Genomic DNA, 447765 nt, shown 5'->3' with positions numbered 1-447765 from the left:
ATCAGATTGTTGGTGGTCACGCCATATTTCAGGCAATGCGCCCCGCCAGAGTTCATTGCAATATTACCTGCGATGGCACAGGCCAGCTGGCTGGACGGATCAGGGGCATAAAAAAAGCCATTCTGTTCCACCGCGCCAGTGACGGAGAGGTTTGTGCGACCCGATTGCACCCGGATCAGGCGGTTGTCGTAATCGGTTTCCAGCACGTCATTCAGCCGCGCCACCCCAAGGATGACACTGTCGGCAGTCGGCATCGCACCACCGGCCAGCGAGGTGCCAGAGCCGCGCGGCACTACCGGCACGCCCATCTCGTGACAAATCTTCAGCACATCTGCGACCTCGTGGGTGGTGCTGGGCAGGACCGCCAGCAAGGGCGGGCATTTGTAGGCGGCCAATCCGTCGCATTCATAGGCGCGGGTCTCAGCCGGGTCCGAAATGACCGCATCCGCAGGCAGGACCGCAGACAAACGTTCAACCAGTTGCGATTTCAGGCCGATAATACGGGCGCTGGGGTCTGGCATGTGCATGGGATGAGTCTCCGATTGCAGTTATTGGTAAAATTATATTACCAATTTTGACGTATGGCAAGCGGCAGGTTCCAAAGGTAGGGTCACGGCATGGATATGACCTCTCGTTTGTCGGCCCTGTCGGCCCTTGATTTGGCCGCTGCAGGCGGGTTGGTGGCGGTCTGGTTGCTGCTGGGATGGATGATTGAACACCCCAGCGCCAAGCGCCCTTCGGTCACGGTGTTGATGGCAGATCGGCGGCGCGCATGGATGCGCGAAATGGTGCAGCGCGAAGTACGGATTTTTGACAGCCAGATCTTGGCGAGCTTGCGACAAGGCACGTCGTTCTTCGCCTCGACCAACATTCTGGCGATTGGTGGTGTGCTGGCACTGATGGGCAATACCGAACCGCTGTCGGGTATCGCCAGCGAGGTCACATCAGAGGCGACACCAACGGTAATCTGGCAGTTGAAACTGGGGCTGGTGGCGCTGTTTCTGACCAATGCTTTTCTGAAGTTCGTCTGGGCCAACCGAGTCTTTGGCTATTGCGCGGTAATTATGGCCTCGGTGCCCAATGATCCCAGCGATCCGAAGGCCATGCCGCAGGGGATGCAGGCGGCAGAGCTGAACATCCGTGCTGCGATCAATTTCAACCGCGGTTTGCGGGCGATGTATTTCGCGCTGGGCGCGTTGGTCTGGCTGGTCGGGGCATGGGCGTTGTTTGCGGCCACGCTGATCGTGGGTTGGGTGGTCTGGTCACGGGAATTTGCATCGCAGCCGCGCACGATCCTGTTAGGGTCCACCGAATGAGATTTCTTGTTCCTCTGATCCTGTGTGCCGGCACAGCGCTGGCAGATCCCGCCGAGGTAACCCAAGTGCGCATGACGCAGTCCGGCGACAGCTGGCGGTTCGATGTGACCCTGCTGCACGCTGACACGGGTTGGGACCACTATGCCGATGGTTGGCGGATCGAGGATGCCGACGGCAATGTGTTGGGCGAGCGCCCGCTGGCGCATCCGCATGTGAATGAACAGCCCTTTACCCGGTCCACCAGCGGTGTGGTCATTCCAGATGGCATCACCGAGGTCTATGTGCGCACGCGGGACAACGTGGACGGCTGGCATCCGGATGTCTTTGCCGTCAAGGTCGAGTGATCCGACATTGATGCAGCGCAAGGTTAGGGCGTGTCCTCTGTGGTAAGGTGACTTACCAAAAGCAGGAGGACACCATGTACAAGAACATTCTGGTTCCCGTTCTTTTTGACCAAGATCATCCACTTTCGACATCCTTTGAAGTGGCCCGAGCCGTTGCCGACAAAGACGCGCGGTTCACTGTGCTGAACGTGTTAGAGGCGATACCGGCCTTTGCGGCAGCAGAGCTGCCCGCAGGGACATTGGAGGCGCAAAAGGAGGCCGCAAAGGGCGCAGTGGAAGAGGCCGCCGCAGGGTTGCCAAATGCGCAAGGGGTGGTGAAGGCAGGCCATGCGGGCCGCGCGATCGTCGATTATGCCACTGCGCAGGCAAGCGACAGCATCATCATCGCGTCGCACAAACCCGGCTTGGAAGACTATTTTTTGGGATCAACGGCAGCACGGGTCGTGCGTCACGCACCTTGCGCGGTGCATGTAATCCGTTAGTCGGCCACGCGGCGCACAAAGACCTCGTAATCTGTTTTGACGCTGCCAGAGCCGTTGTTGAACAGGATTTGCAGAAATATCTTGCTGTTGCCTTTGGAAAATACCTTATGGACAGCCGAGCCGCCATTGTTGCCGCAGTAAAACATGTCGATCTCGACTTCGTTCTGGTCGTAGATGTAGACCCGGCAGCTGCCGGATGACCGGGCCTGGACGGCAAAGTCCGTGTTCCCGGTGCCGGATGTGTCGATCACGTACCAGTCGCTGAAGTCGTCGCGGTTGCGGTCCAAGCTGCCTTTGGCGCCGTAACCGAGTGCGAATTGGTTCGCGGCGGTGATGGCATCGTTGTTTTCAACCTCTTCAGCGTCGGCAGAGGCGGGCAGGACAATGGCGGTGGCCCCGCCGGACGGCGGATCAGCGGGGGCTGCGGCGGCGGGCGGATTTGCGGGCGTACCGGGCGCGGGCGGCGCAATGGCATCAGCGCGGGGGGCAAAAAGCGGGGTGGACAGGAAGGCCGCCCCGATTAGCAGGACAAGGGTGCCAGCAGAGGAGGATTGGAACTTGAGACCGAACAGCTCTATCCGGGCTGCGTTTTCGTCTTCCTTGTTCTTGAAGATCAGGCGCAGGCCCGCCAGTGCAAAGATCAGCCCCACGGCCATCAGCATATAAAGGACCGGCCCGTCGAGTGTCTGAAAGGTCATACTGGAACCCCGGCATTCTGAAATATGCGGGCAGCATAGCGCAGAAAAGTGGATCTGGGGAGTTCTGGAAATCCTGCCCCTTAGCGGCGGCCTTCACGCAGCCAGGCGCCGATCACCAGCAGCGAGGCCAGCAGCAGGAACGCCCATGCGGGCAAAAGCGGTGTGATCGAGATGTCGGCGGTTTGGTAGGCCCCGCGCGGGGTGATCCCCAGCCAGCCGCGCCCCGCAGCGGGGCGGCCGGGGCGGACTGAGCGGAGGTCAATGTCGCCGTCAGAGACGAGCCGGATGCCACCACGGGTGCTGTCCACGAGGTCTTGCAGCGCGGCACCGCTGGCGATGGTCTGTTCCAACTCGCGCGGGGCGGCGGGGCCCAGGGCCATGACCGCCTCTCGCTCGCCCTCGGACAGGCGGTAAAGGCCAATCTCTGGCGCGTTCCAGAGAGTTTCAAAGCGGCCCGGTGAGACCTCTTCCAACTCTAACACGGTTTCGGTGCCGTCTGGGTGGGTGACAGTGACAGAACCGACGTCTTCGGACAGGCTGCGGCGGATGATGCGCAGGGTTTGGCCTGCGGCCTCGGCAGTCAGGGCTTCTTCCTCCAACTCCGGTTCTTTCATCATCCAGTGGGCCAGACGGCGCAGCAATTCAAGCTGCGGGCCGCCGCCTTCGAAGCCGCGATCCCAGAGCCAGCTTTGGTCAGAGGCGAGCAACGCCACGCGCCCCTCGCCGATGCGTTCCAGTGCAAGAAGCGGGCGGTCATCAAGGCCGGACATCAGCACGTTGGCGGTGTCAGGCACCAGCACATCCACAAGGCGGAACCAGCGGCCCCAGCCGGGCAGATCGCTTTCGGGGTCAGGGTTGGGGGCAAACGCCGCCAGACCGGTCGTCACCGGGTGACGTTCGCCAAGGTCGGTGACTTCTGGTACAAAGCCTTCTTCGAACACGCGCGCGCTGGGCTGGCCGGGCAGGATCGCGCCAAGAGGCGAGCGGAAAATCGATTCAGCGCCACCGTATTCCGGGCCGGAGGACACCAGCACAGCACCGCCATCGGCCACATAGTTGACGATATTTTCAAGGTACGGGTTCGGCAGGATCCCGCGGCGGCGGTAGCGGTCAAAGATGATCAGGTCGAAGTCATTGATCTTTTCCAAAAACAGCTCGCGCGTGGGAAAGGCGATCAGCGACAGTTCGTTCACCGGTACGCCATCGTTCTTTTCGGGCGGGCGCAGGATGGTGAAGTGTACGAGGTCAACAGAGCTGTCGGCCTTCAATAAGTTGCGCCATGTGCGTTCGCCAGCGTGGGGTTCGCCCGAGACGAGCAGCACGCGCAGCCGGTCACGCACGCCGTTGATCTGGACCACAGCGGCATTGTTGCGGTCCGTCAATTCGCCATCCACGGCGGGTGTTTCGAATTGGATGACGTTCATGCCGCCATGAGGCAGTTCCAGCGGCAGGTCGATTTTCTCGCCCACCGGGACCTCAAATTGCATCGGCTCCCCGCCGTCGATGGCGATGGTCAGGGGGGCAAATTGTGCGTCAGGGGCAGCCCCTTGGTCGTTGATTTCAAGCGACAGGGTGATCTGTTCGCCAAGGATCGCAAAGGCGGGGGCATTGGTGACGACAAGGCGGCGGTCCCAGTCGTCCGGCTGCCCGGTCAACAGCGTATGCAGCGGAGCGGGCAGGGCGGGCGCGCGTTCAATGTCGTGCAAGCGCCCGTCGGTCAAAAGGATGATACCGGCGATGCGGCCTTGCGGTTCTTCGGCCAGCGCTGCCGAAAGAGCTGTCATCAGTTCGGTGCCTGCATCGCCTTCGCCGTCCCCCAGCGTGACGATGCGCAGTTCGGTGTTGTCGAGGCGTGCGATTTCCGCCTCGACGTTGGCGATCGCTGTGGCGTTCTGGTCCACGCGGTTGCCGACCTTTTGGCTGGCGGTTTCGTCGACCACGAGGATGACGATGTCAGACAGCGCTTCGCGGTCTTCTTGCTGAAGCGACGGGTTGGCCAGTGCGGCCAAAAGCGCAATGCCCGCCAGCGCGCGGAGCCACCAGCCCGACAGGCGCCGATAGACGGCGAGCCCCGCACCAAGTGCTGCGAGCGCGGCCAGCACGTAAAGGCCGATCAGCGGGATCAGCGGATCAAGAACCACGGTGCCGGTCATTGGCCGAGCCTTTCCAGCAGGTCCGGGACGTGGACCTGATCGGATTTATAGTTGCCGGTCAGCACGTGCATGATCAGGTTGACGCCAAAGCGGTACGCAATCTCGCGCTGGCGTTCGCCTGCCATGCCGCGGCCAACGGGGAACATGCGGTCGCCGTATTGGTCCACGGCCCAGGCCTTGGCCCAGTCATTGCCGCCAATCACCACAGGTGTCACCCCGTCGTTGAGGTTGCGAAACGGCATGCCTTCGGCCAGTTCGGCGTCAGGGGGTGCCGCCTCGACCCAGACGTCGCGGGAGGCGTAACGGCCGGGGAAATCCTGCAGCAGGTAGAAGGTGCGGGTCAGAACGTGGTCTTGGGGAATGGGTTCAATGGCGGGGATGTCGAGGCTGCGGGCGATGGCCTGCAGTTTGCGGCCCTCAGGCGAAGACGACCCAAAGCGCGCGGTGTCGGCGTCGCGGGTATCAAACAGGATCATGCCGCCGGTGCGCAGGTAGCGGTTGAGTTTGGCATAAGCCTCGCGCGTGGGCAGCGGTTGATCGGCGGTGATGGGCCAGTAGAGGAACGGGAAAAAGGCGAGTTCATCGGCTTCGATATCAACGCCAATGGGGGCCGCCGGTTCGATGGAAGTGCGTCGGAAGAGCGTGTTGGACAGGCCAAGCAGCCCGGCGGCGGCGGTCTGGTCGACATCGGCGTTGCCGGTGATCACATGGCCGAGCACCACGTCGGAGGTGGCTTGGATTGCGAAATCGTCCTGCGCCTCAGCCGGTTGCGCGGTGAGGGCCAGTGCCAGCAAGAGCGCCACGGCCACATCGGCACGCGGGCCGCGTAACCGGCCACCCACCGCAAGCGAGGCGATGATGTCAATGAGCAAGAGCGCGAGTGCTGCGGTCAGTAGCCAACCTTTCAGTGGGGTTTCTGCCACCACGGCGAGGCCTTCGACGGGAATGCGCGGTGGCCATTGGGCGGTGTCGATGGTGGTTTGCGCGCCAATCACGTTGATCGCAAGGCGTTGATCGTCGGATGCATAGATACCGGGGCGCAGGTCGGGGCCCGGTGTTGCAGAGGCAACGACCTCTCCTGCCGCGCCGGGCAGGGTGGAGCCATCAGAGAGGCGGCCATAGGCATCAAGCACCGATTGCGGCAGCCATGTTGTGCCTTCAAGGTCGTCCGCATCGGGGGACGCGGGACGGGTCGAGACCGCGAGGCGTTCGAGCATCTGCACAAACAGACCAGACAGCGGGAGCGATGACCATTCGGCGTTTGCGGTGACATGGACAAGGACGATCTGGCCTTCGCCGACGATCTTGCGCGTGACCAGCGGTGTGCCATCGGCCAGTTGCGCGATCACGCGAGAGGCTAAGGTCGGGTCAGGTTGCGCCATGACTTGTGCGTTGACGGTGACGTCAGCGGGAACGGGCAGGCCAAAGAACGGCGAGCCGTCGGTGAAGGGGGCCAGCGATTTGGGTTCGCCCCATGACATCGCACCGCCCACGGCGCGTCCACCAGAGCGCAGGCGCACGGGCAGCAGGGGATCTTCGGTTGCGCGGCCCACGTCAGAGGCCGCAAGGCGGGGACCTGCAAAGCGCAAGAGCATCCCGCCACCTTCGATCCATTGCAGGACGTCTTCCGCCTCTGACCCTGCCAGCGTGGCGACGTCGGCCAACACGATGACATCGGGGTTGGCGAGCAGGATGTCCTCCATCGTGCCGTCGATCAGATCGGCGGTGGGGGCGAGGGCCTCGCGCAGGTAATAGAGCGGCGAGAGCAGTTCGAGGCCTTCGGCGTCGCCTGCGCCGGAGATCAGGGCAACTTCGCGCCGTCTGAGCGCGTCATCGACAAGGCTGACAGCGGCAGCTGAGCGGGTGCCGGTTAGTTCAAATCGGGTAACGCGGTTGCGCAGCTCTGGCGGCAGGACGAGGGCGTTTTCGGCAAGCGGTTCGCCTGCCGTGAAGTCGAGGTCAACGGTGGCGAGCGGGCGTTCCACGCCAGAGGGGTCAAGGCCGATGGCCGTGACCGTGGTGGTCAGCGCGTTGCCGATGGGGGTGCGGACGGCGGAGACTTTGACCTCGCCCTCTTCAAAGCGGGCAGGGCGCAGGCCGATGGTCTGGCGCGGGGATTGGAAAACCGTGACGGTGCCTGCGTCTTCGAAGACTGCCAGCAGGTCGGCGCGGCTGTCGCGGGCGATCCCATCCGACAGCCAGAAGGTGTCAAAGCTTGCGGGCAGGATGTCGGTGAATGTGGCAAGTGCCTGCGGGTCGGGTTCCCACGGCTGCGGGGCGAGGTTGGGCAAGCGCTGGGCGACGGCGTCGGCGGATTGGAATGTGATGGCGGCGGGCAGATCGGTGAGGGTGACCACGGCGGCGGTGCGGCCCTGCCGGGTCGCTTCGTCCAGAAGCGCGGTAATGCGCGCGCTGCGGGCCTGCCAGTCGCGGGCATCGGCCCATGTGCCGTCGGCCACGATCAAAAGCGGGCCGGTGCCGGTGCGTTCGGATTGCGGGTTCAGGACGGGGCCTGCGAAGCCAACAATGAGGGCGGCGACGGCGAGAAGGCGGAGGAGCAGGAGCCACCATGGGGTGCGGTCGGATTGGCTGTCGTCGTCGGTCAGGCCCAAAAGCAGGGCCACACCGGGGAAGCGGCGCTTGATCGGTGCGGGGGGCACGGCACGCAGCAGAATCCACAGGATCGGCAGGGTGATGAGGCCCAGAAGGAGCCAAGGGGCGGCAAAGCCGATGGGGCCGATGGACCACATTATGCGTCACCTGCCGTGCGGGACGGTCCTGTTTGCGCTGGTGCGCAAAAGCGCCCCGCCCGCCCTAAGCCAATGCGCATCATGTGCGACGTTCCAATGCCTGATAAAGCCAGAGGAGGGCGGCGGTAGCGGAGGTGTCTGTATGGTGGGTGGTGAATTGCCAGCCGGTCATACGGGCAAGGTCGCTGAGCCGCTCCTTTCGGTTGGCGAGTCGGTCGAGGTAGCGGGTGCGCAGGTCGCCTGCTTTGAGCGTTTCGTGTGTCAGGGCACCGGTCATGGATTCGAAGATTGTGCGACCGTCGAAGGGGAATGCCTCTTCTTGCGGATCTAGGATTTGCAGCAGCGCCCCGCGCACGCCACGGTCGGCGGCTTTGGTCAGTGCCGCCTCGAACGGGGCGAGATCGCCAAGGAAATCCGACACAAAGAGCGCGCGGGAATGGGGCAGCATGCCTTGCGCATCGGGGCTGCCGTAGTCTGTTGAGTCGTCTTCTGAGAGGATCGCGGCGAGTTTTTCCAGCTGTGCGGTGCCACGGCGGGGGGGCAGGCGCAGCCCGGTGAGGCCGACGCGTTCGCCGCCACGGTTCAAAAGGATCGCGGCTGCCAGTGCCAGTGTGCGGGCGCGGGTGGATTTGGTGGGCAGGTTGTCATCGCTTGTGAACCGCATTGCGGCGGCCTGATCGACCCAGAGGATCACCGATTGCGCGATTTGCCATTCCTTGTCCTGGACAAATGTTGCGTCGGAACGGGCCGAGCGGCGCCAGTCGATATGGCGCACCTCATCATGGTCTTGTGCGGGGCGATATTGCCAGAATGTATCGCCAATGCCTGCGCGTCTGCGCCCGTGATCGCCCAGCAGAACCGCGCTTGCCAGATGCTCTGCCTCTGCCAGAAGGGCAGGCAGCGGGCTGGCGAGCGCCTCGGCTGATGCGCGAAGGGCGAGCGGTTGGGTCATGCGGCGTCGGCGACTTTGGTGATCTCGGCGGCGGTGGTGTTGATGAGCGACACCAGGTCTTCGCCACGGGCGCGGGCCGCGAAGGACAGTGCCATGCGGTGTTCCAGCACCGGCACAGCCATCGCACGCACGTCTTCGGCGGAGGGTGCGAGGCGGCCTTCGAGCAGAGCTTGCGCGCGGACGGTGAGCATCAGCGCTTGGGCGGCACGGGGGCCGGGGCCCCAGCTGACCGATTGGTTCACGGCATCGGATGCGTCCGGGCCGGGGCGGCAGGCGCGCACCAGATCGAGGATCATTTCCACGATATTTTCACCCACAGGCATGCGGCGCAGCAGCGCTTGTGCGTCGAGGAGTTCCTCTGCGGTAAAGATTTCCGACGCTTCAGCCTCTGTCGCGCCGGTGGTGGCGATCAGGATGTCGCGTTCTGTGTCGCGGTCGGGGTAGGGGACGTCGATTTGTACAAGGAAGCGATCAAGCTGCGCCTCTGGCAGGGGGTAGGTGCCTTCCTGTTCGATGGGGTTCTGGGTGGCGAGCACGTGGAAGGGTGCGCCCAAGGGGCGGTGTTCGCCGGCGATTGTCACCTCTTTTTCCTGCATGGCTTGCAGAAGTGCCGATTGGGTCCGGGGGGAGGCACGGTTGATCTCATCCGCCATGAGAAGTTGGCAGAACACCGGCCCTTCGATAAAGCGGAAGGCGCGGGAGCCGTCGGCGGCTGTTTCGAGCACTTCGGAGCCCAGGATGTCGGCGGGCATCAGGTCAGGGGTAAACTGGATGCGGTTACCGCGCAGGCCCATGACGGTTGAGAGCGTGTCAACCAGACGGGTCTTACCGAGGCCCGGAAGACCGATCAAGACCGCATGGCCGCCGCAGATCAGGGCGGTCAGCGTCAGGTCAACGACCCGGTCCTGCCCCAGAAAGCGATTGGCGATGGATGTGCGGGCCGCAGCAAGCTTGGTCCCCAAGCTTTCGATGTCTGCAACAAGATCGGCGGTGTCGGACATGACTATGGCCCCTTTCAACTTTATACCGGTATAACAGCAGATATCCCGAATGACCCCAATGGCAAAAACAATGAGCGGACAAAAGATTGTGACCCCATCGGCTGAAAGCCTTGCTGCCAGTGCGATTGAGGTACAAGGCAAGGGTTTACCGCCCGTTGAAAAATGGAACCCGCCGTTTTGCGGCGACATTGATATGCGGATCGCGCGGGATGGTACGTGGTTTTACATGGGCACGCCGATTGGGCGCGCCCCGCTGGTGCGGCTGTTTTCGACAATCATCCGGCGGGATGGGGATGATTATTTCCTTGTGACGCCGGTGGAAAAGGTCGGCATCACGGTTGATGATGCGCCTTTTGTTGCGATTGATTTTGACCCGCGCGGCGATGATCTGGTGTTTGAGACCAACGTGGGTGACAAGGTCACGGCAGGGACGGACAACCCGATCCGGGTGGTGCGTGATCCTGAAACTGGGGAACCCTCGCCCTATGTGTTGGTGCGGCGCAATCTTGAGGCGCTGATTGATCGCAAGTCCTTTTATCGGCTGGTCGATATTGGCGCGGTGACTGATGTGGACGGGGTCGAATGGTTTGGTGTGCATTCGGGCGGCGCGTTCTTCCCGATCATTCCCGCGGCCGAGCTTGATGCCTAGATTCTGTGCAAATCTGACCTTTTTGTTCACCGAAGTGCCCCTGATGGAGCGGTTCGTTTACGCCAAAGAGGCCGGTTTCGAGGCGGTCGAGATATTGGACCCTTATAATGCCCCTGTTCAGGACATGCGGGATCAGCTGGTCTGGCAGGGGTTGAAGATGGCGCTGATCAGCTGCCCGCCGCCCAATTACACCGGCGGCGCGCCCGGCTATGCCGCTGTTCCCGAATCGCGGTTTCGTCAGGATTTCAAGCGGACCCTGCGATATGCGGAGGCACTGGGAGCGGAATTTGTTCAAATCCTAGCGGGCGAGGCTGAGGGGCCAGAGGCGCGCGCTACTTTCGTCGACAACCTGCGTTGGGCGTCAGGTTATGCGCGCAGGCAAAAGCTGACGATTGAGCCGCTGAACCCGGTGGATCATCCCGGTCATTTCCTGAACGACTATTATCAGGCGCGCGATGTTCTGGAAGAGGTTTCGGCACCCAACCTGCATTTGCAGTTCGACACCTATCAGGTGGCGCGCATCCATGGTGATGTGATGTCCGTTTGGGGTGATCTGCGGGATTTTGTGGCGCATGTGCAGATTGCGCAAGCGCTTGACCAATCCGAACCCATAGGCCCCGGCGTTGATTTCCCGGCGTTCTTTGATCGGCTTGATGCGGATGGCTATGACGGCTGGGTGTCGGCTGAATATCACCCTGCCGGAACCACGGTGCAGGGTTTGGGCTGGTTTGCGGCGGCCTACCAACGTTGAAGCCTTTTCTTTCTGTGCGCGAGTACGGCCAGCAACGTGGGGGCCCATACGGCCGGGGCCTGCGACATAAGGCCCGCAAGACGCAATCACGATTCCTTGTGCGGAGTGCTTGCGACCATGAAACCCCTCTGCTACATCGGCGCAAAATTCGACGCCCCGTCATTTCGGTGAAGGGGCATTTTGATTGCCTGAAGGTTTGCGGTTGCCACTGATCGCAAGACTGACGGGCCCAAGACATCGGAAGGGTGGACGTGTCCGAACCAGCTTCGATTTCCACAGGTATTGCAGCACGCTATGCATCTGCCGTCTTTGACCTTGTGCGTGAAGGCAAGGGTCTGAAAGCACTTGAAACCGACATTGAAAGCCTCGAATCCGCGCTGAAAGACAGCGCCGATTTCAAGACCCTGATCGATTCCCCGCTTTACACGCGGGACGAACAGGCAGCGGCAATGGCCGGTATCGCCAAGAAAATGAAACTGTCGCCCACCATGGCTAACACCACGCAACTGCTGGCGCAGAAGCGGCGGTTGTTCGTGCTGCCCGCGCTGGTCAAGACCCTGCGCGAGATGATGGCAGAAGAGCGCGGCGAAGTGACAGCCGAAGTGACCAGCGCCAAGGCGCTGACCAAGGCCCAGTCCGACAAGCTGGCAAAAACCCTTAAGGCACAGGTCGGCAAGGCCGTGACCATCCAAGCGACCGTTGATGAAAGCCTCATTGGCGGTCTTATCGTTAAAGTGGGCTCGAAAATGATCGACACGTCGATCAAATCCAAGCTCAACGCACTCCAGAACACTATGAAAGAGGTCGGATAAATGGCGATCCAAGCGTCTGAAATCTCTGCGATCCTGAAGGACCAGATCAAGAACTTTGGCCAAGAGGCCGAAGTCGCTGAAGTTGGCCGCGTGCTGAGCGTCGGTGACGGGATTGCCCGTATCTATGGCCTCGACAACGTGCAGGCCGGTGAGATGGTGGAATTCCCCGGTGGTATCCGCGGGATGGCCCTGAACCTGGAAAGCGACAACGTTGGTGCCGTGATCTTTGGTTCCGACCGGGACATTAAAGAAGGTGACACCGTCAAGCGCACCAAGGCCATCGTGGACGTGCCCGTGGGTGACGAGTTGCTGGGCCGCGTAGTTGATGGTCTGGGTAACCCGCTGGACGGCAAAGGCCCGATCAAGACCAAGACCCGCGCCATTGCAGATAGCAAGGCGCCAGGCATCATCCCGCGTAAATCCGTGCACGAACCAATGGCCACTGGCCTGAAGTCCGTTGACGCGATGATCCCGATTGGCCGTGGCCAGCGCGAGTTGATCATTGGTGACCGTCAGACCGGTAAAACCGCCGTGGCGCTTGACACGATCCTGAACCAGAAGTCGTACAACGATGCGGCTGAAAACGAGTATGACAAACTGTACTGCGTTTATGTGGCTGTTGGTCAGAAGCGTTCGACTGTGGCCCAGTTGGTGAAGCGTCTCGAAGAATCCGGTGCGATTGAGTATTCGATCGTTGTGGCTGCAACCGCATCCGACCCCGCACCGATGCAGTTCCTTGCACCCTATGCCGCGACCGCAATGGCCGAGCATTTCCGCGACAATGGCCGCCACGCGCTGATCATCTATGATGACTTGTCCAAGCAGGCCGTGTCCTATCGTCAGATGTCGCTGCTGCTGCGTCGCCCGCCGGGCCGTGAAGCCTATCCTGGTGACGTTTTCTACCTCCACTCCCGTCTGTTGGAGCGTTCGGCCAAGCTGAACGAAGACAATGGTGCAGGCTCGCTGACCGCGCTGCCGATCATTGAAACCCAGGGTGGTGACGTGTCGGCGTTTATTCCGACCAACGTGATCTCGATCACCGATGGTCAGATCTTCCTTGAAACCGAGTTGTTCTTCCAGGGTATCCGCCCTGCTGTGAACACCGGTCTGTCGGTGTCGCGCGTTGGGTCGTCTGCTCAGACAAACGCGATGAAGTCGGTTGCCGGTCCGGTGAAGCTGGAACTGGCGCAATACCGCGAAATGGCGGCCTTTGCGCAGTTCGGGTCTGACCTTGATGCCGCGACCCAGCAATTGCTGAACCGTGGTGCGCGTCTGACAGAGCTGATGAAGCAGCCGCAGTATTCGCCGCTGACCAACGCGGAAATCGTCTGCGTTATCTACGCCGGCGTGAACGGCTACCTTGATAAGGTCGACGTCAAGGACGTGGGTCGGTTTGAGGCAGGTCTGCTGAAGCATCTGCGCACCAACGGCAAGGACGTGCTGGACTTCCTCACCAAAGAGGATCCGAAGATCAAAGGCGAGGCCGAGGACAAAGTGAAAGCCGCGATTGACGCTTTCGCCAAAGACTTCGCCTGATCCCTTTGAACAGATATAAGGAGGGTTCCTTGTGCCGAGTTTGAAGGACCTCAAAAACCGGATCGAAACGGTCAAATCGACCCGTAAGATCACCAAGGCCATGCAGATGGTGGCCGCCGCGAAATTGCGGCGGGCGCAGGATGCAGCCGAGGCCGCGCGCCCCTATGCCGAGCGTTTCAACGCCGTCATGGGTGGTTTGGCAGCCTCTGCTGCGGGTTCGCCATCTGCGCCCAAGCTGCTAAGCGGTACCGGTTCTGACCAGACCCACCTTTTGGTGGTGATGACGGCAGAACGGGGGCTGTGCGGTGGCTTTAACGGCAACATCGCCAAGCTGGCACGTGCCAAAGCCAACGAACTGCTGGCCGCAGGCAAGACCGTGAAGATCCTGACCGTGGGCAAAAAAGGCCGCGACGCGATCAAACGGGATCTGGGCGAGCATTTTGTAGGCCACGTTGACCTGACCGAGGTCAAGCGCGTGGGTTACGTAGATGCCCAGGGCATCGCCAAGGACGTGTTGGCCCGGTTTGACGCGGGCGAATTTGATGTCGCCACGCTGTTCTTTTCGCGCTTTGAAAACGTCGTAACCCAGCATCCGACAGCGTTGCAGGTGATCCCGGCGTCGTTCGAAGAGACCGAAGCCGATACAACGCTTTATGACTACGAGCCCAGCGAAGACGCCATTCTGGCCGATTTGCTGCCCCGTGGTGTCGCGACACAGGTGTTTACCGCTTTGTTGGAGAACGCCGCCTCTGAGCAGGGTGCCCGGATGTCCGCCATGGACAACGCCACCCGCAACGCAGGCGAAATGATCGACAAGCTGACGATCGAGTTTAACCGCTCGCGTCAGGCCGTGATCACCAACGAACTGATTGAAATTATCTCGGGCGCTGAGGCGCTCTAAAAGACAACCGGAGAAACGATATGGCAAATGCAAAAGGCAAGATCACGCAGGTGATTGGCGCCGTCGTTGACGTGCAGTTCGGGGACACGCTGCCCGAGATTCTGAACGCCTTGACGACTGACAACAACGGCAAGCTGCTGACCCTTGAGGTCGCGCAGCACCTGGGCGAGAACACCGTGCGTGCCATCGCCATGGACTCCACCGAAGGTCTGGTGCGCGGGCAAGAGGTCACCGACCTTGGTGCGACCATTCAGGTACCCGTGGGCGATGCCACACTGGGCCGCATCATGAACGTGGTGGGTGAGCCTGTTGACGAAAAAGGCCCGATTGGTGCCAAGGAAACACGGTCCATCCACAACGAAGCACCTGCGTTCGAAGCGCAGTCCACCGCATCCGAAGTGCTGGTGACCGGCATCAAGGTGATCGACCTGCTGGCCCCCTACGCCAAGGGTGGTAAGATTGGTCTGTTCGGCGGTGCCGGCGTGGGCAAGACAGTTCTTATTCAGGAACTGATCAACAACATCGCCAAGGTGCACTCTGGCTATTCGGTGTTTGCTGGTGTGGGTGAACGGACCCGCGAAGGCAACGACCTGTACTACGAATTCATCGAATCCGGTGTTATCAACGCTGACGACCTGACCAAGTCCAAAGTGGCGCTGGTTTACGGTCAGATGAACGAGCCTCCGGGTGCGCGTATGCGTGTGGCCCTGTCAGGTCTGACAATGGCCGAGCAGTTCCGCGACCAGTCGGGTACGGACGTGTTGTTCTTTGTCGACAACATCTTCCGCTTCACTCAGGCCGGTTCCGAGGTGTCCGCGCTTTTGGGTCGTATCCCATCCGCTGTGGGCTATCAGCCGACGCTGGCCACCGACATGGGGTCGATGCAGGAACGGATTACATCCACCAAGAACGGCTCGATCACCTCTGTGCAGGCGATCTACGTGCCTGCGGATGACTTGACCGACCCTGCACCTGCGACATCGTTTGCGCACTTGGATGCGACGACCGTTTTGAACCGTGCGATTTCGGAAAAGGGGATTTACCCAGCCGTTGACCCGCTCGATTCAACTTCGCGTCTGCTGGACCCTGCGATCGTGGGTGAAGAGCACTATTCGGTTGCGGCCGACGTGCAGCAGATTCTGCAGCGTTACAAGTCTTTGCAGGACATCATCGCGATTCTGGGCATGGACGAACTGTCAGAAGACGACAAACTGACGGTGGCGCGCGCGCGTAAGATCGAGCGTTTCCTGAGCCAGCCGTTTGACGTGGCGCAGGTGTTTACCGGGTCGCCCGGTGTGCAGGTGCCGCTGGATGACACCATTGCATCGTTCAAGGCCGTGGTCGCAGGTGAATACGATCACCTGCCCGAAGGTGCCTTTTACATGGTGGGCGGCATCGACGAGGTGAAAGCCAAAGCCGAAAAGATGGCTGCGGACGCCGCATAATCGAACTTAAAGGAGCCAAATGATGGCAAACCTACAATTCGATCTGGTCTCGCCTGAGCGGCGGTTGGCATCGCTGGAGGCGACCGAGGTGCAAATCCCAGGTGCCGACGGTGATATGACCGCCATGGCCAACCATGCGCCCACGATCACCACGCTGCGCCCCGGTGTGCTGCGTGTGATCCACGGTGGTGGCACGGATGAATATGTGGTGGTCGGCGGTTTTGCCGAAATCACCGCTGAATCCGTTTCTGTGCTGGCTGAAAGCGCGCTACCGCGGGGTGAGGTCACGCAAGAGGTCTATGACGGCATGATGGCAGAGGCGAAAGCCGCGCATGACAACGCAAAAGAGGTGTTCAAGAACGAGCCGGGCCCCGTTGATGACGCGGCCAAGCTGATCGCGGATATGGTTGCCGTGGGTGGCCACATCGGCCTGACAGCGAACAACTGATCACGTGCAATAGATAGCTGTTAACTATTCGTTAACAGCTGTGACAAAGGCTCCGCACTGCGGGGCCTTTGTTGGTTTTGGGGGATCGCCAAGGGCTTTGGCGCATGGCAGGTTCAGCGCATTGGGATCAAGAGCGACAAGTCATGCGTAAATTTGCCAGTCACACTATTGGCGTCGATCAGGGCGACGCAGTGTTATTTTCCGACTTTGAAGACGAAGGTGAAATGTGGACCGGTCACGGTGCGCGGTTGAAGCGCCTGAAGGTCGCGTTCTCTGAAAGTTTTGATGCGGCCCCAGCGGTCACGGTGGCGCTGAGCATGTGGGATTTTGGTCATGATACCAACGTGCGCGCGGATGTTCAGGCCGAGAAGATCACGCCGAAAGGATTCGAGGTTGTCTTTCGGACCTGGGGCGACACGCGGGTGGCGCGCGTGAGGGTCGCTTGGCAAGCTATCGGCGCAATCAGCGATGAAGAGGCCTGGGACATCTAGCTTCAGACCGCTACGCCCCGGCTCCGCCAGAACCACCGTAATCTTGTCCTTTTAACTTCGCTTTTGTCGCCGCAATGCGGTCATACCCCGCGCTCGGAGAATGCGGCTGATGCCCTAAACGCTTTCGTGCATTTTCCTTGCGGCGTATCGTGTGGATCGCCCATGCGATGAAGACGACCAGAACGATTGGCACAGAAATGTTAACGATTGCGTTCAATGTCATTCTTGCGCCCATTCCAACCGCGATTGCGCAGACGCGGTGCCGTCCCCGCGTCAGTTACATACCAGCTTTCACGTTCAATGCCCAATCACTGTTAGGCCCGGACAACAAACTGAACCTGAAAGTTGGTTTGAGCAGAACGCACCAACGTTGCGACGACTTAGCCCCGATACGTGCCTTCGTAGATCGGCTTTAGCGTTTTATGATTGAACAGAGATGACACGCTGGTGCCGTTCCAGGTGTTCAGGATGGCTTGGGCAAAGACCGGCGCGGTCCCGACGATGCGGATGTTCTTGCAATCCTTGACCGCGTCTGTGGCCGCGATCGTGTCGGTGATCACCAGGTTTTTCATCACCGATTTGCTGATCCGGTCGACCGCAGGGCCAGACAACACGCCGTGGGTGATGTAGGAGTGTACCTCTTTCGCGCCGTTTTCCATCAGCACTTCGGCGGCTTTGCAGAGCGTACCTGCGGTATCGACGATATCGTCCACGATCAGGCAGGTGCGGTCTTTCACGTCGCCAATCACAGTCATTTCGGCCACTTCGCCGGGCTTACCGCGGCGCTTGTCCACGATCGACAAGGGCGCGCCAATCCGCTGCGCCAGATCGCGGGCGCGGGCCACGCCGCCCACATCGGGTGAGACCACCATCACGTCGTCCATCCGGTCCTTGAAATGGTGCATCACGTCCAGCGCAAAGACCGGGGAGGCGTAGAGGTTATCCACGGGAATATCGAAAAAACCCTGGATCTGCGTTGCGTGCAAATCCAGGGTCAGAATGCGCTCGACGCCTGCTTCAACCAGCATATTTGCGACCAATTTGGCGGTGATTGGCGTGCGGGCCTTTGACCTGCGATCCTGCCGCGCGTAGCCGAAATAGGGGATCACCGCTGTGATCCGGGCGGCAGAGGAGCGGCGCAGCGCGTCTGCGATGATCAACAGCTCCATCAGGTTGTCGTTGGCGGGGTTCGAGGTCGGCTGGATAATGAACATATCCTCGCCGCGCACGTTTTCGAAGACTTCGACGAAAATCTCGCCGTCGTTGAACCGCTCAACCCGCGCGTCGCACAGGCCCACATCCATGCCCCGGTGCACTGACATCCGGCTTGCGACAGCCTCTGCTAGGGGTCGGTTTGCATTGCCGGAAATCAGCTTGGGTTCTTGGACGGAGGGCATCAGGGGGTCCTTTGGCAGAAGGGGTCGGCGGATTCGCGCAGTCGTTGACACGCCCTAGCACAGCGTTACGGTCGCGCAAAGAATTCAGACCCTTGGGAGGCCAAATGGCGCACGTCGATTACTACTTTGCAACGATCAGTCCGTTCACATACCTGTCGGGCACCCGCCCGGCTGAGGTCGCGGCCGCACAAGGGGCCACGATCACTTACAAGCCGCTGGATATCATGGGGCTGTTTTCACGGACCGGAGGCACACCGCCCAAGGATCGGCACCCTAACCGACAGGAATACAGGTTGCAGGACATGCGCCGCCGGGCGGCACTGATCGGGATGCCGCTGAACCTGAAACCTGCGTTCTGGCCGACCAACCCGGCCCCGTCGTCCTATGCGATCATTGCGGCGCAAAACGCAGGCGGTGGCGATCTGGCGGCATTGGTTGCGGGGCTGACACGCGCCTGCTGGGCCGAGGAAAAGGACATCAGTCAGGACGAGGTGATTGTCGCCTGTCTGGAAGCCGCCGGGTTCGATGGAGGCCTTGCGACCTCTGGCATGTTGCAGGGGGCGGAAACCTATGCGGCCAATCTGGAAGAAGCGATAAACGCGGGCGCATTTGGCGCGCCGTTCTTTATCTGCGACAGTGGCGAGCGGTTCTGGGGCGAAGACCGGATCGCCGATCTGGAGGCGCATCTAGCCGGAAAAGTCTAAGTGCTGACCCGCGTCGCGGGAGCCGATGTCTGGGTCGCGCAGGAGGGCGAGGGCCCGGTATCGGACCTGATGATCCATTGCTCGTTGGCGCGGCACACGTCCCTGTTGCCGTTGGTGCGGGCGCGCAAGCGGTCGGCACGCCTGTTTGATCTGCCAGGACATGGGCAAAGTGCGGATTGGACGAAAGGCGCAGATTTTCATGCGGCAACAACAGACATTGCGACGAAACTGTTGCCGGATGCGCCTGTGCATCTTGTCGGGCATTCCTTTGGCGGCACCGTGGCCTTGCGCGTTGCGCTGGAAAACCCCGGACGGGTGCGGGCGCTGACGTTGATCGAGCCGGTGCTGTTTGCAGCGGCACGCGGGACCCGGGAACATGCCGCCCACGAAGCCGAATTCGCGCCGTTCACTGCAGCCGTGCAGGCCGGTGAGAGGATGCGGGCGGCTGAAATGTTTCGCGGCATCTGGGGCGAGGGTGACTGGCCTGACCTGCCGGAACGGGTCAAGGCGCATTTGGCAAAGCGCATTCACCTGATCACGTTGGCGGACCCTGCGATTGCAGAGGACAATGCAGGCCTGTTGGATGCCGGTCGCTTAGAGGCGCTGGATATTCCCGTCACCTTGGTACGGGGACGCGAGACACGGCCAGTGGTCGGGGCAATTCATGCCGCACTGGCGGCACGGCTGCCACAGGCCCGCGAGCATGTCATTGCAGGCGCGGGCCATATGGTGCCGCTGACCCACGCAAGTGCCGTTGCTGCCGTGATGCCGGATTAGCCGTGCAGCAGTGCCAGAAAGGCATCAACGCTGTCGTCAGCCATGGACCAATCGGTGACCAGCCGCCCGGTCAGGATGCCGCCCACGTCGCCGGTCGCCACGTCACCGTCTTCGACATAGTAGACGGCACCAGACCCCAGCAGGTGTTGGTGCAGGCGGCGCGGGGCCTCAAAGAAAGTCATGTTGGCTTTGGGTGCATAAAGCACGCGGACCGCGTTGTGGCCCGCAAGACCTGCGCGCAGGCGGTTGCTGCTAGCGTTTGCGCGGGCCGCGAGATCAAGCCACAAGTCATCTGTCAGATAGGCCTGCATCTGCGCAGCCAGATAGCGATGCTTTGAAAATAGATGCGCGCCGCGTTTGCGCCGCAGCTCGAACTCTCTTTCTTTCGCGGGATCAAAGAAAATGCAGGCTTCGGCCCCGATCAGACCGTTTTTGGTGCCGCCGAAGCTGACGGCGTCGATGCCTGCCTTCCACGTCATCTCTGCCGGTGTGCAGCCAAGAGTGACCAGCGCATTGGCGAAACGGGCACCGTCCATGTGGGTTTGCAGGCCGAATTCTCGGGCGACATCGGTCAGGGCGCGGATTTCATCGAGCGTGTAGAGTGTCCCGCGTTCCGTCACTTGGGTCAGAGACACCGGCCCGCGCTGTGGGCCGTGAACGCCGCGATTACCCTCTGCCTCGATCGCGGCGCGCAGGGTAGCGGGGGTCATCTTGGCGTCTTGCGCGCCCACTAAGGTCAGCTTGGCCCCTGTGTAGAATTCCGGCGCGTTGCATTCGTCACAGTTGATATGGCTTTCGGGGGTGCAAAAGATCGTGTCCCACGGGTTGGCCATGGTGCCAAGGATCAGCACGTTGGCGGCAGTGCCGGTGGCGGCAAGGTGAACCATGGCCTGTGGAGCTTCGAAGATTCTGCGCAGGCTGTCGCGGACATCATCGGTGATCGCATCCCCGCCATAGCCCATCGCATAGCCTTGGTTGGCGTTTGTCAGGGCGGTCACCACGGATGGATGGGCTGGACCTGCGTTGTCTGAGGCAAAGAACATCTATGTCGGCTCCTGAAAAATGTAGTCGTCCCAGTCGTCTTCATCGACCTCGTGTTCGGGCACGGTCATGCCTTTGACAGAGACACCGGCGCGGTGCACGCTGTCGGGATCGCCAGAGACAAGCGGGTGCCAGTCGTAAAGCGGCCGGCCCAGTGCGACCAGGCGATAGGCGCAGGTTTTGGGCAACCAATACATATTGTCGTCGATGGTTTTGGGTGTCAGCACGATGCATTCGGGCACAAATTGGTGCCGGATCGGGTATTGGCTGCACAGGCAGGTGGAATCGTCGAGCAAACGGCAGGCGATGCGGGTCAGATCGACCGTGCCGTCTTCGTCTTCAAGCTTGTTGAGGCAGCATTTGCCGCAGCCATCGCAGAGCGCTTCCCATTCGGGCTGGGACAGCTTGTCCATCGGGGTGTTTTCCCAGAACCTGTCGCGCAGGCCGTTGCGGGGGACACCGTCAGACATCAGCGAGGATCTTGCGGGCCAAGGCGCAGTCCTTGTCCATCTGGTCGATCAGGGCCGGAACGGTGGTGAACTTGAGCTCTGGCCGGAGGTACTCGACGAGTGCGACGGAAAGGTGCGTGCCGTAAAGATCGCCTTTGAAATCAAAAAGAAACGTTTCACAGTTGGCTTCGTTTTCGCCAAAGGTCGGGCGGGTTCCGATTGAGGCGGCACCGTCATAACGGCCCGCATGAGGGCCGGTCAGCACGTCCACGGTGACGGCATAAACGCCAAAGTGGGGCAGATGTAGGTCGGTCATGGTCATGTTGGCAGTGGGAAAGCCAAGGTCGCGGCCGCGCTGGTCACCGCGCACCACCTCGCCCTCGATCCGGTGCCAATGGCCAAGCATTTTGGCGGCGTCCCGTGGGCGGCCCTCTGACAGGGCGGTGCGGATCGCGGTGGAGCTGATCGGTGTATCGCCAAGATCAACCATGTCGGCGATGGTGACGCCAAAGCCCATATCAGCGCCGAATTGTTTTAGCGCGGCGACGTCGCCTGCGCGGTCCTTGCCAAAGCAGAAGTCTGCGCCCACCACCACATGGGTCAGGCCCAGGCGGTCAACGATGATCTGTTGCGCAAATTCGACCGGGCTCAGCGCGGAGAGGGCGGCGTTAAACGGAACCTCGTACAGCTTTTCGACGCCAAGCTTGTCCAGACGGTTGGCGCGCGCTTCGGCGTTCATCAGCCGGAAGGGCGTATCGGAGCGGCCAAAAAAGCTGCGCGGGTGCGGCTCGAACGTCATGACACCCAGCGGGGCCTTTGCGCGGCGGGCAGCGTCGCGGGTGATGTCGATCACCGTCTGATGGCCCAGATGCACCCCGTCAAAGTTACCGATGGCCGCAGCAGCGCCGCGGTCGGCGGGGTCAAGATAGAGGGTGTCACGAATGATGCGCATGGCGTTTGCTAGCGCGGTGCTGGGTGGTGTGCAAGCGATGGGCGTAAGCTGCTGCCGGTTCAGTCGAATTTCGCAGACGGGGCCAGTACGTTCGCCTCGCCCGCCAGAACCTTTTTGCCATCGACCAGACACCGGGTTTCCATCGTCACGCGCCGCTTGGCATAATCGATTGCGGTCACCTCAACCTCTGCCGTGACCAGATCACCAGGGCGGACAGGGGCGAGAAACTTCAGCGATTGCCCAAGGTAGACGGTGCCGTGGCCGGGCAGCTGTTCACCGATGACAGCAGAGACCAGACCGGCGGTGAGCATGCCGTGCGCGATGCGGCCGCCAAAGATCGTGTCGCGGGCATAATCGTCATCGAGATGGACAGGGTTCCGATCGGTCGACACCTCGGCAAACAGTTCGATATCCCGGTCGGTGACAACCTTGGTCAGGGACCGCATCATGCCGATTTCGATATCTTCGATCACGATGGTGCCGCGTGGGGCGTTGTCCAACATCATGTCCTCCGTCCGGTAATTAAAGTGCAAATAGCAAGGTAAAGTTGAAACTTAATTACTTTGCGGCCGCAGAAAGTCAAGCAAAAAGGGCCGCGCGATGTGCACGGCCCTTGCATGTGAATTGGTCAGGGAAATTTAGCGCAGAAAGCCGATTGTATAGGTAGTCGCGGTCATTTGCGCCGTCAGAAAGGCGGTCAGGGCGGCGGGATCGGGCTGTTCCATTGTCTGGGTCTCTGCTGCGGCGAGGCCGCCGGAGATAAAGAGCGAATCGAGGTCTTCCTGCTGGGCGCCAAGGATATCGGTGCCAATGCCATCGCCGATGCAGATGATCCGGGGGTCATGTGGTGCGCCATCGAGGGCCGCGAGCCGCCGCCGCGCCAGATCGTAGATCGGGGGATGCGGCTTGCCGAAGTAGAGGCTTTGCCCGCCCATTTCAGTGTAAAGCGCTGCAAGCGCGCCGGCGCACCATTCGCGCACCTCGCCTCGGTCGACGACGATGTCAGGGTTGGCGCACAGAAGCGGCAACCCCATTTCGCGGGCGCGCAGGAAGTCGGCGCGGTTCACATCGGGGTCGGCCATTGGGTCGAATGGGCCGCAGCAAACGATGCCCTGGGCCTGATCCAGCGGGACCTTAGTGATGGAAACGGGGTTGGTGATGATCTTGAGCGGTTTGAAAAAGTCGTCGTCGCGGGGGCTTTCGCCCATGAACCAGATCTTTTCGCCCACGGCCCCCTGAAACATCGCCGCGCGCGCGCTGTCGCCCGAAGTGGCAATGGCGTCCCAGGCATCATCCGGCACACCAAGCCCCTTGATCTGGGTTGCGACACTGTCCCACGGGCGGGGTGAGTTGGTGACCAGCACCACCTTGCCACCCGCCGCGCGATAGGCTTGCATGGCGGCCACCGCATCGGGCATGGCGGCAACGCCATTGTGCATACAGCCCCAGAGGTCGACAAAGGCCGCGTCGTATTGTTCAGAAATCTGAGCAAAGTTCTGGATGATCTGGGTCATGGTCACTCCGTTCTTGCTGCCGGTATGCGGGCGGGCGTGGCAAAAGGGAAGGGTGCGTGGGGGAGATTTCGCAAAGTGGCAGCGTTCAACAGGCGATGGCACAACTGACGAGGATGCGCGATCAGTTGTTCGGCACTTAATGGCGCGCTTTCCCCATTAGATGCCCGCTTTCGAATGCAAAGCAAGAGGACCGTTCTTGGCTGCGCCTTAAGTGTATGAATCCGTCATCGGAGCTGAACTCTTCACTTCAGATAGATCACAAGCGCCTTGCCTTCACGCAAATTGAGACTCAAGGTTTGTTCATGTTCAAGTTTTTTCGAAAGCGCAAACCAAATCCTCTTGATGCCAAAGCGATCCTTGGTGTGTTGGACCGGTCTGCCGAAGCATTCATGTTCCCGATGCTGGACAATGGGTATGTCTATCTCGCAGCCTCTCGAATGTCTCTTTTCCGGTCTGACGAACACTGGGCGATTGTCTTCGAGATTTTCGGCTTTTCGCCGCGCGCAGGTCACCCAGATCTGGCGATTGTTACCATCTCCAGCAAACCTAGCGATAGGGACAAACCGTCAGACTACGCATCCGATGAAGCCTACAATCACTATTTGGAGTACAACCCATACTGGGACATGAGGAACTTCTGGCCGATCTCAAATGATGATTGGATAGACAAGGACAACCCGGAAATCGTATCGGAGCAAGGCGAGATTGTCTTGCGGGGCACGTCTTTGAAAATTCCGCAATCGAGCGCCTACGCTACGACGGGCGTTGTTTTGAAAGAAGAACAGCCCACAGTATTTGAGCTTTGCCGCTACCTCGCATATCATCATCGTGAAGCAATACTGGCAGTCAATACCGAGCGTCGGGTGAGCGTTCTTCCTGAAATGAAACAAATCATGCTCTTAAATGAGTGGCATCACCCAGACCTAATCAACGGGCAATTTCCGAGCCAGACTACAACTTTTCAACAGCTCGCGCGTGTTCTCGAGAGCAATGCACCTGAGCTGTATTCGACGGAAGAGTCCGCAAATAATCACTGGAGAAATTGGCCCGAGGGCGGAACCCTGTAGCCAAGCGACAATTCACGCACCACACGGTATCTGAAAAAAGATCTATTGATGCCACCGCGACGCGCCCCAAAATCCTTTGAAAGGATTTTGCCAAGACCTTTGAAAGGTCTTGCCCCCCCCAAATGCAAACGGCGCACCCGGGTGGATGCGCCGCTGTCGGAAACGTTGGGGTATGTTCAGACTTTGAGGTTCGGAATAATCTGTTTCTTCCGGCTCATCACGCCAGGCAGGACTACGGTGTCACCGCTGACGGACGCACCAAAAGAGGCTTCGGCCACGGTTTTGGTCAGGTCGTTGGGGATCAGCATTGTGGCTTCTTCGTTCAGGATATCGACCACGAACAGCAGCACCTGGTCCACGCCGTCTTCGGCGGCGACGCCGGGCATGCTGTCCATGATCGAGGCTTTGCGGTCGAGTATGATTTTGGGTGCAGTGGTTTCCAGCACCGAGACGCGGAATTTGGTTTCGCCGACGGCGTATTCCTTACTGTCCATCCGCAAAAGCTCTGCGTCAGAGAATGCGCTGACGTCGGATTTTGCCTCGAACATCTCAGAGGCATAAGCGTCCAGATCAAGACCCAGATCAGAGGCGAGCGCCTGCGCCAGCGACTTGTCGGTGTCGGTTGTGGTGGGCGAGCGGAATGCCAACGTGTCGGACAGAATGCACGACAGCATCAGGCCCTTGATGCCTTCGGGCATGTGAGCCGCGTGGTCGCCCATCAGTTGGTGCATGATCGTAGCCGTACAAGCCAGTGGGCGCACGGTGATGTCAATCGGGCCTTTGGTTTCCAGCCCGCCGACCAGCTTGTGGTGGTCGATGATCGCCTGCACATCTGCGCCGTTGATGTTGGCGGGCAGCTCGGCGGGGTTGTTGGTGTCCACGATGATGCAGGGCTGATCATCGGCCACGTCGTCAATCACGGCGGGCAGATCGAAGCCCCAGTGCTGTGCCACAAAGGCCGCTTCTGTGTTTGGCGTGCCCAGCAGTGCGGCTTTGGCGTCGACGCCTTGATGGGTCAGGAACCATTCCCAGATCAGCGGCGATCCGGTGCTGTCGGTGTCGGGGGCCTTGTGGCCGAAAATGAGCGTTGTCATGGGGTCGTGCCTTTCATCAGCGGCGTCAAATCGCGGGCGTTATAGGGTGGCGCTTGTGCACTGTCACCCCCCACTAGCGCCATGGCAGGTTTGACCGGGGCGGGTGGCTTGTGCTAACTGTCAGGCCTCAAGACAGGAGGGCTCTGACAGTGGACATGACGGTTTGAATTGATCCGTTCCTGAAGGCGCAAGATGCGCAATCACTTTCCACATCAGAGGAGTATTCCATCATGGACCAGCATCGCTGACGCCTCAGTAGAGGGCGCGCCATCGCCTGCGTGCGCGCAGGCCCTGATCACGATCAGATGGAGGTTTCAGATGCCCCGTAAGACACCAAAGCCGCGCAAGGCGGCAACCCCACCCGCAACCCGCGACGCAGACCGCCGCACACGGCCAAGCGCCCGTCCGGCAACGGACCGGACGCCCAACCTGCGCCAGCAAAGGGTGACAAAGCGCCCACCGCGTTTCCCCGGTCGATTAGGTGGAAGATAGTCGGAATGCCCCGTCTCGTTTGTGCGAGGCGGGGCTATTGTTCGCCGATAAATCCGCCCTGTAACAGGATGGGGCGGTCCGGGTCGCCTGTCACAACGGTCCCGGTCACCGTCCCGCCGACCGCGCCGACGTCGGCGCCAAAGAACCGGCCATCGTAGGTGCCGGACGACAAGGTATTGCCGTCCCCAAAGGATCCGGCGGCGACCGAGACGCTGCCGGAAAACGTATTGCCGCGGATCGCGGTGCCTTCAAGTTGCAAGGTCACATCTGCAACTTCGATCGGTCGGTCGGCGGGGTCGTCAAAGCGGATTGAACCATTGACCGCACCACCGTCAAAATCGGCTGTGATCCGTGCAGTCCCGTTGGAGAACCCCGACGCCAGCCGCCCGTCGATAACTTGCCGCAACGACAAGGAGGCAGGGCCAGTATAGACGGCTGACCCGGTTTCAGCCGCAACGGTGGTCGGGTTTGTGTCAAAACCAAACGGCACATAGCCTGCGTTAAAGCTGTCTTCGGTTGCGAAGGACAGATAGATCAGCTCGACCGCGTTGGGGTCGGTTTGAGAGATACGCAGCCACAACACGTTGGTGTCATTTTCGGTGGTGGAATAGATGCCGTTTCCTTCGGAATTCAGCACAAATCGTTGGCCATCGATCACCACCATCGGGCGGCCTTGGGCGTTGATGCGCAAACTGACGTCCTGGTTGATCAGCGCGCCCTTTTCGTCCTGCAACACAAATGCGCTGGTTTGCGGGACGTTGAACGTGATCCGGGCCGCCACCTCATCACCTGATTGCGCAAAGCCAGATGCTGCAATGGGTGTGGGCGGTGTGCTGGAACTGCACCCGGCGAGCATTGCGGCGCACATCAGGGCCTTGGCAAGTTCGCGCATGGTTGTCACTGTCCTTCGAGAGCAAAAGTTAACAGACTATCGTCTCAAAAGTCGTGTGGGGCAACCATCGGGATGAGCAAAACCACGGTGAAAGAGGCGGATCTATATCCACCGATCAAGGCCTATCTGACCCGAGCGGGATGGAGCGTGAAGGGAGAGGTTGGTGCGGCGGATGTGGTGGGTTGCCGGGGCGATGCGTTGTTGGTGGTGGAACTGAAGCTGGGGTTTTCGCTGGCGCTGTTCCATCAGGGGATTGAGCGGCTGGGGGTGACCGATCTGGTCTATCTGGCGGTGCCGGCAGGTGGCCAGCCCAAGGCGTTGAAAGCTAACGTTAAGCTGGCGCGGCGTGCAGGCCTTGGGGTGATGACCGTGCGAACGCGGGACGGATTTGTCGAGGTGTTGGCCGAACCGGGGCCCTATGCGGCGCGAAAGTCAAAGAAAAAGGCCACGCGGTTACGCAATGCCTTTGACCGACTAGAGGGTGATCCCAATGCAGGCGGGGCCACGCGCCACGGGTTGGTGACGGGGTATCGGCAGGACGCGCTGAAATGCGCGCGGTTTCTGGCGGTGCATGGCCCCTCAAAAGGGTCGGTCGTCAAAGACTGGACCGAAGTGCCACAAGCCACGCGGATTATGGCAGACGATCACTATGGCTGGTTCAAGCGTATCAAAACGGGCGTCTATGGCCTGACCAAAGCAGGCGAGAAAGGGTTGGCTGACTGGTCGGACGTCTAGCGAGCGCGCAAGCGAGTCAGCGTCCAGCCGTCAGATTGCAGCAGGTTCAGCACGCCCTGTTCCCCCGGCAGGTGGGCCGCGCCCACGGCGACAACGACCCGGTCATGTGCAGCGGTTGCAGTCATAATCCGGGGTATCCATGCCAGATTGCGGTCCAGCAGAATCTTTTGTTCAGCATCTGCAAAAAGCGCGTCAGCGCGGGCGGGATCCATCGCGGGAATATCCTTGGTCGAGAGCCGCGAAGCTTCCCAGATGGTGACGACGTCTTCGGCAAAGTAGCTGTTGAGCATGGAGACAAAGAGAGAGGTTTGAACCTCTGGCGGGACGAGGCCCATTTGTAGCATTTCCAGCTGCTCTTCGGTGCTGCCTTCGCGCATGATGGTGAAGAGCGTGTCCCAATCCTCGACCGCGGCAATGGGGACGTTCGCATCCAGTGCCACGTCGATCAGCATATGATCCAAGCCGCGTGCGCCAGAGGCGAGATCGGGCATAGTGCAGGCTGGAATTGCGAGCGCCTGCGCGAGATACCAGGGCTGCATCTTTGCGGCCATGAATGCCGGGATTTGACGGGCGTTGGCGGCATCGGCCAGTGATTGCCAGGCTTCTTCGGGCAACTGTTCGGGCAGGGTGGGGCCATCAGTGATGAAAATCAGCCCCGGATCGCGTTGCATGGCAGAGGTCATCTGCGTCTCTTCCTCGGGGCCAGCTTCGACGAGCAAAAGATCAGCGGCTTCGACCAGAGGTGCGGTCCGCAAGACAATTGGGCCAAGGCGCGGGTCGAAAATATGCATCGTGCCAATGACATGCAGCGTCTTGTCATCCCGCGTGGCCTGCCAGACAAGGCCGGTTGCAAAAGGTGTGTCGGCGACAACCGCGTCAATCCCGGCACGTTCCGCAGCTGAGAGTGCTTCCACATAGTCGGTGCCTTCGCACAAAGCGGCGACCTGCAGCGGCCAGAGTGCGACCATCATGGCTGCCAGAAAGCGGTACATCACATTCTCCTGTTGGGCCGTCCGGGCAGGGATCAGCCCGGACGGTTTTGCAGGATCATACGTTGCCCGACCCGGATGAGGAACCGGCCAAACCAGTCGCGCCACGTGGCGCGTGGCGGCGGGACAACCTGAAGGCGGAAACCGGGAGCAAATGGCACACCTGTCGGGGACGAAGGCAGCGCAGTTGGCACCACAAGTGGCACCGGTGGCCAGCCTGGCGCGGGCGATAGATCAAGCCGCGCAGGCCGCGTGCGTTTGACGCGCTGCTTTGGCGTATGAAAGTCAGGGTCGACCTTGTGGTCGGTAAACATAAACGGCGGATGCATGGGACAAGGTCCTCGAATGTCGTGCAGATTTGGAAAGGGTGGTGTGCGGCTTGGTCAGCGCGCACAGCAATGCAGGGGCGCTACCAGCAGGTGGTATTTGGCTCCATTGGGTGCATTGCATTCTCCTTAGCGACGATTCGCGGTGTCAGTGGGTTCAAATAACCCGTTGACTGCGTGTGGACCAAGCAGTTTTTCCGGCAAGATTGATTTTGTGCGACATCTTTGCCGCTGGCCTAGTACCTGACGGCACCACCGGGCGTGATGCGGTAGGTCTGCAGGGCCAATCCATGCTGTGCCATAAAGCGGGCAACCGACCCGAAGGTTGCGGTGGCAACCTGTTCGCCGTGATCGGCCGTGGTCAGTGCCTGACTGAGGGTAGGGGCCAGCGCGCGCTGCAACCCGTCGATCTCAATAGGTTGCGCGGTGAAGTGCGCGGCGATATTGGCCTTGATCCGCGCCTTGTTCGACGTGTCATAAAGGGCGGCCATCAGGACATTCAGCGTGTGTTCGGTGCAGTTCTGGAATTGGTCGTTGGCCGGGTTGGCAAGCACGGAATAACGCGGATTGTGGAGTGCGGCATATGTCGGGCTTTGGATGACGGACAAAAGTCGGCGCTGCAATCTGGGGTCGGGGATAATGATGCCTGCGTCAAGACGCTTGGCCCCGGCGAAGAAATCGGCGGGACTGTCCTGCACCAGATCGCTGGTGGTTCGGTCGCCGTTGCGCTGATAGAGGTTGAAGACACGGTAACCCGTGCCGGTGCTGCCATCTGCGGTGCTGATCGTGGAGTAGACCCAAAACCCAAGGTGGGTATAGGTGATGCCATCAGGAAGCGTGTCCGGATCGCGCCCCATGCGCGCGACAATTGCCACCTGCACACCGCGCGCAGCCAGATCCTGCTGCACTTGATCTGAAAAGGCCGCGACATCTGCGGCGGGCAGGACCGATTGGCTGGCGTTACTGCTGCCCGCGTGGGTGGCCATGGGGAAGATCGCGACGCAAGCGGCGCAAACCAGTGACAGGATACGTGACATCTATTGGCCCTTTCAGTTCAGGGTAGGCGGGCCGTCGTGGGCGACAGCGGGCGTGTGCGTTGCAAGGGCTTGGCCGGTCTGAACCGCAGCGCTACCGCTTTCGGCAAGGGCAGCCCCGGACACGACCATTCCCGAACCACTGGCGATCAGCGGCACGGCGGCAACAGAGGAGACACCGGTAACACCCGCCGCAGCACTATGGGCGCTGGCAGCAGCGCTATGGTTCACGGCAGCGCCCGAATGGTGGGTGCTGGGGGCCACACATGCGGTGGCCAGCCCCAATACGGTCAGCGATACGAAAGTGCGATACATAATTGAACCTCATTCATGAACAATGTTCAAAACATTTAGAAGCCACCGCTGCGCAAGTCAACATGAAATTGAACAATGTTCATGTAGGGGCGAATGAGCTGATCCACAGATTCGTGCAAATTGCAGCGCGGCGCGTGTTGACAGCCAAGGCGACGATCCCTAATTACCTCCCGTTATCACTCGACTGGGTTGAGTGCTAACGGGAGTTGAAACTGAACCAAGGGAAGTTCAAAAGATGGCATTCACACCACTTCACGACCGTGTTCTGGTCCGCCGCATCGAAAGCGACGAAAAGACCTCTGGCGGTCTGATCATTCCTGACAGCGCCAAGGAAAAGCCTGCAGAGGGCGAAATCGTGTCTTGTGGCGCCGGTGCCCGCAAGGACAGCGGAGAGCTGATCCCAATGGATGTCAAAGCAGGCGACAAGGTCCTGTTTGGCAAGTGGTCCGGCACCGAAGTCAAGATCGACGGCGAAGACCTGTTGATCATGAAGGAAAGCGACATTCTGGGCATCATGTAAGCCCGGTTCGTCCAATCCCAACGAAATTCAAATTCAAGGAGCTAATCAATGGCTGCTAAAGACGTCAAATTTGACACCGATGCCCGCAACCGCATGCTGAACGGCGTCAACACGCTGGCAAACGCGGTGAAGGTTACCCTCGGCCCCAAGGGTCGTAACGTTGTTCTGGACAAGTCGTTCGGCGCACCGCGTATCACCAAGGACGGTGTGTCTGTCGCCAAAGAGATCGAGCTTGAGGACAAGTTCGAGAACATGGGCGCGCAGATGGTCAAGGAAGTTGCATCGCGCACAAACGACGAAGCTGGTGACGGCACGACCACAGCGACTGTGCTGGCCCAGGCCATCGTGCGCGAAGGCATGAAGTCGGTTGCAGCGGGCATGAACCCGATGGACCTCAAGCGCGGCATCGACCTGGCAACCGCCAAGGTTGTTGAAGCAATCAAATCCGCATCGCGCCCGGTTTCAGACAGCGCAGAAGTCGCGCAAGTCGGCACCATCTCTGCCAATGGCGAAGAGGAAATCGGCCGCCAGATCGCTGACGCGATGCAAAAGGTCGGCAACGAAGGCGTCATCACCGTCGAAGAGAACAAAGGTCTGGAAACAGAGACCGATGTTGTCGAAGGCATGCAGTTCGACCGCGGCTACCTGAGCCCCTACTTCGTGACCAACACTGAAAAGATGACAACAGAGCTGGAAGACGCGATCATCCTGCTGCACGAGAAGAAGCTGTCTTCGCTGCAGCCAATGGTGCCGCTGCTTGAGTCTGTCATTCAGTCCGGCAAGCCCCTGCTGATCATCGCAGAAGACGTCGAAGGCGAAGCGCTGGCGACCCTCGTGGTCAACAAGCTGCGCGGTGGTCTGAAAATCGCGGCCGTCAAGGCGCCGGGCTTTGGTGACCGTCGTAAAGCCATGCTGCAGGACATTGCGATCCTGACCGGTGGTCAGGTGATCTCCGAAGATCTGGGCATGAAGCTTGAGTCCGTGACCATCGACATGCTGGGTTCTGCCAAGCGCGTTGCGATCACCAAGGACGAAACCACCATCGTTGACGGCGCTGGCGACAAGGCTGAGATCGAAGCACGTGTCAGCCAGATCCGTGGTCAGATCGAAGAGACAACAAGCGACTACGACCGTGAGAAGCTGCAAGAACGTGTGGCCAAGCTGGCTGGCGGTGTTGCTGTCATCCGCGTCGGCGGCATGTCCGAAGTGGAAGTCAAAGAGCGCAAAGACCGCGTTGATGACGCCCTGAACGCAACCCGTGCTGCTGTGCAGGAAGGTGTTGTAGTGGGCGGCGGCGTTGCACTGGTCCAAGGTGCCAAGGCGCTTGACGGTCTGAAGGGTGCAAACTCTGACCAGGACGTTGGCATCTCGATCATCCGCAAGGCGATCGAAGCCCCGCTGCGTCAGATCGCAGAAAACTCTGGCGTCGACGGCTCTGTCGTGGCTGGTAAAATTCGCGAAAGCAACGACAAGGCATTTGGTTTCAACGCGCAGACCGAAGAATATGGCGACATGTTCAAGTTCGGCGTGATTGACCCGGCCAAAGTTGTGCGTACTGCCCTGCAGGACGCCGCATCTGTGGCTGGTCTGCTGATCACTACCGAAGCCATGGTTGCTGACAAGCCTGCCAAAGAGGGTGCTGCACCCGCTGGCGGCATGCCCGACATGGGCGGCATGGGCGGCATGATGTAATCAGGTCGCAGGCTAATCACTTAGCCGATCAAAATTGGGGGCGGTTCCAAAGGGAGCCGCCCCTTTTTCGTGCGTTTTGACCAGTTAACCCTGCGAAACCATTCCCTTTTTGCATAGCGGGCTTGCTGGACTGTTCATTGTGCAGGTGCAGCATTGCCCCATATGTTTGTGGCAGATTTAAAGGCGATCCTCCCATCGCCACCACAGAAAGGACGTATGACATGGCATATCTTGCGACGCATACACTCGAAGAAATGAACCGGGGCTGGAGCTTTGCAGGCCTGCGCGCAACCCTGTCGCGCGCTTTGCTGGCGATGCAGGTTGCACGGATGGAATCCGTGTTGAGCCAAATGTCGGCGGTAGAATTGGAACGTATCGGCATCACCTATGCCGACATTCCGGCCTACGCCCGTAAGATGGTTTCTGCCGACTAAGGCGCGTTTACTATCGGTGATAAGTGGGGCGGTCCTGAAAGGGGCCGCCCTGCGCGTTTCTGGCCTCTCGATTCGGGCTTGTGTCACTGCATGGCTGGCCGTACCAATCGCCCGTTGGTTTTTTGGGAGGAAGCCGCATGGCAAAGACCGTCGTCAATTCGTGGAACGAGTGGGACCCGCTGCGCCATGTGATCGTGGGGCGGGCCGATGATTGTCATATCCCGCCCGAAGAACCGGCGCTTGACGCCAAGGTGCCCGAGGACAGCGATATGCGCGGCCAGTGGGGCCGTCGCCCGCAGGAAACCATCGACCGCGCGAATGAACTGTTGGACAACTTTGCCGACCTGCTACGCAAGCGTGGGATCAGGGTGGATCGTCCAGACAGTATCGACCATTCCAAGCCGGTCACCACGCCCGATTTCCACACTGACAGCCAGTTTGGCTGTATGCCGCCGCGCGACGTGCTGTTGACGGTTGGTTCAGAAATCCTTGAGGCAACGATGTCTTATCGCTGCCGCTGGTTTGAATACCTCAACTACCGGCCCCTGATGCAGCGGTATTGGGAAGAAGACCCCAACTTTCGCCACGAAGCAGCCCCCAAGCCACGCCTGACGGATGCCGATTATCATCCCGACTATCTGTCGGACAAAATCGGCGTGCAAAAGCGGCTGGAGTGGGCGGCAGAGAAGTTCTTTGTCACAACCGAGGAAGAGCCGCTTTTTGATGCCGCCGACGTGCTGCGGTTTGGTCGCGATCTGGTGGTGCAGCACGGGTTCACGACCAATTTGCGCGGGATCGATTGGTTGCGGCGGCATTACCCCGACCACCGTGTGCATACGGTGAACTTCCCCGGTGACCCCTATCCGATCCACATCGACGCGACCTTTACCCCACTGCGGCCCGGTTTGATCCTGAACAACCCCCAGCGCCGGTTGCCTGATGATCAGCGCGCAATGTTCAGTGACAACGATTGGGAGATCGTGGACGCAGCACAGCCTGCGCATAACACGCCCCCGCCGCTGTGCTATTCCTCGACCTGGTTGTCGATGAATGTGCTGGTGCTGGACCCCAAGACGGTTTGCGTTGAGGCTTCCGAGGTCTATCAGATGGAACAGATGGACAAGCTGGGAATGGAAGTTGTTCCGGTCGAGCTGCGGGATGCCTATGCCTTTGGCGGGGGGCTGCATTGCTGCACGGCGGACGTCTATCGCGAAGGTGGTTGCGAGGACTATTTCCCGTCGCTTTCTGCCTGATATCGCATCGGAAACGACACCGCCAAAAGTGATGCGTGATTTGTCATCCTGATTGCAGGAGGACGAACCAATGACATTCGCAAAAATCAACGACACCCAATTTGACGCAGCCCTGGACATCATTGCGCCACGGGCCTCAGAACGCGACGTGGCCGAAGACAGTGCGATCGCCGCCGCTTATGCCGCAGGGATCACGCTGCCGTTGGTGGACTGATTGCCGATTGCACAGCTTGCGGTTTTGCCGCAGGCATGACGCATGAAGCTATTTCTTCTTGTGACCCTGACAATGTGCGCTTTTGCGGGCAATTCCGTTTTGAACCGTTTGGGAGTCGGGCAGTTGGGTATGGATCCGATGGGCTTTGCGGTGGTGCGGGTGCTGGCCGGGGCGGTGACGCTTTTTGTGCTTGTCAGCTTGCGCCGCGGGGGATTGCAACTTAGCGGATGGCCACGCTGGGGCGGGGCGGCATCGCTGGCAATCTATATGCTGGGTTTTTCCTGGGCCTATCTGACTTTGGGTGCGGGTTTGGGCGCGTTGATCCTGTTTGCGGTTGTGCAATTGGTCATGTTTGGCTTCGCGCTCTGGCGCGGGCAGGGTGTGCCGGCGATGCGCTGGATCGGGGCGGGGGTTGCCTTTGGCGGGTTGGTCTTGCTGCTGTGGCCCGCGGGGACCGTGCAGGTGCCGATTGCGGGTGCGTTCAGCATGGCAGTGGCAGGGGCGGCATGGGCCGCTTACACGCTCTTGGGTCAAAGCGAGCGGGATGCCTTGTCGGGGACGGCTGCCAACTTTGTCTTGTGTGTACCGCTGGTCTTGCCCGGGTTGATCTGGGCCGGGCCGGGCTGGTCACTGATGGGGGTTGTGACGGCGATAGTGGCCGGTGCTGTGACCTCTGGCTTGGGATATGCGCTGTGGTATCGGGTTTTGCCCGCGCTACCGACAACGCTGGCGGCAATCATTCAGCTTTCGGTGCCGGTGATTGCGGTGCTCGGCGGGATCGTCTTTCTGGCGGAGCCGCTGACCCTGAAAATCACTGCTTCTGGCGGATTGGTACTGGGTGGAATCGCGCTGTCGCTGATCAAAGGTCAGCCAGCCGCACGATAGGTTCAAGCGGATCGTAGAGTGGTGCCGAAGGATCGCCCCATGCAACCGCAGCAAGGCTGTCGGGCTTCACGCGCAGCGCGGACAGTTCAGACCGGGTGACCCAGCGGTGTTGGTTCACCACCCCTTCGGGATCGACGTGGCTGGCGCTGATGTCCCCGTCAGTGACCGTGCAGTGAAAATAGATGTCGACCTGATGAAAGCTGCCGTCGGGGTCGTGAAATTCATTGACCAAAGCGACGGAGCCGACGGTGATGGTCAGCCCGGTTTCTTCCATGACTTCGCGGATCAGGTTGTCTGGCAGGCTATGATGCGGCTCAGCACCACCGCCGGGCGCGCACCACAACTCTCCGCTGCCCCGATATGCGTTGACCAGAAGCAATCGGTTGTGGCGCATGATGAGCGCGCGTGTGGCAAGGCGGATAGGGCGGGTCATGGCGAAGACCATGGGAATGGTTGTGTCGCGACGCAAGGTCAGAATGTCATGACTACTTCTTTTTCACGGATCGGTGTTAACTAAGAGGCATGAAGCGTTTTTTGACCGTACTCATGCTGGGCCTTGCAGGCTGCACACCAGGGGCCAATGCCCTGGAGCAGGCGGATGACTGTGTGGTGATGCTGCACGGGCTAGCCCGGACCGAGATTTCATTCACGCCGATGCAGCTTTTTCTGGAGGCCGAGGGGTACACCGTTGTCAATCAGGGGTATCCGTCAACGGAATCCACGATCCAGCAGTTGGTCGAGGAAAATTTGGCACAGGATGTGGCGGCTTGCGGTGACAAGCGGGTGCACTTTGTGACCCATTCAATGGGTGGTATTCTGGCGCGGGCCTGGTTGACCAATAACCGCCCCGACCGCATGGGCCGTGTGGTGATGTTGGGTCCACCCAACAACGGATCAGAGTTGGTAGATATATTTGGCGATTGGGAGCCGTTCCAATGGGTCAATGGCCCGGCGGGGTTGCAGTTGGGGACTGAGAGTTCCAGCGTGCCCAATCAGCTGGACATGCCGGGGTATGAGGTCGGAATCATTGCGGGCAATCGCAGCCTGAACCCGGTGTATTCATCCTTGATCGAGGGGCCGGATGACGGAAAGGTCTCGGTTGAGAGTACGCGGCTGGAAGGGATGACTGACTTTCTGGAATTGCCAGTCACGCATACCTTTATGATGAATAACCCGCTGGTCATGGCTGAAGTTGCCGCGTTTTTGAAGACTGGGCGATTTGACCGCGATCTGTCGGTGACGGATGTGCTGTTCGGTCTCGAGTAGCCGTCGGGCGCCGCTGTTGTCCGCTGTGCGGCCAAGGCGCCCCGCCCGCCGTCCCGGTCTGCCGCGAAAAGACCGGGCGTGGTGCTGGCAGGTCAGCCAAGCGCCTGCATATTTACATTCAAAAGAAAGACTCAGGCCGATCCTGTGACCCGGTTGACGTGGCCCATCTTGCGGCCCGGCTTCGCTTCGGCCTTGCCATAAAGGTGGATAGCGGCATCGGTCTTGGCGATGTTTGTGATGTCTGCGATGTCGTCGCCGATCAGGTTCTCCATCACCACATTGCTGTGCCGTGTGCCATCGCCCAGCGGCCAGCCTGCGACGGCGCGCATGTGCTGTTCAAACTGGTCCACGGCGCAGCCGTTCTGCGTCCAATGGCCGGAATTATGCACACGCGGCGCAATTTCGTTCACGATGAGCGCCTTTGGGGTCACAAAAAGCTCGACCCCCATGACGCCGACATAGTCGAGTGCGTTGAGGATTTTCGCGGCGATCAACACCGCATCGGTGCGTTGCGCGGCAGTGAGGTTGGCGGGCACCGTCGTGGTGTCGAGGATACCGTGTTTGTGCACATTTTCGCCCGGGTCAAAGCAGGAGATTGCGCCGGTTGCGTCGCGTGCGCCGATGACCGAAACCTCGTGGCTGAAATCGACGAAGCCCTCGAGTATAGCTGGGGCACCGGACATGGCGTCAAGCGCCGCGGTGGCATCTGCGGAGGACATGATCCGCGCCTGGCCCTTGCCGTCATAGCCCATGCGACGGGTCTTGAGGATGCCAGGGGTGCCAATGGTGGCAAGGGCTGCTTCAAGACTGGCCAAGTCATGAACGTCGGCAAAAGGAGCGGTTGCAAGGCCGAGGTCCTGCAGGAAACGTTTTTCGGTCAGGCGGTCCTGAGATGTGGCAAGGGCCGCACGTCCGGGATGAATCGGGCGCAGTGTTTCCAAGAGGTCCAGGGCGCCTGTGGGGATGTTCTCGAACTCATAGGTGATGACGTCGACGGATTGCGCAAAGGCACGCAGGGCGTCGTGATCATCGTAGTTCGCGCGAAAATGATAGTTTGCCACATGGCTCGCGGGGCAGTCGCCGCCGGGCTCGAAGATGCAGGTCTTGAAGCCAAGTCTGCTGGCTGCGACCGAGAGCATGCGGCCCAACTGGCCGCCGCCAAGAATACCGATTGTGGCGCCGGTGGTCAGGGGGGGTGTCATTGCGGTGCCTCGGGGATGGACGCGGACAGATCGCTGCGCCAGTTGTCGAGCCGCGACGCCAGTTCGGCATCCTGAAGGGCGAGGATACCTGCGGCCATCAGGCCCGCGTTGGCCGCACCTGCCGCACCAATGGCCATGGTAGCTACGGGAAAGCCGCGCGGCATTTGCAGGATGGAATAGAGGCTGTCGACACCCGAGAGCGCCTTCGTCTGCACAGGCACACCGATGACTGGCACGCGGGTCTTGGAGGCCATCATGCCGGGTAGATGCGCAGCCCCACCGGCGCCCGCGATAATCACTTGCAACCCACGGTCCACCGCCGTTTTTCCGTAGTCCCACAACCGATCCGGGGTGCGGTGGGCCGAGACTATGCGCGCTTCATAGGCGACATCCAAGGCGTCCAGCAGATCTGCGGCCTCTTTCATGGTGGGCCAGTCGGACTGACTGCCCATGATGATGCCGACGGTGGGTTGGGTCATGATTGCCCCCTGCGTTGCGGAAGCGGCACTATAGCCAGCGTTTGGTCAGGCGCAATTGTCTAAGCCAGCAGAATGTCCCGTTGCGTGAGTATTCCGCAACGCAACATCAGAGCCTTTGGTGTAGCGCGTCACGCGATGATGTCGGGGGTCAGCCGATCCTCAATCCCGGCGATGCGGTCTTTGAGCGCGAGTTTCTGTTTTTTGAGCCGTTTGAGCGTCAGCATATCGCCCGTGCCGCGGTCCTGCAGGGCCGCGATGGCGTCATCAAGGTCGCGGTGTTCACGGCGCAAAACCTCTAGCTTGATGCGCAGGACCTCTGTTTCGTTCATCCGGGGTGAAGAGTTCATCGGTATGTCCGTGGTTCGGGGTTGCGCACAAGATAGGGGGTTTGGGGCGTTCCGCATAGTCTGGGGTTGCACCAAAGGCCCCGAATTCCCATATTTCTATCACGGTTGCCGCAACGGGACCGGATTAGAGATGTCGCTTGGATCAAAGGACGTGTCGCATGACAAAATTGGCTTTGGGGACGCATCCGTTCCTGTTGGGCTTTGAACAGCTGGAACGACTGGTGGAACGCACTGCGAAAACCGGCAACGAAGGCTACCCCCCCTACAACATCGAACAGACGTCCGACCGGTCTTATCGGATCACGCTGGCTGTGGCTGGCTTCGCCGAGGACGATCTAGCGATCACGGTCGAAGATTCGTCGCTGGTGGTGCGCGGCAAGCAGCAAGAGGACACCGAAGGGCGCGTGTTCCTGCATCGCGGCATTGCGGCGCGTCAGTTTCAGCGCAGTTTCGTTTTGGCCGATGGTGTCGATGTGGGTGAGGCGGCGATGGAGAATGGGTTGTTGCATATCGACCTGAATCGCAGCGAACCGGACCGTGTTATTCAAACGATCCAGATCAAGAAAGGGTAAGTCATGCACGCGAAAATTGACCTTGATGGGCTGAGCCAGAAGATTGTCTATCTCAAGCCCGTGGCCACAGCAGACCTGCCCGATGAGGTCCGCGCGCAGGCGGGTGATACGCAGATCGTGTTTGCCGTGCATAACGGCGACGGCGAACAGGTGGCGTTGGTCGCCAATCCGGCGATTGCCAGCCATCTTGCAGCAGAACACCAGATGCAATTGGTGACGCTCCACTAAGGCCTCCGGGGCCTTTCCATCTTGCACGCCCTGTCTGCCCTCGCCTAAACAGGTGAGAACTTAGGGGAAGGGCATTTCATGCGTCGTGTCGTGGTTACCGGGTTGGGCATCGTCTCACCCATCGGGAATAATGCGGAAGAAGTGACTGCCGCGCTCAAGGCTGGCAAATCAGGGATCGAGGCGTCAGCTGATATGGCTGAACACGGGTTCCGTAGCCAGATTGCGGGCACCTTGAAGATCGACATCAGCGAACATGTTGACAAACGCACCCTGCGGTTCATGGGGCCGGGGGCGGCCTATGCCTATATCGCGATGGGGCAGGCAATTGCAGATGCTGGGCTGGGCGACGATCAGGTAAGCCATCCAATGACCGGCGTGATCGCAGGATCAGGCGGGCCGTCCACCTCTGCCATGTTGGCCGCGCATCAGACGGTGCTGAAAAGTGGGGCGACCAAGCGGGTGGGCCCGTTTGCGGTGCCTAAGACGATGTCATCGACGGTGAGCGCCAATCTGGCGACCGCCTATCAGATCAAGGGCATGAATTTCTCGATCACCTCGGCCTGTTCGACGTCGCTGCATTGTATCGGCATGGCTGCCCAGCAGGTGGCGTTGGGGGCGCAGGACATCATGTTTGCCGGTGGCGGCGAAGAGCTGGACTGGACCCTGTCGTGCCTGTTTGACGCGATGGGCGCGATGAGCAGCAAGTATAACGACACGCCGACGCGCGCGAGTCGCGCATTCGATGCGGACCGCGATGGGTTCGTGATTGCCGGTGGTGGTGCGATGGTGGTTTTGGAGAGCCTGGAAAGCGCGCAGGCGCGCGGGGCAAAGATTTACGCTGAAGTGACAGGTTTCGCGGCCACCTCGGACGGAGCCGACATGGTGGCGCCTTCGGGAGAGGGCGGTGAGCGGGCGATGCGCGGTGCGCTGAACACGCTGCCAGAAGGACGCAAGGTCAGCTATATCAATGCGCACGGCACTTCGACCCCCGTCGGCGATGTGGGTGAGATCGAAGCAGTGCGCCGTGTCTTTGGCGAAGGCTCAACGCCGCCGGTCAGTTCCACCAAATCGATGACCGGCCACAGCCAAGGTGCGACGGGCGCACAAGAAGCGGTCTATTGCCTGCTGATGCTAGAGCACGACTTTATCACGCCATCGATCAACGTGGAAACGCTCGACCCAGCACTGAAACCCGCTGAGATCGCGACAGAATTGGTGGAAAACGCCGGTCTGGACACGGTGATGACCAACAGTTTCGGCTTTGGCGGGACCAATGGGTCGATGTTGCTAAGCAAGTTCAGCAGCTAACCACGCCAAAAAAGCGCGATAGTACTGAAACCTGCTGACACAATGCTGTCAGCAGGGCTATGTCAGAAGGGTCATGTCAACAAACCAAGAAGGAGATATGACATGGCTGACCGCGTGATTATGGCTTGGGGCGAGATCCCAGTTTCGGACATGGAAAAGTCGGTGGCGTTCTACAACGACGTCTTTGGCTACCAGATGGAAATCGACAATTCCGGCCCCAACCCGATGGCGGTGCTGGGTGGATTGATGAACAGCGCGGGCGCGCATTTGTACCCCGGCGCACCGGCTGCCGATGGCGGTAACACCATCCATCTTGCGTTGCCCGGTGATCTGGAAAGCGGCATGAAACGCTGTAAGGCCGCCGGTGGTGAGGTTGTGAGCCCGCCCATCGGTATCCCTGCAGGCCGGTTCGTTTATGCCAAGGATATTGATGGCAATTCCATCGGATTGTTCGAGGCGGCCTGATGCGCCGCGCCGACCGCCTGTTCCAGATCCTGCAATTTCTGCGTGGCGGTCGGCTGACCACGGCGGCGCGGCTGGCCGAACAGTTGGAGGTCACGCCGCGCACCATCTATCGCGATATCGCGCATCTGATCGGCTCTGGCGTCCCCATCGAGGGAGAGGCCGGGGTCGGCTACCTGATGCGCGACGGCTACGACCTGCCGCCGCTGATGTTTACACAAGAGGAGATCATCGCACTGGTGGCGGGGGCGCGCATCCTGCAGACGTGGGGCGGCACCAAGATGGCCGTTGCCGCAGAGGAAGCTTTGGTCAAGATCGACACGGTGTTGCCGGAAGAGCTGCGCTTGCGGTCCGGCCAGGTGAACGTCCATGCGGTGGGTATGCCGTGGCAGGGCGGCGAATGGCGTGATTTTCTGGATCAAATCGAGATGGCCTCGGAGAAGCTGCGCCGGTTGAAGATTTCCTATGCTGATGAGGCGGGCAACGAGACAGAGCGCACGGTGCGCCCATTGGGGGTCTGGTTCTGGGGCAAGGTCTGGACGGCGATTTGCTGGTGCGAATTGCGCGACGGGTTCCGGATGTTCCGGCTGGACCGGATCATGGCACTGGAAGACGCCGGGCCGTTTCGGCCTGAAAAGGGTCAGACCATGCGCGATTTCTATGAAACCGAAGCCTATCAGCGCCACTGAAAAGGCCCCGGCACAGGGCCGGGACCTGAGAAATCTGACAGCCAGTTGCTACTGGTCGAGACTGTTTGCAAGGCGCATGAGTTGCACCGCTTCGGTGCGATAACCGAATGGGTCCATGCCACGGGCGCCGTTGGCGAGCGCGATAGCATCCAAATAAGACCACTCGCCCAGATAGGTTTCACCCCGCAGAAGCTGTCCGAAGCCTGCGATAGCGGCGGCAAATTGTGCCTCTGCGCCCGCATCTGACGCGGTGATCGGGGTGGACAGAAGTTGGCTTACTTCTTCGCCCGGTGCTTTGTAACGCAGTTTCAGAAACCCCAATTCTTCACTGGTCTCAGCCACGGCCTCGGGCTGATAGCGCAGCGGATCGGACAGTTGCGCGGGGCTGCCGACAGGGGTGACTTCGTAAATCGCGGTGACGGAATGGCCTGCGCCTAGCTCTCCTGCATCGACCTTGTCATTGTTGAAATCTTCGCGGTTGAGCGCGCGGGTTTCATAGCCGATCAGCCGGTATTCGGCGATTTGGGCAGGGTTCCATTCGACTTGGATTTTCACGTCGCCCGCAATAGTGAATAGCGCGCCGGTCAACTGGTCAACCAGCACCTTTTGCGCCTCTGACAGGGTGTCGATATAGGCGGCGGTGCCGTTGCCGTTCTGGGCAAGCGCCTGCATCGTGGCGTCGTCAAGGTTGCCGCGCCCAAAGCCAAGGACTGACAGATATGTGCCCGTGTCGCGCTTGTCAGCGATGAAATCCGTGAGCGCATCAGGGTCATGGATGCCGACGTTGAAGTCACCGTCGGTGGCCAAGATCACGCGGTTGACCTCGCCCTCTGCGGCCATACCTTCGGCCACCTGATATGCCTGTTCCAGCCCGCCGACGCCATTGGTTGAACCGCCCGCGCCAAGGCTGTTGAGGGCGCGTGTGATCGCGGCCCGATCAGAGGCGGCGGTGGGTGCAAGGATCTGCCCGGCGGAGCCTGCGTAGGTGACAATGGCGACCTCATCCTCTGGCCGGAGCTGGTCGAGCATCAAGAGGAACGACTGGCGCAAGAGCGGCAGTTTGGCGGGGTCATTCATGCTGCCCGAGGTGTCGATGAGGAAGACAAGGTTGAGCGGCGGGCGGGTTTCCACGGCGGGCAACTGGCCTTGCAGTGCGATATGCACAAGCTGGGTGTCGGGGTTCCACGGGGTGGCCATGGTGCTGACGGTTGGGCGGAACGGTGCCTCGCCCGCGTCGGGGGCGGGGTAGTCATAGGGGAAGTAGTTGATCATCTCTTCGACGCGCACCGCGTCCTTAGGCGGAAGCTGCCCGCGCATCAGCGAGGAGCGGACGACAGAATAGGCGGCAGTGTCCACGTCTATGGAGAAGGTGGAGACGGGGGTTTCAGCCGTGATCTTAAGTGGGTTGGGTGTGGCTTCTGGGAAGGCCTCGGTATTTGGCTCTGTCGGCTGGATTGCGTCGACAGGCGGCGCCGGGGCAACAAGTGACAGCGTTTGGCCCTGCGCTCGGGTGCGCGTTTGTGCGAGGGGTGCCTCAGCTGCGACCATCCCACCAACGGCAAGATCCTGCGTCGGGGAGGGGGTTGCTGCGGCAAGGGAGTCGATGACAACAACGGGGGCTTCCATCACTTCGGGGGCAAGACCCGGTGCGGCTTCTGTCGATTGCAGCGTGGCGAAGTCATCGGCCTCTGCCCTGTTGTCCTGCGGCTGAGGCGTTGCAGTGATTGTTGCGGTTTCATTGGGTGATTGAGGGGCGACATCCGCGTCGAAAAAGAAACCGCCGGCATCGCCTTCGCCATCAAGTGAAGCTTGGCCGCCGAAACGAATGGTCTCTTTTGAGGTCGCTGGAGGCGCGCCCTGCCAAAGGTCCTGACCCATTGGGGTCACAAACAGAAAGCCGACGGCGACGAGGGCGGTGGTGGCGGTCAATCCGCCTTTGGTGGTCAATGTGTCCAACATGGTTTTCACTCCTGAAAAGAAATTTCTAGAAGTGGGACGCGGGACAGGGCGCGATCCTTGGAGCGCGTCGAAATTTTCTTGTGCCAGCATCAGATTTTCGGCTCGGCGCTGCGCATCCGGGCGCGGGGTGGCGCTGTTCATGAGGGATTTGATGTCGTCAAGATCGTCGGTCATCCGGCATCCTCCATTTCCTTGATCGCGCGCAGGCGTTTCTTGGCTTCGGATATGCGCCAGCTGATCGTACCTTCGGAGACGCCGAGCACTTCAGCGGCCTGGGCGTGGGTTGCATCGTCAAGCACCAGCGCGAGGGTGTCGCGCAGGTCTTCGGGCAGTTCGTTCATCGCCATCGTGAGCCAATCCACCGCGCGTGAGGTATCGGCATTGGCGGCGGTGCGATTGAGTTCCCAATCGCCCCAGCCGGTTGTGGCCTTGGCATAGGTCGCGCGTCTGCGGCGCCGGTCGTGGGCCGCGTTTACGGCGACCTTGTAGAGCCATGTCGTGACCCGCGCCCTGCGCTGGTAGCTGGCCAGTTTCGCGGGCAGGGCCGCACAGATGTCTTGGGTCAGATCTTCGGCCTCTGCTCGGGCGCCGGTCAAGCGAAAGCAGAATGCAAAGAGCCGGTCATAGTGACGATCCAAAAGCGCGGCAAAGGCGGCACGGTCGCCACCTGCCGCCGCGAGGGCCAGGTCTTCGTCACTGGTTGTCATACGCATCACGGTGGTTTGACGCGGGCGCTGCGTCAATCCTTGGCGGCCATGTGAAAAAAATCAGTTTGCTGCGATGTGGCTGCGAAAAGCCGTTGTCAGTGTGTTGCGATCTGAGGGACCGCGCAGCGACCGGGTAAGCAGGCCAGAGCCGTCAAAGAACAGCAGGGTGGCGTAGCCGGCCCCGTGGCGCGAGGCAAATGCCTGACCCGACGTCGTGGCAAGTGAGGCGACAAGGTAAGTCAGGTCCTCGTCGTCAAAGGATTTGAGGGCTGCGCGGGTTTCCCGTTCGAGCGCAAGGCAGGGTGCACAATTGGGATCATGGACCTGCACGATGGCGGGGATGCCCTGACCCATCCGGCTGAGGTCTTGTTCAAACCGGTCAGCCTGGGCAGAGGATATAGTCCACCAGACGCCGCCAGTCACCAAAAGGCCAAGGGCCGCAATAGCCCGGAGCCGGCCAAGGCTTTCGCGGCGGGTCATCGGACGGGCGACCGATTGGTGTGGTGTCTTGCCCTTGCGGGCCCGTTGGCGTGCTTTGCCGGATTTTTTCTGAGCCATGAAAGTTCCTAACAATTCAGGATGAGCCGCGGGGTCACGATTGATTTATCTGCGATAGTGGGGTGCCGTGCTGTCCGTTCAGGTCGTTCGCATTGCCGATTGAAGCGTGTCGAGATAGGTCGCGCTGACGGGCATCTGGCGCCCGTCTGATAGGGTGACGCGGGTGGTATTGCCGGATTTCGCAAGGGTTTTCATGTGCGGAATCGCCACCCAATGGGATCTATGGGTGCGCAAGCCGTCGAGCTCTGCCACCTCGCGCAGGGCATCGGTGAAGCGCATCAGGATCATGGTCTTGCCCTGGGTCGTTGTGACTTCGACATAGTGATCCTGCATCGACATGGAAACGATGTCGCGCCCCAGCTCGGCAGGCAGTCGCTTGTGCAGTGGTGAAAGCTTGGGCTGCGCGGCACTACGCTCTGGCCGCCAGTCGATGTATTCGACCGTTCCGACAATCGCGCCGATCACGGTGACCTGTGCCCAGATCCGGACAAGTGAGGCCATGTTGATACCTGAGGGGCGGAAAACCTCATTGGCGAATTCCACAATTGCGGCCCCCGGCACCGCGGCCAATGCAGCACCAAGGGACACCTTGAGGATACTGTTCCATCTGCTCAGGCGCGCTGAATTGAGCGCCACGGTCATGAAGACATGCATGAAAAAGCCGATGCCGATCATGATAACGGTCCAGTAGGTGAACCGTTCCGCAAGGGGCATCGTGTTGTAAGAACCAAAGGGTCCCACGACAGAAAAAATCAGGATCATGGTCATGAAGATCGCTGTCTTCACTTCCCAGCGGATTTCTCCAAAAATTTGGCGCATCGCGAGTTATCGAATCCCTGAAATTCACGAACAAATCTGATATTTCGCGAAATCCGCTTTGAAAACAAGGGATGTGGGGCGCTATCGTTTTCAAGTGGTCGTGAGTGGCTGCAGTATTGGTAACGGTGTTTATTTCAGTTTTGCCCCGGCATCGGCATAGCGATGCCGGGGTTATTCTTGTCGGATAAGCGTCAAACGCGCGTCATGCGCAGGCGGCTTAGACCGACATGCAGATATATTTCATTTCCATATAGTCTTCGATCCCGTGGCGGCTGCCTTCACGGCCAAGGCCGGACTGTTTGACACCGCCGAAGGGGGCGACCTCGGTCGAGATGATGCCGGTGTTCACGCCGACGATCCCGTATTCCAGCGCCTCGGCCACTTTGTGCACGCGGCTGATGTCCTTGGCGTAGAAATAGGACGCAAGACCAAAGATCGTGTCATTGGCAAGTGCGATGACGTCGTCTTCGTCTTTGAATTTGAAGAGTGGCGCGAAGGGACCAAAGGTTTCATCGGTGCTGACCAGCATGTCCTTGGTCGCACCGGTCACGATGGTCGGTTCAAAGAACTGCCCGTCAAGCGCATGACCGCCGGTCAGGACCGTGGCCCCTTTGGCGGTGGCGTCGTCCAGGTGTTCCTGCACCTTTTCAAGGGCGGCGGGTTCGATCAGCGGGCCAAGGTCGGTACCGTCAGTCAGGCCGTCGCCGACCTTCAGCGCCTCAACCGCGGTCTTCAGCTTTTCGGCAAAGGCGTCATAAACCCCGGCTTGCACATAGATGCGGTTGGCACAAACACAGGTTTGGCCGTTGTTGCGGAATTTGCAGGCAATGGCACCTATCACGGCTTCGTCCAGATCGGCGTCGTCGAACACGATGAAGGGCGCATTGCCGCCCAACTCCATCGAGCATTTCATGACCTGATCGGCGGCCTGCCGCAGCAGAATGCGGCCCACTTCAGTGGATCCTGTGAACGACAGTTTGCGCACGGTTGGATTTTCGCAGAATTCCTTGCCCACATCGGATGAGGCAGTTGAAGTCACAACAGACATCAGCCCGGCGGGGATGCCCGCCTCTTCCGCCAGTTTCGCCATCGCCAGCGCCGAGAGCGGCGTCAAGGATGCGGGGCGCACCACAAAACCGCAGCCTGCAGCAAGCGCAGGGGCCACTTTGCGGGCGATCATGGCGTTGGGGAAATTCCAAGGCGTGATGGCAGCGGCCACGCCAATGGGTTGCTTGATTACAGTGATCCGCTTGTCAGGCTGATGGCCGGGGATGGTTTCGCCATAGATACGCTTTGCCTCTTCTGCGAACCATTCGACGAAAGACGCGCCATAAGCGACCTCGCCCCGCGCTTCTGCCAATGGTTTGCCTTGTTCGGCGGTCATGATGATTGCCAGATCTTCGGTATTGGCGAGCATCAGGTCGTGCCATTTACGCAGAGCCGCAGCGCGGTCTTTGCCGGTTCGCGCGGCCCAGGCATGGCGCGCCTTGTCGGCAGCTGTGATGGCATCAGCAATTTCTGCGCGCGACAGGTCGGCCACATTGGCGATCACATCGCCACGTGCGGGGTTTGTCACTGGGAATGTCTTGCCAGAGGCGGCATCCACCCACGCGCCGCCGACATAGGCTTTTTCACACAAAAGCTCTGGCCGGCTCAGGTGTGATTTCAAATCCGTTACTGTGTCGCGCATGATGTCCCCCTTGCTGTCAAACGCCTTTTTGACTTGATTGGCAGTTAGGCACAGCCGAAAGGGAATGGAAATGGATATTGATGACGCCTTTGCCAATCTGGCATATGTCCCCGACGGCGCGCTTTTGCCCGCCCGATGGGCGCAGGAAGGGCAGCGCTATCGCGAGCGCGCGCGCTATCTGGCAGATGTGCCTTATGGTGAGGGTGCGCGCGAGGTCTTTGATCTGTTCCTGCCTGAGCGCTTGCCCAAAGGTACCATGGTTTTCATTCATGGCGGGTATTGGCGCAGTTCGGACAAGTCGGACTGGTCTTATCTGGCCGCCGGGGCGGTCGTGGCCGGTTGGGCCGTGGCGATGCCATCTTATGACCTGTGCCCGGAGGTAACGATTGCTCAGATCACGCAGCAGATCGGCAAAGCCATTGGTACGATTGCGGATCGTGTGCCGGGGCCATTGCGGATCACCGGGCATTCGGCGGGCGGGCAACTGGCGGCGCGGATGTTGGCCCCGGATTTGGCGGCAGAGTGGACCGAACGCGTTGAAAAGGTGGTGCCAATCTCGGCGGTGGCGGACCTTGCACCGCTGTTGCAGACGCAAATGAACAATGATCTGCGGCTGGATTCAGACATCGCCCGCGCAGAAAGCCCGATCCATCAGCCACCGCCAATGGTTCCTGTGACTGTCTGGGTTGGCGGGGACGAGCGCCCGGTCTTTGTGGAACAGGCCCGTGCCCTGGCAGATGCATGGGCGTGCGAGTTGGTGAACGACGCAGGGCGGCACCATTTTGATGTGCTTGACGGGCTGCGAGATGCGCACAGTCCCTTGATGCGGGCGATTTTAGGCGATTGAGCGTGGTCTGCTAAGGCGCGAAGGTGCGGGCGTAGCATGCGGGTGCCTCGTGCGGGGCAGACCGCGCAAGATAGACACCGCGCGCAATGGCACGGGCCATGCAGGTGGCTGCGGCATGGCCGAGGTGAACAGGGTCAGCAGCAGGAACATCGCCAGTGCTGACCGCAAAGATCAGATCGCCATCCATCGGGGTATGTGCAGGCACCAGCGCGCGGGCGATGCCATCATGTGCCGCGGTTGCAAGGCGCGTACATTCGGCCTGTGTCAGTCGCGCGGATGTCGCAACGATCCCGATGGTAGTGTTTTGCGCGGAAAGTTTGGTGACAGGTGCATCACGCGGATAAGTCGCAGATGGGCCAAGGTTGCCAAATTCGCCGTCTTCTTCAAAGGGGGCGGCCCAAAAGTGCGGACCATCGCCGACGGTGGCTGATCCGAGCGCGTTCACGGCCACAAGTGCGCCCACAATGGTGCCATCGGGCAAAGCGGTCGAGGCAGAGCCGAGCCCGCCTTTCAACGTGGCCGTTGTTGCCCCAAACCCCGCGCCCGCCGTGCCAAGCGCAAAGCTCTGTTCAGCCGCCTGAAAAGCGTCCGCGCCAAGGCCGTGATAGGGGTTGCTGGTCCAGTTTTTGTCGCCGCCATTGAGCAGATCAAACAGAATTGCACCGGGCACGATCGGCACGCGCATCTCGCCCACCGCAAAGCCGCGACCGACGGTGCGCAGGGCGTCGGTGACACCCGAAGCGGCATCAAGACCAAAGCTGCTGCCGCCCGACAGCACCAGCGCGTCCACCTGTTGCACCAGCTTGTCAGGCGCCAGCAAATCAGTCTCTCGCGTGCCGGGTGCGCCGCCCATGACGTTGACGCCGCAGGTGAACGGGCGGTCCCCTGTCAGGACCGTGCAGCCTGATTTCAAAGCCGCGTCTTGCGCATTTCCGACCAAAAGGCCGGGCACATCGGTGATCAGGTTCCGCATCAGACCGCGACCAATTGCGGGCCGAGGTAGGTCAGCCGGTCGGTGTCGTCCAATTCGTAAGGAAGTCCGCCAAAGGCGTGTTCTGTGATTAAAATCAGAGTGTTGTCCCCGGCCATGCGCAGCACGATGTCGTCAGCCTCTTGTTCGGACAGGAATTCGATTAGTCGTGTTGGAATGTCGCCGTGGATCATCTCGACCTCATCCGTGTCGATGAACGCTCCGGTCAATTCGCGCGTCAGATCGACCGGGAGATCAGCACCGGGCGCGATGAAGCAAAACCTGTGCGCCTCTTCCGGGCCGTCAAAATCGGCGCTGAACAAATGCAGACGCAACTGCCCATCGGGCGTTGGACGTGCACGTTTGGGCGCGGGTGTCCGCAACGGTTCTGAGGGGATCAGGCGCAAGGCGTGGCGGCCAAGCCTGCGCAGGAGTGGGATCCAGTTCAAATTGTGCGACCTCCGTCGATTTCCAGCGCCACCCCGGTAATCAACCCTGCGCTGTCAGAGCAAAGGAATGTGGCGGCGGCACCAATGTCGTCGGGAGTGGAGAACCGGCCCAAAGGGATGCCCGACAGAAATTTTGCCCGCATCTCTGGCGACTCTCCTCCCATGAAATCTGCAAGAAGCGGGGTATCGCCCGCGACAGGGTTCAGCGCATTCACGCGGATGTTGTAGGGGGCAAGTTCAATTGCCATTGCTTTGGTGGTCGTGATCATCCAGCCCTTTGACGCGCTGTACCAGATCAGGTTCGGGCGAGGTGAGACGCTGGCCGCCGAGGCGATATTGAGGATCACGCCCGATTTGCGCGCCTTCATCGCAGGCACCAGATGACGGGCGGTGAGGTAGACGGATTTGGCGTTGACGGCGAACACGCGGTCGAACTCTTCCTCGTTCACATCTTCCATCGCACCAAGGGCATGGGTCGTGCCGGCATTGTTCACCAGAATGTCCAGATCACCCAGTTGATCGGCCACGGCATAGGCAAGCCCCGCGACCGAAGCATTGTCGGCGACATTGGTAGTGACGGCATATCCCCCCACCTCTACCGCGACCGATTTTGCGGCGTCAGCATTCAAATCGGCGATCATCACCTTGGCCCCTTCGGCCGCGAACGCGCGCGCGATCCCAGCGCCAAAGCCTGATCCGCCGCCGGTGACCACCGCCGTCTTACCGTCTAACCGCATACCTGATTGTCCTGTCGTTCCGTCGCGATGATCTGCGCGATCTGATGCTCTGGCAAGGCACCTAGGATCACTGTGCGCCCGATTACGGTGCCGGGTGTGCCATAGATGCCCAGACGTGCGGCGACGCCATACTCTTGTGCCAAGTGGTTCGCGACCGTTGCGCTGTCGATGTCCGCGACCCAGCGCTGATGGTCGAGGCCGGTGCGGTCTGCAATATCCGCCAGTCGTGCCGGGGTGATAGGTCCGGGGGTGCCCAGCAAGATGCTTGCGATATCCTGACCCGCGCTTTGCAGCTTTGCCGCAAGAAAGACCTTTGCGACAGCAACAGAACGGGGCCCCAGCAAGGGCAGTTCGTGGCGGATCAGCGGAATGGGCTGATCGCCGATGGCGGCACGGGTTGCGGCCTCCATTCTGGGGCAGTTCGGGCATTGCACGTCCGAGAAATAAGCAATGGCCAAGCCGTCGTTGCCGCCAAAAAGGGCGGGGCAAAGCGCGCCGGTGAATTGCGGTGCGGGTGCATCAAGACCTGCGAATATGCCTGCGCTGGCAGAAAGGGCACTTGCGCGATCCAACTGCCGAAACGGCTCTGCGCCCGGAATTGCGGTGAATGTCACAGGGTCCTGGCCCAAGCGCGCCAAACGCGGCGCGCCCCAAACCCAGCCTGCGATTGCGGCTAGTCCGACCCCTTGCAAGACGCGGCGGCGTTTCATGATTTATGGCCCTTCATGGGCACAGCATGCATGGGCGGGTTCAAAAGCAAAAGGGTGTGCCGCACGTCCGCACCCGCTGTTTAGCGCGTAAATGGGTGAACCGGCTTCTAATGGAGCAGCTCCGCGCGCGGAAAGGTGCAGGTTTTGCCGTCAGGACAGGAAAATTCCCCCTCGCTTTTCCGTGAGGGGGAGCCTGGGTCGAATTGCACTTTTGTGACAGGGTGCTATGAAACCAAAGAGTCTTTATAGGTATGCATATGCTGTCTGTCCCGAATATTTCGCGCCGCGCCTTTGGTGCGATGTTGCTGTCCACCGTGGCTGCTTGCGGCCCACGTGTGCCTGCATCCAACATCGACGTGCCAGAGGCGATGAATTTTGCACCCGGATACGAGCCTATTTTCGACGCGGGCTACAACCTGCCGGGCATTCCGCCGGAATATACTCAAGGGGATAATCGCCGGATGTCCGGCCTTTATCTGGGCGAGCAAAGCGCCGGCACTTTGGATGTCGATCCTTATGCGAAGTTTTTGTACTTTATCGAAGAAGACGGTCGTGCGATCCGCTATCCGGTTGGTGTCGGGCGCGCCGGGCTTAGCTTTGCGGGCAACGGTGTCATATCGCTGAAGCGGAAATGGCCGGGCTGGACGCCGACGCAGAACATGCTGCGCCGGGAGCCAGAGGTCTATGGGCCGTTTGCGCGCGGCATTCCCGGTGGGTTGCGTAGCCCGTTGGGTGCGCGTGCGCTGTACCTCTACCGCAACGGTCGCGATACGTTCTTTCGCATACACGGCACTAACGATTTGGAATCAATAGGAAATTCCGGTTCCGCTGGCTGTATTCGCCTGTTCAATCAGGACATCATCGACCTGTATGATCGCTGTCCGCGCGGGATCAGGGTGCATGTGCGGTCGCGCGAGGAATCCCTACGCGTCGATCCAGAAAACTATGAGCGCGGTGTTGAACTGCCGCCCCGCCAGATCGACCCGGATGAGATTTATGGTGAAGAGGCGTTGGCCAACGATCGCCCACCTGATTTTGACGCGGTGAATCCAGACGATCTAGTGTTTGAAACAGCCGTTGGCGGCGATACCTAAACCGCCACGCAAGTCCCCTGAATTGGTCAAGAATTCGTCACGTTCACCGGTGAAAACCGCATGACGTGGATTTGTAAAATGGTGTAACATTTCCTAGATTGAATGTAACACCAAGACCAACAGGGGAATTTCATATGGCCGATTTCGACGCGCAGATTCAGGAAAGTCAGACTCAGGTCGCAGAAGCGCAAAGCAAGATTTCTGAACTGACCAGCCGGATCGAGGCAGCGCGGCAGAAGATGGCACAAGGTGCTGATATCTCTGTCGATATTGAGAATGCGAGCCTTGAGGATGTGCATGCGCATACCGAATTGATGAACGCGAATATCGCGGAACTCATTATGGGTCTGGATGATGTGACCGCCGCCTTTTCCAAGGATTTTGATGAGATGCGGTCCAAGACCACGATGGAAAGCATCGTGGGTTGGTTTTCTGCGGGCAAGTCCGATTCCATGCGCGAAGAGCGGATGCGCACAGCATCGGTCGATGACAAGTTGCAGGATCTGATCAGCAAGTCGGACGTGATCACCAAGTTGCTGGAAAGCCAATTGGCGACGCTGAACGAACAGAAAACCTCTGTGGAAACCAACTTGCAAGGCACCCTGACAGAGCGAGAGACGACCGTGGCCGAGTTGGAAACTGTGCGCGCCGATGTGCTGGGCATGGATCCCAAGATCATTGAGCTAGAGAACAAGATTTCCGTGGAACAGGATGCCGCTAAGCGCACCGCCTTGGAAACCGAACTGGCCGCTTTGAACACCCGCTATAATGAGTTGGTGCAGGAAGAGCAGGTCAAACTGGCAAAAAGCCAGACGCTTGAGCGCTATATCGAAAAGGGCAAGACCTGGATCGACAGCCTGCAGAATCAGGCGGCGACGCAGATGGTGCTGATCAACAAACTGCAGACAGACACCAAGCAGCGCGTGGTGCTCTATGATGCCCTGTCAAAGTCGTTGAAGACCGCACAGCAGCAGGACGTGGCGCATAAGATCAACGAGATCGGCGTGCAAACGGATCAGGAAGCGCAGACCGCGATGGCGGCGATTGGCTCTGCCACCAACGCTCGCATGGCCGATATGATGGAAGCCCACGAAGACCACATGGTCTTTGCCCGCGAGGTGCTGGAGCAGAAGGCAAAAGCCGACGAACGCTTTATCCGCCGGTTCCAGAAGATCGTCGAGAAGCACGATAGCAATCAGTATGGGGATCAGTAGGGCTTGAAGACGCTCCTGCGGCCGTTTGGATTTTTTCTGGAGATTGTCTTTGCGTTCCATTTTGGGCGAGGAGATCGATGGTGGGCATGGATCGCGGGGCTCCTGATCCCAATATTTGTGTTGGGCGCCTACATTAATTGGAACGCGGGTGAATGGAATTTGAATTCTTCTCAAATCGTTCGGCTGAACCTGTGGATTGCTGCCTATGTTGCGATTTCCGCTCTTGGAGTCATTTGGCGGCGCCATCGACAAAGGAAAATTGTGGTGGAATCTACTGAATGACTGACGCGCCAACACTTTTCCAATTTAGGCCAGAAAATGCCTGTGTTGCGCGCAGGAACGTTGGCAGAATTGGAAACACTCGCGATCATCTTCCAGCGGGAGGGCAGCCTGTAGACGCTCTCTGTAAAGGCTGGATGTTGCACGAAATGGCCGGGCGAGACTGATGGTGAAATTCGAAAGATACGCAGGGGTTTGGCTTGGGGGTGGCTTGACGATTTTCGCTTTTGTTCTTTGCTCGCTGATCTTCAATGCTCAATTGTCAGATTTAGCCTTTGACGCTTTCCGGGTCCGAGGGGGCCAACCGGAAATGCGCACGAACGGAGATTTTGCGCTTTGGATCCCCGCGACTTGGGCGGAGTATCTTTGGGGGAAGTTCAAGATATTCGCATTGCTTCCGGTTCCGCTCGGCGTGGCCGCAATTCTAATTTGGAACCGACATGAGAGGCTTGGCCAAGAATGACCAAAACTGACCTCTCCCTCGACCACTTCAAGCTGGAGGATACCCGCGTCACGCGGTGGTATTTTGGCAAGGCAATTTGGTGGCGCCAATGACTGAGAGAACACCTGAGGCCAAGTCGGTCTGGGATTGGACATTGGTCCAGCAAGGATTTGCAGTTGTTCTTCTGATTTTCGCACTTGCCGTTTTTCCGGCTGGCGACGCCTTTGGCTTTTTGTCAGTTCTGCTTTGGCTCTTGTTTCTGACAGTTGTGGTGTTCGCCGTTAATTACGCCTACCCATTTATTGTGAAGACGGGGGCAGGGGCGTCCCCATTTCTCTCTTGGCGCGATGCGAGCGAGAATGCCAAGCGGCTTAATACCTTGGGCCGAAGTGGAGAAGGTCTTCCTACAGAACGGAGGGATCATGACCAAAACTGACCTCTCCCTCGACCACTTCAAGCTGGAGGATACCCGCGTCACGCGGCGGTATTTTGGCAAGTTTGAAAAGATCACCAATCACCTGACAAAGGTGGCTGCAACGATGGAGGCCGAAGCGCGGCTGTCCCGCGCGGATATCGAGGCGATGACGCGCTATCTGGCCGGGCTAAACTACACCTTCCGGGCACTGGCGCATAAATACCATTTCAGCGGGCGCTGGGATCACGCGGGGCAGTTGACGTTTGATCGGGTGGACAGCGGTTTTCCGGTGTATCAAGAGCTGCTTGAGATGGCGAATGATGCGCTTCAGGCCGAACGGCATTTGAACACGATGCCCGACAGCGACACGCTGAAAGACCAGATGGTACGCGTGATTGTGGGCGAACAGGCGATCCCGACCAAGCTGCAATATGCGCTAAGCCAGCGGCTCTATTACGAGGAACTGCTGAAAGGGCAAATGTTCTGGGCGCGGAATGATCCGCAGGCGGTGTGGCTGGGCAATGATGGCGAAAGGCGACACTTTCAGATCCATTGGGCGGTCTATGACAGTCAGGTCAACCTGCCGACGATCTACTTGATGGACGTCCATGACACCGGACGCACAGGCCTGCCCAAAGACGAACGGCGTTGGCCCGAGGCGCAGCAGCATTTGATGGCGCAAAGCCTTGCGCATCTGAAGCTGCTGACGATTGCCAAAGGCTTTGACGAGGATTTCGACGATCTGCACCCGGTGCGGCTGCGCCGGTTTCACATCGGGCCGATGTATTCCAGCGCCTTTACCCGACAGACGGGACCGTTGCGCGAAGTGCTGGAACAGGCCCGCGCGCCGGTGGGCGAGGATTGGGCGTTGGTCTGGACCGAGGAAGAGTTGGTGTCAGAGCGGGTCGAACATGTGAAATCCGGCTGGTTCGGGTCTGTGGAACGGCAGATTTTCGCGCTTGATCCCTTTGCCGGGCAGGGTGGGGAAACAGGTGCCACGCGGATGGAACGGTCATTGATCATGCCGGAACGGCCCTATCAGGCGCTGGCAGAGCGCGACCCGCCGGGGTTTCGCGACGTGCGTAAGTTTGTCGTCGGCGATGGCGGGCGGGTGTTGAGTTACAGATGACGAATTTTCGACGAAAATTCGGTGCCTCCGGCGGGGATTATTTTGGCCAAAAGAAGGTGGACCAATGAGTCAGACAAGTGATCAGATGGAACTGCGCGAAGAAGATGTGCAGGCGCACTATGCAGCCGCGCTCGATCTGCTGGATGGGTTCGATCACAGTCCGAGAGTGTCCAAGGCAACGGCAGGCGCCGTTGAGGGCAAATCGGCCGGTGTGCCAACGCGCCGCGCGTTTCGGTCGACCACGCCAGGGCTGTCGACACGGCGCGTGCAGCGTAAGGAAGGCGTGCAGCTGATCAACCGGATTGAGGCGGTCGGCGATGTAGGACTGGTCACCCCGTTGCAGGCGCATGTGCAGCAGGGGCTGCGCCGCGCGATCGCACTGGCGCTTGCGGTGGCCGAGCAATACGCGGAACGGACGGAGCTGAAAGACCTCAAACGGGCCAATCTGGAAGGGGCCTTGGCCGATGCGCGCAAGACAGCCTTTTCAGAGTTACTGACCGCCGAGGCGCTGATTGCGCTTTACACATTTGCCAATGCAACGGCGTTTCTGCTGGCCGATCACGCGACTGAAGAAACCGTTGAGGTTGGCGATGTTGAGGAATTGCTGACCGAGAACGCGCAATTGGCGTTGCATGGCGCGCTGTGGGAGTTGGATCAGGACATCGCAAACCTTGGCGCGGATGAGCCCAAGATGGTGGCAACCGTGTTGGGCTTTGCTGAGGCATTGATGGACAAGGTCGCAGGCCGGGCCAGCACGGCGGCCCGGTTGGAACCGTTCGTGGCCGCCGCCTGGCGGGTCGAGGCGGATGATTTTGTCATCGACGGTTTCACCCCGGCGCGCGCCAAGAAGGGCAGCACGCTGACCATGACCTTCAAAAAGCCCAATGAAGTCGTGGGCAACCATATCGCCAAGTATCAGGCGATGAAGCTGGCCAAGATGGTGATGGCCTATGATTTTGACCGCAAGCTGAACCCCTTTGCCGAACTTGGCGGGTTTATCTTCACCTTCATGGGTGACGGAAAGCCGGGCACGGGCAAGACCACGCTGATCCAGATGATGGCGGGCTTGATCAACGACTATTGTCAGGTCGCGGGTTATCCGTTCCGTTATCAAAACCTGAGCACGGACAATATCGACAGCTATCAGGGCAAATCGGGGCAGAACGCAAAAGCCTTTATCAACAACGTGTTGGACCCCGGTGTGATCGGCTTTGGCACGATTGACGATATCGACCAATTGGCGGGCAAGCGTGGCGATAGGCAGTCCAGCGCGGGTCAGTTGGAAATCACCGCCGTACTGATGGAAAGCTTTGCAGGCGCCAATACGGTTGTGCGCGGCAATTGCACCTTTGGCATGTTCTCGAACTATCCAGAGAACGTCGATGACGCGCTGCGCCAGCGGGCCGGGGCGCGGTTTTTGGTGGATGGGCCGCAGACGCGGGACGACTATATCGACATTCTCTATCTGCTGATGGGAAGAAACCATGACATCCCCGTGGGCAACCATGAGGTCTTTAGCGCGCAAGAGATTAAGAAGGCCGTCGCGGCCAGCTTCGAAAGCCACAGCCGCCCGCATGAGCCGGGGCTCATGAAAGTGTTCGACCGGGTGCATGACCAAATCGGTGATCTGGACACGATTGCCAAGATGGGCACCTATCTGAAGGGCATCCAAGAGGCGGACGAGAGGTTCACAGGCCGCGCGATCAAGAACATCACCGATGCGGTGAAAGTGCGGGCGATGGACTTTGAATTGCCTGATGAATGGATGGAAGATCCAGAGTTGTTCCTGCGCAAGGACTATGACGCCAAGAAAGCGATGATTGCCGATTTGCGGGTGCCGATCACGACCGAAATGGTCATTCAGGAAATCAACCGCTACGCGGACAGTGAATTCCGCTATGCCGACAAGTCTGACGAGGTCGCGATTGACGCGATGGTCCGCGACTTTGGCCGTCAGGAAGAGGCCAAGAAGCGGTATCTGGAGGGCAAAGGTTGAACGCCCTTTCCGATAGCCTGCTGTTCCCGGCAATGGTGTTGGGGTTTTTGGCGTGGTTGGTGCCGAAATTGCTTGCGATAGTGCTGGACGAGGGGGTGAAGCCTTTGATGTTCAACGCCTTCCTTTCAACCATCTTTCTTTTTGCGCTATCGTCGGGGTTTTTCTTTATCCTTTACGTTTTGCGCGGCGCACCTTTGGGAGAGTTGTCAGGGTATAGCGTGACGGACAATATCGTCTTTTTCGGGCGTTTAGGACTAAGCGCGGCGCTGATATGGGCACCGATAATGATCTTGTCGGTTGCAGGTCTGCCAAGGCGATGGACGCGCGAGACATGGTAATCAATTTGCAGAGGGCCGGTGAGCGGATTGCCCACCCGATGGAGGTGATATGCACCGCCTGATTGAAAAAGGACTGATGTTTGGCAACCTTATCCGCGTGGATAGTCCGGTGCTGGTCGAACGGTACAATCGTGCGCTTCAAAGTCTGACGGGCAAGTCTACGACGCTAGAGGCGTTTCACATCGACATTTCGGGCTATTCGCCTGAAGTCGGGGACGAATTGAGTGATGATCTTTATCTGAACCATGCAGGGGTGAATCGGCAGTTCATTTTGCTAACGACAGATCAAAAGACCGCGCCGCTGCTCAATGCGAAGTTCTCAACCTCTCGCGGAATACTGCGGCAGTTCATCTCAGAGAACGAAAGGGCGCTTTTTGCGCTGACCGCACGCGATGCGGTGGCGGGGGAATTGGTGAACACGGTCTACAACGTTGAGGATCCGGTGCGGTTGTTCGATATCAGGCGAGTGCGGATCGAGGCGGATACGACCTATGGCACGGTTGCCACTGCGAAGCGGCTGGGTCAAATGATCGACCAATTCAAGCAAGACAAGGATGCATGGTTTGACGATGTGCTGATCGGCGAGATGATCGGGTTGTCGAAGGAAACCGGCGATGTGACGCGCAACCCTGTCAAACTGCGCGAGATGGCCTTTGATCAGGACAACTTTTGGACCGCGCATTTCGGTGGGCTTTATATCTTTCGCGATGTTGAACACCCGGCTGCGATCGCGGCTGCCGAAAAGGGGCGGTTGGGCAAGCTGCCGATCCCTTATCTGATGGATTTTGATGACCGGGCGGCGATTGCGAAGTTCCTGGAGCTTAATGAACTTGTGGAACCTGTCGCACGGGCGCGCGGCATTGATGCAGGTGCGATCCTGCACCAGAAGATGGATTTTGTGGTGGCCGAAGTGGCTGCAACCATGGGAGAGAACCTGACGGGGGCCACGCGCCGCGATCTGCGTAATCTGGGCCGACGCTACGCCAAGTTGCTGCCGCCAGAATGGCAAGGATTGGCTGCCTTGGCGCGCTGGGCCGAGGAAGACGGGCCCTGGCCGCGCATCACGTCAGATCATCCGGCTTATTTCTATACGCTGCGGGCACGAGACCATGCGGATGCAGATCTGGTAAATATGTTATTGTCGGAACTGGCACCCTTGGACATTCGGCAGCTGTTTATTTGCCACAAGGAGGCGTTTTATCGCGCCTATGCCACATGGCCAGACGAGAAAAAGGCCTATGTGGCGGAATTTTTGGCAAACGAGTATCAGGTGGATAAGGCCGGCACGCGGGCGGCCTTGTTCGGGCACGAGGCACCGATGGTTGAGCCACAGGTGGCAAAGCCGCCGCCGGTGCCGGATATGATTGACAGGGTCGGCCCGTGGGGGGCGATCAAGCGGAGGTCTTCGCCATGGGATTAGTACGGCTGGTTGTGTTCGGCTTCATCGCGCTAAGTGTGATCTATCTAAGCGTTTCGATCTATTCACGCTCTGTCCGGCGCGAAAAGCTGGAGAAGCGATATGATGCAGAACCGGTTGAAGGCATGACCCGCAAGCAATACGTGGAAAAAGGGATCGCGGAGTATAACAGCGGGCTGAGGCCGAAACTGTTGCTGCTGATCTATGTAGTGCCGGCTGTGCTAGTGTCGGCGATTGTCTATATCACGAATGCGAATTGAGGTCTGATATGCGAGCTTTGGGAATTACATTGCGGTTCATTCCGATCCTCTTTCTGGGGTTGTTGCTGCACTATGTGCTGCCGCAGCATGATGTTGTCCGCATCACCTCGACCGAAGTGATCCGCACGGATTTCTCTGGCTGGAACCGGTTGTTCTATGCGCAGGCTGACAGCGGTAATGTAGAGCAGCCGACACGTGATCTGCGGCTGATCAACACCGAAAAGAAGAAGACGTTTTTTCTGGGGTTCATGCCGCGGGACGCGACCGGCGTGATGGTCTATCGCAACGAGGATACCGGTTGGATCTGGCCGCCCTATTTCAAATTCGACAGCTCTGATTTGCAGGCCGAGGCGGCGAGTGCGGCGCGCACCGATGGTTGGGCAGTGATTACGCATTATGGATGGCGGATCAGGTGGGCCTCGATATATCCCAATGCGATCGCTGTGCGGCCTGTTGATGGGCCGGATGTGCAAGTGATCCCGTGGTTCAACATTTTCTTCTTTGGCTTCCTGATTGTCGCGATTGTGATGATCCGGCGGATGTGGTTCCAATTCCGCGAACGCGCGCTGGACCCGGCGCTGGATTCCGCCGGGGACCGGCTGGACGAAGTGCAGGCAGGTGTGGCCGAAAAGCGGTCAGGTGTGCGTAAGTGGCTGAACACGTGGCGGTCCAAACAGAACCGCAAGTGACCGGATTGTGCGCGGCAGAGCCGCGCGCGTGATGTTTTGCACCGCCATCCGGCGGCGCGTCTTGGGGGCTGTCTGCCCCCAAACCCCCGAGGATATTTCTGGCCAGAAGAAGGGGCTTAGGCGCCGTAGGGAATCCAGATATTCTTGATCTCTGTCGCAGCGGCGAGCATGTCTTTGGCCGACGGTTGCGCGGGGTTGATCCAAGTGCGTTTGAGGTTGCCCGCGGCCCCTTTTTCAATAGTGGTTGAGAGGTCGGTTCCAGAGAAGGACCAGACCGCGTCGATATCCATGTGCTTGCCCGCGTGTGGGGCAAGTTCGGCGTGGTCGCCGGTCAGGATGTTGACCACGCCACCGGGAACATCCGAGGTTTCCAGGATCTGGTAGAGATCGGTCGCCGCCAGCGGGAAAGGTTGGCTGGGCATCAGCGTGATACGGTTGCCCATTGCAATGGCAGCGGCCATCGGGCTGATGGTGCCAAGAAGCGGCCAGTCGTCTGCGCAGAAAGCGGCGATCTTGCCGACCGGTTCTTTCATCGCCAGCGCAACACCTCGGATCGGCACCCCGTGTACCTGACCGTCGTATTTGTCGGCCCAGGCGGCGAAGGTGAAGAGGGTGCTGATGCAGTGCTGCACCTCTGGCGCGCCAGATTTGCCGGTTAGGTCCTTGATCCGTTTGGCGAGTTCATCGCCACGGGCCGAAAGGTTTTCCGCGATATAAAAGAGGATTTGTGCGCGCAGGTGGCCGGAGGTTTTGGCCCAACCTTTTGCGGCGTTCATTGCCTCGACCGCGTTGCGCAGGTCCTTTCGGTTGGACAGCGACACCTCGCCCAAAAGCGCGCCTTTGGGGCCAAAGACCGGGCGGGAATAGCCACCATCGGGGCGGGATTGCTTGCCACCGATATAGAGCTTTGCTGTGCGGTCGAGCGCATCAGTTGGTCCGCCTGAGCCGGTGAACGGGGCGATCGAGGCGGGTTTGGTGGGCTTGGTCTTGGGCTTGGTGTAGCCTGCCAGCCCTTCCCAGCCGCCTTCGCGGCCAAAACCACTTTCGCGCACGCCGCCAAAGCCAGCGGCGGCATCCATCATGTTGGTGCCGTTGACCCAGACGATGCCCGCGGCCAGCTGTGGCGCAATGTCCAAGGCGAGGTTGATGTTTTCTGACCAGACAGAGGCCGCCAGCCCGTAACGGGTGTTGTTGGCGATCTCAACCGCCTCGGCGGGTGTGCGGAATGTGCAGGCGGCAAGGACTGGGCCAAAAATTTCTTCCTGCATCAGGTGGGACGCGGGTGCGAGGCCGGTGATCAATGTGGGCGGGTAAAAACAGCCGTCGGGGGCTGTCGTCTGATAGGTCTCGCCCTCGGTATTGTCGGAGACCATCTTGCTGATCTGCGCGTGTTGGACCGGGTCGACGATGGCGCCGATGTCGATGGCCTTGTCGAGCGGATCGCCAATGCGCAGCGCATCCATGCGGGCCTTGAGTTTGGCGTAGAACCTGTCGGCGATGCCTTCTTGCACCAAAAGGCGCGAGCCTGCGCAGCAGACTTGCCCCTGATTGAACCAGATCGCGTCAACAAGGCCTTCGACGGCGCTGTCCACATCGGCGTCTTCAAAGACGATGTAGGGTGATTTGCCACCCAGTTCGAGCGAGAGAGCCTTGCCGGTGCCAGCGGTTTGTTCGCGGATGATGCGGCCGACGGAGGTTGAGCCAGTGAAGGCGATCTTGTCGACCTCAGAAGCTACAATGGCCGCCCCGGTGTCGCCGTCGCCTGTGACGATATTGATCACACCGGGCGGCACGCCTGCGGCTTCGGCGATCTCGCAGAAAATCATCGCGGAGAGCGGCGTGTATTCGGCGGGCTTCAGGACGACGGTGTTGCCCATCGCCAGGGCGGGGGCGATTTTCCAGGCCAGCATCAACAGCGGGAAGTTCCAGGGGATAATCTGGCCGCAGACACCCAGAGGCTGGCGGTCGGGCAGTTCAGCTTCCATCAGCTGGGCCATGCCCGCGTGGTAGTAGAAGTGGCGGATCGCCAACGGCACGTCGATGTCGCGGCTTTCGCGGATCGGTTTGCCGTTATCAAGGCTTTCCATCACGGCCAGCAGGCGGCTGTTTTTTTGCATGCCGCGCGCGATGGCGTAAAGCACGCGGGCGCGGATATGAGCATCTTTGGCCCATTTGGGTTGGGCCTTGCGGGCCGCCGCAACGGCGGTCGCGACCTCTTCAGCGGTGCCTTTAGTGACACCGGCCAGCTTTTCGCCGGTGGCAGGGTTGTTGGTCGCGAAATCATCACGGATCGGACCCCATTTGCCGCCGATGTAGTGCCCTGCGACCGCACCACGATCAGCCAGCCATTGCAGGGCCTCTGCAGCACTTTCGGGGGCCGGGCCATAGTCCATGTTGTCGAAGATTTCTTTGATGTTCATGGCTTATCCAATCGCGTGTCGCCAGCCAGCCGAATAGGCGCCAGTGACGTGGTGTTCGAGTTGCCGTTCGATGTCGCCCAAAAGGGACGATGCGCCAAAGCGGAAGAGGTCGGGTTGCAGCCAGCGGTCTCCCAACTCGTCCTTGATCAAGGCGAGGTAGAGCAGTGCGTCCTTGGCCTTGGAAATGCCGCCCGCGGGTTTGTAGCCGACCTTGAAACCGGTGCGGGTTTCATAGTCGCGGATCGCGCGGATCATCGTCAGGCTGACGGGCAGGGTGGCGTTGACACTTTCTTTGCCGGTCGAGGTCTTGATGAAATCGGCCCCGGCCATCATGCAGATCAGCGAGGCCTTGGCCACGTTGCGCAGCGTGCCAAGCTCACCCGTAGCTAAGATCGCTTTGACGTGGGCATCGCCGCAGGCGGCGCGCATTTCGCGCATCTCGTCATAAAGCGCTTGCCAATTGCCTGTCAGGACGTGGCGACGGCTGATGACGATATCAATTTCCTCAGCCCCGGCAGCCACGCTTTCGCCAATCTCTGCAATGCGGAGATGAAAGGGGGAAAGACCTGCGGGAAAACCGGTCGAGACGGCAGCAACAGGGATGCCGGTGCAGCGCAGGGCGTCAACGGCGGTGGGGACCATGTCGTGGTAGACGCAGACTGCACCGGTGGTCAGACCGGTCATGCCAAGCTGGTCCAAAAGGTCCGCGCGCACAGGCTGGCGCGCTTTGGCACACAGGCGGCGGACACGGTTCACGGTGTCATCGCCTGAGAGGGTGGTCAGGTCCATCAGACTGATGGCCTTGCAAAGCCAGGCTGCCTGAAAGTCTTTCTTGATGCTGCGCCGCCCGCCAAGGGTCGCGGCGCGGCGTTCGATGGCCGAGGTGTTCGCCTGGGCAGAGGCGACCCAATCAAGGTCAAGCGGCATCCCGTCATTGCGCGGCTCGTGCACCTGCGGCAGTTGCGTCGCGGTCAGCGTTTGGGTGGTTGCGGTGGTCAAGGAATCCCTCCCCCTGATGCATCGGTCAAGCGTGGCATGGTCACGGCCTCATGACAAGGTTTGACCGTTTGGTCAAATATTTTCAGGTAGAGAATGGCAGATTACCCGCCCTAAGGCTGAATGACGTCGCGTTGGTACCTTTGCCGATACTTCAACGGGGTCAGACCAAAGCGGGCGCGGAACAGTTTGTGAAAGTGTGACAGGTTGGGGATGCCGCAGCTTTCCGCGATGTCGGCCAGTGGTTCTGTATCCGTCACCAGCGCGCGGGCGGCTTGATCCATCCGCAGGGTATTGATGTAGTCAGACGGGGTCATGCCAAGGTGCCGCCGCATTGTTCGGCTGACATGCGGGTGTGCCTTGCCGGTCAATGCCACCAAACCGGCAGAGCCGTTGCGGAACACAGCCGGGTCGCGCGCCACGCGGCAAGCGTGCGCCAGCCAAACAGGGGCGTCAGGCGGCAGGGTGGTGGTGTCTGCCACCAGTGACGACAGAAGCGGCAGCAGAAACGCTGTGGTGGACATGGCATCAAGGGCGCTGTGTTCCAGCGCGATGGCGGCCTGGTTCAGGCTGGTCAGCGCGCGCATGTCGCGGTGAAACCGGGTCGGTGCATCGGCGCGGAATGCGGCATCGGTCAGGGCGGGAAACTGGGTGATCAATCCGCCGACCACATCCGGATGCAGGCAGATGAGGGCGACCATCGCCGCCTCACCCTTGCCCTGCAGACCGTGCGACTGACCCGGTGACAAGCAGATCATGTCGCCTTCTTGCAAGGTCTCTACGCGGCCCGGCAGATGGTGCCGCACGGTGCCGTTCTGGACCCAGAACACCTCAAAGAAATCATGCTCATGCAAGGGGCGCGGGCGTTGAGAGGTCAGCGTCGCGCGGGTGACATGGGCCATGGCACCGTCTTGCAGAATGTCGCGGTAGGAAAGGGTCAGATGCGTCATGAAATCAAATTAGCATGGGGGTGTAACAGTTACCGCAACCAATTGCGGATGGCGGGGTGACGCAGGCTGTAAATCGCTTTATCTGAGGCGGCAACAGGGGGATTTGCTATGACTTTCGACCGTTCGCTGAAAATTGCGCCATCTATCTTGGCGGCCGACTTTGCCAATTTCGGCGCGGAATGCGCGGCGGTCGAGGCCCAGGGGGCGGATTGGATCCATGTGGACGTCATGGATGGGCATTTTGTACCCGCGATCACCTTTGGCGCGCAGACCTGTGCGGCGATCAGGCCCCATATCAAGACAGTGATGGACGTGCATCTGATGATCTCGCCGGTGGACGCCTATTTGCAAGGCTTTGCCGATGCGGGTGCGGATGTGATCACCGCCCATGTCGAGGCGGGGCCGCATATCCACCGGACTTTGCAGACGATCCGGGGGCTGGGCTGTAAGGCAGGCGTGGCGCTGAACCCGGGCACCCCGGCAAGTGCTGTGGCTGATCTGATGGACGATGTTGATCTGGTCTGTGTGATGACGGTGAACCCCGGTTTTGGCGGGCAGAAGTTCATTGATATGTCCGCCAAAGTGCGGGCCCTGCGCGAGATGATCGGCGACCGACCCGTGCACATCGAAATCGACGGGGGCGTGGACCCGACAACTGCGCCACTGGTGCGGGCCGCAGGTGCGGACGTGCTGGTAGCAGGTTCCGCTGTGTTCCGGGGTGGCTCTGTCGGGAACCCCGCGCCTTATGGCGACAACATCCGCGCGATCCGGGCGGCGGCAGAGTAATCTGCGCAAAAACTGCTGAACACAGGCGCGTGATCTAAGGGCGCGTGGCGCTATTCCCTTGTCAAAACAATGACAAGGGGACCGATATGACCACCAGCCTGACCGCCGCGCGCGCACCAACTGAACGCGTCATAGCCCTTTTTGGGCTTGTGATTGTCGCTGACCTTCTGATCTGGGGCGTGGCGCCGGGACTGGGGTTTGTCGCACTGATCCTGTGCATCGCTCTGGGCGCCCAGCTTTTCTGGGGACGTTTCAATTGGCAAGCATGGCTGGGGTTGGGGATCTGCCTGATCCCAGCGGTCGAGACTTTCCAATTCCTGTCCTTCACCTTTGCCATGCTAGGCCTCGCGGGATTCTGCGCGGTGCAAATTTGCTGCGGGACCGTGCCGCGCGGGGCGGTGATTGCAGCCGCTCTGCGTTTGCCATTTTGGGGCAATGTGCAAACTGGCCGCGACGTGGCATCGGCGCTGCGCGGCGGCGTTGACCTGCGCCATTCCGCAGCGACCGGGCTTGCCGGGTTGCGCGACTGGATTGTGCCGGGCGTCCTGGGGGCCGTGTTCATTCTGCTCTTTGGCCTTGCCAATCCGGTGATCGACGGTTGGCTGCTGGCTATGTGGCCAGAGCGATGGCCAGCGATGCCCGATCCGACGCGCGTCATCTTTTGGGTGCTGATTGCCCTGTTTGTCTGGCCGATGCTGCGATTGCGGGCTGTATCTGCGCGGCTCTTGGCGCCGCTACGTTTGCCACAAACCTTGCCGCGCGGGATTTTGAGTGCGGGGTCCGTGCTGCGATCGCTGGTGACGTTTAACGCGATTTTTGCGGTGCAGACGGTGCTGGATGTCGCCTATCTGAGCGGGGGAATCAGCCTGCCAGACGGCATCGGTTATGCGGAATATGCACATCGCGGGGCCTATCCGTTGTTGGTGACGGCGCTGCTGGCTGGGGGCTTTGCGCTGTTGACGCAGCCGTGGCTTGCAGGCCGGCCGGTGTTGCGCTGGTTGCTGCTGATTTGGGTGGCGCAGAACGTGGTGCTGGTGATTTCCTCGATCTTGCGGTTGGACCTTTATGTGGATGTCTACGGGCTGACGCGGCTGCGCTTTGCAGCCTTTGTCTGGATGGTGCTCGTCGCACTCGGGCTGACGTTGATGATCTGGCAGGTGCTGGCCGAACGCCCGGTTCTGTGGCTGTTCGCACAATCAGCAGCACTTGCGTGGATCGCCTTGTTCGCTGTGTCACTGACCAATGTGGACGGGCGCATCGCGCAGCACAATCTGACCCATTCAAGCGGCAGTTTTGACCCTTGGTATGTCTGCAACCTCAGCGCAGGCGCATTGCCCGCGATCCGCGCATGGGAGGCCGAGAATGGCCGCAGGTTGTGCCATAGCCGGGAACCTTATCTGCGGCAGTCCGACGACTGGCGCGAATGGGGCTATCGCAATGCGCGGCTGCGCCATAAATTGAATGAAATGAAAGGGGTGACCGGATGAGCCGCCATATCTTGATTGCCGATGACGATGCCGCGATCCGCGACGTGCTGCGGATTGCGCTGGAACAGGCAGGCTTTCAGACCTCTGAAGTGGGTGACGGGGCGGCTGCGCTTGACGCGGCCCCGGTGGCGGATCTGGTGCTGCTGGACATCGGCATGCCCGAAATGGATGGGTTGGAGGTCTGCCGCGAACTGCGCAAGACCAGTGCCGTGCCGATCCTGTTTCTGACAGCGCAAGGGGATGAGATCGACCGCATCGTCGGGCTGGAAATGGGGGCGGATGATTACGTGCCCAAACCATTCAGCCCGCGCGAGGTGGTGGCACGGGTCAAGGCGATCCTGAAGCGCGGCGGCGTGGAAGAGGCGCAAGGCGGATTGCAACGCGGCATGGTCCGCGTCGATGTAGATCGGCATCAGTGCCATGTGGGACAGGCTCAGGTGGCCCTGACCGCACGCGAGATGGAGCTTTTGGCGCAGCTCATGAAGCGGCCCGACCATGTGATGTCGCGGCCGCAGCTGGTGGATACGGTCTATGGCACCAACATCCATGTGAGCGACAGGACAATGGACAGCCATCTGCGTAACCTGCGCACCAAGCTGGCCGAGGCTGGCGTGCCGGATGCGATTGAGACGGTTCACGGGGTCGGTGTGCGGATGGGGCCATGTCGCGGGTAGCGCGCAAATGGCGGCCGCCGCTATCGCTGGTGCTGGGTGGAACCCTGGCGGCCGTGTTTGCGTTGCCGCTTTTGGGGATCGGGTACTTTCGGTTGGCGGGAGGGGTTCTTGGTTGGGCCGAAACAAGCTGGTTGATTGGCTGGATCGCCTTTGTGACGACGGCGACATTGGGGTACTTGCTGTGGCGTTTGGTGCTGCGTCCTGTCAGGGCATTGACCACTTATGCCCGGGCCGAAGGGGCGGCAGACGCCCCGCAACACTTTGGCACGCCAGAATTTTCCGAACTTGGTGAAGCGGTGATCAATATGACGACGGCGCTGCGCGGACGCGAGGCAGTGGTTCGATCCTACGCGGATCATGTGACGCATGAGATGAAGTCACCGCTGACGGCGGTGCGCGGTGCGGTGGAACTGCTGGAAGGCGATTTGCCAACAGCCGAGCGCGAAAAGCTGATTGCGCGGATCGGTGACGCGGCGGCGCGGATGGACGAATTGCTCGCGGCACAACGGGCCTTGGCGAAGGCCGCTGATCCCTTGCCAAAAGGTGAGACCCGCGTTGAAGGCGGCTTTTCAGATGTCAGCGGTTTGGCGGTTGAGGTCACTGAGGCCGAAGCTGTGCCAATTGGGCCAGAGGCCTTTCGGTTGGTGATGGATCATCTGTTGGGCAACGCCAAGGCGCATGGCGCGGGCCGCGTAACGATCCGAGGCGGGGATCGTCAGCTGGTGATTGCCGATGATGGGCCGGGCATTTCCGAAGGGAACCGGGGCCGGGTGTTTGACCCGTTCTTCACCACGCGGCGGGATCAAGGCGGCACGGGCATGGGGCTTGCGATTGTGCGGCGCATCCTGCAGGCGCAGGGTGCAGAGATCACGCTAGGTCACGGAAAAGGCGGAGTTTTTGTGATTTCGTGGTAACATTGAGTGGGTCGTAACACCCACTTTATCCTTTGACTGCGCCATCACTTAGCCCCGAGACTAAGTATCGCTGAGCGATCAGGAAAACCACAGTAATCGGCAGGCCGGACAGCACGGCTGCGGCCGCAAAGTCACCCCACAAGTAGCGGAATTCATTGAGGTAAAGACGGCTACCGACGGCGAGAGTCATTTGGCTTTCGGACCGGATCAGAACGCTGGCAATCGGGTAGTCGTTGATGAAGCCGATGAAACTGAGCACAAAGACCACGGACATGATCGGCACGGCCAATGGCAGGAAGATATGCCGGAATGTTTGCCAAGGTGTTGCACCGTCGATCGCAGCCGCCTTGTCGAGGGCAGTGTCGATGCTGTCGAAGTAGCCCTTGATCGTCCAGATGTGCAGTGTCACGCCCGAGAGATAGATCAGGATCAGAGCCACGTGAGAGTTGAGGCCGAGGATCGGATTGACCTCGCCCAGGGCATCAAAGATTGCGTAGATGGCGACCAGGGCGAGGGTTGTGGGGAACATCTGTATCAGGAAAAGGCCGTCGAGCATCGCACCCTTGCCTTTGATCCGTATCCTGCTGAAAGCATAGGCAGAAATCGTGGAGAGGGCGAGAACGCCGAGGCCCGCGATCATGCCGATCTTGATCGAATTCCACATCCATAACAGCACTGGATAGGGCGGCGCGACAACGGTGCCATCAGCACGGGTGTAGTCAAAGCCAAAGGCCAGCACCCAGTGTTCGAGCGTAGGGTTTTGCGGGATGATCGCGCCCACGGAGAAGTTGCCTTCGCGGAACGAAATCGAGAGTACCATGAAGAACGGAAAGAGGATGAGTGCCAGGAAGATCAGCATGAAACCATGGGCGAGGATCTTCTTGATCCGCAGGTCACGGGGGCGTTCGACGATCATGCGTTCACCTTGTTTTCCGGCATGCACATGCCATGCACATTCCATACAGATTGCAGGGGTATGAGAGTCTTAACCGGCATCAACTGAAGGGGCCGGTCGGGCGCCGCTCTTGCCCGCGATACGCGGGCAAAACGCCCCGCCCGCCGTCCCGGTGTACCGGTGGCAGCAAGATGCACCATCGGGGGGCTAGCCCCCCGGACCCCCCAGGATATTTTTGGCCAGAAGAAGATACGGGTCATCCGGCACGCCCCGATCTGCGCTGGGCGGCGCGGCGCATGGCCACAAAATTGGCGTATGAGATGGCGGCGACCACCACGAAGATCAACAGGGTGATGGCCCCTGCAAGGCCAAACTGCTGGCCAGCGTTGTCGAAGGCGAGGCGGTAGGTGAAGCTGGCAAGGATGTCGGTTTCGCCTGCCGGGATCACGGTGCCGGGGATGTCGGGCAACCCGCGGGTCAGCAGGAAGACCAGCACGAGGTTGTTGAAGTTGAACGCAAAGCTCGCGATCAGCAGCGGCAGAAACGGCGGGATGATTTGCGGCAGTGTGATCGTGAAGAAGACCCGCAAGGCTGAGGCACCTTCGAGCGCGGCGGCTTTTTTGTGATCCTCGGGCACGGCCTGAAGGAAGCCCATCGCCAGCAGCATCATATAGGGGTAGCCCAGCCATGTGTTCACGATGACCAGCATGGTGCGGGCAAGTGTGCCGTTGGTGAACCAGTCAGGCTCAATCCCAAAGAGGGCATTCAGGATCAGGTTAATCTCGCCGAAATTCTGGTTGAAGAGCCCCCGGAACACCAGAATCGAGATAAAGGCAGGCACTGCGTAGGGCAGGATCAGCAGGATGCGGTAGAGTGCTTTGAACCGCAGGTGTGGCCATTGCAGGATCACGGCGAGGGTCAGGCCGAGAGCGAAGGTTGTGAAGACCGAGAGGGTGGCAAAGGCGAAGGTCCAGATGAAGATGGAGACCATCGGTTCGCGGATGCCATCGGATTGAAAGACGCGGGTGAAGTTGTCGGTGCCGATGTTGACCCGCCAGCCAGGCGGGACCTGATCGCCATTGGGGTCTTCGAAGAACCCGGTGTCGTGATTGGCTGTGAGGATCGTGCCGTCAGCGCGGGTGAGTTCGTTCGGCCCGGTTTGCACATAGTCGGGCGTGACGGTGGCAAAGCTGCGCAGACCCGCGTTCTGGATCTGGGTGCCATCGGGGGTTGTCAGGGTGACAAGGCCCAAACCCTCGCGCAGTTTGATCGCGTCGCGGCGTTCCAGCAGGGATTCGGGCGGGGTTGCAGGGGCGAGGTCCACGGTCTCTTCAGCCAGAAGTGACACGGGCGCAGACAAGAGTCCGCTGTCCGGCAGCCAGATGCGGAATGCGTCACCATCGGGGGCCACGGCGAAGGGCTGTTCGGTGGATTTGTCGACGGAGCCGCGCGAGGTCAGGACCTCGACGGTGCGGTCATAAGTCAGGAGGTTGAAGGAAGAGTAGTTCGTGAAGCCAATGTAGATCGTGTAGATCACTGGGAAGGCGATGAAGATCAGTACGGCGGCGACACCGGGGAAGATGAAGCGCGCGCCGTAGTAGCGGCTGGCCCCGAAGATGATTGCAAAGCCGGTAGCAAGCGCCAGGATGATCGCGCCAAAGAGCGGTTGGTTCAACTGATAGAGGTAGAATGACCCATAAAGCAGTGCGCAGGTGACAGCAGCGACACCTGCCAGGCGGGGCAAGGCGGAGCCTGTGGGGATGTGTTCGGCGGTTGTCATACGGCACCTGTGGTCGGGTGGCGGGGTGAACCCCGCCCTACGAGATGAGGGCGAGGTTCTGTCGTCTTATTCGCCCAGGATGCGGGTCGCCGCGTCGTTAAGCGCATCAACCGGGCTGGCGGCACCGGTGGTGATGTTGGTCAGCGCAGGGCCCATGGCGGCCCAGAAGGCCCCCATTTCAGGGTTGGACGGCATGGGGATGCCGTTGGCAGCCACGGCCAGCATGTCGGTGACCAGCGGGTTGTTCTGGGCCGTTGCGGCAGAGGCATCGGCCAAAGCGCCAAGGCCGTTGCCAGCGTTCCAGATCGCCAGACCTTCGTCAGTGGCAAGGTAGTTTTCGATCAGTTCCACTGCGAGGTCAGCGTTAGGCGACGCGGCATTGATGCCAAGCGCCTGCACACCAAGGAAGGGCGGCGACACTTCGCCATTCACGGTGGGGATCGGGGCCACGCCAAAATTGATACCCGAGCCTTCGAACCCGGCCCAGGACCATGGGCCGTTGAGGACCATCGCGACCTCGCCATTGTTCATGGCACCGTCCATGACGCCGTAGTCCACGCCTTGTGGCATGACACCATCGTCAAAGAGCGATTTCAGCACTTCGGCCCCGGCAACAGCGCCGTCCGTGGCAACACCGGTTGAGGTGCCATCATAGGTGCCGTCGACCTTTTGGAAGGCATAACCGCCACCGGCCATCAGCATGGGCATGGTGAAATACGTGTTGTTGTAGTCCCAGAGTATCTTTTGACCGTCGACGGCGAGGTCCTTGATCTCTTCAAAAGAGGCAGGCGGCGTTTCGATCAGGTCTTTGTTGTAGATCAGCGTCACCGCCTCAACCGCGAGCGGGTAGCCCCATGTGGCACCGTCAAACTGCACGGCATCCATGGCAGAGGGCAGGATGTCCGCGGACCAGTCATCAGAGGGCTGGACCGGAGCGATCAAGCCGCCAGAGGCCCATTCACCAAAGCGGTCATGCGCCCAAAGGACGATGTCGGGGCCATCCCCGGTGGCGGCCGCCTGCTGGAATTTCTGCGGCAGGTCAGGGTCAACCACTTCGACCACAACCTCGATGCCGAGGTCTGCGGTGAAGGGGGCGACAGCTTGCATCAGCGCGTCTTGATCCCGGTTGGCACCGGTCCAGATGACCAGTTTGCCATCCTCAAAGGCAGCGGCAGGTACGGCAGTGGCCAGCAGCAGGGCTGTGATGGATAATGTGCGTTTCATTGTTTCCTCCCAAAGGGTTAGTTGATGCCGGTTGTGCCCCACATGTAGGCAAAGCCATTGCCGGGCAGGGCGAGCGTGGTGCCGTCAAGTGTGGCGTGATGCGGGCCTGTCAGCTTGGTGTCGCCAACGGTGAGCGTTTGCGGTGTGGCCGACAGGTTGAAGACGCAGGTAAGTGTCTGGTCCGCACTTGTGCGGGTGAAGGCCAGAATGGGGTCGGGCGCATCGATGAAGGTGGTTTTGCCCAGTGTGAGAGCGGCGTTGGCTTTGCGAAATGCGATGACCTCGCGGTAGTGGTGCAGGACGCTGTCGTTTGCGGCCTCTTGCCGGTCCACGGCCTTGGCGGCTTGCGGCGCTTTGACGGGCAGCCATGGTGTGCCTGTGGAAAAGCCCGCGTTTGGCGCGTCTTCTTCCCAGACCATGGGGGTGCGGCAGCCGTCTCGGCCCTTGACTGCGGGCCAGTAGCGCAGGGCAGGCGGGTCTGTCAGTTCGTCGTAGGTGAGTTCGGTTTCGGTTTGGCCGAGTTCTTCGCCCTGGTAAATGCCAATGGTGCCTTCAAAGCTGCACAGCATGGCGATGGATTGCCGCGCGACCGCATCTTCGCTGACGGAACGGTCGGCCCAGCGGGTTGCGTGGCGCGGGACATCATGGTTGGAAAAAGACCATTTCGGGTGACCATCAGGTGCGCCCTTTTGGAAGCCTTCGATGCAGCGACGAAAGTGGTCGGGCGACCAATCGGGGCCAAGCATCGCAAAGCTGTAGGCCATATGCAGGCGGTCAGATCCAGCGGTGTATTCGCCCATGATTTCGATACTGCGATCGCCCATTTCGCCGACTTCGCCGACCATCATGATGTCGTCATACTGGTCCGTTATGCGGCGGAGTTTTTCAAGGAAAGCAAGGTTTTCGGGGCGGGTCTTGTTGTAGATGTTCTGCTGCATACCATAGAGATCTGTCGCCATGACCTGTGGCTTGGCGTCAGCGGGCGGGTTGGAGCGCAATTCCTTGTCATGGTAGTAGTAGTTGACGGTATCCAGACGGAACCCATCAAGGCCACGGTCGAGCCAGAACTTGCAGGTGGCTAGGATCGCCTCGACCACCTCGGGGTTGTGAAAGTTCAAGTCTGGCTGGCTCGCCAAAAAGTTGTGCAAGTAGTATTGGCCGCGACCGGGATCAAATTCCCACGCGGGGCCACCAAAGTGGCTGTGCCAATTGGTAGGCGGGCTGCCATCGGGCAGCGGATCGGCCCAGACGTACCAGTCGGCCTTTGCGTTGCTGCGGTCCTTGCGCGAGGCCTTGAACCATGGATGCTGGTCAGAGGTGTGGCTGAGCACCTGATCGGTGATCACCTTGAGTCCAAGTGCGTGGGCGGTGGCAATCAGCGTATCAAAGTCGGCGAGCGTGCCAAAAAGCGGGTCGATGTCAGTGTAGTCGCTGACGTCATAGCCCATGTCCTTTTGCGGGGACATGAAGATGGGGGAAAGCCAGATGCAATCGACCCCAAGCGAGGCCACATGCGGCAAGCGACGTGTAATGCCTGGCAGGTCCCCGACGCCATTGCCGGTCGAGTCCTGAAAAGAGCGCGGATAGATCTGATAGATCACCGCATCCCGCCACCATTCGCGCATTATGTATCCTCCCTGATTCGAGGGGAACTTACCAAAGGCGTCAAAAAATTCAAAACGTTTTGAATTTTTAGTTTTTGTTGATTTATTGGGGTGAATAGGTCACGTTGCGCCCGAATGCGTCGTTCGGCGCGCCTTGGTTTGAAACGGTTTGAAAGGCCAGCAACGTGGCAACGCTCAAGGACATCAGCGCGGAGCTTGGCCTGTCGGTTGCCACGGTGTCACGGGCGTTGAACGGGTTTCCAGAGGTCAACACAAAGACCCGCGACAAGGTGCAAGAGGCTGCAGATCGGCTGGGGTATCGCCCTAACCGGACCGCGCAGCGGCTGGTGACCGGGCGGTCGGGTATGGTGGGGATGATCGTCAAGATCCGGCCCGATCTGAGTGCGGACCAAACCTTTGTCGAGATCCTGACAGGGCTGACAGCCGCACTGGCGGCGCGTGATACCGATCTTGTTCTGGCGGTTGATCAAGATCCTGATCCGGTGGCGGCATACAAGAAGATGCTGGAACGGGACATGTTGGATGGGTTTATCCTGAACGCGCCCGTGCCGCAGGACCCGCGCGTTGATTTTCTGACGCACGCCGGTGTGCCGTTTGTGATGCATGGGCAATGCCGCAACGATGCGGCCTATCCGTTCTATAGCATCGACAACCAGGGGGTGAGTGTTGAGGCCGTAGATTTGCTAACAGCACTTGGGCACCAACGGATCGCGTTGCTGAACGGCGACCTGACCCACTCTTATGCGGCGGACCGGTTGGCAGGCTTTGCGCTGGCGATGCGCAATGCCGGACTGCGGGTGCCGGAGGCTTTCATGACGTCGGCGCCACCCTCCGAGGATTATGGCTATGCGCAGGCGCTGGCGATGTTGGCGGGACAGCATGGGGCTGCGCCAACGGCGTTTGTCTGCGCTTCGACCCTGATTGCGGCAGGGGCAATGCGCGCCGTTGCCGACCGGGGGCTGCGGGTGCCGGAGGATGTGTCGATTGTGGCCCATGACGATGCATTGCCGCAGACCCGCGCGATCAACTTTTCACCGGCCTTGACGGTCACGCGCGCGCCGTTGCGCGATTCCTGCGTACCGCTGGCGAACCATTTGATTGACCACATTAACGGCGCAGAGGCCCGTACTCTGCAAACCCTGTTCAGGGCAGAGCTGATCCTGCGCGGATCAACCGGCCCCGTCCCAACCGGAGGAGAACAACCATGGCCCTCGACGTGACGCAGCAAACCGCTCTTGAAGCGCGGAACCTGAAGAAATCCTATGGCTCGGTGCAGGTGCTGCATGACATCGACCTGGAGATGCAGGCCGGCGAATTTCTGGTGCTGGTGGGGCCGTCGGGGTGCGGCAAGTCCACGTTGTTGAACTGTATCGCGGGCCTTGAAGAAGTTACCGGCGGCGCATTGATGATTGGCGGGCGCGATGTAACGCAAGAGCCGCCTAAGGACCGCGATATCGCGATGGTGTTCCAGTCCTACGCGCTTTATCCGACGATGACAGTGGGCGAAAACATTGGTTTTGGCATGAAGATCCGCCGCGTTCCCAAACCGAAGATGGACGCCAAGATCAAAGAGGTGGCGACGCTTTTGCAGATTGATCATCTGCTTGATCGCCAGCCCAGCCAATTGTCCGGCGGGCAGCGGCAGAGGGTAGCGATGGGCCGTGCGCTGGTGCGCGATCCCAAGCTGTTCCTGTTTGATGAGCCCTTGTCGAACCTTGACGCCAAGCTGCGGGTCGAGATGCGGGCCGAGATCAAGCGACTGCACAAGACGACGGGTGCTAGCATCGTTTATGTCACACACGACCAGATCGAAGCGATGACGCTGGCCAGCCGAATTGTTGTGCTGAAAGACGGCTATGTGCAGCAGATCGGCACGCCGGAAGAGATTTACGACCGGCCTGCCAACACCTTTGTCGCTGATTTCATGGGTTCGCCGCCAATGAACCTGATGCCCGCAGAGGTGACGGGCGAGGGGGTGGTTGTTGATGGGAACCTCTTGGCGATGGATACCTCTGGTCTGCCGGGGAACGTGACGCTGGGCATTCGGCCAGAGCAGTTTTCGCTGGGTGGGTCTGACTTGAAAGTGACGCCAGAGATGATCGAAAACACAGGCGCGGAAAGCTATGTGCAATTCACCCTGAGCGGTGCGCAAGTGACCGCGCGTCTGCCCGGACGCATGGATGAAGACCACAACGGCGCGATCAGCCTTGGGGTGGATATGGCCAAGCTGAGCCTCTTTGACATCACAACCGGGGCGCTGATCAGCCGCTAGAGCTTGCCGCATTGATCCACCCCGCCCGAGGTCCTAGAACGGACCAAAGAGGGAAAGTTCATGCGCGTTTTAGTGACAGGCGGGGCCGGGTATATCGGGTCGCATACATTGGTCGAGATGTTGGGGCAGGGGCACGAAGCGCTGGTGCTGGACGATTTCTCGAACGCGTCGCCCTTGGTTGTTGACCGGGTGCGCAAGCTGACCAACGGGAATCTGGATTTTGTCACCGGTGACGTGCGCGATGATCAGGCACTGGATCAGGTGATGGACGATTTTCGGCCCGAAGCGGTGATCCACTTTGCGGGTCTCAAGGCCGTGGGCGAAAGCATGGAAAAGCCGCTGGCCTACTATGATGTGAATGTGAACGGCACGATCAGGCTGGCGCGCGCGATGGACAAGGCGGGCTGTCGGCGCGTCATCTTTTCCAGTAGCGCCACGGTCTACGGAGAGCCGCAGTACCTGCCGTATGACGAGGCGCACCCGCTGAACCCAACGAGTGTTTATGGCCGCACCAAGATGATCGCGGAACACATCCTCAGCGATTGGGCCAATGCGGGCGGCAAGACGGCGGTTTTGCTGCGGTATTTCAACCCTGTGGGCGCCCATGCAAGCGCCCGGATTGGCGAGCATCCCGATGGTGTGCCCAACAACCTGATGCCTTTCATTGCGCAGGTTGCCGTTGGCAAGCGGGATCATCTGTCGATCTTTGGGGATGACTACGACACGCCCGATGGCACCGGGCTGCGCGATTATATCCACGTGGTTGATCTGGCGCGGGCGCATGTGGCGGCCCTGGATTATGCCGTTGGGGCGACAGGCGCGCGACCTTTCAACATCGGCACCGGTCAGCCCTATTCAGTGCGCGAAATGGTCAAGGCCTTTGAGGCGGCCAGTGGACGTGCCATTCCCTGCAAGGTCACACCGCGCCGGGACGGGGACATTGCCGCGATGCAGGCGGATCCATCGCGGGCCGCGGCAGAGATGGGTTGGCGCGCAACGCATTCGCTGGATGACATGGCGCGCAGCACGTGGGACTGGCAATCCGGCAATCCAGACGGCTACGTCTAGGTGGGGGATGCATAGAGCCTGAGCCTATGAGGCGTTGGCGATCCAGCTTGTATCAAGATTGGCATAGCGGTCCTTGTAGCCGACCCGCTTGGCCCAGCCTGCACGGTCGGTAATGCGAATATAGGGCCGGGCCACGTCGATCTGGCCGGTGCTGGACAGTTTGCGCATCAGGCGGTTCACATAGATGTCCGTCAGGCCCAGCGTGTCGCCGATATCTTTTTGGGACATATGCAGGGGGAACCGGTCAGAGGGTTGATCGGTCAGCTGCGCAGTACGGCTTTTCATAGACAGGATGAAATGGATCAGCCGATCCTCTGCTGATAGGCGGGTGATGGCATGCAGGCGGTCGCGCAAGGCCACCTCTTCCAGGCTGGACATGGACAGCAAGAGCGCAAGAAGGCGCGGATGGTCGTGACCCATACGGGACAACGTGCGTCGGTCGATCAGGCAGACCGCTCCGTCAGTCTGCATCTGCACGTCGTGCGGGGGCATAGGGAAGCCAAGATCGGCAAGGCCCACGATGTCGCCGGGCATGTAGATCTGCGTGATTGTAGATTGCCCCGCAGCAGAGGTCGCGCGGGACACGGCCCACCCCGATTTAATGATTGCAATGCGAGCATCGGCGCGTGCCGGGTCAAAGACCGCGCTGCGTTTCTTGCGCGAGATTGCGTCACGTTCCAACTGTTCAAAAACATAGCGTTCGTCACAGCTTAGCTCTGCGTGACGCTCCAAACGAAGCAAGAACGCGCTTGACGTAGCCTTCATTCTAGAAATTCCTTCCCACCCCTTAATCGAACTTCGTCCCGCATTGGTTGCAGCGGTTCGGTCCTGAATTTTCGATCTCTCCTCCTGTACTATGTCACGTAATATTTACACGTTCTCGCTTTTCGTCATTAACTTGGTTTAACTTCAAACGCTTTTACGTGGTGATGTGGAGGATGTGCCGCGGACTTGATCCGTGGACAGCCTACGTCGCTTTGACACGGCAAAGTTGTGCCTCGCCATATTACAGGTCGATGTCGGCGACTGACCGCTCAATCCGGTGGGTGAACCGTTCGATCGCAGCGGGCAATTTCTGGTAGGGCGGATAGAATGCGGTAAGCCAGATTTCGGGGGTCCGCCAGTTGGGCAGGACCGGCACCAATGACCCCGCAGCGAGGGCGGGTGCCACCAGAAAGTCAGGCAAAAGGGCAATGCCCTGACCGGCCACTGCCATCTGCGCCAAAAGGTCGCCATTGTTGCAAGCAAAGCGGAATGACTGGCGCACGGGGTGGGTGTCGCCGGTTACAGGGTCGGTCAACTGCCAAGTCTCACCCTCTGCCAGATTGGTGTAGCTAAGACAGGCGTGCGTAGGGAGTTCAGCGGGATGCGTCGGTGTGCCGTGGGCCGCCAGATAGGATGGTGCAGCCACAAGCGTGCGGCGTACCTGTTTGATTTTGCGCCATATTGTGGACCGATCTGTGGGCGCGCCGGAAATACGCAGCGCCATTTCATAGTCCGCTTGCATGATGTCGACAAAGCTGTCGGTCAGGTTGATTGACAGATCAATGCCGGGGTGTTCGTCGCGAAACGCCGCAATGGGGCCTGCCAGAAACTGAGTGCCAAAGGAAAGCGGTGCAGAGATTCGCAGACTGCCTTGCAGATCGGTCTGAAAGGCACGGGCACTATCGTCAATCCGCGCAATCTCGGCGATGACGGGCAGCATACGTTGATAGTAGGATTGCCCGGCCTGGGTCAGCGCCACCTTACGGGTCGTGCGCTTGAAAAGCTGGACCCCCAGTGCTGCCTCAAGCTCTGCCACGGCGCGGGTCACCGAAGAGGCGGAGGTGCCGAGTGTTTGGGCCGCACGGGCAAAGCCATTGGCCTCTGCCACGGCGATGAATGTTCTGATCTGTTCAAGTTGGCCGGACATTATTTCGCTTTCTGCAATAGATAATCGCAAATTGATGGGATTATCGCAATAGTTTGGGCGCGCTATATCTAGGCCAGGAAATACAGGAGGGCGACATGCTCGATCAGATCAAAGGCCTGCACCACATGACGTCAATCGCGTCGGATGCCGCCGAGAATAACGCATTTTTCACGCAGGCGCTGGGCCTGCGCCGGGTCAAGAAGACCGTCAATTTTGACGCGCCTGAGGTTTATCACTTGTACTACGGAGACGAAGTTGGCTCTCCCGGGTCGGTGATGACCTATTTCCCGTTCCAGAACGCCAAGCGCGGTAGCAAGGGCACGGGCGAAGTTGGCGAGACCGTCTTTTCGGTGCCAACCGGATCGCTGGATTTTTGGGCTGATCGGCTGGCGACTTTCGACGCGCAGGGCATGGCCAAGGTTGACCACTTTGGCGAGCAGCGGCTGCGGTTTGAAAACCCAGATGGCGAAGGGTTTTCGCTGGCAGAGGTGCGCGACGATCCGCGCCCCGGCTGGACCGGCAACGGCGTGTCAGAGGATCATGCGATCCACGGGTTTCATGCTGCCACCATGCGGTTGCAGGACACCGGCGCAATGGCCGAATTGCTGGGTTTCATGGGGTACGACAGGGTGGATACCCGCGAAGGTGTGACCCGCTTTGCCGTAGCGGATGGCACAGGGGCCAATACGATCGACCTTCAGGCGCTGCCAGATGCCGGGGCTGCCCAGCAAGGAGCCGGGTCGGTGCATCACATTGCTTTTGCGGTTGAAAACCGTGCCGCCCAGCTTGAGGTGCGCAAGGCGCTGCTGGACACCGGGTATCAGGTGACACCAGTCATCGACCGCGATTATTTCTGGGCGATCTACTTTCGCACGCCCGGCGGGGTGCTGTTTGAGGTTGCGACCAACGAGCCGGGATTTGACCGGGACGAAGACCGCGCGACCCTTGGCGAGGCGCTGCGCCTGCCAACCCAGCACGAACATTTGCGCCCCTTCCTGGAAGAGCATCTGCAGCCTTTGGAGGCCTGAGGTGTACCATTTCGCAGAGACAAAGGGTGATGGCCCGCTGGTGTTTACGTTTCACGGCACCGGCGGGTCCGAGGGCCAGTTCCATGGCTTTGCACGCGAGGTTTTGCCCGGTGCGCATGTGGTGTCGCCCCGGGGGGATGTGTCGGAACATGGCGCGCTGCGCTTCTTTCGCCGCACAGGCGAGGGGGTCTACGACATGGATGATCTTGCCCAGCGGCGCGCCGCCATGGGGGATTTCATGGCGGGATTTGGCGACGGGGCGTTGACGCTTGGCTATTCCAACGGCGCGAATATTCTAGCGACTGTGGTGCTGGAACGGCCCGCGCTGGTGGATCGGGCGGTGCTGATGCATCCGCTGATCCCTTGGTCGCCCACGCCGCAGCCGGGTTTGGCAGGGCGCGCGATCCTGATCACAGCGGGGCGGCGCGACCCGATTTGCCCTGCGGCGCAAACCCAGGCGCTAGCTGACTATCTGGCCGGACAGGGGGCCGATGTGACGCTGCATTGGCATGATGGCGGGCACGAAATCGACCGCACCGAAGTGGCCGCCGTGACCACGTTTTTGCAGGGCTAGTCATTGCGCCCTTGCTGGCCTGTGCCTAGGGTCGGGCCAGCAAACGGGAGACACGACATGCGCAACCTTCTGACCGGACTGGCGATGACACTGGCAAGTGCTGCAAGCGCGCAAGAGGCGGAAGTGGCCAACAACGCCAGCTTTGGCGATTGGGTCGTGAATTGCGAGGCGGTCAGCACCCAGCGCACCAGCTGCCGGGTGGTGCAGACACAGTCACGGGCCGACACCAACACGCTGGTCATCCAGCTGATCGGCTATGCCATGGCCGAAGGTGGTGCTGTGATCGTCGCACAGGTGCCGATGGGGGTTTATTTGCCTGCAGGGCTGTCTTATCGCGCCGAAGCGGCCCCCGACACGGCACAACAGGCGATGATCTGGCAGCGCTGTGCGGGTCAGATTTGCGAAGCGGCACTGCAGCTTGATGCGGATGGATTGGCAGAGCTGAATGACGCAGAGCAGGTTTTGTTTGGATATTTGCCGCAGCCGGGGGCCGAGCCGGTGATCGCGCGGGTCAACACCAGCACGTTGATTGCAGCGCTGGATGCCACCCGGCCCGAGTAGCTACAGCAATTGCAGGTGGTGCTTTTCCAGAAGCCCCACGATCATGTCGCGGGCCTGTTCACGGTGCGCGCGGTGGATGCGGCGCGCCTCTTGCGGTTGGTTGTCGCGGATCGCGTTAAAGACACCCCGGTGATCTTCGTTTGATTGGACAGGCATTGGCCGGATGAACAGGGTCACCGCGCGGGCGCGGCGGACCTGATCGGACATCATGCCAACGATGTTCTGGATGCGGCTGTTGCCGCCCAGACGCACCAATTCACGGTGAAAGGCGTCATCGGCGCGGGCCCATGCCTCTCGGTCGTCTTCGGTCACGGCGTTTTCCATGTCAGTGATCGCCAGCGCCAGACGATTGAGTTCTGCGGCCGCGTAGCCGGCGGCAGCCGCGCGTTCGGCGGCGAGGCTCTCAAGCTCTGTCAGGACATCATAAATGTCAGCCATATCCGCCGCAGACACCGGCAGGATGCGCACGCCCTTTCGGGGGCGCAGTTCCAGCAGACCTTGGCTTTCGAGGATCAGCGCCGCCTCGCGCACCGGGGTGCGGGACATGCCCAGCCGTTCCGCCAGCTCGCTTTCAAGGTGGTCAGAGCCCGGAGAAAGCTGGCCCGAAAAAATCAATTCTCGCAGCTCGCTGATGGCGCGCTGCATGTTCGAGATTGGTTTATGGTCGAGGTCGTTCAAGGGCTCTCCAGGTCGATGCGCTGCCCGGTGGCAGCAGAGGTATAGATCGCCTCTTCGATGGCAATGACGTGCAGATAGTCATGGGCCTCGTTTTCCAATGGCGTTCCATCCAGATGGCCCGAAACGACGTGGTTTTGCAAGGCATGCACGCAGTCACCGCCAAAGCCGTCCCATGTGTCGGGGGGCAAAAGGCAGGTTTCTGCAGCGTCGCCGAAAAGGCGGTGACGCACCGACCCGTCACCCAAAAGCCGGATGGATCCGGTTGTGCCTTCGATCAGCGCCTCGCCCATGGTGCGGCGCAGGTTGTCGGCGTTGTGGTCAAGATGTCGGTTGCCGTCAAACATCGCACGCACACCTGCGGGGTGGGTAAAGATGATGTGGCCCGCATCTTCGCCTGCGATCACAGGGTTCAGCTTGCGCAGATCGGCATAGACAGCCGTGGGGTTGCCCAGAAGAAAACGGAAGGTATCGACCCAATGCACGGCGGTTTCGTGGATCAGGAATTTCTCCATCTCCTGAAAGTAGGGTTGCCGGTCAAGATAAGCGCGCGGGCCTTGTCCGTCGCCGGGGCGCAGTCGGAACGTGACCTGCTGCACGTCGCCCAAGAGCTGGGTATCAAGTGCTGTCTTGATGGTGCGATACCAAGGCTGAAAGCGAAAGTTTTCATGGATGACTATGCGGGCACCGGCGGCTTCGGCCTCTGCCGTGATCGCGCGTGCTTCTGCCAGGTCGTTGCAGAACGGCTTTTGACAGATCATCAGTTTGATACCCGCCGCCAGCGCGGTGCGGATCGTGGCGGCGTGGGCCACGGGGGGCAGGATGATATCCAGCAAATCCGGTTGCGTTTCGGCCAGCATCTGATCGAGGTTGTCATAGGCGGGTAGACCGGTGGCCTGTGCCTTTGCGATATCGCGATTACAAGAGGCGACAAGTTCGACGCGCGGGATACGCGCCCAACTGCCGTAATGAAACTGGCTGAAATAGCCCGCGCCGACACAGGCAACCCGCATGGTCATGCCACGAAAAGCGTATCGGTGACGGCCTGTGCAGCTTCTGCCGTGCCAGCGGTGCCGCCCAGATCACGGGTCAGCACCCGGCCTTCGGCAACCACCTGTTCGACGCTTTCACGCAGGCGGGTGCCGTCGCGGGTCATGGCAGGGATGTCATGCTTGAGGCCCAGCCAATCGAGCATCATCGCAGCTGACAGGATCATGGCGTGGGGGTTCGCCAGCCCTTGGCCAGCTATATCCGGGGCAGAGCCGTGGCAGGGCTGGAACACCGCGTTTTCAAGGCCGATGTCGGCAGAGGGGGCAAGACCCAGCCCGCCCATCAGACCGGCACCCAGATCAGACAGGATGTCACCGAACATGTTTTCCGTCACGAGCACGTCAAAGTCCCAAGGTTTCATCACCATCCACAGGGCGGTGGCGTCCACATAGGCGTGGTCGGCTGTTAGGTCGGGGTGTTTTGCGGCTTCGGCATCAAAGATGTCCCGGAAAAACGCAAAGGAACGGAACACATTGGCCTTGTCCACACAGGTGACCCGACCCGGACCGCGGCCTTGTTTCTTGCGGTCGTTGGCAAGGTTGAACGTGAACTTGAACAGCTTTTCAGAGATGTCGCGGGTGATCAGCAGCGTCTCGCGCGCTTCGTTCTTGGTCACTTCGCCTTTGCCTTGGGTATGGAACAGACCCTCAGTGCTTTCGCGGATCAGGACGAAATCGACCGACTTGTCTGCAGGCATGTCCAGCGGCGTGCGCTGGCCGGGGCGGATGGTAACGGGGCGAACGCCTGCGAACAGCACAAGTTCTTTGCGCAGGTCAATCTGGGGCGAGATTTCGGTGCCGTCATCATAACGCACAGAGGGCAAGCCCATGGCGGAAAGCAGGATTGCGTCAGCGTTGCGGGCGGTGTCCATCGAGGCAGCTGGCAGCGATTCGCCGGTTTTGGCGTAATGTTCGGCCCCGGCGGGCGCGTTCACAAAAGACAGGTCATATGCGTCTGACGCATCCGCCATCTTTTTCAGGATCTCGACTGTTGGCCCCATGATTTCAGGGCCGATCCCGTCCCCGTTAAAGACCGCAATCTCAAAGTTCTTTTTCATCCTGCCCTGCATCCTTTTCATCCTGCATGGCACAATTTGCGTGCCCCGGCATCAATAAGTTGACAGCGCATTAATTAATGCATACGTAAAAAAGTGCAACAATAAACGCATTGAGTCTGGGAGGACCGCAAACAATGAAATTTAATCTGAAAACGCTGGCGGGAATCGCTGCGATGATGACGGGCCTGGCGTCCGGGGCTGCGGCACAGGACTACCCATTCCGCGACATCACCACCGCAGTGGTTTGGGGTGCTGGTGGCGGCACAGACACGATCAATCGCATGATTATGGCCGAGATGGAAAAGCATCTGCCGGTGTCGATCAATGTGATCAACCAGACCGGCGGTGTCGCTGGATCGAATGGTATGGTCTATGTCATGAACCAGCCCGATGATGGCTACACGCTGGTCGGTCTGTCCGAGTCCAACGTGACAGCCGCCGTTCAGGGTGGCTGGGACAAGAAGTTCGACTTTTGGTATCCCTTCATTGTTGGCGGCTCGCCTGACCTGATCTCTGTCCCGGCGGACAGCCCCTACAACACGATTGAAGAGCTGGTTGAAGCTGCAAAAGCCGCACCGGGCACGATCCCTGCGGCAGCGTCTGGTGCAGGTTCGATCCACCACCTGAACCTGCTGGCAATCCAGAATGGGTCGGGCGCTGAGTTCAAGTTTGTCCCTTACAAAGGCTCTGCCCCCGGTCAGGAAGCCGCTATTGCTGGTGAAGTTGCACTGGTCGTGACCTCGCTGGCAGAACAGGCGCCGCTGATTGAAGGTGGTCAGTTGAAGCCGTTGGCAATGCTGGTGCCGGAAACCGCCGACATTGCAGGCATGACCGTGCCAAGCGCGTTCGACAGCTTTGACGGGTTGGACAAGTATCTGCCGCTTAAGCAGGCGATTGGCTTTGCTGTGCACAACTCTGCAAGCGACGACGTCAAGGCCGCATTGACGGACGCCTTTGACGCGGCGATGGCGGGCGACACCGTGGCGGAATGGGCTGCGGCCAACAACTATGACATCGGTGGCCAGTCCGGCGAAGAAGCGCAGGCGCTGTTCAGCACGCTGGAAGCCAACTTTGCCTATACGCTGCAAGAGCTTGGCGCGATCGATGTTGATCCGATGAGCCTGGGTATCGAAAAGCCGTAAGCGCGACGCCATCACGCTTAAATGACGGGGCGCTTTTGCGCCCCGTCGTCACGATATGACCGCCGGGGAGGGCGCGACGTGGAGCAGGACAAGGCCATCCTGAGGGCGAGGGACTTTTGGGGCGCATGTGTCCTGATCGCGGTCTCAGTCTTCTTTCTGTGGCGGACTTTCGATATCCCACTTTGGGGTCAGAACAACGCCGGTGTGGCAGGTATCAACTGGTATGAATCCGCTGCCATCGTGCCATTGGGCATCTTCGCCGCATTGCTGGTTCTTGGATTTGTGCTGTTGGGTATCGCGATCCGCGAAGGCGGAGCGGCCGATGCGTTAAGCGCGGCAGGCATCGGCTGGGACCGGGAAGAGGCGATCCGGTTCAGTACCATCGCCGTGATCCTGGCCTTCTACATTTTCGGCCTCGTGCCGCGCGTCGATTTCGTGCTGGGCAGTGGGCTGTTGATCACCGCGCTGATCTGGGGCTTTCACGGGGGCGTTGTCAGGCGCATGGTGATTGCGGCCGTCTTTGTTGTTGTGCCTGCAGCCTATGCGTTGATCGCCCACTTTCCGCAGGCTGAATGGGGTCAACCGCATGACGACGATTGGATCACGCTGGCCGCATGGGTTGGATTGATCGCGTTGAGCCTCTGGCGCGGGCCGCGCGACAAGATTGCCAAGGCCACCCTGTGGATCGCGGTGATTTCTCCCTTGGTGCTGGTTTGCGCGATGGCCTTTGGATTCCGCCAAAACGTGCCGAACCGGGGCGGCCTGATCTTTAGCCAGATCGAATACCACTATTACGTAACACTACGTCCGCTTTGGAGGGATTGATGGATTTTGTCCTTTCTCAACTTGGCGGGTTTGGTGGTGCTTTCTATGCGCTGGTCAGCGACCCGATCACTTACATTTATCTGATCGTTTCGGTTTTTCTGGGCATCGTCTTTGGTGCCTTGCCGGGGCTGACCGCGACGCTGGCTGTGACGATCCTGACCGGCTTTTTCGGCAACAAGATCCCGCTGGATTATTCGTTGATTGCCTTGCTGGGGGCCTATGTCGGCGCGATCTATGGTGGGTCTTATCCGTCAATCCTGCTGAACATTCCGGGCACGGCGGCAAGCGCCGCGACGGCGATGGACGGGCATCCACTGGCCAAGGCAGGACGGGGCGGTGAGGCATTGGGCCTGACTACAACTGCCAGCTTTATCGGGACGCTGATCGGGACATTTGCCCTACTGATCTTTGTCTGGGTACTGCTGCTGATTTCAAAGAACATCGCAAGCCCGGAGAAGGCCATGCTGGCGCTTTTCGGAATTCTCCTGTCTGGAACGCTGATGTCCGAGGATCTGGTGATCAAAGGGTGGATTGCCGGTCTGATTGGGCTTGCGATGGCCATGGTCGGGCTTGATCCGCTGCTGTCAGAGCCGCGCTATACGTTTGACTGGCCCTATCTTTTGAGCGGTTTTCAGGTTGTGCCGGTACTGATGGGGGCATTTGCGGTGCCCCAGATCATCGACGGGTTGCGCCATGTCAAAGTCGGCCAACTGGTGCAACTTCAGGGCCGCATCGTGCCGAACCTGCGCACGGTCAAAAAGTACATGCCGACAATCAGCCGCTCTGGCGTGATTGGCACAGGTGTTGGCGCACTCCCCGGTGTGGGCGAGGATGTCGCTGGCTGGGTCAGCTATGGCGTCGGCAAATCGGTCAGTAAAGAGGGCCATAAATTTGGCAAAGGCAGTCTGGAAGGGTTGCTGTCTTCGGAAACCGCCAACAATGCTTGCATCGGCGGCGCGCTGATCCCCTTATTGGTGCTGGGCATTCCCGGATCGCCTCCAGCGGCCGCGCTGATGGGGGCATTCAAGATCAACAATATCATTCCGGGTCCGACCATCGACCCCGAGATCATCCTGCGGGTGGTGGCGATCATGGTCATGGCGTCATTCACCATGTTCCTGATGGGGCTTTTCACGGCGCGGATCTTTATCAAGATCCTGCGGATCCCGCAGACCGTGTTTCTGCCAATCGTGATGGTGCTGACGACCATCGGATCGTTCAGTGTGGGCGGCGGGATCAATGACCTTTATCTGATGTTGGGCGTGGGGCTGGTGGCCTATTTCCTGAACATGATGAAATACCCCATTGCACCGTTGGTGATTGGCGTGATTCTAGGTGGGTTGTTCGATGAAACCTTCCGCCGAACGCTGTTCATTGCTGATGGGGACCTTTCCGCCTTTATCAGCCGCCCAGGCGCTGCCATCCTGTTGGCACTGAACGTGGCGTTGATCCTCAGCCAGATTGGCGCCGTGAAACGCGGATTTGCCCGGCTGATCAGGAGGCCAGCATGAGCTTTGCAGTTGTCGTTACATTTCAGATCGCACCCGGAAAGATGGCGACCTTCATGCCATTGATGGAGCAGAATGCAGCGACGTCGCTGGCGTTGGAGCCGGGGTGTCATCAGTTTGATATTGCCACCGACGATGCGCGCCCAGACGAGGTGTTTTTGTACGAAATCTACACCGATGCCGGCGCGTTTGAGGCGCATCTGGCCTCGGCCCATTTCAAGGCGTTTGATACTGCCGTGGCCCCGATGATTGCGGACAAAGTGGTCAAGACTTACGCAAAGGTCATTGCATGATCTGGGAAGTTCACGCCGTCAAATACGCAGACCGCAATGCGCGGGTGCGCGGGGATAGTTTTATCTTTGACGACAACCACGATGCGCCGCATGCGATGGATTATTTCATGTGGGTGTTGCGGTCAGGGGATCGGGTGATCCTTGTTGATACTGGCTATGACGGGCCAGAGGCAGCAGCGCGCGACCGGCCGATCCGCATGGAACCGGGCGAGGCTTTGGCCCCATTGGGCATCAAGCCTGAGGAGGTGGATACGCTGATTGTGACACATCTGCATTACGATCACGCAGGTGGATTGCACCTTTTCCCAAACGCACATTTGCACATGCAAGCGGCCGAAATGGCTTTTGCCACTGGTCCGTGCATGTGCCACGACGTGCTGCGGATGCCGTTCACGGCGGGCCATATTTGCGAGGCGGTCACCCGGCTTTATCAAGGCAAGCTGACGTTCTACGATGGCGACGGGCAGGTGGCGGATGGGGTCACGGTGCATTGCATTGGCGGGCATTCGCGCGGGTTGCAGGCGGTGCGGGTGCGCACCGATGCGGGGTGGCTCGTGCTCGCGTCAGATGCGGCGCATTACTATGAGAATTTTCAACTGCGCAAACCCTTTCCCATCGTGGTGGATTTGCAAAACATGCTGGACGGGTTCGACACGCTGGAACGGCTTGCCAGCGCGCCAGAGCTGATCGTGCCGGGGCATGACCCGCTGGTGCGGCAATTGTTCCCGCAGGGCGTGGCGGATCACATTACAAGGCTAGACCAAGGACAGACATGAAGATCGGCGTTGTTGCGGATGATTTTACGGGCGCATCCGATATTGCCCTGACTTTGGCCGAAGGGGGGATGCGCACAGCGCCGTTCATCGGCGTGCCAGACGGCCCCGCCAACGCGGGCGTCGAAGCCGGGGTTGTCGCGCTCAAATCGCGCACGGCACCGGTGGCAGAGGCTGTAATCGAAAGCGTTGCAGCCTGCCGCTGGCTGATCGCGCAAGGGGCCGGGCAGGTGGTCTTTAAGGTCTGTTCGACCTTTGACAGCACGGATGAGGGCAACATTGGCCCAGTGCTGGATGCGCTCGCGGCGGAACTGGACGAGGATCAGGTGATTGTCTGCCCGGCATTCCCGGAAAACGGGCGCAGTGTCTATCAGGGGCATTTGTTCGTGGCCGATCGTTTGCTGAACGAAAGTGGGATGCAGGATCATCCGTTGACCCCGATGAAAGACGCTGATCTGCGCCGTGTGCTGGCGCCACAAACCGTGCGGGCCGTGGGCCACGTGCCTGCGCGCACGGTTGCACAAGGGCCGCTGGCGTTGCGGGCCGCGATGCCGAAAGTGCAGGCCCATGTGATCGTTGATGCCATCCACGATGAAGACTTGCGGGTCATCGGGGCAGCCGCCCAGGACCGCAAACTGCTATGTGGCGGGTCGGGCATTGCAATTGGTCTGCCAGCAAACTTTGGAGCCGCAGCAGCCACGCCAAAGTGGCAACCGATCACGGGCAAGGGCGTTGTGCTGTCGGGGTCGTGCAGCCGTGCGACGCGCGAGCAGGTCATGGACTATCGCAAAACATATCCATCGCGCGAGATCACTGCAGAAGAGGCTGTCGATGGCACGGTTGATCTGGCGGCCTTGGTGGATTGGATTCTGTCGCAGGACGCGCCGCCGCTGGTCTATTCTTCAGCTGACCCTGAAGAGGTCCGCGCAGCGCAGGACAGGTTCGGACGCGCGGCATCGGCCACAGCGATTGAAGGGCTTTTTTCCAATCTGGCCGCCATGTTGAAGGCGCGGGGTACCGCGCGCATCGTGGTCGCAGGTGGCGAGACCAGCGGTGCGGTGGTCAAAGGGCTTGCCGCACGCGTGTTGGACATTGGTCCAAGGATCGCTGCAGGTGTGCCGATGGTGCGAACGGACGGGATGGCCCTCGCGCTCAAATCGGGCAACTTTGGCGGCCCGTCCTTTTTCAAAGAGGCACTGGCACTGATGGAACGCGAAGTTTGACCGAAGAAACCCGCGCCCGAGAGGACATTTGCCGGATCGCAAAGTCCATGTTTGACCGTGGGCTGACCTGCGGTTCATCAGGCAACATCAGCGTGCGCCTGTCAGACGGCAATGTGCTGGTCACGCCCACAGGCAGCGCGATGGGGTTTCTTGATCCTGCGCATATCAGCTTGTTGAACGCCGAAATGCGCCATTTGTCTGGCGATGCACCCACAAAAGAGGTTCCTCTGCACAGTGCATTCTACGAGACGCGCGCGCAGACCGGGGCGGTTGTGCATCTGCATTCCAGCCATTCCGTTGCCCTGTCGATGATGCCCGACGTGGACCCCGACAATGTGATCCCGCCTTTGACACCATATGCGGTTATGCGGCTGGGCAAAGTGAAGTTGCTGCCGTTTTTCCTGCCCGGTGATCCAGGGATGGGGGATGCGGTACGTGGGCTTGCGGGCAAGCGGTCTGCTGTGCTGTTGGCCAATCACGGGCCAGTTGTTGCGGGCAAGGACCTGTGGGCCGCTGCCTTTGCCACCGAAGAGCTGGAAGAGACGGCCAAGCTGGCGCTGCTGACGCGCGGCATTCCGATTAACGCGCTGACGCCGACACAGGTCGAAATGGTCGTGGACAAGTTCAACGTCGACTGGGACTAGGCCAGACCTGCGCATTCCGGCACGGGTGTCTTGACGTTGCCAGTCTCTTGATGTTGCAGCAGGTTGTCGATTGCCAATCCCCCCATTGCGGCGCGGGTTTCATGGGTGCCGCTGCCCACATGCGGCAATAACAGGGTGTTGGGCAAATCGCGCAGGGCTTGCGGAACGCGGGGTTCATCCTCAAAAACGTCTAGCCCGGCCCAACCCAGTCGCCCCGACTGAAGGGCGGCGATCAAAGCGGTTTCATCGACGACAGACCCGCGCCCCACATTGATCAGCGTGCCTTGCGGACCAAGGGCGTCAATGACCTGCGCATTCACCAGTTTTTCGGTCGCAGCACCGCCCGGAGTAATGCAGATCAGCGCGTCGCATGCAGCCGCCATCGCTGTCAGATCGTCGTAATAGCGGTAGGGGACATCTTTGGCGGACCGGGCGTGGTAAAGGATTGTCGGCGACCAAGGGGCGAGCTTTGTTGCGATGGTCTGTCCGATGCGACCCAGCCCGAGAATGCCGATGGTTTGATTGTCTACAGAGCGGGTCAACGGGGCGTTGCCCTGTTTTTCCCATGTGCCGCTGCGCAGATAGGCATCATCGCGCAGCACTTCGCGGTAGCAGCCAAGCAGCAAAAGGATCGCCGTTGTCGCGACCTCTTGGTTCAGCACGTCTGGCGTATGGGTCACCATGATCCCACGCGCTGCGGCCGCGTCTGCATCAATAGCGTCATAACCAACCCCGTAGCACGAAACCATCTTCAGGTTTGGCAGCGTATCCATCACCGCGGGTTTCAGGCCCAGATGCCCATCGGTCATCACATGGGTGATACGGTCACCATTTGCGGCCAGCCAGTCCGTATCGAGATCCGCCCAGCGGTGCACGGTAAAGGCGGCCTCCATCCGTGACATCATGACGGATGTGACCGGGCAGATCAGGAGCAAGTCAGACATCTTGCCGGACCGTCTGGCGTTGGGCACCAAGACCGGCAATGTGCAATTCCATCACGTCACCGACACGTAAGAACACCGGGTCAGGTTTGATCCCCATGCCAACACCCGGTGGGGTGCCGGTGGTGATGACATCGCCGGGGTGCAAGGTCATCAGGCTACTGAGGTGCGCGATGATCTGGGCCACTGTGAAAATCATGGTGCTGGTATTCCCGGTTTGCATCCGCTGGCCGTTCACATCCAACGTCATGTCCAGATTTTGGGGGTCAGGCACTTCGTCGCGGGTCACCAGCCAGGGGCCGGTTGGCCCGAAGGTGTCGCAAGACTTTCCTTTGGTCCACTGGCCGGTCAGCTGGGTCTGAAAGTGCCGTTCGCTGACGTCGTTGACGATGCAATAGCCTGCGACATGGTCCAGCGCATCCGCCTCTGAGACGTATTTGGCCGCCTTGCCGATGACGACGCCCAACTCGACCTCCCAATCGGTTTTCTGCGACCCGCGCGGCATGACCACGTCATCATAAGCGCCGACGATGGCAGAGTTGGCCTTGAAGAACAGGATCGGGTGTTCGGGGATCGCGGCCCCGGTTTCAGCAGCGTGGTCGGAATAGTTGAGCCCGATGCAAAGGAATTTGCCGATCCCACCAACACATGGGCCCAGCCGCGGCGCGCCAGCGACAGCGGGCAAATCAGTAGGGTCAAGGGCTGCCAAGCGGGCCAAGGTGGCATCGTCCAGTATGGCGCCAGTGATGTCATCAACATGGGCCGAAAGATCGCGTAACGTTTCGCCATCCATCAGGCCGGGTTTTTCGGCACCTGGTTCACCGTAGCGGACAAGTTTCATTTTGTGGTCTTTCTTTGGAGGGCGGTCAGGGACGCGCCGTTACTGTCTTTGAATCTGGGCGGCAGGCCCGGTGTTTGAGGCCGTTATTGGCCTGACCAGCCGCCATCGATCACATGGGCATGTCCAGTGGTAAATGCGCTTTCGTCGCTGGCAAGATAGACCACAAGTGCTGCAATCTCTTCTGGTTTGGCCACACGACCCATGGGCTGGCGTTCGATAAATTGCTCTAGCGCTTTTTCGGCACTGCCCAGCTTTTCGCCAAGGGCCGCAACACGGTCATGCCAACTGGGCGATTCGACAGTGCCGGGGCAGATGCAGTTACAGCGGATGCCTTTGGTGATGTAGTCGACGGCGACCGATTTGGTCAGTCCGACAACAGCCGCCTTGGTGGTGCCGTAGGTAAACCGGTTCGGCACACCGATGACGTTGGAGACTGCAGACGACATGTTGATGATTGACCCTGTGCCACGGTCCAACATCCCCGGCAGCGCCGCACGGATCGTGCGCAGCATCGAGCGCACGTTCAGGTCAAAGGCAAAATCCCATTCGTCGTCAGTCGTGTCCAAGATGGTGCCGTGGTGAACAAACCCCGCACAGTTGAACAGCACATCAGGTTTCGCCCGCGCCATGCCAGCGGCGACGCTGTCATCGTCGCGCACGTCCATCACAAAGGCGTCCATGCCATCCAAGTCACGCAGCCCATCGGCGTTGATATCTGTGGCAAAGACCTGCGCACCTTCCGCCGCCATCGCTAAGGCGCTTGCCCGGCCAATGCCTTGCGCTGCTGCAGTCACCAAGACTCGTTTCCCAACCAACCGGCCTGTTGTCATCGCGCGTCCCCCAATATTTGATCTTGGGCGCACTATTGGATGGCAGGCGGCGGATGTCGATACGGCGCGGACATTTCTGGCGGCGTTTGATCAACAGGCTTTGTGGAACCGCGGGTGGTGCGCAAGGCCGATCTAATTGCGAATGCTTCGCAAGTACATTGACTTTGCGAATGCTTCGCAATAACAGGAGGGTAAGAGGGCGTGCTCAATTAGCGAGCCGATTCGTGCGGAGAGCAAAGCCATGACGATCACAAGAAGACTATTTTTGGCCGTGGTGACAGTTGTGACCATGGCGCTGCCCGCGAGCTGGGCCGCAGCACAGGAACGTCTGACCGTTGTCGCCACGACCGGCATGATTGCAGATGCCGTGACCAATATCGGTGGCGATCTGGTTGACGTGCAGGCACTGATGGGTCCCGGTGTCGATCCGCACGCCTATCGCCAGACCCGCACGGATATTGTGGCCTTGGCCAAAGCTGATCTTGTGCTTTGGAACGGACTTTATCTGGAAGCGCAGATGGAAGATTTCCTGATTGAACTGGGCGAAGGCGGGAACGTGGTCGCGGTGGCAGAGGCGGTGCCGGAGAACCTGCTGCTGGGGTCGGAAGATTATGAGGGTCGGTTCGATCCACATCTGTGGATGAACCCGAACCTGTGGTCGCGCGTCGTCGTCAATGTGCGCGATGCCATGATCGACGTTGATCCAGAAAACGCAGATGCGTTCAGTGCGAATGCGGATACCTACCTCGCGCAGCTGGGCGATCTTGCCCGCTACACAAACGAGGTATTGTCCACGGTCCCGGTTGAAAGCCGCGTTGTTTTGTCGGCCCATGATGCGTTCAACTATTTTGGCAACGCCTATGGCTTTGAGGTGGTCGGCATTCAGGGGATTTCGACGGAGTCAGAAGCTGGACTTCAGCGGATTGGTGAGTTGGTCACGATGCTGGTCGAGAACGATATTCGCGCCGTTTTTGTGGAATCCTCAGTCTCGGACAGGAATATCCAGGCGTTGATCGAAGGGGCTGCGGCAGAGGGTCATGAGGTCGTCATCGGAGGCGAATTATTCTCGGACGCGATGGGCGAACCCGGCACTTACGAGGGCACCTATATCGGCATGATTGACCATAATGCGACGACGATATCGGCCGCGTTGGGTGGCACATCGCCCGACGATGGCATGCAGGGTCTGCTGAACTGATGGAGCCGTCAGTGACTCGCAACCAACCGCCCAAAATAATTGCCGAGGAAGGCCGGGTGACAGACCCGGCCTTGCCTGCGACTGCGATCCCTCTTTCAGTCAGAGGCGTCACAGTGTCCTATGGCGAAAAACCGGCTGTGTTCTCTGTGGATGCCACATTTCCCGCCAAGGCGATGTCTGCAATCATTGGACCCAATGGCGCGGGCAAATCTACGCTTTTGAAGGCCGCACTTGGCGTGATCCCCCGGCTATCCGGGGAGGTGCATGTCTTCGGTCAACCCATCGAAGACGCGCGGGAACGCATTGCTTATGTCCCGCAACGCGCCAGCGTGGACTGGGATTTCCCGACCACCGTGATTGATGTCGTGCAGATGGGCCTTTACCGCAAGGTCGGCCTGTTGGGGCGGTTGTCCGGGCAGATGAAGTCGCGCGCGCTTGATTGTCTGGAGCGGGTCGGCATGGCTGATTTTGCGCGGCGACAGATCGGGCAGCTTTCTGGCGGTCAGCAACAGCGGGTGTTTCTGGCCCGTGCGCTGGCACAGGATGCTGATCTTTACCTGCTGGATGAACCCTTTGCTGGTGTCGATGCCGCGACCGAGCGCGCGATCATCGACGTGCTGAAGTTGCTGAAAGCCGACGGCAAGGCCGTGGTCGCCGTGCACCATGATCTTTCCACGGTGCGCGATTACTTTGATCATGTGTTCCTGATCAACGTGCGGCGCATAGCGGAAGGCCCGGTTTCAACCGCATTCACGACAGAGAACTTGCAGGCGACTTACGGTGGTCGTCTTGCGGCCACACATCTGGACGAGCTGTCCACCGCGGCGGGGGCGCCTGAGTGAACCTGTTCTTTGAAGCCCTGCTTTTGCAAGCGGGATATAACGCCGCGTTGGTTGCCATCGGTGCGGCACTTCTGGGTTTTGCGGCCGGATCGTCGGGGACGTTCCTGTTCCTGCGCAAACGCGCGCTTGTCTCTGATGCGGTTGCCCACGCAACACTGCCCGGTGTTGGTATCGCGTTTATCGTCATGGTCAGCCTGGGTGGCGACGGCCGCAGTCTGATCGGTCTTCTTTTGGGCTCGGCCATCACGGCATGGATTGGGCTTTTGTTGATCGAATGGATTGTCCGGCACACCCGGCTGGCGGAAGATGCGGCCATTGGTGCGGTCCTTGGGGTCTTTTTCGGCGTCGGTATCGTTCTTCTCACGATTATCCAGAGTATGAGCGCCGGACGACAGGCCGGGCTGGAAGGTTTCTTGCTTGGCTCAACCGCTGGCATGCTATTCCAAGACGCTGTTGTCATTGCTATTGGAGGTTCGATTGCGGTGCTGGCGACATGGCTGATGCGCCGCCCGATGACGCTGGTGGCGTTTGACAGCGATTATGCTGCCGCCATGGGCTATGATGTGCGCCGCATCGACCTTTTGATGATGGGTCTAGTGATGGGTGTAACCGTAATCGGTCTTAAGCTCGTTGGGCTGATCCTGATTGTCGCGATGTTGATCATCCCTGCCGTCACAGCGCGCTTTTGGACTGAACGGTCAGGCAATGTGATCTGGATCGCGGGTGTCGTAGGCGGGGCGTCGGGATATCTGGGGGCTGTCATCTCTGCCTCTGCGCCCGCATTACCAACTGGGCCAATCATCGTGCTTGTGGCGGCCGCGGTTTTTGTCTTTTCGCTGCTCTTTGCGCCGGTGCGCGGTGTGCTGGCCGCGGTCATCCGGCATCGGCAGTTTCAGGCCCGCGTCCACCGCCGTCAGGGGTTACTGGCGCTGGCCGCGCAGCATCCGATCCGAGAGGCCTACACGCTGCGCCTGTTGCGCCGCGAGGGGTTGGTGCGTGCCGATGGTGTTCCGACCGAAACGGGGCGCGCGCAGGCCGCCAAGATCGCGCGGGACGAACGACGCTGGGACGTCGCGCGCGAAGTGCATCAGGATGCTGGGCTGACAGGCCGGTATGACGGTCTGACCCCGATCGAAGATGTTTTCACGGCTGATGAAATCGCTGATTTTGACCGCAGGCTTGGCGGGCCTGTTGCCTTGGGAGGCACATGATGGGCGCTGATTTCGTTCAATTCTCGCTGACACCAATCCTGATCGGCGTGTTTTCGGCCATCGCCTGTGCATTGCCCGGCAACTTTCTGATCTTGCGGCGTCAGGCCTTGATCGGAGATGCGATCAGCCATGTTGTGCTGCCGGGCATCGTCGTGGCGTTTCTTGTCACTGGCGTGATCTCTGCCATTCCCATGCTGCTTGGTGCTGCCGGGGCGGCTGTTGTCGCTGTTATCCTGATCGAAGCGGTCAAACGTCTGGGCAAGATTGAACCGGGGGCGGCTATGGGTGTGGTCTTCACCTCGATGTTTGCAGCAGGCGTTCTGATCCTAGAGCAAACCGACACCAGCCAGGTCCATATTGACGTAGAACACGCGTTGATGGGAAATTTGGAATCCCTCATCTGGTTTCGCGCCGAAGGTTGGCGGTCACTGCTTGATCCGGTGGCACTGGCCACCCTACCCGTAGAGCTGCCCCGGATCGCATTCGTCTGCGCTATTGTCATTGTCCTGACGGTGGTTTTCTGGCGCTGGCTTAAGATCGCAACGTTTGACGAAGGCTTTGCAGAAGCTCTTGGCATTCCGGCCTCGGCACTTGGGTTTGGGCTTGTCGTGACGGCGGCCGTCGCAGCCGTAGCCGCTTTTGATGCGGTGGGTTCCATCATCGTGATTGCAATGTTCATCTGCCCGCCTGCGGCGGCGCGTCTGATGACGAATTCGCTGGGGCATCAGGTCTGGTGGTCTGTGGCCTTTGCAACGCTTTCGGCCATCTTGGGATACGTCTTTGCGGGATACGGCCCGCTCTGGTTTGGTGCGACGAACGCCGTCAGTGCTGCGGGCATGATCGCTACGGTCTCGGGGGTCATCCTTGGTCTTGCTTGCCTCTTTGGCCCTCATCGAAGCCGCGTTGGTATGGGCAAGGAGGAAGCAGCCTAGATTGCCATGCCTTAGCGCGGCGCTTCGAAATGCGCGGGTATGGTTCGGCTTCGTACTCGTCGTGTCAGGTGTTCTCGGCCTGCAACGTAGCAAGGATCTTGATCAATATGTTATCCAACATGTCCAACTCGTGCTGTGACAATGCTGAAAAAATGTCTTTTTCTGCTTCCAGCGCACTTGGCAATGTTGCAGCGATGATTTCGGCGCCGTGATCTGTCAAGTTGACCAAGACCCGTCGTTTATCATCCGGATCCTGCCTGACACTGACCAGACCCAAATCTGACAACCGAGTTTGCGCCCGGCTGACACGTGCTGGATCCATCGCCGTGTGAGACACGAGAAACTGTGACGACACCGGCGCATGATAAGACAATGTCGCGAGGATGCGCCATTCTGGAATGTGAAGGCTGAAATCCTTCTCGATGATCTTTGCAATCTTCTGGCTGACCTGATTGGCCACCACGGCCAACTGAAACGGCAGGAATTCATCCAACCGGATTTGCGTGTCATCTTTTGGTTTTGATTGCTGTTGCACCGGTGATTCTTGCCTGTTGTCCATCAACTTGCTTTTGATCGGATCGTTTCATTTGGTCTTTCCGCGAGATGCAAATACCTACCGTATTGCGCCTCGATATCCAAGAGGCGGGCCGCTTGACCAAAGGACGCCTTAGGCCTGCTCACATCGAATTGCACCGCTTTAAGGCCTGCATCCTGCGCACCTGTCACATTGCGTGGCTGATCATCGACAAAGACGATATCATCAGCGGTTGTCTTGAACGCCTGCACCGCGCCTTGATAGGCCAATGGGTCAGGCTTGAGCGGGCCACCAAAGGATGCATCAATCACGTCATCCATCTCTTCAAAAATTGGCAATTCCGCGCGCCAATTGTCGCCAAAAAACAGCGCCAGTTCATTGGACAGGATGCCAACGCGATTGCCGTTCTGTTTTGCAGCGCGCACCAAGGCCAGAGCCTCGGGCCGGGTAATTGCATCTGCGGTCATGCCTTCACGGGCGCGGCGCAAAAGGTCGGAAGGTTGCCAGTCAGGCTCTCCGATCAGTGCGCCCACTTCAGCGGCCCGCTGTTCCCAATAGTTTCGTTCAGTGATCTTGTCTGCGATCATGTCGCGCCAAAGCGGGTCTGTTGACGGATCGATTGGTCCGAGCCACGTGAGCGTTCCAGGCGCGAGGCCCAGCACATTTTCCGTGTGGTCATGGGTTTCAAAGATCGTTTTTGAAATGACCGCGCCAAAATCAAGAAGCAATAGGGTGGGGGAGGGGCTCATGCTGCGTCCTTCTTTTGAATGCGGACGATGCCGTTTGTTCCATCGACGGTGACGATATCCCCGGTTTGAATTGCGTTCGTTGCGACACCGGTGCCAACCACGCAAGGCAGGCCATATTCGCGGCTGACGATAGAGGCATGGGTCAACGTCCCGCCATTATCGCAGACACAGCCACCGATTTTGGTAAACGCGGGCGTCCACGACGGTGCGGTGCCTTCGCACACCAAAATATCGCCGGGGTTCAACAGATGCAGGTCGTCTGCGTTGTGCATGACCTTTGCGGGTCCAGTGACGGACCCTTTGGAGGCGGGGATGCCTGCCAATTCGGCGCCGATTTCGCCCCGCTGGGCGGCGAGAAATTTCTCGTGCAAGCCGACGATTTCGATCAGGATTGGATCGCCCACATTGTCCGGCACAGTGCCCACGACCTTTGGCATTTCCTTACGGCGGCTGTTCCAGTGATCGTAATAATCGCGTCGGTCCTTTACGACGGATTTCAGGGCTTTCCAGTTCGTTGACCCTTCGGCCAGTTCGACCAGTTCCGTGTGAAACAGAAAGCACCCGTCATCGGGGCTGTCCGCACCTGCCTTTTCGGCAATCGCGGTGGCGGCGCGGCGCATCGGGATGGTGGCCTGCATATCGATGACGACGTTATGATCTTCGTTCCACCAGCTGAAGTTGGCCATGCGGCATCCGGCCAGCGCCTGATCGAAGGCGGCTTGCTCGCTTTGGGTCAATTTGCTGCGAGCGGCTTCGACTGCTTCATCGCGCTCTTTCGCCGCCATGGCCAAACCGCCATCGAAATCATGCGCACCGGCTTTCTGCAGGAAGGTTTCAAGCAGGCCGACGACCGGTTGCTGATCCTCGATCCACGGCTTTTCAAGCGGGTCGGCAATGCCTGTGCACCGCCAGCCCCATTCGGTAAGGAAAGCATCATAGTCGGCCAGCCATGCAGCGCCGTTGGGGCCTGCACCGTCCATTGCCGTGCGCATTTGCGCCGGTGTGCCGGTGACATGACCTGCCACGCCCAGCTCTTTCGCGCGTTTGGTGAGGTTCCAAAGCGCGACGTCGGTGTCGATGATCTTGGTCTTCTCGCCTTGCAAGAATTTGGCGATCTCACCCGGCTCCACGCCGAGCTCTGCGCACAGGCCATAGAAACCGGCGTAGTTCGCCAATAGCGGATACATCAGACCAAAATGCGTGACCCACGCGAACTTTTGGAACGACCGCGCGTCATTGGCGAATTGCGCCAAATCAGTCAGGCTGGCGCCTGCTGTGTCAAAATCGCGAAAATGAGAGAACCCGGCTTTCAACTCTGCCTCGCGCTTGGCCCACGTATCGTTGAACCTTTCGAGAATGCCGCCCAGATCATTGCCGATGCGCATGCCGCGAAAGCCCGGTTCCCAAGCACTTTTCAGGGGGCTTTCACCGCCGAACACATGCACGCCGCCGAACCGCACGGCCAGCCCGTTGGACGGGGGCAAAGGCAGGGTCGTTGCGGCCTGTTGTGTGGCGAAGGCGTAGCCGTCTTCAAAGAAGCTCATCCCAAGGGGCGTGGTGCCCTTGGGCCAGTGGAAGTCGAGAAACCAGAACCGTTCGACGTCTTCTTCGCGGAATTTCGACACAGGCTCTGCGATCCAGGGGCTGTTGAAAAATCGCTTTTCCATGCCGGGGTAACCGGGGTCTTTCACGAATTCGTCGATTGAGATGATTGTGGACATGGGTGTCTCCTGTTGGCCTGGTTCAGGCCGCTTCGGTGTCGATGTAAAGGTTTCGGATCGCGTCGGGGTCGTCGCGGAAGCGGGCGACGCCGTCCTCGGCTATGACGCGCCCCCGGCTTAGAACGGCCACGCGGTCGGCGATTTCGAGGGCCATGGCGGTGTATTGTTCGATCAACAGGATACCGACGCCCTGATCTGCCACGCGTTTCAATAGCGGAATCAGGCGGCGCACGATGACAGGCGCCAGACCAAAGGACATCTCATCTGCCAGAACGAATTTCGGTTTGGTCATAAGGGCTTGCGCCAAAGACAACATTTGCTGCTGCCCCCCGGATAAGTGACCCGCAGGCAAGGAGAGTTTTTCCCGCAGTTCCGGGAAGATATTCAACGCATGATCGTAAGCCTCTGACGCGGCTTTGCGCGGTAAGAAGGCGGCAGCCGCATGGAGGTTATCCTCAACCGACAGGGTCGTCAGTACGCGGTGACCTTCGGGGACCGCGGCAACGCCTACGCGGCGAATGTGTTGCGGTTTGCGCCCGATCAAGGAGTCGTCAGAAAGTGCAATCGTGCCCGCAGCCGGGGCGATTTCACCGGCAATTGTGGACACAAGCGTACTTTTCCCCGCGCCGTTTGGCCCCAGCAGAGCAAGGATTTCGCCCGGCGCCACAGAAAGCGACACGTCATCAAGTACCCGTTGCGCGCCGCGCTCAACACAAAGGCCCGCGATGGTCAGATTGGGTTGGCTCATGCGGCGTCCTCCTTTTCGAACTCACCCAGATAGGCGGCGCGGACCTTTGGATTGGCCAAAGTCTCGCGCGTTGGGCCAGCGGCCACGAGCGTCCCGAAATCCAGCACCGCCACGCGGTCGCAAAGGTCGCCAATCAGGTCGAAGTCGTGGTCGATGATCAGGACTTGTGCGTCCATGTCTGGCAGCTTGCGCAACAGTGTCATCAACTGGGCGCGTTCGTCCGCGGCCAGTCCGGCGGCTGGTTCATCCAGCATGATCAGGCGGGGTTTGGCCGCCAGACAGCGGGCAATTTCGACCATGCGCAGGCTAAAGCCATCCAGCGCACTGCCCATCTTGTCAGCCTGCGCGCTCAGCCCCAGAAGGGTAAGCGTCTCTTCCAACCGTACCTGCGCCTCTGCCCGTGGCAGGTGCAGGCTGTCGAGGGTGACAAGCACATTTTCCGCAACGCTCAAATCCGTTGCGACCTGCGGCGTCTGGAAGGACCGCGTGATGCCATGCTTTAGCCGATCTTCTGCGCGGACCGGGCCAAAGTCCTGATCAAACATCCGAATGGCGCCCGCGACAGGTACAACGAACCCCGACAGCACATTCAAGAGCGTGGTTTTGCCTGCGCCATTGGGACCAATGAGTCCTTGGATATTGCCGTCCAACGTCAGGTTCAGATCTACGATGGGTTTTACACCGCCAAATGATACGGTGATGTCAGATAATTCAATCATCTTTGGACCCTTTCAGCTTGGTGCCAACTGCGCTGAACAGGTCTTGCAACTGCCCCGCGATGCCACGCGGCGCGCTGACAATCGCGTGGATCAGCGCAATGCCGAAAATGATCATCGCGACATCCCCGTCGATGCCCCAGCTGTCCAAGAGGGCTGGAAACACACGATAAAGAAATGCGGCGATCAAGGCGGCAGCCAAGGACCACGGCCCGGCCACGATCACCAGACCGTACAACAACAGCGATTGCAGCGCGTCGAAGCTGCGCCCGTCCAGCTGACCGATGGACCCGGCCATAAGTGTGCCGCCAATGCCCGACAGCGCGCCTGCTAGGCCAAAGGCCTTGAACCGGGCAGCGCCGATCTTGACGCCTGCGGATTTTGCTACAGTATCGCCTGCCCGGATCATCGCCCAGGCGCGCCCCGCGCTGGACCGCAGGACTGCATAGGTGGCGGCAAAGGCAAAGGCCACGATGATCGTCGCATAGATGAAATAGGCGCGGTCTGACTGTGCGAGGGCAGGGCGTTGCATCATCTGACGTTCCCGGCTGCCATCCACGCGGCCCCAGAAGCCGGACCCGCCATCAGGGAAGCCGATAGAGCTGACGACGACATGCAAACCTGCCGCAAACATCAGTGTGACCAACGCAAAGATCAGGCCCTTGTGCCGGATCCCCGGCAGGCCAAGCACAGCACCAACGACACCTGAGCCGACGGCAGCCACGATCAGGTTCACCTCGAACGGTAGACCAAAGGCATGGGCGAACCGCAGTGACACCCAGCCACCAACGGCCATAAGCGCAATGCCCGCCAGCGACACATGCCCCAGCCGTTCGTGCAGCACGGCGACACCTTGGGCAGCGGCGGCCACGGCCATCATCGAGGTAAAGACGCGCACCCAATAAGACGGCAGAAACGGAACGATGATTACAAACAGGGCAAGGGCGATGATCACGCCGGGATTGTCGCGCCACAATCGGTGCAAAAAAGTGCCGCGCGTGTGAGACGATTGCGTGGTGGCAGAGGATGTCATGTCAAGCAAACTCATCAGCTGGCCCTTTCTGATCTGAAGGCCGCGGCGGGCAGGATCATCAGGATCGCAATGGCCACAACGAAGGGGGCCAACGAACGGTAGGGGGCAATGGATTGAAATGGTGTCGCGACAGCCTCGAGCATGCCGATGACAAGACCACCCAGCAGCGTCAGCCACAGCGAGCGCAGGCCACCGAGAATGGCGGCTGCAAGCGAAGGGACCACCATGAAGGTCAGCACGCCGGGGTCCAGTCGGACCAAGCTGCCCAGCAGAATACCCGCAACACCGGCCAAGACGCCGGAACCGATCCAAGCAAAAAGGGTGACCCGTTCGACATCAATGCCGATCAGGGCCGAGAGATCGCGGGTGTCCGCCAGCGCACGCATCTGCAGTCCCAGCCGTGTGCGGGTCAGCAGAAGTGTCACACCGACGGCGGCGGCCAGACAGAAGCCCATCGCAACGATGCGGACACCGGTGATGCGGACACCAAGGACTTCGGTGTTCAATTCGCGCAGCGGCAGGCGCAAACGGCGAGGCGTATCGCCCCAGATAAAGTAGGCGAGCCCCAACAGGATCAGGGCCAGCCCGAGTGTCGCGACCGCTTTGACGACGTCGGTTCTTTTGGCGACATGGGCCGAGACAATGACACCATAGGCGGCAGACACCGCCGTTGCGGCTGCGATGCCCACAAGGCAGGCGAGCCAGATGTGCAGACCGAATTCGTGCATCTGCCAGGTCACCATGGCAGACACTGCCGCAACGGCACCGAAGGCGAAGTTCAACTCTCCGGTTGCGCGGTAAAGGACGACAAGCCCCAGACCTGCCAGCGCATAAACTGCGCCAAGGGCAAATCCAGTCACAAGGAATGGTGTCAGTTCGGGCATGTCGTCCTCCGCTTTACGCGATCAGGCTTATTGGCTTAAGTCAGCCAGTTCCGGGTCGTCAGAGCGGAAGCAGTCACGGGACACGTCCCAGCCGTCCGCCGTCATCGTCGCCATGCGGCCATCTGTGTTGGCGTTGTGACGTGCGCCGGGACCAAAGGCCCATGGCGCGCACAGCAGGTCACTTTCGATGGGTTCCATCGTTTTCAGACCATCGAGAACCGCTTCACGGGTGATGTCGCCTTCGATGTTGCGCAGCACGGTGACCATTGTCTTGGCCGCGAGGAAACCGGCCTGGCTGAAGCTGTCACGACGGGCGTCGCCATCGGCAAATTCATCCATCACGGCGATCCATGCCTGGTTGTCTTCACCTGTGCTGTCGAGCGCGTTGAACTCAATATGTGCCCGAATGCTGCCGGCCCAGTAGTCGCCCACAGCGGCAGGGAACGCACTGTCATAGATTGACGTTGGACCTAGCCAGATCGCGTCCTCCAGAAGATCCTGATCTTCGGCGGCGTTGAAAATCGGAATGGCTGCAGGGGCGGGTTCCGCGACGATGATCGCATCGGCACCCGTGGACATCGCCTGCAAGACCAAAGATGTCGGGTCAAGCGTGGCAGGATCGTGCAGGACGTTGAAAACCTCGACACCCTTGTCTGCGCCCCATGCCGCCAGACCATCGCAGAACCAGCCACCCACATTGGGGATATTCGGCGCCATGCACACAAAGCTGCGCGCGCCGTCGTTTTCAAACGCATCGATCGCGGCACCCAGCGTGGACAGGCGTGGCCCCATGTTCATCGGTGCGATGTTTTCCGAAAAGAAGCACTCGCGGGGGACGCCGACACCGGCAATCACGCCGACACCGTTTTCAGCGTAGAAATTCGCGTTGGTGCCACATTCAACAAAGGACGTGGATCCTGCCATCGCCACGACACCCTCGTCCGTCACCAGCTTAGCAGCCGCGTTAGCAGCATTCTCAGGGTTCCAGGCGTCGTCTTCGACGATGTATTCAATTGGCTGTCCATCAATGCCGCCATTTGCATTGACGCAGTCAAAAAGGGCTGCGGCAGCAGTGGATGCTGTCGAAAAGTCGGCGGGGCCGGTTTGACCGACAATGGCACCAATCTTGATTGGTTCACCTGTTGCAGGCTCTCCCGAGCCGCACATCGCATGGGCCTCTGCCTGAGCGGCATTTGGTATGAACTGCAGCGCCGAGACCAGCGCAAGCGGGGCAATGTACAAGGTTTTCATAGATCAAGTTCCTCCTAAACTTTGATGATCTTCACGCTGCTTTCGTCCTTGCGCGACGGTCGGTCGCGATGAGGTCTGCAGCCTTTTCGGCAATCATGATGGCGGGGGCGTTGGTGTTGCCGCTGACAATTGTTGGCATGATGGATGCGTCCACGACCCGCAGGTTCTGAACCCCATGGACCCGCAGGTTTGGGTCCGTCACAGCATCGGGGCCGGTGCCCATCGCACAGGTGCCAACGGGATGATAAACGGTGCGCGCATTGGCACGCACAAAGCTTTCAAGGTCGTCGTCGTCTACTGCCTTCCCTGGCAAAATCTCTGTCAGGCCGTGGGGTTTGAACGGGTCCTGGCGCAGAATTTCACGTGCAATACCAACGCCTTTGGTCAGCAGTCGCAGGTCGTCTTCGTGGCGCAATAGCCCCAGATCAATCAGTGGATCGCCATCAACCCGGGATGGGTCCAGCGTTAGGGACCCCCGGCTTTTCGGGCGCAAGACGCAAGTGTGCAGCGACACACCATGACCCCATTCCAGCATCTTGCCACGGTGACTTTTGCGGCCGGGGATAAAGTGGAACTGCAGATCAGGCTGATCCTGATCCGGTGCAGAGCGGATGAACCCGCCGCCTTCGACCATATTGGAGCTCAACATACCGCGGCGGCCAAAGACATAGCGCAGCCCTTCCCAGGACAAACGCGGCAGGCCGGCCATTGAAATCCCATATGGCGTGCGCGATGTGCTTTCGCAGATGACCATACAGTCGACGTGGTCTTGCAGGTTGGCGCCTACGCCGGGAAGCGCAGTATGAACCGCAATTCCGCAGGCGCGAAGGTGCGGGCCGGGTCCGATTCCGGACCGTAACAGAAGTTCTGGCGATCCGATGGCACCCGCGCTGAGGATAATCTCGATCCGCGCTTCAATGTCTTCGGTCTGGCCGTCGTTCCGTTTCAAACGAACCGCCTGAGCCGTCGCTTCGGACATGACGACCTCACTGACCACAGCATCCGTTTCAATATGCAGGTTCGGGCGCGTTTGGGTGTTTTTGAGAAACGCATGGGCGGTGCTCATGCGGGACCCACCGGACTGCGTGACCTGATAGACACCAACGCCTTCCTGATCCGCGCCGTTGAAGTCACGCGTCTGGCGATACTGCAACTGACCGGCAGCTTCGATAAAGACATCGTTCATTGGACTGGGGTCTGTCAGGCGTTGCACGGACAGCGGTCCATCCGACCCATGAAACGTCGGGTCAACGCCGGGGGCCGAATTGCCTTCCGATCGCATGAAATACGGCAGCACGTCGTCAAAAGACCAGCCAGCGCATCCTTGCGCCGCCCACCCATCATAGTCAGCAGCCTGACCACGGATGTAGATCATCCCATTAATCGAAGACGACCCGCCCAAAACCTTGCCACGTGGAACAGAGACCTGTCGCCCGCCAAGACCCTCTTGCGCGGTCGATGTATAGAGCCAGTTCAGTTTTGGGTGCTTTGATAACCAGATCAGCCCTAGTGGGATCGAAATGGCGGGATGTGTGTCGCGCGGCCCCGCTTCGATCAAGCAAACGCTAACAGATGGGTCTTCGCTTAGTCGCGCGGCTAGCGTTGCCCCAGAGGATCCGGCCCCCACAATCACATAGTCAAAGCAGCGCGTCATCCCTTGACGCCAAACGCATATTTGCCGGCGTATGCGGCAGGGTTCCAGGCGGGGGCAGGTTCGGGCGCAGGCTCTTGGCCCAATGTGGTGATCGGGCGCACCTGAACCAGAACCGGCGGGTCCCCCACCGCGCGGTGCGCCGGGATCACCCATTCGACATCAATCGGCCCCGCGACGTTTTCTTCGACGCTGCGCACCGCCGCAGCGATGGCTTTGATTTCCTCATCATTCAACACGCGACCATGCCGGAACAGATCCGGTGTGGGCACTTCAACAACCAGCCCTTTGGCCGCGTCAAAGACAGATACGATGACCTTTTCGGTGACGGCGACATCCAGCACCCGCAGGTCCGTTTTATCAACGATGGCGCGGTCCGGGGTCACGACACCTTGCACAACGGATTCGCCAAACCCCCAGTTGCCTTCGATGACGATCCGGTCCCGCTTGCCCGTCAGCGGGTCTGCGGAAAAGGCAACGCCAGCGGCACGCGCATTGACCAGTTCCAGAACAACAACAGCCATGCGGCCGTGGCGGCCCAAATCATTGCGGGCGCGGTAGCCGATGGCGCGGGCGTTGTACAAACTGGCCCATACCTTTTTGATATGCGTGATCAGGGCATCATGGCCCGCAACCCCAAGGAATGTTTCAAATTGTCCGGCAAAGCTTGCGTCTTTGGCGTCTTCACCAACTGCGGATGACCGCACGGCCACCTGCAGGCTAAGCGTGCGCGTGTCATAACAAAGCTGATCGTAGGCCTGTGTGAAGGCAGCGCGCATCGCAGCAGGTAGGGTCGCACCGCAGATCGCTGCGGAGATTTGGGCAGCAGCGGCATTGCAGGCGGCATCATCGGCGGCGTCTAGACCATCCAGAACAGTGTTGATTTGATCGCCAAGGGTCGTGCCTTCGATCAACTGGTCGAGCGCAACAGCCTTTACGGTAAAGCCCTTGGGGACGTTGCAGCCCATGCCGATCAACTCACCAAGGCGCAGACCTTTTCCGCCGAGAAATGCTTCGTCGCCATCGGGTTGAAGTGGGTGAATGAGGCCTGTGTCCATCGCTGCGCGTCCTCCCGTCCGCTCAAACGTAATTTAGTTGCATTTGAAATAAAAATATTCCATTTGCAACAAAACAATTTAAAAACAACCTCACGATCCTGTGCGAAGGTGGGCTAACATGCTGGATTTGAACGAAATAAAAATTCTGAGGTCTGTTGAGGTTTCCGATCAGTCAAACCTGATTGATGGGAGGCATCAGACAACAGACGACAGAATCACCGTCACATCACCTATCGACGGTGCGCCAATCACGACGATTCCCGCAACGCAAGTGCGAGACGTTGACGCAGCTGTGATTGCAGCGCGCGCTGCTTACGCCGATGGTCGGTGGCGGAAGATGCCCCTTGCACAACGCAAAGCGGTTTTGCTGCGCTGGGCGGATCTGATTGATGCTGAGGCGCTGCCTTTGGCCGTGCTTGGGGTACGTGACAACGGCACCGAACTCGCAATGGCGTTGAAAGCAGAGCCCGCGTCATGTGCCCAAACCATCCGTTATTACGCGGAAGCAATCGACAAGGTCGGCGGTGAAATCGCGCCCTCAGCTGACGATCGGCTGGGTCTGATCCACCGGCAGCCAATCGGAGTGATCGGCGTCCTGACGCCTTGGAACTTTCCTTTGATGATCGGGGCGTGGAAAATCGGGCCTGCGCTAGCGATGGGGAATTCGGTTGTGCTGAAACCGTCCGAAAGCGCGTCCCTCAGCCTGTTGCGGATCGCGACACTGGCGCTGGAGGCCGGTCTTCCCTCCGGTGTCTTCAACGTGGTCACTGGTCATGGACACGAAGCGGGGGCTGCGCTGGCTGGCCACGATGACGTTGATGCATTGCTCTTCACTGGGTCCGGGGGCACCGGGCGGCAGCTTTTGATGGCGTCTGCGCAGTCGAACCTGAAGCCCGTGTATCTTGAGCTTGGTGGCAAATCCCCAAACGTCATCTTCGATGATACATCTGACATCGAAGCGACCTGCAAAGCTGCCATCGGTGCGATCTTTCGCAATTCGGGGCAAACCTGTGTCGCCGGGTCCAGATTGTTGGTGCAGTCGGGCATCAAGACCGAGGTTCTGGACAGGTTAGTTGCCATGGCCGAAAGCCTGCGCATCGGTGATCCGCTGGATCCTGCCAACGATATTGGGGCGGTTCATTCGCACGACCAACTCAAGCGCAACCTTGATCATGTGGCCGCTGCACAAGCCGCTGGGGTCAGACTGGTGACCGGCGGCCACAGCCTGCACGACGCGGGATCTTATATGGCGCCTACGATTTTCGATGACGTTCGCCCAAGTGACGCGATTTTTCGCGATGAGGTGTTTGGCCCCGTCTTAACAGTCACAACGTTTGACACCGAAGCCGAGGCCATTGCGTTGGCAAATGACTCAGACCTTGGATTGGCTGCGGGGGTCTGGACGTCCAATTTTGATCGTGCCAACCGGATGGTGAGAGATTTGCAGGCCGGGGTTGTCCACGTCAACACCTATGGCGGCACGGATGTGACCGTCCCGATGGGCGGCGTAAAACAATCGGGATACGGGTATGACCGGTCTTTGCGGGCGCTTGATCAGGTGTCCCACATGAAGACGGCGTGGATGGCCGTTGCGCCCCGATGACGGTCTACAGGTCAGCGATCCGCGCGAGGCATTGCTTAAGGGTCGCGCGCTCTTCCGGGGTGAATTGCGCAACAAGGTTCTCATCGAATTTCTGCGCGGCCTGGCGAAGTTCAGCAAACACACTGCGGCCCATGGGCGTCAATTCCAGCAGCTCTTGCCTGCGGTCCTTGGAATCTTCGCTTCGGCGCAGATATCGTTTTAGTTCAAGCGCACGAACTGCGCGGCTAACCTTTGTTTTGTGCAGCCGGGCCCGGTTACAGATATCCCGCGCGAGCTGTGGGCCATATTGACCGAGGTGAAACAGAACCCGCCATTCCGTGCGCAACATCCCGTAAGTGTCCCGGTAGTGCTGTTGAAACGCGAGGCTCGTTGTCTCGGATGCGAGGTTCAGCAGGTATGGCGTGAAGTCCCGCAGATCGTAATCGGAAATATTAGTCATAAATGTAACTTTATGCCTTGTTAGTTACAAAGCCAACTATAAATTGGTTTCAATTGAAAGGACCGGGTAATGCAACAAACGACTGAGATTTCTGGCCTCAAGCGCGCGCCTTCGATTGTGGGCACGCATGAAGGTTACATGCCGGGTTGGGGTAATGACTTTGAAACGGAGGCCCTGCCAGGGGCTTTGCCACAGGGCATGAACAGCCCGCAGAAATGTAACTACGGGCTTTATGGCGAACAGCTTTCCGGCACGGCCTTTACGCAGCCAATGCCAGAGCGCACTTGGTGTTACCGCATCCGGCCGTCGGTTAAACATAGCCATCGCTTTGAGAAGATCGACCTTCCGTATTGGAAAACTGCGCCGCATGTGAAGGACGACGTGATCTCTTTGGGTCAGTATCGCTGGGATCCGGTGCCACAAACCGACGCGCCGCTGACGTGGCTGACGGGCATGCACACCATGACCACGGCGGGCGATGTGAACACGCAAACCGGCATGGCAAGCCACATCTACCTTGTGAACGAAAGCATGGTAGACGCCTATTTCTATTCCGCCGATTCCGAATTGCTGATCGTACCACAAGAAGGCACGCTGCGGTTCGCGACCGAACTGGGCGTTCTGGATGTGGCCCCTCAGGAAATTGCGATTATTCCGCGTGGTCTTGTTTATAGGGTCGAGGTCCTTGATGGCCCGTGTCGTGGTTTCGTCTGCGAAAACTATGGCCAGAAATTCGACCTGCCGGATCGTGGACCCATCGGCGCAAACGCGCTGGCCAACCCGCGCGACTTCAAAACCCCCGTTGCGGCGTTTGAAGATCGCGAGGTGCCATCGACCGTCACAGTCAAATGGTGCGGCCAGTTCCATCAGACCAAGATCGGCCATTCGCCGCTTGATATCGTGGCCTGGCACGGCAACTACGCGCCTTGCAAATACGATCTGAAGACATTTTGCCCGGTAGGCGCGATCCTGTTCGACCACCCTGATCCATCCATCTTCACGGTCCTGACCGCGCCTTCGGGTCAGCCAGGAACGGCGAACATCGACTTTGTTCTGTTCCGTGAGCGTTGGATGGTGGCCGAGGACACATTCCGCCCGCCCTGGTACCATAAGAACGTCATGTCGGAACTGATGGGCAACATCTATGGCGAATATGACGCCAAGCCTCAGGGGTTCGTACCCGGCGGGATGAGTCTGCACAACATGATGCTGCCACATGGCCCCGACCGCGAGGCATTTGAAAAGGCGTCAAACGCCAACCTTGGGCCGCATAAGTTGGAACGCACAATGTCGTTCATGTTCGAAACCCGGTTCCCGCAGCATTTGACCCACTTCGCTGCGACCGAAGCCCCGCTTCAGGACGACTACATCGACTGTTGGGGTGACATCGAAAAGAAATTCGACGGTTCACCGGGCAAGAAGTGACATGTTGATCCTTCACACATATTGGCGGTCCACGACGTCCTATCGGGTGCGCATCGCATTGGCGATGAAGGGGATTGAATATCAATCCCGCCCGGTCGATCTGGTTGCAGGTGCGCAGCGCGCGCCCGACTACGTCGCGCTGAACCCGATCCAGGGCGTGCCGACCCTGGTGTTGGAAGACGGCGCGGTGCTGACACAATCCATGGCGATCCTCGACTATCTGGATCATCTGGAGCCAGAACCGCCCTTGCTGCCAAAGAATGACCCGCTGCTGCGCGCGCGGATCATGGCGGCGGCAATGGTCATTGCGACCGATGTGCACCCGGTCAACAACCTCAAGGTAGTGACCCAGATTAAAGACATTGCCGGACCGGAAGAGGGGCTGCCTTGGATGCAGCATTGGATGGTCCATGGGTTTGCCGCGTTTGCTGCGCTGATTGAACCTGCCACGCCCTTCGCCTTTGGCGATCAACCAACGCTGGCCGACATCTGCCTTGTTGCACAGCTATATAATGCACACCGCTGGAAATTTGATCTGTCGGCTACACCCCGCCTTCTTGATATCGAACAAAGATGCCTCGACTTGCCGGCTTTCGACGCAGCCCGACCCGAAAACCAAATGGATGCAACATGACACTTCAAAAATCTTGGGTGGCCTCGGCCAATTCAGCCGAGACACCTTTTCCCCTCAATAACCTGCCTTACGGTGTCTTTTCTGATGGCGATGGTCCGCGAAGACTGGGGGTGGCCATCGGCGACCGCATTCTTGACGTCGCCCGTGTGGCAAATGATTTGCCCATTTCAAAGTCGCTGCTGGAAGATCCACGCGGTTGGAACGGGGTCATGGAACAAAGCCCCGAGGTTTGGGCGGCGCTGAGGGCGGCGCTGACGCAAATGCTCTCGATTGGTGCGCCAGAGCGGAACGAGGCGCTGGTGCCACAGGCCGACGTGACACTGCACATGCCCTTTAGCGTAACGGAGTTCACCGACTTTTACGCGGGCAAGCACCACGCCACAAACGTGGGCACCATGTTCAGGGGCGCAGAAAATGCGCTGCCCCCAAATTGGCTGCACATCCCCATTGGTTACAACGGGCGTGCGTCCTCTGTCGTGGTTTCCGGCACCGATATCCGCCGCCCTTGGGGGCAACTCAAGGGGCCGAACGATGACGCCCCGCGATGGGCTCCGTCCGCGCGGTTCGATATTGAGCTTGAGATGGGGGCCATTGTCGGGGCTGCATCCAATGGTCCGATCAGTGTGGATCAGGCGGATGCCAATATCTTTGGCTATGTGCTTCTAAACGATTGGTCGGCGCGGGATATCCAGGCGTGGGAATATCAACCTCTTGGACCGTTTCAGGCCAAAGCGACGGCAACGACCATAAGCCCGTGGATCGTCACCAAGGCAGCACTTGAGCCGTTCCGCTGCGCCACCCCGGTGCGAGAGAAAGAGCTTTTGCCACATCTGCGCGACACCGGTCCGATGCTTTATGACATCCCGCTTACCGTAACGCTGAACGGCGAGACGATCATCCGCACCAACTACAAAGAGATGTATTATTCTGCGGCACAACAACTCGCCCACCACACGACATCAGGCTGTCCGATGCGGACGGGGGACCTGTTGGGATCCGGCACGATCTCGGGCCGGGAGCGTGAAAACCGCGGATCGCTGCTGGAACTGAGCTGGGGCGGGAAGGAGCCGTTTGAGACCGCTTCCGGCACGCGCAGCTTCATCGAAGATGGCGACACCCTTGGCCTGCATGGCGCGGCCAAAGGCGACGGTTACACAATAGGGTTTGGTGCCTGCATCGGCACCGTTCTGCCCGCCCACGACGACCCAATTAAAGGATAACCATCATGGCAAAGGCTTTTGCGTCCCAAGGGGACATGTCTGAGAAAAAGATCACCTTTGACGAGATCGGAGAGGGACTTTGGGCCTTTACCGCCGAGGGGGATCCAAATTCAGGCGTCATTATCGGTGACGACAGCGTCATGATCGTAGAAGCGCAGGCCACGCCGCGCTTGGCCAAAAAGGTGATTGAAAAGGTACGGGGGGTCACGGACAAACCCATCACCCATGTGGTGCTTACCCACTACCACGCCGTCCGCGTGCTGGGCGCATCGGCCTTTGGTGCAAGCCAGATCATCATGTCCGATGCGGCGCGCTCTATGGTGATGGAGCGGGGCCAAGAGGATTGGGACAGCGAGTTCCAACGCTTCCCGCGCCTGTTCGAGGGTCATGAGAGCATCCCCGGCCTGACCTATCCGACGACCACGTTCAACGACAGCATGACAGTCTATCTGGGCAATCGCCGCGTAGATATAAAACAGATCGGGCGTGCGCATACCGCCGGAGACGCGGTGATCCATGTTCCGGATCAGAACGTGCTTTTCACCGGCGACATCGTCGAAGACCATTCGGCTTGTTATTGCGGCGACGGCCATTTTGCGGATTGGGGCAATACGCTCGACAAAATCAAAGCCTATGATGCAGATGCCATCGCGCCGGGGCGCGGCGGCGCACTGATTGGCAAAGATGCCTGCGAGCGGGCCATTGAATCCACACGTGATTTTGTCGACAGCACCTATCGGCCTGCCGCAAAGGTCGCGGTGGCGGGCGGCTCTCTTAAGGAGGCGTGGGAAGCGGTGCGGGCCGAATGTGACCCGAAGTTCAAAGATTACGCGATCTATGAACATTGCCTGCCATTCAACGTGTCCCGTGCCTACGACGAGGCGCGCGGGATCGCCCACCCGCGCATCTGGACGGACAAACGCGACATTGAAATGTGGGAAGCCCTGCAAGGGTAACCGCAGCAGACGGAGGATCGGATATGGTCGCCCAACGCTACGAGACCGTCTTCAAGCTTTACCCCTACGCCAAAGTGCCAGATCAGGATGCAGCGCCGCGCCGCCATCCCGTTGTCATTGTCGGCGGTGGTCCCGTTGGCCTTGGAATTGCGCTGGACCTTGGGCAACGCGGCACCCCGGTTCTGGTGCTGGATGACCACGACGGGGTTGGCAACGGGTCCAAGGCCATCTGTTTTGCCAAGCGAACACTCGAAATCGCCCATCGCCTTGGCGTGGGCGCGCAAATGCTGGACAAAGGCGTTGTCTGGAACGTCGGCAAGGTATTTCACAACGACACCCAGTTGTTCGCGTTCGACCTGCTGCCAGAAGATGGCCACCGTAACCCGGCCTTCATCAACCTTCAGCAACCCTATTTCGAAAAATTTTTGTTCGACGGAATAAAAGCCGCGCAGCGGAATGGTGCCCCGATTGAGGTGCGCGGGCGCAATGCCGTCACGTCAGTGCGGTCGCAGAGTGATCATGTCCGCGTAGAGGTGGATACCCCCGACGGACCTTACACCCTTGAAGCGGATTGGTTGATCGCATGTGATGGGGCACGGTCTCCGACACGCAGCATGTTGGGGCTCGATTTCGACGGCCGCGTGTTCGAAGATAATTTCTTGATCGCGGACGTTCGCATGACCGCAGATTTCCCGACAGAGCGCTGGTTTTGGTTTGAACCGCCGTTCAAAGACAGCGGTCAGTCGGCTTTGCTGCACAAACAGCCTGATGATGTCTGGCGCATTGATTTCCAGCTTGGCTGGGATATTGACCGCGATAGGGAACTGGACGAAGACCGAATCCGCGCCCGTGTGGATGCGATGCTGTCGAGCCAAACAGGACAGGTGCCAGACTACGAACTGGTCTGGACGTCGATCTACACCTTCCAGTGTCGCCGCATGAAGGATTTTCGCCATGGTCGCGTTTTCTTTGCCGGTGATAGTGCGCATCAAGTGTCGCCATTTGGTGCACGTGGCGCGAACTCAGGCATGCAAGATGCTGAAAATATTGCGTGGAAACTGGATCTGGTGATCAAGGGGCTGGCCCCGGATACCCTACTCGACAGTTACGGCGAAGAGCGGGGATATGCCGCTGACGAAAACATCCTGAACTCGTCGCGCGCGACAGATTTCATGACACCCAAATCCGACATGTCAAAAACCTTCCGCAACGCCGTATTGGACTTGGCCGGGAAACACAGTTTCGCACGCCCTCTGGTCAATTCCGGCAGGCTGTCTGTGCCGTGTGTCTATGACGATCTGTCCTGCATCGGGCCCGATCTGCTGAATGGCCCGACCGTCACGCGACCGGGTGCGGCCTGCACGGACGCACCCGACAAAGATCGTTTTCTACTGGATAGGCTGACCGGCAAGTTCCAGATCTTGGCAATTGGTGGGGATGCACCGGATGGATTGCTGGTAGATGGGGCGCCCATTGATGTACTTCATTTAGCAGATCCGTCAGACGCATTGCGCGCCCGGTTTTTGGGAGACGCTTTGCAGGCCATTTATCTGATCCGCCCAGATCAGCATATCGTCGCGCGTTGGCCTTCTTTTGACGCGCAGGCGGTCCAAAGGGCGCTGACCCGCACGCTTGGAAAGGAGTAACGCATGTCCCTGATATTGAAACCTAATTTGCCGGACCCTGACGGGTTCTATGACGAGTTGTTGGCGGCCCATGCAAAGTTGTCTGAGGCCGAAAGCACTGCATTCAACGCGCGTTTGATCCTGGTGCTCGCAAACCACATCGGTTCGCGGGAAATGCTGAGAGAGGCCCTTGAAGCAGCAAAATAAGTGAGGGTCTCGCAAAGGCACCGGCCGCGTCACTGAAGCCAAAAGCATGCTTGTTGCTTGGACCAAGCCGGATCACCGTGAGAACGAAATCAAAGAAAAGAAGCAGAGCGAAGGATCATCAGAATAGCCAATTTGTTCAATTTGACAGACCTTGATGTAAGCTGCTGCGAACGTCGGCATTCCGCGCATCATGCTGTTTGACGCCACAATTGATGGGATCTCGCATTGGGCGCGCGCGATCCTGTTCGAGAGGTTCGTGGATTTGGTTAGACGCTCAAAGGTGCCGAACTGTATCCAGTGGCGTTGGGATGCACCGCTGATCACCTGAGGAAAACCAACGAACTCATCACCCAGCCTACATTCCACCAAAATTGCTCGTCCGATCCGCCGGATTGGTGCCAAGTCTCTAGGGGGCGCGACTTGAGCAAAAAATGCCGCGAGAGCGGCCACACTCGGTCCATGCTGCTGCCAGTGTCCTGAGGTGGTCCGACATGGATGTCGCCTCTGATATGCGTCCGTTTAGATTCGACGCCATCGTTGGCGCGCGTTTGCAGAGAAGGTCAGCTTTGCGCCCCGCGTGCTGAAACCAGGACAGCAAGCGCACTTGTCGGGGGCTGTCTTTGGAAACGAAAAAAGCCTGTTCTGTAAACAGAAGACTTCAAAACGCGCGAGAAAACGAAAGTTGCGGCCTCCCCCGGAAAAGTACCGAGTCTCGCCGGATGTCACACATGGATAAAACGCTGGCTGTGCGCACAGTCTCGAGCTATCCAGTCTGCGCCAAATTTCCCTGCTAACAGGGAAATTACAGGGAAAAATTGCCATTTTGAGGGGTTTTCTGTCACTTCGTCTCCAATTTTCTTTAGAGAACAGGCCGCTACATGCGATTTCCCTAAGCGCATAAACAGGGAAAACTTCAAACAACATCAGTGAATTTCCGTAATCGAACAGGGAAGAGGTTGTCCGCATTGGACTAACGGCAGTCTGACTGACCGGCTAAAAGCGCTGAAGCCGTCGTTCGTGAACAACGCAGCGATCGTCAGAATTGAGCCCAAATCTACTGATGCTGCAGCCAGTTCGAATGGGCGTGATGAACACAGAACGGACGTTCCCGGGTGTGATCACTCCTCCTGCCGTCTCTTGAGAAGAGGCAATTATACACACGCATAAGCCACCTATGGATTTACATCTAAGGAGCTTCGTTGGAACGAAGGTCACCAAATTCGAGCCTGCCTTCACCTCTCCACCTGTAAACAATTGTACATGATTCAAAATTCTTTTCAGTTTTTTGCTCATAGGCCTGTCGGTACAAATCATCGCTACAAACAAGGCGAATTTTGGCTTGGAGCGTTTCTCCGTCCCTGTTTCGCCGATAACAAGGAGGAAAGAAATGTTCAAGATTTCAACGGGACTCGGGTGCTTATTTGCTGCGGCAATCACCGCCTCGGCGGCCCAGGCAGACGACTGCGGTGAAGTATCACTGATGCAGGCCGATTGGGGGTCGGCGCAAATTGTGACCGCGGTCTCGAAGTTCCTGATGGAGCAAGGCTATGGTTGCGAAGTGACGACGGTTCCGCTCTCGAGCAACCCCGCGCTGGCATCCGTATCCGAGACTGGAGAGCCTGATATTCTGACTGAAATCTGGACAAACGGCGCGCCGGCTTACCAAGGGCTGGTTGACTCAGGTGCAATCATTCCTGTGACCGAAGTTCTATCAGATGGCGGTGTCGAAGGGTTCTTTGTTCCGAACTACCTTGTGGAGGAGCATCCGGAACTGGCAACAATTGAAGGCATCGCAGCCAATCCCGAACTCGTCGGAAATCGCTTTCACAATTGCCCCGAGGGATGGACTTGTCTGAATGTCAGCACCAACCTGATGAAGGCAGGCGGGTTGATTGATGCAGGCATTGAAAACTTCGTGCATGGATCAGGCGAAACCCTTGCGGCTTCGATCGCTGCCGCCTACGAAAACAAAGAGCCGTGGTTCGGCTTTTATTGGGCACCGACATCGGTACTGGGCAAATACCCGATGACCCTGGTCGATATGGGCCCCCATGACCCTGAAAAGCACGCCTGCAACATCACAGCGGAATGCGACACGCCAGCAATGAGCGCCTTCCCTCGCAGTGAAGTGGTTACAGTTCTTTCCAAGGAATTCATGGCTGAAAACGCAGAAATCTCTGAGCTGATGACAAATCTGTCCTTCACCAACGCACAGATGGGCGAAACGCTGGCATGGGTCGAGGACAACAATGCCTCCTACGATGAAGGTGCTGTGCACTTTCTGACGACCTACAAGGATGTCTGGGGGGCGTGGCTTAACGATGCTGCGCGCGACAAACTTTCCGCATTGCTGCAGTAAACTGCACGGACAGGGGCATCCTCAGCGATGCCCCTAACGCACTGAAGTAGATCGGAAAGTGGGATAAATGGCCTTCTATGACAAGTTATTCAGCGCATTGGGTTTGAGCGAATGGTGTGGCACGTCAGACGATAAAGCGTCTCTTTCGCTGGCGGACCTTGCGGCGCAAGCAGGAGGAGAAGAGGCCTCTGGACCGCTCATGCCAATTCCCTCGTTTGATAATCTGCATGAAAGCTGCAACCGCATATGGCAGTCGCGCGATGTAACCAACGGGATCGAAGAAGGGTTTCTGGCAGCCAAACCGGTCCTGAAAACTGTTCTGGACCCGATCACACAACCACTGAGCTGGATGTTGGATGGCGCACTTTGGCTGTTTGAAGCGATGCCGTGGTTCATCATGGTCCCGCTTCTGGTGGCGATTTCCTGGTACGCCTCGCGTTCGCGCCCTGTGACGATCTTTGTCGCCGTCTCGATTATGCTGCTGGCTGTCGTAGACCACTACGATGTGGCGATGCAGACTCTGTCGATCATCTTTGTATGTACGACGATATCGGTGCTGTTCGGTGTGCCCATTGGCATTGCCATGTCGAAATCCGACCGATTGCAAAAAAGCGTGGTTCCGTTACTCGACCTGCTGCAGACCCTGCCGACCTTCGTGTACCTGATCCCTCTAATCTTCTTGTTCTCGGTCACGGAATCGAAACTTTATGGGATCGCGATCATCCTTTATGCGATTGTCCCGGTGATCCGCCTGACCGATCTGGGCATCCGCCTTGTAGATCAGGACGTGATCGAAGCGGCCAATGCCTTTGGCATGAATGACCGCCAGAAACTGATGCGAGTACAATTGCCGCTGGCGCTGCCGAACATCATGGCCGGGATCAACCAGACCATCATGATGAGCCTTGCCATGGTCGTGATCGCCTCTCTTGTTTCGGCCCCTGGCCTTGGCGTGAACGTGTTGCGCGGTATCCGAAACCTTGAACTGGGTGTGGGCATCGTTGCGGGTATCGGCATTGTTCTGCTGGCAGTGATCCTTGACCGCGTGTCCAAGGCAGCTCTCACACGGGTCGATAAGACCCAAGTCAAACACTAAGGAGCCGGTTCAATGACACAACCAATGGTCCGCCTGTCCGGGCTCTATAAAATCTTTGGCGCCCGCGACAAGGACGTGTTGCACCATGTCCGGGATGGCATGGGCAAAGAAGAATTGCTGGCGCAGCACGGGCACGTGTTGGGCCTCAACAACATCAACGTCGATATGCAGGCGGGGGAAATCACAGTGGTCATGGGCCTGTCAGGCTCGGGTAAATCTACGCTGATCCGCCACCTGAACCGGTTGATCGAACCCACTGCGGGCGAGATCATCGTGCAGGGCGAAGATGTGATGCAACTGTCCGAGGACGGGCTGCGTCATGCCCGTCAAGAAAAGATGTCGATGGTTTTCCAGAAGTTCGCGTTATTGCCGCACAAGACCGTGCTGAAGAATGCAGGCATGCCCTTGTCGGTGCGTGGCGAAGACGAGGCCACCTGCGACCGCGAAGCCGCGAAATGGCTGGACCGCGTCGGTCTGAGCGGGTTTGAGAACCATTATCCAGCGCAGTTGTCTGGTGGGATGCAGCAGCGGGTGGGCATTGCCCGGGCGCTGAGTGCAAACACACCGATCATGCTGATGGACGAGGCGTTCTCGGCCCTTGACCCGCTGATCCGGACCGACATGCAGGACCTGCTGCTCGAGTTGCAAAAAGAGCTGCACAAAACCATCATTTTCATCACTCACGATCTTGATGAGGCGCTGAAGCTGGCCGATCACCTTGTGATCCTGAAGGACGGTTTTGTCGTGCAACAGGGCGAGCCGCAGCACATCCTGCTGAACCCGAGTGATCCCTACATCGAAGACTTCGTGAGCGACATCAACCGCGCACGGGTTCTGCGGGTTCGCTCGGTTATGACCCCACTTGGGGGTGACAAAGTGCCCGCAGATGCCCATGGCGAAGTGGACGTGAACGACACGCTCGAAAGCATGATCGCGCGGTCCGGCGGGGATACGTCACACGCTTATATCGTCAAAGATGGGGAGCAGACGGTCGGCACACTGGATATGACCGAACTGGTTCGCGCTCTTGTCCCTCGCGTCGCATCCAAGGCCGGTGCGCGTCAGTCCTGACGCGCGCTGACGGCAGAGCTGGAATCCAACAGATCAGGCCCGGAAGAACCGCATGGCTGGGTCGGCCTCGATCTGTTCAAACAGCCAGTCCATAAACGTTTCGAGCTTTGGGTTGGGTGCACGTTCTTTTTGCGTCGCCAAATACCAGCGGCCTGGCTCTGGCACCGAAATGTCGAACGGTCTGACCAAGCGCCCCCTTTCAAGATCACGCGTGCAAAACGGTGCCCGTGCGATGGCGATACCGCGGTTTTTCAAAACAGCTTCCCGGACAAGTGGGTAGTTATCAAAGACCGAGCCAGTTTTCATAGTGCCGCGATCTAAGCCCGCTGCCTCCAGCCAACAATCCCAATCATCCGGCTCGTTCCATGTGTTCGGGATACTCAGCAACAGGAAATTTTTTAGCTCTTCCAGCGGCATTCCACCGCTTGCGGTTTTCAAGGCCTCCGGCGCACATACCGGGTAGATATCGGTTTCGAACAACGGGCTATAGTCAAACCGTTTGTCAAATGGTGGTGCATTGAACACGCCCACATCGAACCGGTGCATGTCATAATCACCGTCTTCAAAGGTAGAGACGATGCGCACGCGTGTGTCCGGATTATCCTGAAGAAAGTCTGCCAATCTGGGCTGTAACCACATTGTATTGAAACTTGCGTAGGACTGAACGAGCAACACGTCCGGTTCCTCAGGTGTCTGGATGCGCCGAGTGGCTTTGATGATTCCCTGAATGTGTTCGCGTATTGGCGGGTAATACTGCTCGCCAGCCGGTGTCAGTTCGACCGAACGGCTTGTGCGTTCCAGTAGTTTAACGCCGATTGTTGTTTCCAATGCTTTGACCTGGTGGCTGACTGCCGCATGCGTCACACAAATCTCGTCAGCGGCCTTTCGGAAACTCTTGTGACGCGCCACCGCCTCAAAAGCGCGCAGTGAAACCAGCGTGGGCATGTGAGTGGTCATTGCTGCATCTCCTTGATGAAACAAACTCTGCTTACCATCAAGCAGAGTTATCCGACGACTGGCGCGAATGCAGCAGGGTTTTGATACTCTTTTTCATAGCCTGTCAGGGGGTAAAACACAATTCGCGGTGCGATATGATCGGTTAGAATTTCTTGATGAAAGGAAATTCCTTTCAATTCTTCAACTGGACGAGAAATGCCAGATTAGCAGGTGAAGAAGCTCAAGGATTCCACCTTCATGCCACCATTGTCACCTTCGTCTAATGCATATGGCTATCCGTTGCTGATCAAGCACTTGTTAACCAGATCGAACATTGCGTCCGCCTGCCAAGAGATCGTCAGCGGCACCGAAATGCGGCTGAGCTACGCGGACTTGGGCAAACGCGTGCGCCAACTTGCCAATTCTTTAAAGGTCAGCGGGATACGTGAGTGCATGCGCGTCGGCGTCATGGATTGGGACACACACCGCTATCTTGAATGTTTTTTTGCGGTCCCGATGATGGGCGCGACCCTTTTCACGATCAACGTCCGTCTGTCTCCTGCCCAGGTTCTTTATACGATCAACCACGGCAAACCGGACCTGATCATCGTGCATCAGGACTTCATGCCGCTCATTGATGATATCAAATCGGGCTTTGATCGGGACATCATCGTCGTACCGATTGGAGACGGTGAAGGGTATGAAGAGTGGATAGGTGAGGCCCCAGGCAGCTTTGACTTCCCGGACTTCGATGAAAACCAAACCGCAACCCTGTTTTACACAACCGGGACCACCGGCAATCCCAAGGGGGTGAGCTATTCACATCGGCAGTTGGTCCTTCACACATTGGGCTTGATCGCAGGTTTCGGCGCATGGCCCGGGAATGCCGGATTTCATCGTGGCGACGTCTACATGCCGCTGACACCCTTGTTTCATGTCCACGGCTGGGGATTTCCATATGCCGCAACGATGCTGGGGCTGCGTCAGGTCTATCCCGGTCGATATGACCCTGACACAATCTTGGGATTGATAGCAGCCGAAGGCGTCACCTTTTCCCATTGCGTTCCCACGGTTCTGTCAATGGTGCTCGACCATCCCAACTGCCCGCAAACTGACCTAAGCCAATGGAAGGTCATCATTGGGGGGGCCGCCTTGCCGCGAGGCCTGCAGGACCGGGCGGCGGCGGCAGGCATATCCTTGCATGCGGCCTATGGGATGTCCGAAACCTGTCCGTTTTTGACAGTGGCCGATTTGTCCAGCGACGACCCAGGGGTGCAGGCGCAAACCGGCTTTCCCGGCCCGCTTGTTGACCTTCGTGTTGTGACACCGGATATGCAGGACGTTCCGCATGACGGTGAAACAACCGGCGAAGTTGTTGCTCGGGCTCCCTGGTTGACACAAGGCTATCTGGACAATGCGCAAGCCTCGGACGCGCTTTGGGACGGTGGGTATCTGCATACCGGGGATGTTGGGTATATCCGCGAGAATGGATCGTTGCAGATCACGGATCGCCTCAAGGATGTGATCAAGACCGGCGGCGAATGGATATCCTCACTGGCACTGGAAAACATAGCATCGTCTTGTGATGGCATCGAGGACGTCGCCGCGATCGGGCTGCCACACGCGAAGTGGGGCGAAAGGCCAGTGTTGGTCGCTCAAGTCGCAAAGGATGCCGACCCGGATCTTGTACGCCAGAGCGCTATGAAAGAAATCCAGTCGCGTGTCGACGCAGGTGAGATATCAAAATGGGCAGTTCCGGACGAATTAATCTTTGTCGACCGCCTTCCAAAAACCAGCGTCGGCAAACTCGATAAGAAACTCGTGCGGCAAGATATTTCGACGCGCTCGGACTTAAAATCATGACAGACAAACAACGTCGCATTCAGGCGCTTATTCAATCCATTGTCACCTATCTGCAGGCTCACAGAGCTGCCACGCGCGGCGTTGATCTGACGTTGGACAAGCTGGCAGCCATGGACCTGAAGGGTGAGAGGCTCTTTGATTTACCTCCCCAAGGAACCCGGCACGATGAGGTTCTGAAGAACGCCATCGCCGGGATTGTCGCCCCCGAATTGCAAGAAATCGCACGTTGTCTGATAGCGGCCAAGGATGATCTGATCTGGCGCGAAGACAACGCCCAATTCTATCCCCCTGGTGCCGAATTGGGCGAGGGATACACAAAGTGTAACCTACATACTCTGCTGATTGGGCCAGACGCATGTGGACATCACCATCCCGATTTCAACCTTGGCATTTTCATGCTGGGTCCAAGAACGCTGTATCGCGACCACAACCACGACGCGCCAGAGCTGTACCTGAACCTGTCCGAGAAATCTGGTTGGCGGTTTGGCACCCGTGACTGGCAGGATTATCCGGCTGGATCACTTATCTGGAACGCGGCGGGCGATCCCCACGCCACCCGGGTCTATGACCAGCCATTCATCTCCGTCTTTGTCTGGCTCGAGAACGTGAATTCACCCTGCAACGTAATCCACTTCGACGATTGGGCAGAGATCGAACAAGATCTTACCAAACAGTCCAATTGAGGTTTCCAAACATGATTTCCATTAAACACGCCGAGGGTGTCGCTTTCATTGAGCTGAATGCCCCGCCAGTGAACGCTCTTGGCCTGAAGATGCGGCAGGCGCTTTCCTCGGCCATCCACGAGTTGGACGCCGATGAACAGGTCAAAGCTATCGTTCTATGCTCGGCTCTGCCGCTCTTTTGCGGCGGCGCTGACATCGCTGAGTTTCGTACAGGGGCAGTCTGGGACAAGCCGGACCTGCCAGACCTGTGTGTAACGATTGAAACCAGCAAGAAACCTATTATCGCCGCGATAGCAGGTCCCGCGATGGGAGGTGCGCTGGAGATTGCATTTGCCTGTGATTACCGTGTCGCCACGCCGGATGCCGTGATGGGCCTACCTGAGATCAATCTGGGGCTGCTGCCCGGTGCCGGCGGCACCCAGCGACTACCCCGGATTGCCGGGCTGGAAGCGGCAACGCAGATGATCCTGTCGGGTGATCCTGTTAAGGGTGAATATGCCCTGTCTTGCGGGCTGGTCGACGCACTGTTTGAGAACAACCAGGATTTTCGCGCGCATGTTTTGGGTTTTGCCACCCGTGTCAGCCATGAGGGCGATCCAAAACGCAGTTGTGCGGATATGACCGTCACACACCCTGATCCGAAGGGATATCTGACGGGTTTCCGAGATCAGATAGCGCACAGGTCCAAAAACCATGTCGCCCCTGAACGATGCTTGGTATCCATCGAGGCCGCATGCGAATTGCCGCTGTCCGAGGGGTTGGCACAAGAGAAGGCAGGTTTCGCCGAACTGCTAGACACACCTCAATCGCGCGCCGGGCGGCATCTGTTCTTTGCAGAACGTGAATGCACCAAGGTTCCGGGCGCTACCCGTGCGGACCGACCACGTGACATTGCATCGGTCGCCGTGATCGGCGCGGGAACAATGGGGCGCGGCATTGCTATCGCCTTTCTGCAGGCGGGGTATCCGGTCACGCTTCTTGAAACTACGCAAGGCGCGCTCGAACAGGGGCTGGAAAAGGTCCGAGAGCATTTCCAGCGTGCGGCTCAAAAAGGGCGGCTCAGTGCCGATCGGGCAGAGGCAATCTCCGCCAACGCCACCGGGACGCTCAGCTATGCAGGCCTTGCGAAGGCTGACCTGATCATTGAAGCGGCGTTTGAAAGCATGAATGTCAAACGCCAGATTTTCGAAGCGTTAGACCTACACGCCAAACCTGGCGCAATACTGGCTTCAAACACATCGACGTTGGATCTTGATGAAATAGCCACGGTCACCTCCCGCCCGGAGGATGTGATTGGTCTCCATTTCTTTAGCCCGGCGAACGTCATGCGCTTGCTAGAGGTGGTGCGGGGCGCCAAGACCGCTCCCGATGTCATTGCAACGGCAAGCACGGTCGCAAAGAAGATCCGAAAGCTCCCTGTCACGGTTGGCGTGTGCTACGGCTTTGTTGGAAACCGGATGCTGGAACCATACTTCCGAGAAGGATCCCGTCTGCTTCTAGAGGGGGCGACGCCGAAACAGGTGGATGACGTCCTTGAAGGCTTCGGCATGGCCATGGGTATTCATGCGATGGCAGATCTGGCCGGAGTCGATGTGGGCGCACGCGTGCGTCAGGAACGGCGTAGTGAAATCGCGCATGACCCGACATACCAGGCTGTGCAGGACAGGTTGTTTGAACTAGGCCGACTGGGTCAGAAAACCGGGCGAGGAAGCTATGTCTACGAGGGGCGGACACGGGTCGAAGACCCAGAGATGGTTCAAATCAGTTCCGAGCTGGCGGACCTGCATGGCGTGAAGCGCAGGGACATCGACGATCAGGAAATCCTTGAGCGTTGTCTGTTCCCCCTGATCAACGAGGGCTTCTTGATCCTTGAAGAGGGAATTGCAACGCGCCCGGGTGATTGCGACCTGATCTGGGTCAATGGCTATGGCTTCCCAAACTGGCGCGGCGGCCCAATGCACTATGCTGGCGAGATTGGATTAAGTCAGATTATGGAACGCATGACCCACTATCGGCAGTCGCTAGGTGCCTATGGTGAGATGTGGTTCACGCCTGCGCCTTTGCTGGAACAACTTGCAACCTCGGGCGTGACACTTGACGCACATTTTGATGCCAAAAAGGAAAAATCATGAGAGAAGCCGTTATCGTCTCAACCGCACGAACCCCCATTGGGGTTGCCTTCAAAGGTGCGCTGAACAACATCAAGTCCCCTACCATGATGGGGCACGCCATGCAGCACGCGGTTGAACGTGCAGGCGTGGACCCCGGTTTGATCGAAGATGTTGTCATCGGATCGGTCCTGACTGCGGGAACAGCAGGCATGAATGTCGCTCGTTTGTCGGCGCTGGCTGCGGGCTTTCCCAATACGGTGGCAGGACAGACGATCGACAGGCAATGCTCCTCCGGGTTGATGGCCATTGCGACGGCTGCAAAGCAGGTCATTGTGGATGGTCAGAACGTTGCCGTGGCTGGCGGGCAGGAAAATATCTCCACCCTGCAGAATGCCTATCTGAAATGGGCGGGCGATGAGAAAGATCCAAACGTTATCGACCAATCTGAACATGCCTATATGCCGATGCTGATGACAGCGGAAAATGTGGCCCGGACCTATGGGATCAGCCGCGAGGTGCAGGATGAGTACGCCGCACTTTCCCAAGCCCGGACGGCCCAGGCTCAGGCCACTGGCGCTTTTGATGACGAGATCGTCCCGATCACGGCGATCAAACGCGTCAAGAACCGCGAAACCGGAGAGGAAACCCTGGAAGAGGTGACCTTGTCAAAAGACGAAGGCAACCGGCCGGGCACGACGGCCGAAACTCTTGGCCAGTTGAACCCGGTTGTCGAAGGCGGCGTGATCACTGCCGGAAACGCAAGCCAGCTTTCTGACGGGGCCTCGGCTTGTGTTCTCATGGAAGGCAAAATGGCTGAGCAGCGGGGCCTCACACCGCTGGGTATTTATCGCGGCATGACTGTTGCAGGAAATGCACCGGAAGAGATGGGGTTCGGCCCGATCTTTGCAATTCCAAAGCTGCTGAAGAATGCAGGTCTTCGCATCGAAGACATCGGCCTTTGGGAGCTTAACGAAGCCTTTGCCTGCCAGGTTCTGTATTGCCGTGACCATCTTGGGATCGATCCCGAAATCTACAATGTGAACGGCGGTGCAATATCGATTGGCCACCCCTACGGCATGACAGGTGCGAGACAAGTCGGGCATGCTCTAATTGAGGGGAGGCGTCGTGGCGTGAAATACGTGGTGACCTCCATGTGTGTCGGCGGAGGCATGGGGGCTGCAGCACTGTTCGAAGTCGCCTGACCCTGCTGACATGAGTTCAAAAAAAGTGCAATCTGGCTGAGACACTGGCAACCTGGCATCTGCGAAAATTGTCTACTGCAGATGCCAGGTTTCATGTCGGACGCAATGTGCAAATAGCAGTCATTTGAGAACTCGCAGCGAAGGTTCGTTCAGTCCGCATAGTTGACCTCCACAATCAACGGAGTGAACGACCGTCATCACGACTAAGGATCGACATGGAGCCTTCGCGTCGACTCATCGCCAATCTGCTGGTTGATATCGATTGGCTCGCTCCGCTTCCCAGATCGCAAAATCCAAAACACGAGGTGTCCAGCTTGGGCCCTGTGGCGACAAATGCGTGACGGCCTGTTGCACGGTGTCCCGAACTTGATCTGGAGTGATTTGAGTTGAGGACCCACCAATGGCCCGCGCAACGTAGCGCTGCACCATGCGATCTGGTTTGATCAGTTGATCGTCACCGGCAAGCATCCGAAAATAATCGAAAGATATCCCGCTTCTCTGACCCGGTATTTGCCGGACCGTGCGCTCAGCTGGGGCGAGCCTTTCCATGCTAAGGTCCCCGAAGTCATCGATGCCTTCTGCGAATAGCGCCGATGCAAATCTCCGCACTGCTTCTGCCTTCAAGATTCCCGACCGGCTCGACGTCCGTTGCCTATTCCCGAAGAGATCGTCCGCAAGTTGGTCAGCGGTGGCACCATCTATCAACTTCAGGAAGCCGGAGATTCGATGCTCGCCGTTCAGCCGCTCTGCGCCTGGCGGCAGTGACATCGTCCAATTTTGGCGGTCACAAAATCGCGCAACGGTGTTGCGCGTAGAACTGTAACTGACGCCGATCGAATAAACCGCGTCGATGACGCAGATCGGAAGAGAGGCGTAGTAGAACTCTTTTGGCAACGGCAGCGGCTTCAGTCCGGTCCGAAGTATGTAATCAGCAAGACGCTCTGCAGCGTTGTCAGGAACACTACCTATTGCTTGGTGAGGGCTTTGGTTTGCTTTCATGTTACCTCCAGTGTCGTCGATAAGTGACACCGAAAAGTGCTTCCATTCCAATCAAAGTCAACAACTATTGTCACTGATCGTCTGTAGACGGATCGGCGACACTGCGCCCCATTGTGGCCATGGAAATCCGGAACCGCCTCAGTACAAATATGCGCAAATTGCGCCGGTCTCGCGGTTGGTCCCAGGAAGAACTCGCGCATCACGCCGGGATTCATCGCACCTACATTAGTGATCTGGAACGTGCCGCGCGCAATCCGACGATCGAAGTGATCGACCGACTTGCACGGGCAATGACGGTGTCTTGTGGTGATCTACTTGATTGAGACTGCGTCGAATCGGCCAAGCGCTGATCCGGAAGTTGCGGCGCTGATGTCCTGAATAATTGCTGTAAAATAGCGTCGTGGTGACGAGAGATGTCACTTTTTATATAAGCCATTTATATTTTTGCCCGGATTAGTAAATTTCGTCCTTGCCATATCGAGATCCTGCGCAGTAGCCATGGCCTTGCAAGTCGGGCGTCCAACGCCACCTTGCACCTAGAAGAGCGGCGACGCGTTTGAACGCGAGAACGCAATTCTGAGATCAACAATTGCGAAGTGATCGGTGGGAGGGCCTGCCGATCTTGTGCCGGAGCGATCTGGCCCTTCCACAGAGCCCCGACAGGCTCGGCCTTCAAACTTTATGAAATCTGCTGCACTCGATCTTTTGAAGGGGAGTGTGGCTCGTGACGGTCGCATAATTTTGCACCGCACATAATGTGGAAGGATTTCCTCATGTCAAAATTAAAGAGTGGAACGCGTGTTCCAGACTTGCCGGCGTCTACGAAGCTCAAGATTGCACCTCGCGATCCCAAAAAGCTGCAAAGCTACGACCGGAATGCACGCACGCATTCCGACAAGCAAATCGCGCAGATTGCCGCTTCGATCACAAAGTTTGGTTTTGTGAACCCTGTACTGGTCGATGACAATGGCGTCATCATTGCGGGACACGGACGTGTTTTGGCTGCCCGACAACTTGGTCTCGATGCCGTTCCGACAATTGTGCTTGGACATCTCAATGAGGCTGAACGTCGCGCGTATGTGATCGCGGACAATCGGCTTGCAGAGTTGGCGGGGTGGGATCGCGATATTCTTGCCATTGAGTTTCAAGCGCTCGAAGAGCTTGATCTTGATTTCGATCTTGAAATCACTGGCTTTGAAACGGCGGAACTCGATCTTTTGCTGGATGGCAGTGCCAATGAACATGCCGACGACGATGACGATCTGCCTGAGGCTGTCGCAGGTGTTGCGGTCACACAGCCGGGTGATGTTTGGCTGCTAGGCGATCACAAGTTGATTTGTGGTGATGCACAAAACGCAGAGACGTATAACAAGCTTATGCAGGGTGAACGTGCCCGTACGGTGTTCACTGATCCGCCCTACAACGTCAAGATCTCTGGCCATGTTTGTGGCTCTGGCAAGGTGCAGCATCGTGAATTTGCGATGGCGTCAGGTGAAATGACTGAGACCGCATTTGCGGAGTTCCTGCAAAGGGCTCTTGGCGCGATGGCGGGTGCCAGTGTCGACGGCGCTATTCACTTTGTCTGTATGGACTGGCGCCACATACCAGAGCTGCAGCGCGCGGGCGATGAAGTCTACGCTGAGCTCAAAAATTTGATCGTTTGGAAGAAGAGCAACGGCGGTATGGGCACGTTTTACCGCTCTCAACACGAGTTGATTTTTACCTACAAGGTAGGTGACGCGGCGCATGTCAATAATTTTGGTTTGGGTGAACATGGTCGCTATCGTACAAATGTTTGGGAATACCCGGGCGTGAACAGCTTCGGTTCAAATCAAAAAGACCTCCAGCTTCATCCAACGGTGAAGCCCGTTGCCATGGTGGCTGACGCTATCAAAGACGTCAGCAAGCGCGGTGACATCGTGCTCGATGGTTTTGGCGGCTCTGGCACAACGCTTATGGCTGCCCATCGGGCAGGTCGGATTGCACGCTTAGTCGAGCTTGATGCGCACTATTGTGATGTCATTTGTCGCAGGTTTGCAGCTCTGACGGGTATGACGGCTCGCTTGGCGGAGACAGGCGAATCATATGACGAGGTCGCAGCCGCGCGCGCGGCACAGGCAGATCTCACAGATACGGAGCCGGCAGCACGAACGATCTCGAACCCTATACAAGTGGCTATATGAAACCGCCGATATCAGGTCAATTTAAGAAAGGCCAATCCGGCAACCCAAACGGTCGCCCAAAGCAGCCTCAGACGCCATACAAGGTCTTGCAGAGGGTGCTGAAGCGCAAGGTATCGATCGCCAGCGAAAATCGAAAGGTGCCAATGGGCGAGGCGCTTATGCAGCGCTTGCGGGCAGTTGCCTTAACGGGGGATCGCCGCGCCATCGCGTTGCAGCAACGCTCTTATGACATCGGTCGTCCAGCTAGCAGCGACGTGGATTATTTGGTGGACATTCTCGAGGTCAAAGAGCGGTTCGCAGAGATGCAGAAAGTTGCTGCCGCGAAACAAGAGGGGGAACACAAAGATGGCGGAAAGTGAGAAGGAGGTCGGGTACTGCAAGCCCCCAAATTCTGCGCGGTGGAAAAAGGGACAAAGCGGCAACCCACGCGGTCGTCCAAAATCGAAGCAAGAAAACTTCGAACGGTACTCCGAAATCTTGTCAGAGCCGGTGAACGCAAAAACCAGTAATGGTAGGACGGAGAGGCTTGGTTCACTTGAGGCGGCCTATCTTCAGCAATGCCGCAAGGCCCTTAAGGGTGACAAAGCGGCCTTGTTCAGCATCGTGAATGCTATACTTGTCGTCGTGCCTGATGGCGACAAGGCCGAGAAAGAACACGCTGATGAATACGCAGGGGCGAAACGTCGTTTTTTGGAAATGGCAGGTTTCGATCCAGATACGTATTCGGATAGCTAACTACATAGGGCGTAGCCTAGAGCTCTTGCTTTGGCTGCGCCCGCAGATGAGCCGGCCTATGCGGTGATTAGCAGGTGGGACCAATCTGGAGCCAAATGACGGCCCGAACCGGACTTTGCCGTTGTTACCTAATGCGGCGGCGCATTCACCAAAGCGGCCATTCGTAAGTCACCTGGCAGCCCAGGGTGTCAAAGGCCGCGATAGACCAGCCGCGTGAATGTCGCAAATTGATGGTTGATGCACTCACCAACTCGCTAGCCTCAACGATATGACTTTATTGATCGGCCGAACATGACATCCTTAGCGCCAACATCTCCCAACGCGGGTGCCCACAAGTACGGTGTGCTCTTCGTATTTGCTGCGGGTATGCTGTGGTCAACTGTCGGCCTTGGCATTCGCCTGATCGAAGATGCTGTCGTATGGCAGATACTGCTCTATCGTTCGATCAGCATGTCGCTCTTCTTGTATGTGCTTATCCGTGTGCGGTCTGGCGAAAGCCCCTTTGTTCAGATCCGCCGCAATGGTGCCCCTGCGATCATCGCAGGGCTTTCGTTGGTTGCGGCCTACTCCGGGGGCATCTACGCGATTCAAAACACCTCGGTCGCGAATGCGATGCTTCTGTTTGCGACAGCACCGTTTATGGCTGCAGTTCTCGGATGGATAGTGTTGCAGGAACCTGTCCGTGCTGCAACGTGGATAGCGATCGCCGTTGCAATCGGCGGAATCGGGATCATGGTTGCCGATAAATCCGGAGGCGTCGCTCTGAAAGGCAGCCTCGCCGCGCTTGGATCAGCATTCGGGTTTGCGGTCTTCACCGTGGCGCTGCGATGGGGGCGAACAGGGGAAATGCTGCCAGCAGTGTTCCTGTCGGGCATCTTCGCCATCGTCATCACCTTGGCGATCTGCTTTGGCCTCGATCTCTCGCTAGTTCTGAGCCCCAATGACGGCGGGATCGCCATGGGCATGGGCGTGTTTCAGGTCGGCGCTGGACTGATCCTCTACACGCTGGGGTCGCGCAGCCTTCCTGCGGCGGAGCTCGCTCTGCTGTCATTAGCCGAGGTGCTACTCGGCCCACTCTGGGTCTGGCTGTTTCTAGGGGAAACCGCGACTGCAAATACCCTGATAGGAGGTGCTGTTCTGCTTGCGGCGATCGCGGGCAATGCGCTGTCGGGCAAGCGAAGAAAACCACCGCCCATCACCGCACCTTAGAACAGAAACCGGCCCATTCCTGCCGTTCGCCGAATGGAGCGGCGCTGCGGTGCAGCTTCGTCGATGCGGACGTTGCCAGTTACTGACTAGCCGTCATCGCCCTTGAACACCTCGACCGTATCTCTGTCCATGTTTGTATTTCTCCAAGGTTTTTGGGTCCAACTGGGTGAAATTCTCATCAACCCAGTGGTGCGCAAAACTCTGGGGTGCAGTGGTGCGCCTTCCGTAGACTGTGGGGACGCCATTGAACTTCACGCCGACGACGTTGCCGCAGCCGTCTTGGTCTAGTTTTACGAGTTGTGGATGACCTCCAGTCATGAAGGAGTTAGAAGGTATCCCGTCGATCAGATCGCAGAGTGACCAAAAACAAATCCGTGCTACATTGCCCTGATCGCCCTCGGAAATCCACTTTTGCCGCTTCTTGTTTGGGCGACCACCTAGACCCGAGCTGTAGACAAGCGCCGAAACATCGCTGCCCAACTCTTTCACACCGACTTGGTCCACTTGCCAAGTAGAACTCGCACTTCCAGCATGGTGCAGTCGATACATCTGAAAATCCGCGGAAATTTTTGCATTGCTCCGCACACCATACAGAATTTCGAGTTCGCAAATCGGGGCTAACGGCGGGCGGGCACAAGATAATCTACAAAACTCTTCAGCTCGCATTCTGGTACCTAGCGATGAACTAACTGAACCTCGGTCAATTTCTATCAGTAGCCGGCGCAGGAAAGAGCTCCCCCACATGAGGTCGCCTGAGAGGGTAAAAATTTCAGGCGTGGAAGCACTGTCAAAAACTTTCTTTTCGCGCAACGACACGGCCTGACCGGTCTGAAGCGATATACCTTGACTATCAGCCCCTAAGTAGAAAGTCCTGGGGCCCGTAGCCGATACTGAGAGCCATGCAGCAATGGTTGTCATTCTCGTGCTACCAATTCGAAATCACGGAATGTATAGAAGCTAAACGTCCCAATATAAAATCGGATTCTGGGGGACAAACCAAAGGTCGCGAACCTGTGTGTCGCCGCTGTTTGGGGTGGGATTAGCGTCCCGAACACGGAAAGTGGTCGGAATTTTCACAGCACTCCCGAAAATTAGCGCGTGCTGCTTCGGTAGAGATGGGAGGCGTTTCAGAACTGTTTCCGAGATGAACGGCGTCATCTGCTTGATCTGCGAAAGATCATCGGGGTTCTGGATGCGGTGAATGATGAAATTGTTACACTGCGAAAGCACTGTCTTCGAAAGCTCGCTCGGTCTCTGAGATGCGACCATCAGGAAAGCTCCATATTTCCGCCCCTCTTTCGCAATTCTCTGAAATGTGATCCCGGCGTCAATGGCAAATCGGCTTGGACGCTCCGAAATATAGCGATGCGCCTCTTCCAGGATCAGATGGACGGGCATTTGGTTTCGGGGGTCCGCGCGGCGCATGCGATCAAAGATTAGCCTGGCGACCACCGCTGACGCGAGTTCGACGATTTCGTCGGAAGCGTCATTCAGGTCGATGATACAGATTTGGCGATCTTTGCGGTAACTTGTGCCATTCCTTGCGATACCGAGGAGCCGATCCACGAAAACTGTCGGCTCTCTGTCATGGTCCTGCAAGTCTTCGACAGAGGCGCGCAGGAACTCAAAATCAGGATTGTCAGAGACGGATTTCAACCGTGTGACAAGCTGTGAGCAATACTCTCTTATCTGCTTGTTTCCATTAGCCTCTTCATAGAAGAGTGCAAGGTTCTATGCGGTCTGAAGCCGCTCAAATGAGAATGGATTATTCTCATAGCTTGGGAGAATAGGTTCGTCCCTTTGATGATTTTGCAAGAGCTCCAGAAGTGCATCGTACTTTTTTGATGTTTCTTGCTTAGGGCCATCCTTAAACTGCCCAAAGTCGATAGTCAGACCTGATGATACCGTGGTCTTGTTTATCTCATTAGTCGAATAGGTGCCGAGGACTGCCAAGATGCGATCTACCTTGCTTGGCGAACTGGCGTCGCCATGCAGGATGGAATAGATGATCTTTGCCAGAACGTGGTTCTGGATTTCGATTAACTCATCCTTGTTACCAGGATCGTCCACAACATCATCTCCGGGAGTTTCCTGAAATAGCGTTGTGAGTCCGAGAGCCGTACGCAAAACTGGGAGTTGCGTTTTCTCGCTCGCCCGTAGCAAAAGAGCCCACTCTTCAACGGTCATGAACCAATGAGGAAGGCGGAAACGGTCAACTAGATCGGCACCCAGGAAACCCTCATCTAATCGTTCGGCTTCAACATCTGAATTGGTTGCTTTGAAGTAGCTTGCCTGAATCTGCCAAGGCATATCTTCAAATGCCTGTCGATACTCTCCGTTGACATCGAAGAGCACAAACGAAGCCCCAATAGCCCAAAATTCTTCCGTGCGATCAAACACCGACTGAATTATAGACGCGACGGTGCAGGACTTGCCACTTCCCGTGTTGCCAAGAACGGCGACGTGTCCGCCGAAGAGGGCGTCGAGCTGCGCCTTAACAGGATAGTCCTTGAAAACCGCCGACGTGCCGATCTCGATTGTATGGGGCACTGTTCCCTGTTTTGCTGCGCCATCGGCATCGGTCTTTGTCACCTCGTCGGGCGGTTGTTCCACGTTGAAGATGCGATCTAGGTCTTCATCGCGGGCGTAGAGCGCATCTGCGTAGAGAGGGGGATAAGTTGAAACCCCGAATTTGAACGAGCCCCCTTGAACGGGCATAGAACCAACCGGTACAACATCGAGAAACTTGGCTGCCGTTGCCTTGTCCATTTCGGCTCCGTCTCCGAAAGCGGGAGAAAAATCCTTCTCGCGAAGACCGATAACTTCTAGAACGACATATTCGGATTGTGTCGGCACCATTAAATATGACCCAAGGGTCGCGACGTAGTGGACATCGTCGAAGCCAACGACTGTGAAATTATCGCTGCCCCTATGGAGCTCTACAACCAAGCGATCGGCAGAAACACTGACAATCTTGCCGATGGCACGGCTTACGTCATCCTTCGCCATCTTCACCACCTTGCTGTTTAGAAAGAAGTTTCTTGAGCACCTTTTCGATGGCTTGGTCTTCTTTCTGATCAGCACTCGACGGCATTAAGTCCTGCACAATGGTATCGAAGTAGTGCGCCTTCTTTTGACTTTCTTCGTCAGTGCCCCAGATGAACCAAATCCGAGGATCGCCTAGCGCTGCGAGCTCCTGCGTCACAGGGTTATTCGCGTCGTCGGGGTTGAGGAAGGCAATAAGCCTAAAACCAGGGAGAGTAAGTCCCTGAAAAATTATGTTGTTGATGTGCTCGTCGCCAAAGCTGAACCCCATTACAAACAGGACGCTCTGATCTTGAACAATTTGTCGCTGAAACTCGCGGAACATATCCGAGTATGGCGAGCCAAAGCTCGCCGTCTGTTTCGAAGGCGTCGGATAAATCATGACGCGATCCTGCGCAGGGTCAAGTTTGTCGGCCGACTCACGGATCGGGAAAAGGCCAGCCTCCTCTTCCGTCCAGTTGACGGAACCGTGGAGCTTGCAGAAATGGACATACCCATCAACGGCAGCCCACCTCTTCGATGAAATATCGAGTTGCTCGGCCAAAGCTCGACGATAGGTGGCGGGATTGAAGCGACGCTCGACCGTGCCTGCAAACCCGTTAGAATAGGGAATTCCTGATCGGTCCATCGCCCGCTCATTGAATAGGTCGTAATTGGTGGTGAACACCCAAGGTGGCGCGAGCCCGCGAGAACGCGTCGAAAGCGACTGATAGAAACGGCGGTAAAGTGACACGACGCTATCGTCGCCCTGAGCGAACCGACCTTCCGTGCATTTCTGTAGGATGAATTTTTTAACCCCTGCAATCACCTCCTCAACGGTAGTTAGGGCGTCCTGCAAATCGTCCCTACTGCTTGTTTTGCAAAATTGATGCGCCGTCATCAGGACTTCCATCATACGCTCAAGGTTCCAATGGAAGTCTTGATGGGCAAGGTCGATGCCAAGCTTGTCGAGAAGCGCAGTTTTCTGCGCGCTCGTCACATAACTGCTCGCAGGCGGCAGACCGGGCAATGTCTGGAAAGTGTTTTGAAACTCCTGCGCCAAAGGCCCCATTGTGGGGATGCCGAACTCTTCTTCCACTTGCTTGAAGGAGGAACACCCTGACCCAATGAGAAACGACAGATTTTTGGAGCCAAAGACTTCAGCCAAGTGTCGCCTGATGATTTCAGTCCGATCATCGAATTCAGCCTCGGGCGGGAGTTTGGCGAACTCGTTTTTGCTACCCTTTCTAAAATTGATCAATTCTCTCGCTCCAATTCACCTAGCGACCTTCGCCACCTCAAATTTGTGAGGATTGGGTACATAAATATCTGATAGATCGGTTGTATTGGAGAATGATACCTCACCTTGAGTTCGGAAGGCGAGCCCCACGGGGTTGAAAGTCCGCTTACTCTGTCTGGGCCAAGCCTCATGCCTTGCGCAGCGAAGGTCTCCTTTCCGCCCACTATTGCCAATCTCTTTTCACAAACCACTGGACTTCGCCGCCGCTGCAAGCACGTGTGGAGCCATGGAAGAGAGCGGCTTGTTTGACTTTGCGGCGGTATTTGCGCGACTGACCTGTGTGTTTGAAGACGGGGCAGGCGTTGCGACGGCAGGGCAGACCGCCGGGCTATCGGTCTCGCGCAATAAGGAGCTCGCAGCCGAACTTAATGTCTTGCACCAGCAGGCGAGTGACCTGCTAGTGGGGTTATCTGACGCGCTGAACAGATAGTCACAGTCACAAATTCAACCTCACCCGGCAAGCCCGGGTTTGTCTCAGTACAAGGACCTAGATTTTCTATGGTCCAAGCAGGAGACAATCATGACGCAATCCATCACCAAACGCGCACAGCTGGCCAAATTGATCAGCCGGAAGTCAGGCGCAACAGTCGCAACGCTGCAAGAGCAACTTGACTGGCAGCCACACACAATCCGCGCGGAGATCTCACGGCTGCGCAAAAGGGGGATGTTTGTCCGCTGCAGCACTTCAGCTAAAGGCGCGCTCTATCAAGCCGTATCAGCTGAGCAAACGACATGAGAGGTGACAATCCGCAAGAACTTTCGGACGTGGTCATGTGGGACAAAGCGCGTTGTGCTGCGGAGTGGTTGAAGCTGACAGGAGCGGCTCCAGGTCGGCACCTCTCGGCGACGTTTCTGCGCAAAGCGATCGCTTTCGAGTGGCAGTGTAGCGTGATGGGCGGCCAAAGCGCTGGTGTGAAGCGGCAGTTGCGCCGGCAGATAGCGGGTGGTGCTCGCAACGGTGCAGCTAGCGCGGCCAGACCGATCCTGACACCTGGAACGCAGCTTGTCCGCGAGTGGAATGGTCGGATCTATCGCGTCGATGTCACGTTTGATGGGTTTGAGATGGAAGGTCAGCCCTATCAGTCGCTCAGTGCGATCGCGAAGCGGATTACTGGGGCAGGATGGAGCGGCCCGCGTTTCTTTGGCCTGAACAAAGCCCAATGAACCGCGTTCGTTGCGCCATCTATACCCGCAAGAGCTCTGAAGACGGATTGGAGCAAGACTTTAACTCTCTGGATGCCCAACGCGAGGCCTGCGAAGCTTACATCGCCAGCCAGCGTCATGAGGGATGGGAGCTGTTGCCTGACCACTATGATGACGGTGGGATATCAGGCGGCCATCTTGAACGTCCGGCACTGCAACGTCTGATGAATGAGGTTGATACCAAGCAGGTTGACCAGATCGTTGTCTACAAGATCGACCGCCTGACCAGATCGCTTGCTGACTTTGCCAAGCTCGTGGATCGTCTGGATGAGGCAGGTGCGTCGTTTGTCTCTGTCACACAGAGCTTCAATACGTCCACCAGCATGGGACGGCTGACACTCAACGTCCTGCTCAGCTTTGCCCAGTTTGAACGAGAAGTCACCGCAGAACGCATCCGCGACAAGATTGCGGCTTCTAAACGCAAAGGGCTCTGGATGGGTGGCAACGTGCCACTGGGTTACGACCCAGCAGGCAGAACACTCACGATCAACCCGAAGGAGGCACGAACGGTCAATACGATCTACGATCTCTACGACGACTGCGGCGCCATAAACAAAGTGCGGGAGAAGACGGAGCAGCTCGGCTTGCGATCAAAGCAATGCCAGCTTGCTGATGGCAGACTGCGCGGTGGGCAATTGATTTCGCGCGGGCAGCTGCATCACATCCTGACCAACCCGATCTATGCCGGACGCATCCGGCATAAACGACAGGTCTTTGAGGGGCAGCACCCGGCGATCATTGATCCTGACAGGTGGGACCGCCTTCAACGGCAACTATCGGGCAAGAGCGCAAAGAGACGGCATACCAAACAGCACCGTGATCCATCTCCATTGGCAGGGAAGATCGTGGATGAAACCGGCCAGAAGCTGACGCCCAGCCATACCAAGAAGGGTGACCGACGGTACCGTTACTACATCTCGCAGAAGTTGGTGACGGGTGTGACCCGTGCGGATGACAAGCAGCGGACATGGCGGATCCCTGCGGCTCAATTGGAAGACCCCATTGCCGAGGCGGTGCAGAAACACATTCGCGATCTTTGCATCCGTAGTGCGGGACAAACGATTGTGGCCAGCAATGCCATGGTCATTGATCGCATTTGCGCATTCAAGACAGTCAAGACCGTACAGATCAAACCCGGCGGGCTGACAATCCAGCTCGAACCGAAACAGATTCTAACTCTTCTCGAAACGTCGACAGCTCTAGAATTGAATGAGCTACAACTCTTCCTGCCGTTCACCGCGCGTCGCCGGGGCGCAGAGATGAAGCTTGTCGTTGAAGGCGATAACACGGTTGATGAACGGCTGATGCGCAACATTGCCAATGCCAATCACTGGTATAAACGGATCAAAGAAGGCGCGACGTTTGACGATATCTCATCTGAGACCGGAACATCAAAGCGCCGCATCCAGCAGATGATCGCTCTCGCATTCCTTGCACCGGACGTTGTCCGTCAGATTACGCAAGGCAAACAGCCGATTGGCTTGACCTCGGACTGGCTCCTCCGACACGATCTGCCCGCCGACTGGGATGCGCAGCGCAAGCGCATCGCAAACCTCTAAAACGCCCCCAAAGTGTATCGCGGAAATGGCAAACGCAGACTGATGCGGTTGATTGCCAGATATTACTGGCCGTAGACTGTCTGCCGCAAAAGCACACCCGCGCAAGCCACGGAAACAACGGCACTAATTGCCGGAGACACATGTATCAGCGGTTTAGGTGTAAACGCTGGCTGGGGTGGTAGGATTCGAACCTACGATACACGGTACCAAAAACCGATGCCTTACCGCTTGGCTACACCCCAACAGCGTGGCGCTAGATACGCCAGAGGTTTGGCCGGTTCAAGCCCCTCAGATGCGAAAAATGCTTATTCTGATTGGCCGTCCTGATCGAGGAGGTCATCGCGCTCTGTCTCGGCCCGTTCGGCGTCAATAATCCGTTCCAGCGCCTCGTCGTTTGAGGCGGCGACATCGCTGATTTCCGGGTGTCGGACAGGTGGAGACGCAGGGGCCGAAACGGTGCGTTCGTCCGAGTCCACCGCGCCGAGCATCTGAATGCGATAGGTGGTATCCGGCACTTCGACGCCTGAGACCTCGATCGCGTTTTTGACCTGTCGCAACGCTTCGCCTTTGGCCCGGACAAGCGAGGTTTCGGTCTGGTCGATCCAGCCAGTGACTACAAGAAAAACCGCGCCGTCCCCGATCCGGTCGATCCAGACCAACGGGGCCGGTTCGCCCAAAACAAAAGGCAATTGCGTGATGGTGTTTTCGGCCAGATCGCGCACGACGGTCAGGTCTGCATCAGATGCAACGCCGATTTCAAACTGAAACCGACGTTCGGCGTTGCGGGTAAAATTGACGATCCGGCTTTTGAAGACGGTGCTATTAGGGATGCGGATGTGGTTACCATCGTAACTCAGCAGGATGGTGGCCCGGCTGGTCAGGCGGATGACCTTGCCCTCGTCGCCGTTGATCTCAATCGCGTCATTGGGGCGGAAGGGTTGCCGGATCGAAAGCATGATCGAGGCAATGAAGTTTTCAACCGTGTCCTTGACCGCAAAACCGATCGCAAGGCCTACGATACCTGCAGCACCAAGGATCGGGGTCAGAAGGGCGGTGGCGTTCAGGATGTCGAGCGCCACAATCAGGCCAAAGACCAGAAACGCCAACCGGATTAGCTGGCGATAGATGTCGGCGATGAAATCATTGGGGGCCAGCCGTTTGAACGGCCCTTTTTGGCGCGCGATCAGGAAGCCCAGAAAGACAATCGCGGCGAAAGCGGTAAGGGCGATCAGCAAGAGCGGCAAGAGCGTGACCGTCTGGTCAAAGCGGGCGCGGAACCGTTCGACCGCGGGGTTCAGGCGCGCGGCCACATCGGTGGTTTCAACAACGGTGTTGCGCACTGCCACCACGCCTTCGATCCGGTTGACCAGTGGGTCCAGCGCCTCTGCCTCTGCCAAGGAGGTCGCGGTGCCGCGCAGGGTGACCACGCCTTCGTCGACCACGACCGTCACATCGTCATAGTTGCCTAGCGCGTCGAGGATTTCGCGAATGCGGACGGCCATGTCGGCGTCTTGCTGATCGGAACTGACAGCGGTGATCGTGCCGGTCGCCTCTTGTGCGGAAAGGGGTAGGGCAAGGGCCAGCAACACGGCCAAAAGGGTCAGAATACGCATCAATCGTCCCGGTCAATTTTGACGCAGACTAGGGCGATTGTGCAATTTGGGAAAGCCCTGTCAGACGCGCAGCGGGTCCGCCTTGGCCAGCGCGTCAAAGCCCATCAGGCTGTGCACAAGGGCGCGCATCTGCGGCAGGGGGATCATGTTGGGCCCGTCAGAGGGGGCATTGTCGGGGTCTTCGTGGGTTTCGATGAAGACCGCCGCGATACCAAGTGACACCGCCGCACGGGCCATGACGGGTGCAAATTCGCGCTGGCCGCCGGAACTGCCGCCTTGGCCGCCGGGTTGTTGCACCGAATGGGTGGCGTCCATCACCACCGGATAACCGGAGGTTGCCATTGTTGGCAAACTGCGCATATCGGCCACCAGCGTGTTGTAACCAAAGGATACGCCGCGTTCGGTCAGCAAGATACGCTTATTGCCGGTGCTTTCGACTTTTGGGATCACGTTCAGGAATTCCCAAGGGGCGAGAAACTGACCCTTTTTGACATTGATCACAGCACCGGTTTCGCCTGCGGCCAGCAACAGATCGGTCTGGCGGCACAGGAATGCCGGAATTTGCATGACGTCCACAACCTCGGCCACGGTGGCGCAATGGTCTGGGGCATGAACATCGGTCAGCGTTGGACAACCAATCTGATCTTTCACGGTCTGCATGACCTTCAGGCCTTCATCCATGCCAAGGCCGCGTTTGCCCGAAAGCGATGTGCGGTTTGCCTTGTCATAGCTTCCCTTGAAGACGAACTGTGCGCCCGCATCCGCGCAAACCTGCGCCATTTCAGAGGCAATCATCAGCGCGTGATCGGTGCTTTCAAGCTGGCAGGGACCCGCGATGACCAAAAGCGGGCGGTCGTTGCTGACCGTCAGGTCACCGATATTGACGTCGATCATGATGTGACCTGTTCGCGCAGGATGGAGGACGTGATGGAGAGCATCAGATAGGCACCTGCAAAGATCAGGAAGGCAAGGATCGTGTTTTCAAACGCGCGCGGGTAAGTCGCCTCATCCGGGGCGACAGGTTCAACACCCAGCGACAGATAGCGCACCTGACGGTTCGCCTCAATCTGGGCGGCCTCCATCTGGGTCAGGGCGGCCTGCACCTGCAAGGTCTGAAACTGGTAGTTTTCTTCGGCCAGCCGCAACTCTGTGTTGCGGACGGCCAGCGACGTGCCTTCGCCAGATGCGGTCATCTGATTGCGCAGATCGTCAATCAGCGTTTCGATATTGGCGATCTGGCCGCGGAGCGCGTCAACCTGCGCCTGATTGGGCCGCGCGACGTTCAGCCGTTCGGACAATGTCAGTTGCAACTGCTGGCGCTGCTGTTCCAATGCCGAAATCTGTGCCGTTAAAGCGCCAGTTTCCCCGGTGACGTCGATCACGGAAAACTCTTCCTGAATGCGCAACAGCTCTTCAAGTGCGGCTGTGCGACGGTCTTCGGCGTTTTGATAATTCTCCCGCGCGCCAGCCATTGCGGCATCACGGGGCCGCTGAGTTAGCTGGTCGACCTGTTCTTCGGCGTAGCTGATCAGCGCGTTGGAATAGGTCTGGCTGGTTTCGGGGTCAGCGGCCACGACTTCCATCCGCACGATACCTTCGGTCGGGTCATAGCTGATGTTGACGCGGTCAGAATACACCTTGAACGCCGCCTCATTGGTGGCGTCCGCGTCAAGCCGTTGAATGGGATCGATGTCGGGGTTGCTGAAATGCGCTTTGAACCCGTGTTCTTCGTCCAACCGGACCATGGCAGCACGGCTTTCCAGATAGGATTGCACCGCGATGCTGTCCTGCTGGGTGGCCATTGATGTGCCTTGAAACAGACCGCCCAGCCCGCCGGGTGCTTGCCCGGATTCAGCTTGCTGGATCACGAACTCCGAATTGGTGGCATACATCGGCGTCGCGATCAGCATGTAGTACCAGCCAACAAGGAACGTTGGAAGCAACACAAAGATCGATAGCCGCATCCCCAAAAGCGCCAGCTTGCGACGGCGGCGTTTGGCGATGTCGCGCTGGATCGCAAGGATCTCTGCCGCGCGATTGTCTGCCGGTGCGGCGCGTTCGGTCGAGGGCAGATTGTCAGGTTTTTGCGGCACTGTTTGCGGCAATTGCACACGGGACTTGGACGGCACATTGCCCTTGGCTGCGCCGGGCGCATCAGTGCCGCCCTTTGGGGCCACAAGTTCAAGGATTGTGGATTGCTGGAATGGATCAACACCTGCCGCGCGCAACTGACGCACGGCGTCAAAGTCGGACGTAGCAGCGATGCCGTTCTTTTGCGCCACCCGGCGGGCCATGCGCAGTTGCCGACCTGTCAGACCCTCTTGCCGGATCGCGTCAATCGACTGGGCCTTTTCAGCCGCAGGCGATGGCCCATCCGCCGCTGATGCCTTCGGGGTGGCGGCGTTGCCAGCGCCCGGACCTTCGCCGCGGCGAATGCGGAATTTCTTAGCCTTGGGTTTGGTAGTCATAAAGCTGCTTTGCCTCTTCCAAGGTGTCAAACATTGTCAGGCGCCCATCTTTCAGCACCGCCGCAGACCGTGCGAACCGTTCTAACGTCTCGGCCTGATGGGACACAATGATCACCGTTGTGGTTTCCAGTCTTTCGCGCAGAACTTCGCCTGCCTTGCGGTTGAATTCGACGTCTGTTGTGGCTGGCATGCCTTCGTCAATCAGGTAGATGTCGAAATCAAGCGCCAGCATCAGCGAAAAGGTAAATCGCGCGCGCATACCCTGGCTATAGGTGCCGATGGGCATGTCAAAGTATTCGGCGATCCCGCTCATCCAGCGGCTGAACGCCTCGACATAGTCGGCATCCAGACCATAAAGCTGCGCAATATAGCGCGCGTTTTCGCGGCCCGTGTGGCGATTTACGACACCGCCCATGAAGCCCAGCGGGAAAGAGATGCGGCAGCCCCGGGTGATCGTGCCTTCGTCCGGTTTTTCAAGTCCGGCCATCATGTTGATCAGCGTCGTCTTGCCAGTGCCATTGGGGGCCAGAATGCCCAGCGAATTGCCCAGTTCCACGCGAAACGACACGCGGTCAAGGATCACCTTGCGCTGGGTGCCGGTCCAAAAGGACTTTGAGACGTTGAGGAATTCCAACATCGGGCCTGTTCATCCGCTCTGACTGTCGCCGGGTTGTTATCACGACAATTGGTTAAGGGCGCCTCTAACCGGGTGCCTTTGTGCGCAGTATGCCAAAGGAGTGTGTCCAAAAACAGGCAATTCTTGCGATTTCGGAACCTGTAGCGAAGTTGTGCTGTGGGTTTTGCTTTGGTTATGCGGCGCTTAAAGTGACGGGTATGACGTTGACCAAGGACATCGCTGCCTGCCGATTGTGTGCAGATCGCTTCGCAGCGACGCAAACCGCGCATGCACCGCGCCCGGTCGTCTGGTTCGAAGGTCCGGCCCGGATTTTGATCGCCGGGCAGGCCCCAGGTGCGCGGGTGCACGAGGCGGGTATCCCCTTTCACGACCCCTCGGGCGACCGTTTGCGGGACTGGTTGGGATTGGACAGTGACACCTTCTATGACCGCAGCCGCATTGCAATTTTGCCGATGGCGTTTTGTTTTCCGGGCTATGATGCCAAAGGGTCGGACCTTCCGCCGCCCAGGATTTGCGCCACAACATGGCGCGCCAAGGCGATGGCGCAGATCGCGGACCCATCGATGACCCTGTTGATCGGAGGCTATGCGCAGAACTGGCATTTCGGCGCACGGATGGGTGTGACAGATCGGGTGAAAGGGTGGCGTGATCACGCGCCGCGCGTCTTTCCCTTGCCTCATCCGTCGTGGCGCAATACCGGGTGGATCAAACGCAATCCGTGGTTCTCAGATGAGCTGTTGCCGGTGTTGCGCGCGCGGGTAAAAGAGGTGCTGACATGACATTGACCGATCTTGATCAGGCCCATGCCGCCATGCAATCCGCACCCGATGATGACGCCGCGCGTCTGCGGTTTCATGAACGATTGGCCGATACTGAGTTGTTTCTGTTGCTGGCCGGAGAGCCTGAAGGCGATCAGATCGAGCCGGAACTTTTTGAGATCGAGGGCAATTCCTATGCGCTGGTCTTTGACCGCGAGGAACGCCTGTCCGATTTCACAGGTCGCGTTGTGCCCTATGCCGGTCTGCCGGGCCGCGCGCTGGCAGGGATGTTGGCCGGGCAGGGGATTGGGCTGGCGCTGAATGTGCAAGTGGCACCCTCTGCGATGCTGATCTCTGCCGAAGCGGTGGATTGGCTGGTTGAGACGTTGGAACACGCCCCCGAGGAACAAGAGGCGCGTCTGGTCGCCATCGACGTCCCGCGTGGCCTGCCCGAAGAGGTTGTGACTGGGTTGGATCGGAAACTTGCCATTGCAGCAGGACTGGCAAGTCATGCCTTTCTGGCTGCGGCCACCTATGAGGACGGCGGCAAGGGCCACGTTCTGGCCTTTGTGGATGCCAAGGCGGGCGCAGAACAGGCTCTTGCTAACGCCGCCGGAGAGGCGCTGCGGTTTTCGGGCATCGAAGCGGGGGTGATGGATGTGATGTTCGTCGGCGCTGCCGACGAAATGGCCGCACGGTTGGGACGGGTCGGTTTGCGGTTCGATCTGCCGATGCCTGCCGAACGGCTGGCACCTGTGGCCCCCGGGACCGACCCCGCAAAGCCGCCAAAGCTGCGTTAGTAGCCCGCCGCGCGATCCACCAGATTAAGCAACGGTTCACCCGCTTCGCTGCGCCGGATGTTTTCGGCGATCACATTGGCAGCCGACGCAGGCCGCGTGACAGAGGCGATGTGCGGCGTCACTGTGACTTTGGGGTCATGCCAAAAGGGGTTTTCGGGGGGCAACGGCTCTGTCCGGAACACATCAAGCGTCGCGTGTCCGATCTGGCCGGTGTCCAGCGCTTCAAGCAGGGCATCGTCATCAATCAGTGCGCCGCGCCCAGGGTTCAGGATCACGGCACCTTTGGGCAGAACCGCGAGAGTTTCGGCGTTGATGATATTCTCGGTCGCGTCCGTGAGCGGCAGCAAAAGCACCACGATCTGTGCGGTGCCAAGCGCGCCCAGCAGAACATCAGGGCCGGACAGGCAGCTAACGCCGTCAACTGTCTTGGGTGACCGTGACCACCCGGTGACCGGAAAGCCAAGCTGCGCCAAGGCCTGACCACAAGCCGCACCAAGCGCGCCGAGGCCCAGAATGGTGACGGGACGATCTTTTGACAGGGGCGGGAACGCGGGGTCCCAGTCAGGCTCTGGCGCGGTGATGTGGCGATCCAGTCCCAGATGATGCCGCAGCGTGTGGCCCACAACCCATTCGACCATGCCTTGGGTCAGGCTGTCATCAACCATGCGGGCAAGAGGCTGGGTCAGTGTCTCGTTTGTGACGATGCTTTCCACACCGGCCCAAAGGCCCAGCACCGCCTTGCACCGCGTGAAGGGCGTGAAATCGGACATCGGGCCGGTGGGTGTGAAGATGATATAGTCGGTCTGGTCCGGCGCGTGATCGCGGCTGAGCGTCACGTCAAGACCAGCCGTGTCAAAGGCCGTTTCCAGCGCGTCCTGATACATCACCCAATCATCATCGGGGGCAGAGAAAAGTACGTTGATCATCAGCGTGGTTTATGGACGTGAGCGGATTGCACAAGGCCAAATGCGACCATCAGCACCAACATTGCTGATCCGCCGTAGCTGACCAGTGGCAAGGGCACACCTACTACAGGTGCCAAGCCTGTGACCATCGCCATGTTGACCGAGAAGAACAGGAAAAAGGTCGTCGCAACGCCAAGCGTCAACAGAGCCGAAAACCGGTCGCGATTTGTGATCGCACTGACCACGCAAAACAGGATGATCAGCAGATAAAGCGCCAGTAGGGCGGCGGCCCCGACAAATCCGAATTCCTCGGCCAATGTCGTGAAGATGAAGTCGGTGTGTTTTTCAGGCAGAAAGTTCAACCGGCTTTGCGTGCCTTGCATGAACCCACGCCCCGTCAATCCACCAGAGCCAAGGGCGATCTTGGCCTGCGTGATGTGATAGCCCGCCCCAAGTGGGTCGTTTGCGGGGTCAATAAAGGTGTCGATGCGGCGGAATTGGTAGTCCTTCAGCAATTGCCACGTGGTGCCGCGTGACTGGAACACAGCCACAATCCCAGAGACGCCCGCCGTGATCACGGTGGCGAAATAGGCCCAATGAACACCGGCAAAAAACATCATCGCACCGCCACCCATCAGCAAAAGCAAAGAGGTGCCAAGGTCCGGCTGGCTTAGCACCAGATAGGTCGGGATCAGGATTAGGCAGACCGGCAGAAACACCCAGAAGGGCCGTGATGTGCGGTTCAATGGCAGCCAGTCGTAGTAGGCCGCCAGCAGCATGACTAATGTGATCTTGGCCAATTCCGACGGCTGCAAATCCATCGGTCCCAGATCGATCCAGCGTTGCGACCCGTTGCGTTCAACCCCGACAAATTCCACCGCGATCAACAACAGAAGTGATACCAAATAGGCCAGCACGGCCATATTGCGCCAGAACCAGATCGGCACCATCGCCACAAAGAGCATCAGTGCCATGCCAAGGCCAAAGCGTTTGACCTGCGGTTCCATCCACGGGGTCACAGACCCGCCTGCCACGGAATACAGCATCAGAAAACCAAAGCAGGCGACAGCCGTCAAAAGCAGGATCACGGGCCAGTTCAGATAGGCCAGTTTGCGAAAGCCGGTGGGCACATATTTGGTGTTATACTCAAGATAGCTCATGCCCGGTCGCTACCTTCATTGGCAGCAGCAATCCGGGCGCGGATGCGTTCCTGTTGCTCGGCAATGCGGGCGCGGTCGGCGCTGGGGTAAGCATCCAGCGGGGGCTCTCCATCATAGAGCGCCTGCAACATGATATCGCGCGCAATGGGGGCCGCGGCCTTGGATCCGCCGCCACCATGTTCAACGACAACGGCGATGGCAAAGCGTGGGTTTTCGACCGGCGCAAATGACACATAAAGCGCATGATCCCGGCGTTCCCAAGGCAGGTCCTCGTTGCGGGTCACACCGCGCGCGCGTTCCTCCGCCGTGATGCGTCGCACCTGACTGGTGCCGGTTTTGCCCGCCATGCGCATCCCATCGGCAATGATCCGGGACCGGTAAGCGGTGCCGCGCCGGTGGTTGGACACATCATTCATCGACTGCCGCATCCGGCGCAGGTTGTTTTCATTCAGGCCGAGGCTTTCCCCGCGACCGCTGGGGGCTTCGACGCCATCAACAGATTTGATCAAACGCGGCGTGACACTGCGCCCGGTCGCAAGTCGCGCGGTCATCACCGCCAATTGCAAAGGCGAGCTAAGCACGTAGCCCTGACCGATCGAGGCGTTGACCGTGTCGCCGATGCGCCAATCCTCATTGCGCACGTCGCGCTTCCACGCTTTGTCAGGGGCAAGACCTTGCGCCACGGCAGAGATCGGCAGATCGTGCTTGGTCCCCAACCCCAGCTTGCGCGCCATTTCGGCCATCTTGTCGATCCCAACCCTTTGGGAAATATCGTAATAATAGCAGTCGCAGGACTGCTTGAGGCTTTCGTGGAAGTTAATGTTGCCGTGGCCTGCGCGCTTCCAGCAGTGGAATCGCAGGCCTGCGACATCGGTATGGCCGGGGCAATAGACCGTTTCCTCGGGGCTGATCACCCCATCTTCCAGCGCGGCCAGTGCAGTCACCATCTTGAAGGTCGAGCCGGGCGGATAGGTCCCTTGGGCGGCCTTGGCGGCCAACGGACGATATTTGTTTTCGTTCAGGTCAGTCCAATCCTTGACCGAGATGCCGCGCACAAAAAGGTTTGGGTCAAACGCAGGGGCAGAGGCGATGGCGCGCAAATCACCATCTTCAAGGTCGATCACAACGGCGCCTGCGCTCTCGCCGTCCATGCGCGCCTGCGCGTAGGCCTGCAACCGCGCATCAAGGGTCAGCTGAATGTCCTTGCCGGGAATGCCCTCTTGCCGGTCAAGTTCGCGCATCACGCGGCCCAAGGCGTTCACTTCGATCCGCTTGGTGCCGGCAGAACCGCGCAGGGTGTGTTCCAGCTTATTCTCGACCCCGGTCTTACCAATCTGGAATTTCGGGATCTGCAGCAGCGGGTCCTGATCGTCGATCCGGCTGAGGTCATAGTCGCTGACCGGGCCAACGTAGCCCACGACATGGGCGATATCCGCGCCTAGCGCATAGTGGCGCGACAGCCCGACCTCTGCGGTGATGCCGGGCAGGGCGGGGGCGTTGATATTGATCTTGGCAACGTCTTCCCATTTGAGCCGGTCCGCGATTGTCACGGGCACAAAGGGCGAGCGGCGGTACATTTCCTCCAGCGCGCGATCGAGCGTTTCTTGTGGGATATCAACCAGCTTGGTCAAACGGGCGAGCGTTTCTTCCACGTCGCCCGCGTCTTCACGGACCATCACGACGCGGTAATTCTGTTCGTTGTCGGCAAGCGGCATGCCATTGCGGTCAAAGATCAGCCCGCGTGCTGGTGGGATCAGGCGGATGTTGATGCGGTTTTCCTCGGCCAACAAGCGAAACTGATCCGCTTGTTCGACTTGCATCGACTGCATTCGCCAGCCCAAAACGCCAACGATGCCCAATTGGACAGAGCCCAAAAGCAAGGCCCGGCGCGACATGCGACGGGCGCTTTCGCCGGTATCGCGTTGCTGTTTCTTCATAGCCTGTGCCCCAAGCTGTCCACCGCACCGGGTGCCGTGCGCGTAACGCCAAACAGGAAATGCGCCACCAGCACGACCACGGGATAAACCGCAATGGTCGTCAGCATCAGTATCAGGGTCAAGCCCAGAGGGGCCTGCGGCATCATCACAATCGCGAGCACGATGCGGTTGGCCAGCGTGATCGCCGCGATGCCTACCGCAACGCTGCCCCATTCCAGCAGGATCGGCATATCGCGAATGCGTTTGGTCCGGGCGCGCAGCATCTCTGTCATGATCAACACCAATGCAGCCCATAGCCCCGGGGGGCGCTGGAACAGCAGGTCAGACAACAGATAGATCGCCGCTATCACATAAAACGGCGCATAATCGGGGCGGCGGGCGATCCAGGCCACAGTCACGGCCAGCAACAGATCAGGGGCCACCAATCCTCCGGGTTCCATGTTGAGCGGGACCAGTTGCAAGAACATTAGCACCAGTGCAAGGCCAAGAAACATTGCCCGGCCCAGCCACAATGTGGTTGTCGGGGTTTCAGCCATCTGTGTCCTCTGACGCAATCTCGGCGGTTTCGGCGGCGGTATCTGTGTCGGGCGACAACAGGCTGCCGGGGTCTGTGATGTCTTCGTGCGGGCGCGCGCGCAGCACCCGCAGAAACTCGAGCCGCCCATAGTCCGCCGAAAGCCGCACCCGCAAACGGCGGTCGGACCCCAATGCCACCTGACCCACCAGCAGATCGGCCGGGAAAACCCCGCCATCGCCAGAGGTTTCAACCCGGTCGCCGGGGCGGACCTGATCGGGGTCTTCGAGAAACTCAATCGGCGGGTTTAGCGTGTTGTCGCCTGCCAAAATGGCCTTTTGCCCTGACGGCTGGATTGTCACTGGAATGCGAGAGGACGTATCCGTCAGCAGGATGACCCGGCTGGTGTCCTGTCCCACGCCGCTGATCCGCCCCACAAGGCCAATACCATCCATCGTCGGCCAGCCATCAATGATGCCGTCACGCGCGCCGACATTCAGCAGCACCGATTGCCGAAAAGGCGACCCGCTGTCGGTGATCACGACGCCCGTCACATAGGTCAGTTTTGGATCAAGTCGCACGTTGTTCAGGTCCAACAGGCGGGCGTTTTCCTGTTCCAGCTGCAGGGCGGCCTCTTTCCAGCCCTTCATCTGCTGCAACTCACGGCGTAAGTCGGCGTTTTGGGCGGCCAGCGCCTGATAGCTGCGGAAATCGCTGAAGATATTGGCGATCCCGGTGACCGGCGCCATCGCCCAGTCAAACGATGGCACGACACGGTCAATTACAGCCAGACGAAAGCGTTCCACGCGGGGGCTGTCGATGCGCCAGACCAGAAATGTGCCCAACAGCAAAAACACGCAAAGCCCGACCAGCAATCTGCGGATCGGGCCGACGAAATCTTCGCTGTCGCGGTTCCTGGCCAAGGGTCACACACCCTTTCGATGGGGTTTAACTGTCGTAATCAATAACGTGGCGCAGCTGCTTTTCATACTCCAGCGCCTTGCCGGTTCCGAGTGCCACGCAGTTCAGGCTTTCGTCCGCCACCGAAATCGCAAGGCCGGTCTGTTCGCGCAAAGCCAGATCAAGCTGACCCAACAGCGCGCCACCGCCCGTCAGCATCACGCCGCGGTCAACGATGTCTGCGGCCAGATCGGGCGGGGTCGCTTCGAGGGCCGTCATCACCGCCTCGCAGATCGCCTGCACCGGTTCGGCAAGCGCTTCGGCGACCTGGGCCTGAGAAATTTCGGTTTCCTTCGGCACACCATTCAGCAGATCACGCCCCCGGATGTGCAGGCTGCTGCCGCGTCCGTCATCGGGCATCCGTGCAGTACCGATCGAGGTTTTGATCCGCTCTGCGGTCGATTCACCAATCAGCAGGTTATGCTGGCGACGCAGGTAGTTAATAATCGCCTCATCCATCCGGTCGCCACCCACGCGGACTGAGCGTGCGTAGACGATGTCGCCCAGCGACAGCACAGCCACCTCTGTGGTACCGCCGCCGATATCAACAACCATGTTGCCGGTGGGATCGGTGATTGGCATGCCCGCGCCAATTGCAGCCGCGATCGGCTCTGCGATCAGACCGGCGCGGCGGGCACCGGCAGACAGCACAGACTGCCGGATTGCGCGTTTTTCAACAGGTGTGGCGCCGTGGGGGACACAGACGATGATCTTGGGTTTGGAAAACGTCGATCGTTTTGCCACCTTGCGGATGAAGTGTTTGATCATCTCTTCGGCGGTGTCAAAGTCGGCAATCACACCGTCCCGCATTGGGCGGATCGCCTCGATGCTGCCGGGGGTGCGGCCCAGCATCAGCTTGGCGTCTTCGCCCACGGCCAGCACCTTCTTCTGGCCCTCTTTGACGTGGTAGGCCACGACAGAGGGTTCGGACAGGATAATTCCCTTGCCTTTGACGTAGACAAGCGTGTTCGCCGTCCCTAGGTCGATCGCCATGTCCGACGAAAACAAGCTGCCAAAAATTGCCATGTGCTGGACTTCCCGTACCCATATCCGATTTGCGCGCGACTCCCCCCGGTGTCGCGTCAGGCGGGTTATACGGGGCGGGCGAAGCGGTTGAAACCCCTTGTTTGCAGGGATTCAGCGCAATTCTGCCGCTTATACTTATCGAACATTTAAGGGCGACTTAGCAGGTGTTTGGTCGCCGATTTTGCCGTGATCGAACATCATGACGGCCCGACACTTGCCGGACCGCCACAAATGTCGCGTTACTCGCCCGCGTCCTTGTAGCTGACGCCTTTCACATCCGCGCCGGGTGCGGATTTCGTGCGGCGCACGATCAGACGGTTGAGCGCATTGATATATGCCTTGGCCGAGGCAACGACCGTGTCGGTATCAGCTGACTGACCGGTGGCGATGCGGCCTTCTTCCTCCATCCTGACGCTGACGGTGGCTTGCGCATCGGTGCCTTCGGTCACAGCGTGCACCTGATAAAGCTGCAGCCGCGCACCATGTGGGTAAAGTGCCTTGACCGCGCTAAAGGCGGCATCGACGGGGCCATCGCCGGTGGTTTCGATTGACATATCTTCACCACCAACAGTCAGGGTCATTTCCGCTGTTTGGGGGCCATCGGTGCCGCAGACCACCTTAAGCGACTTCAGCCGCAAGTGATCGTCTTCGGCGTCATTGGTGCGCATCAGGGCGATCAAGTCATCCTCGAACACTTCTTTCTTGCGGTCGGCCAATTCCTTGAACCTCACAAAGACGTCCATCAATTCATTGTCGCCAAGGGTGTACCCCAACTCTTCCAGCTTGGACCGCAATGCGGCGCGGCCTGAATGTTTGCCCATGACCAATGAGGTTTCGGACAAGCCCACGTCGGCAGGGCGCATGATCTCGAACGTCTCGGCGTTCTTGAGCATCCCGTCCTGGTGAATGCCGCTTTCGTGGGCAAAGGCATTCTTGCCGACGATGGCCTTGTTGAATTGCACCGGAAAGCCCGAGACGGTCGCAACGCGGCGCGAGATGTTCATGATCTTGGTGGTGTCGATCTGGGTATCGAACGGCATGATGTCATTCCGTACTTTCAGGGCCATCACGACCTCTTCCAGCGCGGTGTTGCCGGCGCGTTCGCCCAAGCCGTTGATCGTGCACTCGATCTGCCGCGCACCACCTTCGACGGCAGCAAGGCTATTGGCGGTCGCCATGCCAAGGTCGTTGTGGCAGTGGGTGGCAAAAATCACCTCATCCGCGCCCGGAACCCGTTCGATCAGCATCTTGATCAAGTCAGCGGATTCGCGCGGGGCGGTGTAGCCAACCGTGTCGGGGATGTTGATCGTAGTGGCACCGGCCTTGATCGCGATTTCAACGGTGCGGCACAGATAATCCTCTTCCGTACGGGTGGCATCCATCGAGGACCATTGCACGTTGTCGCAGAGGTTGCGGGCGTGGGTGACGCAGTCGTGGATACGCTCTGCCATTTCATCCATTGTCAGGTTCGGAATCGCCCGATGCAGGGGCGACGTGCCGATGAAGGTGTGAATACGCGGGGACTTCGCATGTTTCACCGCTTCCCAACAGCGGTCGATATCCTTGAAGTTCGCCCGGCTCAGCCCGCAAATCGTTGATTGCTTGGCATTTTTCGCGATCTCCGAGACGGCGTTAAAGTCGCCCTCTGACGCGATTGGAAAGCCTGCTTCGATAATGTCGACGCCCATCTCGTCCAAAAGCTCTGCGATTTCGAGCTTTTCGGCATGGGTCATCGTCGCGCCGGGCGACTGTTCGCCATCGCGCAAGGTGGTGTCAAAAATCAATACGTGGTCGGTCATGTCTGCTATCCTGAAAGAAGTGTCCTGGCGCGCTATCCCCTCTGAGCGGTCGCGCCGGATGGCACGCTCAGAGGCGGCTTAGGAGCAGCAGAGCGCGCAGGTCAATCGACCCCGAAATGGTGATATGAGCGCGCTTCAACATGATGCGCACTATACTGCGGCGATTTCGTTTGAAAAGCCTGAATCAAGGTCTAGGTCCCTGACGATGAGCAGGGCATTGGTAATAGGCGCCACTGGCGGGATCGGATCCGCGGTGTGCAAGGCATTGGCTGCAAAGGAGTTTGACGTCACTGGCCTATCGCGGCGCGATGGGTTGGATGTGACCAATTCGGATGCGGTGGACCGGGTCTTGGGCGACCTGGACGGGCCGTTTGACCTGATCTTTGTGGCAATCGGGATGCTGGGCACGCCTGAAAAATCCTTGGCGGCGATCACAGCCGAAGAGATGCAGCGTGTCTTTGCAGTCAACACATTCGGGGTCGCGCTGGTGCTGCGACATGTGCCGAAATTGCTTTCAAAAGCAGGGCGTTGCGCAATTTTGTCGGCGCGGGTTGGGTCGATAGGTGACAATCAAATCGGCGGATGGCACAGCTACCGCGCGAGCAAGGCCGCGCTGAACCAGATCGTCAAAGGGGCCGCGATCGAGATGGGGCGCAGCCACAAGGGCGCTGTGGTGGTGGCGCTGCATCCCGGCACGGTCGAAACCTCCTTTACGGCGCAATACGCAGGGCGTCACAAGACGGTCCCGGTGGATGAGGCAGCGGATAACCTGTTGTCAGTCATTGAAAATTTGGAACCTCGTCAAAGCGGTGGGTTCTTTGACTACGCAGGAAAAGAGGTCATCTGGTGAAGCTGGTTCTGGTGCTGGGTGACCAGTTGAGCATGGATGTGGCCGCGCTCAAGGCGACCGACAAAGCGTCAGATGTGGTGGTCATGGCCGAGGTCGGGGACGAGGCCAGCTATGTGGCGCACCACCCAAAGAAGATCGCATTTATCTTTGCCGCGATGCGCAAGTTTGCAGAGGCCCTAAAGGTTAACGGCTGGCGGGTTTACTACACGAAATTTGACGATTCAGAGCGGTCAGAGAGCATCTGCGGCGAAATCCTCAGATATGCAGAGGCAACCGGGGCAAAAGAAGTATGGGCGACCGAGCCGGGGGAGTGGCGCCTGATTGAAGCGCTGCAATCATGCCCCTTGAAGGTAAAGATTTTGCAGGACGACCGGTTCATCGCCTCCCACGCCGATTTCGAGCGCTGGGCCGAAGGCCGAAAGGCGCTGCGGATGGAGTATTTCTACCGTGAAATGCGACGCAAGACCGGCTTGATGATGGAGGGCGACCAACCAGCGGGCGGGCAGTGGAATTTTGACCATGACAACCGCAAGCCAGCGCCCGATGCGATCAACTATGCAGGGCCGATGCGGTTTACGCCCGATGAAACTGTGCAAGAGGTTCTGGACCTCGTCGCAGACAAATTTTCCCGCAATTTCGGACGGTTGGATGACTTCTGGTTTGCCACGGACAACGGGCAGGCGCGCCAGCATCTGGCGCATTGGGTGAAATATGCCGCCCCGCATTTTGGTGACTATCAAGATGCGATGCTGCGGGACGAGCCGTTTTTGTATCACGGGCTGGTCGGGCTTTACCTGAATGCAGGCCTGTTGGACCCGTTTGAGGTTTGTCAGGCCGTTGAAAAAGCATGGAAAGACGGGGATGTGCCGATCAACGCGGCAGAGGGGTTCATCCGGCAGATCATTGGCTGGCGCGAATATGTGCGGGGCATCTATTTTCTGGAAGGGCCAGGGTACACGGGGCGGAACGTCTTGGAACACAAGCGTAAATTGCCCGCCGTCTATTGGGGTGGCGAAACCCGGATGCGTTGCATGGAAAGTGCCGTGGCGCAGACCCGGGATGAGGCCTATGCCCACCACATCCAGCGGCTGATGGTGACTGGTAATTTTGCTTTGTTATCAGGTGTTTCGCCGCAAGAGGTGCATGAATGGTATTTGGCGGTCTATGCCGATGCCTATGAATGGGTCGAGGCACCCAACACCATCGGGATGAGCCAATTTGCCGATGGCGGGATCATCGCCAGCAAACCCTATGTGTCGAGCGGCAACTACATCAACAAGATGAGCGATTACTGCAAATCTTGCCACTATTCTGTGACCGCCAAAATAGGCGAAAAAGCGTGTCCTTTCAATCTGTTGTACTGGGATTTTCTGATCCGTCATCGCGACCGGTATTCTGACAATCCGCGTATGGGGAACATGTATCGCACATGGGATCGGATGGCCGATGATCGCAAGGATCAAGTGTTAAGAGAGGCGGGTAAGCTGCTTGACCGGATGGATGCGGGAGAGGGGATTTAATACGCCGTTCGGGATGCACTGATGATGCACAACCCATACACATATCATGCAGGTCGACGTCTTAACGGGCGTTAAGTTAAGTAAATGTCCCGCGCTGAAAATCAGAGAATAGGGGCCAGCAGCCCCTCAGGACAGATGGATCAGGTCGACCGCCACGGCGAGTGCTTGTGGGGTGAAAGGTTGGAACAGGGCGGTGATGGGTTCTGACAGCAATGTCGGATCAGGGGTCGCGCCAGAGCTGTTGGGCAAAACGGCGAACGTGCCATCAAGGTCGATCACGATCATTGGGCGCACGGGCGCACCGTGGAAGGCGTTGAGTTTCAATGCAAAGCGGCTGCTGTCGATCCAATGGACGAATTGCGCAAGCGGCAAACGCGGGATGCCACCAATGGCGGCCCACGGCGTTTGGGCCTTTGACCAGATCGCGTAGCCGTGAAAGTGGCCCATGCGGTGCTCATCGACGCCGTAAAGGATCACGGTGTGGTGCCCGTCTGGGGATATGGCGTGAAAGTCCTGCACCCAAGGGCCGCGTTGATGCGGCGGCAGGTCTTGCGGCGAAAGGCCGGCCGGCAGATCTGGGATCATGGCTGATGTGCCGGGGTGAACCCCGGCCTACCCATGAGTTGCGGGGTCATTCGGTCGCGGCGTTGTCGTCGGTGCCCGTGGCAGAGGTCGATAGAATCGCGCCGTCTGCCCATTCGCCTTCTTCAACTTCGCCAGTGGCATAGCGCATGGTGCCGGGGCCTTGGCGGCGGCCACGCACGAATGACCCTTCGTAGACGTCGCCATTGGCATAGGTGGCGACACCAACGCCTGACATTTCGCCCTCGGACCAGGCGCCTGCATAGACAAAGCCATCGGGCAGGGTGATTGTGCCAGTGCCGTGGCGCTGACCGTTCAGAAAGCCACCCTGATAGACGGTTCCATCGGCATAGGTCGCCGTGCCTTCGCCATTGCGCTGTCCATCGGCCCATTGACCCACATAGGTGTAGCCATCGGCATAGGTCATGGTGCCTTGGCCGTGGTTCTTGGCGTTGAGGAATTCGCCTTCGTAGACCAGCCCGTTGGCATAGGTGGCGATGCCGCGTCCGTTGATGACGCCCGCCTCCCACGCGCCGTCATAGGACGACCCATCGGGGTAGGTGATCTTGCCCGTGCCATCGGCCAGATCGGCCTTGAAGCTGCCGACATAGACCGAGCCGTCGGGATAGGTCACTTCGCCCTGACCGTCGATCTGGCCGTTGGCCCAGCTGCCCACGTAACGATAGCCATCGGTGCCGACAAAGGTACCTTGGCCGTGGCGTTTGTCGTCCTTGAAACCGCCATTGTAGGTGTCGCCGTTGGCATAGGTGACCTGACCCGTGCCTTCGCGGCGACCGGCCACAAGATCACCCTGATAAACGTCGCCATTGGGCTGTTCCAGCCGCCCGCTGCCTTCGATCTGACCATCGACCCATGTGCCGGTGTAGATCAGCCCGTCTTTCATGGTCAGGGTGCCGGTGCCGGCGCGTTCGCCCGCCACAAGCTCGCCTTCATAAACCGAGCCATCGGGGTAGGTAATGCGGCCGGTGCCTTCTTTGACGCCATTGATCCAGGGGCCGGCGTATTCGTAGCCGCCAGGGCTGCGCATGGTGCCGGTGCCGTGGTGCATGGCGTTGCGAAACTCGCCCTCGTAAGTGACGCCATTGGCATAGTTAGCGATGCCGCGTCCGGTGATCTGGCCTGCGGCCCAGTCGCCTTCGTAGGTGCCGCCGTCGGCAAAGGTGATCTTGCCGGTGCCATCGGGTTTGCCCGCATCAAAAGACCCTTCGTAGATCGAGCCGTTGGGGAAGGTGGCGGTGCCCATGCCCTTGATCTCTCCGGCGACCCATTCACCGGTGTATTCATAGCCATTGGGCAAGCGGTAGGTGCCTTGGCCGTGCTGTTTGCCGTTCAGGAACGCGCCCTCATAGACGCCGCCGTCGTCGTATTGCTTGGTTTCAATGGTTTGCCCGATGGCGGGTGTCGCCAATCCAAGGGCCAGTGCCAGTGCAAGCCGCATTTTGCGTGTCTCCCGTTCCGCTCGACCCGCAGACTAGGAGATGTGGGGCAGGGTGACAACGGGGCGGAAGGGGCAATTGGCTTTCCCTTGCCGGTCGATCTGCTAGATCATGGCAGGTGTAAGAGGAATGTGACGATGCGTGATCAATTTCGCCTGACGATGGCCCAGTTGAACCCCACGGTGGGCGATCTTGCCGGGAACTGCGCCAAGGCCCGCGCGGCCTGGGCCGAGGGCAAGGCGGCGGGCGCGGATATGGTGGCCCTGCCAGAGATGTTCGTGACCGGATATCAGACGCAGGATCTGGTGCGCCGGCCTGCGTTTCTGGCCGATGTCTGGACGCATTTGCAGGCGCTGGCGCAGGACTGCGCAGATGGACCATTGCTGGCGATCGGCGCGCCTTTTCTGGACGGCGACCGGCTGCACAATTGCTATTTCGTGCTGGAGGGAGGTGCTGTGCGCACCCGGTTTGACAAGCATTTCCTGCCCAATTTCAATGTCTTCGATGAGGTGCGCCTGTTTAACCGCGGCGAGATCAAGAGCCCCTTTGCCCCCACAAACGAAGCCCCGCGCCTTGGTTGCCCGATCTGCGAGGACGCCTGGTACCCGGATGTCTGCGAGGCGATGGTGGAAAGCGGGGCTGAGGTGCTGATGGTGCCCAATGGATCACCCTATTTTCGGGGTAAGTTCCCGATCCGGATGAACGAAATGGTGTCCCGCGTGGTCGAGAACGATGTGCCGCTGGTCTACCTGAACATGGTGGGCGGGCAGGACGACCAGATGTTTGACGGCCGGTCCTTTGTGCTGAACCGGGGCGGTAAGCTGGCGGTGATGTTGCCTTTCATGGAAGAGGCTGTGGTGCATGTTGACTTCCGGCGCGCCGATGACGGCTGGGAAGCCGTCGAGGGCGCGAAGTCCGATCTGCCGGACGAGATTGAGCGTGATTACCATGTGATGGTTGGCAGCCTGCGCGATTACATGGCGAAAACCGGGTTCAAAAAGGTGCTGCTGGGCCTGTCGGGCGGGATTGATTCTGCGATTGTTGCGGCCATTGCCGCCGATGCGTTGGGCCCCGAAAATGTGCGCTGTTTGATGCTGCCGTCTGAATACACTTCGCAAGGATCGCTAGACGATGCGGCGGCCTGCGCAGAGGCGCTGGGCTGTCACTATGACACGGTGCCGATCAAGGCGACGCGGGATGCGGTGACAGATACACTGGCGGGCCTGTTTGAAGGCCGCGATGAAGACCTGACCGAGGAAAACATCCAAAGCCGGATCAGGGGGTTGTTGTTGATGGCGCAGTCCAACAAGTTTGGCGAGATGCTGCTGACCACCGGCAACAAGTCAGAGGTCGCAGTGGGGTATGCCACGATCTATGGCGATATGGCGGGCGGCTATAACCCGATCAAGGACATGTACAAAACGCGGGTTTTTGCGGCCTGCCGCTGGCGCAATGCCAATCACCGGCCCTGGATGAAGGCCCCGGCAGGCGAGGTGATTCCGGTGGCGATCATCGAAAAGCCGCCCAGTGCGGAATTGCGACCTGATCAGAAGGACGAGGACAGCCTACCGCCTTATGACGTGCTGGATGGCATTCTGGAGATGCTGGTGGATGATGAGGCCAGCGTCGCGGATTGCGTCGCCAAAGGATATGACCGCGAGACGGTCAAACGGGTGGAGCATCTGATTTACATCAGCGAATACAAGCGGTTCCAGTCGGCCCCCGGCCCGCGTTTGAGTAAGCGGGCGTTCTGGCTGGATCGGCGCTATCCGATTGTGAACCGCTGGCGCGATGGCAGCTAGCCGGTCGGTCGGACCTGTTTGCGCAAGCGCAAAAGTGCCCCGCCCGCCCGGAGCCTTGTGATAGGGTGGCGGTGAGGAGGATTCTGGGATGGCAGAAAACAAGACCAAGGCAACCCAAGCGTCGGTCGAGGAATTCATAGCGCAGGTCGATCACAAGACGCGCCGGGAGGATGCCATCGTTCTGGATGCACTTTTCCGACGGGTGACCGGCTGGACCCCCAAGATGTGGGGGCCGTCGCTGATTGGCTATGGCAGCTATGATTACACTTATGAAAGTGGTCGGTCAGGGTCGATGCTGGCCACGGGATTCAGCCCGCGCAAGGCCAATATGGTGATGTACATCATGCCCGGATATCAGGAGCTGGGCGATATGCTGGCGCGGGTCGGAAAACACCGGATCGGCAAATCGTGTTTGTATCTGGGGCCGTTGAAGAACAACGATATGGATGTGCTGGAAGAGATCATTCGCGCGGGATTGGATGACCTGGGGAAACGCTGGCCGGTCCACCCCTCCTAGACATTTGAGAGGCTGCGTGACACATGGGGGCAACTTTGGAGAGACCCCATGACCACCACCCGTTTTGCCCCTTCACCCACCGGCTGGCTGCACATTGGCAACCTGCGCGCGGCGTTGTTCAACTATGCGATTGCGCGGCAACAGGGCGGCACCTTCATTCTGCGGATTGATGACACCGATGCGGAACGGTCCAAGGAAGAATATGTCGACGGCATCACCGATGTCCTGGGCTGGCTTGGGTTTGATTGGGATAAGGTTGAACGCCAATCGACCCGGCTTGACCGCTATATGGCCGCCAAAGACAAGCTGGTGGAAATGGGGCGGCTTTATGAGTGTTTTGAGACGCCCGTTGAACTGGATCTGAAGCGCAAAAAGCAGCTGAACATGGGCAAGCCGCCGGTTTATGACCGCGCTGCACTGGACCTGACCGAGGATCAGAAGGCGGCCTATCGCGCGGAGGGGCGCACTGGGCATTGGCGGTTCAAGCTGGATCAAGAGCGGATCAATTGGACCGACGGTATTCTGGGTGAGATTTCGATTGATGCCGCCAGCGTGTCGGACCCGGTGCTGATCCGCGGCGATGGTCAGATTTTGTATACTTTGGCCAGCGTTGTAGATGACGTAGAAATGGGGATCACCGATGTGGTGCGCGGGTCGGACCATGTGACCAATACCGCCACGCAGATCCAGATTATCGAGGCCATCGGTGGCGATGTGCCGCGCTTTGCGCATCACTCTTTGTTGACGGGGCCACAAGGCGAAGGGCTGTCGAAGCGTTTGGGCACGCTGGCATTGAAAGACCTGCGCGATCAGGGGATTGCCCCGCAGGCGATCATGAGCCTGATGGCGCGGCTGGGATCGAGCGATCCGGTTGAGTTACGGTCTGACATCGCCGGCGTGGTCGCCGGGTTTGATTTGTCCAAGTTCGGGTCAGCCCCAACCAAGTTTGACGTAGAAGATTTGCGCCCGATGACGGCGCGCTATCTGGGCACGCTGGATGCCAGTGCGGTGGCCGAGACGCTAGAGGCCGCAGGTGTGCCGGTGGCGTTGCGGGAGGCGTTCTGGGCAGCGGTGCGCGAGAATATCAGCACGTTGGATGACGTCGCGGGCTGGTGGGCGCAGTTCCGCGATGGGGCGACACCATTAGTGGCGGATGAGGACCGGGATTTTGTCGCACAAGCCTTCGATTTGCTGGGTGATCCGCCCTATGCGGCTGACACCTGGGGGACGTGGACCGCAGCCGTGAAAGAGGCGACAGGCCGCAAGGGTAAGGGGCTGTTCATGCCGCTGCGCCAGGCGGTCACGGGTCGTCAGCGCGGGCCGGAAATGGCCGAAGTGATGCCTCTTTTGCAAGTAAAACCAAAGCTTTAACCACGGCCTTCGGCCCAGCGTGGCAAGTTCGGGATGCCGCGGGTAAAGGCCCACGCCATGATCTTTGGCATCCCCTTGTCGTGCAGGGCCGTCAGGCAATTAGCCTGAAATTCGGCCGCTGTGACGCCCTGTTGCACAAAGGTGCCATTGGCATAGCAGATCGAACAATAGGTGGTGGATTTGCTGCCATCCGCCTCTGACCCGCCGCCTTGCGGGTCGTTCTTGAGCGGCATGCCGCAGCTTTCGCATCGCTTGGCCATCTGGCCCTCCTTACTGGTCAGGTCGCGATAAGGGTGCTACAAACCGTTGAGTCGAGTCAACGGTTTTGGAGCGGCATATGCGAATTGGCGAATTGGCGAAGCGGTCCGGGCTCAGCCGGGACACGTTGCGGTTTTACGAGCGGCAAGGGCTGATTGGCTCTGCGCCCGAGCCGGGAAAGACCAACAATTACCGGCAGTACCCCGATGAAACCTTGATCACGCTGGAATGGATTGCAGAGGCGCAAGCGGCGGGGCTGACGCTTGCTGAATTGACGGTTCTGCTGGGGCAGTTGGAGGCGGATGCGGGAGAGGATTTTGACGGTTTTGCTTTCCTTGATGCGCGGATTGCAGAGGTGGAGGCGCGAATCGCACGGTCAAAGCGGTTTTTGGCGACGCTGATGCAGACGCGCGATGCTCTGGCGCGGGCGCCTTATTCAGATTAGGTCTGGGGCAGGCAACGCCCGGAGGCACCATGGCCGAAGACGCCAAATTTCTGACCGGCAGCACGCTGCGCCACGTGACTGTCATGGCGCTCAGCAGCACAGTGGGCCTGATGGCCGTGTTTCTGGTCGACTTCATTGACATGATTTTCATCGCCATGCTGGGCAAGGCAGAGCTCGCAGCAGCGATCGGATATGCAGGCGCGATCCTGTTTTTCACAGGCTCTTTCGGGATTGGTATCGCGATTGCCTGCGGTGCGTTGGTGGCCCGCGCGCTTGGCGCGGGCGAGGCAGAGTTGGCGCGACAACGCGCGACAAACGCGTTGATCATCGGTGCGATTGGCGGGGCCATTTTTGCGGCGATTGTCTGGGCGTTCACGCCGCAATTGGTCGGGTTGCTAGGGGCCACCGGGGACACGCAGACGCTGGCGGTGCAATTCATGCGGGTGATCCTGCCAAGCCTGCCCATCCTGCTTTTGGGAATTGTGGGCGGCGCTGTGCTGCGCGCGCATGGCGATGCGAAGCGGTCGATGTGGGTGATGATTTACGGTGGCATCGTCAACGCGGTGCTGGATCCGATCCTGATCTTTGGCCTTGATCTGGAGCTGACCGGGGCCGCGCTGGCCAGCATTGCCGCGCGCTTCACCATCGCCGGTTCCGCGCTCTGGGCGATCCACAAGCACTATGGCGGCTTTGGTGCGCCGACATTTGGCAGCGTCTGGCACGATATGAAACCGATTATGGCAATCGCAGGCCCGGCGGTGCTCACGCAACTCGCCACACCTGTGGGTCAGGCTTATGTCACCCGCGCGATGTCGACCTATGGTGAAGAGGCCGTGGCGGGCATGGCGATTATCGGGCGTTTGACCCCGGTGGCCTTTGGCGTCATCTTCGCCCTCTCTGGGGCGGTTGGGCCGATCATTGGGCAAAACGCAGGGGCTGGAAAGCAGGACCGGGTGCGAGAGGCTTATCGGGACGCGCTGATCTTTACCGGGGCGGTCGTGCTGTTGGTGTCGGCCATTTTGTTCGGATTGCGTGGGCCGCTGGCTTGGCTGTTCCAGTTGGACGGGGTCGCGCTGCAACTGGTGTTCCTGTTCGCCGGGCCGCTTTCGCTTTTGTGGTTTTTCAATGGGATGGTCTTTGTCAGCAACGCGGCCTGCAATAATCTTGGGCATCCGTTCTATTCGACCTGGGTCAATTGGGGCCGACATACGTTGGGAACTATCCCCTTTGTGATGCTGTTTGCATGGTGGTTTGGTGCGGCGGGCGTGTTGATCGGACAAGCCGTGGGCGGCGTCGTCTTTGGCCTGATCGCAGGTTTCATTGCCAACCGCGTAATCGCGATGGGTGCTGACGATAAACGCGGGCCGTTCGAGAAACAGCTGACGCTATTTCGGCACCTCCATACGCGTCGCTAAGCAAGCATCGACCAGCGCAATTTCTTGCGCAGTCAGCGTTTGACGGCGCGGATAACGCGGTGCGGCGCGGTCATCCAGAATCGGGGCGTCCCAGCCGTGGGTCGACGCAAAGAAGCGCGCCACGCCTTGCGGGCCAAAGGTGTGCAGATACCCCTGCACGACCACATCAAGATAGCTGAGCAGGATCGGCGTGTTGGTCGCCGTTGCCGTGGCGAGGTTGGCATTGACCCGATAGATGACGGTCGGCTGATCCGCGCCAAGGGCTGCGGTGACGTCGACACGGGCATAGGCGGCCTCTCGCGCGTCGAGGTCCGTCCATTGGGCGGGGCTGACGTCTGCAACCAGCCCGTCAATTTCCTGATCGGCGGCCCGCTCGACCGACAAAAACGCGGTATCGCGCAGGGTGGTTGATTGCCAGACCCGTCGCCACCCTTTGAGCGTGGCTTGTCGCGGATTGGCGTAGTCATGGGTCGCGGTGTTGACCAGACTGCCGTAACCGAAGAATGCGGACCCGGTCATTCGCGCGCTCTGAGAACCTGCGCGGGTTTGGCGGACAGTGGCCGCGCGGCAAATCCCAGCCCGGCAAGGAGCGAGACAAGGATACCACCGCCGATGATCGACAAGGCATTTCCCCAGACAACGGTATAGTCATTTTCCATGATGAAAGTTTGTACCGCCCAGCCCCCTAGAATACCAGCCGCCAGCGCCACGACGCCCGCTGCAAGCCCCAGAAGTGCGGCGCGCAAGGCAAAACTGCTGATGATCCGCGACCGCGTGGCCCCGATGGTTTTTAGCACGGCGGCTTCAAATGTGCGGGCGCGTTCGCCCGCGGCGGCGGCCCCGATCAGAACCAGAAAGCCGGTCACAAGCGTCGCCAAAGCGCCATAGCGGGTTGCCGCAGAGATACCTTCGACCAAGGTTGCCACCTGCGCGATGGCGTCGCGGATGCGGATTGCGGTTATGTTGGGATAGGCCGTGGCAAGGTCACGCAGGATCTGCGCTTCTGCCTCTTCCTCGGCGTAGACGGTGCTGATCCAGCTGTGCGGCGCACCGGCAAGTGCGGCCTCGTTCATCGACAACACAAAGCCGATGCCCGCGTCTTCCCATGTGACTTCACGGAACGAGGCGACAGTGCCGGTGATATTGCGGCCAAGGATGTTGACGGTCATTTCATCGCCGATTTGCAGGCCAATCTCGGCGGCCTCTTCGGCTGAAAAACTGATGAGTGGCGGGCCGGTGTAATCCTCGGGCCACCATTCGCCTGCGGTGATCGTCGTGTTGTCGGGCAGGGTGCTGTCGTATGTGACACCCCTGTCGCCCTGCACGACCCAGTGGCCGTCAGCAAATTCGTCCGCGGGGATGCCGTTGATCGCAGTGATGATGCCGCGCAGCATGGGGGCGGCGTCAACGCGGCTGACTGCTGGGTCATTGTCCAGCCGGTCGCGGAAGCCTTCGATCTGGTTGGGCTGGATATCAACAAAAAAGTAACTGGGCGCAACGTCTGGCAGTTCGTCGTTAAAGGCATTGCGCAGGTTGCCGTCGATCTGGCCGACGGCTGCCAGCACCGATAGGCCAAGGCCAAGCGAAAGGACGACGCTTGTCGCCTCGCCGCCGCGCGCACCAATGGCGCCAAGGGCCAACCGCAGGGCCGGACGGCCGCGGGCGGAGTTGCGACTGCGGCGCGCAAGCCAGCGGATGGCAAGGGCCGCAAGGATCAGGATCGCCAGCGCGCCGGTGATCCCGCCTGCGGTCCAAAGCGTGAGCCAGACCGTGCCGGAAAACCATGCGGCCAGCCCCAATAGCGCGGCCACCAGCGCCAGCGTGGCGACCAGATATGGCCAGCGCGGCAGGGCCGCACCACTGGCAAAGGCGTCGCGGAAAAGCGTGGCGGCGCGGATGTCATCGGTGCGCGCCAGTGGCCACAAGGTGAAGATCAGCGCCGCTAACAGACCGTAAATTGCGGCCTCGGCCAAGGGGGCCGGATTGAAGGTAAAGTTGGCAGGCACAGGCAGCGACGCCTCGATCAGCGGGGCCAAAAGGACGGGGATGCCGCCACCAAGAAGCAGGCCGATCGTGATCCCAAGAAGCGTGAGCGCGCCGATTTGCAGGAAGTACGTCAGGAAAATCGTGCGCCGGGTGGCCCCCAGCGTTTTCAGGGTCGCAATCGTACCTGTCTTACCGGCCAGATAGGCGCGTACGGCAGCACTCACGCCGACACCGCCAACGGCCAGACCAGAGAGGCCCACAAGGATCAGAAAAGCGCCGATGCGGTCGATGAACCTTTCTGTCCCGCCAGCCCCGCGTCTGCTGTCGCGCCAGCGCAGGCCTGCATCTGGCAGGGTTTCTTGTGCAAGCGCCTGCATCGCGTCAAGGTCGGCATCGGGTGGCAGATCAAGGCGGTATTGGGTCTCAAACAGGGTGCCTTCGGCGATCAGGCCGGACTCGTCCAGATCAGCGGTGCGCACGATCGTGCGCGGACCAAGGCCAAAACCGCCAGAGGCGTTGTCGGGGTAGCGTTGCAGGATCGCGCGCAACGTAAAATCGGTAGACCCAAGGCGGAAGGTATCACCCGGGGCAAGGCCAAGCCGGTCAGCCAGGACACGTTCCATAACGCCGCCCTTGTCGGCAAAGGCGTCGTGAAGGGGGATGTCAGGGTCAAGTTGAACCTGACCGATCAAGGGGTATTGGCTGTCGACGGCCATCACTTGCGTCAGGCCACGTTCGGCATCCGCGCCGTCACCGACAACGGCCATTGACCGAAAGTCGACCACTTCGGCAATGTTGTCGGAAATGTCCTCAAAGAACGCCCGTTCGAGCGGGCTGGCAAAGCGGTAGGTAAACCGCGCCTCGACATCGCCGCCAAGCAGTTCCGCCCCCTTTTCGGTCAACCCCGCAGAAATGCCCGCGCGGACTGTCCCAACGGCTGCAATCGCGGCGACGCCGAGGGCCAGACAGGCGAGAAACACGCGAAAGCCGCGCAGGCCGCCGCGCAATTCGCGTCGTGCAAAGGTGGCGGCAAGACGCAGACTCATGCCGCTTGCCGAGCGGTGTCGATGCGGCCATCGCGCAGCGGGATCACGCGGTCGCAACGGGCGGCAAGCTCTCGGCTGTGGGTGACCATCACCAGCGTCGCACCATGGCGGTCGCGCAGATCGAACAACAGCTGCATGATGGCTTGGCCGTTGGTTTCATCCAGATTGCCGGTAGGCTCATCCGCCAACAGAATCTTCGGGCGTGGGGCAGAGGCGCGGGCGAGGGCAACGCGCTGCTGCTCACCCCCCGACATTTGACTAGGGTAATGGTCGGCGCGGTCTGCCAGCCCCACGGCGTCCAGTTCTGCCGCCGCGCGATCAAAGGCATCGCGGTGCCCGGCCAATTCAAGCGGGGTTGCCACGTTTTCCAAAGCGGTCATGGTAGGGATCAGGTGGAAAGACTGAAACACCACCCCCATATTATCCCTGCGAAAGCGGGCAAGCTGGTCTTCGTTCATTGTGGTCAGGTCCTGACCTAGGGCGGCAACAGCCCCCGCGGTGGCAGTTTCCAGACCGCCCATCAGCATCAGGAGAGACGATTTGCCCGACCCACTTGGCCCCACCAACCCCAGCGTTTCGCCCTTGGACACATCCAGTGAGATGTCGTGCAGGATGTCGACCCGACCCGCGTTGCCCATCAGGGACAATGAGGCATCGGTCAGCGAGAGGACGGGTTCAGTCATTTACGGGGCCTTTGCGCGAGTTCTGTCCTTGGGATATGGGGCCAAATGCGCATTTCTCAACATCAGTTTGATGACAATTGCCGCAACTTCGGCGCAGGCGGAACCTGTCGTCGTCGCCGCATTGGGCGATAGCCTGACAGCGGGCTATGGACTGGATACCGCAGACGGGTTGGTCCCGCAGTTGCAGCGTTGGCTGGACGCGCAGGGCGCAGAGGTCACGGTGATCAATGCAGGGCTGTCGGGCGACACCACGGCGGGCGGGCTCGCGCGGGTTGACTGGACGCTGACCGACGACGTTGATGGCATGATCGTCGCACTGGGGGCCAACGACTATCTGCGGGGTCTGCCGCCGACCCTCGTGCGGGACAATCTGGATGGCATTCTGGCCGCAGCAAAGGCTAAGGGTGTCGCAACACTGTTGGTCGGGCTGGACGTTGGTGCGAACTATGGCGCTGATTACAAAGCGGAATTTGACGCAATATACCCTGACCTGTCAAAGACTCATGACGTACCCTTGGTGCCATCCTTTTTCGCCGCGCTGATTGAAGAGGCCGGGCAAGAGGGCTTGTTGGGCTATCTGCAAGGCGACGGTCTACACCCTACGGCAGAGGGGGTCGCGGTCATTGTCGCGGCACTGGGCCCGGCCGTGTTGGATTTCGCGGAAGGGATCGAGTGAATGCCGGGGCGGCTGTTCCTGTCGTCTGATCCCGGATTGGGGCTGGATGCGGATGGCCCGCGCTTCAACATGGCACCGGGGGAAGAGTTGCAGGTGCTGACAGAGCAAGGGGCTGCGCGGATGCGCTGGGGGATGATCCCGGTGGGGCGCGTGAACGCGCGGGGCCGTCCGGTGATGGAAACGATCATCAATGCGCGGTCGGAAACCGTGTTTGACAAATCCGCCTTTGACGGGGTGCGCCGCGCGGTTTTGCCGGTGGACGGTTGGTACGAATGGACGGGCGAGAAGCGGCGCAAGACAGCGTGGCGCATTGCGCGCACAGACGGCGCCTTGATCTGGTTTGCAGCGATCTATGACGTCTGGACAGCCCCTGGTGGCACACAGCTGCCGCAAGTGGCGACGGTCACTTGCGCACCGTCGGCGGATGTCCGCGACATTCATCACCGGATGGGTGTGATCCTGGAAAAAGACCAGATTTCAACGTGGTTGGGCGAGGATGAGGCGCCAGCACGAGCCCTGATGGTGCCGTTTCGCGATGGTGGGCTGGTGGTTTCCGAGGCGTCAGATGTGGACTGGACCGCACCTTAGGGTAGGGTGGTGGTGGGACAACGAAAAAAGGAAACAGCCATGTCTGTCGCAAAAGTCACGGAAATCATCAGCGAATCCAGCAAGTCGTTTGACGACGCGGTCGAAAACGGCATCAAGCGCGCATCAAAGACATTGAAGGGGATCAAGGGGGCCTGGGTCGCGGACCAGAAAGTGACCGTCGACGACGGCAAGATCACCAGCTACCGAGTGGTGCTGAAAGTGACCTTTGTCCTTGCGGATTGAATTGAAAAGGGCGCCCGTTGGGGCGCCCTTTTGCGTTAGTCGGCGAGGGTCAGATTGATCGCGCTTTCGCGGCCATCGCGCCCGGCTTCGATGTCGAAGTTGACCTTCTGGTCGTCCTTCAAACCGGTCAGACCGGACCGCTCAACAGCCGAAATATGAACAAATACGTCCTTGCTGCCACCGTCGGGTGCAATAAATCCGTAACCTTTTGTGGTGTTGAACCACTTGACAGTGCCTGAGGCCATGTCGTTTCTCCTGATTTTCCGCTCGCGGGAGTGCAGCGGGACGGCTCGTCATTGCTGGATCGAAGGACTGGGCCGTTCTCAGGTGCAGTGGTCGATAGAAGTAACGTAGCCCGCTAAGTATGATCTCCTGCGGGGTAAAAGCAAGGCGATCGCAAATAATCTGCGTTTTCAGCAGTTTGTCGCCAGACTATGTGTCAAGTTTGCTGCAAAAATGGATGCGAATCTACTGTAAATCCGTGGATTTTGCACGAAGTAAGGTGTGGCGGGCCGCTCAGACGCTCAAGATCGGGGCGGTTCTGCTACGGCCGGGGCCATGACGCCGAATGTTGCATGCAAAAGCGGTGCCGCAGTGCCGGTGATCCAATAAACCAAGGCCGCCTCACCCCAAGTGATGTCACCAAAAAGAGCGCAGCACAAAGCGCTGAACAATCCGATTGTGCCGCCGAAAAGAACCAATCCCATGTTATGCCTACGTGGTTGCGGGAATGCGGTGCATTCTGCACTGCGGTCCCTGACCTGTTGGCGAGGAATTTGGCAGGAAATGGTGAGGAAAAGGTGAAGCGTATAAGGAAAAACTGTGGTAATCAGCGTGCGCTCATCATCCGGGCGATGCTTGCCACAAGGGCGGTCAGGGCTGCGCATGTGGCGATCCAGCCAAAGAACCACGCCTGACCCGCCAGCGCGTTTTCAGCAAAGGACGCAGCAAAGATTGCCTTACCCTGTACAGCAGCGACAAGGGCCAGCGCGGCAAGGACCACGCTGATCAGGATCTGCTGTATCGGCGAAAGGAATTTGCTGATCACAAAGGCCAAAAGACCAATGGGCGCGCCGATCCAGACCACCTTGGAAGCCCAGAACGGATGCGCGCCCGCTGCAAGTGACAAGTCAAACAGCCACAGCATGGCCGCAAATACGGCCCCGGCGATAACCCCTTGGATCATCGCACAAACTTTTTATGTTTCATGCGCTTTGGTTCCATCGCGTCGGCGCCAAGGCGGCTTTTCTTGTCTTCTTCGTAGTCCTCAAAATTGCCTTGGAACCATTCGACATGCGCGTCGCCTTCGAAGGCAAGAATGTGCGTGCAGATCCGGTCGAGGAAAAAGCGGTCGTGGCTGATGACCACGGCACATCCCGCAAAGCTGGACAACGCGTCTTCGAGTGCGCGCAGCGTTTCAACGTCAAGATCGTTTGTCGGTTCGTCAAGCAGCAGAACGTTGCCGCCGGATTTCAATAACTTTGCCATATGGACGCGGTTGCGTTCGCCACCTGACAAAAGCCCGACCTTTTTCTGCTGGTCGCCACCTTTGAAATTAAAGGCAGAGCAATAGGCGCGGCTGTTCATGCTGGCGTCGCCCAGTTCGATAATCTCAGCGCCGCCGGTGATCTCTTCCCAGACGGTCGCATCTGGGTTCAGGGCATCGCGGGACTGGTCGACATAGGCCAGCTTGACCGTGTCACCATAACCAACGGTGCCCTCATCAGGTTCGGTTTGGCCGGTTAACATGCTGAAAAGCGTAGATTTACCTGCGCCGTTAGGCCCAATCACACCGACAATACCGCCCGGCGGCAGGTCAAATGTCAAATCCTCGATCAACAACTTATCGCCCATCGCCTTTTTCAGGTTCGCGACTTCGATCACCTTTGAGCCAAGGCGCGGGCCGTTGGGAATGATGATCTGAGCGCGACCGACTTTGTCGCGTTCGGATTGGCTGGCCAGTTCGTTGTAGGCCTGTATCCGTGCTTTCGATTTCGCCTGCCGGGCCTTGGCACCTTGGCGCATCCACTCCAACTCGCGTTCCAGCGTGCGCTGCTTGGATTTGTCCTCTTTGGCTTCTTTTTCCAGCCGCTTTGCCTTTGCCTCCAACCAGCTGGAATAGTTCCCTTCGTGCGGGATGCCCGACCCGCGGTCGAGTTCCAGGATCCAACCGGTGATCGCGTCCAGGAAATAGCGATCGTGGGTCACGATCAGGATTGTGCCTTTGTAATCAATCAGGTGCTGTTGCAGCCACGCGATGGTTTCGGCGTCCAGATGGTTGGTCGGTTCGTCAAGCAAAAGCATGTCCGGCGCTTCAAGCAACAATTTGCACAAGGCAACCCGCCGCTTTTCACCACCCGAAAGCGTGTCCACCGACGCGTCGTCGGGGGGGCAGCGCAATGCCTCCATGCTGACGTCGATTTGTGCGTCGAGGTCCCAAAGGTTCTGGGCGTCAATCTCATCCTGAAGCTTCGCCATCTCGTCGGCGGTTTCTTCGGAGTAATTCATCGCCAGTTCATTGTAGCGGTCCAAGATGCCCTTCTTTTCGGCCACGCCCAACATGACGTTTTCGCGCACGCTTAGCGCAGGGTCGAGTTCGGGTTCCTGTGGCAGATAGCCGACACGGGCCCCTTCGGCGGCCCATGCCTCACCGGCGAAATCCTTATCCTGGCCGGCCATAATCCGCATCAGTGTGGATTTACCGGTGCCGTTCACGCCCACAACGCCAATCTTGACGCCGGGCAGAAAGTTCAGGCGAATGTTTTCAAAGACTTTCTTGCCACCAGGATAGGTCTTGGAAACGCCATCCATGAAATAGACGAATTGATAGCTGGCCATGTGCGACGCTCACTTTGCAAAAGATGTTAGCGTCTAGATAGCGATGCGTTGGTCCGGGGGCAATTGCCGATGCAGGATGGTGGCCGCGCCATCAGCGGCTTGGTGCGCGCGCAGCCAATCCACGATCTCGGCGGCCGGAATTGGTGGCGCGATCCAGTTGCCTTGTGCAAATTTGGCGCCGGTCCGGCCAAGTGCGTCAAAGCCCTCTTGCGTTTCAATGCCCATGACGATGCCGGACAGAGACATGTCGGCAGCGAGTTCATTGATCATTCGCAGCGCCTTTTGGGCATTCGTGTCACGCGACAAATCATCGGTCAGTTGCCGCGCCGTTTTGAACCCTGACATGTTGAGCGCGCCAATTTGCAAAAGACCCGCAAAGCCAGCGCCGAAGCTGTCGAGGATAGTGGCAAAGTTGTTGTCATGCAGGGATTCAATGACCGACAGTTTGGCGGTATCCCCAGCAAGGGCGTCAAAAACCAGCGTCTGCGGCAGTTCGATGCGCAATTGCTGCTGATCGGCCCCGGTGCGACGCAAGGCGGTGCCAAGATCCGCCATAAAGTCGGTGTGGGCAAAGAAATCCTCTGATGCGTTAAAGCCGGTGATGATGTGCTCAAATCCTTCGGTCGTCAGACGCGCTTGCATTGTCGCCGCGGCGGTCAGGGCAGCAGCGTCAATCTGGGCAAGGTTGCCCATGTCCTTGGCCATCCCCAGGAAATCGTCGGGAAGGTGGGTCACACCGTCCTCATCTGTCCAGCGTGCCAACGCCTCGAGCGAGCAGATGCGGCCAGTAGCGATATCGATTGTGGGCTGAAAATCAAAGGAAATTTGATCATTCAAGATTGCACGCTGCAATTCATCAGACCTACGTGACTTGCGCTGCACGGATTTGTGCAGGGTGGCGTCATAAACGGCAACATGTCCGCGTCCGGCGCGCTTAACCTCATAAAGGGCAAGGTCGGCTTTTTTCAGCAGATCATCAACGGAAGACGCGTCAGGTTCTGACATGGCCGCGCCAATGCTGATCGAAGGCACGATGGTGTTCCCTTCAAACGTCAATGGCGTGCGCACGCTGTCAACCAAGGCGACACCCAGCTTCCGGAGCTCTTCAATTGAGCTGAGTTGCGTGCAGACTGCGACAAATTCGTCGCCGCCCATCCGCGCCAGCAGATCGGTTTTGCGCAAAGTACGCGAGATCTGATCCGTGATGTGACGCAACACGGCGTCACCGGCAGAGTGCCCATAGGTGTCGTTGACGTCTTTGAACTTATCAAGGTCGATCTGCAAAAGCCCGATGCGTGCCCCGTTGTCCTTGGCTTGCGTCAGGGCATCGGTGGTAAATTGCATCATGTGGGGTCGGTTTGCGGCACCGGTCAGATCATCATGGGCGGCCACATGGGCCAGCTTTGCTGATTGCTTGCGCAACGCCTCTTCGCGGTCAACCTCTGCGCTGACATCGCGGCACACCAAAATAACGTATTCGCCGTCGTCGTCGTCTTGATGAAACGACACCCTGATCTGGTTCCAAAACTCCTGCCCATCCTTGCGGACATTGCGATAAAGCGACAGCCGACCCCAGTTGGGATCATCCCGGCGATAGCGAAAATTGCGGATCGTTTCATCGGATGGTTTGTCGCCCGGACGCATGGCGTATTCCATCGGATTGCGCCCCACAACCTCGTGCGCGTTGTAGCCCATGATCTTGCAATAGGCCGGATTGACCCAAAGGATCCGCCCATCAAGCCCCTGTACGACCAAGCCATCATCTGTGTTGGAACAGGCGATCCGAAAAAATGAAGCCTCGCGCCGATCTTTTGCCGCGGTGGATTCCACCTTGGTCAGCGTCGTTTCAAGGGCTGTAACCTTTTGCCGTGACCGCCAAGCAAACACCAGCAGACCCGCGCAGGCGGTCAGCAATGCAGCGATGATCAGGGGTGATGCAGTCATGGCAATTCCTGGCTATCTCAAGTCCCGACATAGCGCCGGGACCCTTACCTGCGGGTTAACTCGTGGTGGTTTCCTCGCACATTCGGCTTTACAGATTGACGGGCAGGTTGTTTGAGACGCGGCATGAGACAGGATTTTCCAGTGGCCCGGCGGGGGCAGGTGATTGGACTGCTTGGCGGGTCATTTGATCCTGCGCATCAGGGCCATGTGCAGATCACGCAGGCCGCTTTGAAGCGGTTTGGGCTAAACCGCGTCTGGTGGCTTGTCACGCCGGGTAATCCGTTGAAAACCAATGGACCTGCGCCACTGCCTGTCCGCCTGCAAGCCGCGCGCGCGGTGATGCAGCACCCGGATGTCGTGGTAACGGATATCGAGGCGCGGATCGGGACGCGTTTTACAGCTGAGACATTGGGCGCTTTGCAACAGATGTATCCCGGTGTGCGCTTTGTCTGGCTGATGGGTGCGGACAATCTGGTGCAGTTTCATCGCTGGCAAAGCTGGCGTCAGATCATGGAAAATGTCCCGGTTGGTGTGCTGGCGCGTCCTGGCGACCGGGTCCCGGCGCGCTTGTCCAAGGCCGCGCGCGTCTATCGCTGCGCCAAGATACCCGCACGCGGATCACGGTTGCTGGCGCGGGCGGACGCGCCGGCCTGGTGCTTTGTCAATTTACCGATGAACGCCCAATCCTCGACCGCGATCCGGCGGCGTGGCGAATGGGTCGCGTCAGCGTGATGGTTGTGTGGTTGAACATCAGGTCACGGCATGGCTAGGGTCCAGGCATGACAACCAAGCTGACACGCCGCGCGATGATTGCTGGGCTAAGCCTTTTTGGCAGCACCGCACTTGCCAATGCGCCGCTGACATCTTTGCGCCCACAGGCACGGCAAAGCAATTTGCCCCGTGTCAGGCCGCGCGCGCGGCTGAGCACAGCAGACATGATCGCAGCCGCAGGATTGGACGGTCAAGTTGGGTTTGTGATCGCTGATGCCGAGACGGGCGAAATTCTGGAAGCCATCGACGGCGCAACCGCCCGGCCACCGGCGAGCGTGACCAAAGCTGTCACCGCGCTTTATGCGATTGAAGCCTTGGGCGGCGATTATCGTTTCAAGACAACGGTCTATGGTACTGCACCAATTATGAACGGCGCGCTGGACGGCGATCTGATCCTTGCGGGTGGCGGCAACCCCAATCTGCTGACTGATGACCTTTATGCGCTATCCGAAACGCTGGAGGCGACCGGGCTGAAAGAGGTCACCGGGAAGTTTCTGGTCTGGGGCGGTGCGCTACCGGGGGTTGAAGAGATTGACGACACCCAGTTGGACCATCTGGGCTACAACCCTGCGGTGTCGGGGCTGAACCTGAACTTCAATCGGGTCCATTTTGAGTGGAAACGCGAAGGGTCAAGCTATGCCGTTGCGATGGACGCTCGAAGCGAGACATTGCGGCCCCCAGTCAGTATCGCGCGGATGCGGCTCGCTGATCGGACGAGCCCGGTTTACGCCTATCAGGACGGCGGTGGTGTTGACCAATGGACCGTCGCGCGTGGCGCGCTTGGTAAGGCCGGGTCGCGTTGGTTGCCGGTGCGTTACCCTGCGCTTTATGCAGGCGATGTCTTTCGCACCTTTATGAAGGATCACGGGCTGGATCTGCCTGTCGCCACGCGGATTCCCACACTTCCAGACGCGCAGGTGCTGGCAGATCATGAAAGCGATTCGCTGACCGGCGTCATGCGCGCGATGTTGCGGTTCTCGACCAACCTGACGGCAGAGGCGGCGGGTATGACGGCGAGTGCTGCGTTGACTGGGCAGCGGCGCGGTTTGCGGACTTCTGCGCTGGGTATGACGCGCTGGGCCACGGCGCGTGCAGGGATTACGCCCGCGTTTGTGGATCATTCCGGCCTTGGTGATCAGTCGCGGATCTCGGCAAGCGACATGGTGACGCTGCTAAACGCGCAGGATGTGCGCGGGCGGCTGTCGCCGATCCTGAAGTCGATCACGATGCGCGACAGCGAAGGGCGGCCGATCAAGGATGCGCCGGGCGACGTGCGCGCCAAGACGGGTACGCTGAACTTTGTATCAACGCTGGCGGGCTATTTAACGACGTCAGGCGGTCGCACGCTAAGTTTTGCGATCTTTGCAGCAGACCTTGATGCCCGCGCGCGCGGCAAGGCCGCAGGCGACGAACAGCCCGCCGGGTCAATCACGTTCAACACCAAGGCCAAGCGATTGCAGCAGGATATCTTGCAGCGCTGGGCGCTGATGGGTGATCTGGGCGGAACCTAAAGGGTCATATGACGCGCGCGCGCGCCTCGCTCGATCGCGGCGGCATGCAGGCGGTCGATATTCAGCTCGTACCGGATTTCTTCCAGCAACCGCGCCTCTGCCTCGCCAATGGCGCCATCAGCTGCGGCCACGTCACACGACAGCGCATAGGCCGTTTCATAGAGCTTTTCAGGCAGGCACTCGCGCACAAGGCCAAACAGCGCCTCCAGCCCGTCTTCCTGTTCAAAAAGGTCAAACACCAATTGGGTCAATCGCGACAGGTGGTCGGTGTCGTAATCGGCAAATACCGGCAGGTTATTGATGGCGTTGTTGATCTTCACCAACTCAGCGGTGCGGATGTCGGCATCAGACGCAGACATGGCGAACATCAGTGCTGCAAGGGCATCCTGTGCTGACATGGGGTGTTCTATGGTCATTGGGTGTCCTTTCGTCGCCAATGCATCCCATTTATTGACGCGCGCGGGCGCTCGCAATAGGGAGTGCGCGAATGTGGCCATCGGGGCCGCAGGTGAAGTGAGATATTCCAATGACCAGTTTGCGCGAAGCAGCGATGAATTCCAAGGCGTGGCCCTTCGAAGAAGCACGCCGCTTGCTCAAACGTGTGGAAGCCTCGGGCAAGGATCATGTGCTGTTCGAAACCGGCTATGGCCCGTCAGGGCTGCCGCACATCGGCACCTTTGGTGAGGTGCTGCGCACCACCATGATCCGGCGCGCGTTCGAGGTGATCTCGGATATTCCGACCAAGCTGATCTGCTTTTCGGACGATCTGGATGGCATGCGCAAAGTGCCGGGCAATGTGCCGCAACAGGACATGCTGGCCGAACATATGCACAAGCCGTTGACCTCTGTGCCCGATCCTTTTGGCGAGTTCGAGAGTTTTGGACACCATAACAACGCGATGCTGCGGCGGTTTCTGGACACCTTCGGGTTTGAATACGAATTTTATTCGGCGCGCGAGTTCTACCGCTCTGGTCAGTTTGACGAGGTGCTCAAGCGTGCCGCAGAGCGTTATGACGATGTGATGAAGGTCATGCTAAAGTCGCTGCGCGAAGAACGTGCCGCGACCTATTCAATCTTTCTGCCGATCCATCCAGAGACCGGTCGGGTGCTTTATGTGCCGATGAAGAACGTTGACCCGGTCAACCACACGGTGACCTTTGACGACGAAGACGGTCGCGAATGGACGCTGCCGGTCACTGGCGGCAATGTGAAGTTGCAGTGGAAGCCCGATTTTGGCGCGCGCTGGGCCGCGCTTGACGTCGATTTTGAGATGTACGGCAAAGAGCACGCCACCAATACTGCGATCTATGACCGGATTTGCGAGATATTGGGCGGCAAGAAGCCTGAGCATTTCAGCTATGAGCTGTTCCTCGATGAGAACGGCCAGAAGATTTCCAAGTCTTCGGGCAACGGGATTTCGATTGATGAGTGGCTGACCTATGCCAGCACCGAAAGCCTGAGCTATTTCATGTACCTCAAGCCCAAGACGGCCAAGCGGATGCACTTTGATGTGATCCCCAAGGCGGTGGATGAATATCATCAGCAGCTGCGCGCCTATGCCGATCAGGACACCGCAGCACGGACAAATAACCCAGTGTTCCACATCCACGGCCACAATGTGCCTGCGTCCGACATGGTGGTGCCGTTCGCGATGCTACTGAACCTCGCGTCGGTGTCCGGGGCAGAGGACAAGGATACGCTCTGGGGCTTCATTCAGCGTTATGCGCCCGACGCGTCGGCGGAAAAGAACCCGCAGATGGATCAGGCCGCCGGTTTTGCGGTTCGCTACTATAATGACTTTGTGAAGCCTACAAAGGTCTATCGCGCGCCCGACGAAAAGGAACGCGCCGCGATGGAAGATCTGGTGGCCAGGCTGAAGGCATGGGACGGCGGATTGGATGCCGAAGCCTTGCAGTCAGAGGTCTTTGCCGTCGGCAAAGCGCATGACTTTGACCCGCTGCGCAGCTGGTTCACGGCTCTTTATGAGGTGCTGCTGGGCGCATCCCAAGGGCCGCGGTTCGGCGGTTTCATCGCACTTTACGGCGTCGACGAGACCATTGCGCTGATCGAGGGGCGGTTGGCCGAAGCGTAAGCAATGCTTGCGCGTGGTCAGAGCGGCTACTGCAACTTGGCACGTTCAATCGCAATGAACTCTGGCAGGTAGTTGGGTGTGCAGCCGCGCGCCACGGGATCGCCCTTATAAAGGCCAGTGCGTTCGCCAAGCTTGATGCAGGCATCGCGAAACGCATCATTATAGATACCAATCTGCCCGGCGGTAAAGTTCATCGCCCATTGGACCTGCGGGTCCTCAGACCCAAGGTCTGATGTTAGTTTTGCCATCAGCGCGGCGGTGTTGTTGGGCGGGATCTTGCCCGTCCAGCGCAGGCGGGCCTGATGGTACCAATACAGGCGGCGCAACACGGGCGAGGGATGGTCCTGCCACGTCTCGATCAGTGCAGCGGTCTTCTTCGCTTTGGTCAATTGATGCGCAAGCAGCCATTCTGACAATTTGTCACGCTCGTCGTTGGAGTGGCGCGCCATGTCATCGGCCAAAGCCTCGATCGCGGGCTGGCCAAGCTGCATCTTGTCCATGATGAGCAGGGCCAAAAGGCGCGGGCCAAAGCCACCGCCCGCCCACAGTTCTGTTGCCAGTGCGTGGTCTTTCTTGATCGCCGTGGCGAGTGACTTGATCGCGCCCATTTTGGGGGCGACCGGGTCGATCTGTGCAAGAATGTTCCTGGCTTTATCCGTTTGTGTCATGCGGCGTGCCCCCATGTGCCCCCATATGCAAGGTAAGAAGCACCATAGCACATAAGGGCAGTCACGTTCCAATCGCGCGAGGGGTGCGCCTTAGCCGAACCAGCCCTTGACCTTGCCCCAAACCGATTTCTCTTCCGAGGTTTCGGCCACTTCGACGGCCTCGCCCTTGACGGGTTCAACACCTTTGACCTCTGGCAAAGGCTCGCTTTCAAAGTGTTCCTCTTCGGGCTTCACCTCTGCCAGTTTCACGGTTTGTGGGGTCATCATGCCGGCGAACATCAGCATCTGTGACAAGGTGTTTGGCCCCGCAATCCCGTCAGCCGGCAGACCCTTGGCGGTCTGGAAGGCCTGTACGGCCTTTTTGGTACCGGGGCCGAATTTGCCGTCTGCCTCGATCCCAAGGTCCATTTGCAAAAGCTTGACCGCCTCACCCCGAGAACCGACACGCAGCAGGATCAATTCAGGCAAGCCGATTACGGTAAAGGTGTCAGGACCCGCGATGCCATCCACGACAAGATCGTTGGCCTTTTGATAGTCCTTCAGCGCCCGTTCGGTGCCGGGCCCAAATGCGCCATCCGCGTCGATCCCCAGTTTTTCCTGCAGCCGTTTGACCGGCGCGCCCTTCATCCCGCGTTTGAGAATTGACATAAGTTGTCCCTTTCCTTGTTGTTGCGCTGACCCCACCACAACGCTGCGTGATGTGAAAGGGGAACTGTGCTAAGCTTGCAGCATGGCCATGGACCGGGACACTGTCATCGCAATCTATGATCGCCTGATCGCGGCGCATCCCGACCTCGTGCGCAAGGGCAAGACCAGCGCCTATACGGCGATGAACGGCAACATGTTCAGCTTTGTCGGCCCGGACTGTGAGATGTGCCTGCGCATGTCCAAAGACGACATCGCTGACTATGGCGCGGACTGGGATGCCTCCCCGGTGATCCGCCACAATGCGGTGATGAATGGTTATGTGGCTGTTTCTGATGCGCTTTTGGCCGACGAAGTCGCCCTTGCCGCGTGGTTTTCCCGGTCAGTGGCCTTTGCAGGAACGTTGAAACCAAAGCCCACAAAGAAGAAGAAATGAAACCTCTGGTCGTTGTCTTGCGTATCTAGAAAGACAGCAGGAGGAAGTCTGATGCGTTTTTTTGCGATGATCCTGGCCTTTTGGGCCTTCGCCGTGCCAGTGCAGGCGCAGGATAACAAGGCGATTGAGGATGTGATCGGCCAGCAATTGCAGGCCTTTACCGACCGTGACGTTGCCGCCGCCTGGGAACATGCCAGCCCGATGATCCAGGGCATGTTCGGCAATTCCGCACGGTTCGGGCAGATGGTTGAACAGGGCTATCCGATGGTCTGGGACAATCGCGACGCCGCCTTCATGGAACTTGAAGGTTCGGGCCAGTTGGTGCTGCAAAAGGTGTTTATTCGTGATGCAGAAGGGGCAGGGTGGGTGCTGTCCTATGCGATGCTGGAAACAGACGCCGGTTGGAAGATCAATGGTGTCAGCGTGGTGCCAGCGCCTGAATTGTCGGCCTGATCAACTTCGGCCACCGTCACGGTGGTCTTAGCGGTTCTTTACGCGCAAGCCTTATCCCTGATCCCGGTGACTGCCCGACATCCGGTGCGGTCTTTTTCAAACATACGCGGATGTGCACCGGGCCCGCGCCCGGCACTGACCTGCGTCCGGGCGAGGGATTTTTCATGAACAAGGCAATTACTGACGGGATCGTGCTGATGCCGCTGCCCTTTGCGGCAGGCTTGAGTGTCTGGTCAAGCGGCAATGGCACACCGGGGTCAGACACCTATGCGGGAAGCGGCACCGGTGTTTTCGTCAGCGCCGATCAGGATTTTGGCGGTTGCCTTGAGGTGCAAAAGACCAACAACACCCAAAAAGTCCGCTACATGGCGGAAACGCCAATCTTGCCGGGCTGTTATTTGCAGATCACCGCGCAGGTCAAGGCGGTGGCAGGCCCGTTGCCTAATGTGCGGATCGCAGGGTGGGCCGGGGCAGCAGGTGGCGGCTCTGCCAGTGTTGCAACGTCTGTGGGTCCTGCCACGCCACTGACCACCTATGGCGAGGTGGTCGAAATTTCGGCAATCGTGGGCACCGGTGACCGCAATGGTGTTGATCTGATCTGGCCCGAGGCCGCTTATGGCCACTTTGGCATTGATCTGACAGGCAATAGCGGCGGGCTTGTCCGGGTCGATGACATTCAGATTGTTGACATCACAAGTGCTTTCCAGCGCGATATGATGGCGATGGTCGATGTGCGGGACTATGGCGCGTTAGGCGATGGCAGCACAGACGATTCCGATGCGTTTGAAGCAGCGGATGCTGCTGCAGATGGGCGCGAAATTCTGGTGCCCGCCGGTGTTTTCAAGTTGACCAAGAACGTCACCATTGAAAACCGGATCCGGTTTGAAGGCACGGTCGACCAGACCCGTGGTAAGCATTTCATCCTGCGCAAAGACTTCAACTATCAGACCTATGTCGATGCTTTTGGCGATGAAGAGGAAGCGTTCAAAAAGGCCTATCAGGCGCTGATCAACTTTGCTGATCATGAATCGCTTGATCTGTGTGGGCGGCGGATTTCGCTGACAGAACCGCTTGATATGCAGGGTTGCGACCCGGATCGCACCAGCTTTGCCACGCGTCGCGTGATCCGCAATGGGCAGTTTCAGTCGGTCACAGGTAATGCGTGGAACACAAACACCATCAACAGTCAGGCACGCTATACCCCCGGCACCAATGAAAAGCGCCTGACCAACGTGGTCAACGTCGCCAACGTCAAGGTTGGGGCGCTGGTCGAAGGCTCTGGCGTGGGCCGAGAAGTCTATGTGACATCCGTCAACGTGGGGGCCGCGACGGTGAACATCAGCCAACCGCTATATGACGCAGCGGGTACGCAAAACTATACCTTCCGGCGCTTTGCCTACCTGCTGGACTTCTCCGGCTACGACAGCCTCAGCCAGTTCATTCTGGACGACATCGAGTTCCAATGTTCGGATGAATGCAGCGGGATCATCATGGCGCCTGACGGGCTGACGTTCCATGTGCGGGATTGCTTCATCAACAACCCAAAGGATCGCGGCATCACTTCGCCGGGGCGCGGGTGTCAGGGTATGCTGATCGACCGCTGCCAGTTGATTTCAAGCGAAGAACCACTGCCGGTGCAAAGCCGCAAGTCCATTGCGCTGAACGCCAATGCCAATGACATCAAGCTGCGTGACAACCGCGTGTCCAAGTTCAAGCATTTCTGTGTGCTGGCCGGGACCGGGAACATCATCACGGGCAACCACTATTTCCACGGGGACAACGAACAAGACGGCATCCGGCGCGGCGGTGTCGTCCTAACCCGGCCAAATTGCGCGACGATCATCAATGGCAACTACATCGACAACAACTTTATCGAGTGGACGAACGAACACGAGGCCGATCCGGGCTTTGCCAATCAGTTCTCGTTTGGCGGGCTGACGGTCACGGGCAATATCTTTATCGCCACGAATGTCGGTGCCGGCTTTGGCTTTATTGTGATCAAGCCCTTTGGATCAGGCCACTTCGTGCATGGGTTCTCTGTTGTCAGCAATGCGTTCCGCGTCTTCAACGGCAACATCACCCGGGTCGACAAGGTGGACACCACATTTTCGGACCTTGATTATGACCGGATGCGGGTTGTCACGTTCGAGGCCAATTCGTTCCACGGGATCAACAACCCGGTCTTTAACCCCGCGCGGTTGGAGCATACGCAAAATACCGCGTCGCGGAATTGGGTGGCGGATACAGAACCAGCACTGCCGTTCAAAGGCCAGGCCCGGTTTGTCGATGCAGCCGTGCCGTCAGGGGCGATTACCACGAGCAGCGGCGGGCAGATCTATGAACAACCATGGGCGGACACCAACTATGGCGGGGACAAGCGGTCCGTTCGTTTTGTGTGGGACACACCGGTAAAGGGCAAGCTGCGCTATGTGGTGCGGATGGATAACCCAACCTGATCTGGCCTAGAACGTCAGCCAGGTTTCCAGCTTCAGGGCCGCGCCACGATCACCGGTGAGGCCCTGAACGGCACCTATGGCCACTTTCATATTGGGTTTCCAGTTCCAGATGACCGTTGGGCTGATCTTGGCATAGACATCATCGGTCCAGCCTTGTCCGGTCTGCAATTGCAATGTGGTGGTCCAGCGGTCATTCCAGTTGCGGCCCCATGTGGCGTCCATTTTTGGCCGCCAAGTTGTGTCTATGGTGCCGATGGTGGCGCTGGTATCAACCGCGAGCCAACCGTTTTCGATGCCACGCCCCCAGGAAAACCCAGCCCGCAACAGCGTCTCGGTCGGTTGCCGATTGGTCGCGCGCACCCCGTAAGCCACGTTGACCGCCCAACGATTTTGCGCCGTCAGATCGCCGATGGGAATATTGGCAAAGGCAAAGGCTGTGCCGATCTGTCCCTTGTCAGCGGTATGCACGTCAATCCCAAGAGTGATCCGGTCGGTCAGACCCCATTCGGCATATAGCGTCGGGTCGTAGTGCACAGGCAGTTGCGCGCCTTCTGACAGCAGAAAATTTCCGCCAGCCGCGATGAATAATTCGCCCTTTTCGCGCGCCCACGCGCCTGCAAGGGCAGGGGATGCCGACACCATCAGCAAACAAGACAGCAGCACAGATTTCATGCGCCACAGGGTCGTTCATCTTGATTAATGTTGTGTTAATTCAACCTTTGCGCCGCCTTATGTGCAGTCGTGCGGCATAGATCGGCAAGGCCAACCCTTCGCGAATATTTGCCTTGATCATCATGCGGTCCGGTTGCGGGCTCGAGGTACGTGCGCGCAGGCCGAAGTGCCGGGCGACCATCGCCGCGCGGCGCGCGTGATAGCGGTCGGTCACAATCACCACCTCTCGCGCGTTTTTGGCCGACAGGATCGGCATGGCATTGCGGATGTTTTCCAGCGTCGTGGTCGATTGATCCTCTGGCGCAATGGCGTCAGCGGGTAGGCCTGCGTCCAGCAGGACTTGCGCCATGACCGCTGCCTCTGTCGGCGGGTGCTGGCCCAGCCCGCCGCAAGGGATAACCAGTGGCGCAACCGCTTCATGCCACAACATGGCCGCATGCTGTGTTCGCCGCAAAAGCGTGGGCGAGGGGCCGGTTTGCCACACCGCAGCGCCAAGGATCAGGATTGCATCCGCCATGGGGTGAAACTTGGCCGTCAGTCTGAAAATCGCAAGGGGCTGTAAATTAGTTTTCAGCCCGGCGTGCCTTTGGTCCGGTTTTTTGACAGCACGCCCGTGCCCAGGATCGCCACACCTTGGCAAGACCCGACAAACCCGCATAGTGCAGCAACAGGAGGGCACGCCGCTTTGGCGGTGTGCAGCACAACTCGTGCGAGAAAGACCAGTTTGGGGGGATCCACCATGACCGATACGCTTTATCCGCCAAGCGCTGCGATGGCCGCAGGCGCACATGCCGACAAGGCCACCTATGACAAGATGTACGCCGATTCCGTCGCGGACCCGGCGGCGTTCTGGGGCACCCACGGCAAGCGTGTTGACTGGATCAAACCCTATTCCAAGGTCAAGAATACCAGCTTTGCCCCCGGCAACGTCAGCATCAAATGGTTCGAGGACGGCACGTTGAACGTCAGCGCCAATTGCATCGACCGGCATCTGGCAACGCGCGGCGATCAAACCGCGATCATCTGGGAACCCGACAACCCAGCCGATGACGCGCAGCACATTACCTATAAGCAGTTGCACGCCAAGGTCTGTACATTCGCGAATGTCCTCAAGTCGATGGGCGTGGGCAAAGGCGACCGGGTAGTCATCTATATGCCGATGATCCCCGAAGCGGCCTATGCCATGCTGGCAAGTGCGCGCATCGGCGCGATCCATTCCATTGTTTTTGCAGGCTTCTCGCCCGATGCGCTGGCCGCCCGTGTCAACGGGTCAGAGGCCAAGGTCGTCATCACCGCAGACGAGGCCCCGCGCGGCGGACGCAATACGCCGCTGAAGGTCAATGCCGACAAAGCGTTCGAGAAGATCACAGGCAATGCCAAGATGCTGGTCGTGCAGCGCACTGGTGGTGGTGTCGCGATGCAGGACGGACGCGATGTCTGGCTGCACGAGGCTGAAGCAACCGTTGATGCTGATTGCCCGCCCGAAGAGATGAACGCCGAAGACCCGCTTTTCATCCTTTATACGTCGGGCTCGACGGGTATGCCCAAGGGCGTGGTGCACAGCACCGGCGGCTACATCGTCTATGCCTCGATGACGCATCAATACACGTTTGACTATCACGATGGCGATGTCTTCTGGTGCACCGCCGATGTGGGCTGGGTCACAGGTCACAGCTACATCGTCTATGGGCCGCTGGCGAATGGCGCCACGACGCTGATGTTCGAAGGCGTGCCGACATATCCTGATGCGGGCCGGTTCTGGGCGGTCTGCGAAAAACACAAAGTGAACCAGTTCTACACGGCCCCCACCGCGATCCGGGCGCTCATGGGCAAAGGGACCGAGTGGGTTGCGCCTTACGATCTGTCAGACCTCAAGGTGCTGGGCACCGTGGGCGAGCCGATCAATCCAGAGGCATGGAATTGGTATAACGAGGTTGTGGGCAAGAGGAACGTGCCGATTGTCGACACCTGGTGGCAAACCGAGACAGGCGGGCACCTGTTAACGCCGCTGCCGGGGGCCACCACAACCAAGCCGGGGTCAGCAACAACCCCATTCTTTGGCATCCAACCCGTCATTCTGGAACCCACCAGCGGGGAAGAGATCACTGACACAGCGGCGGAAGGTGTCTTGTGCATCAAGGACAGTTGGCCTGCCCAGATGCGCACGGTCTGGGGCGATCACGAACGCTTCGAAAAGACCTATTTCGCTGATTACAAGAACTACTACTTCACCGGCGACGGCTGTCGCCGGGATGAAGACGGCTATTACTGGATCACCGGGCGCGTTGACGATGTGATCAATGTCTCGGGCCACCGCATGGGCACCGCAGAAGTCGAAAGCGCGCTGGTGGCGCATCCCGCAGTCAGCGAATCCGCCGTGGTTGGCTATCCGCATGACGTCAAAGGGCAGGGCATCTATGCCTATGTCACGCTGATGGGCGGGCAAGAGCCAACCGATGCGCTGCGCAAGGAATTGGAAACCTGGGTCCGGTCCGAAATTGGGCCAATCGCCAAACCTGATCTGATCCAATGGGCACCCGGTTTGCCCAAAACGCGGTCCGGCAAAATCATGCGCCGCATCCTGCGCAAAATCGCCGAAGATGACTTTGGTTCACTGGGCGATACCTCGACCCTGGCAGAGCCTGAAGTGGTCGATGACCTGATCGCAAACCGAATGAATCGCAGTTAACGCAGGTTAACCAAACGTTTCGATATTCCTGAGGTTTGGACACCTCCTGTGGTAGGCTCTCATCTGTAAAGGTGGGGGCCTTTCGCTTGAAAGGAGGGGGCTGTGCTCAGTCCAATCTCTCCTGTTGGGGCACCGACGTCCGGGTCACGGACCGGGGCCGAAGGGCAGCAGGATCAGAACGCAAATCAGCGGGCAGGGGCCGCGAAAGGGGCCGATGCCGTCGCACAGGCCAGCGCCGCTGGGACGGTTGATCTGGCGCGCACCGCAAAAGTGCCAGCGGCAGAGGCTGCGACGCGCGCCGATCCACCGCCGCCGCCGCGCCCGGCGATGCAAAACCTCAGCCTGCCGGTACGTGCGGATGCGCGCTCTGTCATGATGGCGATTGCATCGGACCGGGATCCGCAAATCTATGGGCCAGAGGCTGATATGGCCGCCAATGCCGCCGCGGCAGAGCGTGCGCGCATTTTGTCACGCGCGCAGGCCATCGTAGAGGCGGTGATGGCGCAAGACACAGAGATTGCAGCCCAAGACCCCTATAGTGCCGCTAAATCTGGGCGCCATATTTAAGGATCACCGGCACCACCAATTCTTCTTCATCGGTCAGGTGCCGGTCCAGCAGCCGGTGTAGCAACCCCAGATGATCGTGCAGATCACCAACGGCGCCCCTGAGCGGGTCGCGATTGTCCAGCTTTTGCAATGCGCCATTCGCAAGATCGACGAAATCGGACAGGTGCCTGTCGATGGCATGGTGATCGGCATCGAGGATCGCAAAGCCCTTAGTGATCCGTGCGTCCTTTTGGGACAGCACCGGAAAGTAATGCGTATCTTCGATAGTGTGATGTTCGTGTAGCCCGTTCACGAAATGCCCGCCATAGCGCGACATGACTGCGCCGAAACGCGGTGCTTCCATCGTTTCGTCGATCAGCGCCTCGGCGGTTTTGGTCATATCGGCCAAAAGCCGCCGAAACATCAAATGCCGGTCCAGCCAGAACCGGATCAGCGCGTCAAAACCGGGGTCTGTGGTCCAGCCGTCGCGTGGGTATGCCGCCAGCAAGACCCGCAGCGGATCGGGCAATCCGGCGCGATTTTCCAGGTTTAAGGCCTCTGACATGTCACGAATCACCTTCTACGCGCCGTTTTCGGTCTGCCCCGGCCGTACGTGCAGGCAGGGCCAATTACGATTGTTTGCGGGAATGGGGCCGCGGTGTCTATATCTTGCGCACGAAGGGGCTTTGGATTGCGTGATCCAATTTGCCGCGGGGTCAGCCCAAGATCACCCTTGCCATTTTGTGAAACCTCTCAAAGGATACCCTATCGGCGCTTTACGCGCATGAGTTGATCACAAAGCCGGGCCGGACAACGGCCCGCCAATTGGGAGAAATCTATGACATTCAAAACAAAAATGATGGCCTCTGCCGCGGCACTGCTTATCGCGACCAGCGGTGCTGCATGGGCTGACGGCCATGCAACCCATCCCGAAACCGGCGATGCGCTCGCTTCTGAACAAGTCTTTACCTATCGCGATCTCGACGAAAGCCCGTCGATTGATCCCGGTGTTGCCGAAGACAGCGCCGGCGGTGATATCCTCCGCGACTTGTTCGAAGGCCTGATGAACCAGGACGCTGACGGTAACCTGATCCCCGGCGTCGCCACCGGTTTTGAGGTCAGCGATGACAACCTCGTCTACACCTTCACGCTGCGTGACAACGCCAAGTGGTCCAACGGTGATCCGGTTGTCGCCGGCGACTTTGAATACGCCTGGAAGCGGGCCGCGTCGCCTGAACTCGCCTCGCCTTACAGCTGGTTTATCGAGTTGATGAGCCTTGAAAACGCATCCGCCGTGATCGCGGGTGAGATGGATCCATCAGAGCTGGGCGTGACAGCCATTGACGACAGCACGCTTGAGGTACGCCTGACCCAGCCGCTGCCTTATTTCGCGCAGATGACCACCCACTTCACCACCTTCCCCGTGCACAAGGCGACCGTCGACGCACATGGGTCCGAATGGACACAAGCGGGCAACATGGTGTCCAACGGTGCCTACAAGCTGACCGAGTTCGTGCCGCAGGAACGCATGGTGCGCGAGCGCAACGAAATGTACTGGGACAACGAAAACACCTATATCGACAAAGTTGTCCGTCTGGTGATCCCGGATGAGAACGTGGCCCTGACCCGTTATCTTGCGGGCGAGCTTGACCGCACCGCAGTCCCCACCGGCCAGTTCCCGCGCCTGAGCGAGGAGTTCCCGGATGAGGCGCTGTCCGTGCCAACGGCATGTTCCTACTACTACACCATCAACCTGACCGACACGGGCAACCCTGCGCTGATGGACGCCGACGTCCGCAAAGCGCTGAGCCTTGCGATTGACCGTGACGTGATCGTCGAGAACGTGCTCGCCGGTGGTCAAAAGCCTGCATATACGTTCACCCACTGGGCGACGGCTGGCTTTGAAACCCCTGACATTCCAATGGCTTCGATGACCCAGGCCGACCGGAACGCCAAGGCGGCAGAGATGATGTCAGCTGCAGGTTATGACGCGGACAACCCGCTTGAGATCGACCTGATCTACAACACCTCCGAAGGCCACAAGTCGGTCGCCATCGCGGTCAGCCAGATGTGGAAGCAAACACTGGGCGTCGAGACAACGCTTGCCAATCAGGAATGGCAGACCTTCCTCGAAACCCGTGGCAATCAGGACTATCAAGTGGCTCGTGCCGGTTGGTGTGCTGACTACAACGAAGCCTCTACCTTCCTTGACCTGATGGACTCGGGCTCTGGCTATAACGACGCCAAGTACGAGAACGCCGAAGTGGACGAACTGCTGGCAGCCGCCAAAACGGCAGATAACCCACAGGCCAACTATGACCGCGTGGAAGAGATCGTCGCGCAGGATACGCCGATCATTCCAATCTACCACTATGCATCCGTGAACATGCTGAACGATGCGCTGGTGGGCTGGCCGGTCAATAACTTCCAACAGAACTGGTACTCGAAAGACTTCTACAAGAAGGCCGAGTAACTTTACCTGACCAAGACCGCGCCCCCTGAGATTTCAGGGGGCGCGATTGCATTTGCCGTCTTTCCTGATGCGGACCCTGACATCATGACCGCCTATATTATTCGCCGCCTCGCTGTGGCCGTCCCGACGTTGTTGATCCTTGTGATCCTGTCGTTCATCCTGATGTACGCAGCCCCCGGCGGCCCGTTCAACTCCGAACGCCCGTTGCCGCCGCAGGTGCTTGCCAATCTCGAAGCCAAGTACGGGCTGGATCAACCGTTCTGGAAACGCATCACGACCTACGTCTGGAGCGTGACAACTCAATTCGACTTTGGCCCATCGTTCAAATTCAAGGATCGGTCAGTCAACGACATCATCGCCCAAGGCTTTCCGGTGACGCTGACCTATGGCTTTTGGTCCTTTATCGTGGCCGTTGTCGTCGGCGTCTCACTCGGCGCTGCCGCTGCGATCCGCCAGAACAGCTGGCTGGATTATCTGGCCGTTGGCGTCTCTGTCGGCGCGCAGGTGCTGCCAAACTTTGTGCTGGGCCCGATCCTCATCATCATCTTCACCTTGTGGCTGGGTGTGCTGCCCGGCGGTGGCTGGAACGGGGGGCAATGGCAATATCTTGTCATGCCGGTCATTGCACTTTCAACATCCTACATGGCCTCCATCGCGCGGATCACACGATCATCAATGCTTGAGGTGTTGAACACCAACTTCATTCGCACCGCGCGGGCCAAGGGCCTGTCATCCAGCCGCGTGATCTGGAAACACGCACTCAAACCCACCATGTTGCCCGTCATTTCCTATCTGGGGCCCGCGTTCGTGGGTATGATCACCGGCTCTGTGGTGGTTGATCTGATATTCTCCACCGGCGGCATCGGGCAGTTCTTTGTGAACTCTGCCTTCAGCCGCGATTATTCGGTGATCATGGGGATCACGATCCTCGTGGGGTCACTGACCATCCTGTTCAACCTTGTGGTCGACATCCTCTACGCGTGGATCGATCCCAAGATCCGGTATTAAGGAGGGCAGCGCATGTTTCCCAACCGAGCAACCGTAGAAAGCCTTGAAGACGCCGCACACATGGCCGAAGTGCAGGGGCGGTCCTTGTGGGGCGATGCCCGCGAGCGTTTCTTTCGCAACCGTGCAGCCGTGGTGTCGCTGATTGTGCTGATCTGCATCGCGGCCTTTGGATTCCTGGGTGAACTTGTCGCCCAGTACGAACGCGATTTTGTCGACTTTTCCCTGATGGGGGCCAATGCGACTCAAGGTGTGCCGTCGTTCGAGACGGGCCACTACTTTGGCACTGATGCCTCTGGCCGTGACCTGTTTGCGCGCGTCGTGCAAGGGACGCGGATATCGCTGATGGTGGGCATCGTCGGCGCGATGGTCGCTGTGATCGTCGGTACGCTTTATGGTGCCACGGCGGGCTATTTCGGGGGCCGGGTCGACGGCATCATGATGCGCACCGTTGATGTGCTTATGTCGATCCCCTTCATGTTCGTGCTGATCCTGATGCTGGTCATCTTTGGCCGCTCGCTGTTCATGCTGTTTCTGGGCATCGGTTTGATTTCATGGCTGGATATGGCCCGCATTGCGCGCGGCCAGACGCTGACGATCAAGAACAAGGAATTTGTCGAGGTCGCCTTTGCCACCGGTGTGCATCCGCTGAAAATCATCCTGCGCCACATCGTGCCGAATTTGCTGGGCATCGTGATCGTCTACGCCACGCTGCTGGTACCTTCGATGATCATCTTCGAGTCCTTCATCAGCTTCCTTGGGCTTGGGGTGCAGGAACCCAACACCTCGCTTGGGGCGCTGATTTCCGAGGGCAACAAGAACATCGGCAACGGCACGCCGTGGCAATTGGCCTTTCCTTTGGGCTTTTTCGTGATCACCATCTTTGCGTTCTTCTTTGTGGGCGATGGCCTGCGGGATGCACTCGATCCTAAGGACCGCTGACATGAGCTTGCTTGAAATCGACAACATGCGCGTGACCTTCAGCACGGCCGACGGTGATGTGAACGCCGTCAACGGCGTGAGCTTCGGCATTGACGCGGGCGAGACGTTGGCGATCGTCGGCGAAAGCGGATCAGGCAAAAGCCAGACCGCCTTTGCGACAATGGGCCTGCTGGCCAAGAATGGGCGGGCGACGGGTGCGGCGCGGTTTGACGGCACGGACCTGCTGCAAATGGGCCAGCGCGCGCTGAACAAGATCCGCAGCAAAGAGATCGCGATGATCTTTCAGGATCCGATGACCTCGCTCAATCCCTATATCCGCATCTCGGAACAGATGGCCGAGGTGCTGATGCTGCACAACGGTCTGTCCAAGACCGACGCGATTGCCGAAAGCGTCAAGATGCTGGACGCGGTGAAGATCCCCGATGCCCGCAACCGAATCCGCAGCTTCCCGCACGAGTTTTCGGGCGGTATGCGTCAGCGGATCATGATTGCCATGTCGCTTCTCTGCCAGCCCCGTCTGCTGATCGCGGACGAACCGACAACTGCGCTGGATGTGACCGTACAGGCGCAGATCATGCAGCTGCTTGGCGAAATTCGCGATGACTTTGGCACCGCAATCATCCTGATTACGCATGATCTGGGGGTTGTGGCCGGGTTCTGTGATCGGACGCTGGTGCTGTATGGTGGCCAGATCATGGAAGACGGGCCAACGCAGGCACTGTTTGACAATCCATCTCATCCCTATACCCGCGGCCTGCTGAAAGCCGTGCCGCGGCTTGACCGTGCGGATGCGGAACTCTTGACCATCGCGGGCGAGCCTCCTGATATGTCGCGGCTGCCGCAGGGCTGCCCCTTCTCGCCCCGCTGTGCGCAGGTTCAGAACACTTGCCCCAGCCTGCGCCCGCAGTTGGAGGCCTTTGGCACCAATCGCCGCCGCGCCTGTCTTTTGTCTGTTGAGGAGGTCGCCTGATGTCCACGATCCTGTCTGTCCGTGATCTGTCCGTCACTTTCGACGTCCGCCGCCCCGGATCATGGCCCTGGACCCCGCCCAACAAACTGCACGCCGTCAGCCAGATGACCTTTGACCTTGAGGCAGGGCAGTGTCTTGGCGTCGTTGGCGAATCCGGGTCCGGCAAATCAACGCTCGCCCGCGCGATTGTCGGCACTGTGCCTTCCTCGGGCGGGGTGATCGACTTTGAAGGCCACGATCTGGCCGCCATGTCGCCCGCGCAACGCCGTGTGCACCGCCGTGATGTGCAGATGATCTTTCAAGACCCGCTGGCGGCTTTGAACCCGCGCATGACCGTGGGTGAGATTATCGCAGAACCGCTTGTGACCCACGAACCCGGCACCAGCCGCGCCGAGCGCAAGAAACGCGTGCAAGAGTTGATGGAAAAGGTCGGCCTGCTGCCCAACCTGATCAACCGCTACCCGCATGAATTTTCCGGCGGCCAATGCCAGCGGATCGGCATCGCCCGCGCGCTGATCATGAAACCCAAGCTGCTGATCTGTGATGAACCGGTTTCGGCACTGGATGTCTCGGTGCAGGCGCAGGTGGTGAACCTGCTGATGGACCTGCAGCGCGACATGGGGCTGTCGATGATCTTCATCGCCCATGACCTGAGCGTGGTGAAACACATCAGCGACCAGATCATCGTGATGTATCTGGGCCGCCAGATGGAAATGGCCGATGCCGAAACGCTGACCACGCGGCCTGAACACCCCTATAGTCAGGCACTGATCTCGTCAGTCCCGATCCCTGATCCCGCACTGGAAAAGGCCCGTGTGCGGCCCATTCTGGAAGGTGAACTGCCGTCCCCCTTGGCCCCACCCTCTGGCTGCGTGTTCCGCACCCGTTGCCCCAAAGCACAGGCGTCCTGTGCTGCGGCCTTGCCGGTGTTCGAAGACGTCGGTGATAGCCATTTCGTCGCCTGCCCATTCCACGCAGCAGAGGACGTGCTGGCCGCAACCGCCTAGCGGCCCCAGACCTGCAGCGGGCCGGTCAAGGTAAACCCGGCCTGTTGGACATCTCGCAGATGATCGCCGTGGGCGTAGCCCACGATCGGCTTGCCGGATTGCGCGGCGATATGTGCAAAACCCGGCAGGACTTCGGGGCCAAAGACGTTCGACAGGCCAATGCAATCCGCTGAATGGTTGAGCACCGCGCCTGCCGAAAACCCCGCGCCCTCCGCGCGTCCCCAAAAGGCGATGTCGGCGCGCTGCAACACGCTGTCTGGAAACTGCCGCTGATCGCTGGGGGACCCGCCCGCTTTCCAGGCATTCTCCCACACGCGCAGCGCGGCGGGCTGCGTGATGTGCTGCCATCCGGTGTGGGCGACAGGGGCAAAGTGATCGGCCCAGAACCACTGTGCGGCGAACATCTTTGACAGTCCCAAACGGGCCAGATCAAGGCATGCAAAGCTGTCTTTGATTGCAAAGCCTGGTGTCGCGTGATGGGCCGCCACCCGCGCCCTCAACTCCTGACCCGCGGCAGGGTCCAATGCCACCATATGTCCGTGATAGGGCGGGGGATCGCCCCGCAGTTCAAGCGCGACTTTATCACGCTGAATCGGTACCCCGTGCGCGGCTGCCATTATCGCATACCAATCCGCGTTGTTGGCCGCCGCCAGAACGGCGCGGGGGTCAGTAGTCGCGCTCAAAAAACACGCCGATGCTGGTCTCGCCATCGGCATCTACCGTGCCCTTGGCGGTGATTTCAGAGGTGATATCGAGGTTCAGATTGATCTCTGTCTCGCCCTCGGAATTGATCGTTACATCGGTATAGACGTTTTCGGTCAGATACTTACCGGCCCGCACCGCCGCATTGCCATCGGCATCGGTGGTGACGTCAAAGTCATCTAGCCCCACGCCCGCGCGAAAATTGTCGATGATTCCGCCACCACCGCGCCCGGCCAACGTGCCGACAGCAGCGGCCAGTTGCACGGCCTGCAACGGGCTGATCTCTGATATGTTGCGCCCAAAGATCAACTGCGACAGCACCTCGTCCTGCGGCAGGTCGGGGGTGGATTGGAAGGTGACATCAGGGGCATTTGCAGGCCCTTCGACGATGATGCGGATCTGGGTGCCTGTGCGGGCCTCTGTTGCGGCCACAAGGCGCAGGTAGGGCAGGAAATCGCCCTGCAAGGTCGCTGACCCCTCGGTCAGATCAAAGCGCTGCTGCAGGATATCCAGCCGCCCGCGCACCAGTTCAAACTGCCCGATAGGCACGACCGCATTGCTGGTGCCGCCGATGTTCAGCGTGCCGCCAAGCTCTGCATCCAGTCCGCGCCCACGGATGAAAATTCGGTTAGGCGCATTGACTGTGATATCCAGCGGGAAACCGGGGCCTGCGGCTGCGGCGCTGTCTTGCGTGTTGCCGCTGGTGCTGGCGCCTGCGCGGTCCAGCGTGGCCCTAACCCGCCCGTCGGCCCCGATGTGGGTCACATCCGGCAGATCACCCAAGGCCCCGATCCCCGACGATGGCACTTGCACGTCGGTTTGGCCGATGTTCAGCGTGCCTGCGATGCGCGCGCCACCTGCCAACGGGCCATTCAGGCCAACGGTGCCATCCACGGTTGTCCGGTACAGATTGGGGTCCTCCAGCACGACGCCCTGCAGATCAATCGCCAGATCACCATTGAAAGGTGACGCCAGCGTGACCGGCCCATTCACCGAAAGGCTGCCGCCGTTGCCGACATTGCCGCGCAGGTCCACCTGCGCACGTTCGCCCGCCAATGTTACGCCGCCGGTCAGGTCTTCCAGCGCCAGCCCAAGAGTGGGGGCCGTGGCACGTGTACCAGCGGTGCTTATCCGGCCCGAAACGGATGACAAGGCAGGTGGGCCGTTGACCGCGATGTCAAACGTCACATCCCCGTCAATGCGGCGCGGCTCGATAAAGCTGTTGGCCAGACCAAGCGGGGCTGTGCCATCAACCGTCAGGTTCAAGGTGCCGCTGTCCGCGACCTGACCGCCGACGGTTGCACCAATGCCGCCGGGGCCAGTGGCATTGACGTCCACGCCCCATCCGCCGCTCAGGCGGCTGGCGCTGCCGCTTGCTGTCGCCGGGCCAGACAGGCTGCCGCCGGTCAGCGGGCCGATGTCATTCAGGCGCGCATCGAAATTTGCGCGGCCGGTACCATCATCGCGCGCATCAACCGTACCGCTGGCGCGTAGCGCCGGTGTTTCGACGGCAAAGTTGCGCACCGCATAGCCGCCATCTGTTCGCTGTACTTCGGCCCGCAGGGATCCAGCCCCACGCAAGAGTTGATCCACCACCGGATTGCCGATAGCGGGGCTGATCGTGTCGATGGCGATTTGCGCGTCAATCCCGCTCAGGTCCGTGACCGCGCGACCCGTCAGGCTTGCAGTGACAGCGCCGGAAAGCGGCAGCCCCGCGATCCCGCGATAGCGTGTCAGTGAACCGATGCGCGCATCCAGCGTGCCCGCAATGTCAAAGGCATCCCCCACCGGTGTGGCCGTCGCATCCACCGTGGCAGAGGTATCGCCCAGCGTCGCCCGCAGGTCCGCCTCTGCAACGCCGCCCGCATCGCGGCTTGCGGTGCCGATAAGGGCACCATCGCCTGCGAGGATCGGGTCAATCGCCGCATCGCCAATCGCCAGATCGCGGCTGCCGATAGTCAGATCGGCGTTAAACGTGCTCAGATCGGACAGCGCCGTACCACTGATATCGGCCGAAATCTGCCCACCAATCGCGCGCCCCGCAAGCTGCGCAAAAGGCGCAAGATCAGCCACATCAGCGTCTACCGTGCCCGCCAGCTGGTAAAGATCACCCTGCGGCGTTGCGGTCGCATCCACACGCACGTCCGTACCGGTACCAATGGCCACAAGGTCAGCGGTGATCTTGCCTGCATCATCGCGGTCAGCTGTCAGGTCCAGATCAAGCGGACCTGTCAGCCCTTGCGCCACGCGGCCCGCATCGTTGATCGTCAGATCCAGCACAGCCGCCGCAGCACCTGTCATGCCGCCATCAGCGTCGGCTTTCAGATCAACCGCCGGTGTCTGAAGGTTCAGATCGGTCAGCCGGTAACGATCCGCCCCGGTGCGGGCCACACTGGCCGAAACTCTGCCAGGCCCGTCCAGCAAAGGGTCAAGCTGCGCAATGCCGGTCTGCAAATCCTGCGTTGTGGCGCTGATGTCCGCATCAAAGCGCAATCCATCGCTGAGCAGCACACCGGTCGCCGTGATCTCTGCGGCACCGCCCAATGGCTGCCCGCTCAACGCGCGATAGCGGGTCAGATCGGTGATGGCCGCGGTCACTGCTGCGTTGATCGTCTGGCCAGTTTCGGCAGGGTTCACGGTGCCGCTGGCGGTCAGCGTGGCGGCGGGGCCGGTGCCTGCGATGTCAAAACGGATGACGCCTTCGGCATCGCGCGCCGCTTCTCCAGTCAGTTCTGCCGGACCGTCCAGACCCTCTTGCACCAATGCGACGTCGTTGACGCGCGCACCAAAGGCTGCCGCACTCTCATCGCTGGTCAAGGTGGCGCTTGCGGTTACCACCGCTTCGTCCGTGGCGATGCGCAGCCCTTCCAGCCGGGTCCCGTTGGTGTCGCGCACAGCCTGCAGGGACAGGCTGCCGTCGCCTGCTAGCAATGGGTCAAGCTGGGCAATGCCAACAGTCAGATCAGTGGTCACCCCGGACATCAGTACATCATACTGCCCGTCCAGCGGGCTGATCATCGGGATGATCGTCAGATCAGCGGACCCTGCCAGTCCGGGCTGGCCCACCAAGGTTGCAAACCGGTCCAGCGCCTCTGCCGACAGGACCACGTTTGCGGTGGTCCGCAGGTTGTCCGCGGGCGTGGCAATGGCGGCATCGGCCATCAGTTCAATTCCCGGCCCGGTCAGCGTCAGGCGGCTGATTTCGGTGGGGATGCCTTCTTTGTAGGCCAGCGACAGATTGCCTGTGATCGCATCGCCAAATGCCTCTGCAGCACCTGCGTCATCCAGTTCTACACCCGTGGCGTCATAGGTCAGATCTGCGGTCACCTCGCCAACGGCAGCGCCAGTGCCTGCGATGATCTTGCCGCCGCCCTCAAGCCCGATCCGGGCGACAAATAGCCCGGGCCGGTCAAACCCGACGATGTCAAAGGCCGCGGTCCAATCGTCGGACACCGCGCGGTCGTAACCGATGTTCAGGTTCACCCGGTCAACAAATGTCTTGGGGCCAGCAAGCGGCAGCAGCACGATGTCACCGTCGTCACTCGAGATGGCCCCTTGCAGCGCCAATTGATTAGGCCAGCCACCGGGCGCAATGGCGGCGCTGCCCGTCAAACGCAGCTTGTCGGCGCGCAAATCCAGCGTCGACAGATCAAAACCGCCCGTGGCACTTTGGGTGCCTTGGGCGACCAAGGCGACATCGGTGCCAAAGAATTCCTGATAATCCGGCGCCAGCAGCGGCGCGATATTGCCGCCAATATCCAGCCCAAAGCGGCTTTGACCGTTGTCTGAGGCTGTCAGGCTAAAGTCGCCCTGCACCCGTGGCTGGCCTTCAGTCGCAAGGGCAAGGGTCGCGGCAAAGTCATTGAGCGGGCCCGCACCTTGCAGTTCCAAATCAAGATCAGGCGCGCCGGGCAGGTCGATCAGCTTGGCCACAATGCCTGCGGGCCCTTCTTCCAGATCAAGGGTCAGGGTCAGATCGCGGGTTTCATTCACAAAAGCCCCGTCGATTACAAACGTGCCGGTCTTGCCGTCCAACCGCTGTGCCGTGACATTGGCGCTGCCTTCGCCACTGGCCAGCCCTGCAGCACCGCTGACCGCAAACGCCAGCGGTTCACCCAGAAAACTCTCACCCAGTTCGATCCGGTCAATGGCCAACTGGTCCAACTGAATGCTGACCGGCAGCTCTGGCAGCGCAAAGGGGGTCGCCTCTGCGGCGGGTGCTTCGACCCCTGATGGAAGCGGCGCACGGGCCACGACGATCCGCTCTGCGCTCAGTTCCTCGACGTCAATCGCGCCGCGCAGCAGTGCGCTTCGGTTCCAGTCCAGTGTCACGTTTTCAAGCGTCAGCCAGACGCCTTCACTGTCCGCGACGGTCAACTGCGTGATCGTGGCCTCAGAGCTTAGCGCGCCCTGAAAACCCTGAATATTTACCACCCGTTCATCGCCGGACAGGTTGTCCTCGATCAGCGTGGTCAGATAACCCTTGTCTTCATCAGAGGCGTCTTGCGCAGCAGCGGACAAGGGCAGGGCAGCGGTCAGGGTGGCAAGGATCAGTTGTCTCAAAACGCTTGTCCGATCCCGATGTAGACCTCAACCGATGAAAATGCATCATCGCCATTGGCCGGTGTGCCGACATCCAGACGGATTGGGCCGATCCCGGTGTTATAGCGCACGCCGACGCCCAGACCTGCGTGCCAGTCGCCATCTTCGCCCGGCACTTGCGTCGCGCCGACATGGCCGATGTCATAGAACCCGACCAATCCGATGCTGTCGGTCACGCCATAGCGGGCCTCTAGCTGCGCGCCGATAAAGGACAAACCACCGGTGGTGGTCGTCTCACCTGCGGCTACAGTCTCTACGCCCAGCGACTTGTAGGTTTGCCCGCGCACCGTGCCGCTGCCGCCCGAATAGAACAGAAAATCGGCGGGGGTCTCTGCGATGTCCGGCCCGATCACCGAACCGACTTGCCCGCGCGCAGCGATGCCGAACCTCTCCGCCTCGCCAAAGGTCTTGTAGTACCGCGCATCCACATAAAGCCGACCGCCATTGGCACCCCCGTCAAGCGAGACAAAGGGCGTCGCATCCACGTCGATGTAATATCCGTTCTGCGCGTTGGTCGAATCGTCGCGTTTGTCGTAAGTAGCGGACAGCGGCAGGGTGAACAGCGTGTATTCCCGCACGCCCAAATCGGTCTCTTCCCGCGCGGTCAGCAGACCCAGGCCGACCGAAGCACTCAGGTCATCAGTCAGTTTGCGGGTGGCGATCACCTCGATCGCGGCCTTGTCCAGCAGGTAATCTGGCTCGTCCTCGCGGCTGAGGCTGGCGTTAAAAGTCAGGTCGGTGTCTGCGCCATAGATCGCTGGGATCGTCAAGCTGGTGGCAATGCGATAGTCGGTCCCGCCTGTGCCGCCGCCGATGCCTGCAACTTCACCTTCAACCCGCAGCCGTTCGGCCCCGCCCCAGAAATTGCGGTGCAGCCAATAGGACGACACCTTCAAACCTTCGACAGAGGATAGCTCGATCCCGAAACCGATCCGCCGGGGCAGGGCCTCGACCACCTGAATGTCAACAGGCAGCGTTTTTCCGGGGCCGATCGCCTCTGCCTCGCGCAGATTGATGCTGTCAAAGGCTCCGGTTTCGCGCAGGCGGCGCGCGGCCTTTTCCACCTCTTGCGGGGAATAGACGGCGCCCTCTGGCAGGCCCGCGATCCGGGTGATCGCCGTGGCGCGTACGTCCGCATTGCCGCTGACGGTCACGGCCCCAAATGTCAGTCGCGGGCCGGGCGCCAGCCTGGCGCTTGCGTCCAATTTCTGCGCCGCATGTCGCGCCACGATCTGCTGATCCGCTACATCGGCCTTGGCATGACCGGCCTCACGCCAGGCGGTAACGCCCGCAAGCGCCGCTTGCCGGATCAGGTCGGCACCTGCGTCCTCACCGGGTGCAAATCCGTCGGGCAATTCAGTCGCTGGCGGCAAAGGGGCCACACGCGCCTGCCCAAAGGTGAACTTTGGACCCTTGTCGATCTCGATCCTGATAGTGTTGATCGCACCAGGGGCTGCAAGCGGTGAAATACCCGCCGCCTCGCGCCCGTTCAGCGTGATCGACACGGTGCCGCTGTAATACCCGGCACTGTAAAGTGCAGTCAGCAAAGCCCGATAATCGGCGCGCGCGGCTGCGACATAATCCTGTGGGGCGGGGTTCGTCTCGGGATCGAGCGCCAGCACCAGCGACGCGCTTTCCAAAAGGCCGGTGATCTGCGGCCCGGTGTCGGGGGCGTTCAAGGTAATATCCTGCGCGGCAACCGGGGCCGCCAACGCCATCACACTGGCAAAACCAAAACGCTTGATTGCAGACTGCACCCGACCACCCCTTGTTTTTCCAAATGATAGCCCGCGCCGGGCGAAAGGAAAATGCCGCAAGCGTTCACATTGCGGGGAAACGCGCAGTTCTTTTCCCGCGCAAGCGTGGTCGCATTCGGGCATTGGCGGATCGGGCGAATCCGCTAATCTGCGGGCATGGGATACCTCATCGACAACCTGCAATACGCCAATTGGTCCGAAAAAATCTTTCGCCAGATGCGCGCGGGCGGCGTCGACGCTGTGCATGTCACCATCGCCTACCACGAAAGTTTTCGCGAAATGGTGCTGGAGCTGGAAAAGTGGAACCGCTGGTTCGAACGCTTCCCGGACCTGATCCTGCGCGGGCTGACCGGCGATGATGTGCGCCGGGCGCACGATACTAACCGCACCGCGATCTTCTTTGGCTTCCAGAACCCCAGCCCGATTGAGGATGACATCGGCCTGATCGAGATTTGCCACCAATTGGGTGCGCGGTTCATGCAGCTGACCTATAACAATCAGTCGCTTCTCGCGACGGGCTGTTATGAAGACGACGACACCGGTCTCACCCGCTTTGGCAAACAGGCGGTGACTGAGATGAACCGCGTGGGCCTTGTGGTCGATATGTCCCACTCGGCGGACCGTTCTACGCTAGAGGCGATCGACCATTCCAGCCGCCCTATCGCGATTACTCACGCCAACCCCGACTGGTGGCACCCGGCGCGCCGCAACAAACCCGATGAGGTGCTGCGCGCCCTGACCGCGCGCGGCGGAATGTTGGGCTTTTCGGTCTATCCGCACCATCTGGCAGGCGGCGGGGCCTGCACGTTGGACAGCTTTTGCCAGATGATCGCAGAGGCCGCATCGCGCTATGGCGCGCAGAACCTCGGGATCGGCACCGATCTTTGTCAGGACCAACCTGACAGCGTGGTCGAATGGATGCGCGTCGGACGGTGGAGCAAGGACATCGATTATGGCGAAGGCTCTGCCGACAACGCAGGCTTTCCCCCGATGCCGGATTGGTTCAACGACAACCGCGACTTTGGTAACATCCGTGATGGGCTGAGTGCGGTCGGCATGTCCCCGGCAGAGGTTGACGGGATCATGGGCGACAACTGGCTGCGGTTCTATGATGCGAACTTTGGGCCCTGCGATGCTGGATGATTTCAAAACCCCGCCGCAAATGCCCCTGCGCCCACCCAGCGAAGTGATGCGCCTGCGCCGCATGGGCGCATCCTTTCCCACGCGCTTGTCGTTTCTGCGCAGCCTGACCCGCAAGCTCGGGGCAGAGCAGGTGCAGGTCACCCGCCCGGTGTGGGAAATGTCGCCGGACGGTTTTGGCCATGCAGTCTACTGCTTGGATTTCGGCGGCTTTACCTATTCCCTTGTGGCAGTCTCTAACGACTTGCCGCCCGACCAACGCACCGACCGGGTGATCGCCACCGCATGGGACACGGCTTACGTCCTCTACGACGGCGTCCCATCAACGGATGAGGTCGCGCGCATTGTCGCCGCCGCACCCAAGCAAGAGGCATCGCGTTATACAGAACGCGATCTGGTGCTCAGCCGAGCCAATAAATCCATTCGCCTTTGGGCGCACGTGGTCGACGCGCTGCGCGCCGGGCGGCAACCCGACCGCCGGCTTGTCGCGCAAACCGGCTACCTGATGCGCACCACCGCCGTTTATGGCAACGGCAAGTTTGGCATCGCCGACCGCGCCCGCATCGCGGATCGTCCGGGACTCTCTGGCCCTTTTGCGGCCGAGATGCTGACCGTCTGGCTGATCCGGGGGTTCACTCATGATCTGGTCGAACATGTGGGCGGTGCGACCCTTGACCGTGACCTGAAACGCCACCTTGGGATCGGCAATTCCACTGGCCTTGGCATGGCGCCATTTCTGGTCTCGCACCCGCTTTTGCTGGACGCTTGGATGCAGGTGCGTGAAACCGCATTGGCCCGGGTCCGCGCGATCCCAGCGCTGTCACCAATTCAAATTGAACGCTTCTATGCGCTGGTCGCGCGTGCAGCCCAGCACCTTGCCGAATGGCAAGTGCCTGACGATATCGCAGCTGGCCGTATTGCGACCCTGCGGCAAGAATTTCTAACCTTTGCAAATCGTTTGACGCCAGAGCTGATGTTGGGCGCGACCCCGATTGACGCAATCATCAAAGCCTCCACCGCCTATTCCGTCGATTGCCAAGAGCTGATCGTGGCCCTTTGCCTGGAACCCTTCGGTGACCTGATCGACGGGCTGACCGACTGCATGGCAACACCATTTCAGCCTCAGATTGAACCTGCCATGTCCTGTGCCGATCTGGCAGCCCTGATCGCCCGCGACTGGGGCTGGGCCTGCGACATCGACTATGCCACACCCGTCAACTGCGCGCGGTTCTGGTACGTGTCAGAGGCCAAGCTGGAACCCCGCCTAGGCGACCGCCACGTAGAGCCGGGCGGTGACCGCGAAAGCCCGCTCGATATCGCCCGACAGGTGCAGGCGCTGTCCCGCGACCTTGGGACAGACGGCAATGTCGCCGCCTTCCTGCGCGCTCATCCACGGCACCGCTGTGCCCTGCGCCGCGTGCAAACGCTGGCCCTGCATCCTTACGCCGAAATCCGCGACAACCTGATCGGTGAGGGCTGCCTGCCCATCGACATGCTGCGCTGCAAGCTGGCGTTCTTTGGGGCCGCCAAGTTCGATCCCAAATCCGACCGCTGGACCCGGATCACACTGGCCCAAGGCGCACCGCTGTGGGATGAATTGGACAATGCTGACGACTGGTGGCTGCCCACCTTTGCTGCATGAAACGCGCGCGGAACGAGATTGAGGGCATAGCGCTGAAAGCTGCGCGCGGGGCTGGTGTGCCGCTGGGACATGCCGAAGATTTTGCACGCGCAATTGGCACCTTGACGATGGCAGCACCGGGCGAAATCTCCAACCTTACCAACGTACTATCTGGGCCTTTTGACGTCGCAAGCTCAGACGATCCCCTCACGCTCGACGGTCCTATACTGATGTGCGCGCCGCTTGCGATTGATGCACTGCGCGCAGGCGAAAGCACAGTGATCTTGCGCCGCACGGAACCTGAGGCGCTGCTTAACGCCTACCTGCGGAACGCAATGCAAGACTATGATCTTTATGTGAAACATAGTGGCGGCGTGCTAACCGCCTTACCCGCTGGCGACCCTGCACCGCTGCCCACTGCGCCGATGAATATCCCCGATCACATCTGGCAGGAATGGGAGGCGTTGGCGGCCAAAACCTATGTGCCTGAAACGGAAGAATCGCGCTTGGCCGGGGCCGGTGCAGGTTTGACCGACAACGACTAGGCGAACGGATCGGCAGGATAGCCGACACCCGCCAGATACAACCCTTCAGGTGGGCAAACCGGTCCGCAAGCCGCGCGTTCCTTCGCGGCCAACGCGCGCCCCACATCATCCGGTGCCCATGCGCCCGCGCCGACACGTTCCAACGTTCCCACAAAACCGCGCACCTGATTGTGCAAAAACGACTGCGCACGGACGTGAAAATGAAAGAGTTGCCCGCCACTTACGGGCAATTCCTCAACCCGCAATTCGTCCAAGGTGCGCAAGGGGCTATCTGCCTGACAGATCGAGGATCGGAAGGTCGTAAAATCATGCCGGCCAAGCAACTGGTCCGCCCCGGCCTGCATCGCGGCCCCATCCAACGGATGACGCACCTGCCACATCAGACCTTTTTCAAGCGTCAAGGGCGCACGCCGCACCGCGAGTTTGAACAGATATCGCCGTTCCACCGCCAAAAACCGGGCATGCCAATCCTCGGCCACATGCGCGCAATCGACAATCGCAACCGGCGCGGGCTTCAGGTGATAATTCAGCGCCTCCGACAGCCGAAACGGGTCCCAATCCTGCGTCAAATCGCAATGTGCTACCTGGCCGGTCGCATGCACCCCTGCATCCGTCCGTCCGGCAGCGGCGATGGAGTGTGGCCCCGGTTCCAGCTTGGCCAATGCGGCCTCAATCGCGCCCTGCACCGATGGCTGGTCCTTCTGCCGCTGCCACCCGGCAAAGGGCGCACCATTGTATTCAACTTTCAGGGCAAAACGCGGCATAGCGCTGCTTTAGGGGGAGGATGCGCCAAAATCAATCCCTACCCAAGCCGCGACCCCGCGCCTATCTTGGGCTGAACGTCGAGCACAAAGGGTACGAATTTGGTCATTGGGGCAATTGCAGACGGAATCGCGCGGTCAGTTGAAACCGTGGCCGATACGGTGACAGCACCCTTTTCCGACCCGGTCATCCGGCTGGGTGTGACCGGGCTAAGCCGTGCGGGAAAGACGGTGTTTATCACGGCCCTTGTCGCCAATCTGATGAACCGGGGCCGGATGCCGGGGCTGCGTGCGGCGGCCTCTGGTGCGATCCAGACCGCCTATCTGCAACCGCAGCCCGATGACACGCTGCCGCGCTTTGCCTACGAATCCCATCTGGCGCAATTGACCGCGCTTCAACCCAGCTGGCCTGACGGCACGCGCCATATCTCTGAACTGCGTTTGTCGCTCAAGGTACAGCCATCGGGGCTTTTGGGCGGGTTGTCCGGCCCGCGCACCGTGCATCTGGATATTGTCGATTACCCCGGCGAATGGCTGTTGGATCTGGCGCTCCTTGATCTGGATTATGCCGCCTGGTCAGAGGCGGCCCTGACCCGCGCCGCAGGGCGGCCCGGTGGTGACGCCTACCTCCAGCAGGTTGCGGGTGTTGATGCCGACGCGCCGCTTGATGAACCAACGGCGCAGGCATTGGCCCAAGGGTTTACCGCACATTTGCAAGCCTCTCGTGCCGAGGGGTTTTCCGATTGCTCGCCAGGTCGCTTCCTGTTGCCCGGCGATCTGGCGGGCTCGCCCGTTTTGACCTTTGCACCGCTGCCACCGGGGGCCTATGCGCGCAAATCGCTGGGGCGAGAGTTCGCGCGCAGGTTCGAAAGTTACAAGCGTAATGTTGTGCGCCCGTTCTTTCGTGACCACTTCGCCCGGATTGACCGGCAAGTTGTGCTGGTCGACGTGCTGGGGGCGATCCACGCAGGCCCGCCAGCGGTGGATGATCTTCGTGCCGCGATGGCCGATATCCTTGGGGCCTTCCGACCCGGTCGCAATGCGTTTCTGACCCGTATCTTTGCTGGCCGCCGGGTGGAAAAGATCCTGTTTGCCGCCACCAAGGCGGATCATCTGCACCACACCCAGCATCCGCAGCTTACGGCGATCACGCAGGCGCTTCTGCGCGAGGCCAAGGACCGTGCCGACTTTGCTGGCGCACGCACCGCAGCAATGTCAATTGCCGCCCTGCGCACCACGGTCGAGGAAACCGTTGACCACCGCGATGGCCCGCTCAATGTGGTCCGGGGGCGATTGTTGGAAAATGACAAACAGGCGGCATTCTACCCCGGTGCCTTGCCCAGCGACCCGCAACACCTGCTGGGGCCTGCGCGCGCAGGCCAGGACAGGTGGCTGGATCAGGATTATCAGGTCATGCGCTTTGCGCCTGCGGCTCTGACCCTCAAACCGGGCGACGGCCCACCGCACATCCGGCTCGACAAGGCGGCGGAGTTCCTTTTGGGGGATAAGCTGTGACAGCGACCCTCCGCCATGCCCGGGTCGAGGATGCGATCCCCTGCGCCCGCATTCTGGGCGCATGGTTCACCGCAACCGAATGGGTGCCGCGCCTGCATTCCCCTCCGGAAGATTTGCAGTTCTTGCGCAAACTGATCGGCGGCGGCCTGGTCACCGTGGCTGATATACGCGGCATCGCCGTTGGCTATTTGGCACGGGATGGGGCTGACCTCATGCACCTCTACGTCGATCATGACCACCGCCGACAGGGCATCGGCACGCAACTCTTGCACGCGGCGCAACGCACAAGCGGCCACCTGCACCTGTGGTGCTTTCAGGCCAACACCGGGGCGCGGCGGTTCTATGAACGCCACGGCTTTACCGCAACAGACGAAACCGATGGCGCCGACAACGAAGAAGGCCTGCCCGACCTGCGCTATGAATGGAGGGCGCCCACATGACCCGAGGCCCGGTTCTGATCGATCTTGACGATGACCCAACAGACGTCACTCCCGCCACAGCGCCTGCCGTCATTGACGATGACGCACCACAAGGCGCCGCAATGCAAACCGTCGCGGCCATTGCCACCCGTCGCCGGTCGGTGCTGGGGCGCTGGTTTTGGTCGCTGCTTCTGGCGCTGGCGGGCTTTGTGGTCAGCCTTGCGACCTGGGACTACGTGAATGCCCTGATTGCGCGCAGCCCGTTGCTCGGGCTTTCGGTGACTGTCATTCTGGGTCTGCTCTGTCTTGTTCTTCTGGCCATAGCGGTGCGCGAACTGGCGGCCATTTCGCGCCTGCGTCGCATTGACCGGGTGCAGGCGGCAGCCGCAACCGCCATCGCCGAAGAAGACCTTGGGCAAGCCCGCAAGGTCACCGACCAGATCGTCGCGCTTTATGCGGGCCGCGATGACACCAAATGGGGCCGCGACCGGCTGGCGGCGGGGCGCAATGACATGCTGGACGCCGATGCGCTTTTGGGGCTGACAGAACGCACTTTGCTCGAACCCCTTGATACCCAAGCCCGGAAAGAGGTCGAGGCCGCAGCCCGACAGGTCGCAACGGTCACCGCTATCGTACCGCTGGCGCTGGCGGATGTCTTCACGGCCCTGACCGCCAATCTGCGCATGATCCGCCGGATCGCTGAAATCTACGGCGGTCGCGCTGGCACGCTTGGCAGTTGGCGGCTGACGCGCACCGTGCTGACCCATCTGGTTGCAACCGGGGCTGTCGCTGTGGGTGATGACCTGATCGGATCGGTCGCAGGCGGCGGGGTGCTGTCGAAGGTTTCGCGCCGCTTTGGCGAAGGCGTGGTCAACGGTGCGCTGACCGCACGGGTCGGTGTCGCCGCGATCGAGGTATGTCGCCCACTGCCCTTTACGGCGCTGAAACGTCCCTCTGTTTCGGGCCTTGTCAGCCGCGCGCTGACCGGCCTGTTCAGCCGGGGCTAACGCAACCGTGGTGCCAGCCCCAGTGGGATCGCGCCCAGTGTCATAAACCCGTTCTGAAAGGTCAGCGGCACAGTCAGGGTCTCAGACCCCTGCGCCAGCAGATCGCCCATGTTGCGATAGGTCTGGGCGATATCCGGTTCAATCGCTCCCACATTCGACAACCCCTCTAACAAGTCTTCCCACGCCACCGCCGTGATCGTGATCTTGCCGGAAACCACGCCGCTTTGATCCACATCCAACGCGCCGCGCGCTGTCACCGACAGATCACCCCAGTTCAACACCAGCTCGGTCAGTTTCAGCGCGGTCAGCACCGGGCCGGGATTGGCTTGCAGCGTGTTGCGGTTCAATTCCTGATCCAGTGTCGCGGTGGCATCCAATCGCAGCCCGTCAATGGTCAGCGGCAGCGCGCCATGCGGAAACATCTGCTGCCACAAGTCATCAGGCAGCGTGATCCGCTCTAATCCCAGATAAGCGTCATAGGCATTGGGCATCGCCGATGCACGGGTCGCCAACAACGCAGGGCCAGTGCGCACGCCCGCCACGTCCGTGGCCAGCGACAGCATCTTGGCTTCGACCGTCGCTTCGTCAAAACTCAGCCCCGCGTTCGCCTTCACACCCGCACTTGCGCGCAAACCGTCACTGCCCAGCATCAGGGTCAGCCCGCCCAGACGAACGGTCTGGGTGGTGGGAAAGGCCGCAATCACGCGGTTGGGTTGATAGCTTAGCGCAAAGGCCTGCAAAAACGGCGCCTGATAAGACAAAAGACCACTTGGTGCGGTCAACGACAGATCAGTCACCGTGGTGTCAAACCGCGAGGGAAAGCCGCGTGTGTCCAGATCGCTGAATGCCACGTCCCAGCCCTGATCGGCCATGTCGGCCAGCGCATCCCGCGCACCGTCCTCGACCGCCCGAGCCCCCACAAACCAATAGCCGCCATAAAGCGTGGACAGCACCATCACGATGATGAACAGACGGCGCATCTTTGGTCCTTTCCCTTTGGCTGTGGCCTGTGTTTATAAGGCCCATCTTGAAAGGACCAGAGACATGGCAATGTGGGTATTCGGCTACGGCTCACTTTTATGGAATCCGGGCTTTACCCCGGCAGAATCCCGCCGGGCAGTCCTGCGCGACTATCACCGCAGCTTTTGCATGTTGTCGATCCACCATCGCGGGTCTGAGGACGAACCGGGCCTTGTGCTGGCGCTGGATGAAACCCCTGATGCCACCTGTACCGGCGTGGCCTTTCGCGTAAAGCCCGAAGAAGAGGAGCCGGTCCTTGCCACGCTGCGCGAGCGAGAGCTGATTTCATCCGCCTACGAAGAACGGACACTCGATGTGACGCTGGATGATGGCAGTACCGTGCCGACGCTGGCCTATGTCATCAACCGCAACCATGTGCAGTACTGCCAGTTTGACCTTGAAACACAGGCACAGATGATTGCGCGCTCTGTGGGCGGGCGCGGGCCAAATACCGAATACCTTTACAACACCGCCGACCACCTGACCCAGATGGGCATCAGCGACGCGGATATGGATTGGCTCGTGACACGGGTCCGGGCGCTGACGGAATAATCATTTCCGTTTGCAGCGACAGCACGTTAAGCTTTGCGCAACAACATCAAAGAGGACCCCGAAGCCTTTGACGGACAACAGGGAACCCGAGGCAAAGCCGCAGTTTTCACAGCCCGTGCGCCAGATCATTTCGATGATCTTCGTGCTCGTGGCGGTGGGGTCTGGTCTTTACATCGCGCGCGAACAGATCATCGCGATCTACCTCGCGAACGCCTATCTGAACGGCGCGATCCTTGCCGTGTTCGTCATTGGTGTCTTGTCCACCTTCGGTCAGGTCTTTCAGCTTATGCGCTCGGTCGAATGGATCGAAGGGTTTGCGGGCCATCGCGTCGGCCACAACCTGACGCAGGCACCGGGGTTGCTGGCCCCCTTGGCAACGCTGCTGCGGTCGCGCGGGGCGATGATGCAAATCTCGTCCACCTCCAGCCGGTCAATTCAGGACTCAGTAGCCCAGCGGATCGACGAAGACCGCGAGATCACACGCTACATTGGGAACACACTGATTTTCCTTGGCCTTCTGGGCACGTTCTACGGCCTTGCCACCACCGTACCCGCGCTTGTCGAAACCATCCGTAGCCTCAACCCCGGCGACGGTGAAAGCGGCGCGGACGTCTTTGGCCGCCTTCAAGCGGGCCTTGAAAGCCAGCTGGGCGGCATGGGCACGGCCTTTTCATCCTCGCTTTTGGGGTTGGCTGGATCTCTTGTTGTGGGCCTTCTGGAACTCTTTGCCAGCCACGGCCAGAACCGGTTTTACCGCGAGCTTGAAGAGTGGCTGTCCACCATCACCCGCCTCGGCTTTGCGACAGGCGAAGACAGTGGCGGGTCAGAGGAAACCGGCATGATGTCTGCCTTTGCCGAACACATGGCGGGTCAGTTGGAAACCATGCAGGCCATGGTCAATCAGGCAGATGTACGACAGGCCGAAATGGACGCGCGCCTGGATGCGCTGACCGATGCGATTGCCAGCATGGGGCAGGGCGCCGCTGACAGTGATACACTGGCCCGCGTCGCCGCCGGGCAGGAACGGCTGATCGAAAAGCTCGAAGAAGGCGGCGTTGACGGTCTGGATGCCGAAAGCCGGATGCGTCTGCGCTCGATCGACGTGCAACTGCTGCGCGTGCTGGAAGAAATGTCAGCAGGCCGACAGGAAACGCTCGCTGATCTGCGCGCCGATCTGGCAGCCCTGACCCGCGCGCTCAAAGGGCGGGGGCGGCCCGGGTCGGGGGGCAGCTAAATGGCACTGACCCGTCGCGGCCAGCGCATGAATCAGGCCATCTGGCCGGGGTTTGTGGACGCGATGACGGGCCTTTTGCTGGTGCTGATGTTCGTGTTGACCATTTTCATGGTCATTCAGTTTGTGCTGCGCGAAACCATCACCGGGCAGGCCAGCCAGTTGGACGAATTGGCCGAAGAAGTCTCGGCGCTCGCATCCGCATTGGGGTTGGAACAGGATCGCAGCGCCGATCTGTCCGCCAATCTGGCCGATGCAACCGACACCGCCAACCAGCAGGCCGCACTGATCGCGACACTGACCCGCGAACGCGACGATACGCAAGCCGCGCTTGTCGCCGCCCAGAACCAGATCACCGGTTTCGAAGCGCAGGTCGCTGGCCTCTTGGCGGACCGAACCGAAGCGCAGGCGCAAATTGCTGATCTGGAAGGGCGCGAAGCCTCTCTCCTGTCCGAACAAGAGGCCTTGAACCTCGCCCTCGCAACGGCCCGCGATGAGATCGACGCCAGCGTTGAGGCCGCACGCCTTGCCGCCGCCAGGCGCGAGGCGCTCGAGGCGATGATCTCCGATCTCGAAAACACGGGCGAGGTCAGCGCCGCTCGCATCGCCGCCTTGGAAGAGGCCGCAACCAACGACGCGGCACAGATCAGCGATCTGGAAGCCGCGCGTCTGGCCGATGCCGCCGCGGCAGAGGCCCTGCGCGAACGGCTGGCAAATGCCGACACCGAATTGACTGCCATGACCCTCGCGCTGGAAGAAAAGCGACGCGAGGCCGAAGAAACCCTGACCCTGCTCGCCGCAACGCAGGCCGCGCGGGACCAATTGGATATGAACCTTGCCGCCGCGCTTTTGGCGCAGCAAAACGCGGAAAATGAGCTGACACAGGCATTGGTCGAAGGCTCTAACCTTGATGCGCGGCTGCTGGCGGCATTGGGGCTGGCCGAAAACACCGCCGCTGAATTGGCAGAGGCGCGCGCCGCCCTTGAAGCTGCCAATGCGCAAACCGATGACTTGACCGTGCGTCTTGCGGCAGCCGTGTCGGCCGGGGCAGCGACCGCAGATGAATTGTCCGCCGCTCAAACTGCGCTGGAAGAGGCGCTGGCTGGCAGTGCCGCGACAGAGGCCGAGATACAGGCGCAACTGGCCGCCGCGATCCTCGCGCAAGAGGCGGCAACGGCCACGGCCACCGATGCGGCCACGTTGAACGCCACGCTCGAAGCGCAACTGGCAGAGGCGCTTTTGGCGCAAGAGGCCTTGCAGGCCGAGGTTGCGTCTTTGTCAGATGGGCGCAGCCAGACCGAACAGGATCGCGCCGATTTGCAGGCCCGCCTCGCCGCCGCATTGGCGCAGGCGCAAGATCTTGAAGGCACCGCAGACGAACGGGCCGCACTGCTGGCCACCGCCAATCGGGCCCTGTCAGAGGAACAGGCGCTGTCCGCCGAAAGCCAGCGGCAGGTCGCCTTACTCAACGCGCAGGTGGCAGAATTGCGCAATCAGGTCGGCACCTTGCAATCGCTTCTGAATATCGCCGAAGAGGCGGACGCTGATGCCAATGTGCAAATCGAACAGCTCGGCGCGCAATTGAACACTGCTTTGGCGCGTGTTGCTGCTGAAGAGCGCCGCAGGCGCGCATTGGAAGAGGCAGAGCGCGCGCGACTTGAAGAAGAACGCGCCCGGCTGGAGGCAGAGGCGCAAAACCTTGAACGGTTCCGGTCCGATTTCTTTGGCGAGTTGCGCAGCATCCTCGAAGGGCAGGACGGCGTGCAGGTCGTCGGCGATCGCTTCGTGTTTTCGTCCGAGGTGCTGTTCCGCCCCGGCGAGGCAGAGCTGTCCTTTCAAGGCCGGGGTGAGATTGCCAAAGTGGCCGACATCCTGAAAACCATCGCCGATGACATCCCCGCTGGCATCGATTGGGTGATCCGCGTTGACGGGCACACCGACAACATCCCACTGTCCGGCACGGGCCAATATCGCGACAATTGGGAACTGAGCCAAGCGCGCGCACTGTCGGTCGTGCGCTACATGCAGGGCGCACTGGGCATCCCGCCGCAGCGGCTCGCGGCAAACGGATTTGGCGAATATCAACCGCTGAACACCGCTGATACGGATGCCGCACGCGCTCAGAACCGCAGGATTGAGCTGAAATTGACCGAGCGTTAGGGCGCGACAATGCGCAACTGAACCTCTTGCTGGTCAAGCAATTCGCCGTCCCGCATGTGCCGGGCCAGCCCGGTGTAGTCGCCTGTGGGCCAGCCATCGGGCGGCGCGCGCAGGCCTGTGGCGCGATAAAGCTGCGCTTGCGTCCGGTTCAGACTTTCTTCATGGCCCAAGACCAGACCGTCCGGGCCCGTGATGTCCAGCGTGATCACATCGCCATCACGCCCGCCAAAGATAAAAGTCCACAACACAAGGGCCGGGGCATCTGTTGGCAACGTATCCGGGCTGGGCAGCCCTGCCTTGACCGCTTCATAGGCGGGCACGTCGGTGTGAAACCCGCTGCTGATCAACCCGCCGGGCGGGGTTGCAAGCGGGGTCTGCCACAGGGTGCGGGATGGGGCTGCGTCGCAGGACATTGCGCCATCGGGCGCAAAGGGGTCTACGGTTTGCCCGTCCCTGCGCACTGACAGATGGAGATGCGGGAATTGTGTTTGCCCGGACAGACCAACGCTGCCAAGCCTTTGACCTGCGGTGACCGTGTCGCCTGTGCTGACGGTCATACTGCCCTGTGCCAGATGGCAATACTGCGTTTCCCAGCCGTTTCCGTGGTCGAGGACAACACCATTTCCACATTCCCGGTCACTGACATCCGGTGCGCCGGGGCTGCCTTGCAGCACATCTGGCATGGTGTCACGCACCCCGCGCACTGTGCCGGGTGCAGCAGCCAGAACGGCCACATCATTGGCAAGCGCTGCGCGGTCGTGCAGCGCAAAATCGGTGCCTTTGTGACCGTCATAGCTGAGGTTGCCGCAGGTGAAATCCCGGGCGTCCGCGCCGGGATCATGGTCGACGAATTGCTGCAAGTAACAATCCTGATCCAGCGTGCAGGCGATCGGCATCTGCAGTGTGATGTCTTGTGCGGTCGCACTTAGCGGCAGGCAAAAGATCAAGGCAGGCAGGTGGCGCATGGTGGCAGCCTATCACTGGCGCAGGCGGCTGAAAACGGCCCGGCGGGACGCCGCTTGTCGCCGTGGCCTGCGCCACGTCAACACCGCCCCGCCCGCCGTCCCGAATGGGCACCCGGATGCAAAAAAGGGCCCCGGATAGGGGCCCTTTACGTTTCGCTTTGTCTGTCGCCTAGTCTGCGGTCAGCAGTGGCGGTTTGTCGCCTTTGCCGATCCGCGCCTGCGCAGGTTCCTCGAATTTCAGGTCCAGCTTGCCGGCTTTGACGCCAACCTTGACCAACCCGCCTTTGACCAGCTTGCCAAACAGCAGCTCTTCGGCCAGCGGTTTTTTGATGTGCTCCTGAATCACGCGACCCAAGGGCCGCGCGCCCATCTTGCTGTCATAGCCCTTGTCGGCCAGCCATTCGGCCGCTTTCGGTGTCAGCTCGATATGCACATTCCGGTCGATCAACTGCGCCTCAAGCTGAAGCACGAATTTCTCGACCACCCGCAGGATCACCTCTTTCGGCAGCGCACCGAAGGAAATCACCGCATCCAGACGGTTGCGGAACTCGGGCGAGAAGGTGCGTTCAATCGCAGCGGTATCTTCGCCTTCGCGCGTCTCACGGCCAAAGCCCATGGCGTTCTTGGACATCTCAGCCGCGCCGGCGTTTGAGGTCATGATGATGATCACGTTGCGGAAATCCGTGGTCCGGCCATTGTGGTCGGTCAGTTTCCCGTGATCCATCACCTGCAGCAGGATGTTGTAGACATCCGGGTGCGCCTTTTCCATCTCGTCCAGCAGCAGAACACAATGTGGGTTCTGATCGACCCCATCGGTCAACATGCCACCCTGATCAAAGCCAACATAGCCCGGAGGTGCACCGATCAACCGGCTGACCGCGTGCTTTTCCATGTACTCCGACATGTCAAAGCGCAACAGTTCAACACCCAGCGTGTCCGCCAATTGTTTGGCGACCTCTGTCTTGCCGACACCGGTTGGGCCCGCAAACAGATAGTTGCCAATCGGCTTTTCGGGCTCGCGCAGGCCAGCCCGCGCCAATTTGATCGCCGAGGATAGCGCCACGATGGCGTCATCCTGACCAAAGACCACCCGCTTGAGCGATTTTTCGAGGTCTTTGAGGACCTCTGCATCGTCCTTGCTGACGTTCTTGGGTGGAATCCGCGCGATCTTTGCGACCACGGCCTCAATCTCTTTGGTGCCGATGGTCTTGCGACGCTTGGATTCTGCGACCAGATGCTGGGCCGCGCCTGCCTCGTCAATAACGTCAATTGCCTTGTCGGGCAGTTTTCGGTCGTTGATATAACGCGCGGACAGTTCCACCGCCGTCTTGACCGCATCAGCGGTGTATTTGATGCTGTGATGCTCTTCGAAATAGGGCTTCAGACCCTGCAAAATCTTGATCGCATCCGGCACCGAAGGTTCAGTCACGTCAATCTTCTGGAACCGCCGCGACAGCGCGCGGTCCTTTTCAAAGTGCTGGCGGAATTCCTTGTAAGTGGTGGACCCCATGCAGCGCAGCTTGCCGCCCTGCAGAGCGGGTTTCAGCAGGTTGGACGCATCCATTGCGCCACCTGACGTGGCACCTGCGCCGATCACCGTGTGGATTTCGTCGATGAACAGCACCGCGTCGTCGTGCTCTTCCATTTCGGACATCACCGCTTTCAGGCGTTCCTCAAAATCGCCGCGATAACGGGTGCCTGCCAGCAGCGCGCCCATATCGAGCGAATAGATCGTGGTGTTGGCCAGCACCTCTGGCGTTTCGCCGTTGACGATCTTATGCGCCAGACCTTCAGCAATGGCGGTTTTGCCCACGCCCGGATCACCCACCAGCAGCGGGTTGTTCTTGCGGCGACGGCACAGCACCTGAATGCAGCGTTCCACCTCGTGGGCGCGGCCGATCAGCGGGTCCACGTCGCCTTTCTGGCTTTTGGCGTTCAGGTCCACGCAGTATTTCGCCAGTGCGCTTTCTTTCGCCTCGCCGTCGTCGACGGTGGTATCTTCCTCGGACGGGGTGCCCGACACCGGGCGCGCCTCGCCAAAGGCGGGGTCCTTGGCGACACCGTGCGCGATGAAATTCACCGCGTCATAGCGGGTCATGTCCTGTTCTTGCAGGAAATAGGCGGCGTTGCTTTCGCGTTCGGCAAAGATCGCGACCAGCACATTGGCGCCCGTCACCTCTGTCCGGCCAGAGGATTGCACATGGATCGCCGCGCGCTGGATCACGCGCTGGAATGCCGCCGTGGGCACAGCTTCTGATCCTTCGACATCGGTCACAAGTGTGGACAGATCATCGGCAATGAATTCTTCAAGGTCCTTGCGCAACTCATCAAGATCGACCGAACAGGCCTGCATCACGCGGGCTGCGTCGGGTTCATCAATCAGCGCCAGCAGCAAATGCTCTAGCGTGGCAAGTTCGTGACGGCGGGCATTGGCCAGTGCCAGCGCACCGTGGATCGACTGCTCGAGGGTCGTTGAGAATGACGGCACTTCAGTGCTCCTTCCATCGGGGGTCAGATTGGCAAGTCACCATTCTGACCGTGGCCTATACCAATAGAGTTTGGCTTATTTTCCAAACCTTCAAGGCTTTTTTTCGGTCATGCGATCACAATACACGTCAGAAGTTGTGAAAGCGTGTAACGGGGGCAACTTTTGTGAAGTTGCCCGATGGATGATCAAAACCGGTCCTTGCGGGCGCGGATTTCGGTGAAAACGGCAGTGGGATCAGCACCTTGCATGCCAACATTGGCAGTCAAGCCGGGATCATCTGCACGCAAATAGGGGTTTGTGGTCAGTTCGTCCGACAGCGTCGATGGCACGGTGAACACCCCATTGCTGCGTGCCGCCTTGATCGCGTCTGCTCTAGAAATAAGCTGTGCGTTGTCGGGTTCAAGGGTCAAGGCAAAGGCGACGTTGCTGGCAGTGTATTCATGGCCCGAACAAATCAGTGTTTTAGGCGGAAGCGCGCGGAGCTTCTGCATGGATGCCCACATTTGCGCAGGCGTCCCTTCGAACAACCGCCCGCAGCCCATCGCCATCAGGCTATCGCCGGTAAAGGCCAGGCCCGCACCGGGCAGATAAAACGCGATATGCCCCACAGTATGGCCGCTGACATCGAACACCTGGACCTCTTCGCCGCAGACCGTGAACGTCTCGCCCTCGACCACAGCCAGATCAAGAGCAGGCAGGCGGTGCGCGTCGGCGCTGGCCCCAACGACGCGCGCGTCACCGCGCAGCGCGGGCAGGCCGTCGACATGGTCCCAATGGTGATGGGTCAATAGCACATCGGTCAGGGTCCAGCCGCGATCGGCCAATGCCGTCTGAACAGGGGCGGCGTCAGGCGCATCGATCAAGGCGGTGTCGCCCGTTTCAGCGTTGTGCACAAGAAAGGCATAATTGTCTTCAAGACAGGGAACAGTCACAAGCTCTAGGGGCATGGCATCCTGCGCGTTGGTGTTTATGTTGACCCCAGACTGACCCAAGGAATGGCGAACCGCAATGCACCTTGATGTGCTCGACCTGCGCAACTTTTACTATCGTTCGGCACTTGGCCGGGCGGCGCAGAAAGTCGTGCGCGATGAGCTGGTGCGCTTTTGGCCAGAGGCCAAGGGCCAGACCGTCGCGGGCTATGGCTTTGCCGTGCCGCTTTTGCGTCCCTACCTTGCGCAAGCGCGCCGCGTGATCGGTTTGATGCCGGGGCCGCAAGGGGTGATGCCCTGGCCCGCGGGGCAGCCCAATATCAGCGTGCTCTGCGAAGAAACGCTTTGGCCCTTGCAGGCAGGGCAGGTGGATAAGCTGGTGCTGCTGCACGGGCTGGAAACGTCCGAAACGCCTCCCGCGCTTCTGGATGAGGTCTGGCGCGTCCTTGGCCCAGGCGGCAAGGCGGTGTTTATCGTGCCCAACCGCGCGGGACTTTGGTCCCGGTCCGACCGGACGCCCTTTGGCTATGGCAGGCCCTATTCGCTGGGCCAGCTCGAGGCGCAATTGCGCACCCATGGGCTGTTGCCCGGTCGCCACGTCTCCGCACTCTATCAGCCGCCCAGCCAGCGCAAGGTCTGGCGTAAATCGGCCAACTTGTTGGAACGGGTCGGGCAGAAAATGCCGGTGTTCTACGCCGGTGGCGTGCTGATGGTCGAGGTCAGCAAACAGGTCCCGCAACCCAAGCGCCCCGGTCTGGGCGAAGCGGTTAAACGCCCTTTGCGTGTGCTCGAAGGTCTGGGTGCGCCGGTGCCCGAAGGGGCTGCCGGACGGGGGTAGCCGCCATGAAAAAAGGGCCGGTCAAAGACCAGCCCTTTTTCCGTTCTCGCCTGCGGTTCAGGCCTTGATCAAACCCATCGATTCCAGCTTCAGGATCACCTGATGCGCGCAGTTGTCCACCTCAACATTTTCGGTATCGAGCGACAGCTCAGGGTTTTCAGGCACGTCATAAGGGTCTGAAATGCCTGTAAACTCCTTGATCTTGCCTTCGCGCGCCAGCTTATAAAGCCCTTTGCGGTCGCGGCGTTCGCATTCTTCGATCGACGTTGCCACGTGGACTTCGATAAAGGCACCAAAGGCCTCAATATCCTCGCGCACAGCCCGGCGCGTGGTGGCATAAGGCGCGATGGGTGCGCAAATCGCGATCCCGCCATTCTTGGTAATCTCAGAGGCGACATAGCCAATCCGGCGGATGTTCAGATCGCGGTGTTCTTTGCTGAACCCAAGCTCGGACGACAGGTTCTTGCGGACAATATCACCATCCAGCAACGTCACCGGACGGCCACCCATTTCCATCAGCTTGACCATCAGCGCGTTGGCAATGGTGGATTTACCAGAGCCCGAAAAGCCGGTGAAGAACACGGTGAACCCTTGGCTGGCGCGCGGGGGACGTGTCTTGCGCAGCTCTTCCACCACAGTCGGAAAGCTGAACCACTCGGGAATTTCCAGACCTTCGGCCAGACGGCGGCGCAATTCGGTGCCGGAAATGTTCAGGATCGTCACGTCATCCTTGTCGGTGATCTCGTCTGCAGGTTCGTACTGGGCGCGGTCTTGCACATAAACCATGTGCTTAAAGTCGACCATTTCGATACCCATTTCCTCTTGATGCTCGCGGAACAGGTCCTGCGCATCATAAGGGCCATAAAAATCCTCGCCCTGGCTGTTGGCGCCGGGGCCAGCGTGGTCGCGGCCCACGATGAAATGGGTGCAGCCGTGGTTCTTGCGGATCAGCCCGTGCCAGACCGCTTCCCGCGGGCCAGCCATGCGCATGGCAAGGTTCAAAAGGGACATTGTGGTGGTCGAGGCGGGGTATTGATCCAGCACAGCCTCATAGCAGCGCACGCGGGTAAAGTGATCAATGTCGCCCGGCTTGGTCAGACCGACAACCGGGTGGATCAGCAGGTTGGCCTGCGCTTCCTTGGCGGCGCGGAACGTCAGTTCCTGATGCGCCCGGTGCAGCGGGTTGCGGGTCTGGAACGCAACCACACGACGCCAACCCAGCTTGCGGAAATAGGCGCGCAATTCGTTCGGCGTGTCGCGACGGGCACGGAAATCATAATGCACAGGCTGTTGAATGCCGGTCACCGGCCCGCCCAGATAAACCTCTCCGGCGGTGTTGTGCAGATAGTTTACGGCGGGGTGGGCGCTGTCGTCGGCACCAAACACCATCTCGGCCTCGCGCGCCTTGTTCGGCACCCACTTGTCGGTCACGGTCATCGTGCCAAGGATCACGCCTTCCTGGTCGCGCAGCGCGATGTCCTGCCCAATTTCAATGCTTTCGGCATAGTCCTTGGACACATCCAGCGTGATCGGCATCGGCCACAACTGCCCGTCGGCCAGGCGCATGTTTTCGACAACGCCGTTGTAGTCGTCTTCGCTCAGGAACCCTTTGAGCGGGTTAAACCCGCCGTTCATCAGAAGTTCCAGATCGCAAATCTGGCGTGGGGTCAGGTCGTGGCTGGTCAGCTCTGCAGCGTCCATCTTCATCTTTTGGGCGCTGTCAAAACTGACATAAAGCTCTGGAATGGGGGCAAGGTTATTTTGCATCAGTTGGGTCCTTTGGTTAGTCGGAACATAGCCACTGGCAGAGCCCTTCAGCTCTGCATGTAGGGCGTCGTATTCTTGAAATTTCCGGGCAAGGAAAAGGTCCGTCAGCCGGGCCTTTTCGGCGGCGCCCTTGGGGGTCAGCCCATATGCCATGCGCTGTCGTTTGTCGGTGCTGTTGCGGTTGCCGATCTTGATATAGCCTGCGGCCACAGCCGCCTTAAGCTGTGCGTTCAGCCGCCCCAAGGACACGCCGACCGCCTGCGCCGTTTGACGCTGGGCGGCGTCCGGCGCATGATCCAGTTGACGCAACAGGCGAAACAACGCCTCTTGTTCATCCGTCATCGGTGTCTGGGGTGTTGGCTGCACGGGCCCGACTCAATCTTTGTTCACGCCTGAACATATTGCACGGCAAATGTGTTCACAAAAGAACAAACTTTTGGCGTTGCCCGAAAAACTGCGTTGAAGGTTAAGAAACGATGCGCTTTTGCGACAATGGGAGGCAGGTGCCTATTTCACCCTGCGTCTCAACTTTTGGCTATGTCCCTGCGGGTTTGTTCTGGCGGGCCTGCTCGTGACGCGGCATTCCGACCAGTACGGATTCAAAGCAACCTCTGCCCCTCACAATCAAAATGGAAGTGCCGGCCCAGCCACGCCGACGGCATCGGGATCGCCGGAAAAAACCACAAGATGCGTCAAATCAGGTCGCGAGCGCGAGGAATATAGCAGCCCCTGCGCGTCACTCGCCCGCGCAGCATCGGAATAGGCCCAGGTGGGGGCGGGGGCACCAGTTGCGCGGATGTCCTGCCAAACCGTCGACAGCTCGGCCCGCCCACGCAGGTCAACGACTTTGGTCAGCCGCACGTCAAGCGGCACGATGATCCTCGGTGGCTCGTTGGACCCGACATAGCGCTTGATCGCCACCCGGCAGCCTTCGGCTGTCAGGGACGTGTAGATCGCCGTCTGCCCATCGTGATGAAATCGACCCTCGGTCGAAGCCACGGGGCGGGTTGCATCATCGGCCCCGGCAAAAATCGTGCGCCAGACCTGACCCGCAAAGGGGATCATTCTGCCGCGACAGCCTCGCCTTCGTCTTCCATCTCAGCAAGAAACTTTTCCGCATCAAGCGCCGCCATACAGCCCATGCCCGCCGATGTGACCGCCTGCCGGTAAACGTGGTCGGTCAGATCGCCAGCGGCAAAAACGCCGGGGATCGCGGTGCGCGTGCTGCCGGGCTCGACAACGACATAGCCGCCCGAATGGGTGTCCAGCTGATCCTTGACCAGCTCACTCGCAGGTGCATGGCCGATGGCCACAAAGACGCCCTTGCAGGGAATATCCGTGATCTCTCCGGTCTTGGTGTGCTTGACCTTGATACCTTCGACACCCTTGGGGTTGTCTTCCCCGTACACTTCTACCAGCTCGTGGAACCAGAGTGGTTCGATCTTGGGGTTCTTCATCAGGCGATGCTGCAGAATCTTTTCAGCCCGCAACTCGTCGCGACGATGGACCAGTGTCACCTTGCTGGCGAAATTCGTCAGGAACAGCGCCTCTTCCACGGCGGTGTTGCCGCCGCCGATCACAACAATTTCCTGCCCGCGGTAAAAGAACCCGTCGCAGGTCGCACAGGCGCTGACACCGAACCCCTTGAACGCCTCTTCGCTTTCCAGCCCCAGCCATTTGGCCCGCGCGCCAGTAGCCAGAATGACCGCATCCGCCGTGACCACCGCGCCGCTGTCGCATGTTGCGGTAAATGGTCGCTTGCTCAGATCCAGATCGGTCACGATATCATGCACAATATTGCACCCCATTGCGCGGGCGTGCGCCTCCATCCGGACCATCAGGTCAGGGCCCTGGACTTCGGTGTCGCCAGGCCAGTTTTCAACCTCTGTCGTGGTGGTCAACTGCCCACCCGGCTCGATCCCTTGGATCAACATCGGCTCCAGCATGGCGCGGCTGGCATAGACCCCTGCGGCATAGCCCGCCGGACCAGACCCTACGATCAGAACCTTGGTGTGCTGTGTCTGGGTCATCTTGGTCAATCCTTCGTGTCTGGCGCGCGCTGGGCCATTTGTTCCTTTGGCGATTCCGCCTTCCCCCGATATAGTCGGGCCAGACCCGGGCGCAAAGGCCCCGCGCGTTATTGTGTTAATGGTTTTTGAAGGATGAGACATGCAACGACTGATCTTGACGGCTGCGGCCGCAACCCTGCTCAGCGCTGTGCCGCTTTTGGCGCAGGACACCTATGAACCGGTCTGTGAACAGAAGGGCGCTAACGGCATGGTCGCGATGCTCTTGTGTCCGGTGGGGCTTGATCACACGGCGCTGTCGCAAGAGGGCAAAGCCTATTGCGGCGAGACTAAGCCCTGCGGCGCCTGGATCTGGGATGACGCCGCCTCTGTTCCATCAGAGGCGCCCGATTCACACGACAAAATCCCCGGTGACAGCGTGCGCGCAGCACTTGGTATCTGGATGAACGAGGCGGACCAGCTTGTGATCCTGCAGGCCGAAGCGACAAACTGACCCTGCCACTTTGACCCACACAAGAAAAATGCCGGCGTCTCCGCCGGCATTTTTGTTTTCAAGCTGTCAAACGACTTACGCCGCTTTCTTACGCCGCTTCATGACGCCGAATGCTGCCAAACCGGCAATCATCAGTGGCATACCAGCAGGCAGTGGAACCTGCGGGGCAACAGTCCGCTGGATCTTGGTGTTGATCGCAGGCGAATACTGCGTGTAGTCGGTGACGGTCAGCACAAAGGAGTCCGTCAACGGGTTGGTGATCAAACCCGCATTGGCAATCACCGGCGCGCCGCCGATGCCATTTGTGTCAAACGCAAGTGCGCTCAGCGGTCCAGTGCTGACGCCCGGGCCGACGGCCTCAAAGCTCAGCGAGTCCCAGCCATTTGCACGCAAACCGGCTGTGCTTGGTGTGCCGGAGTTGTTGTTGCCATCCGTGGTCATGTTGATCAGGCTGGCCTGCGATCCGCTCACATCGCCAAACATTGCATCCAGTGCGTTGAAGGCTGAGTTGTAGTTGGTGCTGCCAGCGTTGGCAAAGTCGGTTGCCTCAGCACGCACCGCCGACACCAGCCCGTCAAGGTCGGCTTGACTGTTGATTGTGGTCAGCGGGATCGACGTATCCGCGGACGAACCAAAAGAGATCACGCCAATGCGATATGTCAACGTTGGATCATTGACCGGGATATTTGCGTCCAGGGCGTCTGCCAGCGCATTCATCGCCGAGGCATAATTCGCTGAACGAACACTGCCTGATTCATCCATCAGGAACCCGAGGTCGATCACGGCAGCCATCGACGCAGTTGCGGACATAACCGCGATACTCGTCGCGGCCAAAAGATTCTTTATCTTCATTTACTCTACTCCAAAAAAACATGGAGAACTGGCGAACACTTCAATCTAAACAACGTCAAAAATGCACGCCGTCTTCCCCAAAAAGACAACGAACCCCAAAAAGGGCTGAGTTAACTTTACGTTAAGAATGTGGCGAAATCCAGTGAAATAAGGCATTTCGGCCATATTTTCGCAGCGATTTGCGACATTTTGTTGCGCGTTCTTGAAACTTTATTGCGCCCTTGTGGGTTCCAGCGTATGAATCGTAAATCCACAGAAGGAATAGCAAATGCCAGGCACCAAGCTGGATGAGATTGACCGGACCATTCTCGCAGAGCTGCAAGCAGACGGGCGGATGACCAACGTCGAACTTGCCAAGCGCGTCGGCATTTCAGCGCCCCCTTGCCTGCGCCGCGTCCGCACGCTGGAAGAACAGGGGTTCATCCGCGGCTATCATGCCGATGTCGACGCCCGCGAACTGGGGTTCGAGGTGCAGGTCTTTGCCATGGTCGGCTTGCAATCCCAGGCCGAGGCGGACCTTTCAGCTTTCGAAGAACGCTGCCATGGCTGGCCGCTCGTGCGTGAATGCCACATGCTGAACGGCGAGGTTGATTTCATCCTCAAATGCGTGGCCCCGGACCTGCGCAGCTTCCAGCGTTTCCTGACCGAAGAACTGACTTCGGCCCCGAATGTGGCAAGCGTCAAGACATCGCTGGTGATCCGTGGCGCCAAGGACGAACCGGGCGTGCCCTTCGACGTTCTCGAAGAGCGCCTCGCGCGCGAGGCATAGACCGCCAATCCAACGCCGCATCATCCGACATCCCGCTGTTGGACCACGCCCCAAGCACGTTCGGAGACGCCCATCGTGACCACATCTCAACGTGCATTGATGCCCGACTATCTGCGTATCTTTGCGCTTTTTGGCATTGTTGTTGTCAACGTCGAAGGCCTGGCCTTCCCCCTTGCAACCGGCTATCCGCCCGCGGCTGACGGAACCTTTCTTGACGCGCTGGCGATGTGGTTGGTGCGCGGTTTGGCCTTGCTCAAAAGCTATGGCCTGTTTTCCTTTATGTTCGGCGTTGGACTTGGCTTTCTGATGCAGTCCGCCCACCGGCGCACGCTGCGATTTGGACGTCTTTACCGCAATCGCATTTTCGGGCTTTTGCTGCTGGGTGTGCTGCATGGGGTGTTCTTCTTTTTCGGTGACATTCTGGTGACCTATGCGGTGTTCGGCGCGGTCCTCTACCTCTTTCGAAACTGGGAGGCGCGGCGCTTGGTCAAGCTCGGCGGTGCGTTGCTTGCTGTTCAGATCATTCTGGCACTGCCGCTGATCTACGCGCTGTCTGGTCTGGCGGATGACGATTGGACGACGGAAGTTGCGGTCCTTACCACCGGTGGCTTTTGGGATGTGGTCGGTTTTCGCAGCCTGACCTTTGCCGTGGTTGTGCCGGTTGTCCTCGTGCTGCAGGGGATCGGCGTTTTGGGCTGGTTCTGTCTGGGGTTGGCAGCAGTCAAATCAGGCCTGATCGACAACGCGGCCCACCCGCTGTGGCGACGCGCACGGGTCTGGTGTGTCGGGCCGGGCGTGGCGCTTAGCCTTTTGGGTGCAAGCATCTGGCACTTTGGTGTCCCCGCCTTAGGAGAGATGTTGATAGCCCTTGCCGCCCCCATCGCCACCATCGGCTATCTTGGTCTGATCGCTGCCATCGCGCGCCCACCGGGCCCGGTCACGGCGCGACTGCTGAACGCCGGCGGCTCCAGCCTCAGCATCTACCTTGGCCAGTCGATCATCCTGTCGACCATCTTTGCCCCTTATGGGCTGGACATGTGGAACGCCGTAGGCCCGGCGGCCGCAATTGCCATCGCCATCCTTGTGACCATCGGGCTGATCCTGTTTTTGTCAATTTGGCGTATCTGGTTCCGGTTTGGACCCTTCGAATGGGTCCTGCGGCGGATCACCTATGCAGGCACAGCCGCACCGCCCATTCCTAAGGCATAGTTCACCCGCGATCAGGGTTTGATCGGTATACAATGTGCTTCTGATACGGGCATCGCACGCACCCTGCGCCGGGCTTAGGCCACGTCAAACAAATCCAGATCACGCAGCTTGACGCGCGGATGCAGCATCGACCCGAAGTCTTGCAAGGTTTCCATGTGCGGGAACAGCGACAGGAACAGCGACAGCATCTCACCCTTCAGGCCAATCGTATGGGCCGCGCCGGGGTGCAGGCTTTCAATTTCGATCCCGTTGACGTTGATCCGGCAATGATGGGCAAAGCCCAACTGGTAGCAGTGGACCGGCGCAATCGGTTTAAGTTCGATGATCTGCGATTGGTCGATAAAGTCGCGCACCGGCACAAAGGCCGCATCCGAACCGGTCAACGTCCGCACACCGGGCGCGCGATGGATCATCCGGGCTGCCGGGCCCAGCACAAGATCGGGGGCAGGGCGGCCAAGGCCCAAGGCATCTGCGGTGATCCGGGTCATCGTGCCCATTTCGGGGCGGGCATTCTGGGCACCGGGCACAATGGTCATCGTGCCGCGCCATAGCAGGGTTTGGGTGCCGTGACTTTCGGTTAAGACCTTGTCACCGGGCAATAAATCCTCGACCGCGCAGGGGCCGAAACTGGTCTGGACAATCGCCCCGCGACCGATCGCGGCAAAGGCATCTTCGAACGGCGGCATGGCCGGGGCCAGACGGGTGACGTCAATGATGTCAGAGGAGGGTGTCAGATGGGCGACCTCATACTTGCGCATAAGAGGCTTGGAGCGCCGAGGGCGCCCATCTAGACGAGCAAACCGGTCTGAGGACACCGGGGACTGATTACGTACCGCGAGGCCTGCGGCATTAGGTGGGGTCGTCTTCATGTGCTTACCTTGCGGTTCGTCACAAATGCCGGCCCCCACCGACAACATCTGAGGAGCGTTGCTGTTGGATAGAATGTGGCGAATCCGGGCGGCGGCTGTCAAAAAGTTTTAATTTTCGGCCATGAACGGCGATCAATCGGGGGGTGCTGCACCGTATTGTCCCCGGTTCGTGGCTGATCGCGCCATATTTCGCAAAATTCGCCGGTGCGGTAACACTCGAATCGCAACCGGTGACGATTCATTAAGTCTGACGCCCTAGTGAATATGTCATGGCACGTCACGCATCACCCTCTTTGTCATTGTGGCTGATCCCGCCTGCAACGGCGCTGATCTTTGGTGTTGTGCTCTGGGCTGACCCCGCCCGCTTTGTGGTGCCTGGGCTGCAAAACCTCTCACCGCATGCGGTGAACTCTGTGTTCGGGGTGATGATGGTGGTGTTGATCCTGTTTCCCGCAATCACGCTGCAGCGGACGCGGGCGATGCAGGCCAAATTGGATGCGCTGTCACATCTTCGGTCGCATCAGGCAGCCCGTGATGATCCGCTGACCGGTCTTGGCAATCACATGGCCCTGCAGGATGCATTGGACAGCCCGCAACCGGTCGGTGCTGGCCTGTCGTTCATCCTGATTGATCTCGATCACTTCAAGGCGGTGAACGCCATGCGGGGCAGGGACGTGGGTGATCAGGTTCTGATCGCGGTTGCCAAACGGTTGCGCTCTGCTGTGCCGGCGGGCGCGCTTCTGACCCGCATTGAAGAAGACCGCTTTGCAATCCTCGCGCCCACAAACAGCCCTGACTTTGATGCCGCATCCATTGCTTCGCAGTGTCTTGCCGCGCTGTCGGATCCGTTTTCCATCGGCCCCTTCACCATCGCGGTATCGGCCAGTTGCGGTGTGGCGCAATGTGCGGCGGGCATGATGGTCGCCGACATTCTGACAGAGGCGGGGCAGGCCCTGAGTGCTGCAAAGGCCGACGGGCGCGCGCAATTTCGGTTCTTTGACGCGGCCCTTGGCCTGACCCTGGAGGAAGAGGCGTCACTGCAAAGCGACCTGATCGCCTCAATTGACAGTGGCGGGCTCTATTGCGTTTACCAACCCTATTTTGATCTGCCCAACCAACGACTTGCGGGGGCCGAAATGCTCGCGCGTTGGCACCATCCCACCTTGGGGCACGTCCCGCCGGACCGCTTCATTCGCCTTGCCGACAAGTTAGGGCTGATTGACAAACTGTCGGATCAGTTACTGCGACAGGCGTGTCGCGTGGCGGTAGACTGGCCCGATGACCTGGTGCTCAGCTTCAATGTGACACCATCACAATTTGCAGACCCGCACCTTGTGCCGCGTATCCTGCGGGTGCTGGATCAGTTTGGCCGCCCCCCCGCGTTGTTCGAGGTTGAAGTGACCGAACGAGCGCTCTTGTCCGATGAACCGCGGGCGCGCGTCTTGATGCAGGAACTGATGGACGCCGGTATCCGCATCGCACTTGACGATTTTGGGGCTGATCGGTCCAGCTTGTCCCTGCTGACGACCTATCCGTTTGACCGGATCAAGATCGACCGTCACCTGATCCGCGACGTCGACGATAGCCCGGTGAACCGCGCGGTGATCAAAGGGCTCGTCGACATCGCCCATACCTTGGGCATGGCGGTGACGGCGGTTGGTGTGGAACACCCGCCAGAACTGTCTTTCCTGCAGGACTTCGCCTCGATCCGGGCGCAAGGCTATCTGCTTAGCCGTCCGTTGTCTGCAACAGCACTACTGGCGCAGATCAACAGTGGCGGCCCGGGGCTGTCCGTGGTCCCGCTGCGCGCTTAGGCCGTAGCGGCCAGAAACACACCTTCGGGCATCGGCGGCAGGGTGATCTTTGCTTTGCGGTCACTGTCTTCCAGCCGCTGTGCGATCATCGCTTGACGACGTGCGCCGCGTTCCCACGGCATCTTGGTTGTGCAGGCTTTCGCCTCGGTGATGGTGGCCTTCATCCAGCGTGTCTTGCTTGCCATGTACTCTTCTCCTCAATCCGATTGCCCCAGCAGGCATTTTGTTGCGAATTCGAGAACAGTTTGTCCGCCAGTTTTGGCGGGAGTTTGGCAAAGACAACGATTTTCGCAAAATTTGCCGCGACCCCAACGGACAAATCGCGGCAAGCCCCCGCCGCTGCGTCAAAGCCCATGATTGCAGGGGATTTATGCCTGTTTTGTTGTATAATCCCGCATCGCCAGCCGGATTGTTTCGGGATTTGTGGCAATCAAAGGGCGTGTCGTCGCCGCAATCGCGCCAAAATCACAGACGGATCGCCGCGATCAGGCGGCCATAGTCGGCCTCTTTGGCGTGAACCGATCTGCGGTAGCTGTAGAACCGGTCCGGGTCTGCATAGGTGCAATGTCGCGTCCACTGCGCCTGTGCGACGCCCGCCTGTCGCAACCGCCAAAGCCCATATCCCGGCAAGTCAAAGTGAAGCCGATCACCCGCGCCACCCGCGAAAAAGCGCGCGGCCTCCTCATCGGTGTCCAGAAACCGCTCCAGAAATTCCGGCCCAACCTCATAATTGCGCTGGCTGATGCTTGGCCCGATCACCGTGTTGATACGGCTGCGGTCCGCGCCCAATTGTTCCATCGCGGCAATGGTGTTTTCCAGCACGCCGTCCAACGCACCTTTCCACCCCGCGTGGGCGGCACCCACAACCTTGGCTTGCGGGTCGGCAAAAAGCACGGGCTGACAATCTGCGGTCAGCACCGACAGGGCGACGCCCGGTGTGGCAGTGACCAAGGCATCGGCCTTTGCCCCGCCCTCTGCGGCACTTTTCACATGAACAACCTCGGCGGAATGCACCTGATGCACGCCGGCCAATTCATCGGCAGGGACGGACAACGCCTTGGCGACACGGGCGCGGTTGATCGTCACGATCTCGTGCTGATCCGCACTTCCATAGCCACAGTTCAACCCCGCAAACACACCCGATGACGCACCGCCCACACGGGTAAAAAAGCCGTGCGTTGTCCCGTGCAGGCTGTCGTCGGTGATGATGTCCAGCGTCATGCATTCAATCCCGGGATCGGGGCCGCGCCGTGTGGCCACAGGCCCATTACCTTGAATAGGTCACCCATTTCGCCGGGGTGGGTCAAGCGGCGATGCGCGGCAATATGCTCATCCAGCGCCGCACCTTGCATCTGTGCGGCCAAGGCCTGCGCCCGCGCGGTGATGCCCAGGCGCTCCAGGAACACCCCTTGGGGGGTCAGGCGGCTATGGTGGCTGCGCGAAACTGCTCCGGCGATCGCCGAAAAATCCACATGGGCCGTCAGATCGGCCTGACCGGGGTCTGCAAGAACATCCGTCAGCTTGTGCTGGCGCATCGCTTGAAATGTGTCGCCTTGGCTGACCCAATCGCCATAGTCGACGATCAGCGCGGCCCCCCCTCGATCGGCGATGCGCGCGTCGATCTCTGCGATCATCGTGGGCAAGCCGGGGCAATGTTCGATCACATCACCCTCTGCAGTGTCGGCCAGCCGTGCCGTCAGAAATGCGCGCGGCGCTGCGGCAGAGCGGCCAAGGTGCAATGCCCCTTCAGCCACACCTACAAGTGTTTCGGCCCACCCGTCACCGGCACGGGTGAACTGACGGATCGGCAGCGCATCAAAGAACTCATTCGCCACCAGCAACAGCGGCGCGTCCGGCAGATCCGCTAACGTGTCTGCAAAGCGTGCTTGCGGCACTGCATCGGCCTGAAGCGCGCGCAGGCGCGGCGATGCCTCGACCAGATGAACCTGAACAGCGTCGTGAAAGCCGGGCACTCCCCGCGTCGCGCGCAGGATGTCGGCCATCAGCGTGCCACGTCCCGGCCCCAGCTCTGCAAGGGTGACGGGTGCTGGTGCGCCCTGATCCAACCAGCTTTGGGCCAGCGCCAGCCCCAGCATTTCTCCGAACATCTGGCTGATCTCGGGGGCGGTGACAAAATCGCCGCCCGCGCCAAAAGGTTCGCGGGTCGTATAATAGCCATGGGTCGGGTCAAACAGGCAGGCGGCCATGAAATCGGCCAGCGTGATCGGGCCATTTGCCGCAATTTGTGCCGCCAGTTTTTGCGCCAAAGCGTTCATCGCTTGCGCAGCGCCACAAAGACCAGCGCCAGTCCCACAAGGATCATCGGGGTCGACAGAATTTGGCCCATCGTCAGACCCCATTCGCCAAAATCAAGCCGCCAGCCCAGGGGGTTGTCGGGGGTCTGGAAGAAATCATCGGGTTGGCGGACGAATTCCACCACAAAGCGCGACACACCGTACCCCAAAAAGAACACGCCCGTTATCAGCCAACCGCGTTTCAATGCCCCAAACCGGAAGGCCAGCACAAGCAGGATCAACCCCAACAGCAACCCTTCCAGCCCCGCCTCATACAGTTGGCTGGGATGGCGCGCGCAAGCACCGGTGATGCCGGGGCAATCCTGTGCTGCAACGCCGGGAAAGATCACCCCCCAAGGTACATCCGTTGGACGGCCCCAAAGCTCTGCATTGATGAAATTTGCGATCCGCACCAGCAGCACGGCGGGCGTGGCGGCCAGTGCGATGATGTCGGACAGCGCGGGCAGGGACACCGCGTGCCTGCGCGAAAACAGCCAGACGGCAAAGACGACACCCAGAAATCCACCATGAAACGACAGCCCGCCGGTCCAGATCATCGGGATTTCCAGCGGGTTTTGCAGGTAGTGGCCGGGCCGATAAAACAAGACATAGCCCAGACGCCCGCCACCGATCACACCCAGCACAATATAGGTCGCCAGATCCTCAAGCTTGGCCGGGGCCATCGGCGGCGTGTCGTTCAGCCACAGGCGCGTGCGGCGCAGGGCGGCGGCAATCAACAGCCAGCCAAGTCCGATCCCCACCACATAGGCCAGCGCATACCAGCGCAACGCCAGCGGGCCGATCTGGACAATCACCGGGTCAATCTGAGGGAAAGGAATGGCGCCAAACATGGGGCCATTCCTCTGATGCGGCGGGGGTGAAGTCAACCGGGGCAGTTGCGCTTTGCGCGTGCCCGCCCCATATGAAGTGAAGATCAAAATCCGGAGGGTGCGATGCAGCCCAATAACAAATTCTTTGATGACCTCAGCCAGTTGATGACCAATGCGATGGGCGTCGCACAGGGCGCCAAGGACGAGGCGAACACAGCCATGAAATCCATGATGGATCGCTGGCTGGCGGACCGCGACTTTGTCACCCGTGAAGAATTCGACGCGGTACGGGCAATGGCCCAGAAGGCCCGCGAAGAGAACGCCGCGCTCGAGGCGCGGATCGCAGCCCTAGAAGGCAAAGCAGGCTAAGCGCCCTTAGAACTCTGACAGATAGGCCACAAGGATATCGAGCGCGGCTTGCAGATCATCCTTGTGGATCATCTCTGTCACCGTGTGGATATAGCGGGTACCCACAACGATCCCCACGGCGCGCGCGCCTGCCGCGGCTTGCTGCGCCGCCGCGCCATCCTGACCGCCTGCGGCCAGCATTGTGCGCTGATAGGGGATGTCATGCTTTTCAGCCAGTGCAGCGATGTCGCGCACCAGATCACGATCCGCGATAAAGCTGCTATCTCGCACATGCAGGCCAAAACCTTTGCCCTGGATCGTCGTCGCATCCTTGTCCGGAATGCCGGGCGTGTCACAGGCCAACGTGGTGTCGATGCCGATGCCGATGTCGGGCTGCACCGCAAAGGATGAGGTGCGCGCACCGCGCAACCCGACCTCTTCCTGGGTGGTAAAGACCACATGCACCTCTGCCCCGCGTCCCTTTTTGCCCAACGCGCGGATCGCCTCGATCCCCAGCCAGCAGGCGATACGGTTATCCAGCGCCTTGCTGACGATCTTGTCGCCGATTTCGATAAAGGGTTCTTCCATCACCACAAAATCGCCGACCTTGATATGGTCATGCGTGGCTTCGCCCAGCCCCAGATCGACAAAGAATTCGCCGACCTGCGGGATCTTCTTGCGGTCCTCGGGTGAGGAGATGTGGATCGGCTTGCCGCCGGGGTTCATCACCCCCAAAAAGTCGCCATCATCGGTACAAACCCGGACGCGGCGGGAAAACAAGTTGCGCGGATCAAAGCCGCCGACCGGTTGCAGGTAAAGGTAGCCCTTTTTGTCGATGTGGCTGACGAGAAAGCCGATCTCGTCCATGTGACACAGCAGCATGACCTTGGGCGCATCAGCCTTGGTCGCGTCACGGCGGCACAGCAATGACCCCATCGCGTCGGTGTCCACATGGTCAAAAAGGTCCGTGATCTCACCCATGATCAGATCGCGCACCCGGTGTTCATTGCCCGGCACGCCGGGCATCTCGCACAGGGCTTTCAAAAGGGTAAGGTTCATGCTGCGTCTCCAGAGATTGGGTGTCTTGCGCCCAGCATGATCCAGTTTGCAGCAGGTGCAAGCAATTGGTGGCACAAGGGTGCAATGCGCAAAGAAACCGCGCCGCGCCAACAGTTATCCCCAAGAAAGTGCTTTACAGATGGGGTGTGGCTGGCCCACCATATGTCGTAGGGCGAGATACAAAAAATACCGCCCATTGAGCAGAGGCATAGCCGTTGGGGCTGCCAATTTCCCAAGGGCAAAGGACCAAGGGGCTGCAGGCATGGCACTATCAGAGCATTATTTGGACGCGGATGAAATTCACCCGATCGATATGGTGGAACATGTCGCAGAGCATTATGCGTGGGAATTTGACCGGATTCACGACGATCAGATCGCCATGGCGGTCGAAGGCCAGTGGCGCACCTATTCCATCACCTTGGCCTGGTCGGCCTATGACGAAACCCTGCGTCTGATCTGCACCTTCGAGATGGAGCCACCTGCCGAACGGATAGGCGCACTTTATGAGGCGCTCAACGCGATCAACGATCAATGCTGGGCCGGGGCGTTCACCTGGTGGGGCGAACAGCAGATGATGGTATATCGTTATGGGCTTGTGCTTGCGGGGGAACAGACCGCCGGGCCAGAGCAGATTGACACGATGATCAATGCCGCAGTGATGAGTTGCGAGCGCTATTACCCAGCAATCCAGCTTGTGACCTGGGCCGAGCGGACCCCGGCAGAGGCCTTGCAGGTCGCGATGACAGAGGCCTATGGCCGCGCCTGATTGAAAACGGTTTTGCGCCGCGCGATGCGCGTCGCGAGGGGGCAGCCCGCTGACGCGGGCTGCCCCTTTTGACGTTTGCGCGGGGTGGACAGGGCAGATGGGGGCCAGCCCCCGTCAGCAAAGCTGACTCCCCCGGGATTATTTTGGCCAGAAGAAGATCGGACCCGCCCGGGACAGGTTGTTGTCAGGCGGGCAAGGGCCTACACAACTGGCAAAGGGGAGATGGCGCATGGATTTGAATGATGTTGCGCAGCGTGGCCTGGTGCTGCTGGGATGCGGCAAGATGGGCTCTGCGATGTTGGCCGGGTGGTTAAAAGGCGGGCTGCCGCCCACGTCGGTCTGGGTGTTGGATCCGTCGCCGTCGGACTGGGTGACGGACCAAGGCGTGCATGTGAATGCCACTTTGCCGGGCGATCCGGCGATCGTTCTGGTGGCCGTCAAACCGCAGATGATGGGGGATGCATTGCCCGCGATGACCGCACTTGGCAATCGCACCACGTTGTTTGTCTCTGTCGCGGCGGGCACGTCAATTGCAGCATTTGAGGCCGCATTGGGTGATCAGACACCGGTGATCCGCGCTATGCCAAACACGCCCGCGGCGATCGGGCGGGGGATCACGGCGCTGATTGGCAATGACCATACCACGCCTGCGCATTTGGCGCTGGCTGACACCTTGTTGGCCGCCGTCGGTCAGACCGTGCATCTGGAGGCCGAGGCGCAGATGGATGCGGTCACGGCTGTGTCGGGGTCTGGCCCGGCCTATGTGTTTCACCTGATCGAAACCCTTGCCGCGGCTGGCGTGGCGCAAGGTCTGTCACCGCAAATGGCGATGCAATTGGCCAAGGCCACCGTAGGCGGGGCAGGGCAATTGGCCGAAGATGCGGAGGAGGATCCGTCGCAATTGCGGGTGAACGTCACCTCGCCCAATGGCACCACGCAGGCGGCGCTTGACGTGTTGATGGACGAAAGCCATGGATTTCCGGCATTGCTGAACCGCGCGGTGACGGCTGCGGCAGATAGATCACGGGAGCTGGGGCGTGACTGAGATTACGTTTGACGATTTTCTAAAGGTCGACCTGCGCGTCGGGCGCGTGACCCGGGCCGAGCCATACCCCGAGGCGCGCAAGCCCGCGATCAAGATGTGGGTCGATTTCGGCGATGAGCTGGGCGAGAAAAAGACCAGCGCGCAGGTCACCGCGCATTACGACCCGTCGGCGCTGGTGGGCAAGCAGATACTGGCCGTGGTGAACTTTCCCCCCCGCCAGATCGGCAAATTCATGTCAGAGGTTCTGGTGCTTGGCATGCCCGATGCGGACGGAGAGGTCGTGCTGGTCGGTCCTGACCAAGACGTGCCAAACGGGGGGCGGTTGCATTGAAACGCCTGCTTTTGACGCGGACATTTCCGCAGGCCACGGTGCAGGCGGCGGCTGCGGATTATGCGGTCACAACCCGTGATGTCGACGCCCCGCTGACGGCGGTTGAGGCGGCGCAGGCGGCGAAGGACTTTGACGCGATCCTGTGTTCGATCGGTGACCAATTCACCGCCGGCGCCTTTGCCCAAAAAGACCTGCGCTGCGGCATGATTGCCAATTTCGGCGTGGGCTATAACCACATTGATGTGGCAGCGGCACGTGGTGCGGGCGTGCAAGTATCGAACACGCCAGATGTCGTGACCGATGCCACGGCTGACATCGCCATGACACTGATCCTGATGACCTGCCGTCGCGCGGGCGAAGGTGAACGGCAGGTGCGGAGTGGCACGTGGGACGGCTGGAAACCGACGCAGATGCTGGGCGCGCATGTGACCGGCAAACGGCTTGGCATTGTTGGCATGGGCCGGATCGGGCAGGCGGTGGCGCGGCGGGCGCACTATGGCTTTGACATGCCAGTGATCTACTTCAACCGCTCTGAAAAGGTCGTCGACGTGCCCGCACGGCAAGTGCCGGACTTGCACAGCTTGATGAGTCAGTCGGACATCATTGTTATCACTGTGCCGGGAGGTAACACCCATCTGATCGACGCGGATGCGCTGGCGCAAATGCAAGACGGCGCGGTGCTGGTCAACGTGGCGCGCGGTGACGTGCTGGACGAGGCGGCGTTGATCGCAGAATTGCAAACCGGGCGCATCCGGGCCGGACTGGACGTCTATGCGCAGGAACCGGTGGTGCCGCAGGCCTTGCAGCAATTGGAAAACGCGGTGCTCTTGCCGCATCTGGGAACTGCGGCGCTGGAAGTGCGCGAGGCGATGGGGCAGATGGCGCTGGATAACCTGGCCGCTTGGGCCGCCGGTCAACCGCTGCTCAACCCGGTCTAGTCGCCAACCGCTTCACGCCAGTGGCGGCGGCACAAGCTGACGTAGCTTTCGTTGCCGCCCACCTGCACCTGATCCCCGTCGCGCAGCACGTTGCCCTTTGCGTCTTGCCGGATCACCATCGTGGCCTTCTTGCCGCAATGGCAGATCGTGCGCACTTCGCGCATTTCATCGGCCAGCGCCAAAAGCGCGGCAGAGCCGGGGAACAGGTTGCCCTGAAAATCGACCCGCAGACCAAAACACATGATCGGCACCGACAGGTCATCCACGGCCCGTGCCAATTGCCAAACCTGCTCGCGCTCCAGAAACTGCGCCTCGTCCAGAAAAACGCACGCGCAGGGGCCCGCATCCAGCCGCGCGGCAATTTTGGCAAACAGGTCTTCGCCCGCGGCAAAGGTGTCCGCCTCTTGCCCGATCCCGATCCGGCTGGCGATACGACCTGAACCGGCTCGGTCATCAAAGCTGGCGGTCAACAGATAGGTCTGCATCCCACGTTCGATATAGTTGTGGCTGGCCTGCAAAAGCACCGTCGATTTACCGGCATTCATGGTCGAGTAGTTGAAATAAAGCTTGGCCATACCCGCCTGATACAAGCGCCGGGCACGCCTTTGCAAGCGTGCCCGGTTGACGTGAGTGGCGGCCAGGCGTTGGTCGATTGGGGCAACCAAGTCCGGCCTGACGTTTGCAGCGGTTTGATCGTGAACCACCCCCGAAACATTGGGGTTACTGGGCAACGCTTCTGCTGCATCGTGTGATTAGAACATGACAATTCCCCGCATCCGTTTTAATGGGAATACCGGAGAGAGTTTCCCCACGGGGTGGTGGGGAAGAATGGGGATAACAACATGGCGACGCCAGACACCTATCTGAAACGTCACACCGAGGCCCTCGTCAAGGACGTGGGCATCGCTGCGGCATGCGAGTTGACCGGTAAATCAAAGGCCACGTTGGGCCGCTATTATTCTGACAAGGTCGAGCATACCGACCGCTTCATGCCCATCGATACGGTGGCCCAGCTTGAAGCGGCAGCAAGCTATCCGCACGTGACGTCTGCATTGGCAGATTTGCGTGGAATTACAATGTCTTTGGGTGACGTCGATGGCGCTGGCGAAGGTGGCGTAAACTCCGAAGTTGTGGCACTTAGCCAGCGATTTGCGGCCCTCATGGCAGAGTATCACGAGAGCATTCAGGACGGTACGATTTCGATCAATGAGGCCAAGCGCCTGCTGAACGAAACCACCGGTCTGCAAAAGGTGCTGTTGCGGATGAAGCTGCATCTGGAAGGCGACGTCATTGGTTGACACCTCGGACCTGCCCAACATCGCAAATGGGCAGCTGCGTGACATTGACGTCACGTCATTCGCCCCGCCCGATGATCCGGGGCATCCGCCGCGCATTTTGCTGCTCTACGGATCGCTGCGCGAAAGCAGTTATTCGCGGATGGCAGCGGAAGAAGCTGCGCGCATTTTGCGCGCATTGGGGTGCGAAACCCGGTTCTTTGATCCGCATGGTTTGCCGCTGCCAGACGACAACGCCGACGAAAAGCACCCCAAGGTGGCAGAGCTGCGTGAATTGGCGCTTTGGGCCGAAGGCATGGTTTGGTCCAGCCCGGAACGGCATGGCGCGATGACATCCGTGATGAAGGCGCAAATCGACTGGATCCCCCTGTCCGCCATTGGCGGCATCCGCCCGACCCAAGGCAAGACACTGGCCCTGATGCAGGTCTGCGGCGGGTCGCAATCGTTCAACACGGTCAACCAGATGCGCATCTTGGGGCGCTGGATGCGGATGCTGACGATCCCCAACCAATCGTCTGTGCCTGCCGCGTGGAACCGGTTCAAGGATGGCCGCATGACCGAAGGCTCACACTACAATCGGATCGTCGATGTGATGGAAGAACTCGTGCGCTTCACCTACATGACCCGCGCCCGTGTCGGTGCGCTCACCGACCGCTACTCTGAACGGGTCGAGGACGCCGCCAAAGTCCACGAGCGCGTCAGCCGGATTTAGATTTAGGCGGCTTTGCAGACGAAACCGCCGTCCACCTTACGCGAAACAGATCACCCCAAAGTGCCACCGCCCGGCGCAAGTCCGGGCACTGCCCGACCTCCCCCAGGAGGGCAGTTTTGCAACCTCTCAAGCAGAATGACGTCGGACATGTGGCGTCGCCCCGCGCCACGGACCCGTTGCGGATGCCCTCCAGGTCGGGCAGTACCCGGACCTGGCCTGATGTCATTTTGGGCTCTTAGCCTCCCTTGCTCAGGCCCGCTCCACAATCACCGACCCCACCGAATACCCAGCACCAAACGAACAGATCAGCCCCACGTCACCGGGGTTCATATCGGCGGAGTGTTTGCTGAACGCGATGATCGACCCGGCGGATGATGTATTGGCATAATCTTGCAAGATATTGGGTTGCTCGCCCGGTTCGGGGTCGCGGCCCAGCACCTTTTTGCCAATGTAGTCGTTCATCGTCTTGTTGGCCTGATGCAGCCACAACCGTTTCAGGTCATCCGCCGCCACGCCCTCATCGGCCATATGACCGGCGATGTGTTTGCTGACCATCGGCAACACCTCTTTGAACACTTTGCGCCCGTTCTGCATGAACTGCATGTCGCGGCGGTCTTCCATCTGGTCATGGGCGCGGCGCAGGTAGCCGTTATTATTACGAATGTTGTTGGAAAACTGCGTGGCACAGCGGGTGGACTTCACCTTGAAGTGCGGACCGGTCAGCCCCTCATCCCGCTGCAACAGCGTGGCCGTGGCCACATCGCCAAAGATGAAATGACAATCCCGGTCGCGCCATTCCAGATGCGCGCTGCAAATCTCTGGGTTCACCACTAGCGCGGTCTTCACACTGCCGGTACGGATCATGTCCGCTGCCGTCTGGATACCAAAGGTGGCCGACGAACAGGCCACGTTCATGTCAAAGGCAAAGCCGCCCGCGCCCAGCAACTGCTGCACTTCCACAGCCACCGCCGGATAGGCGCGCTCCATGTTGGAGGCGGCACAGATCACCAGATCAATGGATGCCGGGTCGACATCACCCAGCGCCTTGCGCGCGGCATCCACGGCAATCTCTGCCATCACGGCGGGGGCATCATCGGGGCGCGGATCAAGTCGCGGGTACATCCGGTCGGGGTCCAGAACACCTGCCTTATCAAGAACATAGCGGCGCTCAATCCCGGATGCGGCGACAATGAAGTCGGATGACGAATGGGTCTTTGCCTCTGCCTCACCTGCAGCAATCGCATCCGCGTGTTCAGCGTTCCACCGGTCGGCATAGGCGTTGAAAGCGACGACCAATTCATCGTTTGTAATGACGTTGTCAGGGGTGAACACCCCGGTTCCGGTGATCGCGACGCCGTGCATGTCTGCCTCCCTCAAGCCTGCGAAAACCCTACGCAGCCGGCCCAGCGAAGTCGAGCCTGACGCTTAGTTCTGCAAGTTGATCCGCCAGTGGGTAATCGCCTCTGGCGTCGGCGGCTCTGGCGGGACGGGGGCCAGCATCGCGCGGCGGTTCACCGGGCTGCCGGTGTGCACCATTTCGTAGATGTCCGACAGGATCGAGGTGTTATCGCCAAAGTAGGTATGCCCAAAGAAATCCGACACCACACCGGTGGCATCAATCACATCTATCCCCGGCAATTGCGGCACACCGTCGGTGGTGTCGCCAATGCGGCGAAAGCCATTTGCTTCTTTTGATGCTTTCAGCGCGGAATCCTCGGCCGAGGCATACAGCGTGAAATGGGTCGATGTCGCCTCCCGAAAACGGGGGGCAATGCGGGTGCGGAACACGACCTCATCAATGTCGGGGGCGGCCAGCACGATGGTGGTGATCTCGTCAACCGCCGGGTCATCTTCGGCCACCATTTCGGCCATCGCTTCGCTGATGATCCGGGTGCCCATCGAATGGGCGATCACGATGATCCGGTCGGGGTCTTGCGCTGCCAGATCACGCAAAACCCGCTTCAGATCGGGGACAGAGCGCTGCGCCATTGTGCTGTCGGACAGATAGTTGATCGCGCGGCCCCGGCTGGGCCAGCTGAACAGGAACGACGGCCCATCCCAGGCCAGATCATAGGTCAATTGCCCGGCGCGCCGTGCGGCCTTGTCCAGCGAGGTGTTGAACCCATGGACATACATCAAAATGGCGTTCTCAGAGCTTTGCAATTCACCCGCCAACATCTGCATCACCTCTTCGGTGGTCCAGGGGGTCAGGTCTTGCAGGATCACGTGCTTTTCGATGTCGGGGTCAAACATCAGTGACGCGAACCAGCCCTGGCTTTCCAGCTCTCCCATCCGGTGTTCGCGCGGGATCGAGATAATGCCTGTGCCGTAGCGCAGCACGTCATAGTCATCGGTGAAGGTGCTGGCCGGGTCGTCAAAGTCGGGATCATCATTCAATGCGCGATTGGTTGCAAAGAAGATCGGCACATCGCGGTGCGTCTCATCCTCTTCAAACGGCGCGGGCATTTCCATCGCTTCTTCGATGATGATCGGCTCTGGCATGACCTCGACCGGCATCTCGACGGCGCGCTCTTCCAACGGCGCTGCGGCCCCGACGTTTTCGGTTTCTCCAACAATAACAACGGGTTCCTCGGGCGGTGCCATTTCGGCAATCGGCGGTTCGGACCCTTCCGATGCAGCCCCGCCATGGCGCTCAAGTGGCTCGACCTCTGGCGCTTGGGTCGTGGGGATCGGGTTTCCAAACAGGATCGCGACAACGGCCACCACGGCCATGAACCCGGCGATCAGAGGAATGCGGATATCGTTCATCGCGTGGGCACCGAATAAAGGACGTAACCCTGCAACCGTGCCACTTCAACACCGCCTGTGTCGATGGCAAATATGCCAAGGTTTTCCATGTCTTCCGGGCAACCAACAAGGTCTGCGGCATCATCTAAAAATGGATTAGTGGCGGCATTCTCGCCAACCCGGCGACATTGGTCGCCATCACCGCGGTAACCGTCGCCAAACAGCGGCAGCGGCTCGGGCGCAAGCATCGGGGCACAGGCGGCAAGCAGCAAGAGGGGGGCAATTCGTTTCATCACAGATCTCCCGAAATAGGGTGCGTTCAGACTAAAATTACCAAGAAAAGAAGGATGCACAAAGTATGCACATCCTGACCACATCCCATGCGTACGCAAGTGTTAATAGATGTTAACCGCCGTGCGGCACTTTCCCCCCAGACGAAGGAGTCCGCCATGCCCGAGACCAAGACCCAGCGCCAGCATCTGAGCTATGCCGAAGAAGTACACAGCCGATTGGAGGCCGAATTTGACACACCGCGCATCCCCGACGGCTGGCACGACATCTGGCGCGAACGGGACCGGCGGGATGAAAAGCGTCAGCGTGTCACCCTGACGCTGGACGCCGACGTGGTTCGGTTCTTTCGCAGCATGGGCAAAGGCTATCAACCCCGCATGAACCGCGTCCTGCGCGCCTTCATGCACGACCGCCTTGCGGGGCTGGTCGCCGGACCAGAGGACCGCGTCGACTTTCGGGACGCAGAGCAGCTGCAAGAGGTGGTAGACGGGCTGGGGGATGAGAAATCCGCGTAGCTGGGGCGTTCATGCGCTCAAGACCGGGCTGCATGCCCGGCCTATGATACAATCAGCACCGTTGTTTTGGGCAAGTCACCAAAATGGTGCGATCCCCCGAACCCGCGGCCTGCAGACTACCCCTGTAACGCCCGCACATCGACATCGCCCATTTCCCGTTCCTTCATCGCCAGTACGGCGGCTTGGGCAGCGGCGGCGGTGGTGAAGTAGGGGATTTTGTCGTTCAGCGTCACGGCCCGCATCGAACGGCTGTCCTCGACAGCGGCCGCACCTTCGGTGGTGTTGAAGACAAGTGCGACGTGGCCGTCTTTCAGGCGGTCAAGGATCGTCAATCCGCCCTCGTAGCCCTTGTTCACCACTTCCACCTCCATGCCCGTCTCTGACAGGAAGGCGGCGGTGCCACGGGTCGCGATCAGGGAAAATCCCATATCGACAAGGGCTTGTGCGGCGTCCCGCATCTCGGGTGTTTTGTCGGCATCGCGGATCGACAGGAAGACAAGGCCTTCGGTCGGCAGGTCGGTGCTGGCGCCCAATTGCGCCTTCAGGAACGCGCGGGCAAAGTTGCGGTCCCAGCCCATGACCTCCCCGGTGGACCGCATTTCAGGCCCCAGGATCGTGTCAACGCCGGGGAAGCGGGCAAAGGGCATCACCGCCTCTTTGACCGAGAACCAAGGCGTTTTGGGGTCGGCCAGCGTGAAGGCATCCCCCAAGGGCAACACCTCCATCGGGTTGTCGGTGGGCGCATAGGGTTCGCGCATCGGGAAGTTGGTCAGCGGCTCGCCAGCCATCAGGCGCGCAGCGATAGAGGCAATGGCACTGTCTGTGGCCTTCGCGACAAAGGGCACTGTGCGACTGGCGCGGGGGTTCACCTCGATCAGGTAGACCTCTTCATCCTTGACGGCAAATTGTACGTTCATCAGGCCGACAACGTTCAGCGCCTTGGCCAATGCTTCGGTCTGGCGGCGGATTTCGGCGATCATGGCGTCAGACAGCGAATGCGGCGGCAGGGAACAGGCGCTGTCGCCGGAATGCACGCCGGCCTCTTCAATGTGCTGCATGATGCCCGCGACATGGGTGTTGGTCCCATCGGAAAGGCAGTCAACGTCCACCTCGACAGCACCGGCAAGGTAGCTGTCGAGCAGCACGGGGCTGTCGCCAGAGACGACCACGGCGTCCGAGATATAGCGTTCCAACTGGTCCTGATCGCGCACGATTTCCATCGCGCGGCCACCCAGAACATAGGACGGGCGGATCACCAGCGGAAAGCCGATATCGGACGCGATTTCAAGTGCTTGCGCATCGGTGGAGGCGATGCCGTTGACCGGCTGCTTCAGGCCCAGACGGTTCACGAGGTCCTGAAAACGTTCCCGGTCTTCTGCCAGATCAATGGCGTCAGGCGAGGTGCCGAGGATCGGGATACCGGCTTCTTCCAGAGCATTGGCAAGCTTCAGCGGGGTCTGGCCGCCGAACTGGACGATGACGCCATGCAAGTCGCCGCTTTCCTGTTCCACACGCAGGATTTCCATGACGTGTTCAAAGGTGAGTGGTTCAAAATACAAGCGGTCCGAGGTGTCATAATCTGTGCTGACCGTCTCGGGGTTGCAGTTGATCATGATCGTCTCATACCCCTGATCGGTCAGGGCGAAACAGGCATGACAGCAGCAGTAATCGAACTCGATCCCTTGGCCGATACGGTTCGGACCACCGCCGAGGATCACAACTTTCTTGCGATCCGTGGGGCGCGCCTCGCATTCGGGTTCGCCCATCACGGGGGTTTCGTAGGTGGAGTACATGTAGGGGGTCTGCGCCTCAAATTCGGCGGCGCAGGTGTCGATCCGCTTGAATTGGGCCTTGACGCCAAGGTTCAGGCGGGCACGGCGGACGTTGTCTTCGTCCCGGCCGGTCAGCGTGGCAAGGCGGGCGTCAGAGAAGCCCAGCATCTTGATGGCGCGCAGGGCGGCCTCATCGGTTGGAAGGCCCTTGGCCTTCAGGCCCTCTTCGGCCTCAATGATCTCGCGGATGCGGGCCAGGAACCAGGGGTCAAACTTGGTGACCGCGTGGATGTCATCGTCCGACAACCCATGGCGCATGGCCTGCGCAATCACGCGGATGCGGTCAGGCGTTTGGGCGGCCAGCGCCTTGGTCACGGCGGCGGTGTCGGGCGCGCCGGGAATGTCGATATCATCAAAGCCGGTCAGGCCGGTCTCCATTGACGCCAGCGCCTTTTGCATGGATTCGTGGAACGTGCGGCCAATCGCCATCGCCTCGCCCACAGATTTCATCGCCGTGGTCAGGTGCGGTTCGGAACCTGCGAACTTTTCAAAGGCAAAGCGCGGGATCTTGGTGACCACATAGTCGATGGTGGGTTCAAAGCTGGCGGGCGTGACGCCGGTAATGTCGTTGTCGAGCTCGTCCAGCGTGTAGCCCACGGCGAGTTTCGCGGCGATCTTGGCAATCGGAAAACCGGTCGCCTTTGAGGCCAGCGCAGACGAACGCGAGACGCGTGGGTTCATCTCGATCACCACCATGCGGCCATCGGCGGGGTTCACGGCCCATTGCACGTTCGACCCGCCGGTTTCCACACCAATCTCGCGCAGCACATTGATGCTGTGCGTGCGCATGATCTGGTATTCCTTGTCCGTCAGCGTGAGCGCCGGGGCAACGGTGATGCTGTCACCGGTGTGCACACCCATCGGATCGACGTTTTCGATGGCGCAGACGATGATCGCGTTGTCGGCGCGGTCGCGCACGACTTCCATCTCGAATTCTTTCCAACCCAGCAGGCTTTCGTCGACCAGGATCTGGGCAACTGGCGATGCCTCCATCCCGGTTTTGCAATAGTGCAGGTATTCGTCGCGGTTGTATGCCACGCCGCCGCCGGTGCCGCCAAGGGTAAAGGCGGGGCGGATGATCGCGGGCAGGCCGATCTCTTCGATGGCTTCCACGGCCAGATCAAGGCCCGCTTTGATGTCAAATTTGCCATCGGCACCTTTGGGCGCTGTGACAATCGTGGCTTTTGGGTTTTCGATGCCAAGGCGGTCCATCGCTTCGCGGAACAGCTTGCGGTCTTCGGCCATTTCGATGGCGTCGCGCTTGGCGCCGATCATCTCAACGTTGAACTTGTCCAGCACGCCCATTTCTTCCAGCGCGAGAGAGGTGTTCAGCCCGGTCTGCCCACCCATCGTTGGCAAAAGCGCATCGGGGCGTTCCTTTTCGATGATCTTGGCCACCACTTCGGGGGTGATGGGTTCGATATAGGTGGCATCGGCCAGGCCGGGGTCCGTCATGATCGTGGCGGGGTTGGAGTTGACCAGCACAACCCGGTAGCCTTCCTCGCGCAGCGCCTTGCAGGCCTGTGCCCCAGAGTAGTCGAATTCGCAGGCCTGCCCGATCACAATAGGGCCCGCGCCGATAATCATGATCGACTTGATATCATCACGTTTTGGCATGGCAGACCCCCGATATGCAAATTGTCCTGCGTTATAGGGATGGGCGGTGTGGGCGCAACCGATTTTTCGTCGAAAAATCGCGACCTCTGGCAGAGATGTTTTTGGCCAGACCGTGACGGGGCGTGGGGATACTTGACTTATGCAGTGCAAAGGGGTGTATCGGGCCGGACATTCTGGACCCGAGGACCTTATCATGCACGCCTATCGCTCTCATACTTGTGTTGACCTGACGGCGGCCAACGTCGGCGATAACGTGCGCCTGTCGGGCTGGGTGCATCGGGTGCGCGATCACGGCGGAATCCTGTTCATCGACCTGCGCGATCACTTTGGCATCACGCAGGTGCTGTGCGACCCCGATTCCGCGGCCTTTGCCGATGTGGAAAAGGTACGCAGCGAGTGGTGCATCCGCATTGATGGCGAGGTGAAGGCCCGCGACCCCGAGCTTGTGAACACCAAGCTGCCCACCGGTGAGGTCGAGGTTTTTGTGCGCGACATCGAGGTACTGGGCGCTGCGAAAGAGCTGCCGCTGATGGTCTTTGGCGAACAGGAATACCCTGAAGAGACACGGCTGAAGTATCGCTATCTCGACCTGCGCCGCGAAGCGATGCAAGAGAACATGAAGCTGCGGTCTGATGTTGTCGCATCCATGCGTCGGCGCATGTGGGACAGCGGATTTCGCGAATATCAGACGCCGATCATCACCGCGTCCAGCCCCGAAGGCGCGCGGGATTTTCTGGTGCCAAGCCGTCTGCACCCCGGCAAGTTCTACGCCCTGCCACAAGCGCCCCAGCAGTTCAAACAGCTGATCATGGTGTCGGGCTTTGACAAGTATTTCCAGATCGCACCCTGTTTCCGCGATGAAGACCCGCGCGCCGACCGCTCGCCTACGGATTTCTACCAACTGGATCTCGAGATGTCGTTTGTCGAACAGCAGGATGTCTTCGACACGATCCAACCGGTGATCACCGGCATTTTTGAAGAGTTCGGCGGTGGTCGCAAAGTGGACCAGACGTGGGAGCAGATTTCCTATCGTGATGCGGCGTTGTGGTATGGCAGCGACAAGCCCGACCTGCGCAACCCGATCAAGATGCAGGTTGTCTCTGAGCACTTCAAAGGCTCTGGCTTTGCGATCTTTGCCAAGCTTCTGGAAAACGAAGGCACGGAAGTGCGTGCGATCCCGGCACCCACCGGCGGATCGCGCAAGTTCTGTGACCGCATGAACGCCTTTGCCCAGAAAGAAGGGCTGCCGGGGATGGGCTATATCTTCTGGCGCGACAAAACGGCGGATGCGGTGGCGCAAGAGCTGGGGATCACCGTGAAAGAAGCGCAGGCCAAGCTTAAATCGGGCGAGGTTGAGGGCGGCATGGAAGCCGCAGGACCGCTGGCCAAGAACATCGGACCAGAGCGGACCGAAGCCATCCGCCAGCAGTTGGGCCTTGGCAAAGGCGACGCCGCGTTCTTCCTTGGCGGCAAGCCCAAGGCGTTTGAAGGTGTGGCTGGCAAGGCGCGGAACGTCATCGGCGAAGAGTTGGGGCTGACCGATCAGAACCGCTTTGCCTTTGCATGGATCGTGGATTTCCCGATTTACGAGCGCGACGAAGAGACCGGCAAGATCGACTTTGAACACAACCCGTTCTCCATGCCGCAAGGTGGGATGGCCGCGTTGGAAGGTGATCCAATGGACGTGCTCGGGTTCCAGTATGATCTGGCCTGCAACGGCTACGAACTGGTGTCAGGGGCGATCCGGAACCACCGGCCCGAAATCATGTTCAAAGCGTTTGAGATTGCAGGCTACGGCAAGGACGAGGTCGAAAAGCGCTTTGGCGGCATGGTCAACGCGTTCCAGTATGGCGCACCGCCCCACGGCGGCTGTGCCGCTGGCATCGACCGGATCGTGATGCTGCTGGCCGATCAGCAGAACATCCGCGAGGTCATCATGTTCCCGATGAACCAGCGTGCCGAAGACCTGATGATGGACGCCCCGTCAGAGCCGCAGAACGAACAATTGCGCGAATTGCGCCTGCGCGTATTGCCTTCCGAAAGCTAAGGCAAAGGCGGCCGCCCCAATGGGCTGGCCGCTTCCAAGTCCTGACATAACGGTGCTAGCCTGCCCCTAGGGAATTTTAGGGGACAATAATGGCAATTCATTTGGTTTTTCTCGCGCTTTTGATGGGCGCGATCATATCGATCTATTTACCGATGATTTCACGCACTGCGCAATTGCTGGGCTCTGGTCCGATGGCGAACGTGCCGTTCTTTGCCATCGCGCTGTTATCGTCGGTGGTGATTGCAATGGCGACGGGCGCTCGTGCGGCGCAGTTTCAGAAGATCAGCACCTTACCGCTGTGGCTATTGACGGCGGGTGTGATGAGCGCGGGCATGATCATCGGATCAAGCTATCTGGTCCCACGGATCGGCATCGGCGCGTTTTTTGTGCTGCTCGTTTCCGGGCAGGTGCTGGCGGCGATGATTTTTGGCTATTTGGGGCTATTTGGTGTGCCCGCTTCTGCGATGACATGGGGCAAGGCGCTGGGCGCGGTCCTTGTCATCGCAGGCGTTTATCTCGTGACGTTTCGGTGACCCCCTGGAAGGCCGCAGGCTGCGGCCTTCACCAAGGTGCGACTTAGGCGCTGTCGCCACTCCCTGCCACGACGGGGGGCAGGATGTCTTTTTCGTACATGTAGACCACGGTGCCCTTGGGGACGCGGTTATAAAGATCAACAATCTGGCGGTTGATCAGGCGTGCGCAACCGTTTGAGACATCTTTGCCAATCGTGTTGGGCAGATGCGTGCCGTGGATGCGCAGGAACGTGTCGCGGTTCCCTTGGAACAGATACAGCGCGCGCGCGCCCAGCGGATTGGTTGGGCCGCCTTCCATGCCGTCTTCCCATTCGCGGTAGGCAGGTGTGCGTTCCATCATGTCGTCGGTGGGCCGCCAGCTGGGCCATTCTTTCTTGGCCTTGATGGTGTAAATCCCCGGCTCGTAGAGCGAATCCCGGCCCACGCCTACGAAATAGCGGATCGCGCGGCCACCGGGCAGCGTCCAGTAAAGCGAATACTCATCCGGCACCACGTGGATTTGGCCTGCGGGCAGGGCATTGTTCATCACGACCACGCGCGGGGCGAGGGTATCGGGCAGCTCGGCCAGGGCCCAATGGCCATCGGCCACAACGGGGCTTGCCGAAAACGCAGCAGCACTGGCCAGAAAATGGCGACGGTTTAACATGGGTCTCTCCTTTGGGTCGGTCGCCCGGCAGCAGGCGGTCGGACATGATATTGCACGGAAATGGGGCGGTGGTCGCCCGGAATCACATCAATTTTGCGTGGATCAGCGGATTTTGGCAGAAGTGTTGAAAATGAGCGTCGGATTCCGCGCCGTCACACGTTAAACCAAAGGAAAGGTGAGTATGACGATGTTTGATCCGACCCTGGCGCTTGTGCGGTTTGGCACGGGCCTAAGCCCTCGATTTGCGCGCCCGGTGGGGGTTGATTCGCTCATTGCAGAGCTTGGGGGCGACGATGCAATGGCTACAGCCTTCCCAATCTCGGGCTTTGCGGACACCCGGCCCAGCCATGCCACCCTTGGCTGGATCAACCGCGCGGCGAAAACGGCCGTGGACACCCCCGATGAAGCGGCGGCCATGCAGGCCCGCAACATGGTGCGCGGCGAGGTGCGCGTGGTGCGACAGGCGCACCATCTGGCCACAGTGGCCCGCGCGGTGGACGACCCCAGCGGGTTGCGCGAACGTCTGGTGGCCTTTTGGGCAGATCACTTCACCGTCATCCGCCGCCCGTTCGAGACAGCGCATCTGGTCACACCCTATGTGGAGGACGCCATCCGCAGCCACGTCACCGGGTCCTTTGCGCAGATGCTGCGTGCAGTGGTCACGCATCCGATGATGCTGATCTATCTGGAACAATTCCGGTCCATTGGCCCGGCCTCGCCGACCGGGCAGCGCCGCAATGTGGGGCTGAACGAAAACCTGGCGCGGGAATTGCTTGAACTGCATCTGCTGGGGGTTGATGGCACCTACAGCCAACGCGACGTGCGCGAACTGGCAGAGCTTTTGACCGGGCTCAGCTATTCGGAACGGCGGGGTTTCTACTTTGATCGCAACCGGGTGGAACCGGGGGGCGAGACGGTGCTGGGGCTGTCGTTTGCCAGTGATGCGACGTTGGACAATGTGCTTGGCGCGATGGATGCGCTGGCGGCGTTGCCGGATACGGCGACGCATCTGGCCCGCAAGATGGCGGTGCATTTTGTGCATGATGATCCAGACCCCGATTTGGTGGCCGCTATGGCCGCAGGCTTTGGGCCGCAGGGTGATCTGATGGGCATGACCGCCGCGATGTTGCGGCATCCAGCGGCCTGGGCCGTAAGCCGGGTCAAGGTCCGCACGCCGCAGCAATTCATCACCGCCAGCCTGCGCGCCCTTGGCGTAACCGGTGAGACGGTGATGGCCGCGGACCGCCGGATCTACCAGCAGGTGCTGGCGCGGCCTTTGCAAGTGATGGGTCAGCCGTGGGAAAACCCAGGCGGCCCCGATGGCTGGCCCGAGGATGCAGCCAGTTGGATCATCCCACAAGCGATGGCCGGGCGGATCACCTGGGCGATGCAGGTGCCCCGGCGGATTGTCGCGGACCTGCCTGACCCCCGTGATTTTGTCCAAACCGCGCTGGGCGATCTGGCAACAGAAGACGTGATCTTTGTCGCCGGTGCGGCTGAAAACAAGGCCGAAGGCGTGGGGGTCATTCTGGCCTCTGCCGCTTTCCAGCGGAGGTGAGCATGGACCGGCGATCGTTCCTTTTGCAAAGCGCGGCACTGGGCTGTTCGGCCGCCGCCAGCCCGCTGTTGACGCCCGTGGCCTTTGCCGAGGCACCCGGCGACAACCGTTTGGTGGTGATCATTCTGCGTGGCGCGATGGATGGCATCGACGCGCTGCGCCCCTTGGGCGATCCGGCCTTTGCTGCCCTGCGTCCGGGCCTGAACGACGGCAAGCACGCAGATCTGGACGGGTTCTGGGGGCTGCATCCGGCGCTGAAACCGCTGCTGCCGCTCTGGCAAGCCGGGCAGGTTGGTGCGGTGCAGGCAACCTCGACCCCGTACCGCAACAAGCGCAGCCATTTTGATGGGCAGGACATTTTAGAGGCGGGCGTGCTGCAAATCGGTGGTGGCGCGACCGGCTGGCTCAACCGCTTGCTGACCACGCTGCCCAATGCGGCGGCAGAGACGGCTTATGCCATCGGACGTGAACAGATGGCGATCCTGTCGGGGCCTGCTGCCGCCTCTCGCTGGTCGCCGGATGCCAATTTGCGATTGTCCGGGCAGGCGCAGCGGCTTTTGGAAATCGTCTATCACGATGACCCGCTGTTCCGGGATGCCGCCGCGCAAGCCATTGAAATTGCAGCCCTTGTGAAAGAGCAAGAGGCGACAGAGGTCGAAGACCCCGATGCGATGGCGATGATGCAGGCGGTGCAATCGGGCGGTGTGCATGTGAACTTGGCCGAGTTTGCCGCCGCGCGGTTGCGTGGTGCGACGCGGATTGCCAGTTTTTCGCTTGGCGGCTGGGATACCCACCAAAATCAGGCCTTCGCGCTGGATCGGGCACTGGCCCGGTTGTCTGACACCATTCTGACCCTGCGCGCCCAGCTTGGCCCGGTCTGGGACAAGACGGCGGTGCTGTGCCTGACAGAGTTTGGCCGCACCGCCTTTGAAAACGGCACACGCGGCACTGATCATGGCACCGGTGGTGCGATGCTTTATGCCGGTGGTGCGTTGCGCGGTGGGGCGGTGCGCGGAACGTGGCCCGGTCTGGAAGAGGCTGCACTTTTTGACCGCCGCGATGTGATGCCGACCAGCGATGTGCGCACCCTTGCCGGTTGGGTCATGCGCGGCATGTTTGGCACCACCGCCAGCGACATCGAAAATGTCGTGTTTCCGGGGCTTGATCTGGGGGATGATCCCGGCCTGTTGCTTTGATCCGTCGCGCAGGGCAGGGTGCCGCCACATGACAAGGGGACCCCGCCATGACCAACCGCCCGCTTGGCCCGATTGTGCCGGACTGGACACCTGCCGCTGACCCCGCGGGGCTGGACCTGACCGGGCATCATGCGAACCTGCGCCCGCTTGATGCGGCAGATGCGATGGGGCTTTGGAAGGTATTTGAAGGGGCTGATTGGGTATGGGATTACCTCTATGAACCCGCGCCGCCCGATTTTGACACCTTCGCGCGGATCATCAGCGGGGTTGCCGCCCGCGGCGAAAGCCCGGCCTATGTGGTGCGGCCTGAAGGTGGCAACGAACCGCTGGGCTATCTGACGTTCTACACCGTTGTCCGGGAAAGCGGGAACATCGAGATTGGCAACGTCAACTTCTCACCTGCGTTGCAAGGCACAGCCTTCGCGACAGAGGCGTTTTCTCTGATGCTGCGCTGGGCCTTCGGCCACGGCTACCGCCGGGTGGAATGGAAATGCAATGCGCTGAACGCGCCATCGCGCCGGGCCGCCCAGCGGCTGGGTTTCAGTTTTGAAGGCGTCTTCCGCCAGCATCTGGTGGTCAAGGGCCGCAACCGGGATACGGCCTGGCTGGCGATGACCGATGGCGACTGGAACCGGATCGGTCCTGCACATGACGCTTGGCTTTCACCGGGCAACTTTGATGCCAGCGGGGCGCAACGGCAGTCACTCGCCGCCCTGACCTGGCCGCATCTGGCCACGCGCGATCCCAGCGTCTAAAGCGGGCCGCCTGCGGCCAAGCGGCTTTCCACCAGATCGGTCAGTTGCGACAGCCCCTGTTGCAGCGGCGCACCCTTTTGGCGCAGCGTTTTCAACCGGTGAACGGCATCATGCAAATCGCTGTCATCAGCACTGCGGGCCACGCCGCCCAGAAACTGCGTCACATAATCAATCGACCCGTCCGTGGCGGGGGTGCGCAGCACCTCTGCCACATGGCTCAGGTCGTCATGAAACGCGATGCGGTCAGGTTCCACCACCTCGTCCGAGATCAGGCGCGGCCCCGGTGGCTGCCGGTCTGCGGGCAGATGGGCTAGAATCGCGGATTGGAACGCCGCAAGGCTGGCGATCGGTTTCGACAGAAAGCCGTCCGCGCCCGCGGCAATCACTTCACCTTCGGCATCCAGATCACCACTGGTGCCAAGCACCACGTCAATGCGGGGCGATCCGCGGGCAAGGTCCGCAATCAACGGCAAGCCAGAGCCATCGGGCAGCCCCACATCAATAATCACCACCGAGGGGCGATAAACATTCAGATGTTTGCGCGCCGATTGCAGGCTATCGGCCCGTCTGATCCGCGCACCCGATCGCAGGCACAACATGCGCACCGCCTCGCACGCAAATCGGCTGTCTTCGACCAATAGAACCGTCAACCCCAGCAATGGCCGCAGGGCCGTTGCCTGTCGCATTGCCTTGAAATCGTCCAAGCCTTCCATCGTCGCCTCCGTCCTCGGGATGGCTTGACCAAAACATGACAAAGTGAATCGTCTCTTAACGCGCGGCAGATTGCCCCGCCGACTTGCCCAGACGAGCCGCAGGCGACATAAGCAGGCCAAACCACGCAGGAGTGTTCACATGATCGGTCGCCTCAACCACGTCGCCATCGCTGTCCCCGACTTGGAAGCTGCCAGCGCGCAATATCGCACCGCCCTTGGTGCCGATGTGGGCGCGCCGCAGGATGAACCCGATCACGGCGTCACCGTGGTCTTCATCACCTTGCCCAACACCAAGATCGAACTGCTTTACCCGCTGGGCGAAAACTCTCCGATTCAGGGGTTTCTCGACAAGAACCCATCGGGCGGCATCCACCACATCTGCTATGAAGTTGACGACATCAATGCCGCCAGCGACCGCCTTGTCGCCGAAGGCGCGCGGGTGCTGGGCGCGCCCAAGATCGGGGCACATGGCAAGCCGGTGATTTTCCTGCATCCCAAGGACTTCAACGGATGCCTGATCGAGTTGGAGCAGGTCTGATGGGCCCGGTATCCGGTCTGGTCCTTTTTGCAGTCGTCTGGGCGATGGTGTTTTTCATCGTCCTGCCACTGCGCATGGTTTCTCAGGGCGACGTGGGCGAAGTCGTGCCCGGCACCCATAAATCCGCCCCCGCCAACCCACAGATCAAACGCAAGGCCAAGATCACCACGCTCTGGGCCTTTGGCATCTGGGCTATTCTGGCAGGTATCATCTGGTCAGGTGCGATTGGCGTGCGTGACATCGACTGGTTCAACCGGATGGCAACACCTGATCTGGGTCAGTCCTGACGCGCCAGCCGGTGGTAGATGTGGGTAAAGGTCGCGGCCCCCACAATCGGGATGAAAAGGTTCAAAAGCGGCACCGTCAGCGGCACCGCCATCAGACACCCGGCCAGCCAAACCTCGCCCTTGTGGGCCTTGCGCATCTCCGCCGCCCCGATCCGGCCTTCGCGGCGCATGGCAGCCACGATGAAATATTCCCGCCCCAGCAGATAGCCATTGAGCGCATAGAACAGGATCAGCGGCGCAAAGGGGATAAAGAACAGCGGGATGTATAGCACTAGCGCCAGAATGTTGGCCCCGACAATCACCCCCAGAAAGTTCACCGAATCGCGCAGTCCGTCGAAGAACGGCACGCGGCCGACGGGGCGTGCATGGGGGTAATGCACCTTTTCCACAGCTGCGGCCACGTCATCCAGAAAGAGCGAGGTGATGGCACTCGCGACCGGGATCATCAGAAAGACCGACAGCACCAGCATCAGCACCAGTGACCCCAGCGACAAAAGATCACCAAGCCATGTCACCTCATAGCCGCCGGGCAGAGTTGTGGTCTCTCCGGTCAAAAGGTTAATCAGCCCCAGAACAATGGCATAGGCCCCAACCAGCAGGGCCACGGTCAACCCAAGCCCCAAAAACAGCACGCGGCGAAAGCGCGGGTCAGGCAACTGCTCAAGCGCTTTCAGAAAGTCCTGAAAGATCATGCGTCCAGCCAGGTTGTGATCGCCGCCAGATCAGGACGCGGGCGTTCGGGTGGGGCGTTTGTCTCTGTTCCCAGATGGATGAACCCGGCGATGCGCTCATGCTCTGCCAGCCCCAGAGTGTCGCGCACGAATGTGCGGTCATGGCTGGCCCAGCCGGACAACCAATTAGCCCCCCATCCGCTGGCAAGGGCCGCATTCAGCAGCGCAAGACAGACCGCACCGGCAGAATAGGTCTGCTCAATCGCGGGGATCTTCTCGGACGGTTTGGGGCTTTCCACCACGGCGACGGCCAGATCGGCATTGGCAAACTGCGCCTCGGCCTTTGTGATCTTGTCGGGGTCGATGCCCAATGCGGCCCCGCGCGCCGGGATCGCCCCTGCCAAGCGCTCCAATGCAGCCTTTTCCAGCACAATGAACCGCCAGGGTTCCAGCTTGCCATGATCGGGCGTGCGCGCGGCGGCGGTCAGCAGCGTCTCAACCGTTGCCCGGTCAGGGACCGGTGTCGTCAACGTCTTGGCCGGGCGTGACCGCCGTGTCAGCAGGAAATCAAGGGCGGCGGGATTAGGTGCTGGCATGGCTGGGTTCCAAAATGAGACAGGCGACAGGTAGTTGCTGACGCGCGATCACACAAGTCACCCCGCCGTCCAGCAGCTGCACCATCCCACCCACCGGCAACATGCCCGCATAATGGCCACCCGCATGCCAAAGACACCCCTCATCCCAGAAAAACCCTGTCCGCATCAGCGCTGTCCCCTGCTTCTTCTGGCCAAAATAATCCCCGCCGGAGGCTCCCTCAATCGCCGCTTGCGGGGCGGATCTGATAGATGCCTTCCGGCAAATCAAGGGCGGCCTGCAGGTCGCGCAACTGGCTCAGCGACAAGGTCAGCGTGCGCACCTCATTCAGGCGCGGATCCCATTGCTCGACCGTGATACAATCCTCAAAGGCGTTGATCACGATATCCTCTTTCAAGGGGGCATCGCCCTCGTCAACTAGGGTGACAACGGTGGCGTCAAAGTCATGCTCGATGGTAAACATGCGCCCAGCCTAACGCGAACGCGAAAAGGCACAAGGGCGCTGTCACCGGCATGGTTCTGCGCCTCTCGGATTTGTCACCGCCTCTGGGGTGGACCACACGGGCAGTCCCATTAGGTTAGGGCGAAATCACCACGGATACCTGATGCGCCTGTTCCCGCTTTGCCTGATCGTTTTGATGTCCGCCTGCGCGGTGGCCAAGCCTATCAATGATAAAGGCCCGATCAACAAATCACCGATCCCCGATGAGGTGTTCCAGTCGACAGACCCGCTTGCCCCGCCGCCGCGGGTGCCCTCGCGCACGGCGGTGCGCAATTTCCTCAGCGTGATCGACACCATCGAAACGGTCACAGAAGATGTTTGCCGTCAACGCGCGCCGCAGCTGAACTGTGACTTCCTGATCGTTTACGATGCCAATCCGCGCGCGCCGATGAATGCGTTTCAAAAGGTCGATGAAACCGGCCGCCCGATCATCATCTTCACGCTGGCACTGATCGCAGAGGCCCGCAACGAAGACGAACTCGCCTTCGTGCTGGCCCATGAGGCTGCCCACCACATCGCAGGCCACCTGGCCCGTCAACAGCAGGCAGCACTCATCGGGGCCACGATCTTCGGCAATCTGGCCCGGCTCAGCAACGACCCAGAGGCGGTTGCAAATGCACAGGAATTTGGCGCGGCACTGGGCGCGCGCACCTACTCCAAGGAATTTGAACTTGAGGCCGACGCGCTGGGCGCGCGCATCGCACAACTGGCGGGCTATGACGCCCTGCGCGGGGCAGAGTTCTTCTTCCGCATTCCCGACCCGGGCAACCGGTTCCTGGGCACACATCCACCAAACGCAGACCGTTTTGCGGTGGTGCAAAAGGCCGCGCGCGGCACCTAGCTGGGGGTGAAGCCGCGATTGCGCAGGCTGCTGAACTCTGGCGTCCGGCGACGGCGCAGGCGGATGATGATGCCAATGGTGGAAATCACGATCCAGAAAATCTGGATCATCGCGGACGCCAGATTGAAAGAGGCCATCAGCCCGATCAGCACAAGGCTGGCGGCGAACCAGTTGATCACGAAATAGCTGACATGCGCAGCCCAATTGCGTTGCACGGTCAGCAGCCCGTAGTTCAGCACATAAAGCGCGAAACCGGCCACGCCGATCGCGTCATAAACCTCGTGTGAAATGCTGCCAAAACCAATGTCCATTGCCCGTCTCCCAATCCGGTCACTGCGTTGGGATCAAGATGCCGTGACGGCGCGGGATGGTCAGGTCAGGCAAACCCGACTTTGCCGGTTTTGCGGGTCAGGGTTTCCCTACCATGGCGCAACTTTTGGGCGCGGTGCCCCGTGTCTGGCCGCCTTCTTAGGGCGCCGCCGTAACACCCAGCGCAATCGCGGCGAACAAACAGGCAGAGGCCGCGACCACAAAACCATGCCAGATGGCCAGTGAATAGCGCAGGCGCTCCCAGCTGAAAAACACAACGCCAATGGTATAAAGCAGCCCGCCTGCCGCGATCAGTGCCGTGGCCGAAACGGGCAGGATCGGCAGCGCCGACCAGATCACCGCAACCCCCATCCATCCCATCGCCAGATAAAGTGCGGGACCAAAGCGGCCGGGCGTTGACCAGAAGAACAGCTTTTTGATCATGCCAAAAACCGCCAGTGCCCAGACCAGCGCCAGCAGGGCATAGGCAAAGCCGGACCCGATCAGCACCACCAGCGGCGTATAGGTGCCTGCGATCTTCAGATAGATCGCCGCATGATCAATGCGCCGCAACGTGGGGCGCAGACTTTCCCAAGGGGTCATGTGATAAAAGGCAGAGGCGCAGAACGTCGCAATCAACGTCGCAGCATAGACCCCAAGCGCCACAACCTCGCCCGGTCCCAAATGCATCACGCTCCACACCGATAGGGCGGCAGCACCGGCGAGCGCACCAATCACACCCACCGTGTGCATGGCGCCATCTGCGATCCGTTCAGAGCGGTCGTAGGCGGGATACATAACAAGTCCCTCTCGCATTCCCAAAGGGTGAGGCGGATGTGTCCTCAAGGCAATCGTTACCCTGCGGAAGGTAAATTGCATGTGACAAGCCGCGGTGCTGCCGCCATCCTCTGCGCAAACAATGAAGGAGTGATGCATGTTGCGTGCGCTAATAGGTCAAATGCAACGGGTCAGGCAGCGGGCCATCTGGTCATGGGCCGGGTTTGCGCATGTCTACCGCACCGAAGGATCGCTGGCGCAATGGTTGGTCGCCAACGCGGTCTTTGGGGTATTGGCCTTTGCACTGCCGCTTTCGGCCGGGGAACGCGGGATGCTGTTGATGGGCGGAATCATGGTGCTGGCGGCTGAATGCCTGAACACCGCGATAGAACGGGTGGTCGATGACATCGGCACTGATCACCGGGAACTCGCCGGACAAGCCAAGGATTGTGGCTCTGCCGCCGTGGCTGTGACGGCCGTGGGTGTCGGGGTCGCTTGGGTCTGTGTGATTGTTGGTCTGATCTGGTGAAACTTATTGCCGCTTGCCCGCGTGGCTTTGCGCAATACCTATCCAATTGACCCAGACAGGAGACTTTCATGCGCCTCGCCATCATCGCCCTTACCCTCGCCCCCGGTCTTGCCCTTGCCGCAGGCTCTGGCAGTTCTTCTGCCCCCAAGGCCACTGAAACCGTGGAACAATGCAGCGAAGGGCTGGTGTTTGATCTGGCCACGCAAAGCTGCATGACACCAGAGGCGAGCACCAATGATGACAGCGCGATGATGGATGACATCCGGTCGCTGTCGCATGAGGGCCGCTATGCCGACGCGCTTGCGGTGCTGGCGCTGATGCCCGACCAGAACGACCCGCTGGTGCTGACGTATTATGGCTTTGCCACGCGCAAGGCGGGCGATCTGGACGCCGGGCTGGCCTTCTACGCGCAGGCCTTGGCGGTTGACCCCGGCAACCTGCTGGCCCGCTCCTATCGCGGTCAGGCCTATGTGCATCAAGGCCGGATGGACCTGGCCCTGGCGGACCTGACCGAGATCCGCATGTTGGGCGGGCGCGGCACCTGGGCCGAGGCATCGCTGGCTTCTGCCATCGCCACGGGCGAGACATATTCCCACTAGGGGCGCTTGTCGGTCCTTGCCGTCCCTCCGCGCGGGCGGCAAGGTCCACACCCATGAAAGTCATCGAAAACGCCCTGTCGGATCGCGGCTCTAAATACGCTGTCTCTGGCGGGGCAGTCGCCTCCGAGGCTGAGGCGAAAGCCTTTGTGAAAACGCTCTGCCGCCGCAAGAAGTTTGCGAAAGCCACGCACAACACCTGGGCCGTGATCCTGCCCGATGGGACGCCGCTGAAGAATGACGACGGCGAAAGTGGGGCCGGCATGGTGATCCTGCGGATGCTCGAACGCGAAGGCCGCCTTGGCGAAATCATCGTCGTCACCCGCTGGTTCGGCGGCACAAAGCTTGGCGGCGACCGCTTCCGCCGCGTGCAAGACGCCGTGCGGATGTGGTTCGACGCCCCCTGACCGCTCCACCTCCCTGTACCCTCTTGCCCCCGCACCATTCAACACCGTAGGGCGGGGTTCACCCCGCCACGCGACGCATCAACCCGTGCCATCCTCGTAAATGACGCACGACATTTGGGTTGCGCCCGGACCTCGGGGAGCGGTGGAGTTTTGCAGGGGCTTTCAATTCAACGAAACGATGGTGCGATTTGAAACCGTGAAAGAAGCGCCCTCCCCATGGCGGAGGTCCGGGCGCTGCCCGGCGGTGCCGGGCATTTTTCGGTAGACGTTTGGCCGATGGAAATGGACCATGGCAAAAAGAGGAAGCGAATTTGCTCTATCATTACACGTCACTCGATACATTTCTGAAGATGGCGGAGTTTGGTAAAATCCGGCTCTCAGATCTTGCTCAAAGCAATGACGCTCTTGAGGGGAGATTCATTCAGGATCATATTAGCAAGGCGATTTGGAGTTCGAATATTCCAAAGGGCCTACACTCCGAATTGGAACTGACGATTGAACATCTGATCCAATTTGAGCGAGCGTTTGGCTTTTGTTTGTCAGAGACGCCAGACCAGCTAAGCCAATGGCGTGGTTATGGCGATGATGGTCATGGGGTGTGCTTGGGTTTCGACCAAGTTGGACTCGAAAGTGCCATCCGCAACACACATCATGAGACAAGGCACGCGACTATCCATAAGGTCGAATACGGCGATGAAAGCGCGGCTGAACTTGGAGCGACTGTGTCAAAGGATATCGAAGCGCTGGAAATCTCGGATGCTGACGCCGAAGAAGTCGCTTTCAAAATTGAGTCATTTCTATTGATCGGCGACCCCAATAAAGCGGAAGCTAAGCGTAAGGCTGGGTTAGCTTACATTGCAATTTTCAATGCAATTTCCAAGTGTTTTAGATTTAAGTCTCATGCGTTTCGGGAAGAGCGCGAGTGGAGGGTGCTCCACTCTGGCAAGTCGCATGATAGCAAGAACGTAAAATATCACTCTCGTGGTGGCAGGATAGTCGCTTACTTGGACGTCGATTTTGGTGGGTCGCTAAGAGAAGTGATATTAGGCCCCAAAACCCACGTCGGTGTTCGAGAAATGGGGAGGGTCTTAGATCGGTTTGGTTTGAACAATAATGAAGCGAGCAAGATCAAAGTCAATCGATCATCTGCCAGCTATCGATGACGCACTTTCTCCGATTTGGCCGACTTCACCCACCGCGAAAACGCTCCGCTAGCGTGTTTCTATGTCGTGATTGCACCCCACAAATCATACTCACCCGCTTCCTCAACTTCGACCTTCACCACATCCCCCACAGTCAACCCCTCGGCCCCCTCGTCAATAAACAGGTTCCCGTCGATCTCTGGCGCATCGGCCCATGTCCGGCAGGTGGCGATGCCGTCCTCGTCAATGTCGTCCACGATCACCTCAACCACGGATCCCACTTTCGCGGCCAACTTCGCCTCTGAAATCGCCTGCGATTTGGCCATGAAACGGTCCCAGCGGTCCTGCTTGACCTCATCTGCCACATGATCCGGCAGATCAGCCGACCGCGCGCCGGCGACATTTTCATACTGAAAACACCCCACCCGATCCAACTGCGCCTCATCCAGCCAATCCAGCAGGTGCTGGAACTCGGCCTCCGTCTCTCCGGGATAGCCCACAATGAACGTGGACCGCAGGGTCAGGTCAGGGCAGGTTGCGCGCCACGCGGCAATCTCATCCAGCGTTTTCGCCGCCGCTGCAGGCCGCGCCATACGGCGCAGCACGTCGGGATGCGCGTGTTGGAACGGGATATCCAAGTAGGGCAGCACACCAGAGCCTTGGTCCGCCATCAGCGGGATCAGATCGCGCACATGGGGGTAGGGGTAGACATAGTGCAGCCGCACCCATGCGCCCAGCGTCCCCAATTCGCGCGCCAGATCGGTGATGTGGCTACGCACCTCGCCATCTTTCCACGGGTTCAGGTCATACTTGCGATCCAGCCCGTAGGCGCTGGTGTCCTGGCTAATCACCAACAGCTCTTTCACGCCCGCATCGACCAGCTTTTCCGCCTCGCGCAGCACCGCATGGGCGGGGCGGCTGGTCAGTTTTCCGCGCATGTCGGGGATGATGCAAAACTTGCACTTGTGATTGCAGCCTTCGGAAATTTTCAAATAAGAGTAATGCCTTGGCGTCAGGCTGATCCCGCGCGCGGGCAGCAGATCAACGAAAGGGTCCGGGCTGGGTGGCACCACATCATGCACCGCATCCAGTACCTGCTCGTACTGGTGCGGCCCTGTGACGGCGAGGATTTGCGGATGGTGCTCGCGGATATAATCCGGCTCTGCCCCCAGACACCCCGTGACAATGACCTTGCCGTTTTCGACCAAAGCCTCGCCAATCGCATCCAGACTTTCCGCCTTGGCACTGTCGAGGAAGCCACAGGTGTTCACAATCACCGCCTCCGCGCCCGCGTAATCGGGGCTGATCGCATAGCCCTCTGCCCGCAGCCGGGTCAGAATGCGCTCACTGTCCACCAACGCCTTGGGGCACCCCAGACTGACCATGCCGATGGTCGGCTGGCCGGGGCGGGGGGCGTCGGTGATTTTGGCGGCAGGTGCCAGATCAGGGCGGAGCGATGGCGGGTTGCTTGTCATGCGGGCGGCTATACCGTGCAGGACGCGTGTTGGGAATGGGGTGCTGTGGTTTCGGACCCTGGCGAATGATGGCCCGGCGCTGCGCTTGTTCCGAGCCGGGGTATGTAGGAATGTCAGCGTTGAGCCCAAAATGACATTCATTCAGCGCGCTGGCAGGCCCGGAACAAGGGCTTTAGCCCGCGGGCCCATCGCCGACCCGCCCCGACGGGTCGGCGATTTGCCATCCGCGCGCACCGCTGATGCGGAAGATGACCCTACAACCATAAAGCGCAGAAGCATCTCCGTTGGATCGCCCACCCGCGTGTCGGCCATGGGCCCGGCTAGGTACCAAGGTCCGCGTTGTCCGCGACTTGACCATTGTTCGCCCCACTTGTGCAAAAACGCCCCCACAATGGGTCGGTAAATGCTTCTTTGTATATAGGCGCATACTCCGACTTGTCTTGTAACATGTCGCCATTCACACTGGATCTGTACAAAAAGGAGGAGCCGTTGAACTCAACGCAGCCTGTTGCGCTTGCAGACTTGCGAAGAAAATACCTGTATGAGCCAATGCGATCTCGCCAGTTCATGATCTTGGAAGCAATGTAGTTCTCTAACAACCTGAAGCATGCACCATTCTGCCCTTGCAAATCTGACCCAAGAAATAAATCGGATAGACAGAGGTTGAATTCAACGTCATTCAAACTCTGGCGGAACTCCACCTCTGTGTTATCGACAAAGACAGATATCGAGCGATTTTCAAGATTTACACCAGATACCGAAACGCGTAGATAGAGCGGCTTATTGTAAGAAGGTGTCCACTGCGAAAGTGCTTGAACGCCGTTGTTGTCGATGATCTCGACGAAGCCACGGCCCTTCTCAATATAAATTGACAGGCGGTTTGCCGTCTCGTTCCCAATATCAATTAAGTAAGCTTTTTCGTGTGCTTGTTCTTCCCTTAGATAAAGGTGAGCCACAAAAGTCGTTCCATCAATTTCTTGACTTGAACCATTTGTCTGAGGAGGCTCTAAGTCGTTTCGTCCAAGAGAATAGGCCTTCACCAACTCAATCAACAAGCTATCAAACGCAATTATCTTCAGGGGTGGGCTTCTGCGGGCAGAGAGCTTCTCCAATACCGGATTTTGACTACTGTCGTTGAGGCCATATACTAAGATGCCATCTACGGTCGATACTCCACCCATGCCGAGTTTGCCAGCGACCGCTGTTCTTGCATCGGCATTGCCAGAGATGAATTCGCAGTACTCGGCGACCTGAGAAATGTAGCTCTCCAAAATTGCCCTAAATTTTACCCGGTTGCCGTTATTCAAGGCCGTAGTTGCATCAGCGTCGACTGGAGTCTTTAGCTCGAAGATTGTTATGCGTTGGTATTCTGGATTTCCGCAGATGAAGTCTGGTTCGAGCTGTCGGTCACCCTCGGCGTCATAGGGTAGTTTGTTGCCAGACTTTCTTTCAAAACTTGCGAAGTGAGTAAAACCCAAAACTGGGAAGACCGCAGGATTATTCTCAAAGAATTGCTGATATGCATCCTCATGTTGAACGTTGTCTTCCAATAAGACGTACAGCTCGTAAATCGAGGTCCATAGGTCATGGTTCATGCTGTTTGTCCAAATTCACGAGCGGTAGGCTGTATAAGATAGATTACCACGATGTTGGCTTGTACAATAGCGACATTGCAAACGCGTACCGCGTAACTGCACAACTAACGAAAGCGCACCTTCGCGCACCCGCAGCGAAAGCACACTTTGTCCCGCTCACCGGCCATTATGTCCGCACGTGTCAAAGCCCGTTCTGCCGCGACCCGCCCATGATCATGCAAAAGGCCGCCCGGGATTGGCGGCCTTTTGAGTTCCGGGTCGCGTGCGATCCTAGCGTCGGCGGTCGCGGCGGCTGCTCATGGGCTGGAACGCCACGCCCACATGCGCTTCGCAATAGGGTTTGCCTTGTTGCACGGGCAGGCCGCAGAACCAGAAGTCATCAGTCGCGGGGTCGCCCACGGGCCATTTGCAGGTCTTTTCGGTCAGCTCCATCAGGCTGATCCGCTTGGCGGACTTTTCGACCTCGTTGACCTTGGCCAAAGCCTCGGGCGAAATCTCGTTCGCGCTGGGCTGTGGTGGCAAGGGCTGACCGGCAGGAATAATCGCGCGGCGGGCGGCAGAGATCGGGATGCCGTTCTCGTCCAACTCCTGCTCGGGCTCTTCGTCCTTCTTGGCCTCTTTCGCGGGGGCCGCTTTCGCCTTGGGCGGTGCCTTGGGGGCTGCGGGCTTTGACGGGGCCTTTTCCTTGGCCGCCGCCGGTTTCGCAGGGGCCGACGCCCCCGAACCCGCACGGTTCGACAGGCCAAGGCGATGCACCTTGCCGATCACCGCATTGCGGGTCACGCCGCCCAATTCCTTGGCGATCTGGCTGGCCGACTGGCCCTCGCCCCACATCTTCTTGAGCGTCTCGACGCGCTCGTCTGTCCAGGACATATAAGTTCCTTACGGTTCATCAGGCGGGATGCAACACATCGGGCCTTGTCAATTCACACGATCCCCTATTCTAAGCATGAGCACAGCGGTTACAAGGCCGCTTGGGCAAAACAACCGGGTTGAGGCAATGGCAGAACAGATTGACATGGGCGTGCGCCGGTTTGGCGCGATCAACTGGGTCGGGCTGCGCACCTTGGGCATGCGCGAAGTGCGCCGTTTCATGAACGTCTGGTCGCAGACGGTGATGGCCCCGCTGATCAACGCGGGCCTGCTTTTGATGATCTTCACCATCGCAATTGGTCCGGGCCGCGGCGATGTGATGGGCGTGAGTTTCATGACCTTTCTGGCGCCGGGCATCCTGACCATGACGGTGATCCAGAACGCCTTTGCCAATACCTCGTCCTCGCTGGCCTCGGCCAAGGTGGGCGGCAATATCGTCGACACCCTGATGCCGCCCCTGTCCGCGACAGAGCTGTTGTGCGGCTACCTCTTTGGCGCATTGGTGCGCGGCTGGCTGGTGGCAAGCGTGATCGCGCTGGGGGCCTGGATGTTTCTGGGGGTGGGGCTGACCCACTGGGGCTGGTTTCTGACCTTTGTCACACTCGGTTCGCTGATGATGGGCGGCTTGGGTATGATCGCGGGCATCTTTGCCAACAAATTCGACCAATTGTCTGCCATCCAGAACTTTCTGGTCACGCCCTTGGCGTTCCTGTCCGGCACCTTCTATTCAATTGAAGCGCTGCCGCCCCTGATGCAGCAATTGTCCCACGCCAATCCGTTTTTCTATGTGATCGACGGGGTCCGGTTCGGGATGATCGGGGTCAGCGACAGTAGCCCCTGGCTGGGCCTCTTGGTGGTGCTGGCCGCGATCGTGGTCGTGCTGGCCATTGTCTGGCGCTGGCTGGCGCAGGGCTTCCGGCTTAAGCCCTAGGGTCATGACCCACTGATTTTGCGTCCGCAGGATTTGACGGGTTTTCACCCTCATTGCGTCACAGAGGCTTGAAATAAAACCACTATTTCTGCGCTTCCGTTCCTTGTGAGGAAGAAAATCTGCCAAACCGGCGATGCCCGATCAGTGGGTACTGACCCTCATGCCCGGATCCTTCAACTTGACCCCGCGGTTGGCCATCACCCGGGCCAGCGTGTTCAAGTCCGGCATATCGCGCGGATGGGTGCTTTCTTCTGTGCCGTCCTTGTAGACGATGGTGACGGCACTGTCCGCGGTCCAATGCACAGCGCGTAGAAACGCGATGTCGTCCAGTGCGATCTGGCGCGGGCGGCTCCAGGCATTCAGTGTCAGGTGCGCGTCATCCACGCGAATGCCGCGCGCAGGCGCCAGCATCAACACCCACCCCAACACCACTCCGGCTAACACGAAAACCATCACAATGATGTTCGGTGCCTCATTCACCAGCCCAAAGGTCAGCAGAAAAATGACAACCGCAGCCGACAGCCAAACAAGTTGGCTGCGCCCCGATTGCCGGTATTCGTAAACATCAAACATGACATTTGACGTATTGGTTAATTCCGGCGTGAATTTGGCGGCACGCGACCGTTTTCAAGACCGCACTGCGGCACACGTAAGGGTTGATTGCTGCGCAGAGCTACGTTTTATTGGCTGCATTGTGACCCGGTTGCCGGGATTGATTGCGTATTTTCTTGCCGCCGGATTTGGCGGCCCATCTCGGCCCAGGCGCCGGAAAGGGTTACTTATGTATTTTCATCTTGGCGTCCTCGGCGACGAAAACAGATGGTTTATGATCCACGGCTATGACCTGCTTGCGCTGCTGGATCAGATCGTCGTCGAAGAATTTGGCCTTGGGGCTACGGCACCCGGTGGCGCAGGCACACTTGTTGATCCATTTGAGATGTCGACCAGCGGCCATTGGCGCACGGTGGGTGCGACCAGTGAAAGCCCGCGAGAACGCTTCTACAGGATCGGCGGGCGGATCATCCGCAAAGACGACAAGAACTACACCTCGGATGGGGGCCTTGTGACCGGGTTCGATGCCACCGGTGCCCCACAGCTTGAATACGGCTTTGGCCCCGAAGGCGGGCCGTCTTACCGGGAATACCGCAACTACATCAGGCAGTTGAATGACGAGGTACAACCGCACACCATGCTGGCGACGCTCTGCCGCGCCATGTTGCGCGATGACCCGCCGCCGCTGCCCCCGGTCGTCAACGATAACCCCGACCGCGCCCGCGCTTGGAACATCCTGCCGGTGCTGACGGCCACGATGTTCATCTCTGAAACCATCCGCAACAACCGATCCTTGCCGATCAACCTGATGCTGCTCGACCTGATCGAAAGCGGTGCCACCTACAATCTGGGGACCGAGGAATACACCCTCGAAAAAGCGGTCTGGAATCCCGAAGAGCCGCTGAACCACTATGGCAACAAGGAACGTCTCGACCGACCGCTGGTTGATAACTACGGCGAGGTCATTGCCACGACCAAAGGCGAGTTGAACAATTGGGGCGGCACCGGTGCCATGACCCAGACCAATGCGGTCAATCAGGCCAAGGTCAAACTGGCGACCACCGCCAAGGGCGCAGGCACGGGGTTGGGCACGCTCAACCCACATCGTCCGATGCTGACCCTCGCCCAGCAGAAAGAGGTGTCGTTGATCCTGAACTGGCTCAAACTCAAGGGCGGCGATTGGGTGCCGCGTGATGCGCAGGTCCACATGCGGTTTCATGCGGGCGAAGGTTTCCTGCCCTACAACGTGGTCATGTCATCCTCTTCCGGTGCGGTCTCCAAGAAGATCAAAAGGCTCAAGGGCGGACCTGGTAATGATCGCAGCCTGCCGCGTATCATCATGCAAATCCGCGCGCTTCTGCGGCAACGGGTCATCACGCTTGATCTTTAGGCGTTGCGCGCCGCCCGTTCGCGGGCGGCCAGCAGGACCGCACCTGTCAGAATGATCACCGCCCCCAGCCAGCTGACCCGGTCAGGCACCACGTCAAAAAGTGCTAGATCGTAAAGTGCTGCAAAGATCAGCGTGACATAACTGAATGGCGTGACAAAGCTGGCGTCGGCCCGCGCCATCGCATTGACAAAACAGGCCTGCGCCCCGGCCATCAACACGCCCAAGGCCACCAATGCGCCCCATTGGGCGCTTGTCGGGGCGCTGTAAACAGCGATCACCACGACAGATGCGATCGCGCAACCGATGGTATTGTTAATCAGCAGGATCTGCAGCGGCGGTTCGCGGTCCGCGAGCTTCTTGATAAAGATCAGTTCCATCCCCAGCAGCCCCGCCGCCGCCAGCGCCAGCAGGGCCGGGGCCTGAAACGTCCCCGCACCGGGACGCAACAGGATCAGCGCACCAGTCAGCGCCATCGCCGCGGCCAGCCAGCGCCACTTGCCAACCCGCTCGCCCAGCAGAGGGATTGCCAGCAACATGCCAAAGACCGGGTTGAGAAAGGATATCGCCGTCGCATCGCTCAGTGGGATAAAGGCGACAGCGGCGAACATGCATGTCACACCCATCCAGCCAAAGACGGACCGGCCCAGATGAATGGGCAGGTTCGGGCGGCTGAAACGCGGGCGCAGCACCGCTGCGGCCCCGGCAATGGCAATCAGCGCAAAGACAAACCGCCCGTGGCTGATCTGCAGCGGATGCAGCGGCGGGCCAAGCCGGTCGGTGCCCAGCAGTTTCGCCATCATCATGGTGCCCGCGATGAACGCGGTAGCCAGCAGCATCAGCGCAATGGCGGCGGTCGGATTGGGGCGGCTTCGGGTCATGTGCCTGCTGTGTCGCAAGGGGCGCAGACATGCAATGCCCCGCGAGCAGACCAAATTTCACTTTCCCTGCCGTGCGCTTTGCGCTACCCCCGCGTCATGATGACACGTGCCACCATGAATGTCCGACGCCGACGCTAAGCCCGTCCGCCGTTCTGTCACGTCCATTACCCACCCTCAAAATCGTTGACCTGCCCGCGCCATCACGGCATCACTCGGGCTTCATCCTGCGAAAGGCCGATCCCATGATCCCTTCTGTCCTGCCCACCTACAACCGCGCGCCACTGACCTTTGTCGCTGGCGATGGCTCTTGGCTGGTCGAGGCGGATGGCCGACGTTTTCTCGACCTTGGTGCTGGCATCGCGGTGAACTGTTTGGGCCATGCCCACCCCGCGTTGACCAAGGCGCTCACCGATCAGGCCGGTCAGGTCTGGCACCTCAGCAACCTCTATAACATCCCCAGCCAGCAGGCGCTGGCCGACAAGCTGGTGGATGCCACCTTTGCCGACACGGTTTTCTTTACCAACTCCGGCACAGAAGCCTGCGAACTGGCCGTCAAAATGGCCCGCAAATACTGGTATGAAAAAGGGCAGGATCAGTCCGAAATCATCACCTTCACCGGCTCCTTCCACGGCCGGTCCTCTGCCGGGATCGCCGCTGCGGGTTCCGAGAAAATGACCAAAGGCTTCGGCCCGCTCCTGCCCGGCTTCACCCATCTGGAGTTTGGCGACCACGACGCGCTGAAGGCCGCGATCACCGACAAAACCGCCGCCGTGCTGATCGAACCCGTGCAGGGCGAAGGCGGCATCCGCCCGGTGCCGGACCAATGCCTCAAGGGCCTGCGCGACCTTTGCGATCAGACCGGCGCGCTCTTGATCCTGGACGAGGTACAATGCGGCGTCGGCCGTACCGGTAAGCTGTTCGCCCACGAATGGTCCGGCATCACGCCCGACATCATGATGGTCGCCAAAGGCATCGGCGGCGGCTTCCCCCTTGGCGCGGTGCTCGCCACCGAAGGGGCTGCCTCTGGCATGACCGCCGGCACCCATGGCTCTACCTATGGCGGCAACCCGCTGGGGTGTGCGGTCGGCAACGCGGTGATGGACATCGTGGCCGATGATGCGTTTCTGGCAGAGGTGAACCGCAAGGCGGGCCTCCTGCGCCAAAAGCTCGAAGGCCTGGTGGCCGACAACCCCGATGTGTTCGAGGCCGTGCGCGGTGCGGGCCTGATGCTGGGGCTGAAATGCAAAGCTGCCAACACCGATGTGGTCGCCTCCGGCTACGCCCAGAACGTCCTGACCGTGCCTGCAGCGGACAACGTGATCCGCCTGCTGCCTGCGCTCAATATCGCCGACACCGACATCGCCGCTGCCATCGACAAACTCGATGCGGCTGCCAAGTCCCTCTCTTCTTCTGGCTAAAAATATCCCACGGGGGTCCGGGGGTGTGAAACCCCCGGCCCGACCCCGCCACAAGGACACCCGATGACCCATTTCCTCGACATTCACACCACAGATCAATCCGACCTGCGGCGCATCATCGACACTGCCCGCATCATGAAAGATGCCCGCGCAGGCCAGCCCAAAGGCACACCCGATCAGGATCAGCCGCTCGCCGGTCACATGGTGGCCCTGATCTTTGAAAAACCCTCGACCCGCACCCGGATCAGCTTTGACGTGGGCGTCCGGCAGATGGGCGGGCAAACCATGGTGCTCTCAGGGGCCGATATGCAGCTCGGCCATGGTGAAACCATCGCCGACACCGCCCGCGTGCTCTCGCGCTATGTTGACCTGATCATGATCCGCACCTTTGAAGAGGCGACGCTGCTGGAAATGGCGGAATACGCCGATGTGCCGGTGATCAACGGGCTGACCAACCGCACCCATCCCTGCCAGATCATGGCCGACATCATGACGTTCGAAGAACACCGGGGACCCATCAAAGGCAAAAAGGTCGTCTGGTCCGGTGACGGCAACAACGTCTTTGCCAGCTTCGCCCATGCCGCCAAACAATTCGACTTTGATCTGGTGTTTACCGGTCCCGAACCGCTTGACCCAGAACCCAGCTTGAACGGCCTCTATACCACCGTGCGCAACCCTGATGAGGCGGTGCAGGGGGCCGATTTGGTCGTCACCGACACTTGGGTGTCCATGCATGATCCGCAATCTGCGCGCGAACGGCGGCACAACCAGCTACGTGGCTATCAGGTCAATGATGCGCTGATGGCACGCGCCAAGGACGACGCGCTGTTCATGCACTGCCTGCCTGCCCATCGCGATGACGAAGCGACGTCATCGGTGATGGACGGCCCGCACTCGGTGATCTTTGACGAGGCCGAAAACCGGTTGCACGCGCAAAAGGCGATCATGCGCCACTGCCTTGGTCTCTGACCCAAAGGCTCCGCGCTTTAGGCCACAAACACCGTCCGCAAGATCAGGAAAATAAGTGCCGACAACAGCGCAGCTGCAGGCACCGTGATGATCCAGGCCGCAACAATGGTCATGAAATGCGACCGGCGTACCAGCTTGCGGCGGCGACGCTCCTCGCGCGCCATCTTCGGTGCATTTGCCTTTGCCGGGCGGTTGCGCGCGCGGCGTTCGTGATGCCACTCGCGGAAAAAGCCGACGCCAAAAACACCGCCCACTGCGATATGCGTGGACGACACCGGCAGGCCCAGCCAGCTTGCCACGATCACCGTGATCGCTGCTGATAGCGCCACGCAATAGGCGCGCATCGGGTTCAGCTTGGTGATCTGGCTGCCGACCATGCGGATCAGCTTTGGCCCGAACAGGATCAACCCGAACGAAATCCCGAATGCACCGATGACCATGACCCACAACGGGATGTTCACCTTACCTGCGAATTCCCCGAATTCCTCCGCATGAACAATCGCCGCCAGCGGCCCCACCGCATTGGCCACGTCATTGGCCCCATGTGCAAACGACAACAGCGCCGCCGACAGAACCAGCGGAAAGCCAAACAAGATCTTCAGCGACTTGTTGCGGTTCTCCAACCCTTGCGCTTGCTTCTTGATCAGCGGCGCGGAAATCGCATAGATCACCGCCCCGGCAATCACCCCGATCAGCAGTGCGGTGGGCAGGTCGATCTTGACGATTTTCTTCAACCCCTTGACCGACAGATAAACGGCAAAGGCCGCGCCCATGATCCCGATCAGCACCGGCACCCAGCGGCGCGCGGCTGCGATCTTGTCGTCCTGATAGATGATGAAGGCCTTGATAAAGGCCAGAAAACTCGCTGCAATCACCCCGCCCAGAACCGGAGAGATCACCCAACTCGCCGCAATCGCACCCATGCTGGGCCAGTTGACCGCGGCAAAACCAGCCGCCGCAATGCCAGCACCCAGCACACCGCCCACAACCGAATGCGTGGTCGACACCGGCGCGCCGACCCAAGTGGCTAGGTTCACCCACAGCGCTGACGAAATCAGCGCCGCCATCATCGCCCAGATGAAAATCTGGCTGTCGGCCACCGTGTCGGGGTCAATGATGCCCTTGGAAATGGTCGAGACCACGTCGCCGCCCGCCAAAAGCGCCCCCGCACTTTCGCACAAGGCCGCAATCACAATGGCACCACCCATGGTCAGCGCATTGGCACCAACCGCTGGCCCCATGTTGTTGGCCACATCGTTGGCACCGATGTTGACGGCCATGTAAGCGCCGAAAATCGCTGCGGCGACCACGATGAAAGAGGTGGGCGTGCCGCCGAAAAAGATTGCCGCACCTAGGCCTGCCAACACCATAAAGGCCAGCGAGATGCCTAGCCCCACCATGGGCCGGGATACGTATTGCGCCGCGTTCTCAACCGTCACAATGCGGCCAAGGTCCTTGTCCAGTGTGCGCCACTGGTTTGGTGGTGGTGTTGATGACATGTTGCCCCCCGGCTTGCTTTGGAACCGGGCTAGCGAAAAGCGGCGCGGCGGGCAACTCTTTCAACAGCGGCGCGCGCCCTATTTGCCCCAGGTCATTGCATCCGCAACCGGGCGGGGGGTGCTGTGCGCCGGGGCAGATCGCGCTGTAGCAGTCTGCGCAGCGCCAAGATGGAAGCCGCGCAGCGGTCGGCCCGTCCGGTCTTTTGGCGGCGGATCGCGTCGCGCTTTGCCGGTGTCGGGCGGTGGCGCGGGTTGTTGTGGGGCTTGATCAAGTCGAGGTTCATCGGCGGCATCATGGCGTGGCTCCTTTTTGTGATGCCACCAGCTTTGCCGATCCCGCGCCGCGCCGCTTGAAGAAGACCCTGTGAAACTCTTGTGATTTTGCTGTGCTTTTCCCAAGGACTTGTGCTCCGGAACATCTTATGTTCGGACACATGGAGTATCGTTTTGCGGATTGCGTTCTGGACGAGGCCGGTCGCTCGCTGACGCGGGCGGGCAGCCGCGCGGCGGTCGAGCCGCAGGTCTTTGACCTGATCCTGCTCCTGGTGCGGAACCCCGCGCGCGTTGTCACGCGCGACGAGATTGTCGATGTCGTCTGGCAGGGGCGGATCGTGTCGGAAAGCGCGATCAGCGCGCGGATCTCGGCCGCCCGCAAGGCGGTCGGCGATGATGGCAAGCAGCAGGCGGTGATCCGCACCGTCGCGCGGCATGGCCTGCAAATGGCGACAGAGGTGACACAAGCAGCCCCGCAGGCCACTGCGACCGCCGATCCGCCCACCCAGCGCATCCGCTACACCCGCAACGCCCGTGGCCATTCGATTGCCTTTGCAGTGACCGGGTCCGGGCCGCCGGTTGTGCGGATGGGCTACAACCACACCCATCTGGAAGAAGAATGGACAGCGCAGGTCGACCGCCCATTCTTTGACCGGATGAGCGCCGAAAACACGCTGATCCGGTTTGATCCCGCGGGCGTCGGCCTGTCAGAACCCGCGCCGGTCGAGATCGATTTTGATGCAATGGCAGAGGATATCCTGACGGTCGCCACCGCAGCGGGGCAAGAGCGTTTCGCGATCCTGAGCCATTCCGGCGGGGCGCTCGCTGCGGTGCGGGCAGCAGCTCTTGCGCCGGATCGGGTGACCCATCTGGTGGTGATGGCGGGCTACGTCGACGGGCGGGTGCGCCGTCAGACCTCGCCGGAACCCGACGCGATCCGGGCGATGTTCGCCGAAGGCTGGGGCAGTCCGGACGCCGCCTTCAGCACGGCCTACATGATGTCCTATTTCCCCGAGGGTCCGCTTGATGCGGTGCAGGATTTTGTACGGATCACCGCGGCCTCATGCCCGCGCGATCAGGCCTTGCGGATTCGCGACGCCAGCAATGCCGATTCCCTGGCGGATTACCTGCCAAAGGTCCAATGCCCGACCCTTGTGATCCATTCGCGTCACGACGGTGTGCATCCCCTTTCAGAGGCGCGGAAACTGGCAGCGGGCATTCCCAACGCAGAGCTGGTGGTGATGGAAACCGCCAACCTGATCCCGCTGCCCGGCCAACCCGAATGGCCCCGGATGATGCAAACCGTGTTGGATTTTCTGAAGACGGGTCAGGCCTGACCTTTTGGCGCGCCTCAAAAGGCGGTCAGAATTGCGCGCAGCCCGTCGTCGTCAACGATGTCGGCGGCCTGATCAACAGGCACCCATTTGCGTTCACGCCGGTCGGCTTCGGGGTAATCGTTGGCGACATCCTTGACCTTGACCGCGTAGACGCTGGTCTCGCAAGGTACTTCCTGCCCACTGTCAAATCGCTTTATGCTCTGGAAAGAGCCGACAGGCGTTTTGCTCACCTTGCCCTTTTTGACGCCCGCTTCTTCCCAGGCTTCCTGCAAGGCGGTTTCCCCGCCATCAAGCCCATCAATCGGCCAGCCCTTGGGCAGAATCCAGCGGCCATGGCTGCTGGTCACCAGCAAAACCTCGCGCCCCTGCGGCGTGTCACGGTGGCACAATGCGGCCAATTGCAATGCGGGTGGACGGCGCAACAACGGTCCAAGTGTGTCCGCCAATACGGACTTCATATTGTTCAACATAAAGAACCTGTCTCAGGTTATTGTTAATTATTACTTAATCTCTACCACATCCTGTGGATAACTTCAAATTCAAGGCTGAGTGATGTTAAGTGCCGCGCGGTTTGGCGCGCAAAGTTGGGTCGGCCTGGGTCGGGTCTTCGGGCCAGGGATGCCGGGGATAGCGCCCGCGCATATCACGCCGCACATCCGCATAAGACGTGGCCCAAAAGCCGGGAATGTCCTGCGTGGTCTGCACCGGTTTCTGCCCCGGCGACAGCAACGTGACCCGCAGCGGTGTGCGGCCCACCATGGGATGCGTGGTCTGGCCGAACATCTCTTGCAGACGCAACGTGATCTCTGGCGCGTCACCGCTGTAGTCAATGGGGGTCTTGCGCCCCAGCGGTGTGGTGAAATGCGCAGGTGCGGATCGGTCCAGCCGCTGCATCTGGTCCCAATCCAGCATCCCGCGCAGGGCGGGCAGCAGGTCAAACCGCTTCCAGTCCTCGGCTGATTTGACCCCGTCCAGATGTGGCAACAGCCAGTCCTCCAGCGTGGCCATCAATGCTTCGTCATCCATGCTGGGCAGATCATCGACCAGCGCCACGCGCGCCCGGAACAGCGCCGCTTTGCCGCTGATCCGCAGCCCCAGCTGACGCACCCCGTCCAGCATCGCGCGGGCCACCGCGTCCGCAGGCGCGTCAGACCAAATCCGGTCGTCCAGCACCAGCGCGCCCAGCCGTTCCTGTTTGCGTGCCAGCACCTTGCCGTCGCGCTTGGACCACAGGCAAACATCCTGCCAGACCGGCGGATAAAGCGCGCGCAGCTCGCTCTCGCTGATCGCCACCGCCTGCCGCACCTTCGCTTCGCGCGCGTCACCGTCCAGATCGGTTGCCACGATCAGCCGTTGCCCCGCCAGCGGATCAGCCTCGTTCAGCACCGCACCCTTGCCGCCCGACAGCAGGTAGCGCGGCGCATCGCCCTTGCGCCTCAGCCCGATCCGGTCGGGGTAGGCAAGGGCCGCCATCATCGGCAGGCTAACATCATCCTTTGGCTGCAACCCCTTGGATAACCTCGGAATCTCTGCCTTGATCTGTTGCAGTGCCGCATGGTTCACCTCACCCGGCCCGTCATACCGCCCCTTGATCGCGCGCATCCGCAACGCCAGATCCACCGGTGCCGCGCGCAAGGGGTCGCGCGCGGACAAAAGTGCGGCCAAAGGGGCGGCACCCGCGCCAGCACTGACCAGCATATGCCCCAACCTGGGGTGCAGCGGCAGCGCCGCCAGCGCCCGGCCATGCGTGGTGATCCGGTCCGCCTCATCCAGCGCGCCCAGCGACCGCAACAATGCGCGCGCCTCGGCCAACGTCCCTTCCGGCGGCGGGGTCAGAAACGCCAGATCACCGCTGCCCCACAGGGCGAGGTCCAGCGCCAGCGGGGCCAGATCGGCGGCTTCAATTTCTGCGGGTGCAAAGCCGGGCAGGGCGCCGTCTTCGCCCTTGGTCCACAGCTTGTAGGCCACGCCGGGGGCGACACGCCCCGCGCGGCCCGCGCGCTGGGTGGCCTCGGCCCGGCTGACCCTTTCGGTCACCAGCCGCGACATGCCTGACCCCGGATCGTAACGCGCACGCCGCGCCCGGCCCGCATCCACCACCACGCGGATGTCCTCGATCGTCAGCGACGTCTCTGCGATTGCCGTCGACAACACCACCTTGCGGCCCGTGGCCACCGGCGCGATTGCCGCCCTCTGCGCCTTGAACGGCAGCGCGCCATAAAGCGGCCTGATCGCGCAATCGCTGGGCAAGCGCCCCTTGAGCGCCGCTTCAACCGTGCGGATCTCACCTTCTCCGGGCAGGAACACCAGCACGCCGCCTTCGGTCTTTGGCACCACCTCCGCCACCAGATCGGCAGTGGCCTGCGCCAGCCGCACTCCCTTTGGCACTGCGCGATCCAGAAACACGGTGTCGACCGGAAAGGCACGGCCCTCCGACGTCACCATCGGCGCATCATCCAACAGTGCCGCCACCGGCCCCGCATCCAGCGTGGCCGACATCACCACCAGCATCAGATCGGGCCGCAACGCCTGCCGCACCTCCCAGGTCAGCGCCAGCCCAAGGTCCGCATTCAGCGACCGTTCGTGAAATTCGTCAAAGATCACCGCACCCACACCGGGCAGCTCTGGATCGGTTTGCAGCATCCGGGTCAAAATGCCCTCGGTCACGACCTCGATCCGGCGGCCCGCTACGCTGTCGCCGCGCATCCGGTAACCGACCGTTGCACCGGGTTTCTCGCCCAATTGCTCGGCCAACCTCTCAGCTGCGGCCCGTGCCGCCAACCGCCGGGGTTCCAGCATGACGATCTTGCCTTGCACGATGTCCAACAGCGCCAGCGGCACCCGGCTGGTCTTGCCTGCCCCCGGTGGGGCCTGCAACACCGCGCGCCCCGCGCTGCGCAACGCCGCTACAAGGTCAGGGATCACCGCGTCAATCGGCAGGGTCATGTCCGGTCCCATGTTTCTTCTGGCCCCAAATATCCCCGCCGGAGGCACCCGCCGTCAAAGCAAAAGGCCCGGCTGCATCAGCAACCGGGCCTTGATCATTCACTGTCAAAAGGATCAGGCGGTTGCCTTGGTGATCTCTTTCTTGACCTTCAGCGCGCCTGCGGACAGTTCCGCGTCCTTGGCTTTCGCCATAAAGGCGTCCAGACCACCGCGGTGATCAACGGTGCGCAATGCCGCATTCGAGATGCGGAATTTGAACGTCCGACCCAGAACATCAGACCGCAGGGACACGTCCTGCAGGTTGGGCAGGAACCGGCGGCGGGTACGGTTTTTGGCGTGGCTGACATTGTTGCCAGACATCGGGCCTTTTCCAGTCAGTTCGCAACGGCGCGACATGAGCTTATCCTTCGGTTACGGCCAGCGTGCCTCGCGTGATCGGGGCGGCGACCTTCATAAGTGACAGACCCCTCCCAGAGGGGCCAGAATTCGGTTTGCGCGGGATAGGCGGATTCCTTGTGCGGGTCAAGGCCCAAGGCGCGGCATTATTCGGTTTCACGCAACGACGCGACAAGACGTGCCGCTGCCGCCTCTGGTGCTGTCTCGCCTGCGACCACATCCGCCTCTGCGCGGGCCAAAGCGGCGCGCAGATCGGGGTCGGTCTGCAAGCGCGCCAACATCAGATGCTGCACTTCGTCTTGAAACCAGCGGCCCCGCTGTGCCGCCCGTGTTTGATCCCAGATGCCCGCCTCGCGCCGCCAGTCTACCAGCGCCTGCATCTCATCCCAGGCCGTTGAAATACCGTCACTTTCCAGCGCCGAGATGGTCAGCGCCTTAGGAAAACCATCGGGGTCCTGCGCGCGTTTGCGCAGCAGCCGCAGCGCGCCCGCGTAGTCGGCGCAGGTGCGGGTGGCCTGTGGTTTCAGCGCGCCATCGGCTTTGTTGACCAAAATCAGATCGGCCATTTCCATGATGCCGCGTTTGACGCCCTGCAATTCGTCGCCGCCCGCCGGGGCCAAAAGCAGCACAAACAGGTCCGACATCTGTGCCACCACGGTTTCCGATTGCCCGACGCCCACGGTTTCAATCAGCACCACGTCAAATCCCGCCGCTTCGCACAGGGCCACCGCCTCGCGCGTGCGCCGCGCCACCCCGCCAAGTGCTGTTTGGCTGGGCGAGGGGCGGATGAACGCCATTGGATCACGCGCCAGCAGGTCCATCCGGGTCTTGTCGCCCAAGATAGACCCGCCCGATCTGGCAGAGGATGGGTCCACAGCCAGCACCGCCACCCGCTTGCCCAGCCCCGTCAGCATCAGGCCAAAGGCTTCGATAAACGTGGATTTGCCGACACCCGGCGTGCCGGACAGCCCAATCCGCAGGGCCTGTTTGTCGCTGCCAAGGCTGTCCAGCAGCTCCAGCGCCTGCGCCCGATGATCGGCGCGCGCGCTTTCGATCAGCGTGATCGCGCGCGCCAGCGCCCGCCTGTCGCCCGCGGCAACCCTTTCGGCCAGGTCGGTGGTATCGTGTCGGTTGGTCATGGCGTTGTTGTGGCCTTGGTCCTTGCGCCTGTCCAGCCCCTAGGGTCTTGACCCTAGACCAGCGTCGCGACCCAATCCGGCACCGCCTCAGTCGCGGCCCCGGCGATCACCCGGTCAAAGCCACCGCCGGTTGGTTCGGGATTGATCTCCAGCGTTTCGGCCCCGGCTTGCAGGGCCAGATCAACAAAACCGGCGGCGGGATAGACCGTGCCGCTGGTGCCGATGGCCACGAATTGATCCGCAGCCGCAATCGCCGCCATAATCTGGTCCATGTGATAGGGGATTTCCCCAAACCAGACGATATCAGGCCGGGTTTGCGGGGCTTTGCAACTGGGGCAGGGGTCACCGGTCTGCATCTCGGCCGGGGCGGCCCACCGCGCGCCGCAGGCTGCACACAGCGCGCCGGTCAGGCTGCCGTGCATATGGATCACCTCGCGTGATCCGGCCCTCTCATGCAGATCATCGACGTTCTGCGTCACCAGCGTCACCTCGTGCCTCTTGGACTTTTGCAACGCGGCCAGTGCTTCATGGGCGGCATTTGGCGCCGCACTGACACAATTGCGACGTCGCGCGTTGTAAAAGTCATGCACCAGCACCGGGTCGCGGGCAAAGCCTTCCGGCGTGGCCACATCCTCCAGATCGTATTGCGTCCACAGTCCGTCGGTGTCACGAAACGTGCCCAGACCGCTCTCGGCAGAGACACCCGCCCCGGTCAGCATCACAATCTTCATTTTTGCCCCCTGCCTGCCCAAGTCCTGCCCCATCGTCGCGTTAACAAATGCGCAAGACAAGGCACGAGGCGCAGGCATGTTCAACCAAGGCAACACGCTGACATCATTCCGTGGCCCCTGGGGCGTGCGGGTCGAGGTTGATCAGTCGATCCTCTTTCTGGGCGGATTTCTGGTCTATATGTCGTTGGACAGCGGCCCGATTGACGGGCTGATCTTTGCGCTGATCATTGGTGTGTCGATCTATCTGCACGAATTGGGTCATGCCTGGGGTTGTCTGGTGCAGGGCGTGCCGGTGCGCCGCGTTGTGCTGCACGGCGGTGGCGGCTTTTGCGAACACGCCCGCAGCCCCGACCGGCGGCAACAAGAGCTGATCGTTGCAATGGGCCCGCTGGTGAACCTTGCACTTTGGGCGCTGGCTGGCGTGGCACTGTTTCTGTCCGACCTGATGTTCCTGAACCGGCTGGCGACAAACAGCGCAGCCACAACCGCCTATTATGAGATCACGTACTGGCTGTGGCTCTTTGGCTGGGTCAATCTGGCGCTGTTCATCTTCAACCTGATCCCGGTCCAGCCGCTGGATGGGGGCAAGCTGCTGCATCTGGCGCTGTTGCGCGTCCTGCCCGGCACGCTGGCGCAACGCACAACCGGGGCGATTGGCCTGATCCTGTCCCTGCTTTGGATCCCCGCGGCAATCTACGTCTACCTCACACAGGGCTGGATCCTGTTCTTCATCCCCTCGCCGCGAGCGCATTACAATATGATGCGCGGCAATCTGGCCTTCTGAAAAGCCCGCGTCTGGGTTAGGCTTTCCCAAACAAGTAAGGAGGCCCCGGGCATGAAAACCCCCATTCACCTTTGGATTATCGGTATTCTGGCACTGATCTGGAACATGGGCGGCGTGTTCGACTACGTCGCCGTCAAGTTCCGCATGGACAGCTATATCAGCCAGATGCCAGAGGGCGGCATGGCCTTTCTGGACAACGCCCCGGCGTGGTATTCAGCGGCCTGGGCGATTGGCGTCTGGTTCTCGTTCATCGGCGCGATCCTGCTGTTGTTGCGCAGCCGACTGGCCGCATCCGCCTTTGCGATGTCGTTTCTGGGGCTGGTCATCGCGTCGATCTATTCCTTCGTGATTGCCGACAGCAGCCCGATGCGTGACGCAGGCACCGGGGCAATGATCTTTACCGTTGCCATCTACATCGTCCTCATCATCCTGTTCATCTACGCCCGTGCCATGACCCGCCGTGGCGTGCTGCGGTGAAAGTGCTCTGCGTCTGTCTGGGCAATATCTGTCGCTCTCCGGCGGCAGAGGGGGTGCTGCGCGCGCTCGCCCCCGATTGGACCATCGACAGCGCAGGCACCGGGGGCTGGCACGTGGGCGATGCCCCTTACGGTCCGATGCAGGACGCCGCACGCCGCCGTGGGCTGGACCTGTCACGCCTGCGCGCCCGGCAGTTTCACCCCGATGACTTCACCCGGTTTGACCTGATCCTTGCGATGGACGCCCGCAACCTGGCCGATATCGAGGCACAACGGCCCGCAGGGGCCGGAACACCGGTGCGCCTGATGGCTGACCGGGATGTGCCCGATCCCTACTATACCGGTGATTTTGACGGCGCGCTGGATCTGATCGAAGCAGCAGCCAGACAGCTGGTCAGCGACATGACCGCTGCGCCGTCCGGGTGAAATCGCGGTAGCGAGCCCAGAACGCATCCGCACTGCGGCTGTCATTGATCTTGATGTCATTGGCCAGTTCTTCATCGGCAAAGAACGTCGCCGCCAGTTCCTGATCGCGCTGGTTGAGATGTCGGTTTGCGGCCTGCTGAATGCAAGCACATAGCCTTGGATTCGCCGCCGACCGGTCTGACGCGGCACAGGCCTTGCCAATCTCTCCGCTCACGCGGGACCCGCATGACCCCAAAACCGCCAAAACCAAAATTGCACCGATGATCCGCATGTATCTGCCCTGTGATGGCCCGCCCGGATCGGTCCGGTGTTGTGGGCTGCTGCCTGACTTGGGCCGATAATGCCCAACCCGTCCGGGCGATGCAATTCACGAAACACTACGGACCGTAAGTCACCGTCACACTTTCGATGTGATAGGCCCGGTCAGCCCCCAAAGCCCACAACAGATCCCCGCCCAGCGATGTGCCGGTGGTGATGGTGATCGCGGCCGTGTCGATCTGTGCGGGCAGGGCGGTCTGCTCTGGCCCCACCGCCAGGGCCGTGGCGCCCACAGGCACCGGCACAACCACCGCACCTTCGCCGGGCACCAGCGCACCGCCGCCGCCCAGAAAGGTGCCATTGGCATCAACAAAGCGGTAATCGACCTGCGCACCCTTGGGGTTTGGCCCTTCCCATGTGGCAGAGAGTGTCAGCAGATCACCGCCCCGAAAGCTCGGCAAGACTTCGACCACCGGTGCGTCATCGGCATGGGCGGCACTGATGAAAAAGCTTGGCGCAATCACCGCCGCCGGCGCGCGCGCCGTGGCCCCGGCCCCTGCGCCATTGACGATATTGGTCACCAGCCCCGGTGCAGCAATGCCCGCCACAATCGCGGCCTTCAATTCGCGCGCGCCAAAGCCCACAGCAATAAAGGCCCCTAGAATCGCAAACAGCGCGATCCCGATGAACACACCGGCCTGCGGCATCCCGCCGCCGGGGTTGGTTGAATAGAAACTCGCCAAACGGGCCAGTGTCGGACAACAGCCGCCAAAGGCCCCAAACATCAATATGGTAGAGGTCTTCATGATCGTCCCTCCGGTTTGAAAATCAGGTTGGTAATGCCGGGATTTTGGGCACCAAGTGCCGTAACGGCAAGTCAGGGTTTCCCGACCGGTTGCGCACAATCATGGTCGATCGCCGCCCCGCTCTTGCCGCATTCCCGGGGCACCCTTCCCACATATTCAGGAGGTCGCGATGCTGCGTTCCATTTTCATTTGCCTTGCACTGACTCTCTCTCAGCCCGCGCACGCCGCCATTTCGCCAGAGGATTTGCGCGATATGGCCTATGCGGGTGATGTCCACGGGGCAGAGACCGCACTGGCAGAGGCGCATGCCCAAAGCCTGTCAGGCGAGATCAGCTATGACGCATTGCGCGACATCGTAACGGCTCTTCTAACAAGCCACCCGGACGTCAATGCTTTCTCAGCCGATTGGATCGCAGCCTATCCTGCGTCCCCCTATGCCAAATCTGTGCGGGCGTTCCAGATGAACAATGCCGCATGGGATATGCGCGGCGACAAATTCGTGCATCAGACCCACCCCGACGCACTTTATGCCTTTGGTCACATCCGCGCGCAGGCACAAGACCTGGCGAAAGAGGCTTATGAGGCCGCGCCCGATTTCGTGCCCGCCTCAGACGCCGTTCTGATGCTGGAACTGGGCCAGCGCAGCTTGTCAGATGACCGACACCGCAAACTGACCCGCGACATTCTTGCCCTTACTCCCAACAGCGGAACCCTTGGCCGGGCGCTCTATATTTCGCGGCGCAACTGGGGCGGCCGCGGCTTCGGTCTGGTGTCGCAATACTGCTACTTGTTTGCCGGTCAGATCGTCGAATTTGACGACTTCACGCCCGAGGTCTGCACCGCCTACATGGTGGGCTGGCTCAACATGTACGATGACAACGCCCGCGCCCATGCAATTGACGTTCTGGAAAACACCGACCACCCCGCACTGGGCCGCATCCGACTTTGGCGAGCGTTTGAGCGGCGTAGCGACGCCGACCGGCGCGAACTACTGGACTGGTTTCAGGAACCGGATAACCATGACTACTACTACGCGCATCTGTTTCAGCGGTCATTTCGCAACGACAGCGAAAGCGCCGCAATCTTCAAGGACATGGATGCCCGCATTCAGGCCTACGCGCAGGCTGCGCTCCCCGACAATCCTTTCAGTCCCAGCCTGATCCACATCCTCGCCCGCGACTACGATCCGATCCGGGGGTCGGGAACCTTTGCCTATGACGGCAAGCTGCAAGCGAACCTTGCCCAACGGCTCAGCGTGTCAAAACCCTACGATTCTGCGGTCTGGCTTGACGTGGCCCTGTTCGTCGGGCGCCCTTTCTATCTGGGCGAAGGCGCGGCCCATGCGCAGGCGGCACACAATGCGATCTACTACGATCCGCATAATCACTTGCCCTACGATAGATACCTGACTGATCTCTCGCTGACCTATCGCGACTTCCGCGAGGCGCAGGATATGGGCTGGGAACTCTCCGCCCCGATGATGACCCCTCATCAGATCGACCGTGTCGTCCTGTGCGAGGCCATGCGCGTGCTGCGCTTCATCGCTGTGCTGGATGAAAACCTTCCCGCCAGCCATGATCCCGCAGAACGCCCTGCCAACAACCCCGAGGTTCACGACATGATCACAGAGGTGGAAAGGCGCGATATCTGCCACAAGCAGCGCTTTGATGCGCTCGAAACGCTCTGGTACACACCAACCTTTGCAATCCCCGACGACGTGGCCCCCGATATGGCCAACCGCTAGGTCCCGCGACACCGCTGCCCCTTGCAAATTCTCCCGTCCCACGCCATTGACGCTCAACCCTGACACACCAGATTGCGCGCCATGACTGACCTCTCTCATATCCGCAACTTTTCCATCGTTGCCCATATCGACCACGGCAAATCGACGCTGGCCGACCGGCTGATCCAGTCGACCAACACCGTGGCCGACCGGGACATGAAAGCGCAGCTGCTGGACAGCATGGATATCGAGCGCGAGCGCGGCATCACCATCAAGGCCAACACCGTGCGCATCGACTATCTCGCGCAGGACGGGCGCAAATATGTCCTCAATCTGATCGACACGCCGGGTCACGTCGATTTCGCCTATGAGGTGTCGCGTTCCATGCGCGCAGTCGAAGGCTCGCTTTTGGTCGTCGACAGCACCCAGGGGGTCGAGGCGCAGACCCTCGCCAATGTCTATCAAGCCATTGATGCCGATCATGAAATCGTGCCCGTCCTGAACAAGATCGACCTGCCTGCCTCTGAATGTGACCGCGTCGCGGAACAAATCGAAGACGTCATCGGCATCGACGCGTCCGAGGCCATTCAGGTCTCTGCCAAAACCGGCGTCGGCATCACCGAGACGCTCGAAGCCATCGTCCAGAAACTGCCCGCCCCCACCGGCGACGCCGATGCGCCATTAAAGGCGATGCTGGTCGATAGCTGGTATGACAGCTACCTTGGCGTTGTCGTCCTTGTCCGTGTGATCGACGGGCGGATGATGCTCAAGGACCGCGTGACCTTCATGTCGAACGGCACCGTCCACCAGATCGACCGCATCGGCGTCTTCCGCCCGCAGATGCAGAACGTCGACGTGCTTGGCCCCGGTGAAATCGGCTTTATCACCGCCTCGATCAAACAGGTGCGCGACACCCGCGTGGGCGACACCATCACGTCCGAGAAGAAGGGCGCTGTCACCCCACTTGACGGCTTCAAACCCAGCCAGCCCGTTGTCTTCTGTGGCCTCTTCCCCGTCGACAGCAGCCAGTTCGAAGACCTGCGCGACGCGATTGAGAAACTCGCGCTGAACGACGCGAGCTTCAGCCACGAGATGGAAACCTCTGCAGCACTTGGCTTTGGCTTCCGCTGCGGCTTCCTTGGCCTGCTCCACCTCGAAGTTATCCGCGACCGGATCGAACGCGAATATGACATCGAACTCATCACCACCGCACCTTCGGTCGTCTACCACGTCTACATGCGCGACGGTGAGATGATCGAGCTGCACAACCCTGCCGACATGCCCGACCTGACCCACGTCGACCATCTGGAGGAGCCGCGGATCAAGGCCACCATCCTTGTGCCCGACGACTACCTTGGCGACGTGCTCAAGCTCTGCCAGGAGCGCCGCGGCGTGCAGCTTGACCTGACCTATGCAGGTTCCCGCGCGATGACGGTCTATGACCTGCCCCTGAACGAGGTTGTCTTTGACTTCTACGACCGCCTGAAATCGGTGACCAAGGGCTATGCCTCCTTTGACTACCAAATGACCGGTTACCAAACTGATAACCTTGTGAAGATGTCGGTGCTGGTGAACGACGAACCCGTCGATGCGCTGTCGATGATGGTCCACCGCGACCGGGCCGAGATGCGCGGCCGCGCGATGGTCGAAAAGCTCAAAGACTTGATCCCCCGCCACATGTTCAAAATCCCGATCCAAGCGGCCATTGGCGGCAAAGTCATCGCCCGCGAGACGTTGTCAGCCCTCCGCAAAGACGTGACCGCCAAGTGTTATGGCGGCGACGCCACCCGCAAACGCAAACTGCTGGACAAGCAGAAGGCGGGGAAAAAGAAGATGCGGCAGTTCGGGAAAGTGGATATTCCTCAGGAAGCTTTCATCAGCGCACTGAAAATGGATAGTTAAATCCGGGGACTACTCCTCATCTAGCAATATTTCGATGTCAATTTCGACTTTGCGGATTAGGCGTTTGAGTTCGTTCGGTCCTAAAGGCCCCTTAATGTAGAGCTTGTACTCAGTGTTCTTTGAAAGGAGCCCACCTGACTTTTCTTCGAAGTCTTTATCGACCGAATGCTTTGGTTCAACTAAGCGCTCTTGGGTTGCGCTTCCTTCTTTCATCGCGCTTAACTCACTTGCAGTGAAGTCTTTGCTAACCGATTCTTCGCTTAATTCAATGTTATAGACGAACTCCTGTGGTTCTGCACGATCCCAGATCCCTGCGAATTGCCCAGATTCGACAAAATCAGTGGCAGCAGACTGCGCACCCTTCTTTTGAACTCCATTCCGTACCAATGCAAACTCAACGTTCTGCATGCTTGGGGTGGTTTCGTATGCCTCGTAGAGTTCACGATAAAGATTTGGGCTCAAAAACGCGTTCTTTACGGCTTCTTGAAATTCAGGGTCGCTTGGGTTCTTCATTAGAAGTGCAATTGCATGATCTGCAATGTGTAAGTCGTCCCCCCTCCCCTCAATGAGCCCGAAATGCCTCAATGCGCCAATTTTAGACGTGGCCGCTCCGTTTAACCCGGAGTAGCCCAAGTGCGCGGCGAGAACCTCGCGAGACATCTTGTTGCGAGACTCGGCCTCGAATACAGGATGTAGAGAGCGGATTGCTTCCTCAAGTCCGATTGACGGATATTTTGGTCCGCGAGTTTTGCTTGCTGGCATAATTTGACCTCCAAGGTGATTATTTCGTTATAATCACACTTCCTTACGGCGTCTACTGTTGACGTACGCGGGTTCGTTGATAAAAGGGAGGGTGAGGTCAGAGGCGCCCTGGAACGGCGTCCTCTGACCGACGGTAACCCATAGCCGTCTGAACGGCGAGGTCTCCGACGCTTACGCAGGTTGTCGGTATCATGCGGCCTCTTTGTTCATCAAGGGCAAATGAACATGGAGGCTGCCATGGTCTTTGTGCGAGAGTACACGCGGAACCGCTATGGTCGCGAAGAAACCGTGCGCTGCCATTACCGTTCTTACCCGAATCGCTAATGGCAAGCACCTCATCTCGTGGTGTGCAATTTGCTACTGACTGGATGAGAAATTGGAAACTGCTTGGCGGCCATTAGGCCGCCAGCGCCCGAACCGCCCCCACGGGGCGGGCGCTTCGCTTCCTGCCCCTCGGTTCGAGCGCGGCATGACGAAACCGTAGCGCTTTGATCCTCAAACAAAACAATTCGCCTTCCACAATCTTACCCCCAAAACCCTCCACAAGAACATTCCGCTAACCCCCCAAAATCCTCTTGCCCGACTCACCCCAAAACCCCAACCTCAACCCATCGCAGACGACTTCTCGAAGTAACGGAGCGGGACGCAAAGACCCTCTGGGGTGACAGCGCAGCAGGACGGGCAACCGGATCAGCAAAGCGGGCCACACCGGGGAGAGAAGCCAGATCAGACTTCTTCTTGTTAAGCGGGAAGGTCAGGGCACTCTCAACAGGGGCGATGCGGGTCATGGGGGGATCTTCGGAAAACCACAGGATCGTGTCCAAGGACGGTGGGCAACCACGGGACGCGGGCGCAGCAGATGGGGGGAACTCCGGATGCAATGATCGGGGACCCTTCGGGGAAACCATCAGGAAGGTGTCAGGGTGGGCTTCGGCCCGTGCATAGACCGCGTCTAAGCACCTGGCGCCTTTTCTGATTCTCGCACACCCTCACGCGAAAAAAACGGGGCTGATCCGCGTTAAGCGCATCAGCCCCGTCGTCAGGATATTTACCGCGTCTATAAGCACCTGTGCCACCGTCCTAGCGCCCAAGGGTGAATCAATCAACAAGATATTGGCGGGTTTTGTCGGATCACCACCTTGCGTTGCCGGTCAACACCACATGGGGTGGTTTGGTCTGCGCAGCCACATGCAGTGAAAAACTTAAAGGTCGGTGAAACTTTGCCCGAAAGATGAACGTGTCTTAAGCATTCAAACCCGGAGACAGATCATGACCAGCCGCCACATTCTTTGCACCCTTGTCCGCACAAAGCTGGACGACGACAAGAATTAAGCGACGGAAACGCGGGGCTGCCGCGTTGAACCTTCATCAAGCAAATGGGGGTTCCGATGCGATTTTTGCCACATATCTTTCTGCTCGTGATCGGGGCGTTTTCGCTGGCGACGTTTCTGTCTTCACCCGTGATTTGACGCAAGGTTCACCATGCGCGGTTAACGCAGGTTAAGACCTGCGTGTGCATGGTGTGTGCATGCAATGTGCATGGGTTCTGCCTAGGTCAGAAAAGCGTTAACCGCAGCCTCAAACGCGCGCGGTTTTTCGGCATGCAGCCAGTGCCCCGCGCCGGGGATTTTCGCGAATTTTGCGTTTGGGAACAGGGTCTTGATCCGGTCGCGGTGTTCGCGCTTGACGTAGTCGCTGTTGGCGCCGGACAAGAACAGGGTGGGGCCGGTGAACTGGCCTGTCACCTCTGGGAAGCCGATGATCTTGTCCATCTCGGCGGCCAGCACATCCAGGTTCAGGCGCCATTTTTTCTCTTTCAGATCAAGGCTTTGCAGCAGGAACGTGTCGATGCCCGGCTCCAGCCCGGTCAGGTGGGCGGCAGCCTCCGCCCGGTTGGAAATTGTGGTTAACGGCACTCGGCGCATCGCCTCAATCGGGCCGATCTGGCTGTGGGTATAGGTCACCGGCGCGATATCCGCGACGATCAAGCGGTTGATTTTGCTGGGGTATTTCAGGGCGGTAACCATCGCCGCCTTGCCGCCCATCGAATGGCCGATCACATCCATCGGTTGGTCGATGACCCCGGCCAGATCATCCGCCATGTCAGCATAACTTTGCGTTTCATACCAAGGGCTTAGCCCGTGATTGCGCATGTCCACAGCGACCACGCGGCGGTCGTCGGACAGCCGTTTTGACAGCACGCCCCAGTTGCGGGCCGAACCGAATAGCCCATGTGCAATCAAAAGGTCAGGCTTTTCAGTGGCTTGCCCATTTTCGACCGTGTTCAACATGCACCATCCTCCTGCAATGAAATCCATACCCCTTGAGCCCCCGAATGACCACCGCTAGGCAATCATCATGTCGGGGGACAAAGTCACAGAATACGTCGAAACAATCAGCACGCTGATGGCAGAGCGGTTGCGGATCAAAGGCGCATCGCTTGCGGTGCAAATCCGCAAGTCAGGCCGCCGGTTGCCGCGTCGGATCAAGCGGGATGCAACGCAGGTCGCCAAGGCTAACAGTCTGATCCAAAACCCGAAACTGGCACGGATGGTGGATGACAAAGCGATCGCGCGGGCGGCCGAGAATGTCATCGCCCATCTGAGCGAAATTGATCCCAACGAGGTGCTCAAGGACAAGGTGCTTTGGGCTTTGGGCAAGGTGTCGGCAGTGCTGATCGCGCTGTTTATCGCGGCCGTCTGGTATGCCCGCAGCCGTGGCTTGGTCTGACCGCTTGGGCCGCGCTGCAAAACGAAGGGTTCCATCGCAGTTTACGACATGGGACTGCAGCGCATGATCGCTCAAATCACCTTTCGCGCCACCTTTGCGCCTGGCGGCACAGACAATGGCGCACCGGGGTTCGCCCGCACTATCATACGGATGACTACGGGGCCCTTTCTGATCTGAGATGTCGCAATATTAAGGCCGTGTGCCGCGTCCCCAAGTTGGGCTAAGCCATTGGAATCGGTGGTGAAACGGGCGGGGGGATCCCGCCCGCACTTGATCAGAGGTTGGGGTAGATCGGGAAGCTGTCGCACATGGCTTCAACCTCGGTACGGACTTTCGCCTCGACCGCGGCATTGCCTTCTTCACCATTGGCGGCCAGCCCATCAACAACTTCGACGATCCAGTCCGCGATCTGGCGGAACTCTGCCTCGCCAAAGCCGCGTGTGGTGCCTGCAGGGCTGCCCAGACGGATGCCGGATGTGACCATCGGCTTTTCGGGGTCAAACGGGATGCCGTTTTTGTTGCAGGTGATGTGGGCGCGGCCCAGGGCGACCTCTGTCGCGTTGCCTTTGACGCCTTTGGGGCGAAGATCGACAAGCATCACATGGCTGTCGGTGCCGCCTGTAACGATGTCCAAGCCGCCTTTCATCAACTGATCCGCCAACGCCTGCGCGTTCTTCACCACTTGTTCCTGATAGGTCTTGAATTCGGGGCGTAGCGCTTCGCCAAAAGCGACGGCTTTGCCTGCGATCACATGCATCAAGGGGCCACCCTGAATGCCGGGGAAAATGGCGGAGTTCACCTTTTTCGCGATCGCTTCGTCATTGGTGACAATCATCCCACCGCGCGGGCCGCGCAGGGTCTTGTGTGTTGTCGTTGTCGCCACATGGGCGTGAGGGAAGGGCGAAGGGTAGAGGCCAGCGGCGACCAGGCCAGCGAAATGGGCCATGTCGACCATCAGATAGGCACCGACGCTGTCGGCAATCTCGCGCATGCGGGCAAAATCAATGATCCGTGGGATCGCGGAGCCGCCCGCAATGATCATTTTGGGCTGATGTTCTGTCGCCAGTTCCTGCACCTGATCATAGTCCAGCAGGCTGTCCTGTTGGCGCACACCGTATTGCACAGCCTTGAACCACTTGCCCGACTGGTTGGGTTTGGCGCCGTGGGTCAGGTGGCCGCCCGCATCCAGCGACATCCCCAGAATGGTATCGCCGGGCTGCAACAGTGCCTGAAAGACGCCTTGGTTCGCCTGAGAGCCAGAATTTGGCTGCACATTGGCAAAGTCGCAACCAAACAGCTGCTTTGCGCGTTCAATCGCAAGGTTTTCAGCCACGTCGACGTGCTGACACCCGCCATAGTAGCGGCGACCCGGATATCCTTCGGCGTATTTGTTCGTCATCACGCCGCCTTGGGCTTCCATGACGGCGGCGCTGACGATGTTTTCCGACGCGATCAGCTCAATCTCTTTGCGTTGGCGGGTCAGCTCGTCCTGCATCGCGGCGTAAAGATCGGGGTCACGGGTGGCGAGGGCCTCTGTAAAGAAACCTTGGTCGCGGAAGGTGGCATTCATGGCAAAGCCCTTTCGGAACGGGTGGATTTGCGCCCTCATACGGCAAGCGGGACTATGTCTAAAGGGTCAAAACGACCAACAAGATCATGAGGGCGGCATCATGCGTTGCCGATGGTTGCCTTGCGTTTCGGATGGGAACGGTCAACAAAAGGCTGTTGTAGAGGATTGCGCACATGCCGAGCCCGAAAATTGCCTTTGTCGCCAGTGACGTACCGATCGCGCAAGAGGCGCGGACGGTGTTGTCGCAGCGCTATGGCGATACGCCCGTTGATCAGGCAGAGGTGATCGTCGCCTTGGGTGGTGATGGCTTTATGTTGCAAACCTTGCACGCCACGCAGGATGTGGCAGCGCCGGTTTACGGGATGAACCGTGGCACGGTTGGATTTCTGATGAACGAATATCAGGAAGACGATTTGCCGGCGCGTTTGGCAGAGGCCGAAGAAGAGATCATCAATCCGCTGCGCATGACCGCCCTTGATTCCTCTGGCGCGACCCACGACGGGCTGGCGATCAACGAGGTGTCGCTTTTGCGCGCCGGGCCGCAGGCTGCAAAGCTGCGCATCACGGTGGATGGTCGCGAAAGGATGGCAGAGCTGGTCTGCGACGGCGCATTGGTGGCGACGCCTGCGGGGTCCACGGCCTATAACTATTCCGCCCACGGGCCGATCTTGCCCATTGGGTCGGATGTGCTGGCGCTGACCGCGATGTCGGCCTTCAGGCCGCGACGCTGGCGTGGCGCGTTGCTGCCCAAAAAGGCGGTTGTGCGGTTTGACGTGCTGGATGCCAAGAAACGCCCTGTCATGGCCGAGGCAGACAGCAAATCAGTGCGAAATGTGGTCAGTGTCGAAATCGCATCTGACCCCGATATCCGACATCGCATTTTGTTTGACCCCGGCCACGGGCTGGAAGAACGGTTGATCCGCGAACAGTTCGTCTGACCGCCAGATTGGACTAGCCTGCGGCGTAGCCCAGTGGCAGCAAGGCTGTTTTTATCTCATCCAGAATGGCAGGGTCGTCGATGGTGGCAGGCATCTTGAAATCGGCGCTGTCCGCAATCTTGACCATGGTGCCGCGCAAGATTTTGCCGGATCGGGTCTTGGGCAACCGGTCTACCACCGCAATCAATTTGAAAGCGGCAACCGGGCCGATTGTGTCGCGCATCATCTTGATGCATTCGACCATGATGTCCGCGTCAGATTTTGCCGTACCTTTGTTGGTGCACACAAAGCCCAGTGGCAATTGCCCTTTGAGCTCATCCGTGACGCCGATCACCGCGCATTCAGCGACGTCAGGGTGGTTGGCAAGCACTTCTTCCATTGCGCCGGTGGACAGGCGGTGGCCAGCAACGTTGATCACGTCATCGGTGCGCGCCATGATGTAGAGATAGCCGTCTTCGTCGATCATACCTGCGTCCCCCGTTTCGTAGTATCCGGGGAAGGTGTTCAGATAGCTTTTTTTGAACCGCTCTTCGGCATTCCAAAGTGTCGGCAACGTGCCGGGCGGCAGGGGGAGTTTGATGGCGATGGCGCCCAATTCTCCGGGCTGAACCTGATGGCCTGCTTCGTCGAGGATTTGCACGTCATAGCCGGGCATCGCCACAGTGGGAGAGCCGATTTTGACCGGCAGTGCCTCGATCCCTGCAGGGTTGCCTGCGATGGTGTAGCCGGTTTCGGTTTGCCACCAGTGGTCAAAGACTGGGACGCCCATGATGTCCTGCGCCCATTTGATGGTGTCGGGGTCGGCGCGTTCGCCCGCAAGATAAAGCGCGCGCAGGCCAGAGATGTCGTACTTCTTGATCTCTGCACCGGCCGGGTCTTCGCGTTTGATCGCGCGGAATGCGGTGGGGGCCGTAAAGAAGCTGCGCACGTTGTGTTCGGCAATCACCCGCCAGAATGTGCCCGCGTCAGGGGTGCCGATGGGCTTGCCTTCGAACACGACGGTGGTGTTGCCGTGGATCAACGGCGCGTAGCAGATGTAAGAGTGACCCACGACCCAGCCCACGTCAGAGGCGGCCCAGAACACATCGCCGGGGTCGCATTGGTAAATGTTCTTCATGGTCCAATTGAGCGCGACCAGATGGCCTGCTGTCGGGCGCACGACACCCTTGGGCGCGCCGGTGGTGCCGGATGTATAGAGAATATAGGCCGGGTGGTCGCCCGGCACGGGCACACAATCGGCGGGTGTGACACCGTCCTGGAATGCGTGCCAGTCCACGTCGCGGCCGGGGTTCAGGTCTGCAAGCCCTTGTTCGCGTTGAAAAATAACGCAGAAGTCGGGCTTGTGCGTCGCCAGCTCTATCGCGCCATCAAGCAGCGGTTTATATGCGACCACGCGGCCCGGTTCGATCCCGCAAGAGCCTGCGATGATCGCTTTGGGGGTAGCATCGTCAATCCGCACGGCCAGTTCGTTGGCCGCAAATCCGCCGAAAACAACCGAATGAATCGCCCCCAGACGGGCACAGGCCAACATCGCTTCGAGCGCTTCGGGGACCATCGGCATGTAGATGATGACGCGGTCGCCTTTGGCGACACCCTTTGCAGCCAGCGCGCCGGCGAGTGATGCGACCCGTGTTTGCAGGTCCGCATAAGTAATCGTACGTTTGGTGTCGGTTACGGGGCTGTCATAAATGATCGCCGCCTGATCGCCGCGTCCATTTTCGACATGACGGTCGACCGCGTTGTAGCAGGTGTTGACCTGCGCGTCGGTGAACCAGCGATAAAGTGGGGCGTTGCTGTCATCCAGCGCCCGTGAAGGGGGGGTGACCCAGTCGATGGCCTGAGCTTGTTCCATCCAGTAGGTTTCTGGATCGTCTTTCCAGCTTTGATAGACCTCTGCGTATCCCATCGTATCCTCCCCCAAGACGTGATGTGTCAGGGATAGGCAGTTGTGCGGGCCGGCTCAAGGCGCTTGCGGGTCGCGGCGCACACCGGTGTAAATTTCTTTGCAGGTCGATCTAGCTATAATGCGAGACAGGCGTGCCAGCGATGGCCGACATGTTCAGCAACCCGCGGGCGGTGATCGACGGGGTGACAATATGTGCCCGGTTGCCCATGCCCATCAGGATGGGGCCAACCTCGAGCGCGCCACCTTTCATCTTCATGATGTTGCGCACGCCAGATGCCGCGTCGGTATTGGCAAAAACCAGACAGTTGGCCGCACCCTCCATATGTGCAGCTGGGAAAACACGCGCGCGCAAGTCGGGATCCAGCGCGCTGTCGATATGCATCTCGCCTTCATAGGCGAAGTCACGTGGTGCGCTGTCCAGAATTTCCATGGCAGCGCGCATCCGGCGGCCCGTGTCACAATCCAAATTTCCGAACTGGCTGTGCGAACACAGGGCGATATTGGGTGACAGACCGAAGCGGCGCACATGGCGCGCGGCGCCGATGACAGTCTCGGCGATTTGTTCTGGCGTGGGTTCCGCGTGCACTTGCGTGTCCGCGACAAACAATGGTCCATCCTCAAGGATCATCATCGACAAGGCCGCCACAGGATGCAGCCCGCCCTGCCCAAGGATCTGGCAGACGTAGTTGAGGTGCCACAGGTATTGCCCGAAGGTGCCGCAGATCAGACTGTCTGCCTCTCCGCGATGGACCATGACCGCGCCAATTGCAGTGGTGTTGGTGCGCATGATGGCCTTGGCAAGGTCAGGCGTCACACCCTGACGCGCCATCAAGTCGTGGTAACTATTCCAATAGTCCCGGTAACGCGGATCGTTTTCGGGGTTCACGATCTTGAAGTCGATGCCGGGCCGAATAGTCAGACCTGCGCGTTCGCAACGGGCGGCAATCACTTCGGGGCGGCCAATCAGGATGGGGTGATCGGTCGTTTCCTCCATAATGGCCTGGCTCGCGCGTAGCACGCGCTCGTCCTCACCCTCTGCAAAGACGATGTTGCGTTCGGCGGTGCGCGCTGCCTCGAACACCGGGCGCATCAGGAAGGCAGACCGGAACACAGAACTGTCGAGTTTGGCTTTGTAAGCCTCCATATCGTCGATGGGACGGGTGGCGATGCCCGTTTTGCAGGCGGCCCCGGCAACCGCGCTGGCAACGACGCCCATCAAGCGCGGATCAAAGGGTTTGGGGATCAGATAATCGGCCCCAAAGGTCAGCTGTTCGCCTTGATAGGCGGCCGCCGCCTCGGCACTGGTTGTGGCGCGGGCGAGGGCGGCGATACCTTCGACGCAAGCGACCTTCATCTCGTCATTGATGTCGGTGGCGCCCACATCAAGCGCGCCGCGAAAGATGAAAGGAAAACACAGGACGTTGTTGACCTGATTGGGGAAATCGCTGCGGCCGGTGGCGATGATAGCATTCGGGTTCACGGCACGGGCGTCTGCTGGATCAATCTCGGGGTTCGGGTTGGCAAGCGCAAAGATGATTGGCGTCTCTGCCATCTTGGCGACCATGTCGGGCTTAAGGACGCCGGGGCCGGAAAGGCCAAGGAACAGGTCCGCGCCACCAATGACATCATCCAGCGTCGCGGGCGTGGTGCCTTGGGCATAAGCGGCCTTTTGCGGGGTCATATCCGCCTCTCGCCCTTCGTAGACCAGCCCTTCGATATCGCAGAGCCAGACGTTTTCGCGCTTCACCCCAAGGGTCAGCAGCATGTTCAGGCAGGCGATGCCCGCAGCCCCGCCGCCGGTGCTGACGATCTTGATGTCTTCAAAGGACTTCCCAGCCACGCGCAGGGCGTTGGTGGCAGCAGCGCCAACCACAATCGCCGTGCCATGCTGGTCGTCGTGGAACACAGGGATATTCATCCGCGCGCGGCAGGCTTCTTCCACGATAAAGCAATCGGGGGCTTTGATGTCTTCAAGGTTGATGGCCCCGAACGTCGGTTCCAATGCGCAAACGATATCGGCGAGCTTGTGTGGGTCAGGTTCGTCCAGTTCGATGTCGAAACAGTCGATATTGGCGAATTTCTTGAACAGGACGGCCTTGCCTTCCATCACAGGTTTGGAGGCGAGCCCGCCGATATTGCCAAGGCCCAGTACTGCTGTGCCATTGGTGACGACGGCCACGAGGTTCCCGCGCGAGGTATAGTCGCGCGCGCTGTTGGGATCAGCTTTGATTTCCAGACAGGCCTCGGCCACGCCGGGTGAGTAGGCGCGGGCCAGATCACGCCCGTTTGCCAAGGGTTTGGTTGCGCGAATTTCCAGTTTTCCGGGCTTTGGAAAGCGGTGATAGTCCAGCGCCGCCTTGCGAAGTGCATCGTTGTCAGATTTCGTCATGGGCGCAGTCCACCGAATTGTTTAATATTAAACCACTTGCCTCGGTGGCGGTGGTCCTAGGGTCAGCTATAACCCCTGAGCGGGCCGACTTGCAAATCCTCAAACCGCGCCGCACGATGTCGCCATGACGCAATCTGATGAAATTCGTGCCCGTGTTGTGTTGCCCACAACGGACCTGATGGGTGACATCGGGTTCTTTGGGCGCGAATTGGGCCTGCGGATGGATATGATCTATCCCGCTGATGATCCCATGACAGCGGTATTCAGCGGCCATGGCCTGCGTGTGCAGTTGGAGCGGGGGGCAGGTCCGGCAGGGAAATTGGTGCTGGCGACGGATGGGCGTTCGCCAGAAGTGCTGACTGCACCCGGCGGCACTGAGGTGACGATCACGGCGCTGAACCCGCCCTTGGACTTGCCTGAAACGCAACATGCCTTTGTTGTGCGACGTCTGACGGATCAGGCTCCGTGGGTTATTGGCCGGGCGGGGATGCAATATCGCGACCTGATCCCTGACCGCCTTGGCGGGTCGATCATTGCCAGCCATATCCGCATTCCTGACGGTGGGCCCGTGCCGGACATGGTGCATTTCCATCGGGTCGGTTTTCAGCTGATATTTTGCATCGCGGGATGGGTCGACGTTGTTTATGAAGACCAGGGCGATCCGATCCGACTGCATGCGGGGGATTGCTTTATCCAGCCGCCCGAAATCCGCCACCGGGTGCTTGAGGCCTCTGACGGTATCGAAGTGATCGAAATTGGCGTCCCGGCAGAGCATATCACCGAAATTGATCACGACATGACCTTGCCAACCCCGCACCATCGGCCCGATCGGGAATGGGCCGGGCAGCGTTTTGTGCATAATCGCGCGCAGGATGCGATCTGGAAGCCGCATGTCTTTGCCGGGTTCGCAGCGCGGGATACCACGATTTCTGACAATACTGGCGATGTTGCCGGGGTGCAGGTTCTGCGCAAGGGCGCAGATGCGCCCACTTGGGTTGCGCATGACGCTGATATCTATTTCTGCTTTGTGATGCAGGGCACCATGACGCTGGAAGGTGAAGGTAAGGACCCCTTTGCGCTGCAAACAGGCGATGCCTTTGTCGTCCCGCCGGGAATGGCGGTGCGCTATGCGTCGCAGTCCGACGACATCACCCTGCTTGAGGTGACCTTGCCCGGCAAATTTGCAGCAAGTTCGCCGCGCGTGCGCAGCTGAAAATCAAGCTTGTCGCGCAGGATATTGATCTGCGCATGGGCCTGTCGCTGCGTCAGGTTGGGATCAAAGGATTTGCCGGCTGCCTGACACAATGCAGACAGCATGCCGGCCACATCTTCTGACATCGGGGTGTTATCGGGTGCGGTATCAAAATAGGGTCGGGCTATTGTGTTTTGGCTGCTCATAAGAACCTCTGAGTTATAAAGGACAACGCACCAGAACGGGTTTGGTTCCACTGCTTGCCCTTGCATCCGCAACATTCTGGCCGCACTCTGTTTGTTCAGAAAAGCGGAGCTGCCAAATGTCCCTGATCGACGATGCGCGTGCGGTGCGCGACAATGCCCATGCGCCCTATTCCAAGTTCAAGGTGGGTGCGGCGATCCGGACCGCCTCTGGTGCCGTATATCGTGGGTGCAACGTGGAAAATGTGGCCTATCCAGAAGGCACCTGCGCCGAGGCGGGGGCGATCGCGGCCATGGTCGCGGCAGGTGAGACCAAGATCGCAGAGGTTGCGGTGATCGCCGACAGCCCGCAACCCGTGAGCCCGTGTGGCGGGTGTCGCCAGAAACTGGCGGAATTTGCGGAAGGTAGTGTTGTGGTTACCCTTGCCACCACTGATGGCGTCACCCTTGCCACCACCGTTGGCGCATTGCTGCCTGGTGCCTTTGACCAAGACTATCTGTCGCGGACAAGCTAATGGATGCGCGCGCGATTATTGCAAAAGTGCGCCGCAAGGAAACGCCATTGCCAGACGAATTGGATTGGTTTGCCAAGGGTTTGGCCAGTGGCGCCGTCAGCGATGCGCAGGCGGGGGCCTTTGCCATGGCGGTCTGCTTGAACGGGCTAGATGCGGCGGGGCGCACCGCGCTGACCACTGCAATGCGCGACAGTGGGGACGTTTTGGAATGGTCCGGCGACCGTCCGGTCATCGACAAACACTCTACTGGCGGTGTGGGGGATTGTGTCTCGCTGATCCTCGCGCCGATGTTGGCGGCTTGTGATGTGGCGGTGCCGATGATCTCTGGCCGGGGGCTGGGCCATACGGGCGGAACGCTTGACAAGCTTGAGGCGATCCCGGGTTTGTCGACCCTGGTGACAGAGGCCAAGCTGCGCCGGATTGTGGGTGATGTGGGCTGCGCGATTGTCAGTGCCACCGGCAATATCGCCCCGGCGGACAAACGGCTTTATGCAGTGCGGGATGTGACTGCAACGGTCGAAAGCATCGCATTGATCACCGCCTCTATCCTGTCCAAGAAACTGGCGGCGGGTCTTGATGGCCTGATCATGGATGTGAAGGTCGGCAGCGGGGCCTTTATGAAAACAACGCAAGAGGCCCGGGAATTGGCCCGCGCACTGGTGGACGCCGCGAATGGGGCTGGTTGCAAGACCACCGCATTGATCACCGACATGGACCAGCCCCTTGCGCCGTCGCTTGGCAATGCAGTGGAAGTGGCAACCTGCATGGAGGTTCTGTCTGGTCAATCCGAAGCGGCCCCGCGTTTGGCAGAGCTATCAATTGCGCTTGGCACGGATCTGCTGGCGCAAACAGGTATGACCACCGAAGTGGCGCGTCGAAAATTGGAAAAGACATTGTCATCGGGGGCGGCGATGGAACGCTTCGCGGCAATGGTCACCACACTTGGCGGGCCGCCGGATATGGCCGAGGATTGGCAAACGCACCTGCCCAAAGCCCCGGTCGTGGGCGAGGTGCCCGCGCGGCAGGCAGGGCACGTGGCCACCATTGATGGCGAGGCGCTGGGCCTGGCCGTGGTCCGGCTGGGCGGCGGGCGCCGGGTTGAAACCGATCAGGTCAATCCCGCAGTGGGCCTGACAGAGGTTGCGACACTGGGCCAACAGGTTGAACGGGGCCAGCCCTTGGCCGTCATTCATGCCGCTGATGAAGACAGCGCAGAGGCGGCCGCGCATGCGGTTCTGGCTGCGATCACAATTGGTGCCGCACCCGACCCCCATAATCTGATCCGCGAAAGGATAACCTGATGGCCCGTGTTTTTCTTGTGGTGATGGACAGTGTCGGCATTGGTGGTGCACCGGATGCAGATCGCTTCTTTAACGGCCTGAAACCCGACACCGGGGCCAATACCGCGGCCCATATTGCACAGATTTGTGCCGATGGTCATGCGGACAGCGGGCGCAGCGGCCCACTTGCGGTGCCAACACTTGACGCGTTGGGCCTAGGCAAAGCGGTGACGCTTGCATCCAATGACAGCGCGCCGGGGCTTTACGCCCGACCAAGTGGCGCGTGGGGTGCCGCGACAGAGGTTTCGATGGGCAAAGACACGCCATCGGGCCATTGGGAATTGGCAGGTGTGCCGGTGCCGTGGGATTGGCACACCTTTCCGAACGAAGACCCAGCCTTCCCTGACGATCTGACGACCAAGATTTGTCAGGCGGCTGGCACAGGCGGGCTGCTGGGTAACCGCCATGCCTCGGGCACGGCAATCATCGATGCAGAGGGCGCGCGACACATGCAAACCGGCTGGCCGATTGTCTACACATCGGCCGATTCCGTGGTGCAAATCGCAGCCCACGAGGAAACCTTTGGGCTGGACCGTCTGCTCGCGCTCTGCGCCGAGATTGCGCCGACAATTCATGCCATGAAGGTGGGGCGGGTGATTGCGCGACCCTTTGTCGGAACGCCAGAGGCCGGATTTACACGCACATCGAACCGCAAGGATTTTGCAATCGCGCCGCCGTCGCCCACGATCTGTGACGATGTGCAGGGAGCGGGCCGCATGGTCTATGCCATCGGCAAGATTGGCGACATCTTTTCCATGCGCGGCATTGATGAGGTTCGCAAAGGTCGGGATATCGATTTGATGGGGCATCTGCACGATTTGGTGGCAGAGGCTGCGCCGGGGTCCCTGACTTTCGCCAATTTTGTAGAATTCGACAGCGAATACGGTCACCGCCGCGACGTGGCCGGTTATGCACGACATCTTGAATGGATCGATGTGGAGCTGGCAAAACTTTTGCCGAAACTCGCCCCCGACGATCTGTTGATCATCACGGCTGATCATGGCAATGACCCCAGTTGGGGCGGCACCGACCATACCCGCGAACGGGTGCCTGTGCTTGTGCATGGCATCGGAGCCAAGGCCTTGGGGCATATTGGTTTTGTTGATGTCGGTGCCTCTGTCGCGGCGCACTTGGGAGTGGCGCATTCTGGAAAAGGACGCAGTTTTCTATGACATTCAAAACGCTTCCCAAGGTTGAATTGCACCTGCATTTGGAAGGGGCCGCGCCGCCCGCGTTCATTCGGGATTTGGCGCGCGAGAAAAACATTGACGTGTCGGGCATCTTTGATGGGCAAGGTGGCTATGTTTTTGAGAACTTCGAACATTTCCTGAAGGTCTATGAGGCCGCCTGCGAGCCGCTCACATCGCCCGAGGATTTCTATCGCCTGACGTCCGCAGTTCTGGAAGAGACCGCAAGCCACGGGGTAGTCTACGCCGAAACCTTCATCTCGCCCGATTTCTGTGGTGGCGGCGATGTGGCAGCCTGGCGTGACTATCTGGACGCGATGGCGCAGGCCGCGCAAGATTGCGAGGCAAGCCACGGCATCACGCTCAAAGGTATCGTGACCTGCATTCGTCACGAAGGCCCGGAGCAGGCCAAGCGCGCGGCAAAGTGCGCGGTCGAGACGATGGGCGATTTTCTGACCGGCTTTGGCATGGCGGGGGCAGAGATGATGCACCGTCCGGCAGACTTTGCCTACAGCTTTGACATGGCCCGCGAGGCGGGGTTGCCGTTGACCTGCCATGCCGGCGAATGGGGCGGGCCGGATATGGTGGCCGAAACGCTGGACGCGCTGAAGGTGGCGCGGATCGGTCACGGGATCAATGCGGTGCGCGATGCCGATTTGGTCAAGCGGTTGGCAGATGAAGGTATCGTCCTAGAGGTCTGCCCCGGCTCAAACGTTGTGCTGAAAGCCGTCGAAAACTGGGCGGCCCACCCGATTGCCAAACTGCGCGACGCGGGTGTGCCGGTGACCGTCTCGACCGATGATCCGCCATTTTTTCACACGACGATAACGGCGGAATACGACAACCTGCACCAGACTTTTGGTTGGGTTGAGGGTGATTTTCTGGACCTCAACAAGGTGGCGATGAATGCGGCCTTTTGTGATACCGCAACCCGTGACCGCATTTTGAAACGATTGGACGACGCATGACCGAACATCTGACCCATGTGACCCACCCGCTGGTGCAGCACAAGCTGACGCTGATGCGCAAGACGGATACCTCAACGGCTGTTTTCCGGCAGCTTCTGCGCGAGATCAGCCAGCTTTTGGCCTACGAGGTTACGCGCGAATTGCCGATGACCACGCGGACCATAGATACCCCGCTGGAACCGATGGATGCCCCCGTGCTGGACGGCAAAAAGTTGGCGCTGGTGTCGATTTTGCGCGCAGGTAACGGGCTGCTGGACGGTATTCTAGAACTGATCCCGTCGGCACGGGTCGGGTTTGTCGGGCTTTACCGGGATGAAGAAACGCTCAAGCCGGTGCAATATTACTTCAAGGTGCCGACGGAGTTGGAAGACCGGCTGGTGATCGCTGTTGACCCGATGCTTGCCACCGGCAACAGCTCTGTTGCGGCGATTGATCTGCTGAAGAAGGCGGGCGCTACGAACATCCGATTCCTGTGTTTGCTGGCCGCACCCGAAGGCATCGCACGGATGAAAGAGGCCCATCCTGACGTGCCGATTGTGACGGCCGCAGTGGATAGTCACTTGAATGACAATGGATATATTGTTCCGGGGCTAGGGGATGCGGGTGACCGCATGTTTGGCACCAAATAAGGGAACAATCGCTTTACAAAATAGGGATTGTCGGGCATCCTGCCACAACATTTTGTGGGGGATAGAATGTCGTCAATTGGACATATGCGGGTGGCCGTGCTGGCTTTGATGGTGTCAACCGGCGGTGCAGCTGCGCAGGGTGACCTCCCTGCAGAGTTTCCGCCAGCGGATTTCGCGGGCAATCAATTCGTCGATAGCAATGGATGTGCCTTTATCCGGGCGGGTATCGGTGGGGCCACAAATTGGGTGCCCCGCGTTTCGCGATCACGTCAGCCGCTTTGCAATTTTCAGCCGACGTTCCCCGCAGGTGTTGCTGGCCCAGCGACGGGCAGCGGGCGTGTTGCACCGCTGGATGCGCCAATCATCGAGATCACACCGCCTGCCGCCTCTGTCGCTGCCGCGCCTGCACCATCGCCCGCGCCGGTGCGGACCCGCGCCGCAACCGCACCAATTCAGACCATCGCTTCTATTCCGGCGACACCCGTTGTCGCACCTTCACCACAGATCATCACACCGCCACCTGCGGCAGAGCCGCCGCGCGTGACGCTGGCAGAAGCCTGCCAGGGCCGTTTCGGCATTCAGCCCGGTTTCGTCAGCGCCCGCACCGGTGATCCGATTGATTGTGGCCCGGCCCCGGCGGCTGTGCCGGTCAGCGCACCTGCGCCTGTCGTCCCTGCCGCGCCAGAGCCGCTGCGCATGACGCTGGCTGAAGTTTGCGCCGAAGTGGCCGCCACAGGCACACGCTTTGTGCGGCCCGATGGCTCACCCATCGTTTGTGACACGCCCGCGCCGGCCCCGGTCGTGATTGCGACGGCCACTGTTCCGACAACGGCGCCGGCCCCAATCGCTGCCAGCACCGGCCTTTGCCCGGGGAAGCCGCATTTGAATGGCGACCCGGCTTTGCCCATGCGCTGCGGTCCGCAAGTCGAGAAGCCATATACCGAAGTATCACCCGGCGGCGGCACGGCGACTGTCAGCACTTCGGGCTTCTTTGGTCTGGGTGCGCCTACTGTCCCCGCCTCCAACCCCATCGCCAGCCGACAGGCCGCGCCACAGGTGCCAGCCGGGTATGAACAGGTCTGGACCGATGGCCGGATCAACCCACAGCGCGGTCAGGTGGCGCAATCAGCCCCGCGGATCTCGACCCGGTCCGCAGCACCCGCTCAGGTGCGCGCGCCAGCGGCAGCCGCGACCATGACCCACCGCTATGTGCAGGTTGGCACCTTTGGTGACCCGGCCAACGCCACACGAATGATCCAGCGTTTGGGTGGCATGGGTTTCCCTGTCGCCTCGGCCAAATCCGGCAGCCTCAAGGTGATTGCAGCGGGTCCGTTCAACACACCGGCAGAGCTTGCTCGTGCGTTGAACGCGGTGCGTGGCATGGGCTTTGCTGACGCCTATACCCGGAACTAAGGTTTCTCCCCAGAAAGGCCCTGCAGACGAGCGCAGGGTCTTTTTGGGTGCGCGACCCTAGTCGCAGATGCCTTGCAGGCTGACCCAATCGCCGTCTGACAGAACTTCTTTGAAATCAGTGCCCTGAACAGGGTCATTCACGATCAGTTCCATCACGGGCTGGCCTTTTTCCTGTCGGTAGGTGCCAAAGGGGGTACTTGGGATGCGCGCGGTCTCAAACGCGCCAAGCAGGGTTGTTTCGGACAATGACGGGGCCTGATCGCCAATCAGATCGACGGCATAACGATCAAGCACGTCTGTTGGCAAATCACCCGTTGCCAGCAGGCGAACGGTGTTGGTGAAACCGGCGCGCTCCAGAATTGGCAAAAGTGGGTCCTGAGCTTTGCGCGCCTCTTCGGCGGCCAAGACAAATCCTGCGGCAATCGCGGGATCATCCAGCCGTTCGATCAGGGACCGGTCGAGCGCCGTGATCCCGCCCGGCAAGGGCAGGGCGATTTCCTGTCCCAGCGGCATGACAACCACACGCCGCGCGCGGGTTGTGCCCAGCACACGGGTTTCAAATCGCGCCAGCGCATCGGTGCCGACCGCGCCCCGGCAGACCGGTCCGGTAAGACCTTGCAAGTTGTTCAACAACACGACGCCAATTTCGACCCGCTTGGACATTGGCACAACGCCTAAGGCTTGCTGGCGCATCGCATCGGGGAGCCAGAACACGCCAAGCGCAACAAGCCCGCCCAACAGTGCCACAGTCCCCAAACCCCGCAGCTTGCCTTTGCGGGGCCGGGCGCGGGCCACCGTTTTGCGCACTTTCTCGATGGCGTCGACCATCAACGTGTCTTCGACCTCAAGCGCTTCGTCGGTGTCGGTATCAGGGGCAAACACTGCAGGCCGTTTGCCCGGATTTTGCCGTGTGACGGCGGCCAGCGACCAATGGGTCAGCGGGCGACCTGCACCATCGGAGATCACCAGCGTGGCGTTGCCAAAGGACACAACGACATCACGGCGCTGCGCTGTGGCGTCCGCACGCCACAACCCACCGCTTTCAAGGCGCTCGTATTCCTTGAGTGCTGTCATCCGCTCGATTTGCCCTTTTTTGCTACCATAGCGTGGGGCAGGGCCGGGCGACAACTGCTACAAATGGTCAGAGCGCCTTGGCGAGGCCCCGCAGCTCAAATTTCTGAATCTTGCCCGTCGAGGTTTTGGGCAACTCCTGAAACACGACCCGTTTGGGGCATTTGAACCCAGCCAGTCGCGTGCGGGTAAAGGCGATCACTTCAGCCTCTTCAGCAGTCTGGCCATCTTTGAGTTCAATAAAGGCGCAGGGCACTTCGCCCCATTTGTCATCCGGTTTGGCGACCACCGCACAAAGCGAGACAGCAGGGTGGTGCATCAACGCGCCTTCGACCTCAACGGAAGAGATGTTTTCGCCGCCCGAGATAATGATGTCCTTGGCCCGGTCGCTGATTTGGATGTAGCCATCCGGGTGCTGGATGGCGAGGTCTTCGGAATGGAAATAGCCACCAGCAAAGGCTTTGGCTGTAGCCTCCGGATTCTTCAGGTAGCCTTTCATCACAGCATTGCCGCGCATGACAATTTCGCCTTGCGTGCCGCCATCCGTCGTCACTTGATCCATCTGGTCATCAACGACAGTCACGTTTTCCATCATCGGAAAGGCCACGCCTTGCCGCGCCTTGATCGCAGCCTGATCTTCGCCCGGAAGATCATCCCACTCTGCGTTCCAAACGCATTCGGTGACGTGGCCATAAGTCTCGGTCAGCCCATAGACTTGCGTGACGTTGAACCCCAGCTTGCCAACCGCAGCCAGCAAGGCGGCCGCCGGGGGCGCGCCTGCTGTAAAGACCTCGACTGTGTGATCAAAGGGTCGACGATCCGCATCGTCAGCGTTGACGATCAGGTTCAGCACGATGGGCGCGCCACCGAAATGGGTGACACCGTGATCCGCGATCGCATCATAGATCGCGCGCGCCGTGACATCGCGACAGCAAACAGCCGTCCCGCCGAGTGCGGGCAGCATCCAGGTGTGGTTCCAACCGTTGCAGTGGAACAGCGGCACGATCTGCAGCAGTTTTGGGAAAAGGGTCATCCGCCAGGAAATCGGCGTACCCATCGTCATCAGGTAAGCACCACGATGGTGATAGACCACGCCTTTGGGCCGTCCTGTGGTGCCGGACGTGTAGTTCAGCGCAAGGCTTTCCCATTCGTCTTCGGGCATGATCCAAGGGAAATCGGCATCACCGGTGCCGACGAAATCCTCATAGGTTTGGTAGTTGCCGGTGGCTGCGATACCTGCCACCGGGTCGGGCACTTCAATGATCGTGGGCGGCGTCCCTTCCATCAGTGTCAGGGCCTCTGTCACGACGGGCAGAAACTGCGTGTCAACCAAGACCACCTTGGCTTCGCCGTGATCGAAGATGTAACCGATCGTGTCAGCATCAAGCCGCGTGTTGATCGTGTTGACGATCGCACCACAGGCGGGGACGGCAAAGGATGCCTCTGACTGCGCTGGAACATTCGGCAGGATTGTCGCCACCACGTCACCCGGTGCAACACCGGCCTTGGCCAAAGCGCTCGCCAGTTGGCTGACGCGTGCGTGGTATTCAGCGTAGTTCAGCGCTGTGTCGCCATAAACCAGCGCTGTGCGGGTTGGATAGACACGTACGGCCCTTGCCAGATGGCTTAATGGGGTCAAAGGCACATGGTTGGCGGCACATTTGTCCAGCCCTGTTTCATCGCGCATCCAGCCCATCGTAATCCTCCCAAACCGTGATGTCGTTTTCAGGGTTGAGTATTGCTGTGCTTATGTGACTTTGCCAATGGCGAAAGCACCAACTCAGGCAACTTGATGACAACCAATTTCGTTCAACCCGGTCGCGCTGCACTGATGATTGTCGCGGGCATGATGACGCTTGGGCTGACGGATAATTTCGTACCATTTGTGACCACTGACAGTTCGCTCTCGCAGTTCCATCTGGTCCGGGGCGGATTGGTCCTGTTTGCGCTTGGGATAGCGGCGCAATTCGGTGTCGGCACCTTGCGGCCAAAGCGGCCCGGTGCCGTGCTGGGGCGAAGCATGTTTACCGCAGGTGCCATGGTGATCTACTTTGGTTGCCTCGCCCTATTGCCAATCGGGGTTGTGGTGGCGGGGCTGTTTACCGCGCCGCTTTTTGTGGTGCTGATCACCGTTCTGTTCCAAGGCAAGCGCGTTGGCCCGGTGCGGTGGCTGGCGGTTGTGGCGGGCTTTGCCGGTGCGGTCATGGTGATCCGGCCTGATCCGGCGGCGCTGAACCTTGTGGCTTTTCTGCCGGTGTTTGCGGGGTTGCTATATGCCATAGGGGCGGTCGCGACCCGCGCTTGGTGCGAAGGCGAGGCGACATCAACCCTGACCGCGTGGTTCTTTGGCATGCTGACGCTGTTTGGTGCCTTGGGTGTCATCGCCTTGCCTGCCGGCGGCGGTGGCGGGGCAGAGGGGTTCCCGTTACGCGGCTGGATGCCCCTGACCCCCACGCTAATCGCCTGGTACATCGCGCAGGCCATCGGCGCATTGGTTGGGATCGTGCTGATCTTTCGCGGCTATCAGTTGGGCGAGGCAAGCTTTGTCGCCGTTTTTGAGTATTCGCTGCTGATCTTCGCCAGCGTCTGGGCCTACATCCTGTGGGGTCAGACCGTGCCGCCTTTGGGATTGTTCGGGATGGTACTGATTGCGGCAGCGGGGATCATCATTGCAATCCGAAGCCGGGGTGAGGGCGCATGATCATCTCGCGCGGACGCCGCTATGTCTTTGTGCATATTCCCAAGACCGGCGGCACCGCGATGGCGTTGGCACTGGAAGCGCGCGCCATGAAAGACGATGTCCTGATCGGCGACACCCCCAAAGCCGTGCGCAGACGCGGGCGATTGAAAGGCGTTCAAACAGCTGGCCGGTTGTGGAAACACAGCACTCTCGCCGATGCCGAAGGGCTGATAACCCGCGACGAGATGACCGATTTCATGGTCGTCACTATGGTCCGTAATCCTTGGGATCGGATCGTCAGCTATTTTCACTGGCTACAAGCGCAGCGCTTTGAGCACCCTGCGGTGAAACTGGCGCAAGCGCTTGATTTCAGTGAATTTCTCAACCACGCACATACGCAATCCGGGCTGCGCGCCAACCCTTACGCGCATTATGTGACCGATGGCGCTGGTCGGATTTGTGATACGCATTTTGCACGGCTGGAACACTGGCAAGATGATCTGGAACCATTCGCACAACATCTTGGGTTTCGCATCGATCTTCCGCGCGCAAATGTGTCTGATCGCAGGCGCGATTGGCGCGGGTACTATTCAGATGCCGATGCGGGTCTGGTCGCAGAACTTTGTCAGGCTGACATCGCGCGAAGCGGCTATGTGTTTGATACAGGAGAATAGAAAAGGCGCGGTCATTGCTGACCGCGCCCGCTTTGTTGGACTGGTAATGGATCAGGCGGCCTTTGCCGCCTTGCCAAACCGGCCATAGAAAGACTGATTGTTCTCGGCCATCTCGCGCAAGAGCGCTGGCGTTGTGAACCGCGCACCATAAGCAGCAGTCAGTTGGTCGCACCGCTCTGCCGCATAGGGCGACCCAATGATATCAAGCCAGCTGAACGGGCCGCCGGACCAAGGTGCAAAGCCCCAGCCAAGGATCGCGCCCACATCGCCTTCGCGGATGTCTTCCAGCACGTCTTCTTCCAAGGCGCGAACCGCTTCCAACACCTGTGCGAATAGCAGGCGATGCTGCACTTCGGTCAGTTCGGGCTGTGTGTCCGCCACCGGGTATTTCGCAGACAGACCGTCCCAAAGGCCCTGCCGCTTGCCCTTATCGTCATAGGCATAAAAGCCGGAGTTGGACTTCCGGCCCAGACGGCCTTCGTCGAACATCCAGAACAGGACCTCGTCCTGCGCGTCGTCATAGGCGTCGCCCATCGCGGCCTTGGTCGCCTTTGCGATCTTCACGCCAAGGTCGATTGAAGTCTCATCCGTCAGTTGCAGCGGGCCAAGTGGCATGCCGACAAGTTTGGCTGCGTTTTCGATCAACGCAGGCTCCACCCCTTCTTTCACCATCCGAATGCCTTCGTTGATGTAGGGAATAATGCAACGGTTGGCATAGAAGAACCGCGCGTCATTGACGACGATCGGTGTTTTGCGGATCTGGCGCACAAAGTCGAGCGCTTTGGCAACCGCCACATCGCCGGTTTTCTGGCCTTTGATGATCTCAACCAGCAACATCTTGTCGACGGGGCTGAAAAAGTGGATGCCGATGAATTTTTCCGCGTCGTTTGCGGCCTTGGCCAGTTCCGTGATCGGCAGGGTAGAGGTGTTGGTGGCAAAGATCGCATCAGGACATGCGGCCTGCACCTTTGCTGTCACCTCTGCCTTGACGGCCACATCTTCAAACACCGCTTCCACGATCAGGTCACAGCCAGCTAGGGCCGCATAATCGGTGGTCGCGTTGATCAGGCCCAGCACCGCCTCTTTCTTTTCCGGTGTCGCCTTTTTGCGCGCGATCCCTTTGTCCATGTAGTCGGCGGTGTAGGATTTGCCCTTGTCTGCCGCCTCTTGCTTGGCGTCGATCAGCACGACCTGAATTCCGGCCAAGGCCGAGACAAGCGCGATGCCCGCGCCCATCATGCCCGCACCAATCACACCAACCTTTTGCACCTTTTGGTCGTCAACAGCAGGGCGGTTGGCGCCTTTTTCCAGTGCTTCTTTGTTGATGAACAGGCTGCGGATCATCGCGCTGGATGAGGGGTTCATCAGCACATTGGTGAACCAGCGCGCCTCGATTTGCAGCGCTGTGTCAAAGGGAACCAGCGCACCTTCATAGACCGCCGACAGCAACGCCTTGGCCGCCGGGTAGACACCCATCGTCTTGCCGTTGACCATCGCGCTTGCACCCACAAAGTTCATGAAACCGGCAGGGTGATAGGGCGCACCGCCAGGCATCTTGTAGCCCTTCTGATCCCAGGGTTTGACGATGTCCGCATCGGTGGCGTTCAACACCCAATCTTTCGCCTTGGCCAGCAGTTCGTCAGCAGGCACGACTTCATCCACCACACCGGCGGCTTTGGCTTTCTGCGGATTGTTCAACTTGCCCTCAAGCAGCAGCGGAGAGGCGGCAATCGCGCCGAGTTTGCGCACAAGGCGGGTTGTGCCGCCTGCGCCGGGGAAGATGCCAACCATGATTTCCGGAAGGCCGATCTTGGCCTTGGGGTTGTCAGCTGCAAAGATGCGGTGACAGGCCAGCGGAACCTCAAGGCCGATGCCCAACGCCGTGCCGGGCAGGGCCGCTGCAATCGGCTTACCGCCTTTGAGCGTCTTGGGGTCCATGCCTGCGCGTTCGATTTTGCGCAGGGCGCGGTGGCCATTCATTGTGAATTCAAACAGACCTTCTGCGGGGTTTTCCTTGTACTCTTCGCGGATCGTGCCCAGCACGTTCAGGTCCATCCCCCCGGCAAAGCTGTCCTTGCCAGAGGTGATAACGATGCCTTTGACAGCATCGTCGCCCAGCGCCTCGTCGATCAATTCGTTCAACAACTTCATGCTGTCGCGCGTCATCACGTTCATTGACTTGGACTTCACGTCCCAGGTGATCACCGCGACGCCATCGGCGTCTTTTTCAAGGATAAAGTCAGTCATCAGAGGTCCTTTCGAGGATAGGAGCAAGGTCAGGCAGCCGCGGTCGTTCCGCGACACGGACCCAAAGCTTAAAATTTTCAGCGTTGTTCAGGATGGCATTGGCGCAATGCGTCTCGCGCCAGTGTCCATCAGCACCACGGACCAGCCGGATGCGATTTGGGTAGGGCGGCACGACGCGTTCTGAACCGCGCATCTGATGAGAGATATGCGTGCCGATGATCTCGTTTTCACTTTCGAACCGCGCCACTTTCACGGTGCGCACAAATTCGGAGATGCCTTCGGTCTGATAATTGCGCGCGAAACGTTCGAAATTGCGCTGCATCCCTTCGACCGTGGTGGTTTCAATCAGCGCGGTCTCGGTTGTCATGCGATGTGGCAGGTCCACACGTGCGCGCATCTTGTCAAAGTCCTGCTGCATCAGCGCCTCTGCCGTTGCATCCAGATGGGTCTGATAAATTGCCATTGCCTCAGGATCGCTTGTCTCGACCGCATGCATGGCTTGGGCCTGGCCGTCGTGATCGTCCAGATCATAGTCAGACGACGTGATGACCCACCGCCCATTGATCCGCTCCAGCACGGAAAAGACCGGGTAGGGCGGCACGACATCCTCACCATCTTTCAAGACATAGCTGACATGGGTCGCTTCAACCCGGTCAGGCCCCTGAAACAACGCTGCGACACATTCACGGTAAAGCCGCGTGACACCTTTCGATTCAAAGTGATCGCAAAGGCTGTGAAATGTCTGTTCCAGATCATCGCGATTGCGCACGATGATCCGGCTGTTCGCCGTGGTCATCTGCTGAGGAAGATTAAAACAATCCGCGAAAGCCTCAAAATCCCGCGCCATCAGGGCTTGTGCCGTGATGTGCAGCAGATGTTCCGAGACTTCCTTGGCCGTTTCAAACTTTTGGTCCTTCATTGCGGATCACACACGTTCAATGATCGTGGCGGCACCCATGCCGGATGCAATGCAAAGTGTTGCAAGGCCGGTACCCTTGCCGGTCCGCTCCAGCTCGTCCAGCAGGGTGCCAATGATGATCGCACCGGTGGCCCCCAGCGGGTGGCCCATGGCAATGGACCCGCCGTTCACATTGACCACGCTGTCATCCACGTCAAAGGCCTGCATGAAGCGCAACACGACAGAGGCAAAGGCCTCGTTCACCTCAAACAGGTCGATGTCGCTGATCGACATGCCTGAATCGGCCATGATCTTCTCGGTCACAGGAACCGGACCGGTCAGCATGATGGTTGGATCGGTTCCGATTTTGGCCGTCGCCTTGATCCGCGCGCGTGGCTTGAGGCCCATTGCATCGCCCCATTCCTTGGACGCGACCAATACACCGGCCGCCCCATCCACGATGCCAGAAGAATTGCCTGCGTGGTGGATATGGTTGATCCGCTCTAGGTGCGGGTACTTCATCAGCGCGACCTTATCAAAGCCGGGCATCACCTCGCCCATCGCCTGAAAGGCGGGATTTAGACCGCCAAGCGATTGCATGTCGGTGCCGGGGCGCATGTATTCGTCGTGGGCCAGAATGGGTAGACCGTTTATGTCGCGCACGGTCACGATGGATTTGTCGAACCGCCTGTCATCCCAGGCTGCCTTGGCGCGCTGCTGGCTTTTTACTGCCAGTTGGTCTGCATCGTCGCGGCTAAAGCCGTATTCGGTGGCGATGATGTCGGCAGAGATACCCTGCGGGACAAAATATGTCTCCATCGCGATAGAGGGATCCACCGCAATTGCCGCACCATCACTGCCCATCGCCACGCGGCCCATCATTTCCACACCACCAGCGATATAAGCACCACCAGCACCGCCCTTGACCTGATTGGCGGCCAAATTCACAGCTTCCATCCCAGAGGCGCAGAAGCGGTTGATCGCCAAGCCGGGGATGCTCTCATCTAGATCAGAGGCAAGCACCGCCGTCCGGGCCAGACATCCGCCCTGCTCGCCCACCTGGGTTACGTTGCCCCAGATCACGTCTTCAACTGCATGGCCTTCCAGACCGTTTCGATCTTTCAGTGCATTCAGCACACCGGCTGACAGGCGCGCAGAAGTTACCTCATGCAGGCTGCCGTCTTTGCGGCCTTTGCCGCGTGGCGTGCGCACGGTGTCATAGATATAGGCGTCGGTCATTCTCGTCTCCTGTTAAGCGGTGCCGGGCAGCGCCCGGGGCATCAGATCGTATGGATGTTTCCAACCGGGCACGGCGGCGACGTTGTCGAGCCAGCGGTTGATATGTGGGTACGCGGTGCGTTCAAAGCCAAAGGGTTCAGGGTAATAAAGGTATGAACAGCAGGACAGGTCGGCATTGGTGATGCTGTCGCCCACGATCCAGTCGCGGCCTTCAAGGTGATCATTCAGCACGCCGTATGCGGCCTTGAGCCGCCCTTGGCTAAAGGCAATCACCTCAGCGGGGCGCTTGTCCTCTGGCAAAAAGTTCATCAGGAAACGCAGCATCCCCGCCTGCGAGCTGAGCTTGTGATTGTCCCATAGCACCCAGCGCAGCACTTCGTACTTGGCGGATTTCGGGCCGCCGAACAGGCCGGTCTTGTCTGTGATGTATTGCTGAATGGCGCCTGACTGGCTGAGCCGGACATCACCGTCTTCCAGAACCGGGGCTTCACCCATACCGTTCACGGCGCGCCATTCCGGCGTGCGCGCGGCGCCATTGAAGAAATCAACAAAGACCGGTTCCCAGTCAACGCCTGCCAGTTCCAACGCAAGGGCAGCCTTGTAGCTGTTCCCACTTTCGCCAAAGCAATGCAGCTTCATGGTTGTGTCCCCCCAATGGCAGTGATGTTGAGCGTGGTTTCCAAGATAACCTCGCCCCGTGAAAAGTTGAAAATCGCCGAGATCGGACACCAGCGGTCGCCACAGGGGCGGTCCCATTCAGCGAAATTTGTGATGTTTGGCGTGAATGCCATGGCCGGGCGTTCAACCCGGACAAGCGCGTATTCATAAGGGAACCACTGTTCCATGTAGACCGCCATGCTTTCCTGCCGATCAGCGGCAGGCGGCGCAGCCATGCGCCACTCCAATCGGCAGGTCATTCCCGTGTCGCGGGCAGAGATTTCCAGAACAGGGTGACCTTGAGCATCGACTGTGTCGATATTTCCGGTGGCCGAAAGCGCAAGACGATCGCGATCACCGGTCACTGCGGTTCCCATGAAGAATGCGTTGCTTTCATAGGCCGCAAAACCCGGAGGCATCGCATCCTCCAACGCAGCACCCTGTTCCAGCGTCAGGCAGGTGTTGCGGAACATGCGGCTGACCAGCACAAGGCCAAGTTCAGTCAATTCCGGCGATGCAGGTGTGCCAAACCGATCTACGGTCAGATCATCATAGCCCTGAACGGGCGCAAAGATGCCGACGGCCCGCGGTGTTTCACTGATCACCTGGCCCTGCACCGCAAGGGGCAGGCAAAGCAACAGTGCCGTCAGGCCAAATCGGTTCATGTCTTGCGCGCCTCCAATTCTGCGACGAACAACTTCAGCCGGTGGCCAAAGGTGTCATCATTGATCACGCTGTCGAAGTTTTCGAACAAAAACGACAGCGCCTCCCCCTCGTCCAACCCTGCATCTTTGCTGAACCTGCGGAGCCTGCGATAGCCGCCCTCTGTCATTGCAACTGGGAAACGGCGGGTTAGGCGCAGGCGCTTTGGCATCGGGGCAGGGTCCTTTGATGGTGGGTGGGCGAGTGTGCCCACCGCCACCTTAGAAATTCGCAGCCTTCAGCGCCATCACGGTTTCGGCACCTGTGTTGATGCGGGCCAGATGCATCGCCGTGGCGGGCAATTGCCGTTGCATGTAGTAACGCCCCGTTGCCAGCTTGGTTTCATAAAATTCGATGTCGGTCGCGCCGTTTTCCAGCGCTTCCATTGCGGCCTTCGCCATGCGGGCCCACATCAGGCCAAGGCAGACATGGCCCATCATGTGCATGAAGTCATAGGAGCCTGACAACGCGTTATTGGGATTCTTCATGCCGTTCTGCATAAAGTACATTCCCGCCGCTTGCAGGTCTTTGGACGCAGCTTTCAGGGGGTCCAGGAATTCCGTTTTCAGCGCCTCATTGGCTTCGTTTTCCTTGATGAACGTCTTCACCATTTCAAAGAACGCCATGACATGCTTGCCGCCGTCCTGCGCAAGCTTGCGGCCTACCAGATCAAGTGCTTGCACGCCGTTGGCACCCTCGTAGATCATGGCGATCCGGGCGTCGCGGGCGAACTGGGACATGCCCCACTCCTCGATATAGCCGTGGCCGCCATAAACCTGCTGGGCTGCAACCGCGTATTCAAAGCCCTTGTCGGTCTGGAACCCCTTGATGACCGGGGTCAACAAGGAAATCAGGCCCTCGGCATCGTCATCGTCGTTTTTGTGTGCCCGGTCGATCAGGGATGCACCCCAGAACGTGAAGGCGCGCGCACCTTCCACAAAGGATTTCTGGTCCATCAGGTTGCGGCGAATGTCAGGATGCACAATCAGAGGATCGGCAGGACCATCGGGGTTTTTTGCCCCCGTCACATCGCGCCCTTGCAGACGGTCGTTGGCATAGATCACCGCGTTCTGATGGGCGGCTTCCGCCTGGGCATAGCCCTGCAGGCCAACGCCCAGCCGCGCCTCGTTCATCATGACGAACATCGCGCGCATGCCTTTGTGCTCTTCGCCGATCAGATAGCCGGTCGCCTCGTCATAGTTCATCACGCATGTCGAATTGCCGTGGATACCCATCTTTTCTTCGATCTTGCCCACGGACACGCCGTTGCGCGCGCCAAGATTACCGGCGTCATCGTGCAGGATTTTCGGCACGATAAAAAGCGACACACCTTTGATGCCTTCCGGCCCGCCGGGTATCTTTGCCAGTACCAGATGGATCACATTGTCAGCCATGTCGTGGTCGCCAGCCGAGATAAAGATCTTCTGACCGCTGACCTTGAAGGTACCGTCGTCCTGTGGTTCTGCCTTGGTCCGCATCAGCCCCAGATCAGTGCCGCAATGCGGTTCTGTCAGGTTCATGGTGCCGGTCCACTCGCAATTGGCCAGCTTGGGGGCATAAAGCGCTTTTTGCGCATCCGACCCGTGGGCCAGAATGGCAGACAGCGCACCGTGGGTCAGGCCCTGATACATGTTGAATGCCATGTTGGCGCTGACCATCGGTTCCTGTGCAGCGGTATGCATGATGTAGGGAAGGCCCTGACCGCCAAATTCTTCAGGGATGTCCATGCCGGTCCAGCCGCCTTCGCGGATCTGGTCAAAGGCGTCTTTGAACCCTGTGGGCGTGCGCACCACACCGTTTTCCAACGTGCAGCCTTCGGTGTCGCCGATCGCGTTCAAGGGTGACAGGATTTCCGAAGACACTTTGCCGGCCTCTTCCAGCACAGCACCGGTAAAATCGGCGTCCAGATCGGCATAGCCGGGAATGTCCTGTTCGCTTACTTTCAGCAGTTCATGCAGGACGAACTGAAAGTCTTTGGTCGGTGCGGTGTAGCTTGGCATCGTGGGGGTCTCCGGTCAGTCAGGTCTGGGGCCGCAGGATTTATGCTGCGGCTGTGTTGTTTTTGGCGATTTCGGCCAGTTTTGCTTCGCCCCAAGCCATCTGGCTTTTGAGTTCGGCAATGGCTTCATCAAGCTCTGCCTTCTGGGCTTCCATGTCGGCAAGGTGTGTCTTGGCAAGTTCGTAGGATTTGCTGAGCTGTGTCAGTTGCCCGTCGTCCATGTGATACAGGTCCAGAAGTTGGCGAATTTCTTCAAGTGAAAAGCCAAACCGCTTGCCGCGCAAAATCAATTTCAATCGCGCGCGGTCACGTTTTGTGAACAGGCGCTTTTGTCCTTCGCGGATCGGGAACAGCAATTCCTTGGCTTCGTAAAAGCGCAATGTGCGTGGCGTGACCTCGAAAGCCTCGCACATCTCGCGAATATTCATTGTATCGGTCGTCATCATTTTCATCCATTCATGCCGGTGTCATGCCCGGCAGATGCGTGGTCCGAAGCAACCTTACAAGGAATGTTGACGTTGACGTAAACGGAACGTGGCGTCATTTCGGTCTTGACGAAAGGTCAGGCAAAGTGACGCTAGGTCACGCGCAACAAAATAAGAGGGAAAAACCCGCGTTTTTCCCCGTCCAATGCGCTTTGGGTGGTGATTCCGATACAGGACTGCGTGGCTACGAACTGCCCCGGCAGGCACTCGGCGACTTGCCAAAGTGCCCCCGAAAGGCGGCGTGGAATGCTGAAAGAGATTGATAACCGACCGCCAAGGCGATCTGCGTGACCGACTGGTCCGTCATCGTCAGCTCTTCGTGGGCGCGGATCATCCGCATCTGACGCAGCACCTGTCCCCAAGGTTGGCCCAGCTCTTCGGCGAAACGGCGGGCCAGCGATCGTTCCGACAAGCCTGCGACGGCGGCCGCATCCGCAAATGTGAGGTCGTCCGCCAAATTCTCTTCGGTCCACGCGATGGCACGGGTCAGATGCGCAGAGCGGCCCAATGGCACCATGCCCGGGAAAGGAGTGGCGGAGAGTGACCAGCAAACCGTTTGCAACGTGTCAAACAACTGGTCGGCCATTGCAGGTCGGTTCAGGGTGTCTTCGCCCCAATCGCCGCAGGCCAGCACCAATTCTCTGGCAAGGGGCGTCATTTCGAACACTGCCAAAGGTTGCGGCGGGGTAGGAACCTTGGCCGGATCAAAGAGCGCGGAACAGGCCGAAAGCGTGTGGCGCATGCTGATCCAGATCGGCGTATCCGCAGCGATCAAGGCCGCGCGGGCAGGCGGCAATGACCAACTAAGCCCATTGTGTTCCAGCCGCATCGTGCCCGCACGCGCGTATAACAGATAATGCCGACCGATCTGAAACGCCGTGCGTGGGGTCGGTGGAAAGTCCTGATTCAGCGTAAAGGCAAAGGGCGGCATAGACCCAGCCTGACGTCAGCGCGCAGTTTCGACAAGTGTCGCCTCAAAGCGGCGGCTGACCGGCGGACCCTTCATCATGGGGCGCAGAACTGAACCGATCTTGGCGAAATGATCGGAACCAAGGTAGGCGGCAAGCGCATCCGGTCCGTCCCATTCATGCATCAGGCCGACGTGTGTGGCGTCGCCATGATTGGCAAAAACGCGGAAGGCAAGACAGCCCGGCACCGCGCCGGTGGCGGTTGCACCGTCTGCTGACAGTACCTCTAGCGCGCGGGGCTGATCGGCGGGGGCAACGTGAAAATCAACGATGGCAATCATCAAGGCAGGGCTCTTTCTGGTTTTTCAAGGATATAGCCAAAGCTCGTCCGGCTAGGCGGTCCGGCATCAAAACTGTGCAGATGACGCAGGCGAAGACCGGCGGCCTCGGCCCAAGACATCACATCGGGGGCGGCGTACCAGCGGTGCCGCCAGCGCAGCCAGATGAACCATTGGCACCAATGTGGCCTGCTGACGATCAGCGCGAGCGTCCCACCAGGACGAATGAGCGCCGCAAGAGTTTGCATGGCGGTACTGGGGTCTGCGCAATGCTCGATCACATGGCTCGCAAGTATCAGATCAAACCCACTGGGGTCTGTGAAATCTTCAAGCAGCGCGGTCACTGGTCTTGCAAAGGGTAGTCTCTGTGTCGCCGCATCCAGCATCGTAGCAGAAGGATCAACCAAGGTGACATCACGTGGGCAGGTCGCCTGCGTCAGATAGGCTGCCGTCAACCCTCCTGTGCCCGCACCCATGTCGCACAGCCGCGTAACCGGGCGGCGGGGCAGGTGGGACAGAAATCCCCGGTAGGCCGCCAGATAGCCCAATTTGCGCATCTTGGCATCCCACTTGGGCGCTGCATTGTCATAGGCATGTGTCAGATCTGTGTGTGTCATGGCAGCTCCTTTCAGGTGAAAGGTGTCAGGTCATGCCACGGAGCGCATCCGTTTGGGGGTCAGATCATTGCTTGAAACGGCCAACCTGTCCTAGCCAAGCGATTTCGCCGTCTCATCCCGCAGCCGCTTGAGCTCTGCCATTGTCTCATCAAGCTGTTTGCGCTGCTCTTCGAGCTCTGCCATCTGACGGTCTGCCAACTCGATCCAGCGCTGCATCTGCGCGTTGGTGCCTTCGTTTTCATAGACCAGCAGCCATTGGCGGATATCTTCAAGCGCAAACCCAAACCGCCGTCCGCGCAAGATCAGGGTCATACGCGCCAATTCCTTTGGGCCATAGAACCGCGATCTGCCCTGCTTTTCGGGCTGCAGCAGTTCGATGTATTCATAGTACCGCAAGGTGCGCGGCGTGACATCGAACTTGGCGCACATTTCTTTGAACGTCAGTCGGATTTCGGACATTGGTACACTCCAATACTGGAAACTTAGCCCGACACAGTATTCAGGGCAACGCGGTCAGTTCAAAAATCCGTATGCAAGAAAACAAAGGCGATTTGTCACCTTCCGAAAGAGTTGCGCCACGATCAAACGGTTCACACGGTGCGGGCCAAGGTGGCGGGGCATTGTGACGATTTGGACCTGGGGCTTACGTCTTCGAATTTTGCGTAATTGCAAAAATTCAACTTGCCCCCATGCTGGCAAGGGACAATTTTGCGACCAAAGGAATCCGCCGTGACAGACACATCACCACCTGATCGCAACGCCATCGTGCGCCAATTCATCGGCGCTTTGCCACATTCCCGTGCGCTGGGGATGGAACTGTCATTGGTCCGCGATGGCGAGGCAACGATCAGCATGGCCTATGATCCCCGTTTTGTTGGCGACCCGGAAACCGGGGTCATTCATGGTGGGGCCGTGTCCGCGCTGATGGATACCTGTGGTGGGGCTGCGGTGATGTCGCACCCTGCTGCACCGGCCAGCACAGCCACGCTTGATCTGCGGATCGACTACATGCGGCCCGCCACACCGGGACAGCGGATCACGGCCAAGGCGGTCTGTTACCACGTCACCCGCTCTGTCGCATTTGTACGCGCAACGGCGATGGACGAAGACACCGCGCGCCCGGTAGCAACCGCAACAGGCGCCTTCACGGTTGAAGGGGGTACTGCATGATCCGCAAACCTGAACCCGTGCAACTGGTCAAATCGCGGCGCGATGCGGCACTTGATCAGATCGTCGGTGGCGTGCCCTACATCCAGTTTTTGGGCATTAAGTTCGACCGGCGCGGGGATGAGCTGACAGGCGTGCTGCCCTTTGCCGACACGCATATTGGCAATGCCATGATCCCCGCGATCCACGGCGGCGTGACAGCAGCCTTCCTAGAAGTCACCGCGATTATCGAGCTGAGCTGGGTCGCCATGTGGGATGACATGGAACAGGGTGCGACGGATCTTGCGGACCGCAGCCTGCCCAAGACTATTGATTTCACAGTTGACTACCTCCGCGCTGGGCTGCCGCGGGATGCTTACGCCCGCGCACGGGTGAACCGTTTCGGGCGACGTTATGCCAGTGTCCATGTAGAGGCGTGGCAGGACAACCGAAGCCGACTTTTTGCGCAGGCCACAGGGCATTTTTTGATGCCGCCACGTGATGGCTGACAGAGGTGTCACCCATCGCCGTGTCTTGCATCTGGCGATCCCGATTGTGCTTTCGAACGCAACAGTGCCGATCCTTGGGGTCGTGGACACGGGCGTCGTCGGGCAAATGGGCGATCCGGCAGCGATTGGTGCCGTGGGGATCGGTGCCATCATCCTGACTGCGTTTTACTGGATCTTTGGCTTTCTGCGGATGGGCACCGCCGGTTTGACGGCACAGGCAGCGGGGGCAGAAGACGGGGCCGAAGTCGCCGCCCTCTTGTCGCGGTCTTTGTTGATTGGCTTTGCCGCAGGGCTGGTCATGATCCTGGGGCAGGTGCCGTTGTTCTGGCTGGCCTTTCAGGTTTCCCCCGCCAGTGGTGAGGTCGAAACGCTGGCGCGCGACTACATGGCAATCCGGGTCTGGTCGGCGCCTGCGACCATCGGGCTTTACGGCATTATCGGCTGGCTTATCGCGCAGGAACGCACGCGCGGCGTCTTTGCCATTCAGGTGCTGATGAACGGCACCAATATCGTGCTTGATCTGTGGTTTGTCCTTGGGCTTGGCTGGGGTGTTGCAGGCGTCGGTTGGGCCACTTTTCTGGCGGAATGGAGCGGCCTTTTGCTGGGCCTCTGGCTGTGCCGTGACGCCTTTGCAAGCCCTGCTTGGCGCGACATGCCACGGGTGTTTGATGCGGCGCGATTGCGCAACATGGCCGTGGTCAATTCCGATATTCTGGTCCGTTCTGTTCTGCTGCAGGCGATCTTTGTCAGCTTTCTGTTCTTTGGTGCCGACTTTGGTGACGTCAGTCTGGCCGCCAATCAGATCTTGCTGCAGTTCCTGCACGTCACGGCCTATGCGTTGGACGGGTTCGCGGCCGCTGCGGAATCCCTGGTCGGACAAGCCTTGGGCGCGCGCAACGCGGCCCGGTTGCGACGCGGGGCGCTGCTGACCAGCCTTTGGGGCGCTGGCATTTGCGCGACGCTAGCCCTTTGCTTTGCACTCGCAGGCGGTACGATCATCGACATCATGACGATCTCACCCGAGGTTCAGCAGGCCGCGCGCAGCTATCTACCCTATATGGTTGCGGCCCCGATTGTCGGTGTTGCAGCCTGGATGTTTGACGGCATTTTCATCGGTGCCACGCGCACCGCGGACATGCGCAACATGATGATCCTGTCCGCCATTGCATATTTTGCCGCTGTCATTCCGCTGATGGCGGTCTATGGCAATCACGGGCTCTGGCTGGGGCTATTGTTCAGTTTTGTGGTGCGCGGCGTGACCTTGGGGTGGAAGTACCCGGGGCTCGAAAGGTCTGCAGCATGAATTGGGCGTGGAACCCTGATGAAGGCAAGATCGTCACCTTGGGTGACGGGCCCGCGGCGACACTGGTGCGCCCGGCGATGGACCGCGATCAGAACTACAAACCCGCCTTTATTGTCCTGCAAGAGGCTGACTTTGCAGTTGCATTCAGCCTGTCGCGGGTCAGGTCCATGCCGGTCGACCCAAACGGCACGGGATATTCTGTCTTGCCGGACGGCCGCTTGGTCGTGGCACCCGGCAGTATCACGGCGGCCCATATCCTGTTCCCATTCCGCAACGCGCCACCCGTGAAGAGGTTTGAAACACTCGCGCAGCAACGCCGCCATCTGTTGGCGCTCTCGCAGGTCATCGCCATCCTCCCGCAAGAGGCGATCCTTCCACCGAACGTCCCGCCACGCGGGAAGGGGATTGTGGTGCGCATGCCGGTGTTTGAGAACGACTTTTGGTCGCCCTATTCGCAATTCTTGCTGGACGACCCCGACGCCTAGGTCCAGTCGCCGCGTCCGGTGCCAACCGCATCCGCAACCGTGGCGTATCCATCGCGGTCCAGCAAGTCATCCAACCCGCGTGCAATCTTTCCGGCCAGTGATATCCCGCCGTAAACCAGCGCTGTATAAAGCTGCACCGCCGAGGCTCCGGCGCGGATTTTGGCGTAGGCCTGTTCTGCCGATCCAACACCGCCAACACCGATGATCGGCAAATCCGTCATGCCTGATAAGGCTGCCAGCACGCGGGTCGATTTCTCAAACAAGGGCTGGCCTGACAATCCGCCCGCTTCACCCTTGTGGGGGTCTTGCAGACCGTCGCGGTCCAGCGTCGTATTGCTGGCAATCAGTCCTGATATTCCCGATGCATTCGCCACCTCGGCCACGTCTGCCAATTCGTCAGGCGACAAATCTGGTGCGATCTTCAAAAAGACCGGCACACCGGTTGTATTGGCGTCGATCACGCCCGCCAGCAATGCCGCCAAGGCCGCCTTGCCCTGCAAATCGCGGAGCTTTTCGGTGTTGGGCGATGACACATTAACTGTCGCGAAATCCACATGCGGTCCGCAATGTGCGATCACCTTTGCAAAATCGCCGGCACGGTCGGCGCTTGTCTTGTTGGCCCCAAGGTTCAGCCCGACAAGGCCGCGATGCCCTTTCAGCCGTTCGCCGATGACATCCATGCCGTCATTGTTGAATCCAAAACGGTTGATCGCAGCCTGATCCTGCGTCAACCGAAACAACCTTGGCTTTGGGTTGCCGGGCTGGGGCAACGGGGTCGCGGCACCCACCTCAATGAACCCAAACGCGGTTTGCGACAAAGCAGCCAATGCGGTCGCGTTCTTGTCGAACCCGGCGGCCAACCCGACAGGGTTCGGCAAGTCCAACCCTGCGAGCGACACACGCAGTCGGTCAGAGGTCACAGGCCCGCCCTTTGGCCCCAAACCCGCGTTCAGCGCGGTCAATGCCAGCCCATGCGCGCGTTCTGGGTCAATCGACCGCAGGGCGCGCAGGCCGATCTTTTCAATCACGCTCATAGTGCCGGGAACTGATGCTTGCCTGCCACCAGCGGCAGCGGCTTCATCCAGATCACATCATCCATCCGCATTTTGCGATATAGATGCGGAAACAGCGCGCCGCCACGCGACGGTTCCCATTTCAGATCATCCCCAAGTGCATCAGCGTCCAATGCCGCCAGCACCAATCCATCAACGCCGTCAAAGTGCTTTGCTGCCGTCTCTTCGGCCTGGGCGGCGGTGGAAAAGTGGATATAGCCATCGGCCAGATCAATCGGCGCGCCAAGCGTTTCACCTGCGTCCGACAGGGCCTGCCATTCGGGCCCGCGAAATATCTTGTAAATCAGCATGGCCGCTGTCTGCCGTGTGCCTTTGGATTAATCAAGCCCGCCCGTCACAGAACTGACGTAGGGGCGCATTATGCCGATGCGGCATCTGGGTGTTTGACTCTGTCTGGGGCCACGGCCAAGCTATCGTTATTCCAATTTGGGGGAACCAAAAAACATGACATTCCGTATCCTATCAACAACCGCAGCTCTGGCCGTCATGGCGGGCACCGCGCACGCGGACTTTTCGCTGAACATTCTGCACATCAACGATCTGCACAGCCGGATTGAACCGATCAATCGGTTCGATTCGACCTGTAACGCCGAAGATAACGCCGCTGGCGAATGCTTTGGCGGCGTAGCGCGTGTCAAAACCATGATCGACCAGATGCGTGCTGAACTGGCCGATGAGAACGTCATCGTGCTGGATGCAGGCGACCAGTATCAGGGCAGCCTGATGTACACGACCTACAAGGGCGACGTGGAAATCGAGATGATGAACGCCATCGGCTTTGATGCCATGGCCGTGGGCAACCACGAGTTTGACGACGGTGACGAAGGTCTGGCCAAGCTGCCCGACGGTGTGGATTTCCCGATCATTTCTGGCAACATCGACGTCAGCCAGTCCAACATTCTGGCCGGGAAAGTCGACAACCACACTGTACTGGAAGTGGGCGGCAAGAAAATCGGTATCGTTTCGGCCTTGGCCGCTGATACGGTCGAAACCTCTTCCCCTTCGGACGCGGTGATTTTCACTGACGAGATCGAAAGCCTGCAGGCGGACGTTGATGCGCTGACCGCCGAAGGTGTCGACATCATCATCGCCCTGACCCACGTTGGCGTCACCAAGGACATGGAAATTGCCGAAGCCGTCACTGGCATCGACGCAGTGATTGGCGGACACAGCCACACGCTGTTTTCCAACACCGAAGAAGGTGCGATGGCCTATCCAACAATGGTCGGTGACACGCCGGTCGTGTCGGCCTATGCCTATTCCAAGTACGTGGGTCATCTAAAGCTCGACTTTGATGATGAAGGCAACGTGACCTCTGCAAGCGGTGATACGATCCTATTGGACGCTTCCGTGGCCGAGGACGAGGCAATCGTGGCGCGTGTGGCCGAACTGGCTGGTCCGATCGAAGAGATGAAGACCCGCGTTGTTGCCGATGCGGCTGAAATGATCGAAGGCTCACGCGACGTGTGCCGTGCGATGGAATGCCCGATGGGTAACCTTGTGGCTGATGCCATGCTGGCACGGGTTGCCGATCAGGGTGTCATGATCGCGATCCAGAACGGTGGCGGTCTGCGTGCCTCTATCGATGCGGGCGAAGTCACAATGGGCGAGGTCCTGACCGTTCTGCCGTTCCAGAACACCCTGTCCACGTTTGAAGTGACCGGCGAAGCGATTGTCGCGGCGCTTGAAAACGGCGTTGGCCAGATTGAAGAGGGCGCAGGCCGCTTCCCGCAGGTCGCCGGCATGACCTTTACCGTTGATGCAGCGGCAGAGCCGGGTTCCCGCGTGTCCGACGTCATGGTCGGCGGTGCGCCCATCGACCTCGCAAAGGTCTACGGTGTTGTGTCCAACAACTATGTCCGCAACGGCGGCGACGGCTACAGCATGTTCGAAGACGCGATGAACGCCTATGACTTCGGCCCCGATCTGGCCGATGTTACGGCAGAATTTATCGCCGAAAATGCGCCCTACACGCCATATACCGATGGTCGCATCATGATGAAGTAAGCCGATCGACGGCTTTAAACTAGGCGCTCGGGTCACAAGACCGGGGCGCCTTTTTTGTGCGCGCTGTGTGGACGCGTTGACCTGAGATGAGGACAGCCAGTGGTCACGGAGCAAGCCAAATTGCCGGTCACCAGCCCGGGTCCAGTGACTACCAAGTACCGGTCCATGAAAACGTTGGACGCTTGACCATTCTGCCCCGTTCTGGCCTGTACCAAGGCAGAACGGGAGACAGGACATGTGGCAATTCTGGGTTGATCGTGGCGGGACATTCACGGACATCGTGGCACGCACCCCGGATGGCGCGTTGGTCACGCACAAATTGCTATCGGATAACCCCGAAAGCTATGCCGATGCTGCGGTGCATGGCATTCGCACACTACTTGATCTCGGGCCGGACGACCCAATTCCGCCGGACCAAATCGGTGCCGTCAAAATGGGCACCACCGTTGCCACAAATGCCCTGCTGGAACGCAAGGGCGAACGCACGCTTCTGATGATCACCCAGGGTCAGCGGGATCTTCTGCGCATCGGCTACCAAAACCGCCCGCGGCTCTTCGATCTGAACATCGTGCTGCCCGAATTGCTTTATGCAGAAGCGGTCGAGGTCACAGAACGCCTTGCGGCTGACGGTGACATCGTCACCCCGCTGGACGAGGATGGCGCGCGTGCTGCGCTACAGGCCGCCTATGACGCGGGCACCCGGTCAGTCGCAATCGCGCTGATGCATGGCTACCGCTTTCCCGCCCATGAACAACGGCTGGGGAAAATCGCAGCCGAGATTGGCTTTCCGCAAATCTCGCTGTCTCATGCGGTCAGTCCACTGATCAAGCTCGTCTCGCGCGGGGACACCACCGTTGTCGACGCTTACCTGTCACCGATCCTGCGCCGCTATGTCGAACAGGTGGCGGGCGCGCTGAATGATAGCGCAGGCCGCGCGCCAAACCTGATGTTCATGCAATCCAATGGCGGCTTAACCGATGCGCGGCTCTTTCAGGGCAAGGATGCGATCCTGTCCGGCCCGGCTGGCGGGGTCGTCGGCATGGTGCGCACCGCGGATGAACATGGCTTTGACAGGATCATCGGCTTTGACATGGGCGGCACCAGCACCGACGTCTGTCATTTTGCCGGTGACTACGAGCGCAGCTTTGAAACCGAAGTGGCAGGTGTGCGGATGCGCGCCCCGATGATGTCGATCCATACCGTCGCTGCCGGTGGCGGCTCGATCCTGACGTTCCGCGATGGCCGGATGCAGGTGGGCCCTGAAAGTGCCGGTGCCAATCCCGGTCCTGCGGCCTATGGCCGGGGCGGTCCGTTAACAGTGACTGACTGCAACGTGCTTTTGGGTAAACTTCAGCCTGATGTTTTCCCTGCGGTTTTTGGCCCGCATGGTGATCAGCCACTTTCTGCATCAGTTGTGCATGATGCGTTTCAGTCACTTAACGCCGACATTGGTGGTGATAAAAAAATTGAGGAAACCGCCGAAGGTTTTTTGCGGATCGCGGTCGAGAACATGGCCAATGCCATCAAAAAGATCAGCGTCCAGCGCGGCTATGACGTCACCAAATACGCGCTCAATTGTTTTGGCGGGGCGGGAGGGCAACATGCCTGCCTTGTCGCTGATGCCCTTGGAATGTCTACTATTTTCATCCATCCTTTTGCCGGGGTTCTGTCTGCCTTTGGCATGGGGCTGGCCGATATCCGGGCAATCCGTGAACACCAGTTCGGACAACGGATCGACGCGGTTGCAGCCGCGCAAAAGGTGTTGAAAGACCTGTCCAATCAAGCCGTTTCCGAGGTTCAAGGCCAAGGCATTCCGTCCGCCGCAGTCGCGGTTAACCAAATCGCGCACATCCGCACCAACGGCGCGCATCAAACGCTTGAAGTTCCCTTTGATACACCCGCTGCGATGGCCGCCGCCTTCAAAGATGCTCACTTGCAACGCTTTGGTTTTGCGCCGGTTTTTGATCACCTGATCATTGATCTCTTGACGGCAGAGGCCGTGGGCTCAACCGGTGGAACCGTCACGCTGGACGCCGCTGCTACAGCGCCGCGCGACGATCAAACCGTGCAGATGTTCACCAACGGCGCATGGCGCGATGTCCCACTTGTTGATCGCAACGCTTTGAAAACGGGCGACAACGTTGCAGGCCCTGCGATCATCACGGAACCCACAGGCACCAACGTGATCGAACCCGGCTGGGCTGCTGAATGTGCCGCAGGCGGCAATCTGATCCTGCGCCGTGCCGTAGCCCTGAAACGGCAAGAGGCGATTGGGACCTCCGTTGATCCGGTCATGCTCGAGGTGTTCAACAACCTCTTTATGTCCATTGCCGATCAGATGGGGGCCACGCTGGCCAACACCGCCTATTCGGTCAACATCAAGGAAAGATACGACTTTTCTTGTGCGATTTTTGACCAAAACGGTGATCTAGTTGCCAATGCCCCGCATGTGCCTGTGCACCTTGGGTCGATGTCCGAAAGCGTCCGCACCGTGTTGCGCGAAAACGCAGGCACCGTGCGCCCCGGTGACGTTTTCATGATGAACAACCCCTACAATGGCGGCACACATCTGCCTGACGTCACCGTCATCACTCCTGTCTTTGACGCAAGTGGCCAGACCATCATTTATACCGTCGCCAGCCGCGGCCATCACGCCGATATCGGTGGCAAAACACCCGGCTCTGCGCCGCCCGACAGCACCCATATCGAAGAAGAGGGTGTGCTGATTGATAACTTCCTTCTGGTTGATCAAGGCACATTGCGTGATGCCGAAACCCGCGCCCTTCTGTCGGGTGCAAAATACCACTGTCGTAACATCCCCGAAAACATGGCTGACCTCGCAGCTCAGGTTGCGGCCAATGCGACGGGCGTCCGTGAACTCCTTAAAATCACAGAACAATTCGGGCTGGATACTGTCCACGCCTACATGGGTCACGTGCAGGACAATGCCGAGGAATCCGTGCGCCGCGTGCTGGATGTTCTGCATGACAGCACTTTCACCTATCCTCTTGATAGCGGGGCGAAAATTCAGGTCGCTGTGACCGTGGACAAGGTGGCGCGCAAGGCAACCATCGACTTTACGGGCACCTCGCCTCAAGACCGTTTGAACTACAACGCACCCCGCGCGATCTGTCGCGCTGTGGTACTTTATGTCTTCCGAACCCTCGTTGGCAGCGACATTCCAATGAACGAAGGCTGCCTGAAACCGCTTGATCTGGTGATCCCAGAAGGTTCAATGATCAACCCGTCGTTTCCTGCTGCGGTCATCTCGGGCAACACAGAGGTCAGCCAGGCGATTGCCGATACGCTTTTCGGCGCACTAGGGGTGATCGCGGGCAGCCAAGGGACGATGAACAACTTTGTCTACGGCAACGATCGCTATCAGAACTATGAAACGATTTGCGGCGGAACAGGCGCGGGACCAGATTTTGACGGAACCAGCGCCGTGCACAGCCACATGACCAATACCCGTATGACGGACCCGGAAGTGCTGGAAACCCGGTTTCCTGTGCGGGTAGAGGAATTTTCGATCCGCCATGGATCTGGCGGGGCAGGTCGGTACGCTGGCGGTGATGGAATTGCCCGCAAACTGCGCTTTTTGGAGCCGATGACAGTGACGACATTGTCCTCTCATCGCGAAACTGCCCCGCATGGCATGGCTGGCGGCCAGCCGGGAAAAACCGGTGAAAACAGTGTACAGCGCGCAGATGGTTCGGTCGAAGCATTGCGTGGAAACGATGAAACCGAAGTGCAACCCGGCGATATCTTTATCCTGAAGTCCCCAGGCGGGGGCGGCTTTGGCGAAGAGACTTAGAGGTGGGGAAAGGACCTGTCTTCTCGGATTGAGAGTTGGACGTAAATACAATCAAAACAGATGCTTGTGGTTTCAAGGTGTCAACTGGCTGCGCGGGCGCAATGTGCGAGTACTACCAACGCCATTTCGCGGTTTCATATAGAATAGACCCAGTTTAGGCCGCGTGGCCTAGTCAGTCAGGTTCTGAAGAACAATTTGCGCGGTTCGTTCAATGTGACGTTTAATCAACAGATCAGTTTGTGGCGCGTCACGATTGATCGCCGCATCGCAGATTTGACGATGTTCAAGGGCAACATCGCGCTCGCTAAGGTCCAAGGGCACGGAAATTTGCCTGTAGCGCTCTGATTGTTCGTAAAGCATGCGCCGCATCCGCAGCATCCAAGAATTATCGCACCCCTTCGCAAGGGCATCGTGAAAATCGTAGTGTTTGCGTGTCCAGTCCGCGCTAATCTTATCTTCGCCGTCGATCAGCATCGGCAAACGAGAAAGCGCATGATGCGCGGCAAGGACCTGCCCCTCCCATTCCACACCGGCGAATTCAATCGCCATCCGGACACAGAGTGCTTCGATATAGGTGCGGCTGGCGGTGAGTTCTCTGAGGTCCTTTGCCGAGATCGGGGCTGCGCGAAACCCCTTTTGAGGTTCTGCAACCACAAGGCCGTCAGCGGTGAGGCGGGACAAGGCTTCGCGAACTGATCCGGCGGAAAACCCGTAGATGTCGCACATTTCGGCGATCCGGATCTTCGCCTCGGGGGCGATTTCGCAAGATATGATGGCATCGCGCAGCGTTTCATATGCGCGTTCGAGTTGGCTTATACGATGGGCCTTTGAAGTCATGTTTTTGTCTTTTTAGCGCTAACGCCCCAGCACTACAGAATTCCATCTTAGGCAGCAATAAAAAAACTTATTGACAAAAAAAGTTTTTTTGCAAAAAAAAGATGTAATTCAGAATACGGGAGGGAATGACGTGAGATTCGTTAGGTATGAACTTGGCAATGCGGTTGGGCTCGGGCTTGAGCAGGATGGCGTGCTTCGGGGGTTGCCAGTTGGTGAGCTGCCGTTTTCGACGCTTGAAGCTGCGTTGCAGGCCGATCAGATCGAGGCACTGGCAAAGGCCCTTTCGCCTGCGCCAGAGGTGGACGTTGAGTTAATCACTTATCTTCCGCCCCTGCAGCGGCCGGGCAAGATCATTTGCGTTGGTTTGAACTACGCCGACCACACCATCGAAAGTAAGTATGAACAGCCGGACTATCCAACGTTGTTCAATCGCTTTTCGACGTCGTTGATTGGCCATGGGCAATCCTTGGTAAAGCCATCCTTTTCAAACTCTTTCGACTTTGAAGGAGAGATGGTGGCCGTCATCGGTAAACCGGGGCGCAGCATTTCCAAGGCTGATGCCCTTAGCCACGTCGCGGGTTATTCGGTATTCAACGACGGGTCGGTGCGCGAATATCAGTTCAAGGCGCCGCAATGGACGGTCGGCAAAAACTTTGACGACACAGGGGCATTCGGTCCGGCATTTGTCACGGCCGATGAACTGCCATCGGGTGGCACGGGCCTTAAGATCGAAACCCGCCTTAACGGTGAGGTGATGCAAAGTGCGACGACCTCGGACATGATCTTTTCGGTCGCGGACTGCATCCACATCATTTCTGAGGCCATCACCCTAGAGGCGGGAGACATTATTGTTTCGGGAACGCCCGCTGGGATCGGTTGGGCACGTGATCCGAAAGTTCTGATGCAACAGGGCGACGTTTGCGAAGTAGAGGTCGAGGGGATCGGCCTGCTACGCAATCCCGTGGTGGAGGTCTAGCCCATGGCACGATTTGAAACAGAGGTGCTGATTATCGGTTCCGGCCCAGCCGGATTGTCATCGGCGGCTTTGCTTTCGACCTACGGTGTTTCGAATATCGTGGTCGAAAAATACGGCTGGCTGGCGGACACACCGCGCGCCCATATCACCAACCAAGCCACGATGGAGGTGTTTCGCGACCTTGGCATTGAAGGTGCCGCGCTGAAACATGCCACGGGTCAGGGCGAGATGGCCAACAATACCTTTTGTTATTCACTGGCAGGGGAAGAGTTTGGTCGGGTTCTTTCTTGGGGCAATCATCCTGCACGAAAGGCGGATTATGACCTCGCCAGCCCATGCAGCATGTGTGACCTTCCACAAACCTATCTTGAACCAATGCTCTTGGAATGCGCCGGCCAGCGCGGCAGTAAGATCATGTTCAATAGTGAATATGTGTCACTGGTGCAGGATGAGGACGGTGTCACCGCCACGATCAAGGATCGCCTGAATGGCGAGACTTTTGAAATCCGTGCGAAGTATATGATCGGCGCGGACGGTGCGCGCTCAAAGGTTGTTGACGACCTTGGCTTGCCGCTGGATGGCGAAATGGGGCTGTCGGGCTCTATGAACATTCTGTTCGATGCCGATCTGTCCAAATATGCCGCGCATCGCCCATCGGTTCTGTATTGGATCCTGCAACCTGGCGCCCAGATCGGTGGCATTGGCGCAGGGGTGATCCGCATGGTGCGCCCATGGAATGAATGGCTGGCGATCTGGGGTTACGACATTTCCGAAGGGGAAATGAAGCTGTCCGAGGAGGAGGCCATCAAAATCGTCCATCAATTGGTTGGTGACGATACGATTGATGTAAAGGTGCGGTCTACATCGACCTGGACCGTCAATGAAATGTGGGCGACGCAAATTTCGAAAGGTCGCGTGTTCTGCATGGGTGATGCGATCCACCGCCACCCGCCTTTGAATGGGCTCGGCTCTAACACTTCTATCCAGGATGCGCAGAATTTGGCTTGGAAACTGGCTGCGGTGCTCAAGGGGCAGGCAGGTAAGGCTTTGTTGAACAGTTACCAGGATGAGCGTGCGCCTGTTGCCGAAAAGATCGTCAAGCGGGCCAACAAGTCTATCGGTGACTATCCACCAATCTTTGAAGCGCTTGGTCTGATCGGCTCTGATGATCCGACTGCCGCCATCGAAAGCCGCAAAGATGCGACCGCGCAAGGCGCTTCACGACGCGAGAGCCTTTATAAGGCGATCCGTCAGAAGAATTATGAATTCAACTGCCACGGTGTCGAGCTGAACAATCGCTATCGCTCGCATGCCGTGGTTAGCGATGGATCACCCGAGCCTGAGTACACACGCGACCCGGAACTTTATTACCACGCGACGACATGGCCGGGCGCACGCTTGCCGCATGTTTGGCTGAACAGGAATGGCGAGAAGGTCTCTTCCAAGGATCTTGCGGGTAAAGGCCAGTTCACCCTTTTGACCGGCATCGGCGGAGAGGTCTGGATCGAGGCTGCAAAGGCCGTGGGTATTGAGGCTCTCACGATCGGGCCGGAAGGCTGCGACGCCTATGACATTTTCGCAGATTGGTATCACGCCAGCGAGATCTCAGAGGAGGGCTGCGTTCTTGTGCGGCCAGACGGTTACGTCGGATGGCGATCAGCCGGAATGCCAGAAAATGCCAGGGAAATACTTGGGGAGATCATCGGCCACATACTGGCCAGATAGCCCCGGCGTTCCGGGGAAACAGGGAGGAAAATTAATGATTACACGGCGCAATCTGCTTAAAACCACGGCTGCGGCTACCACGCTATTGGCAGCCCCTGCGATCGCGAGGGGCACCAAGATCAAGTTGGGCTATGTCAGCCCGCAAACGGGGCCGTTGGCCGCGTTCTCGGAAAGTGATGATTTCAATATCAATCTGTTCTTGGGCAGCAATGCGGGACAAGATTTTGAAGTAATTGTCAAAGACAGCCAATCCAATCCCAACCGCGCGGCTGAGGTGGCGCAGGAATTGATCGTGGAAGACGAAGTTGACCTGATGTTGGTCGGCTCAACGCCTGAAACGACCAACCCGGTTACCACAACCTGTGAGTTGGAAGGCGTCGCGTGTATCTCGACTTTGGCGCCATGGCAGCCCTGGTTTATTGGCCAACAAGGCAACCCCGGCGATCCGGGCTCTTGGACGCCGTTCGACTTTTCGTTTCACTATTTCTGGGGGCTGGAAGATATCATTTCGGTCTTCACATCCATGTGGAACCAGCTTGAAACGAACAAACGTGTCGGTGGTTTGTTTCCAAATGATGCGGATGGCAACGCTTGGGGGGATCCCAACATTGGCGTGCGGCCGGGGTTTGACGCCGCGGGTTTCAGCCTGTTGGATCCGGGACGTTTCCAGAACCTTACGGATGATTTTTCGGCACAGATCAACGCCTTTAAGGCGGACGGATCGGACATTGTAACTGGGGTCATTATTCCACCGGATTTCACGACGTTCTGGAACCAATCCAAACAGCAGGGCTTTGCCCCCAAGATTGTCACGGTCGCCAAGGCGATCCTGTTCCCGCCAACCGTCGAAGCCTTGGGCGATGCGGGGCACAACCTATCGTCTGAGGTGTGGTGGACACCCACACATCCGTTCTCTTCTTCCGTTTCGGGGCAATCTGCTGCGGATCTGGCGGCGGCATATACGGCCCAGACGGGTCGATCGTGGACCCAGCCGATTGGCTTTGTGCATTCGCTGTTTGAAATGGCGGCTGATGTCATGGGGCGCACAGCATCTGTTGGTGATGGCGAAGCAACCGCGCAGGCGATTGCCGCGACGAAACTGTCATCCGTGATCGGAGATATCGAATGGAACGGGGTCGGTGTGCCGCCATTTGCGCAAGCCAACGTCACGAAATCCAAACTGACGGGCGGTCAATGGCGCCGTTCTGAAGATGGGTCTTTCGATCTTGTCGTTGTCGAAAACAGCCAAGCGCCGGAAGTCCCAAAAGGTGGAGTTCTGGAAGCGCTGGGCTAAAGACAAAAAAGAGGGCGCGCCATGCCAATTCTACAGCTTTGCGATGTGAAGAAGTCATTTGGCGCGCTCACCGTAGCCAATGGCATCTGCTTTGATGTGCCCAAGGGCCAGGCGCTTGGCGTCATTGGCCCGAACGGGGCAGGCAAATCGACTCTGTTCAACCTGATCAACGGCAACATCCGCGCCGACAGTGGAACTGTCGTTTTCAAGGACCGGGACGTCACGACTTGGCCGCCCAGTCAAAGAGTGCGGGCAGGCATTGGGCGCAGCTTTCAAATTCCGCAGCCCTTTGGGTCGTTAACCGTCTTTGAAAACCTCCTCGCGGCGGCCTCTTTTGGGCGCAACCTGCCAGAGCAGGACGTTGCCGAAAGGTGCTTTCAGATTCTTGAAGCGACAGAGCTTTTGCCCGTCGCCAACGATGCGGCGGGGGGGCTGTCGTTGCTACATCGCAAGCGCCTTGAGATGGCCCGGGCGATGGCAACGGATCCTGATTTGTTGTTGCTGGATGAAATTGCGGGCGGGCTGACAGAAGGCGAATGTGCGGCATTGATCGACACCATTCGCACCGTGCACGCAACCGGAACTACCATCATCTGGATTGAACACGTTTTGCACGCCCTGACCGCTGTCGTCGAAGAGCTGCTGGTGCTGGATTTTGGTAAGGTGATTGGCCATGGCGACCCTGAAGAGATCATGGCCAGCGCCGCGGTGCGCGAAATCTATCTGGGGATTGATGCGTGATGCTGAAAACAGCGGGACTTGAGGCCAGTTACGGTGATTTTCGCGCGCTTTTTGGCGTTGATATCACGGTCAAGCCGGGCCAGATCGTGGCGATTATCGGCGCCAATGGTGCTGGCAAAACGACATTGATGCGCTCGATTGCGGGTGTTTTGAAAAACGCACCGGCGCAGGTCCAGTTTCGCGGGCAGTCGATCGGTGATCTGCCCGCCGATGTGATTATGCGGCGCGGAATTGCCATGGTGCCTGAGGGGCGCAGGTTGTTTCCGTCGCTTTCCGTCGAAGAAAACCTTTTGATCGGGGCCGACAAACAGCAAGGGAATGGGCCATGGAACCTGGCGAGCATCTACCAGTTGTTTCCCATCCTGAAGGAGTTCCGCAGTCGGCCGGCAACCGCATTGTCGGGTGGGCAGCAACAGATGGTCGCCATTGGCCGCGCTTTGATGTCCAACCCCGATCTGATCCTGTTTGACGAGATCAGCCTTGGCCTTGCACCCATTGTCGTCAAAGAAATCTATGCCGCGATGCCAAAGATACTCTCGAACGAAACTTGCGCCATCGTGGTGGAACAGGACGTCACCCTGGCGACGTCAATCGCATCCTATGTCTATTGCATGATCGAGGGGCGCATTTCGCTAGAGGGGCCGCCTGACAAGCTCAGCCGAGAGGACATCAACAACGCATATTTCGGAGCCGTCATATGATGTGGGTCGATACCATTGTCCAAGGCGTTCTTTTGGGCGGGCTTTATGCGCTATTTGCCGCGGGGCTGTCCCTGATCTTCGGGATAATGCGCCTTGTAAACCTTGCCCATGGTGATCTGATCATTTGTGCGGGCTACATTATTCTGATGGGCGTGACGGTTCTGGGGTTGAACCCATTTCTTGCCGCATTGATCGCGGCGCCCGTGATGTTTGTGGCAGGGTGGGTGTTGCAACGTGGTGTTTTGAACCGCGTGCTGGGCACCGATATTCTGCCGCCGTTGCTGGTGACATTCGGCTTGTCCGTTGTTTTGCAAAACCTCATGCAGGAAACCTTTTCTGCGGATAGCAAACGCATTCCCGGTGGGGCGCTTGAAACGCAATCCTTGGATATCGGGGTGTCGACAGTTGGAGTGTTGCCTTTGATGACATTCGGATCCGCGATTGTCGTCATCGTTGTGCTAAACTGGGTGTTCTACCACACGGTCATTGGACGCGCTTTCCGGGCTGTTGCTGATGACCCCACAACGGCCCAACTGATGGGCGTGAAACCCAACAACATCTTTGCCATTGCGACGGGGCTGGCGTTGGTCGTTGTCACAATTGCGGCGCTCTACCTTGGCATGCGCGCCAACTTTGACCCCACAATCGGCCCAGCACGCCTGCTTTATGCTTTTGAGGCTGTGATTATCGGCGGCCTTGGTAGCCTTTGGGGCACCTTGTTAGGCGGGGTCATAATCGGCGTGGCGCAAACACTGGGCGCAGCCATAAATCCTGAATGGCAGATTTTGTCCGGCCACCTGGCGTTCTTGCTGGTGCTTCTCATTCGACCAAAAGGACTCTTGCCGAAATAATGATGACTTCGATGCGCATTCAAACTTCAACCCGTACAAGCCGCACTTTTGTGGCGCTTGCGGTATGTGTCGTAATCCTAGCGATCTTGCTGCCTGCATTTGCGTCGCGCGGCATGATCAAGGATATGTTTCTGATCCTCACTTTGCTGTCGCTCGCACAGTGCTGGAACCTGCTCGCAGGGTACGGAGGGCTTGTCTCTGTTGGACAGCAGGCCTTTGTGGGTCTTGGGGCCTATACGCTTTTTGCAAGCGTAAGTTTGGCGGGCATTGACCCTTTATTCGCGATCCTGATTGGGGGACTGGCCGCATTGGTGATTGCCATTCCAAGCGGGTTCTTCCTGTTTCGGCTGGATGGTGCATATTTTGCCATCGGTTCATGGGTCATCGCCGAGGTGATCCGTTTGCTGGTGTCCCAATGGAAGGCATTGGGCGGGGGCACGGGAACATCGCTGCCACGCGACGTGGTACGCAATATGGCCGGGACGGAATGGATCCAAACCGTCTTTGGCGTAAGTGCCTCGGCCGCGCGCGATATCCTGCTTTATTGGATTGCCTTGGCGATGGCGGTGATCTTTATCGCGGTTGTCTATGTGATGCTGCGTAAACGCATAGGATTGGGCCTGAGCGCGGTGCGCGACAATGTAGATGCCGCCAAATCTGTTGGCATCAACGCCGTTGCGATGAAGTGGATGACCTATCTGATCGCGGCCTTCGGAACGGGAATTGTTGGCGCCTTGATCTTTCTGCAAAAGGCTCGGATTTCCCCAGACTCAGCCTTTAGCGTCACCGACTGGACGGCGTTTGTGATCTTTGTCGTGGTTATTGGTGGCATCGGCACGATCGAGGGCCCCATTATCGGTGTTATGGTCTTCTTTGTTTTGCGCGCTCTGCTTGCGGACTTTGGCACATGGTATCTGGTCGCCCTTGGGCTTGCCGGGGTCGCGGTGATGGTCTTTGCAAGGCAGGGCATTTGGGGGCTCTTGCAACAGCGATCTGGTCTCGTGTTGTTCCCGATCCAGCGACGTTTGATCCTCAATCATGAAAGGACAGAAACTTGACTGCAATTGGTGGAAAGATCGGCGTGAACAAACGCCCCGGTGAACTGGGTGTGCATTCCATGGACACATTCAACATGGCGGTGCCTGACCTTAAGGTGGCTGAGGAGTTTTATACGTCTTTTGGTCTGGACGTGCGCGAAGAGGGGAATGGGCTTGGCCTTTACACCTTCGGATCAGAACAACGCTGGGCTTCTCTGAACGAAGGGGCCCGTAAGAAGCTGAATTTTCTGAGTTTCGGCGTCTTTGAAGAGGATTTTGAACCGATCAAACTCCGTGCAGAAGCCGAGGGTGTGAAGCTGATGGACCCGCCGCAGGGCTTTGATAGCAACGGGATATGGTTTCGGGATCACAATGGGGTCACGATCGAGGTCAAGGTCGCCGAGAAATCGTCCCCCGACGCGAAGTCAGAGTTCTCTATGCTGAGTGCAACGCCCGGCACGATGGGATCGATGCAGCGTTCCAAAGTTGCGCAGGTGCGACCCCACCGCCTTGCGCATGTCCTGATCTTTACCGCCGATGTCCCCAAAGCAATCCAGTTTTATGCCCGCGTTTTGGGTTTGCGGCTTTCGGATCGGTCCGGCGACGGCATTTGTTTCATGCATGGTATCCACGGGTCAGATCACCACTTGGTTGCCTTTGCTAAGTCATCGGCACCGGGGTTGCATCACTGTTCATGGGATGTCCCTTCGATCAACGATATCGGAAAAGGGGCCATGCAGATGGCAGACAAAGGATACAGTGACGGGTGGGGGCTTGGCCGGCACGTTCTTGGGTCGAATTACTTCCACTACGTCAGGGATCCATGGGGCAGCTATTCCGAGTACTCGTCAGATATCGACTATATTCCACTGGATTGTGACTGGGACAGCGGGGATTACCCGCCAGAGGATTCGATTTACCTTTGGGGGCCAGAGCTGCCGAGTGATTTCATTGTGAACCATGAAGCGGAATAACCGTTGGATTGATTGACGACCTTTGGGCGTGGGCCGTGCGACTATTCCAAGCCCTTTGCGACAAGCCGCTAGGTCTGCGAAAGCGGTCTCAGCCGTCTCCACCATTGGCTGAGCGACGTGATAGGCGGCGTACGACTATGATGGTCCAAGCCCCCTGAGCAATCCGCATTTGCCACATTGACGGAACGATCGTGTCGACAATTGTCGTGACAAATACAATAGTGCTGCAGGAATGGAGGTGCCAACACAAGTGTTGGTCACAAGCAGAAAACTGGGCAGGAAAATGACCACCACTTCGCAGACGGTCCTCTCGCAGCTTTATGAGGACATTGTCGTTGGAACCTTCTCTTTTGGCGCCAAGCTGGGAGAAGAACAGTTGGTGGAGCGCTATGGGACAAAACGGCATGTGTTGCGGCAAGCCTTTAGTCATCTTGAAGAACTGAGCTTTATTGAGCGCATTCCCAATCGGGGCGTGTTTGTGCGCGAACCGCATCCAAAGGAAGTCGCGGACCTCTTTGAAATTCGGCAATTGCTGGAAACCCATGCGATCAAGCTGATGGTCTTGCCAGCACCAGTCGCGATCATTGAAAATATGCGAGAAATACAATCACGCCATAGTGCGGCGACCCGCGCGGCCCAATATCGTGAGGTTCTTCACCTCAATACAGAGTTTCACCGGGCTCAGTATGCGCATTGCGGGAATGCGGCGCTTGCCGCAGCAATTGAGGATTACGCAATGCGAACACATCCGATTACGGCGATGAAGTTCGGCAATCCGGACCTCATGGAGAATGTGATCACGCAGCACGAAGGCATCATCGATGCAATGTCAGGGTCGGATCAAGGTGCCTTGGTGGACCAAATCCGCGCCCATTTCGATTTGGCGCGGATTGATCGGTATCGGGAGCAATTTGACCTGCGCCACGGCGCCGATAGCAATGGTGCGAAAATTCGTCCGCGGCACCGCTTCGTGCTCTAGTGGATTAGGGAAGGCGGCCTACGATGTCGCCCCAATCTTCGGGCGTGTAGGCGCGGGTCATCTTGGCTGTTACATTGCCGGTTCGACGCACGGCCATACAAAACGCAGCGACAGCTTCTTCGCTTTCGGCGGTCACTTTCATAATGAAGTCAAAGTGGGCTGTGCAAAAGAAAAACTCTTCAACTGTGACCCCCATAGACTTTGCAAAGGCGACAACGCCTTTGGCGCGTTCTGGGGCTTCATCGATGGTCATCATTGCTTCGCGTGTGACTTCTTCGGTGATGTAATATGTCAGCATCGTTTGGTGTTCCTCTTGAGTTGGTATGTCGGTGTAAGTGCGTTCGGGAAAGGCTTTGGTCGGGCGACGCTGTGATAGGCATACGTCTCATTGGGTTGTTCATGACGCCCTTTGGGATGTTTGAGCCAGGATGGCCCGAGGGTCGGGGAATTTTCTCATGATTCCAAGGGCTTCTTTGCTGTTCATGTCAGAGCATTCATCGCAGCGGCAAAGATCAAAAACACCCAATCCTTTTCCGTCCGGCTTTTCGGCTGCAAGGCGTATCATATCGTAGGCCCAAGCTTTTTGGGTGGTGCCTTGAATGGAATGTTTGATTGGTTGGATGCCGAGCCTGACATCGCCACCGGGACAGGTCGGTTCCTTCGCAATTGTCGCCGGACATAAAGCGATGAGATCGGTTGCTGCAGCGGCGATATGAAAGGAACTAGCCCCGGCTACACGCGCGGTCATGGCATTGCGCGGCCGACTTGCGAACAAGCTGCCAGCATCCATTCGCTGTGAGATTCCGTTGAGCATTTTCCCTCCCTGGGTGAGCCCTTGAGGGGTCTTTCAGAAAGGAGCTTTACAATTGTCGAGAAAATTGTCAACAATAATGACGCAAAGAGCTTTTGGCCAGAAAGGTGACGTCATGCCGCTGCAGTTTAAACGGGTTGTAACGGCCAATTCAGAAGACGGGCGGTCCTATATTCTGCATGATGGGCCACCCAGCCAAATTGCCGAACAGCCCGGTCGGGCGCTCACGTTCTATGAGCTTTGGGAAACGGACGGACCCTTGGCGTCGAATGCCGGAACAGAAGACGCCGGCGCGCGCCCAATTACGCACCATCCGCCAGAAGGGGGGACGCGGTTTCGGATCGTTGAGCTTCTTCCAGATGATGTGCAGCGCGCCGAAGCGGTTGATGACGATTTCGCCGCAATCTCGGCCCCAGATATTCAAGTTGAAGGGGCGCAAGACCCGACAATGCACCGCAATGAAACGGTTGACTACAACATCATCCTGTCCGGGGAGGTCATTGCCGTAACAGACGATGCCGAGACCTTGTTGAAGGCTGGCGACGTGCTCATCCAGCGGGGGACAGCCCACACGTGGCACAACCGCTCGAACGCGCCCTGTGTCTTTGCGTCCGTCATGGTGAGCGCGAAGTCGCTGCCGATGTTTTCCAAGTAGAAGGACGCAAGAGATGTCAGAGAATATCAAAATCCCAGCCGCTGAGCTTACAGATTTTCTGACTGGATTCCTTTCCCACTTGGGGCTGTCGTCGTCGGACGCGGAAACCTGTTCCCAAGATTTGGTACAGACCAACCTTTGGGGTGTCGACAGCCATGGTTTGCTGCGACTACCGATTTATGCGCAACGGATCTCCGACGGGTCAGTCAACACTCATCCTGACGTCAAGTGCCTTGGCGGGCGCGGCAGCTTCGAGGTTTGGGATGGGGATGCGGGTCTTGGATATGTGGTAGGGCATCGTGCGACGGATCGCGCAATTGAGCTGGCCCAAAACAATGGGATCGGCGCTGTCGCTGTGCGTAACTCAAACCATTTTGGCGCTGCGGGTTTGTATATCAAGCAAGCCACGGAAGCGGGCATGATCGCGCTGGCGATGACAAATGTCATTCCGAACCTCGTTGTTCCGGGTGGGGCCAAACCGATAACCGGAAACAACCCGCTGGCTTTTGGCGCGCCCACCGGTGGAGAATTCCCTATGATCCTTGACATTTCGATGTCCGCGGTCGCCGGTGGGAAACTCCTTCTGGCCCAAGAAAAGGGCGAAAAAATTCCGTTTGGCTGGGCGACTGACCGTGATGGCGAGCCGACGGATGATCCATTTGTGGGGTTTGAAGGGTTCTTGTTGCCGCTGGGTGGTCACAAGGGGTTCGGCCTGTCGTTGATGGTCGATATTCTGTGCGGAGTATTAACAGGTGGCGCCTATCAATTTGGCATCAAGAGTATGTACGCCAATCCCGACGAGCCAAGTGAAACATGCCACATGTTCATCGTCATTGATCCTGACGCCTTTCTGGGTCGGGACCAATTAGAGGCGCGCATGGCCGACATGCACAAAACCATCAAAGCCTCACCGATGTCTGCAAAGGGCGGGCGTATGTTGCTTCCGGGAGAGCTCGAACACGAAACGATGATTGCGCGTCTGAAGGACGGCTTGCCTGTTCCAGCGTCCCTGAGGGCTGAGATCAGCGCCCTTGCTCAAAAGCATGGGTATGACGTTTCATCAGCGCTTACCGCGGCCTGATGTCGGATTTCCTTGGGTCGTCAATCGGCACCTAAAACGCATCAGAATGGAAGTTGGGATATTGGTCCATGCGCAAAAATAAGCTGAAAGACATGATTGCGGCGCAAGACCCAATCGTATGTGGATGGCTTTCGATTCCATCCGCCTATCTTGCCGAAGGGGCTGGGCACCAAGGTTATGATTGTGTCGCAGTTGACCTTCAGCATGGGATGCTTGGGTTCGAGTTCGCGGTGCATATGCTGCAAGCCATTTCGTCGACACCGGCGGTGCCGATTGTTCGATCTCCGTCCAATGAACCGGAGGGCATCATGCACCTTTTGGACGCGGGTGCCTATGGTGTCGTTTGTCCCATGGTGTCCAACAAAGAGGATGCTGCGGCGCTCGTATCGGCCTGCCGCTATGCGCCTGTCGGCACCCGGTCCTTTGGTCCGGCACGCGGCAAGCTTTATGGCGGCGCAGATTATTTCCAACATGCCAACGAAGAAATCCTTGTTATTCCAATGATTGAAACGGCCGAGGGGCTATCAAACATTGATGACATCCTCTCCGTTACGGGGGTTGATATGATATATATTGGCCCAAATGACCTTGCCCTCGCGCTTGGAGAGGCACCGGGCGCAGAGAATGGCCCCAGCAAAACGAGCGAGGCCATTTCCCATATTCTGCATCGCGCGACGGTTGCGGGCGTGCCTGTTGGCATCTTTTGCAGCAGCCCGCAGATGGCCCGCCAGCGGATCGCAGAGGGGTTTGCAATGGTGACCCCTGGCAATGATTTCGCTTTGGCGACGCAGGGTATGTCGGATGCAGTTCGTCACAGCCGTGCGGCGGATGCTGGATGACATTACCGGGTCACGACGCGCCGACATGGCTGTTCGTGCCGGGGACGTTGTGTGACGCGCGGGTATTCGATCCCGTCATTATGGCGTTGGACACCACGGTGTCGGGGGGAGTGCGGGTTGTACCGCGATTGGACTGCGCGTCATTGGCTGCGCTGGCAGATGAAGCTGTGGTGGGCATGGCCCCCAATTTCCAAGTCGTCGGGTTCTCGCTTGGCTGCCAGGTCGTGATGGAGATCATGCGCCGGTATCCTGAGCGGTGCATCGGTTTGGTTTTGATCAGTACGACAGCGCATGCAGATGCGCCGGAAATGGCGCCCGTGCGACGGGAGATGGTCAGCCGGTTCGCGCAACTAGGGCCGCATGAATTTGTAGAGACACACCTTTGGCCCCTCTACGTTGCGGCCCCGAAGACCGCGCGTCCTGAGATCAAGAAATTGGTCATGGATATGGCCTGCAAGACACCCTGCTCAACGTTCGCTGATCAGATAGAGCTTGCCATTGGAAGGCCATCGTCCTTGGCCGATGTGGCGCGCTTCGATGCACCTTTGTTGATGATAAATGGCGCGCAAGATGCGCTTACGTCCACGCAAATGGGGGCAGAGATCGTGGCGGCAGCGCCTGACGGAACGCAGGCGATTATCCCGAATGCAGGGCATTTTGTTCTCCTCGAAGAGGCGCAGCGCACGTCAGACGCCATTCGGGAATGGTGCGCAGGGCATGTTATGCGTTGAAAAGACTGGGAAAATGATACGGTTTAAAGTCGTCGCTAAAATTGTTGACAATTTAATCAACAATTAGACATACTCAAAATCAATTCGCGCAGAGCGAAAGAAAGGCTGGAGAACCTCATGACGACATCTTCGACAGATAATCCATCGTCCCAAGGGGACGCGCTCGTCCAGATGCGGGGGATCACCAAACGCTTCGGTGGTGCGGTGGCGTTGAACAATGTGGACCTGGATGCCCGCGCGGGCGAGGTGCTGGCGATCGTGGGGGATAACGGCGCGGGTAAGTCGACGTTGATCAAGATCCTCACCGGAGTTTTGCGCCCATCAGCCGGTCGGATTAATATTGATGGCAAAGAGGTATCTCTGAACGGGCGTGACGATGCGATCCAGTTGGGGATTGATGCAGTGTATCAAACTCTGGCGATTGCAGGCGACCTGACACCAGCGGCCAATATCTTTTTTGGCAATGAGCTGACGAAGTCTGTTCTGGGCATTCCTTTTCTTGATAACGCGCGGATGAAATCTGAGGCCAGTCGTGTGCTGTTTGAGCGGTTCGGCACCAAACTCCCAGACATGGACGCCCCGACCGAGAGCTTGTCGGGGGGGCAGAAACAGGCTGTGGCGATCGCACGCGCTATCTACCACGGTGATTTGCGTGTGCTCGTCATGGACGAACCGACAGCGGCACTTGGTCCGCAAGAGACCGCCCGAACCCTGAAACTGATCTGCAACCTGCGTGATCAAGGTCTCGCAATCTTGCTGATTTCCCATTCGCTTGACGACGTTTTCGAGGTCGCGGACCGCATTCAGGTCATGCGCCGTGGACGGAAGGTCGGAACCTTAAATGTGTCGGAAACGACCAACGAAGAAGTGCTCGGAATGATTGTCGGGGCACAGGAAAAGAAGGAAGTGGCATGATGGACTCGACCGCAGACGTTCAGGTGCCAGGGCAACAATCGTTTATGGAGCGTATTGGCCCATACGTGTCCATCCTTGGCCCTATCTTGATGATCGCAATGCTGATGACGTTCATGTTGATCGTCGAGCCAGCGCGCTTCTTCCGTCTTTCGAACTTTGAGATCGTTTTGATGGAAGCCGCCATGTTCATGCCAATGGCAGTTGGGATGACATTTGTCATCGCGCAGCGCGGTATTGATCTGTCCATTGGCTCAATCGCGGCCTTGAGCGCGTTGATCATGGCCTTCATGATCAAACAATACGGGTTTTCGCCCTACGTCGGCATTTTGATTGCCATCACGATTGGCGCGACGCTTGGTGCGATCAATGGCATAGTTGTCACCAAATTGAATGTTCCCGACTTGATCGGGACCATGGCGATGGACCTTATCTACCGCGGGATTGCACTTGTGCTCGCCAAGGGCCTCGTGTTGGCAAAGTTCCCCGAGATCATCAAAATCATCGGGCGTGGTCGTATCGAGGGTTTCTTGCCCGTCCCAGTTCTGATCGGGATCGTCACCATAGTTGCCGGATACTTCGTTCTGACGCGCACCTTTTTTGGCCGATACGCTCTTGGGATCGGTTCCGACCCTGAAGCTGCAGAGATGGCGGGCATCGCCGTCGATCGGCAACGTGTTTATGCCTATTCCCTGATGGGGGCTTTGGCTGGATTGGGCGGCGTGATGCTGGCGGGCAAGCTGAACTCCATTCAGGCCACGTCGGCCAGTTTCCTGAACCTACATGTAATTGCCGCGGTTGTGGTTGGGGGGACCTCCCTGTTCGGCGGGCGTGCCTCCATGCTGGGTGCGTTCTGCGGTGTGATTTTGCTCGCCATGATTACCAATGCCACCATCATCTTGCGCATTGAGTTCTTCTGGCAATCCGTCGCTGCTGGCATCGTGATTGTCGTCTCTGTAGCCGCCTATTCGTGGCTTCAGTCGAAAGACAAAGACGTCGCGGGCAACATCTGGGCGAAAATCGGATCACGCCAGAACCTATCCATTCTCAAATTCCTGGGTGGGCTGATCGCTGCACTTGCCGCGTTGTTCCTTCTGGGCGCAGCCCTGCCAGGGGGCGTGACGACCTAACGAAACCGTCCAAGAAAAACGACCACCAAGAAACGAACCAACGACTTTTTAGGGAGGAAAAAATGAAAACTTTTCACGCAATGACGGTGACATCGGTGCTGTGTTTGGGACTATCCGCGCCGCTCATGGCTCAAGACTTGCCACTTTTCACGCTACCAGACGATGATGAGCGTGAGGTCTGGCGACCAGAGCAGGTGACGCGACCAGAGGCGCTGGCGGCCTTGCAGGAGGCCATTGCGGCACCGCCGGTCAAACTGGCAACAGAGATGACGGATCCAGTTCAGATTGCACTGATCTACCCGTCAGCCGACACCTCTGATTTCTTTAACCGCAATTACATCGCGTTTACGACGCGGCTCGACGAGCTTGGCATCCTTTATGAAACGACAGAGTTCGCCACGCGGATGAACGAAGGGGAACTCCAGAACCAGTTCGTGGCACAGGTCGTGAATGACGAAGACATCTGGGATTTCGTCATGTACGCGCCGTCAGAGTTGATGGCGCAAGGTGACAATATCCAGCGTCTCGTTGATACCGAAGGGTTCACAACCATGATCTGGGGCAACCACACGCCGTTGAAAGATCTTACAACCCAGCCGGTCACGTGGTTCAATTTCGATTCCCCGTCAGGCGCCAAAGCCATTTGCGACTTCATGGTCGCAGATCTTGGCTCCGATCTTTCTTACGCTTTGATCCGGGGTATTCCGGGGTCGATTGACAACCTACGCTCGGAAACTTTTGCCGAATGCGTTGAAGAGACTGGAAACTGGGAACGCGTCGCAGAGCAATACGCTGATTTCAACCGCGAGAAAGGCTACACTGCGATGGAGCAGATCATGACAGCCTTCCCCGAAGTTGAGGTGGTCCACACGGCGAACACTGCTATGGGGATCGGCGCGGTCGAGGCTCAAATCGCATCAGGCAAGACCGAGGAATTCTATACGACGGCCTGGGGCGGAACATCGCTAGAGCTTGACGCAATCCGCGATGGGACGCTGGATGCGACACCGATGCGTATGTCTGATGACATTGGTGCAGCTGCCGCTGAATCCGTCAAAGCTGTTTTGGAAGGGCGGACAGATGAGTTGCCTCTGGTTTTCCTTGGCCGCATGGTGATTGCGCACAAGGGGATGTCTGGTGACGAAATCGACGCCCTGGAAGCAGAAGCTTTCCGCTACTCAGGCCTTGCTCCCGTCAAGTAACCCTTGATTGCGATGAAATTTGGTTGGGCGATCACACGAAATGTGTGGTCGCCCAACTCTTTGCCATTCTTTAGGTTTCGCCTGCGGTCCAATTCTTGATTCAGATCGTTATCTTCAATTGATTGAGCAAGGACCATTCCACTACCCGTGTTAATGCACAGGGCCAGCGCCATTGTGCGGTTCTCTTCTTCAGGAGCGCCCCGTATTTTCACGGACGAGCGCCTTGTAAAGGTCACGAATACGTTGCGTCATGTTGCGCTCGCCCGTGCCAATCGTTTTGCCGTCAATCTCGGCCACGGGTGTCTGCGCCCCGAAGGTGCCAGTCAGAAAGGCTTCATCAGCGCCATAGGCTTCGTAAAGAGAATAGTTCTTTTCAAAAACCGGAATGCCATTGGCACGGCACAGATCAATCACCTTTTGCCGTGTCACACCGTTCATGCAGTAATCGCCTGTCGAGGTCCAAACCTCGCCCCGGCGCACGATGAAAAAGTTACAGGCATTGGTGGTGTTCACAAAACCATGTGGATCCAACATCAGCGCCTCGTCGGCACCGGCCTGTTCGGCCTGAAGGCATCCAATCACACAGTTGAGTTTGGAGTGGGAGTTGTATTTCGCATCCTGGCTCATTGGCAGGCCCCGCACCTGCGGCACGGTGGCCAGGCGGATACCTTTGGCCTGCAAACTGCTTGCGGGCTTGGAATGTTCTACGATGGCCACGATAGTTGAGCCAAACCGCGATAGGTTTGGGTGCTGGAACGGCTTGGCCTTGCGGCCGCGGGTGATCATCAGCCGGCAATGGGCGTCGCTTTTCATCCCGTTGGCTTCGGCTGTGTCATTCAGGATTTTCAGAATGTCATCGGGGCCCATGCCGATGTCGATCGACACGGACTTCAACGAATTGAACAGCCGATCCATATGTTCATCAAAGAACGCCCATTTGCCGTTATACAAACGCAGGCCTTCCCACATTCCATCGCCCAGCATGAAGCCGCTGTCGTAAACGGACACCACCGCTTCGGCCTTGGGCACGAGCTCTCCGTTTACATGGATCAGGATGTTTTCGTTCCGCGCGTCCTGTTCAGCGTCATGGGTGGAATGACTGTCCATTTTACTCATCGATTAGTGTCCTAGAATTTGGCTTAGGAAGGCTTTTGTACGCTCTTGTTTTGGTGCGTCAAAGAATGTGTTTGGTTCAGCCTCTTCGACGATCTCGCCATCGGCCATAAAGATCACCCGGTCAGCGACCTGCCGGGCAAAGCCCATTTCGTGTGTGACGCAGACCATCGTCATGCCATCTCCGGCAAGACTTGTCATCACGTCCAGCACCTCCGAGATCATCTCGGGGTCCAGCGCCGAGGTGGGTTCATCAAACAGCATGATTTCGGGCTTCATGCAAAGCGCGCGGGCGATGGCCACACGCTGTTGCTGCCCGCCGGACAGCTGGCCGGGATATTTGTCAGCCTGTTCGGGGATTTTCACTTTGGTGAGGTATTCCATCGCCACGGCCTCTGCCTCGGCGCGCGGCTGTTTGCGCACCAATGTCGGGGCGAGGATGCAATTTTCAAGGATCGTCATATGCGGGAACAGGTTGAAGTGTTGAAACACCATGCCTGTCTCGCGTCGGACTTCGTCGATATTATCAAGGTTGTCATCAAGTTCCGTGCCGAGCACGTTGATAGAACCCGCTTGATAATCTTCGAGCTTGTTGATGCAGCGGATCAAGGTGGATTTGCCGGACCCTGACGGGCCGCAGACAACGATTTTCTCACCTTTGGCGACGTTCAGATTGATCCCTTTGAGGGCGTGAAACGTCCCATAGTATTTGTCCATGTCCTGAATGCGGACTGCGTTCTGTCCAGTCATGATATGCTCCTAGCGCTCTGCCACGGCCATGCGGCGTTCCAGATAGGCCCCATAGCGCGACAGGGCAAAAACGAAGATGAAGTAAAGAAAGCCCACAAAGCAGTAGACTTCGACATGGGCAAAGTTCCAGTCGGCATTCCCGTAAGCGGCATTGCCCGACGCGAGAATCTCAAAGAATCCGATGATGACGACCAGCGAAGTTTCTTTAAATGTAATCACCAACTGGTTGATTGTCGGCGGCAAAGCGTTTCGAAAAGCCTGCGGCAAGACGATATAGCCAATGCGATGCCAATACCCCATGCCAAGCGCCTTGGCGGCCTCTTCCTGACCAGCGGGCAGTGCCTGCATCCCACCACGGATTATCTCGGCCTGGTAGCACGCAAAGAAGAGCGAGTAGCCGACGATGACCCGGTAAAGCTTGTCCCCGATCAACCAGCCAGGCAGCACAAAGGGCAGCACGATGGCAAAGGTGAACATGATCGACAAAAGCGGCAGAGAGCGGATCGTATCAATAATCAATCCCATGGTGCGGGCGATCCAAGGCAACTCTGAACGGCGCAGGAGGGCAAAGACGATTGCCAACGGCATGCCCAAAAGCGTCGTGCTTGCAAAAATAAAGATCGTCAGCGACAGCCCACCCCAGTTCTGCTCGAACACGGGTGTTAGTCCGAACACACCGCCACGCATCAGGAAGTAGAAGATTGCGAAGCCAACGATCCAGAGTGTCGCGATGCGTCGCCCGCTCCAGAACCACGGAAAACAGGACAGCGCACCGGTGATCACAATGGCAATGCAGGCAATGGCAGACCGCCACTGTTCTTCAAAGGGATAAAGCCCGAACAAGACCAACCGCCAGCGTGCATCGATTACCGCCCAGCAGGCGCCTCCTGCGCCGTGGCCGCAGTTTTCTTTGTTGGTCTGGCTGAATGTTGCGTGCAGAATCCCCCAGTTTATCAGGTTCCACAGCGCCCACGCGACGAGCGCCGCGAAGGTCAGCGTCACAACTGTGTTTACCGGGGAAGAGAAATAGTCAGCACGCAGCCGGCTGCCTAGCGTCGGCTTGGCATATGTCTTGGCCATCGCTTAGGTCCTTAGTTGATTGCCTTTGAGCTTGATCGCGTCGTTCACGCGATTAAGCACCCAGGCCATGGAATAATTGATGATTAGGAAGCCGCCCATCAGGATGGCGATGAGTTCGAGGGTCTGACCTGATTGGTTGATTGAGGTCGAGATGACCATGAAGAAGTCCACAAAACCGACCGCAATCCCAATGGTGGTGGATTTGAAGAGCCAGACATATTGGTTGATGAGTGTTGGCATTACCGCGCGGACCGCCAGCGGCAGGCGGATGTAGGCGAATGTCTGAAAGGTGCTCAGGCCAAGGGCATGGCCCGCTTCGCTCTGTCCTTTGCCAACCGCGTTGAAACCGGCACGGACGATTTCTCCGATGTAAGCGCCCCCGTAGACCGAAATCCCGATGATACAGGCCATCAATTCAGGTGAAACGCGAATGCCTTCGCGAAAATTCAGCCCTTTCAGATATGGTTGGCTGACAAGGGGAGTTTCGGGGATACGGCCAATCCACAAGAACACAACGGCCAACACTAACCAAGTAAGCCAGATCGCGCGTGAAATCTTCGTTTTACGTCCAACATCCATTCGAGCAAAACGGCGGGCCGACTTCAGCCATAGCCATAGCCCAAAGGCAAAGGTCAAAGCCACAAACATCAGAAAAACAGAGAAACCGGTCACGTTCAGGCCCGGCATATAGATTCCGCGTCCGGTAAGAAACACAGGACCAGAGGCGTCAGCCAGATCCTTTGGTCGCGGCAGGTTCGTCAGGATCGCGTACCAGAAGAAAGCTTGCAGCAGAAGCGGCAGGTTGCGGAAGATTTCGACGTAGACCGTGCCAATCAGTTCGGCCATTTTGTTGCCCGACACCCGCATAATGCCGATGGCGATGCCTATTGCTGTCGCGAGCGCCAGCGATATGACCCCAAGGAAAAGGGAGTTCAGAATGCCCACCCAAATCACCTTCAAATAGGTGTCAGATGTGCTGAATTCGATCAGGGAAAAGCTGACACCCCAGCCGGTGGCCCGTTCCAGAAAGTCGAAGCCCGCAGTCATTCCTTGCGCTTGCAGATTGCTGCGCGCAGTGAACGCAAAGACCACGATCAGCAGCAATAAGACAAAAACAAAGCTGAACTGCGCCGCCTTGTCTCGGACGGTTTTGTTCTTCAAAGTAGCGAGCATGGGAAAGCCCTATCTGGGAAAGATCCGGGGCCGGTTCGGCCCCGGAATTGGGTCGTATCAATCGACGGTCAGCGGATAGAAGACGCCACCGTTGGTGTAGAGTTCATTCATGCCGCGGGGCAGGGCGTAGGGTGCGGCAATGTTGCGCTCAAAGATTTCACCGTAGTTGCCGACCTCTTTGATCAGGTTGTACGCCCAATCGTCGGACAGGCCGAGGCGTTCGCCATAACCAGGGGTCACACCAAGGAATTTCTCAATCTGAGCCGAACCCGGGTTCGCCTTGATCTCGTCCACGTTGGCTTGGGTGATGCCGTTGATTTCTGCGAACCACAGCGAGGACAGCATCCAATTTTGCACGTCCAGCCACTTTGGGTCACCCTCGGGCACGATGATCGCTTCTGGTTCTAGTCCCAGAACATCGGGCAGGATCACATGCGCTTCGGGGTTTTCGGCCGTAGCGCGGGTCGCGGCCAGCGGCGGAGCGAACAGGATCAAACCATCACAACGCTGGTTGAAATAGGCGGTCTTCACCTCGTCGCCGCTTTCGAAAACGACGACCTCGGCATCTATGCCGTTGCCTTCCAGATAGGACGCCAGAACACGTTCTGTCGATGTGCCCGCGGACACGCAGATCGAGCCGCCATCCAGATCAGCAACGCTTTCAGCGCCCAGATCGGCATGGGCCATCACGTGGAAGGCCCCTACAAAATAGGGCAGCGAGTAGGACAAATTCAGTTCAGTATCGCGGCTTTGGGTCCAGCCCGACAGCTTGATCACAACATCAATGTCGCCGGATTGTAAGGACGGCCAGCGCTGGGCCCAAGAAATTGGCACAATCTCCAAATTGCCTTCGGATTGACCAAATAGTGACGCGGCAAGACCTTTGCAAAGGTCAATGTCCATGCCCTTCCAGTTGCCTTCATCGTCAACTTCAGCAAAGCCCAGAAAGCTGCCGTTGTGCCCACTGCAGAGCAGTTTTCCACGCTCAAGTGCTGCGTCGAGGCGACTTTCCGCCTGGGCTGCTCCAGCAGCAAGACCCAATGCGATGGCAGCATAAGATAGGTATTTCATGTTTCTCTCCATGTCGGTTTCGTTCATTTTTCTTTTTGCCGACATTATGTCGACAAGTTTCTCGTTGAGACTAGTCGACAAAAAGTCGACAGGTCAAACCAATTGTGCAAAATGGGAAAGCATGCTGGGATATTTCCCAGATCTATGCCTGTTTTTTCGACAAACGCAGAGAGCTTGATGAGCCAAAATACAACCGTAACCTCCCGAAAAGAGGGGCCAAAACGCGGCGACGGCGCGCGACGCGTCTATCGAGAGCTACGTGACGAGATCTTGGAGCTGAAACTCGCACCGGGGTCAGCCTTGGATGAAACCAGCATTGCAAAGCGATTCGAAATGTCACGTTCTCCTGTGCGCGAGGCCATCGTCCGGCTCTCGGCAGAGGGGCTTGTGCACATGCTTTCTAACCGCTCCACGATCGTTGCCCCGCTCGACATAGCAACGCTCCCGCGATTCATTGAAGCCATCGATTATTTGCAACGCGCGACCACGCGGCTTGCGGCGGTGCATCGCAAAGACGAAGATATTGCGCCCCTGCGCAACGCGGCAGAGGCCTACGATCTACTTTGTAAACAGGGGGAGCCGCTGGCGATGTCGGAAGCCAACAAAACCTTCCACATGTTGATCGCACATGCCGGTGGGAACATTTATCTCGCGCGGGCCTATGAACGCCTGCTGGACGAGGGCCGGCGCATTCTGCATTTCCATTATGCTTCGGTTCGGCAAGACGGCACTGAATTCCACCTCAGCCCTGCGCATCATCACATGGTTGACGCGATCGAGGCACAGGATGAAGAGACGGCGGACAAACTGGCCCATGAACATACCCAAGTGCTGCACGCTCGCATGCAGGAATTTATGAGGGTTCGCTACCTAGATCAGCCCGCGCCTGAGGCATAAGATCAGCCTGAGGCGAGCGAGCAGTTTCCTTCCGGACGATATCCAGACCAGCGAATGATCGGATTGGTGACCCACGCCGCTGCATTTCAACACTGGCGTTGCAATTGCAAACTGACGCCGCTGTGGCGAAGCGGAAAAATCCATTGTCGGAAAAGTCCGACCTCCATACCTTCATTGGAGTTCGATAAGCGGCAGCAATGTGGGGATAGTCCCGACGAAAACTGTTTCTTGATTTTTTGATGGCCCGCAATGTTCGGGTCGCCACCTTATTGTCGCGCACATCCGCTCTGGTTAGGAGTTGGTACAGCGAGGAAGGCTCAGTACAAGATTTCAAGTGTCCGTATCCAAATTTCGCGCATTTCGGCGAAATCCCGGCCAAGGCTTGAAAAGAATGGAGGCGAGTACCGGAATCGAACCGGTGTACACGGATTTGCAATCCGCTGCGTCACCACTCCGCCAACTCGCCGTCCTGGTGTGAGCGTCGGATATACCAAGGCTTTCTGACGCGCAAGCGCGAGAAGCGGCTGCAAACGGCAACTTGGCCGGATTCCAACATTGCTGCCTGCAATCCTTTGTGGCATCACACTTTCAACAGATGTGAACGAAAGAGTTTAGATCGTGGCAGACTACACAACCCGACGGACAATGATGGTCGACACGCAGGTGCGACCCTCTGATGTAACAAAATTTCCGATCATCGATGCGATGCTCGATATCCCGCGCGAGGCCTATGTGCCCGACGCAATGCGCGAGGCGGCTTATGTCGGTGAAAACCTGACTTTGCCCGGCGGCCGCACCATGTTGGATCCGCGCACCTTGGCAAAGATGTTGGACGCACTGAATATTCAGCCCGATCATGTGGTGATGGATCTGGGCTGTGGGTTGGGATATTCGACAGCACTTGTGGCGCGTCTGGCCGAATTCGTTGTGGGGGTCGAAGATGATGAGCCCCGTGCTGACGAAGCTCAGGCGATTTTGTCAGCACATGATGTTGACAATGCGGCCGTCATTTCTGGCCCTCTTGAGGAAGGTGCCGCGAAATCAGGCCCCTATGACACGATCCTGATCAATGGTGGTGTCGAAGAAGTGCCGGAAACGATCACCGATCAACTCCGCGAAGGCGGGCACATCGGTGCAATCTTTGCCGAAGGCGCATTGGGCGTTGTCCGTATTGGCCACAAAGCCGACGGCCGCGTGAACTGGCGGTTTTCGTTCAATGCCGGCGCACCTGTTCTGGATGGTTTCAAAAAGAAGGCGGCTTTTGCCCTTTGATCCGGGAATAGACACCCCACGTAGAGGGTAGGGCGAGACAAGTTGAGGGCTGGAATGACATTACGCACGACGCTGACTTCAATGGCTGCCCTGATCGGGCTTGCAATCGCGACACCTGCAAAGGCGGAAACGCTGAATGACGCGCTTGTGCATGCTTACGAGCATTCGGGCCTGTTGCAGCAGAACCGCGCCTTGTTGCGCGCGGCAGACGAAGATGTAGCCATTGCCGTCTCTGCCACCATGCCGGTGATCAACTGGTCGATCTCGGCGACCCAGCAGGAACCGCGCGCGCCGGGCAGCGACTTGATTGCGCTGAACGCGGCGATCTCCGGTTCGCTGACGCTTTATGATGGCGGTGCCAACCAGCTTGCGATTGAAGCCCAAAAAGAGCTGGTGCTTGGTACCCGGCAGTCGTTGCGCAACGTCGAACAGCAGGTGCTGCTACGCGCAATCGAAGCCTACATGAACGTGCGCCGCGATTCAGAGTTTCTGGCGTTGCGGCAAAACAATGTGCGGGTGATCACCCAGGAATTGCGCGCGGCACAGGACCGGTTTGACGTCGGCGAGGTGACCCGCACGGATGTGTCGCTGGCGGAAGCGCGGCTTGCCTCTGCCAAAAGCCTTCTGGCCTCGTCGCAAGGCAACCTGGCCCGTTCGATCGAGGAATTTCGCGTGGCCGTAGGCCGCGCGCCGAACAACCTTCGCCCGGTTGGCCCCGCTCCGGTATCGCGGTCATTGGCAGATGCAAAGGCTTTTGCGATCCGCAACCACCCCAATGTCTTGCGCGCCCGTCACGCTGTGACTGCGGCAGAGCTGAATATCCGCCGGGCCGAAACAGCATTTGGCCCTAATCTTTCGGCCACAGCGCGCGCTGGCGTGAACCAGGATCTCGACTATGGGCGGGAATTCGGGCTCAATCTGTCTGGTCCAATTTATCAAGGTGGACGTCTATCGGCGCAGGTGCGTCAGTTCATGGCCCGGCGTGATGCCGAACGGGCCAACCTGCACATCACCAACCACAACACCGAACAAGGGGTGGGCAATGCCTATTCCTTCCTCGAAGTGGCGCGCGCGTCGCGTCAAGCCTCGGACCAGCAGACGCGTGCGGCGACGGTTGCATTTCGCGGTGTCCGGGAAGAGGCGACATTGGGCGCCCGCACCACGCTAGATGTGCTGAATGCGGAACAGGAATTGCTGGACGCACAAGCCAACGCCATCTCTGCGCAAGCGGATGAGGTCATCGCGTCATACTCTGTCCTGTCGTCGATGGGTTTGCTGACAGCCCAGCATCTGCGCCTGCCGGTGCAGCAGTACGACCCGGCAGCTTACTACAATCTGGTGAAGGACGCGCCGACGGTCACGTCAGAGCAGGGTCAGGCGCTGGACCGTGTGTTGCGGGCCATTGGCAAGTGAATCAAATCTGAAAAGTTCAAATGCGCGCGCATCTGTTGTTTGGATCGTGTTCTCGGGTTAGGTTTGCCGCGAGGCCAAAGCAGGAACCCAGAATGTCCGACCCGGTAACAAATGTAGAAATTGAGGACGTGCTGTCGTCTATCCGTCGGCTTGTGTCCGAAGGTGAAAAGCCCCGACGCGAAGCGGCTGCCGCAGTAGACGCGCGGAGCGAAACCCCTGAAAAATTGGTACTGACACCTGCGTTTCGCGTTGATGAGCCGGAAAAGCCTGAGGCTGCTGCAGAACTGGAAAGCCCCGCGGCCGATGACTTTCTTGTCCTGACCGAATCGACTGAGGTCGAAGAAGAGGATGTCGCCGACGATCCGTCGCCCACCGACCGCGCCGACCTTGAAGCGACGATTGCAGAGCTTGAGGCCGCCGTGACCGAGCAACCCGATGAGTGGGAGCCCGATGGCAGCGAGACCGATGACTACAAACCCAATTGGGACCGCACGCTGTTCGAGGCCGTGGAAGAGGCTGCTGCAGAGGCTGCAACACAAGAAGTGGGTGCAGGATTGGCCGCTGCAATGGATCGCCCGACCCATGATGTGAGCACTGCTGGCTGGTTCTCGCGCCGTGCTGCTGCTGCCAAACCGGACATTCAGGAACAAGATGCCATAGCCCACGACGAAACACCTGAAGAGGCCGAAGAGGACACTGCGGATCACTGGGCTGAGGCTGCACCGACCGCGTCAAACTTGGTGAATGAGGCCGAAACTCCGGTCGAGGTCGTCGCGGACGAGGCGATCGCCGTGTCCGAACCCGACGTTGCTGAAACGGAAGAGATGGGGCGCGTTGCGTTCCAGCATCTTGATCGCGCGTTAGTGACCCCAAGTGACGATCTGATCGGCAGCACACACGCTGACCCCGACACACAGGCCGACCAGCCTGAGGACGAAGCTCTACGCCAAATGGTGCTCGAAATCGTGCGCCAAGAGCTGAACGGCAAGTTGGGCGAACGGATCACCCGCAATGTGCGCAAGCTGGTGCGGCGGGAAATCATGCGCGTGCTGAACGCGCAGGACTTCGACTAAGTACGAACCTTTGCCGCATGGGCCAATAGGCCTGCAACGTCCAAATGTGCCTCAAGATGATCGGCAAGCGCATCCAGTGTCGCCTCGACGCCTGCATTGTAGTCCATATCGCTGACGGTCTGACCGAACCGCGCAAGATAGGTGGCCCGGAACGCATCAGCGACAAACAACCCGTGCAAATAGCAACCCATGATCCGCCCATTGGCGCTTGCCGCTCCCGATAGGCGGCCATCAAGGTCAAGCCAGGCGCGGGCCGTGTCAGGGCCATCGGTTTCACCTATGTGGATCTCGTACCCTGCGACTGTATCACCCGTCGCACGAAAGGTCGCGTTTGACAGTGCAAGCCGCTTTTGCGGCTTCATCACCGTATCCACATCTAGATGACCAAGCCCTGCGACCTCGCCGGGGGGGCCTTCTATCCCATCTGCGTCAATGATCCGACGACCTAGCATTTGATAGCCACCACAAATGCCCAGCACATGCCCGCCGCGCCGAATGTGCGCCGTCAGGTCCACATCCCAACCCTGGGTGCGGAAGTGGGCAAGGTCAGCGATGGTCGACTTTGACCCAGGGATCAGCACCAGATCAGCGTCGCCGGGCAGGGGGCTTCCCGCGCGAACGATCTCGACACTGACCTCTGGAGCGGCCACCAGCGGGTCCAGATCGTCAAAATTCGCGATGCGGTTCAGGTGTGGCACGGCGACTTTTATCGGCCCACCTTCGCTGCCAGTGATATCCATGACATCCTCTGCCGGTAACTTCCAGGCATCCGCAAACCACGGCACAATGCCTAGTCCCTGCCAGCCCGTACGGTCGGAGATCACGTGCATACCGTCGTCGAACAACGATGGGTCACCGCGGAACTTGTTGATTGCAAAGGCTTTGATCAGCGCGTTGTCGTCAGCCGCCAGCACCGCATGGGTGCCGACCAACTGCGCAATGACACCACCCCGGTCAATGTCGCCGACCAGAACCACAGGCACACCTGCGGCAGCAGCAAAGCCCATGTTGGCAATGTCACCGGCCCGCAAGTTCACCTCTGCCGGGCTGCCGGCGCCTTCGATGATCACCAGATCAACCTTCCTGCTAAGTCGGTTGAAACTTTCCAGGACACGCGGCAGCAGCGAGGGCTTCAGCGCGCTGTACTCTTGCGCCTTGATCGTCGTCAGACGCTGCCCTTGCACGACCACCTGCGCCCCGATCTCGCTTTCGGGCTTCAGCAGCACGGGGTTCATATCCACCACTGGGGGCATCCTACAAGCCAATGCTTGCAGGGCTTGCGCGCGCCCGATCTCTCCTCCATCTACGGTGACGGCAGCGTTGTTGGACATGTTCTGTGGCTTGAACGGCGCAACGCGAAGACCACGCCGCACGGCTGCCCGAGCGAGCCCGGCCACCAACATCGATTTCCCGACATTGGATCCCGCACCTTGGATCATGATCGCCTTGGTCATCTCCACCTCCTGCGCTAGGTCATAAGTGGCAGTGCGCGCGGGGAAAAGCCAATGATGTCACAAACCCATCTGATTTTCGGGATGGCCGCATTCGGCAAGCCCGAAAACAGCCGCATCACGTTGGCCGCACTTGCCGGTTCTTTCATTCCAGATGCTTCGCTCTATCTGCTGGCGGGGGCGCATTTGTTCGTCTTAAACACGCCACCGCAGGTGGTGTTTGGACAGCTCTATTATTCCGAAAGCTGGCAGGCAATTTTTCGGATCGACAATTCGATAGTGCTCTGGGCGATTACGCTGATGCTGGGGATCATGTTTCGCGCTAAAGTGGTGATCGCGCTTTGCGGGGCGGCGCTGTTGCACCTTTTTCTGGATTTTCCGCTGCACAACGACGATGCCCGTGCGCATTTCTGGCCGATCACCGATTGGAAGTTCATCAGTCTGGTCAGCTATTGGGACAGCCGTTACTACGGCCACATCGTTGGCCCGGTAGAGGTCGCGGCCTCTCTTGTCGCCTGTGTTTGGCTATTTGTCCGCTTTCGCAAACGGTGGGAGCGGGGGGTAATTGCCGTGCTGACCGCCCTGCAATTGGCAGCAGCCGGGGCCTATGTCATGGGCGCAATCACCTGAGCGGCAGACAAAGAAAAACGCGGCCCGAGCAGAGGACCGCGTTTTTCACCATGTCGGTCCGCAGACCTTACGGTGTTGGTTAAGCAGCGCGTGCTTCTTGTTCGGCAGCGTTGCGGCGTTCGCTTTCTTCGCGTGACAGCGCGACAGATGTGCGCACACCCTTGCCGACGAATTCCATCAGGCCCAGCACAACCCGCTCGTTGGGGTCGATACCAGCGCAAGACAACACCTCACGGCCGTCGCGCGAACGCGCCCAGCGGGCGATCTGTTCGGGGCCGTTGCCGTACTTCTTGTCATCAGCAATTGCGTCGTCCAAAGCAGCCAAAACCACGGCAGCAAAAAGCTTGCGTGCGCGGTTGCCTTGCTCGTTGTTGAACGCTGTGCCGTCGACGAAATCTTTCATCAGTTGTCCTTTACTTTTGCTCTTGTAGTCCCGGCGTGAAGGGCAATATGCCCTAAACAGATCGATTCGGGGGGACAGTTTTCGAATGCCTGCTATGCATTTTGTGCATAGCTCATCGGCTGAACACCGCCTATCTAGTCGTCTTGCCAGGTTCCTCCCCGCCAGATATAGGCTGCGTCATCCTTAGATCAACCTTTTGCCATAATTCTGCCACGAAGTGACCAATGCCCAAAATCAACGGAAATGAGATTCGCCCCGGCAACGTGCTGGAGCATGATGGTGGCCTTTGGGCCGCAGTCAAAGTGGACCACGTCAAACCCGGCAAGGGTGGCGCTTTTGCGCAGGTCGAACTGAAGAATTTGCGCGATGGCCGCAAGCTGAACGAACGCTTTCGGTCGGCAGACAAAGTGGAGCGCGTGCGCTTAGATCAAAAGGACCAGCAGTTCCTTTATGAAGCCGACGAGATGTTGACCTTTATGGACAGCGTGACCTTTGATCAGATCGCCTTGCCGTCAGACATCCTGGGCGACCGTCGCCCGTTCCTGCAGGACGGTATGGTGGTTCATATCGAATATTACGGTGAAGAGGCGCTGAACGTCACTTTGCCCGCCCGTGTGACCTGCAAAGTCGTCGAGACAGAGCCGGTGGTAAAGGGCCAGACCGCCGCCAACAGCTTCAAGCCCGCGATCCTCGACAATGGTTTGCGCGTGATGATCCCGCCGTTCGTCGGCCAAGACGAAGACATCGTGGTCAATACAGAGCTATTCGAGTACGTCGAGCGCGCCTGATCCAATTGCAGAAATAACTATGACCCGGGCTGTGTGTGCGGCCCGGGTCATGCTGTGTTTACGCGAGTGGTCTGCATAGGGGGTATCGTCGGCGTCCTACGGTGAAACGTGACAGGCGGCATGTCCCCGCCTGAAATACGTCGCGCCCAATTTGCGCCCAATACCTTAACAATTCGTAACCAATGCAATTTAAGCGTGTCTGGCAGGTCTTGGCTGCTTCAATCGTCGATCCGCAATTGCGCGTCACCGGCTTGCATGTCGTCCGTCGCACGGTCAAAGCGCAGATAGGCTAGGCCTTTGTCGCCCGATACGGTATGCAATGTGCCAATAGCCTTGCCGCCCGCCGTGATCGGATCACCCGGTTTTGCCGCGCCATCAATCGCGACACGCGCCAGACCTTTGCGCAGCGCGGTCTTGTGCTTCATGCGGGCCACGATCTCTTGGCCGACGTAGCAGCCTTTGCGGAAATCGACGCCATTCAACGCTTCGAACCCCATTTCGAGGATATAGCTGTCTTGCGTCAGTTCGATCCCGGTTTTTGGGATTGCATGTGCCACGCGAAGTGCATCCCAATCAGCGTCCTGACTGTGATCCTTTGCCCCATAAGCGCGCCAGCCCAAGGCAGGGTGTCGTGGGTCTTGCAAAGCGCCTTCTGGTGCAGCACCGGTGCCACGCGAGACGATCAGCGGTGTCTCTGCGATCTGCACATCAGCCCGCAGGCGATACATGTTCAACCGCTGAAAAAGAGGGGCCGCAAAACCGCTGGCGACGTCGATCAACAACTGGTCGCCCGTGCCCACCACAAAGAAATCCGCGATAAACTTGCCCTGTGGCGTCAACAGCGCGGCATAGACGATCCCATCCCTGGCCTGCGCTACGTCATTGGTGATCAGCCCTTGCAAAAACGTCTCTCGATCATCTCCGGTCAGCGCCAGAACGGTGCGATCAGTCATCAGCCTCTCCTTGGGCGAATTGCAGGCGGTGCAGGTCGGCATAAAGCCCGTCTCGGGCGATCAGCGCGTCATGGGTTCCTGCATCCACCACGCGCCCCTTGTCCATCACAACAATCTTGTCTGCATTGCGTACCGTCGACAAGCGGTGCGCGATCACGAGCGTTGTGCGCCCCTCAGACAGCCGCTCAAGGGCTTTCTGCACCACCGCTTCTGACTTGGTATCTAGCGCGCTTGTCGCCTCGTCCAGCAACAGGATCGGCGTGTTGCGCAACAGCGCGCGGGCAATCGCCACGCGCTGGCGCTGCCCGCCGGACAGGTTCGATCCGCGCGGCCCCGCTGGGCTGTCCAATCCGTCATCAAGTTTGTCTAGAAAATCGCTGACATGAGCGGCGTCAAGCACATCGCGTAACGCTGCATCTGCCACATCTGTGCGCCCTAACAGGATGTTATCGCGCAGGCTGTCATCAAAAAGCGCGGCATCCTGTGCCACGACTGAAAAGAGCCCGCGCAACGCCGCTAGATCCATCGCGCCAACAGCCGTGCCCCCAATTGTCACCGCGCCAGAGGCTGGGTCAACGAGACGGGTCAACACGTTGAACACGGTTGATTTCCCCGCGCCTGACGCACCGACCAAGGCGGTGGTTTTTCCAGCCTCGGCGACAAAGCTCGTGCCGTTCAGAACCGGCAATTCGCCGTAGGCCAGTTTCACATCGTCAAACACGATTTGGGGCGCGTCTTGAGGTGCACTCGTCGGTGTGGCTGGCGAGGTCAGGGTTGGCTCTTCTGCCAGTACGCTGCGGACCCGCAAGATGCTGGCCGCCGCGATTTGCCACTGACCACTCATAAGCCCAAGTCGACGTAGAGGTTCGAAGGCAAGGCTCATCGCGGTGAAAAACGACATGAACTCACCAACCGTCTTGGTGCCGTCGATGATCTCTCCGCCGCCATAGATCATCACGCCGAGGAACCCGACGCCGGTCATGATGTCCACCAGCGCTGGCACAGTGGCCTGACCGGTGGCGGCGCTCACCTCTGATCTGACACGCTCGTTTGACAAGGCGTCATAGCGGTCGGCCTGATAAGCCTCCAACCCGTTGAGTTTGATGGGATTGATGCCGTGAAAGACTTCGTCCAGCCGGGTGGACATGCGGCCCGCCAATTCGCGTGCCGCAGAGGACCGGCGGCGCACATAGGCCTGCGCCAGCAGTGACGGCAGCACCAGAAAGGGAATGCCGATCAGGGCAACAGCGGTCCAGCGCCAATCCACTGACAATGCCACCGAAAACAGCACAATCACTGCAATCAGGTCGCGGCCTACGGCGGTCAAGAGCCCCGCCCATGTAGTGTTGATAAGCGTCACATCGCCTTGCACACGCTCGATGAGCGCGCCGGGCGGATTGACCTGATGATAGCCTGAATCAAGCCGCATCAGATGGCGCAACAAGATGCTGCGCATTTCGGCCGCGGCGCGTTGACTGACGCGGGTTAGCAAGATGCGCTGGCCTGCGGAACTGATCGCGCGGACGCAAAAAATCACAAGGATGCCCAACCCGACCCACCAAAGCGCGCTCTGGTCACCAGCCAGAAAGACGGTGTCGAACATCGGCTGAATCATCCGGCTCAGGACGCCCAGCATCGACCCTTCGATCATCATGAGCAGTACCGCCAGCGCCAACGTCTTGCGGAACGGGCGCAGATAGTCACGCCACAGCCAACGCAGCAAAGGGCCACTGCGCGCGGTCATACTGGCAGGACCTTTTTGTTGGCGAAACTGGCTGCCAATTGCGCGGGGTCATATTCAGTGCGCACCCAGTCGCGGATGCTGATCGAGCCGCGCGATAGGCGCTCGGCATAAAGGTCCAGCATGTGGTCCTGCACGCCGGTTTTGGTAAAGCGCAAATGCAGGTAGCGCAGTGACAATTGCCGCTGTGCCTCGGCCACCGTGCCGCCCTGATCCAGCACATAAAGGGCAGAGGCCAGACCGGCCCGATCCGCACCTGATTTGCAGTGCATCACAAAGGGGCGGGGGATGGTGTCAAACGCCTCAAACAGTGCCAACAGGCTGTCGACCGGCGCCGGTTTACGGGCCTGCAGATCAACGCTGACAAGGGTCAGGCCAAGGGCTTCGCAGCTTTCAACTTCAAACAGATAAGGCGCGCGCATGCCTTGGCCGCGCAGGTTCAACACCGCCTTGATCCCCTGATCACGGTAGGCTTGAAGCCGTTTGTGCGTGGGGTGGTTCGACCGGAACACATCGGGGGTGACTTGTCCAAAGTTGGTCCAGAAGGTGCGCAGGATACCGTGGTCTTTCCAAAGTAGGTACCGGTGGGATCGCGCACGTTGCACCGGGTCGTCGATGTCGCGGCCATACCTGTCGTCGCGCGTCGTCAGGGTCTGAACAAGTCTGCGCAACATAAGGGGGCTTTCGGATCGCGATGCGTGATGAAACGGGTCTATGCGCAAATGGGGTCTGTGGGCAAGTTTGGCAAGCGATTGAGGGTGTTGACGCGGCCGGGCAGGCGGCTAGGGTCCGGGGAAATCACCCCTAATGGATAGCCGCCCATGACCCTTGCCAACGGACGCCCGTACCTTGCCATTCCCGGCCCATCGGTCGTGCCTGATGCGGTGTTGCGGGCGATGCATCGTGCGTCGCCCAACATCTACGAAGGCGAGCTTTATGATGTGACCGACAGCTTGATGCCGGACCTGTGCGCCGTTGCGCGTACCCAACACCATGTGGCGATCTATATTGGCAACGGTCACGCCGCGTGGGAGGCGGCGTTGGCCAATACGCTGTCGCGCGGTGACACGGTGCTGGTGCTGGCCACAGGGCTGTTCTGCAAAAGCTGGGGCGACATGGCGAAGGCCCTTGGCTTGAACGTGCAGATCATTGATTACGGCCATGCATCTGATGTCGATCTGGATCAGGTGGCCGCGGCACTTGCTGCTGACAAGACCCATGCGATCAAGGCGGTTTTGGCGGTGCATGTGGATACTTCAACCTCTGTCCGCAATGACATTGCGGGGCTGCGCACAGTGCTGGATGCGGCCGTACATCCGGCCCTTCTGATGGCCGATTGCATCGCGTCTTTGGGGTGTGACCGGTATGAGATGGATGCCTGGGGTGTCGATGTCACTGTCGCGGCCTGCCAGAAAGGGTTGATGACCCCGCCGGGTATCAGCCTTGTGTTTTTCAACCACCGCGCCCATGCGGCGCGCGGCGATCTGGTGACCCATTACTGGGACTGGCGCCCAAGGGTAAACCCTGAAGGGTATTGGCAAAAATTCGATGGCACGGCGCCTACACATCACCTTTACGGGCTGCGCGCAGCGCTTGATATCATCCATGCCGAAGGAATGGACGCGATCTGGAACCGCCACGAAAAGCTGGCCAATGCGATCTGGGCCGCGTTCGAGAAATGGTCAGACGAAGGTGAGATGCGGCTCAATATCAGTGACCCTGGCAAACGTTCCTGCGCGGTGACATCAATTGGCACCGGACCCGGGGACGCGGACCGGCTGCGACAGTGGTGCGAGCACAAGGCGGGTCTAACCCTTGGGATCGGTCTGGGCCGCACGCCGGCGGACAGTTGGTTTCGGCTGGGGCATATGGGCCATGTGAACGGGCATATGATCCTGGGTGTGCTGGGCACGATTGAGGCGGGGTTGACCGCACTGGAGATCCCGCACGGAGGCGGCGCACTGGATGCAGCGGCTGCCGTTATCGCGACCGCGTGATGTGCCGCAGGCCAAGATCAATCAGGGCTGAGGTGATGACGGCCCAGAGAAATCCGAAAATTGCGGCAATGACCCAAAGCCCCATAAAGAGAATCACCCACAGGGTGCCAAGGAAGGCATTTGTGTAATCCTCGACCCGGCCGGGGTGTTTGTTGTCGCGCATGAAGCCTCCGTCACCGCCAAGATAGCGCAAAAGATTGAAAAATCATTGATCTGATCGGGCCGCGGCCAGCGCTTTGGGCAATGCGGCGGAAAAGGCCGCGATTTCGGCGGCTGGGCCGCAGCTAATACGGATGCAGCGATCTTGCGGAGCGACGAAGGGCATGCGGACAAAGATGCCCTGTTCCACAAGGGATTTCAGCACCTTGCGGGCAAAATCCCCGTCCTGGCCGCAGTCAATGGCGACGAAATTTGTGGCCGAGGGCAGTGGTGTCAGCCCGTTTTCCAGTGCAATCGCGCCGATCCTGTCGCGGCAGTTGGCGACGCGCGTTTTGACCTCTGCCAGCCAGTCTTCGTCTTGCAGGGCGGCCAATGCAGCGGCTTGGCTGATGCGCGACATGCCGAAGTGATTGCGGACTTTGTTGAAGGCCATGATGAGGGGTTTTGACCCAAGCGCATAGCCGATGCGGGCGCCAGCGAGGCCGTAAGCCTTTGAAAAGGTGCGTAATCGGATGACGCGGGGGTCATCGGGTGCAACGGCGGGGGAGGTGCCGTCGGGGGCCAGTTCGACGTAGGCCTCATCAAGAATCAGCAGGCAGCCTTGCGGGACGGCAGCGATCATCCGCGCCATGGTTTCGGCACTGTGATGGCTGCCCATCGGGTTGTCGGGATTGGCGATGTAGATCAGTTTTGCCTGTGTTTCCCGGGCCTTGGCGATCAGGCGGTCGGTGTCCTCGAAGTCACCGGCATAGGGCACACTGTGCAGTTTTCCACCAAACCCAGCGACGTGATAATTGAAGGTCGGATAGGCACCGGCAGAGGTGACAACGGCGTCGCCGGGGCGAATGGTGAGGCGCACCAAAAGGCCCAGTAGGGTGTCGATGCCTGCGTCGATGGCGATGTGGTCGGGGGCGATTCCATGAGCATTTGCAAGGGCTTGGCGCAGGTCATGGTTTTCGGGATCGGCATACATCCAAGCATCCTGCGCGGCGTCTTGCATGGCGCGGAGCGCGTGGGGAGACGGGCCGAAGCCGTTTTCATTGGCGCCCAACCGGGCGGTAAAGGTCTGATTTCGTTGCCTTTCCTGCGCTTCTGGTCCGACGAAAGGGACGGTGGCAGGCAGGGCGGCGGCAAGCGGGGTAAGGCGAGGGTCCTGGGTCATGGGGAAAGATCACCATGTTCGCCCCGTGGCTGCAATGGGGCAATGGGATAGGGTGTCATCCGGCCCGAACAAAGGAGAGGCAAGATGTTGAACAGACGTGGTTTTTTGGCAATCACCGGCGCTGCTGGCGTGGCGCGGTTTGTGCCGGTTGTGCTGCGCGAGCGGCGTATTTTGACGCTGGTTTATGACAAGGCATTGGGCGGGATGCGCGCGGTGGAGAAAGTGGTGTTTCGTTAAGTGACCGTCACGGCGGCGGCGTTTACCATGATTGAAACAGCGGGGCGGGCCGGTGGCCCGCACGACAGTCTGGCGCAACGATACGGCGTTCTGCCCTTTTGACGCGCGCTTGCGTTGCGTCACCCGCCGGTGCCTCCGGCGGGCATATTTTTATTCAAAAGAAAGCCTTAGTCGATTTCAGCCAGTTTTTCGAGCGCGGTGGATAATTGCGCGATTTCTTCGTCCCGTAGCGAAAGATTGTGTTTGGCTTCGGTAACGACCTCTTCGGGGGCGGAGGCCACGAATTTGGGGTTGTTCAGGCGGCCGCGCAGGCCTGTTGCCTCTTTGTTAACTTTTTCCAAGGCTTTGGACAGGCGTGTCTTTTCCGCGTCCACGTCGATGATATCGGCCAGCGGCAGGGCAAAGGTGGCCCCCGTTGTCGCAACTGTGATCGACCCTTTGGGGGTGTCGCCCTTGGCGACGCCGGTGATGCGGGCGAGTTTTTCGATCATTGCCATATTGTTGGCAAGGGCCGTGTCCGACGCTGCATCGCTATCTGTCTGAATGACAGGGATTTTCAGCCCCGCAGGCACGTTCATCTGGGCGCGGGCGGAGCGGATGCCTTCGATCAGGGAGATCGTCCAGTTCATTTCGCGGTCGGCATCTTGGTTAACCAGATCAGCGGCAGAGTAGGTGGGCCAGTCGGTGTGGACCAATGGCTTGTCGCGCTTGCCCATGATGCCCCAGAGGTCTTCGGTCACAAACGGCATGATCGGGTGAAGCAGGATCACGCATTGGTCGAGGACCCATGCCATAACCTCTTGCGTTTCCTTCTTTTCTTCCGGTGTGCCGTCGAGCAGCAGCGGTTTGGACAGTTCCACGTACCAGTCACAGACCTTGCCCCAGACAAAGGCATAAAGCGCGTTGGCGGCGTCGTTGAAGCGGTATTCGGTGAGGGCGGCGTCCACGACTTCACGTGTGCGGGCGGTTTCGCCCACGATCCAGGCGTTAACAGTTCGGAGGTCATGCACATCTGATGCAGAACCTATGCACATCGTGTCCGCATCAAAAACGCCGTTCATTTCGGCAAAGCGACAGGCGTTCCAGAGCTTCGTGCCGAAGTTGCGGTAGCCCTTGATCCGGTCTTCTGAAATTTTCAATACACCACCGATCGCGGCCATCGCCGCATTGGACATGCGCAGGGCGTCGGCGCCGTATTGGTCGATCATGTCGAGCGGGTCGATGACGTTGCCGGTGGTCTTGGACATCTTCTGGCCCTTCGCGTCGCGGACCAGTTGGTGCAGGTAGACGGTGTGGAAGGGGTTCTTTTGCTCCACGGCTTGGGACATCATCATCATCCGGGCGACCCAGAAGAACAGGATGTCCTGACCGGTGATGAGAACGTCGCCGGGGAAGTATTTTTGCAGTTCGGGCGTGTCTTCGGGCCAACCGAGGGTGCCGAAGGGCCAGAGGCCGGAGGAGAACCAGGTGTCGAGGACGTCGGGGTCGCGCCACATAGGGATGCTATTTGATTGGGGCGTCCAGCCGTAGTTCAGATACCAATGACCGGGGTCACCCTCGATTTCGAAAAATTCTGAAGGCCTCTGACCTGTTCGTGCCAGCCAAACGTCTGCAATTTTTTCCTGCGCCTCTTCGACAGTTGCGGCACAGAATTCCATTGTTAGAAGGCCGCCTTGTGATAACCGACCGCCCATTGCTTCGTCGTCATATCGGTTTTCGTCGATAAATTTCTTGGCTTTCTCTCGCGAGATTCCTGCGCCAACACTTACATTCCAAGTTCCAACCTCACCATTTACTGTGGGCACCTGAGCGGTCCAAACCGGGATCTGGTGGCCCCACCAGAGTTGGCGGGAGATGCACCAGGGTTCGATGTTTTCCAGCCAGTGGTAGAAGACCTTTTCGCCGCTTTCCGGCATGATCTTCACCTCGCCGGATTTCACGGCGTCCAAAGCGGGGCCGACGATTTTGGCGGTGTCGACGAACCATTGGTCGGTCAGCATCGGTTCGATGACCACCTTGGAGCGGTCGCCGAAGGGTTGCATGATTTTTTTGGCTTCGATCAGCGGGACCATGGGAACGTCTTCGCCTTCTGCCGGGGTGAACCCCGGCCTACCCAGACGGGCGTCGTCGGCGCGGGTCATCACGGCCAGCCCCTCGGCGGTGATGTCGGCGACGACCGCGGCGCGGGCTTCGAACCGGTCTAACCCGCGGTAGGCCTCAGGCACGAGGTTCATCGCGGCGATCATCGCCTCGTCAAAGTCCTGTTCGCCGTTGGCGATGGCTTGGGCCGTTGCTGCCTCTTCCGCATAGGGTTTGCCGTCGGCGCGCATAGCACCCTTCGTGTCCATCAGGTTGTACATCGGGATGCCGCCGCGCTTGGCGACTTCGTAGTCGTTGAAGTCATGCGCACCAGTGATTTTCACCGCACCGGAGCCGAAATTCATGTCGGGGTAGGGGTCGGTGATGATCGGGATCAGGCGGCGCTGTGCTTTGGGACCCACGGGGATTTCGCAGAGCTTGCCGACGATGGGGGCGTAACGTTCGTCATCCTTGTGGACGGCCACGGCACCGTCGCCCAGCATGGTTTCGGGCCGGGTGGTGGCGATGGAGATATAGTCGCGCGTTTCGCGCAGCGTGACGTTGCCGTCTTCATCTTTCTCGACGTATTCGTAGGTCTCGCCACCGGCGAGCGGGTATTTGAAGTGCCACATGTGGCCGTCGACTTCGGTGTTTTCCACCTCGAGGTCGGAGATCGCGGTTTCAAAGTGCGGGTCCCAGTTCACAAGGCGTTTGCCGCGATAGATCAGGCCCTTGTCATACATGTCGACGAAGACCTTGAGCACGGCCTCGTGGAAGTTGCCGGGCTTTTCGCCTGCGGGCGCGCTGTCGGCGCCGGACATGGTGAAGGCAGAGCGTTCCCAGTCCATGGAGTGGCCCATGCGGCGGGCTTGTTGTTCGATAACGCCGCCGGAGGCTTGCTTCCATTCCCAGACCTTGCCGAGGAATTTCTCGCGGCCCATCTCGGTGCGCTTGGGTTCGCCTTTGGCGGCGAGGTCCTTTTCCACCATCAGCTGGGTGGCGATGCCCGCGTGGTCGAGGCCGGGCTGCCAGAGGGTGTCAAAGCCCTGCATGCGTTTCCAGCGGATCAGGATGTCCATCAGGGTTTGGGAAAAGGCGTGGCCGACGTGCAGGTGGCCGGTGACATTGGGGGGCGGCAGCATGATGCAATAGGTCGCGGCATCGGTGCGGGCGTTGGCCCCGGCCTTGAATGCGCCGGAGGTCTCCCAATCGGCGTAAATCTGCGGCTCGCGCGTGGCGGCGTCGAATGTCTTTTCCATCGGCATGGGTCTGGTCCTGTCTGGTTGCCCGTCAGATAGCGAATGGGGCGGGGAAGGAAAAGGGTGTCTGATCCGGTCGAGCGGCGAATGATGCGCGGACAGTTGGGCGGAGCGGAGGGTGTCAATTGCAGCGAGGGCACAAGTGAAATTTGCGCGGCTTAATGTCGTACGGGGTCCTTATGCCCATGAACGACCGGGAACAGTGATCGCTTCAGTCAATATCCCTTTTGAAACCCTGATGCCCGAGGGCTTGCCATCTGTCGAAGCGTGCGGCGGTCTGCTTAGCTGCTTGAAAGCGGGACGCGCACGCCGGGTTGGATTATTGCAGGGTCGTAGGCTGTGCGGGCAAAGACGGAGCGGACGCGGTCAGCGAAGTGCGACAGGGGCAGGTGGTCATAGGCGGGGTCGAAAGAATTCTGATCCCAGCGTTCGCAGAATTGCGCGCAGTCGTCGAAATAGGGGTGGCCGGCATATTGCTGGCGTTTTTCGGGGTCTGCGCCGACGTGTTCGCCGTAGTAGACCAATTGGAAATCACCGTGCTTTTCGACCACCCAAGTGACCTGTTCACGCACGAAGGGCCGCAGGATCGTGGCGGCGTATTCGTCGTGATTATAGGGGGCGAAGATGTCGCCGATGTCGTGCAGCAGGGCGGCCACGATCCAGTCGATATCCGCGCCGTCACGCTCTGCCCGGGTGGCGGCTTGCAGCGAATGACCGAGGCGGGTGATCTGGTAGCCGGAGAGGCTTTCGTCAAGGCTGACCAATGCGGTCAATAGCCGGTCGGCGGTGCCTTTGGTGTAGGCGACCTCGTGCGCGGTCAGGAAGTCATAGTCTTCCTTGTCGCCGTCTTTCATCGCGGTGAATTTGACGTGGTCCATCATGTCTCTGCCTTATTACAAAAGCTGCTTCTACCGGTTGCACCCAACTGTTTCCAAGCAGTCTGCGGGGCGCAAACTGGTCCGTCTTGTCCCGCAGCGACATCTGGACACGCAGCACAGGGCGGTTAGGGTCGCCTGTGCACATCACGGAGATCGCAATGGAAAAGTTTGGGCGCAGCCAACCTGTCAAACGCATCGAGGATCTGCGGTTTCTGACCGGTCAGGGGCGTTACGTGGACGACATTGCACCCGAGAGCGCGCTGGTGGCTTATTTCCTGCGGAGCAGTCAGGGGCATGGCGATCTGACCCCGCCTGATCTGGAGGAGGTGCGCGCCATGCCCGGCGTGGTGATGGCCGCAGCCGCCGCGGATTTGGCGGCGGCAGGTGTGCGGATGGACATTGGCGGAGGTGTGGTCACCAACCGCGATGGCAGCAAGGGGGCCAAGCCGGTGCGGCCGATTTTGGCGCAAGGTCGCGTGCGCCATGTGGGCGAAGCGGTGGTGATGATCGTGGCCGAAAGCATGGCGCAGGCCAAGGATGCCGCAGAGGCGATCTGGCTGGAGATCGACGACCGCCCGGCCAAGGTGGATGTGGGCCCCGGCGGCGAGGTGCTGCACGATGAGGCACCTGACAATGTGGCCTTTGACTGGGGCATGGGCGATGCGGAGGGCACGGCGGCTGCGATCAACGACGCGGCCCACGTGGTGCGCCTGCGCGCGCCTGACAACCGGATCATCCCCAACAGCATGGAGCCACGCGGCTGCTATGCCGAACCAGAGGGCGACCGCCTGCATGTTTCGGTCAACGGGCAGGGGGTCTGGGGCACCAAGGGGCCGGTCGCAAAGGCGCTGGGGATAGATGCTGCTGATCTGCGGGTCACCAACCCCGATGTGGGCGGCGGATTTGGCACCAAGGCTTTCAACTACCCCGAGACCTTTGCCGTGGCTTTTGCCGCACGCACCCTTGGCCGCCCGGTGCGCTGGATGTCGGAACGAACCGAAGCCATGCTGACCGACAATGCAGGGCGCGATCTGACCACGGAAGTGGTGATCGGGTTTGATGCGGATTTGCGGATTACCGGCTATCAGTTGGACACGGTTGCCAATATGGGGGCCTATAATTCGGGCTTTGCGCAGAACATCCAGACCGAGCTTTTTAGCAAGGTTTTGACCGGAACCTATGATATTCCAAAGGCTTACATGGCGGTGCGGGGGGTCTATACCAACACCACGCCGGTGGATGCCTACCGCGGTGCGGGCCGGCCAGAGGCGATTTTTGTGCTGGAACGGGCGATGGATCAGGCCGCGCGACAGTTGGGTGTTGATCCGCTGGAGCTGCGGAAGCGCAACTTTATCCGGCCCGATCAGTTTCCCTACACCACGCCCACGGGTGTGACCTATGACGTGGGCGAGTTCAGCGCGCTGCTGGAACGTGCCGCAGAGGTGGCGGATATGCCGGGCTTTGTCGCAAGGAAGGCTGACAGTGCCGAAGCGGGTCGGCTGCGGGGGATTGGTCTGTGTTACTATATCGAGAGCATCCTGGGCGATCCCAGCGAGACCACAACGGTGGAGTTCACGCCGAAGGGGGCCAAGATGTTCGTGGGCACCCAATCAAACGGGCAGGGGCATGAGACGGTTTATGCCCACTTCATGTCTGATCAGACCGGCATTCCGGCGGATCAGATTGAGATTGTGCAAGGCGACAGCGATCTGATTGCCACCGGCGGCGGCACCGGTGGGTCACGGTCCGTTACGGTGCAGAACACCGCCACGCTGGCCACGGTCGAGGTGATTGTGGCGGCCTTTGGTGCCTTTCTGGCCGAGGCTGAGGGGGTGGACGCGAGCGATGTCAGCTTTGATGATGAGCGGTTCCGCATCGCGGGGTCGAACCTGACGCCCAGCATGCTGGAGGTGGCCGAGATGGCCCGCGCGGCGGGGCGCGATGATCTGATGCGGCATTCCGCGCGGATCACGCTGGATGGGCGCAGTTTTCCAAACGGTTGCCATATCGCCGAGGTGGAGGTTGATCCTGAAACCGGGGTCACACGCGTGGTGCGCTATGCGGTGGTGGATGACTTTGGCAATCTGATCAATCCGATGCTGGTTGAGGGGCAAATTCACGGCGGGGTCGCACAGGGCCTGGGGCAGGCGCTGACTGAACATGTGGTTTTTGATGAAGATGCGCAGTTGTTGACCGCGACCTTCATGGATTACGGCATGCCGCGCGCTGATGACATACCGATGATCACCTTTCAGACGCGCGGTACGCCAAGTGTTTACAACCCGATGGGTATGAAGGGCTGTGGCGAGGCGGGCACGGTGGGCGCGCTGGCCGCTGTGACCAATGCGGCGCTGGATGCGCTGTCAGAAGTGGGTGTGACGGAGGTTGCGATGCCGTTTACGCCGCACCGGGTGTGGCGTTGGGTGCAAGAGGCCAGGGAAGACCGTGTCGCTTCGTGACTGGGTTTTCGGGCTTGTCGGGCGCAGGCCGCGACAAGAGACCGGTCAGCCGCGTGATGCGCGTGGCCCTGCGATCCATGTGATCATTCTGGATGGGACGATGTCGTCCCTCAAGCCGGGGTATGAGACGCACGCAGGCCAGACCTACAAGCTGCTGAATGAGGCCGGGCGAGGGGCCAATCTGACAGTTTATTACGAGGCGGGCATTCAATGGCGCGACTGGCGGCAGACAGCGGATGTCGCGGCAGGGCGTGGAATCAACCGGCAGATCAGGCGCGCCTATGGGGTTCTGGCCAGCCGCTATCGGCCCGGCGACAAGATTATCCTGATGGGCTATTCCCGCGGGGCCTATGCGGTGCGGTCGCTGGCCGGGGTGGTGGATATGGTAGGGCTGGTGCGCGCGGAATGTGCCACCGAACGGGCCGTGCAGACCGCCTATCGTCACTACGAGGCGGGCGCGACATCAGAGGCGGCGGCAGCGTTCTGGAAAGAGCATTGCCACCCGGAGATCGAGATCGAGGCGGTGGCGGTCTGGGACACGGTCAAATCGCTGGGGCTGGTGGCCCCTGTGGTCTGGCGTGTCAGTGCCGCGCGCCATGCGTTTCACAATCACGCGCTGGGCCATGTGGTGCGCCACGGGTTTCATGCGCTGGGGCTGGACGAAACCCGCGTGGCCTACCGACCGGTGCTGTGGGAGAGCGACCCCAATTGGGATGGGCACGTGGAACAGGTTTGGTTTCGCGGCACCCATGGAGATGTGGGCGGGCAGTTGAACGGGTTTGAGGCGGCGCGTCCGCTGGCGAATATCCCGCTGGTCTGGATGCTGGACCGGCTGGACGCGTGTGGGCTGCCTTTGCCAGCCGGGTGGCGCAGCCGTTTCCCTTGTGATGTGACGGCCCCTTCGGTCAGCACATGGCGCGGCTGGGGCAAGATCTTTGTCACCCGGCGCAAGCGGGTTGTGGGGGGCGACCCCTCTGAACGGCTACATGAAAGTGTCGCGGACCGGGTGATCTGAGGGCGGGGCAGAATTTTGAAAAATTCTGGGTGCGCTGCTGCCGGCGTGGCAAGGGTTGGCGCATGTTGGATTTGCATATTTTCATTCGGAAGAAAGACAGGCGGTGCCGCAGGGTCTGTCAGCCGATCTGCATAATGATGCAGGTGGTTGAGCCGGTGGCATAAAGTTTGCCGGTTTGTGCATCCACAATCTGGCCCGATGCCACCCCGGTTGAGCGGCCTGCGTGGTCAATGGTGCCAATCGCCAGCACCTCGGTCCCGAGCGGGATCGTGCGGGTCAGGTTCACCTTGTATTCCAGCGTTGTGTAGACCGACCCTTGTGGCACAGTTGTCATCACCGCGCAGGCCATGCAGCTGTCAAGCAGGGTGCCGTACCAGCCGCCATGCACGGTGCCGGTGGGGTTCACATGATCGAATTGCGGGGTGCCGCGAAATATGACCTTGCCCTCGGAAACCGTATCAACACGATAGTTCAGCAGGCGCGCAATCGGCGGGTGGGGCAGGGTGCCGTCACGTATCCCGCACATGAAATCGAAGCCCGACATTGACAGGATCTTGTCGTTGTCCGGAAGCTCTGACGGGGATTTGGCGAAGATCATGATGGCTCTGGCTTTTGGCCGGAGGCTGCCGCGTCAGGCGACGTTTTGCAAGCGGTACTTGGGGGCAATTCCCAGGGCACGGGCCACGTCAAAGGTGAGGCCGGGTTTGTTGAGCGTGTAGAAGTGCAGATGGTCAACCCCGCCGGTCAGGAGATCATCGCAGAGCTCTGTCGCCAGCGCTGTGGCCAACAGGTCGGTGGTGTCGTCGCGGGTCGCATTCTCGAAGGCCTGGGCCACAACGGCAGGGATGTTCGTGCCGCATTGGGCAGCAAATTTGCGCACGCCGGTCCAGTTTTCCACCGGCAGGATGCCGGGGATGATCGGCGCGTCGATCCCGGCTTTCACACAGGCATCGCGGAACCGAAAGAATGTGTCCGCTTCAAAGAAGAACTGTGTGATGGCCGAGGTCGCACCTGCGTCGATCTTGCGCTTCAGGAATGCGATGTCTGCGGCCTGATCGGCAGCCTCGGGGTGTTTTTCGGGGTAGGCGCCCACGCGGATGTTGAATTTGCCGGTTTCAGCCAAGGCCGCGATCAGATCAACGGAAGAAGCAAAGCCCTCGGGGTGGGCGGCAAAGCCATCGCTGCCCTTTGGCGCATCGCCACGCAGGGCCACGATGTCGGTGATGCCCGCATCGGCGTAGCGTTCGGCGATGGCCAGGGTCTCTTCCCGGGTTGCGTCAACGCAGGTCAGGTGGGCCGCAACCGCAAGGTCAGTGGTCTTGTGCAGGGTGCTGACCGCCTCGTGCGTCAGCTTTCGCGTGGTGCCGCCCGCGCCGTAGGTGACCGAGACGAAGTCAGGGGCCAATGGCGCCAGCGTGTTGACGCAGTCCCACAAGCGGAACGAGGCTTCGAGGGATTTGGGCGGGAAGAATTCAAAGCTGAGGCCGGGCATAGGACAATCCTTTTGGAACTTGCTCAAAATCTCACAGGCTGGCATATGAGGCAAATTCATAAAACTCAGAAACGTTATGAGGATCGTATGCATATTGAGTTTCGCCACCTGCGCACGATCAAGGCGATCCATGACACTGGCGGTCTGGGCCGCGCTGCGGATTTGCTGAACATTACGCAGTCCGCGCTGAGCCATCAGATCAAGGGGATCGAGGATCAGGCGGGGGTGGAGCTGTTTGTGCGGCGCACCAAGCCGCTGCGGCTGTCGGCGGCGGGGATGAAGTTGCTGGCGGCGGCAGAAGAGATCTTGCCACGGGTCAGCGCGCTGGAGGCGGAATTCGAAGGGTTGATCGCAGGCAAATCCGGGCGGCTGCATATCGCGATTGAGTGTCACGCCTGTTTTGAGTGGCTGTTCCCGGTGTTGGAGGCGTTTCGCAAGGCCTGGCCCGATGTGGACGTGGATATCCGCCCCGGCCTGGCCTTTGATGCGCTGCCTGCGTTGCGGCGGGAGGAGGTTGATCTTGTGGTCTCGTCCGATCCTGAGGATGTCGCGGGCACGCATTTCACGCCGATCTTTGACTATGACGCGGTGTTTGTCGCCGCGGCCCAGCATCCGCTGGCGCAAAAACCATTCATTGAGGCTGCGGATTTTGCCGATCAGACGCTGATTACCTATCCGGTGGAACAAAGCCGGTTGGATGTGTTCAGCCAGCTTTTGACGCCGGCAGGCGTGCAACCGGCCAATCTGCGGCAGGTCGAACTGACGGCGGTGATCCTGCTGCTGGTCGCCTCGAACCGGGGCGTTGCGGTGCTGCCCGACTGGGTGGTGCGGCAAGTGCGGTATAACTCGGATTATGTGACGCGACCACTGACCAAAGACGGGGTGACCCGACGGCTTTATGCGGCAACGCGAGCCGAGGATACAGCGTTGCCCTATATGGCGCATCTGATCCGGCTGGCAAAGCAAGAAGCGGTGAAGTTGCAGAGCGAGGCACCAAGGTGATCGCAAAGCTGGGCATGGCGCTGGGGCTGGGTCTGCTGACTGTCGCCTGTTCAGAGATGTGGTTCTATCACGTGGACCTGACACTCGGGATTTGGGAGGTGTGGCTGTTTTATGGCATCGCCGCTTATCTGATGATCGCAATGATGCGGCTTTACCGCGTGGGCTGGCCCGGCGCGGTTGTCGCAGTGGGCTTGTTTGGCATCGTGATCGAAGGGGTGGTTGTTCCGGTTCTGTATGAGGCGGTGCCATTTTCGATTCTGTGGACGTCATTGGCCTGGCACGGGTTGTTGACCATTGGCTGCGGGCTGTTCGGGTTTCGTGCTGTGGCGCGCCGCCCTGTGTTGGCAGTGCCGGTATTTGCGGTGGCGGGGCTGCTGCTGGGGGTCTGGCTGGGGTTCATGTGGGTCGCAGAGCAGGGCCAGATGGATGTGGCACGGCTGAGCCTGCAGGTCGTGCTGGCCTATGGGATGTTCATCGGCGGCCATATGATTGTGGATCGCGTCGCGGATCGGCCTTGGGTGCCAACGCGCGGTGATCTGGTCGTGCTTTGGGGGCTGGTGTTGGCGGTTTGGGGGCTGATGTGGGCGCTGCCGCTCTTTCCGGTCTCGCTGGTGTTGCCGCTGTTGATCGCGCTGAGTTGGTGGGCCATGGCGCGCGGGGAGAGTGACGCGCCTTGGGACATCAGCGGCGCCGTGCCGTGGGCGGGCTATGGCGCTTCGCTGGTCTTGCCCGTCGCGATCATTGGCGGCGCCGTGACCACTGGCGGCGTGATCCCAGAGGTCAACGCCTGGTGGATTTTGGCAACCGGGCCGGTGGCTGCGATCCTGTGGCTGTGGGCACTGGGCCGATTGGCCTTGCAGCGCGGTTGAGCGGCGCTTGCGGTGTCGCGGCATTGGGCCTATACGCCCGGCCTGACCCTTACCCCGGAGAGACCAGATGGCTGGCAGCGCAAACCTCAACGTCATGATGAAGACGGCCCGCAAGGCGGGGCGGCAGCTGGTCAAGGACTTTGGCGAGGTTGAACAATTGCAGGTCAGCCGCAAGGGGCCGGGCGACTTTGTCAGCCGTGCCGACAGACAGGCCGAAGAGACGATCCGCGAAGACCTGATGGCCGCGCGCCCGACCTATGGGTTTCTGGGCGAGGAAGGCACCGAGATCGAAGGCGAGGACCCGACGCGCCGCTGGATCGTCGACCCGCTGGATGGCACCACCAATTTCCTGCACGGGTTGGGCCATTGGGCGGTGTCCATCGCGCTGGAACATAAAGGCCAGATCGTTGCGGGCGTGATCTATGACCCAGTCAAGGACGAGATGTTTTATGCCGAAAAGGGCTTTGGCGCGTTTGTGAACGAGGCGCGGATCAGAGTCTCGGCCCGGCATCGCATGGCGGAGGCCCTTTTTGCGACCGGCCTGCCGTTTTCGGGCCGCGCGGACCTGCCCGAAACGCTGCAGGACCTTGCGCGCATCCTGCCTGCATGTTCGGGCGTGCGGCGCTTTGGGGCGGCGGCGCTGGATTTGGCCTATGTGGCCGCGGGCCGCTATGACGGGTTCTGGGAACGGCGTCTGCACGCATGGGACATCGCTGCAGGCATTGTGATCGCCAAGGAGGCGGGTGCCATTGTTGAGCCGCTGAACCCCGCGGGCGACATTTTGGCCGATGGCGAGATCATCGTGGCCAACAGTGACATCTTTGACGCCTTCGCCAAAGTGGTCCGCAACACCTAAGCGTCAGAGGGGTGGTTCACACCATCGTTCCAGCCGGGGCCCCGCAGTTCGTCGGGTGTGACGCCGTCAATCGCGCCAAGGTTCACGCCAAACTCGGACGTGTTGATACGCCGCCGGTGGTGGGTGTAGATGCCGCATGTCTTGCAAAAGTAGTGCTCGGCCGTGTTGGTGTTCCATTGGTAAAGCGTCAGGTTTTCCGCGCCTTTAGTGATGGTCAAATCGGCCTCTGGCACTGACACCGTGGCGGCAGCGCGGCGGCGGCAAAAGGAACAATCGCAGCGCGCGGCCTCTGACAGCGGCTCACTGGGGGTGAATGCCAGCACTACAGCGCCGCAGTGACAGGTCAGGGTGCGCGTCATCGGCGCGGGACCTTTGGGATGCGTGTGGTGCGGATTGGGTATTTTGCTTCGGGGTGGGGCGGGTGCCCTTCTGTGCGGTCCCAATACGTCATCGCCCCCAGTCGCAGCCACAACGGGATGGTCAGTACAAACCCGATAACGAACCCGCCCGCATGGGCCCAATAGGCCACGCCGCCACCTGATCCATCGTTGCCGATGCCGTTGAAAAGCTGCAGGGCGAACCAGACCGCCAGCATGACCCAGGCGGGGATTGGGATGATGCGGAAGATGATGACAAAGAAGATGAAGATATCAACCTTGGCCTTGGGGAAGAGCAGCAGATAGCCACCCATGACACCTGCGATTGCGCCTGATGCGCCCACGGTCGGCACCGGGCTGCCGGGGGCCACGGCCCATTGCGCCAGCGCCGCACCGGCACCGCAGGCCAGATAGAAGATCAGGAACGGGATATGGCCCATCTCATCTTCGAGGTTGTCACCGAAGATAAACAAAAACAGCATGTTACCGGCAAGATGCATAAAGCCTGCGTGCAGAAAGACCGAGGTGACGAGGGTGTGATAACCCTCTCCACCCGAAATGCGCAGGGGGATCATCGCGTAGTTGAAATAAAGCGCGTTGATCTGCGCGTTGGTGGTGATGAAGGCCAGCCCAAAGAGCCAGATGCCGATGTTGAGCGCCATCAATGTGTAGGTGACATAGGGCGTGCGGTTGGACGGGTTGTGGTCGCGGATCGGGAACATGGGGGGACGGTGCGGGATTGGCGCTGGCGCGTCAAGCAGGTGGCTGACGCGCCTGGTGCAAGGGCCGATCTGAAGCCCGGCCTACGCCATCGCCGCCAAAAGCTGCGCGTTGCCGCCGGCGGCTGTGGTGTCGATGCAGACGTGGCGTTCGTGCAGGACGTGGGCGGCATCGGGCTGGGCTGTGATCAGGGCGGTGATCGGGCCGGTGCGCTGCGTCAGGGCCTTGGCGTAGGCGCGCGCGGTATCGGCATCGCCCCACCAGAGGGCCGCCGCCAGCGGCAGGGTGGTCAGCGCGGATACGGGCAGATTGCCTTGGGCCATCACTGCTGTGCCGCCCAGGGCGGTCACGCTGTCGGCCTGCGCCTGCGCGGCCGCGGCACCGGGGCCGAGGCAGAGCACCGGGCCACGTGGCATCGCGTGCAGCCGGTTGGATTCGCCCGTAGGTCCGGGCAGATCGCGCACCGGCTGCGGCGCAGGTGGGGTGGCCGTGTTGAGTTGCTTGGTCAGGGCGGCGATGTCGGCATCTTGGTCGAATTGGCCCGCGGTGGCGGCAGTTGCAGGGGCGGTAAAGCGGGGCAGGTAGTGCGGGCCGCCCGCCTTGGGGCCGGTGCCGGAAAGGCCCTCTCCGCCAAAGGGTTGGCTGCCGACAATCGCGCCGATCTGGTCGCGGTTGACGTAGATGTTGCCTGCATTGATCCGCGTGGTCACGGTTTCCACCCGGTCGTCGATGCGGGTGTGCAGGCCAAAGGTCAGCCCGTAGCCGGTGGCGTTGATCGTGTCGATCACATGGTCAAGCGCGTGGGATTTGAAGGTCGCTACATGCAGTACGGGTCCAAAGATTTCGCGGGTCATCTGGGCGATGCTGTCCACCCGGATCACGGTGGGCGGCACAAAGTGGCCGGTGGCGGGGGCCGGGATTTGGTGCATGATCCGCCCCTCTGACCGGGCGGTCGCGATGTGATCCAGAATGATTTGGCGCGCGGCATCGTCGATCACCGGGCCGACATCGGTGGACAATGCCCAGGGGTCGCCCAGCGTCAGCGCATCCATCGCGCCATAGAGCATCTTGAGCAGGTTTTGGGCCACGTCCTCTTGCACGTAAAGGCAGCGCAGGGCTGAACACCGCTGACCGGCAGAGCGGAAAGAGGCCAGCAGGATGTCGCGCACGGCATGTTCGGGCAAGGCAGTGCTGTCGACGATCATGGCGTTGAGCCCGCCGGTTTCAGCGATCAGCGGTGTGCCGGGGGCACAATGAGTGGCCATGTTGGTCGCGATCTTTTGCGCCGTGGCGGTGGAGCCGGTGAAAGCCACACCATTGATCCGCGCGTCCCCAGTCAGGGCCGCGCCCACCGCGCCATCGCCGGGGAGCAGCTGCAGGCTGGCGGCTGGGATACCGGCCCGATGCAGCAGAGACACCGCGAAATGGGCGATGAGCGGGGTTTGCTCTGCCGGTTTGGCGAGCACCGCGTTGCCGGCGGCCAGCGCCGCCGCGATTTGGCCGGTGAAAATCGCAAGCGGGAAGTTCCACGGGCTGATGCAGGTCCAGATGCCGCGCGGGGCGGCCCCAGCGTCAATCTGGGCGGCGTAGTAGCGCAGGAAATCCACCGCCTCGCGCAGTTCGGCCACGGCATCGGGCATGGCTTTGCCCGCCTCGCGCGCCAGAATGGCGAAAATCTCGCCCGCGTTGGCTTCATAGGCGTCAGCGGCGGCGTTGAGGATGGCGGCACGGTCGGTGGCCGGCGCATCCCAGATCGCGGCGTGATCAAGTGCTTGGGCGATGTCGGTGGGGCTGCTGGGTATGACATGACCAACCGTGTCGCCCGGATGGGCGGGGTTCAGCACGGGCTGTTGGTGTGGGACGCTCCGCGGGGGATTATTTTGGCCAGAAGAAACGAGGGGTGCTGCTGCCCAGACCGTTGTGCGGAATTGCGCGCGAGTTTGTTCGATATTCGCAAGCGTCGGCGCATGGGTGAGGTCAAAGCCGATGGAATTCGGGCGCTCTGGTTGGAAAAGGTCAAGCGGTTGGGTGAGATTTGGCAGATCACCGGCGGCCTCAAAGGGGTCAGACGCGACCTCTGACGCGGGCACGTCTTCGTCGACGATCTGGTTGACGAAAGAAGAGTTGGCACCGTTTTCCAAAAGTCGCCGCACAAGGTAGGCGAGCAGGTCTTCATGCGCGCCAACGGGGGCATAGATGCGGCAGCGGGTGCCTTGCGCTTGCAGAACCTTGGTATGGAGCACCTCGCCCATGCCGTGCAGGCGCTGGAATTCGTAATCAGCGGCGTTGCGGCCCAAGGTGCGCGCCAGATCAAGCACGGCGGCCACAGTATGGGCGTTATGGGTGGCGAATTGCGGGTATATCCGGTCGGTCAGGCCCAGAAGTTTGCGGGCGTTGGCGATATAGCTGATGTCGGTGTGCGCCTTGGCGGTGAAGACGGGGAATCCGTCCAGCCCTTGCACCTGAGCGCGCTTGATCTCGGCGTCCCAATAGGCGCCCTTGACCAGCCGGACCATGATCTTGCGGTCCAGCCGTTCGGCCATGTCGTGCAGCGCGTCGATCACCAGCCCGCAACGTTTGCCATAGGCCTGCACCACGACACCAAACCCGTCCCACCCGGCAAGAGCGGGTTCGGAAAGTGCTGCCTCGATCACATCGAGCGACAGCGACAGGCGGTCGGCCTCTTCCGCGTCAATGTTGAACCCCATGCCCGCCGATTTCGCCAGCACCGCCAGCGACCGCAGGCGCGGCACCAGTTCGGTCATCACGCGGTCGGTCTGGGCGACCTCATAGCGGGGGTGCAGGGCCGATAGCTTGACCGAAATGCCGGGGTTTTCCGCGACAGAGCCGTGACGGCAGTGTTCGGCAATGGCGGTGATCGCGCGGGAATAGGCCAGATGGTATTGCTGCGCATCCGCGTCGGTGCGGGCCGCTTCGCCCAACATGTCATAGCTGTAGGTAAAGCCTTTGGCCTGCATCCCGTCGGCGCGTTTCATCGCACTTGTGATCGTCTCGCCCAGGACAAACTGGCGGCCCATCTCGCGCATGGCCCGCGCCACAGCGGTGCGGATCACGGGTTCGCCCAGCCGTTTGACGGCACCGCGCAACGCACCGGTCAGCCCCGGCTTTTCGTCATCCAGCACCCGGCCTGTGAGCATCAGCGCCCAGGTCGAGGCATTCACGAGACTGGAGGCGGAATGCCCCAGGTGTTTGCCCCAATCAGAGGGCGCGATCTTGTCCTCGATTAGCTCATCCATGGTGTCGGCGTCGGGAACACGCAACAGCGCCTCTGCCAGACACATCAGCGCGATGCCTTCGTCGGTCGAAAGGCCGTATTCGGCCAGAAACACCTCCATCAGGCCCGGATCAGAGGTCTCGCGGATCTGACGGACCAGATCCGTGGCGGCGGCGTGAATACGCGCGCGGTCGACGTCTGACAGGGCGGCTTGCGTCACAAGGTCTGTCACCACCGCGCTTTCGGCGGCATACATGGCCGCGTCGATCTGCTTGCGCAGGGTGGTTTGGGTGTCACGGGGCATGGCGAATCCTCTCACGATGGTGCCAAATCATACCCTATTGATCGAAGGCGATTTGATCTGTATTTAGTTCCTGAATAGTCAAATCTACTGATTTTTTGGAGAAATGATGGCCGAACGCACTGACGAATTGGATAATTTCGACCAAAAGATACTGGACGTTCTGGCCGTGGAAGGGCGGATCAGTGTAACAGCATTGGCCCACAGGATCGGCCTGTCGAAATCGCCCACGCAGGCGCGGCTGCGGCGACTGGAGGAAAGCGGTGTGATCCGGGGGTATCGGGCGCTGTTTGACGCGATCCGGCTGGGGCACGACTACGTCGCCTTTGTTGAGGTCAAGCTGAGTGATACGCGCGAGGCGGCGTTGGCGCAGTTCAATGCCGCGGTGATGCAGGTGGCCGAGATTGAACAATGCCATCTGATCGCGGGGTCGTTTGACTATCTGTTAAAGGTGCGCACAACCGGGATGACCGGCTATCGCGCTGTTTTAGCAGACAAATTATCGACGCTGCCGCATGTCTCCCACACCTCGACCTATATGGCGATGCAGGCCGTCAAGGAAGAGGGTCTCTCGCCACGGGCGCCATTGGCGGACAGCTGACTTGACGGCAATGCCGCGCGCGCCAGATCATGCGGCATGAAGTGGATCATCGTATTGTGTCTGACGGCCAGCACCGCAGCGGCAGAGGTCTGCCCGGATGCGCCCGATCATGATGCGGCGCTGGCGGGGATCATTGCGGATCTCAAAGTGTCACGCGGCACGGGCGAGGCGCGCCAGTTGAGCGATCAGCTGTGGGCGCTGTGGACGGATGCACCCGACGCGCGGGCGCAGCGGTTGCTGGACCTTGGGATGCAGCAGATGGCCGGTGGTTTGCTGGCAAGATCGCAAGAGACACTTGGGCAATTGGTCGACTATTGCCCCGACTATGCCGAAGGCTACAACCAGCGCGCCTTTGCCGCCTATCTGCAGCAGGATTTCGCGGCGGCGCTTGTAGATCTGGACCGGGCGCTTGCGATCACGCCGAACCACGTGGCGGCGATGGCCGGACGGGGGCTGACGCTGATGGGCTTGGGCCGCGCGGAAGAGGCGCAGGTGCAGCTGAAGGCGGCCGTGGCCTTGAACCCCTGGCTGAGTGAGCGGGCCCTGATCACCGACGATCCGGGCACCGATATCTGATCACATCTTGCGGTTGCCCATCGCGCGGGCGGCGCATAGGAATAGCGCGTGCCCCCGTGGTGGAATGGTAGACACTGGAGACTTAAAATCTCTTGGGCGTATGCCCGTGCCGGTTCGAGTCCGGCCGGGGGCACCACCGTTGACCTAGGTTGCTGTGCGGCTGTCCATGCGGCGGCGACGCAGGGTCGCGAGGCCGAAGAGGCCGCCCAGCAGCAGCGCGCCGCCCGCAGGGGCGGGGACGGCCAATGGCGGGGCGGTGTTGTAGCTGAGTGTGGCGGTCAGGTTGTCCGAGGGCGCGCCAAGGACGGTGACGCCAAAGCTCATCTCGGCGAGGATATTAACCGTGCCATCCAGCAGAAATCCGTCAAGCTGAGCGGCAGAGATGCCGATGTTGAGCGTGAATGCGCAGCGCGAGCCGTTGCCTGATCCGCTGTCGGTCCAACCGGGGATCGAGGTGGAGCCGATGCCGTTGCCGCCACAAGACCAGCGGCCAAAGCCCGTGCCTTCGATTGAGACGTCCATGAATTCGAAGATCGAAGAGCCAAGATCAAGCGTATTGCCCACCAGTGTCAGCGTGCCACCCGTGCCGTCAGAGGCATCTAGGCCCGCGAAGGAGAACGCCAGGTCCTGACCGTTGCTGGTCATGCTTTGGGTCTGGCTAAAGCTGACCGGCGCTGCGGCGGCGGGCATGGCAAGCGCCAGCGTTGTCGCGGCCAGTGCCAGGGCAGATTTGAATGACATCGTGCGAATCCTCGTAAAACTTGACGTATTTCGCGTTTGTCATATCGGTCGATTGGGGCAGAGCTGCGACGGGAATGCGGCGGAATTGGCCCAAATCGGTACCGTTTTCCCGCAGTCTAGCGTGGGGTTGCACAGACCATGCGCTGATCGGCCTGATGGCCCCAGTCGCCGATATAGTTCAGCGTCCAGCCATCGCCTGCCATCTCTTTCATGGCGTCAAAGCTGTATTCCCACCGTAGGTTTGCGTGGCTTTCGGCGTGGGCGTTCTGGGCCTCGTCACCTTCGAAGAAGGTGAAATAGAACCGGCTGTCGGGCTGCGCGATCGGGCGCAGGTTGGCAAAGCAAAGTGCGATGTCAGCGCGGGTCAGATGGGTAAAGAGCGACTGCGCGATGGCGTAGTCAAAGCCCTCGACAAAACCGAAATCAAAGCCGTAGCCATAACCGAAGCGGGGTGCTTTGAGGGTTGCGAGGTCAAACAAGAGTTCGTTCTTCAGGCCTGCCGCAACCAAAGGTTCGGAGCCTTCCACGCCGTGGTAGTGGCCGGTGTCCAGATACGGGATCAGGTATTGCCCCAGCCGGAGGCTGCCACAGGCGATATCAAGGAAACGGTGATTGGGGCGCAGGCCCCGCGACACCAGATAGTGAAATTGGCGCTTGCCGATGCCGTACCACTTTTCGGGCGTGTGCCCGCCGACATAGACCCGGTGGCCCCGGATCGCGACGATATCATCGGGTGGCAGGTGCAGGTCGCCCTGCCGCAAGGCCCTGATTTCGGCACCGATGGCGCGCTTGCGCGTGCGCAAAGCTTCGAGTTGCGCGTCGATGTCGTCTTTTTCGATGCCGAGGTCTTGCAGGCGGGTCATAGCGTCGAGGCCTTTGAGGAGGGACGGATGCCCCAACCTCTAGTCCTTTCCCCCCGCGCTGCCAAGCAGATCAGCCGTCAATCTGCTGGGCAGAATAGGCGATGGCGCGCTGGTAGTTGCCGCTGTCGTTCCAGGCCGACAGGACGCCGAAATTCCGCGTGCCCTGACCAAAGGGCTGACCGGCCTGCCAGCCGTTTGCGCGCAGCATGTTGGCGGCAGAGGCAAGTGCATCAACCGGGTTGTAGGGATCCGCACGGCCATCTCCGGTGGCATCCACGCCAAAGCGTGCCCAATTGCCTGCCAGAAACTGCATATGGCCCAATTCGCCCGAGGGGCCGCCGCGTGTATTTGCAGTAATCACACCACGATCCACCAGTTGCATCGCGGCAATGGCATGGGGTTCAAACCGGGGATGACGGCGGCAATAAGAGGCCAGCGTCACAGCGGAACCAACCACCGGGGAATTGCCCAGATAGCCGCCCCACGACGTCTCGAGCCCCCAGATCGTTACAAGGATCGAGCCGGGCACACCGTATTGCCGTTCAAGTGCGTCAAAGACGTTCTGATTCTGGGTCATCTTGCGTTTGGCGGCGCTGACAAAGGCACCGGCGGTAGATTGGGTACGCTTTGCAAGGAACTCTGCTGGGTCACCGTAGCTGACACCGGTCTGGGACGAGGGCCGTGATTCGAACCGCCACGTGATATCCGAAAGTCCTGCCGATGACAGCGCCTGCATTCCTGCGCCGCCAACGCCCGCATTCGCGGCGTCCTGTGCTAGCGCGTTTTTGTAGGCACCAAAGCTGGCCTTGTCGGTGATGCAGCCTGCGGCATGGGCGGCGGGTGCTGCAAAGGCGGTAAGTACGGCGAGGAGGGGAAGGGTGCGGAACATCTGGAACTCTTCTTTGAATAATGTTTCCGGGACATTAACACGGAACGGCTGCTATCCAATATCAGTTGAACGTGGAGCGCGGAATGGTGCCGGAAGTGGTATCGCAGGTCCGGTCTTGATAATGACCGGTTAAGGCAAAAGGCCCGCGCGCCCGATCAGGTCTAGTGCCGCATCCTTGGGCGAAAGGTCGGTGACGTCAAGGTGGATCGCGGTGGGGTCATCATGCCCCAGAAGGACATGGTTGGCGCGGTGATCCCGCAGGATGTCGGGGTCGGTCAGTTTGCGCGCCTCGACCCGGCCGGGGCCGGTCAGGCGGCGCAGGTTTTCACCTTCAGTAATGTCGAGAATGACGCGGATCAGGCGCGCGCCCCGGGTCTTGGCGAGGGCCAGCACATCGGCAAAAAGCTGTTCCTCGTAGGGGTCATCGGAAAAGGCGTCGGTCAGCACAAGCGCGGTTGTCGCAGGTAGGTCGCTGGCGGCAGCAAATGCGGTGTCGCGCAGGTCCTGACGCAGCGCCCGATATTCTGGTGTGCCCCGGTCAAAAAGTGCCAGGGCCGCATTCATCAGGGTATGATTGTCCAGAAGGCGCGCGCCGATCATCTGCGCCAATTCACGCGCGATGGTCAGCTTGCCGGTCCCGGACCAGCCGTTGATGTGGATAATTGGGGCCGTGTCAGGCACGGGTGCCTGCAAAGCGCGAGGCCCATTCGGTACGCTGATCGTCGGTGATCTTGGTGAACAAGTTGTCAGGCACGGTAAACGCATGGCCCGGTTTAAGTACGTCCAAGGCCGTCGCCACATCCGTGGGCCAGCTGTCGTCGGTGTTCATTGCGTCCAGCATCGTGCGAGACATCGTGGGGATGAAGGGGGCCGAGAGGATGCCGTAGAGGCGGATCAGGTTCAGGCCCAGACGGACCTGACCGGCGGCTTTTGCCTCATCTTCCTTGATGGTGGACCACGGTGCCTCTGCCTGCAGGTATTCGTTGCCTGCCACCCAAATGGCGCGCAGGGCGGCGGCGGCTTTGCGCACTTCGATTGCGTCCATATGCGCCTGATATTGCGCGACTTTCTCGGACAGGTCCGCGATCAGCGCATGTTCGGCGGGGCCGTAAGCACCGTCTGGCACGGCCTCGGAAAATTTAGAGCGGCAGAACTTGGTGATGCGGCTGACAAAGTTGCCCAGCACGTCAGCGAGGTCTTTGTTCACATCCGTCTGGAACGCCTCCCAGGTGAATTCAGCGTCAGAGCTTTCGGGCGCATGGGATAGCAGCCACCAGCGCCAGACATCAGCGGGCAGGATGTCCAGCGCCTGATCCATGAAGACACCGCGCCCGCGCGAGGTGCTGAACTGGCCGCCGTCGTAGTTGAGGTAGTTGAACGATTTGATGTAATCGACCAGCTTCCACGGTTCCTGACTGCCCAGAATGGTCGCCGGGAACGACAGGGTGTGGAACGGCACGTTGTCCTTGCCCATGAACTGGGTGTAGGTCACGTCATCCGCGCCCTTGTCGGTGCGCCACCAGCGTTCCCAGTCGGCGCCTTTGCCCGCGTCCTGCCATTCCTGCGCACAGGCGATGTATTCAATCGGCGCGTCAAACCAGACGTAAAAGACTTTGCCTTCCATGCCGGGCCAGTCCTGATCGCCCTGTTTGACAGGAATGCCCCAGTCAAGGTCACGGGTGATGCCGCGATCTTGCAAGCCGTCGCCATCGTTCAGCCATTTCTTGGCAATCGAAGTGGTCAGCACGGGCCAGTCGGTTTTGCTGTCGATCCATTTCTGCAGGTCGTCACGCATGGTGGATTGGCGCAGGTACAGATGCTTGGTCTCGCGCACTTCCAGATCGGTGGCGCCCGAGATGGTCGAATGAGGTTCGATCAGGTCAGTGGGGTCCAACTGCTTGGTGCAATTGTCACATTGGTCGCCGCGCGCGCTTTCAAATCCGCAGTTGGGGCAGGTGCCCTCGATATAGCGGTCGGGGAGGAAGCGCCCATCGGTGTGGGAATAAACCTGTTCCTCGGTCACTTCGCGGATCAGGCCGACGTCGTGCAGGCGCCCGGCAAAGGCCTGCGTCAGTGCATGGTTCTGCGGGCTGGAAGACCGGCCAAAGTGGTCGAAGGACAGACCAAAATCATCAGCGATTTGGGCCTGAACGCTGTGCATTTCTGCGCAGTAATCGGCGACTGGCTTGCCCGCTTTGGCGGCGGCCAGCTCTGCCGGGGTGCCGTGTTCATCTGTGGCGCACAAAAACAGCACCTCATGCCCGCGCATCCGCAGATAGCGCGCATAAAGGTCAGCAGGTAGTTGGCTGCCCACAAGGTTTCCAAGGTGCTTGATCCCGTTAATATAGGGTATCGCCGATGTGATGAGGTGCCGGGCCATGTCGTGTCCTTTAAACTTGGCGCTAGATACCCCCGCAATCCGGTCTTTGCCAGTGTTGCCTTTGCGCGCGCGAAACACTCTGTTTCCGCCTTGTGGATTGCAACCTGAAGCTGTCCCGCGTTAGCCATGCCACTGGGGGCGCAATGATTTGCGCAAAGGTTTGATTTACATGGCAGTTATTGTCCCCACCTCCGGCACAGAGACCATCACCCATGCGGCGGGCGATACTGTTGTGATCAAGGACGGAGTGTCCATCACCACCGATCTGGCCGTGGGTATCGGAAGCTTTGCTGCCGATCTGACACTGCGCCATCGCGGGACGATTGCGGCCACGGACGCTGAAGGTCTCTATCTGGGGGCGACAGGCTTTGACGCCTGGATCAATACCACAGGATCGGTCAGCGGGTTTCATGGCGTCACGATCCGGGGCGGGCAGGGCCGGTTTATCAATGATGGCGATATCTATGGCGAGAACGTTGGTGCCTATCTGCATGGCGCGACGGATGTCGACTTTGTCAACCGCGGTGAGATTCGCGGCGTCTCATCGGCGATGGCTGTCTGGCAAGGCGCAAGCGATAGCGTGATACGTAATTTTGGCCTGATTGAGGGCACAGAGACCTTTAGCGCCGGGGTCAGTTTTGATTCCACGGTTTCCAATGTCCAACTTATCAATGCCGGGACAATCCGGGGTGAAGGGTTTGGCGTTTCATTTCAGGGCGATGGTGCCAGCCTGTCCAATACCGGGCTGATCGAGGGGGCTGTCGTGATGGGCGGGCATTTCGGTCTGACGATCACAAACCGGGGTGACATCCTGACCGCAGGCAGTGGAACGGCGGTGATCTATACGTTTTCAGATACCCAAGACGACACGATCAAGAATTTCGGCACGCTGGGCGGCGACATCAGCCTGCTTGGCGGGGACGACTATCTGTTCAACGCCGGGGGTGCGGTGATCACCGGTGAGGTTGATATGGGCGCGGGCGATGACATCGTGTTCCAGCGCGGCGGCGCTGCTGACACGGTCTTTCTGGGCGCGGGGCGCGACGTCTATAACGGGGCGCTGGGCGGACGCGCCTTGGTGGCAGGCGAGAGTGGAGATGATCGGATCATCGGCGGTGCGGGGGACGACGGATTGGACGGCGGCGACGGTGCGGATGCGATCAAAGGCAATGCGGGTGCCGATAACATCGCAGGCCGCGAAGGCCGGGACGTGATGTGGGGCGGGGCGGATGCTGACCAGTTCTTTTACTACGACGTCACCGACAGCCTGATGGGCCGCGACCCGGATGTGATCCGCGATTTTGAGACAGGGGTGGATCAGATCAACCTGCAGTTCCTGCCAGTTGGACCACTTGCGTTCAACGGCACCGGGGCCTTCACCGGCGGCGGGCAGGGGTCGATCCGCTATATTGAGCGCGGCGCGGGTGGGGTCGATCTGCGCATTGATGCGGACGGGAATGGGACGGCGGACATGCGCATCCTGATCCTGGGCAGTGACAGCCTGACGGTCGATGATTTTGTGCTGTCACTCTGAAGGAACACGGATATGACAATCTATATTGTTGAGGGGGTCACGCCTGCGCTGACAGCGGGGTCTGGCGATTACCTCAAGATCCTTGAGACCGCGCTCATCATCAACGTGAACGGCGACGATCCGGTCACGCTGCGTGATGGGGGTGCGGTTTTACACAACTATTGTTTCCTGGGTACGGGCGCGAATGGGGCTGTCATTGCGCAGGGTGATGGGCACCGCATCATCAACTTTGACACAGGGCGGTTGTTCGCGCTGATCGGGATTGATTATCGCGGTGCGGATGGTCAGATCGTCAACTTGGGTTTCATCAGGGGGGACCACATTGCGGGGGTCGCCTTGCGCGACGCGACAGATAGCGTGTTCGACAATCGCGACTGGGTTGAGGGTGGAAACTTTGGAGTATTCGTGGGCGATGACAGCCACAACGTGTTGGTCCGCAACAGCGGCGAGATTTCCAGCGCGTCCAACATCGGTGTGGGCTTCGGCGCGCAGGTCAGCGACGTGCGGCTTGAAAACAGCGGAACGATCACGGGTGACTTTGCGGGCGTGCAAGTGGCAGCGGGGGCTGGAGACGTCGAGATCAAGAATTTCGGCACGATTTCGGGCACCTATGGGGTCGTCCATGAGGGCGGCGGGCGCGTTCTGAACTTTGGCACGATTGAATCGGTGGATCTGCGTCCGGCGATCCTGATGGTTGGCACGGATCAGCCCGCGGCTGTGATCAATCAGGGCACGATCCTTGGGGATGTGCTGATCAATGGCGAAGGGGGTGTCTTTCGCAATGGCGGTGACGTCAGCGGCAGTTTTGGCAGTTTGTCCACATCTGACACCCGGCAGACCGTTTTCAACGATGGCATCATTCAGGGTGAGGTTTTCCTGTTCGGCGGCAATGACCGCTATATCGCAACCGGGGCCGGCACAGTCGCGGCGGTCTACGGCGGCGCAGGCAACGACATTCTGAAAAGCGCAGATGCCGCAACCTATATGGATGGCGGTGCGGGGCGTGACAAAATCACGACAGGCGCGGGCGGTGGCACGCTGAACGGTGGGGCCGGGCGCGACTTGTTGTTTGGCGGCGATGGCGCGGATGTGTTCCTGTTTGACGACGTGGCTGACAGTGCTGCGGCACAGCCTGACGTCATCATCGGGTTTGAACGCGGTGTTGATGTCATCAACCTTGCTGGCGTCGCGGCGATGCCGCTGGCGTTTGATGGTACGGATGCGTTGCGCGGGGGCGGGCAAGCGTCAGTCAACTATGTCCAGCGCGCGGATGGGCATCTGAACGTCTGGGTCGACGTGGATGGTGATGGCAGCCGCGACATGCGGATTGTGGTCAAGGACACGGACGCGCTGGATTGGGACGACTTTGGGTTGGATCCGCTGATCGTCTAGTCCTTCGTCCGACTTTTCCCCAAGAGCCGACCAATGCCAAAAGATGTGCGCGGCGCATAGACATAGCGGGTGCGGTCCGAAGGGGCGGCGCGGACGCGCATCCGCAGCAGGCTCCATGCGACCAGCATCAGGTGTGAGACAGCCAGCAGTACAAACAGCGACGCTGGCCCAAAGGCCGCGATCAGCACCGATGCGCCGTAGGGGGCCGCAATCGCACCCACGGCGTAAAAGAACATCAGCGCGGCGGAAAGTTCGACCCGCTGATCGTCAGTGGCGTGGTCGTGGGCATGGGCCGCACTGACCGAATAGATCGGGAAGGACGTCAGCCCAAAGACCGCCGCTGACAGCATCACACCTGCCGTCCCGGTTGCGGCCAACGCGATTGTCATGACGCTCGACAGGGCAGAGGCGACGGACAGGGCAATCAGCACATAGCGCCGGTCATACCGGTCCGCCAACCAGCCGGCGGGCCATTGCGCAAGCGCGCCCCCTGCCACAAAAGCGGCAAGGAAATAGCCGATCTGGCTGGCGGCCAATCCGACCTCTTGCCCATAAATCGGCCCAACCATGCGAAAGGATGCGCTGGACAGGGCTGCCACCAGAACGCCACCCACCGCAAGCGGCGAGATTGACCACCCCAAACCGGGCCGCAGGCGTGTCGCATCTGGCGTGGCGGGCTGTGCTGCGCGGGTCAACGCCAGTGGCAAAAGCGAGGCGCAGCAGATCACGGTCAGCAGGTTATAGGCGACTGGGGTGTCCAAAACGGCCAGTACACCGATCATGAACTGCGCGATCAGGCTGGCGGTGATGTCAACCACGCGGTAGCTGCCCATGGCGCGGCCCCGCGTTTCATTGGTGACCTTGGCCTGCAACCATGCCTCAATCACGGTGTAACAGCCCGCGATGCAGATGCCGGAAAACACCCGGAAGAGCGCCCACCAATAGGGGCCTGCCACCACCACATGGGCGGCCAGCCCGATCGCCCCCATTGCGGTACAGATCGCATAGGCGCGGCTGTGGCCCACAGTGCCCATCAGGCGCGGCACCCACCAGCAGCCGATAAAGAACCCAAAGAAATGTGCAGAGCCCAGAAAGCCAACCTGTGCTGTGGAAAAACCAAGCGCCAGCCCGGTCAGCGCATCCAGCGGGCCAACCCCGCCGGATGAAAACTGCAACAACCCGGCAGAGAGGAACAGGGCGGCGAATGAGATGAGCATGCGCATAAGTGCTTGATGCGCCTCTGCGGTGGGGGATGCTAGGCCTTATTCGACGTCTGTGCGTCGGTTTTGACCCCTCGACCCTTGTCACCACCTCGCGGGGCATTAGGGTTCGCCCGACGCAGGAAAGGACCCCGCCCGATGAAAATGATCCCCCTTGGCCGCACAGACATTCAGGTCTCTGACTGGTGCCTTGGCACGATGACCTTTGGCAATCAGACCAGCCAGGATGATGCGCACAGCCAGATCGACATGGCGCTGGAGGCTGGGATCAATTTTCTGGACACCGCAGAGATGTATCCCGTGAACCCGGTCAGCGCCGAGACGGCAGGTAATTCCGAGCGGGTGATTGGCGAATGGCTGGCCAAGACCGGCCGCCGGGATGAGGTGGTGATTGCCACCAAGGTCAGCGGCGACAACCCCGGCTGGGTGCGTGACGGCAAAGGATATGACAGCAAGGTCATCCCTGAAGCGATTGATTTTTCGCTCAAAAAGCTGAAAACCGATTATATCGACCTTTACCAGATGCACTGGCCGATGCGTGGGTCTTATATGTTCCGCCAGAACTGGACCTATGACCCCAGCGGCCAGAACCGGCAGCAAACGATGGACCACATGGCCGATGTGTTGGGCGCGCTGGACGATGCCGTGAAGGCTGGCAAGATCCGAGCCATTGGCATGTCAAACGAAAGCGCCTGGGGCATGACGCAGTGGTGCCGGATTGCTGAGGAAATGGGCCTGCCGCGGATGGTGAGCGTGCAAAACGAATATTCGCTGCTGTGCCGTCTGTACGATACCGACATGGCGGAAATGGCCGTGAACGAAGATATCACGCTGTTGTCCTTTTCGCCGCTGGCCGCCGGTATCCTGACGGGCAAGTATCAGGGCAATGTGACCCCGCCTGCCAGCCGCCGCGATGTCGGCGACGGGCGCTTGGGCGGGAGGATGACGCCGCGCACACTGCCCACCACGCAGGTCTATCTGGATGTGGCGGCCAAGCATGGGCTGGACCCGGTGCATATGGCGATGGCTTGGCAGCGGACGCGGCCCTTTCCGATCTCTGCGATCTTCGGGGCCACGACAACCGCGCAGCTTCAGCATCTGCTGGCGGGCGACGCGGTGGCGCTGTCGGACGACGTGCTGGCCGAAATTGATCTGGCCCATCGCGCAAGCCCGATGCCCTATTAGGGCGGTGGTGCCGCAACGGGTTCGGCCTCTGACAACAGCCATTTGAACCTTGGGTGGTACTGGGTAATCTCTTCCCAGCCCATCGCGCGATAGGCCGCCTGCGCGGCGGCATTGTCGGGGTCGGTCCCGATGGTCATGCGAAAGCACCCCTGCCGGGCCGCTACAGCGCGCGCGCCGTCGATCAGCGCGCGGCCCACACCGCGGTTGCGGTGGGTTTCCACCACGTAGAGGTGCTGGATATCCAGCGTGCGTTCCGCTGAATGCAACCGGATATGCGGCAAAAGGCCCGCGTATCCGACAACCTGATGTCCGTCATGGGCCAGAAGCGCCGTGGCAGGCGCGCCGGGGTCAAAGAAGAAGCTTTGCAGCTCTTCCAGTGTGACGGTCGCGGTGTCGCCATGAAATGCTGACAGTGCGCGCACAAGGCGCAAGATCTCCGGCAGATCAGCCGGTCGGGCAGGGGTAATGTTGGTCATCTCTTGGTCCTTGTATCGGGTCACAGGACCGCCCAACAAAAAGCCGCCCTGCGGCGGCTTGGGTCAATCACATATCAAAGCAAACCCGCCGCCTAATGTGGCGCGGTAAAATAAGGGGCTGCGATGCGGATGCGATCTGTCATGGCGACCTTGTGACCGATTGGGTGGCGCTGTGTCAACATGGCTTGTCAGATGGGCGGGAATCGCGGACGGTCGCCTAAACAGGGGAGGGTCCAGATGCCACTCAACATGAACAGAGAGGTCTTTGTGACCTGTGCGGTGACCGGGTCAGGCAGCACGCAAGACCGCAGCCCGCATGTGCCGCGCAGCCCGCAACAGATTGCCGAAAGTGCGATTGATGCCGCCAAGGCTGGTGCGGCGGTGGTGCATTGCCACGTACGGGACCCCGAGAGCGGTGCGCCATCGCGTCGGTTAGAGCTTTACCGTGAAGTCACCGACCGCATTCGCGCCGCCGAAGTGGATGTGGTGCTGAACCTCACCGCGGGCATGGGCGGCGATATCGTGTTTGGTGGCACCGAAGCGCCGCTGCCCACGGTTGCAGGCACCGATATGGTGGGGGCCACCGAACGGGTGGCCCATGTGGCCGAATGCCGGCCAGAGATTTGCACGCTAGATTGCGGCACCATGAACTTTGCCGAAGCTGATTATGTGATGACCAACACGCCCGGCATGTTGACCGCGATGGGGCGAATGATGACCGAACTGGGCGTGAAGCCCGAGATCGAGGCGTTTGACACCGGGCATCTGTGGTATGCCAAGCAATTGGTGGCGGATGGTGTGCTGGAGCCGAACGCGCTGGTGCAACTGTGCATGGGGGTGCCGTGGGGCGCGCCGGATGATCTGAACACGTTTATGGCGATGGTCAATAATGTGCCCGACGACTGGACGTTCAGCGCCTTTGGGCTGGGTCGCAGCCAGATGCCCTATGTCGCGGCAAGCGTCTTGGCAGGGGGCAATGTGCGCGTGGGGCTAGAGGATAACCTGATGCTGGATCGCGGCGTGATGGCCACGAATGCGCAACTGGTCGAACGCGCGGTGGGGATCATTGAAAACCTTGGTGCGCGGGTCATCGGCCCCCAAGAGGTGCGCGAAAAGCTGGGTCTGACCAAGCAGGCCCCGGTGTGAAGCGGCTTTTTGCGCTGATGTTGCTGGCCGCTTGCGGGGCCGCGCCCGGTGAAGACGTGGGCGGATTGTTCGAGGTATATCGCGACACTGATGTGCCGATTGCCAGCAAGGCGCTGTTTGAGCCCGCAAAATACCTTGGTACCTGGTACGAGGTCGCGCGCTATCCGGTGCCGTTCGAGGCGGGGTGCCGTGGCGTGACCGCGGAATATGGCGCCTTGCCGGATGGGCGGATTTCGGTGCGCAACACCTGTCGCGGCGCGGATGGCGCGGTGCGGTCGGTCATCGAAGGCACGGCGACCATTGTCGGGCCAGGGCGGTTAAAGGTGTCGTTCCCCTCTGTCCCGTTTGGTGCTGCGGATTACTGGGTGCTGTGGACGGATGAAACCTATCGCACCGCCGTTGTGGGCGCGCCCAACGGGCGGTCTGGCTGGATCCTGAACCGCGATCCGGTGATCCCTGCGGACAGGTTGAAGGCCGCCCGCGAAGTACTTGATTTCAATGGCTATGATCTGTCGCGACTGATGGAGGTGCAGGGATGATTGCAGCAATCATTGGCGGTGGCGTGATTGGCGGCGGCTGGGCCGCGCGGTTCCTGTTGATGGGGTGGGATGTACGGGTCTTTGACCCCGACCCAGAAGCGCAGCGCAAGATCGGCGAAGTGCTGGACAATGCGCGCCGGTCGCTGCCGGGCCTGTCGGATGTGGACCTGCCTGCCGAAGGGCGGCTTACGTTTCATGACACGATGTCGGATGCGGTTGCAGGCGCTGCGTGGATACAGGAAAGCGTTCCAGAACGGATCGAGCTGAAACGCAAGGTGTATCAGGCCCTTCAGACCGCGTGTGATCCGGGTGCTGTGATCGGGTCGTCAACCTCTGGCTTTAAACCCAACGAGCTGCAGGACTGCGCCACGCGGCCCGAACAGATCGTCGTGACCCATCCGTTTAACCCCGTCTATCTGTTGCCGTTGGTGGAACTCGTGGCGACGGATCGCAATTCGCCCGCCCTCGTGGACAAGGCCGCCGAAATCCTGACCGGGATCGGGATGCATCCGCTGCGGGTGCGCAAGGAGATTGACGCCCATATCGCGGACAGGTTCCTGGAGGCCGTCTGGCGCGAGGCGCTGTGGCTGATCAAGGATGGCATCGCTACCACCGAAGAGATCGACGATGCGATCCGCTATGGCTTTGGCCTGCGCTGGGCGCAGATGGGCCTGTTCGAGACCTACCGCGTGGCGGGGGGCGAAGCGGGGATGCGGCATTTCATGGCGCAGTTTGGCCCGGCGCTGCAGTGGCCCTGGACCAAGCTGATGGATGTGCCAGAGCTGACCGATGACCTGATCGACACCATTGCAGATCAGTCGGATGCGCAATCGGGGACGCATTCGATCCGCGAACTTGAACGGGTGCGCGACAACAATCTGGTGACCATTCTGCGCGGGCTGAAAGCGCAGGACTGGGGGGCGGGCAAGTTGCTGAATGCGCAGGATGCGCGGGTGAGTAACTTGCCAGAAGTGCTTGATGATATTGCAGATTTAAGCGTCCCGGTTGTGACGGTGGCGCGTGCCGTTCCGCTTGATTGGACAGATTACAACGGGCATATGAACGAGGCGCGGTATTTGCAGGCCTTTGGCGATGCCACCGATAAGCTGATGGCGTTGGTGGGGTGTGATGCGGATTATATCGCCAGCGGTGGCAGCTATTTCACCGCCGAGACACATATCCGCCATCTGGACGAGGTGCATGCCGGTACGCGGATCAGGATTGAAACGCAGGTGATTGCCGGTGCGGGCAAAAAGCTGCACCTGTTTCACACCATGTATGATAGCGCGCGGTTGCTGGCGACAGGTGAGCACATGCTGATCCATGTGAGCCTTGAGACGCGGCGCGCCAGCGAGCCTGATGCGCGTGTGGCAGTGCCATTGGCGCGGCTTGCGGCGGCACATGGTGATTTGCCGCTGCCGGATGGGGCGGGTGCGGCGATTGGCACACGATGAGCCGGGTGCTGATCACTGCCGGGGCTGCGGGCATCGGATTTGCCATGGCCGAGGGGTTTGCCGCCGCAGGGCATGACGTCTGGGTGACGGATGTTGATCTGGGGGCGCTGGATACCTGCCCCGGTGCCTGGAACCGGACCCATGCGGATGCGTCCGATGAAGGCAAGATGCGGGATTTATTCCGCCAAATCAAAACGCAATGGGGTGGCCTTGATGTGCTCTGCGCTAATGCGGGCATCGCGGGGCCGACAGCGGCGATTGAGGATGTGGCCCTGTCGGATTGGCAGCGCTGCGTGTCGGTGAACCTGGAAGGCGCGTTTCTGGCGACGAAGCACGCAGCCCCGGTGATGAAGGCACATGGCGCGGGCGCGATCATCTATACCGCGTCGACCGCAGGCATCTATGGCTACCCCAACCGCGCACCCTATGCGGCGGCAAAGTGGGGGATCATCGGGCTGATGAAAACCGCAGCGATGGAACTGGGCCCGCATGGGATCCGCGCCAATGCGATCTGCCCCGGTGCCGTGGAAGGGCCACGGATGGAAGGTGTGCTAACGCGCGAGGCGGAAGCCAAGGGCATGACTCGTGATCAGGTCTATGAAGGTTATGCAGCGGGCACCTCGATGCGGACATTTGTCAGTGCTGCAGATATCGCGGATATGGCGGTCTTTTTGGCCTCTGACGCGGCGCGACGGGTCAGCGGGCAGGTGATTGCGGTTGACGGCAACACGGAAAACCCTGATCCCAAGCCCTGATGGAACCCTGGATATTTGTCACGCTTGGCGCGGCCACGGCACAGATGCTGCGGTTTATGCTGCAAAAGATGCTCCGCACGGCAACGCTGTCGACGGCGGGGTCGACGTTTGCGCGGTTCATCTATTCCTCACCCCTGGTGCTGGTGATTGCGGTGACCTATGCGCAGATGACCGGGCAGGCCCGCCCCAGCTTTGACGCCGGGTTCTGGGCCTTTGCAATTGTGGGCGGCATCAGCCAGATCGTGGCGACCATGTGTGTGGTGGCAATTTTCACGCAACGCAATTTTGCAGTGGGCATCACGTTCAAAAAGACCGAAGTGCTGTTGGCCGCAGCTATGGGGCTGATCGTGTTGGGTGAAGGTGTCACGATGTGGGCGCTGGTGGCGATCCTGATTGGGCTGGGGGGTGTCCTGCTGCTGAGCGATCCGCCCGATGCAACAGGCGCATGGCACACACGTATTTTCAACAAGGCGGCAGGGCTGGGGCTTTTGTCTGGTGCGCTTTTTGCGGTTTCGGGCGTGGCCTATCGCGGTGCATCAACGGGGTTAGAGACGGGCGATACGTTTTTGCGCGCGATTGTGACGTTGGCCTGCGTCACCGCATTTCAGACCGCGATCATGGCGGTCTGGCTGGTCTGGCGCGAAAAGGGCGAGATTGGGCGCGTGCTGGCCGCATGGCGGGTCGCCGGATTTGTGGGGATCACGTCGATGCTGGGGTCAATTGGCTGGTTCGTGGCCTTCACGATGCAGACCGTGGCATTGGTCAAGGCGGTTGGACAGGCGGAATTGTTGTTGTCCCTGCTGGCGGGGTGGCTGGTGTTCGGCGAGGTGATCAGCCGCCGGGAATGGCAGGGGTTGGCGCTGATCTTGTGTTCGATCCTGCTGTTGGTGCTGGTCGTCTGAGGTTTCAACAAAAGGAGCGGCTGCGCCGCACATGATTGATTTGTGCGCGGCCGCACGCTCCTTGCAGGGGCCAGCCCCCGCAAACACCCCCGGGATATTTTTAGCCAGAAGAAGTGGACAGCGGGTGTCGACCGTTGAGCCTTGAGACAAGATGCGCCTCGTCATCGTTGCGAAAGAACGGGATTTCGGTCAGCGGGCCGGGGTTTGCCAGATAACTGGCCAGCTCGCCCAAGACGACCTGCGTGATAAACGGCAGATCGAAGTTGCGCGCGTCGCGGACGGGGATCCATTGCAGGTGGCGCAATTCGTCTTCGGCACGTGAAAAGTCATCGGGGTCGGTGGTCAGGTCATCGGCCGCGGCCAGAAAAAAGCGTGCATCAAAGCGGCGCGGGCGCCCCTGCGGCGTGACAGCGCGAAAGAAGAAGCTAAGGGCGGCGGCATGGGGGATATGGCCGCTGGCCGCAAAACCGCGCCAGCCTTGCGGCGGATCAGGCCAGGGCGCGGGGTGGCCCAGGCATTGCCCGGTTTCTTCCCAAAGCTCTCGGATGGCGGCGGCGGCAAGGGTGGTAGGTGCAAGTGCCGACTCTGCTGCCAATTGGCTTGCGATGCGGTCATGCAGCGGCGAGATGGGGACGGTGGCATCAACCGTGTCGACGGCGCCGCCAGGAAAAACGAATTTGTTCGGCATGAAGGCCGCCGTTGCGCCGCGTTGTCCCATGAGCACCGCGTTGTCGCGCAGCACGATGATGGTGGCCGCGTCGCGGATCGCGGTCATGGGGCCGTGCCGAAGCCATGCATGCGTTTGGCCCATTGGATGGCAACCACCATGCCCTTCATCCGGGGCAACAGGAAAAGTGACATCACGACCGCAAATGTGGTCAGGACGGTTGCCATGACCCACGGCTCTGGCCGCAGCTGGCTCCACATCAGGTGCATGACGAAGCCCATGATGTGACCCACAAGCAGGATGGTCAGATAGGCAGGTCCGTCATCCGCGCGGTGGTGGTGCAGCTCTTGCCCGCACTGGGTGCAGGTTGGGGTTACCTTGAGGTAGCCCGCAAACAGCGCACCTTCGCCGCAGCGCGGGCAGCGGCAGCGCAGCCCGTTCCAGATTGCGGGTTTCACTGGGCGGTCGGTGTCTGGTGATGCAGTATCGGTCATATCTCACCCTATCAATATTGATCCCCAGATGCGCCTGATTTGTCGCAATTGAAAGGGGATTGCGTGGCCTGTGCGCAGTTGACGCGGGGTTAGTTGCATTTTTTGCGACGGAAGTGGCGGCGCGCGGCGTTTGACATGCATCGACAGGCAAGATGCCACAACAAAAAGGAATGAATGATGAAGACGCAAATCTTGATGATCGCGATTGCTGCGGGTCTGACGTTGAATGCCGTACCGGTGGCGGCACAGGATCGGGCAGACCGCCCTGACTTTGCCACGTTGGATGCCGATGGCGACGGGATGCTGACGCTGGAAGAGATGCAAGCCGCAGGTGCTGCGCGCTTTGCTGCGGCTGATGCCGACGGCGACGGGGCCTTGTCCGCTGAAGAGCTGACCGCGCAAATGTCCGAGCGGGCCGCGCGCGGTGCAGACCGGATGATCGAACGGTTGGACGAGAACGGCGACGGCCTGTTGCAGCAGGCCGAGATGCAGGACAGCCGCATGGCGGATCGTGCAGAGCGTTTGTTCGCCCGTGCCGATGCCGACGAGGACGGTAGCATCAGTGCCGAAGAGTTCGAGGCCGTCAAAGAGCGGATGGGCAAGCGCGGCGGTGGCAAGCGAGGTGGCAAGGGCCGCGGGCATGGTGGCCGCGGCTAAGACCGGGGCATTGGCGGGCGCAGGGGGCTGGCCCCGCGCCCGTTGCCGTACGGCAACGAAGCCGATACGTCTGGTGATGATGACCATGCCCCTGACAGAGATGACAGATGCCGACCTGCTGCGCGCCTATGCGGGTGGGACAGCGGCGGCGGCAGAAGAGCTTGCGCGGCGATTGCTGCCCGGTGCATTGGCGCAGGCCACGCGGATGCTGGCAGACCGTGCGGCGGCAGAGGATGTGGCGCAGGATGCGATGATGCGGCTGTGGCGACAGGCCAGCGATTGGCGCAGTGGCGAGGCGCAGGTCAGCACCTGGCTTTACCGTGTGGTGTCAAACCTGTGCATTGACCAGTTGCGCAAACGCAAACGCAATATGCCGCTGGATGCGGTGGCTGATCCTGCTGATCCAGCCGAGAGTGCGGCGGATCAGCTGCAAACCCGGACCCGGATGCAGGCGTTGTCCGCTGCATTGTCGACGTTGCCGGACCGGCAGGCGCAGGCCGTGGCTTTGCGGCATCTGGAGGGGCTGTCCAACCCCGAAATCGCCGAAATCATGGACATTAGCGTGCGGTCGGTGGAAAGTCTGACCGCGCGGGGGAAACGTGCGCTGGCCGCCCAATTGGCTGGGCGCCGCGCAGAGTTGGGATATGACGATGCCTGAGACAGACAACAAAGATGAGGCCTTGGCGGATGCCGTGCTGCGCGATGTTGCGTGCATAGCACCGGCACCTGATGACGCGCTGATGGCCCGCGTGATGGCGGATGCAGCACGCGCGCCCGAGTTGAAGGATCACGCAGCGCGCGGCAGCATCTGGGCGCAACTTGTCGCATCCGTTGGCGGCTGGCCTGCTGCAGGTGGGTTGGCGCTTGCCGGCATCGCAGGACTTTGGGTGGGCGTGGCACCGCCCGCCAGTATCGAGGACGCAGCGGCGGGCCTGTTTGGTACAACGGATACCGTCACCCTGTGGGACGACGGTGGAATATTTGCGGAAGAGGGGCTGACAGATGGCTGATCCGGCACGCCCGCGTCGGCGCCCGATCTGGCGCATTGTGTTGGTCTTGTCGCTGGCGCTGAACCTTGCCGTGGTCGGCATGTTCGCAGGTTTCGCGTGGCGCGGCGGCAAACAGGGACCACCGCGCGGAGTCGAGCTGTCGCTTGGCCCGGTGGGGCAGGCGCTGTCGCAACAGGACCGGCGCGCCATTCTGCAAAGCTTGCGTCAGAACCGCGATTTGCGGCCAGGTCGCGATGGTGCGGGCATGGCGGGCATTGAAGAGATGATTGCGGCCTTGCGGGCGGACCCCTTTGATCCCGCGGCCTTTTCTGAGACGTTGAATATCCCTCAGGCGCGCCAGCAAAAGCTGAAAGACGCCGCCCGCGCTGCATTGACAGAACGGGTGACGGAGATGTCGGCGCAGGAACGTGCCGCCTTTGCAGAGCGGATTGCAGACGCTACGCGGCGGCGGCGTTGATCTAGGCGGCGGATGACCAGACGCTAACCGCGTCGCGCCCGGCAGATTTGGCGGAGTAAAGTGCGGCATCGGCCCGTTCGAAAACTTGCCCCAAGGCCGTGTCATCAGCGGCCTGATCCATCGCATCGCTGTGCACAGCAATCCCGACCGAGGCAGTCACCGTCAGCGGGTCATAACCGCGGCCCATGCTGAAAGGCGTGCCACCGATCAGTTTGCGCAGGCGCTGTCCGATCTTTTCGGCGTTCAGGATGTCAGTGTCCGGCAGCGCCACAAGGAATTCTTCTCCTCCGATGCGGGCGACCAGTTCGCCGTTTTGCATGGCCGATTGAAGACGTTTCGACAACTCTCGCAGGACGCGGTCACCACCGGCATGACCAAAGCGGTCGTTGATGGTTTTGAAGTGATCAAGGTCAATCATAATCAGCGCATAGGGCTGCCCGCTGTCGCGCGAATGACGCGCAAGGCGTTGCAAATGCGCCTCTGCGTGGCGGCGATTTGACAGGCCGGTCAGCGGATCCGTTACAGCCGCCTGCAACCCTTCGCGGACGCGGGCGCGCAGGCGATCCTCAAACGTTTTGCTGCGGATCAGGCGTTGCGTGCGCAATACCAGTTCTTCGCGCGGGGCCCCTTCAAAGATGATGTCAGCCGCTCCCAGATCCAGCAGCATGGCGGCCAGTTCTGTGTCTCCTTCGCGGACGATAACCAATTGAGCGGCATGGCGCGTCTGGTCGCGGGCGCGGAAGTCGCAGACCATCTGCAACAGTCCCGCCTGTTCGATCATGCCATCGGCCCCGTTGACCACCAACACATCCGGTGTGCCACGGCTAAGCATTGTGGCAAACTGCCGCGCGCCGGAAATCAGCTGCACAGGCTGTTTCAGGCCGTCCTGCAGTTCATTGAGGAAGGTAAAGCCTGACACGGCATTGTAGCTGACCACCGACACCCGCGCCGGTGCAAGGCGCGGTGCGGCGTCTTCTTCAAAGCCAAAGGCGCTGCCATGCCCAGTGCTGTCGCGGTGCAACAAATCAAAGTTGGCATTCCGGCGGCGGAGCAGGCTGCGCACCCGGCTGAGCAGCAGCGCATCGCTGATCGGGCGGGGCAGGACATCATCCGCACCGGCGTCCAGCGCGCGAAACCGTGCGCGGGCGGTTTGGGTGGAACCGGTCGAGACGATTGCAACATCGCGGGTCGTGCTGCTGTCACGCAGCGCACGACAATAGGCGTAACCTTCTTCCATTTGATCCTGCAGGTTCATCAGGATCAGATCAGGTTTGGCGCGGGCGATCAGGTCTGTGGCCTCAGTGAAAGTTTCGCAAGTGTCGACCATATATTGCGCCGCCATCATCTTTACCTTCAGAACGATGCGGTTGGTCGCCACATGGTCGATGATCAATATGCGTCCGGACATGATGGACCTTTAGAATCTGTTTACCGTCACTCGCCACATTGGTGTGCATTGGTTAATAATGTGTTTCCGTAGAGGTAAGGAAACAAGATGAGCCCCGAATCCGCCCAAACGATCGCCCTGCAGGCCCTTGGCTGGCTGGTCAGCAATGAAGAGCTTTGCCCCACGTTTATGGGGGCAACGGGCACATCGGTGGATGATTTGCGGGCCCGCGCGGGAGAGCCTGATTTTCAGGCCTCTGTCCTGGAATTTCTGACCATGGACGACGCCTGGGTCATGGCATTTTGTGACACGGTAGGGTTGAAATACGAAGACCCCTTAACAGCGCGTTATGCCTTGCCCGGTGCCGAACAGGTTCACTGGACCTGAAGCGCCTCTTCGATCCGCGACAAAATCCGCGCGGCTTCTTCAGGCACAGATTTGTTCCAGCGGCGGGTCTTGAGCCATCCCGGCTTGGTGCTGGTGCGCGCGGTGATGGACAGATCAACCAGGGTGCCACCTTTGAGCGGACTGAAGTCAAAGGTGATTTCTGTGATGATCGGCGGGTTGCCGTAGGTTTTGTCAAAAAGTCGGTCCAACCGCGCTGGCACGTCGCTGTCCACGGGCGGCAGGCGTTCGGCGGGGTTGTAGGGCAAGAACCGGTTGGGGCGTTGGGCCACGGTCAATTTCAATGGGCGGTCTGCGGCCAATGTGGTTTCGGTCATTTCAAGGTCAACGGTGCCCCAGCTAAAGCGCGCGACCACCTGATATCCCGCCTCGCCGGGGGAACCCCAGACCGGGGTTGTTGACAACAGCCCGCCCGGCAGATGCGGGTCCACCGCCTGTTCGGGGGGCTGGATGGCTGCATCAAAGACCGCAGCACATGGGGCTTCAAAGCGGTATTGGCAGTGATATGTCAGGTGATGCAGGCTCATCTGTCGAGCTTGAGGATGCCGCCAGGATGTGCGGCGCGGCTTTGGCACAGGATCATCGCGGATTTGCGTTGATCCTTGGACAGCACAAAGTCGCGGTGTTCGACTTCGCCCGAGAGAACGCCGCATTTGCAGACACCACACAGCCCATCGCTGCACTTCAGATCGACATGCTCGCCCTTGCGGATCAGCGCGTCACTTGCGGTTTCATCGGCGCTGACAGCAATCTGTCGGCCATCGCGCAACTCCAGCGTGAAAGGGTGGTTTTCATAGTCGGGCGTTTCGGGGACGGCGAAGTATTCCAGATGGCGCGCGTCTTCGGGAAAGCCGTTGGCGGTGGCGGTCGCGATGACCGCATCCATGTAGGCGTCCGGCCCGCAGGTATAGACATGCGCGCCATCGCGGTAGCGCAGCAGCGTGTCGAGATCAGCGCGTGTACCGTCGGCAGAGCAATGAATGTGCACTTTGTCGGCCCAGGGCACCGCTGTCAGCGCTTGTAGAAAACCGGCCTGATTGCGGGATTTGATGCTGTAATGCACCTCAAAATCAGCACTTTTCCGATGTAGCGCATGGGCCATCGCGATCATGGGGGTAATGCCGATGCCGCCGCCCATGAGAATGCTGTGAGAGGCCGTTTCATCCAAGGGAAAGTGGTTGATGGGGTGGCTGACAAAGACCCGGCGACCCTTGGTGAAAATCCGGTGCATCAGCTTTGACCCGCCACGCCCCTGATCTTCGCGCAGCACCGCGATTTGATAGCAGGATCGGTCGGCGGGGTCAGAGCAGAGCGAGTATTGGCGGAAGAATTCGGGCGCCACCAAAACGTCGATATGCGCGCCCGCTGTCGCTGGCGGCAGGTCCGCGCCATCGCTGCGGCGGAAGGTATAAAGCGTCACATCGGCCGACATCTGATCGACCGCGTCAATCACCACCGGGATCACCGGGCTGGGCGTAGTGTCGGCGGTGTAGACGTGTTCAGGCGGCGTGCCATTGGCGCGGCGGCGCTGGTGTTCGGCAGCCGGGATCATCGCCTTGTAGGCAGCGATGCCGGCCTCGCGATCCATCGGCGCGGGCCAGGGGTGCGGCGGCGGTGCCAGCGGGGCAGGGTAGACGGCCAACGTCTGGTCTTCGAACCGCAAATCAAGGTCCGTCTGCAACTCGCGCTGGTTCACCGGATGGGGCGAAGGGCGGTAGGCCCCGTCATCGACCATTTCCAGATCCCACCACCACTTTTTCACCGGGTTGATGCGCCCCTTGCCGACCAAATCATCCAGCTTTGCCAAGGCCTTGGCCGATGCGGGCGCGGTCATGGCAAGTTTGCGAAAGGGTTCTTCGGCAAACAGCCCTTCGAGGTTCCACGGGCAGGTCTTCATGCAACGCCCGCACATCGCACCGTTCTTTTGGCTGACCCGATAGGTGGTGCATTTCTGGCTGTCGGATTTCCAGATTTCATAGCCATTGAACATCAGCTTTGGCCCCGCCGTGATCGCGCCCGAGGGGCATTCGCGGGCGCATTTGTTACAGGCCTCGCAGAACTTTTGCAGGCCGAAGTCAATCGGTTTGTCATGGGTCATGGGCATGTCGGTCGTGACCACGCCGGACTTCAGCCGGGGCCCAAGGAACGGATTGAGGATCACCTCTCCGATCCGGCTGACCTCGCCCAGACCGGAAAGCAGCAACAAGGGCGGGTGCAGTACCTCGTCATCCATCACCGAATGCACGCGGGCGGTGTAGCCAAGGTTGCGCAGATGCTGCGCCAGCACCCCACCCAAAAGCGAGAACCGCAAGTAGGCGCGCATGGACTGCGCGCAAGCGATCCAGTCATCGCCCGATGCGCCCTCCATCGTTTCGTGGCCCTGATCCACGATCATCGAAATCGCATTTTTGTGATAGGGAACAATGGGTTCGCCTGCCGCATCGTGGCTGTAATAGGCCCAGTCGGGACAGGCCGAAAGGCCCACTGCATCCACACCCAGAAAGTAAAGTGCGGCCTTGATGTTGTCGGCATTGCGCGCCGCGTCAGTGGTAGAGGGGTGGCGCGGTCCGGCCTGACCATCCTGGAGCAGGACAAAGGCCCCCAGCGACGGGCGAAAGGCAAAGGCGGCAGCCGATTTGCGGACGTAATTGCCGTTCTTGGTGGCCTCTTGCACCTGTTTGCCCATGTCGCCGAACAATCCGCGTGCAAATAGGTTTGCCCGTTTGGGCACCCGCGCGACATTGGCCGTGTCGATATAGGTTGTGGGGTCATCCACCCGTTTGAGCGTTTCAAACGGGTGTGGACCATCGGCAAACTGGCGTTGTGCAAAGGGGTCGCGGGTGCGGGCGGTCTTGGCGTGGTTGCCAAGGCCAGCGGTATAGCTGACAGCTGGCTTTGCGTGTGGCGACAGGGGTTTATCGGCGGCAACGGCCAGGTTGGTGGTGATGGCAGCCAGCCCATAGCGGTCGCCGGTAAAGGGATTGGTCAGCCATTTGCCGCGCTGTAACAGCCCCGCAGACAGCCCAAGGGCATCCAGATGCACGTCGCTGGCCGCCATCGAATGTGCGCGCGCTTCAAACCCCAAGGTGCGGATGTAGCTGGCCAGCGTAACGGCGGTTTCCATGCCGCGCAGGCAGGCGCGCTGCGCCTGTGCGCCCACGATCCAGCCTGCGCCGGGTTCGTCATGTTCGGGATCGCGCGGCATGTCATAAAGAAACACCAAGGCGTGGCTGTGGTGGCGGCACTCAACCGCAGGCCGCGCCATGTTTTCGCGCAGCCCCGCCATGATCACGTCGATGCCTGCGGCCAGCGATTTGGGCTGCATGGTACGCAGCTTGTCCGCCAACCGGTCCACGTCGGGGTTGATCAGGGGCGTATCCAGCCAAGCCTCTGTCGGGATTTCGCAGGTGCCGACCATGCTCGCGTCACAATAATAGCCGAATGATTTCAGATGATTGGCGCGTTCTGTCAGATCTTCGGGGATCTCGGCCATCTCGGCCTTGATCAGCCCGTCACGGGTTGCGTCAAGCATCGCCTGATAGTCCTGCATCGCGCCCACAATGCTGGTTGGGTCATCGGGACGGCGAAAGGACAGGCCGGTCATGGGTGCCAGTCCACGCAGATCAACGCTTTCCGCACGGGCCAGTTTTTCCAGTGGGAAGGGCCCCAGATGGAACGGACGGTTGCGGTATGAACGAAGCTTTGGCATGTCGCGGGCACCGTCCCTTTGAGGGACAGAAGTGTCAAGCGAGGGCCGGCATGATTTCAGGTGTGATTTTCGACAAGGACGGCACGCTGTTTGATTTCAACGCGACTTGGGGCGCTTGGTCGGCGGGCATGATTGCGGCAGAGGCGGGCGGCGACCCGGATCTGACTGCGCAGCTGGCCGATGTGCTGGGCTATGATCTGAACGGCCGCGTTTTCCGCCCCGGATCAATCGTGATTGCCAGCACCGTGCAAGAGGTGGCCGATGCCATCCTGTCAGTCGTGCCGGGGGACCGTGCGGCCCTGTTGCAGCGGATGGATGCCCACGCCGGTCAGGTCGGGCAAGTGGCGGCCGCGGACCTGCCGGACTTGATGGGCGCCTTGGATGCGATGGGTCTGAAGCTTGGCATTGCGACCAACGACAGCGAGGCCCCAGCGCGGCTGCATCTGGATCGGGCCGGAATCGTGGATGCCTTTGATTTCATTGCAGGTTACGACAGCGGATTTGGCGGCAAACCGGCACCGGGGCAATTGCTTGGGTTCTGTGCGGCGACTGGGCTGGACCCTGCCGCCTGTGTCATGGTCGGCGACAGCACCCATGATCTGCACGCGGGCCGTGCGGCAGGGATGCGTACCGTTGGTGTCCTGACCGGCCCGGCACCGGATGCGGAACTGGCCCCTCTTGCCGACGCGGTATTGGCATCCGTTGCGGAATTGCCGGGTTGGATCGCGAGTGTGAACAAAAACGACTGAATTTGTCGCAAAAACAGCATCCATGCGCTGTGCCATTTGCCAAATTGCCCGCAACGGAGGGCTTGAGAATGGCAGACACACCCAGACGACGCGGCGGCGGGCGCGCAGGTAATGCAGCGCGGCGCGGACAGGCCAGCATCATCCAGATGCCCTGGCGTATTCCGGTCAACACCGACCGCCCGACAGAACCGCTTGACCCTGATGGTGTGCAGGCGATCCACGATGGCGCGATGCGTATCCTCGAAGAGATCGGGATTGAGTTTCTGAATGAAGAAGCCATCGAGATTTTCAAAGAGGCGGGCTGCAAGGTTGACGGCACCAACGTCAAGATGGGCCGCGACTGGGTGATGGAGATGCTGGGCCACGCCCCCAGTCAGTTCACAATCACCCCGCGCAATCCCGACAAGCAGATCACCATTGGTGGCAAGCATATCCTGTTTGGCAATGTCTCTTCTCCGCCCAATTATTTTGATCTTGAGATCGGCAAGAAGGTCTCTGGCAGCCGCAAGCAATGCGCGGATTTGCTGCGGCTGACGCAGTATTTCAACTGTATCCATTTTGCGGGCGGCTATCCGGTGGAACCGGTCGACGTGCATGCCAGCGTGCGGCATCTGGACGTGGTGCACGACAAGATGGTGCTGACCGACAAAGTGGCCCATGCCTATAGTCTTGGCAAAGAGCGGGTCGAAGACGTGATGGAGATGGTCAAGATCGCGGGCAGTTTGTCCGAAGATGAATTCCAGGCCACCCCACGGATGTATACCAACATCAACTCGACCAGCCCGCTGAAGCATGATGTGCCGATGATCGACGGCTGCCTGCGTTGCGTGCGGCGTGGACAGGCGGTGGTGGTGACACCGTTTACCCTTGCGGGGGCGATGGCCCCGGTGACCATGTCGGGTGCTGTGACCCTGTCGATCGCCGAGGCGATCAGCGCAATTGCCCTGTTCCAATATGTGCGGCCCGGTGCGCCCTGTGTGATTGGCACCTTCACAAGCAATGTGGACATGAAGTCCGGCGCACCGGCCTTTGGCACGCCGGAATACATGCGCGCCACGCAGATGACTGGGCAGATGGCGCGGTTCTATGGCTTGCCGATGCGCGCATCAGGCGTATGTGCGGCCAATGTGCCAGATGGACAGGCGATGTGGGAAACCTCAAACTCGCTTTGGTCGGCAGTGCAGTCGGGCACCAATGTGGTTTACCACGCGGCGGGCTGGCTTGAAGGCGGGCTGATCGCCAGCCCCGAAAAGTTCGTGATGGACTGCGAGGTCTTGCAGATGATCCAGCGTTATATGGAGCCTCAGATCACCGCGACCACGCCAGAGGATATCGCGTTGGACGCGATCAAAGAGGTCGGTCCAAACGGCCACTTCTTTGGCATCCAGCACACGCAAGACCGTTATGAAGAGGCGTTTTATCAGCCCTTCGTCTCGGACTGGCGCAATTTCGAGGCGTGGGAGGTCGCGGGCGGCATCTGGACGGCAGAGCGCGCGCACCGCACGTTCAAGGACATTATTGCGACCTTCGAAGAACCGCCGATGGACATCGCGGTGAAAGAAGAACTTGCCGCCTTTGTGGATCGTCGCAAGGCCGAGGGTGGCGCGCCCACCGACTTCTGATCTAGATTGGTGGCCATGTGTGGACGCATGGCCATTACCCTACCGCATGAGGCGATGACGCAGGTCTTTGATGCTGTGGCATCCAATGACCTGCCGGACGTGCCGAACTATAACGTGTGTCCCACGGTTCAGGTGCATACGGTCACGTCGGACGGGGGTACGCGCCGGCTGCGCCCGATGCGCTGGGGGTTCATCCCGCATTGGTACAAGAAACCGGGCGGTGGGCCGTTGCTGATCAACGCGCGGGCCGAAACGATTGCTGAAAAGCCTGCATTCCGTGCAGCATGCCGCGATAGGCGCTGTCTGGTCGTGGCGGATGGATTCTATGAATGGAAACGCGAAGAGGGGCAAACACCGCTGCCCTGGTGGGTGACCCGTGCGGATGGTGCACCAATGGCGATGGCAGGCATTTGGCAGGACTGGGAACGTGACGGTGATGCATTGACGACCTGTGCTGTGGTCACCACGGATGCAAATGCGGCCATGGCCCCGATCCACCACCGTTTGCCGGTAATCCTTGACCCCGCTGACTGGCCGTTATGGCTGGGCGAGGCGGGCAAGGGGGCTGCCACATTGATGAAAAGCGCACCCGAAGATGCGCTTGTGCTGCAGCGCGTCAGCACTGCCGTCAATTCGAACAAAGCGACGGGGCCAGACCTGCAGGCCCCGCTGACGGACAAAGCCTAAAGGTCGTCCATATCGTAGGGCGCGATGCCAAGGGAGATGTAGCCCCTATATGCCGATGGGTAGTAAGGGTGTGACTTCAGAGAGTAGAATTCGACGTCTGTCATGGTCGCATCAACCGTGAATTCCATGGAGGGGTGGGATGCATAGGGGGCCACCCAGCCGCTGAAATACTCGGTAGAGCCAAAATCAATGCGAAATTGCGCCCACCAATGGGAATTTTCGAATGTCACGATGTCGCCGGGGCAGACATATGTGGTCGTCGGAAAGAATCCGGCCTCGACCAGAGTGATGGAATGCTCCATCGCACCTCCGAGGCGCCCCAGACAATCGGACAGCGCATCGGCTGTGACCGGCGTTGCCATGAATGCGGTGGAGGTCGTCGCGGCAGCAAGACCAAGGCTCAACACAGAGCTTTTCATCGTCATCATCCTTTTACCCGCCCCATCCCCAGTGCGGTTACGCGAGCGTTTATGGCGGCCAAATGGGGCAAAGTTGTGGCAGAAACTGCACGTGCGCATGGCATTTCGGCCCGTTCGCAGGGCAATTTCCGTGGTGTGTCAGGGGGTTCCGTGGTGGCGGCGCTAGCAGATCTTGAAGGCGGCGATTACGTCCCTGTCGGGTTCAACCCCAAGACCCGGCCCCGTTGGAATGCTGACCCAGCCGCCATTGCGGGCCACCTGACCCTGGATATCAAGGCTGACGGTCAGCAGGTCGTCGCGGAAACTGTTGTGGGTGGTGTCAAATTCCAGCATCGGCTCCCACGGGTGCAGGCCTCCGGGCATGGGCGGCATCGCGGCCAGCAAATGCAGGTTGGTCGCCACCGCAATGGCAGAGCCCCAGACGTGGTTGATGACCGGTGTGAAATGCGCATGGCAAAGCGCCAGAACCCGCTGGTATTCGGTGATGCCGCCCAAGGCACAAACCTCGGGCTGGGCGATGTCGAGACCGCGATTTTCAAGGATGTTGCGCCAGCCCCAGCGGCCAAATTCGGCCTCTCCGCCCGAGATGTTGGTTTTCAGTCCGGCGCGCAATTCGCGATAGCCGTCAAGGTCTTCGGGGGCGACGGGTTCTTCGAACCAATAGGCGTCCATCTCGTCCAGTGCGCGGCCCACGTAAAAGGCATCCGATGTGGTGTAGCAGTGGTTGGCATCGACCATAAAGCGGCCCTTGCCCGCGACCCCCTTGGCGACGGCGGCACACAGCTGCACATCCGCCCGCGGGCCAAGACCGGTTTTCATCTTGGTGGCCTGAAAGCCCATATCAAGAATCGCGGCAGCCTCGTCGGTAAAGCGGGCCACATGGTCGGCCACACTTTCGCGTTTGAGCATCATGCCATAGCCGTAAACCGGGACAGAGCTGCGATGCGCGCCGCCCAGCAGGTTGTAAATGGGTTGGCCCATGACCTTGCCCGCGATGTCCCACAGTGCGATGTCGACGCCCGACAACGATTGCATCGGCATGCCCTTTTGCCCGTGGTCGCGCATCAGGTTGTAGACTTTGTGCCAAATCACGTCGCGGTCCATTGGGTCCATGCCATGGATCATCGGTGCGATGACACCTTCGACGATGCCCTTGTTGGCAACGGCGATGGGGCCGGGGCCAAAACATTCGCCCCAGCCGGTGATGCCTTCGTCTGTCGAGATCTCGACCAAATGGGCGGTGCGGCGGGCGTAGTATTGTTGCGAATATCCCAGCTCTTCGGGCAAGTCGTATTGCAGGACATGGCTTTGGACGGCAGTGATTTTCATGGGGTTTCCTGTGCAGGCAAGGTGGCCTGAAGCACGTCCAGAACGGCAGCGAGGCTTGCGCGGCCCTCCTCGGCGCTGACCAGAGGCGGCGCACCATTGATGACGTCGATGAAGTGGCTGAACTGGCGCACAAAGGCGTCGGCGTGGTCCACCTGAAGGGTTTGTGCGTTGATCGGGTTCCACCAGCTGCGCGGGCCATCGTGCGACCAAAGCCGCAAGTCTGGCACGGAAAGGGCGGCCTGCGTACCGCCAATCGTATAGCAAGTGCCGGGATGATGCGGATAGATCGGGTTTTCACCCGATGTCATTTCCCAGCTCCAAGGTGCGGCGATGGTGTCAGACAGCGAAAATGTGCCCAAGGCACCGTTTTCAAAGCGTAAAAGCACAGCGGCTGTGTCTTCGACAGATTGGCCGCGCCGGACGTTGGAGCGCATCGCCTGCACCTCGACAATCTCGCCGCAGAAGTGGCGCAGCAGGTCCACATCGTGGATGAAGTTGATCATCGCAGGTCCTGCACCGGGGCCTTTGCGCCAGGTCGCTTCAAAATAATCGGCGGGCTTGTAAAGCCAGAATTGCCCTTGGACGGCGACGATCTGACCCAGTGTGCCCGCGGCAATTTCGGCCTTGGCGCGGGCGACAATCGGGTTGTGTCGGCGGTGATGACCGACCAGCACCGGCACGTCTGCCGCCCGCGCCGCTTGCACGATCCGGTCGGCGTTGTCGCGCGTGTCTGCCAGTGGCTTTTCGATCAGCACCGGCACGCCAGCGGCAATCGCGGCCAGCGCATGTGCTGCGTGCAAATGGTTCGGCGTGGCGATGACAATGCCGTCCGGGCGCTCTGCCGCGAGGTAGCTTTCGGGGTCGGCAAAATGCGGCACGCCTGCCTCGGCGGCCAGCGTTCGGGCCGCATCGGTGGGGTCAACGATGGCGGCCAGCCGTGCCTGCGCGGTGGCTTGTTCCACGTGGCGGCGACCGATCAGACCCGCGCCGAAAACAGTGATTTTGGGAGCGGCCATCGTTATCCAAAGTGTCCCTTGAACGTGTCGATGCATTGGCGGAACCCCGCCTCAAAATCGCCGTTGCCGGGGTGATAGACAGATTCCAGACTGATGACCCCGTCATAGCCGTCACGCCGCATGGCCGCGGCCATCGGCGCAAATTGGTCTGCCAATTGCCCGGTGCCCAGCTTCTTGACAGTCAGCGTGGCGCGCGGCGTGTCAACAAGCACGTCCTTGATATGCACATGGCCCAGATAGCCGTCTTTGACCGCGTCATAGCCATCGGGAAAGGCCGTTTCGTGGCACCAGCAGTTGTTGGCGGGGTCCCAAAGCACGTTCAATACGTCCTTTGCATCCAGATCGTCGATCAGTTTGCGCGCAGTGTAGTTGGAATTGACCATGGTGCCATTGCCCGTTTCCACCACCAGTGTGACGCCTTCGGCGCGGGCAAGCGCGACAGCGGGCGCAATCAGGGGCAGGGTCTTGTCCCATGCGCCGTGTGCGACGTTCCACGTTTCCGCGCCGCCATGCCCCCACAGGATTTGTTCCTTTTTGTTGGTCATGATGCGGACGAGCGGGCTGCCGACGATATGGGCCATCTCGATCACCCGCTTCAGCGCGTCCATATGGCGCGTGTGGTCGGCATCACCGGCCACGTTGACGGTCGTGAGCCCAGCAAAGACATGGCGTGACAGGCAAGACACGGGCTTGCCCCGGTCGCGCAAAAGCTGGTTGATGGCCCGGACTTCCTGCGCGCTGTGGTCCCCCACTTCGGTATCGCCGACAAACTGTAGCTCGGCATAGTCCAGCCCGAATTCGTCCATCACATCAACGGCATGGGCCAGATCGCGGCTGATGCCGTCGCAGATCACACCGAGTTTCATTTGCTGCCGTCCCGATGCAGTTCTGCGCCCACAATCTCTTCGATGACGCGGGTGCAGACCCAGTTGTCGCCATCGGGGTATTTGGTGCGGCCCGCGTGGAAAATCTGCATCGCGGCGGCCGCGGTGTGCAGCGGCACGCCCAGTTCTTCGCCCAGCCCCATCGAGATTGTCAGGTCTTTGTGCATCGTGTGGATGCTGCTGCCGGTGCCGGAAAACTGGCGATCAATGATCTTTTCCAGCGCGTTGTTGACTACGCCGCACCCCGCAGAAGAGGTCGAGAAAACGTCGAACAGGACCTGTCCTGAAACGCCCGCTTTTGCCGCCAATGCGGCGGCCTCGAAGGTGGCCGAGAATTGCGCGCCGATCAGCGATTGCAGGCAGGCCTTGACGGTTTGCCCATCGCCGGGGCGGGTGCCAACGCGGTGGATATTGGCCGAAACCGCCTGCATCACCGGGGCGAATTGGTCCAGCACAGCATCCGGTGCCGCAGCCATCATCGTGAGCGTGCCACCCTGTGCGCCGGGAAACCCACCGGAGACCGGCGTGTCGATCAAATGCACACCGCTGTCGGCCATGTCAGCACCAAGCGCGCGCGCCTCGTGCGGTTTGATCGTGGCCGACAGGATCACGGCACTGCCTGCGGACATCTGTGGCACCAAACCATCCGCGCCCAGTATGACGGCGCGGGCCTGATCCCCGTTCATGACCATGACAAAAACCGCATCACACTGTGTGCCGACCTCTGCGGGACTCTGCGCGACCCGTCCGCCCATGGCGCGAAACGTTTCTGTCCGGGCAGGGTCCAAATCAAGGCCCCATGTCTCAAATCCCGCAGCCAGCAGGTTTTTGGCAAGGCCAGAGCCCATGTCACCCAATCCTATGACGCCGCATTTCATGTGCCTGTCCCCTTATCCAAGTACGATTGCGCCCCGTTGTGCCCCGATAAGCCGCAGCGCGGCCTGCAAGCGTATGGCTTGCGGCCATACCCGGACCGGTGGCGTGGTCATCCTAAAGTTCCTCGAACGTGCTGCTGACCTGATCCCAAGCGAAATCAAGGTGGCGCCGGATGGCCGCCTCTGCCCGGTCGGAATCGCGGCGCAGGATCGCTTCGAATATCGCCTTGTGCGATTCATAGTTGGTCTGGTTCCGCCCCGGCATACGGGGCATTTTGGTCCAATGCTGAGACAGCCAATCGGTATAGGCGCGGTGGATTGCTGGCAGCACCGGATTGCCGGGCATGTCGTAAAGCACCCCGTGAAAGGCAGTATCGGTGGCATAGAACTGCGCGGAATCCGGGATCGCGGCGTGATTGGCCTCTAGCGCTGCTTCAAGCCGCTCAATGTCGGCGGATGTTGCGTCGCGTGCGGCATCGCGCGCCAGTGATGCCTCCATCCGAATGCGAAGGTCGAAAAGGTTGCGTACACCGCCCGGCTGCCCCAGCAATTGGGTGACGATGCTACCGACCACGGTGACAGCGGCGTCATACCCCGGTTTCGCGACCACGGGGCGAAAGCCGGGGCGCGCGGTGATCAACCCCTTGCTGGCAAGGATGCGCACCGCTTCGCGGACCACGGTGCGGCTGACCCCATGATCCTGCACAATTTCGCGTTCGGGGGGCAGCGGTTGGCCAGCCTCCATGGCCCCGTCAAGGATCTGTTGCTCGATCGTCCGCACCAGTTGATCGGCAGCGCGCGGTCTTGGGTCACTGGCAGACGTCGTCACATCATGTCCCCCGGATTGCGAGCAGCGGCGACTCGGCGAGAATGGAATTTCGTATAACCAAAACTGTCAGAAACGGGCCAAAGTGACAATTCCAATAAAGTAACTGGACGCCTGAAATCATTCTTGTCATACCAAACGGCAATCCGCCATCATCGCGATCAGAGGCTGCATGTCGAAAATTGACAAGATCGATGTCCGTCTGTTTGACGTGCCATTGGCCGAGGTTTTGACGGATGCCAAGCATGGGGATCATACGCACTTTGAACTGGTGACGGTCACCATTTTCACCGCCGACGGCGGGGTTGGCACCGGTTATACCTATACCGGCGGCAAGGGCGGGCGGGCGATTGCAGCAATGGTCAAACACGACCTTGCCCCGTTTTTGATGGGCCGTGATGCGGCGGATATTGCGGGGCTTTATGATGGGATGCAGTGGCATGTGCATTATGTGGCCCGTGGCGGGATTGCATCCTTTGCCATCTCGGCGGTCGATATTGCGCTGTGGGACATCGCAGGCAAGGCGGCGGGGCAGCCGCTTTGGAAGATGGCGGGCGGGGCCGCGGACCGGTGCCGGGCCTATTGCGGTGGGATCGACTTGAACTTCTCGCTCGACCGGTTGGTGCAGCAGACCGAAGGCTATTTGGACGCCGGGTACAATGGCGTAAAGATCAAGGTGGGCCAGCCAGAGCTTGCCACCGACATCGCCCGCGCCGCAAAAATTCGCGAAGTGCTGGGGCCAGATCGCGCCTTTATGGTGGATGCCAATTATTCCATGTCCGTCCCGCAGGCGATAGAAGCGGCACGGGCCTTTGCGGATCAGGATGTGCTGTGGTTCGAGGAGCCGACGATTCCGGACGATTATCACGGTTACGGACAGATCGCAGAGGCCACTGGCGTGCCGCTTGCGATGGGTGAAAATCTGCACACGATCCATGAATTTCAGTATGCGTTCCGCGATGCGAAACTCAGTTTCATTCAGCCTGACGCCTCAAACTGCGGCGGGATCACCGGATGGCTGCAGGTGGCGGAACTGGCGCAGCGACATGGTATCCCGGTCTGCAGTCACGGGATGCAGGAATTGCATGTCAGCCTGATGTCTGCGCAGCCTCATGCCGGATGGCTCGAGGTGCACAGCTTTCCGATAGATCAATACACGACCCGGCCCTTGCAGGTCCAAGACCATCTGACCATCGCCCCGGATACCCCCGGCATCGGTGTAACTTTCGATTGGGGCAAGCTGTCCGCTGCCCATGCTACAATGAACGGAACCTGAGGAACCAACATGTCTGACACCATCCAAGCCGCATTCTACCGAGGCGATCGGTCCTTCGTTGTCGAATCCACCACGGCGCAGACTGCCGGACCGGGCGAAGTCTCGATCCGGACCGCATATTGCGGCATCTGCGGGACGGACCTGCATGTCTACCACGGCAATATGGACGCGCGCGTCGGGCTGAACCGGATTATCGGGCACGAGATGTCGGGCGTTGTTGCCGCTGTCGGTGCCGGGGTCGCGGACATTGCCGTGGGTCAAAAGGTTGTTGTGCGGCCACTGGACCACTGCGGTGCGTGTCCTGCTTGCAAGGCGGGGCATCAGCATATCTGTCACAAGCTGAAGTTTCTGGGGCTTGATACCGACGGGGCCATGCAAGAGATCTGGACGGTGCCTGCGCACACGGTCCACGCGCTGCCCGATGACATGCGCCTTGACCACGCGGCCCTGATCGAACCGGTAGCGGTCGCGTGTCATGACGTGCGCATGGCCGATTTGCTGCCGGACGAGGATGTTCTGGTGATCGGCGGCGGCCCGATTGGGATCCTTTGCGCGATGGTCGCGCGTGACGCAGGCGGCAAGGTCGTCGTGTCCGAGGTGAACCCCGCAAGGCTCGCGATTGCGGAAAAGCTGGGCTTTGCCACGTTGAACCCCAAAGAGGTCGATCTGGCGGCGGCGGTTCATGACCGTACTGCAGGCAAGGGGGCCGATGTCGTGTTCGAAGTGTCAGGCACCCAGCCCGGTGTTGATGCAATGACGGCCTGCGCCGCGACGCGCGGGCGGATCGTGATGGTTGCAATCCATGCCCAAAAGCCCGCGATTGATCTGTTTCAGTTCTTCTGGCGCGAATTGAAGTTGCTGGGCGTGCGGGTTTATGAGCCCGTCGACTATGACAAGGCCATCGCACTTGTCGCATCAGGTGCGGTGGATGCTGACACGGTCATCACCGATGTCAGCCCGCTGAGCCAGATTCAGGCCGCCTTTGAGTCGCTCGATAGCAGCCCCACGGCACTGAAAAGCCTGATTAAAGTGGGGGATGTGGCATGAACCTTTTTGACCTGACCGGCAAGACCGCGCTTGTGACCGGCTGCAAACGCGGCATCGGGCGCGGCATGGCAGAGGCGTTGGCCGAAGCAGGCGCCGACATCATCGGGGTCAGCGCCAGTTTGGAGCCAGTCGGCAGTGCGGTTGAACAGGCCGTGATCGCCAAAGGCCGCAGCTTTGCCGCCTATGCTTGCGACTTTTCGGACAGGGCGGCGGTCCGTGCCTTTGCGGCGCAACTCGAAACGGACGGCCATGCGCCGGATATTCTTGTGAACAACGCAGGCACCATCAAACGCAAACCCGCGGCAGAGCACGAAGATGCGCTGTGGGATGAGGTCATTGACGTGAACCTGTCGTCGCAATTCGTGCTCTCGCGCGAGGTCGGGCGCGGCATGGTGGCGCGCGGATCGGGCAAGATCATCTTTACCGCCTCTTTGCTGACGTTTCAGGGCGGCATCACTGTGCCCGGCTATGCGGCATCCAAGGGCGGCATCGGGCAGTTGACCAAGGCGCTGGCAAACGAATGGGCCCCGCATGGGGTCAACGTGAACGCCATCGCGCCGGGCTATATTGCAACAGACAACACTCAGGCCCTGCAGGATGATCCGGCGCGATCACAGTCGATCCTGGACCGTATCCCACAGGGCCGATGGGGTACGCCGCAGGACTTTGCAGGACCGGCGGTCTTTCTGGCGTCAGCCGCATCTGACTATGTCAACGGCGAGATCCTCGTGGTTGATGGTGGATGGATGGGGCGCTGACCGCTGCGTTGCTTGCCCCGGGGGTGAGTCGGTATTGTCCTACAATGCGAGATACCTCTGACAGGCCGACTGCGGGGCCTCATCGGTGCGTCTTGCACCGTAACCACTTTAATACATTGAAAATATGGCAATTCTGCGTCTGAGCGGGCTGGATTTTGCAGCCAATTTTCTGATTGCCTAAAAATGATGCCCAACCTAGTTTGGTCATACCAAAATAAGAAGCCGAAAAGGCGTGCCAACACGGACCAAGGGAGGAACCAATGTCCATTTTGAAGAAACTGACACTTGCCGGATCTGCCGCAGCGCTGTCGATGACGGCTGCAGCTGCAACCGCACAGACCACGAACCTGCGTATCCAGACGCACTTTAGCCAGGAAACCTTGTCCGGTCAGATGGCAGCGGAATTCATCGAAGACGTCACTGCGATGTCCAACGGCGAAATCCAGATCGAGATGTTCTATGCATCCTCTGTCGTGAAGTCGGCCGAGACATTTGACGCTGCTGCCACGGGTATTCTTGACTGCGACATGACCGGTGGCGCCTACCAGACTGGTAAGAACCCAGCATTCCAGTTCACCGGTGACCTGACCGGCGGCTATGCCAACCCCTATCAACAGTATGCATGGCTGCTGCATGGTGGCGGCTATGACGCGCTGAACGAGCTTTACAACACCTATGACATGGAATTTGTCGGCTGGTGGATTCCGGGCCCTGAATCGCTGTCCTCGACCAAGCCGCTGGCAGGTGTGGCCGATCTGGAAGGCTGGAAATTCCGTTCGCCCCCCGGTGTGATCACCATGATCTTTGAAAACCTTGGTGCGTCGCCCATCGTGATGGACTTCAATGAGATTTTCACGGCACTCGAAACCGGCATCATTGACGGGGCCGACGCGGCGAACCTGACCAACAATATCGGTCTGGGACTTTATGACATCGCAGAGCACACCAACTATCCCGGTTTCCACTCTATGCCGGCTGACCACCTGGCGTGCCGCAAGGATGCCTGGGACGCGATGCCTGCTCATCATCAGGCGATCCTGAAGATCGGCATGCAGGCGCTGGGCCTCAAGAACACCACGATCAACGAGGTCAAGAACGCCCAGAACTCTGTCGCTTTGGCAGAGCAGGGCCTGAACATGTATCAGTGGTCAGAAGAGGACATGGCCGTTTACCGTGCCGCTGTGCAGGACGCATGGACAGCTTTCGCGACAACACCGGAAAGCCAAAACTTGCTGAACTCGCACCTCGACTTCCTGCGCGATATTGGCGCGATGAAGTAAGCAGATGCTATGACATCTGAAGCGGCGGGGTGAACCTGCCGCTTTGCGCGACAGGGCAGGGACCCGGCCACGCTAGGTCGGGTCCCGCTTGCCACAACGGGCGGTGTTGAGGGGCAGACATGACAGAGAAACAAACAGGCGGATTGGCAGAATGGCTTTGGCCCTCGGCGTTCCTGCTTTGCGCGGGCTGGGTGATCTGGCACATTCCGGCGTTCATTCTGGACTGGTTCACGCCCGAGAACGAAAGCCTGTTCATGCAAATCTCTGAGTTGCACACCCGCAAGGAAGTGAATTCCCTGCCGGGTCTGTTCGGCGGCTTTGCAGATATCGTCGACTGGGCCGCACTTTTGCTGATGCCGGTCTTTGCCATTCTGGGCATCCGTTCAATTGTCGTGGCCCCGATGGAATTTGAGCGCTGGCACAGTTGGGACCGTTTCGCGCTGTTTATCGGGCGGGCCACGATGATCATGATCATCGCCATGACCTGCGTGATGCTGTGGGAGGTGTTCTTGCGCTATGTCGTCGAACGCCCGACGAAATGGGCCAATGAATTGACCCTTTGGATCGCCGGTTTCGTTTTTCTGTGCTCGGGCCTTTATGCGATGCAGCAACGCTGCCACATCCGTATTTCGCTGCTTTATGACGCGGTGCCACGTCCGGTGCGCAAACTGTTTGATGTGCTGTCCACGGCAATGATCGTGCTGTTTGCTGCGGGCGTCGTTTTTGGCAGCTACCAGCAGGTTTTCATCAACAAGCTTTACCGGTGGGAAATGTTCGGCACCGCGTTTGATCCGCCGATCCCTGCGACGATCCAGCCAATGATCCTGATTATGCTGGTACTGATTGCCTGTCAGTCCGTGGCGAACCTGATCGCCGATTGGGATCTTGATCCTGAAGTATACAGCCACGACGACATCGACGAGGATGAGATCGCGGCCATCAAGAAAAGCGTCGGGGTCGAGTAATGGATATCGGGACGATTTCACTCATTCTGGTCATGGGCATGATCGTGCTTTTGGCCATCGGGATGCCGCTTGGCTTTGCCTCTGCGGTGCTTGCGCTGCTGGTCATGGTTCTGAAGTTCGAACCGACGATCCTGACCGCGCCCTGGACCTTTGGCGAAGGCATGTTGACCGGCAGGCCGGGGACGGGGCCGTTATACATTCTGACCCAGAAGATATTCGATCTGATGACCGAATATGTGCTGATCTCGGTCCCGCTGTTCATCTTCATGGCCGCCTTGCTGGAACGGTCCGGCATCGCCAAAGAGATGTATAACTCGCTGAATTTCTGGCTGTCTCGCACGCGCGGGGGCATTGCGATTGTGACCTCACTTATGGCGGTCATCATGGCCGCGATGTCGGGCATTATCGGCGGCGAGGTGGTGCTGCTGGGCCTGATTGCGTTGCCGCAAATGCTGCGGTTGGGCTACAACCAGAACCTTGCCATCGGGACGATCTGTGCCAGCGGTTCGCTTGGCACGATGATCCCACCGTCGATTGTGCTGATCATCTACGGGCTGATCACCGAAACCTCGATCAAGGCGCTGTTTACCGGGGCCTTTGTGCCGGGCTTCATGCTGGCGCTGATGATCATCGCCTACATCGTGATCCGCACGCAGTTGCGCCCCGAAGATGCGCCTTTGCCCGAACCACAACCAGGTGATCCAACGGGGCCACAAAAGCTGGGCATGTTTGGCGGCTTTCTGTCGCTCTTGCTGGCGGGCGGGGCCGCTGTTCTGTTCCTGCGCGCCTTGTTCTTCACCGTCACCGGTCAGAACATCATGGACGAGGGCGAAGATGCGATTGCGCTTGGCACGCCAGAGCATCTGATGCCTCTGGGCATCGCCTTTGGCATTGGCTTGATCCTTGCCTTTGTGGTCTTTGGCCGCACCCGCACGATGCAGGGCTGGTCACATGGTAAGGGCCTTGTGCCGCCGATCCTTGTGATCGGCGTGGTGCTGGGGTCAATCTATGGCGGCATCACCGGCATCACCGAGGCGGCTGGCATGGGTGCCTTTGCCGTCTTCGTCATTGCGCTGTTCCGGGGCGAGGCGAGCGTTGGCCTGCTGTGGGACGCGATGATGCGCACGTTGAAATCAACCGGCACGATCATCTGGGTGACCATCGGGGCCGCGGCCCTCGCGGGGGCCTACACGTTGGCGGGTGGGCCGAACTACATCGCCAACCTGATCGTGGGCTCTGAGATGCCGACGATGTTGGTGATCCTGACCATGATGCTGATCCTGCTTTTCATGGGGGCTTTCATGGATTGGGTCGGGATCGTGCTGCTGATTATCCCGGTCTTTTTGCCCATCGTGAAGCGTTTGCCGATCGAAGAAATCGGCTTTCTGGGCCAACTCGAACCACAGCACGTCTCGATCTGGTTCGGTGTGGTGTTCTGCATGAATATGCAGGTCAGTTTCCTGTCGCCGCCTTTTGGTCCAGCGGCTTTCTACCTGAAATCAGTTGCACCACCACACATTTCGCTGACCGACATTTTCAAGGGCTTTCTGCCGTTCATCGGCGTGCAGCTTCTGGCGTTGTCTGTGCTGCTGATTTGGCCCAACATCGTGACACTGCTGCTTTGACAAAAAGGAGGATGTGATGCTGACCGACACCCAACGTGCCCAGTTCGCGCGCGATGGCTATCTGGTCATCGAAGACGTCATTGATCCCGGAACACTGACCGCAATTGAGGCTGAATATGCCGCCCTGATGGACCGGCTTTATGATGCCTGGCACGCCGAGGGCAAAGTGCCCGCTGCGACGCCCGATATGGGGTTCTGGGACAAGTTGGACGTGGCCTATCGCGGTGGTTTCGACTGGTATCAGCCGTTGGATATTTCGCTGCCTCACACCGACATTTCTGACGCCACACCGATGCACATCGGCCCGGCGGTTTTCCAGATGGCGACGCATCCCCACATCCTCGACATCGTGGAAAGCCTGATCGGGCCCGAGATCACCTCAAACCCGATCCAGCACGTGCGGATCAAACCGCCAGAGCGCAATGTCCCAAGCGACGAAGTCCGCGCGCATATCGTGTCGACCGGTTGGCACCAGGATCGCGGTGTGACGCTGGAAAGTGCCGACCAGACCGAGATGGTGACCGTCTGGCTGGCGATTACTGATGCCACGGTTGAAAATGGCTGCTTGCAGGTCAAGCCGGGCATGCGTGACGAGATGTTGCCGCATTGCCTCCTGACCCAGACAGCCATTACCGATACCTACCTGCCCAAAGACACGCCTGTACCAACGCCGGTGCGCGCAGGCGGGGCAGTGATCTTTCATCCGCTGACGCCACACGCGAGCCTGTCCAACACATCCGACGGCTACCGCTGGTCGTTTGATCTGCGCTACAACGTCACCGGTCAATCCACCGGGCGCGACCAATTTCCCAGCTTTGTGGCCCGATCCCGCGCGGCACCGAATACCCAACTGACCGACTGGCGCATCTGGGATCAGATGTGGAAAGAGGCGCGGCACAAGCTGGCCCACAGCGCGCATATCCCGCAGCATCGTTGGCCCTCTGACGGCCCGTATTGCGCCTGAATGGAACTTTTGACGCTTGATCCGGCTGACAATGTCGCCGTGGCGCGACAGGGGCTGCGCGCGGGACAAGTCGTTGATGGGCTGAGGCTGATTGATGCGGTACCCTCAGGCCACAAGGTGGCGACGCGGGCCATTGCCGCCGGTGACCGGGTGATCAAGTTTGCCCAAGGCATCGGTGTCGCCAACGCCTACATTGCGGCGGGCGCCCATGTGCATACGCACAACCTCGACTTTACCTCTGTTTGCGCAGACTACGCCTTTGGCACCAATCTGCGGCCGGCCCCGGTGCCTGTGGTGCCCGATACCTTTGCGGGGTTTGATCGGGGCAACGGGCGTTACGGCACGCGCAACTACATCGGCATTATCACTTCGGTGAACTGCTCTGCCACAGCGGCGCGGATGATTGCGGATCATTTCACGCCCGAACGGCTCGCGGCCTATCCCAACGTTGATGGTGTCGCGGCCTTTGTGCACGGCACGGGCTGCGGCATGGCAGGTGATGGCGATGGATTCGAGGCACTGCAGCGCGTGATGTGGGGCTATGCCCGCCATCCCAATCTGGCCGGTGTGCTGATGGTCGGGCTGGGGTGCGAGATGAACCAGATCGACTGGCTGCTCGAAGCCTACGGGCTGCAACACGGCCCACTTTTCCACACAATGAACATCCAGAACGTTGCGGGTCTGCGCCGTACGGTCGAGATGGGGATCGCCAAGATCGAAGCCATGCTGCCAGAGGCCAACAAAGCCACACGCACGCCCTGTCCGGTCAGCGGGCTCAAGGTGGCGCTGCAATGCGGCGGCTCTGACGCGTGGTCGGGTGTCACGGCAAACCCCGCCTTGGGCCATGCCTGTGATCTGCTGGTGGGGCAGGGCGGCACAGGTGTGCTGGCCGAGACGCCAGAAATTTACGGGGCAGAGCACCTGTTGGTCGCCCGCGCCGCAGAGGTGGCCACGGGCCAGCGCCTGATCGACCTGATTCACTGGTGGGAAGATTACACCGCTCGCAATCTTGGTTCGATGGATAACAATCCGAGCCCCGGCAACAAAGCCGGTGGGCTGACGACGATCTTGGAAAAGTCGCTGGGGGCAGCGGCCAAGGGTGGCACCACGCCGCTGACAGGGGTCTACAAATACGCCGATATCGTGGACCGCGCCGGTTTCACGTTCATGGACAGCCCCGGCTATGACCCGGCAAGCGTCACAGGCCAGATTGCGGGCGGCTGCCAGATCGTCTGCTTTACCACCGGGCGCGGGTCAGCCTTTGGGTCAAAACCTGCGCCCACCATCAAGATCGCCACCAACACCCCAATGGCCGAGCGCATGTCAGAAGACATGGACATCGACGCGGGCCAAATCCTGTCGGCTGGTGTCGACGTCGCAGCAATGGGGCGCGCGATCTATGGTCAGATCCTGGCCGTGGCCTCTGGCCAGCCCAGTAAGTCCGAGGCGCAGGGCCTTGGCGATTATGAATTTGTTCCGTGGCAAATCGGCGCGGTGATGTAACAGACGGAGAGAAGCAGCATGAAAATCGGATTTATCGGATTGGGCCTGATGGGGGGGGCGATGGTGTCGCGGCTTCAGGACAAGGGCTATGCGCTGACCGTTCTGGGCAACCGCGACCGGACCGAGATCGACAAGGCCATCGCGCGCGGTGCGGTCGAGGCTTCCAACGCGCGCGAGGTGGCCGCGCAAAGCGATGTGGTGATGCTGTGTATGGGCACATCTGACCATGTCGAGGGACGGATGCGCGGCGATGATGGTGTCATCGCGGGGATGACACCGGGGACAATTGTGATCGACTTTGGCACATCGCTGCCCGCCTCGACCCGGACACTGGGGGAAGAGGTTGCGGTCGCAGGCGGCACCTACCTTGATGCTCCGATTGGGCGCACACCAGCGCAAGCCCGCATTGGCATGTTGAACCTGATGTGTGCCGGAGATGAAACCGCATTTGCCCGCGTGAAACCTGTGCTGGATGACCTGGGCGAGAATGTCTTTCATCTTGGTGCTTTGGGCAGCGGTCACACGACCAAGTTGATTAACAACTTTCTTGCCCAGTCCACCGCCAACTTGCTGGCCGAGGCTTTTGCCATGGCCGACATCGTGGGGATCGACCGCAAAAAGGTGGTGGATGTGGTCGGCGCTGGACCTGTCGGTTCGCCTTTCATGGAATTCATGTCGGCCTATGCGCTTGATGGTGACGCCTCAAAACTGGCGTTCTCCATCGCCAATGCGAGCAAGGATGTCGGATATTACGCAAAGATGGCCGAAGATGCGGGCGCCCCATCGGTCATGGCGCAGGCGCCGCTTGCCATGATGCGCCAGGCGGTTGCTGATGGGATGGGTAACAAGCTGGTGCCGGAATTGCTGGAGCATTACTTGAAACATTACGGACGTGGCTAAGGCCGCCGCCGCTCCTGCGCCGGTCCTCAACTACGGCCGGGGGATCATGCTGGTCCTCTTGGCGAACCTGCTGTTTTCCTTTGTCGATACCACGACCAAATGGCTGATCGGGGCCGGGTTGGTGGTGTTCCAGCTGGCGTTCATGCGGTACGCTGTACACTTTGTGATCACCGGGGCAGAGCGGATGATCCGTGGCAAACCGGCCACCCGCCTGCATGCGTCGACCGTAGGTCTGGTTTTGTTGCGATCATTCTGTCTGGTTTCCGCAACTTTGGCGAATTTCGTGGCGCTGGGGCAGCTGTCGTTGTCGGTCACTTCGGCGCTGCTCTATCTGTCGCCCATCTTCATCTGCATTTTCGCGCGGCTGGTGCTGGGTGAAGAGATCAAGCGCGCACATCTGGTGTCAATTGCGCTGGGCATGGCGGGCGCATTGCTGATCCTTTGGCCCTTTGGCGTGCCAATCAACTGGTACGCGGTGCTGATGCTTTATCCCGCAATGGGCATCGCGCTTTATCAGGTGTTGTCGCGCAAGCTAACCGGTGTTGTGACACCGGGCGTGCTGCAATTCTACACCGGCGCTTTGGGCACGCTGGCGCTGGCACCCTTTGCCGCATTTGCATGGGTTGCTCCGCCAACACCAATGGCTTGGGGGCTTTTGGTCGCTATCGGAGCCTTTGCCTGGGCCGGGCACGAGGCTTTGACCCGCGCCCATGCCTTTGCGACTGCAAGCGCGCTTGCCCCCTTTGGCTATAGCTTTGTGATCTATCTGACGCTCGCGGGCATGGCGGTCTTTGCAGACGTTCCCTCGCCATCGGTCCTGATTGGTGCGGCGTTGATCGTGCTGGGCGGCCTTTTCACTTGGCGCTACGGCTAACATTGCGACTTACCGACCATCCGAGTGGCTTCGCCTTTGGACCGCGGGGCAGACAGAGTTGCGAAGTGCGAGCAAGCGAAAGGGTTTCTGACGTGGCAGCGCCCAATCGTGCGGAATGATTGCAACAGGCGTGATCTGCCACCTGATGCAATCGCTGATCGGATGATCCCGCGCGGGGCCACGTTTGTTCTGTTAGAGGCCCTTTTCTATGCGTTGCGCGATAAGGCCCAAAAGCGGCTTTGCTAGCGCCAAGACTGCGAGGCCCTAAACGTCGGCCGGTTTGCCGGTGGATGACTTGTCCGCAGCCAACGTTGATTTGGTCGATGTCGGATCATCCATGCGCTCTTTGGTCTTGCGCATGTTGATAAAGGCCAATGGAGCCACCGCCAACAAGGTAAAGATTGCCAACAAAATTACGATAGTTCCGCCGTCCATTTTGGTTCTCCTTTTCTGATCAACTGTGAAGGGCCGCGTTTTCGGGCTGCGACCGGTTGGCCGACAGCAGTTCTTCGCCGCGTGCCTTGGCCTTCAAGAGTTCTTCTTCAAGGACATCGCGCGCATCCGCCATCAACGCATCGCGTTGTGCGCCCAAGGCTGCGTCTTCGCGGCGCGTTCGAGGCAACAGCGTGCCGGCCAAAACCCCAAAGCCAAGGGCGATTGCACCTGCAGTCAATGGCTGCTCGTGGATGAACCCGCTTGTCTGGCGCGCAACCCGCTTGGCCCGCTTTTCGACCGCTTCCTGAGCGGCAAGGGCGGATTTGCGGGCGGCAACGACGCGACGCTTGGCCGGTTTTGGCAATTGGTCAAGGCCAGCATCCAAGGTTTTGCGCAACCGCGAGGCGGACGGCATATCCTGATAACGACCGGTCATGTCAGCCTTCAGTTCGGCATCCGCGGCTGCAACGCGGTCGTCGAAACCTTGCATCGCCTCCTCTGCCGGTTGCAAAACCGGTTCCGGGGAAATTGCCGGACGTGGGCGTGGACCGGATGCCATCAAGGCGACGCCGATTGCAGCCAGCAGACCGCCCGCCGGATTTTCACGCAGCAAGTTCCACCCTTTTTCGGCTAGGTCGGTGCTGACCGTGTTTGCCGTTTGCATCATGCCCTGAGACACAGCCTGTGGGTCGACGGTGTCGGACAGATCGCCGAGTGTTTGGGTCAGTCGGTCGCGTGACGCTTCGACCTCTTCGGAAATTGATTTCAGATTAGACATGGGAAGCCTCCCGAATTTTTTGGATATCCTTGCGCACGCTTTCAGCCGTCACATCAGGCGTCAGCGCGCTTGCGCTCAGACGTGACCGGCCAGCAAGCGCAAAACCGACAGCTGCGAACAGCAGCAATGCCCCGACGGACAGGGCGGCCAGTCCAACCGACAAACCAAGTGCCGCGACCTGTGCGACCGCAGCTGTTGCCAGAACGTTCAGCGCGACCAGTGCCAGCAGCATCGCCAAGGCAATCAAAAATAAGCCGACGCCGGCACGGCTGACGATGTGCGACATCTCAGCGCGCGCCAGTTTCAATTCACCCTGAACGAGCGACGAAAACTGACGGAAGCTTTCAACCAAAAGTGACGGTGTGTCTTGCAACGGATGTTTAGCCATCGGTACGGCCTCCGTTCATATGTGCCGCGACAGCGTCGTGACCGTGGCCTTGTCCCCAAGGATCGCGGGCAAGAGTGCCCGGCGTTCGGTTGGGGTCACGCGCCTTCAGGAAACGCGCCGCGGCAAAGCCGGCCAATGTTGCACCACCAATGAACATCAGCGGGTTGCGGCGGGCGAAATCTGTGGCCTGCATCGCAAGCTGCTGCAGATCCGCGGTGCGGATGCGATCGGCAATGTCTTGTACGTGATCTGCTACCTGACCGATGGCTTGTGCTTGCGGCGCATTGGGGTCGAATTCCTGCGCTGCGGCATGTGCGGCATCAGCGGCAGTCTGCACATTTTCTGCGGCTGCATCCTTAACGCCAGCAGCGCGGGCAGTGGCTTCGGCCTTGGCCGTGGCCTGCGCTTGTTTGGCCAGATCGGACGCATGGTCCGAAACGGATTTATTGAGATCGGATGTCTTGGACATGAGCATCTCCTGTTTTTCAAGTTCGGTGATCTAACGCAGGTTTCGCCAGTTCGTTCCCAACGGCGCAAAGATTGCTGCGGTCTTATTTTTGGGAACGATCACAGCCATCGGGGGTTGGTGCGGCAACCTGGAACAAAGAGGATCCCCAAATGGACCTGCTGCGCATCATCATCGCCGTTATTCTTCCGCCGCTTGGCGTATTTCTAGAGGTGGGGCTGACAAAACACTTTTGGATCAACATCTTGCTGACTTTGCTCGGTTATGTTCCGGGCATTGTTCACGCCGTCTATGTCATCGCCCGCAAGTAGAATGCCCGCAGATCTTGCGACATATGAAAAGTGGGCGAACGCGCTCGCCCGCATGGCGTTGAATACGGCTTGTGATCTGGCGATTGGCACCATTCCCATCGTCGGCGATGTCTTTGATGTGGCGTTCAAAAGCCATCGCAAGAACGTTGATATTCTGAGCCGCGAGGTTTCGCGCCTCGACACTTTACCGATGGGCGCACCATCGGTCTGAAGACACCGCGCTGTACGCTGACGGGGATTGAAACGGTGTCATCCCCAATTACGGCGCTTTTCCAACGACACCGCAACCAGAACAGGAGAACATGATGAATTGGGAGCAAATCAAAGGCAATTGGACACAGGCCAAAGGCCAACTGCGCGAACGCTATGGCGAGTTGACCGATGACGAAATGGAAGAAGCAAAAGGTGAGCGTGATCAGCTCGTCGGACTGATTACCAGCAAGTATGGCAAGGCCAAGCTGGAAGTCGAAAAGGAACTTGATGCCATGTTCAACGGGAGCTGAGCGATGGCCCGTCAGACCGAAACAAAAGACGACGCAATTGATCAGCTTTGGCGGCAACTTGAACAGTCAAGGATCGTGATGTTGTCAGTGCCTGACAGCGGGCAACATCCCCAACCGATGAGCCATTTTGCCCACCGCAAGGATGGTGCGATCTGGTTCATCACCTCTGCGGACACTGACCTTGCGATGGCCGTAGGTGCAGGTGCAGATGGCATGTTGACGCTCGCGACGAGCAGCGAGGACTATCAGGCCAGTCTGAAAGGAAGGCTCAGCTTTGAAACCGATCCGGACAAGCTGGATGAGATATGGACCCCGTTGGCCGGTGCCTGGTTTGAAAACGGCCGTCAGGATCCGAAAATTCGGCTATTGAAGTTCGTTCCAAGTGAAGCCGCTGTTTGGGCGTCCGAAACGAATGCGATCCTGCTTGGATTGAAACTGTTGCGGGCCAACATGACAGAAGGGGGTGCTGCGCCCGATGTCGGCGTGCATCATGTTTTCCGCTTCCAAGACGCCGCTTAAACGAAATCAAAAGGGGCCAGCCGCGTGCTGGCCCTTTTTCGTTGAACTGGAGAACATCCATGAAAGTTTCCGAATTGATTGATCAACCGGTCGGTCATGCCCATGATCCCGCACTGAAAGGTGAGATCAAGGATGTCATGTTCGACCTTCCGGTCACGCAGGTGCAAATGTTCTTGATTGAAATGATGGGCAAAGAGGGCTCTGCACCGCTTTTGGTCACCGCCGATTCTGTCGATCTTGCCGAAGGTGCGATTAAACTTCGCGGTGACCCAGATGAGATGCGTCAAAAGCTGCAGGATATAGTGGCGCGCACCGCACCGCTCATTGATCTGACGACTTTGCCGAACGTCGTTGTCGGGCCATTTGGCAACGCGATCTCACCGAGCATGATGGCCGCACTTTTCAATCGGCGGCAGGGCCGCGATTTGACGGCGCTGCCCAACGGCGACCCGGCTGCTGTTTGGTTTTCAGAGTTGTCCGATCTGCCAGTTGATTGTCACGTCAGCCGGGTCGCGCGGATCACCGACGTCTTGCTGGAAGGGCATGGATCAGGCGTACGCCAAATCGTTTGCGGCGGTGCAGACGACACAGCGCCGGCGGTATCAAATGCCGAGCTGACAATCACGCGCAACGCCCAATACGATCTGACCGCAACGGCGTCCGCCTCACCCTAGTTTCGCCGGGCAGAGACAAGAAAAAGGCCGCGCGATTTGCATCGCAGCGGCCATTTCCGTGGTCGATTGGAAATGTTCAGTCGCGGCCACGCAACGCGAGGCCCAGCAAGACACCAATGCCCACAGCCCCGGCAATAGCTGTTCCGGGATTCTCACGAACAAATTTCGTGCTGGCATCCGTGACCTTGCGCAATTCATCGCTGGCGTGTTCGGCAACCTGCGTTGCGGTGTCGTGTGCGGCAGCCACACCTTTTTCCACCGCTTCATTTGCTTGGGCTGCAAATGCGGCGGCACTATCAGATTTTCCGTTTTGTTTTGCGGTTTCTGCGGTCTTTGTCATTGCGTTTCCTTTCGTGGTTTTGACCCACCACAAAATGTGGCGGGTCATTGCATTACGGATTAGCTGTCTTCAGACGCCTGTTCTTCGGGGCTTTGCAGGTCGATTGTTGGCACGTCCAAGGTGATTTCTTCGGTGCCGACATCAACGTCGCCGACCTCTGCATCGAATGCCGGCAGGTTGCCACCTTCGACCGATACATCAACGTCCGGCAAAGCCGCTTCTTCGGTCTGTTCGATATCAACGAGATAGATACCCAAACCAACTGCGACGACGGCCAAAACGGCTGTGATTACGGAAATGGTTTTCATCGTTTTCTCCCATCTTGTGGTTCTGCTCAAACAACACGATAGGGCCGGGATCGTTCCGCTTTTTTTCAGGTTTTAGAAAAGCGGACGGGCCGGGATATCATAATCGGGGAGGCGCGCGACCTGCGCGAGTTGGGCGATATCACTGACCCGAAGCGTGCCATCGGACCAATGCGCAAGTTGCCGGGATTTCAGCTTTGCCAGCATCTTGTTGGTATGAACCAGAGACAGACCTAGCGCATCTGCAATGTCCTGCTGTCGGTATGGCAAAGGCATGGCACCGTTGTTCACAAGACCCAATTTTTGGCCACGCACAAACACTTTGCAAAGTGCCCAGGACACTGCTTGCAAGGCCGTGCGCTGACCAATTGTGGCCAAAGCATCGCCCAGAAAATGTTCTTCTACGGCGGCCAACCACGTGAGCGAAAAGGCTCTTTCGGGGTTTTCACGGAAGAACTGCCAAAAGGCCCTGCGATCAAATACGCAGAGGACCATTTTTGTTGTGGCTTCAACGGAATGCCCCATCTCGCCCATCACACCGGCTTGCAGGCCGACGAAATCGCCGGGCATCACCAAATTCACAACCTGCCGTTGCCCATCAACCAGGAACTTGTAGCGCAGGCCCATGCCTTGCAGCACTGTGTAAAGTTGGGGACTGTTAGAACCTTCCAGCAGGATCGGCGTCTTTGCGTCAACGACCAGTTCGCCGACTTTGAATGACTGCATGGTCGTCACATCATCAGCAGACATTTGGATAAACAGGTCACGTCCACGGAGCGGGCAGTTTTCACATTTTGTGGCCAAAAATTCTCTCCTTGCTATGTCATAGATTAATGCGGGCGATTTTTACAGTGTGCTACCGCATGTCGGCACAACGTGGGGTTCTCATGCCAAATCAGTTCATCTTGATCGAACCGGATCCGGTGGTGGCGCTGGACCTCAACGGGTTGCTTTCGTCGCGATATCCTGACGCCGTAAAGGTATCCGGTGGCACGTTCGCCGACGTCGCCAAAGCATTCCAGATGTGTGGCCCGCGCACGACCGTGTTTGCGCGTGCCACACTTGTGGCCAGCGATAACGACTTGCACGATGCGGTTATGGCTGCAGCGACGCGGGGCAGTCATATCGTCCTGATCGGCGCGGAGCAGAAGACGTCTTTTCCGGCGGTCTTTGTCGATCTGCCATTCACCAATGACATGCTTGTCGCGGCTATCGACCCGTCGTTTGAGGCCGTACATAAAGGCGATCCATAAAGGTCGACACCGGCCTTCGGTTGAATGGCGCGTCACTTGTGACAGCCCGTTGGTGGTCGCTGTGTGTATAAACCCGTCCATGCGCGTCGAACGCATGAGCCTAAAGATCGTTGCATAGAAAAATCCGGAACGAATTGCGGCGCTCCTTGTTGTTTTGCAGAGCGCGCGGCCAAAAAGGTCGCGCAAAACAAGTCAAAGGAGCAACCCATGCTACACTATGCACTCGTCTTTTTCCTGGTTGCACTTGTCGCCGCCGTTTTTGGCTTTGGTGGCATTGCATCCGCCTCTGCCGGCATCGCGCAGGTGCTTTTCGTTATCTTCCTGCTGCTGTTTGTCGTGTCGCTGATCATCAACTTCGTGCGTGGCTGACAAGCCGTTCAATCCAACACTGATGAAAGGAGATAACATGTCACATGCACTGAATGTCGTCGCCGAACCGCAAGATATTGCGACTGGTGTCCATGAACCCGAAACCATCGCGAGCGGTCTCGCCGATGTTCTGGCTGATACCTACATGCTGACCTACAAGACGCATGCCTATCACTGGAATGTCGAGGGCCCTTTGTTCTACTCGATCCACAACCTGACCGAAGGTCAGTATGAGGATATGTTCGCTGCTGCTGATAAGATCGCCGAGCGTATCCGTGCGGTCGGTCAGATGGCCCCTATGTCCATGTCGGATATCCGCAATCGCGCTGTTGTCGAAGACAGCAAGGCCGCGCCCTCAGCGGGCGAAATGTGCCAGACGTTGGCCGATGATCATGAACGTATCGCGCACCGTCTGCATGCCTTGGTCAAACTGGCCGGGGACCAAAACGATCCGGTCACAGAGGATCTTGCGACTGCAAGGTCAGCGTTTCACGAGCAGGCCGCATGGATGTTGCGCGCGCTGATCGCCAAATAACGAAGAATCCCCGCAACGTCTGGTGCGGGGATTTTCTTTTCGATCAACCTGAGCCCGCGAAAATCATCAAGCCTACTGCGGCATAGGGAAAGAGCCCGAGCAGCAGGAAAAGGCCGTCCCGGCTTGTCAGGCCAAAAGCAAGAAGTGCGACTCCCGCACCTATGATGGACGAAGAGAACGGCACAAACTCCAACAGCGGCATCACAGCCCCGGACATCAGGCACAAAAGCTGCGGGATTAAGATCAGTGGGCGATGAAACAGAAGATTGAACCGCGATTGGGTTCTGCGATCAATCCAATCTGCCAGCGATCGCAGCTTTGAAAATGCAGATCTGACGACTGAAGCCTTGGCCGCACGATCCAGCAGCCAGCGAGGCAACCAAAGGCTTTCCCTGCGCAGTATCATCTGTAGCGAGATCAAAAAGATCGTCGCGCCCATCAGCGCAGAGAAAAGCGGCACCCCGCTGAGCGGCGTCGCCACCGCCAAGGCTGGAAGCAGCAGCACAGGCGCAAAACTGTCGTCACCAACAGATTGCAGAATTGTGCGAAGGTTCACCGTTTCGCCTTCAGCGCTGTCCACAACCCGGTCGACAAGGGGCCGCAACGCCCGCTTTTGTGGCCGCTGCTTTGTGGCTGCTTTGCCGCAGGCGACGATTGTAGTCGTATTCAATGCTGCCTTAGCCCCTTAGCGTTGCCGTAGAAGCAAAGAACATGGCCTGACTGACTGCAGACAGAACCTGCGCCTCTTTGAAGGGTTTGGAGATCAAAAATGCAGGTTCAGGGCGGTCGCCGGTTAACAGCCGCTCTGGAAATGCAGTGATGAAGATGACTGGCACATCCATCGTTTCCAGCAAGTCATTCACGGCATCAATCCCGGACGAATTGTCGGCAAGCTGAATATCGGCAAGGATCAGGTCGGGCCGTTGCTCGCGCCCCAATTCCAGTGCCTCGGTATGGGTACGCGCGACACCTGTGACGTCGTGGCCCAATGATGATACGATCCCTGTCAGATCAGTCGCGATGACTGGTTCATCTTCAATAATCATCACCCGGCCCTTGATGTTTTGGGCCAGTTCCTTGTTCGCAGCCTTGATAAGATCGACGACATCGTCACGCTCGATTTGCATAATCTTTGCGATATTCGCTGTGCTGAATTCCTCAATCGTGCGCAACAAGAGCGCTTCTCGCGAGTTTGCAGTCAGTTGGGCAAGAAGCCCATGAGCCCTGGCCAGTAAACTGTCATCCGGCTCTACCAGAATCTGACCAGATGATGCCCAAATTGCGTGAAAGCATTTGAAAAGATTTACTTTAATCGGGTCTTCATTCTCAAAATCGCTTCGGTCTTTGAGGATCGCCTCTAACGTGGCGACTGTGTACTTGTCACCGCGAGTTTGTGATCCTGTCAGCGCGCGTGCGTACCGTCTTAGGTAGGGAAGTTCCGCAGTCAACAAGTCGGTGAACGTCACCTCCGCTTGCGTGTCAGTCATTTTTTGACCCTCATTTGATTTTTTCATGGAACGAAACACGTTCAACCTAAGTTGGTTCCGTTCAAGATGGTGTTTTTTTGGAAAATACAAGGTTCGCCCCATGACCAAGTCGAATAGCCCTAAGCAAGAAAAGATCGACAAGTACTTCGAGCTTAACTTGAAGAAAGTCTTTTCGGACTACCAAGAAAACGAGATGCCGAACGAAGTTCTGGACCTTTTGGCTGTCCTGCGCGCGCAGGACGAAGAGATGAAGGACGAGAAATGAGTGACGTTGATCCCAAGGATGAATTGCTGACGCACCTGCCGGCGTTGCGCGCGTTCGCACTGAGTTTGACGCGCAACAACGCGACCGCTGACGACATGCTGCAGGATACGGTTCTCAAGGCCTGGACCAACATGGACAAATTTGAGCGTGGGACAAACATGCGCGCTTGGTTGTTCACCATTTTGCGCAACAACTTCTATTCGTCACGGCGGAAGCTGAAGCGAGAGGTTGCTGACGTCGACAATGTCTTTTCGGACGCGATGTCGGTCAAACCTGACCATGACGGCCGTCTTCAAATGAGGGATTTCAAAAGCGCCTTCGAAGAATTGGCAGACGAACACCGAGAGGCGCTTATCCTTGTGGGCGCTAACGGCTTCACTTACGACGACGCGGCCGTGATGTGTGGGGTCGCACCGGGCACGATGAAAAGCCGCGTAAATAGAGCGCGGGCCAAATTGACTGAAATGCTGCAACTTGAAGACGATGATGCTTTGGAAATGACCGATACGGCCACAATGGCAGTGGTTGAAAGTCCGAACCTTCCATCGTGACAAAAGAAAAGTGGCATCAACGGCTTAGCGTCCAGCTTTTGGTGCTGTTGACGCTTGCCATCCTTCCTTTGGGGCTGATTGCAATTGCGCAGACCAACAGGGTTGCACAAGAAGCGGATCGTAGCGCGGGTCTTGCGCTTCTGGGTCTGACGGAACGCGCAGCGACGGCGGAACGTGTGCTGATCGAACGCGCGGTCGGGGCGGCGCGGTTGATGGGCACCATCGCGCCCGAATTGCAAAACGACAGCGCGCGCTGCTTTAGCGTGCTGTCGAATTTTGTGAACGGCAATTCAGAGTTCAGTTTTGTCGGCGTCTTGCCGTTGTCGGGTCTTGTTACGTGTTCGTCGGCGGATGCACCGCTTGATCTGTCCCAAACTGAAAGATTTGAAGAAACGATGTCGGCGCAGCAGCCTACGATCATCGTAAATGAAAGTGCACCGGCAAGCAGAGAGTCAGTTTTCGTCGTATCTGAACCCTTTTTTGATGCGGGCCAGTTTGGCGGCTTTGTTTCTGTCTCGATCCCGCACAGAACGCTTCCCGATCCAGAGGAACATCTGGAGGAGTTGGGGCTTATTGACCTGATAACCTTCAACGAAAATGGCGCGGTCCTGACATCACGGCAAGGCATTGATTTGGTTGCTATGGAATTGCCTGAAAGCCGCGCCTTGGAGGATCTTTCGACAAGGCGTGCTCAGGTCTTTCGCGATCAGAACGGCGCGGGCCAGACACGCAAGTACAGCATTGTCACGATCGAGGGTAGCCCCGCTGCCGTCATGGCGATCTGGGATGTTGACGGGCGTTCGATTGCCGATACGCGATCGCTTGTCGCGCCTTCGCTTTTCCCGGTGTTGATGTGGATCGCTAGTCTGGGTGTCGCAATGCTTGCAATCCGCACCCTTGTCCTGCGGCACCTTTCAAGTCTGCGGCGCAGGATGGAAAGATTTGCTGAAGATCGAACAGTTTTTGATTTCAGCCATGATGCGGTGACGATGCCGATTGAGATCGAGCGACTTGAAAATGGTTTTCAAGAAATGAGCGAGCAGCTCTTGCGCGATGAGGCTGAATTGGAGGACGCGTTGCGACAGCAAGGCGTACTGGTCAAGGAGATACATCATCGGGTTAAGAACAACTTGCAATTGATCTCTTCGATCATGAACATTCAAATCCGCAACGCAGATCACGAAGAAACGCGCACCGTGCTGTCACGTCTGCAAGACCGGGTGATCAGCCTCGCCACCATCCACCGTGATCTTTACCAATCACCGGTCGGGGGCAGGGTCGACAGTGGCGCCCTCGTCCGAGAGATCATCGATAACTCCTCTGAGATGGTCGAAGTGGAAGAACTTGACCTTGAAATTAGCGCCGATGTTGATCGCGTGTTGTTGTTCCCGGATCAGGCTGTCCCGCTTTCACTTTTGGTGGCCGAGGCAATGACCAACGCCATGAAGTATGTAGGTGCCTTGCAGGGTGGTGAACCGGAAGTTTCCGTCAGTCTGAAACAAGATGGCCAACACTGTCAGTTCAAAATGACAAACAGCGTTGGGCCAACCCCCAACGCCGCTAGTTCAGGCATGGGGCAGGAACTGATGAAGTCTTTCGCCCTGCGATTGGGCGGGCAGATCACGACCGAAAAATCCGACAGCCAATATACCTTGCAAGTGGATTTCGAGATCATGCAGTTCGAGCCGGAGGCGCGGGACTATTGACCGAAAAGTCCAAGTCGCGGCGGTTCGACGTCCTGGTGACTGCGGCTGAGGCCTTTCCACGGCTTGAAGAAGAATTTCTAGATGCCAAATGCGACATCGTCGCGGGTTTTCGGATATTTGATCCTTGGACGTCGTTGTATTCGACCCGCGCAAAGACACATGGTGACACGTGGTTTGACCTTATTGTGGCGACGTTGAATCGCGGCGTCCGGCTAAGGCTGATCCTGTCAGACTTTGATCCTGTCGTCCGCACTGGGCTGCATCTGGGGACGTGGCGAAGCATCAAGGCGCTTTTGGCGGCTGGTGAAGCATCTGACCACCCTGAGAACCTGAATGTGACTGCACTGATGCATCCCGCCCGGGTTGGGTGGTTGCCGCGTGTCGGTTTATGGCCACGTACCATCAACGAGATTGGGAAGCAGATCTCCCAACTGCACGATGAAGGCATTGACGACGCGAGCCTGCTTGAATGTGCCCCGCCCTTGGTCAGAAAAACGCGCGGCAAGCTTGTAGCGCGCAAATTTCCACCGCCACCGCTTTTCCCTGTGTCGCACCATCAGAAGATGGCCGTTTTTGATGATGCGCGGCTTTATGTCGGCGGACTTGACCTGAATGCCCGGCGCTTTGACACCCCAGAGCACGACCGGGGCGCTGTTCGCACTTGGCATGATGTGCAAGTGATCGTTGATGGGAGCATCGCGAAAGAAGCGCGCGATCATCTGCTGACGCTAACGGATGCGCTGCTGGGGCGTGATGTGCCGCACCCGAGAAAGCTTTTGCGTACCATTTCGGCGCGGCGCGGCTTTTCACTTTTTCGGATGTCGCCGAAAACGATCTTTCGTGAAATCGCGACCGCACACCACGATGCAATCCGCCAGTCCGAAGAGCTGATCTACTTTGAAAGCCAATTTTTCAGGGACGAAGAGCTCGCCCAGCAACTTGCGGTGAGGGCAAAAGAACAATCATCTCTTGATATGATTATGCTTTTGCCAGCGGCCCCGGAGGAGATCGCATTCAATGACACATGGGGATCCGACACCGGTTTCGGCGAGCATTTGCAGGCAAAATGCATCGACATCGTTCAGCAGGCCTTTGGAGAGCGGCTGTTCGTGGGGTCGCCTGTTCGGCCTGTCCGTGCAAAGGAAACGGATGATCGGGGGACGCTGTTCGGCTCTCCGATCATTTACCTGCATGCGAAGGTATCAATTTTTGATGCCAAGTTAGGCATAGTTTCGTCGGCCAATATCAACGGTCGCAGTCTGAACTGGGACACAGAAACCGGGGTGCAGACCCAAACCCCGGCCGAAGTGGCAAAGCTGAAGGCCCGCTGCTTTGACCATTGGCTTAATCACGCAGAAGATCAGGCGCTTTATGCTATGCGGACCGCGCGCGCTGGATGGGCAGGCTTGGCGGCAAATAATTCTGCCTGCGATCCTGAACAGCGCCAGGGTTTTGTTGTTCCATTTGATGCCGAAGCTGGCCAGAAAGACGCGCGCTATTTGCCGGGCGCCCCGGCCGAAATGGTCTGACCAGCAGCACCGCGCAGGACGGTCATTGTCCAGATCAGGATCGGGATTGCTATGATGCCACCAACCGGCCCCCAGATCCAAAGCCAGAAAACAAGCGACAGGAACACCAACAACGGGTTCACGGACAGGTTACGCCCGACAAGAGCGGGCGTAACAAATTGCGCCTCAATGGCATTCAATGTGACATAGATGGCCACCGGCAAGAAGCTTGCAGCGCCATCGAATGCGACGATCCCGGCGATCGTCAACGCGACAGCGAGTGTTGCTGGTCCCAGATAAAGCATGAAGTTCAACAGACATGCCAAAATCCCCCAGATCACAGGCGTCGGCATCCCGATTATCTGCATGGCCAAAGCAATTACGACGCCAAAGCTTGCGTTAATCGCCGCAATCGTCAGAACATATCGCGATACTTGTTTTGCGGCCAACCTAAGGTCGGATTTGGCGAGCGGTTTGATGTTCCGGCTCAGGCCATCGTAGATGTCCGTCCGGACCAGCAGAAAGAAGTAGAGCGTGCCAACAAAGATCAAAAGGCGCGCCATGAATTGGGGTGCGTAGAATAGCGCGTCGGTCAACGATGGAACAGTCACTGTGTCTTCGTCACCTGCGGCACCCGCGCCAGGTTCGATCGCGGTTGCCATGTCTTCCGATATCGCTTCCAGCCCGCGCAAAAGACGTCGCGCTTCAAATACGGTATCGCGCAGTTCCGCGCGTATGATCGGTGCCTGTTCTATCGCCAATGTCACGTAGGGCTCGATCAACAGGATGACCGCAAAGATGATTGCAACAGCAAAGAGCATCGTCAGGAAAGCAGCGGGGGCATTTGGAATGCGTAACCTGTCCCACAGGTCCGATACGGGCGTCATCACGATACCAAGTGTCAAAGCGGCGACAACAGGGACCAGAATATAGCTGGTCTGCTGCAGAAGCAGAATGCCCGCCGCAATCGCCACGATGACTAGACAGCCTTGGTTTACCGATGTGCGCATTCCGAACTCCCTCCGCATCTAACGCGCTGGCTGGTTGAACGTTCCCGGATGAAGGAACGAAATCTGCGCGAGCGCGTTGGGCGAACAAATAGAATGAAAGGAGACAGAAATGTCCGCATCTAATACAAATGTCGACGCCCAGAAGCGTCGCCACAAAGGTCCACTTTTTGGAATAACCATCGCCCTTGTCTGGGTCGCCGTGCTTTTCAGTGGGTTTTTGATCTGGACTGCATATCAGCCTGCGAACCCAGCGGCTGAAAGTCCGGCGGAAGTCCTGAGTGACTGAACAAAAGAAAGGCGCCCTTGTGGCGCCTTTTTTTGTCATAAAATCCAAAGCAGGATACCAGCCGATGCCGTGCCGATTACCAGCATGACCGACGTCGCAATCATTGCGCCGTGGGATTGGGCGGTTGCATCATGCTCTTCGATGCGGCGTTGCGCTTTCTGGGACCGCGCAGCAGCCGTGCAGAAAATGACGATTGCAATGACAATGAAAAATTCCGCTACAAGTTTGGCCATCCAGGTTGGTTCAGTCGCACCAAAAATGGCCTTCAAACCAATCGCTATTGCAACGCAAGCCATTCCTGTCCGCATCCATGCGGCGAACGTGCGTTCATTCGCCAGCAATGTCCGGTCCTCTGCCCAGTTGGTTCGGTGATCCTTTTCAGTGTCGAAATTCTTCATCTTGATGTCTCCATAAAAAAAGGGCGCAGCTTTTCAGGTGCGCCCTTTCATCGTTTCGATCCCTAGGCAGAGACGGTGGCAGACCGCGGGCCGGCCACAAGCCAGGCAATGAAGCCAAGGATCGGCAGTACGAGGACCAGAAGGGTCCACAACACTTTGCTGCCCGTCGACGCACCAGACCCGATAATGGACACTATGGCCCAAACATTCAGGGCGAGGATAATCAGACCGCCAAAACCAGCATATTCCATAACTGAAACCTCCATTTCATCGTTTCGTTACGGGCCCAACACGGATCAATGTGAATTCGTTCCCATAAATCCCGGCTTTTGTCAGTTCAGCTCTTTTCGGACCTGCCCGAAGGCCAACAAGGCAAAGATCGCTGTGCCACCAAGAACGTTCCCTGCGAGCACGGGCAAGAAGAAATCTGTCAGCGCGGACACAATGCTTAGTTCGCCGGTGAGCAACATGAATGCCATTTCAACGCTGCCCGCGACGATATGTGTGAAATCACCCGCGGCTATAAGCCAAGTGAAGGTCAAAATGACGAAAAAGCCAAACCCATCTGACCCCGGCAACATCCAGACAATCGCTGCGACAAGAATACCGGCGGGAATCGCACGCTGGAACGCGACTTCGGGATCAAAACCTGTCGCATGGGCCGAAAGTTGGGCAATGGCGGCGATCATCGCGTCGGGGATGAAATTGCCAAATGCGAAAGCGGCCGCCGCCAGAATGGCACCGATCACATTGGCGCCCAATACGATCATCCAAAGTGAAAGCATTCGGCGGAACATGGGCCAAACCGGATCATGCATCACCGGCAAAACGGTGGTGATGGTATTTTCGGTAAAAAGCTGCATCCGGCCCAGAATGACCACAAGAAAACCAAGGCTGTATCCAAGGTTCTCGACCAAATAGCGCCAAGGCGCATCCGGCAGATAGGTTCTGAAAATCGCCTCACCCAACACGGACAGCGAAATCATGAGACCAGCTGCGATACCAGACCAAAAGAGCGATGCATAAGGCCGCGCAAGTTCTTCATGACCGTCACGGCGGATCACCTCGAATATTTCCTTCGACGATAGCTTTTCTGCTTCATCTACAGGATCGTGGTTGGCGTTCTGCGTGTTGAAATTTGTCATGTTTGCTCCGTTATGTGCAATCATCCCTTAATGCTCCGGAACGCATTCCGTTCCCGCGCATTGTGCTTGCAACAAACGTGAAGGCTTTTGATACGTGCAGATGAACAGACCGACGCAACTGCCTGCAGGTAAGCGTGCCTACCTGCTCAAACTGGTTCAGGACGTTCGCGCAAGCTATTGGTTTCTACCTTCAATCCTTGTCTTCGTCGGGCTTACGCTTGCATTTTTCATGGGCTGGATTGATGCGCGTGGCACGCGACTGCCATTCCCGCTTCCTGAAACGCTCTTGGATACGCAGGCCGATGGCGCGCGATCCACCCTTGCTGTGATTGCCCAATCGATCATTGGTGTCACTGGCGTAATGTTTTCAATGACGCTGGTTGCGGTCTCGTTTGCGTCAGGCAACTTTGGTCCAAGATTGATCGGCAATTTCATGCGCGACCGCGGCAATCAATGGAGCCTCGGCATCCTTATCTCCACCTTTGTCTACGCCCTTGTTGTGTTGCGTTCGGTGCAAGATGGAATAGATGGCGGCGTCGCAGAATACGTGCCGCAATACTCTTTGATCATGGCCTTGATCCTGACATTGCTATGCGTGTTCACGCTGATCTATTTCATCCATCACGTGCCAGAGACGATCAATGTTTCGCGCATTTCTGCGGGGATTGGCGCCGCGTTGGAAAAGCAAATTCTTGACCTGATCGAACGGGACAACGATTCCGATAACGGGACCCGGCATCCTAACCGTGACCCTGATACGGTCATCACGTCTGCCGTCTCGGGTTACGTCCAGACAGTAAATTTCGACCAGTTGAGCGAATTGGCAATGGCATCTGACTGGCATGTCGCGTTGAACGTGCCACTTGGGGGGTTCGTCACATCAAAGACGCCGGTAATTTCCGTTTGGGGCAAAGACCTCAGTGATGACGACCACCGCCACATCTTGGGGTGTTTTGCCGTCGGGTCCGGACGCACAGAAAACCAGAATCCAAGTTTTCTTGCGGAACAGCTGGTAGAGATGGTTGCCCGCGCGTTGTCGCCCGGTTTGAACGATCCCTACACTGCGATTGACTGCCTTAACCGGATGGCAGCCGCACTGACGATTGCAGGGACATACCGCGACGGTTTGCGCCCGCCCTCTGTCGCACGCGTAACGTTCCATCACCTGACGTTCGCGCGTTTGCTTGAGGTGACATTCGGCAAGTGCAGGCCTTACGTCCTTGACGATCCGCTGACGCTTCAGCACGCTCAGGCGCTCTTGGATGAATTGCATGAAACGGTGCGCGACACTGACAAAGGTGCCGTTGCGGATATGCGCGAGGCGCTGAAGGGCTAGCCGGGCCTCTGTCAAATCACCCGTCACGGACGCGCTTTTCACACATTCGGAAAATCCCAGTTGCTCCAAATATTGGTTTGCCGCTTACGGGGAACCATTTGCGCCAAGCGCCGTTCTTCTTGTCAAATTGGTCGCGCCACGCGCTGCGGCCCGAGCTTTGAAGGAGAGAAACATGAGCGTTCAGATCAGAAACCTGCGCTACAACCCTGCCGCCGAGGCATTTGAAGGCCGCATCGACATCCAGCGCGGGAATACATCATTCCGCTATCCATGCACGGTGGAAGGACCGGTCAGTATGTCGCCCGCAGAGGTGCGTCAGAAAATGAAGGCGCAAGCGCGGTCGATGTCTGACACGCCGCCCGACGTCTTCTCACGCTTCTGACTGACTGAAATAGCAATACGGATTTTCGCATGGAAAACCTCATGAACTGGGGCGAAAGCCTTTTTACGACCGAGATCTATGGCGGGCAGTCGCTGGCTGACTATCTGACACTCGATACGTTGATCGCGTTGTTCGGCAACACCGTCGCCGCCATACTTATTCTGATCGTGGGCTTTGCTGTCGCTGGTTTCTTGCGGCGGCAAATCCACAAGATCGGTGATAATCACGCATCGCTGGACAACACCCTGTTCAGCTTTCTGGGCAACATTGCGCGTTATGTCGTGCTGGCATTTACCTGTCTGTTTATCCTCAACACTTTCGGGGTCGAAACGACGTCAATCGTGGCCGTCATTGGTGCGGCAGGTCTGGCCGTTGGCCTTGCCTTGCAAGGGACACTGTCAAATGTCGCGGCCGGGATCATGATCATCCTGTTCAGACCCCTCAAGATCGGTGATTTCGTCGAGGTCGACGGCACGATGGGTACGGTAAAGGAAATCACGCTGAACTATACCGAGATCGCGAATATCGGGAATGTCAAAGTGATCGTGCCAAACTCTGAAGTCTGGGGAAACAAGATCAAAAACTACTCTGAATATCCGACTCGTCGGGCAGAGTGGACGTTTGGTGTGGGTTACGGTGTCAATCTCGCTAAGGCAGAGCAAGTGATCCAAGATACAATTATGGCTGACGAACGCTCTCATGCCGATCCCGCACCGTTCATTCAGGTGAACAATCTGGGCAACAGTAGCGTCGATTTTCTTGTGCGCGTGTGGTGCGATACCGAGGAATATTTCGCGTATCAGGCCGATATGAAGCGCCGTGTAAAAGAGGCGCTTGATGAGGCGGATATCAATATTCCGTTCCCGACGCGAACACTCGTTCACCAAAACCCGGAACTGCGAGTGGTCGAAAGCGACGAAAGCAATATGCAATACGCGGCAGAGTAAGTGCTCAACATTGACTAAAGAGGCCCGGACCAGTTTGCCTGGATCGGGCTTCTTTATGTGTCAATGACGCTCAACGTCCCACTTCAGGTTTGCGCGGCTTTCAAGTTGTCTGCCCTTTCCGCGTCACGCGTCTGTGCTTCCAATTCGGCGTAGAGCTCTGCCACTCCATACGTCTTGCCATTGATCAAAGTAGACGTGTTTGAGGCTGTTCATGGGGTTCTCTTGTTTGAGTTGAAATCGCCGGACCGACCCGCGCGCGGCGCTGTTCGTTCCCGCCTGCTGTGATCTTGGAAAATGCACTGGCTGCGGCGCGACGCGTGGGAACACTTCTGCGCCCCAAGCGTTGCGCCTGCCAAATAGATCAAGTGGAGAGAGGCGATGAGCATTCAGTCTGGCGACAAAGTTGAATGGGCGTGGGGCAACGGCACCGCCGGGGGTGAGGTTGAAAAGATCAACACAACATCGGTCACGCGCACGATCAAAGGATCAGAGGTGACGCGCAATGGCTCTGATGATGATCCCGCCCTTGAGATCAAACAAGAAGACGGCACATTGGTCCTCAAACTCGCGTCAGAAGTGAGCAAGGCGTGAATGCGCCTGGGCTGACATATTACCCCGACAGTGAACCCGGCATCTTGCGAAAACCAAGGGGCAGGGGCTTTTCCTATTTCGATCCAGATGGGCAATTGATCACGGACCAGTTAGAACGGGACCGCCTTGCGCAACTGGCCGTGCCGCCGGCTTATGTCGACGTATGGATGTCACCGATCGAAAATGGTCATCTGCGTGCAACAGGGCGCGATGCCAAGGGCCGAAAACAATACCTGTATCACCCCGACTGGACGCGCGCACAGGCAGAGGTGAAATTTGAACAACTGGCTGGGTTCGGGGCCGCTTTGCCACGGATCAGACGCCGTGTTCAAAAGGACCTTGATGCAACCGTTGGCGAAAAGGTGTTCGCGCTGGCTGCCGCAGTCACGTTGATTGACCGGACCGGTCTGCGTGTCGGTAGCCCGCAATATGCCGCGGAAAACGGGACATATGGCGCGTTGACGCTGCGCAACAAGCACGTCTCGTTGGCGAAGAATGCGATTGACTTGCGCTATCGCGCGAAAGGCGGGCAGCAGGTGCGACGCAAGCTGAGCGATGCAAAGCTTGCGCGCGTCTTGGGCAAAATCAATGACCTGCCGGGGGCGACCCTTTTGTCGTGGGTCGATGACGATGGTATCGCTCAAACTCTAAGCTCTGAGGCGCTCAACAGCTATATCAGCGAAGCAGGCGGGCTGGACGCGGGGATCACCGCCAAGACCTTTCGCACCTGGGCTGGGTCATGCGCCGCGCTAGAGGTGGCGCTTACTGGCGAGGCGACGATCAAGGATATGGCCGATGCGGCCGCAAAGGTTTTGCGCAATACACCTACAATCGCACGCAACAGCTACGTCCATCCGGACGTCATCGCGCTTGCAGGGGCACCCGCGCCTGATATCGCGCCTCGGGAACGGTCTGGCCTGCGATTGACCGAACAACGTCTTCTGGGACTTCTCGAAAACTGAATGATCTTGGCGCCTACCAAGCATTTTGCTTGAGTTCTCAAAAGGGGATGGACGTGGCCGACAAGAGTAATCTGACATCAGGGCCAATCTAGCAGGAATTACATCAGCTAGCGGGTCCGATGATCTTTGGGATAATCGCTGTGATCTCTGTCTCGTAGATCAACACGGACAATGTGTGCCAAATGGGCACGCCGCAACTGACCGCGTCGTCATTCGCGTTTCCGGTCGCGCTGAGGGTGTCGCGCCTTGCAATCGGCCTTGGGACAGGGGGGGGGCTTACGTGGTTTCGTGCGCGATTGGCGCGAAGGTTTCTAGCCTCATCCAATCTTGTTGCCAGCGCTGGCCACCAAGCAGATCTCAATCGCTGCATCGCCAGGAAGAGACGCAACGCCAACAGCGGCGCGAGTGCCGATTGCGTCGGGTCCGAGCCGGTCTTCGATAAAGCGTGAAGCGTGATCAGCAACGGCCGCGTGGGCTTTGAAGCCAGGTTCCGCAGCCATGAAGACGGTCATCGAAAGAATGCAGGTCAGCAGCTCATTCGGCGCAAGCTGACCCTCGGCTGCAGCGATCGCGTTGCTGGCAGCAAGCTCGACTGCCGCGCGGTGCATCCCGGGATCGTCTGCCGCGCCGATCGCTCCGTGGAATATCAACGCGTCACCTTCACGCGGCGTCATGCCCGCGGTCCAGATCAGGTTTTGATGCCGTTTGGCCGCACGGTAGAGCCCCTGTGGGCGGGGATCGCGCCTCATTCGGCGTACCTCCGCGCAAGTGCAACGATCCGATCGGCCGCTGCTACGGCCGCCGCGTGATCTTGCGAGAAGTTCAAGCGGATGCGGTCGGTGTCGCCGGGTGCAAACTCGGTCCCTGGGGTGACAATGACGTTGGCTTGAAGTCGCAAGAGCCGGACGAATGTGCTCAGACCGACTGACAGCTTCGGGAGACGGGGATAGAGATAGCTGCCCGCCTGCGGTGTCGTTACTTCCCACTGGGCCTCGCGAAAGGTCCGCAACAGATCGTCGCGAATAGCTCGGTGCGCCTCGATCCTTTTGGCCATCCAGCCTTTGGGCTCCTCGAACCACGTCGAGAGTGCGGCTTGACTGTAGCCCGCCGCACGCAGCGATACGATGGCTTGCAATTTCTCCATGCGGTCGATCAGTTCGGCAGATCCGAAGGCCGCCCCAAGGCGAAACCCGCTGAGGGACTCTGTCTTGGAGGGCCCCATCACCGTCATCATCTGCTTGGGCCTTGTGCTCATCGCCCGCAGATGAGGGATTGTCTCGCCAGGATACAGCATTCGGGAATAGAGTTGGTCGACGATCACTGTGACCCCATGGCGCGCCGCAAGAACACCAATTTGCTGGGTCACGTCCCCGCCAGTGATGGCACCTGTTGGATTGTTGGGCGTCGAATAGATCAACACCTTGGTTCCAGCCTCAAAGGCGGATTCCAGGGCTACAAGGTCGGGGCCGTTCCCTTGCCCCGCACTTTTGGCACTAGAACCGTATAAGAACGGGACCGACACAACCTCGCCGCCGAGAAAGACGGCTATCTTCCGGTTGGCGAAGTAGTCGGGCTCCAGCACAGCGATCTTCGTGCCGCGCGTGACGCAGGCCCCCATCGCAAGAAACAGCGCCCCTTGGGTGCCGGGGGTCAGAATAAGGCCGTTCACCCCATCAACGGGCGCTCCGGTGAAAGCGGCCAGATGCAAAGCTAGCTTCTGCCGCAAGTCCACATCACCGCGATATTCGGTATAGGCTTGCCGCCCCCCTGCCGCGAAGCCTTCAAGCCACGCATCTCTCGCGCCAGGGATCGGTTGGTGGGCGTCCACATCTCCGTGGGAGAAGTCGACAGGTGTGCCGGTTAGCGCCTCGCCGATTGCCTCGATAGGCATCTCCGTTCCTGCACGGATCTCCTGACCCGGTGCTGCACCACTCTGCATGGCGGCGAAAGTGTCGTGAATAGTCATGCTGTAATCCTTTGAGGTGTCAGTAGCCACGCGCGCGGTCAATCAGGTCAGGCGTTGACCCTGTTCGGTAGAAATCGTGGATAGCGGTGGCTGCGATGGCGGCGGCGCTCCCGCGTCCTGTGGGCGCGGAGATATGGGGCAGGATCGTGATATCGGAACGGGTCCAAAGCGGATCGTCCGAAGGCAGCGGCTCCCGCTCGAAGACGTCCAGAACGGCATGGGAAATGTGACCTTCGTCCAAGGTTTCGATCAGGTCATCGACCGGGATCACGGACCCACGCCCAAAGTTGATGACCTCAGCCTGCGGCCGCATCCGGCCCAGCCGTGTTTTGTTCAATAAACCCCGCGTCTGGTCGGTCAGCGGCAGGAGGACCACCGCGATATCGGTCTGGGCAAGCATTGCATTTAGCCCGACATCGCCATGGAACGTCTCCACCCCGGGTATGTCGCGCGCGCTCCGAGCCCAGCCCATCGTCCGATAGCCGTGCCGGGAAAGGATTGCGGTGGCCTCGCGGCCGAGTGCGCCAAGACCCAGAACACCCACGCCAATGTCTCGAGCAGGCCGATAGTCGCGCTGGTTCCAAAGGCCCTTGGTTTGCTGCCTGCGATAGGCGGGCATATCGCGATGGAGGTAAAGCGTCCAAGCCAACACCGCCTCTGCCATGGTCCGTGCGAGATCCGGATCGACCAGGCGGGCGATGCCTACTTCGGTGGGAAGGCTGACAACGAGGCGCTCGACCCCGGCCCAAAGACTCTGGATCCATTCAAGGTTCGTAAGCTCCGCCACCTCGGCTGGATCGGGATTGGCGACGATCGCCACTCGGGCAACCCGCCGCTCCTGCGGCGTCAGGTCTGCCAACGGCTTGACCACATGCGGTTGCATCAAGGGCGTCAAAGCGGCGATCCAAAGATCGCGTTCCACCGCGCCTGCTCTGGTCAGGAAGGGTATGACGAGTGCTTGTTTGGAAGCGTGGTTCGTCGACAGCGACATGCGATACTCCTTTTCGATGCCACACAGCTACCATTGCAAGGACAATTGGAATAACAAGTTCCGACAGCTTCAAACCAAAGGAAAGCTTTTGTCATGGATACCCGTTTTGCGCAAAGCCTCCTTACCGTGATCGAGGAGGGGTCGCTTGCCGCTGCGGCGCGCCGACAGGGCCTCACCGCGGCGGCCCTTGCGCAGAGGATGCAA

The 447765-nt window shown here is 59.4% G+C and carries 456 protein-coding genes and 3 tRNA genes (2 of these 459 running past the window's edge); 243 read left to right on the top strand and 216 right to left on the bottom strand.

Translation table 11 applies throughout. From position 1 onward, the window contains the following. Positions 1-527, bottom strand: the 5' portion of a protein-coding gene (locus AB3Y40_RS14310; RefSeq protein ID WP_369439461.1) for an FAD-linked oxidase C-terminal domain-containing protein. The gene continues 910 nt to the left of window position 1, outside the view; 527 of the gene's 1437 nt are visible here — the first part of the coding sequence; the start codon lies at positions 525-527; its stop codon lies off the left edge, out of view. A 90-nt stretch (positions 528-617) separates the two neighbouring features. Between AB3Y40_RS14310 and AB3Y40_RS14305 the strand changes: the two genes are divergently transcribed. From AB3Y40_RS14305 to AB3Y40_RS14295, 3 genes are all read left to right on the top strand, one after another. Continuing rightward, positions 618-1316, top strand: a complete 699-nt coding sequence (locus AB3Y40_RS14305; protein WP_369439460.1) for a DUF599 domain-containing protein — start codon at positions 618-620, stop codon at positions 1314-1316. Then, positions 1313-1660: a hypothetical protein gene (locus AB3Y40_RS14300; RefSeq protein WP_369439459.1), complete on the top strand. Its 348-nt coding sequence runs from the start codon at positions 1313-1315 to the stop codon at positions 1658-1660. Before AB3Y40_RS14305 ends, AB3Y40_RS14300 begins: the two co-directional genes overlap by 4 nt. 74 nt (positions 1661-1734) lie before the next feature. Beyond that, positions 1735-2142, top strand: coding sequence for a universal stress protein (locus tag AB3Y40_RS14295; protein ID WP_369439458.1), 408 nt, complete (start codon positions 1735-1737; stop codon positions 2140-2142). Here the strand turns inward: AB3Y40_RS14295 and AB3Y40_RS14290 are convergent. The 5 genes from AB3Y40_RS14290 to AB3Y40_RS14270 all read right to left on the bottom strand — a co-directional run bounded on the left by AB3Y40_RS14290 (position 2139) and on the right by AB3Y40_RS14270 (position 9696). Then, the gene (locus AB3Y40_RS14290) at positions 2139-2840 is read right to left on the bottom strand and encodes a hypothetical protein (RefSeq protein WP_369439457.1); all 702 of its coding nucleotides are present in this window, start codon (positions 2838-2840) and stop codon (positions 2139-2141) included. The genes AB3Y40_RS14295 and AB3Y40_RS14290 overlap by 4 nt on opposite strands. Positions 2841-2920: 80 nt before the next feature. Continuing rightward, positions 2921-4993, bottom strand: coding sequence for a hypothetical protein (locus AB3Y40_RS14285; RefSeq protein ID WP_369439456.1), 2073 nt, complete (start codon positions 4991-4993; stop codon positions 2921-2923). Further along, positions 4990-7743 (bottom strand): DUF4159 domain-containing protein, encoded by a 2754-nt coding sequence (locus tag AB3Y40_RS14280; RefSeq protein WP_369439455.1) that lies wholly within the window; start codon positions 7741-7743, stop codon positions 4990-4992. The genes AB3Y40_RS14285 and AB3Y40_RS14280 overlap by 4 nt, the downstream gene beginning before the upstream one ends. 79 nt (positions 7744-7822) lie before the next feature. Then, complete coding sequence (locus tag AB3Y40_RS14275) at positions 7823-8695, bottom strand: DUF58 domain-containing protein (RefSeq protein WP_369439454.1); 873 nt, start codon at positions 8693-8695, stop codon at positions 7823-7825. Beyond that, on the bottom strand, positions 8692-9696 hold the full coding sequence (locus AB3Y40_RS14270; RefSeq protein ID WP_369439453.1) for an AAA family ATPase: 1005 nt from the start codon (positions 9694-9696) through the stop codon (positions 8692-8694). The genes AB3Y40_RS14275 and AB3Y40_RS14270 overlap by 4 nt, the downstream gene beginning before the upstream one ends. Before the next feature lie 70 nt (positions 9697-9766). Here AB3Y40_RS14270 and AB3Y40_RS14265 point away from each other — a divergent pair, with 70 nt between their 5' ends. From AB3Y40_RS14265 to AB3Y40_RS14230, 8 genes are all read left to right on the top strand, one after another. Next, positions 9767-10345 (top strand): DUF1285 domain-containing protein, encoded by a 579-nt coding sequence (locus AB3Y40_RS14265; protein WP_369439452.1) that lies wholly within the window; start codon positions 9767-9769, stop codon positions 10343-10345. Further along, positions 10338-11096: a hydroxypyruvate isomerase family protein gene (locus AB3Y40_RS14260; protein ID WP_369439451.1), complete on the top strand. Its 759-nt coding sequence runs from the start codon at positions 10338-10340 to the stop codon at positions 11094-11096. Before AB3Y40_RS14265 ends, AB3Y40_RS14260 begins: the two co-directional genes overlap by 8 nt. 251 nt (positions 11097-11347) lie before the next feature. After that, complete coding sequence (locus AB3Y40_RS14255) at positions 11348-11908, top strand: F0F1 ATP synthase subunit delta (protein ID WP_369439450.1); 561 nt, start codon at positions 11348-11350, stop codon at positions 11906-11908. Then, positions 11909-13444: a F0F1 ATP synthase subunit alpha gene (gene atpA, locus AB3Y40_RS14250; RefSeq protein ID WP_369439449.1), complete on the top strand. Its 1536-nt coding sequence runs from the start codon at positions 11909-11911 to the stop codon at positions 13442-13444. A gap of 31 nt (positions 13445-13475) precedes the next feature. Further along, positions 13476-14345 carry a F0F1 ATP synthase subunit gamma gene (locus AB3Y40_RS14245; RefSeq protein WP_369439448.1) on the top strand — a complete coding sequence of 290 codons (870 nt, stop codon included), beginning with the start codon at positions 13476-13478 and terminating at the stop codon, positions 14343-14345. 20 nt (positions 14346-14365) lie between these two features. Further along, positions 14366-15790 (top strand): F0F1 ATP synthase subunit beta, encoded by a 1425-nt coding sequence (atpD, locus tag AB3Y40_RS14240; RefSeq protein ID WP_369439447.1) that lies wholly within the window; start codon positions 14366-14368, stop codon positions 15788-15790. A gap of 19 nt (positions 15791-15809) precedes the next feature. Continuing rightward, complete coding sequence (locus AB3Y40_RS14235) at positions 15810-16238, top strand: F0F1 ATP synthase subunit epsilon (RefSeq protein ID WP_369439446.1); 429 nt, start codon at positions 15810-15812, stop codon at positions 16236-16238. A 143-nt stretch (positions 16239-16381) separates the two neighbouring features. Then, on the top strand, positions 16382-16729 hold the full coding sequence (locus tag AB3Y40_RS14230) for an H-type lectin domain-containing protein (RefSeq protein WP_369439659.1): 348 nt from the start codon (positions 16382-16384) through the stop codon (positions 16727-16729). A gap of 10 nt (positions 16730-16739) precedes the next feature. Here the strand turns inward: AB3Y40_RS14230 and AB3Y40_RS14225 are convergent, their stop codons facing one another. Together AB3Y40_RS14225 and AB3Y40_RS14220 are read right to left on the bottom strand one after the other, a co-directional pair. Further along, the gene (locus AB3Y40_RS14225; protein WP_369439445.1) at positions 16740-16952 is read right to left on the bottom strand and encodes a hypothetical protein; all 213 of its coding nucleotides are present in this window, start codon (positions 16950-16952) and stop codon (positions 16740-16742) included. A gap of 157 nt (positions 16953-17109) precedes the next feature. After that, a complete protein-coding gene (locus tag AB3Y40_RS14220; RefSeq protein WP_369439444.1) occupies positions 17110-18126 on the bottom strand; it encodes a ribose-phosphate pyrophosphokinase in 1017 nt (338 codons plus the stop codon). A 104-nt stretch (positions 18127-18230) separates the two neighbouring features. Here AB3Y40_RS14220 and AB3Y40_RS14215 point away from each other — a divergent pair, with 104 nt between their 5' ends. Continuing rightward, positions 18231-18830: a 2-hydroxychromene-2-carboxylate isomerase gene (locus tag AB3Y40_RS14215; RefSeq protein WP_369439443.1), complete on the top strand. Its 600-nt coding sequence runs from the start codon at positions 18231-18233 to the stop codon at positions 18828-18830. Further along, positions 18831-19607 carry an alpha/beta fold hydrolase gene (locus AB3Y40_RS14210; protein ID WP_369439442.1) on the top strand — a complete coding sequence of 259 codons (777 nt, stop codon included), beginning with the start codon at positions 18831-18833 and terminating at the stop codon, positions 19605-19607. It abuts the gene before it with no gap. On the opposite strand, the gene AB3Y40_RS14205 is transcribed toward AB3Y40_RS14210, so the two are convergent. The 5 genes from AB3Y40_RS14205 to AB3Y40_RS14185 all read right to left on the bottom strand — a co-directional run bounded on the left by AB3Y40_RS14205 (position 19604) and on the right by AB3Y40_RS14185 (position 23563). Beyond that, complete coding sequence (locus AB3Y40_RS14205; RefSeq protein ID WP_369439441.1) at positions 19604-20650, bottom strand: threonine aldolase family protein; 1047 nt, start codon at positions 20648-20650, stop codon at positions 19604-19606. The two genes, AB3Y40_RS14210 and AB3Y40_RS14205, sit on opposite strands and share 4 nt — an antisense overlap. Next, positions 20651-21118, bottom strand: a complete 468-nt coding sequence (locus AB3Y40_RS14200) for a YcgN family cysteine cluster protein (protein ID WP_369439440.1) — start codon at positions 21116-21118, stop codon at positions 20651-20653. Then, entirely contained in the window at positions 21111-22049 is a 939-nt protein-coding gene (locus AB3Y40_RS14195) for a bifunctional riboflavin kinase/FAD synthetase (protein WP_369439439.1), read from the bottom strand. Before AB3Y40_RS14195 ends, AB3Y40_RS14200 begins: the two co-directional genes overlap by 8 nt. Positions 22050-22108: 59 nt before the next feature. Further along, positions 22109-22552 (bottom strand): MaoC family dehydratase, encoded by a 444-nt coding sequence (locus tag AB3Y40_RS14190; protein WP_369439438.1) that lies wholly within the window; start codon positions 22550-22552, stop codon positions 22109-22111. 135 nt (positions 22553-22687) lie between these two features. Then, positions 22688-23563: a TIGR01459 family HAD-type hydrolase gene (locus AB3Y40_RS14185; protein WP_369439437.1), complete on the bottom strand. Its 876-nt coding sequence runs from the start codon at positions 23561-23563 to the stop codon at positions 22688-22690. A 302-nt stretch (positions 23564-23865) separates the two neighbouring features. Here AB3Y40_RS14185 and AB3Y40_RS14180 point away from each other — a divergent pair, with 302 nt between their 5' ends. Next, positions 23866-24630, top strand: a complete 765-nt coding sequence (locus tag AB3Y40_RS14180) for a DUF7003 family protein (RefSeq protein ID WP_369439436.1) — start codon at positions 23866-23868, stop codon at positions 24628-24630. A gap of 176 nt (positions 24631-24806) precedes the next feature. Here AB3Y40_RS14180 and AB3Y40_RS14175 read toward each other — a convergent pair whose 3' ends face one another. Further along, positions 24807-25724 carry a manganese-dependent inorganic pyrophosphatase gene (locus AB3Y40_RS14175; RefSeq protein WP_369439435.1) on the bottom strand — a complete coding sequence of 306 codons (918 nt, stop codon included), beginning with the start codon at positions 25722-25724 and terminating at the stop codon, positions 24807-24809. 526 nt (positions 25725-26250) lie between these two features. Continuing rightward, positions 26251-27108: a transferrin-binding protein-like solute binding protein gene (locus AB3Y40_RS14170; protein ID WP_369439434.1), complete on the bottom strand. Its 858-nt coding sequence runs from the start codon at positions 27106-27108 to the stop codon at positions 26251-26253. A 72-nt stretch (positions 27109-27180) separates the two neighbouring features. On the opposite strand from AB3Y40_RS14170, the gene AB3Y40_RS14165 reads away from it, so the two are divergent. After that, on the top strand, positions 27181-27843 hold the full coding sequence (locus AB3Y40_RS14165) for a DUF2161 domain-containing phosphodiesterase (RefSeq protein ID WP_369439433.1): 663 nt from the start codon (positions 27181-27183) through the stop codon (positions 27841-27843). On the opposite strand, the gene AB3Y40_RS14160 is transcribed toward AB3Y40_RS14165, so the two are convergent. From AB3Y40_RS14160 to AB3Y40_RS14145, 4 genes are all read right to left on the bottom strand, one after another. Further along, on the bottom strand, positions 27840-28835 hold the full coding sequence (locus AB3Y40_RS14160; RefSeq protein ID WP_369439432.1) for a TraB/GumN family protein: 996 nt from the start codon (positions 28833-28835) through the stop codon (positions 27840-27842). The genes AB3Y40_RS14165 and AB3Y40_RS14160 overlap by 4 nt on opposite strands. Before the next feature lie 32 nt (positions 28836-28867). After that, positions 28868-29161, bottom strand: coding sequence for a hypothetical protein (locus tag AB3Y40_RS14155; RefSeq protein WP_369439431.1), 294 nt, complete (start codon positions 29159-29161; stop codon positions 28868-28870). A gap of 233 nt (positions 29162-29394) precedes the next feature. After that, positions 29395-30195: a DUF2145 domain-containing protein gene (locus tag AB3Y40_RS14150; protein ID WP_369439430.1), complete on the bottom strand. Its 801-nt coding sequence runs from the start codon at positions 30193-30195 to the stop codon at positions 29395-29397. Positions 30196-30207: 12 nt separating this feature from the next. Then, a complete protein-coding gene (locus tag AB3Y40_RS14145; RefSeq protein ID WP_369439429.1) occupies positions 30208-30507 on the bottom strand; it encodes a hypothetical protein in 300 nt (99 codons plus the stop codon). A gap of 235 nt (positions 30508-30742) precedes the next feature. Here AB3Y40_RS14145 and AB3Y40_RS14140 point away from each other — a divergent pair, with 235 nt between their 5' ends. The 6 genes from AB3Y40_RS14140 to AB3Y40_RS14115 all read left to right on the top strand — a co-directional run bounded on the left by AB3Y40_RS14140 (position 30743) and on the right by AB3Y40_RS14115 (position 35505). Continuing rightward, positions 30743-31027, top strand: a complete 285-nt coding sequence (locus tag AB3Y40_RS14140; protein WP_369439428.1) for a co-chaperone GroES — start codon at positions 30743-30745, stop codon at positions 31025-31027. 48 nt (positions 31028-31075) lie between these two features. After that, complete coding sequence (gene groL / locus AB3Y40_RS14135) at positions 31076-32719, top strand: chaperonin GroEL (protein WP_369439427.1); 1644 nt, start codon at positions 31076-31078, stop codon at positions 32717-32719. A 221-nt stretch (positions 32720-32940) separates the two neighbouring features. Then, the gene (locus tag AB3Y40_RS14130; protein ID WP_369439426.1) at positions 32941-33153 is read left to right on the top strand and encodes a hypothetical protein; all 213 of its coding nucleotides are present in this window, start codon (positions 32941-32943) and stop codon (positions 33151-33153) included. A gap of 137 nt (positions 33154-33290) precedes the next feature. After that, the gene (locus AB3Y40_RS14125) at positions 33291-34406 is read left to right on the top strand and encodes a serine/threonine protein kinase (protein WP_369439425.1); all 1116 of its coding nucleotides are present in this window, start codon (positions 33291-33293) and stop codon (positions 34404-34406) included. Positions 34407-34476: 70 nt separating this feature from the next. After that, positions 34477-34620 carry a hypothetical protein gene (locus AB3Y40_RS14120; RefSeq protein WP_369439424.1) on the top strand — a complete coding sequence of 48 codons (144 nt, stop codon included), beginning with the start codon at positions 34477-34479 and terminating at the stop codon, positions 34618-34620. A 42-nt stretch (positions 34621-34662) separates the two neighbouring features. After that, positions 34663-35505 carry a DMT family transporter gene (locus AB3Y40_RS14115; RefSeq protein WP_369439423.1) on the top strand — a complete coding sequence of 281 codons (843 nt, stop codon included), beginning with the start codon at positions 34663-34665 and terminating at the stop codon, positions 35503-35505. Here AB3Y40_RS14115 and AB3Y40_RS14110 read toward each other — a convergent pair. Continuing rightward, positions 35480-35938: an NUDIX domain-containing protein gene (locus tag AB3Y40_RS14110; RefSeq protein WP_369439422.1), complete on the bottom strand. Its 459-nt coding sequence runs from the start codon at positions 35936-35938 to the stop codon at positions 35480-35482. The genes AB3Y40_RS14115 and AB3Y40_RS14110 overlap by 26 nt on opposite strands. An 89-nt stretch (positions 35939-36027) precedes the next feature. Between AB3Y40_RS14110 and AB3Y40_RS14105 the strand changes: the two genes are divergently transcribed. Next, the gene (locus AB3Y40_RS14105; RefSeq protein ID WP_459553984.1) at positions 36028-36771 is read left to right on the top strand and encodes an alpha/beta fold hydrolase; all 744 of its coding nucleotides are present in this window, start codon (positions 36028-36030) and stop codon (positions 36769-36771) included. A gap of 131 nt (positions 36772-36902) precedes the next feature. Here AB3Y40_RS14105 and AB3Y40_RS14100 read toward each other — a convergent pair whose 3' ends face one another. The 3 genes from AB3Y40_RS14100 to AB3Y40_RS14090 all read right to left on the bottom strand — a co-directional run bounded on the left by AB3Y40_RS14100 (position 36903) and on the right by AB3Y40_RS14090 (position 38799). Next, on the bottom strand, positions 36903-37973 hold the full coding sequence (locus AB3Y40_RS14100; RefSeq protein WP_369439421.1) for a 5-(carboxyamino)imidazole ribonucleotide synthase: 1071 nt from the start codon (positions 37971-37973) through the stop codon (positions 36903-36905). Further along, a complete protein-coding gene (gene purE, locus AB3Y40_RS14095) occupies positions 37970-38452 on the bottom strand; it encodes a 5-(carboxyamino)imidazole ribonucleotide mutase (protein ID WP_369439420.1) in 483 nt (160 codons plus the stop codon). Before purE ends, AB3Y40_RS14100 begins: the two co-directional genes overlap by 4 nt. 128 nt (positions 38453-38580) lie before the next feature. Next, positions 38581-38799 (bottom strand): YdcH family protein, encoded by a 219-nt coding sequence (locus AB3Y40_RS14090; RefSeq protein WP_369439419.1) that lies wholly within the window; start codon positions 38797-38799, stop codon positions 38581-38583. Between the two features lie 158 nt (positions 38800-38957). Here AB3Y40_RS14090 and AB3Y40_RS14085 point away from each other — a divergent pair, with 158 nt between their 5' ends. The 5 genes from AB3Y40_RS14085 to AB3Y40_RS14065 all read left to right on the top strand — a co-directional run bounded on the left by AB3Y40_RS14085 (position 38958) and on the right by AB3Y40_RS14065 (position 42058). Further along, positions 38958-39371, top strand: coding sequence for an Hsp20 family protein (locus tag AB3Y40_RS14085; protein WP_369439418.1), 414 nt, complete (start codon positions 38958-38960; stop codon positions 39369-39371). A 3-nt stretch (positions 39372-39374) separates the two neighbouring features. Continuing rightward, positions 39375-39599, top strand: a complete 225-nt coding sequence (locus AB3Y40_RS14080) for a DUF1150 family protein (RefSeq protein ID WP_369439417.1) — start codon at positions 39375-39377, stop codon at positions 39597-39599. A gap of 78 nt (positions 39600-39677) precedes the next feature. Next, the gene (locus AB3Y40_RS14075) at positions 39678-40907 is read left to right on the top strand and encodes a beta-ketoacyl synthase N-terminal-like domain-containing protein (RefSeq protein ID WP_369439416.1); all 1230 of its coding nucleotides are present in this window, start codon (positions 39678-39680) and stop codon (positions 40905-40907) included. Positions 40908-41009: 102 nt separating this feature from the next. Then, complete coding sequence (locus AB3Y40_RS14070) at positions 41010-41372, top strand: VOC family protein (RefSeq protein ID WP_369439415.1); 363 nt, start codon at positions 41010-41012, stop codon at positions 41370-41372. Continuing rightward, positions 41372-42058, top strand: a complete 687-nt coding sequence (locus AB3Y40_RS14065) for a helix-turn-helix transcriptional regulator (protein ID WP_369439414.1) — start codon at positions 41372-41374, stop codon at positions 42056-42058. Before AB3Y40_RS14070 ends, AB3Y40_RS14065 begins: the two co-directional genes overlap by 1 nt. 48 nt (positions 42059-42106) lie before the next feature. Here the strand turns inward: AB3Y40_RS14065 and AB3Y40_RS14060 are convergent, their stop codons facing one another. The 5 genes from AB3Y40_RS14060 to AB3Y40_RS14040 all read right to left on the bottom strand — a co-directional run bounded on the left by AB3Y40_RS14060 (position 42107) and on the right by AB3Y40_RS14040 (position 47791). Beyond that, complete coding sequence (locus AB3Y40_RS14060) at positions 42107-44191, bottom strand: vWA domain-containing protein (protein WP_369439413.1); 2085 nt, start codon at positions 44189-44191, stop codon at positions 42107-42109. Next, positions 44188-44724: an RNA polymerase sigma factor gene (locus AB3Y40_RS14055; protein WP_369439657.1), complete on the bottom strand. Its 537-nt coding sequence runs from the start codon at positions 44722-44724 to the stop codon at positions 44188-44190. The genes AB3Y40_RS14060 and AB3Y40_RS14055 overlap by 4 nt, the downstream gene beginning before the upstream one ends. Positions 44725-44784: 60 nt before the next feature. Beyond that, positions 44785-45282, bottom strand: a complete 498-nt coding sequence (locus tag AB3Y40_RS14050) for a hypothetical protein (RefSeq protein WP_369439412.1) — start codon at positions 45280-45282, stop codon at positions 44785-44787. A gap of 78 nt (positions 45283-45360) precedes the next feature. Continuing rightward, complete coding sequence (locus AB3Y40_RS14045; RefSeq protein WP_369439411.1) at positions 45361-46101, bottom strand: LytTR family DNA-binding domain-containing protein; 741 nt, start codon at positions 46099-46101, stop codon at positions 45361-45363. A gap of 217 nt (positions 46102-46318) precedes the next feature. After that, on the bottom strand, positions 46319-47791 hold the full coding sequence (locus AB3Y40_RS14040; RefSeq protein ID WP_369439410.1) for an NAD-dependent succinate-semialdehyde dehydrogenase: 1473 nt from the start codon (positions 47789-47791) through the stop codon (positions 46319-46321). Positions 47792-47861: 70 nt separating this feature from the next. Between AB3Y40_RS14040 and AB3Y40_RS14035 the strand changes: the two genes are divergently transcribed. Beyond that, a complete protein-coding gene (locus AB3Y40_RS14035) occupies positions 47862-48638 on the top strand; it encodes an alpha/beta hydrolase (RefSeq protein ID WP_369439409.1) in 777 nt (258 codons plus the stop codon). A 10-nt stretch (positions 48639-48648) separates the two neighbouring features. Here the strand turns inward: AB3Y40_RS14035 and AB3Y40_RS14030 are convergent, their stop codons facing one another. From AB3Y40_RS14030 to AB3Y40_RS14015, 4 genes are read right to left on the bottom strand one after another with little or no spacing between them, the layout of a single operon-like run. Further along, positions 48649-49611 carry a P1 family peptidase gene (locus AB3Y40_RS14030; protein ID WP_369439408.1) on the bottom strand — a complete coding sequence of 321 codons (963 nt, stop codon included), beginning with the start codon at positions 49609-49611 and terminating at the stop codon, positions 48649-48651. Then, complete coding sequence (locus AB3Y40_RS14025) at positions 49611-50057, bottom strand: hypothetical protein (protein WP_369439407.1); 447 nt, start codon at positions 50055-50057, stop codon at positions 49611-49613. The genes AB3Y40_RS14030 and AB3Y40_RS14025 overlap by 1 nt, the downstream gene beginning before the upstream one ends. Then, positions 50054-50794, bottom strand: coding sequence for a glucose 1-dehydrogenase (locus AB3Y40_RS14020; RefSeq protein ID WP_369439406.1), 741 nt, complete (start codon positions 50792-50794; stop codon positions 50054-50056). The genes AB3Y40_RS14025 and AB3Y40_RS14020 overlap by 4 nt, the downstream gene beginning before the upstream one ends. Then, complete coding sequence (locus AB3Y40_RS14015) at positions 50785-51504, bottom strand: DsbA family protein (protein WP_369439405.1); 720 nt, start codon at positions 51502-51504, stop codon at positions 50785-50787. The genes AB3Y40_RS14020 and AB3Y40_RS14015 overlap by 10 nt, the downstream gene beginning before the upstream one ends. A 257-nt stretch (positions 51505-51761) precedes the next feature. Between AB3Y40_RS14015 and AB3Y40_RS14010 the strand changes: the two genes are divergently transcribed. The 9 genes from AB3Y40_RS14010 (at position 51762) to AB3Y40_RS13970 (ending at position 60777) form a co-directional block, all read left to right on the top strand. Further along, positions 51762-52598, top strand: a complete 837-nt coding sequence (locus tag AB3Y40_RS14010) for a L,D-transpeptidase (RefSeq protein ID WP_369439404.1) — start codon at positions 51762-51764, stop codon at positions 52596-52598. Positions 52599-52732: 134 nt separating this feature from the next. Continuing rightward, positions 52733-53812 carry a coiled-coil domain-containing protein gene (locus tag AB3Y40_RS14005; protein ID WP_369439403.1) on the top strand — a complete coding sequence of 360 codons (1080 nt, stop codon included), beginning with the start codon at positions 52733-52735 and terminating at the stop codon, positions 53810-53812. Between the two features lie 3 nt (positions 53813-53815). Beyond that, positions 53816-54094, top strand: coding sequence for a hypothetical protein (locus tag AB3Y40_RS14000; RefSeq protein WP_369439402.1), 279 nt, complete (start codon positions 53816-53818; stop codon positions 54092-54094). Positions 54095-54642: 548 nt separating this feature from the next. After that, positions 54643-54969 carry a hypothetical protein gene (locus AB3Y40_RS13995; RefSeq protein ID WP_369439401.1) on the top strand — a complete coding sequence of 109 codons (327 nt, stop codon included), beginning with the start codon at positions 54643-54645 and terminating at the stop codon, positions 54967-54969. Beyond that, positions 54956-56077: a hypothetical protein gene (locus AB3Y40_RS13990; protein WP_369439400.1), complete on the top strand. Its 1122-nt coding sequence runs from the start codon at positions 54956-54958 to the stop codon at positions 56075-56077. The genes AB3Y40_RS13995 and AB3Y40_RS13990 overlap by 14 nt, the downstream gene beginning before the upstream one ends. 64 nt (positions 56078-56141) lie before the next feature. Next, a complete protein-coding gene (locus AB3Y40_RS13985) occupies positions 56142-58073 on the top strand; it encodes an AAA family ATPase (protein ID WP_369439399.1) in 1932 nt (643 codons plus the stop codon). Between the two features lie 387 nt (positions 58074-58460). Further along, positions 58461-59831, top strand: a complete 1371-nt coding sequence (locus AB3Y40_RS13980; protein ID WP_369439398.1) for a DUF6638 family protein — start codon at positions 58461-58463, stop codon at positions 59829-59831. Next, complete coding sequence (locus AB3Y40_RS13975) at positions 59822-60088, top strand: hypothetical protein (protein ID WP_369439397.1); 267 nt, start codon at positions 59822-59824, stop codon at positions 60086-60088. The genes AB3Y40_RS13980 and AB3Y40_RS13975 overlap by 10 nt, the downstream gene beginning before the upstream one ends. A gap of 8 nt (positions 60089-60096) precedes the next feature. Then, on the top strand, positions 60097-60777 hold the full coding sequence (locus AB3Y40_RS13970) for a DUF1523 family protein (RefSeq protein ID WP_369439396.1): 681 nt from the start codon (positions 60097-60099) through the stop codon (positions 60775-60777). 116 nt (positions 60778-60893) lie between these two features. Here AB3Y40_RS13970 and AB3Y40_RS13965 read toward each other — a convergent pair whose 3' ends face one another. From AB3Y40_RS13965 to AB3Y40_RS13955, 3 genes are all read right to left on the bottom strand, one after another. Then, positions 60894-63197, bottom strand: a complete 2304-nt coding sequence (locus AB3Y40_RS13965) for an aldehyde dehydrogenase family protein (protein WP_369439395.1) — start codon at positions 63195-63197, stop codon at positions 60894-60896. Positions 63198-63200: 3 nt separating this feature from the next. After that, positions 63201-64124, bottom strand: a complete 924-nt coding sequence (gene deoC / locus AB3Y40_RS13960) for a deoxyribose-phosphate aldolase (protein WP_369439656.1) — start codon at positions 64122-64124, stop codon at positions 63201-63203. A gap of 182 nt (positions 64125-64306) precedes the next feature. Next, entirely contained in the window at positions 64307-65143 is an 837-nt protein-coding gene (locus AB3Y40_RS13955) for a helix-turn-helix transcriptional regulator (protein ID WP_369439394.1), read from the bottom strand. A 108-nt stretch (positions 65144-65251) separates the two neighbouring features. Between AB3Y40_RS13955 and rpe the strand changes: the two genes are divergently transcribed. The 4 genes from rpe (at position 65252) to AB3Y40_RS13935 (ending at position 69004) form a co-directional block, all read left to right on the top strand. Further along, a complete protein-coding gene (gene rpe / locus AB3Y40_RS13950) occupies positions 65252-65929 on the top strand; it encodes a ribulose-phosphate 3-epimerase (protein ID WP_369439393.1) in 678 nt (225 codons plus the stop codon). An 86-nt stretch (positions 65930-66015) separates the two neighbouring features. Then, positions 66016-67416, top strand: coding sequence for a DUF4153 domain-containing protein (locus tag AB3Y40_RS13945; protein ID WP_369439392.1), 1401 nt, complete (start codon positions 66016-66018; stop codon positions 67414-67416). Next, the gene (locus AB3Y40_RS13940; protein ID WP_369439391.1) at positions 67413-68090 is read left to right on the top strand and encodes a response regulator; all 678 of its coding nucleotides are present in this window, start codon (positions 67413-67415) and stop codon (positions 68088-68090) included. Before AB3Y40_RS13945 ends, AB3Y40_RS13940 begins: the two co-directional genes overlap by 4 nt. After that, the gene (locus AB3Y40_RS13935; RefSeq protein WP_369439390.1) at positions 68078-69004 is read left to right on the top strand and encodes an ATP-binding protein; all 927 of its coding nucleotides are present in this window, start codon (positions 68078-68080) and stop codon (positions 69002-69004) included. The genes AB3Y40_RS13940 and AB3Y40_RS13935 overlap by 13 nt, the downstream gene beginning before the upstream one ends. 25 nt (positions 69005-69029) lie before the next feature. On the opposite strand, the gene malG is transcribed toward AB3Y40_RS13935, so the two are convergent. From malG to AB3Y40_RS13915, 4 genes are all read right to left on the bottom strand, one after another. Beyond that, positions 69030-69920, bottom strand: coding sequence for a maltose ABC transporter permease MalG (gene malG, locus AB3Y40_RS13930; protein WP_369439389.1), 891 nt, complete (start codon positions 69918-69920; stop codon positions 69030-69032). Positions 69921-70155: 235 nt separating this feature from the next. Next, positions 70156-71679, bottom strand: coding sequence for a maltose ABC transporter permease MalF (malF, locus tag AB3Y40_RS13925; protein WP_369439388.1), 1524 nt, complete (start codon positions 71677-71679; stop codon positions 70156-70158). Positions 71680-71745: 66 nt separating this feature from the next. After that, positions 71746-72903, bottom strand: coding sequence for a maltose/maltodextrin ABC transporter substrate-binding protein MalE (gene malE, locus AB3Y40_RS13920; RefSeq protein ID WP_369439387.1), 1158 nt, complete (start codon positions 72901-72903; stop codon positions 71746-71748). Positions 72904-72920: 17 nt separating this feature from the next. Further along, entirely contained in the window at positions 72921-74528 is a 1608-nt protein-coding gene (locus tag AB3Y40_RS13915) for an alpha-glucosidase family protein (protein WP_369439386.1), read from the bottom strand. Positions 74529-74692: 164 nt separating this feature from the next. Between AB3Y40_RS13915 and AB3Y40_RS13910 the strand changes: the two genes are divergently transcribed. From AB3Y40_RS13910 to galE, 3 genes are read left to right on the top strand one after another with little or no spacing between them, the layout of a single operon-like run. Then, positions 74693-75748, top strand: coding sequence for a LacI family DNA-binding transcriptional regulator (locus tag AB3Y40_RS13910; RefSeq protein ID WP_369439385.1), 1056 nt, complete (start codon positions 74693-74695; stop codon positions 75746-75748). After that, complete coding sequence (locus AB3Y40_RS13905; protein ID WP_369439384.1) at positions 75733-76800, top strand: ABC transporter ATP-binding protein; 1068 nt, start codon at positions 75733-75735, stop codon at positions 76798-76800. Before AB3Y40_RS13910 ends, AB3Y40_RS13905 begins: the two co-directional genes overlap by 16 nt. Positions 76801-76860: 60 nt before the next feature. After that, complete coding sequence (gene galE / locus AB3Y40_RS13900; protein ID WP_369439383.1) at positions 76861-77868, top strand: UDP-glucose 4-epimerase GalE; 1008 nt, start codon at positions 76861-76863, stop codon at positions 77866-77868. A 24-nt stretch (positions 77869-77892) separates the two neighbouring features. On the opposite strand, the gene AB3Y40_RS13895 is transcribed toward galE, so the two are convergent. Beyond that, positions 77893-78633 (bottom strand): Crp/Fnr family transcriptional regulator, encoded by a 741-nt coding sequence (locus tag AB3Y40_RS13895; protein ID WP_369439382.1) that lies wholly within the window; start codon positions 78631-78633, stop codon positions 77893-77895. 241 nt (positions 78634-78874) lie between these two features. Then, complete coding sequence (locus tag AB3Y40_RS13890; protein WP_369439381.1) at positions 78875-79780, bottom strand: LysR family transcriptional regulator; 906 nt, start codon at positions 79778-79780, stop codon at positions 78875-78877. 95 nt (positions 79781-79875) lie between these two features. On the opposite strand from AB3Y40_RS13890, the gene AB3Y40_RS13885 reads away from it, so the two are divergent. The 3 genes from AB3Y40_RS13885 to AB3Y40_RS13875 are packed head-to-tail and all read left to right on the top strand — an operon-like array spanning position 79876 to position 81943. Next, positions 79876-80808, top strand: a complete 933-nt coding sequence (locus tag AB3Y40_RS13885; RefSeq protein ID WP_369439380.1) for a VOC family protein — start codon at positions 79876-79878, stop codon at positions 80806-80808. 1 nt (position 80809) lies between these two features. Then, the gene (locus AB3Y40_RS13880; RefSeq protein WP_369439379.1) at positions 80810-81382 is read left to right on the top strand and encodes an alpha/beta hydrolase; all 573 of its coding nucleotides are present in this window, start codon (positions 80810-80812) and stop codon (positions 81380-81382) included. Positions 81383-81439: 57 nt separating this feature from the next. Further along, a complete protein-coding gene (locus AB3Y40_RS13875) occupies positions 81440-81943 on the top strand; it encodes an invasion associated locus B family protein (protein ID WP_369439378.1) in 504 nt (167 codons plus the stop codon). Here AB3Y40_RS13875 and AB3Y40_RS13870 read toward each other — a convergent pair whose 3' ends face one another. From AB3Y40_RS13870 to AB3Y40_RS13860, 3 genes are read right to left on the bottom strand one after another with little or no spacing between them, the layout of a single operon-like run. Continuing rightward, positions 81944-82621: a GntR family transcriptional regulator gene (locus AB3Y40_RS13870; RefSeq protein ID WP_369439377.1), complete on the bottom strand. Its 678-nt coding sequence runs from the start codon at positions 82619-82621 to the stop codon at positions 81944-81946. Further along, complete coding sequence (locus AB3Y40_RS13865; RefSeq protein WP_369439376.1) at positions 82618-83637, bottom strand: Gfo/Idh/MocA family protein; 1020 nt, start codon at positions 83635-83637, stop codon at positions 82618-82620. The genes AB3Y40_RS13870 and AB3Y40_RS13865 overlap by 4 nt, the downstream gene beginning before the upstream one ends. Further along, on the bottom strand, positions 83634-84725 hold the full coding sequence (locus AB3Y40_RS13860) for an isocitrate/isopropylmalate dehydrogenase family protein (protein ID WP_369439375.1): 1092 nt from the start codon (positions 84723-84725) through the stop codon (positions 83634-83636). The genes AB3Y40_RS13865 and AB3Y40_RS13860 overlap by 4 nt, the downstream gene beginning before the upstream one ends. Before the next feature lie 134 nt (positions 84726-84859). Between AB3Y40_RS13860 and AB3Y40_RS13855 the strand changes: the two genes are divergently transcribed. The 7 genes from AB3Y40_RS13855 to otnC are packed head-to-tail and all read left to right on the top strand — an operon-like array spanning position 84860 to position 91133. Further along, on the top strand, positions 84860-85867 hold the full coding sequence (locus AB3Y40_RS13855) for a Bug family tripartite tricarboxylate transporter substrate binding protein (protein ID WP_369439374.1): 1008 nt from the start codon (positions 84860-84862) through the stop codon (positions 85865-85867). Positions 85868-85888: 21 nt separating this feature from the next. Then, entirely contained in the window at positions 85889-86692 is an 804-nt protein-coding gene (locus AB3Y40_RS13850; RefSeq protein WP_369439373.1) for a hypothetical protein, read from the top strand. Continuing rightward, a complete protein-coding gene (locus AB3Y40_RS13845; RefSeq protein WP_369439372.1) occupies positions 86692-88203 on the top strand; it encodes a tripartite tricarboxylate transporter permease in 1512 nt (503 codons plus the stop codon). The genes AB3Y40_RS13850 and AB3Y40_RS13845 overlap by 1 nt, the downstream gene beginning before the upstream one ends. Further along, complete coding sequence (locus tag AB3Y40_RS13840) at positions 88200-88493, top strand: putative quinol monooxygenase (RefSeq protein ID WP_369439371.1); 294 nt, start codon at positions 88200-88202, stop codon at positions 88491-88493. The genes AB3Y40_RS13845 and AB3Y40_RS13840 overlap by 4 nt, the downstream gene beginning before the upstream one ends. Next, the gene (locus AB3Y40_RS13835) at positions 88490-89269 is read left to right on the top strand and encodes an N-acyl homoserine lactonase family protein (protein WP_369439370.1); all 780 of its coding nucleotides are present in this window, start codon (positions 88490-88492) and stop codon (positions 89267-89269) included. Before AB3Y40_RS13840 ends, AB3Y40_RS13835 begins: the two co-directional genes overlap by 4 nt. Then, complete coding sequence (gene otnK / locus AB3Y40_RS13830) at positions 89266-90489, top strand: 3-oxo-tetronate kinase (protein WP_369439369.1); 1224 nt, start codon at positions 89266-89268, stop codon at positions 90487-90489. Before AB3Y40_RS13835 ends, otnK begins: the two co-directional genes overlap by 4 nt. Next, the gene (otnC, locus tag AB3Y40_RS13825) at positions 90486-91133 is read left to right on the top strand and encodes a 3-oxo-tetronate 4-phosphate decarboxylase (RefSeq protein WP_369439368.1); all 648 of its coding nucleotides are present in this window, start codon (positions 90486-90488) and stop codon (positions 91131-91133) included. Before otnK ends, otnC begins: the two co-directional genes overlap by 4 nt. Here the strand turns inward: otnC and AB3Y40_RS13820 are convergent. The 3 genes from AB3Y40_RS13820 to AB3Y40_RS13810 form a co-directional block, all read right to left on the bottom strand. Next, positions 91130-92077, bottom strand: coding sequence for a 2-hydroxyacid dehydrogenase (locus AB3Y40_RS13820; RefSeq protein ID WP_369439367.1), 948 nt, complete (start codon positions 92075-92077; stop codon positions 91130-91132). The two genes, otnC and AB3Y40_RS13820, sit on opposite strands and share 4 nt — an antisense overlap. Further along, positions 92070-92915: a fumarylacetoacetate hydrolase family protein gene (locus AB3Y40_RS13815; RefSeq protein WP_369439366.1), complete on the bottom strand. Its 846-nt coding sequence runs from the start codon at positions 92913-92915 to the stop codon at positions 92070-92072. Before AB3Y40_RS13815 ends, AB3Y40_RS13820 begins: the two co-directional genes overlap by 8 nt. Before the next feature lie 83 nt (positions 92916-92998). Then, positions 92999-93745 carry an SDR family oxidoreductase gene (locus AB3Y40_RS13810; protein WP_369439365.1) on the bottom strand — a complete coding sequence of 249 codons (747 nt, stop codon included), beginning with the start codon at positions 93743-93745 and terminating at the stop codon, positions 92999-93001. A gap of 241 nt (positions 93746-93986) precedes the next feature. On the opposite strand from AB3Y40_RS13810, the gene AB3Y40_RS13805 reads away from it, so the two are divergent. From AB3Y40_RS13805 to AB3Y40_RS13790, 4 genes are read left to right on the top strand one after another with little or no spacing between them, the layout of a single operon-like run. Further along, positions 93987-94943: a metal ABC transporter solute-binding protein, Zn/Mn family gene (locus tag AB3Y40_RS13805; protein ID WP_369439364.1), complete on the top strand. Its 957-nt coding sequence runs from the start codon at positions 93987-93989 to the stop codon at positions 94941-94943. 38 nt (positions 94944-94981) lie between these two features. Beyond that, positions 94982-95785 carry a metal ABC transporter ATP-binding protein gene (locus tag AB3Y40_RS13800; protein WP_369439655.1) on the top strand — a complete coding sequence of 268 codons (804 nt, stop codon included), beginning with the start codon at positions 94982-94984 and terminating at the stop codon, positions 95783-95785. 2 nt (positions 95786-95787) lie between these two features. Continuing rightward, positions 95788-96996 (top strand): metal ABC transporter permease, encoded by a 1209-nt coding sequence (locus AB3Y40_RS13795; RefSeq protein WP_369439654.1) that lies wholly within the window; start codon positions 95788-95790, stop codon positions 96994-96996. Beyond that, positions 96993-97928, top strand: coding sequence for a metal ABC transporter permease (locus tag AB3Y40_RS13790; protein WP_369439363.1), 936 nt, complete (start codon positions 96993-96995; stop codon positions 97926-97928). Before AB3Y40_RS13795 ends, AB3Y40_RS13790 begins: the two co-directional genes overlap by 4 nt. A gap of 64 nt (positions 97929-97992) precedes the next feature. Here the strand turns inward: AB3Y40_RS13790 and AB3Y40_RS13785 are convergent, their stop codons facing one another. The 10 genes from AB3Y40_RS13785 to AB3Y40_RS13740 are packed head-to-tail and all read right to left on the bottom strand — an operon-like array spanning position 97993 to position 108274. Continuing rightward, positions 97993-98487: a MarR family winged helix-turn-helix transcriptional regulator gene (locus tag AB3Y40_RS13785; protein ID WP_369439362.1), complete on the bottom strand. Its 495-nt coding sequence runs from the start codon at positions 98485-98487 to the stop codon at positions 97993-97995. Then, a complete protein-coding gene (locus AB3Y40_RS13780) occupies positions 98487-99212 on the bottom strand; it encodes an HAD-IA family hydrolase (RefSeq protein ID WP_369439361.1) in 726 nt (241 codons plus the stop codon). Before AB3Y40_RS13780 ends, AB3Y40_RS13785 begins: the two co-directional genes overlap by 1 nt. After that, positions 99209-100933 (bottom strand): PEP-utilizing enzyme, encoded by a 1725-nt coding sequence (locus AB3Y40_RS13775; RefSeq protein WP_369439360.1) that lies wholly within the window; start codon positions 100931-100933, stop codon positions 99209-99211. The genes AB3Y40_RS13780 and AB3Y40_RS13775 overlap by 4 nt, the downstream gene beginning before the upstream one ends. 22 nt (positions 100934-100955) lie before the next feature. Further along, complete coding sequence (locus tag AB3Y40_RS13770) at positions 100956-101681, bottom strand: ABC transporter ATP-binding protein (RefSeq protein WP_369439359.1); 726 nt, start codon at positions 101679-101681, stop codon at positions 100956-100958. Further along, entirely contained in the window at positions 101678-102400 is a 723-nt protein-coding gene (locus AB3Y40_RS13765) for an ABC transporter ATP-binding protein (protein WP_369439358.1), read from the bottom strand. Before AB3Y40_RS13765 ends, AB3Y40_RS13770 begins: the two co-directional genes overlap by 4 nt. Continuing rightward, positions 102393-103445: a branched-chain amino acid ABC transporter permease gene (locus tag AB3Y40_RS13760; RefSeq protein WP_369439357.1), complete on the bottom strand. Its 1053-nt coding sequence runs from the start codon at positions 103443-103445 to the stop codon at positions 102393-102395. The genes AB3Y40_RS13765 and AB3Y40_RS13760 overlap by 8 nt, the downstream gene beginning before the upstream one ends. Beyond that, complete coding sequence (locus tag AB3Y40_RS13755; RefSeq protein ID WP_369439356.1) at positions 103445-104314, bottom strand: branched-chain amino acid ABC transporter permease; 870 nt, start codon at positions 104312-104314, stop codon at positions 103445-103447. The genes AB3Y40_RS13760 and AB3Y40_RS13755 overlap by 1 nt, the downstream gene beginning before the upstream one ends. A 27-nt stretch (positions 104315-104341) precedes the next feature. Beyond that, entirely contained in the window at positions 104342-105565 is a 1224-nt protein-coding gene (locus AB3Y40_RS13750) for an ABC transporter substrate-binding protein (RefSeq protein WP_369439355.1), read from the bottom strand. Positions 105566-105596: 31 nt separating this feature from the next. Beyond that, positions 105597-107219 carry a GMC family oxidoreductase gene (locus AB3Y40_RS13745; RefSeq protein WP_369439354.1) on the bottom strand — a complete coding sequence of 541 codons (1623 nt, stop codon included), beginning with the start codon at positions 107217-107219 and terminating at the stop codon, positions 105597-105599. Further along, positions 107216-108274, bottom strand: a complete 1059-nt coding sequence (locus AB3Y40_RS13740) for a PEP/pyruvate-binding domain-containing protein (protein ID WP_369439353.1) — start codon at positions 108272-108274, stop codon at positions 107216-107218. Before AB3Y40_RS13740 ends, AB3Y40_RS13745 begins: the two co-directional genes overlap by 4 nt. A gap of 118 nt (positions 108275-108392) precedes the next feature. On the opposite strand from AB3Y40_RS13740, the gene AB3Y40_RS13735 reads away from it, so the two are divergent. After that, positions 108393-109877 carry an aldehyde dehydrogenase family protein gene (locus tag AB3Y40_RS13735; RefSeq protein WP_369439352.1) on the top strand — a complete coding sequence of 495 codons (1485 nt, stop codon included), beginning with the start codon at positions 108393-108395 and terminating at the stop codon, positions 109875-109877. A 4-nt stretch (positions 109878-109881) separates the two neighbouring features. On the opposite strand, the gene AB3Y40_RS13730 is transcribed toward AB3Y40_RS13735, so the two are convergent. After that, positions 109882-110316 (bottom strand): MarR family winged helix-turn-helix transcriptional regulator, encoded by a 435-nt coding sequence (locus tag AB3Y40_RS13730; RefSeq protein WP_369439351.1) that lies wholly within the window; start codon positions 110314-110316, stop codon positions 109882-109884. A gap of 69 nt (positions 110317-110385) precedes the next feature. Here AB3Y40_RS13730 and hmgA point away from each other — a divergent pair, with 69 nt between their 5' ends. From hmgA to AB3Y40_RS13700, 6 genes are read left to right on the top strand one after another with little or no spacing between them, the layout of a single operon-like run. Next, entirely contained in the window at positions 110386-111741 is a 1356-nt protein-coding gene (gene hmgA, locus AB3Y40_RS13725; protein WP_369439350.1) for a homogentisate 1,2-dioxygenase, read from the top strand. A 1-nt stretch (position 111742) separates the two neighbouring features. Then, the gene (gene maiA / locus AB3Y40_RS13720) at positions 111743-112375 is read left to right on the top strand and encodes a maleylacetoacetate isomerase (RefSeq protein WP_369439349.1); all 633 of its coding nucleotides are present in this window, start codon (positions 111743-111745) and stop codon (positions 112373-112375) included. Further along, positions 112372-113595, top strand: coding sequence for a fumarylacetoacetase (gene fahA, locus AB3Y40_RS13715; RefSeq protein ID WP_369439348.1), 1224 nt, complete (start codon positions 112372-112374; stop codon positions 113593-113595). The genes maiA and fahA overlap by 4 nt, the downstream gene beginning before the upstream one ends. 5 nt (positions 113596-113600) lie before the next feature. Continuing rightward, positions 113601-114551, top strand: a complete 951-nt coding sequence (locus AB3Y40_RS13710; RefSeq protein ID WP_369439347.1) for an MBL fold metallo-hydrolase — start codon at positions 113601-113603, stop codon at positions 114549-114551. Between the two features lie 23 nt (positions 114552-114574). Further along, on the top strand, positions 114575-116197 hold the full coding sequence (locus AB3Y40_RS13705; RefSeq protein ID WP_369439346.1) for an FAD-dependent oxidoreductase: 1623 nt from the start codon (positions 114575-114577) through the stop codon (positions 116195-116197). A gap of 3 nt (positions 116198-116200) precedes the next feature. Beyond that, a complete protein-coding gene (locus AB3Y40_RS13700) occupies positions 116201-116383 on the top strand; it encodes a DUF2783 domain-containing protein (RefSeq protein ID WP_369439345.1) in 183 nt (60 codons plus the stop codon). Positions 116384-116455: 72 nt separating this feature from the next. Here AB3Y40_RS13700 and AB3Y40_RS13695 read toward each other — a convergent pair whose 3' ends face one another. After that, the gene (locus tag AB3Y40_RS13695) at positions 116456-116833 is read right to left on the bottom strand and encodes a hypothetical protein (RefSeq protein WP_369439344.1); all 378 of its coding nucleotides are present in this window, start codon (positions 116831-116833) and stop codon (positions 116456-116458) included. A 937-nt stretch (positions 116834-117770) separates the two neighbouring features. On the opposite strand from AB3Y40_RS13695, the gene AB3Y40_RS13690 reads away from it, so the two are divergent. From AB3Y40_RS13690 to AB3Y40_RS13680, 3 genes are all read left to right on the top strand, one after another. After that, a complete protein-coding gene (locus tag AB3Y40_RS13690; protein ID WP_102859944.1) occupies positions 117771-118742 on the top strand; it encodes an ABC transporter substrate-binding protein in 972 nt (323 codons plus the stop codon). Between the two features lie 67 nt (positions 118743-118809). Beyond that, positions 118810-119838, top strand: a complete 1029-nt coding sequence (locus tag AB3Y40_RS13685) for an ABC transporter permease (protein WP_369439343.1) — start codon at positions 118810-118812, stop codon at positions 119836-119838. Between the two features lie 12 nt (positions 119839-119850). Continuing rightward, positions 119851-120909 carry a quaternary amine ABC transporter ATP-binding protein gene (locus AB3Y40_RS13680; RefSeq protein WP_369439342.1) on the top strand — a complete coding sequence of 353 codons (1059 nt, stop codon included), beginning with the start codon at positions 119851-119853 and terminating at the stop codon, positions 120907-120909. Positions 120910-120942: 33 nt separating this feature from the next. Here AB3Y40_RS13680 and AB3Y40_RS13675 read toward each other — a convergent pair whose 3' ends face one another. Continuing rightward, positions 120943-121866: a LysR substrate-binding domain-containing protein gene (locus tag AB3Y40_RS13675; protein WP_369439341.1), complete on the bottom strand. Its 924-nt coding sequence runs from the start codon at positions 121864-121866 to the stop codon at positions 120943-120945. A gap of 237 nt (positions 121867-122103) precedes the next feature. On the opposite strand from AB3Y40_RS13675, the gene AB3Y40_RS13670 reads away from it, so the two are divergent. Genes AB3Y40_RS13670 through AB3Y40_RS13655 form a run of 4 tightly spaced genes read left to right on the top strand, consistent with a single transcriptional unit; the run spans position 122104 to position 127704 of the window. After that, positions 122104-123708 (top strand): fatty acid--CoA ligase, encoded by a 1605-nt coding sequence (locus AB3Y40_RS13670; protein WP_369439340.1) that lies wholly within the window; start codon positions 122104-122106, stop codon positions 123706-123708. After that, positions 123705-124391 carry a dimethylsulfonioproprionate lyase family protein gene (locus AB3Y40_RS13665; RefSeq protein ID WP_369439339.1) on the top strand — a complete coding sequence of 229 codons (687 nt, stop codon included), beginning with the start codon at positions 123705-123707 and terminating at the stop codon, positions 124389-124391. The genes AB3Y40_RS13670 and AB3Y40_RS13665 overlap by 4 nt, the downstream gene beginning before the upstream one ends. A gap of 11 nt (positions 124392-124402) precedes the next feature. After that, positions 124403-126523, top strand: a complete 2121-nt coding sequence (locus tag AB3Y40_RS13660) for a 3-hydroxyacyl-CoA dehydrogenase NAD-binding domain-containing protein (protein WP_369439338.1) — start codon at positions 124403-124405, stop codon at positions 126521-126523. Then, positions 126520-127704, top strand: coding sequence for an acetyl-CoA C-acyltransferase (locus AB3Y40_RS13655; RefSeq protein WP_369439337.1), 1185 nt, complete (start codon positions 126520-126522; stop codon positions 127702-127704). Before AB3Y40_RS13660 ends, AB3Y40_RS13655 begins: the two co-directional genes overlap by 4 nt. A 234-nt stretch (positions 127705-127938) precedes the next feature. Here the strand turns inward: AB3Y40_RS13655 and AB3Y40_RS13650 are convergent, their stop codons facing one another. Further along, positions 127939-128703, bottom strand: coding sequence for a hypothetical protein (locus AB3Y40_RS13650; RefSeq protein ID WP_369439336.1), 765 nt, complete (start codon positions 128701-128703; stop codon positions 127939-127941). Positions 128704-128852: 149 nt separating this feature from the next. Between AB3Y40_RS13650 and AB3Y40_RS13645 the strand changes: the two genes are divergently transcribed. From AB3Y40_RS13645 to AB3Y40_RS13625, 5 genes are all read left to right on the top strand, one after another. Next, positions 128853-129026, top strand: a complete 174-nt coding sequence (locus tag AB3Y40_RS13645; RefSeq protein ID WP_369439335.1) for a helix-turn-helix domain-containing protein — start codon at positions 128853-128855, stop codon at positions 129024-129026. Positions 129027-129476: 450 nt separating this feature from the next. Beyond that, a complete protein-coding gene (locus AB3Y40_RS13640; RefSeq protein WP_369439334.1) occupies positions 129477-130886 on the top strand; it encodes a site-specific DNA-methyltransferase in 1410 nt (469 codons plus the stop codon). Further along, complete coding sequence (locus AB3Y40_RS13635; protein ID WP_369439333.1) at positions 130883-131245, top strand: DUF5681 domain-containing protein; 363 nt, start codon at positions 130883-130885, stop codon at positions 131243-131245. Before AB3Y40_RS13640 ends, AB3Y40_RS13635 begins: the two co-directional genes overlap by 4 nt. Next, entirely contained in the window at positions 131232-131621 is a 390-nt protein-coding gene (locus AB3Y40_RS13630) for a DUF5681 domain-containing protein (RefSeq protein ID WP_369439332.1), read from the top strand. Before AB3Y40_RS13635 ends, AB3Y40_RS13630 begins: the two co-directional genes overlap by 14 nt. A 291-nt stretch (positions 131622-131912) precedes the next feature. Beyond that, on the top strand, positions 131913-132830 hold the full coding sequence (locus tag AB3Y40_RS13625; protein WP_369439331.1) for a DMT family transporter: 918 nt from the start codon (positions 131913-131915) through the stop codon (positions 132828-132830). A gap of 93 nt (positions 132831-132923) precedes the next feature. Here AB3Y40_RS13625 and AB3Y40_RS13620 read toward each other — a convergent pair whose 3' ends face one another. The 4 genes from AB3Y40_RS13620 to AB3Y40_RS13605 all read right to left on the bottom strand — a co-directional run bounded on the left by AB3Y40_RS13620 (position 132924) and on the right by AB3Y40_RS13605 (position 137115). Beyond that, positions 132924-133748 (bottom strand): hypothetical protein, encoded by an 825-nt coding sequence (locus AB3Y40_RS13620; RefSeq protein WP_369439330.1) that lies wholly within the window; start codon positions 133746-133748, stop codon positions 132924-132926. A 39-nt stretch (positions 133749-133787) separates the two neighbouring features. Next, entirely contained in the window at positions 133788-134486 is a 699-nt protein-coding gene (locus tag AB3Y40_RS13615; protein WP_369439329.1) for an ATP-binding protein, read from the bottom strand. Positions 134487-134561: 75 nt separating this feature from the next. Then, complete coding sequence (locus AB3Y40_RS13610; protein ID WP_369439328.1) at positions 134562-135839, bottom strand: helicase HerA domain-containing protein; 1278 nt, start codon at positions 135837-135839, stop codon at positions 134562-134564. Then, complete coding sequence (locus AB3Y40_RS13605; protein ID WP_369439327.1) at positions 135826-137115, bottom strand: SIR2 family protein; 1290 nt, start codon at positions 137113-137115, stop codon at positions 135826-135828. The genes AB3Y40_RS13610 and AB3Y40_RS13605 overlap by 14 nt, the downstream gene beginning before the upstream one ends. Positions 137116-137380: 265 nt before the next feature. On the opposite strand from AB3Y40_RS13605, the gene AB3Y40_RS13600 reads away from it, so the two are divergent. The 4 genes from AB3Y40_RS13600 (at position 137381) to AB3Y40_RS13585 (ending at position 139916) form a co-directional block, all read left to right on the top strand. Continuing rightward, positions 137381-137584, top strand: coding sequence for a hypothetical protein (locus AB3Y40_RS13600; RefSeq protein WP_369439326.1), 204 nt, complete (start codon positions 137381-137383; stop codon positions 137582-137584). A gap of 90 nt (positions 137585-137674) precedes the next feature. Beyond that, positions 137675-137890: a DUF3489 domain-containing protein gene (locus tag AB3Y40_RS13595; protein WP_369439325.1), complete on the top strand. Its 216-nt coding sequence runs from the start codon at positions 137675-137677 to the stop codon at positions 137888-137890. Between the two features lie 35 nt (positions 137891-137925). Next, on the top strand, positions 137926-138318 hold the full coding sequence (locus tag AB3Y40_RS13590) for a DUF2924 domain-containing protein (protein WP_369439324.1): 393 nt from the start codon (positions 137926-137928) through the stop codon (positions 138316-138318). Beyond that, on the top strand, positions 138276-139916 hold the full coding sequence (locus AB3Y40_RS13585) for a recombinase family protein (protein ID WP_369439323.1): 1641 nt from the start codon (positions 138276-138278) through the stop codon (positions 139914-139916). The genes AB3Y40_RS13590 and AB3Y40_RS13585 overlap by 43 nt, the downstream gene beginning before the upstream one ends. Before the next feature lie 167 nt (positions 139917-140083). Here AB3Y40_RS13585 and AB3Y40_RS13580 read toward each other — a convergent pair. From AB3Y40_RS13580 to AB3Y40_RS13560, 5 genes are all read right to left on the bottom strand, one after another. After that, positions 140084-140158 (bottom strand) — tRNA-Gln (locus tag AB3Y40_RS13580). A 63-nt stretch (positions 140159-140221) separates the two neighbouring features. Next, positions 140222-141529 carry a mechanosensitive ion channel family protein gene (locus tag AB3Y40_RS13575; protein WP_369439322.1) on the bottom strand — a complete coding sequence of 436 codons (1308 nt, stop codon included), beginning with the start codon at positions 141527-141529 and terminating at the stop codon, positions 140222-140224. A gap of 60 nt (positions 141530-141589) precedes the next feature. Continuing rightward, entirely contained in the window at positions 141590-142423 is an 834-nt protein-coding gene (kdsA, locus tag AB3Y40_RS13570; protein ID WP_369439321.1) for a 3-deoxy-8-phosphooctulonate synthase, read from the bottom strand. Next, entirely contained in the window at positions 142420-143997 is a 1578-nt protein-coding gene (locus tag AB3Y40_RS13565) for a capsule biosynthesis protein (protein WP_369439320.1), read from the bottom strand. The genes kdsA and AB3Y40_RS13565 overlap by 4 nt, the downstream gene beginning before the upstream one ends. Then, positions 143975-144634 (bottom strand): ABC transporter ATP-binding protein, encoded by a 660-nt coding sequence (locus tag AB3Y40_RS13560; RefSeq protein WP_369439319.1) that lies wholly within the window; start codon positions 144632-144634, stop codon positions 143975-143977. Before AB3Y40_RS13560 ends, AB3Y40_RS13565 begins: the two co-directional genes overlap by 23 nt. Before the next feature lie 197 nt (positions 144635-144831). Here AB3Y40_RS13560 and AB3Y40_RS13555 point away from each other — a divergent pair, with 197 nt between their 5' ends. Then, on the top strand, positions 144832-145413 hold the full coding sequence (locus tag AB3Y40_RS13555) for a uracil-DNA glycosylase family protein (protein ID WP_369439318.1): 582 nt from the start codon (positions 144832-144834) through the stop codon (positions 145411-145413). Next, the gene (locus tag AB3Y40_RS13550; protein WP_369439317.1) at positions 145410-146192 is read left to right on the top strand and encodes an SseB family protein; all 783 of its coding nucleotides are present in this window, start codon (positions 145410-145412) and stop codon (positions 146190-146192) included. The genes AB3Y40_RS13555 and AB3Y40_RS13550 overlap by 4 nt, the downstream gene beginning before the upstream one ends. Here the strand turns inward: AB3Y40_RS13550 and AB3Y40_RS13545 are convergent. The 7 genes from AB3Y40_RS13545 to AB3Y40_RS13515 form a co-directional block, all read right to left on the bottom strand. Then, positions 146189-147118 carry a 2-hydroxyacid dehydrogenase gene (locus AB3Y40_RS13545; RefSeq protein WP_369439316.1) on the bottom strand — a complete coding sequence of 310 codons (930 nt, stop codon included), beginning with the start codon at positions 147116-147118 and terminating at the stop codon, positions 146189-146191. The two genes, AB3Y40_RS13550 and AB3Y40_RS13545, sit on opposite strands and share 4 nt — an antisense overlap. Beyond that, a complete protein-coding gene (gene rodA, locus AB3Y40_RS13540) occupies positions 147118-148257 on the bottom strand; it encodes a rod shape-determining protein RodA (RefSeq protein ID WP_369439315.1) in 1140 nt (379 codons plus the stop codon). The genes AB3Y40_RS13545 and rodA overlap by 1 nt, the downstream gene beginning before the upstream one ends. Further along, positions 148254-150194: a penicillin-binding protein 2 gene (gene mrdA, locus AB3Y40_RS13535; RefSeq protein ID WP_369439314.1), complete on the bottom strand. Its 1941-nt coding sequence runs from the start codon at positions 150192-150194 to the stop codon at positions 148254-148256. The genes rodA and mrdA overlap by 4 nt, the downstream gene beginning before the upstream one ends. Beyond that, positions 150191-150730, bottom strand: coding sequence for a rod shape-determining protein MreD (locus tag AB3Y40_RS13530; protein WP_369439313.1), 540 nt, complete (start codon positions 150728-150730; stop codon positions 150191-150193). The genes mrdA and AB3Y40_RS13530 overlap by 4 nt, the downstream gene beginning before the upstream one ends. Continuing rightward, the gene (mreC, locus tag AB3Y40_RS13525; RefSeq protein WP_369439312.1) at positions 150723-151631 is read right to left on the bottom strand and encodes a rod shape-determining protein MreC; all 909 of its coding nucleotides are present in this window, start codon (positions 151629-151631) and stop codon (positions 150723-150725) included. The genes AB3Y40_RS13530 and mreC overlap by 8 nt, the downstream gene beginning before the upstream one ends. Positions 151632-151656: 25 nt before the next feature. Then, the gene (locus AB3Y40_RS13520; RefSeq protein WP_369439311.1) at positions 151657-152694 is read right to left on the bottom strand and encodes a rod shape-determining protein; all 1038 of its coding nucleotides are present in this window, start codon (positions 152692-152694) and stop codon (positions 151657-151659) included. A 239-nt stretch (positions 152695-152933) separates the two neighbouring features. Next, positions 152934-154493 carry a 2-isopropylmalate synthase gene (locus AB3Y40_RS13515; protein WP_369439310.1) on the bottom strand — a complete coding sequence of 520 codons (1560 nt, stop codon included), beginning with the start codon at positions 154491-154493 and terminating at the stop codon, positions 152934-152936. Positions 154494-154698: 205 nt separating this feature from the next. On the opposite strand from AB3Y40_RS13515, the gene AB3Y40_RS13510 reads away from it, so the two are divergent. Beyond that, complete coding sequence (locus AB3Y40_RS13510; protein ID WP_369439309.1) at positions 154699-155343, top strand: SDR family NAD(P)-dependent oxidoreductase; 645 nt, start codon at positions 154699-154701, stop codon at positions 155341-155343. Next, positions 155337-156863: a cryptochrome/photolyase family protein gene (locus AB3Y40_RS13505; protein ID WP_369439653.1), complete on the top strand. Its 1527-nt coding sequence runs from the start codon at positions 155337-155339 to the stop codon at positions 156861-156863. Before AB3Y40_RS13510 ends, AB3Y40_RS13505 begins: the two co-directional genes overlap by 7 nt. A gap of 126 nt (positions 156864-156989) precedes the next feature. Here the strand turns inward: AB3Y40_RS13505 and AB3Y40_RS13500 are convergent, their stop codons facing one another. Then, positions 156990-157448: a hypothetical protein gene (locus tag AB3Y40_RS13500; RefSeq protein WP_369439308.1), complete on the bottom strand. Its 459-nt coding sequence runs from the start codon at positions 157446-157448 to the stop codon at positions 156990-156992. 46 nt (positions 157449-157494) lie between these two features. Then, entirely contained in the window at positions 157495-158904 is a 1410-nt protein-coding gene (locus AB3Y40_RS13495) for an MORN repeat-containing protein (RefSeq protein WP_369439307.1), read from the bottom strand. Between the two features lie 135 nt (positions 158905-159039). Here AB3Y40_RS13495 and AB3Y40_RS13490 point away from each other — a divergent pair, with 135 nt between their 5' ends. The 3 genes from AB3Y40_RS13490 (at position 159040) to gltX (ending at position 162592) form a co-directional block, all read left to right on the top strand. Further along, a complete protein-coding gene (locus AB3Y40_RS13490) occupies positions 159040-160704 on the top strand; it encodes an NAD+ synthase (RefSeq protein WP_369439306.1) in 1665 nt (554 codons plus the stop codon). An 88-nt stretch (positions 160705-160792) separates the two neighbouring features. Then, positions 160793-161221, top strand: coding sequence for a DUF1801 domain-containing protein (locus AB3Y40_RS13485; RefSeq protein ID WP_369439305.1), 429 nt, complete (start codon positions 160793-160795; stop codon positions 161219-161221). A 48-nt stretch (positions 161222-161269) separates the two neighbouring features. After that, positions 161270-162592: a glutamate--tRNA ligase gene (gene gltX, locus AB3Y40_RS13480; RefSeq protein WP_369439304.1), complete on the top strand. Its 1323-nt coding sequence runs from the start codon at positions 161270-161272 to the stop codon at positions 162590-162592. Here gltX and AB3Y40_RS13475 read toward each other — a convergent pair. Next, positions 162589-162852, bottom strand: coding sequence for a zinc ribbon domain-containing protein (locus AB3Y40_RS13475; RefSeq protein ID WP_369439303.1), 264 nt, complete (start codon positions 162850-162852; stop codon positions 162589-162591). The two genes, gltX and AB3Y40_RS13475, sit on opposite strands and share 4 nt — an antisense overlap. A gap of 77 nt (positions 162853-162929) precedes the next feature. Here AB3Y40_RS13475 and AB3Y40_RS13470 point away from each other — a divergent pair, with 77 nt between their 5' ends. Next, positions 162930-163295, top strand: coding sequence for a MerR family transcriptional regulator (locus tag AB3Y40_RS13470; RefSeq protein ID WP_369439302.1), 366 nt, complete (start codon positions 162930-162932; stop codon positions 163293-163295). Positions 163296-163324: 29 nt separating this feature from the next. Beyond that, positions 163325-164710, top strand: coding sequence for an MATE family efflux transporter (locus AB3Y40_RS13465; RefSeq protein ID WP_369439301.1), 1386 nt, complete (start codon positions 163325-163327; stop codon positions 164708-164710). On the opposite strand, the gene AB3Y40_RS13460 is transcribed toward AB3Y40_RS13465, so the two are convergent. From AB3Y40_RS13460 to AB3Y40_RS13450, 3 genes are read right to left on the bottom strand one after another with little or no spacing between them, the layout of a single operon-like run. Next, positions 164681-165229, bottom strand: coding sequence for a gamma-glutamylcyclotransferase family protein (locus tag AB3Y40_RS13460; protein WP_369439300.1), 549 nt, complete (start codon positions 165227-165229; stop codon positions 164681-164683). The genes AB3Y40_RS13465 and AB3Y40_RS13460 overlap by 30 nt on opposite strands. After that, positions 165226-167742 carry an ABC transporter permease gene (locus AB3Y40_RS13455; protein ID WP_369439299.1) on the bottom strand — a complete coding sequence of 839 codons (2517 nt, stop codon included), beginning with the start codon at positions 167740-167742 and terminating at the stop codon, positions 165226-165228. Before AB3Y40_RS13455 ends, AB3Y40_RS13460 begins: the two co-directional genes overlap by 4 nt. Then, positions 167739-168425, bottom strand: coding sequence for an ABC transporter ATP-binding protein (locus AB3Y40_RS13450; protein WP_369439298.1), 687 nt, complete (start codon positions 168423-168425; stop codon positions 167739-167741). Before AB3Y40_RS13450 ends, AB3Y40_RS13455 begins: the two co-directional genes overlap by 4 nt. A 70-nt stretch (positions 168426-168495) precedes the next feature. On the opposite strand from AB3Y40_RS13450, the gene AB3Y40_RS13445 reads away from it, so the two are divergent. The 3 genes from AB3Y40_RS13445 to AB3Y40_RS13435 are packed head-to-tail and all read left to right on the top strand — an operon-like array spanning position 168496 to position 169932. Further along, on the top strand, positions 168496-169101 hold the full coding sequence (locus AB3Y40_RS13445) for an arylesterase (protein WP_369439297.1): 606 nt from the start codon (positions 168496-168498) through the stop codon (positions 169099-169101). Continuing rightward, the gene (locus tag AB3Y40_RS13440; RefSeq protein WP_369439296.1) at positions 169102-169689 is read left to right on the top strand and encodes an SOS response-associated peptidase; all 588 of its coding nucleotides are present in this window, start codon (positions 169102-169104) and stop codon (positions 169687-169689) included. 39 nt (positions 169690-169728) lie between these two features. After that, on the top strand, positions 169729-169932 hold the full coding sequence (locus tag AB3Y40_RS13435; RefSeq protein WP_369439295.1) for a dodecin family protein: 204 nt from the start codon (positions 169729-169731) through the stop codon (positions 169930-169932). 35 nt (positions 169933-169967) lie between these two features. On the opposite strand, the gene AB3Y40_RS13430 is transcribed toward AB3Y40_RS13435, so the two are convergent. The 4 genes from AB3Y40_RS13430 to AB3Y40_RS13415 all read right to left on the bottom strand — a co-directional run bounded on the left by AB3Y40_RS13430 (position 169968) and on the right by AB3Y40_RS13415 (position 174714). Then, positions 169968-170177, bottom strand: coding sequence for a cold-shock protein (locus AB3Y40_RS13430; RefSeq protein WP_108816498.1), 210 nt, complete (start codon positions 170175-170177; stop codon positions 169968-169970). A 584-nt stretch (positions 170178-170761) separates the two neighbouring features. Continuing rightward, complete coding sequence (locus AB3Y40_RS13425) at positions 170762-171118, bottom strand: hypothetical protein (protein ID WP_369439294.1); 357 nt, start codon at positions 171116-171118, stop codon at positions 170762-170764. Next, on the bottom strand, positions 171115-172770 hold the full coding sequence (gene ettA, locus AB3Y40_RS13420; RefSeq protein ID WP_369439293.1) for an energy-dependent translational throttle protein EttA: 1656 nt from the start codon (positions 172768-172770) through the stop codon (positions 171115-171117). Before ettA ends, AB3Y40_RS13425 begins: the two co-directional genes overlap by 4 nt. A gap of 33 nt (positions 172771-172803) precedes the next feature. Then, entirely contained in the window at positions 172804-174714 is a 1911-nt protein-coding gene (locus tag AB3Y40_RS13415; RefSeq protein WP_369439292.1) for a putative bifunctional diguanylate cyclase/phosphodiesterase, read from the bottom strand. A gap of 123 nt (positions 174715-174837) precedes the next feature. Between AB3Y40_RS13415 and AB3Y40_RS13410 the strand changes: the two genes are divergently transcribed. Both AB3Y40_RS13410 and dacB read left to right on the top strand, forming a co-directional pair. Then, positions 174838-175446, top strand: a complete 609-nt coding sequence (locus tag AB3Y40_RS13410; RefSeq protein WP_369439291.1) for a nicotinate-nucleotide adenylyltransferase — start codon at positions 174838-174840, stop codon at positions 175444-175446. Positions 175447-175493: 47 nt separating this feature from the next. Then, on the top strand, positions 175494-176996 hold the full coding sequence (dacB, locus tag AB3Y40_RS13405; RefSeq protein ID WP_369439290.1) for a D-alanyl-D-alanine carboxypeptidase/D-alanyl-D-alanine endopeptidase: 1503 nt from the start codon (positions 175494-175496) through the stop codon (positions 176994-176996). On the opposite strand, the gene AB3Y40_RS13400 is transcribed toward dacB, so the two are convergent. Beyond that, positions 176993-177412, bottom strand: coding sequence for a tellurite resistance TerB family protein (locus AB3Y40_RS13400; RefSeq protein WP_369439289.1), 420 nt, complete (start codon positions 177410-177412; stop codon positions 176993-176995). The genes dacB and AB3Y40_RS13400 overlap by 4 nt on opposite strands. Positions 177413-177522: 110 nt before the next feature. Here AB3Y40_RS13400 and AB3Y40_RS13395 point away from each other — a divergent pair, with 110 nt between their 5' ends. Next, positions 177523-179088, top strand: coding sequence for a lysine--tRNA ligase (locus tag AB3Y40_RS13395; RefSeq protein WP_369439288.1), 1566 nt, complete (start codon positions 177523-177525; stop codon positions 179086-179088). 26 nt (positions 179089-179114) lie between these two features. Here the strand turns inward: AB3Y40_RS13395 and AB3Y40_RS13390 are convergent, their stop codons facing one another. Both AB3Y40_RS13390 and AB3Y40_RS13385 read right to left on the bottom strand, forming a co-directional pair. Continuing rightward, a complete protein-coding gene (locus AB3Y40_RS13390; protein ID WP_369439287.1) occupies positions 179115-179756 on the bottom strand; it encodes a DNA alkylation repair protein in 642 nt (213 codons plus the stop codon). Between the two features lie 90 nt (positions 179757-179846). Further along, positions 179847-180404 carry a peptidoglycan-binding domain-containing protein gene (locus AB3Y40_RS13385; protein WP_369439286.1) on the bottom strand — a complete coding sequence of 186 codons (558 nt, stop codon included), beginning with the start codon at positions 180402-180404 and terminating at the stop codon, positions 179847-179849. Between the two features lie 88 nt (positions 180405-180492). Here AB3Y40_RS13385 and AB3Y40_RS13380 point away from each other — a divergent pair, with 88 nt between their 5' ends. The 3 genes from AB3Y40_RS13380 to AB3Y40_RS20420 all read left to right on the top strand — a co-directional run bounded on the left by AB3Y40_RS13380 (position 180493) and on the right by AB3Y40_RS20420 (position 183746). Beyond that, positions 180493-180837: a hypothetical protein gene (locus tag AB3Y40_RS13380; RefSeq protein WP_369439285.1), complete on the top strand. Its 345-nt coding sequence runs from the start codon at positions 180493-180495 to the stop codon at positions 180835-180837. Between the two features lie 51 nt (positions 180838-180888). Beyond that, positions 180889-181290, top strand: coding sequence for a DUF4864 domain-containing protein (locus AB3Y40_RS13375; protein ID WP_369439284.1), 402 nt, complete (start codon positions 180889-180891; stop codon positions 181288-181290). Between the two features lie 164 nt (positions 181291-181454). After that, complete coding sequence (locus AB3Y40_RS20420) at positions 181455-183746, top strand: right-handed parallel beta-helix repeat-containing protein (RefSeq protein ID WP_459553983.1); 2292 nt, start codon at positions 181455-181457, stop codon at positions 183744-183746. 6 nt (positions 183747-183752) lie between these two features. Here AB3Y40_RS20420 and AB3Y40_RS13360 read toward each other — a convergent pair whose 3' ends face one another. Both AB3Y40_RS13360 and AB3Y40_RS13355 read right to left on the bottom strand, forming a co-directional pair. Continuing rightward, positions 183753-184418: a hypothetical protein gene (locus AB3Y40_RS13360; protein ID WP_369439283.1), complete on the bottom strand. Its 666-nt coding sequence runs from the start codon at positions 184416-184418 to the stop codon at positions 183753-183755. Positions 184419-184458: 40 nt separating this feature from the next. Continuing rightward, complete coding sequence (locus AB3Y40_RS13355) at positions 184459-184935, bottom strand: YdcF family protein (protein ID WP_369439282.1); 477 nt, start codon at positions 184933-184935, stop codon at positions 184459-184461. 222 nt (positions 184936-185157) lie between these two features. Here AB3Y40_RS13355 and acs point away from each other — a divergent pair, with 222 nt between their 5' ends. Beyond that, the gene (gene acs, locus AB3Y40_RS13350) at positions 185158-187107 is read left to right on the top strand and encodes an acetate--CoA ligase (RefSeq protein ID WP_369439281.1); all 1950 of its coding nucleotides are present in this window, start codon (positions 185158-185160) and stop codon (positions 187105-187107) included. A gap of 102 nt (positions 187108-187209) precedes the next feature. Next, positions 187210-187674, top strand: coding sequence for a hypothetical protein (locus AB3Y40_RS13345; RefSeq protein ID WP_369439280.1), 465 nt, complete (start codon positions 187210-187212; stop codon positions 187672-187674). Here the strand turns inward: AB3Y40_RS13345 and AB3Y40_RS13340 are convergent. Further along, complete coding sequence (locus AB3Y40_RS13340; protein WP_369439279.1) at positions 187652-188218, bottom strand: hemerythrin domain-containing protein; 567 nt, start codon at positions 188216-188218, stop codon at positions 187652-187654. The genes AB3Y40_RS13345 and AB3Y40_RS13340 overlap by 23 nt on opposite strands. 273 nt (positions 188219-188491) lie before the next feature. On the opposite strand from AB3Y40_RS13340, the gene AB3Y40_RS13335 reads away from it, so the two are divergent. The 5 genes from AB3Y40_RS13335 to AB3Y40_RS13315 all read left to right on the top strand — a co-directional run bounded on the left by AB3Y40_RS13335 (position 188492) and on the right by AB3Y40_RS13315 (position 194050). Further along, positions 188492-190126 carry a peptide ABC transporter substrate-binding protein gene (locus AB3Y40_RS13335; protein WP_369439278.1) on the top strand — a complete coding sequence of 545 codons (1635 nt, stop codon included), beginning with the start codon at positions 188492-188494 and terminating at the stop codon, positions 190124-190126. 84 nt (positions 190127-190210) lie between these two features. After that, positions 190211-191134: an oligopeptide ABC transporter permease OppB gene (gene oppB, locus AB3Y40_RS13330; protein WP_369439277.1), complete on the top strand. Its 924-nt coding sequence runs from the start codon at positions 190211-190213 to the stop codon at positions 191132-191134. A gap of 12 nt (positions 191135-191146) precedes the next feature. Continuing rightward, positions 191147-192073 carry an ABC transporter permease subunit gene (locus AB3Y40_RS13325; RefSeq protein ID WP_369439276.1) on the top strand — a complete coding sequence of 309 codons (927 nt, stop codon included), beginning with the start codon at positions 191147-191149 and terminating at the stop codon, positions 192071-192073. Between the two features lies 1 nt (position 192074). Further along, positions 192075-193043, top strand: a complete 969-nt coding sequence (locus tag AB3Y40_RS13320) for an oligopeptide/dipeptide ABC transporter ATP-binding protein (protein ID WP_369439275.1) — start codon at positions 192075-192077, stop codon at positions 193041-193043. After that, complete coding sequence (locus AB3Y40_RS13315) at positions 193043-194050, top strand: oligopeptide/dipeptide ABC transporter ATP-binding protein (protein ID WP_369439274.1); 1008 nt, start codon at positions 193043-193045, stop codon at positions 194048-194050. The genes AB3Y40_RS13320 and AB3Y40_RS13315 overlap by 1 nt, the downstream gene beginning before the upstream one ends. On the opposite strand, the gene AB3Y40_RS13310 is transcribed toward AB3Y40_RS13315, so the two are convergent. From AB3Y40_RS13310 to AB3Y40_RS13300, 3 genes are read right to left on the bottom strand one after another with little or no spacing between them, the layout of a single operon-like run. After that, a complete protein-coding gene (locus AB3Y40_RS13310) occupies positions 194047-194667 on the bottom strand; it encodes a hypothetical protein (protein WP_369439273.1) in 621 nt (206 codons plus the stop codon). The two genes, AB3Y40_RS13315 and AB3Y40_RS13310, sit on opposite strands and share 4 nt — an antisense overlap. 49 nt (positions 194668-194716) lie before the next feature. Then, positions 194717-199315, bottom strand: coding sequence for a translocation/assembly module TamB domain-containing protein (locus tag AB3Y40_RS13305; protein ID WP_369439272.1), 4599 nt, complete (start codon positions 199313-199315; stop codon positions 194717-194719). Beyond that, positions 199312-201111: an autotransporter assembly complex protein TamA gene (locus AB3Y40_RS13300; protein ID WP_369439271.1), complete on the bottom strand. Its 1800-nt coding sequence runs from the start codon at positions 201109-201111 to the stop codon at positions 199312-199314. Before AB3Y40_RS13300 ends, AB3Y40_RS13305 begins: the two co-directional genes overlap by 4 nt. A gap of 156 nt (positions 201112-201267) precedes the next feature. Between AB3Y40_RS13300 and AB3Y40_RS13295 the strand changes: the two genes are divergently transcribed. The 3 genes from AB3Y40_RS13295 to AB3Y40_RS13285 are packed head-to-tail and all read left to right on the top strand — an operon-like array spanning position 201268 to position 204417. Continuing rightward, entirely contained in the window at positions 201268-202254 is a 987-nt protein-coding gene (locus AB3Y40_RS13295) for a membrane dipeptidase (protein WP_369439270.1), read from the top strand. Further along, positions 202244-203893, top strand: a complete 1650-nt coding sequence (locus AB3Y40_RS13290; RefSeq protein WP_369439651.1) for a hypothetical protein — start codon at positions 202244-202246, stop codon at positions 203891-203893. Before AB3Y40_RS13295 ends, AB3Y40_RS13290 begins: the two co-directional genes overlap by 11 nt. After that, positions 203890-204417, top strand: a complete 528-nt coding sequence (locus AB3Y40_RS13285) for a DUF3726 domain-containing protein (protein ID WP_369439269.1) — start codon at positions 203890-203892, stop codon at positions 204415-204417. Before AB3Y40_RS13290 ends, AB3Y40_RS13285 begins: the two co-directional genes overlap by 4 nt. On the opposite strand, the gene truA is transcribed toward AB3Y40_RS13285, so the two are convergent. Then, positions 204414-205181 carry a tRNA pseudouridine(38-40) synthase TruA gene (truA, locus tag AB3Y40_RS13280; RefSeq protein ID WP_369439268.1) on the bottom strand — a complete coding sequence of 256 codons (768 nt, stop codon included), beginning with the start codon at positions 205179-205181 and terminating at the stop codon, positions 204414-204416. The genes AB3Y40_RS13285 and truA overlap by 4 nt on opposite strands. Positions 205182-205280: 99 nt before the next feature. Here truA and AB3Y40_RS13275 point away from each other — a divergent pair, with 99 nt between their 5' ends. Genes AB3Y40_RS13275 through AB3Y40_RS13265 form a run of 3 tightly spaced genes read left to right on the top strand, consistent with a single transcriptional unit; the run spans position 205281 to position 208119 of the window. Next, positions 205281-206693, top strand: coding sequence for a YcjX family GTP-binding protein (locus AB3Y40_RS13275; RefSeq protein ID WP_369439267.1), 1413 nt, complete (start codon positions 205281-205283; stop codon positions 206691-206693). After that, entirely contained in the window at positions 206690-207133 is a 444-nt protein-coding gene (locus AB3Y40_RS13270; RefSeq protein ID WP_369439266.1) for a GNAT family N-acetyltransferase, read from the top strand. The genes AB3Y40_RS13275 and AB3Y40_RS13270 overlap by 4 nt, the downstream gene beginning before the upstream one ends. Beyond that, on the top strand, positions 207130-208119 hold the full coding sequence (locus AB3Y40_RS13265) for a YcjF family protein (protein WP_369439265.1): 990 nt from the start codon (positions 207130-207132) through the stop codon (positions 208117-208119). The genes AB3Y40_RS13270 and AB3Y40_RS13265 overlap by 4 nt, the downstream gene beginning before the upstream one ends. Here AB3Y40_RS13265 and AB3Y40_RS13260 read toward each other — a convergent pair. Continuing rightward, positions 208116-209099 carry a DUF2125 domain-containing protein gene (locus tag AB3Y40_RS13260; RefSeq protein WP_369439264.1) on the bottom strand — a complete coding sequence of 328 codons (984 nt, stop codon included), beginning with the start codon at positions 209097-209099 and terminating at the stop codon, positions 208116-208118. The genes AB3Y40_RS13265 and AB3Y40_RS13260 overlap by 4 nt on opposite strands. 64 nt (positions 209100-209163) lie before the next feature. Between AB3Y40_RS13260 and AB3Y40_RS13255 the strand changes: the two genes are divergently transcribed. From AB3Y40_RS13255 to AB3Y40_RS13245, 3 genes are all read left to right on the top strand, one after another. Beyond that, a complete protein-coding gene (locus tag AB3Y40_RS13255; RefSeq protein WP_369439263.1) occupies positions 209164-209691 on the top strand; it encodes a gamma-glutamylcyclotransferase in 528 nt (175 codons plus the stop codon). A gap of 133 nt (positions 209692-209824) precedes the next feature. Further along, the gene (locus tag AB3Y40_RS13250) at positions 209825-210925 is read left to right on the top strand and encodes a biopolymer transporter ExbB (protein WP_369439650.1); all 1101 of its coding nucleotides are present in this window, start codon (positions 209825-209827) and stop codon (positions 210923-210925) included. Next, the gene (locus AB3Y40_RS13245; RefSeq protein WP_369439262.1) at positions 210926-213082 is read left to right on the top strand and encodes a peptidoglycan -binding protein; all 2157 of its coding nucleotides are present in this window, start codon (positions 210926-210928) and stop codon (positions 213080-213082) included. It begins immediately after the preceding gene. On the opposite strand, the gene AB3Y40_RS13240 is transcribed toward AB3Y40_RS13245, so the two are convergent. From AB3Y40_RS13240 to gloB, 3 genes are all read right to left on the bottom strand, one after another. Then, a complete protein-coding gene (locus AB3Y40_RS13240) occupies positions 213079-214047 on the bottom strand; it encodes a M23 family metallopeptidase (protein ID WP_369439261.1) in 969 nt (322 codons plus the stop codon). The two genes, AB3Y40_RS13245 and AB3Y40_RS13240, sit on opposite strands and share 4 nt — an antisense overlap. A 169-nt stretch (positions 214048-214216) precedes the next feature. Continuing rightward, positions 214217-216535 (bottom strand): ATP-dependent Clp protease ATP-binding subunit ClpA, encoded by a 2319-nt coding sequence (gene clpA / locus AB3Y40_RS13235; RefSeq protein WP_369439260.1) that lies wholly within the window; start codon positions 216533-216535, stop codon positions 214217-214219. 185 nt (positions 216536-216720) lie between these two features. Further along, positions 216721-217482: a hydroxyacylglutathione hydrolase gene (gene gloB / locus AB3Y40_RS13230; RefSeq protein WP_369439259.1), complete on the bottom strand. Its 762-nt coding sequence runs from the start codon at positions 217480-217482 to the stop codon at positions 216721-216723. Positions 217483-217543: 61 nt separating this feature from the next. Between gloB and AB3Y40_RS13225 the strand changes: the two genes are divergently transcribed. After that, on the top strand, positions 217544-218302 hold the full coding sequence (locus tag AB3Y40_RS13225; RefSeq protein ID WP_369439258.1) for a class I SAM-dependent methyltransferase: 759 nt from the start codon (positions 217544-217546) through the stop codon (positions 218300-218302). Between the two features lie 57 nt (positions 218303-218359). Here the strand turns inward: AB3Y40_RS13225 and AB3Y40_RS13220 are convergent, their stop codons facing one another. From AB3Y40_RS13220 to trxB, 3 genes are all read right to left on the bottom strand, one after another. Then, positions 218360-220411, bottom strand: a complete 2052-nt coding sequence (locus AB3Y40_RS13220) for a bifunctional sulfate adenylyltransferase/adenylylsulfate kinase (RefSeq protein WP_369439257.1) — start codon at positions 220409-220411, stop codon at positions 218360-218362. Positions 220412-220693: 282 nt separating this feature from the next. Next, positions 220694-221134 (bottom strand): RES family NAD+ phosphorylase, encoded by a 441-nt coding sequence (locus tag AB3Y40_RS13215; protein WP_369439256.1) that lies wholly within the window; start codon positions 221132-221134, stop codon positions 220694-220696. Then, entirely contained in the window at positions 221131-222099 is a 969-nt protein-coding gene (gene trxB / locus AB3Y40_RS13210; RefSeq protein ID WP_369439255.1) for a thioredoxin-disulfide reductase, read from the bottom strand. The genes AB3Y40_RS13215 and trxB overlap by 4 nt, the downstream gene beginning before the upstream one ends. Positions 222100-222238: 139 nt before the next feature. On the opposite strand from trxB, the gene AB3Y40_RS13205 reads away from it, so the two are divergent. Next, complete coding sequence (locus tag AB3Y40_RS13205) at positions 222239-222589, top strand: hypothetical protein (RefSeq protein ID WP_369439254.1); 351 nt, start codon at positions 222239-222241, stop codon at positions 222587-222589. A gap of 75 nt (positions 222590-222664) precedes the next feature. Here AB3Y40_RS13205 and AB3Y40_RS13200 read toward each other — a convergent pair whose 3' ends face one another. Further along, the gene (locus AB3Y40_RS13200; RefSeq protein ID WP_369439253.1) at positions 222665-223441 is read right to left on the bottom strand and encodes a DUF1194 domain-containing protein; all 777 of its coding nucleotides are present in this window, start codon (positions 223439-223441) and stop codon (positions 222665-222667) included. Between the two features lie 268 nt (positions 223442-223709). On the opposite strand from AB3Y40_RS13200, the gene AB3Y40_RS13195 reads away from it, so the two are divergent. Continuing rightward, positions 223710-224210: an Lrp/AsnC family transcriptional regulator gene (locus AB3Y40_RS13195; protein WP_369439252.1), complete on the top strand. Its 501-nt coding sequence runs from the start codon at positions 223710-223712 to the stop codon at positions 224208-224210. Positions 224211-224285: 75 nt separating this feature from the next. Then, positions 224286-225419 carry a DUF418 domain-containing protein gene (locus tag AB3Y40_RS13190; RefSeq protein WP_369439251.1) on the top strand — a complete coding sequence of 378 codons (1134 nt, stop codon included), beginning with the start codon at positions 224286-224288 and terminating at the stop codon, positions 225417-225419. Between the two features lie 74 nt (positions 225420-225493). Here AB3Y40_RS13190 and AB3Y40_RS13185 read toward each other — a convergent pair whose 3' ends face one another. After that, a complete protein-coding gene (locus AB3Y40_RS13185; protein ID WP_369439250.1) occupies positions 225494-226177 on the bottom strand; it encodes a Hint domain-containing protein in 684 nt (227 codons plus the stop codon). 380 nt (positions 226178-226557) lie between these two features. On the opposite strand from AB3Y40_RS13185, the gene AB3Y40_RS13180 reads away from it, so the two are divergent. Continuing rightward, positions 226558-228102 carry a putative bifunctional diguanylate cyclase/phosphodiesterase gene (locus tag AB3Y40_RS13180; RefSeq protein WP_369439249.1) on the top strand — a complete coding sequence of 515 codons (1545 nt, stop codon included), beginning with the start codon at positions 226558-226560 and terminating at the stop codon, positions 228100-228102. Here the strand turns inward: AB3Y40_RS13180 and AB3Y40_RS13175 are convergent. The 4 genes from AB3Y40_RS13175 to lgt form a co-directional block, all read right to left on the bottom strand. After that, on the bottom strand, positions 228099-228287 hold the full coding sequence (locus tag AB3Y40_RS13175) for a hypothetical protein (RefSeq protein WP_369439248.1): 189 nt from the start codon (positions 228285-228287) through the stop codon (positions 228099-228101). The genes AB3Y40_RS13180 and AB3Y40_RS13175 overlap by 4 nt on opposite strands. Before the next feature lie 280 nt (positions 228288-228567). Beyond that, positions 228568-229323 carry a peptidoglycan editing factor PgeF gene (pgeF, locus tag AB3Y40_RS13170; RefSeq protein ID WP_369439247.1) on the bottom strand — a complete coding sequence of 252 codons (756 nt, stop codon included), beginning with the start codon at positions 229321-229323 and terminating at the stop codon, positions 228568-228570. After that, positions 229320-230378 carry a class I SAM-dependent methyltransferase gene (locus AB3Y40_RS13165; RefSeq protein ID WP_369439246.1) on the bottom strand — a complete coding sequence of 353 codons (1059 nt, stop codon included), beginning with the start codon at positions 230376-230378 and terminating at the stop codon, positions 229320-229322. The genes pgeF and AB3Y40_RS13165 overlap by 4 nt, the downstream gene beginning before the upstream one ends. Then, positions 230375-231247: a prolipoprotein diacylglyceryl transferase gene (gene lgt / locus AB3Y40_RS13160; protein ID WP_369439245.1), complete on the bottom strand. Its 873-nt coding sequence runs from the start codon at positions 231245-231247 to the stop codon at positions 230375-230377. The genes AB3Y40_RS13165 and lgt overlap by 4 nt, the downstream gene beginning before the upstream one ends. A gap of 102 nt (positions 231248-231349) precedes the next feature. Here lgt and AB3Y40_RS13155 point away from each other — a divergent pair, with 102 nt between their 5' ends. Continuing rightward, positions 231350-231595 carry an accessory factor UbiK family protein gene (locus AB3Y40_RS13155; RefSeq protein WP_369439244.1) on the top strand — a complete coding sequence of 82 codons (246 nt, stop codon included), beginning with the start codon at positions 231350-231352 and terminating at the stop codon, positions 231593-231595. 6 nt (positions 231596-231601) lie between these two features. On the opposite strand, the gene AB3Y40_RS13150 is transcribed toward AB3Y40_RS13155, so the two are convergent. Next, on the bottom strand, positions 231602-232633 hold the full coding sequence (locus tag AB3Y40_RS13150; protein WP_369439243.1) for a M42 family metallopeptidase: 1032 nt from the start codon (positions 232631-232633) through the stop codon (positions 231602-231604). A 262-nt stretch (positions 232634-232895) separates the two neighbouring features. Between AB3Y40_RS13150 and AB3Y40_RS13145 the strand changes: the two genes are divergently transcribed. The 4 genes from AB3Y40_RS13145 to AB3Y40_RS13130 all read left to right on the top strand — a co-directional run bounded on the left by AB3Y40_RS13145 (position 232896) and on the right by AB3Y40_RS13130 (position 235713). Then, positions 232896-233399, top strand: coding sequence for a type III secretion system chaperone family protein (locus AB3Y40_RS13145; RefSeq protein ID WP_369439242.1), 504 nt, complete (start codon positions 232896-232898; stop codon positions 233397-233399). A 229-nt stretch (positions 233400-233628) separates the two neighbouring features. Next, positions 233629-234444, top strand: coding sequence for a pyrroline-5-carboxylate reductase (gene proC, locus AB3Y40_RS13140; protein WP_369439241.1), 816 nt, complete (start codon positions 233629-233631; stop codon positions 234442-234444). After that, the gene (locus AB3Y40_RS13135; protein ID WP_369439240.1) at positions 234437-234775 is read left to right on the top strand and encodes a tRNA-binding protein; all 339 of its coding nucleotides are present in this window, start codon (positions 234437-234439) and stop codon (positions 234773-234775) included. The genes proC and AB3Y40_RS13135 overlap by 8 nt, the downstream gene beginning before the upstream one ends. Further along, entirely contained in the window at positions 234772-235713 is a 942-nt protein-coding gene (locus tag AB3Y40_RS13130; protein WP_369439239.1) for a 2-hydroxyacid dehydrogenase, read from the top strand. The genes AB3Y40_RS13135 and AB3Y40_RS13130 overlap by 4 nt, the downstream gene beginning before the upstream one ends. Here AB3Y40_RS13130 and AB3Y40_RS13125 read toward each other — a convergent pair. Next, positions 235710-236288, bottom strand: coding sequence for a thymidine kinase (locus tag AB3Y40_RS13125; RefSeq protein WP_369439238.1), 579 nt, complete (start codon positions 236286-236288; stop codon positions 235710-235712). The genes AB3Y40_RS13130 and AB3Y40_RS13125 overlap by 4 nt on opposite strands. 267 nt (positions 236289-236555) lie before the next feature. Between AB3Y40_RS13125 and AB3Y40_RS13120 the strand changes: the two genes are divergently transcribed. Together AB3Y40_RS13120 and arsH are read left to right on the top strand one after the other, a co-directional pair. After that, a complete protein-coding gene (locus AB3Y40_RS13120) occupies positions 236556-237011 on the top strand; it encodes a hypothetical protein (protein WP_369439237.1) in 456 nt (151 codons plus the stop codon). After that, positions 237004-237720 (top strand): arsenical resistance protein ArsH, encoded by a 717-nt coding sequence (arsH, locus tag AB3Y40_RS13115; RefSeq protein ID WP_369439236.1) that lies wholly within the window; start codon positions 237004-237006, stop codon positions 237718-237720. The genes AB3Y40_RS13120 and arsH overlap by 8 nt, the downstream gene beginning before the upstream one ends. A 249-nt stretch (positions 237721-237969) precedes the next feature. On the opposite strand, the gene AB3Y40_RS13110 is transcribed toward arsH, so the two are convergent. From AB3Y40_RS13110 to AB3Y40_RS13100, 3 genes are all read right to left on the bottom strand, one after another. After that, positions 237970-239082 carry a beta-ketoacyl-ACP synthase III gene (locus AB3Y40_RS13110; protein ID WP_369439235.1) on the bottom strand — a complete coding sequence of 371 codons (1113 nt, stop codon included), beginning with the start codon at positions 239080-239082 and terminating at the stop codon, positions 237970-237972. Between the two features lie 63 nt (positions 239083-239145). Beyond that, positions 239146-240489, bottom strand: coding sequence for an alpha/beta hydrolase (locus tag AB3Y40_RS13105; protein WP_369439234.1), 1344 nt, complete (start codon positions 240487-240489; stop codon positions 239146-239148). Then, complete coding sequence (locus AB3Y40_RS13100) at positions 240486-240761, bottom strand: hypothetical protein (RefSeq protein WP_369439233.1); 276 nt, start codon at positions 240759-240761, stop codon at positions 240486-240488. The genes AB3Y40_RS13105 and AB3Y40_RS13100 overlap by 4 nt, the downstream gene beginning before the upstream one ends. 156 nt (positions 240762-240917) lie before the next feature. Here AB3Y40_RS13100 and AB3Y40_RS13095 point away from each other — a divergent pair, with 156 nt between their 5' ends. Next, complete coding sequence (locus AB3Y40_RS13095) at positions 240918-241274, top strand: BrnA antitoxin family protein (RefSeq protein WP_369439232.1); 357 nt, start codon at positions 240918-240920, stop codon at positions 241272-241274. A 116-nt stretch (positions 241275-241390) separates the two neighbouring features. Here AB3Y40_RS13095 and carB read toward each other — a convergent pair whose 3' ends face one another. After that, on the bottom strand, positions 241391-244723 hold the full coding sequence (gene carB, locus AB3Y40_RS13090) for a carbamoyl-phosphate synthase large subunit (RefSeq protein WP_369439231.1): 3333 nt from the start codon (positions 244721-244723) through the stop codon (positions 241391-241393). Positions 244724-244916: 193 nt separating this feature from the next. Between carB and aspS the strand changes: the two genes are divergently transcribed. Both aspS and AB3Y40_RS13080 read left to right on the top strand, forming a co-directional pair. Beyond that, positions 244917-246770, top strand: coding sequence for an aspartate--tRNA ligase (gene aspS, locus AB3Y40_RS13085; protein ID WP_369439230.1), 1854 nt, complete (start codon positions 244917-244919; stop codon positions 246768-246770). 89 nt (positions 246771-246859) lie between these two features. Then, positions 246860-247303 carry a DMT family transporter gene (locus AB3Y40_RS13080; protein WP_369439229.1) on the top strand — a complete coding sequence of 148 codons (444 nt, stop codon included), beginning with the start codon at positions 246860-246862 and terminating at the stop codon, positions 247301-247303. 43 nt (positions 247304-247346) lie between these two features. Here the strand turns inward: AB3Y40_RS13080 and AB3Y40_RS13075 are convergent, their stop codons facing one another. Beyond that, positions 247347-247949, bottom strand: a complete 603-nt coding sequence (locus AB3Y40_RS13075; RefSeq protein ID WP_369439228.1) for a L,D-transpeptidase — start codon at positions 247947-247949, stop codon at positions 247347-247349. A gap of 181 nt (positions 247950-248130) precedes the next feature. Between AB3Y40_RS13075 and AB3Y40_RS13070 the strand changes: the two genes are divergently transcribed. From AB3Y40_RS13070 to AB3Y40_RS13060, 3 genes are read left to right on the top strand one after another with little or no spacing between them, the layout of a single operon-like run. Next, complete coding sequence (locus AB3Y40_RS13070; protein ID WP_369439227.1) at positions 248131-249507, top strand: DUF1800 domain-containing protein; 1377 nt, start codon at positions 248131-248133, stop codon at positions 249505-249507. Between the two features lie 2 nt (positions 249508-249509). Continuing rightward, entirely contained in the window at positions 249510-250703 is a 1194-nt protein-coding gene (locus AB3Y40_RS13065) for a DUF1501 domain-containing protein (protein ID WP_369439226.1), read from the top strand. A gap of 47 nt (positions 250704-250750) precedes the next feature. Next, the gene (locus tag AB3Y40_RS13060; RefSeq protein ID WP_369439225.1) at positions 250751-251458 is read left to right on the top strand and encodes a GNAT family N-acetyltransferase; all 708 of its coding nucleotides are present in this window, start codon (positions 250751-250753) and stop codon (positions 251456-251458) included. Here AB3Y40_RS13060 and AB3Y40_RS13055 read toward each other — a convergent pair. Further along, on the bottom strand, positions 251455-252171 hold the full coding sequence (locus AB3Y40_RS13055; protein ID WP_369439224.1) for a response regulator: 717 nt from the start codon (positions 252169-252171) through the stop codon (positions 251455-251457). The genes AB3Y40_RS13060 and AB3Y40_RS13055 overlap by 4 nt on opposite strands. Positions 252172-252310: 139 nt before the next feature. On the opposite strand from AB3Y40_RS13055, the gene mce reads away from it, so the two are divergent. Then, positions 252311-252709, top strand: coding sequence for a methylmalonyl-CoA epimerase (gene mce / locus AB3Y40_RS13050; RefSeq protein WP_369439223.1), 399 nt, complete (start codon positions 252311-252313; stop codon positions 252707-252709). Beyond that, positions 252709-252996: a DUF1467 family protein gene (locus AB3Y40_RS13045; protein WP_369439649.1), complete on the top strand. Its 288-nt coding sequence runs from the start codon at positions 252709-252711 to the stop codon at positions 252994-252996. The genes mce and AB3Y40_RS13045 overlap by 1 nt, the downstream gene beginning before the upstream one ends. On the opposite strand, the gene AB3Y40_RS13040 is transcribed toward AB3Y40_RS13045, so the two are convergent. From AB3Y40_RS13040 to AB3Y40_RS13025, 4 genes are read right to left on the bottom strand one after another with little or no spacing between them, the layout of a single operon-like run. After that, positions 252987-253688 carry an EI24 domain-containing protein gene (locus tag AB3Y40_RS13040; protein WP_369439222.1) on the bottom strand — a complete coding sequence of 234 codons (702 nt, stop codon included), beginning with the start codon at positions 253686-253688 and terminating at the stop codon, positions 252987-252989. The two genes, AB3Y40_RS13045 and AB3Y40_RS13040, sit on opposite strands and share 10 nt — an antisense overlap. Continuing rightward, positions 253685-254263 (bottom strand): nitroreductase family protein, encoded by a 579-nt coding sequence (locus tag AB3Y40_RS13035; RefSeq protein ID WP_369439221.1) that lies wholly within the window; start codon positions 254261-254263, stop codon positions 253685-253687. Before AB3Y40_RS13035 ends, AB3Y40_RS13040 begins: the two co-directional genes overlap by 4 nt. Further along, positions 254250-254429: a hypothetical protein gene (locus AB3Y40_RS13030; RefSeq protein WP_369439664.1), complete on the bottom strand. Its 180-nt coding sequence runs from the start codon at positions 254427-254429 to the stop codon at positions 254250-254252. Before AB3Y40_RS13030 ends, AB3Y40_RS13035 begins: the two co-directional genes overlap by 14 nt. Positions 254430-254481: 52 nt before the next feature. After that, on the bottom strand, positions 254482-254724 hold the full coding sequence (locus AB3Y40_RS13025; protein WP_369439220.1) for a hypothetical protein: 243 nt from the start codon (positions 254722-254724) through the stop codon (positions 254482-254484). A gap of 142 nt (positions 254725-254866) precedes the next feature. Between AB3Y40_RS13025 and AB3Y40_RS13020 the strand changes: the two genes are divergently transcribed. Continuing rightward, positions 254867-255604, top strand: a complete 738-nt coding sequence (locus tag AB3Y40_RS13020; RefSeq protein WP_369439219.1) for a M48 family metallopeptidase — start codon at positions 254867-254869, stop codon at positions 255602-255604. Here AB3Y40_RS13020 and AB3Y40_RS13015 read toward each other — a convergent pair. After that, positions 255601-255915, bottom strand: a complete 315-nt coding sequence (locus AB3Y40_RS13015; protein WP_369439218.1) for a CBU_0592 family membrane protein — start codon at positions 255913-255915, stop codon at positions 255601-255603. The two genes, AB3Y40_RS13020 and AB3Y40_RS13015, sit on opposite strands and share 4 nt — an antisense overlap. 157 nt (positions 255916-256072) lie before the next feature. Continuing rightward, entirely contained in the window at positions 256073-256711 is a 639-nt protein-coding gene (gene trhA / locus AB3Y40_RS13010) for a PAQR family membrane homeostasis protein TrhA (protein WP_369439217.1), read from the bottom strand. Positions 256712-256847: 136 nt separating this feature from the next. Here trhA and AB3Y40_RS13005 point away from each other — a divergent pair, with 136 nt between their 5' ends. From AB3Y40_RS13005 to AB3Y40_RS12990, 4 genes are all read left to right on the top strand, one after another. Next, entirely contained in the window at positions 256848-257219 is a 372-nt protein-coding gene (locus AB3Y40_RS13005) for a diacylglycerol kinase (protein ID WP_369439216.1), read from the top strand. 68 nt (positions 257220-257287) lie between these two features. After that, entirely contained in the window at positions 257288-257818 is a 531-nt protein-coding gene (locus tag AB3Y40_RS13000; RefSeq protein ID WP_369439215.1) for a tetratricopeptide repeat protein, read from the top strand. A gap of 53 nt (positions 257819-257871) precedes the next feature. Further along, the gene (locus AB3Y40_RS12995; RefSeq protein ID WP_369439214.1) at positions 257872-258222 is read left to right on the top strand and encodes a YigZ family protein; all 351 of its coding nucleotides are present in this window, start codon (positions 257872-257874) and stop codon (positions 258220-258222) included. A gap of 269 nt (positions 258223-258491) precedes the next feature. After that, positions 258492-259385 (top strand): DUF2971 domain-containing protein, encoded by an 894-nt coding sequence (locus AB3Y40_RS12990; RefSeq protein ID WP_369439213.1) that lies wholly within the window; start codon positions 258492-258494, stop codon positions 259383-259385. A gap of 59 nt (positions 259386-259444) precedes the next feature. Here AB3Y40_RS12990 and rimO read toward each other — a convergent pair whose 3' ends face one another. The 3 genes from rimO to AB3Y40_RS12975 form a co-directional block, all read right to left on the bottom strand. Then, positions 259445-260839 (bottom strand): 30S ribosomal protein S12 methylthiotransferase RimO, encoded by a 1395-nt coding sequence (rimO, locus tag AB3Y40_RS12985; protein WP_369439212.1) that lies wholly within the window; start codon positions 260837-260839, stop codon positions 259445-259447. 320 nt (positions 260840-261159) lie between these two features. Beyond that, positions 261160-262434: a Shedu anti-phage system protein SduA domain-containing protein gene (locus tag AB3Y40_RS12980; protein WP_369439211.1), complete on the bottom strand. Its 1275-nt coding sequence runs from the start codon at positions 262432-262434 to the stop codon at positions 261160-261162. 270 nt (positions 262435-262704) lie between these two features. Further along, on the bottom strand, positions 262705-263307 hold the full coding sequence (locus tag AB3Y40_RS12975; protein ID WP_369439210.1) for a GcrA family cell cycle regulator: 603 nt from the start codon (positions 263305-263307) through the stop codon (positions 262705-262707). Positions 263308-263434: 127 nt separating this feature from the next. On the opposite strand from AB3Y40_RS12975, the gene AB3Y40_RS12970 reads away from it, so the two are divergent. After that, positions 263435-264238: an ABC transporter permease gene (locus AB3Y40_RS12970; protein WP_369439209.1), complete on the top strand. Its 804-nt coding sequence runs from the start codon at positions 263435-263437 to the stop codon at positions 264236-264238. A gap of 141 nt (positions 264239-264379) precedes the next feature. Here AB3Y40_RS12970 and AB3Y40_RS12965 read toward each other — a convergent pair whose 3' ends face one another. After that, positions 264380-264811 carry a hypothetical protein gene (locus tag AB3Y40_RS12965; RefSeq protein ID WP_369439208.1) on the bottom strand — a complete coding sequence of 144 codons (432 nt, stop codon included), beginning with the start codon at positions 264809-264811 and terminating at the stop codon, positions 264380-264382. Between the two features lie 208 nt (positions 264812-265019). Between AB3Y40_RS12965 and AB3Y40_RS12960 the strand changes: the two genes are divergently transcribed. Beyond that, positions 265020-266180, top strand: a complete 1161-nt coding sequence (locus tag AB3Y40_RS12960) for a hypothetical protein (RefSeq protein WP_369439207.1) — start codon at positions 265020-265022, stop codon at positions 266178-266180. Here the strand turns inward: AB3Y40_RS12960 and AB3Y40_RS12955 are convergent. After that, complete coding sequence (locus AB3Y40_RS12955) at positions 266177-267058, bottom strand: DMT family transporter (protein ID WP_369439206.1); 882 nt, start codon at positions 267056-267058, stop codon at positions 266177-266179. The two genes, AB3Y40_RS12960 and AB3Y40_RS12955, sit on opposite strands and share 4 nt — an antisense overlap. A 242-nt stretch (positions 267059-267300) precedes the next feature. Here AB3Y40_RS12955 and AB3Y40_RS12950 point away from each other — a divergent pair, with 242 nt between their 5' ends. Then, the gene (locus AB3Y40_RS12950) at positions 267301-268476 is read left to right on the top strand and encodes an aspartate aminotransferase family protein (RefSeq protein ID WP_369439205.1); all 1176 of its coding nucleotides are present in this window, start codon (positions 267301-267303) and stop codon (positions 268474-268476) included. 63 nt (positions 268477-268539) lie between these two features. Next, positions 268540-269445, top strand: a complete 906-nt coding sequence (gene argF, locus AB3Y40_RS12945) for an ornithine carbamoyltransferase (RefSeq protein WP_369439204.1) — start codon at positions 268540-268542, stop codon at positions 269443-269445. Positions 269446-269462: 17 nt separating this feature from the next. Here argF and AB3Y40_RS12940 read toward each other — a convergent pair whose 3' ends face one another. Together AB3Y40_RS12940 and AB3Y40_RS12935 are read right to left on the bottom strand one after the other, a co-directional pair. Beyond that, the gene (locus AB3Y40_RS12940) at positions 269463-270944 is read right to left on the bottom strand and encodes an inorganic phosphate transporter (protein ID WP_369439203.1); all 1482 of its coding nucleotides are present in this window, start codon (positions 270942-270944) and stop codon (positions 269463-269465) included. A gap of 92 nt (positions 270945-271036) precedes the next feature. Further along, on the bottom strand, positions 271037-271240 hold the full coding sequence (locus AB3Y40_RS12935) for a hypothetical protein (protein ID WP_369439202.1): 204 nt from the start codon (positions 271238-271240) through the stop codon (positions 271037-271039). 126 nt (positions 271241-271366) lie between these two features. Between AB3Y40_RS12935 and AB3Y40_RS12930 the strand changes: the two genes are divergently transcribed. Next, a complete protein-coding gene (locus AB3Y40_RS12930; protein WP_369439201.1) occupies positions 271367-272554 on the top strand; it encodes an alpha/beta hydrolase in 1188 nt (395 codons plus the stop codon). Positions 272555-272568: 14 nt separating this feature from the next. Here AB3Y40_RS12930 and AB3Y40_RS12925 read toward each other — a convergent pair whose 3' ends face one another. The 5 genes from AB3Y40_RS12925 to AB3Y40_RS12905 all read right to left on the bottom strand — a co-directional run bounded on the left by AB3Y40_RS12925 (position 272569) and on the right by AB3Y40_RS12905 (position 277766). Then, positions 272569-273012, bottom strand: a complete 444-nt coding sequence (locus AB3Y40_RS12925; protein WP_369439200.1) for an NUDIX hydrolase — start codon at positions 273010-273012, stop codon at positions 272569-272571. Between the two features lie 97 nt (positions 273013-273109). Next, on the bottom strand, positions 273110-275500 hold the full coding sequence (hrpB, locus tag AB3Y40_RS12920; RefSeq protein ID WP_369439199.1) for an ATP-dependent helicase HrpB: 2391 nt from the start codon (positions 275498-275500) through the stop codon (positions 273110-273112). A gap of 114 nt (positions 275501-275614) precedes the next feature. Then, entirely contained in the window at positions 275615-275896 is a 282-nt protein-coding gene (gene rpmB / locus AB3Y40_RS12915; RefSeq protein WP_369439198.1) for a 50S ribosomal protein L28, read from the bottom strand. 146 nt (positions 275897-276042) lie between these two features. After that, positions 276043-277035: a methylmalonyl Co-A mutase-associated GTPase MeaB gene (gene meaB / locus AB3Y40_RS12910; protein ID WP_369439197.1), complete on the bottom strand. Its 993-nt coding sequence runs from the start codon at positions 277033-277035 to the stop codon at positions 276043-276045. Positions 277036-277088: 53 nt separating this feature from the next. Further along, positions 277089-277766 carry an NAD-dependent deacylase gene (locus AB3Y40_RS12905; RefSeq protein ID WP_369439196.1) on the bottom strand — a complete coding sequence of 226 codons (678 nt, stop codon included), beginning with the start codon at positions 277764-277766 and terminating at the stop codon, positions 277089-277091. Positions 277767-277842: 76 nt separating this feature from the next. On the opposite strand from AB3Y40_RS12905, the gene AB3Y40_RS12900 reads away from it, so the two are divergent. The 3 genes from AB3Y40_RS12900 to AB3Y40_RS12890 are packed head-to-tail and all read left to right on the top strand — an operon-like array spanning position 277843 to position 279452. Beyond that, positions 277843-278550, top strand: coding sequence for a site-2 protease family protein (locus AB3Y40_RS12900; RefSeq protein ID WP_369439195.1), 708 nt, complete (start codon positions 277843-277845; stop codon positions 278548-278550). Positions 278551-278601: 51 nt separating this feature from the next. Then, positions 278602-279027, top strand: a complete 426-nt coding sequence (locus tag AB3Y40_RS12895; protein ID WP_369439194.1) for a hypothetical protein — start codon at positions 278602-278604, stop codon at positions 279025-279027. Further along, complete coding sequence (locus AB3Y40_RS12890) at positions 279024-279452, top strand: low molecular weight protein-tyrosine-phosphatase (protein WP_369439193.1); 429 nt, start codon at positions 279024-279026, stop codon at positions 279450-279452. The genes AB3Y40_RS12895 and AB3Y40_RS12890 overlap by 4 nt, the downstream gene beginning before the upstream one ends. Here AB3Y40_RS12890 and AB3Y40_RS12885 read toward each other — a convergent pair. Both AB3Y40_RS12885 and AB3Y40_RS12880 read right to left on the bottom strand, forming a co-directional pair. Beyond that, positions 279421-279666, bottom strand: a complete 246-nt coding sequence (locus AB3Y40_RS12885) for an arginine transporter (RefSeq protein ID WP_369439192.1) — start codon at positions 279664-279666, stop codon at positions 279421-279423. The genes AB3Y40_RS12890 and AB3Y40_RS12885 overlap by 32 nt on opposite strands. A gap of 163 nt (positions 279667-279829) precedes the next feature. After that, a complete protein-coding gene (locus tag AB3Y40_RS12880) occupies positions 279830-280516 on the bottom strand; it encodes a hypothetical protein (protein WP_369439191.1) in 687 nt (228 codons plus the stop codon). A 169-nt stretch (positions 280517-280685) separates the two neighbouring features. Between AB3Y40_RS12880 and AB3Y40_RS12875 the strand changes: the two genes are divergently transcribed. Continuing rightward, a complete protein-coding gene (locus AB3Y40_RS12875; protein ID WP_369439190.1) occupies positions 280686-282260 on the top strand; it encodes a DUF4034 domain-containing protein in 1575 nt (524 codons plus the stop codon). A gap of 81 nt (positions 282261-282341) precedes the next feature. Next, entirely contained in the window at positions 282342-284141 is a 1800-nt protein-coding gene (lepA, locus tag AB3Y40_RS12870) for a translation elongation factor 4 (RefSeq protein ID WP_369439189.1), read from the top strand. Positions 284142-284150: 9 nt separating this feature from the next. Here the strand turns inward: lepA and AB3Y40_RS12865 are convergent, their stop codons facing one another. Then, positions 284151-284903, bottom strand: a complete 753-nt coding sequence (locus AB3Y40_RS12865) for a hypothetical protein (protein ID WP_369439188.1) — start codon at positions 284901-284903, stop codon at positions 284151-284153. A gap of 1550 nt (positions 284904-286453) precedes the next feature. Next, positions 286454-287194 (bottom strand): alpha/beta fold hydrolase, encoded by a 741-nt coding sequence (locus AB3Y40_RS12860; RefSeq protein WP_369439187.1) that lies wholly within the window; start codon positions 287192-287194, stop codon positions 286454-286456. Between the two features lie 67 nt (positions 287195-287261). Here AB3Y40_RS12860 and AB3Y40_RS12855 point away from each other — a divergent pair, with 67 nt between their 5' ends. Next, positions 287262-287633 (top strand): hypothetical protein, encoded by a 372-nt coding sequence (locus AB3Y40_RS12855; RefSeq protein WP_369439186.1) that lies wholly within the window; start codon positions 287262-287264, stop codon positions 287631-287633. Positions 287634-287907: 274 nt separating this feature from the next. On the opposite strand, the gene glyA is transcribed toward AB3Y40_RS12855, so the two are convergent. Then, on the bottom strand, positions 287908-289203 hold the full coding sequence (gene glyA / locus AB3Y40_RS12850; RefSeq protein ID WP_369439185.1) for a serine hydroxymethyltransferase: 1296 nt from the start codon (positions 289201-289203) through the stop codon (positions 287908-287910). A gap of 173 nt (positions 289204-289376) precedes the next feature. Here glyA and AB3Y40_RS12845 point away from each other — a divergent pair, with 173 nt between their 5' ends. Beyond that, positions 289377-290141: an NAD kinase gene (locus AB3Y40_RS12845; RefSeq protein ID WP_369439184.1), complete on the top strand. Its 765-nt coding sequence runs from the start codon at positions 289377-289379 to the stop codon at positions 290139-290141. A 13-nt stretch (positions 290142-290154) separates the two neighbouring features. On the opposite strand, the gene AB3Y40_RS12840 is transcribed toward AB3Y40_RS12845, so the two are convergent. Beyond that, a complete protein-coding gene (locus AB3Y40_RS12840) occupies positions 290155-292047 on the bottom strand; it encodes a propionyl-CoA synthetase (protein ID WP_369439183.1) in 1893 nt (630 codons plus the stop codon). 109 nt (positions 292048-292156) lie between these two features. After that, positions 292157-294436 (bottom strand): NADP-dependent malic enzyme, encoded by a 2280-nt coding sequence (locus AB3Y40_RS12835; protein ID WP_369439182.1) that lies wholly within the window; start codon positions 294434-294436, stop codon positions 292157-292159. Between the two features lie 124 nt (positions 294437-294560). Here AB3Y40_RS12835 and AB3Y40_RS12830 point away from each other — a divergent pair, with 124 nt between their 5' ends. The 7 genes from AB3Y40_RS12830 to AB3Y40_RS12800 all read left to right on the top strand — a co-directional run bounded on the left by AB3Y40_RS12830 (position 294561) and on the right by AB3Y40_RS12800 (position 301883). Continuing rightward, on the top strand, positions 294561-295649 hold the full coding sequence (locus tag AB3Y40_RS12830; RefSeq protein WP_369439181.1) for a cupin domain-containing protein: 1089 nt from the start codon (positions 294561-294563) through the stop codon (positions 295647-295649). A gap of 301 nt (positions 295650-295950) precedes the next feature. Further along, a complete protein-coding gene (locus AB3Y40_RS12825) occupies positions 295951-296346 on the top strand; it encodes a cytidine deaminase (RefSeq protein WP_369439180.1) in 396 nt (131 codons plus the stop codon). Further along, positions 296346-297647 carry a thymidine phosphorylase gene (locus tag AB3Y40_RS12820; protein WP_369439179.1) on the top strand — a complete coding sequence of 434 codons (1302 nt, stop codon included), beginning with the start codon at positions 296346-296348 and terminating at the stop codon, positions 297645-297647. Before AB3Y40_RS12825 ends, AB3Y40_RS12820 begins: the two co-directional genes overlap by 1 nt. Then, positions 297647-298858 (top strand): phosphopentomutase, encoded by a 1212-nt coding sequence (locus AB3Y40_RS12815; protein ID WP_369439178.1) that lies wholly within the window; start codon positions 297647-297649, stop codon positions 298856-298858. Before AB3Y40_RS12820 ends, AB3Y40_RS12815 begins: the two co-directional genes overlap by 1 nt. Continuing rightward, positions 298855-299841, top strand: coding sequence for an adenosine deaminase (locus tag AB3Y40_RS12810; RefSeq protein ID WP_369439177.1), 987 nt, complete (start codon positions 298855-298857; stop codon positions 299839-299841). Before AB3Y40_RS12815 ends, AB3Y40_RS12810 begins: the two co-directional genes overlap by 4 nt. Then, positions 299838-300470, top strand: a complete 633-nt coding sequence (upp, locus tag AB3Y40_RS12805; RefSeq protein WP_369439176.1) for a uracil phosphoribosyltransferase — start codon at positions 299838-299840, stop codon at positions 300468-300470. Before AB3Y40_RS12810 ends, upp begins: the two co-directional genes overlap by 4 nt. A gap of 66 nt (positions 300471-300536) precedes the next feature. After that, positions 300537-301883: an SPOR domain-containing protein gene (locus AB3Y40_RS12800; protein ID WP_369439175.1), complete on the top strand. Its 1347-nt coding sequence runs from the start codon at positions 300537-300539 to the stop codon at positions 301881-301883. Positions 301884-301940: 57 nt separating this feature from the next. Here AB3Y40_RS12800 and AB3Y40_RS12795 read toward each other — a convergent pair whose 3' ends face one another. Together AB3Y40_RS12795 and AB3Y40_RS12790 are read right to left on the bottom strand one after the other, a co-directional pair. Then, complete coding sequence (locus tag AB3Y40_RS12795) at positions 301941-302957, bottom strand: hypothetical protein (RefSeq protein WP_369439174.1); 1017 nt, start codon at positions 302955-302957, stop codon at positions 301941-301943. A gap of 67 nt (positions 302958-303024) precedes the next feature. After that, positions 303025-304650 carry an AMP-binding protein gene (locus AB3Y40_RS12790; RefSeq protein ID WP_369439173.1) on the bottom strand — a complete coding sequence of 542 codons (1626 nt, stop codon included), beginning with the start codon at positions 304648-304650 and terminating at the stop codon, positions 303025-303027. 96 nt (positions 304651-304746) lie between these two features. On the opposite strand from AB3Y40_RS12790, the gene AB3Y40_RS12785 reads away from it, so the two are divergent. After that, on the top strand, positions 304747-305655 hold the full coding sequence (locus AB3Y40_RS12785; RefSeq protein WP_369439172.1) for a DMT family transporter: 909 nt from the start codon (positions 304747-304749) through the stop codon (positions 305653-305655). Next, entirely contained in the window at positions 305652-306308 is a 657-nt protein-coding gene (locus AB3Y40_RS12780) for a sulfotransferase family 2 domain-containing protein (RefSeq protein ID WP_369439171.1), read from the top strand. The genes AB3Y40_RS12785 and AB3Y40_RS12780 overlap by 4 nt, the downstream gene beginning before the upstream one ends. Positions 306309-306359: 51 nt before the next feature. On the opposite strand, the gene AB3Y40_RS12775 is transcribed toward AB3Y40_RS12780, so the two are convergent. The 12 genes from AB3Y40_RS12775 to AB3Y40_RS12720 form a co-directional block, all read right to left on the bottom strand. Beyond that, a complete protein-coding gene (locus AB3Y40_RS12775; protein ID WP_369439170.1) occupies positions 306360-308555 on the bottom strand; it encodes a 3-hydroxyacyl-CoA dehydrogenase NAD-binding domain-containing protein in 2196 nt (731 codons plus the stop codon). Continuing rightward, positions 308548-309474 carry a hypothetical protein gene (locus tag AB3Y40_RS12770; RefSeq protein ID WP_369439169.1) on the bottom strand — a complete coding sequence of 309 codons (927 nt, stop codon included), beginning with the start codon at positions 309472-309474 and terminating at the stop codon, positions 308548-308550. Before AB3Y40_RS12770 ends, AB3Y40_RS12775 begins: the two co-directional genes overlap by 8 nt. 6 nt (positions 309475-309480) lie before the next feature. Then, positions 309481-310692 (bottom strand): acetyl-CoA C-acetyltransferase, encoded by a 1212-nt coding sequence (locus AB3Y40_RS12765; RefSeq protein ID WP_369439168.1) that lies wholly within the window; start codon positions 310690-310692, stop codon positions 309481-309483. Positions 310693-310704: 12 nt separating this feature from the next. Further along, complete coding sequence (locus AB3Y40_RS12760; RefSeq protein WP_369439167.1) at positions 310705-311331, bottom strand: glutathione S-transferase family protein; 627 nt, start codon at positions 311329-311331, stop codon at positions 310705-310707. Then, entirely contained in the window at positions 311328-312014 is a 687-nt protein-coding gene (locus tag AB3Y40_RS12755) for a hypothetical protein (RefSeq protein WP_369439166.1), read from the bottom strand. The genes AB3Y40_RS12760 and AB3Y40_RS12755 overlap by 4 nt, the downstream gene beginning before the upstream one ends. After that, positions 312011-312223 (bottom strand): hypothetical protein, encoded by a 213-nt coding sequence (locus tag AB3Y40_RS12750; RefSeq protein ID WP_369439165.1) that lies wholly within the window; start codon positions 312221-312223, stop codon positions 312011-312013. Before AB3Y40_RS12750 ends, AB3Y40_RS12755 begins: the two co-directional genes overlap by 4 nt. Positions 312224-312272: 49 nt before the next feature. Then, the gene (locus tag AB3Y40_RS12745; RefSeq protein ID WP_369439164.1) at positions 312273-314051 is read right to left on the bottom strand and encodes an acyl-CoA dehydrogenase C-terminal domain-containing protein; all 1779 of its coding nucleotides are present in this window, start codon (positions 314049-314051) and stop codon (positions 312273-312275) included. Positions 314052-314091: 40 nt separating this feature from the next. Further along, the gene (locus AB3Y40_RS12740; RefSeq protein WP_369439163.1) at positions 314092-314493 is read right to left on the bottom strand and encodes a MerR family transcriptional regulator; all 402 of its coding nucleotides are present in this window, start codon (positions 314491-314493) and stop codon (positions 314092-314094) included. Between the two features lie 226 nt (positions 314494-314719). Next, positions 314720-315466: a helix-turn-helix domain-containing protein gene (locus AB3Y40_RS12735; RefSeq protein ID WP_369439162.1), complete on the bottom strand. Its 747-nt coding sequence runs from the start codon at positions 315464-315466 to the stop codon at positions 314720-314722. A gap of 15 nt (positions 315467-315481) precedes the next feature. Further along, the gene (locus tag AB3Y40_RS12730) at positions 315482-315784 is read right to left on the bottom strand and encodes a putative quinol monooxygenase (protein ID WP_369439161.1); all 303 of its coding nucleotides are present in this window, start codon (positions 315782-315784) and stop codon (positions 315482-315484) included. Continuing rightward, positions 315784-316398, bottom strand: a complete 615-nt coding sequence (locus AB3Y40_RS12725) for a class I SAM-dependent methyltransferase (RefSeq protein ID WP_369439160.1) — start codon at positions 316396-316398, stop codon at positions 315784-315786. The genes AB3Y40_RS12730 and AB3Y40_RS12725 overlap by 1 nt, the downstream gene beginning before the upstream one ends. 90 nt (positions 316399-316488) lie before the next feature. After that, positions 316489-316857, bottom strand: a complete 369-nt coding sequence (locus tag AB3Y40_RS12720; protein ID WP_369439159.1) for a MerR family transcriptional regulator — start codon at positions 316855-316857, stop codon at positions 316489-316491. A gap of 270 nt (positions 316858-317127) precedes the next feature. Between AB3Y40_RS12720 and AB3Y40_RS12715 the strand changes: the two genes are divergently transcribed. From AB3Y40_RS12715 to AB3Y40_RS12700, 4 genes are read left to right on the top strand one after another with little or no spacing between them, the layout of a single operon-like run. Continuing rightward, positions 317128-317568, top strand: a complete 441-nt coding sequence (locus tag AB3Y40_RS12715) for a PaaI family thioesterase (protein WP_369439158.1) — start codon at positions 317128-317130, stop codon at positions 317566-317568. Beyond that, positions 317565-318053: a PaaI family thioesterase gene (locus AB3Y40_RS12710; protein ID WP_369439157.1), complete on the top strand. Its 489-nt coding sequence runs from the start codon at positions 317565-317567 to the stop codon at positions 318051-318053. The genes AB3Y40_RS12715 and AB3Y40_RS12710 overlap by 4 nt, the downstream gene beginning before the upstream one ends. Then, the gene (locus AB3Y40_RS12705; protein WP_369439156.1) at positions 318046-319356 is read left to right on the top strand and encodes an MATE family efflux transporter; all 1311 of its coding nucleotides are present in this window, start codon (positions 318046-318048) and stop codon (positions 319354-319356) included. The genes AB3Y40_RS12710 and AB3Y40_RS12705 overlap by 8 nt, the downstream gene beginning before the upstream one ends. Then, complete coding sequence (locus tag AB3Y40_RS12700) at positions 319353-319841, top strand: hypothetical protein (protein ID WP_369439155.1); 489 nt, start codon at positions 319353-319355, stop codon at positions 319839-319841. The genes AB3Y40_RS12705 and AB3Y40_RS12700 overlap by 4 nt, the downstream gene beginning before the upstream one ends. Here the strand turns inward: AB3Y40_RS12700 and AB3Y40_RS12695 are convergent. Both AB3Y40_RS12695 and AB3Y40_RS12690 read right to left on the bottom strand, forming a co-directional pair. Next, positions 319838-320875, bottom strand: a complete 1038-nt coding sequence (locus tag AB3Y40_RS12695) for a quinone-dependent dihydroorotate dehydrogenase (protein WP_369439154.1) — start codon at positions 320873-320875, stop codon at positions 319838-319840. The genes AB3Y40_RS12700 and AB3Y40_RS12695 overlap by 4 nt on opposite strands. Then, entirely contained in the window at positions 320872-321204 is a 333-nt protein-coding gene (locus AB3Y40_RS12690) for a DUF952 domain-containing protein (protein WP_369439153.1), read from the bottom strand. Before AB3Y40_RS12690 ends, AB3Y40_RS12695 begins: the two co-directional genes overlap by 4 nt. Before the next feature lie 154 nt (positions 321205-321358). Between AB3Y40_RS12690 and AB3Y40_RS12685 the strand changes: the two genes are divergently transcribed. After that, positions 321359-322921, top strand: a complete 1563-nt coding sequence (locus AB3Y40_RS12685; protein ID WP_369439152.1) for a bifunctional metallophosphatase/5'-nucleotidase — start codon at positions 321359-321361, stop codon at positions 322919-322921. A gap of 235 nt (positions 322922-323156) precedes the next feature. Beyond that, positions 323157-326735, top strand: a complete 3579-nt coding sequence (locus tag AB3Y40_RS12680; protein WP_369439151.1) for a hydantoinase B/oxoprolinase family protein — start codon at positions 323157-323159, stop codon at positions 326733-326735. A 168-nt stretch (positions 326736-326903) separates the two neighbouring features. Here the strand turns inward: AB3Y40_RS12680 and AB3Y40_RS12675 are convergent, their stop codons facing one another. After that, a complete protein-coding gene (locus AB3Y40_RS12675; protein ID WP_369439150.1) occupies positions 326904-327572 on the bottom strand; it encodes a GntR family transcriptional regulator in 669 nt (222 codons plus the stop codon). Positions 327573-327702: 130 nt separating this feature from the next. On the opposite strand from AB3Y40_RS12675, the gene AB3Y40_RS12670 reads away from it, so the two are divergent. From AB3Y40_RS12670 to AB3Y40_RS12630, 9 genes are all read left to right on the top strand, one after another. Then, entirely contained in the window at positions 327703-328548 is an 846-nt protein-coding gene (locus tag AB3Y40_RS12670) for a fumarylacetoacetate hydrolase family protein (RefSeq protein ID WP_369439149.1), read from the top strand. A 3-nt stretch (positions 328549-328551) separates the two neighbouring features. Continuing rightward, positions 328552-330273 (top strand): FAD-dependent oxidoreductase, encoded by a 1722-nt coding sequence (locus AB3Y40_RS12665; RefSeq protein WP_369439148.1) that lies wholly within the window; start codon positions 328552-328554, stop codon positions 330271-330273. A gap of 34 nt (positions 330274-330307) precedes the next feature. Further along, positions 330308-331567, top strand: a complete 1260-nt coding sequence (locus tag AB3Y40_RS12660) for an ABC transporter substrate-binding protein (protein WP_369439147.1) — start codon at positions 330308-330310, stop codon at positions 331565-331567. Between the two features lie 21 nt (positions 331568-331588). Continuing rightward, complete coding sequence (locus tag AB3Y40_RS12655; RefSeq protein WP_369439146.1) at positions 331589-332308, top strand: ABC transporter ATP-binding protein; 720 nt, start codon at positions 331589-331591, stop codon at positions 332306-332308. Next, positions 332308-333009, top strand: coding sequence for an ABC transporter ATP-binding protein (locus AB3Y40_RS12650; RefSeq protein WP_369439648.1), 702 nt, complete (start codon positions 332308-332310; stop codon positions 333007-333009). Before AB3Y40_RS12655 ends, AB3Y40_RS12650 begins: the two co-directional genes overlap by 1 nt. Then, positions 333006-333860 carry a branched-chain amino acid ABC transporter permease gene (locus tag AB3Y40_RS12645; protein WP_369439145.1) on the top strand — a complete coding sequence of 285 codons (855 nt, stop codon included), beginning with the start codon at positions 333006-333008 and terminating at the stop codon, positions 333858-333860. Before AB3Y40_RS12650 ends, AB3Y40_RS12645 begins: the two co-directional genes overlap by 4 nt. After that, complete coding sequence (locus AB3Y40_RS12640; protein WP_369439144.1) at positions 333860-334918, top strand: branched-chain amino acid ABC transporter permease; 1059 nt, start codon at positions 333860-333862, stop codon at positions 334916-334918. Before AB3Y40_RS12645 ends, AB3Y40_RS12640 begins: the two co-directional genes overlap by 1 nt. Beyond that, the gene (locus AB3Y40_RS12635; protein ID WP_369439143.1) at positions 334915-335871 is read left to right on the top strand and encodes a VOC family protein; all 957 of its coding nucleotides are present in this window, start codon (positions 334915-334917) and stop codon (positions 335869-335871) included. Before AB3Y40_RS12640 ends, AB3Y40_RS12635 begins: the two co-directional genes overlap by 4 nt. 283 nt (positions 335872-336154) lie before the next feature. Then, on the top strand, positions 336155-336850 hold the full coding sequence (locus tag AB3Y40_RS12630) for a GntR family transcriptional regulator (protein ID WP_369439142.1): 696 nt from the start codon (positions 336155-336157) through the stop codon (positions 336848-336850). Between the two features lie 4 nt (positions 336851-336854). Here the strand turns inward: AB3Y40_RS12630 and AB3Y40_RS12625 are convergent, their stop codons facing one another. Both AB3Y40_RS12625 and AB3Y40_RS12620 read right to left on the bottom strand, forming a co-directional pair. Further along, positions 336855-337148 carry a GYD domain-containing protein gene (locus AB3Y40_RS12625; RefSeq protein ID WP_369439141.1) on the bottom strand — a complete coding sequence of 98 codons (294 nt, stop codon included), beginning with the start codon at positions 337146-337148 and terminating at the stop codon, positions 336855-336857. A 99-nt stretch (positions 337149-337247) separates the two neighbouring features. Then, on the bottom strand, positions 337248-337664 hold the full coding sequence (locus AB3Y40_RS12620; protein ID WP_369439140.1) for a type 1 periplasmic-binding domain-containing protein: 417 nt from the start codon (positions 337662-337664) through the stop codon (positions 337248-337250). Positions 337665-337776: 112 nt separating this feature from the next. On the opposite strand from AB3Y40_RS12620, the gene AB3Y40_RS12615 reads away from it, so the two are divergent. The 7 genes from AB3Y40_RS12615 to AB3Y40_RS12585 all read left to right on the top strand — a co-directional run bounded on the left by AB3Y40_RS12615 (position 337777) and on the right by AB3Y40_RS12585 (position 344211). Beyond that, positions 337777-338316 (top strand): cupin domain-containing protein, encoded by a 540-nt coding sequence (locus tag AB3Y40_RS12615; protein WP_369439139.1) that lies wholly within the window; start codon positions 337777-337779, stop codon positions 338314-338316. 13 nt (positions 338317-338329) lie between these two features. Continuing rightward, the gene (locus tag AB3Y40_RS12610; RefSeq protein ID WP_369439138.1) at positions 338330-339397 is read left to right on the top strand and encodes an Ldh family oxidoreductase; all 1068 of its coding nucleotides are present in this window, start codon (positions 338330-338332) and stop codon (positions 339395-339397) included. A gap of 68 nt (positions 339398-339465) precedes the next feature. Next, positions 339466-340236 (top strand): HpcH/HpaI aldolase family protein, encoded by a 771-nt coding sequence (locus AB3Y40_RS12605; protein ID WP_369439137.1) that lies wholly within the window; start codon positions 339466-339468, stop codon positions 340234-340236. Then, entirely contained in the window at positions 340233-340967 is a 735-nt protein-coding gene (locus tag AB3Y40_RS12600; RefSeq protein ID WP_369439136.1) for an alpha/beta fold hydrolase, read from the top strand. Before AB3Y40_RS12605 ends, AB3Y40_RS12600 begins: the two co-directional genes overlap by 4 nt. Before the next feature lie 117 nt (positions 340968-341084). Beyond that, on the top strand, positions 341085-341882 hold the full coding sequence (locus tag AB3Y40_RS12595) for an ATP-binding cassette domain-containing protein (protein ID WP_369439135.1): 798 nt from the start codon (positions 341085-341087) through the stop codon (positions 341880-341882). Beyond that, positions 341879-343009 (top strand): ABC transporter permease, encoded by a 1131-nt coding sequence (locus tag AB3Y40_RS12590; RefSeq protein WP_369439134.1) that lies wholly within the window; start codon positions 341879-341881, stop codon positions 343007-343009. Before AB3Y40_RS12595 ends, AB3Y40_RS12590 begins: the two co-directional genes overlap by 4 nt. Before the next feature lie 62 nt (positions 343010-343071). Continuing rightward, positions 343072-344211 (top strand): substrate-binding domain-containing protein, encoded by a 1140-nt coding sequence (locus AB3Y40_RS12585; protein ID WP_369439133.1) that lies wholly within the window; start codon positions 343072-343074, stop codon positions 344209-344211. Between the two features lie 189 nt (positions 344212-344400). On the opposite strand, the gene AB3Y40_RS12580 is transcribed toward AB3Y40_RS12585, so the two are convergent. Genes AB3Y40_RS12580 through AB3Y40_RS12560 form a run of 5 tightly spaced genes read right to left on the bottom strand, consistent with a single transcriptional unit; the run spans position 344401 to position 349398 of the window. Then, on the bottom strand, positions 344401-345318 hold the full coding sequence (locus AB3Y40_RS12580; RefSeq protein WP_369439647.1) for an aminotransferase class IV: 918 nt from the start codon (positions 345316-345318) through the stop codon (positions 344401-344403). A 12-nt stretch (positions 345319-345330) separates the two neighbouring features. Next, entirely contained in the window at positions 345331-346074 is a 744-nt protein-coding gene (locus tag AB3Y40_RS12575) for an amino acid ABC transporter ATP-binding protein (RefSeq protein WP_369439132.1), read from the bottom strand. Positions 346075-346083: 9 nt separating this feature from the next. Further along, entirely contained in the window at positions 346084-347154 is a 1071-nt protein-coding gene (locus AB3Y40_RS12570; protein ID WP_369439131.1) for an amino acid ABC transporter permease, read from the bottom strand. 3 nt (positions 347155-347157) lie between these two features. After that, entirely contained in the window at positions 347158-348327 is a 1170-nt protein-coding gene (locus tag AB3Y40_RS12565; RefSeq protein WP_369439130.1) for an amino acid ABC transporter permease, read from the bottom strand. A gap of 57 nt (positions 348328-348384) precedes the next feature. Beyond that, positions 348385-349398, bottom strand: a complete 1014-nt coding sequence (locus tag AB3Y40_RS12560; RefSeq protein WP_369439129.1) for a transporter substrate-binding domain-containing protein — start codon at positions 349396-349398, stop codon at positions 348385-348387. Positions 349399-349575: 177 nt separating this feature from the next. Here AB3Y40_RS12560 and AB3Y40_RS12555 point away from each other — a divergent pair, with 177 nt between their 5' ends. Further along, the gene (locus tag AB3Y40_RS12555) at positions 349576-350295 is read left to right on the top strand and encodes a GntR family transcriptional regulator (protein WP_369439128.1); all 720 of its coding nucleotides are present in this window, start codon (positions 349576-349578) and stop codon (positions 350293-350295) included. A gap of 392 nt (positions 350296-350687) precedes the next feature. Here AB3Y40_RS12555 and AB3Y40_RS12550 read toward each other — a convergent pair. Then, positions 350688-350761: transfer RNA gene (locus AB3Y40_RS12550), tRNA-Cys, on the bottom strand. Positions 350762-350913: 152 nt separating this feature from the next. Here AB3Y40_RS12550 and AB3Y40_RS12545 point away from each other — a divergent pair. The 3 genes from AB3Y40_RS12545 (at position 350914) to AB3Y40_RS12535 (ending at position 354053) form a co-directional block, all read left to right on the top strand. Next, positions 350914-351567, top strand: coding sequence for a protein-L-isoaspartate O-methyltransferase family protein (locus tag AB3Y40_RS12545; protein WP_369439127.1), 654 nt, complete (start codon positions 350914-350916; stop codon positions 351565-351567). 54 nt (positions 351568-351621) lie between these two features. Beyond that, positions 351622-352980 carry a TolC family outer membrane protein gene (locus AB3Y40_RS12540; protein ID WP_369439126.1) on the top strand — a complete coding sequence of 453 codons (1359 nt, stop codon included), beginning with the start codon at positions 351622-351624 and terminating at the stop codon, positions 352978-352980. A gap of 92 nt (positions 352981-353072) precedes the next feature. After that, the gene (locus tag AB3Y40_RS12535; protein ID WP_369439125.1) at positions 353073-354053 is read left to right on the top strand and encodes a hypothetical protein; all 981 of its coding nucleotides are present in this window, start codon (positions 353073-353075) and stop codon (positions 354051-354053) included. Here the strand turns inward: AB3Y40_RS12535 and AB3Y40_RS12530 are convergent. Further along, positions 354050-355507 carry a cobyric acid synthase gene (locus AB3Y40_RS12530; protein WP_369439124.1) on the bottom strand — a complete coding sequence of 486 codons (1458 nt, stop codon included), beginning with the start codon at positions 355505-355507 and terminating at the stop codon, positions 354050-354052. The genes AB3Y40_RS12535 and AB3Y40_RS12530 overlap by 4 nt on opposite strands. 51 nt (positions 355508-355558) lie before the next feature. Between AB3Y40_RS12530 and AB3Y40_RS12525 the strand changes: the two genes are divergently transcribed. Next, positions 355559-356134: a cobalamin biosynthesis protein CobQ gene (locus AB3Y40_RS12525; protein WP_369439123.1), complete on the top strand. Its 576-nt coding sequence runs from the start codon at positions 355559-355561 to the stop codon at positions 356132-356134. 79 nt (positions 356135-356213) lie between these two features. Here the strand turns inward: AB3Y40_RS12525 and AB3Y40_RS12520 are convergent, their stop codons facing one another. After that, complete coding sequence (locus tag AB3Y40_RS12520) at positions 356214-356537, bottom strand: DUF6280 family protein (protein WP_369439122.1); 324 nt, start codon at positions 356535-356537, stop codon at positions 356214-356216. Between the two features lie 224 nt (positions 356538-356761). Between AB3Y40_RS12520 and efp the strand changes: the two genes are divergently transcribed. Then, on the top strand, positions 356762-357325 hold the full coding sequence (gene efp, locus AB3Y40_RS12515; RefSeq protein ID WP_369439121.1) for an elongation factor P: 564 nt from the start codon (positions 356762-356764) through the stop codon (positions 357323-357325). A gap of 218 nt (positions 357326-357543) precedes the next feature. Here efp and ygfZ read toward each other — a convergent pair whose 3' ends face one another. The 3 genes from ygfZ to AB3Y40_RS12500 are packed head-to-tail and all read right to left on the bottom strand — an operon-like array spanning position 357544 to position 360693. Beyond that, complete coding sequence (ygfZ, locus tag AB3Y40_RS12510; protein ID WP_369439120.1) at positions 357544-358278, bottom strand: CAF17-like 4Fe-4S cluster assembly/insertion protein YgfZ; 735 nt, start codon at positions 358276-358278, stop codon at positions 357544-357546. Next, the gene (locus AB3Y40_RS12505; RefSeq protein ID WP_369439119.1) at positions 358271-360022 is read right to left on the bottom strand and encodes an ABC transporter ATP-binding protein; all 1752 of its coding nucleotides are present in this window, start codon (positions 360020-360022) and stop codon (positions 358271-358273) included. The genes ygfZ and AB3Y40_RS12505 overlap by 8 nt, the downstream gene beginning before the upstream one ends. Continuing rightward, positions 360019-360693 carry a protein-tyrosine phosphatase family protein gene (locus AB3Y40_RS12500; protein WP_369439118.1) on the bottom strand — a complete coding sequence of 225 codons (675 nt, stop codon included), beginning with the start codon at positions 360691-360693 and terminating at the stop codon, positions 360019-360021. The genes AB3Y40_RS12505 and AB3Y40_RS12500 overlap by 4 nt, the downstream gene beginning before the upstream one ends. A 147-nt stretch (positions 360694-360840) precedes the next feature. On the opposite strand from AB3Y40_RS12500, the gene AB3Y40_RS12495 reads away from it, so the two are divergent. Then, positions 360841-362016, top strand: a complete 1176-nt coding sequence (locus AB3Y40_RS12495; protein WP_369439117.1) for a pyridoxal-phosphate-dependent aminotransferase family protein — start codon at positions 360841-360843, stop codon at positions 362014-362016. On the opposite strand, the gene AB3Y40_RS12490 is transcribed toward AB3Y40_RS12495, so the two are convergent. Together AB3Y40_RS12490 and AB3Y40_RS12485 are read right to left on the bottom strand one after the other, a co-directional pair. Further along, positions 362000-362179, bottom strand: a complete 180-nt coding sequence (locus AB3Y40_RS12490; protein WP_369439116.1) for a hypothetical protein — start codon at positions 362177-362179, stop codon at positions 362000-362002. The genes AB3Y40_RS12495 and AB3Y40_RS12490 overlap by 17 nt on opposite strands. 42 nt (positions 362180-362221) lie before the next feature. Next, positions 362222-363337, bottom strand: a complete 1116-nt coding sequence (locus tag AB3Y40_RS12485; protein WP_369439115.1) for a pyridoxal phosphate-dependent aminotransferase — start codon at positions 363335-363337, stop codon at positions 362222-362224. An 84-nt stretch (positions 363338-363421) separates the two neighbouring features. Between AB3Y40_RS12485 and AB3Y40_RS12480 the strand changes: the two genes are divergently transcribed. Beyond that, complete coding sequence (locus AB3Y40_RS12480; RefSeq protein ID WP_369439114.1) at positions 363422-363574, top strand: Tat pathway signal protein; 153 nt, start codon at positions 363422-363424, stop codon at positions 363572-363574. Positions 363575-363741: 167 nt separating this feature from the next. Here the strand turns inward: AB3Y40_RS12480 and AB3Y40_RS12475 are convergent, their stop codons facing one another. Together AB3Y40_RS12475 and AB3Y40_RS12470 are read right to left on the bottom strand one after the other, a co-directional pair. Continuing rightward, positions 363742-366918 (bottom strand): valine--tRNA ligase, encoded by a 3177-nt coding sequence (locus tag AB3Y40_RS12475; protein ID WP_369439113.1) that lies wholly within the window; start codon positions 366916-366918, stop codon positions 363742-363744. A 275-nt stretch (positions 366919-367193) separates the two neighbouring features. Further along, on the bottom strand, positions 367194-367790 hold the full coding sequence (locus AB3Y40_RS12470; protein WP_369439646.1) for an HD domain-containing protein: 597 nt from the start codon (positions 367788-367790) through the stop codon (positions 367194-367196). Between the two features lie 158 nt (positions 367791-367948). On the opposite strand from AB3Y40_RS12470, the gene AB3Y40_RS12465 reads away from it, so the two are divergent. Then, positions 367949-370249, top strand: a complete 2301-nt coding sequence (locus AB3Y40_RS12465) for a xanthine dehydrogenase family protein molybdopterin-binding subunit (RefSeq protein WP_369439112.1) — start codon at positions 367949-367951, stop codon at positions 370247-370249. Continuing rightward, the gene (locus AB3Y40_RS12460) at positions 370236-371264 is read left to right on the top strand and encodes a DUF2235 domain-containing protein (RefSeq protein ID WP_369439111.1); all 1029 of its coding nucleotides are present in this window, start codon (positions 370236-370238) and stop codon (positions 371262-371264) included. Before AB3Y40_RS12465 ends, AB3Y40_RS12460 begins: the two co-directional genes overlap by 14 nt. Positions 371265-371382: 118 nt before the next feature. Here AB3Y40_RS12460 and AB3Y40_RS12455 read toward each other — a convergent pair whose 3' ends face one another. Both AB3Y40_RS12455 and metF read right to left on the bottom strand, forming a co-directional pair. Then, positions 371383-371862 carry a PaaI family thioesterase gene (locus tag AB3Y40_RS12455; protein ID WP_369439110.1) on the bottom strand — a complete coding sequence of 160 codons (480 nt, stop codon included), beginning with the start codon at positions 371860-371862 and terminating at the stop codon, positions 371383-371385. A gap of 33 nt (positions 371863-371895) precedes the next feature. Beyond that, a complete protein-coding gene (gene metF, locus AB3Y40_RS12450) occupies positions 371896-372756 on the bottom strand; it encodes a methylenetetrahydrofolate reductase [NAD(P)H] (protein ID WP_369439109.1) in 861 nt (286 codons plus the stop codon). Between the two features lie 87 nt (positions 372757-372843). On the opposite strand from metF, the gene AB3Y40_RS12445 reads away from it, so the two are divergent. The 3 genes from AB3Y40_RS12445 to AB3Y40_RS12435 all read left to right on the top strand — a co-directional run bounded on the left by AB3Y40_RS12445 (position 372844) and on the right by AB3Y40_RS12435 (position 375483). Continuing rightward, positions 372844-373758: a LysR family transcriptional regulator gene (locus tag AB3Y40_RS12445; RefSeq protein ID WP_369439108.1), complete on the top strand. Its 915-nt coding sequence runs from the start codon at positions 372844-372846 to the stop codon at positions 373756-373758. Next, on the top strand, positions 373755-374627 hold the full coding sequence (locus AB3Y40_RS12440) for a hypothetical protein (RefSeq protein ID WP_369439107.1): 873 nt from the start codon (positions 373755-373757) through the stop codon (positions 374625-374627). Before AB3Y40_RS12445 ends, AB3Y40_RS12440 begins: the two co-directional genes overlap by 4 nt. A gap of 67 nt (positions 374628-374694) precedes the next feature. Then, positions 374695-375483: an inositol monophosphatase family protein gene (locus tag AB3Y40_RS12435; protein ID WP_369439106.1), complete on the top strand. Its 789-nt coding sequence runs from the start codon at positions 374695-374697 to the stop codon at positions 375481-375483. On the opposite strand, the gene AB3Y40_RS12430 is transcribed toward AB3Y40_RS12435, so the two are convergent. From AB3Y40_RS12430 to putA, 3 genes are all read right to left on the bottom strand, one after another. Further along, positions 375480-375842, bottom strand: coding sequence for a GFA family protein (locus AB3Y40_RS12430; protein WP_369439105.1), 363 nt, complete (start codon positions 375840-375842; stop codon positions 375480-375482). The genes AB3Y40_RS12435 and AB3Y40_RS12430 overlap by 4 nt on opposite strands. Further along, positions 375839-376582, bottom strand: a complete 744-nt coding sequence (locus AB3Y40_RS12425) for a rhomboid family intramembrane serine protease (protein ID WP_369439104.1) — start codon at positions 376580-376582, stop codon at positions 375839-375841. The genes AB3Y40_RS12430 and AB3Y40_RS12425 overlap by 4 nt, the downstream gene beginning before the upstream one ends. Before the next feature lie 81 nt (positions 376583-376663). After that, positions 376664-380119, bottom strand: coding sequence for a bifunctional proline dehydrogenase/L-glutamate gamma-semialdehyde dehydrogenase PutA (gene putA / locus AB3Y40_RS12420; RefSeq protein ID WP_369439103.1), 3456 nt, complete (start codon positions 380117-380119; stop codon positions 376664-376666). 106 nt (positions 380120-380225) lie between these two features. Between putA and AB3Y40_RS12415 the strand changes: the two genes are divergently transcribed. The 3 genes from AB3Y40_RS12415 to AB3Y40_RS12405 all read left to right on the top strand — a co-directional run bounded on the left by AB3Y40_RS12415 (position 380226) and on the right by AB3Y40_RS12405 (position 381429). Beyond that, the gene (locus AB3Y40_RS12415) at positions 380226-380717 is read left to right on the top strand and encodes an Lrp/AsnC family transcriptional regulator (RefSeq protein WP_369439102.1); all 492 of its coding nucleotides are present in this window, start codon (positions 380226-380228) and stop codon (positions 380715-380717) included. Positions 380718-380753: 36 nt separating this feature from the next. Beyond that, on the top strand, positions 380754-381293 hold the full coding sequence (locus AB3Y40_RS12410) for a tetratricopeptide repeat protein (RefSeq protein WP_369439101.1): 540 nt from the start codon (positions 380754-380756) through the stop codon (positions 381291-381293). A 50-nt stretch (positions 381294-381343) separates the two neighbouring features. Continuing rightward, positions 381344-381429, top strand: a tRNA-Leu gene (locus tag AB3Y40_RS12405). 8 nt (positions 381430-381437) lie between these two features. Here the strand turns inward: AB3Y40_RS12405 and AB3Y40_RS12400 are convergent. From AB3Y40_RS12400 to metG, 5 genes are all read right to left on the bottom strand, one after another. Next, entirely contained in the window at positions 381438-382034 is a 597-nt protein-coding gene (locus AB3Y40_RS12400; protein WP_369439100.1) for a hypothetical protein, read from the bottom strand. Between the two features lie 116 nt (positions 382035-382150). Continuing rightward, the gene (locus AB3Y40_RS12395) at positions 382151-382897 is read right to left on the bottom strand and encodes a class I SAM-dependent methyltransferase (protein WP_369439099.1); all 747 of its coding nucleotides are present in this window, start codon (positions 382895-382897) and stop codon (positions 382151-382153) included. A 70-nt stretch (positions 382898-382967) separates the two neighbouring features. Further along, on the bottom strand, positions 382968-383786 hold the full coding sequence (locus tag AB3Y40_RS12390) for a lytic murein transglycosylase (protein ID WP_369439098.1): 819 nt from the start codon (positions 383784-383786) through the stop codon (positions 382968-382970). A gap of 129 nt (positions 383787-383915) precedes the next feature. After that, a complete protein-coding gene (locus AB3Y40_RS12385; RefSeq protein ID WP_369439097.1) occupies positions 383916-384467 on the bottom strand; it encodes a P-loop nucleotide/nucleoside kinase family protein in 552 nt (183 codons plus the stop codon). Further along, on the bottom strand, positions 384460-386166 hold the full coding sequence (gene metG / locus AB3Y40_RS12380) for a methionine--tRNA ligase (protein WP_369439096.1): 1707 nt from the start codon (positions 386164-386166) through the stop codon (positions 384460-384462). The genes AB3Y40_RS12385 and metG overlap by 8 nt, the downstream gene beginning before the upstream one ends. A gap of 169 nt (positions 386167-386335) precedes the next feature. On the opposite strand from metG, the gene AB3Y40_RS12375 reads away from it, so the two are divergent. Together AB3Y40_RS12375 and AB3Y40_RS12370 are read left to right on the top strand one after the other, a co-directional pair. Next, positions 386336-387700, top strand: coding sequence for a calcium-binding protein (locus AB3Y40_RS12375; protein ID WP_369439095.1), 1365 nt, complete (start codon positions 386336-386338; stop codon positions 387698-387700). Between the two features lie 12 nt (positions 387701-387712). Further along, positions 387713-389092, top strand: a complete 1380-nt coding sequence (locus AB3Y40_RS12370; RefSeq protein ID WP_369439094.1) for a M10 family metallopeptidase C-terminal domain-containing protein — start codon at positions 387713-387715, stop codon at positions 389090-389092. Here the strand turns inward: AB3Y40_RS12370 and AB3Y40_RS12365 are convergent. Further along, positions 389089-390315, bottom strand: a complete 1227-nt coding sequence (locus AB3Y40_RS12365; RefSeq protein ID WP_369439093.1) for an MFS transporter — start codon at positions 390313-390315, stop codon at positions 389089-389091. The genes AB3Y40_RS12370 and AB3Y40_RS12365 overlap by 4 nt on opposite strands. Positions 390316-390450: 135 nt before the next feature. Here AB3Y40_RS12365 and AB3Y40_RS12360 point away from each other — a divergent pair, with 135 nt between their 5' ends. Then, on the top strand, positions 390451-391497 hold the full coding sequence (locus AB3Y40_RS12360; protein WP_369439092.1) for an aldo/keto reductase: 1047 nt from the start codon (positions 390451-390453) through the stop codon (positions 391495-391497). Here AB3Y40_RS12360 and AB3Y40_RS12355 read toward each other — a convergent pair. Next, entirely contained in the window at positions 391494-391973 is a 480-nt protein-coding gene (locus AB3Y40_RS12355; RefSeq protein ID WP_369439091.1) for a GNAT family N-acetyltransferase, read from the bottom strand. The genes AB3Y40_RS12360 and AB3Y40_RS12355 overlap by 4 nt on opposite strands. 237 nt (positions 391974-392210) lie before the next feature. On the opposite strand from AB3Y40_RS12355, the gene AB3Y40_RS12350 reads away from it, so the two are divergent. The 5 genes from AB3Y40_RS12350 to AB3Y40_RS12330 are packed head-to-tail and all read left to right on the top strand — an operon-like array spanning position 392211 to position 396769. Continuing rightward, complete coding sequence (locus tag AB3Y40_RS12350; RefSeq protein ID WP_369439090.1) at positions 392211-393119, top strand: beta-keto acid cleavage family enzyme; 909 nt, start codon at positions 392211-392213, stop codon at positions 393117-393119. Then, a complete protein-coding gene (locus AB3Y40_RS12345) occupies positions 393116-393658 on the top strand; it encodes a lipocalin family protein (protein WP_369439089.1) in 543 nt (180 codons plus the stop codon). The genes AB3Y40_RS12350 and AB3Y40_RS12345 overlap by 4 nt, the downstream gene beginning before the upstream one ends. Continuing rightward, positions 393655-395112 carry a carnitine 3-dehydrogenase gene (locus AB3Y40_RS12340; RefSeq protein ID WP_369439088.1) on the top strand — a complete coding sequence of 486 codons (1458 nt, stop codon included), beginning with the start codon at positions 393655-393657 and terminating at the stop codon, positions 395110-395112. Before AB3Y40_RS12345 ends, AB3Y40_RS12340 begins: the two co-directional genes overlap by 4 nt. After that, positions 395109-395867, top strand: coding sequence for an SDR family oxidoreductase (locus AB3Y40_RS12335; protein ID WP_369439087.1), 759 nt, complete (start codon positions 395109-395111; stop codon positions 395865-395867). The genes AB3Y40_RS12340 and AB3Y40_RS12335 overlap by 4 nt, the downstream gene beginning before the upstream one ends. Next, entirely contained in the window at positions 395867-396769 is a 903-nt protein-coding gene (locus tag AB3Y40_RS12330; protein WP_369439086.1) for an EamA family transporter, read from the top strand. Before AB3Y40_RS12335 ends, AB3Y40_RS12330 begins: the two co-directional genes overlap by 1 nt. Before the next feature lie 100 nt (positions 396770-396869). On the opposite strand, the gene AB3Y40_RS12325 is transcribed toward AB3Y40_RS12330, so the two are convergent. After that, the gene (locus AB3Y40_RS12325; RefSeq protein ID WP_369439085.1) at positions 396870-397544 is read right to left on the bottom strand and encodes an NUDIX domain-containing protein; all 675 of its coding nucleotides are present in this window, start codon (positions 397542-397544) and stop codon (positions 396870-396872) included. Continuing rightward, a complete protein-coding gene (locus tag AB3Y40_RS12320) occupies positions 397541-397930 on the bottom strand; it encodes a DUF983 domain-containing protein (protein WP_369439084.1) in 390 nt (129 codons plus the stop codon). The genes AB3Y40_RS12325 and AB3Y40_RS12320 overlap by 4 nt, the downstream gene beginning before the upstream one ends. 177 nt (positions 397931-398107) lie before the next feature. Between AB3Y40_RS12320 and AB3Y40_RS12315 the strand changes: the two genes are divergently transcribed. The 4 genes from AB3Y40_RS12315 (at position 398108) to AB3Y40_RS12300 (ending at position 400054) form a co-directional block, all read left to right on the top strand. Then, complete coding sequence (locus AB3Y40_RS12315; protein ID WP_369439083.1) at positions 398108-398587, top strand: EF-hand domain-containing protein; 480 nt, start codon at positions 398108-398110, stop codon at positions 398585-398587. Between the two features lie 76 nt (positions 398588-398663). Continuing rightward, entirely contained in the window at positions 398664-399245 is a 582-nt protein-coding gene (locus AB3Y40_RS12310; RefSeq protein ID WP_459553982.1) for an RNA polymerase sigma factor, read from the top strand. After that, positions 399238-399597 (top strand): hypothetical protein, encoded by a 360-nt coding sequence (locus AB3Y40_RS12305; protein WP_369439082.1) that lies wholly within the window; start codon positions 399238-399240, stop codon positions 399595-399597. The genes AB3Y40_RS12310 and AB3Y40_RS12305 overlap by 8 nt, the downstream gene beginning before the upstream one ends. Then, positions 399590-400054 (top strand): periplasmic heavy metal sensor, encoded by a 465-nt coding sequence (locus tag AB3Y40_RS12300; RefSeq protein ID WP_369439081.1) that lies wholly within the window; start codon positions 399590-399592, stop codon positions 400052-400054. Before AB3Y40_RS12305 ends, AB3Y40_RS12300 begins: the two co-directional genes overlap by 8 nt. 1 nt (position 400055) lies before the next feature. Here AB3Y40_RS12300 and AB3Y40_RS12295 read toward each other — a convergent pair whose 3' ends face one another. Beyond that, a complete protein-coding gene (locus AB3Y40_RS12295; RefSeq protein ID WP_369439080.1) occupies positions 400056-401462 on the bottom strand; it encodes a diguanylate cyclase domain-containing protein in 1407 nt (468 codons plus the stop codon). An 87-nt stretch (positions 401463-401549) separates the two neighbouring features. Here AB3Y40_RS12295 and AB3Y40_RS12290 point away from each other — a divergent pair, with 87 nt between their 5' ends. Beyond that, positions 401550-401828 (top strand): DUF3572 domain-containing protein, encoded by a 279-nt coding sequence (locus AB3Y40_RS12290; protein WP_369439079.1) that lies wholly within the window; start codon positions 401550-401552, stop codon positions 401826-401828. On the opposite strand, the gene AB3Y40_RS12285 is transcribed toward AB3Y40_RS12290, so the two are convergent. Both AB3Y40_RS12285 and AB3Y40_RS12280 read right to left on the bottom strand, forming a co-directional pair. Further along, entirely contained in the window at positions 401816-402373 is a 558-nt protein-coding gene (locus tag AB3Y40_RS12285) for a hypothetical protein (RefSeq protein ID WP_369439078.1), read from the bottom strand. The two genes, AB3Y40_RS12290 and AB3Y40_RS12285, sit on opposite strands and share 13 nt — an antisense overlap. Further along, positions 402370-405555: a reductive dehalogenase gene (locus tag AB3Y40_RS12280; protein WP_369439077.1), complete on the bottom strand. Its 3186-nt coding sequence runs from the start codon at positions 405553-405555 to the stop codon at positions 402370-402372. The genes AB3Y40_RS12285 and AB3Y40_RS12280 overlap by 4 nt, the downstream gene beginning before the upstream one ends. 50 nt (positions 405556-405605) lie before the next feature. Here AB3Y40_RS12280 and AB3Y40_RS12275 point away from each other — a divergent pair, with 50 nt between their 5' ends. The 3 genes from AB3Y40_RS12275 to AB3Y40_RS12265 all read left to right on the top strand — a co-directional run bounded on the left by AB3Y40_RS12275 (position 405606) and on the right by AB3Y40_RS12265 (position 408613). Further along, positions 405606-406304 carry an HAD family hydrolase gene (locus tag AB3Y40_RS12275; RefSeq protein ID WP_369439076.1) on the top strand — a complete coding sequence of 233 codons (699 nt, stop codon included), beginning with the start codon at positions 405606-405608 and terminating at the stop codon, positions 406302-406304. A gap of 68 nt (positions 406305-406372) precedes the next feature. Then, positions 406373-407926 carry a trimethylamine methyltransferase family protein gene (locus AB3Y40_RS12270; protein ID WP_369439075.1) on the top strand — a complete coding sequence of 518 codons (1554 nt, stop codon included), beginning with the start codon at positions 406373-406375 and terminating at the stop codon, positions 407924-407926. A gap of 15 nt (positions 407927-407941) precedes the next feature. Beyond that, on the top strand, positions 407942-408613 hold the full coding sequence (locus AB3Y40_RS12265; protein ID WP_369439074.1) for an SOS response-associated peptidase: 672 nt from the start codon (positions 407942-407944) through the stop codon (positions 408611-408613). Here AB3Y40_RS12265 and AB3Y40_RS12260 read toward each other — a convergent pair. From AB3Y40_RS12260 to AB3Y40_RS12235, 6 genes are all read right to left on the bottom strand, one after another. Further along, positions 408610-409032, bottom strand: a complete 423-nt coding sequence (locus AB3Y40_RS12260) for a hypothetical protein (RefSeq protein WP_369439073.1) — start codon at positions 409030-409032, stop codon at positions 408610-408612. The genes AB3Y40_RS12265 and AB3Y40_RS12260 overlap by 4 nt on opposite strands. Before the next feature lie 162 nt (positions 409033-409194). After that, positions 409195-410361, bottom strand: a complete 1167-nt coding sequence (locus tag AB3Y40_RS12255) for a mandelate racemase/muconate lactonizing enzyme family protein (protein ID WP_369439072.1) — start codon at positions 410359-410361, stop codon at positions 409195-409197. Beyond that, on the bottom strand, positions 410358-411377 hold the full coding sequence (locus AB3Y40_RS12250; RefSeq protein ID WP_369439071.1) for a Gfo/Idh/MocA family protein: 1020 nt from the start codon (positions 411375-411377) through the stop codon (positions 410358-410360). Before AB3Y40_RS12250 ends, AB3Y40_RS12255 begins: the two co-directional genes overlap by 4 nt. A 2-nt stretch (positions 411378-411379) precedes the next feature. Beyond that, entirely contained in the window at positions 411380-412243 is an 864-nt protein-coding gene (locus AB3Y40_RS12245) for a sugar phosphate isomerase/epimerase family protein (protein WP_369439070.1), read from the bottom strand. Next, positions 412240-413139 (bottom strand): NAD(P)-dependent oxidoreductase, encoded by a 900-nt coding sequence (locus AB3Y40_RS12240; protein ID WP_369439069.1) that lies wholly within the window; start codon positions 413137-413139, stop codon positions 412240-412242. Before AB3Y40_RS12240 ends, AB3Y40_RS12245 begins: the two co-directional genes overlap by 4 nt. Before the next feature lie 112 nt (positions 413140-413251). Further along, positions 413252-413917, bottom strand: coding sequence for an FCD domain-containing protein (locus AB3Y40_RS12235; RefSeq protein WP_369439068.1), 666 nt, complete (start codon positions 413915-413917; stop codon positions 413252-413254). A gap of 217 nt (positions 413918-414134) precedes the next feature. On the opposite strand from AB3Y40_RS12235, the gene AB3Y40_RS12230 reads away from it, so the two are divergent. From AB3Y40_RS12230 to AB3Y40_RS12185, 10 genes are all read left to right on the top strand, one after another. Beyond that, positions 414135-415238, top strand: coding sequence for a mandelate racemase/muconate lactonizing enzyme family protein (locus AB3Y40_RS12230; protein WP_369439067.1), 1104 nt, complete (start codon positions 414135-414137; stop codon positions 415236-415238). Positions 415239-415247: 9 nt separating this feature from the next. Beyond that, positions 415248-416285 (top strand): zinc-dependent alcohol dehydrogenase, encoded by a 1038-nt coding sequence (locus AB3Y40_RS12225; RefSeq protein WP_369439066.1) that lies wholly within the window; start codon positions 415248-415250, stop codon positions 416283-416285. Further along, positions 416282-417043 carry an SDR family oxidoreductase gene (locus tag AB3Y40_RS12220; protein WP_369439065.1) on the top strand — a complete coding sequence of 254 codons (762 nt, stop codon included), beginning with the start codon at positions 416282-416284 and terminating at the stop codon, positions 417041-417043. Before AB3Y40_RS12225 ends, AB3Y40_RS12220 begins: the two co-directional genes overlap by 4 nt. A gap of 260 nt (positions 417044-417303) precedes the next feature. Then, on the top strand, positions 417304-418323 hold the full coding sequence (locus tag AB3Y40_RS12215; RefSeq protein WP_369439064.1) for a TRAP transporter substrate-binding protein: 1020 nt from the start codon (positions 417304-417306) through the stop codon (positions 418321-418323). A 119-nt stretch (positions 418324-418442) separates the two neighbouring features. Continuing rightward, complete coding sequence (locus AB3Y40_RS12210; RefSeq protein WP_369439063.1) at positions 418443-419288, top strand: TRAP transporter small permease subunit; 846 nt, start codon at positions 418443-418445, stop codon at positions 419286-419288. Next, positions 419288-420913, top strand: a complete 1626-nt coding sequence (locus tag AB3Y40_RS12205; protein WP_369439062.1) for a TRAP transporter large permease — start codon at positions 419288-419290, stop codon at positions 420911-420913. Before AB3Y40_RS12210 ends, AB3Y40_RS12205 begins: the two co-directional genes overlap by 1 nt. A gap of 16 nt (positions 420914-420929) precedes the next feature. Continuing rightward, positions 420930-421877: a phytanoyl-CoA dioxygenase family protein gene (locus tag AB3Y40_RS12200; protein ID WP_369439061.1), complete on the top strand. Its 948-nt coding sequence runs from the start codon at positions 420930-420932 to the stop codon at positions 421875-421877. Continuing rightward, complete coding sequence (locus tag AB3Y40_RS12195; RefSeq protein WP_369439060.1) at positions 421878-423380, top strand: UxaA family hydrolase; 1503 nt, start codon at positions 421878-421880, stop codon at positions 423378-423380. A gap of 18 nt (positions 423381-423398) precedes the next feature. Further along, positions 423399-424280, top strand: a complete 882-nt coding sequence (locus AB3Y40_RS12190; protein WP_369439059.1) for an NAD(P)-dependent oxidoreductase — start codon at positions 423399-423401, stop codon at positions 424278-424280. Continuing rightward, the gene (locus AB3Y40_RS12185) at positions 424273-425154 is read left to right on the top strand and encodes a DMT family transporter (RefSeq protein WP_369439058.1); all 882 of its coding nucleotides are present in this window, start codon (positions 424273-424275) and stop codon (positions 425152-425154) included. The genes AB3Y40_RS12190 and AB3Y40_RS12185 overlap by 8 nt, the downstream gene beginning before the upstream one ends. Before the next feature lie 264 nt (positions 425155-425418). Here the strand turns inward: AB3Y40_RS12185 and AB3Y40_RS12180 are convergent, their stop codons facing one another. Genes AB3Y40_RS12180 through AB3Y40_RS12165 form a run of 4 tightly spaced genes read right to left on the bottom strand, consistent with a single transcriptional unit; the run spans position 425419 to position 427224 of the window. Further along, a complete protein-coding gene (locus tag AB3Y40_RS12180) occupies positions 425419-425589 on the bottom strand; it encodes a hypothetical protein (RefSeq protein ID WP_369439057.1) in 171 nt (56 codons plus the stop codon). A gap of 19 nt (positions 425590-425608) precedes the next feature. After that, the gene (locus AB3Y40_RS12175; protein WP_369439056.1) at positions 425609-426367 is read right to left on the bottom strand and encodes a DUF3619 family protein; all 759 of its coding nucleotides are present in this window, start codon (positions 426365-426367) and stop codon (positions 425609-425611) included. After that, positions 426360-426755 (bottom strand): phage holin family protein, encoded by a 396-nt coding sequence (locus AB3Y40_RS12170; protein ID WP_369439055.1) that lies wholly within the window; start codon positions 426753-426755, stop codon positions 426360-426362. The genes AB3Y40_RS12175 and AB3Y40_RS12170 overlap by 8 nt, the downstream gene beginning before the upstream one ends. After that, on the bottom strand, positions 426748-427224 hold the full coding sequence (locus AB3Y40_RS12165; RefSeq protein ID WP_369439054.1) for a hypothetical protein: 477 nt from the start codon (positions 427222-427224) through the stop codon (positions 426748-426750). Before AB3Y40_RS12165 ends, AB3Y40_RS12170 begins: the two co-directional genes overlap by 8 nt. A gap of 149 nt (positions 427225-427373) precedes the next feature. On the opposite strand from AB3Y40_RS12165, the gene AB3Y40_RS12160 reads away from it, so the two are divergent. The 5 genes from AB3Y40_RS12160 (at position 427374) to AB3Y40_RS12140 (ending at position 429228) form a co-directional block, all read left to right on the top strand. Further along, positions 427374-427532: a YqaE/Pmp3 family membrane protein gene (locus AB3Y40_RS12160; protein WP_369439053.1), complete on the top strand. Its 159-nt coding sequence runs from the start codon at positions 427374-427376 to the stop codon at positions 427530-427532. Between the two features lies 1 nt (position 427533). After that, on the top strand, positions 427534-427743 hold the full coding sequence (locus AB3Y40_RS12155; RefSeq protein WP_369439052.1) for a DUF4112 domain-containing protein: 210 nt from the start codon (positions 427534-427536) through the stop codon (positions 427741-427743). Positions 427744-427837: 94 nt separating this feature from the next. Continuing rightward, positions 427838-428035, top strand: a complete 198-nt coding sequence (locus AB3Y40_RS12150; RefSeq protein ID WP_369439051.1) for a CsbD family protein — start codon at positions 427838-427840, stop codon at positions 428033-428035. 3 nt (positions 428036-428038) lie between these two features. After that, positions 428039-428554 carry a pyridoxamine 5'-phosphate oxidase family protein gene (locus AB3Y40_RS12145; protein WP_369439050.1) on the top strand — a complete coding sequence of 172 codons (516 nt, stop codon included), beginning with the start codon at positions 428039-428041 and terminating at the stop codon, positions 428552-428554. A 59-nt stretch (positions 428555-428613) separates the two neighbouring features. Beyond that, positions 428614-429228, top strand: a complete 615-nt coding sequence (locus tag AB3Y40_RS12140; RefSeq protein ID WP_369439049.1) for a hypothetical protein — start codon at positions 428614-428616, stop codon at positions 429226-429228. Positions 429229-429304: 76 nt separating this feature from the next. Here AB3Y40_RS12140 and AB3Y40_RS12135 read toward each other — a convergent pair whose 3' ends face one another. From AB3Y40_RS12135 to AB3Y40_RS12125, 3 genes are all read right to left on the bottom strand, one after another. Then, entirely contained in the window at positions 429305-429568 is a 264-nt protein-coding gene (locus tag AB3Y40_RS12135) for a hypothetical protein (protein ID WP_369439048.1), read from the bottom strand. Positions 429569-429627: 59 nt separating this feature from the next. Further along, complete coding sequence (locus tag AB3Y40_RS12130; RefSeq protein WP_369439047.1) at positions 429628-429876, bottom strand: hypothetical protein; 249 nt, start codon at positions 429874-429876, stop codon at positions 429628-429630. A gap of 72 nt (positions 429877-429948) precedes the next feature. Next, complete coding sequence (locus tag AB3Y40_RS12125; protein WP_369439046.1) at positions 429949-430623, bottom strand: Crp/Fnr family transcriptional regulator; 675 nt, start codon at positions 430621-430623, stop codon at positions 429949-429951. Between the two features lie 137 nt (positions 430624-430760). On the opposite strand from AB3Y40_RS12125, the gene AB3Y40_RS12120 reads away from it, so the two are divergent. The 3 genes from AB3Y40_RS12120 to AB3Y40_RS12110 all read left to right on the top strand — a co-directional run bounded on the left by AB3Y40_RS12120 (position 430761) and on the right by AB3Y40_RS12110 (position 432030). Beyond that, complete coding sequence (locus AB3Y40_RS12120) at positions 430761-431126, top strand: hypothetical protein (RefSeq protein WP_369439045.1); 366 nt, start codon at positions 430761-430763, stop codon at positions 431124-431126. A 207-nt stretch (positions 431127-431333) separates the two neighbouring features. Further along, on the top strand, positions 431334-431495 hold the full coding sequence (locus tag AB3Y40_RS12115; protein ID WP_369439044.1) for a DUF1328 domain-containing protein: 162 nt from the start codon (positions 431334-431336) through the stop codon (positions 431493-431495). A 37-nt stretch (positions 431496-431532) separates the two neighbouring features. Further along, entirely contained in the window at positions 431533-432030 is a 498-nt protein-coding gene (locus tag AB3Y40_RS12110; protein WP_369439043.1) for a Dps family protein, read from the top strand. Positions 432031-432073: 43 nt separating this feature from the next. Here AB3Y40_RS12110 and AB3Y40_RS12105 read toward each other — a convergent pair whose 3' ends face one another. Both AB3Y40_RS12105 and AB3Y40_RS12100 read right to left on the bottom strand, forming a co-directional pair. Then, complete coding sequence (locus AB3Y40_RS12105) at positions 432074-432700, bottom strand: exopolysaccharide biosynthesis protein (protein ID WP_369439042.1); 627 nt, start codon at positions 432698-432700, stop codon at positions 432074-432076. Positions 432701-432707: 7 nt separating this feature from the next. After that, complete coding sequence (locus AB3Y40_RS12100) at positions 432708-433517, bottom strand: response regulator (protein ID WP_369439644.1); 810 nt, start codon at positions 433515-433517, stop codon at positions 432708-432710. A gap of 100 nt (positions 433518-433617) precedes the next feature. Here AB3Y40_RS12100 and AB3Y40_RS12095 point away from each other — a divergent pair, with 100 nt between their 5' ends. Genes AB3Y40_RS12095 through AB3Y40_RS12080 form a run of 4 tightly spaced genes read left to right on the top strand, consistent with a single transcriptional unit; the run spans position 433618 to position 437568 of the window. Further along, positions 433618-433782 (top strand): hypothetical protein, encoded by a 165-nt coding sequence (locus AB3Y40_RS12095; RefSeq protein ID WP_369439041.1) that lies wholly within the window; start codon positions 433618-433620, stop codon positions 433780-433782. After that, positions 433779-434333 (top strand): RNA polymerase sigma factor, encoded by a 555-nt coding sequence (locus AB3Y40_RS12090; RefSeq protein WP_369439040.1) that lies wholly within the window; start codon positions 433779-433781, stop codon positions 434331-434333. Before AB3Y40_RS12095 ends, AB3Y40_RS12090 begins: the two co-directional genes overlap by 4 nt. After that, on the top strand, positions 434330-436039 hold the full coding sequence (locus tag AB3Y40_RS12085; RefSeq protein WP_369439039.1) for a sensor histidine kinase: 1710 nt from the start codon (positions 434330-434332) through the stop codon (positions 436037-436039). Before AB3Y40_RS12090 ends, AB3Y40_RS12085 begins: the two co-directional genes overlap by 4 nt. Continuing rightward, a complete protein-coding gene (locus tag AB3Y40_RS12080) occupies positions 436036-437568 on the top strand; it encodes a phospholipase D family protein (protein WP_369439038.1) in 1533 nt (510 codons plus the stop codon). The genes AB3Y40_RS12085 and AB3Y40_RS12080 overlap by 4 nt, the downstream gene beginning before the upstream one ends. On the opposite strand, the gene AB3Y40_RS12075 is transcribed toward AB3Y40_RS12080, so the two are convergent. The 4 genes from AB3Y40_RS12075 to AB3Y40_RS12060 form a co-directional block, all read right to left on the bottom strand. Beyond that, a complete protein-coding gene (locus AB3Y40_RS12075) occupies positions 437535-438557 on the bottom strand; it encodes an AI-2E family transporter (RefSeq protein WP_369439037.1) in 1023 nt (340 codons plus the stop codon). The two genes, AB3Y40_RS12080 and AB3Y40_RS12075, sit on opposite strands and share 34 nt — an antisense overlap. 321 nt (positions 438558-438878) lie before the next feature. Beyond that, positions 438879-439184, bottom strand: coding sequence for a YidH family protein (locus tag AB3Y40_RS12070; protein ID WP_369439036.1), 306 nt, complete (start codon positions 439182-439184; stop codon positions 438879-438881). Positions 439185-439303: 119 nt separating this feature from the next. Next, positions 439304-439492, bottom strand: coding sequence for a PLDc N-terminal domain-containing protein (locus AB3Y40_RS12065; RefSeq protein WP_369439035.1), 189 nt, complete (start codon positions 439490-439492; stop codon positions 439304-439306). Between the two features lie 81 nt (positions 439493-439573). Beyond that, on the bottom strand, positions 439574-440386 hold the full coding sequence (locus AB3Y40_RS12060) for a formate/nitrite transporter family protein (protein ID WP_369439034.1): 813 nt from the start codon (positions 440384-440386) through the stop codon (positions 439574-439576). A gap of 100 nt (positions 440387-440486) precedes the next feature. On the opposite strand from AB3Y40_RS12060, the gene AB3Y40_RS12055 reads away from it, so the two are divergent. The 5 genes from AB3Y40_RS12055 (at position 440487) to AB3Y40_RS12035 (ending at position 444604) form a co-directional block, all read left to right on the top strand. After that, on the top strand, positions 440487-441722 hold the full coding sequence (locus AB3Y40_RS12055) for a DUF2254 domain-containing protein (RefSeq protein WP_369439033.1): 1236 nt from the start codon (positions 440487-440489) through the stop codon (positions 441720-441722). A gap of 172 nt (positions 441723-441894) precedes the next feature. Next, positions 441895-442104 carry an orotidine 5'-phosphate decarboxylase gene (locus tag AB3Y40_RS12050; RefSeq protein ID WP_369439032.1) on the top strand — a complete coding sequence of 70 codons (210 nt, stop codon included), beginning with the start codon at positions 441895-441897 and terminating at the stop codon, positions 442102-442104. Between the two features lie 41 nt (positions 442105-442145). Then, positions 442146-443051 (top strand): mechanosensitive ion channel family protein, encoded by a 906-nt coding sequence (locus AB3Y40_RS12045; RefSeq protein WP_459553994.1) that lies wholly within the window; start codon positions 442146-442148, stop codon positions 443049-443051. A gap of 378 nt (positions 443052-443429) precedes the next feature. Continuing rightward, on the top strand, positions 443430-443642 hold the full coding sequence (locus AB3Y40_RS12040) for a hypervirulence associated TUDOR domain-containing protein (RefSeq protein WP_369439030.1): 213 nt from the start codon (positions 443430-443432) through the stop codon (positions 443640-443642). After that, on the top strand, positions 443639-444604 hold the full coding sequence (locus tag AB3Y40_RS12035; RefSeq protein WP_369439029.1) for a DNA topoisomerase IB: 966 nt from the start codon (positions 443639-443641) through the stop codon (positions 444602-444604). Before AB3Y40_RS12040 ends, AB3Y40_RS12035 begins: the two co-directional genes overlap by 4 nt. 317 nt (positions 444605-444921) lie before the next feature. Here AB3Y40_RS12035 and AB3Y40_RS12030 read toward each other — a convergent pair whose 3' ends face one another. The 3 genes from AB3Y40_RS12030 to AB3Y40_RS12020 form a co-directional block, all read right to left on the bottom strand. Then, positions 444922-445278, bottom strand: a complete 357-nt coding sequence (locus AB3Y40_RS12030; protein ID WP_369439028.1) for a RidA family protein — start codon at positions 445276-445278, stop codon at positions 444922-444924. A 71-nt stretch (positions 445279-445349) separates the two neighbouring features. After that, complete coding sequence (locus AB3Y40_RS12025) at positions 445350-446570, bottom strand: pyridoxal phosphate-dependent aminotransferase (protein WP_369439027.1); 1221 nt, start codon at positions 446568-446570, stop codon at positions 445350-445352. Between the two features lie 19 nt (positions 446571-446589). Then, positions 446590-447561 carry a 2-hydroxyacid dehydrogenase gene (locus AB3Y40_RS12020; protein ID WP_369439026.1) on the bottom strand — a complete coding sequence of 324 codons (972 nt, stop codon included), beginning with the start codon at positions 447559-447561 and terminating at the stop codon, positions 446590-446592. A gap of 93 nt (positions 447562-447654) precedes the next feature. Here AB3Y40_RS12020 and AB3Y40_RS12015 point away from each other — a divergent pair, with 93 nt between their 5' ends. Beyond that, on the top strand, positions 447655-447765 hold the 5' end (the start) of the coding sequence (locus AB3Y40_RS12015; protein WP_369439025.1) for a LysR family transcriptional regulator. The gene runs 714 nt beyond the window's last position; the window shows 111 of its 825 coding nt (coding positions 1-111); its start codon is at positions 447655-447657; the stop codon falls past the right edge of the window.

The organism is Yoonia sp. R2331, from assembly GCF_041103235.1.
Classification (GTDB): domain Bacteria; phylum Pseudomonadota; class Alphaproteobacteria; order Rhodobacterales; family Rhodobacteraceae; genus CANMYO01.
The sequence above is the reverse complement of the archived record's forward strand: the minus strand, read 5'-3'. Positions and strand labels throughout refer to the sequence as shown.

Coding starts and splice junctions, on each gene's coding strand:
- AB3Y40_RS14305 (WP_369439460.1), top strand. CDS start 618: ATGGATATGACCTCTCGTTTGTCGGCCCTGTCGGCCCTTGATTTGGCC.
- AB3Y40_RS14300 (WP_369439459.1), top strand. CDS start 1,313: ATGAGATTTCTTGTTCCTCTGATCCTGTGTGCCGGCACAGCGCTGGCA.
- AB3Y40_RS14295 (WP_369439458.1), top strand. CDS start 1,735: ATGTACAAGAACATTCTGGTTCCCGTTCTTTTTGACCAAGATCATCCA.
- AB3Y40_RS14290 (WP_369439457.1), bottom strand. CDS start 2,840: ATGACCTTTCAGACACTCGACGGGCCGGTCCTTTATATGCTGATGGCC.
- AB3Y40_RS14285 (WP_369439456.1), bottom strand. CDS start 4,993: ATGACCGGCACCGTGGTTCTTGATCCGCTGATCCCGCTGATCGGCCTT.
- AB3Y40_RS14280 (WP_369439455.1), bottom strand. CDS start 7,743: ATGTGGTCCATCGGCCCCATCGGCTTTGCCGCCCCTTGGCTCCTTCTG.
- AB3Y40_RS14275 (WP_369439454.1), bottom strand. CDS start 8,695: ATGACCCAACCGCTCGCCCTTCGCGCATCAGCCGAGGCGCTCGCCAGC.
- AB3Y40_RS14270 (WP_369439453.1), bottom strand. CDS start 9,696: ATGTCCGACACCGCCGATCTTGTTGCAGACATCGAAAGCTTGGGGACC.
- AB3Y40_RS14265 (WP_369439452.1), top strand. CDS start 9,767: ATGAGCGGACAAAAGATTGTGACCCCATCGGCTGAAAGCCTTGCTGCC.
- AB3Y40_RS14260 (WP_369439451.1), top strand. CDS start 10,338: ATGCCTAGATTCTGTGCAAATCTGACCTTTTTGTTCACCGAAGTGCCC.
- atpA (WP_369439449.1), top strand. CDS start 11,909: ATGGCGATCCAAGCGTCTGAAATCTCTGCGATCCTGAAGGACCAGATC.
- atpD (WP_369439447.1), top strand. CDS start 14,366: ATGGCAAATGCAAAAGGCAAGATCACGCAGGTGATTGGCGCCGTCGTT.
- AB3Y40_RS14235 (WP_369439446.1), top strand. CDS start 15,810: ATGATGGCAAACCTACAATTCGATCTGGTCTCGCCTGAGCGGCGGTTG.
- AB3Y40_RS14230 (WP_369439659.1), top strand. CDS start 16,382: ATGCGTAAATTTGCCAGTCACACTATTGGCGTCGATCAGGGCGACGCA.
- AB3Y40_RS14225 (WP_369439445.1), bottom strand. CDS start 16,952: ATGACATTGAACGCAATCGTTAACATTTCTGTGCCAATCGTTCTGGTC.
- AB3Y40_RS14220 (WP_369439444.1), bottom strand. CDS start 18,126: ATGCCCTCCGTCCAAGAACCCAAGCTGATTTCCGGCAATGCAAACCGA.
- AB3Y40_RS14215 (WP_369439443.1), top strand. CDS start 18,231: ATGGCGCACGTCGATTACTACTTTGCAACGATCAGTCCGTTCACATAC.
- AB3Y40_RS14205 (WP_369439441.1), bottom strand. CDS start 20,650: ATGTTCTTTGCCTCAGACAACGCAGGTCCAGCCCATCCATCCGTGGTG.
- AB3Y40_RS14200 (WP_369439440.1), bottom strand. CDS start 21,118: ATGTCTGACGGTGTCCCCCGCAACGGCCTGCGCGACAGGTTCTGGGAA.
- AB3Y40_RS14195 (WP_369439439.1), bottom strand. CDS start 22,049: ATGCGCATCATTCGTGACACCCTCTATCTTGACCCCGCCGACCGCGGC.
- AB3Y40_RS14190 (WP_369439438.1), bottom strand. CDS start 22,552: ATGTTGGACAACGCCCCACGCGGCACCATCGTGATCGAAGATATCGAA.
- AB3Y40_RS14185 (WP_369439437.1), bottom strand. CDS start 23,563: ATGACCCAGATCATCCAGAACTTTGCTCAGATTTCTGAACAATACGAC.
- AB3Y40_RS14180 (WP_369439436.1), top strand. CDS start 23,866: ATGTTCAAGTTTTTTCGAAAGCGCAAACCAAATCCTCTTGATGCCAAA.
- AB3Y40_RS14175 (WP_369439435.1), bottom strand. CDS start 25,724: ATGACAACGCTCATTTTCGGCCACAAGGCCCCCGACACCGACAGCACC.
- AB3Y40_RS14170 (WP_369439434.1), bottom strand. CDS start 27,108: ATGCGCGAACTTGCCAAGGCCCTGATGTGCGCCGCAATGCTCGCCGGG.
- AB3Y40_RS14165 (WP_369439433.1), top strand. CDS start 27,181: ATGAGCAAAACCACGGTGAAAGAGGCGGATCTATATCCACCGATCAAG.
- AB3Y40_RS14160 (WP_369439432.1), bottom strand. CDS start 28,835: ATGTACCGCTTTCTGGCAGCCATGATGGTCGCACTCTGGCCGCTGCAG.
- AB3Y40_RS14155 (WP_369439431.1), bottom strand. CDS start 29,161: ATGCATCCGCCGTTTATGTTTACCGACCACAAGGTCGACCCTGACTTT.
- AB3Y40_RS14150 (WP_369439430.1), bottom strand. CDS start 30,195: ATGTCACGTATCCTGTCACTGGTTTGCGCCGCTTGCGTCGCGATCTTC.
- AB3Y40_RS14145 (WP_369439429.1), bottom strand. CDS start 30,507: ATGTATCGCACTTTCGTATCGCTGACCGTATTGGGGCTGGCCACCGCA.
- AB3Y40_RS14140 (WP_369439428.1), top strand. CDS start 30,743: ATGGCATTCACACCACTTCACGACCGTGTTCTGGTCCGCCGCATCGAA.
- groL (WP_369439427.1), top strand. CDS start 31,076: ATGGCTGCTAAAGACGTCAAATTTGACACCGATGCCCGCAACCGCATG.
- AB3Y40_RS14130 (WP_369439426.1), top strand. CDS start 32,941: ATGGCATATCTTGCGACGCATACACTCGAAGAAATGAACCGGGGCTGG.
- AB3Y40_RS14125 (WP_369439425.1), top strand. CDS start 33,291: ATGGCAAAGACCGTCGTCAATTCGTGGAACGAGTGGGACCCGCTGCGC.
- AB3Y40_RS14120 (WP_369439424.1), top strand. CDS start 34,477: ATGACATTCGCAAAAATCAACGACACCCAATTTGACGCAGCCCTGGAC.
- AB3Y40_RS14115 (WP_369439423.1), top strand. CDS start 34,663: ATGAAGCTATTTCTTCTTGTGACCCTGACAATGTGCGCTTTTGCGGGC.
- AB3Y40_RS14110 (WP_369439422.1), bottom strand. CDS start 35,938: ATGACCCGCCCTATCCGCCTTGCCACACGCGCGCTCATCATGCGCCAC.
- AB3Y40_RS14105 (WP_459553984.1), top strand. CDS start 36,028: ATGAAGCGTTTTTTGACCGTACTCATGCTGGGCCTTGCAGGCTGCACA.
- AB3Y40_RS14100 (WP_369439421.1), bottom strand. CDS start 37,973: ATGACACCCCCCCTGACCACCGGCGCCACAATCGGTATTCTTGGCGGC.
- purE (WP_369439420.1), bottom strand. CDS start 38,452: ATGACCCAACCCACCGTCGGCATCATCATGGGCAGTCAGTCCGACTGG.
- AB3Y40_RS14090 (WP_369439419.1), bottom strand. CDS start 38,799: ATGAACTCTTCACCCCGGATGAACGAAACAGAGGTCCTGCGCATCAAG.
- AB3Y40_RS14085 (WP_369439418.1), top strand. CDS start 38,958: ATGACAAAATTGGCTTTGGGGACGCATCCGTTCCTGTTGGGCTTTGAA.
- AB3Y40_RS14080 (WP_369439417.1), top strand. CDS start 39,375: ATGCACGCGAAAATTGACCTTGATGGGCTGAGCCAGAAGATTGTCTAT.
- AB3Y40_RS14075 (WP_369439416.1), top strand. CDS start 39,678: ATGCGTCGTGTCGTGGTTACCGGGTTGGGCATCGTCTCACCCATCGGG.
- AB3Y40_RS14070 (WP_369439415.1), top strand. CDS start 41,010: ATGGCTGACCGCGTGATTATGGCTTGGGGCGAGATCCCAGTTTCGGAC.
- AB3Y40_RS14065 (WP_369439414.1), top strand. CDS start 41,372: ATGCGCCGCGCCGACCGCCTGTTCCAGATCCTGCAATTTCTGCGTGGC.
- AB3Y40_RS14060 (WP_369439413.1), bottom strand. CDS start 44,191: ATGACCGACGATCTTGACGACATCAAATCCCTCATGAACAGCGCCACC.
- AB3Y40_RS14055 (WP_369439657.1), bottom strand. CDS start 44,724: ATGACAACCAGTGACGAAGACCTGGCCCTCGCGGCGGCAGGTGGCGAC.
- AB3Y40_RS14050 (WP_369439412.1), bottom strand. CDS start 45,282: ATGGCTCAGAAAAAATCCGGCAAAGCACGCCAACGGGCCCGCAAGGGC.
- AB3Y40_RS14045 (WP_369439411.1), bottom strand. CDS start 46,101: ATGCGCCAAATTTTTGGAGAAATCCGCTGGGAAGTGAAGACAGCGATC.
- AB3Y40_RS14040 (WP_369439410.1), bottom strand. CDS start 47,791: ATGCGCGACACAGTAACGGATTTGAAATCACACCTGAGCCGGCCAGAG.
- AB3Y40_RS14035 (WP_369439409.1), top strand. CDS start 47,862: ATGGATATTGATGACGCCTTTGCCAATCTGGCATATGTCCCCGACGGC.
- AB3Y40_RS14030 (WP_369439408.1), bottom strand. CDS start 49,611: ATGCGGAACCTGATCACCGATGTGCCCGGCCTTTTGGTCGGAAATGCG.
- AB3Y40_RS14020 (WP_369439406.1), bottom strand. CDS start 50,794: ATGCGGTTAGACGGTAAGACGGCGGTGGTCACCGGCGGCGGATCAGGC.
- AB3Y40_RS14015 (WP_369439405.1), bottom strand. CDS start 51,504: ATGAAACGCCGCCGCGTCTTGCAAGGGGTCGGACTAGCCGCAATCGCA.
- AB3Y40_RS14010 (WP_369439404.1), top strand. CDS start 51,762: ATGCTGTCTGTCCCGAATATTTCGCGCCGCGCCTTTGGTGCGATGTTG.
- AB3Y40_RS14005 (WP_369439403.1), top strand. CDS start 52,733: ATGGCCGATTTCGACGCGCAGATTCAGGAAAGTCAGACTCAGGTCGCA.
- AB3Y40_RS13995 (WP_369439401.1), top strand. CDS start 54,643: ATGACTGAGAGAACACCTGAGGCCAAGTCGGTCTGGGATTGGACATTG.
- AB3Y40_RS13990 (WP_369439400.1), top strand. CDS start 54,956: ATGACCAAAACTGACCTCTCCCTCGACCACTTCAAGCTGGAGGATACC.
- AB3Y40_RS13985 (WP_369439399.1), top strand. CDS start 56,142: ATGAGTCAGACAAGTGATCAGATGGAACTGCGCGAAGAAGATGTGCAG.
- AB3Y40_RS13980 (WP_369439398.1), top strand. CDS start 58,461: ATGCACCGCCTGATTGAAAAAGGACTGATGTTTGGCAACCTTATCCGC.
- AB3Y40_RS13975 (WP_369439397.1), top strand. CDS start 59,822: ATGGGATTAGTACGGCTGGTTGTGTTCGGCTTCATCGCGCTAAGTGTG.
- AB3Y40_RS13970 (WP_369439396.1), top strand. CDS start 60,097: ATGCGAGCTTTGGGAATTACATTGCGGTTCATTCCGATCCTCTTTCTG.
- AB3Y40_RS13965 (WP_369439395.1), bottom strand. CDS start 63,197: ATGAACATCAAAGAAATCTTCGACAACATGGACTATGGCCCGGCCCCC.
- deoC (WP_369439656.1), bottom strand. CDS start 64,124: ATGCCGCTTGACCTTGATTGGGTCGCCTCTGCCCAGGCGAACACCTCG.
- AB3Y40_RS13955 (WP_369439394.1), bottom strand. CDS start 65,143: ATGACGCATCTGACCCTTTCCTACCGCGACATTCTGCAAGACGGTGCC.
- rpe (WP_369439393.1), top strand. CDS start 65,252: ATGACTTTCGACCGTTCGCTGAAAATTGCGCCATCTATCTTGGCGGCC.
- AB3Y40_RS13945 (WP_369439392.1), top strand. CDS start 66,016: ATGACCACCAGCCTGACCGCCGCGCGCGCACCAACTGAACGCGTCATA.
- AB3Y40_RS13940 (WP_369439391.1), top strand. CDS start 67,413: ATGAGCCGCCATATCTTGATTGCCGATGACGATGCCGCGATCCGCGAC.
- AB3Y40_RS13935 (WP_369439390.1), top strand. CDS start 68,078: ATGTCGCGGGTAGCGCGCAAATGGCGGCCGCCGCTATCGCTGGTGCTG.
- malG (WP_369439389.1), bottom strand. CDS start 69,920: ATGATCGTCGAACGCCCCCGTGACCTGCGGATCAAGAAGATCCTCGCC.
- malF (WP_369439388.1), bottom strand. CDS start 71,679: ATGACAACCGCCGAACACATCCCCACAGGCTCCGCCTTGCCCCGCCTG.
- malE (WP_369439387.1), bottom strand. CDS start 72,903: ATGAAACGCACATTATCCATCACAGCCCTGCTGCTGGCCACTGCCGTA.
- AB3Y40_RS13915 (WP_369439386.1), bottom strand. CDS start 74,528: ATGCGCGAATGGTGGCGGGATGCGGTGATCTATCAGATCTATCCGCGC.
- AB3Y40_RS13905 (WP_369439384.1), top strand. CDS start 75,733: ATGGCCCTCGACGTGACGCAGCAAACCGCTCTTGAAGCGCGGAACCTG.
- galE (WP_369439383.1), top strand. CDS start 76,861: ATGCGCGTTTTAGTGACAGGCGGGGCCGGGTATATCGGGTCGCATACA.
- AB3Y40_RS13895 (WP_369439382.1), bottom strand. CDS start 78,633: ATGAAGGCTACGTCAAGCGCGTTCTTGCTTCGTTTGGAGCGTCACGCA.
- AB3Y40_RS13890 (WP_369439381.1), bottom strand. CDS start 79,780: ATGTCCGGCCAACTTGAACAGATCAGAACATTCATCGCCGTGGCAGAG.
- AB3Y40_RS13885 (WP_369439380.1), top strand. CDS start 79,876: ATGCTCGATCAGATCAAAGGCCTGCACCACATGACGTCAATCGCGTCG.
- AB3Y40_RS13875 (WP_369439378.1), top strand. CDS start 81,440: ATGCGCAACCTTCTGACCGGACTGGCGATGACACTGGCAAGTGCTGCA.
- AB3Y40_RS13865 (WP_369439376.1), bottom strand. CDS start 83,637: ATGACCATGCGGGTTGCCTGTGTCGGCGCGGGCTATTTCAGCCAGTTT.
- AB3Y40_RS13860 (WP_369439375.1), bottom strand. CDS start 84,725: ATGAAAAAGAACTTTGAGATTGCGGTCTTTAACGGGGACGGGATCGGC.
- AB3Y40_RS13855 (WP_369439374.1), top strand. CDS start 84,860: ATGAAATTTAATCTGAAAACGCTGGCGGGAATCGCTGCGATGATGACG.
- AB3Y40_RS13850 (WP_369439373.1), top strand. CDS start 85,889: ATGACGGGGCGCTTTTGCGCCCCGTCGTCACGATATGACCGCCGGGGA.
- AB3Y40_RS13845 (WP_369439372.1), top strand. CDS start 86,692: ATGGATTTTGTCCTTTCTCAACTTGGCGGGTTTGGTGGTGCTTTCTAT.
- AB3Y40_RS13840 (WP_369439371.1), top strand. CDS start 88,200: ATGAGCTTTGCAGTTGTCGTTACATTTCAGATCGCACCCGGAAAGATG.
- AB3Y40_RS13835 (WP_369439370.1), top strand. CDS start 88,490: ATGATCTGGGAAGTTCACGCCGTCAAATACGCAGACCGCAATGCGCGG.
- otnK (WP_369439369.1), top strand. CDS start 89,266: ATGAAGATCGGCGTTGTTGCGGATGATTTTACGGGCGCATCCGATATT.
- AB3Y40_RS13820 (WP_369439367.1), bottom strand. CDS start 92,077: ATGTCTGACTTGCTCCTGATCTGCCCGGTCACATCCGTCATGATGTCA.
- AB3Y40_RS13815 (WP_369439366.1), bottom strand. CDS start 92,915: ATGAAACTTGTCCGCTACGGTGAACCAGGTGCCGAAAAACCCGGCCTG.
- AB3Y40_RS13810 (WP_369439365.1), bottom strand. CDS start 93,745: ATGACAACAGGCCGGTTGGTTGGGAAACGAGTCTTGGTGACTGCAGCA.
- AB3Y40_RS13805 (WP_369439364.1), top strand. CDS start 93,987: ATGACGATCACAAGAAGACTATTTTTGGCCGTGGTGACAGTTGTGACC.
- AB3Y40_RS13790 (WP_369439363.1), top strand. CDS start 96,993: ATGATGGGCGCTGATTTCGTTCAATTCTCGCTGACACCAATCCTGATC.
- AB3Y40_RS13785 (WP_369439362.1), bottom strand. CDS start 98,487: ATGGACAACAGGCAAGAATCACCGGTGCAACAGCAATCAAAACCAAAA.
- AB3Y40_RS13780 (WP_369439361.1), bottom strand. CDS start 99,212: ATGAGCCCCTCCCCCACCCTATTGCTTCTTGATTTTGGCGCGGTCATT.
- AB3Y40_RS13775 (WP_369439360.1), bottom strand. CDS start 100,933: ATGTCCACAATCATCTCAATCGACGAATTCGTGAAAGACCCCGGTTAC.
- AB3Y40_RS13770 (WP_369439359.1), bottom strand. CDS start 101,681: ATGAGCCAACCCAATCTGACCATCGCGGGCCTTTGTGTTGAGCGCGGC.
- AB3Y40_RS13765 (WP_369439358.1), bottom strand. CDS start 102,400: ATGATTGAATTATCTGACATCACCGTATCATTTGGCGGTGTAAAACCC.
- AB3Y40_RS13760 (WP_369439357.1), bottom strand. CDS start 103,445: ATGAGTTTGCTTGACATGACATCCTCTGCCACCACGCAATCGTCTCAC.
- AB3Y40_RS13755 (WP_369439356.1), bottom strand. CDS start 104,314: ATGCCCGAACTGACACCATTCCTTGTGACTGGATTTGCCCTTGGCGCA.
- AB3Y40_RS13750 (WP_369439355.1), bottom strand. CDS start 105,565: ATGAAAACCTTGTACATTGCCCCGCTTGCGCTGGTCTCGGCGCTGCAG.
- AB3Y40_RS13745 (WP_369439354.1), bottom strand. CDS start 107,219: ATGACGCGCTGCTTTGACTATGTGATTGTGGGGGCCGGATCCTCTGGG.
- AB3Y40_RS13740 (WP_369439353.1), bottom strand. CDS start 108,274: ATGGACACAGGCCTCATTCACCCACTTCAACCCGATGGCGACGAAGCA.
- AB3Y40_RS13735 (WP_369439352.1), top strand. CDS start 108,393: ATGCTGGATTTGAACGAAATAAAAATTCTGAGGTCTGTTGAGGTTTCC.
- AB3Y40_RS13730 (WP_369439351.1), bottom strand. CDS start 110,316: ATGACTAATATTTCCGATTACGATCTGCGGGACTTCACGCCATACCTG.
- hmgA (WP_369439350.1), top strand. CDS start 110,386: ATGCAACAAACGACTGAGATTTCTGGCCTCAAGCGCGCGCCTTCGATT.
- maiA (WP_369439349.1), top strand. CDS start 111,743: ATGTTGATCCTTCACACATATTGGCGGTCCACGACGTCCTATCGGGTG.
- fahA (WP_369439348.1), top strand. CDS start 112,372: ATGACACTTCAAAAATCTTGGGTGGCCTCGGCCAATTCAGCCGAGACA.
- AB3Y40_RS13710 (WP_369439347.1), top strand. CDS start 113,601: ATGGCAAAGGCTTTTGCGTCCCAAGGGGACATGTCTGAGAAAAAGATC.
- AB3Y40_RS13705 (WP_369439346.1), top strand. CDS start 114,575: ATGGTCGCCCAACGCTACGAGACCGTCTTCAAGCTTTACCCCTACGCC.
- AB3Y40_RS13700 (WP_369439345.1), top strand. CDS start 116,201: ATGTCCCTGATATTGAAACCTAATTTGCCGGACCCTGACGGGTTCTAT.
- AB3Y40_RS13690 (WP_102859944.1), top strand. CDS start 117,771: ATGTTCAAGATTTCAACGGGACTCGGGTGCTTATTTGCTGCGGCAATC.
- AB3Y40_RS13685 (WP_369439343.1), top strand. CDS start 118,810: ATGGCCTTCTATGACAAGTTATTCAGCGCATTGGGTTTGAGCGAATGG.
- AB3Y40_RS13680 (WP_369439342.1), top strand. CDS start 119,851: ATGACACAACCAATGGTCCGCCTGTCCGGGCTCTATAAAATCTTTGGC.
- AB3Y40_RS13675 (WP_369439341.1), bottom strand. CDS start 121,866: ATGACCACTCACATGCCCACGCTGGTTTCACTGCGCGCTTTTGAGGCG.
- AB3Y40_RS13670 (WP_369439340.1), top strand. CDS start 122,104: ATGCCACCATTGTCACCTTCGTCTAATGCATATGGCTATCCGTTGCTG.
- AB3Y40_RS13665 (WP_369439339.1), top strand. CDS start 123,705: ATGACAGACAAACAACGTCGCATTCAGGCGCTTATTCAATCCATTGTC.
- AB3Y40_RS13660 (WP_369439338.1), top strand. CDS start 124,403: ATGATTTCCATTAAACACGCCGAGGGTGTCGCTTTCATTGAGCTGAAT.
- AB3Y40_RS13655 (WP_369439337.1), top strand. CDS start 126,520: ATGAGAGAAGCCGTTATCGTCTCAACCGCACGAACCCCCATTGGGGTT.
- AB3Y40_RS13650 (WP_369439336.1), bottom strand. CDS start 128,703: ATGAAAGCAAACCAAAGCCCTCACCAAGCAATAGGTAGTGTTCCTGAC.
- AB3Y40_RS13645 (WP_369439335.1), top strand. CDS start 128,853: ATGCGCAAATTGCGCCGGTCTCGCGGTTGGTCCCAGGAAGAACTCGCG.
- AB3Y40_RS13640 (WP_369439334.1), top strand. CDS start 129,477: ATGTCAAAATTAAAGAGTGGAACGCGTGTTCCAGACTTGCCGGCGTCT.
- AB3Y40_RS13635 (WP_369439333.1), top strand. CDS start 130,883: ATGAAACCGCCGATATCAGGTCAATTTAAGAAAGGCCAATCCGGCAAC.
- AB3Y40_RS13630 (WP_369439332.1), top strand. CDS start 131,232: ATGGCGGAAAGTGAGAAGGAGGTCGGGTACTGCAAGCCCCCAAATTCT.
- AB3Y40_RS13625 (WP_369439331.1), top strand. CDS start 131,913: ATGACATCCTTAGCGCCAACATCTCCCAACGCGGGTGCCCACAAGTAC.
- AB3Y40_RS13620 (WP_369439330.1), bottom strand. CDS start 133,748: ATGACAACCATTGCTGCATGGCTCTCAGTATCGGCTACGGGCCCCAGG.
- AB3Y40_RS13610 (WP_369439328.1), bottom strand. CDS start 135,839: ATGGCGAAGGATGACGTAAGCCGTGCCATCGGCAAGATTGTCAGTGTT.
- AB3Y40_RS13600 (WP_369439326.1), top strand. CDS start 137,381: ATGGAAGAGAGCGGCTTGTTTGACTTTGCGGCGGTATTTGCGCGACTG.
- AB3Y40_RS13595 (WP_369439325.1), top strand. CDS start 137,675: ATGACGCAATCCATCACCAAACGCGCACAGCTGGCCAAATTGATCAGC.
- AB3Y40_RS13590 (WP_369439324.1), top strand. CDS start 137,926: ATGTGGGACAAAGCGCGTTGTGCTGCGGAGTGGTTGAAGCTGACAGGA.
- AB3Y40_RS13585 (WP_369439323.1), top strand. CDS start 138,276: ATGGAGCGGCCCGCGTTTCTTTGGCCTGAACAAAGCCCAATGAACCGC.
- AB3Y40_RS13575 (WP_369439322.1), bottom strand. CDS start 141,529: ATGCGTATTCTGACCCTTTTGGCCGTGTTGCTGGCCCTTGCCCTACCC.
- kdsA (WP_369439321.1), bottom strand. CDS start 142,423: ATGATCGACGTCAATATCGGTGACCTGACGGTCAGCAACGACCGCCCG.
- AB3Y40_RS13565 (WP_369439320.1), bottom strand. CDS start 143,997: ATGACTACCAAACCCAAGGCTAAGAAATTCCGCATTCGCCGCGGCGAA.
- AB3Y40_RS13560 (WP_369439319.1), bottom strand. CDS start 144,634: ATGTTGGAATTCCTCAACGTCTCAAAGTCCTTTTGGACCGGCACCCAG.
- AB3Y40_RS13555 (WP_369439318.1), top strand. CDS start 144,832: ATGACGTTGACCAAGGACATCGCTGCCTGCCGATTGTGTGCAGATCGC.
- AB3Y40_RS13550 (WP_369439317.1), top strand. CDS start 145,410: ATGACATTGACCGATCTTGATCAGGCCCATGCCGCCATGCAATCCGCA.
- AB3Y40_RS13545 (WP_369439316.1), bottom strand. CDS start 147,118: ATGATCAACGTACTTTTCTCTGCCCCCGATGATGATTGGGTGATGTAT.
- rodA (WP_369439315.1), bottom strand. CDS start 148,257: ATGAGCTATCTTGAGTATAACACCAAATATGTGCCCACCGGCTTTCGC.
- mrdA (WP_369439314.1), bottom strand. CDS start 150,194: ATGAAGAAACAGCAACGCGATACCGGCGAAAGCGCCCGTCGCATGTCG.
- AB3Y40_RS13530 (WP_369439313.1), bottom strand. CDS start 150,730: ATGGCTGAAACCCCGACAACCACATTGTGGCTGGGCCGGGCAATGTTT.
- AB3Y40_RS13520 (WP_369439311.1), bottom strand. CDS start 152,694: ATGGCAATTTTTGGCAGCTTGTTTTCGTCGGACATGGCGATCGACCTA.
- AB3Y40_RS13515 (WP_369439310.1), bottom strand. CDS start 154,493: ATGACCGACCACGTATTGATTTTTGACACCACCTTGCGCGATGGCGAA.
- AB3Y40_RS13510 (WP_369439309.1), top strand. CDS start 154,699: ATGAGCAGGGCATTGGTAATAGGCGCCACTGGCGGGATCGGATCCGCG.
- AB3Y40_RS13500 (WP_369439308.1), bottom strand. CDS start 157,448: ATGATCCCAGATCTGCCGGCCGGCCTTTCGCCGCAAGACCTGCCGCCG.
- AB3Y40_RS13495 (WP_369439307.1), bottom strand. CDS start 158,904: ATGCGGCTTGCACTGGCACTGGCCCTTGGATTGGCGACACCCGCCATC.
- AB3Y40_RS13490 (WP_369439306.1), top strand. CDS start 159,040: ATGCGTGATCAATTTCGCCTGACGATGGCCCAGTTGAACCCCACGGTG.
- AB3Y40_RS13485 (WP_369439305.1), top strand. CDS start 160,793: ATGGCAGAAAACAAGACCAAGGCAACCCAAGCGTCGGTCGAGGAATTC.
- gltX (WP_369439304.1), top strand. CDS start 161,270: ATGACCACCACCCGTTTTGCCCCTTCACCCACCGGCTGGCTGCACATT.
- AB3Y40_RS13475 (WP_369439303.1), bottom strand. CDS start 162,852: ATGGCCAAGCGATGCGAAAGCTGCGGCATGCCGCTCAAGAACGACCCG.
- AB3Y40_RS13470 (WP_369439302.1), top strand. CDS start 162,930: ATGCGAATTGGCGAATTGGCGAAGCGGTCCGGGCTCAGCCGGGACACG.
- AB3Y40_RS13465 (WP_369439301.1), top strand. CDS start 163,325: ATGGCCGAAGACGCCAAATTTCTGACCGGCAGCACGCTGCGCCACGTG.
- AB3Y40_RS13460 (WP_369439300.1), bottom strand. CDS start 165,229: ATGACCGGGTCCGCATTCTTCGGTTACGGCAGTCTGGTCAACACCGCG.
- AB3Y40_RS13455 (WP_369439299.1), bottom strand. CDS start 167,742: ATGAGTCTGCGTCTTGCCGCCACCTTTGCACGACGCGAATTGCGCGGC.
- AB3Y40_RS13450 (WP_369439298.1), bottom strand. CDS start 168,425: ATGACTGAACCCGTCCTCTCGCTGACCGATGCCTCATTGTCCCTGATG.
- AB3Y40_RS13445 (WP_369439297.1), top strand. CDS start 168,496: ATGACAATTGCCGCAACTTCGGCGCAGGCGGAACCTGTCGTCGTCGCC.
- AB3Y40_RS13440 (WP_369439296.1), top strand. CDS start 169,102: ATGCCGGGGCGGCTGTTCCTGTCGTCTGATCCCGGATTGGGGCTGGAT.
- AB3Y40_RS13435 (WP_369439295.1), top strand. CDS start 169,729: ATGTCTGTCGCAAAAGTCACGGAAATCATCAGCGAATCCAGCAAGTCG.
- AB3Y40_RS13430 (WP_108816498.1), bottom strand. CDS start 170,177: ATGGCCTCAGGCACTGTCAAGTGGTTCAACACCACAAAAGGTTACGGA.
- AB3Y40_RS13425 (WP_369439294.1), bottom strand. CDS start 171,118: ATGATCCAAGGGGTTATCGCCGGGGCCGTATTTGCGGCCATGCTGTGG.
- ettA (WP_369439293.1), bottom strand. CDS start 172,770: ATGGCCAGCTATCAATTCGTCTATTTCATGGATGGCGTTTCCAAGACC.
- AB3Y40_RS13415 (WP_369439292.1), bottom strand. CDS start 174,714: ATGACTGCATCACCCCTGATCATCGCTGCATTGCTGACCGCCTGCGCG.
- AB3Y40_RS13410 (WP_369439291.1), top strand. CDS start 174,838: ATGAGACAGGATTTTCCAGTGGCCCGGCGGGGGCAGGTGATTGGACTG.
- dacB (WP_369439290.1), top strand. CDS start 175,494: ATGACAACCAAGCTGACACGCCGCGCGATGATTGCTGGGCTAAGCCTT.
- AB3Y40_RS13400 (WP_369439289.1), bottom strand. CDS start 177,412: ATGACCATAGAACACCCCATGTCAGCACAGGATGCCCTTGCAGCACTG.
- AB3Y40_RS13395 (WP_369439288.1), top strand. CDS start 177,523: ATGACCAGTTTGCGCGAAGCAGCGATGAATTCCAAGGCGTGGCCCTTC.
- AB3Y40_RS13390 (WP_369439287.1), bottom strand. CDS start 179,756: ATGACACAAACGGATAAAGCCAGGAACATTCTTGCACAGATCGACCCG.
- AB3Y40_RS13385 (WP_369439286.1), bottom strand. CDS start 180,404: ATGTCAATTCTCAAACGCGGGATGAAGGGCGCGCCGGTCAAACGGCTG.
- AB3Y40_RS13380 (WP_369439285.1), top strand. CDS start 180,493: ATGGACCGGGACACTGTCATCGCAATCTATGATCGCCTGATCGCGGCG.
- AB3Y40_RS13375 (WP_369439284.1), top strand. CDS start 180,889: ATGCGTTTTTTTGCGATGATCCTGGCCTTTTGGGCCTTCGCCGTGCCA.
- AB3Y40_RS20420 (WP_459553983.1), top strand. CDS start 181,455: ATGAACAAGGCAATTACTGACGGGATCGTGCTGATGCCGCTGCCCTTT.
- AB3Y40_RS13360 (WP_369439283.1), bottom strand. CDS start 184,418: ATGAAATCTGTGCTGCTGTCTTGTTTGCTGATGGTGTCGGCATCCCCT.
- AB3Y40_RS13355 (WP_369439282.1), bottom strand. CDS start 184,935: ATGGCGGATGCAATCCTGATCCTTGGCGCTGCGGTGTGGCAAACCGGC.
- acs (WP_369439281.1), top strand. CDS start 185,158: ATGACCGATACGCTTTATCCGCCAAGCGCTGCGATGGCCGCAGGCGCA.
- AB3Y40_RS13340 (WP_369439279.1), bottom strand. CDS start 188,218: ATGTCAGAGGCCTTAAACCTGGAAAATCGCGCCGGATTGCCCGATCCG.
- AB3Y40_RS13335 (WP_369439278.1), top strand. CDS start 188,492: ATGACATTCAAAACAAAAATGATGGCCTCTGCCGCGGCACTGCTTATC.
- oppB (WP_369439277.1), top strand. CDS start 190,211: ATGACCGCCTATATTATTCGCCGCCTCGCTGTGGCCGTCCCGACGTTG.
- AB3Y40_RS13325 (WP_369439276.1), top strand. CDS start 191,147: ATGTTTCCCAACCGAGCAACCGTAGAAAGCCTTGAAGACGCCGCACAC.
- AB3Y40_RS13320 (WP_369439275.1), top strand. CDS start 192,075: ATGAGCTTGCTTGAAATCGACAACATGCGCGTGACCTTCAGCACGGCC.
- AB3Y40_RS13315 (WP_369439274.1), top strand. CDS start 193,043: ATGTCCACGATCCTGTCTGTCCGTGATCTGTCCGTCACTTTCGACGTC.
- AB3Y40_RS13310 (WP_369439273.1), bottom strand. CDS start 194,667: ATGGCAGCCGCGCACGGGGTACCGATTCAGCGTGATAAAGTCGCGCTT.
- AB3Y40_RS13295 (WP_369439270.1), top strand. CDS start 201,268: ATGGGATACCTCATCGACAACCTGCAATACGCCAATTGGTCCGAAAAA.
- AB3Y40_RS13290 (WP_369439651.1), top strand. CDS start 202,244: ATGCTGGATGATTTCAAAACCCCGCCGCAAATGCCCCTGCGCCCACCC.
- AB3Y40_RS13285 (WP_369439269.1), top strand. CDS start 203,890: ATGAAACGCGCGCGGAACGAGATTGAGGGCATAGCGCTGAAAGCTGCG.
- truA (WP_369439268.1), bottom strand. CDS start 205,181: ATGCCGCGTTTTGCCCTGAAAGTTGAATACAATGGTGCGCCCTTTGCC.
- AB3Y40_RS13265 (WP_369439265.1), top strand. CDS start 207,130: ATGACCCGAGGCCCGGTTCTGATCGATCTTGACGATGACCCAACAGAC.
- AB3Y40_RS13260 (WP_369439264.1), bottom strand. CDS start 209,099: ATGCGCCGTCTGTTCATCATCGTGATGGTGCTGTCCACGCTTTATGGC.
- AB3Y40_RS13255 (WP_369439263.1), top strand. CDS start 209,164: ATGGCAATGTGGGTATTCGGCTACGGCTCACTTTTATGGAATCCGGGC.
- AB3Y40_RS13250 (WP_369439650.1), top strand. CDS start 209,825: ATGATCTTCGTGCTCGTGGCGGTGGGGTCTGGTCTTTACATCGCGCGC.
- AB3Y40_RS13245 (WP_369439262.1), top strand. CDS start 210,926: ATGGCACTGACCCGTCGCGGCCAGCGCATGAATCAGGCCATCTGGCCG.
- AB3Y40_RS13240 (WP_369439261.1), bottom strand. CDS start 214,047: ATGCGCCACCTGCCTGCCTTGATCTTTTGCCTGCCGCTAAGTGCGACC.
- gloB (WP_369439259.1), bottom strand. CDS start 217,482: ATGCCCCTAGAGCTTGTGACTGTTCCCTGTCTTGAAGACAATTATGCC.
- AB3Y40_RS13225 (WP_369439258.1), top strand. CDS start 217,544: ATGCACCTTGATGTGCTCGACCTGCGCAACTTTTACTATCGTTCGGCA.
- AB3Y40_RS13220 (WP_369439257.1), bottom strand. CDS start 220,411: ATGACGGATGAACAAGAGGCGTTGTTTCGCCTGTTGCGTCAACTGGAT.
- AB3Y40_RS13215 (WP_369439256.1), bottom strand. CDS start 221,134: ATGATCCCCTTTGCGGGTCAGGTCTGGCGCACGATTTTTGCCGGGGCC.
- trxB (WP_369439255.1), bottom strand. CDS start 222,099: ATGACCCAGACACAGCACACCAAGGTTCTGATCGTAGGGTCTGGTCCG.
- AB3Y40_RS13205 (WP_369439254.1), top strand. CDS start 222,239: ATGCAACGACTGATCTTGACGGCTGCGGCCGCAACCCTGCTCAGCGCT.
- AB3Y40_RS13200 (WP_369439253.1), bottom strand. CDS start 223,441: ATGAAGATAAAGAATCTTTTGGCCGCGACGAGTATCGCGGTTATGTCC.
- AB3Y40_RS13195 (WP_369439252.1), top strand. CDS start 223,710: ATGCCAGGCACCAAGCTGGATGAGATTGACCGGACCATTCTCGCAGAG.
- AB3Y40_RS13185 (WP_369439250.1), bottom strand. CDS start 226,177: ATGCGCAAGTATGAGGTCGCCCATCTGACACCCTCCTCTGACATCATT.
- AB3Y40_RS13180 (WP_369439249.1), top strand. CDS start 226,558: ATGGCACGTCACGCATCACCCTCTTTGTCATTGTGGCTGATCCCGCCT.
- AB3Y40_RS13175 (WP_369439248.1), bottom strand. CDS start 228,287: ATGGCAAGCAAGACACGCTGGATGAAGGCCACCATCACCGAGGCGAAA.
- pgeF (WP_369439247.1), bottom strand. CDS start 229,323: ATGACGCTGGACATCATCACCGACGACAGCCTGCACGGGACAACGCAC.
- AB3Y40_RS13165 (WP_369439246.1), bottom strand. CDS start 230,378: ATGAACGCTTTGGCGCAAAAACTGGCGGCACAAATTGCGGCAAATGGC.
- lgt (WP_369439245.1), bottom strand. CDS start 231,247: ATGTTTGGCGCCATTCCTTTCCCTCAGATTGACCCGGTGATTGTCCAG.
- AB3Y40_RS13155 (WP_369439244.1), top strand. CDS start 231,350: ATGCAGCCCAATAACAAATTCTTTGATGACCTCAGCCAGTTGATGACC.
- AB3Y40_RS13150 (WP_369439243.1), bottom strand. CDS start 232,633: ATGAACCTTACCCTTTTGAAAGCCCTGTGCGAGATGCCCGGCGTGCCG.
- AB3Y40_RS13145 (WP_369439242.1), top strand. CDS start 232,896: ATGGCACTATCAGAGCATTATTTGGACGCGGATGAAATTCACCCGATC.
- proC (WP_369439241.1), top strand. CDS start 233,629: ATGGATTTGAATGATGTTGCGCAGCGTGGCCTGGTGCTGCTGGGATGC.
- AB3Y40_RS13125 (WP_369439238.1), bottom strand. CDS start 236,288: ATGGCCAAGCTTTATTTCAACTACTCGACCATGAATGCCGGTAAATCG.
- AB3Y40_RS13120 (WP_369439237.1), top strand. CDS start 236,556: ATGGCGACGCCAGACACCTATCTGAAACGTCACACCGAGGCCCTCGTC.
- AB3Y40_RS13110 (WP_369439235.1), bottom strand. CDS start 239,082: ATGCACGGCGTCGCGATCACCGGAACCGGGGTGTTCACCCCTGACAAC.
- AB3Y40_RS13105 (WP_369439234.1), bottom strand. CDS start 240,489: ATGAACGATATCCGCATTCCTCTGATCGCCGGGTTCATGGCCGTGGTG.
- AB3Y40_RS13100 (WP_369439233.1), bottom strand. CDS start 240,761: ATGAAACGAATTGCCCCCCTCTTGCTGCTTGCCGCCTGTGCCCCGATG.
- AB3Y40_RS13095 (WP_369439232.1), top strand. CDS start 240,918: ATGCCCGAGACCAAGACCCAGCGCCAGCATCTGAGCTATGCCGAAGAA.
- carB (WP_369439231.1), bottom strand. CDS start 244,723: ATGCCAAAACGTGATGATATCAAGTCGATCATGATTATCGGCGCGGGC.
- aspS (WP_369439230.1), top strand. CDS start 244,917: ATGCACGCCTATCGCTCTCATACTTGTGTTGACCTGACGGCGGCCAAC.
- AB3Y40_RS13080 (WP_369439229.1), top strand. CDS start 246,860: ATGGCAATTCATTTGGTTTTTCTCGCGCTTTTGATGGGCGCGATCATA.
- AB3Y40_RS13075 (WP_369439228.1), bottom strand. CDS start 247,949: ATGTTAAACCGTCGCCATTTTCTGGCCAGTGCTGCTGCGTTTTCGGCA.
- AB3Y40_RS13070 (WP_369439227.1), top strand. CDS start 248,131: ATGACGATGTTTGATCCGACCCTGGCGCTTGTGCGGTTTGGCACGGGC.
- AB3Y40_RS13065 (WP_369439226.1), top strand. CDS start 249,510: ATGGACCGGCGATCGTTCCTTTTGCAAAGCGCGGCACTGGGCTGTTCG.
- AB3Y40_RS13060 (WP_369439225.1), top strand. CDS start 250,751: ATGACCAACCGCCCGCTTGGCCCGATTGTGCCGGACTGGACACCTGCC.
- AB3Y40_RS13055 (WP_369439224.1), bottom strand. CDS start 252,171: ATGGAAGGCTTGGACGATTTCAAGGCAATGCGACAGGCAACGGCCCTG.
- mce (WP_369439223.1), top strand. CDS start 252,311: ATGATCGGTCGCCTCAACCACGTCGCCATCGCTGTCCCCGACTTGGAA.
- AB3Y40_RS13045 (WP_369439649.1), top strand. CDS start 252,709: ATGGGCCCGGTATCCGGTCTGGTCCTTTTTGCAGTCGTCTGGGCGATG.
- AB3Y40_RS13040 (WP_369439222.1), bottom strand. CDS start 253,688: ATGATCTTTCAGGACTTTCTGAAAGCGCTTGAGCAGTTGCCTGACCCG.
- AB3Y40_RS13035 (WP_369439221.1), bottom strand. CDS start 254,263: ATGCCAGCACCTAATCCCGCCGCCCTTGATTTCCTGCTGACACGGCGG.
- AB3Y40_RS13030 (WP_369439664.1), bottom strand. CDS start 254,429: ATGCGGACAGGGTTTTTCTGGGATGAGGGGTGTCTTTGGCATGCGGGT.
- AB3Y40_RS13025 (WP_369439220.1), bottom strand. CDS start 254,724: ATGTTTACCATCGAGCATGACTTTGACGCCACCGTTGTCACCCTAGTT.
- AB3Y40_RS13020 (WP_369439219.1), top strand. CDS start 254,867: ATGCGCCTGTTCCCGCTTTGCCTGATCGTTTTGATGTCCGCCTGCGCG.
- AB3Y40_RS13015 (WP_369439218.1), bottom strand. CDS start 255,915: ATGGACATTGGTTTTGGCAGCATTTCACACGAGGTTTATGACGCGATC.
- trhA (WP_369439217.1), bottom strand. CDS start 256,711: ATGTATCCCGCCTACGACCGCTCTGAACGGATCGCAGATGGCGCCATG.
- AB3Y40_RS13005 (WP_369439216.1), top strand. CDS start 256,848: ATGTTGCGTGCGCTAATAGGTCAAATGCAACGGGTCAGGCAGCGGGCC.
- AB3Y40_RS13000 (WP_369439215.1), top strand. CDS start 257,288: ATGCGCCTCGCCATCATCGCCCTTACCCTCGCCCCCGGTCTTGCCCTT.
- AB3Y40_RS12995 (WP_369439214.1), top strand. CDS start 257,872: ATGAAAGTCATCGAAAACGCCCTGTCGGATCGCGGCTCTAAATACGCT.
- rimO (WP_369439212.1), bottom strand. CDS start 260,839: ATGACAAGCAACCCGCCATCGCTCCGCCCTGATCTGGCACCTGCCGCC.
- AB3Y40_RS12980 (WP_369439211.1), bottom strand. CDS start 262,434: ATGAACCATGACCTATGGACCTCGATTTACGAGCTGTACGTCTTATTG.
- AB3Y40_RS12975 (WP_369439210.1), bottom strand. CDS start 263,307: ATGTCCTGGACAGACGAGCGCGTCGAGACGCTCAAGAAGATGTGGGGC.
- AB3Y40_RS12970 (WP_369439209.1), top strand. CDS start 263,435: ATGGCAGAACAGATTGACATGGGCGTGCGCCGGTTTGGCGCGATCAAC.
- AB3Y40_RS12965 (WP_369439208.1), bottom strand. CDS start 264,811: ATGTTTGATGTTTACGAATACCGGCAATCGGGGCGCAGCCAACTTGTT.
- AB3Y40_RS12960 (WP_369439207.1), top strand. CDS start 265,020: ATGTATTTTCATCTTGGCGTCCTCGGCGACGAAAACAGATGGTTTATG.
- AB3Y40_RS12955 (WP_369439206.1), bottom strand. CDS start 267,058: ATGACCCGAAGCCGCCCCAATCCGACCGCCGCCATTGCGCTGATGCTG.
- AB3Y40_RS12950 (WP_369439205.1), top strand. CDS start 267,301: ATGATCCCTTCTGTCCTGCCCACCTACAACCGCGCGCCACTGACCTTT.
- argF (WP_369439204.1), top strand. CDS start 268,540: ATGACCCATTTCCTCGACATTCACACCACAGATCAATCCGACCTGCGG.
- AB3Y40_RS12940 (WP_369439203.1), bottom strand. CDS start 270,944: ATGTCATCAACACCACCACCAAACCAGTGGCGCACACTGGACAAGGAC.
- AB3Y40_RS12935 (WP_369439202.1), bottom strand. CDS start 271,240: ATGATGCCGCCGATGAACCTCGACTTGATCAAGCCCCACAACAACCCG.
- AB3Y40_RS12930 (WP_369439201.1), top strand. CDS start 271,367: ATGTTCGGACACATGGAGTATCGTTTTGCGGATTGCGTTCTGGACGAG.
- AB3Y40_RS12925 (WP_369439200.1), bottom strand. CDS start 273,012: ATGAAGTCCGTATTGGCGGACACACTTGGACCGTTGTTGCGCCGTCCA.
- hrpB (WP_369439199.1), bottom strand. CDS start 275,500: ATGACCCTGCCGATTGACGCGGTGATCCCTGACCTTGTAGCGGCGTTG.
- rpmB (WP_369439198.1), bottom strand. CDS start 275,896: ATGTCGCGCCGTTGCGAACTGACTGGAAAAGGCCCGATGTCTGGCAAC.
- meaB (WP_369439197.1), bottom strand. CDS start 277,035: ATGACCAACCGACACGATACCACCGACCTGGCCGAAAGGGTTGCCGCG.
- AB3Y40_RS12905 (WP_369439196.1), bottom strand. CDS start 277,766: ATGAAGATTGTGATGCTGACCGGGGCGGGTGTCTCTGCCGAGAGCGGT.
- AB3Y40_RS12900 (WP_369439195.1), top strand. CDS start 277,843: ATGTTCAACCAAGGCAACACGCTGACATCATTCCGTGGCCCCTGGGGC.
- AB3Y40_RS12895 (WP_369439194.1), top strand. CDS start 278,602: ATGAAAACCCCCATTCACCTTTGGATTATCGGTATTCTGGCACTGATC.
- AB3Y40_RS12880 (WP_369439191.1), bottom strand. CDS start 280,516: ATGAAGACCTCTACCATATTGATGTTTGGGGCCTTTGGCGGCTGTTGT.
- AB3Y40_RS12875 (WP_369439190.1), top strand. CDS start 280,686: ATGCTGCGTTCCATTTTCATTTGCCTTGCACTGACTCTCTCTCAGCCC.
- lepA (WP_369439189.1), top strand. CDS start 282,342: ATGACTGACCTCTCTCATATCCGCAACTTTTCCATCGTTGCCCATATC.
- AB3Y40_RS12865 (WP_369439188.1), bottom strand. CDS start 284,903: ATGCCAGCAAGCAAAACTCGCGGACCAAAATATCCGTCAATCGGACTT.
- AB3Y40_RS12860 (WP_369439187.1), bottom strand. CDS start 287,194: ATGTTGAACACGGTCGAAAATGGGCAAGCCACTGAAAAGCCTGACCTT.
- AB3Y40_RS12855 (WP_369439186.1), top strand. CDS start 287,262: ATGTCGGGGGACAAAGTCACAGAATACGTCGAAACAATCAGCACGCTG.
- glyA (WP_369439185.1), bottom strand. CDS start 289,203: ATGAATGCCACCTTCCGCGACCAAGGTTTCTTTACAGAGGCCCTCGCC.
- AB3Y40_RS12845 (WP_369439184.1), top strand. CDS start 289,377: ATGCCGAGCCCGAAAATTGCCTTTGTCGCCAGTGACGTACCGATCGCG.
- AB3Y40_RS12840 (WP_369439183.1), bottom strand. CDS start 292,047: ATGGGATACGCAGAGGTCTATCAAAGCTGGAAAGACGATCCAGAAACC.
- AB3Y40_RS12835 (WP_369439182.1), bottom strand. CDS start 294,436: ATGACGAAATCTGACAACGATGCACTTCGCAAGGCGGCGCTGGACTAT.
- AB3Y40_RS12830 (WP_369439181.1), top strand. CDS start 294,561: ATGACGCAATCTGATGAAATTCGTGCCCGTGTTGTGTTGCCCACAACG.
- AB3Y40_RS12825 (WP_369439180.1), top strand. CDS start 295,951: ATGTCCCTGATCGACGATGCGCGTGCGGTGCGCGACAATGCCCATGCG.
- AB3Y40_RS12820 (WP_369439179.1), top strand. CDS start 296,346: ATGGATGCGCGCGCGATTATTGCAAAAGTGCGCCGCAAGGAAACGCCA.
- AB3Y40_RS12815 (WP_369439178.1), top strand. CDS start 297,647: ATGGCCCGTGTTTTTCTTGTGGTGATGGACAGTGTCGGCATTGGTGGT.
- AB3Y40_RS12810 (WP_369439177.1), top strand. CDS start 298,855: ATGACATTCAAAACGCTTCCCAAGGTTGAATTGCACCTGCATTTGGAA.
- upp (WP_369439176.1), top strand. CDS start 299,838: ATGACCGAACATCTGACCCATGTGACCCACCCGCTGGTGCAGCACAAG.
- AB3Y40_RS12800 (WP_369439175.1), top strand. CDS start 300,537: ATGTCGTCAATTGGACATATGCGGGTGGCCGTGCTGGCTTTGATGGTG.
- AB3Y40_RS12795 (WP_369439174.1), bottom strand. CDS start 302,957: ATGACAGCACTCAAGGAATACGAGCGCCTTGAAAGCGGTGGGTTGTGG.
- AB3Y40_RS12790 (WP_369439173.1), bottom strand. CDS start 304,650: ATGGGCTGGATGCGCGATGAAACAGGGCTGGACAAATGTGCCGCCAAC.
- AB3Y40_RS12785 (WP_369439172.1), top strand. CDS start 304,747: ATGACAACCAATTTCGTTCAACCCGGTCGCGCTGCACTGATGATTGTC.
- AB3Y40_RS12780 (WP_369439171.1), top strand. CDS start 305,652: ATGATCATCTCGCGCGGACGCCGCTATGTCTTTGTGCATATTCCCAAG.
- AB3Y40_RS12775 (WP_369439170.1), bottom strand. CDS start 308,555: ATGACTGACTTTATCCTTGAAAAAGACGCCGATGGCGTCGCGGTGATC.
- AB3Y40_RS12770 (WP_369439169.1), bottom strand. CDS start 309,474: ATGAAGGACCAAAAGTTTGAAACGGCCAAGGAAGTCTCGGAACATCTG.
- AB3Y40_RS12765 (WP_369439168.1), bottom strand. CDS start 310,692: ATGACCGACGCCTATATCTATGACACCGTGCGCACGCCACGCGGCAAA.
- AB3Y40_RS12760 (WP_369439167.1), bottom strand. CDS start 311,331: ATGAAGCTGCATTGCTTTGGCGAAAGTGGGAACAGCTACAAGGCTGCC.
- AB3Y40_RS12755 (WP_369439166.1), bottom strand. CDS start 312,014: ATGAACCGATTTGGCCTGACGGCACTGTTGCTTTGCCTGCCCCTTGCG.
- AB3Y40_RS12750 (WP_369439165.1), bottom strand. CDS start 312,223: ATGCCAAAGCGCCTGCGCCTAACCCGCCGTTTCCCAGTTGCAATGACA.
- AB3Y40_RS12745 (WP_369439164.1), bottom strand. CDS start 314,051: ATGCCAAGCTACACCGCACCGACCAAAGACTTTCAGTTCGTCCTGCAT.
- AB3Y40_RS12740 (WP_369439163.1), bottom strand. CDS start 314,493: ATGACGACCGATACAATGAATATTCGCGAGATGTGCGAGGCTTTCGAG.
- AB3Y40_RS12735 (WP_369439162.1), bottom strand. CDS start 315,466: ATGCCGCCCTTTGCCTTTACGCTGAATCAGGACTTTCCACCGACCCCA.
- AB3Y40_RS12730 (WP_369439161.1), bottom strand. CDS start 315,784: ATGATTGCCATCGTTGATTTTCACGTTGCCCCCGCCGATCAGCCCCGC.
- AB3Y40_RS12725 (WP_369439160.1), bottom strand. CDS start 316,398: ATGACACACACAGATCTGACACATGCCTATGACAATGCAGCGCCCAAG.
- AB3Y40_RS12720 (WP_369439159.1), bottom strand. CDS start 316,857: ATGTCCGAAATCCGACTGACGTTCAAAGAAATGTGCGCCAAGTTCGAT.
- AB3Y40_RS12710 (WP_369439157.1), top strand. CDS start 317,565: ATGATCCGCAAACCTGAACCCGTGCAACTGGTCAAATCGCGGCGCGAT.
- AB3Y40_RS12705 (WP_369439156.1), top strand. CDS start 318,046: ATGGCTGACAGAGGTGTCACCCATCGCCGTGTCTTGCATCTGGCGATC.
- AB3Y40_RS12700 (WP_369439155.1), top strand. CDS start 319,353: ATGAATTGGGCGTGGAACCCTGATGAAGGCAAGATCGTCACCTTGGGT.
- AB3Y40_RS12695 (WP_369439154.1), bottom strand. CDS start 320,875: ATGAGCGTGATTGAAAAGATCGGCCTGCGCGCCCTGCGGTCGATTGAC.
- AB3Y40_RS12690 (WP_369439153.1), bottom strand. CDS start 321,204: ATGCTGATTTACAAGATATTTCGCGGGCCCGAATGGCAGGCCCTGTCG.
- AB3Y40_RS12685 (WP_369439152.1), top strand. CDS start 321,359: ATGACATTCCGTATCCTATCAACAACCGCAGCTCTGGCCGTCATGGCG.
- AB3Y40_RS12680 (WP_369439151.1), top strand. CDS start 323,157: ATGTGGCAATTCTGGGTTGATCGTGGCGGGACATTCACGGACATCGTG.
- AB3Y40_RS12675 (WP_369439150.1), bottom strand. CDS start 327,572: ATGACTTCAAAGGCCCATCGTATAAGCCAACTCGAACGCGCATATGAA.
- AB3Y40_RS12665 (WP_369439148.1), top strand. CDS start 328,552: ATGGCACGATTTGAAACAGAGGTGCTGATTATCGGTTCCGGCCCAGCC.
- AB3Y40_RS12660 (WP_369439147.1), top strand. CDS start 330,308: ATGATTACACGGCGCAATCTGCTTAAAACCACGGCTGCGGCTACCACG.
- AB3Y40_RS12655 (WP_369439146.1), top strand. CDS start 331,589: ATGCCAATTCTACAGCTTTGCGATGTGAAGAAGTCATTTGGCGCGCTC.
- AB3Y40_RS12650 (WP_369439648.1), top strand. CDS start 332,308: ATGCTGAAAACAGCGGGACTTGAGGCCAGTTACGGTGATTTTCGCGCG.
- AB3Y40_RS12645 (WP_369439145.1), top strand. CDS start 333,006: ATGATGTGGGTCGATACCATTGTCCAAGGCGTTCTTTTGGGCGGGCTT.
- AB3Y40_RS12640 (WP_369439144.1), top strand. CDS start 333,860: ATGATGACTTCGATGCGCATTCAAACTTCAACCCGTACAAGCCGCACT.
- AB3Y40_RS12630 (WP_369439142.1), top strand. CDS start 336,155: ATGACCACCACTTCGCAGACGGTCCTCTCGCAGCTTTATGAGGACATT.
- AB3Y40_RS12625 (WP_369439141.1), bottom strand. CDS start 337,148: ATGCTGACATATTACATCACCGAAGAAGTCACACGCGAAGCAATGATG.
- AB3Y40_RS12620 (WP_369439140.1), bottom strand. CDS start 337,664: ATGCTCAACGGAATCTCACAGCGAATGGATGCTGGCAGCTTGTTCGCA.
- AB3Y40_RS12615 (WP_369439139.1), top strand. CDS start 337,777: ATGCCGCTGCAGTTTAAACGGGTTGTAACGGCCAATTCAGAAGACGGG.
- AB3Y40_RS12610 (WP_369439138.1), top strand. CDS start 338,330: ATGTCAGAGAATATCAAAATCCCAGCCGCTGAGCTTACAGATTTTCTG.
- AB3Y40_RS12605 (WP_369439137.1), top strand. CDS start 339,466: ATGCGCAAAAATAAGCTGAAAGACATGATTGCGGCGCAAGACCCAATC.
- AB3Y40_RS12600 (WP_369439136.1), top strand. CDS start 340,233: ATGACATTACCGGGTCACGACGCGCCGACATGGCTGTTCGTGCCGGGG.
- AB3Y40_RS12595 (WP_369439135.1), top strand. CDS start 341,085: ATGACGACATCTTCGACAGATAATCCATCGTCCCAAGGGGACGCGCTC.
- AB3Y40_RS12590 (WP_369439134.1), top strand. CDS start 341,879: ATGATGGACTCGACCGCAGACGTTCAGGTGCCAGGGCAACAATCGTTT.
- AB3Y40_RS12585 (WP_369439133.1), top strand. CDS start 343,072: ATGAAAACTTTTCACGCAATGACGGTGACATCGGTGCTGTGTTTGGGA.
- AB3Y40_RS12580 (WP_369439647.1), bottom strand. CDS start 345,318: ATGGACAGTCATTCCACCCATGACGCTGAACAGGACGCGCGGAACGAA.
- AB3Y40_RS12575 (WP_369439132.1), bottom strand. CDS start 346,074: ATGACTGGACAGAACGCAGTCCGCATTCAGGACATGGACAAATACTAT.
- AB3Y40_RS12570 (WP_369439131.1), bottom strand. CDS start 347,154: ATGGCCAAGACATATGCCAAGCCGACGCTAGGCAGCCGGCTGCGTGCT.
- AB3Y40_RS12565 (WP_369439130.1), bottom strand. CDS start 348,327: ATGCTCGCTACTTTGAAGAACAAAACCGTCCGAGACAAGGCGGCGCAG.
- AB3Y40_RS12560 (WP_369439129.1), bottom strand. CDS start 349,398: ATGAAATACCTATCTTATGCTGCCATCGCATTGGGTCTTGCTGCTGGA.
- AB3Y40_RS12555 (WP_369439128.1), top strand. CDS start 349,576: ATGAGCCAAAATACAACCGTAACCTCCCGAAAAGAGGGGCCAAAACGC.
- AB3Y40_RS12540 (WP_369439126.1), top strand. CDS start 351,622: ATGACATTACGCACGACGCTGACTTCAATGGCTGCCCTGATCGGGCTT.
- AB3Y40_RS12535 (WP_369439125.1), top strand. CDS start 353,073: ATGTCCGACCCGGTAACAAATGTAGAAATTGAGGACGTGCTGTCGTCT.
- AB3Y40_RS12530 (WP_369439124.1), bottom strand. CDS start 355,507: ATGACCAAGGCGATCATGATCCAAGGTGCGGGATCCAATGTCGGGAAA.
- AB3Y40_RS12525 (WP_369439123.1), top strand. CDS start 355,559: ATGATGTCACAAACCCATCTGATTTTCGGGATGGCCGCATTCGGCAAG.
- AB3Y40_RS12520 (WP_369439122.1), bottom strand. CDS start 356,537: ATGAAAGATTTCGTCGACGGCACAGCGTTCAACAACGAGCAAGGCAAC.
- efp (WP_369439121.1), top strand. CDS start 356,762: ATGCCCAAAATCAACGGAAATGAGATTCGCCCCGGCAACGTGCTGGAG.
- ygfZ (WP_369439120.1), bottom strand. CDS start 358,278: ATGACTGATCGCACCGTTCTGGCGCTGACCGGAGATGATCGAGAGACG.
- AB3Y40_RS12505 (WP_369439119.1), bottom strand. CDS start 360,022: ATGACCGCGCGCAGTGGCCCTTTGCTGCGTTGGCTGTGGCGTGACTAT.
- AB3Y40_RS12500 (WP_369439118.1), bottom strand. CDS start 360,693: ATGTTGCGCAGACTTGTTCAGACCCTGACGACGCGCGACGACAGGTAT.
- AB3Y40_RS12495 (WP_369439117.1), top strand. CDS start 360,841: ATGACCCTTGCCAACGGACGCCCGTACCTTGCCATTCCCGGCCCATCG.
- AB3Y40_RS12490 (WP_369439116.1), bottom strand. CDS start 362,179: ATGCGCGACAACAAACACCCCGGCCGGGTCGAGGATTACACAAATGCC.
- AB3Y40_RS12485 (WP_369439115.1), bottom strand. CDS start 363,337: ATGACCCAGGACCCTCGCCTTACCCCGCTTGCCGCCGCCCTGCCTGCC.
- AB3Y40_RS12480 (WP_369439114.1), top strand. CDS start 363,422: ATGTTGAACAGACGTGGTTTTTTGGCAATCACCGGCGCTGCTGGCGTG.
- AB3Y40_RS12475 (WP_369439113.1), bottom strand. CDS start 366,918: ATGCCGATGGAAAAGACATTCGACGCCGCCACGCGCGAGCCGCAGATT.
- AB3Y40_RS12470 (WP_369439646.1), bottom strand. CDS start 367,790: ATGGACCACGTCAAATTCACCGCGATGAAAGACGGCGACAAGGAAGAC.
- AB3Y40_RS12465 (WP_369439112.1), top strand. CDS start 367,949: ATGGAAAAGTTTGGGCGCAGCCAACCTGTCAAACGCATCGAGGATCTG.
- AB3Y40_RS12455 (WP_369439110.1), bottom strand. CDS start 371,862: ATGATCTTCGCCAAATCCCCGTCAGAGCTTCCGGACAACGACAAGATC.
- metF (WP_369439109.1), bottom strand. CDS start 372,756: ATGCCCGGCCTCAGCTTTGAATTCTTCCCGCCCAAATCCCTCGAAGCC.
- AB3Y40_RS12445 (WP_369439108.1), top strand. CDS start 372,844: ATGCATATTGAGTTTCGCCACCTGCGCACGATCAAGGCGATCCATGAC.
- AB3Y40_RS12435 (WP_369439106.1), top strand. CDS start 374,695: ATGGCTGGCAGCGCAAACCTCAACGTCATGATGAAGACGGCCCGCAAG.
- AB3Y40_RS12430 (WP_369439105.1), bottom strand. CDS start 375,842: ATGACGCGCACCCTGACCTGTCACTGCGGCGCTGTAGTGCTGGCATTC.
- AB3Y40_RS12425 (WP_369439104.1), bottom strand. CDS start 376,582: ATGTTCCCGATCCGCGACCACAACCCGTCCAACCGCACGCCCTATGTC.
- putA (WP_369439103.1), bottom strand. CDS start 380,119: ATGCCCCGTGACACCCAAACCACCCTGCGCAAGCAGATCGACGCGGCC.
- AB3Y40_RS12415 (WP_369439102.1), top strand. CDS start 380,226: ATGGCCGAACGCACTGACGAATTGGATAATTTCGACCAAAAGATACTG.
- AB3Y40_RS12410 (WP_369439101.1), top strand. CDS start 380,754: ATGAAGTGGATCATCGTATTGTGTCTGACGGCCAGCACCGCAGCGGCA.
- AB3Y40_RS12400 (WP_369439100.1), bottom strand. CDS start 382,034: ATGTCATTCAAATCTGCCCTGGCACTGGCCGCGACAACGCTGGCGCTT.
- AB3Y40_RS12395 (WP_369439099.1), bottom strand. CDS start 382,897: ATGACCCGCCTGCAAGACCTCGGCATCGAAAAAGACGACATCGACGCG.
- AB3Y40_RS12390 (WP_369439098.1), bottom strand. CDS start 383,786: ATGTTCCGCACCCTTCCCCTCCTCGCCGTACTTACCGCCTTTGCAGCA.
- metG (WP_369439096.1), bottom strand. CDS start 386,166: ATGGCCCGGCACCTCATCACATCGGCGATACCCTATATTAACGGGATC.
- AB3Y40_RS12375 (WP_369439095.1), top strand. CDS start 386,336: ATGGCAGTTATTGTCCCCACCTCCGGCACAGAGACCATCACCCATGCG.
- AB3Y40_RS12370 (WP_369439094.1), top strand. CDS start 387,713: ATGACAATCTATATTGTTGAGGGGGTCACGCCTGCGCTGACAGCGGGG.
- AB3Y40_RS12365 (WP_369439093.1), bottom strand. CDS start 390,315: ATGCGCATGCTCATCTCATTCGCCGCCCTGTTCCTCTCTGCCGGGTTG.
- AB3Y40_RS12360 (WP_369439092.1), top strand. CDS start 390,451: ATGAAAATGATCCCCCTTGGCCGCACAGACATTCAGGTCTCTGACTGG.
- AB3Y40_RS12355 (WP_369439091.1), bottom strand. CDS start 391,973: ATGACCAACATTACCCCTGCCCGACCGGCTGATCTGCCGGAGATCTTG.
- AB3Y40_RS12350 (WP_369439090.1), top strand. CDS start 392,211: ATGCCACTCAACATGAACAGAGAGGTCTTTGTGACCTGTGCGGTGACC.
- AB3Y40_RS12340 (WP_369439088.1), top strand. CDS start 393,655: ATGATTGCAGCAATCATTGGCGGTGGCGTGATTGGCGGCGGCTGGGCC.
- AB3Y40_RS12335 (WP_369439087.1), top strand. CDS start 395,109: ATGAGCCGGGTGCTGATCACTGCCGGGGCTGCGGGCATCGGATTTGCC.
- AB3Y40_RS12330 (WP_369439086.1), top strand. CDS start 395,867: ATGGAACCCTGGATATTTGTCACGCTTGGCGCGGCCACGGCACAGATG.
- AB3Y40_RS12325 (WP_369439085.1), bottom strand. CDS start 397,544: ATGACCGCGATCCGCGACGCGGCCACCATCATCGTGCTGCGCGACAAC.
- AB3Y40_RS12320 (WP_369439084.1), bottom strand. CDS start 397,930: ATGACCGATACTGCATCACCAGACACCGACCGCCCAGTGAAACCCGCA.
- AB3Y40_RS12315 (WP_369439083.1), top strand. CDS start 398,108: ATGAAGACGCAAATCTTGATGATCGCGATTGCTGCGGGTCTGACGTTG.
- AB3Y40_RS12310 (WP_459553982.1), top strand. CDS start 398,664: ATGATGACCATGCCCCTGACAGAGATGACAGATGCCGACCTGCTGCGC.
- AB3Y40_RS12305 (WP_369439082.1), top strand. CDS start 399,238: ATGCCTGAGACAGACAACAAAGATGAGGCCTTGGCGGATGCCGTGCTG.
- AB3Y40_RS12300 (WP_369439081.1), top strand. CDS start 399,590: ATGGCTGATCCGGCACGCCCGCGTCGGCGCCCGATCTGGCGCATTGTG.
- AB3Y40_RS12295 (WP_369439080.1), bottom strand. CDS start 401,462: ATGTCCGGACGCATATTGATCATCGACCATGTGGCGACCAACCGCATC.
- AB3Y40_RS12290 (WP_369439079.1), top strand. CDS start 401,550: ATGAGCCCCGAATCCGCCCAAACGATCGCCCTGCAGGCCCTTGGCTGG.
- AB3Y40_RS12285 (WP_369439078.1), bottom strand. CDS start 402,373: ATGAGCCTGCATCACCTGACATATCACTGCCAATACCGCTTTGAAGCC.
- AB3Y40_RS12280 (WP_369439077.1), bottom strand. CDS start 405,555: ATGCCAAAGCTTCGTTCATACCGCAACCGTCCGTTCCATCTGGGGCCC.
- AB3Y40_RS12275 (WP_369439076.1), top strand. CDS start 405,606: ATGATTTCAGGTGTGATTTTCGACAAGGACGGCACGCTGTTTGATTTC.
- AB3Y40_RS12270 (WP_369439075.1), top strand. CDS start 406,373: ATGGCAGACACACCCAGACGACGCGGCGGCGGGCGCGCAGGTAATGCA.
- AB3Y40_RS12265 (WP_369439074.1), top strand. CDS start 407,942: ATGTGTGGACGCATGGCCATTACCCTACCGCATGAGGCGATGACGCAG.
- AB3Y40_RS12260 (WP_369439073.1), bottom strand. CDS start 409,032: ATGAAAAGCTCTGTGTTGAGCCTTGGTCTTGCTGCCGCGACGACCTCC.
- AB3Y40_RS12255 (WP_369439072.1), bottom strand. CDS start 410,361: ATGAAAATCACTGCCGTCCAAAGCCATGTCCTGCAATACGACTTGCCC.
- AB3Y40_RS12250 (WP_369439071.1), bottom strand. CDS start 411,377: ATGGCCGCTCCCAAAATCACTGTTTTCGGCGCGGGTCTGATCGGTCGC.
- AB3Y40_RS12245 (WP_369439070.1), bottom strand. CDS start 412,243: ATGAAACTCGGTGTGATCTGCGACGGCATCAGCCGCGATCTGGCCCAT.
- AB3Y40_RS12240 (WP_369439069.1), bottom strand. CDS start 413,139: ATGAAATGCGGCGTCATAGGATTGGGTGACATGGGCTCTGGCCTTGCC.
- AB3Y40_RS12230 (WP_369439067.1), top strand. CDS start 414,135: ATGTCGAAAATTGACAAGATCGATGTCCGTCTGTTTGACGTGCCATTG.
- AB3Y40_RS12225 (WP_369439066.1), top strand. CDS start 415,248: ATGTCTGACACCATCCAAGCCGCATTCTACCGAGGCGATCGGTCCTTC.
- AB3Y40_RS12220 (WP_369439065.1), top strand. CDS start 416,282: ATGAACCTTTTTGACCTGACCGGCAAGACCGCGCTTGTGACCGGCTGC.
- AB3Y40_RS12215 (WP_369439064.1), top strand. CDS start 417,304: ATGTCCATTTTGAAGAAACTGACACTTGCCGGATCTGCCGCAGCGCTG.
- AB3Y40_RS12210 (WP_369439063.1), top strand. CDS start 418,443: ATGACAGAGAAACAAACAGGCGGATTGGCAGAATGGCTTTGGCCCTCG.
- AB3Y40_RS12205 (WP_369439062.1), top strand. CDS start 419,288: ATGGATATCGGGACGATTTCACTCATTCTGGTCATGGGCATGATCGTG.
- AB3Y40_RS12200 (WP_369439061.1), top strand. CDS start 420,930: ATGCTGACCGACACCCAACGTGCCCAGTTCGCGCGCGATGGCTATCTG.
- AB3Y40_RS12195 (WP_369439060.1), top strand. CDS start 421,878: ATGGAACTTTTGACGCTTGATCCGGCTGACAATGTCGCCGTGGCGCGA.
- AB3Y40_RS12190 (WP_369439059.1), top strand. CDS start 423,399: ATGAAAATCGGATTTATCGGATTGGGCCTGATGGGGGGGGCGATGGTG.
- AB3Y40_RS12180 (WP_369439057.1), bottom strand. CDS start 425,589: ATGGACGGCGGAACTATCGTAATTTTGTTGGCAATCTTTACCTTGTTG.
- AB3Y40_RS12175 (WP_369439056.1), bottom strand. CDS start 426,367: ATGTCTAATCTGAAATCAATTTCCGAAGAGGTCGAAGCGTCACGCGAC.
- AB3Y40_RS12170 (WP_369439055.1), bottom strand. CDS start 426,755: ATGGCTAAACATCCGTTGCAAGACACACCGTCACTTTTGGTTGAAAGC.
- AB3Y40_RS12165 (WP_369439054.1), bottom strand. CDS start 427,224: ATGTCCAAGACATCCGATCTCAATAAATCCGTTTCGGACCATGCGTCC.
- AB3Y40_RS12160 (WP_369439053.1), top strand. CDS start 427,374: ATGGACCTGCTGCGCATCATCATCGCCGTTATTCTTCCGCCGCTTGGC.
- AB3Y40_RS12155 (WP_369439052.1), top strand. CDS start 427,534: ATGCCCGCAGATCTTGCGACATATGAAAAGTGGGCGAACGCGCTCGCC.
- AB3Y40_RS12150 (WP_369439051.1), top strand. CDS start 427,838: ATGAATTGGGAGCAAATCAAAGGCAATTGGACACAGGCCAAAGGCCAA.
- AB3Y40_RS12145 (WP_369439050.1), top strand. CDS start 428,039: ATGGCCCGTCAGACCGAAACAAAAGACGACGCAATTGATCAGCTTTGG.
- AB3Y40_RS12140 (WP_369439049.1), top strand. CDS start 428,614: ATGAAAGTTTCCGAATTGATTGATCAACCGGTCGGTCATGCCCATGAT.
- AB3Y40_RS12135 (WP_369439048.1), bottom strand. CDS start 429,568: ATGACAAAGACCGCAGAAACCGCAAAACAAAACGGAAAATCTGATAGT.
- AB3Y40_RS12130 (WP_369439047.1), bottom strand. CDS start 429,876: ATGAAAACCATTTCCGTAATCACAGCCGTTTTGGCCGTCGTCGCAGTT.
- AB3Y40_RS12125 (WP_369439046.1), bottom strand. CDS start 430,623: ATGTCTGCTGATGATGTGACGACCATGCAGTCATTCAAAGTCGGCGAA.
- AB3Y40_RS12120 (WP_369439045.1), top strand. CDS start 430,761: ATGCCAAATCAGTTCATCTTGATCGAACCGGATCCGGTGGTGGCGCTG.
- AB3Y40_RS12115 (WP_369439044.1), top strand. CDS start 431,334: ATGCTACACTATGCACTCGTCTTTTTCCTGGTTGCACTTGTCGCCGCC.
- AB3Y40_RS12110 (WP_369439043.1), top strand. CDS start 431,533: ATGTCACATGCACTGAATGTCGTCGCCGAACCGCAAGATATTGCGACT.
- AB3Y40_RS12100 (WP_369439644.1), bottom strand. CDS start 433,517: ATGACTGACACGCAAGCGGAGGTGACGTTCACCGACTTGTTGACTGCG.
- AB3Y40_RS12095 (WP_369439041.1), top strand. CDS start 433,618: ATGACCAAGTCGAATAGCCCTAAGCAAGAAAAGATCGACAAGTACTTC.
- AB3Y40_RS12090 (WP_369439040.1), top strand. CDS start 433,779: ATGAGTGACGTTGATCCCAAGGATGAATTGCTGACGCACCTGCCGGCG.
- AB3Y40_RS12075 (WP_369439037.1), bottom strand. CDS start 438,557: ATGCGCACATCGGTAAACCAAGGCTGTCTAGTCATCGTGGCGATTGCG.
- AB3Y40_RS12065 (WP_369439035.1), bottom strand. CDS start 439,492: ATGGAATATGCTGGTTTTGGCGGTCTGATTATCCTCGCCCTGAATGTT.
- AB3Y40_RS12060 (WP_369439034.1), bottom strand. CDS start 440,386: ATGACAAATTTCAACACGCAGAACGCCAACCACGATCCTGTAGATGAA.
- AB3Y40_RS12055 (WP_369439033.1), top strand. CDS start 440,487: ATGAACAGACCGACGCAACTGCCTGCAGGTAAGCGTGCCTACCTGCTC.
- AB3Y40_RS12050 (WP_369439032.1), top strand. CDS start 441,895: ATGAGCGTTCAGATCAGAAACCTGCGCTACAACCCTGCCGCCGAGGCA.
- AB3Y40_RS12045 (WP_459553994.1), top strand. CDS start 442,146: ATGAACTGGGGCGAAAGCCTTTTTACGACCGAGATCTATGGCGGGCAG.
- AB3Y40_RS12040 (WP_369439030.1), top strand. CDS start 443,430: ATGAGCATTCAGTCTGGCGACAAAGTTGAATGGGCGTGGGGCAACGGC.
- AB3Y40_RS12030 (WP_369439028.1), bottom strand. CDS start 445,278: ATGACGCCGCGTGAAGGTGACGCGTTGATATTCCACGGAGCGATCGGC.
- AB3Y40_RS12025 (WP_369439027.1), bottom strand. CDS start 446,570: ATGACTATTCACGACACTTTCGCCGCCATGCAGAGTGGTGCAGCACCG.
- AB3Y40_RS12020 (WP_369439026.1), bottom strand. CDS start 447,561: ATGTCGCTGTCGACGAACCACGCTTCCAAACAAGCACTCGTCATACCC.